This window comes from Candidatus Nitrospira neomarina, assembly GCF_032051675.1.
Lineage (GTDB): Bacteria > Nitrospirota > Nitrospiria > Nitrospirales > UBA8639 > Nitrospira_E > Nitrospira_E neomarina.
Map to the genome: position 1 here is coordinate 1,036,904 of NZ_CP116968.1, position 461,373 is coordinate 1,498,276.

Here is a 461,373-nt window from a genome sequence, read left to right on the forward strand (position 1 = left end):
ACAAGAACGGTTCAATGGCGAAAGCCAGGCTATATTGGGGCGATGGATCATTCAGGAAAGTCAATCCCGGCAACGCCTGCATGCCCTTCTTCAGGAACGGATGGGCCAGGCGATTGTACAGAAAGCTTCAATGGAGCATGCATACGGGACGAAACACTCTGCCCTCCAAACCCAGTTGCAGGCCTTGACCGTCGCTTCCATCCGATCGGAAACCCCGGGGATGCGATTGGCACAACTGTCACAATCGGAGCAGGGCATCAGGCCATCCCTTGGAGCCACACCATCGGCTGCTGGGGTTCAAATTTCCTTTTCTGGGCTTTGGAGCGAGAAGGCTTTCATTGCCTATGGCATCGCTTTCCTGGTCCTGCTTCCGGGCGTTCTGATCTGGAGCCTGACCTTTCCCAGGGCATCCTTGGAAAAGACAGTGAACATGGATCGCATTCTGGAGCTGACCATGGAATTGATGCCCCGGGCGACGGTGAAAATTCGTCAGGGGTGATGGACGCCAACAATACAGTATCGACCACCTGACACGGGTGTATTGAGGAATGGGGTAGCCTTGACGCCCTGTGAAAGCCGGCAAGGGGGCAATGGAAAAATGGTTTAATGTGCTTCAGACCGAGCAGATGGAATCGAGGCAAATTGACGGTTTTGGAGGAAGAAAACGCTATGACGTGGGAAATAAACGAAACCCTATCCTATGATGATAATCGCCGAGGGCCATAACCGGAGGCTTTTTCCCGGGGGAAGCTCCAAGCAGTCCGGGGACTCCATTCCCAATATCTGGAGGAGAACAGAAGAGAGGAGGTCGGATACTCCCAATCCAGCTCCGGGAGGAATCATTGGAGCAGCCCTATGTGCGAAGGAAAATCCCTTGTGGGTGATGGTCTCGCTCGCGGAGAAAGTGATGTTGGGTTGAGCCACTTCTACCTCCGGCTCGTCTCAACATCGTCCCTCCGCAGGTACGGCCTCATCCCCGCCCTTGGTGGCCAGGGGACGGGACGGATTGTCTCCCTGTCCCCTGAAAATTTCTGTTAACCGTTCTTTCTTTGCAGGAATGGGCAGGAGTCATGAGTGAAGACGGGGAGAGGGACCTATCTATGAGGTGATATACTTCTCAAGTTGCCGAATCAGTTCTTCCTTCTCCTCAAGTAACAGCACGACCAGGTCCCGGACTGACACGATCCCCACAAATTCTTCGCCATCGTAGACCAAAAGATGTCGGCAATGGTGTTCCCTCATCAGATCCAAACAGTGGCCGGCATCAACATTCGGGCTGACCCTTAAAGGATTGGGAGTGCTCGTATCCTTAATTGTAACTTGCTCGGGATCTTTCCTTTCCCTACGACATTTTAATCAATTCGCGTTCCGTCAACAGTCCCCGGATTTCTGTCGCATTGGTCACAACGAGCGATCCAATAAACTCCTCAGTCATGAGCTTGGCTGCCTCGAATATTCATGGCTCGTCTTCCCCTCATCACTTACTTGGATCATGACTCGGACATGTTCCCGTACCCCCATTTAGGCATAGTAGAAAGGGTTTCCATTCAGACTCACTCGATAGAGTGGAGAACCACTAGCGTTGCAACAACCTGGATTGAACGGTTCCGTTGGGACGGTTTCCGCACATTATTCCTTTAGGGTAATTCCGCTGAACTGTCCCACGGGCAGGATACTGTACTTCAATGCCCCGGGATTCCCGCTGCCAGATGGAAATTGGTCACTTTGGGATGGACCAAGTCGGCAAAATCCTGATACCGGAGCTTTATCACCCTGAGATGGGTTCCAGCTTGAAAGACGATCTCCTCATCCTCTGTGAGCGATTCGTCAACAAACACCTCCAGGCCATAAAGATTCCCGAATGGCGGCATGGCTCCCACACCACAGTCAGGAAACAATTCCTGGAATTCCCCTTCTGTGGCCAGCCGCACATGTTCCCCTCCCAGCACATCAGAGAGACGTTCGAAATCCACTTTGTGATTGGAGGGTAAGACCGCCATCACAAAACGATCGTCCGCTTTGATAATCACGACCTTCGCTAACAGTTTTCCGGAAATATGGAGAGTATGGGCAATCTCCGAGGCGGTATACGCTTCTTGATGCCGTATTAGCTGATAGGCAACCTTGCGTTCATCGAGATAGTCCTGCAATCGTGTCAATATAGGCATGGCGACCTCCTTGGTGTGAACCCGCCGGTGTCCTGCAATGGTCTAAGCTGAAATCATGCAACCTCCTTTCTTCTGTCTGAAAATTCTTTTGTCACGAAATTGTGCATCAATCCCAGAAAATGGGCAAGTCGAATATCTCTGTCTCAAAATAGCCAACACAGAGAGAAGTCTCATGACAGTCCCCTTTAATCCGGGGAAATTCCCGGCCTTTGGGGATGCCTTGCTGAATTCAATTCCAGCCACCGCATATCATGTTTGAGTTTCGCTGCACAGCCGACATTGTTGAAGTCGGGCTTTGCTCGTCCTTATGGAAATCACTGACTTTCATCGGGCGGCCCGGATCGACGGGTCTTCCGGTCCACCATTCAGCTGAAGGACTCTCTTAGGCGTTGAACGGAATTTGATATGGATAGTATTGGATGATGCAGCATACCCCTTAAGCGGTCCGAGAAAAATGATAACCCCTTCCTTGATTTGGCCTCGCGACGTAGAAGCTCAATTGTGGAAAAAGACCGGCCTGTGTCCGTATATGGCAACGGTGCTATTGAAATTATTTTTGGAAAGAAGTGAAGCGGCATAACAACCAACTGGACCGGACGACCGGCCTAGGTATTTTGTTGCTGTTGTGTTAGGACATTCCGACTGGTCGACGATGACCTTCTCGCTCTGATTCATCCTGCCGAATCGACACGGATCCCATCGCTCTCAACACATTCAAAAAGATGAATTGATACGGCTTGCCCCACAAGGGATTCATAGCCTTGATCACGGTCCGATCGCCTTGGTTTCTTCCAGGTGTTTCTTCAGGTATTCCATAAACGGGGTGCCGCCGGTGCCTACGGAGGTGGGATTAGTGGATTGTTTCTCGCTTTGCTGATGAATATAGGTCGCGGCATAGTCCAGATGTGTGGCCCGAAACCGTGCCAGAAGTTGTACACATTCGTGATAGGCCTGCCATAGGGCGGGGGTGCGGGATTTGTGGTCCATACTATATCCGGACAGCAAGGGACGGCCGGCATGGTCCTGTTGATGTTCCAATCTTTCGAGAAAAGCGCGGTGGGCAGGCGGCATGTACTGGCGCATCTCGGCGAGATACACGGTTAAGGGATCTTCCGCGTGTGTAATGCCCAGTGCGGCATCCAGTGCAGGAATGATTGAGCTTTGGGCACCCGTTTCTCCTCTGAAGTATTGTGGTTCCTCCCGGTACTCTTCAACACTCTCATATACGAGTCCATTGGGAAGGGCCGGATTGTTTTTCCAGCCGTGAATAAACGGTCTCACGCGGTGATAATACATATAGGGATCACACCGCTCGGGCATGCGATCCAGCGTTAGGCACATGCCTTCTATCGTCGAAGCCAAAGTCATGAGTGCTTTGGTCACCTCATCGGCATGATCCCGTCCCGCAGCTTCCTGCGCGCGAAGAATAGCGGCCATCGCAGGTCCTGCCTTCGCTTCAATGTCCACGTGGACGGCCACGAACCACTCTTCATCCAATCCACCCAGAAAGTTTTGCAGCAATACAACATTATCGAGTTCGATGGGGCGTTTAGGATCGAGACTACGCCAGTTGTCCAACGCATAGGAGGCATACGACAAAACGGGAGGTCGGCCTAACCGGCGTGACACCTCACACCAGGGCACGGCCAGGTTGGACGGGAGACGGTCGAGGGGGTGGTCCGGATTTTCCCAAATGTAGCCATGCGCAGCAAAAGAAAGAATGCGGTTGGCATATCGGTAGGTGGCGAGGGTCCAGTCGTCTTTTTTGGCGGGAATGAGGTCCTGCATCGTGTGGATGGTGTTTCGGAGTTGGCGGGCCGCCAGTAGCTTGGGTAGTTGCCGGCCGAGCCATTCAAGCTCAGGACAGAGTGAGCAGGAAGAAAGAGGGTCGGGGACAGGCAAAAATCCGCGCTCTTCGGACATCTCAAAATGTGAGAACGAATGTCGTTGAAGTGGTGCAGGTAGCATGATTCGTGATTTTCAATAAAGATCCCTCAGCCAGACTGTGGGGTATTCAGAAGAAAATGGGAACCAGAAAATCCCCCTCACCCCCTTTTTTTAAGTTCTTCCGGGTTATGCGTGGGCAACCTCATCGGATATTGTTGAAGCCCATGTGCCTCGGAGATGAGGCCACGGCACATTCCTCCCTTTTGTAAGGGGAGGATTGAGGTGGGGTAGAGTCTTGGATCCGTACGCATCTTGATGGGCATCGGAAAATTTTGGTTACAGTGGCAATGTGATGCCTCTACCTCCTCCTGCCCCCTCCTTACAAAGGAGGGGATTCTCTTCGCAGATCTGTCTAGTTCGAACAATCCACACGATTTCCTAAAGAGCCCTTTTTCTAAAGTGGGAACCTTTCGATAAAACTCAGGCCAGGCCCAATTGTTCAGCCCGTAACACGCTACGGGGAATATGTTCGTTTACCCGGAAACGGGTGCCTCAATTTCAAGGGACTGTTGGTGGCGGGTAATGGCCTCTACCAACGATGGAATACCTTCTCCGGTTGTGGCGGTCACCAGCAACACCTGTGGCACCCATTCCCGCAACGACTGAAGGGTTTCGTGCGCGCCGGCATGATCGGCCTTATTGACGACGACGATATGGGCCACTTCCAGGATTCCAGCTTTCATGGCCTGCACGTCATCACCAAGACCGGGAGCGACGACATCAACTACCGTTTGGGCTATCTGGGCAATTTCACCCTCTTCCTGTCCCATCCCGATGGTTTCAATCAACACGACATCAAACCCGGCCGCATCGAGAACGTGAATGGCGTCCTGTGTCGCCAGGGCCAGGCCACCCCGGTGTCCTCTCGTGCCCATGCTCCGGATGTAGACACGATCATCCAACGAATGGTGCTGCATGCGAATGCGATCGCCCAGAATGGCGCCGCCGGTTAACGAACTGCTGATATCCACGGCCAGCACACCGACCTTTTTCCCTTGTGAGCGATACGCCGTAATCAATTGATCGATCACGGTACTTTTTCCCGCGCCGGGATACCCGGTGATCCCGATAATGCGTGCATGGCCGGAGAAAGGCTCGAGCCCCTCCAGGACCGCTATTCTTTCCGGCCCATCGGATTCCAACAAGCTAATGGCACGGGAAATTGCTCTGATGTTTCCGGTTCGGACTTCCTCGATTACGGAGGGAATCGTTAAGAATTTATGTGAGGCCGAGGGGTTCGAACCAGACATCGGTCACCTTAAATGTTGGAGCTTTGGCGAAACGCGGACGGATCGGTAGCCCAATGTGAACGTGATCAGGTGAAATATTTTTCAGACGGGTGAGAAAGAGGGTGTTCACATTTTTAAATTCCACCAGAGTCAGGATAAACGGGGTTTCTTTGAGAAAACTTTCGCTACCATAATGACAGACTGTGAAGGTATGGACGCATCCGGTCAGTGGAAGCTTTTCCCATGTGGTGGCTGCCCCACATTCCATGCAATGAGATCGGGGTGTGGCGTACATATATTGACAGCGTGTACACCGTGATCCCAACAGATCTCCTTTACTCAATCCAACAAAAAAGGGAGAATCCTGGGCATAACTGTGGCGGTAATCAATGTCGTAGTGGTCCTGGATGATTAATGGATCGACCCCAAAGAGATTGACCCCTTTGTGTTCCGGCAAGGTTTGTTCTGAGGTTTCGAAGTGTTTCATGATGTGGTTATGTCCTCTCCAAGATCGACACCGTGATAGAGGTCCCGGTGCCCGCATGACTATGGATGAGTCCACGTCGAGGATCGCGAAGTTGTAATGCCGGACTGCCTAAATGCCTCTCGATCGTGTCTTGTAATTGCCAAAATGCAAAGACGGCCTGCATCAGACCTGTGGCTCCGATCGGATGGCCGCAGGCCAAGAGCCCTCCGGATGGATTCACGGGGAGTCGTCCTTGGTCCGGTAACGGCAAGCCATACTCAATCCCCGGCATAAACGGGGTACCCTTTTCAATAAAACTGCCGCCTTCCCCATATTTACACAACCCAAGATCTTCATAGGATTGAATTTCAGAGGAGGTATAGGCATCGTGAAGTTCGACAAAGCTTAATTCTTCCAGTGGATTCCGGATGCCGGCCATTTCGTAGGCCAGTTTTGCTGCCATACGCCCCCCGCGATAGGAATGCACCCCGGGGTATTTGAGCCGGGCATAATCGGATTCCTGCTCGTGCGGAAGCAGCGGAACTTTTCCATGCGGCCGGTCAGCCATGCGCATGGCATCTGACCCTGAGCCTATGCCGGTGATGTGCACCGGCCGGTCACAGACCTGTTCCGCAATGGTTTCGTCCGCCAGAATGCAGACGGCTGCTCCATCGGACATGGTGCAGATATCTTCCATGGTCAATGGGGTGGCCACCATGGGCGATTCCCGAACCTGTTTGACGGTGAGCCGTTTCGCTTTTTGCGCATAGGGATTGTACAGAGCATTCAGATGATTTTTGACGGAGACCATGGCCATCTGTTCAACCGTGGTGCCAAATTCATGCATATGGCGATTGACCATCATGGCATAGTACCCGCTGTAAAACCCTCCAACCGGAAAGTCGAAATTCGTATCGGAAGCCAACGCAATAAATTCGTTCCCTTTCCAGGTGTTGACCCGGGACATGGTTTCAAACCCGAAGGCGACACAACAATTCATCCGCTCCGAAGCAATCGCTTCCCAAGCCGATTGGAAACACAACCCTCCCGTGGCCCCGCCCCCTTCGACGCGTTTGGAGGGTTTGGGACATAGGCCCAGATAATCGTGTGCCATGCTGCCGGCCATCGATTGGCGGGTGAAATGATCTGAAAAATAGGAGCCGACCCCTCCATCGATCATGTCTTTCGATAATCCGGGTACGTCCTGGAGGGCGGCGTCATAGGCTTCTTTGACCATCAGACGAAAATCTTTTTCCGGATGGGCTTTGGCGAATTTTGTGATCCCGCCGCTGATCATATAGACGGGTCTCATCGGGGCAGTCCTTTCACGAATTCCACAATGCGTGACATCGAGGTGCCGGGAGGGAACAGGGCCCGCACACCGGTTTCCATTAGAGGGCCGACATCATCAGAGGGGATAATGCCTCCACCGAAGACGGCAATATCCTCGGCATGATGCGTTTTCAGTAATTCCAGGACCCGTGGAAACAGAGAGGTATGGGCACCGGAATGAATGCTGAGGCCTATCGCGTTCACGTCCTCTTGAATGGCGATATTGACGACCTGCTCGGGGGTTTGGTGCAACCCGGTATAAATGACCTCCACGCCGGAGTCTCGCAGGGCCCGGGCTACCAGTTTCACGCCGCGGTCGTGGCCATCCAAACCAACCTTTCCGATCAGGACTCGAATGGGCGTCGTTGCTGTGGTCATGCTGTTCTCGCTTCCTCTGCAGGTTTCAAGAAATATTTGCCTTCCGGGTCTTTGTGGACGTACCCCATCTCAATCCGGGGGTCATGTTCGAAAATCAGGAGCCATCCTTCCTCGTAGGCTTGATCGAGAATCCATCGTTTGGTTTCCAGCGTCTGTAGCGGAAAGAGGTCATAGCCCATAATATAGGGGAGGGGCAGGTGAGAGACCGTGGGAATACAATCACCTAAAAAGAAGGCCGTGTGTCCTTCGGATTCAATCTTGACGCTTTGGTGGTATTTGGTATGGCCGGGGGTGACCACCATTGAGACACCGGGAAGCCACTCGGTCGTGCCTGTGACAAACTCACATTGGTGATGTTCCAGAATAGGAATGAAATTTTCCTGACGGTAACTGGCCTTGGTCCGTTCATTCGCCTTGATGGCATCTTCAAATTCTCCGCGTTGCACCAGATAGCGTGCCATCGGAAACGTCGGGATCGTCCGTCCTTTTTCATCACACCGCGTGTTGCCTCCGGCATGATCGAAATGAAGATGGGTATTGATCACCATATCGATATCCTTCGGGGCAAGGCGGTAGTGGTGTAAGGCATCATGAAGCGAAGAGGATTGATCCACGGCAAACATTCGATGAAATTTTTTGTCTTGTTTTGAGCCCAGTCCCGTATCGACGAGGATGTTCTTCCCATGTGCCTGAATCAGCAGACAGGTCAAGCTGAGCGGGATGCGGTGGTGATCGTCGGCCGGACAACATTTCTCCCAGATTACCCTGGGAACCACCCCGAACATCGCTCCGCCGTCAAGCCGGAACCGGCCGTCTGTCACAGGATAAATGTTAAATTGTCCAAGTTTCACAGGATTGGTCCCTTCTGTGTTGAGGAAAAGGGTTTTCGGCTACAGGAATATTGGTGAAATCCGTCTGCCGGTTTGCTCTGTGACCTCCTTACGGATCAAGTCCTGAAGGCCAACATGGCTTGTGGTCCTCAGGCTGAGACAACTTATAAGACAACCGGTTCACGATAGGTTCCAAAGACTCCCTTTAAGGCTCCACATATTTCTCCCAATGTGGCCCTGGCTTTGACGGCGTGCATCAGGTGTGGCAACAGATTTTCGCCGGATTGTGCGAACCATTGAATTTCGTGAAGCGCTTCAGCCACTTTCTTGGGGTCCCGGTTGGCGCGAAACGAACGTAAACGTTCCCGCTGATACTGTTCGACTTCCTTTCCGATTCGCAGGGTGGGAATGGTGTACTGCTCCGACTCAACGTACTCATTGACCCCGACGATGATACGTTCTTTCCGTTCGATTTCCTCCTGGTAGTGCTGGGACGCTTCCAGAATCTCTCGTTGTGGGAACCCTCGTTCGATGGCGGCCAACATGCCTCCCATGGCATCCAGCTTGCGAAAGTATTCGCGGGCACCTTCTTCCATCCGGTTGGTGAGGTGCTCAATAAAGTAGGAACCGGCCAGAGGATCAACCGTGTTGGTGACCCCGCTTTCATGAGCAATGATTTGTTGGGTACGTAACGCCAGCGTCACAGCCTCCTGAGTGGGCAGAGACAGCGTCTCATCCATGGAATTGGTATGCAGTGATTGCGTGCCGCCGAGCACGGCTGCCAGAGCCTGAAGGGTTGTGCGCACCACATTGTTCATGGGTTGTTGCGCCATGAGGGAACAGCCTGCTGTCTGGGCATGGAAGCGGAGCTGGAACGAGCGTGGATTGTTGGGGTGGTATCGGTCTTTCATCTCCTGCGCCCACACGCGTCGTGCCGCTCGAAACTTGGCAATTTCCTCAAAAAAGTCGTTATGCGAATTAAAGAAAAAGGACAGTTGTGGGGCAAAGGCGTCAATCGGCAATCCTGCCTGAACGGCGGCTTCGACATAGGTCAGCCCGTTATACAGGGTAAAGGCCAGTTCCTGCACGGCGGTGGATCCGGCTTCCCGGATGTGATACCCGCTAATGCTGATGGGATGCCATTTCGGCACGTGTTCACTGCAGTAGCCGATGGTGTCCGTGATCAACCGCATGTGGGGTGCAGGGGGGAACAACCATTCTTTTTGTGCGATATATTCTTTGAGGATATCGTTTTGCAGGGTGCCATTGAGCCGAGTCAGCGGGATGCCTTGCCGTTCAGCCAGAGTGAGATACATGGCGAATATCACGGCGGCCGGGCCATTGATCGTCATGGAGACCGATACCCGATTCAAAGGGATTCCGTCGAAGAGTGTGGCCATGTCTTCCAAAGACGAAATTGCGACCCCACAATAGCCTACCTCCCCAAGAGCCTGCGGATCATCTGAATCCAGGCCCATGAGGGTCGGCATATCAAACGCGACGCTCAGACCGGTTTGTCCCTGATCCAGGAGATATTTGAAACGGGCGTTGGTGTCATGAGCCGTCCCGAACCCTGCGAATTGCCGCATCGTCCATAGCCGACTGCGGTACATCGTCTGGTGAATCCCACGTGTGTAAGGAAAGTCTCCAGGATGCCCGAGGTCACGTTCAGGATCCCAATCTCTGAGGTCTTCCTGCGTATATTGTTCGGCAATCGGCAGTCCGGACAAGGCCGTACAGGGCGTCTTCCGGTCCTGAGGATAATGAGAGGCCGGACGTTTTTCAGCCGAATCCTTCTGATGGACCACCGGTGAATCGTGAGCAATCTTCATGGCGTCATATCCTGACAAGGGGGTCAAGGTTGATAGGTGTAAAATCCTCTTCCTGACTTTCGACCCAACCAACCCGCCTCGACATATTTTCGAAGAAGCGGACACGGGCGAAACTTTTGATCGCCGAATTCTTGATATAAAATTTCGCAAATGTTGAGCACGGTATCCAAACCGATACGATCGGCTAAGGCCAGTGGGCCTACAGGGTGGTTGGTGCCATAAGTCATGGCCTTGTCGATCATGTCGACGGTCGCGATGCCTTCGGCTAAGGCAAAAATGGCTTCATTGACCATCGGCATGAGCAGGCGATTGACAATGAAACCCGGAGAATCTTTGGATTCCACCACAACTTTTCCCATGCGGTCGGCAAGTCCGGCGAGAAGCGAGATGGTCTCATCGCTGGTTCGCAAACCTCGAATGAGTTCGACCAATTTCATGACTGGGACCGGATTCATAAAATGCATGCCGGCGACCTGAGCGTCTCGCCCCGACATGGCCCCCAGTTTTGTGATGGATATCGAGGAGGTATTGCTGGCCAGGATCACCTCCGGTTTGCAGATTGCGCCAAGCTCTTGGAACAGCTCGCATTTCATTTCAAAATTTTCGGGGGCGGCTTCCAGGATCAGGTGACGATCAGTCATATCCCCGAGGGATTGGGTGGTCCGGATTCGTTTTAAGGCCGCTTCGCCCTCCGAAGCCGGGATGATGCCATCCTGAATTTGTTTGGCGAGTCCCTTGTGAATGCGTTCAAGAGCGGCTTCCAGGGATCCGGTGTGGATATCGTAGAGGAAGACCTCACAGCCTGCGAGCGCAGATACGAACGCAATGCCCGCACCCATTTGGCCGGCTCCTACGACACCAATGGTTTGTATGGCCTGTGATGGCATGTACGCTTCTCCTCCAGTCCAAACCGAAACGTGATCGGGGGCGTGAATACCATGTGCTAGGGCATGCGTTCGATCACGACAGCCAGGGCCTCGCCTCCACCAATACAGAGACTGGCAAGCCCCAAACGGCCACCTCTGGCTTCCAGTGCGTAGAGCAGGGTGGTCATCATCCGTGCGCCGGTAGCTCCGATTGGATGGCCAAGCGCCACGGCACCTCCGTTCACATTGACTTTTGCCGGGTCCAGGTTGAGTTCCCGGTTAATGGCGAGAGACACCGAGCTAAAGGCTTCATTGATTTCAAAGAGATCAATCTGCTCGATGGTCAGACCTGTCTGCTTCAGAACTTTTTGGATGGCGTGAACCGGGGCGATGGTAAACCACTCGGGTGCTAATGCGGCGCCGGCATACCCGATGATTCGTGCCAACGGTTTGATGCCATGGCGTTCGGCCTCTCTTTCTTCCATCAGGACAAGGGCTGCCGCACCGTCATTGCAAGATGGGGAATTGCCGACCGTCAGCATGCCGTCTTCTTTAAACACGGGTTTCAAACTGGACAGTTTTTCAAGATTGACACGATTCGGTTCCTCATCGTCGGTCACGAGAATCGGCCCGCCTTTTTTTTGAGGCACTTCGACGGGTACGATTTCCTGTTTGAAGGCACCGGTCGCGATGGCCATGCGGGCCCGGCGATAGCTTTCAATCGTAAAGTCATCAAGGGCCTTCCGGCTGAGTTGATACTTGGACGCACAGAGTTCCCCACCCTGACCCATGTGAAAATCGTTATAGACGTCCCAGAGGCCATCCTTGATCAGGCTATCGACCAGTTCCCCATGACCAAGCCGATAGCCTTGTCTGGCCCTGGTCAAGAGATACGGGGCGCCGGTCATGCTTTCCATGCCTCCGGCAACCAGAATGCGGGCTTCTCCCAATTTAATGGCCTGAGTGGCCATAATGATGGCCATAAGACTGGACCCGCAGACCTTGTTGATGGTGGTTGCGCCCACCGAGTCGGGCAGGCCGGCTCCAAGCGCGGCTTGCCTTGCGGGTGCCTGTCCGAGTCCGGCAGCCAACACGCAACCCATATAGACCTCGTCCACCAACGCCCCTGACAGGTGAACCCGATGTAAGCTTTCGGCAATGGCCAGACTTCCAAGTTTCGTAGCGGGAACCGGGCTGAAGACGCCCTGAAAGCTTCCCATGGGAGTGCGGACCGCGCTCACAATGACCCCGTATTTGGTCTCAGTCATGAGGTGACCTCCCATGCCGGTTGTTCCAGGACAGATTTCACCATGAGCATAAATTGATCGGCTGTGGCTCCATCGATGACCCGATGATCAAAGGCAAGGCTCAAGTAGGCCATGGAGCGAATTTCAATGGACTCGTTCACGACTACTGCTCGCCGCTGAACAGCGCCAACGCCAAGAATGGCGATTTGCGGTTGGTTGATGATCGGGGTGCTGAAGAGGCTGCCGGTCCCTCCATGATTGGTGATGGTAAATGTCCCTCCTTGGACTTCCTCGGGCTGGAGTTGTTTGCTTCGTGCCCGTTGAGACAGATCGGCGACTTCCGTACCCAATTGCCGAAGATCTTTTTGATCGGCATGCTTGATGACTGGAACCAATAATCCTTCTTCTACGGCGACAGCTATACCAATATGAACGGCATGCTTAATGATGAGACCTTTGGCAGACCAGGAGGAATTGAGAATCGGAAAGGCGTGAATCCCCTGCGTGACCGCTTTGATCACAAAAGGCAGATAGGTCAGATGCAACTCCTGTCTGGTGTGTTCGACTGTTGTGAAGTCGGCTTCAAAGAACGTCACCACGTGGGCTGCGGTCTGTCGACTCTTGACCATGCGTTCCGCAATTGTTCGTCGCATGGAGCTCAGCGGAATTACCTCTTCTTCAGGGGAAGAGGTCACTGATGCGGGCTGTCCCTTTAGCGACTCGCCGGACTCTTTTCCGGCCAGACCTTGTTTGTCCAGAAATTCCAGAATGTCCTTTTTGGTAATCCGTCCATTCATGCCTGTTCCGGTGATGAGGCTGAGGTCCACCTGGTGCTTCGCGGCAAGGTCTCGAACAGCCGGTGAGAGGAGGTCAGGGGATCCTGAGATTGTTGAGTGGCCGTGACCGGACGATACCGGAATTGTGCTTGTCGCGGAATCACCGTTTCCGGATTCGGAATGGTAATCGAGTCGCGCAAGAAGGGTGCCCACCGGGACCGTTTCCCCTTCCTGAATCAAAATCTCGGTTAAGGCTCCGGTCGCCGGGGAAGGAATATCCAATGCGACTTTATCGGTTTCCACCTCTAACAGGGAATCATCTTTTTTTACCTGGGCCCCCAGCGGAACGAGCCATTTCACGATGGTACCTTCGGCAATGCTTTCACCTAACTGCGGCATGACGATGTCGGTGGCCATGAATTACTCCCCTGTGTACTCAATAGGCCGCCAATTGGCGGGCGGCGGTGATGACGTCATGAGCGTTCGGAAGAAAAAAGTCCTCCAGCGGGGGACTATAGGGCACGGGAATATCGGGGGCTGCGATCCGCATAATCGGCGCATCAAGTGCGTTGAAGCATTCTTCAGCCAGGATCGCAGCAATTTCACCACCGATTCCTCCGGTCTTCGTATCTTCGTGGAGAATAATCACTTTCCCCGTTTTTCGAACCGAGTCTTTGACGGTGTCGGTATCAAGAGGGCTCAGGGTGCGAAGATCCACGACTTCCATGTCGATCCCTTCCTGATCCAAGGCCTCGGCTGCCTCTAATGCCACGTGGACCATGGCTCCATAGGTGATGACGGAGATCTCGCTTCCTGTCCGTTTGATCTCGGCTTCCCCGATCGGGACGATATACTCTTCAGCAGGAAGCACCTCCTTCACGCGCCGGTACAAAAATTTATGTTCAAAATAAATGACGGGGTTATGATCCCGGATCGCGGCCTTCAACAATCCTTTGGCGTCATAAGCAGTTGAGGGCGCCACCAGTTTCAACCCGGGGGTATGAAAGAACCAGGCTTCCGGGCACACGGAATGGAAGGGCCCTCCATGAGTCCCTCCCCCGAAGGGTGCGCGGATGACCAGAGGCACCTCTGCTCCCCAGCGATAGTGATTCTTGGCGGCCATCTCGGTAATTTGATCGAACGCACAGGAAATGAAATCCGCAAATTGCATTTCAACCACGGGTCTCATGCCCATCATCGCCGCTCCAATTGCGGCGCCGACAATTCCGGATTCCGCCAGAGGGGTGTCCAGCACTCTCCATTCACCATACTTATCTTGAAACCCTTCCGTGACACGAAATGCCCCGCCGTAAGGGCCGATATCTTCTCCCATCAGGAAGACCCGTTCATCCTGGCTCATTTCTTCATCAAGGGCTTGGGAAATGGCTTCCAGATAGGTCACTTCATGTGTGATAGCGGATGTGGTCATATCAGTACCTCCACGGGATTAGCCGCAAAGACGCCTTCCAACGCTTCTGAACCCTCCGGAAGAGGGCTTTGTTCCGCGAACTCCAAGGCGGATTCAATTTCCTTTTCAACCCTCATATGAATTTCCTGAAATTCGGGTTGACCGGCATACCCCAATTCTTTCAGCCGACGTTCCGCCTTCAGAATGGGATCTTTCTTCTTCCACTCCTCCAAGAGTTCTCGAGGCACATATTTGGCGGAATCATGCTCCGAATGCCCGTGCATACGCATGGTTTTGCATTCGATAAAGGTGGGACCCCCTCCGTTCCTGGCACGTTGAAAGGCCCGTTGTGCCGTCAGAAAGACGGAGGCGACATCGTTTCCGTCCACAATTTCACCGGGTATGGCATAGGCTTTTGCTCGTTCGACGACATCTTTGATGGCCATCTGATGGTGAAGAGGGGTGGAGTAGGCGTACTGGTTGTTATTGCAAAAGAACACCACCGGCAGCCGGCGAACGGACGCGAAGTTCAACGCTTCATGAAAATCTCCCCGACTGGTCCCTCCATCTCCTGTATTGGCGGCGACAATACGGGATTCACCGCGCAGCTTAAACGCCAGAGCCACTCCGGTCGCAACGGGAAGATTGTCAGCCAGATGACTGACAAAGGCGATGATGCCACGTTTCAGGTCGCCCATATGCACGTTGCCGTCCTTTCCTTTGGTGGGTCCGGTGCGTTTGCCAAGATATTGCGCTAAGACTTCACCCGGCGTAATGCCTCTGACTAAGAACGCGCCCATATCCCGGTGGAAGGGGGCGATAATGTCATCGGTCTGAAGGGCGGAAGCATAACCCACCGAAATCGCCTCCATTCCATGGCTGGTGTATGCACCACCGACGATGCGACCTTGCCGATACAAAGTGGTCACTCGTTCCTCCAACGCTCTGGTGAGTTTAAGGAAATAATAGAGGTGGAGAAATTCAGATTGTGAAATCTCCATAACACTCTCCTTTTGTCTAGACATGAATAGTTATCCTCTTGTTGGTCATTGGGTGTGGTATGGGTGATACGTTATGTCACTCTCCTATTCGCTGACGACCTCCTCAAGCCGTCTGATGCTTTGGAGTTGAGCCGCGTTGCACAGAGCGGAATTGGACGTCGCAATAGCGTGCCAATGCCGAGCTCAACCTCGCCTTTAACTCCAAACGTTTGGGCTTCCCCGTTGTCGTATAGGGCACTTCCTGGCCAAACATAAAGACCTTGGGACACTTGGCAAAGGGCAATGTCTTGCGGCACCATGTGACCATTTCATCTTCCGAAGGTTGCGGCATATGTTCTTTGACCACGAGGTATCCGGCAATTTCTTCTCCGTAGAGACGGTTTTCGAATGAAACGGCCATACCGAATTTGACGGAAGGGTGTTTTCTGAGTACTTCATCAATTTCCAAGGGTGATATATTCACACCCCCGCGGATGATTAATTCCTTCAGTCGCCCGGATATGAAAAAATACGGGCGATCAGCCTGATCACGAACGAAGAACCCCTCATCTCCCGACCGGAACCATCCCCACCGGAAACTTTCCTCATTCGCATCCGGTCGTTTCAAGTAACCTGAACACACCGTTTGTCCGCGGATACAAATTTCCCCCCTTTCCATCTCGCCGACCGGTTGTCCCTGGGGATTGAGAATCGCCATGTCGTTGTAAGGAATGGCGAGGCCAATGGATGGATAGTCATAGTCCGTGAGCCAGTGCCTGTGTTCTTGTGCGGAAAGGTTAACGGGGAGAAAACTGGCATAACACGTGGTTTCAGATAGTCCGTACCCATGACGAACCGGAGCATGAAATTGATGCTCAAACCGTGACACCGTGTCCTTTAGGAGAGGGCCGGCCCCGCAAATCAATCCTTGAAAATGGTCAAGCCGGTATTGCCGGTTATCCCGAGCTCCTTCCAGCAGGAACTCCAGAATGGTAGGGACCACGCTCACGCAGGTAACCCCTTCATCCTGGATTCGGTTCCAAAACGCGGACTGACGAAAACGCCGGTTCAGCACGGACCTGCCCTGTCCGTAAAATGGGGTGAGGAGTGTGACAACAATTCCGTTCACATGATGGATCGGCAGCACACACATGAGGCAATGACCTTTTTCCAATCGGTGCCATTTTGCAATGCCGTGGGCATCGACGAGAAGATTTTCAATCGTGAGCACGACTCCTTTCGGCGGTCCCGTCGTTCCGGAGGTGTAGACAATCAATGCGTCATCCTGGAGAGCAGCTTGATCGAGAGTTCCGTGGTTGTGTGTTTGAGCTGGGCGAGGTTGACCCATCATGTTCATGAGCGGTGAGGTTCCATTCCCGAGAGAGACGAGATGCCGAAGATGGGGGAGTCGATTCCGGATATCCTGGAGGGCTTCGTATTCGGTTCCCCAGCAAAAGGCCACGCAGGCCTCTGAATGTTCCAGAATGTAGGAGCGGCGGTCTTCGGTTTCATTGATATCAATCGGCACCACCACGGCTCCCAGGACCCAGGCGGCATAATACATCACCACAGTAAAGTCATGATTAAACAGCAGGGTGGCAATGCGATCGCCCCGTTGGACCTCCAGTTGCTCACGCAGGAAGGTCACGGTTCGATTGACGGCGTTTCCGAATTCCTCATAGGTATAGCTTCGAACCATTCCGGAATCGTCGTAATATGTTAAGTACACCTCTTTCCTCAGTGCCGGATCGGCCACCCGCTGCTGAAAAAAATTCGCAAACGAAGAATAGGGGATTTCGAGGAGCGGGTTTTCGTTCCGATGGGCCTCTTGAATATGTTTATTCAAGGAAATCGTTTCAATCATCCGTTTTACCCTCTAAGTACTCATCCCCGGATTAGCATGAGGTCTCGTGAGCGAAGGCCATTTTCATCCTTAACCAAGGGTTCTTTCATCGCGCATCTCCGAGTGTGACATGCCTGTTCCTGGAATGCGCCCCGTGATGGTTGGGGATGTTCATCGTGCGTTGACGCTCAAGACCCATCCAGAACCCCTCTAAATAGTTCAGAACCTGTCGGACGCCGTCGTGAAAATCCTGTTGCTCCTGAACAGAGAGTGTCCCCTGAGCAGAGCCATGTCCTTCCATGGCCGCAACTGCATGCACCATGGCTTCCTCATGAGTGGATTCCAGTTCACGATGGAAGGTGAAATACCTCATATCAAGGTCGGGAAATCTTTGACGACGCAAAGCCTGTAAGCCGGGAATGAGGTGATCCCACATGGTAATTGCCATGTTTTCCAGGCCAAATGAAGCTCCCATGGCTTGTTCATGGAGTCCGCTGCTGTACAATTCTTCCAACCCCTCAATATAGGCCCGGGTAGAAGGCATCATCGGTGTAGTCAGGGCTTGATGAAGATCGATGTCGAGGGAACGCAGGAAATGCCGATAGAGCAACTCATGTCTGTTCTCAGGATTTCCCTCCCCTAATTCTGAGTACAAAACCCGTGTCAATTCCTCCGCTATGGATTCGTCCTCGGTGTTGACCAGTTGTGCGACAAGAATTTTTGGAAAGAACCGGGCAAAGTTATAAAACTCCACTGCAAACGCATAGAGTTCTTCATCGGATGCGACACCCTTTTTAAACCAATTTAGGTAAGAGTTGTTAATGGCACCATGATGAAGTACGAACTCCCGCATCTCCCGATAAAATCCTGACATGGTGGCCTCCTTAATCGGAACCTATAAGTAAGTCCAATTCCAGTAGCTTTCTGTGGTGATTGCCAGTCATGAATTAAATGATAAAATGTTATTATCATAATAAAACTTTTATAGATAACAAGCAATGATTGCATATAGTAAGGATATTGTAGGGACCATTTTAATTGATAATTTAATAAAAGATTGCCAATGATTATTTTTTAATGGTAAGTTATAATTAATTTGCTGGCTAAGGCTAATGACAGACCGGACGACACTGAGATTTATGAGGTCTGCAGGAGCCGTTTCATATTCCTGATAGGGAAGGAGAATCCAATGGGTGACACGGTTGGAATTGATCACATTACCCTTTGTGTGAATGATCTTCATGCTGCCGAACACCTGTTTAACAACATTCTCGGTTTCCGAACGATCTGGTCTGCCGATGATGTGGGATCCGACAGATCTAGCATGGACACCATTGTGGTTCAGCGGAACAACATTCGAGTGGCCCTTATGCAAGGCCGGGATAAAACCGGGAAATCACAGATTACGGAGTTTGTCGAACGGTTTGGGCCAGGCATTCAGCATGTCGCGTTGGAAGTGGACGACATCGAAACCGTGTGCCAGGAATGGGAAGCCCATGGCGTGAAATTCAGCGGACCCGTAAAAGAAGGTCGGGATGGATTCGGTCCGCTCCGTCAGCGTTTTACGTATCCCCTTTTTCCCGGCAGTGGAATTTTCTTCGAATTGACTCAGCGTAGACAGGGACAGGAGGAGTCAAAGACTTTTGTGAAGAGCACGGTCGAGTCCTTATATCAGGATATTGAGCGGGATCAAACGCAGGGCGTCGAACAGACCATTATTGATTTTGGGCATATCCCCTAAGCAAGCATGGCCATAGCGGATTCATGCTGACAGAAAGGACCCCCATGTACTTAACACGGAAAGGTCAATCGCCCCGGCAAGCGCACGTCAATATTCCATCAGGGCTGTATGAAGAGGAACATGGACGCAAAGGATTTGCCGGTCCAGCTTCCCATCTGTATCGATCCCACCCTCCAACCAACTGGCTTCGCATCGATGGGCCTTGCCGGCCTCGCGCCTTCCAGTGCAGCGACCTGACCCCTCCAGATTTTTTTTCCGGGGAAAGCCGGCCGGTTGAAATATTACGAAGTCCGGATGTCCTGCTGTCAATTTCCCGCCGGAAAGAAACGATGCCGTATTACTTTCGCAATGCGGATGGCGATGAAGTGCATTTTGTGCATAAAGGGCGTGGCCTGCTGGAAACCGATTACGGCGTGTTGACCTATGAACCCGGAGACTATCTGGTCATTCCCAAAGGGACCACCTACCGTATGGTGGTAGAAGAAGGACCCGGTGTCATGTTGGTTATCGAAACTTCTGAACCTGTCATGCTGCCCGAACGGGGTTTGTTGGGACAGCACGCTCTATTTGATCCCGAGGTCCTTGTGGTCCCCGAACTTTCAGCGCCCGTCACCACACAGCCTCAACATGAATGGGAGCTTCGCATCAAACGTGATGGAACGTTTACCAAGGTGTTTTATCCTTTTTCTCCATTGGATGTGGTCGGGTGGAAGGGAGAGGTTTGGCCAACGAAACTCAACGTTCGGGATTTTCGGCCGGTGACCAGTCCCCGCTATCACTTGCCTCCGAGCGTGCACGCGACCTTCCAGGCGGGAAGGGTGTGGATTTCAACGTTTGCCCCCAGACCGCTGGAGAGTGAGCCAGGTGCATTGAAAATTCCCTTTTATCATCGGAATACGGATTTTGATGAAGTCCTGTTTTATCACGAGGGAAATTTCTTCAGCCGGTCGGGCATCCATCCGGGAACCCTGACCCTGCATCCTCAGGGCATCCATCATGGACCCCATCCAGGCGCAGTTGAGGCCAGTAAAACACAAACACAGACGAATGAAATCGCGGTGATGGTGGAGTCACAGCAGCCCCTTACCGTGATGCTTGAGGCTGAGGCTGTTGAATTAAAAAACTATTCCATGAGTTGGAGCACACCATGAAACTTGTCACCTTCCAGGTTCACACTCCAGTCGGAAAATTTGCACGGGTCGGAGCATTCCACCATGAGTCCATCGTGGATCTGAACATGGCGTACACGCGGATGCTGGCGGATCAAGGGGAAGCGCAACCCTACAGGCTGGCCACATCGGAAGTCCCGTCCTCTATGCTGGAACTCCTTCAGGGGGAAGTGTCTGCGATGAATAGAGCCCGTGAGGCCTTTCATTATATTAGTGACAACGATCATGTGGTCCATGGACCTGATGGTGAAACGATTGTCTATACCAGGGAAGAGGTTTCGTTGCTTGCGCCGATCCCTCATCCCCCTCTCCTTCGTGATTTTATTGCCTTTGAGGCGCACATCGCCGCAACTTCCAAAAAACGAGGTCAACCGATACCCCCGGAGTGGTACAACGCGCCGGTTTATTATAAAGGCAATCCACAGACCATCATTGGACCCGAAGATGATCTGGTGTGGCCGTTACAGACGCAAAAACTCGATTATGAGCTGGAGTTGGCCTGCGTCATTGGTCGAAAGGGGAGAGATATACCGGCGGATAAGGCGTGGGACTACATTGCCGGCTATACCATCATGAATGATTTTAGTGCGCGGGATATTCAATTCCTGGAAATGGCCTGTCGGCTGGGACCCGCGAAGGGGAAGGATTTTGCCACGGCGTTGGGGCCCTGTCTGGTGACGCCGGATGAGATTCCAGACCTGAAGCAACTCGCCATGGAGGCTCGTGTCAACGGAGAAGTCTGGTCGAAAGGGTCCTTTGGAACCATTTACTGGTCGTTCGCTCAAATGATTGAACATGTGTCCAAGGGAGAAACGGTCTATCCCGGCGAAGTGTTCGGCTCTGGAACCGTAGGTGGGGGATGTGGATTGGAGATCAATCGGTTTTTACAGCCGGATGATGTCGTGGAGCTGGAAATTCAGCCTATTGGCAAATTGAAAACGAAGATTACCAAGGAGCATTGAGCATGAATCTGGTGCTTGAGAAACACAAACGCATATCGGAGTTGGTCGATTATCAACGAAAGCTCTACGCGGGTTCAAGCGTCGAAGAACGGCTTCACGCGATTGTCGGAGAATCCCCCTCCTCTTCCCTATCGAAACATGAGGTCATTCGGATACTTCGCGACTCAATGGCGGTTCTGTTCGATACGCATGTATCTGTTGTGTCGGGCCACCATACCGCGACCTATTTAGGATTTGAGTCCATCGCACGTGATGCGGATCTGCTTGCCCTTATCAGTGCGGATATGGGCCACTGGGTACTGGGGTTGGGTCAACACCATCGAATCGATGGACTCCTAGTGCCGGCATCGGATGCACGTTTGTTGGCAGAGGGTATCGCGACAATCGTCAGCCCTCAGATGGCAATGAGAGTAGTCTATGCGCCATTCAATCACGATACAGGAAAGATTGGGGTGGAGATTCCCGAAGGCTCGATACAAAAAGGGGAAAATTTTGTGGTGATCAATGACGTTACCGCGCGAGGGAGTTGCGTCAATAAACTCAAAACCATTGTGAACGATCATGGCGGTCATGTCGTAGGAATGATGGTGTTTGCCCGTCGGGATAGCGGACAATTTCCATTAATGGACGACTTGATGTCTCGCTATCCATTTTACTATGGGACCAACGTGATGATGCCTCAATGGGAAATTCAGGACTGCCCGAATTGTCGAGCCGGAGAAGAATTTTTTTCCTGGAAGGAGATGCCGTCCGATCTCAGGGCAAGAGGGGATGATGCTTGCTGACCGCCTCGCCGAATATGCGGAGTATTTGACCTTCCAGAACCTTCCATCGGACGTGATCCATGAGGTGAAGCGACGGGTGTTGGATAGCCTGGCCTGTGCATATGGTGCCACCACCGCACCCCCATGCAGGATTGCCAGGCGCCTGGCGAGCCGGATGATGCTTAAAGACGGTGCAACGGTATGGGGAACCCGCCATCGAACCAGTCCGGATCTGGCCGCTTTTGCGAATGGCACGGCGGTGCGGTATCTCGACTGCAACGATACCTACCTCTCTAAGGAGCCCGCTCATCCGTCAGACAATATTCCGGCCTGTCTGGCGGTTGCCGAAAGTCTTCATGTTCATGGCCGGCAATTTATTCAATCCATCGTGCTGGCCTATGAGATCCAATGCCGTCTTTGTGACGCCGCGGCGCTGCGCCCCCGAGGATGGGATCACGTCACCTACGGAGCGTTTTCTACCGCGGTCGCCACAGCCAGGCTGCTCAAGCTCCCTAAAAAACAGATCGTGCATGCGCTCAATCTGGCGGGTATTACGGCTGGAGCACTGCGTCAGACCAGAGTGGGGGAGGTTTCCCTATGGAAAGCCTGCGCGTTTGCCAATGCAAGCAGGAACGGAATCTTCGCAGGATTTGCGGCTCGCGAGGGTATGACCGGACCGGAGGCCATGTTTGAAGGAGAAAAGGGGTTTATGAAGGTGATTTCCGGGCCATTCTCTTTACCCGAAATGGGAGGACGTCACGGCTCTTCCTTTAAAATTCTTGACACCTACATCAAGCCCCATCCGGTGGAATATCATGCTCAGTCGGCGGTGGAGGCGGCATTCGCCATTCGGGAACAACTGATTGCTGCGTGTGGAGAATTCCCTGTCCACCGAATCAAAGCAATTATTGTCGGCAGTGGTGATGTGGCGATCGAAATCATTGGACGGGATCAGGAAAAGTGGCATCCCAAAACCCGTGAGACTGCTGATCATAGTCTCCCCTTTTGCGTGGCAGTCGCCCTGACGGATGGAAAAATATCTCCCCGGTCATTTTCCCCGCATCACCTGAACGACACCGTTCTGTTAAATCTTATGCAAAAAATCCGTGTTGAAGAGGTTAAAGAGTTTTCCGAGCGTTATCCGGATGCCATGGCCAACAGAATTGATGTCACCCTGATGGACGGCAGGACGTTCACGGCTCAGATTGACCATCCCAAAGGTCATCCACGACGCCCGCTCACCGATCGCGAACTGGAATTGAAGTTTCAGAAGTTGTCTTCACGGAAAATCGGCCAGAAAGATATAACCAACGTTATCCAAACCGTGTGGGAACTGGACCGTCTGAAAGACGTGAAGGACCTGGTGTCGGCATTGCCAGTTATGGATAGACGATGAGTGGGAAACCAAAAACCTCGCAGAGTCCGGCGCGCCGGTTTCGAACCGAGCTTCAAGGCGACACGTTGGCGGTTCCGGGTGTATTTAATGCGTTTTCGGCTCGATTGGTTGAGGATGCCGGTTTTCCGGCCGCATACCTGTCAGGAGCGGGTCTGGCGGCTTCCCGGGCACTACCCGATATCGGGCTGTTAACGATGACGGAGGTGGTGACAGAAACCCGGTACGTGACTCAACGGGTTCAAATTCCCATCATCGTCGATGCCGATACGGGCTTTGGAGAGAGGCATCAGGTGTATCGGACGGTTCAGGAATTAGAATCAGCCGGGGCGGTGGGCATCCAATTGGAAGATCAGGTGTTGGCAAAACGTTGCGGCCATTTGCCCGGAAAAACCCTGATTTCATGTGAGAACATGTGTCAAAAAATTCAGTCGGCAGTTGAAGCAAAACAGGATCGGGATCTAGTCATTATTGCGAGGACGGATGCCCGGGCTGTGGAAGGTCTGGATGGGGCCATTGAAAGGGCTCGAGCTTACAGGGCAGCCGGTGCGGATGCGATATTCCCAGAGGCCCTGCAGTCTGCCAAAGAATTTCAAACGGCAGCTAAAGCCCTGAAATATCCCGGAAACATTCTGGTCGCCAATATGACTGAATGGGGACAAACTCCCTATATGACCGTTAAGGAATTCTCCGGAATGGGATATCACATTGTGCTGTTCCCCATGACCGTATTTCGTGTGATGGCAAAGGAAGGCCGAGCCGCTCTCCTGGAATTACAAAAACAGGGGACCCAACAAGCTTTCCTCGACCGCATGCAAACCAGGCAGGCATTGTACGAGGTGTTGGATTATCAAAATTATGAACGTGTGCCAACGGAATGAAAGAGGCGCGTTGAACCCTCCGAACTCTGGGAATGTATCTGACGGCCTCTTTTAACCGCCTCAGGGCACAAAATTTTCCACAGGCCTGTAAAGAAAGGCAGGTGTGTCATGGAAACGGCCGTTCATAATCCCGGCCTTGACGGGGTGGTGGTGGGGGAATCAGCCATCTGCCAAATAGACGAGACGAGGGGAAGTTTACGATATCGCGGATATGCCATTGAAGAGCTGGCCGAGCAGGCGACATTTGAAGAAGTGTCTTATTTGTTACTGCATGGAGATCTGCCGTCATCCCGCGCTCTTCAGGCGTGGCAGGCCGAGTTGGCTCATGCCGGGTCCTTACCCCCGTTCGTAAGGCAATTTCTCCAAACGGTTCCAGCTTCTGCAAATGTCATGGATGTGCTGCGAACCGGGGTGTCGTTTCTCGGGATGATCGACCCTGAAGCTCAGGATATTTCCCATGAAGCGAATCTCCGAAAGGCCGTCCGGTTACTCGCACAAATGCCTCTCCTTCTTTCCTGGGCGAGTCGAACCCGATTCGATCATCCTTTTTTTCAAGCTCCTGCCACAAAGTCGTTTGCCCAAAGCCTCTTGTATCTGTTGACAGGGAATCTCCGGGAAGATCATGCAAAAGAACTGGAGGTCTCTCTTAATCTCTATGCCGAGCACGAATTGAACGCCTCAACGTTTGCTGGTCGGGTCACGGCCTCAACCCTGGCTGATCTTTATGGGGCTGTCACGGCGGCTATTGCGACACTCAAAGGCCCCCTTCATGGCGGTGCGAATGAAGCTGTAGCGGAGATGTTCCACGCCATTCGGGACCCGGAAAACGCGCAAGGGTGGGTCCATTCCAAATTGTCCGGGAAGGAACGGGTGATGGGGTTTGGCCATCGAGTCTTAAAACACGAGGATCCGCGTTCGGCTATCATCAAACGACGGGCGAAAGCCTTGAGTCACCATGCGGATGGGACGCGGTGGTACGAAATTGCGGAAATCATTGAACAGACGATGAAGGAAGAAAAGGGGCTTCTCCCGAATCTGGATTTTTATACGGCAGTGGTCTACCTGTTCATCGGAATTCCCAAAGAAGCCTTCACGCCTATTTTTGTCGCAAGCCGGCTGAGTGGGTGGTGTGCCCATATCATCGAACAACAGGATCACAATCGTCTGATCCGGCCACGAGCCTCCTACATCGGCCATTCGCCGCGGGAATTTCTCTTTATCGAAGATCGATAAGAAAAAACGCCCCTTCGCTCTGCTGTCATCAAGGGTAAGCCGAAGGAACTGTGCTGAGACGTGTGGCCTCAGCCATCCTTTGGTATAAGGGACTTTGGTCTCAAGAGGACCCAAAGTTCGGACGAGAGCTTTCTGCCCCCTTCCGCGCAGCCGGGATGCGGCTGGAAGAAATGTTAGTCCTTGTCTTCACCGTATGTCCGAAGAAACCGACCGAGTTGTGTTTTGAATGGTCGTTCTCCTTGATATTCAAAGACAAAGCGGGTTTCAAAGAGAGGGCTTGGATTTAGATCACGTAAATGGTCCGGTTTCCAGGAAATATTCAACTGGTCAATGACGGTGATAGGGATCGAACCACTGTTGTTCATGCCCAAATCCCTGGTGGCATAGGATCGGGAAAAGATGAGAATTTCGTTATCGAATAACGCGGCATTGATTTCTTCTTTGACGCCACGGGCTCGGAATTCTGCCACCAATCGTTGATAGATGAGGGTCGTGGCGAGCTGCTCGCGAAATCCGTAAAACGCGGCAATCCCCGCGTGTCGTTGATCGTTTAATACCTGAAGACAGTCTTCGATTTGAGAGGCATCGTTCATCTGCTCTCTGTTGAAGATAAACACCCGCCGAATTTTGACTCCCCGCTGAACCGCTGCCTGATTTGCCAATAAATAACTGGGAAAGAGGGGGCCATCCCGTTTCCATATCTGCCATCGTTCCATCATCGAATTAATGGTGGACTCCACGGTATTCAGTAGTTGAATCGCTTCATTTTGAGCAATGGTGCCTTCATAGGACAGCATTTGGGATTCAAGCTGGCGAAGTTCCTGGCCTATGGCCTCCACTTTGTGGGGAATGTATCTCGGTCGTTCCGGCACATGCATCATGACATCGACGGCTGACAACGCCATGGCCCAATGGCTCTTTTCTTCGGGGGCGGCCCGGTCTTTCTGGGCAACGATTAGGAGTTCGACAGGATTTTTTTTGAGAAGATTGGCGATTCGGATGCAAACGGTGGCATTCGGTACTTTTTTGCCGCGACGAAACCAGTTGGCCTCAGGTTGGCTCACTTTGAGTTTTTTGGCCAGGGCGTAATCGTTCGTGATGCCATAGGTTTTTTTGATCTGCTCGATAAACTTAGGAAAGTCCATGCTCGGCTCCTAAAAAATCAATCCAAATGAATCAGCGGAATACAAAAAAGGATCAATTCCACTATCGGATAAAAGACACATGCCATTCGGTGATGTGTAGAGAGTTGATTCTAGACGAATTCATCCGGAATTTAAAATGCAGGCATCTTGAAAGGTCAAGCCGGCCTTAAGTTGGCCCCGGATAATCTGGTGATTTTGTGATGTGGGGAGAAGTATCCGTGGGTCAAGGCGAGTGATCAACGGATTATAAAAGGAAAGGGTAACTCGGGACGGGTGGGACAAAAAAATTAAGATGAAGAGCCTCCCTTTGTCGTTTCTTCTTGGGATGTTGTTCTGTTCATAGGGATGCTATCTCTGTTCATCTTCCATGATTCTTTCTGGCTCCCCCCATTCATGTGCGCTTTTTGCTTTCCGAGAATGAAGCACTGATGAGCAGTCGCCCTCATTGTTGTGAGGTGCGGCAATTTTCACCAAATTTTTGCAGGCGGTTTGTCGGCTTGGTAATGTGTAATGGCGCGCTCTAGAGAATAACCTCAATCGGCAGGAGCCTACAATCATGCAAGAGTTTAACGCCCTTGTCAGTCGAGTCAGGGATCTGACCCATGATGTCCGTGAGTTGAAACTCACCCTGCTCGCCCCGGATGCCATCGAATTCATGGCGGGGCAGTGGATCTCTCTGAATGTCTGGAATCCAGGATTGAGACAGCATGTCCCGCGGCAGTATTCGATTGCCTCTCCGCCAGGGCAATCCCAACAGATCACCCTTCTCTTTAACCGGGTCCCCGACGGCTCAGGCTCAAACTATTTGTTTGGCCTTCATGAAGGGGATCCCGTAACATTTCACGGGCCTAATGGATCGTTTATTCTCCAGGAGAAACCCGGACGAGACGTCGTCTTTGTGGCCACGGGAACCGGGATTGCGCCGTTCCGTTCAATGCTCTCTACCTTCTTGGAGGAACCTGGCGCTGGAACCTTGACGTTATATTGGGGCTTGCGGAGCCAGCGAGACCTTTACTACCAACATGAATTGGAAGCTCTTGCACGGCGGCATCCGAATTTCAGTTTTATCACAATCCTGTCCAGGCCGGAAAACGGTTGGCAAGGTCCCATCGGACGCGTGACAACATTAGTAGAGAACTACGTTGCCTCAGTGAGCAATGCAACTTTTTATCTGTGCGGAAATGGCGGCATGATACGAGACACGACGGCCATTGTGAGAAAAAAAGGCCTCTGTTCCATTCGCACTGAACAATACTATGATACAGCCGGGGCCGGTACAGACGCGTGAATCTGTTCCGACTCTACGGATAAAACAGGTAATGCTCATGATTGTCGAGCCAAACAACAAGTGGAGCTTTTCAGTGAACTGCCCGGCCTTTCCAGAGAGCGAACTGATGTGGTGTGTTTTGCTGAGGAATCCTCCCCAATACACACGAACTTCGTTGAGATGTGGATAGGCCACCTCACTCCAGAGGATAGCCCTTGTATTTCGTCAGTTTTGTTCTGATGCAACTCTGGCGGTGTAGGTTGTTAAGTCACATGGGACACAATCTGGGCGTTGTGCTTATCTCTCATGAGGTCTGTCAAAAAACGACTCGCGACTCCTTGAGTTTTATCCATCTTAGCGGATGTATAACGGAATCAAGTTCGGGAACTAGGGATCGTTTTCTGAGTGCCGGATGATTCAGTCGTCGTTCGCAATAGTTGGGAGGAAAGGCGGGAGATTAACCGTCAATCAACTCGAAAACTCATAGCCCAAGGCCCATATGAACGCTTCATCCGATTTTTTCTTCCCTGGCTCCGGGTCGCTGTTGTATCGGTATTCGAAAGCCACTTTCAGATATAGTCTCCCATACACTTCTATGCGAGCGCCCTGCTCGGATGTCCACCGTAGGGCCGTACTTCCGCCTACTCCCAGGTCGCGAAATCCTTTTTGGCGGTGATACACCCGTATTCGATCTGCAATCAGATCATAATTCCAATCCACTGCCCATGCAGCGGTAGCGGTTTTGGTCGTCCCGGTCTCCTGAAACTTTTCGTAAACAAACGCCGGACCGATGGACCCACTTAAACCATGGCTTGGGGAATCGAAAAATTGATACCCGAGACCCAGGCTGGTCGTACTCCGAAGATCCAATCCCTGAAACTTATCATATTCGAGGAATTCGTAACTGTTAACAAACAACCTTTTGTTAAAAAAATAGTCATAGCCTAATGTGCCTCTGGCATTTTTTGCTGTGTTCTCTCCATCCGCCGAGGCAAAGGCATACTTACCGTTCAAGAGGCCACGGTGTCGTTCCGTCCAAATGGTATTGTCCGTTGAGGCGTTCACAGCCGTGGTGTCCGTATTCCCCTTCGTGCGGTTACCTCCCAGATCGAAGGTTCCTTTATAGCGAAGCTCAGGAATATTGATGGTCTTCACACGCGCCGGCGATATGCCTTCACTGCCGCCTAATTCGGTCACAGCCGTACGGGAGGTTTTGAGAAAGTCATCTCCATTGGGTTCTCTCTCTTCCTCAAAAACTTGAACGGAAAGCGGAGTTTGAGACTGGAGTTGTTCCACCTCATCCCACTGAACCGATATATCTCCTGCATAGGCAGTTTCGATAGTAAGGGTCTTTTCCTCCATCGAGACAATTTTTCCGATCAGATGCATGTCATTCTTGAGAGTGATTTCATCTAACTCTTCACTCTCTTCACCCATGGCATTCTCTTTTGAGCTTTTGATAGCCTTTACGGAATTGAGGGTGATCATCAGGGGAGCCGAGTCCTGGTCTCTCAACACCTGGATTGTTCCGGACTCAGCCATTTGGATTCGGCCTTCATAGATCTCGCCGGTATCCAGATCCACCGTGACCGCCTCTTCAGTTGTCAACCCCGTCACCTCTTTCCAACGAAGGGGAATAGGATTGTGCATACTCGCTGACGCTCTCACCCGGAGGACACCATTTGTCATGCCAAATATCTTGCCTTTGAGAATAGTGCCATCTTTCAGCGAAATCTGACCGGAGACGGCGGCATAAAGAGGACCACCCCCACTAATCAGCGCAATACTAAGTAGGACGATGAAGAGCTTCAATCTCAATGCCATGAATTCCTTGGTAGATAAAATAGCTTTGTGCGTGATCAACCGGATGCTTCATCACAAATCACGGACCATCAACAAGCACATCTATTTAAAAGTGATTTCGGACAACTTAATGAAACACTGTAGAAATTGGGTTTGCAACTGAAAGATTTGGCGTGAACAGAAGTTGTGATGGAGCCCACTAACAGTGAACGGTACCCGAAAAGTTTGGGATTATAGCCACAGATTCACCACAAAGCTACCCCAATAGAGTGCCAGACTGAATAAATTGTGTAACAGGCGAAAAGGGGGCATTTCACTTTTGTTCAAATGCAAAAAAGGGATAAATTTCTGCTGACGACTGGGGAGGAAAACAAAAGGTGTCGCAGAATGTATTTTGGAGAAATATAAAATGTGAATGATATGTCTTCCCGTCCCTGATATGATTTTTTCGTTCGGTTTCAGTAATTCATGTCACCATAGGTGATAATAAGTTTCTTTGGATGATTTCATTTAACTCTGTTAACCTGCATCCGATAACATCATATACGTGACTTTGAACTGGTGCTGATGAGGTTTACAATGCTTCAATAGTGGAAAGGACCGATCAAGCATTGAAACGGGACACAAATAAATTTTTGATGAAAAATTATTGCATCATGCTTCTTTTTGTCATGTGGACCATGCCGCTAATGTCTGGATGCGCTGTGGCGTTGTTCGGTGCTGGTGCAGGGGCCGGTGTCGCAGGGGCGACCTACGTGATGGGCAAGCTGGAAGATGAAATCAATGCTCCCGTTTCAAAAGTCCAGCGGGCTGCCGTGGCCGCTTTGAAATCGTTGGAACTCCCCGTCGATAAACAACGAGGAGATAAATTAGCGGCCGAGTTGGAGTCCGAAACGGCTGATCAAAAGAAGGTATGGATTTCGATTACTTCGCTTACATCCTCCCGGTCAAAAGTTGTGATTCGGGTGGGACTTTTAGGAGATGAAGCCCGCTCCCGACAGATTTTACAAGCCATTCATATGCGGTTGTGATTTTCTCAAACCCACCTCCGTTGTCTTCGCAATGGGATGATCCCCAGCTCTGGTTATTCTTTTAAATCATTTAAAACCTTCAGACGGTTTTCCCCTTCATTCTGAAAAAGGCTTTAGCGTGAGGACTCTAAGTTAATCCCTGGATGCATTTCGTAGGGTGAGTCCGAAGAGGCTCAATATTTTAGCAATCCATAAAAAAGCTGGGGATTCCCATGGCCTTTGTCATTTGTGCCTGTCGAATTGAAATTTCTTCCCTTTATTTACGGAATTTTGTAGGGTTAGGTTAAACCTGGAAGTTTAAAGATCCCCATTATGTGCGGTCGCTTCACACGCAAAGAGAATTTTCAGCATTTGGCGAAACAGTTGGGCCTCAAGGTCCTCCCGCCATTGAGCCCTCGCTACAATATTGCTCCATCGCAGTTGGTGGCCTGTGTGCGCACAAATCTTGAATCAGGACAAAGAGAATGTACGGAATTGAAGTGGGGACTGGTGCCCTCTTGGGCTAAGGACCCCAGCATCGGAAATAAGTTGATTAATGCCCGCGGTGAGACTGTGGCAGAGAAGCCGGCTTTCCGCAAAGCATTTAAACACCAACGCTGCCTGGTCCTGGCGGATGGCTTTTATGAATGGAAACAAGAAGGGAAAACAAAACAACCCTATTACGTTCGATTCAAAGATCAACGGCTCTTTGCGTTCGCGGGCTTATGGGAACGGTGGAAGAAAAACAAGGCCGACCCTCTGGAAACCTGCACACTCATTACGACTGCTCCCAATGCAGTCATGGAATCTATCCATCATCGCATGCCGGTCATTTTAACCTCTAAAGATTATGCCGATTGGCTCGATCCATCTTTGCAATCTATTGAGCGAATCAACGCATTGCTCCGACCGTATCCACCCGAGGAAATGGAAGCCTATCCCGTCAGTCAGCTCGTGAATAATCCAAGACATGATCGGCCTGAATGTGTGGTTCCTATTGAATGAGAGGGATAATTAGGCGTGAATTTATCTGTGAAAATGCCATCTGGAAGTTCATGGGGATATTTCTCTGGCATCGAGAGTAAGTCGAATTTGAGACCATCTGAGAAAAACGATTCCATAATTTGATGCACATCTATTTTATGATTGGTGTGCTGTCGTACCCTCCAAGTGTAGTCATTCCCATTTTAGTAAGAGAAAGGAAAAGACCAATCCCACTTTGAAATAAGGCCGTCCTGCTCACTTCGTTTTTGGGAAGGACCCACCTTGGCCAATCTGTTTCCATTGTTCCTCATCACGCCATTTTCCTTCTTTTTGCGTTCTTTCTCTCATTGCTTCTGGGCCGTAAATGAACGGCTCCGTTCCCTTAATAACATCTTTATTAATTGAAAGACGCGTCAAACAAGGGTTTCTATCAGTTGGTCGGCGCATCCTGTCGTGGTACTTGTAAGCACATAAAGAGTTTCACCCCCGGTCAGGATAAACCACTTAAGCTCAATGGAGGTTTTATGAAAAGGTACACCTTGAAGACTGCTCTGTCCTTCCCCCTGTGTATGGTGTTTTCCCTGGGGATAGGGGGGGCGTATGCGTTTGCTCAAGAATCTGCACCTTCGAATGACTCGGCAGCATTTTCAGATGTGGGTCCTTCCCTCAAAGAACTGGGTGAAGCCCAACGGGACATAGATCGATATGAAGAAGCGCAAGACAATTTTAATGAAAATGTTGATCAATTCATCAATGACCGAATGCGCTACAACGAAGCCAGAGCGAAATTTGATCGAGCCAGATCTATTTATGAGCAGGAAGAGCACCTGTTTAATAAAACCTATGAAAAATTCAGCAGGGATCGTGACCGGTATTTGGAAGCACGAGATAAATTTGTGGGTGCCCGAGAGAGATTTCAAGATGCACGAAGTAATTTTTTTGGGAGTTCGATAAACGCATCTAGCCCGTCCAGTGCCGGACGAATGGAAGATAGGCCTGATGGCCGATAAATGACGTAGATGTTTTTTCCAGGAAATACTGAAGATTTTCTTTTTCTTTCACGAAAAAAGGAGTGATATTTCATGAAACAATTACAGACGATGGGATTAGTTGCGTGTCTTTTTCTGGTTTCCTTGATGGTAGGATGCGCGGGAGGGCCTCAAAAGGAAAGTTTTGGAGAGCATATTGATGATAGCGTGATAACGACCAAGGTCAAAACGGCTCTCTTGAGTGATCCGGAAGTGTCCGGGATGGATATCAATGTGACGACTTTTAAAGGACGGGTTCAGTTAAACGGCCTTGTCAATAATGCTCAGCAAATCGACCAGGCCGCACGATTAGCACGGGAAGTCGGTGGGGTCATGGCAGTTGAAAATAATTTGTCCATTAAGTAAAGAAATTCTGTCATGATCATTTCAACTGGATAGAGAGGTTTTCTCATACGGGGAAAGATAGAGATGCACATAGTTACGGGTATTGGAATCATGTTATTGATGATCTCGATGGGTTGCGCGAGCACCCCTCTTCAGGAGAGCACGGGAGAATACCTTGATGACAGTATTATCACGACAAAGGTGAAGACCGCTCTTCTCCGATGCCCCCTGGTGTCAGGGACCGATGTTCATGTCGAAACATTTAAAAATCGGGTGCAGTTGAGTGGGTTCGTGGATGAAATGCGGCAGGCTGAACAAGCGATATTTTTATCGAGAGAGGTTGAGGGGGTGGGGGTGGTTGAGAACCGACTGAGTATCAAATAAAGGGAAAATTTCCGGAAATCCTCACCGATTATAGAATGTGATCGGCGTTTGTTGGTAATATGAGTTTATGCGTTGTTGGATCTTCACCGGAGTACTGATCGCCAGTGGGTTCTTGTCAGGCCTTGAGGCTTGGGGACTGGAATTTACTGCAGACCAAATCATTAAGTTCGGTCGGCAGACTCAAAAGGCCAACCTATACTATCGGGACGACCGGTGGCGGTTGGAGCATCAGTCGATGGGTCCGGTCAATGTCACCATTGTGCGTAAAGACAAACAGCTTATGTGGCTGCTGCTCTCCCGCGTGAGACACTTCAAGACGCTTCCCTACGATCCTGCTCAGGAGCCAAAATTGAGTGAGCATCTGGAAGGAGAGATCTCGCGTGAAGAGATCGGCACGGAGACACGCGAGGGTCATCCGACGATCTTGTACGAGGTGACGGTGAAGCAGGGCGATGAGATCGATGTCTATTACCAATGGTTTGCCACCGACATTCAGTTCCCGATGCAGTTGACCAGGAAGGACGGAAGCTGGAGTGTCGAGTATCAACATGTGAAGCTGCGGCCCGTAACCGATTATTTATTTCAACTGCCAGTCAATTTCCAGCCCCTGGAAGAGTTTGATCCGCCGAAGAAAAAAGAATCCTAAGAGCCGACGATGTCGTCACCTATTCGTTCGAAGGTGAGCTGGCCTTGCCGGCCCCCACATCTCCTTACAATTAACTTTTTGCTTGAACATAGACCCTTCCCGGTTGGCTCAGGGTAGCAATACGGTTTGGGGTTTTCCTGAACCAGGATGTGTTCGGTCCATGCTTAAATGGGGAAGTCTCTGTTTGGACAGCTTGGGTGTCAAACGATCACTTGCATATGCTGCACCGTCAGTGTGGTGGCGGTGAAGTCTTCCTCCACCAATCCCTCCAGAAGAAGCGGCCGTTCGTTTGTGAGTAACGGTCCGTATCGTTGGAATATTTCGGGGAACAGCGTGGCATCGTAAAGTGCCGTGGTATCTTCCAGCGTGATAAATTCCATGGGTTTGCCATGTTTCGTCGAGGCGGCTTTTTCCGTGATCAGCCAGCCAACCATCATGATCCGACGGCCGATATGCATAGCCATCTCTGTGGCGGGAGTGATTGGCAGGTTTTGCAAATGTCTCGCATAGAGCGTCAACGGATGACAACGGAGGGGGAAGCCGAAGAGCTCAATCTCATGCTGGATCAGCCGTTCTGTGTCATATTCATTCGGAATCGGGAGCAGACGAACGGACGGCAACAGCGGGGTGGCGTGTTGTGTAACGGATCTGGATGAGGAGATGCCAAAGGTTGGATGCTCGGCGTAAACCCGCCAGAGCAGGCCGGGGCGGGTGACCTCACCGGCAATAGCATCGAAGCAACCTGCCAGAACCAATAACCGCGTCTGCGCCGGTTCGGGGTTGAGCCTGCTCAGAAAATCATGAAACGACTGAAACGGGCCGTGGCGGGATCGTTCTTCGAGAAGCCGATCAATGAATCCCCGTACGATGCCTTTGATTTGCATCAAGCCCATGCGGATGGTCGTTCCTTCTCCCTCATATGCCCATTCGCTGACATTGATGTCCGGCGAGAGCACGGTCAATCCCATCCGGCGGGCTTCTGACAGATAGGCGAAGGTTGAATAAAACCCACCCTGGTTGCTGATGACGGCGGCCATGAATTCCCCAGGATAATGGGCACGGAGATAGGCCGACTTAAATGACACCTGCGCATAACTGGCCGAATGCGGTTTACAAAAACTATAGCCGGTAAAACTCATCGTCATTGCCCATACCCGCTCGATCGTTCGCGCATCCACACCGCGCGCGCGCGCGCCGTCGACAAATTGGCGTTGATAATCGCGAAGCCGGCGTTGCTTATGTTTTTTGCTGAGGATTTTCCTCAGTTGGTCGCCATCTTCCACGGAAAATCCCGCCAGACCCATGGCTACTTTGGTCACGTCTTCCTGATACACCATGATGCCGTGGGTTTCCCCGAGCACGTCTTCCACTAACGGATGCAGGGGACGATAGGCGCCGCCATGCGCCCGCCGGACAAATTCTTGAATGAACCGGTTTGCGGCGGGACGAATCAACGATGAGACGATGACGAGATACTCAAAGACGTCCGCATGCATGCGCCGATCTGCCGGCATGCCCGTCCAGAGTTTTTTGAGAAGCAGTCGGGTGGCAGGCGATTCGATGTAAAAACATCCAATTGTCTCCCCCTGTTGAATGAGCTGTTGCGTTTTGGGGTCGGTTAATGGGTCCCAGGTGGCATAGTCGATGTGGCGGCCGGTGTGTTTTGCAATTGCCGCAAGGGCATCCCGAATGACGGCTAAGGATCGATTGCCCAGGAGATCGATTTTGACCAGGCCGGCATCTTCCGTTTGATCCTTTTCCCATTGGATGACCGGAACACCCTTTGCGGCCACTTCCACTGGGACATAGCGGCGGAGATCGTCAGGAACAATCACGATGCCCCCGCAATGCAGCGACAGATGACGAAACCGTCCCTGAAGTTGAAGGGCGAGTCTGACGATTTCAGGCCATGGCTCGCGCAAATCGGTGAACGCCGAGGCCTCATCAAGATGTGAGTGTGGTTTTTTGCCATTGTGGGGTCTTGAAGACGGCGAAGATGGAAGAGAGCGAGGCGTTCCATTTTCTCCAATATTGGAAAGGCGGGGAGTCTGCCGAAGCGCGGATTGGCTGCATGGGGAGACAGAGGACTCTTGAGTCGGAAAATCGGTGAGCGGGAGGCGAGTCAGCAGTCGACTCACCTGTTGAATTTCCGCCGGAGGCATGCCATAGACTTTGGCGACTTCCCGCACGGCTGCCCGAAGCGCCAGCGTATTCTGATTGGCCACCATGCCGGCCTGCCGGCTGCCATAGCGCGCAAAGACAAAATCCACAATGCGGTCCCGCTCATCCCAGGGAAAATCCACGTCGATATCCGGCGGATCGTGACGCCCGGGATTTAAAAAGCGTTCAAAAAACAGATTGTGCCGGATGGGATCCACATGCGTAATCCCCAGGCAATAGGACACGATGGATGCCGCCGCCGATCCCCGGCCACAGGTGCGAGGCGCCTGGCGGACAATCTCCTCAACCACCAGAAAATAATGAGCGTAGCCTTTATCCCGGATGACGCCCAGTTCGCGTTCGATACGATCAGTCACGACCGATGTCAGTGAGCCGTACCGCCATCGGGCCCCGTCGTAAGTCTTCTCGCGTAGCAGAGTGAAGGCATGTGGGTCGGAGAGCTGGCGAAAATTCGGAAAAATCGTCTCTTTGAACGACCACTCGGTCTGGCAGTGCTGCGCGATCTTCCAGGTATTGGCTATCGCGTGAGGCACATGGGGAAACTGTGAATCCAGTATCGAAGGCGGCATCAACCAATGATGGGGTGCACAGCATGCCTCCGGCGGTAATTGAGAGAGGGTGGTATTGAAGGCGATCGCGCGGAGAATTTGATGGAGGGGGAACTCCTGCGGGGTTACAAAATGCACCCGGTTGGTTGCGACAGGAGGAAGGCGTGTGCGCCGGCTAAAGGCCAGGGCCTGGTGCATGAGCGCGCCTGGCGATAGCTCTACATACAGATCGCTAAGTGAGTGCCGTTTCCAGGCCGTCAGTGCAGAAAGATCATCAGAGAGAATGATCAGGCCTTTTCGGTGTTCCTGAACCGAGGCGATGCAGTCAAAGTCGTCATCGCAATGGCGTTGGGAAAGCAGGCGGCAAAGGTTGGTATAGCCAAAAGAATCTTTGACCAGGAGCACGGCGCGGTGCCGGTTGTGGGTCAGTTCGGCTCCCAGGATCGGGCGTAAGCCATGGGCCTGGGCGACCTCGATAAAGCGAATGGCACCATACAGACCATTCGTGTCGGTCAGGGCAAGTGTCTCGGCTCCCTGTCCCTTTGCCGTCTGGCACAAGGTTTCCAGTGAGGACACTCCTTGCATCGGGGAGTACTCCGAATGAACGTGTAAATGGACAAAGGCTGACATGAAATAATGCGGCAATAATGGTAAATTGCGTACCCATTTTTAATTAAAGTATTGCTTTACTTTCTGTCCATGTTGATAACCTGTTGATTGAAGTAATGCCTTATTTTTTCTGTCTGTGGATAACTCAGCAGTTAAAGTTTTTGATTAATTTTTATCATTTAAAAATGCAAAAATCCTATTATTCATTGGTTATTTTGCATGTTAAGTAATGCCGTAAAAATGAGGGTGATCATGCCACAGAGGTGTGAGCATCGCTTGAGAATTTTTCAAGATTCACCTATTCAATCTAAACGAGAGGCCAGGTGTGAGCGTCCCCATTGAATGACTTTCATGCCGAACCGGGTATGCAAACGATCAAGGGCTAATGCCAATCGATGGGGACGGGGAAGTGCCTGAGGTTCTTCCGGGTCATGTGATGGGAAGAGCGATAGTTGTTCGGGTGGAGGACGAAAGCTATTACTTCGAATGGTCAGTGAGCGCACGCGGACGCGTCGTTGAAAGCACCGACGGAATAAGGTCTGAGCTGATGGAAGCATATCAACCTCCCAATGTGTGGGTGTGGATAAGACAGATGAATGGTGAACCGTGAGCTGATCGCTAGAGAGCAGCGTCAGCCTGAGGCGATGACACAGGCGCTGTCGCCGACGTAGATCATGGCAGAGAGAATCCAGAAGGCATGACAGGCCTCCAAGGAGCCGGTCGTAGTCAATCGTATCCGGCTCAAAGAGATAGGAATGGGTCAGCGATAATGAGGCCTCAGGAGCCACGACCGGCAAAAAATCAATCCCTCGTGCCCACTGGTAGAGCCGGTGGCCCCATCGACCGCAGACGGTTTCCAAGGCTTCCAAACTCACGTCGCTCACGTCGCCGATGGTCTGTAGATTCAAATCGGTCAAGCGTGTGTGGAGTGCGGACCCTCCAGGACCTTGTAGTCCGGGAAGTATTGAGACGGGTAACGGTGATAAAAAGTCCTGTTCGGAGCCTGCCCGGACATCACAGAGTTGGGGCGGCGTGAGGATGGAGCTGGCCATTTGCGCGACAAGCTTATTGGTCCCGATACCAGCGACGGCTTGTAGCCCAAGTCGCGATGTCAGATCGCGCTCTAAACGCATCGTGGTGTCACAGGTTGCGCCAAAGAGTCGAGTGGTGCCGGTCAAATCTAAATAAAAATGTCCAGGCCTAAACGACTCCCAAATGGGTGCGATCGGTATCATGCACGACACGAGGGCATGATGGGCCTGGGCGACACGAGTAGGGTTGGGAGGCACGAGTCGAAGCGAGGGACAGCGTCGTCTGGCCCGATCGGCCTGAAGTCCGGGTATGACTCCGGCGTCTTCAGCTTCGGGAGAAACTTCACGGATGATGGCACGGGACGCATGGGCAGAAGCCACGGCGACAGGTCTGGTGCGTAAGGAGGGGGCGTCGAGGCGTGCCAGGGCCACTTCGAATCGAGGAATACATAAACAGACAATTTGACGGTCCATCATTTTTCATCTAGCCACAATGCCGAATGACTCCGATCACCACTCCTTCAATCACAAATTCATCCTGCGGAGTCACCAGAATCGGAGCCATGGTTGCGTTCGCCGGATGCAGTTCTATTTGCTCTTCTTTGTTGTAATATTTCTTAATCGTCGCCTCCTGATTCACCAGTGCGACCACGGTTTGTCCATTTCGCGCCATTCGTTGCTTGTGTACAATCACCAGGTCACCTGGCAGGATGCCTTCATCCCGCATCGATTCACCTTTCACTCGTAATGCGAAATTGTCTCCCGTTCGCAGCATGGAAGGTGGAACCTCTACCAGCTCAGTTTGGGGAATGGGCTCAATCGGGTTGCCGGCCGCGACGATGCCGGCCATGGGAATCTGTGTCGGAGAATCCAGTTGAGAGAGGATAGCTTCGACCACTCCAGGAATCCGACGCATTCCGCATTCATAGCGGGTAATGGTCATACGAGTGGTGCGGAGACGTTCAGCTAGTTGGGTTTGGGTTAATCCCAGGCGTTGCCGGATCTGTTTGAAGGCTTCAGGTGTCATGTAACCAATGGTTACATTCTGACATGGGAGGTGTCAAGAGAGGTGGTTGCCACCGACCCACTCATGACTACATCGAGTGCAAATATTGTAAGCATTTGATTATTAATTGTTTTTTAATAAATCACTCATGCTGAATAGGGCGGGTCTCTCATGCCATCTAGGGACAGTTTCCGGGAATGTCACTATTAGGGCAGTTCATCGTGGGAAGACAGGTCAGCACTGTTTCCTGGTTACGAACTAAGAAGTAATCAGGATCCACCCTAGAAAAATGGGCACATATTCATGCCGGCGCATCCCGCAGGTCCTATGGAGGCATGTTGCTGCCGGCATGGCTCAACGCATTTGATGATTAAAAGAAAGAAGAGGAGAATCTGATGTTTGAATGGCTGACAAGTCCTGAAGCATGGATCGCATTAGGCACGTTAACCGCGTTAGAAATTGTCCTGGGGATCGATAACATTATCTTCATCTCCATCCTTGTCGGACGTCTTCCCGAGAATCAGCGGGGGTTTGCCAGAAGAGCAGGGCTTGGTCTCGCCATGGTGGCACGCCTGGGATTGCTGTTTTCGATTTCATGGGTCATGGGGTTAACCGAACCCTTGGTGACGGTGTTCACCCACCCGATTTCAGGGCGCGATATTATTCTGATCGGCGGTGGATTGTTTCTCATGGCGAAAGCCACGCATGAAATTCATAACAGCCTGGAAGGGCTGGAAGAAGAGAGCAGTCACACGATTGTGGCTGCCAGTTTGGGAATGGTTCTTGTCCAGATTGCGGTTTTGGATATTGTGTTTTCCCTGGATTCGGTGATCACCGCGGTCGGTCTGGTTGATCAGGTTTCTCTCATGGCGATCGCCATCATCCTGGCCGTGCTCGTGATGCTGATAGCCGCAAAAGCGATTGGAGATTTTGTCGATGAGCATCCGACCATTAAAGTTCTTGCGCTATCATTTCTCATTCTCGTGGGTGTGACCCTGATGGTGGAGGGATTCGAGGTGCATGTCCCGAAGGGCTATATTTATTTTGCCATGGCGTTTTCCGTCACCGTAGAAATGCTCAATATTCGCATGCGGAAAAAACGGACCCCGGTCAAACTGTACAAGACGCTTTCCGAATAGCCGGAAATACGCGGACGCCACAGGCCGCGTATAAGGTCCTTCGCGGAAGAGGGGAGAGGAGATGAGCGCGGCCACACGTCTGTGTGGGGGGAAGTCCCAGATGATGTGGTGCAATATGCGCTATTGCGGATATTGGTGCTCGCGGCAGATCAATTGAATGTCTTGCACACTTAACGGTTCTCGTGTCAAACCGCAGACATACCCGTTCTTCTCATGATCTTCATTGAAGCGACAGGTGTGGCAGGCCCCAAAAGCCTTTCGTCCATGGACCTGCTGCATTCCTCGCAGGATTGAGCGCAACGCAGAAGTCAGTTCAGCGATTTTTATTGAATCCGTCTTCGCCAGTGCCGGTTCCAGGCTTCTGGTGAGAAGGGCTTTTTTTACGAGATTGCTTCCTTTGGTGGTCGGCGCAAGGCGTACGATTCGTTTGTCCTCATTATCCGCCTGCTTCCGCAGGAATCCCTTCTGCTCTAAAACCTTGAGCGATTGTGAGACGGTTCCCTTCGTGAGTCCCAGATACTCCGCCACGGCTTGCGGCGTATTTGAATAGCGATTGCATTGCGTCAAATACGTCAGCGCTTCCATCTGCACGGGTTGTAATCCGTAACGCAGGCCAAACGCCCGTGCCTCCATCCGTTGCAGGTTGCACAATCGCTCTAAGACATCATTGGCTTCTTGGGCGCTCATAGGTCAATTGTATCGTCTCGATACAGATTTGACAAATGCGAATATCGCTGTTACATTCCATTTGGTTTCGACTCAATACCAATTTTCATCTTTACAAAAGGAGACAGGTTATGAAGAAAGCTGTATTTTATCATGCAGGGTGCCCGGTCTGTGTGTCCGCGGAAACCATGGTGACTCAGGCCATTGATCGTCAGCAGTACAATCTGGAAATCGTCCATTTTGCACAAACCCCGGATCGTGTGGGTGAGGCCGAAACGGCAGGGGTGAAGTCTGTTCCTGCCCTGGTGTTAGAGGGGCAGGTATTTCACGTGAATTTTGGGGCATCCATGGACGACGTGAAAGCCAGTATTTAAGGCGAAAGACTTATTCACGGGAGTGAGACGGTTTGCAGGATAGCCTGGACGTCGACTCCCGGTTATCAATGAAAGGAGAAAATCGTATGCGTTCATGGGTGAGGAATGTCTGTTTCGGGTTCGCTGTAGGGTTGTTCCTGAGTGGGGCGGCCTGTTCAACGGTTGAACCCCCGGCAGGAAAGGACACTGCATCGTTGTACGACCGGTTAGGAGGAAAGCCGGCTATCACGGCGGTCATCGATGAATTTGTGGGCAATGTTGCTAACGATGCCCGTATTAATGATCGCTTTGCCACTACCGATATTCCCAAACTGAAGGGACATCTGGTGGATCAAGTCTGTGAAAGGACTGGTGGACCCTGCACCTACACGGGCAGGGACATGAAAACGACGCATGCGGGAATGCGCATTACCAATGCCGACTTTACGGCGATGGTTGAGGACCTGGTCTCTGCACTCAATACGTTCCAAGTTCCGCAAACGGAACAGAAGGAGTTACTTGGGCTGCTCGGGTCCATGAAACCTGATATTGTCAAAATTCCATAATTCTGTCGGGGATAATTGGTTTGGCATAGCCTTGGGAGGATGTGCCTCATCCTCCCAAGTACCCTGGTTCTTTTTTAGTGAGCACACCGGCGGGTTCTTGCGGCAGAGTCAGCTATTCCTGAGGATGGCTGCGTGACCGCCCCGAGAGATCACGATTCAAAAAAGGAGAGTGAGAAGTGACAAAAGTTTTGCCATCCGAAATGGGAGTCATTCAGTCGTTGTGGCGCTACCCAGTCAAGTCGATGAGAGGTGAAGCCTTATCCCTTGCTCAGGTTACCGGTCACGGACTTATCGGGGATCGTGCCTATGCCATCCTGGATCGTGCCGATGGCAAAGTGGCCACGGCCAAAAATCCGAAAAAATGGCCCGATATGTTTGCTTTCCAGGCAACGTTTTTGGAGCCGTCTGGAGATAAAGAATCTGGATCTCGCATCCGCATCACGATGTCTGACGGCACAATGGTGACCAGTGAGCAAACGGATCTGTCCCAAGTCCTTTCCAAAGCTTTGAACCGTGAGGTTACCCTGGCGCTCATCGAAAATGGGAAGGTGACCGGGGTCCAATCAGCTATGCCTGAAACCTGGATTGCGCAGTCTGAGGAATATTGGCCCGACATGGATGGTCGCGAGAAACGGGACACCGTTACGGATTTCCCTCTTCCGACCGGCACGTTTTTCGATGCCGCGATGGTACACCTTCTGACCACGGGCACGCTTAATCAGCTTCGTGAGGCGTATCCGGAGGGGCATTTTGAGGTGCCGCGGTTTCGACCGAACGTTGTTGTGGACACTGGAGCTGATGAGCAAGGCTTTATCGAACAGGGGTGGATTGGTCAGACGCTAGGCATTGGAGAAAACGTGCGGCTGAAGATTACCGGCTCATGCGGTCGGTGTGTCATGACGACGTTAGCGCAAGGAAAACTTCCAAAGGACCCAGGGATTTTACGAACGGCGGTCCAACATAATCTTGGTAATGTCGGGGTCTATGCTTCAGTCATACAGGGTGGCCCGATTCGAATCGGGGATGGTGTCCGATTGGAGAAATGAGTGATTTGTGAAGGTATGTGTGCCTGTGTCGGTGTGAAAGAGCATCAACGCCACCGGACTCGTGTTGGAAGTATCAGAAGCTGGAAATTCCCCTTTGACTCTCCAACGGTTGACGAAGTCAGAGCTTATTGAGGGGTGACCGCGAAGGTTTTTGAGCTGGCCATGTCAACGGGTTCAAGTGTATCTCCTGAGTTGGTATTGAGTTTTTTCTCTCATTCAACCCGCTTATTGGTGTTCGTGGTTTTTGAGTTTTTCAGCATGCATCCGTAAGATGCGTGTGAAAATGACTTTTTCTCTTATCACCGATCCTAAGAAAAAGCTGCTTTCCATCATTGCGTTCTTTCTCCTGCTGTATGTGATAGTTGCACTGACCGGCCTGCGATCCCACCTGTCGCCTGATGTCATTCAGGCCTTATTTTTTGCGTATCCGGTTTGGGGTCTTGTGCTGTTTTGTCTGGCCTTCAGCTTCGGCAATCTGTTGTATGTGCCAGGATGGATCTTTTTAGTCGGGGCCGTCTTTGCGTTGGGAAAAGAATGGGGTGGGGTTGCGACCTTGATGGCCGCGATGTGTTCTTCGACGATCAGTTTTTTTCTGATTCGTGCGGTTGGTGGGACGGCGCTTCGCAGCTTCAATCATCGGTGGGCCGACAAGATTTTCTCGCATCTGGATGACCGTCCAATTTTATCGGTGGCGTTCTTGCGGCTGCTGTTTCAGACCTTGCCCGCTCTAAATTATGCCCTGGCCCTTGCCGACATTCGCTTTCGCGATTATCTGGTTGGAACTGCTTTAGGATTGCCCCTTCCTATTTTTCTGTATTGTTACTTTTTCGAACTGATTTTCCAGCATCTTCTGAGTGGGTAAGCGGGCATCGACATGGGTGGATCGTGATAAGGTTGCCAAGAAATCATTGGTTATGGGTATGGCGAAGGGTATATTTATAAGAGAAGTGAAACGTGTCGGAAGTCCCCAAACCTGGAATTACCAGCATTCAGCCGTTGTGGCGCTCTACCGTCAAGTCGATGAAAGGCGAGCCCTTCTCTTGCCCAGGACAATTCCCCTGGGCTATGACAGCTTTCTTTCAAAGGCCCATTAGTCGAACTGACACGGCATTTCAAAAATTCTCTAAAAAATTCTGAGCGAGCAACAAATAAAGCAGGCTTTGATAAATGACCTCATTCTCCATGACATGCCCCGAGAGGACGTTCCTAGCCACAGCGTGCTTCTTGGATGTCGCGATTATTATGGTGGTCATTAAGGAAGCTATCAACGAATCGTTGCCTGACCCTGCATTTCTCTCCCACATCTGATCCACAAATATGATTACTGAATTTATCGTGACGGAGGGTGAAACCCGCAAGCGCCTTGATCAATTTTTGGTCAACCGTGAGCGGGACATATCCCGTTCACGGTTACAACGCTTGATTGAGTTGGGACGGATCCGTGTCAATGACAGGATGGTCAAGCCGAGTCACACCATTAAACCAGGCGATCACATTACGATGGATGTTCCCCAGCCGGGACCCCTCCTGGTCGACGGGAAGGCTATGACATTGGATATCTTACACGAGGATGAAGTTCTCCTGGTGTTGAACAAGCCTGCGGGTGTGGTGGTGCATCCCGCGGCAGGGAACTGGGAGGGCACCGTGATCAATGCGCTGTTGGCCCATATTCCCAAGCAGGCCGATGCAGAAATGATCATTGAGAAAAGAGCGGTTCCACGGCTGGTTCATCGACTGGATAAGGACACCTCCGGAGTGATGGTGGTCGCCAAAACCGATCATGCCCATCGTACTCTGGCGGCACAGTTTGAACAACACTCGATCAATCGGATCTATGAGGCATTCGTCTGGGGGGTACCCCGGCAGGAGCAGGGGGTGATGGAGTTGCCCATCGGGCGGGATCGGGGAGAACCGAAAAAGGTTTCATCCAACACCGCACAGCCACAACGAGCGGTCACGGAGTATCGGGTGGAACAGGTGTTTGGTGACCTGGCCTCACAGGTCGTGTTGTTCCCACGCACAGGGCGTACACATCAGCTTCGGGTTCATTTGGCGTCCTTAGGGTGTCCCATTTTGGGGGATGAAACGTATGGCGGTCAGAAAGTATGCCGGATTACGGAGATCGACATTCCACGGGTGATGCTCCATGCACGCACATTAGGATTCCAACATCCCGTATCCGGGGTATTTCAGGAATATTCCGTAGGCTGTCCGTTGGACATGCAAGGGATCTGTCAGTCGTTACTCAATAAATAATTGTACGTTGTAATGTTCTTGTTCCTCTCCTGGGTATTTCATTGATTCCCATCAAGTTTTTTCTCATCTGACATTTACAATCGAAAGAGATCCCAGAAAAGAGTTTTATCTGACTTGAGCTGTCATGGGGTGGACAGGTTGATTCTGGGGATTTCCGTAATCAATACATATCGAGAAAGAATGTTTGGCTTGGCCCTATCGATAGGCGATTCCGTTGAAACTGCCGCATAAATTCTATGCGGGCATGAACGGGCATTTCGCATTCACTGGAGCTTTAAAAAACAAGGGCTTTGGCAATTTCAATAAAATTGGGAATCACGCTTGGCGGACAGATTTGGCTTTATGTTGGATGGTAAGAATAATAAATTCAGCAGGTTTGAGTGGAGCGAACCCGATCATGATGTTGACGTTCCCGGCAGTTTGGTCAGCGGATGAAATGGTATCCGGTCCGCATTTGACAAAATAGGCCTCCTGGGATTTTTGTCCTTGAAAGGCCCCCTGCCGGAAGAGTGATTGGAGAAATACGTCAATTGGTTGCCGAATGTGAGCCCACAAGGTTTGGTCGTTCGGTTCATCTACTACCCACCCTAATCCCTGTTGTATGCTTGATTCTAGAAACAATGCCAGACGCCGGATGGAAAGATACCGCCACTCTCTGTTGGATGACAGGGTTCGTGCACCCCACGCGACAACCTGTGACGGAGAGGTTTGCCGGATTGGATTGATACCCAATTGAGCGAGTTGTCCCATTTCCGGTTCCGTCAGTGTCTGCTCGATACCCTGAACGCCATGAAGGATGGCCGTCTTTCCTGCCGGGGCTTTCCATACTCCTCGTTGTTGATCCGTCCTGACCCATACCCCAGCCATGGCTCCGCTGGCAGGGATGTGCAGAGGTGCTTTCTTTAGTGGCTGAGGGCCTTGGACATGCGGAACGTACATGGCCACATTTGGATGGTGAATGCCCGTTTGCTGATTTACCCAGGTGGTCAGAGCCCTGACCGTTTGTCGAGGGGCATCGCGTTGAGGGACATCCAGGACATACATCGCACGGTGTTTGGTAACAAAAGCAATGGCTGCGTGCATGACTTTGGTCGCATGGGGATCCGGGAGCTCTTTGGTTTGAGGAATAAACAAAATATTGAAATCCCCTATGCGGTCGAGAAGGGAAAGGCCTTGGAGAAATGGGGACCCGCCTTTGATCGGTTTCGATCCAATACCTACCACCCAAATGGCCTTTCCACCATTGTCAAAAAACTGTTTGATGCAAAGGGAGGAAAGGGCTGGTTTTTCAAGCCCCCCATATTCTTTCTCAAATGCTTCCCATGTCAGGACCTGTTGTGGAGACGTCATCGACCCTTTGGGAAATGAGCCGATGATGGCCGCGGTTGAAGTGGACGCCGCTTCGATTACAGGAGGGACGAACGATGGTTTGTGTATAGATGCGCCCGGAATCGAGTGAGTTTTTTTCATAAGAAATTGTGTTATCTCCTTCTGTGGAACTTAGTACTCAGGAGGAACAGCGTATTATAACCTTCATCGGCTTGCTAGGGTTTCCGCATAGGGCTCTCCTCGACGGAACTGATTTTCCAAAAAAAAGGCTGCGACGGTCAGACATTGCAACCCAAACGGCAAATAACCGGCATAGCCCAGGATCGGCATTTCCCCCATCTGGAGTGCGTGGACGTAGGGTATTGAATATTCCCAATGGACGAGGCTATAAGCATTCCACATCTCCCAAAATCCTCCACAGACCAAGGCTGCCAAACCGGAAAGGACCACGGGACTCCAGTTTCCTTGAGTCAATGGTGACAGAATGCTAGGTACCCTCCGAATTATTTGTATGCCTATCATGATCAGAAGCGGGCTCACCCAGAGAAGAGAAAATAGCAGCGTGGGCCAGATCCCAATCATCAGAAGCCCGAAACAACCAAGGCTGAACATCAGCCATCCGGTGTTGGGGGCATTCACTGACGAGATGGCCAGCCAATTTTCAAATGGTACCCTTATCCAGGAAACGGAAGACAGGTATTCATAAGTACCCAGAACGGCGGGTAGAACCGTCGAAAATGAAAGAGTGAACCAGGCATAGGTTAGAAGCAAGGAGGTTGGTGCCAGGCCCACATAGTGCCAGTTTTGTACATATTGATTGAGGTATTCAAACATCCACCAGAAGCCCGCGCTGAGGAGAAAGAGTTTGAAAAGATAAGCGGGCTGATTGGTGATCATGCACCTGCCGGTTTGAGAAAAACTTAAGGCATTGATGACCACGATGTAGCCGAGCCAGAGCAGGGGAAACGTGTAGGGTTGCCATTCTAGGAACCAGGAAAAACGCGACCAGGAGAGGATTGAAGCGAAAGTCGTCCATCCTACGGCCATCCAACCCCACCAGGGAAACCGTTTGCCGGAAGTGGGAGGAAATGTGTGGTGACGCACGCTTGTGCTCAAACGCAAAAGAAAAGGTGTCAGCGTTCCAACAATGATCAGGGTCGACAGTCCAAATATGGGCCAGGAAAGAGAGGCGTCTCCCGGCTGTAGGGGAATGGGTAAAAGAGTCAAATCGTGAGGAAGAGCTTGGCCAGATAAGACCATACCCAGAGGAGGCAGCCCAAGAAGCAAAAAAATAAAGATGGTGCCGTTGATGACCTTTGTGGAAGACATGGGAGTGTAATAAAACAGATATCTGCGTGTAGCGATTACAGGCACAGATGAAGCCCTGGTTCAGCTTAAACCAGACCGGACTTCAGAGCCACCGGTAAAGAATCTGAGTCAAGATGGAATAGTCTTGGTGAGACCCGGCTGAATTCTTTTACCGTCTTTCCAGCCCGCACTTCCAGCATGTCGTGAATTCTTTCTGATGCAATTCCCCGCATCCGGAACAGGTCCATTGCGTTGTTTCAAGAGGTTTAGCCTGCTCCCAGTCTTTGAGTAAGGTCCGGGCGCGATCAAAATCCTCGTTTTTCAGCACCCACAGTTCCGGGAAGACTTCAACAAAAGGCACTTCGCCTCCAAGCATGGTTGAGCGCTGGTTTTTGATCGTAGACGGTATCTGTGCTTGATCCAACAGTTCTTTCCGGGATTCCACGTCGATGAGATTTTGTGAAACATACAGTCTTTGCATCGTGTAGGTATCCGTTTTAGATACGAGAGAATGAGTGGACAACCAGTGTTTTCTTTAGGCTATCGTTCAGACCGCAGATAATACATGCCGGTCAAGTAAGAATGTGACCAGGGTAGGATACCATAAACTGTTCACGAGGCGAATTCCGCCATTCCGTGGGCCGACATAACAAGTTCATCGATACCGCGACCAATCTTCCAAATCATCTAATCTACTTTGGGGTGTTGAATAATAAGGATGTTCAAGGGAAAATTTGCGCAGGATTAGATTCCTCATCAAAGGCTACGGGTCGGTTCAAAAAAGCATGCCCTGAGTCTTTCCGAAGGGTCCGTCCAGCAAGGCCGCAGCCGTTTTAACGCGCGGAGCGTACGCTTAGTACGTGAGCACGGGAAAATGGCGAGAACGCCGCTGGCGGTTTTTTTTTCAACAGACCCTACTTGTAAATAGCATGTGAAAGTAGGATGCCATCGATTTCTTACTCCTTCCATTAAATTTGGATGATCGCTTTAAGGGGTAGATGATCCGAGGCTTTTCTGGCCAGAGGGGTATCATGAACCTGGAGACTGATTAGGGCCTGTAGAGGATGGACCCATATTCGATCCAAGGCAAAAACGGGAAAACGGGCGGGGAAAGTGGCCGGTTCCGGAATATGACCAAACCATTTTCTTAACCAATGCAAGGGGCGTCCCCATAGATACCATTCATTCAGGTCTCCCATTAAAATGGATAATCCCGGAAACGGTTCCTGTAATGTTTCCAGTAGAGCCATCATCTGTGTGCGACGTTCCTTAGGTCTTAATCCAAGATGTGTAGCAATAATGCGAAGTGCGTTCTGTGAAGGGTAAAATCTGGCATCAATGGCTCCGCGAGGCTCTCGGCCGGGGACGCTAATATCCATGTGTTTTACATGGCTGGCCGGCAAACGTGTGAGAAGGACATTGCCATAGTTTCCCTTATGCCTCGTCAGTGTCGGTCCCGGGATCGAGTGCAATCCCGTTTTCTTTCCGATCCATGTCACCATTTTAAAATCGGGACTGCACGTTTGAAATTCCTGTAAGGCGTAAATATCTGCGTTGATTTCCGACACCACCTGAACGGTCAGGTCAGGATCGTATTTTCCTCCACGACCTACCCAACTATGGATATTATAAGTACAAAGGGTAACCTTCATGAGAAATTTTGTCGATGTATTGAGCTTTCTCCTGATGAGACCGGGGACTTTCTACGAGATGCCCGTTTTTTTAACAACCTGGCCATGAACCAGGCTCCAACAGCCATTAATCCCATTACCCCTATCAGGAGCAAAATAGTTGATAGAGTCGGTTGTTGGATGGTGGCTGCTACACGATCGATTAAAATCGCCAATGCTACCATCCCGGGAATCATGCCCATGATCGTTCCGATCATAAAGTCCCGAAGTCCGATATGCGATGCTCCCGCTAGCATATTGACAATGGTAAAAGGTCCAACCGGCAACATGTGCGCAAACACCATACTCAAGAGACCGCGTTCTCCAAAGTATTGACTTATCCGATTCATTTTTTCCCCTCCCAATCGTCTGAGCTTCTCTTTCCCTAACCAACTGCCTATTCCATAGGTTAATCCGGCCCCGAGGGCCGAACCAATTAAGGCATAGACGAAACCCATCCATGGTCCAAAGGCCAAAAAGCTGATGATGATCAAGGCGGTTATGGGAAACATCACCATGCTTCCGACGAGAAAACATGCTAAGACGAAGAGGGGGGCCCAAGGATGGTTTTTAATATCTTTCAGATAATTCGCCACCGTCCACACATCCACCAATTCTCCAAGAGGAGTCCATTTCCAGGCGGCTGCCAGAAGACCAAGACCTCCCAGTACAATCGCAATGCCGATTAATTGGCGTATTGCCACTCGCCGGTCTTTCGGATGAACAAAATGGCTGATGATCATGTCCGGATTCATGGGTTTTTCCGGGTCGATCAGTGTCGAGTCCGGCACCCACGGTTCCAGGGTTGACAAGAGATTCAGATCAAATGGCTTGAGAATATGTTCGGATCTCTGAAGATGCTGCATACTTTGAAGCAAGGATTCTTCTGAATGCAGACTGTTTTTCAAGGTATGTGGAGATAGCCCCATGTGCTCACCCAATAGCCGGTGGCGAAAATCTTGAATAGCTTCCCGTATATCCTGACGGTCATTGGCTGCAATGGTCAAATCGCATTCGGAATCAAGCGCCATCGAACGATTGGTTAAATTAGCCGATCCGATTCGCACAATCGTATCATCGACAATTAAGACTTTACTGTGAAGGCCGAGGCAGTGTTCTTGGAAAGCGGGACAATCCGGATACACAACCAGAAGGCGCTTGTACTGATCGGCACGCGAGAGTTGACGCAATACCCTCGTTCTCAGCACATCCATGGTCATTTGTTCCAACCAGTCTCCGCCATCTTGTCGCAGAATGATCAGAATTTCCGGACCCTCCGGATCTTGCAGACGCTCAGATAATGCTTGTTGGATAATATGTGAAGTCAGGAATTGATTTTCTATATAAATGAAATGGCGCGCGCTTTTGATGCTATCGATATACAATTGTTGGACTTCACATACACCGTTTCGATCTTGAAAGGCCGGAAGCGTTCTGGAAATTGCCACCTTGACCTTGTGCATGTCCGGTTTTATCCAGGCTGGCCACAGTTCGGAAGACGTCGCTGAACGTTCCAGAGGCGGGAGGGGTTGTCTCGTGGCTTCAATCCAGCGTTCTTCAAACATTTCTCCCAATGCTTGCGCTACCTGACCCTCCACCATGATCTGGACATCATGAAAAGGAGGATAGGAAGACCCATCAGCGTTTATGCGACGGCGATCATGCATTCGGTGCTCGGATGTATCCCAACGGGATTCGGCCAAATCCAACCCTCCCACAAAGGCCAGGTCATTATCGATAATCACGACTTTTTGATGATGACATCCGCCTTGCGGATGCTGACCATCCATGTGGACAGACAGTCTCTCATGAGATTGCCAGGGGACGCTGAATGTCGGTATCCATTCCCGTTCCATGGCATAGACCATCGCAAAATCCCAGGCAAGTACATGAATGTGAAGACTAGGTCGTTGCCGAACGAGATAAAGGAGTAGTTCACCCAACACCGTGGGCGCCGGGTTTGAGAGAGAAGAAGCCTTCTCGTCACGAATTAAATTTACCCGACTATCGATATCCCACCCCAATATGTGGACAGAATGCCGGGCACCGACCACGGAATCATAAAAGGCGCGGTAGTAGGATTCTGCATCAATTAGGAATGCGACGCGCTCTGCCTGTTCGACTTTCCAACAGTTCAGACCAGGTTGAAAAAATGTTGTCATGGTCTCCATGTCCGGTTTGATCCACACACGATCGTGAAACGGCGTTTCCCTGAGTGTACAAGATTCAACTCATCAGCTGAATTCGACAAAAGTTTTATCTTATGCCGGAAGGTATACAAACTCAGGGCAGATGGAGGGATGCCTTACATGGTGAGTTAAGACTCCGAGTAGAATATGAGCTGGATGCCGATAATGAGGATAAATATGGACCAGAGAATTTTCAGGAGGGATCCTAACGGGAAGGAAATGGAAGAGGAAATCTGTGTCCGCGGCAGCAACTCTCCGGTGAACCAGGCGAGTCCACCCGCCAAGGCCAATGTGCCCATGATGTTATGGTGGGTCTGAATGTCATGGCCGCCTGGGTGAAGGCCATGCATGTGGCGGAACAACATAAGACCACCGACCAGTGCAAAAACAGGCAGAAGTGACCGCCAGAACACATGAGAAAATTTCCCAGCCCCAATGAACCCTTCCACCAGGCCGACAGCCAGGGCCAGGATGCCGAATATTTTGTGTTGCAGCATTTCAGGATCTTTTCCGGATAAGGTTTCGGCTAATGTCCACGGACCAATGGGCCATGCCAAATGATCGCTCCAGGTCAATAGGAAGATTCCTGACCCTATTAGTGAACCTGGCAACAGCCAACGAACCCACATGAATGCCTGCCAGCCCATTATTCTTTGCCATTCACTGAAACCCATCAGAATGACACCGACTCCAACGAACGCATGGTTGAATTCGCTATAGGCAATGCCTTCCGGGGAGCCTTCCCATTGTCCGGCCTGCGGAGCAGCGTCCTGATGGTGGACGGTGTGATTATGGTGAGTTTCTTCCTCCGAAATGTTGTGTGGTTCGGCCCAGGCGGAAGGTGGTCCAATGTACAGCTCGTGGTGTATTGGGTCCCCTAGGCCTAGAATAAGCAGTAACCCGACAAAAACCCGATAGAGCCAGGTAAACAGGACAGGAGAAGGCATGATGCTCACGTGTTCCTCACTGAAGATTTTCTGTTGGTCATGGTTTTTCAATGTGGGAGGGTTGGAGAATGCTATCTTGCTGAAACTGGAAATTAGGCTTCGAGCATTTCGTTAAATATGATTGATCATAGCGCGTATTCAGAGTATGGATGGGTACTGTCTGATGGTGTGCGGTGGTTTTAACCTGGGAAAAAGCATTCTACTGTGGTGCCCTTCGATCCATCCGTTCTGCATGGGAGAAAGTGACCAATTCCTTTCCTTGTAGGCTCTGCTGAACCAACTGGGGAATGTCGAGGGCTTGCTCGACTTTGAGGATATGGGGTAGCTGGCATCGTGTTTGTGGATGTTTTGGGACAAAGAGGGTGCAGCAGTCTTGGTCCGGTTCGATGGAGGTCTCAAACGATCCCAGCGCTTGAGCCTGTTGCGTGATTTCCAACTTATCCATTCCGATGAGCGGACGAAGAATGGGAAGTGACGTGGCTTCGTTAATGACAGAAATATTTTCCGGTGTTTGGGACGCCACCTGACCCAGACTGTCTCCGGTCGCGAGGGCCCATGCCTCCTCCTGCTCGGCAATGCATGTGGCGATGCGGAGCATCAAGCGACGGTAAAGCACCACGCGTACGGGTGGCGGTGTGGTGATGACGATTTGGCTTTGAATATCCCCAAAGGGAATGAGATGAAGGCGGGAAGACAGTTGGTACTTCGTAAGCAAGGCGACCTGATCGCGGACTTTTTCCTCAGAAACCCGTGAGAGATATGGCCGACCGTGAAAATGTACAAAGACGGCTTTACAGCCACGTTTCATCATGCGATAGGCTGCCACTGGAGAATCGATACCACCGGAAATGAGGCAAATGACTTTTCCTCCGGTCCCCGTCGGTAGTCCCCCGGGTCCCGCCACCCGTTGACAGGAGTAATAGGCGTAGGGCGGGACTAACTCGACCAAAATCGTCATATCGGGGTGTGAAAGGTTGACTCGCTTGCCGGTATGGTCGGCGACGGCGCCCCCGATTTCTCGTTCCACGTCCATTGAAGTTTTGACGAATCGCTTGTCTGCCCGTTTGGCACTGACCCGAAAGGTGGCATAGGGATGTGTGGGCAGGTGCGCAATGATCGCGTCTTTGAGAACCGTGAGATCGGATTGGTCGTAAGCCAATGGCACGGCTCTGGTCAAAGAAAAATTGACGATACCGAATACGCGCTTGACCTGTTCCTGCAAGCGAGGCCACGCCGCCTCATCCTCGAAGCTCACCCGTATTCGTCCCTGGAGTGCTTCGACATGCACATGTGCCAGGGGTTTCAGGGCTCCTCGCAGATGGTGGACTAACCGGTATTCGAAATATTTCCGGTTGCCTCCCTTAAGGGCGAGTTCATGATAATGCACTAAGACATGAAGCATTAGTGGAGTGATTCTAGATATTTCTCGGCGTCGATGGCCGCCATGCATCCCGATCCGGCCGCCGTAATGGCCTGGCGATAATGTGAATCCTGCACATCACCTGATGCAAAAACGCCGGGGATGTTGGTGGTAGACCGATATGGCTGAGTGCGGATGTAGCCTTGCTCGTCCATATCGAGGAGTCCGGTAAACAGGCTGGTGTTCGGTGTATGGCCGATGGCCACGAAGACGCCAGATAACGGAATCTCTTCAACCTGGTTGGTTTGTACGTTGCGGATCCGGATGCCTTTCACGACCTCATCACCCATGACCTCTTCAAGAGTACTATTCCATTGAAAGGCGATCTTTTCATTGTTGATGGCCCGGTCCTGCATGATTTTTGATGCGCGCAATTTATCGCGACGATGAACGAGGGTGACTTTTGTCGCGAATTTGGTCAGAAATGTCGCTTCTTCCACGGCGCTGTCACCGCCGCCGATGACCGCAATCTCTTTGCCACGAAAAAAGAATCCGTCGCAGGTGGCACATGTCGAGACACCATGACCCATGAGGCGGCTTTCGGAGGGCAGACCCAGTAAATTGGCCGAGGCCCCGGTCGCAATAATCAGAGTTCGGGTTTCCAGAGTGACTTCGTCGTCAACCGTGACCTGAAAGGGGCGCACCTGGAGATCGACCTTGGTGACATGCCCCTGGCGAAATTGCGTGCCGAATCGTTCGGCTTGGGCCCGCATGTCTTGGATGAGTTGAGGTCCCATGATGCCTTTGGGGAATCCGGGAAAATTTTCCACATCGGTGGTGATGGTTAATTGTCCGCCGGGTTGCGAACCATCAATGAGCAAGGGGGAAAGATTGGCTCGAGCGGTATAGACGGCGGCGGTTAATCCAGCCGGGCCCGATCCCAGAATAATGACGTCATGCACCATGCGTGGACTCCTTACAGTTAGACATGTAGGTGAACGGTCTATGGGGTATTGAGGCTGCGGCGGGCCGTTCGTGACCTCGCCTCATTGACATATGTCCTATACAATGACCGGACCGCATGGCGCAACCGGGTACGTGACCATGTACCATCCAATACGGCGTCGGCATAGTCGAGCTTGTGACGAAGGAGCATTTGTTGTCTGATTCGCCGGAGGGCTCTGGCCTTGGTCAGGCCATCACGACGGCAGGCACGGGCGAGTTGAGTGGCCCGGTCGGCGGTGACCACGATGACATGATCCATACGCCTGTGTGCACCGGCTTCCAATAATAACGCAGCATCATAAATGATAACCGCATGAGGATCTTCGTGTCGCATGCTTTTTACCTGTTTGGCCTGCTCTCGGGCCACACGGGGATGAATGATCGCTTGCAAAACGTGTAATTTCTTAGGGGATTTAAACACGATATCGGCGAGAGCATGGCGATTGATGGTGCGGTCTTTGGCAAGCACTTTCGTTCCGAATTCCTTGACGATATCCCTCCAAGCCGGTTTTCCAGGTTTGACAACGGCTCTGGCCAGTTCGTCGGCGTCAATAATCCTTGCTCCAAGGGATTGAAATATCTTGGCGACGGTCGTTTTTCCTGATGCCAATCCTCCAGTTAACCCGACGACGACCATAGCCAACCATAGCATAGGGGGTGGGGGGCGACAATAAATGAGGGAAAATTTCGGCACCAGCTTGACCCTGCCAAACCCCTTGGGTTATTGACTCGATGAGAGTCCTTTCCATTGGTTAAGCCGATCGACGGCCAAGAGTATGACAGGGGAGAATGAACACCGTGAGAGTTCAAGACATGCCGACCACCATTCGACTAGTTTTCTTTTTATGTGCTCTGATTCTATGTGTCCTGCCTGGATTGGCGTCTGCCAATACGGAGGAACTTGCGCCCTCTGAGGCCGTTGTCTCGTCGGTATGGCAGGTTGCCTTGGATGGATCAGGGCATTTCACCTCGATTCAAGAAGCGATTGATCAGGCTGCATCAGGTGATACGATTTTGATTAAACGGGGAGCCTATGCCGAAGATGTTACTGTGCATAGCAAGGAGGGTTTGTCGATCATCGGTGAAGGCATGGATCTGGTCGTTTTGACCGGGAAAAAGCGTGTCGGGACTCTTCATATTGGTAAATGGCCGTATGGGGCAACGAATGTGACGATCCAAGATCTGTCCGTGATTCAACATGGAGGATTGGGAGTTGGCATTTTTAATGGCAGTGGCGTGCGATTAACACGGATTCGTGTCAATGGAATGGTGTTTAGTCAACAGGTGCAGGATGTTCTTTTGGAAGATTGTGTGATTGGTGATAGTGAGACAACAGGAGTGGCATTTGCGGATTCTACAGGCACCCTATCGGGCAATCTGATTTACCATAATGATCATGGCGTGGCTATCGGAGGCAACTCTGATGTGACCCTCAGACAGAATGTGATAACACGAAGTCTGTATGAAGCCGTGTTGATGACTGATCAGTCCAAAGCCCGGTTGATTCAAAATACCCTGGCTCAGAACGGAGGTGGGGCGGCTTTTCATGACGATGCGCAAGCCGATGTGCAGGGAAATATTATCAGTCAGAGCGCAGTAGGCTTTTTATTTTTTCCGGGAAGTCACACCACGCTGGCCTTTAACGCCTTGTCAGGCAACCAGGGGGATTATGTCATGACCGGCACTCCACCCACACCGGCTCCGGATCGGGCAGGGAAAACCGATGTACAATTTGCTCCAGGATTTGTCAGTCCTGAAAAGGGGGATTTTCGTCTTCAGTCCGATTCTTCCATGATCCAGGTTGGTGCCTTTCCATATTTAGGGGCTCTGCCTCCGGTTTCTTCCAACCCATAAATTCCTTTTCAGCTTCGTCTGTCCAAGTGTCTGCGGCCGTTTCTTCGAGAGGTCTCACTGCATGATTGGACGAGTCTTTTTCAACACTCCATGACTTTTCTTCGGTTGGTTTTTGTCACGCATGTGAGAATGAGAAGACCGAATATTTACAACCTTTGAGAGTCCTCTTTGTGGAGGGACATCGTTGGAGCAGAAATCTCTAACCTGCCCCTTCCTCGCCTCGCACCAAGGCTTTGCACACAGACACAGGGATTCTGCACATCGCGGAACTACAATATGTTGGATTAGGGTTTTTGCTTGGGACGGAGAATCAATTGAGCATGCTCCGCATCCAGCGTCACGAGAAAGTGTTTAAGGAAGGACATGCCGAGCAGACCCTCGATGTGTTCCGGAATATCCGGGAGATCGTGAAGGGCTACGGCGACATTGGTGGCCCGTGCGGTTCCGACCGTGATGGAAGAGAGATAATTCATGTTGACTTGGACTGACCCTCCTGCGGTATTGACAGTCAAGAGTTCATTGTCGGTTGTTCCCAGGATTCCGAGATCAATGGCGACCTGAGTCGAGAGGACTGTCATGGAGGCACCGGTATCCACAATGAGTTGGGCCTGTCGTTCTTGATTCAACATGACAGAAACGACAAATGACCCTCCACTTCTGGTGAGGGGTATGGTGATTTCCTGATTAACAGGTCTGTCCTGCTCTTCCTCATTATTCAACGAAGACACCTGAGTAGAAATCTGGGTGTCAGGAGGTGCCGGGTCAGGAATGGACTTGGGGATTGCTTGAAGTGTTGCAGTCGTGGATGACGCTTGATTGCTGAGAGAAGGGCTTTGTGTTGGCAATAGCGTGCAGTTAAATAGTTGGGCTGGATTGTCTGTTAACACGCGTGTTCCGGATTTATCAAAACAGTCATATGTGGCCGAATGCCCCGGAGACACCAATAGGGCAGTGTATACCATCAATCCTGGCACCCACCAAAAGGTGGTGTGGTGAAGATTTTTGAGAAACGAAACGCGGCGACATGTATACATAATGGAAAAAGAATACCAAGATGCGGGGGGAAAACGCTATGAAGGCAATTAACCGCTGGTATCGGGTGTTAAGGGAATGGTGGCCTGCACATGCGAGCCGGTTTCCAACACCTGGGTGGACAGAACTATGGTTTCTGGTTCGATCCTGTTCACCTGCACCCGACCTTCCAACATCTCTCCCTGTTTGACGATATAGATGGCCTGCCCATTGGTGAGAAATGCCTGACTTTCACCCCCTTTGGTTAAATACCCCAGGAACCGGAATTGGTTAAGTTGTTCCCGTGCCCGTTGCCCTGCAAGATCGGCCATAGAGGGACCTGGGGGTGGCGGTTGGGGCGGAGCTGGGGAGGGGGCTGTTTTGGCAGGGCGAGAAGTGGGGACTTTGTCAATTTTTTTTTGTTGGGCGACTTGGGACATGTCTAGAGGTGCAAAGATGTTACGGGGTAGAGAAAATTTTGCGGTTTGGCGAGGGTTAGAAAATGCCGGATCTAACTTCAGGTCTTTAATCGGGGGAAGGGGGGCTCCGGACGTGGCCGAGGAAGGCAGGGAATCTGTTGGGGCGGAGTCCCACATTTGGAAAATCGACACCATTCCCCAGGCCAATAATAAGCCTCCTAACACCAGCCATTTTCGTTGATTCGTCATTAGGCTTTTGTTTTTTTAACCGGTTCAGGGAATTCTTTCAGAAAGGTGGAGACCTTCAGTTTAAAGATAACCCCTTTTTGTTTTTTAGAGGTTTCAACGGACAGTTTTTCAATAAAAAGATAGGGCCAGCGCTGTTCCAGTTCGAAAATGAATTTTCGAATAGCTTCATAGGGGCCTGCAGCTTCAAACGCAAACGTGCCTTTTGTGGCCAGTTTATGGGGGAGGGGTCTGAAGTCGTATCCCATGCCAGGAATTTGTACGTGATTTTGTTTTGCCAAATCGGCAATGTCTAAACTTAAATCTGTGAATTCACCGGAATCTGGAAGCGCATTCCACATGGTGGATAGAATGGTTTGGGTCTCCCGGGCTGTCTGCATGGTTGTCTGTGTATGCAAGGACGCTTGATTCAGGGCCGTGATGTGTTGAAACCGGTCCTGGGCCGGATAAAAGATGAAGGCAAACATCCCGACCGATGACAATCCGGCAAGGACCGTCACGATAAACAGCGGACCTAAATATTTTGAAATCCGAATCGTCGTTTTTGATCCTTGTATGATCTGGAAAGAATTCATCGTTGCTTGGGAACCCCTGTCAGGTGAGAAGTTGGGTGTCGGGCATCATAGGTGACGGTGAGCGAAAATACGCTATGTGAGTCCCCTTGCTCCTCTTTGGTAGTTTTTGTGGAATGCTGCGATAACAACACATTCTGAAAAGCTGCGTGCTTCTCTAACTGGTGAATGAGTCGATTGAGGTCGGGTAAAGACGCCGCCGATCCTTGGAGAAGGATGGTGTCGGTTTTTTCATCGAGAGAAACTGAGTTCAGGGTGATATCCGAAGGAATCGCTGTTTCCAGATCCGTCAATAATTGTGTCCAGGAAAATCCCACCCGTTCACGAACCTGTTTCACAAAAGTGACTTTTGAGGGAATGCTTCGAATGGCCTGGTGCGAAAGGTCAAGTCCGGCTGCCCTGGCTTGGGCGACCAATTGTTGGTTAGCCGTCTCGACACCGGCGGCTTGCTCTTCTAGGACATCAATCTGTTCATGTAATGCGTTTCCCTCCCACCAGAATGAAGCCGTAAGGGCGAGGGCCCCGGCGGTGAGAAGGGTGAGTCCGAGTTGGGACAATTGAAGAAGAGAAATACCGGGTGCAGATAGATTTCTATGTACACGTGGGATCATCATGCCACCATGAGACTGGCATAGCCTGGCAATGCCGCTTCTTCCTGGTGGCTCACCGCCAGGTGTGTATTTAAGAGATGAAAATGTGAGGCCGGGGATAGGGAGGTGATTCGAATGTGAGGCTCATGTCCTCCACTGGCCTTCAGGGTCTGTTGAATGTGGTCGAGAGGCGGCATAAGGCTCTGTCCGAGGGTTAAATCAGTGGTCATGAACAAATTAACCGGGGAAGATGCCGTGGCAGCAGATACGGGAAACATCTCGAAATAATATTGCAATGTGGCCAGGATTTCCTTTTCCACCTTCATTGCGGTGTATGAAGGGTAGGGAGTAGTTCCTGTGGGGTAATCTTGGTGTGCGTCAGAAGAGGGATTCCCTGACGATGTCGGACGATGATCTCTGGTCTCCCCGTGCTTCTCCGACTCAGGATCCAGTGAAGGCCCCTGATGATCATGGGTCTCCGTTTTGATGGCAAGAGCTTTCGTGCGAATGAAGCGTGGGCTGCCATCCTGAAAGGCCAGAAATGTAAATCCCCAATGACTGATGAAGAGGAAAATGAATGGTGGCGGATGAAAGGTCCCAGAAGAGTTTTCAGCCGTGAGCCGGTCCTGGATGTTGGGGCAGTACAGATCAAAGACATCGAGCCCCGACATTCCAACAGCCGTTGGGATGAGATCTGCCTCTAAGCACAGGTTCTCATATTGTTCAATAATTTCATGGCGAATGGCCGTGCCTAACACTCTGACATGTTCTGTGGTATCCGGGGGAAGTGCATCCCTGACCGAGGTGGGCACATAGAGACCGAAGGCCAGCCGTGATTGGGAGGTATCCAGTTTAAGGTCCTGTTGAAAACGCCAATTCACCAGTGCCGTCTGCTCCGGTTTTTTTGTGGGAAAGGATGCAAAATCAAAAATGCTTGTCCGGGCGCATATATCCGGGAGACTGAGTGCAATGGAAATTGGGCGACGATAGGGCTTGGCCAGGGCCTTGAGTTGAGTAAGAAACTCATCGGTATTGGAAATATTGAGTTTGGTCGAAGAGAGGCTAAGGACTCCCGGGGAAAGCGGGAGTCTGGCGATGTGTCGGAGCGAGCTTTTACGCCAATGTTTTTTGATTTCCACCAGGCAGAGCTCTTCATCAGAAAGAGAGAGCGCGACGGTGGGTGCCGAGATGGGAAAAAAATGCATTAGATTTCCTCGATCGGAGTGACCCGATTAATTTCTTTGAGCGTCGTTTCTCCTCGGTAGACTTTCTCAAGGGCTGCTTGCCGTAGCGAGGTCATGCCCTGAGCCATCGCCGCCGTGCGAATTTCTGAAATAGATTTCTCATTTAAAATCATTTCCTTGATGGAGTCGGTCATATCCAAAAATTCTGTAATGGCTTTTCGACCTCGGAAACCTAACCCGTGGCATTCATTGCATCCTTTCCCTTCGAAAAAGGTCAGGTGTTTCACGTCTTCATATTCAATGCCGGATTCCTGGCATTGCTCAGGATGTATCTGAACGGGGATCCTGCAGGTTGGGCAGATGGATCGCACCAGGCGTTGGGCGAGAATGCAACTTAAGGAAGCCACGAAATTGTACGACTCAATGCCCATATTCACAAACCGGCTAATGACATCAAAGGCATTATTCGCATGCACGGTAGAAAAGACCAAATGCCCGGTGAGTGCCGATTGAATGGCAATTTGTGCCGTCTCTAAATCCCGAATTTCTCCTACCATAATTTTATCAGGATCATGCCGCAAAATGGATCGAAGCCCTCTGGCAAATGTGAGCCCCTTTTTTTCATTGACGGGAATTTGAACGATCCCCTTTAATTGATATTCCACCGGATCTTCAATGGTAATGATCTTATCTTCGTCGGAGTGCACCTCATTGATCGCGGCATACAAGGTCGTCGTTTTTCCGCTTCCTGTGGGTCCGGTCACCAGCACCATGCCATAGGGACGGGTGATGGCTCGACGGAATCGGCGAAGGTCTTCTCCGGTATACCCCAGGGCTTCCAGGCGCAGCCCCTGGACCCCTGCTGATATATGTTGTTTATCCAGAATTCTGATGACCACCGATTCTCCGAACACACTTGGCAAGATGGAGACCCGGAAATCAATGGTTCGGTGATTCAGCAGCAGCTTGAACCGACCATCTTGCGGCGTACGACGTTCCGCAATGTCGAGTTCAGACATGATTTTGAGCCTGGAAATGAGAGAGGGGTGAATGCCGGTATCAAACGGATCCATGGCTAAATAGAGAACGCCATCAATCCGGAACTTGACCTCCACCGTGCGTTCCGTGGGCTCAATATGAATGTCACTCGCCTGCTTTTGCAAGGCGGTTAAGATAATCGTATTGACCAGTTTGACGACCGGGCTGAGGTCCTTGGTGATCCTTTCAACGGAGAGGATTTCTTCGCCTTTCTCGTCTTCTTTAATCAGCACTGGATCCAATTCCGCTTTGATGCGTGTGAGCACCTGGCTATTACCTTCACTATTGCTCAAGGCTTCAACGATAGCCGAGTGAGTTGTCACCACTAATCGCAACTCAAATCCCAATTGGTGCTCCAATTCATCGATCATACGCAGGTCTTGTGGTTTTGCGAGAGCGATGGTCAGAATCTGGCCTTCTTGTTCAATGGGCACGAATTCATACCGATGCATGAGTTCGACCGGAATGGTCTCCATGAGCGGTGAGGGGATACGGAATTCCTTAAGCGTATTCCATGGTAAACCATATTGATCAGCCAGGACTTGGCCGATCACCTCTTCGGTGTGGGTGCCTCGTTCTAACAAAATGGTGGGAATAGTCTGATTGGTTGATCGGGCCGTTTCGATCAACGTCTCTTTTTCCCGTTCCAGGATGAGCCCCTTTTCGACCAGGAGGTCTTCGAAGGGCATGCGTTTAACTGGTGTGGTCATAATTTTTTTCTCGTTGAGGTCACTGGGTCGTTACACCGCTCCGGCCATTTGGAAAATAGGAAGATAGAGGGCAATGACCACCCCTCCTAAAATAACGCCAATCAGAATGATGAACATAGGCTCGATCCATGTCATCAGTCGAGATAATTGAAAATCCAATTCTCCTTCATGAAATTCGGCGACCTCAAAAAGCATGGCTTCCAGTGAACCGGTCGTTTCACCGACTTCAACCATTTCCAGGGTGAGGCGAGGGAGAAAGTTTTCTTTTTTTAATGCTGCGGAGAGGCTGGTACCTTCCCGAACATGAACAATGACTGATTGGAGCGCTTTGGCAAAGACTTTATTGGGCATGGATTTCGCTGTGACTTGCAGGGCCGATAACAACGGGATTCCGCCTCCAAGAATGGTTGACAGTGTTCTGGCTAAACGAATCACTTGATTTTTTAAAAACAAGGGCCCAAGTATCGGGGCATGGAGAAATAACCAATGTATTTGCCATTGACCTTGAGGGGTGTTTTTCCACCAATAGATCACCATTCCCCCAACCCCCAGGAAAATCAGCAGTCCGATCATCCATTGAGTGGCGGAATGGGTCAGGTCAATTAAGAGCTGGGTGGCCCAGGGCAATTCCACGCGACTTTCTTGGTAAACTTCGGCAAATGACGGAAGCACAAAAAATAACAGACCCATGGTCACCAAGAGACCAAACCCCAATAAAAATATAGGATAAATGGTCGCTTTCACGACTTTTTCCCGAACCCCAATAAGCATTTTTAAATAGGCAATATATCGGCTGAGCACTTCAGGGAGGTTGCCAGCCTGCTCCCCGGCTCGTAAGGAAGCTTGATAGAGTTCCGGAAAGTAGGTTGGGTGATGGGTCATGGCTTCGGAAATGGCCGATCCTCCTCGAATATGCTCTCGTACGGATTGCAGAGCTTGTTGAAACCCCACCTGGGTGTTTCGTTCTGCCAGAAGATCAAAGCACCGCAACATGGGCAATCCGGCTTTGAGCAGGGCTAAAAATTCCTGATTGAAAATCAGGAAATCTCTCAGTGCTAAAGGACGTTGCCGTTTTTTTCGTGAGACGATCTGCCTGGCGCCAGAGCCTGCCAGGTCCAGAACAAGCAGTCCTTGAGCCTCGAGTTGAGAGCGAAGGCTTTGAGATGTTTCGCCGTCCCCATCGGTTTCAATAATCGTTCCATCCGGACGAGCGGCTTTGTAATGAAACCGGGGCACTAGGGTGACTCAGGTAAATGAGGATTGCCAAGTGAGAGTATATGTTTTGGCTCAGGGGCACTTTCCACACGATTGTCCTGTACGGGAAGGCTTTCATGTTGTACCGGTTCAACCAGGGCCTCTGGGATGGCAGGAGAATCCGCTGGCTCACTTGAATGCCTCGAAGTGCTTACCGCGTTCGGCTGAGAGGCCATCGGAGAGGTGACCTGAATTTTGAATCCGGTCATAATCACGTCGGAATCGAGGTCATTCCATTCATGTAATTGGGCAATGGAGACATCATACATTTGGGATAATTTCCAGAGGGAGTCGCCACTTTGAATGACGATCCGTCCTTGGGAATCCGGCATGCGTTTATTCACGGACACGGATGGTGGTTTGGGCATTGAGTGTTTTGTTTGCAGGGGTTGTCCCTTACCTGAGGACTTGTGGAGTTCCTGTTTAATCAACGTGATATCAGAGGAAAGCTGTTTCATGCTCGCCATAATGTGCTGGAATGATTGGTTGAGGATTTGAATATCCGACACGAGCTGCGTGGTATCCGGCATGCTGGCAACCTGGCCCTCAAGTTCCATGTTGTGTTTTCGCAGTTGATCTCGCTCGGCCTGAGTGTCCAGAAGTTCTCCACGAATATGTTGCAGCTCAAGCCCTTGATCCTGTTCCCGATGCTGAATGGATTGCGTATGGCCTCTCAGCGATTGCAGTTCACCTGCTTGTTTGGCCATGAGAATTTTTAATGCCCCTAGTTCAGCCCGTAAGTTTTCATTTTCTATCCTGGCTTCCTGAAGGAGCACCTGTTGGTGAGAATTCTGGGAGACATACTCTATCGATGAATCGACCGCGACCGGTTTGGTCGGTTTTTGAGCACAGCCGCCTAAAATCAGGATAAATGTTCCGCTCAGAATCATGTGCGTCCAATGTTTACATTTCATTTGCTACCTACCATTCTGTATAGGGAGTGCCATCCAGCGCTTCGCCGGCACTCCCACTTTTAACATCAAATATTCCAGCAGGAGAGTCCTCGCCCTCCTCCTGTTCTTCATAAATTTCGGTCCATGTGGTCGAGGAGTGGGTAAAAGGATCCACGGGAATGGCCCGAAGATACTTCTCTTCCACCAGGTCCTCTAAGGTCGCCGGATATTCCTTTCTGTCCGCATAAAATTGATCAATAACCGCTCGCATGGTGAATAAATTCTGCTTCAGAGCCGCTTCCTTGGCTTTTATTGCCGTATGTTGAAACGTGGGAATCGCGATGGAAACCAGAATCCCCACGATTGCCACGACAATCATGAGCTCGAGTAAAGTGTAGCCCTTTTTGCCAAAAACTACAAAGTGGGTCATTACCATTCACGATAGGGGGTCCCGTCAATTGCCTTTTTTTCGCTGGTGGTATAGATGTCAAAGACATCTTCCCCGCACCACCGGGATTCGTCTGGTTCATCCTGGAAACACCGGAGCCCCCATTCCGTGGTCTCTGTTATTGGATCCAAGGGGATTTTCCGGAGGTATCGTTTAATTTCCGATTGCTCCCCGAGTTGGGCTTTTTCGCCGGTTAATTTCACCTTTAGGAGAGTTTCTAAGGTCTTAGGGTAACCGGTTACTCCCGTGGACTCTTGGCACGTCGTCACGTTTTCCACGCAGAGTTTTCCCGTACGCACAGTCCCATCTCTCGCCCAATCCTGTTGAAATGCATCAATAGCGGTTCGTACCGTTCGTAAGGTGTGGCGAAGCTCCAACTCTTGCGACCGTTTAATGCTGACTTTCGCAATGGGTAGGGCGACGGAGGCTAATATGAACATAATGACCAACGTGACCAAGAGTTCGATTAAGGTTACCCCCTCTTGAGCCGGCGAGGATTTATTCCACCAACACTCTGCCATGTTCCACCATGACCGGGATAGATTGGCCATTGGCTCCCAAGAACGTTGATTGTTGAATGTGAATGTTTGAGTTTCCAGTCCCGGTGGCTTCGAACGTCACCGTGGCAAGTGAGCCACTCCCTTGGACGGCTGTTTCCTCCTGACCCATTTGAAGAACCAATTGTCCTAAATGTGGCACGGCGGAAACGGTCATACTTGGAACCATCTGCTGAGATGTCCATACTGTCCCTTCATTGGCCTGCGCAAAGGAAAGCACCGCTGGGTCATAGGTCAGCGTGAGAGAGGTTTTTCCGACCGATGACAGGTTTTCCCCTTGAATGGTGATGGATATTTGATCTCCGACTTTAACTGACGTAGCGGTCGGCAGGACTTGTAGACGTGGTCTATCGGTCATAGACGGGGATGCATCCACCGAGCCTGGTTCCACGGATGTTGAAAGGGGTGTCTTACCCTCAGTTAATGAGGAGTCTTTGGGGAACGCTGTCGATTCGGAAGAATCGGTCGTGTCTGGGAGCAAGTCCTGGGTGTTCAGAAGAGACACAGCCGGATTAGGTTGTGAAAACATCGGCTTCGTGCTGTACTGGTTGCTTGTGCCTGACCACATCGTGTGCTTCGCTAATTGTGGCGGTGTGACGCTGCGGACGATGTGCGGTGTAATGACCAAAATGACTTCGGTCACAACTTTATTGGTATTGGTGTTACTAAAGAGTTCCCCAAGGACGGGAATGTCATCGACTCCGGGTACGGAATCCCGCGTCTTTGTGTTGTCCTCTGAAAGGAGCCCGCCGAGAACGACAGTTTCACCATCCCGCATATTGAGCGCCGTGTCCGCGGTACGGGTTCCAAACTTGAATTGGGTAATTAGGGGAGAAGCTTGAAGAATGACCCGCTCGCCGAGCCGTGTGACTTCTATTTGCAATCGAAGGGAAATGGTTCTGTTTAAATGCACGGTCGGTTCAACGGTAAGTTTGATGCCCGTATCCTTAAACTCAATGGAGGTCACGGTTGAAGTCGTAGGAACGGCACCCGTGGACGCCTGTCCCGGTAAGACATTGGTGGTTGAGAGAAGAATGGGCTGCTTATCTCCGACATTGATGGAAGCCTTTTCATTATTGAGCACTCTGAGTTTAGGCGAAGCCAGAGTTTTGGCCTGAGACTCCTGTTTGAAAAAATTCAATAACACACTGCTGGGAAATCGAAATAGGAAAGACTCCTGACCAATGTCTGTCAATTGTTTGAACGAAAATGTTGATGGAAGGGAAAAGGCGGCGGAATTCGGAGACTCAGTGCCTGGTGGGAAAATACCAAATCCCGCCTCTTTGGCAAACTGTAAACCCAGGTTTTGGGTGTTGGTACGGTTGACTTCCAAAACCTCCACTTCAAAAAGGACTTCCGAGTCGTTACGATCATTGGCCAGGATGATCTGTTCCGCCAGACCGACTTTGTCCGGTTCGTCCCGGATGACCACCGTGTTCAAGGGCTCGTTCACATAGACGCGTTTCGTTTCTAAAATCGTACGAAGCAAGTTCGCCATGTCTTTGGCTTTCGCATTGGAGAGATAAAATGTGCGAATTTGCAGGTCATCATATTGCTCCCGTTTTTGTTTGGTATCGGGGATGACCAGGAGCCGGTCAGGGCCTACCCGCTTGGCAAACAGTTGATTGGTCGTCAAAATGAGATTCAAGGCTTCATCAAACGGCGTGTCCTTCGTGAAAATAGTCACCAGGTCATCTCGCACATCCTTATCGAATAAAATATCGATATTGGCGGTTCTTGCTAAAATTTCAAAGACTTGTTTGAGTCGGGTATTCTGGAAGCGAAGGGTTACGGGCTCCGCCGAGCCACCGATGGCTTGCGTGGCTTTCTGCAATTGGACCACTCTGGTGATGCCTTCAACAGCTTCTACCAGACCGTGATCCAATTCGACGGCGGATTCATAGAGTTGCAAAGACTCGTCATATCGTCCGAGACTTTCCATACTTTTGGCGTCCAATAAGATTTGTTGGGCTGTTTTGGAACGCCAGACATCGTTGAGGGCTGTATGGTACTCATTCTTTTCAGGATCAAGCCCTACAGCTATTTGGAATTCCTGAAGAGCTTCTCCAACTTTCTGCTCTTTCAACATTTGCTTCCCACGGGAGAAATGTTGTTCTGCCGCCCGGAGTTTTACCCTTTTCAGTTTTTCATTAAGTTCGGTATTAAAGGGGTCTATTCGAACGGCTTCCCGGTAGGCCGCCACGGCCCCGTCGAAATCGCCCTTTTGCTCAAGTTCATCTCCAAGCTGGGTTTCACGAAGAGTGCAGGACATCAGAGCCATCATTAAGACCATGGCCAACAGGCAAAACGAATTCAATCTAAGCATTGGAACCTTCGCTATATTTTATGAGAATGACGGGGGGGTAAGACAGAAGAAATCAAAAAACCTCCTGAACATAGCATATCTGTCAAGTTCGAGCTAGAGATACCTGCTCGTTTCTTTAAGCTACTCTAATTTCTGTATCGGATATCTCTTCGTCAATATTGAGCCTGGAAATTTTTTCAGAAAATAAAAGGGTGTGTTTAGGTAGGTCTTAACGAGCCATGGGAAGGTTTTTATACGCTCCATGGGGGATTACCGCTCCTTGAAGTACCCGAGGGATGTTGGAATAAGAGCATTATCACACATAATCGTTACGGAAACTCTAATGGTTTAATCCTACTGAAAAGTTGGGGTTTCCTCTGCTGGGGCTTCTGTTGATGGAGCCTGAACCGGGGAAGTTGTCGAAGGAGTATCACCTAGGGAAGTTTCCCCTGAAGGAGATGTGTTCGGTGGGGGAGCACAGTTGGTCGGCGCATTGGGATTGAGCGGGTTGACCTGGCAGTTGGTGCTTCCCTTGGCTTCGAAGCGGATGGCTTGGTACGTCTTGGCACCCTTGAAGATATCCTGGTTATATGGGGTCTCGGTGCTGGTACTTCTGACTCCGTGAATCTCCTGGCCGATTTTTATTAGCGCAAACTTGTTTCCGGTTATGGGATCGGCGTAGGCCTTCCGGAGATACCGTTTGGGTGATTTCTTCGTTAATTCTTCAAGCGTTCGCGGCCATTGGTTGGGTCGTGTGGCCTTTTGAAATTCCCAGTCCCTCACAAATCGCTCAATGGCTATGGCAATACTGGTCCCACGAAATTGTAGCTCAGCCTCTCGATCCCGTTGCATGATGACCGACCACTGTTGAGTGACTTCCATGGTGGAAATGGACATGACGACAACCAGCATCATGACGAAGAGGTAGGTGACCCCATTCTGGTTCGCGAGAGAGGCCATCCGGTTTTCCGAATATTCCTTGAAAAATTTTCTCATTGCTGTCTGCGCGTGGGGGTGCCGGCATCAGTTTTATGACCACTGTGCCATGGGGTTGGGTGTGGGTTACTTGCGGATAATCAGCCGTCTTCGTCCTTTCTCTGTTATGAGCACCCAACCAAATATTAAAAAGGCGGCACCAAAGGTATCGGCAACGAGATCCAAAATGTCAGCCTGACGCTGAGGGACAAACCATTGATGGATCTCATCGGAAATCCCGAACGCAATGACGCAGATGATAGCAAGGCCCATATTTCCCGCGTGCGGGGTCGTATATTTGAATGCACGATAGAGCAAAATCCCGAGTACGCCATATTCGCAGGCATGTAAAAATTTATCATTAATATTGAACATAAAGGAAGGGAGGTGGAGGTGTTGGCCAGGATTGGATTGAGAGGAGAGATACACAATAGCGAGCGCATAGAGGATCACTGGTCCCCAATACTTCAATATCACAAATGGTTTTGATATGGTTTGGGTCGGAGAAATCTGACACGTCCTTGTTTAATGGTGGCGTAATTCTTAAATGATAATCAGTTGGGCCGGGGAATGAAATACCGTACGTCTTCGATTTGCACGACGGGCAAGATCATCCCGTCCCCTTTCTGATCATGAGAAAAACTATAGATGAGTGATTCATCGGCAACCAGAGTACCAAAAAAAAGGACGCCGATGGCTATTTGCTCACCCTTTTGTTGCTGACTCCGAATTTGCTTGGCCGATTCCAGAGAGGGGATGGCCACCAGATAGTCGGGCAATCCCATGGGCTTAAAGCGAACTATCCCCCATGATGTGGATGTGAGTTCTGGGCCAAGGGCCACCAAAAATCCCTCGTATTCGGGCATATATCTACGGAGAAAGCCTGACCATAAGAAGGCAATGGGTTGTTGAAGGATGTCCTTGTGAATAAGGCGCGCCTCGTCTCGTGCGCGGTTGAGTTGAAACAGGCGTTCGCTTTCCTCCGTGTGATCCAGGCTTTGTAAGGTGTGCCAATCTGGCGGGTGGCCTTCAAGTTCCTGAAGGAATTGTTCCTGTTCTTTTGGAAGCAGGAGGGGTCGGATATTCTTAGGAATTAGTTGGTGCAAGGACTGGCTTTCCAGTTGGATAAGGGGTTGGATTCCTTTAGCCATGGGAGGTTGTCCGCTGACCTGATCCGGAACCTGGAGCCCTACCCATAAATTAAATAACCCGAGAGCAAAAAATAAGGTATTTGGGCTCCTTTTCATGTGTTGGCGTTCTCGGAGACAGGGGTTGGGTGAAAGAAAGCTCAGGGTTTTGGACTGGGTGGATTTAGCCCACGTCATGGTATGAAAAGATAAACACACCCAATCGGCTATATGGGCCATTTTTCTTCCCGCCAGGCCATATCCCAAAACATCCATTCGTATTGCGAACTGATGAGAAAGGCTTCCTCCATCCTGCCTTTTTCAGCCCTGCCTGCGGTTTTCGCGCAGCGATCGACGACTTCGCGCATCCATCGGGTGACTTCTGCAAATTCGGGTGACCCATACAGCTGCAACCATTCATAATACGGATGAGAGGGCTTGGGTGTTGCCTTTTCCAAGAGGTGGTGTCCGACTTCACAATAGACCCATGCACAGGGGAGAGCCACCACCGTAATTTCCCCGAGTGTCCCGGTTTGTGCCACGCTTCTCATATGGCGACAATAGGCATAATTTGTTGGAGAAAGGGGGGTGGATCGCATGTCTTTGGGGGAAAGAGCCCATTGTTTTCCATACGATTCATGAAGCCCTCGTTCGACGGTTATCGTGTCTTCAACGAGTTTGGCAAACCGAAGGGCCGTCTCTCCATCCGTCGCTTTAGCCGATCCAAGCGCAAAAACTCTGGCCAATTCTTCTAAATACCTTGCATCTTGAAGGATGTAATATTGAAACTTTTTTGCCGGTAACGTGCCTTTGCCCAGTGCCACGACGAAGGGATGTTTGAACTGGGCTGCCCAAATAGGCGCTGCACGATCTCGTAATTGTTCTGAGAAGGTCATGAGAGTCCGTGGTGAATTTTTCTTAACGTGTGTGGGGCCACTAGTTTTGTAGAACGGAGCGAGCCACTTGAAAGGCTTTATCCATATCCGGCATATGGCCGAGATCAGGAGTGACCTGGAGATAGCGGATCACATTATTCGCATCGACGACCATGACGGCTCGTGCCAGAACATGCGGCCCCTCCAACAGTAATCCGTGGGAAGCACCAAACTCTCCGCCTCGATAATCGGACAGAAATTTAACATTGGTAATGCCTGCTTCCTTCGCAAATCGTTCTTGAGCGAAAGGGGTATCAATACTGATGGTGATCAGTTGCACCTGTTGATCAAGACCCTGGTTTTTCTCACTCAGATAATGCGTTTGTTGTTCGCACACTTTCGTGTCCAGGGAAGGCACGATATTGATAATGCGGACTTTCCCTTGCGTTTCATGAATGTTGACGAGTGATAAATCGCCTTTTGCCAATGGGACCGCACGTAGAGTCTCTCCGGCTTTCACTTCACTGCCACTCAGCGGCAAAGGGGCGCCTCGAAATAGAATGGTCGAACCCTCTCCTGTTCTGGCGCTTTCTTTGTCAACTGGAATGTTTTTGTAGGAAAATTCGTGTCCCGATTGACCATTAAGGGTCGAACAACCCGGCAACGAAACAGCCGTTAAAATGAGAAGTAACGAAATAAGCGAAATTTTTGGCATAATGATGCTCCTTCTATCCGGATCGGTGCTCCGAGCTTTTGGGGCCGTGGTGTGTAAACACTATCATTTTCTTGCAAGCTTAGGGTGATAACCTGTTGGGTAATGTTTCTTCAGGATTTTCGTTCTAAAAATGAGAGGATGTATTGATTCACGATAGTGGGTGCTTCCCATTGTGCAAGGTGGCCGGCCTCAGGGATGACATGCCATTCAACATGCGGTAACTGGTCTTTTACCCGTTCACCGACCTGGAGTGGAAACACCCCATCATGCTCCCCCCACAAGAGCAGGACCTGATGAGCAATCTTTTGAAGCCTTTTTCCATATTGTCCCTCCCATGTCTTGATATTGTCCATTAAAGAATAGAGGGGGGCAAGAAAGTCGCCCCTCTGGCGATTATGAAATGAACGGTCAATGATAGTAGGGGAAATGAGTGCTGAATTATAAATGATTTCTTTGAGAATATATTCCGTGGTCCTTTTTCCTGCCATCCAATTTCCCAATTTGGCGAGCCAGAGGGGAGGGCGGTGATGGAGAAAGCTCTGGTAATGCGGGGAAGCGATACTGTTTTCCACCTGGGCAGGAAATCCAGAAATAAGCACAAGTCGTTCCACACGTTCCGGATAGTCAAGGGCCATGGCCATCGCCAACCCGGCTCCCATGGAATTTCCGACCAAGGTGGCTCGTGGAATATTGAGGGTATCCATGAATTCCCGGAAAAACTCCAAGAGGTATTTTGGTGTGTACGCGCCTTCCGGTTTATCAGAGAGCCCAGAGCCGAGTAAATCCAGGATGATAACCCGATGAGTTTGGGACAAAACAGAATATTGATGTTCCCATTGCCACATCGACCCGCCAAATCCATGGATAAGGATAAGCGGTGGACCTTGCCCGACGTCAAGATAGGCAATGCGATGGGTGTTGACTCTGGCGATCTGATAGGGCACACGTTGGATCAGTTCGATTCCGGAAGGGAGTGCCCTGAGAGAGGAACAACCCAAGATCGTCAAGCATCCAAGTGAAACCATGAAAAGGAGGAAGGATCGAAAGTCAGAACGGCCCTGCATTATTATTCCAGATGAATCAGCGTTTCATCAGGATTCACTTCATCCCCTTCTCTCACGTAGATGGTGATGACCGACCCGGCAATAGGCGATTGGACGCGATTTTCCATTTTCATGGCTTCCACCACCAACAGAGAATCACCGACGTTGACACTTGAACCCTCGGTCACCAGGACCTTGACCACCCGGCCAGGCATGGGTGTGGTCACGTCCCCGGGTTGTGATGGCTTGGGACGTTTTTCCGTCTTTGATGTGTGGGATGGTGGAGGGTCAGGTGAGCCGGCTAAGACTTCTTGAATCGGTTCGAGATATACTTCTTCAAGTTTGTCATTCACCTTAATATAATAGGGTTTCACGCCGTCAACCGTCTGTCCGGATCCCGATACCCGAATATGATAGGCTTCCCCGTGAACCGTCACGTTAAATTCTACCGGGGCTAAATGAAGATCGTGAGCCACAGCCGGACCACTCTCCGAGGAGTCATGAAGAGGTTCGGGTTTTAGCTCTCCTCGCTCCCGTTCATCAAAAAATTGCAACGCCACGGATGGGAGCAGTGCATAGGAGACAATGTCTTCTTCAGCCATCTCTCGCCCAACGAGTTCCTGTTTTGCATCGTCCAGTTCAGGGTCAAGGTTGTCAGCGGGACGACCGGACACGGGGACATCACCTTCCAAAGCTTTTTGTCGTATCTTGGAGTTGAGGGTGCCCGGTGGTTTCCCATACAAACCTTGAAAGTAATTTTTGGTTTCATTGGTAATCACTTTATAGCGTTCACCGGTTAAAATATTCAGCGTCGCTTGCGTTCCGACAATTTGGCTGGTGGGGGTGACGAGGGGAGGATACCCCATGTCTTTTCGCACGCGTGGGATTTCTTCCAGCACTTCTTTGATTTTCCCCAGGGCATTTTGCTCGGCCAATTGGGCTGCCAAATTCGAGAGCATTCCACCAGGCACTTGGGAGAGAAGAATGTCCGTGTCGACACCGGTAAAATCGCTTTCAAATTGGCGATAGCGTTTTCGGGCCTTGCGTAATTTATCCGCAGCCGGAGCAATTTGCTCAAGATTCAATTTCGTGTCATACGGTGTGTTCCGCAGGGCGGCAATAAACGATTCGGTTGGAGGGTGGGAGGTACCGCCGGAAAGGGGAGATAAGGCGGTATCCAGAATATCCAACCCGCCCATAATCGCCATCAGGGAAGACATGGAAGCCATACCGGAGGTGTAATGTGTGTGCAGGTGAATGGGGACCCGGACCGTGGCCTTTAATCGTGAAATCAATTCATAGGCTTCAAAGGGAGGAAGGAGTCCGGCCATATCTTTGATGCAAATGGTGTCTGCCCCCAGATCTTCGAGTTGTTTGGCTTGTTCCACAAAATGATTCAGACTGTGGACCGGACTGACGGTATAACAAATGGTTGCTTCGATATGCTTGCCACACGCTTTCACCACTTCCATGGCCGGCCTGATATTTCTGATGTCATTCAGTGCATCAAAGATTCTGAAGACATCAATGCCGTTTTGAGCGGACAATTCAATGAATTTTTCAAGGACGTCGTCAGCATAGTGTCGATATCCCACAAGGTTTTGCCCACGCAAAAGCATTTGAAGACGGGTTTTCGGCATGGCCTCCCGGAAAGCTCGTAGGCGCTCCCAGGGGTCTTCCTTAAGAAACCGGAGGCAGGAATCGAAGGTGGCACCACCCCACACTTCTAGTGACCAAAATCCGACTTCGTCTAATTCGGATGCCACAGATAAGAGATCCTCTGTGCGCATGCGGGTTGCCAAAAGAGATTGGTGTCCATCCCGAAGAGCCACATCGGTTAAAAAGACCTGTCGCTTCGGAGATGCTTCGATATCCAGAGCGGGAGCGGCATCCAATTTTGTCCGGGTAGGGACGGGACGACTGGGTTTCCTGCTTTTATCAGAGTGTGTGGATTTTCGTGACATAAGGCGACCTTTCACATGTGCAACGGGATCACAACGTTATCATGATGGTGGTTATAATCCTTCGAACGCGGCGATGGCTGCGGACAGGGCAATAACCAGATCCTCCGGTTCTTCTGCTTCCTCATATTCAAAGAGTTCTGGATGGCGTTCAAGATAGGAGGTGTCAAATCGCCCGGCTCGAAAATCCGGTTCTTCCATGAGCTTTGTCATAAATGGAATAGTGGTTTTGACCCCCCGCAGGACGAATTCTTCGAGTGAGCGATGAGTTCGGCGAACCGTTTCGTCCCAGGTTCGACCATGAACCGTCAACTTGGCTAACAGAGCATCATAATACGGAGGGACGGTATAATCTTTGTACACCGCTCCGTCAATGCGGACACCAACGCCGCCAGGAGATAAATAGGCCGTAATTTTTCCCGACGAGGGTCGAAATCCGTTTTGGGGATCTTCCGCATTCACCCGACATTGAATGGCATACCCCTGGAGATTGACCTCATGCTGCCCGAAGACCAGAGGGCGTCCTGCGGCAATCCATAGTTGGGATTGCACAATATCAACCGTGGTAATCTGTTCCGTGACAGTGTGTTCCACTTGGATGCGGGGGTTCATTTCCATGAAATAATATCGTCCATCGGGATCTAACAAAAACTCCACGGTCCCGGCATTATAAAACTGGGCGGCGCGAGCCATAGCAATGGCCGCTTCTCCCATTTCCGCCCGTAGTCGAGGGGTTAACACAAGTGACGGGGCGATTTCTATCAGTTTTTGATGGCGCCGCTGAATCGAACAATCACGTTCTCCCAGGTGAATCACATAGCCGTTTTTGTCTGCCAGTAATTGAAATTCAATATGGTGTGGTCGTTCCACATATTTTTCAAGAAATAATTCCCCGTTTCCAAAGGCTGCCAGAGCTTCACGGGCTCCCGCCTCCATGGCCTCTTGTAATTCATCATCCGAACGCACAACGCGGAGGCCTCGCCCTCCACCTCCGGCGCTGGCTTTGACCATAACGGGGTATCCCGCCTTATGGGAGAACGTGAGTGCCTCTTCTAGAGTACCCACACTGCTATCTGTCCCTGGAACAACGGGGACGCCAATTTTAATGGCCAGTGCTCGAGCCTGGACCTTATCGCCCAGTAGTTCAAGTGAATGAGGAGATGGGCCAATAAAGAGAATGCCGGCTTCTTCGCAGATCCGGGCAAAATCGGCATTTTCTGCTAAAAATCCATATCCTGGGTGAATGGCATCCGCTCGAATACGCTTCGCCAATCCTACAATTTGTCGAGCATCAAGGTAACCTTGCACAGGGCCCGGACCGACTAAATACGCTTCATTGGCTTTTTTGACGTAAATGGCGGTGGCATCACTTTCTGAATAAATCGCCGCCGTGGCAATGCCGAATTCTCGACATGCCCGGATGACCCGCATCGCAATTTCTCCTCGATTGGCAACTAAAACTTTTTTTAACATTCGATTCTGTGTTGTGTCGTAATAATTTGAAATCAATGACCGTGGCAGGTGATGCTCCGGTCTTTTTCACGAGGCTGAGATGGTATCAGAAGATGGACGACCGAATCAGGGTTTTCCGCCAATTATTGACTGGTAAGAAGTGGATAAAATTTCCCTTTTCGCATCAGGTTTTGGCCTTCCCGTGAGAGAGCAAATTGTTCAAAGGCCAGGGCCTGAGGTGAAGGTTGGGCATTTGTGATGAGCATCACGGGTCGTTGGAGTGGATAGCGATTATCCAGTACCGTTTGTACTTCAGGCTCCACGCGATTAATAAACAGAAGATTGATCGCGACTCCATCCTCTTTCGCCCGGAGAGCCGGAGTCATGGATACAAACGTGATTCCCTCAAGATTTCCACTTACTGCTTTAATGGCCTCATCCTCGGTTCCCGCTCTAAAGGCGGAACGCGGGATCCCATCCGGAATACCTAATATTTTTTCGAAACCCTGTCGAATATTTTCATTCGTGGTTCGATTGATGAGCACAATTTTGGTTTGAGGGGCTTCCTCATAGACCTGAGACCAATACCGGATTTTTCCGGAAAAGACATCCGCAACCTGCTGGGTGGTCATTTCTTTCACGGGGTTTGAAAAATTCGTTAAGACAGCGACGCCGTCTCTGGCAATTGCCGTAGATCTGAGGGAAGGAACCTCTTCCCCCGTAATGCCAATGTCGGCTTCGTTAAGTTCGATAGTTCGGATTGGCTTGGCATTGGGATGCCAAAATATATCAACGGAAACAGAAGGATGGCGGGACTCAAATTCCGCAGCCAGAATTTCCAGGAGATATCGCTCTGGTCCATTTCCAACGATAAGAATGGTCCCTGAAATCGGAGATGGAGCCGTAAGGGGAGGCTCTGAATTAGGAGATTCTTTTGAATGAACAGGGGCCATTGGAAGAATGAGTCCCCAGAGAAAACCTATCCCGACCACAAAAGAAACCTTGCCAACTATATTGTTAAAGAGCCGGGTGGCCGCCATATTTCTTAGGTTCCTTAGCAAGAACAACCGTTGCGCAAGTGGTCGAAACTACAGAAAAAGTTATCACCAAGAATAAAAAACGGGCACATCTTTCCGGTTTATGGAAATAAATGTCAAGGGGAGAGGAATGGGGAAGTGAGAAAATCTTGGGCGATCACCATTCAAAGGGCCGCCCAAGCTTTACCCTATTCTCCTCCGGAGGGTTGGGAATTGGCTTCGGTCGGGGCCGCGCGCTGGCCCATAATTGGGGGGAGTTTGGAAAACTTATCCATTCGTTCATTCAGCATATTATAGGCTTTGCCTTCAGCGAATCCTGGTTTATGTGTTCCCACAATTTTTGACGCAAACGAGGACATAATTCGTCGGCTTTGGGTGGTATTGCATTTTGGGCAAAGCGTTTCTTCCGGTTTTACGCTCAGGGCTTGCATGGCCTCATAATGATGATCGCACCCTTCGCAGACATATTCATACAATGGCATACATAACTCCTTTGAAATTATACGAGGATGAACATGAATAATATCTCCGTTAGAGTTTGAGTATATCGAAGATTATATTGACGTGGCCAATAGCTAATTGAGGTGTGTCTGAAATTGTTCAGAAAAGATTGACGGCAAGTTTATGATTTCACTATAATTTTTCGTTGGTCTTATTACAGACAATTTTTGGAGGAATGAGTCATGTCGGTGTTAATTCGGAAATTTAAATTGCCCACTGGAATGGTCAAGGAAGAGCGCATCGACGATCCAGATCGCATTGAGCGGTATATGCAGTTTTTTGATAAAGAGCAGCAAGCTAAGCTTGATGCCGGCCAAAAGGTTTTTTTAGACAAAGATGAATGGCAATTTGTTGATAACTGAATTCCTGCAGGGCAGGCTCCCTCTCCGTTATACTCCGACCAGGTTGTTCCCACGTCAAATGTTGATCGTGTCTGTGGGGCAGGCTCGGCTTACCACTCAGTGAAGGAGCATCACGACTATGGGGTATTGGATCCATTTGAAACGATCACTTGATGAAGCGATGATCCATCGGGATCGTTGCCCGGAGGTGCCTTCAGGCCCGCATCGGTCTGACTTTTGGGAGGGTGGGTGGACCGAATATCCGGATAAGGATACGGCTCTGGAATATTTGGAAAATACTGACGCATCCCAGCAACTCAAATGTCCCTTATGTAAACCGTAACTCGTGTTTGCAGATAATCGGTTCATCAGTCTGTGAACAGGATTCTTCCGTATTAATTTTTTTGTATGGCTGAGAAGTTTGCAAATGCCCGGTGGGTCAAGGAGGGATTTTTAGACAATCGGATTGGCGGATCCGTTATTGGACAAATTACCTTTGCCGGGCTTGAGACTGTGGATGTGTATTTAGTAGGTGATTTTGTTGGAGAGATTGCCGGAAAGGTGATTGGTTTTCGTAATCCGCGCTTTTTAGATGATCCTCAGGCAGGAGAATCGTTATATGATTTTTCCGTCCCTCAATTAGGAAAAGTCAGTCTTATGTCGTTTGATCCGCATCCTCTTCTTGAACCCCATCCCTACTTTGAATGGTTTTCTACTCATCAACAACATTATCGCATTGAGCTGCAGCCGGATGAGGCGTGGCTCCTGTCTGAAGTTGAACAAGATGCTGTGGAGGACCAGGCTCAGCGGATCCGGCAAGAGCTAACACCTCTCCTGCCATGAACAGATGTGAGTGTGTGTTGTGTCCTTGTGTTACCCTAAGGCCATGGATGAAAATTTTATGGTAATAGGTGGTCTCAGGAAAATGATCTGTGCATATGGACCAGTCACGCCACCTATGTTCGTTATTGATTGATTGACTCACTCTTTTTCCATTCGTAGAATGCCCGCCATGAATGATCGATTTTTAAAAGCCTGCTTGCGTCAGCCCGTAGACCGAACCCCTGTTTGGTTTATGCGGCAAGCGGGCCGATACATGGAAGAATACCAGGCTATCCGACGCAAGCATTCTATTTTGGAGGTATGCAAAACGCCTGCGTTAGCTGCCGAGGTCACGCTGCAACCTATCAATCGCTTTGATCTGGATGCGGCCATCATTTTTGCGGATATTTTATTGCCCCTCCAAGCCATGGGATTAAACCTGGAATTTATTGAGGGAAAGGGTCCGGTCATTGATAACCCGATACGCGGTGAGATGGGTATTGTGGATCTGCGTCCGGTCGATGGCGAGGCGTTTGCCTATGCCGGAGAAGCCATTCGCCAGACACTTCAGGCTCTCGATAATCGAGTTCCGTTACTGGGATTTGCCGGAGCGCCGTTTACATTAGCCAGTTACGCCATTGAAGGCGGAAGCTCGCGGGACTATGCCCGAACCAAGAACTTAATGTTCTCCCAGCCGACCGTGTGGCATCAATTGATGTCCAAACTATCCGTGGTTGTCGTGGAGTATTTACGAGTACAAAGTCGAGCAGGCGCACAAGCCATTCAACTCTTTGACAGTTGGGTCGGTTGTTTAAGTCCTGGCGATTATGAAGAATATGTCCTTCCTCATGTGCAAAATATTTTTTCTGCCTTACGGGTTGAGGGAATTCCCCTCATCTATTTTGGAACGGGAACGACCGGTCTTCTTCCGCTGATGCGAAAGGCGGGAAGCGATGTGATGGGTGTCGACTGGCGAGTTCGTTTGGATGAAGCATGGGGCACTATCGGGTTTGATGTGAGTATTCAAGGTAATCTGGATCCCCTGGTTCTGTTCGCCCCGGAAAAAGAAATTGAGCGTCGTGTGAAGGATATTATGCTGCAAGCTGGCGGCAGACCCGGTCACATTTTCAATTTGGGTCACGGCATTCTTCCTAATACCCCTTTACACAGCGTTGAGTTTGCCATTGAATGTGTTCGCCGGTATTCCACGGCTTCTTCACGTGAATGATGTAGCGGTACTTTTCCTCCGTCGGATGTTTCCCTCCCTCCATGAATACCTGTTTATTTCAATGTCTTAGCCTCATACATGCATTGCCTTTCTGATTGCTTGGGACTTCATGAGGAAAATTCCATACCAAGTGGTGATTGTCGGAGGGGGAATATCCGGACTGGCCACGGCCTATGCTCTCACGGAGGAGAGTGCGACAACACAGACACCCGTGCAATGCACAGTCGTGGAACGAGAGCCTCGGTGGGGTGGAAAAATTCTGACACATGTGACGGACAACTATTTGATCGAAGGTGGCCCTGACTCGTTCCTGACTTCCAAACCATGGGCTCTAGAATTGTGCCGCACGTTAGGACTTCAGGATCAGTTGATTTCTACCAACCCCCAACACAATCAGACATTTTCATTTTGCCGTGGAGCATTGCGAGAACTCCCACAAGGCTTATTGGCCTTTCGACCCAGACGGGTTGATACGCTTGTTTCCAGCGGGCTCCTAACCTGGGGGGGGATGCTTCGCATGGCTGCCGAACGGTTTTGGCCAAAGCAGAATCCTCGGCCATCAGATGAATCTTTGGGAGAGTTTTTTCGTCGACGATTTGGCACCGAAGCCTTTGAGTATTTAATCGAACCATTGGTGGCAGGCATCTATGCCGGGGATGCTGATGAACTCAGTATTGAGTCGACCTTTCCTCGATTCCGCGAATTAGAGCGGGAACATGGCAGTGTCATTAAGGGAATGCGAAAGGCTCTGGCCAGTGCGCCACCAGCCTCGAGTTCCTCCGGCGCAGCCACCACCATGTTTATGTCGCTTCGTGGGGGATTAAGTGAACTCATTCAGGCCCTGGTGGAGGCCTTGCGCAAACGTGGAGTCGGGTTGATGGCAGGGGTCGGGTGTCTGGAAATTCAATCTCCGACTCTGGAGTCAGGGGAATTTCAGGTCATGTTGGAGAATGGAAACCGGCTTCCGGCTGATGCGGTCGTGTTGGCCACTCCGGCATATCAGACCGCTCGATTACTTCGTGCAATTCGCCCCGAAACAGCGAGTCTGTTAGATGGGATCCCCTATGCTTCGACCGCGACGATTTCCATGGCCTATCCCGCTGAGTCTATTGCTTCACAGATACGAGGATTCGGATTTGTGGTGCCTCGAAAAGAACAACGCTCATTGCTAGCCGCAACCTGGACTTCGTTGAAGTGGCCCGATCGGAGCCGGGCTGGAGAAACGCTGATCCGTGGTTATATCGGAGGTCGAGGGCGAGAGACGATTGTGGAGCAGGATGATCGCACCCTTGTGAAGTGTGTTCGTGCAGAATTACTGTCTATGGTGGGAATCTCGGCCGCCCCGACCTATACAGAAGTCCATCGATGGCGGCAGGGGATGCCACAATATGTGCTCGGACATGCGGACCGGTTGGCTAAGGTTCAGGAACAGTTAGCCCATTTGCCCGGGCTGTATGTCACGGGAGCAGGTTTGTATGGCATCGGTATCCCTGATTGTATACGGGAAGGCACAAAGGTTGGAAAGCAACTGCTACAGGATTATGCCGCGAATCATGGAATAAAAAATTCTGGAAGCACAGAATCCGGTGGAAGGGGTCAGATCGGATAACGTGGAAGAGCAAATGGAAGCGATTGTTCGGGCTCATGCCTGTGTCAGCGGAAAAGTTCAAGGAGTCGGGTTTCGAGCGTTTGTGCAAATGCAGGCCAACAACATGGCATTACATGGGTGGGTGCGAAACCGAGCTGAAGGAGAAGTCGAATTGGAAGTTGAAGGTCCTCAAGCATCAGTTCATACCTTTCTTGAAGCCATTCATAAAGGACCTCCTCTCTCTCAAGTTCTTCAGGTAACGGTTGACTGGAAAGACCCAAACAGGCAAACTGAAGGGTTTCATGTCCTTCGTACTTCTCTGTAGGGGATGGGGACATTGGAACCGGGTTGTTCCGATCTCAAAAACGGAACCATCCACGGTTGTTATCATTGTTGAATTGTTTTCCCATGAACTATAAAGCACATATTCGTGAGGTTCCCGATTTTCCTAAGCCGGGTATCCTTTTTTACGATATTACGCCCTTATTAAATAATCCTGTTTGTTTTCGTTCCATTATCGACGAGTGCATTCATCACTATCAGGATGCCGGTATTACCAGAGTGGTGGGCATTGAATCGCGAGGATTTATTTTGGGAAGCCCATTGGCCTATCACTTGAAAGCCGGTTTTGTTCCGGTTCGGAAGCCAGGCAAATTGCCGGCCGATGTGTTTGAAGTCAATTATAATTTAGAGTATGGCTCGACGACTTTGGCGATTCATCGTGATGCGATTCAAAAGGGAGAGCGAGTGCTTGTGGTTGATGATCTCCTTGCCACTGGAGGAACGGCCGGGGCGACCGTCCACCTGATTCGGCAATTAGGTGGCGATATTGCCGGCGTGGTATTTCTTGTCGAATTGCTGAAACTCGATGGACGAAACAAATTAAATGGGTGTGACATCTACTCCCTAATTACTTATGAGTAGGTACATGGACGATCCTATTACCGCATGATGCACCGGGGAAGATGTTTGCAATGAGTTTTCCTGTCGTGTGAGAGAATGGTTAACTTTGGAAGGAAGAAAGGAAAGTAGTATGGCCGAAAGACCAGTCAAGAAAGAAACAAAAACAACGGCCTCCGCCGGAACAAAAAAAGGTCCGGCAAAAGGCCCATCAAAAGCCACTTCTCCAACCCCCGCATCGCGGAAGCAGGCGAAAGCGCCAACAGAAGATCGTCATGTCGCGTTAAAGGAAATTCTCTTGGCCAAACGAGAGGCGCTGATTCAAGAAATCAAACAACAGCTTGGACAATCAGTGACAGAAGAACAACAACGGCGGCTGGAAGCGGCCATGGATAGCGGAGACCAGGCGCTGGTTGATTTGGATCGCGAAATGGGGATTTCCCTTCAGGAAATGCGAAACCGTGAACGACAATTGATTGATGATGCCTTGGATAGTTTGGATGAAGGCACCTATGGCGTGTGCGCTGAATGTGGGGGAGAAATCAATGAAAAGCGATTGCAAGCGCTTCCGTTTGCCCGTTTATGCGTCGAGTGTAAATCCAAACGTGAACTGATGGAAAAGATTGAACGATCGGAACAGCGGCAATAATATCATCAGGTTTGCCGCTTCTGTTCTTTCACCGTGTCTAGCTGGGATTGGCATATACCCATCCAATTTGGCAATGGTGTTTTTTGCCTTCAACGGTCCTCCCACCAACACTTGAGCCTGTGACCGATCATTCCTTTACAAAAAAATCAGGATCCATCTGATAGGCGGGAGAAAAAGGGTTCAAGGACGGCCTTCGTAAGCTCATGTCAAAGATTGTTGTTCTGGCAAGTGGCGGGTTGGATTCAACGGTGACGGCCGCCATTGCCAAATCAGAAGGATGTGAGCTGTATTTCTTGACTGTCGATTATGGGCAACGACATCGAACGGAAATCGAATGTGCGCAAAAAATTTCTGAATATTTTGAGGTGAAAGAACACAAAATTATTCAATTGGACTTGCGAACCTTTGGTGGGTCCGCGCTAACCGATCAGATTCCCGTCCCCACCAATCGAACCGCACGGGATCGTGAACAGCAAATTCCCGTCACCTATGTTCCGGCCAGGAATACAATTTTCTTGAGTCTGGCATTGGCCTATGCCGAGGTATTGGGTGCCTCCAGCATATTTTTTGGGGCCAATATTCGTGACTATTCCGGCTACCCGGACTGCCGACCGGAATTTATTCAGGCCTTCAAGGAGGTGGCTCGTCTTGGCACCCGAATGGGATTGGAAGGGCAACCGGTCGACATTCTCGCCCCGCTGCTCTTTTTGAGCAAGCGTGAGATAATTAAAAAAGGACACGCCTTAGGGGTGCCTTTTCAATGGACCAATAGTTGTTATAATCCAGGTCTCCAAAACCAGCCGTGCGGCCATTGCGATAGTTGCGTGATTCGTCAAGAGGGATTTAAGGAGGCACAACTTCCTGATCCGCTATTCGCCGGATAAATGTGAGACTGTGGCCAGGTCTGAATGCGAATGAGTCTGGTATAAAGGAACGTGGACATGAACAAGCAACCAAGACAAATAATTCTCAGAGGTGTGGCAGGGGTTCTCTGTTGGTTTGTTGTTGGGTGTTCTGAGAATGGGACGAGTGCTGGGGAATCCTCTCCTCCCGCAACCATTGCGCAAGTATCGACCGAGAAAGGCCTGCCAACAGAATTCAAAGACGGCGAGACAAAATTCAATACATTTTGTTCTCCTTGCCATGGAGTGCAGGCCGTGGGAACGGCTCAAGGTCCCCCTTTGGTGCATAAAATCTATGAGCCCAGTCACCATGCGGATTTTGCTTTTCAGCGAGCTGCGGCTCAAGGGGTCAAAGCCCACCATTGGAAATTCGGGAACATGCCGAAGATCGAAGGCGTGACGGCAGATGACGTCACGCAGATAATTGCTTATATCCGGTGGCTCCAGCGCCAAGCTGGAATTTTCTAGACAGTACCGGAGGTTGCCCGGTCAGGCCTCCTTTCGTACTCGCGGCCATTCCAGTCAACATCGACTCTGGTTTGCTCCCACAGGTTTACCCCGTTTGGAGGCAAATCCTTTACCCCATACTTCGTTCCAGTTCATGAACCAGCCCCTGGATCCGTGTAAATCCCGCCTGCCAAAATGCCGTGGAGTTGATATCTACCTGTAGGGGTTTGAGCAGGTCTTGAGGACTGGCCGACCCGCCTCCCGACAGCAATTGCAGATATCGCGGGACGAACGAGGGCCCTTCTGCTTGATAGCGTTGAAACAACGACAGCACTAGTAGACTGCCAAAGCTATAGGCGTAGCAATAAAATGGACTGGCAAAGATATGAGGAATGGCGAGCCATTCCCATTGAAACTCATCGTCCACGGGTAGGCGAGGCCCGAATTGCTCCCGAAGGAGGGTCAGGTAGGTTTGAGCGAGCGCATCAACGGTCGCGCCCTGTTGAACCATGTGATGGGCTTGCCGTTCAAATTGCACAAAGTAGGCCTGTCGCATAATGGTGGCATACGCATCGTCGAGTTGATCGACAAGGAGTCCCGCCTTGACCTTCGGGTCCTTTTCCTGTTGGAGAAGTAAATCGGAAAGCAGGTGCTCGCCAAACACAGAGGCCGTTTCCGCCAGAGGGAGCGACGAATGAAACGTGAAGATGGAATGCTCCCTTGCCATCATCGCGTGAACGGCATGACCCAGTTCATGCGCCAAGGTCGAGACATCACGGGGCTCTCCGGTGAAATTCACCAGGACATAAGGAGTCTGCGTGGGGAGCACGCTATAGCAAAAAGCTCCACCCATTTTGCCGGGCCTAATTGCCGCATCAAGATGATTTTCTTCCAGAACCCGCTTCGCCCGTTGGGCCAATTCCGGGGAAAAGGCTTGATACGCTTCCATTACCAGCTCTTTTGCCCTTGCAAAAGAATATTTGGATTTCTTCGCCGCGAAGGGAGCATACAGATCGTAACGTTGAAACTGCTTTATTTTCAGTAGCCGTGCCTTTAACCGAAAATATTCCTGGAAAATGACGGCATTCTTTCGGCAGGTTTTAAGCAGAGCATCAACGGCTTTTTCGGGGACATCATTTGTGACATTACGCACGGCCATAGGCGAAGCGTAATGCCGCAAGGTGAGGCCTTCATTTCCCCAATCCTGAACCAGGCTCTTATACATTTCTCCAAGGACATCCCGGTGTTCACCATAGACTTTGAAAAGCGCGTGGTAGGCTCCTCGACGAACCGAAGCCAAGGGATGCCGGACATATCCCATCAGTTGTTCGCGGGTCAGACGGGTCGTCCGGCCTTTCATTTTCATGGGAAAAGTCAAACTATTCGTGGTGACGCCATACAATGTTTCGAGAGCCTGGCGACCGGTCGTACTCTTAATGGTTAAAATTCGTTCTTCAGATTCACTCAAGGTATGCGGTGTGAAACGAGTCAAGGTCTCCAGATGGTACCGAAACCGCTCGGCTTCTGCGGTCAACCGGGCCGCGTTGGTGGGCTCGAGGCTTTGCCACCAGAGGTCAAGAAAGACCAGTCGATTGGAAAAATCTGTCAATCTGTTTCGTACCTGGGTGTCAAATGCGCGGGCTTCTTGATTTTTTGTATTTTCTGAAAACCATAAAAACGAAAAAGCCCGCAACGTCGTCATGTGTTCAGTGACGGTTTCGTATTGCTCCCAGATTTCCTTGAAACGAGTAGCAGAAATATCCGGTGATAAATGCGGTCGTACGGCCTCGAGTTCGGAAATCAGGGAGTCAAGTGTTTTGGTGATCCGCTTGAAGTCTTTGTTCGGATGGCGCAAGAGACCTTGAAGGTCCCAGGATGGAAGAGTCTTCGACATGTGTGCTCCTTAATGGGGATATAGTGAACAGTATATTCTATTTTGAAGAGTGGTTGTGTCCTCCTTCGCTAAAGCTTCGGCGGACAGCCTTCGCCCTCCTTACTTGGGTAGTTTACTTGGTGAAATTTTGGCTCTCTTCTGTGCTGGCTTGCCAACCGAAGCCTTGGCGAAGGCTGGCGGTGTGCGCAGTCAGCAGCGAATTTCTCTCTACTTCTATCTAACCCTACCTAATTAGATCCAGCATGTACACCTGACTTACCCGTTAGCGGGTAGTCATGACCCTCCAATTTCCAATTCCGTCTTTAACAGGGAAAATACAGGGAATTTATTGTCTTTGAAAAGCAGAAATCTTGGCCGAAACTGCTGAAAGGTAAATGATAGTGTGGGGTTTACGGTTCTCACTTTCCGCGAGTGAGTTCAAGAACAGGGAATTAACAGGGAATTGGTTCTAGCAAATATATTTCTTAGAGGCTGGATGATTTTTTGACCATAAAACCAGAGACCATTACTTTGGGAAAAGGAATACAAACTTGTGCCTGGCGAATTTCTAATCATGCAGCTCTTGGGGTGTAGAACAATCCCTGACAATGTGATTGCCACACAACATGCGTTGGGTCGGCAGGTAGCGGTGGGTCTTTCCCAGCCGCTTCCTCGGGGGTTTGTGAATTCAGGCTCTGGTGGATCCGAAAGTCATTGTAATACTCCTTGAAGGCTTCTAACTTCCGCTTCAGATCAGATTCATTCCAGAACAAGATGTGATCTAAATATTCTCGCCGAATGGTGCCAATCAGTCGTTCAATGAAGGGATGGGCCACCGGCACGCCGGGAAGAGTTTTCACTTCGTGGATGCCCAGAATCCTCAGATTCGCTTGCCACTGGTGAAACCGAAAGACGGGATCATGATCGGAGCTAAGCCAGTGGGGTAACCCTGTTCGGCTGGTGACCTGATTGAACAGACGGCACAGCGCTCTCCCATCCATGGCAGGAGCTGGGTGGACCCTGAACCCGATGATCCGACGTGTGCATTGGTCCATGACGACGAGGACCCAATAAGTTTTGAGTCGGAGGGATTCACACCGGAAGAAATCCATGCTCCACAGGCTATCCTTTGTGTGGCCAAGGAAAGTCAGCCACGAGGGTCGGTCTGTTTGGTCGGGTTGATAGTGCGTGGCGAGGATCCGTCTCACGACATCTTTCTCGACGGGAATCGCAAAGGTCTTGGATATCTGTTCGGCAATTTTGATGCACCCAAATCTCGGATTACGACGTTTCATCTCTAGCACCACCTCAATGAATTGCCGGAAAAGCCCCTTAGGTCCTGGCTTCCTTTGCTTCTGGGCGGAGAACTGCAGGTGATATTTCCTTTTGACCAGTGCGTGATGATATCTCAAAAGTGTAGAGGGTTGGATGAGAATGGCGGCCCGCTTGATGTGGCGAGGATGAAGAAAGATGGTCCACAGGGCCAAGAGGAACCGATCGAGGGGTGAAAGATTGGGAGGCATGTTTTCGGGAGCGGGTGAGAAGGAACAGCTATTGTTTCAGGAGCAGATTCTCGGCAATCAATGCCTTCTTTCCACAAGGCTTGAGAAGTTTGTGTGTTAAGGACACAAGATAAGTGAAAACCATGAAGAGATGTTTCATGGCCGGAGAGCGTAGACATTGATGGCGAGAAGATCAAGCCTCGCGGAGGAACGCTCTGGCAGTGGCGATTAGGAATTCGCCATGCACAGGCTGAAAAGCTTCATGGTGCGTATGAACGGCGGCAACCTTGCGTTGCACATCGCGAAAGACTCGGCCGAGATACACTTTCAGCTTCTTCTGCATGCGGCGCGCCCGTTTCATCTGCTTGGCTTTGGCATAGCGTCCATGCTGGAGAAACGCCTGCGCAGCGAGCCGCGTGTCGCTCTGGCGCAACACGAGCCCGGCGCGTTTCGCTTTCCGGTCCACTGTGCGGAGACCTTTCAGGTACAATCCCGCATCCGTGGGAAACGCGACGGCCTTGGGCTGGACCGTCGTATCCAAACTGACCTGCCGCAAATGATTTGCCTGAATTGTCTTCGTCGCCAGCCCAACCTCAATCGTCAACTGGAGCAACCACTCACAACCCCGCTCTCCAATCCGCTGCCGAAAGCGGGTCATCTGTGAGGGATCAATTGGCAAGGCATGTTGAAAATACCTTTCGCCACAGCAGTATTGCCAGTAGGGCTTTTCTACCCCGTATGGTCAAAAAACTCATGCGGCTTCTCGTGAGTAATATTTCAGCAGTCCACCTAGTTTTTCGCGAGGGCGAATGGGGTTGGTCTCCCAGGCCTCTTTCTTCGGACGCGGTAGCAGTAATTCATTGCCCTTTCCCTGATGAGGCCGTTCCTGATGATAATGGGTGACATACTCCTTGAGTACCTGCCGAAGAGCGCCTTCTCCAAACAGGATGAGCCGCGACAAGACTTCTTCTTTCACCGATCTCGACCAGCGCTCGGCCTGGGCATTCAAATTTGGACTGCATGGAGGAAGTTTGACGAGCTTTACGCCTGCCGCTTTGATTGTCTCCTGAAAGGTGGAGCAGAACTTAGTCCCACGGTCGTGGATCACCTGTTGACCTGGTGTCAGGAAGCCCCACTCCATCATCGTTGAATTCCGGGCTATCTGTATCATCCATGCTCCGTTGGGGTTTGGTGTCAATCCCGCAATGTGTACTTTTCGCCTCCCCACCTGGATATAGAACAGGATGTAATAGATCACCAACCCACTCCTCGTCCAGACTTCCGTGGTAAAGAAATCTGTGGCGACCAAGATATCCCAGTGGGAGCGAATAAACTCGCGCCAGGTCGTGGTCTTTTTTCGCTCCGGTGCTGGGGGAAGGCCGTGCCGTTGCAAAATATTGCCGACCGTTTGGTCGCTCACCGTATATCCCACATTCTTTAACGTTCCGACAATGCGGTCATATCCCCAGGCGGGAGTCTCTTGAGCGAATTGGATGATCAACTTTTTCTCAATGGCTGGACCGATTCGGGGACGTCCTGGATAGCGCCGGTGCTGAGATCCATCGAAATTCTTTGCGATAAGTCTTAGGTGTCAGGCCAGGAGCGTCTCACGTTTGACCACCGACATCACTTCCGCCATCGCCTTTTTCCCGAGGCGTTTACCAAGTGCCGCCAGCGTGGTCTGTTCGCCGTCCCTGAGCCGCACGCGTCCCCTAATCTGGTTCCGCAAAATGCGGTTTTCCGCAACCAAATATTTGTTCCGCAACAACAGTTCTTGGTCTACGGTTCCTGTCATATAGGCGAGTACTGTTTCCCACTCCATAGCTCCTCCACCTGGTCATGAGTATGTTCCTAGCGATATGGAGTATGGGGGATAGGGCAGGGGAATGACAAACGAGAGCGAGTCCTAGGCTTGTTAGGTAATTTCTTTTGAAACGGGGAGTTTGAGCTTTTTGACCATACGGGCACTAACCCCCATTTCAATTCGATAAATTCGCGGTCCTTGGATTCGGGGTTCGTTCTGACGCAGGCCACCATTGGGAAGGAGCAATGTTGTACCGGGGTTTTAATGACGGGAGACCTCTCAACCCCAATAATTCGGCGATCTGTTGAAAATTCTCTTTACGAGTGAAGCCACCGCACATGTTCACATTATGATGTTGTTCATATGAAATAGCCAATACTTCATCAACCCTTTCCCTCCTAGTGCCCAATGAACCCTCCCTGGTCCTCGTGGCTTGGGTTGCTATTTTTTATCAGTTTTGGCTCAATAGACCCATTAAAGAGAACAGGGTACGTCCTCTCTCACATGCCTGTCATCAGGCTGATTATTTTTGAAAGGAGACTTGTTATGCGATCTAAACAGGAAACGGGAATTTTTACCATTGCCACCATTAGAAAGCCCACCAAAGGAGGGCCCACGGAGTACTTGTTTAATGAAAGGCAACAAATTTTTACTCTAGGGTTACCCAAAGGGGTTGCTCGGGCAAGGTCGGGTTTTTTGGAAAAAACGTTCAAGAAGAAACAACCGGTCAAAGTGGTTTTGGATCCCAGACGAAGTCTCATTAAGAAAATCGAGGTGGTTTCTTCCCCTGAATTCAAGGAATACCGAGCTAAGAGAGTCCTTCTGGATAAACCAAATCGGGGGCAGCGTATTAAGATGGCTACCATTGACCCCACCACGTTCAACATCGTGGACCATTACCTGAAATCCCCATCTTTTTTGCGCTGTAAACGCATCGTTCCGAATTTCAAACAGGCCAAACAAATTTTCGACTACTGTGCAAAGCAGTCCTGCCATTTACCGGGGCCTTCCGATATTTCACCCTGTATTCCATTTCAGTATGTAAGAGACGGGTGCTATGCACGAGCCCATAAAATGCGTTGGATTATCACCACAAAGTACCGCTACTGTTGTGAAAAAGTGTTCAGCTTTGCAAACCAGCGCAATGATCGATTAGCCGTGAAAGCCGATAAGTGGGGTGGGTGTTGTGTGACATGGTGGTACCACGTTGCCCCGTTGATTCGGGTCCGTGTCCGGATTGGTAGGGTGTGGAGTTTTGTACTCGCCATGGTGGTTGATCCGGGTATGTTCGATAAACCCGTTCTTCTGAGTACTTGGCTCGGGGCCCAAGAAAATACCCTCTGTCATTCCTCCGCCAATGTTTCGATGTATTCGATACAACCGGGATCGGCCTATACACCAGCTAATTATAGCGGAACAGCGTTTACTAACGATCCGGCATACAGTGCGACCGATGGAACACTAACCATGTATAAGAATCTGACAACATGCCCCTAACGATTTGAGAATGTTGGCGCCGGTCAAGGGTTTCAAAAAACGTCCCTATCCTTTTCAAAAGGGAGTGGGATAGTATGGGGGCATGAAAGAATCTAAAAAGGGGACAATGATCTCCCGTGCCATGAGAGTAGCCCACATCCGAGAACCGAAGATGGCAAACTATGTAGAAGTAATCTTTTTAGAGTCCGCTATGATTTTCCGGCTCTTTAAAAATACTCCGGCCTATAAAGAATCGGTGAAGCTTCTGCAAGAGGGGTTAATCAGCGGCCGTGTGCTCCAGGTTTGGTTTACCTCCTTGGACAGCGAAGACATTGTGCAAATCCAAAAACCGTGCTCATAGTTCTGGTTGGCAAATGACCAACCCCTTCTACCAGAGCTGTCTTCCGGAAGGCTTGGTCTTCTTTTCAACTATGCTTTTTAAGCTGGAATTTTTACGAAAATATTGATTTGATTTGTATGTCGTCAGTCCAAGTTGGACACAGAGGGTTGAAACTTAAGGTGGTGTTTGGCTCTGTGGGTTGATGCTATGCGGTTATCCTTCCCAAGTACAACTGCTTTCTGAGTTTCAATGTGTTCTCCTTGAGATTTCTTTTGCTTTCGAGAATCGCTTAGCCTCTCCGCACCACACATCTCGTATGGTAAAAAAATCATGGGGCCTCGCGGTAGTAGAATTTCAACAGGCCACCCAGTCTTTCGCGAGTGTGAATGGATCTGGTCTTCACGATTTCTTGGCTCGGTAGCGGCATTAGTAACTCATTGCCTTTCCCTTGATGGTTGCGTTTCTGATGATAATGCTTGCCGTACTCGTGGAGTACTTTCCTGAGGGCGTCTTCCCGTATGGTCAAAAAACTCATGCGGCTTCTCGTGAGTAATATTTCAGCAGTCCACCTAGTTTTTCGCGAGGACGAATGGGGTTGGTCTCCCAGGTCTCTTTCCTCGGACGCGGTAGCAGTAATTCATTGCCTGTGCCTGGCGAATTCCTAATTCCCGTTGCCAGTGTGCTCTTTCATCTCGCTTGAATTTCTCTCCAACTCTCCGTATTCTCACCAGCCATGAAACATCTCTTCATGGTTTTCACCCATCTGGCGTTGCTCCTTTCCACACTCCTCAGGCATGACGGTATGAAGGCCGTTATGGCCGAGAATTTATTGTTGAGGCAACAGCTGCTGGTCCTTACTCGATCGCGAAAACGTGCCCCTAATCTGTCATCATTCGATCGTTTTTTCTTGGCCTGTGGTCCACTTTTTTGAATCCTCTCCGTATCAAGCGGGTGGCTTTTCTGATTCGACCGTCCACCCTTTTTTAATTTCACCAAGCCCTGGTGAAGCGGAAATATCGCTTGTTGTATTCGTCACTGAACCGCAAGAAGCCCGCCCCAAAGGGCCCCTCCAGGGATGTGATTGAACTGGTACTTGAGATGAAACGGCGCAATCCCACCTTTGGGTGTCCCGAAATTGCTGAACACCTATCCAAAACGTTTGCCCTCACTCTCGATAAAGATGTTGTCAGACGAATCCTCGCCGCCTACTACCGTCCTGAGCGTGACGACGGACCCTCGTGGCTGTCCTTTCTGGGAAAGACGAAGGACAGTCTGTGGAGTATCGATTTCTTTCGGTGTGAGTCTCTTCGCCTCCAAACCCATTGGGTCCTCGTCGTGATGAACCACTGCACGCGTCGAATTATCGGGTTCGAAGTCCACTCGGCTCCGGCCATCGATGGCCCTGCGCTGTGTCGTATGTTCCATCTAGTAACAGGTCATCACGGAGTGCCGCACTGTCTCAGCTCCGATCATGACCCCATATTTCGATTCCATCAGTGCAAGCGAATTTGAGAATTCTGGGAATCCATGAGATCAAAACCATCCCTTGCGTGCCGGTGTCTCATCCCTTCATCGAACGAGTGATCGGCACCATTCGTCGGGAGTATTTGGATCGATTACTGTTCTGGAATGAGTCGGGTCTAGAGTGGAAGTTAGAGGACTTTAAGGAGTATCACAATGGCAGTCGGATCCATCAGAGCTTGAAGCAGCAAACACCCGAGGTAGCGGCGAGAAAGGATCTACCGCCATCGATAGACCCAAGGCATTTTGTGTGGCAGTAACATTGTCGGGGATTGTTTCAGACACCAAGAGCGGCATAATGAGCAATTCGTCAGGCACAGGGATAAAAGACCGCATTGGGAACGGGAATTAGGAATTCGCCATGCACAGGTACAGCTCGACTTCATTCATCCGGGAAAACCTGTGGAAAATGCCTTTATAGAAGCATTTAACGGGCGGTTGCGGGACGAGTGCTTGAACGTCCACCAGTTTCTCTCGCTCGAGGCAGCCCAAGCCATCATCGAAACGTGGCGGCTGGACTATAATCAGCGCCGCCCCCATAGCTCACTCGGGCACCTGACCCCGAATGAGTTTCTGAAACAATGTCAGGTCAATCAGACGGGCGAAGCTGCCCTCGGTTCTGATTAAAACCTTTCTCAAAATTGGGCCAACGTCACACACCGGAAAACTCTACATGGCAACTGTCCGCTTGACGGGGAAGCTTACAGTTTGTTTTAGGAACCTACAATTCTTTCTAACTTGGGAATGGTTTATATTCTACTTTTTTATAAATAAATTCCTGGGCTACTTAAAAATGGCATTGCTTGTTTCTCGAAACAGTTTCCAAGATGTTTTCGCGTTGTGTTTATCGCCTTGTTCGAAAAATTTCACTTTTTCTGCTTCCTGGGTATAAAGGTAACTCACAATTTCAATGTCTGTTTCTTTAAATGAGTCATACACGTTTTCCACATGCTGATTTGTATCATCCACAAATATGATCCCTTTAAAATTTTTCTTAGATTTTGTGAGGATGGTTTTTAACATGGCACCTTTATGTTGGCCTGCAGTCATATACACTCCTTGAGCATAGCTGACTGGGCGTACCCCTTTTGTTTGAATGTAGTTTATTTCCTGGGGCGTTAACTGGTATTTCCCTTGGTGATGATCTGTGAAGGTACATGGTTGATCTTCTTTAGGTTCGGAAGGTGGCTCAAAAGGACAATAACTCTCGAGGTTTTTGTTTTCTTGAGGAATATTTAGGGCTGTTCTGGCTAACAAATAGCCGTTTTTGACGAGTTCCCTCCGTGTTGCATCTCGTACAGGAGGACTTCTACTCGTGAGAATCAAAGTGGTTACATTTTTATTTTGCAATTTTCCGAGAATTTCCGGTAAAGCCTGTTCTGGCGGATGCATGCCACTATTAGAATAGAGTAACCATTGGATTTCGAGGAGGTTCATGTCCTTGAGCATTACTCGATCGGGATGGTCTGAAGCGAAGGTTTTTTGCCAGTCATACCATTGAACGCTTCCGAGATCCTGATTCATCGCCAGAAGCGTGTTGTCAAGATCACAAACCACCAGCACGTTAGTGGGGCCATACTTGGCAATCAACTCCGAAGTTTTCTTTTCGACCTCTTCAAAAGTTTCGATCGGTGGGTAGGGGTGGTTGACGATGGACCCATGTTCTTTGGGGCCTAAACTTGTACAGGAGGTTGAGAATAAAAAAAGGATCAGACAACTAAGAAAAGCCGTTATTCTCATGCAAATAGTCTCCTTGTTGGCATTGCATTTAAAATAGCAACCCTGTGGGACTCAAATTCCCAATTATGCTGCGTGGGGGAGTTTGACAAGACCACGACAATGCTTCTCCCAGCGGAAATGATCAAGCTCCGCTGAATTCATCGTTGACGCACCGTTGACTTCTGCTGGCGTTTGGCCTCCGAGGGAAGCATGCACGCGGTGGCGATTATAGTAGTGCTGAAAGTTTTCCAACTTTCTTTCCAGATCCTCGGCATTCCAGAATAGCAAATGATCAAGGAATTCCCGGCGTATGGTGCCGATGAGTCGCTCAACAAAGGGATGGGAGAGAGGAATTGACGGAATACTCTTGATCTCCTTGACTTCAAGAATGCGCAGGTTGGCTTTCCATCGATGATATGTGAATAGGGGGTCATGGTCAGAGCTCACGCACCGTGGCGGTTTCTTCCCTGCTATGATGGTGTTGAACATTCGGCATAACCCCGGGCCATCGACCAAATCAGCCTGTGCCCCGAATCCAATAAGCCGCTGCGTCAACTGATCCATGACGAGGGGGACCCAATGGCTTCGGAGCCTGATGGACTCGCAGCGGAACAAATCGACGCTCCACAAGCTATCCTTCATCTGCCCCAGGAACGTAAGCCAAGACCGCCCTCCACCATAAGATGCTGGCGTGGTGTGTTTCAGCAGCACTCGGCGCACCAGGTGTTTGTCGATCGTAATCCCAAATGTTCGAGAAATGATCAAGGCGATGCGGGGACAACCGAAGCTGGGATTACGGCATTTGGGTCATCAATTAATATATTCCTTCCCCAAAATACCGCTTATTATTTATAGGGAAGACTACAAAATTTCAGAATTAAGCCCAAATCAGTTGGCAACAATATCGTATTGAGAAAATTAATCAAAAATTTCTGGAATACGAAACTAGGGACCCGCTTACAAGGAAGCAAAATAACAACAATGTCAATTTAACTCAAGCAGTTCGAATTGCGACTACCCTTCCTTATGTACTCACAATATTCTCCCAAACCACGACCAGCTTGATGATGTGACGCCCATTCAGCGTGAGGAATCGTTGAGTTTGTCAAGAAAAGGAAAGGGTACGCATATGGGTTCTTTGTATCGTGTCGGTTGATGTAGGGCTTCCACGTGATTATTGATGTAGACCGTATTGAGGTGCTCAACGGTCGGCATGACTTAACGGTGTTCCCGCCATAGTTGCGCAGTTTGTCGGTGGCGAGCTTTCGTGCCAAGATAGCTCGATACTTCTAGCCTAGCCTATTCTGCCAAACCAATGTAAAATTTACAACACCTTCTGGAATGGGGATCTGTCTTCCGTGACCCGGAACAAGTTTTTCGATTTGAAATTTTTTTCGCAAAAAACCATTGACTTATATAATGATGATTATTAGCCTCCTACAACTTTGTAGCTAATCACAATATTTTCGGTGACTGCAGCTATGTGGGATTGTGTGGTAGTCGGATACCATGAATCGTGTGATGATGAGAAATTCCTCTCTTTGCTTGACTCGTTCGGTGAGTTGCCAATTCCATTGCGAATGCTGCTTCGCAACCGTCTTGATCTTGACGGATGTTCAGTTCCTTATCTCGACGCACTGACCCATTATACTCCAACTGGTAGCGCAGACCTGGATAGGAGTATTTATACGGTTGCAGAGCTTCCAAGCTTATCAACACTATACCTAGTGAACTACCTCAGAAAGCGAGGCAGAAGAGTTGAATTTGTTAATGCATTTACCTATGAGAGGTCAAAACTTAAAAAATTACTTACCGCAGGACCGAAATCCGTCGCAATCACCACAACATTCTATATGATGCCAGCACCGGTGATTGATATTGTTCGTTTTATTAGGGAACACAATGATGAGACTGTCATAATTGTTGGCGGACCGTTGATTGTTAATTCATGCCGTGATTTTGATCAGGGTCGACTTAGTCGATTCTTGGATTTGGTTGGTGCAGACCTCTATGTCTGGGAATCGCAAGGCGAAGCGTCCCTTGATCATATTGTAGGCAATCTTGCTGAAGGGCGTGACTGTGTAGGAATTCCCAACGTTTTTGTTCGTTCTGGTTCTGGCTGGAGCCTGAGTGCAAGGAAGCCGGAAACAAATGACCTAAATGAGTGTTCCATCGCCTGGAATTTATTCCAACGTGCCGATCTAGGAGCTACAGTCTCGACTCGCACCGCACGGAGCTGTGCTTTTAAGTGTGCGTTTTGCGATTACCCAGAACGCGCCGGGGCTCTTGCTCTTGCTGATGTTGAAACTGTAGAGCGGGAACTCGAAACGCTTGCTTCCATGGGAGTTCGCCGCGTAGCTTTTATTGATGATACATTCAATGTCCCAATGGGGCGATTTGAGGAACTTTGCCGAATGATGGCAAGGCGCGCCTTTGGGATAGAGTGGTACTCTTACTTTCGTTGCACTAATGTAAGAGGCACGGAGATTTTTGACCTCATGCGGGATGCCGGGTGTGGTGGCGTACTGTTGGGGATCGAGTCAGCCGACGATGGCATTCTTGCAAACATGAACAAACGGGCGAAATCGGCAGATTATCAGTTCGGAATAGAAGAATTAAAAAAGCGGGATATTTTTGTACATGCCTCCTTAGTAGTGGGCTTTCCTGGTGAGAGTCGTGACACAATCAAGAGGTCAATCGATTTTCTTAACCAGACTGGAGCAGATACCTTTGCCGCAAATCATTGGTATTACCTGCACTCTACTCCGGTCAACAAAATGGCGGCGCTATATAACCTAAAAGGTTCTGGCCACGAATGGTCTCATAGTACTATGAATGGAAAGGAAGCAGCTGATTATCTTGAGATAATGTTCGACGAAGTCACAGGGCCTGCCTGGATGCCAGTGAACGGTCTCGATTTCTGGGGTGTACCGTATTTGCTTGGTAAAGGTATGAGGGCCAATCAAGTTATTCAGTTCCTGCGCCTGGCCAAGCCCATGAACGCTGGTGTGCGTTTTCAGAAGGGGACTATTCAATCTGAGTCCGGGAAAAATACCGAAGACATGCGCAGGTTTTGTGAGAATCTTAGCATCGAGCCTAGTCGCTACTCGATGAAAGGGAGGTAGTTGTGTGAATGATCCCACAATGATCCAAATACCGGAGTATTTTAACGATGTCTTTCCGGAGAATGAATTCCCACAGTATCACTGGAAGAAACGGCCAGCGAAACTGCCTAAAGAAGTTTGGTTGTCAGAGACAACACACAGAGATGGTCAACAAGGCGGGTTGCCACTTACCACAGAGAATAGTCAGCGAATCTACGAAATTTTGTGCAATGTAACTCATTCCTCAGGAGCTATTCGGCAGGCAGAGTTTTTCCCCTACCGAAAGTCGGATCGAGACGCTCTGCAATGGGCCCTTGAGCGGCACAAGGGCGGAGCGCCCATCGAACCTACGACATGGATTCGTGGTTGTCGTGAGGATGTGGATTTGATCAGCAGGCTCGGCTTGCGGGAAACAGGACTTCTCTGTTCGGCATCGGACTACCATACCTTTCATAAGTTCAAAAATGGCAATAGGCGTCAGGCTGCTAACCTATATCTCGAGGCAGTAGAGATAGCCTTAGAAGCCGGTATAAAACCGCGTGTTCATCTCGAAGACACTACCCGCGCTCCAGTGGATTTCGTCAAATGGCTGGTTGAAGCAGTACTGGATTTAGCACGTCTCTATCCAGAAAACCTTCGGCCACGATTCCGGATTTGTGACACTCTTGGGGTAGGCTTGCCGTATGAGGATGTTGAGCTTCCAAGAAGCGTTCCAGGTTGGGTTGGTGTTTTGATGGCCTTAGGTGTTGCAGGGACGGATATCGAATTTCATCCTCACAACGATATGTGGCTTGTGGTTGCTAACTGTTTATCCGCTATCCGCGCAGGTTGTGGCGTGATAAGTGGAACGTCTTTGGGGACTGGGGAGCGCACAGGTAACGCGCCTCTCGAAGCTGTCGTGGTACATCTTATGGGGATGGGATACTGGCGCGATTCTCCCGTCGCTCTTTTCCCTTTAAATGAGCTTGCCCAATTGTACAACACAATTGGGGAAACACTAAGTACCAAATATCCAATTTTCGGGCGTGACGCGTTTGTGACACGAGCGGGAATTCACGCTGACGGTATTAATAAATTTTGGCCAATGTATGCGCCTTTTAATGCCCCTCGCTTAGTGGGAAGAAACCTAGAGGTAGCTCTTACTAAGGATTCCGGTCAAGCGGGATTAATATTTGTACTTCGGCAAAGGTTAGGGGAGCAATTTGCAAAAGATGATAAAAGGGTCCTAGAGATATTCGCGTGGATGGAAGAGCAGTTCGAATCAGGGCGTTGCACCCCAATTTCATGGAATGAACTAGAACCAATTGTGACCAATGTGTTTAATCCACATATCGCAACACAAAATTAAAAATTTAGGGCAGTTGCTGTAATAATTCTATGTCAAAACCTGTAGTGATATACACTGACGCGCCATGGGCTTGGCGCTCGGACAAACATCTTCATTCAGCGGACATTGAGCATGCCGTGTTTGAAGGGAAGTTCGACATTCGCATCTTACCAAGAGGTGCAACACAGATCGCTGATGGAAAACTAAAGGAGTTTGTGGAGGGGGCCGTTGCAATGGTTATCTATCGGACTCAGATTACAGCAGATCTTTTAGATGCGGCGGGCCCTGACCTACAGGTAGTCGGACGTGCAGGGGTTGGGTATGACAACCTTGCTCCTTCCCTATTGGAGGACCGCGGCATAATTGGGTTCAATGTTCCGGACTACTGTGTGGATGAAGTGGTAACGCACACCATGGCACTGCTGCTGGCTGCAGAGAGAGGAATAGTTCAACAACATGTAAGTCTGGCTGGAGGCGAATTTAATATTTACGCCGGGACTATTCCCCGCAGGCTTTTCGAACATACTGCTGGAATTGTCGGCTTCGGAAGGATTGGACGTGCGGTTGCTCCAAGGTTGCGAATGTTTTATGGACAAGTTGTAGCGTTTGACCCTTATGTCTCGGGAGATCTAATGGCGGGCTATGGCATCAGAAAGGTTGGACTCGATAAGCTGCTCACTGGGTGTGACACAATTTTGGTGCATTGCACCCTGACATCGGAGACGAATCGAATGTTCGGACAAGCGGAGTTTGAGAAGATGAAACTTGGAGCTTACTTCGTCAATGCAGCACGGGGGGCACTTGTCCAATCGAAGGCGCTTCATGACGCACTAATAAACGGGCCATTAGCGGGGGCAGTACTGGATGTGTTTGCTCCTGAAAATCCTTGGGACGATGAGTGGTTGTCGAAAATTGTTGTCCTCCCAAATGTAGTGGTTACAAGCCACCGTGCTTTTCTTTCTCGTGAGGCTGAGATGAGCCAAAGGAGACGAGTTGCTGAGGGTATACGACACGTGCTGCTAGAGGGGCAGCCTCCGGTTTGTGGGCACATCACCGTAAATATGCCCCCTAATTCAACGCGCGCGGCACGATCCCATTCAGCAGGAGGCTATGATGTTGGACGTTAGAAATCCGGTTTCAAATGAGGTGGTTGGTACTGTCCCCTGCGATACTCCACAATCAGTCGAAAAACGGATCGCGAATTTAAAAAGCTATGACCAGACATTGAATACTGAAGAACGGAGTGAGATTCTTCGGCGGGCAGCAGATCTTTTGAATGCGCGAAAGGAAGACTTTTCGATTCGGATCACTCAAGAAGCTGGCATATGTATTAAGGAGAGCAGACGCGAAGTGGATAGGGCATGTATCAATCTTCGCGTATCAGCGAGCGAAACAGAGAGAATTCACGGTGAGGCGCTTCGTGTTCCATTCCGGCAACAAAATAAACTTGCGCTCACCATTTACGAACCTGTTGGTCTTGTTTGCGCAATTACGCCTTTTAATCGACCCCTTAACCAAGTGGTTGTGAAGGTAGCACCTTCGTTTGGAGCCAACAACAGCATCATTGTTAAGCCGTCTGAGGTCACTCCGCTTTCTGCACTTGCCTTCATGGATCTGATGTATGAATGTGGTATGCCTGAAAACGCTGGTGCATGTTCAGTGGGGTTTCCAGAGGAAATTGGTTCTAGCCTGCTCCAAAGTCAATGTGTAGACATGGTGACATTCACTGGAAGTGTAGAAACGGGTGAGCGGATTATGAAGATGGCGGGTCTGAAAAAGACTTTGATGGAGTTGGGGGGCAACGATCCTTTGATTGTCCTTGCTGACGCAGATTTACGACACGCTGCTGCAGTAGCGAGTGCAGGAGCATTCGGGACAGCCGGTCAGTCGTGCCGTGGAGTCAAACGGATCATTGTTATGGATGAAGTAGCAGATGCATTTTTAAAACTCCTAATGGTCGAGGCTCGCAAGTTGCGTATTGGAGACCCTTTCGATCCTCAAACGGATATCGGATCGTTAATCAGTGTGGAAGCAGCTAAACAGGTTGAAGCTCGTTGTTTGACGGCGGTTGCCAATGGCGCAAGATTGCTGATGGGGGGACAGCGAGATGGACCTTTCATGCAGGCGACAGTGCTCGATAATGTCAGTCAAGATAGTGATCTGATTATCCAAGAGACATTTGGTCCGGTTGCCCCATTGATCCGTGTCAATAGTCTTGAGGAAGCCCTTAGAGTTGCCAATTCCACACCCTACGGACTGCAGGCTGGTGTTATTACAAACAATATTCGTGACTTTTTTTACCTTGCGTCAAAGCTTCGCGTGGGGGGGGTCGGATTAAACGAAGGTCCTCAGTTTGACTCCCCCCATATTCCATTTGGAGGTGTCAAACGGAGCGGAATCGGACGGGAAGGAATCCGTTACACAATCCGTGAAATGAGCACGGTTAAAACCGTGTTGTTAGGTTGGGGAACATTATGAAGCGAGAGTCTATCGCGGTAATACACGGACGTTTTCAGCCTCTGCATATGGGACACCTTGAATACTTGCTAGCTGGGAAACAGATGGCAGATGTGCTGATTGTCGGAATAACGAGTCCTGATCCATGGCTATTAGGAGAGGAACAGGCGGCACCCGAGCGAGGAGACCCATTGGCAAATCCATGTACGTATTGGGAGCGTCTCTTAATGGTATCAAGTTCCCTAATTGAGTCTGGCGTTTCACGGGATGAATTTTACATTGTGCCCTTCCCGCACAGCTATCCTGAGCGATTAAAATACTATGCACCATCGGATGCACTGTACTTGCTTACTATCTATGACGAGTGGGGCGAAGTCAAACGGCAACGTTTGGAAAGCCTTGGATTGAGGACATCCGTTTTATGGCGCCGAAAAAAAAAGGTGACCAGTGGAACAGAGCTGAGAAGATTGATTGTTGAAGGAGGGGACTGGAAGTCGAAGATTCCGTCGGCAGCATTGAAAGTCATCCTGGAGCATGCGATTGATGATCGCATACGAGCAAACCTGAGCGGGCGATAGAATGCAACAAAAGATATACATGGTCGTGATGTGTGGTGCTGGGGACCGATCTATTGCTGAATTAGGGGGAATGACTCCACTCGCAGCAGCTTACACACCGCATGCAGATGTCCTTGCAGAGCGGGGAGTGCAAGGAATGGTCACCGTAATCGACGGCGACATATGTCCCGAGTCTGATTCTGGAATTATGGCATTGCTTGGCTACGACCCAAAATTATATTACACAGGCCGAGGTTCCCTCGAAGCAATTGGGTTAGAATTCATGAACCCCGGTGAAAATGCTGTTGGTTTCCGCGTCAATTTTGCCAGCTACGACGAAAACCAAAGGTGCTTGGACCGCCGTACTGCAAGAGATTTATTAGATGAGGAACTGCAAGCTTTAGTTGCTTCAGTACGCGATAACTCCGTTCTTAACGCTAGCCTTGGCGTCCACTCAGCTATCGAGGGGTTCGGGAGGCACAGAGGTGTTGTGTGCCTGAAGACCTCCGATCGTCCGCTCAGTGCAAATGTTTCGAATACTGATCCTGGCTTTAAAAAGGTAGGCCCCTTCGGTATACCAAACAAAACGTTTCGATCTATCCCACTGCCATGTAGGCCACTGGACGAAACCCCCGCCGCCGCCTTTACCGCTGGACTCGTCAATCGATTCACTGAAGAAAGTTCAAAAATTCTGCGAAAGCACGAAGTCAATGCGGCCCGCTTGGCTAGGGGTGCACTCTCGGCAAACATTCTGCTTTTTCGTGATGCAGGTGGTGAAGCTCCGGACCTAGCTTCTTTCCACGCGCGTTTTGGATGGTCATTAGCTATATACGGTCAAGTTCCAGCAGAGCGGGGTCTTTGCAAACTCCTTGGCGGTGCTTGGCGTGATGCCCGTCAGGAGCAGAACTGTGGAGACGAATATTATTTCCGAGATCTAGTCAACTCTCTACTTTCTGACCCTTCGGATGTCATTGTCGTACACCTGAAAGGGCCAGATGAGCCTGGACATGATGGTCGTCCAATCGAAAAAACACGAGCCCTCGAACGAATCGACCAGCTATTTACCGGGCCGCTAGTGGAAGGTTCTGGGACAGACGATGTCATTATTCTTACAGCGGACCATGCAACCCCTTGCGATCTTGGAATACATTCGGCTGATCCTGTACCAGTTCTAATTTCGGCTAGGTCTATTCCAAAAGATGCAAGTGACCGTTATTGCGAAAATCAAGCCAGAAACGGTGCTCTGCCTGTGAAAATAGCGTCCGATCTTTTGGACTATCTACAGAGAATTTTGGGGAATTCATGAAAGATTTGTGTGTCCGTCAACTCCGCTTCCGTGGGATTCTTGAGTCTCGTGGAGTTCCAACAGTGGAGGCAGAATTGGATTTCGTCTGTGGAAGTTCAGGGGTCGCCTCTGCACCTATTGCAATAAAGCCCGGCAGAATGGAAAAAATCCATCTCCGAATCTCAGAACTTGGGGATCTTGACGACATTCCTGAGTTTGCGAATTTGCGAAGGGTGATAGAGGGGAGGGAGTTTTTCAATCAGCAGGTATTTGACACGTATTTGGAGTCACTCGAAATTTTCCAACTATTAGGTGCCAATGTCAAAATGGCTCTCTCAATCGCTTTCTGTCGCGCGACAGCCGAGGCAAATGGTCTCACCATAGTTGACCATATTGCAAGGGTTTCTGGTTCGCGGCCAGCAATGCCACGGCTTCTTGCCAATGTTTACAGCGGCGGTATACACGATCGCAGTGGTGGGCTACCCTTTCAACAGATAATGTTCGTGCCAGATGATACAGATCTAAAGACTTGTATCGAGGCGGTGCTTAGGGTTTTCAATTCTGTAGAGCGCGAAGTTGTTGAAAATTTCGTTTCTACAGGTCTTTCCGCATCTAGTGGCTTGATTGTAGAGGGAGCATTGACGAATCAATTACTGGATGTACTGGTTAAAATCGTTGAACAAGAAATAGGCAACTCCCCGATAACCTTTATCGGGCTTGACGTCGCGGGCGAACATCTTCGAGAAGCTAATGGTTATCGACTAAAGGATGAGCTTGTTTCCCCGGAAGCATTATTAGATTTGCACCTTCAGTGTTTTGCGAACTATCCCATTGTCTATTTCGAGGATCCATTCGACCCAGAGGATATTTTGCAATGGCGGCAACTCATCCGCGATAAACCATCCTTTGTAAAGATTTTCGGGGATGATTTATTTGTCACAGATGGCACTAGGATTGATCCAGAATTGGCTGATGGAATTGTTCTGAAGGTCAATCAAAATGGAACTCTGAGCGGAGCGTTACTAGCTGCCAAAAAAGCCAGGGCATTAGGGCTTGACCTCTGTGTGTCACACCGTTCTGGCGAAACGGAGGACTGCTTTATCTGTGATCTAGCTGTCGCACTTGGAGCAGCCTTTGTCAAGATTGGCGGACCGCGACGTGGGGATCGTGTCGCGAAGTATAATCGGTTGCTCCGGCTTTGGGAGACATTGAAAAAATGAAAAGAAACTTGACCAAAATTGATGGAGGAATTTTATGAAAAAGACTACGCGCATGAAAGAACTACTTTTAGATAAAAGGATTGCGGTAGTACCTAGTGCCTATGACGGACTTTCCGCAAGAGTAATTCAAAGCGTGGGTTTTGAGGCGATACATATGACGGGATCGGGAAGTTCTGCAAGTTTGTTAGGTGCTCCCGATATAGGATTGGCGACTGTGGCCGAAATGTCAATCCATGCAAAAAACATTACACAGGCGGTAGATGTACCAGTGATTGCTGATGCGGACACGGGATATGGAAATGCTCTGAATGTCATTCGCACCATACGAGAGTTTGAGCACGCAGGTATTGTGGGAGTACATATTGAAGACCAAGTGACCCCCAAACGCTGTGGTCATCTCGACGGGAAAGAGCTCATCTCAGCGGAGGAAATGGCCCAGAAAATTCAAGCTGCTGCAGAGGCACGAAAGGATCCAGATTTTCTCCTGATCGCGCGTACCGACGCTAGAAATCAACACGGCCTTGATGAAGCGATCCGTCGCGCGAAAGTTTACCTGGAGGCTGGAGCAGATTGCATATTCATCGAATCGCCGCATAGCCCTCAAGAGATGATGGAAATCAGAAAACAAGTTCCTGGACCCCTGCTGGCCAACATGGTTGAAGGTGGGAAAACTCCTTGGCTAACCGTAGAAGAGCTTGATCAATTAGGATACAACATCGTGATTTATCCACTTACTGGCTGGATGGGTGCAGCCGTAATCGTGCGTGAACTAATGAATGAACTCAAGAATACCGGTACAACTCAGGGATTTTGGAAACGGACCGGTATGATGATGACGTTTGAAGAGCTATTCAATGTTCTCGGTTACCCCAATTGGCAACAATACAAAGAACGGTTTATTTGTGACACAAAATCGACTTCTGAGTGAAGACCCGGAGTTTCTTCAACGTGCAGGCGCTACATTCCGTTGGATGCTCAACGATCTAAAGCGCGGGGGACAAACGGGGGCAGAGGATCTTGGCATCGACATGCGGTTGTTAGAGAAAATTGTCACAGGTAAGAAGCCAATTCCTCCTGATCTTCTTCAAAAGGCTGTGCAAATATGGCCTGTAAACGAGCGGGACTTTGCGCCGATTCACGACGACTTGCCTCAGGGTGTTAATATTATGAGCTGTGCTGAGTCCAGGAATTCGAGCCGTGTATTATCACGAGGAGGGCATCCCTATTACGAGTATAGAGATACGGCGATGACCCGTTTGGCACCTCTGCGACCTGAATTTATCAAACTTCTGCGTGTAGTAGACGACACAAATCCTGAGAATCCTTTAGTAATTTGGAACCACGGGCACTTCCTTTATCAGTTAACATTCTTTGTTGGTGACTGTAATTACTATTATGAATGGAATGGCCGAAAGTATTGCGTTGCGATGACCACAGGAGATTCTGTTTTCGGCTTACCATTTGTGAAGCACACGTTCACATCGCGCAATCCTAATGCGCTGGGACATATTCTCGCTCTCACGTTCAGCGGTTTACTTGGTGGCGATTCGCGACAGGAGCTTGCTGCCTTGGGAGCCAGAGTGGCGAAGAAGATTGCAACGCAGGCGCGCACCCAGGGTGCATTACTTGCGCTTCATATTGCGAATGGAGCGTATTCTGTAGATTTCTTGGCTGCTGAAAGCGGAGTCTCATGTCAGTCAATAGAGCGGGCAATTCATGACTTGGAGTCTCTAAGTCTAACCGATCTTCAGGCACTTGCTGAAGCAATGCGAATTCCAATGCGGGAGCTTTTAGTCCCAGTGTTGGACGTTTCTCACGGAATTATGCTGGTAAGGGGAAAGAGTGCACGTTCCTGGGATTTTCCAATGGGATCGAAGCCCTGTTATCGCTTTACGGAACTTGCAGGGTCCTGCATCACACCGCACATGAAGGCGATGGTTCTGGAAATCCTTGGGAACGAAGTCCCTAAAAATTCCATTGCTACAAATTTATACCAATATGGTTACAACTATAGCAGTGTTGCTGTTACTCTCGTATGGCTTGAAGGGTGTAAACAGCACAGGGCTGTGCTTGAACCTGAGGATTCGTTCATTATGAAACCCCATGTCCCACACTGGTTCGCAAGGCTTGAGTCTTCGATAGAGGCTCCTCGTGTTCTTCTCCTCCGCACAGGCGGTCGAATGGTGGGGGATTCAGCGATTGAGGCATCAATGATCGGACCACAGTTGATACAGCGTGTGATTGGAGAAATGGGGTGTTGGTATGATGAAGAGTGATATTTTGATGGGATCTCCTAACCTACCGGAAGGACGTCTTTTTCTAGTAACCGGGCGGCACTCGTATAAAGCATCAGGCGCAGACCGTTTTTTCAACGAGTCAGACTATGTCCATTTTACTAGCTCGGGATCGAACCCGACTTTGTCTGATGTCGAAAAGGGGCGGAAAGCATTCCAGGTGGAAGACTTTGACTATGTAGCAGCAGTCGGTGGCGGGAGCGTAATTGATCTAGCAAAATTAATCAACCAGTCTAGGAAACCGCTCCTCGCCATTCCTACAACAGCAGGTACGGGTAGTGAAGTGACGAGCTTTGCCACATTATTCATCAATGGCGTCAAAACGTCTGTGGAAGGTCTTCGACCAAACTGGTTCATTCTCGATCACCAGCTACTGCAAAGCGTCCCTCGATATCCTGCAATATGTGCAGGTCTTGATGCCTTATGTCAATCGATTGAGTCTCTCTGGAGCAAACAGGCCACGGAGGAATCGAAGAAATATGCGGAACATTCAGTCAGACTTGCGCTTGAACATATCGTCCCGGCAGTTGAAGGCAGAAAGGATTCTCAAGCCTATATGCTCAGGGCGGCACATTTATCTGGTCGTGCCATCGACATTTCCAAGACGACTGCTGCCCACGCACTTTCTTATTCCCTAACCACGCGATTTGGAATTCCACATGGCCACGCGGTTGCACTGACAATTGACTCCCTGCGAATGATTAATAGGTTTCCAGATGTTGAAAAACTTTTGGGCGGTACTACTGTTTCTGGAATTATGCGCAGGCTTGGTGTCCGGTCCAATTTGGCCGAGTTTGGGATTGGGAACTCTGATATCGATCAGATTGCTAATCTCGTGGATTTACAGCGTCTCTTAAACAATCCAGTCCATTTGAGTCATTCGGATCTCGTCGCAATGCTTTGCTCGGAGGTTAGGCCTTATGGGCGTTGAGAAGACCGATATAGGTAAATCCGTGGTGAGTGTGTTCGAGAGTAGGGTAGACGAATGTTCCTCTCGTAATGCAGTTCTCCAGGGAAGATTGGAAATTTGTTATGAAGAGCTGGAGTCGCAGGCCAATAAAATTGCCAACCAGCTTCTTGCCATGCGTGGAGCCCAGTCCGAGCCTGTTCCAATTCTGACGAGCGATGCAGCTACTATGATAAGTGCGTCGCTTGGTGTAATGAAGGCCAACAAGTTTTTCGTCCCTGTCAATCCATTATTTCCTTCTAACCGGATACGGCTCATGATTCAAGCAACCTGCGCCGGAATTATCATTTGCGATTCGGAGGGTCAACGAGCATTGAACCAAGCTGGTATAGGTCTCCAACGACTGTATCTTTCATCTTTCAATGGAAAAGGGTCATCAACTGCCCGACCGGGGATTATGGTCGCTCCTGATTCGGTGGCTTATGTTCTTTTCACATCTGGATCCAGTGGCGTTCCGAAGGGCGTTGCACAGATCCACAGTTGCATGGTCCACAATGTGTTTCGGCATGGTAGACTCGCCATCAGTCAGGAGGACCGGGTTACCCTGATAAGTGGAGATGGGTTCCCTGGAGCAATATCCAATCCCTATATAGCTATTCTGAATGGCGCATCACTTTTCCCCCGATCATTTCACCATGACGGAATTTTTGAGACCTTCGATTGGTTGGAACAAATGAGGGTCAACGTGTGCTATGTATTCCCGTCGTTCATTCGTCAGTTGGCCGAAGTTGTGCCTCCGGGACGGATTCATCCACTGCGGCTACTGTATATTGGAGGTGAAACCGTCCATTCACGTGACGTGTCCATCGCAAGGAAATTGTTCCCTGGTACCTTCGTTGCGGTGGGTTTGAATTCAACCGAGACGGGTTTAACGAGATTAAATATGATAGATCCGGAAACGTTGGTTCCGAAGGGCATCGTCTCGATAGGGGGACCGGTGCCTGGGGTAGACATTGATATATTTAGTAATGGTACACCCTTACCACTTGGAGAGGTAGGAGAGATAGTGGTGAGTAGCAAACATGTCCGACCCTTCTATTTGGACAAGGGGCAACTGATCGACGCCACAGAAACTGTTTCTGGCGTCGTAGGAGTCCGTCGATTTCGAACCGCCGATCGAGGATATCTTAATAAAGATCATGAGCTAGTGCATATTGGTCGTCTTGATGAAATGGTCAAAATACGTGGACATCGTGTGGAGCTAGCTGAAGTTGAGGTCGTCCTGAGTGAAATTCCTGGAGTTGTTGAAGCTGCTGTAATTAGTCATACCGTCGAAGGCCAAGGAACAGAGCTAATCGCCTTTGTGACTACAGAAGACAATCTCGATGAAACCGAAATTCGGCGTAAGATGTCTCCGAGGCTTCCAATGGCGATGATCCCAGGGATCATAAGGATTCTCCCGGAATTTCCGCGAACAGCGAATGGAAAATTGGACCGTCGGGCGTTGCCCTTACCCTCAGCCAAGCATGAGGAAGTTTCACTTGGCGAGCGCAATCCTCTTCCAGATAACGTCTTTGATTGGATAAGCGAACTTTGGAAATCGATTTTGCGAACTAAGGAGATTGGCTTAGAGGATAACTTCTTTGATCTAGGGGGAAACTCGATTTTAGCTCTGAAGGTTGTTTCTCAATTGCGAAAGGAATTTGGTGTTCCCTTACCTCTTCAAGCTCTCTTTGAACAGCCCACTGTCAAGGCGCTCTCTAGGGAAATAATCCATTTGCTTAATGAAAGAGTATTAAACCTGGAAGAAACCCGAAATGATTGGGGATTGTTTGTACGTTTCGCTCGCAAAGAGGATATGAATGCTATCTGCTCAATCGTTAATTCATACATTGAGAAGACGGCAATCAACTTTCGCACAAATTCTCAGACCACAGAAGAATGGGAACGTGATTGGGAAAATACTCATTACTATTATCCCTGGCTTGTTTCGTCAATTGATGGAATAGTTAAGGGGGTTGCATATGCAGCCCCGTGGAAATCACGAAATGCTTATGATTGGTGCACCGAGGTTACGATTTACGTGGAGATGGGTCGTGAGGGCCAAGGGATTGGTAGAGCACTTTATTCGAGATTAATAGGCCTTCTGGAAGCACAGGGATACCGAACACTACTTGCAGTGATTAGTCTTCCTAATCCGAATAGCGTTAGGCTTCATGAGGCATTTGGTTTCCAACAGGTGGGACACCTTCGCGGTGTCGGATATAAGTTTAGTCACTGGCGTGACGTGGGGTTTTGGGAGAAGTTTTCCCCAAAAGAGGAAGTAGTCCCCCAGCCTATTTTACCGGTCCAATCCGTATCGGAAGCCCGATTTTGACATGCCTTCCTCTGACTTAGGCCTTGTTCTTGAGCTTCTCGCGCTCCAGCGTGAGCAGGAAATGAGTTCCATTGAAGAACGGCGCCTAATTTATGATAGTGCTGAATCGGCATTTTCTGATGAATCCCCTCAACTTGTGGAAGATGTCGTAGCGAATGGAGTCTCGACAGAATGGATACCTGGACCAATCGATTCCTCAAATAATCACGTAGTGCTTTATGCACACGGGGGGGGCTACAACCTTGGCTCTCCACGTTCGCATCGGCATCTTGCAGCAGCTATCGGGAGAGAAGCTTTGGCGTCTGTCATTGTGCCGGATTATCGTCTTGCACCCGAACACGCCTGCCCTGGGGCAATTGAGGATGTGGTTTCTGTCTTCCAGTGGCTTCTAGCTTCGGGAGTTCGCTCAGATCAGATTGTTTTTGCTGGTGATTCTGCTGGAGGTGGTCTGATTGTCTCTGCAATGCTGGCGTTGAAAGATGCTGGACTAGAAATGCCTGCAGGGGGAGTCTGTATCTCTCCCTGGGTAGATCTTACAGGTACTGCCCAAACATATATCACCTATGCCGAGCGGGATCCTACCCTACGTTCCCGTGATTTAGCTCGAATGGCTTCATCGTATTTGGGTGGAATGGACTCGCGTGATCCTGCTGCTTCGCCGATGTTTGGTGATCTTCGTGGGCTGCCTCCTCTATTGATCCACGTTGGCACGGAGGAGATTTTGCTTGATGATGCTAGGGGGTTGGCACGTCGCGCGGAGAATGACGGTGTGAAGGTGACTTTGGAAGAATGGTCGGGGATGTTTCACGTGTGGCACTGGTATTTTCCATTACTTCAAGAAGGATGCCGGGCTATCGAGAGTATAGGTGGTTTTATAAAAGAACAGTTTAGTGTGGCATAATACTCTTGAAATAGGTTAGCACTTGAATTCGTGGCTACAAATCTTCCCCACCAAAGGTACCCGAGCCAGATTAGTCTGCCTCCCACGAGCGGGTGGAAATTCAGCTGACTTTGCCCACTGGGTCAAACCGCTAGAAAACGAAATTCAGGTTTGCGCAGTCCAGCTTCCAGGGCGTCTCCAACGCTTTACAGAGCCGGCGTTGCGCACGGTCCCTTCAATCGCATGCGCAGTGGCAGGGGCGCTGAGAAATTTCGATGATCTCCCCATGGTACTGTTTGGCGATTGCATGGGGGCGATCCTCGCTTTCGAGATTGCGCGTCAGCTTCGCCGTTCGAACGCGTTTTTGCCCGCTAATCTGATTGTTTCCTCTTATCCTTGTCCGGATCTCCCTCGGACTTCACCCAAGTTTCACAATGCTCCAACTGAAACATTCAGGAAGCACTTACTAGATGTTGGGGGTATTCCTCCTGAGATAGTAGAGGATGACGAACTATTCTCATTGATATTGCCAACTCTTCGAGCGGACTTCGAAGCGTTCGAATCTTATAAGTATATACCTGAGCCGCCGCTTGCCCTTGACTTATACGCCATCATTGGCGAGGCCAATCCCTATGTGTCCGTCTCAGTGCTCGAGGGTTGGAAACGCCAGACTTGCCAAAATTTCTTCATGCGCACATTTAGGGGAGGACACTTCTTCTTACAGGGCAATCAGGCCGTCCTCGAGTTTATACGTGAGATTGTTAGTCCTGTTACCGACTCTGAGGAGAAATAGACATGAGCCCTTCTGCCGATGAAAGACGCCAACAACTTGCTTACCTCCTTCAAAAAAAAGTTAGCAGGCCTCGAGACCACCCTCCTTCCTTTGCGCAGGAGCGCTTGTGGTTCTTGGATCAACTCCGGCCCGGGGACACCTCGTATAACCTTGTTTCTGTGGTTAATATGGGAGGTTTGATCGACGTTCGTGTTCTTAGGAAATCGCTGGATGAAGTTTTGCGCCGCCATGAAATCTTACGCACAATTTTCCCCACGGTGGATGGAGGGGTGGTCCAACGGGTGTTGCCTGAGTTTCGAATTGAGGTTCCGGTAGTTGATCTTTCTCTTGTACCAGCGAACAAAGTGGAAATTGAAGTTCGGCGGCAAACTCGAGTTCAGGCAGGTCTTCCTTTCAATCTTGCTAGCGGTCCAATTCTTCGCGCAACCATCCTCCACTTTTTTACTAGTGATCGATTACTACTTGCGGTGCATCATATCGCGGTCGACGCATGGTCTTTCGACATCCTGCTTCGTGAGGTCAACACTTTGTACGCTGCCTTCCTTATGGATCAACCCTCGCCGCTTCCTGAACTTGAGCTTCAATATGCAGATTGGGCTCGATGGCAACGTGATTCACTCGTAGATTCCAAAATTGATAAGGAACTAGCGTACTGGATGGAGGAACTGAACGGCTCGCCTTCTGTACTGGAGCTTCCAGGCGACCACGAGCGTCCACAGGTGCCGACAACACAAGGGGGAAGTTATTCGTTTAGACTTCCGAGGCGATTGCGTGATGAAATTTTGAGCTTAGGACATGCTGAAGGGACAACATTGTTCATGACGCTGCTGGCTGGGTTGACTGCTTTGCTTTTTCGCTGGAGTGGTTCATCAGATATCCCAATTGGCACACCAATGTCCAGCCGCACACGTGCTGAATTAGAGCCACTTATCGGACTATTTTTGAATACGGTGGTTCTCCGTTTAAAAATTCGGTCGGATGATACTTTCCGTAATTTGCTGCGTCGTACGCGAGACACCACGTTTAGGGCGTTTGCTCATCAAGACCTTCCATTTGAGAAATTAGTTGAAGCGCTTCATCCCTCTCGCAGCCCCTCCCTGAATCCCATCTTCCAGGTTATGTTGGTAGTTCAATCTGCGTCGGATCCTGATGCCTCACCATCTGATGCAAACAAGCCGATCGTTACGTCTGTAAAGTTTGATCTCTCCTTCAATATTGTTGCTTACGAGAATTGCCTAGACGTGCTCATTGTATGGGCTGCCGATCTTTTCGATGAAAAAACAATAGTTCGACTGGGAACAGTTTGGGAAACCTTGTTAACCACTGCGTGTGCAGCTCCCGATTGCAGGATTAGTGAACTGCCGTTGATAGAGAAAGAGGAAGCCAGGTTGCATATGGATTGGAGCGGGGAATGCGCAGTGGTCTCACTGAATGAATCGGCATTGACTTTTTTTACCAAGCAGTCTCAGCAAAATCCAGAGAACGTGGCGGTGAAGGTTGGTGACTGCTCATGCACCTATCAGGAACTACTCAGTCAATCGAGACGTATCGGGGAAGCTCTTCGGACCAGAGCTATTGGCCCTGAGCTTCCTGTAGGACTTCACATGGAAGATTCCTCAACGATGCTAGCAGCTATGCTTGGTGTTTGGCATGCAGGGGGAGTGGTGGTATTACTTCCCCCACAACTGTCGCGCAATCGAATGAGCCAGATAATAAACAATTCCTCTCCCTCGATCATTGTTAGTGAGCCGAGTCTTATATCAAATCTCAAGGGACTTTCTATCAACGGAGTGCTTTTCGACGAACTCCTGACCAACGATTGTCAGTCGTTAGATGTTCTGAGTGATCCATTATCACTTGCCTGCGTATTTTATCCGCCTTGGACTGGGGGTAGTAAGGGTTTGGCCATGGACCATAGAGGACTGCTCGAAATTGGCCTCGGAACTGCTCGAGAACTCGGGTTAGAGAAGGAGGATCGGGTAGCGGTATTCAGCCCATTCGGTTGGAGTGAATCGTGGGATATCGTTCTTGCAGCGCTTCTTTCTGGGGCAACAATATTACGTCTCGGCGGGTCGGATGTTTACGACTTTCTCAAAGGCTTGCAAAATAGCAGAATAACTGTACTTGGCGTTCCTGCCACAATTTTTCCGCAATTGGCGTGCGGACTTTCGGAAATCTTTGAGACTTCGTCTCCACCTATTAAGGTTTTAGTTGTTACAGGAGAGGGCCAGCAAATCGATATCTTACGTGAGGCTTACAGCTATTGGCATACCATAGGATTCGATACGGTTCGGTTCGTGAGTTATTATGGATTGTGCGAAACCGCATTTCCCCACATGCTTTTTGAAGGTGAGTCCAAAGCCAGTGGTCAATGGCATCAAATCGGTCGCCCGAGATCGGGATTTACAGCGCGGGTATTGGATTCCAGTGGCCATCAAGCGCCATCCGGATTCCCAGGGGAACTTTATCTTGGAGGTCCCGCTGTTGGACGTGAAATTTGGAAACAGCCCAGGGAAACTGCCGCTTGTTTCCGCCCCCATCCCCTAACAAGCCGTTCAGGAGCCAGATGTCTAGTAATCCACAAGAGGGCTAGGTGTAGTCTGGACGGGGTTTTTGAGATTGAACTCCCTGGTAATACCATCCAGAACCCTACAATCGAAACGTCCAACATTCTGGAAACCGACCCTCAAGTGGAGAGCCAGATCGCTGCAATTTGGGGTGATGTTCTGCAGGTCGAGGGAATTGGATTACACGATAATTTTTTCGATCTTGGTGGCCATTCGTTATCCGCCACCCGCGTGATTTCTCGTGTGCGTAAAACATTTTCAGTCGAAATTCCCCTTCGAGTCCTATTCGAGTCACCTACAGTCGCTGAACTTGCCAGATATGTCAGGGGACTGGAAAAACGTTCCGGTTCTGTTCTCCAGCGACGGTCCGAGAAAGGTGATATACCACTCTCCTTTGCTCAGGAGCGATTGTGGTTTCTTGAGCAATTTTTGCCAAGTACGGGCACATACAATATTCCGGTGGTTAAAAGATGGTACAAAAGGCTGAATCCGATTCTACTGGAAAACGTCATCAATGAGATTATAGCTCGTCATGAAACACTACGGACTATTTTTCCAGATAGTGAAGGGCGTCCTATTCAACGGATTTTGCCACAGCTTCGAATACCACTGAAGACCATAAACCTTGATCAGCTGCCTAGACTGCTAGCCCTGATTGAAACTAGACGATTGTCAGATGAGGAAGCAAACACGCCCTTTGATCTGGCTTCTGGACCACTACTGCGAGCACAGCTCGTGCAAATTGCTGGAGACGAATCTGTGCTGTTGCTTACCGTACATCATATTGTTGCGGATGGCTGGTCGTTTCAAATCTTATTTAAGGAGTTGGAAACCATATATGAAGCCCTTGAACAAGGACTCCCCACGCCCTTGGTATCGTTGGAGCTGCAGTACAGTGATTGGGTGGTCTGGCAACGGCGGGAATTGACTGGGCAAAAACTCGAACAACTTCTTCGATATTGGCGAACTATGCTTGAAGACGCACCTCCGCTCTTGAAACTTCCAACTGATCGACCTCGATCGCGGCATAAAGCCTCCCGCGGCGAGACCTGCGGATTCCATATCCCAAAGAATCTTCGCCCTCGTCTTGAAGCATTCAGTCAAGCTGAACGCAGCACACTGTTCATGACCTTACTCACGGGATTCTACGCGCTTCTAAAACGATGGAGCGGTCAAGCAGACATTGTGGTGGGGAGCCCTATTGCTAACAGAACTCAACACGAGACTGAGCCGTTAATAGGGTTTTTTGCCAATACCTTAGCTCTGCGTGCTCGGGTAGAACCAAATGATACCTTCCGTTCGCTACAGCAGCGTGTTCGAGAGGTAACGCTAAGCGGGTACGCCCATCAAGATTTACCATTCGAGAAGTTGGTTGAAGAGCTTCAGCCTATACGAAGTCTCACCAACAATCCGGTGTTTCAGGTTATGTTTGTTTTTCAAAATGAAGAGGCTAGTAGAGAACAATTGGCGGGAAATGCCAATAATGAGGATAATGTGCGCTTCGCCTCCCCCCCTGGTGGAACCTCTAAATTCGATCTGTCGGCATTCATTATTGATCAACAGGAGCGTCTTGTTATCGGCTTCGAGTTCAATGTGGAGTTATTCGATAAGGAAACAATCATCAGGCTTGGGCACCGTTACTCCCAGCTTCTTACTGCAGCCATGGACGACCCTGATGAACGGATCGATTCCCTTGCCCTTATTTCCAAAGAAGAAGAAGAGAAGTGGCTTGCGCAAAGTCGTGGACCGAATTCCGTGGGTCCATTTTCCGTTGCAAAAGAGGTGCTCGAGCAAGCTAGTCTAACGCCTCATTCTGTTGCGGTTATTGACAAGGTGCCTATTACATACTCAGAGCTAGTGAGACGTGTTCAGATAATCGCGTTCTATATCAGAGAGAGTGTGGATCCTGGTTCGAAGATTGGACTTTGTACCGAGCGAAGCGCCGACGCAGTCGCTGCCACCATCGCGATTTTACTTGCTGGCTGTACTTATGTGCCACTTGAGCCAGATCTTCCTTCCGGGCTCTTACGTTCTATTATTGATGAATCACAGCTTTCCCTGATCCTTTTGGGTAAAAGCGTTCCTTGTAAGCAATTTGCCGGAGTTAAATTATTAGAACTTGATCTGCTGACCTCGATGCCCTCTGATTCTCAGCCCTGGCCAGATATCCTTCATGAAATGATTGCTTACGTCATTTACACTTCTGGCTCTCTAGGGCAGCGAAAGGGTGTTGTAATGACGTATGGCACGCTTTCAAATTTGATATCTTGGCAAAATCATCGGTCGAATCTTCCACCCGGAGCTCGAACTCTTCAATTTGCGTCGCTAAGCTTCGATGTGTCCATCCAAGAAATATTCGCTACTTTGTGTGCAGGCGGTACTTTGGTTGTTGCCAATAAGGCCTCTCGGCGCGATCCGGAATTACTGCTTCGAATTATTCATGAACAGAAAATCATGCGACTGTTTCTTCCTCCGGTTGCCTTGCGGCAACTTGCAGCCAATTGTAAGATGTTGCCCCAGACTCTGCAGGAGATCATTGCTGCTGGAGAACAACTTGTACTTAGCCCCCCTATAGTTGAACTTCTCGATCGTTGTCCTCACGTTAAACTTTATAACCAATACGGTCCATCAGAAACACATGTTGTTACCGAGTATTGCGTAGATGTGCAAGGGCCAGTTCTACCTCCGATTGGCCGTCCGATTCCAGGAGTTGCTTGCTATGTTCTCGACACAGCCTTTCGACCTACGGGTCCGGATTGCCCTGGTGAACTTTATCTTGGAGGCGTGTGCGTTGCGTTGGGCTATCTGGACCGTCCCTACCTGACCGCAGACCGTTTTGTGCCGAATCCCTTCTCGAAAGGTCGACTTTACCGAACCGGTGATCTGGCACGATTTCGTTCCGATGGTTTACTTGAGTTCCTTGGACGCAATGATGATCAAATAAAAGTTCGGGGCTTTCGAATAGAACCGGGAGAAATCGAGAATGTTGTCGAGCAACATGACGCGGTGCGTGCGGCTGCCGTCACCACTGTAGGTAAAGGAGACGGGTTGCGCTTGGTAGCATTTGTAGTGCTGAGAGAAGGGGCTACTGTGACGGCTGTAGGGTTGCGGAGTTTTGTTCGGGCAAGGCTGCCAGAGCACATGGTGCCTGCATCCTATACCAAACTTCTTTCGCTTCCTTTAACCTCCACCGGAAAGCTGGACCGTCGAGCCCTTCTCCGACTCGAGGTTACCCAAGATACTGAAAAGACTTACATTAAGCCGCGCAGCCCAGTAGAACGGTCGCTTGCTGCGATTTGGGAAGAATTATTGGGTCTCAGTCGAATCGGTATTCAGGATAACTTTTTCGATTTGGGGGGGCATTCCTTACTCGCCACGCAAATGGTTTCGCGTGCTCGAACCGTTTTCCAGATCGAGATTCCCGTAAGTTTGATTTTCGAACAACCAACGCTTGAAGAGTTGGCACTCGCAATTGTTGGTGAGCAGGCTGCCTCGTGTGAAGAAGAAACAGTGCGGTTGCTTGCAGATATTGAAGCCCTACCGAGTGATGAGGTTCGGCGGCAGCGAACACAGGAGTGAACTATGGATGAAATTACTAATCGCATCGCAGCTCTTTCAAATGAACAACGTGCGCTTTTTGAAAATAAACTTGCCAATCAGAGCAACAATCTGTCTGCTTCTATCCCGCCACGAACCGGGTCTGAAAATCTGCCGCTTAGTTTTGCGCAGCAGCGATTGTGGTTTCTTGATCGCTTCGAGCCTGGAAGTTCTTTTTATAATATTCCTGCGACGATTCGTTTGAGCGGTTCGATCGACCCCTCAGTGCTCGAACGCGTGGTGAGGGAGATCATCCACCGACATGAGGTGTTGAGGACAACTTTCCCAGTTATAGATGGAATGCCGGTACAACGGATTGCTCCTTCATTGGTAATACCTGTTCCTTGGATTGACATGCGTTCCGTGCCGAAAATGCAGAGACGCATTCAGTTGCAACATTGGTATGAAGAAGAGACGAATCGCCCGTTTGACTTGGAGTGCGGTCCATTGCTGAGGGTAGGAGTGTTGCAAATAGGGACTCTAGAATATTGGGTCGTGTTCTCATTTCACCACATCGTATTCGATGGCTGGTCCATCAATATTTTAGAGAATGAGTTTCGTGTGTTGCTGGCCGCATTTGAGGCTGGGCTTCCTTCTCCCTTACCCCATTTTGTGGTTCAGTATGCTGATTTTGCCCTGTGGCAAAGGCGGAATCTGAGCGGGGAGAATCTCGAACGACTGCTATCCTATTGGCGGTGCGCTCTGGATGGTGCGCCAGAAGTGATCGATTTGCCCACAGATCGGCCACGACCTGCGTCACTTAGTTTCCGAGGTGCGCGAAGAGGTTTTGTAGTGGAAGCAATAGTAGCCGATCGGTTACGAGACTTAGCGCGACAGGAGGGGGCAACCATGTTTATGGTGCTTTGTGCTGCATTCCAGCTATTGTTGCGTTTGTATTCAGGCCAGGAAGACATCCTTGTTGGTACTATCATAGCCAACCGAACGCGTTCTGAATTCGAGTCGCTGATTGGATTTTTCGTCAACTCCCTTGTCCTGCGTGTTGATTTTTCTGGCAATCCCACCTTTCGCGAGATTGTCTGCCGTGTTAAAGAAACCACTCTTGGTGCCTTAGCTCACCAGGACCTTCCTTTTGAGCGTTTGGTGGAAGAATTACGGCCGGCCCGGAATCTAAGCCGCAATCCTCTCTTCCAAGTAGCATTTGTTCTTCAAAACCAACCCGGACTTACGGATGACTCTGCGGAGGCATCTCACTCGAATGAACCTGTCCAACATTCAGCGGGCACATCGAAGTTCGATTTGACACTGGCTATGATGGAAGGTTTTCGCCATGTTCGGGGAGCAGTTGAATATAACACCGATCTGTTCGACTCGGGCACCGTAGATCGTTTGGTCGATCATTTTTGTGTTCTGCTTGACAATGTTGCGGCTGATCCTGATCAAAGGGCGCGCGAGGTTTCCCTGCTTACACCTTCTGAACGCCGAGCCTTATATCAATTCAATCGACCTGGACCAGCATCGTCCAATTCGTGGCGTTCGATTTGTGATCTTCTAAACATTGCAGCATCTGCACATCCCGATCAAATTGCTTTAGAAGATGAAAGTGAGGCGCTTTCCTATGCCGAACTCAATTTACGCGCGAATCAGCTTTCCCAATTTCTTATGGGTCTGGGAATAGGCGCTGAACAGGTCGTCGCCCTCTTTTTGAATCGGTCCGTTATTGCACCAATAGCCCTATTTGGTGTGTTAGGTGCTGGGGGTGCGGTGTTACCCCTTGATCCCGAAACTCCGAGAGAGCGACTCGACTTTATGATGAACGCTAGCGACGTGCATCTTCTTCTGACCTGTCGTGAAAAGCTAGAGTCATTGGGACCAGTAAACTGTCCCATCGTATGTCTTGATGATGAAGAAACTGTATCGGCTATTTCTTCCACTCCCCAAAAGATCATTAATGCAGCGGTGGAACCGGACCAACTTGCATATATCATATTTACATCAGGATCCACTGGATTACCCAAGGGGGTCATGGTACCGCACCGGGGTCTTGCGGAATTAGGTGCGACGGTTGGCCAGGTGTTTGGTCATCCGCCGGGTAGCCGAGTACTCCAAGCGGCGCCCCCGAGCTTTGACGCGTGGATCTTTGAAATCTTAATTGCTCTCGGGGGTTATTCTACCCTCATTCTTGAGCCCGCCGAGAAGTTGATACCGGGCCCTGAGCTGACTCATCTCCTGAAGAGGCGGAACGTTGATGTAGCAATTCTTACACCATCTGCATTCAGTGTCATGGAAGCCGGCGATCTAGCGGAACTGAATACGGTTGTTTTTGCGGCTGAGGCCAGTACGCGAGAACTGGCGGGGCGCTGGTCAAGAGGCCGGAAGCTTTTTAACGCTTATGGGCCTACTGAATGCACCATCGCTGCGTTGCTCGGTCCATGTAGCAGCGATCGCCTTCCACCGCTAGGTCGTCCCGTGCTCGGGACGAAAATTTACGTACTTGACAGATATTTGAATTACTCACCGCCAGGATGTGTTGGTCAGATTTATATTGGCGGACATGGGGTGGCTCGCGGCTACAAGGGAAAGCCGGGTTTGACTGCCGACCGTTTCGTTCCTGATCCTTTTACTTGTGAGGCGGGGGGGCGGTTGTATCGAACCGGTGACATGGCTCGTTTTACATTAGATGGTGAACTCGAATTTGTCGGGCGTGATGATGATCAGGTGAAACTTCGCGGTATTCGCATCGAGCTTGGTGAGATCCAGAAAAGACTCCTTGATTACAGGAGTGTGGAACAGGCTGTCGTAATAGTGCGACGAGATCTTGAAAGCGGACCTCGGCTGGTGGCCTATATCGTTGGTAAGCCGACCCCTCCTACAGCTGCTGAGTTACGGGTCAATCTTCGGCAATATCTCCCTGGTTACATGATTCCGTCGGCTTTTGTGTTTCTGAATAAGCTGCCGCTGAATTCTAATGGGAAACTTTCAAAGAGCGCGCTTCCTGCACCGGAGCGCTTACGAGTCGAAGGTAGTGGGAGAGGGGATCCACCCCGCAATTCGGTCGAGGAGCGAATCGCAGGGGTATGGGGTGAGATCCTCGGGTTGGAGAGGGTGATGGTGCAGGAAAATTTCTTCGATTTGGGTGGACACTCGCTTGCTGCCACACAGGTACTCTCAAGACTGACCGACATGTTTCGCGTGGAGGTGCCACTACGTCAGTTCTTTTTGGATCCCACAGTCAGCGGTCTTGCCACTGCAATCAAAAAAATCCAACTTGAGCCCCCTGGCATTTTACCACCGACTATAACATCGCAGGCTCGTTCCGAAACGTTGCCTCTATCTTTTGCTCAAGAGCGTCTGTGGTTTCTCGATCGGTTTGAGCCTGGCAGCCCATTTTACAATATTCCAGCTTCCATGCGAATCCTGGGTAGCATTAATAAAAAGGCTCTGAGTTCTGCTATTGGAGCGCTTATTTCCCGCCATGAGGTGCTGCGCACAGTTTTTGATGAAGAAGACGGACGTCCGGTACAGCGAATCCTACCTGAAATGGATGTGATTATTACGCCTTATGACCTGAGGCAACGGTCAGAAATAGAACGAGAATTAGAAGCTAAGAAACTGATTGCAGAGGAAGCCCGTCGCTCGTTCAATCTTGTTCAAGGGCCTCTCTTTCGTGTAGCCCTCATCCATCTCTCCGAGGAGCAACATATTCTTCTGGTAAGCATGCACCACATAATCGCCGACGGATGGTCGATGGGTATCGTGTTACGGGAGCTAAATGATCTTTATATGGCATTTGCCTTGGGACAGCCACACAAACTGCCCCCCCTTCAACTACAGTACGCGGATTTCGCTATTTGGCAGCGCGAATGGCTAACCGGTGATGTTCTCGCACGGCAACTCGCCTGGTGGCGAACTCAACTCCGCGGCGCACCACCGCTATTAGATTTTCCGTTGGACCGCCCACGCCAGGCCACGAAACTTTTCCGCGGCGCCACTTACCATTTTAAGATTGCCCCTTCCTTAGCACAAAGCTTCCACGCTTTAGCAAACCGTGAAGGCGTAACATCTTTCATGGCATTGCTGGCTGCGTTTTCAGTGCTTCTATACCGATATAGTGGTCAATCTGACATGGTACTCGGAACTCCCATTGCTAACCGCACACGGCCAGAGCTTGAAGGATTGATCGGGTTATTTGTAAATACCCTCGCGCTCCGTTGCGATCTCTCAGGTCGACCTTCCTTCCGTGAATTACTTATTCGTACTAGAGAAATCACACTGGGTGCCTATGCACATCAAGATTTACCGTTCGAGCGACTAGTTGAAGTCTTACAGCCTGAACGTAACCTCAGTCATAACCCAATATTCCAAGTAATGTTCGCTTTCCAAAATGTTCCTATTCTTGGTGGAAATTCGGCATATCAGGAATGGCATGAGAAACAGGAACAGGCTCAAGAGCTGGCGGGAGGCAATGGTACAGCTAAATTCGATCTTACCTTATTCCTCAGGGAAGCCTCGGCAGGACTGGCGGGAGCGATCGAATACAATACAAACCTTTTTGATGGGGAACGTATTATAGGCTTGGTGAAACACCTGCAAAAGCTACTTTCTCAGATCGTGGAGGCTCCTGACTGTGCCATTGATGATTTCTCTCTGCTAGAGGATTCGGACCTTCGACAAATGGTGTTTGAGTGGAATGATACTGGTGTCGAACGCCCCCTTCTTCTGGCACATCAGTTATTCGAACGTCAGGCCCTAGAGGTTCCGGGAGCAATTGCGCTAGAGTTCAACGGCGTTCAACTCACCTATGGCGAACTCAATGGTCGTGCGAACTTTCTTGCACAAGAGCTACGGAACAGAGGTGTAGGTCCTGAGACAGTAGTCGCTATTGTGTGCGAACGATCTTTCGAGGCCTTGGTCGGTATAATGGGTGTGTGGAAAGCAGGAGGTGCCTATCTTCCAGCCGACCCCGAGAATCCACCAGCCCGTCTTGAAAAAATCTTTCAAGACGCTGGTATTTGCCTGATATTAACCAGCCAAAGCCTACTTGTCCATTTCCACTCGCTCACAGGCGTGGAGGTTCTCTGCCTGGATGATCCGCTTATTAGTGGTGTGATTGATAAACCACCTCTTGTCCCACTAAATCCCGCCAATCTTGCATATATTATCTATACTTCGGGTTCCACAGGCTCGCCAAAGGGGGTAATGACGGAGCATGCGCCTCTCGTTAACCGTTTACTTTGGATGGTAGAGAATCACTCCATGGGACTCGGTGAAGTGGTACTTCAAAAGACGCCGCTCCATTTCGATGTGTCAGTATGGGAGTATCTATGGCCACTATCTACAGGTGCGAAGCTTGTGATTGCTGAACCGGGTGGTCACCGTGATCCCGGTTATCTTACTCGTTTAGTGATCGAATCTGGTGTCACCGTCCTTCACTTCGTTCCATCGATGTTGCCGGCATTTCTCCAACAGTCCGAATTGGATCGTTGTACAAGTTTGAAACGAATTTACACTAGTGGAGAGGAACTAAAAAAGGCTGTTGTAGAAAGTGTCTTTTCCAGATTATCAGTCCAGCTGCATAACATGTATGGCCCAACAGAAACTGCGATTGAAGTGACACATTGGGTATGTGGCCACGAAGAGTTGTCGGGTACCATTCCTATTGGATGGCCGCTCCCAAACACCCGTCTGTACATTCTGGATGGTGGTCTTCAGCCGACGCCCGTGGATATTCCCGGAGAAATTTATATTGGTGGATTGCCGTGCGCTCGAGGTTACCACAGGCGCGGCGGGCTTACCGCGGAACGATTTGTTCCCGACCCATTTGGGACGCATGGTAATCGAATGTACAGGACCGGTGATCGTGCGCGGTTTAGGAGCGATCTCACCGTGGAATTCTTAGGACGACTTGATGAACAGGTCAAAATACGGGGTTTCCGTGTCGAGACCGGCGAAATCGAAGAAACCCTTCGGAGGCATCGGTTTGTAGCTGAGAGTGCGGTTGTGCTCAAAGAAGTGGCAGAAAATGATAAGCGGCTTATCGCATATATTGTTCCGAAAGTTGGGGTAAACCTGTCAGGAACTTTAGTCGAGGATCTTCGCAGTGACCTTAGAACTGTTCTACCTGAATACATGGTTCCTTCAGCAATCAATTTGCTCGAGTCGATGCCTCGCAGCGCTTCAGGGAAGATTAATCGCCGTGAACTTCCCTCACCTCAATCTATGGTCCGCGAAGATTTTCAAGGTCCTCGAACGCAGGTTGAATTACGAGTAGCTGGGATTTGGTCGCAAGTGTTGCACATCCGACAGATTGACATCCGCGACCGTTTTTTCGAAATTGGAGGGCACTCCCTGTTAGCTACTCAAGTGATAGCTCGAGTAAATAAATCTTTTGAAGTTAACTTGCCGCTGCGCAGCCTCTTTGATGCTCCATCACTGGCCGGTTTTTCTGCTCTTGTAGCCGAGAAAGAAATTTTGGTTGCTGAGTCCAAGATTAAGCCAATTACGGCATATGCGGGACGGGATGAAGCTGCGTTGCTAAAACGTATTGACACTATGTCGGACGAAGAGGTGACTTCCCTCTTAGCTGAGTTGTCGTCCGAGGAGGACAGTCAGTGAGTAGCGACCACATCTCAGCAGATGAGCGACGTGCTAAACTATCCGCCCTTTTACAAAAGCGTATCAAAGGAAGGGCGGGGCCGCTTTCCCCAGCGCAGCAGCGCCTTTGGTTTCTTGAACAGCTCGATCCAGGTCAACCGACTTATCATATTCCCACCGTGCTTCGCTTGAAAGGCCGAACTGACGTCGATGCCTTAGAGCGTTCCATTGGGGAGCTTATTTGTCGGCATGAGTCATTGCGGACTGTTTACGAGCTGGACTGCAATATACCCAGACAGCGCGTTCTCCCTTTTAGAAAATTTAATCTTACTATTGTGGATGATTTTGACGGCGATCCTGATGCCGAAGGTAAGGCGCTTAGGTTGATCTCTGATAATATTTCGGAACCTTTTGACCTTGAATATGGACCGCCGGTGCGCGCTTCTCTATATTATCTTTCTCCCCTTCACCAATTGTTTGTCCTGACAGTACATCACATCGCTGTGGATGGATGGTCTCTCACCCTCCTCCTCAGAGAGCTTGAGGCAATCTATCCTGCATTTGTACGAGGGGATCCATCTCCTCTTCCTGATCCTCCGCTTCAGTGCCTAGACTTTGTATACTGGCAAGAATCTGCGTTTCGAAGTTCCGCTCTCGCCACTCAAATAGCTTTTTGGCGCGCGGAACTAGCTGACGCTCCGGAAGAAATAAATCTTCCTACCGATTTCCCCCACACGTACACAGCTACCCACAAAGGTCAGCTCCACCGCTTTGATATCGAGCCTTCGGTGGTTACTGCCTTGCGCGATCTAGCGCATAGTGAGGGGGCGACCCTCTATATGGCGCTAATTGCAATCTATGCCATTCTTCTCCATAGACTAGGAGGGCAATGCGATCTGGTTATTGGGTCACCTGCTGCAAATCGGCCCATAATCGAAATGGAGGGGATGGTTGGGCTCTGTGCAAACATTTTGCCGATCCGTTTGCGCGTTTTCGGCTATATGTCCTTTCGGGAGTTGCTTCGCAAAACTCGCGAAACTACCCTCCAGGCATTTCAGCACCAGGATGTGCCATTTGAACGAATTGTCGAGTATCTTAGCCCAATGCGGAAACTTGGCCGAAATCCTATTTTTCAGGTACTTTTCACACTTCAGAACCTTCCCCGCAACCCTCCTGCAAAGCTGGGCACAAAGACGGGCAGGTTACCTCCTGTAGTTGGAAACGGGCGAGCACAATTCGATCTTTCATTATCCGCGAATGAAGTTGATGAAGGTCTTGTGTGCTCGCTTGAATATAGTACAGACATTTTTTCCGAGGAAAGCGGCATGCGTATGGCAGGGCAATTCCGATCCTTAATGTTCGCTGCGACAAATCAGCCGATTAGCCCTGTTTTATCCCTACCCTTGAACTCTGCGGCTGATCGAGCGAGATTGCTTAAGGCCTCCTACGGTCCGGCATCACCTTTGCCACAGCGGTGCCCTGTAGAGGCCATATCTAGACTAGCATTAACCCATCCCGGCGATGTCGCTTTAGCCTCACATAATAAACTGCTTACATTTGCTGAACTTGAATCTGAAGTAGCTAAGTGGACCGAATGGCTGTGTGTATCAGGTGTTGGTCCTGAAGTACGTGTGGCCCTTTGCGCATTTGAAACTCGTGATATTGTAGTTGGCCTTCTAGCAGTACTCCGCGCCTGTGGAACCTACGTTCCTATTGATTCGCACTCTACAAATAATCGTGTGGAGTTTATTCTTAAGGAAACGAATGCCACCATACTGCTAACCACGACAGAGTTATTGGACCGTTTTGACTGGTTTCATGGCAGAAAGCTTTTGCTCGATAGGCCGCCGAATATTCCCGACTCCCAGTCCCATGTTCCGCTGGCTAAAGCACATGAAGAAACGGCCGCTTACATAATTTTCACATCAGGTTCAACTGGAAGTCCAAGAGGGGTGGTCGCAACACGGCGTGGCCTTTACAACCATATTAACGTGCTTCAGTCAATGTACCCATTGAATCAAGAAGATTCCGTACTCCATTTAACGAATGTGAGTTTTGATGCCTCTCTTTGGGAGCTTCTAGGACCTCTCTCCGCAGGCGCCTCCCTAATTAGTTGCCCGGCGTTTGCAAAGCGAAGCCCCAGTGATATTGTGGAGGTGGTCTCTCAGAACCGCATTTCTGCGATCCAGGTTGTGCCTTCTCTGCTTCGAACTCTTTTAGACGAACCTAGACTGAATCGGTGCCAGGAGCTTAGGCGTGTCTACTGCGGAGGGGAGCCGCTTTCCATGGATTTGTCACGACGATTCTTTGCGCGATTAGATGCAGAATTGTTGAACATGTATGGGCCGACTGAGGCAACAATTGATGTGACATCTTGGCGGTGTGTTCTGGAATCCAATTTACAGGCAGTTCCCATTGGCCAACCTATTCCAGGAGCGGTTGCTTTCTTGCTTGATTCAAACCTGGAGCCAGTGCCTGATAACGTATTGGGGGAAATTTTCGTCGGTGGTGTAGGCGTGGCTCGTGGGTACCTGAATACGCCAAGTGAAACAGCTAATCGTTTTGTCCCGAATCCATTTGGACCATCAGGTTCCCGTTTTTACCGAACCGGAGATTGGGGACGCCGCTGTAATGGGAGTGAGCTTGAATTTGGTGGACGTATCGATGACCAGGTCAAGCTTCAAGGAAACCGCATTGAACTCGGTGGAATCGAGACAATTCTCAAACAGAGATCCGACATAACAGATGCAGCTGTGGCCTTGTCTATTCCGCTTCGTGGTGAACCTGTTCTGGCGGCAATGGTCGTCTCGCGGACCACGATAAAAATCGATGAGCTTCGTGCCTACCTACTTAATCGATTGCCAAGCGTCGAAGTGCCCGCCGTTATTCGCCTCGTGAAGGCGCTTCCTGTAATGCCGTCTGGAAAGATTGACCGTCAGGCGGTTGCGGAATCAGCCAGACTAACGGTGGACAATTCTTTCGAACCGTTGCACGTGGGTGACGAGACGGTGTTGGCTGGCATCTGGGCTAAAGTACTGAATGTGGTTGAGATCGGACGGCATCAAAACTTTTTTGAGTTGGGAGGACATTCGCTGCTTGCCATGCAGGTGGTATCTAGGATGCGCGAAGCTTTTGGTGTTGAAGTGCCTCTTCAGCAACTCTTCAAAACTTCGACAGTAGCAAGCTTGTCGGCCTGGCTTGCGGATGTTCGTCGAAATTTTTAAATGTACATTTGCTTTGAAAGGGGAACCAAATGTTTGAAGATGATGACAAGACGATCTATCGGGTAGTAATTAACCATGAGGAGCAATATTCAATTTGGCCAATTGATCGTGATATTCCGTCTGGGTGGGAGGAGGTCGGCAAGTCTGGTATTAAAACCGAATGCCTCACTTACATTGATGAGATTTGGACGGACATGCGGCCTCTTAGCTTGAGAAAGGCTATGGAGCAAAAGGGGAAAAACCTCGACTGAAGTGTACGACTTAATCTTTGGGTTGACGTTTATTCGCTACTTTTTCAAACACCAGTATTGAAAAACTTTTGCCAGGCCAGGGGGCTTCTACTCATATTTTATCTGTTGGTGGACAAAGGAAGTAATCCTATTATTTTGGATGTCCTGTTGGCCGGATTCTCGCGGGCCACGGGCGTCTGGAAGCCGCCAAGCAGGTGGGCCTGACGCACGTTCCCACCATTCGACTCGCCGATCTGACCGAGGCGCAGAAACGAGCCTATCTCCTCGCCGATAATAAATTGGTGGAACAGGCAGGGTGGGATCGCGAGCTGTTGGCGTTGGAGTTTCAGGAACTCCAGGCGTTAGAGCTGGATTGTGACCTGACGATTACCGGTTTTTCCACGGCGGAGATTGACCTGCTGATGGACAGTCTCTCAGCGGATGACGACGACCCCGATGGGGACGACCCCAACCCCGGAGACGAGCCTCCCCCCACCACGCCGCCGGTGAGTCGGCGAGGGGATCTGTGGCTCCTGGGCCCGCACCGGGTGCTGTGTGGGGATGCCACGGATCCGGCGGCCTTTCTGCTTCTGATGGAGGGGCAGTTGGCCCAGATGGTCTTCCTTGATCCGCCCTACAATGTGCCCATTGGGGGGCATGTGTGCGGGTTGGGGGCCGTGCAGCATCCTAATTTTGCGATGGCCTCTGGGGAAATGTCTGAAGCCGACTTCACGACGTTTCTGCAGTCCCTCTTCACCCAGCTTACGCAGCAGAGTGTGGAGGGGGCCATTCATTACTTATGTATGGACTGGCGCCATTTGTATGAACTGTTGACGGCGGCCCGGTCGGTCTATCCCACCATCAAAAATCTCTGTGTCTGGACCAAAGACAATGGGGGCATGGGCACGTTCTATCGCTCGCAACATGAACTGGTGTTGGTGGCCAAACACGGCACGGCGCCTCACATCAATAACTTTGAGCTCGGGCAACATGGGCGGTATCGGACCAATGTCTGGTCCTATCCGGGCAGTAACTCCTTTCATGCGGATCGGGAACAGCTGCTCGCCTTGCATCCCACGGTCAAACCGGTGGCGATGATTGCCGATGCCATCAAGGATTGTTCGCATCGTGGGGGGATCATTCTCGATAGCTGTGCCGGCAGTGGCAGCACCATGCTGGGCGCGGAGCAGACGGGGCGTTGCGCCTATCTCATGAAATTGGACCCGCGGTATGTGGATACGGCGGTGCGCCGATGGGAGCGCGCCACTGGGCAAACGGCGCACCATGCCGAGACGGGTCTGACGTTTACGCAGATGCAGGAGGACCGTGGCCATGAGCGCGCCTGATGAGCCGGTAGGCTATAAACAGCCTCCCAAACACCATCAGTTCAAGAAGGGGCAGTCGGGCAATCCGCAGGGCCGCCCCAGGGGCCACCGCAATTTTGCGAGTGATGTACAGGCGGAATTACAGGAGTTGATCCGGGTGACGGAAGGGCAAAAGGTCCACACGATCACCAAACAGCGCACCCTCGTCAAACGCACGATGGAGCAAGCACTGAAGGGCGACTTGCGTGCCATTGAAGTGATGACGAAATGGTACCAGCGGTACCTGGCGGAAGAGGGACAGGAAGAGGATTTCACCGACGTCTCCCCAACCGATCGTGCCATCCTTCAGCGCGCCCTGCAGCAGATGCGGGAGGCGCACGAGGCGCCCTCCCACCCAGGAGGTGCGGCATGAGACGCGGGGAGGATCAGGTCGTGTTCGACGCGCTCCTGCGTGAACAGCTCTCGCCCTTTATTGCCAAGGTCTTTGAGAGCGTGACGCCCGGGAACCCCTTTCTGCCCAACTGGCACATTGACCTGATGGCTGATCGGTTGGAGCAATGTGTGCGGGGGGATATTCGGCGTTTGCTCATCACGGTGCCGCCGCGGAGTCTCAAGTCGATCTGTACGTCTGTGGCCCTGCCGGCCTGGGTCTTGGGACGCGATCCCACCAGACGGATCATTTGTGCCAGTTACGCGGCGGAGTTGTCCACGAAGCTGGCGCGAGACTGTCGGACCGTGATGGACAGTCTCTGGTATCGGCAGCTCTTTCCGGGCACCCAGCTCCAACGCAGTGCGGAACTCGAACTGGAGACGACGCGAAAGGGAATGCGGTATGCCACCTCGGTTGGCGGGACCCTCACCGGGTTAGGCGCCGGGCTCATCATTATTGATGATCCGTTGAAACCGCAAGATGCCTACTCGAAGACGAAACGGGAAGGGGTGAAGCAATGGTACGACACGACGCTCTATTCGCGGTTGGATAACAAAGCCACCGATGTGATTATTGTGGTCATGCAGCGGCTGCATGTGGATGATCTCGTCGCGCATGTACTGGAGAAAGAACCATGGGAACATTTGGATCTGCCGGCCCTTGCCGACCGGGAGCAACGCTTTACGCTCACCACGGGGCGGGAGGTGGGGCGGGCCGCCGAGGATGCCTTGCATGAGGAACGCGAATCGGCGGCGGTGTTACAGACCATTCGCCAGAATATCGGGAGTCTGACCTTTTCGGCCCAATACCTCCAGCGGCCGATGCCGGAGGAGGGGAACCTCGTCAAGTGGAAGTGGTTCCCGCGGTACGACCAACCGCCGGCTTTTCGAGCAGGAAAGGATCGGATCATTCAATCGTGGGATACGGCCTCTAAGGTGAGCGAGTTGGCGGACTATTCGGTCTGTACCACCTGGCAGCAACAGGGGAATATCTCTTATCTGTTGGAGGTGTACCGGGCTAAATTGGATTTCCCCAGTCTCAAAAAAGCCGTGCTGGCGCAAGGGTTGAAATGGAGAGCCCGGACGATTTTGATCGAAGATTCCGCCTCGGGCACCGCCCTCATTCAAGCGATCAGGGATGATCGCATTGAAGGGTTTCCTCGGCCCATTGGCGTCACCGCTCAGGGCGATAAAATCATGCGGGTGCATGCGCATACCGCGACGCTCGAGGCTGGACACGTTTTCCTACCCCAGAAAGCCCCCTGGTTGGAGGCCTTTCAAGAGGAGATCTTGGCCTTTCCCGGAAGCCGCCATGATGATCAGGTGGATAGCCTGTCCCAGTTTCTGACCTGGCGGGAGGAGCGCCGCTATCGGGTGGCCGGCTGTCGGTCGTTTTAAGGGGCCTGGGACTGGGGGTTTCTCTCCTCTGGCCGAGCGCCCCCTTGACTGCAGGGGCCTCGGCAAGCGTCCATTGGGGGAGGAGTGCGGCGATGAATCCCCAAGAACCACCGGGCTTATCCGCTCTGCGGCACATGACCACCTCAACCCTGGTGAGGGAGTGGACTCAGACCTTTGGAGGCCCTCCGTCGCTGACCACTGGCCGTGAGTTCCTCCTCTACACGCTAGCGTGGCAGCGTCAAGCGGAGCAGCATGGAGGCCTGAGCCTGATGACCCAGCGCCAGCTCAAGGCGACCAGGACCGTCGGTCACGCGGGCCGGTCGGGACAGAAGGGCGCGGCCCCACGCCCGGCTCCCGGCACCGTGCTCTTCAAAACCTGGCAAGGCCAACGGTATACGATCACGGTGGACGCGACAGGCTATCAGTTTCAAGGGCAGCCCTATGCGAGCCTGTCGGAGATCGCCCGGCGGATCACGGGTACGCGCTGGAATGGCCCGGCCTTTTTCGGGTTACGTCGAACCAAACCACAAAACGAATCGAAGGAGTCGGATTAATGGCCCTTCCGCCTCCTCAACGGCGCTGTGCCGTCTATACTCGCAAATCCTCCGAGGAAGGGTTGGAGCAAGCGTTCAATTCCTTGGATGCTCAACGGGAAGCCGGGATGGCCTATATCCAGAGTCAAGCACAGGAAGGCTGGCAGTTGGTGGACACGGTGTACGATGATGGGGGCTATTCCGGCGCGACCTTGGATCGCCCCGCGCTCCAACAGTTACTCGCCGATATTCGTGCGCAGCGCATTCAGGTGGTCGTGGTGTATAAGGTGGATCGCCTCACGCGGTCGTTAGGAGATTTTGCTCAGTTGATTGCGCTCTTTGATCAACACGACGTGGCGTTTGCCTCGGTCACGCAACAGTTTCAAACGACCACCTCGATGGGCCGCTTAGTGCTAAATGTCCTGCTCTCCTTTGCCCAGTTTGAACGGGAAGTGACGGGGGAACGCATCCGCGACAAGATTGCGGCGTCCAAGAAGAAAGGCTGGTGGATGGGAGGGCTGCCCCCGTTAGGGTATGACGTGCAGGATCGACAGCTCATCATCAATGAGAAGGAGGCGCAGGTGGTCCAGCACATTTTTCAGCGGTATCTCACGGTGGGATCGGTGTCGCCTCTTGTTCAAGAACTCCGGAAGGACGGCACGCGGACAAAAGTCTATCGCAGTCGGGCCGGCCGGACGAGCGGCGGACGCCCGTTTGCCCGTGGGCATCTCTATCATTTGCTGCATAACCGGATTTATCGTGGGGAGATTGTGCATCGTCAGGAGGCGTATCCAGGAAACCACGCCGCCATTATTGATGAAGTCGTGTGGCAACAAACGCAGGCCTTGTTCAAAGCCAATCATCGGGCCTGGCAACGGGGTGCGTCCGTGCGGACGCCCTTTTTGTTAAAAGGCCTCCTGTTTGATGCAGCAGGCAATCGGTTCAGTCCCATGCAGGGGCGGAAAGGTTCACGCGGCTATCGGTATTATGTCAATCAAATCGTCTTGCAATTTCGGGAAGAGCATCCCAGTCAGATCCGTCGGATGCCCGCTGAACTTCTTGAGCAGGCAGTGACCAATGCCTGCATGGAGGCGGTGAAGGATGAAGAAGGGTCAGAAGACTGGGTTAACCACGTCAACAGCCTCGATGAACTCGAACAGCATGCGGGGTGGCGGCAGCGTCTGACGCGAGTTGAGGTGAGTGTCGATCGGCTTCGCATCACCTTTAACCCAACAACTACAGTGGACCAAGGCTCAATCAACCCAGAACAGGATGTGATGGTGAGATGAGGCAGGTACAAGCCCGTGTATTAGAAGTCCCCTGGGTGATGACGAGGCGAGGGGGACGAACGGAACTGCGACTCAACGGAGCCCCGGTGCGAACCCATGTCCAACCCCATGCAGGATTCGTGGCCGCGGTGGGTCGGGTCTTGCAGTGGAAAGACGAGTTACTGGCAGGAAAGGTTTCTACCGTTCAGGCCTTAGCCCAACGAGAAGGGTTAACTCGCCGCTATGTCATGCGAGTGCTGCGATTGAGTTTTCTGGCTCCCGATCTGATCGACGCGATTCTCATGGGGCAACAACCGCCGGCATTCACGCTAGAGCCGTTTCGTCGTCCCATTCCGTTGGAGTGGGCCGCGCAACGGAAGTTTTTTGGTTTTATTCCTTCCTCGCGACTGTGATCCCAGAGAGAACAGAGATGGTGAGTGTGGACTCGGTCAAAGTCTCTCTAGGTCCCACCAAACACTGCGCAGTGGGACCGTCAAATTCCCTCCAGAGAATTCTGCATGAATAAGGGACCAATCAGAGATATATGATTGAGCGAGAGAGCATCCATCGTGGCCCCAGAGGAGCCTAACCCGCGGACTTGTTAAAAGTATTTCCGAAATGGGGAGAGACACTAATTTTGCTGTAGACTGGCTGGCGGAGGGGGTGGGATTCGAACCCACGGTCGCTTGCACGACGCCGGTTTTCAAGACCGGTCTATTCGACCACTCTAGCACCCCTCCGAATTATTTAGTGTCAAAAGCTTGAGGATTGTTTGGTAGGACTGATTCTCACTCAATTGCGGCCCTAACTCCAATGACCTGACAAGACGTTCCGTTTGACACGGTATGCAATGAATCTCACAAGGCTCATCTCCATTCAAGCTTATAGTAGCCGACTGTGGCAGGAATGTGAACTCTTTGGCCTAATGAAATTTGGTGGGAGTCTATTGAATTTTTGGGTCATCCACGAACTCGAAGATCCCACATGGGGATAAGGTTCATCAAAATTTCACTTATGGAAAAGGAACCGGACGAATGACGCTGACTCCATTCATATAGGGTTGCAAGACTTCAGGTATATGCACGGTGCCATCGGCTTGTTGATAGTTCTCTAAAATGGCGACCACGGTGCGTCCAATGGCCAGGCCTGAGCCATTGAGTGTATGGAGGAATTGAGGCTTGTCCTTTTTTGAACGGAATCGGATATTGGCTCGACGGGCTTGAAACGCGTCAAAATTACTACAGGATGAAATCTCTCGATACCGTTGCTGCGAAGGAAGCCAGACTTCAAGATCATAAGTCTTTGCGGCGGAAAATCCCAGGTCACCGGAGCATAACGCGACAACACGATAGGGAAGTCCCAATTTTTGGAGAATGGATTCCGCGGCTTGTGTCAGGCGTTCCAGTTGGTCATAGGAGTCCTCCGGACGAACAAAGTTGACCAGTTCCACTTTTTGGAATTGGTGCATGCGAATCAGGCCTTGGGTGTCCTTACCATAGGATCCAGCCTCCCGTCGAAAACAGGAAGTATAGGCCACAAGGCGTAACGGGAGTTGCTCTGCGTCCAGGATTTCTTCTCGCAACAGGTTGGTGACGGGAACTTCAGCCGTGGGAATGAGAAAGAAATCTTCTTCCGAAAGATGAAACAGATCCTCGGCAAACTTGGGTAACTGGCCGGTTCCGGTCATGGAGGGCCGGTTGACGAGCATGGGCGGAAGCACTTCCGTGTAGCCATGTACCTGGGTATGGCAATCAAGCATAAAATTAGCCAGCGCTCTTTCCAATAGCGCGCCAAGGCCCATCGACACGCAAAATCTGGCTCCGGCAATTTTTGTGGCCCGTTTGAAATCGAGGATGCCAAGGGCTTCTCCCAGGTCTTGATGGGATTTGACTGGAAAGGAAAATTCCGGAAGGGTGCCCCATTGTCGCACTTCAACGTTCTCGTGTTCGTCCTTCCCCGGCGGAACCGATTCGTGAGGAATATTGGGAATTCTGAGGGCCTGATCTTGTAATTGTTCTTCGGTGGTGCGTAATTCCACGTCCATGGTCTGGATGCGGTCGCGAATTTCGCGAAGCGCGGTTGTGGCATCCTCGCACGGTTGTTTGTTACGCTTGAGTTCGGCAATCTGATCCGATCCTTTTTTGAGCTGGTGGCGAAGCTCCTCGGTTTGGGTGATGAGGACACGTCGTTGGTCTGCTAGGGTCTGGACGGTTTCCCATGGAATATCGCCAGCCCGGGCACCGAGTTGGGAGCGGAGAGAGTCGAGTTGGTCGCTAAGGATTCGGATATCGTGCATGGTGGCCTGGCAGGGAGACCGAATCTATCATGAGTCCCTATCTCAGTCAATGAATGCAACCCGAAAAACCCTGGTCATTTCGGCCGAAGCCTAGCATCCATGCCCTATCTCTTTCCTCATGAAGACGTGTTTGTTGTCCTGGTGAGTGTGATCATTGCAGGATTGCTGTTCTTTCGATGGTATGTCGTTCAGGATCGTAAAAAATGATTCATCTGGTTATCAAAGATTCAAGATGCAGATTGTACGTCATCGCCATCCAAATAGATCAGCCACTCTTTCAATCTCATGTGGACAAGGTGTGTGGTGCATTTGTGTTTTGCAGGAGCCCTCTTTATAATTCAACCCTTTTTTTTTAATGTGAGGAATGATGTTACCGACACTTAGTATCCCGCGTACAGATAATCGACGGGCGGATGAACTGCGGCCTGTCAAAATTACCCGCCCCTTTACCAAATATGCCGAAGGGTCGGTGCTGATTGAAATGGGAGAGACCAAGGTCGTGTGTACGGCCTCGGTGGAAGAAAAAGTGCCGCCTTTTTTACGGGACAAAGGACAGGGCTGGATTACCGCTGAGTACGGGATGTTGCCCCGGTCGACCCATGACCGGATGTCCCGTGAAGCCAGCAAAGGCAAGCAGGGCGGACGAACCCTGGAAATCCAACGGCTGGTGGGACGATCGCTCCGGGCTGTCACGGATATGCATCAAATGGGAGAACGGTCCATTTGGATTGATTGTGATGTGATTCAAGCTGATGGGGGAACACGGACCGCCTCGATCACGGGAGCCTATATTGCTCTGGCTGATGCTTTTTCGACCCTAAAAGAGAAAGGTCTGATCAAACAATGTCCGCTTCTGGACTATTTGGCGGCCATCAGTATTGGAAAGATTGCCGGGGAAATCCGGTTAGACCTGGCCTACGACGAAGACTCTCAAGCGGACGTGGATATGAATTTAGTCATGACCGGGAATGGGCGGATGGTCGAGGTGCAAGGAACCGCCGAACAATCTCCATTTTCCAAAAAAGATCTGGATGATTTTTTGGCGATGGGATGGGAAGGGATTCAACGCTTGATTACTTTGCAGAAGGAGCTTATCGGCTCTATTGCCTAAGTTGGATAAGGGTGATGGTCATTGACTCTTTAGTGCTGGCAACCGGGAATCGGCATAAAGTTGAGGAAATTCAATCTATTCTCAAGGATGTGGGGATTCCTATGCTCACCTTGAATGAATTTCCTGATTTTCCGGCTGTTGATGAGGATGGGCTTACCTGTCAGGCCAATGCCGTGAAAAAGGCCGTGGCCACAGCCAAATTTACCGGACACTGGGCCTTGGCCGACGACACCGGGTTGGAAGTGGATGCCTTACAGGGACGTCCAGGGGTCTATGCGGCCCGGTACGCCGGCGAGCATGCAACATACGAGGACAATTGTCAAAAACTGTTGCAGGAATTACACGGGGTGCCTTCGGAGCAGCGAACCGCCCGTTTTATTACCGTGGTGGCGCTGGCCAATCCGGATGGAGAAACGGAAACCGTTGAAGGCGTGTTAGAGGGAATTATTACCCAGGAGTTTCATGGAACGGGTGGATTCGGGTATGATCCGGTATTCTATGTTCCTCAACTAGGAAAAACACTAGCCGAGATGACCTTTGCAGAAAAAAATCGCATAAGCCATCGCGCTCAAGCGGTCACTTATGCCAAGAGTCTTCTCACCCCACATCGCCATTTAGCACAAGAGTCGGGGCGTAGCGCAGCCCGGTAGCGCGCCTGCTTTGGGAGCAGGATGTCGGAGGTTCAAATCCTCTCGCCCCGACCAAATACTCCGTTAAGACACCCTCTCCTCGTATCACCACCACAAATTTTTAACAGCAAGCTTGGCGCCTGTCGCTCAGTTGGATAGACTAGTTTGAACAACCCAAGCGTTGTGTTGGTATGACTCTTCTAACGTTGTCTCGTATATTTGGGACGAGAGATCGTATGTGAGGGCCGAGAGAGATCGCTTGCTCGCCGTGGTCTAGCTAATTGCGGTAGGATTTCATCACCTGCTGGATCTTGAGGATACAACCCATATACAAATACGCTCACCACTCATGTCAACTATTTCTCCTAATACCATTCGGTCTTCCGTGTTTGCTAAGTATCAACCGATCATCGATCTCACCACCAATCGAATCGTTGGCTGTGAAGCCCTTGCCCGTTGGCGAGCGGATGAGGGACGTGAGATCAGTATAGAACCCGTCATTGACGAGTTCGAATCACAGGAAGACTTAGCCTTAGAGTTAACCACGTGTATGTTTGCCTGTCTTAAAGCGGATTTAGGCACTCTGCTGCTCGAACATCCCACGTTTTCAGTGAGCGTGAATCTGCCTCCTATTGTGATGGGGAAAAACAAGATCTTGCCGGTGCTGAAAAAATTAGGGTTAATACCCCATCTCTCACAGATCACAGGGGAAATCACGGAACGGCAAGCACTCAATAAGAAAGGCCGGGATGCCATCCGCCTGGCTCGGCAATTGGGTGCCAGAGTGGCCATTGATGACTTCGGCACCGGGCATTCAGGGCTGCAACAACTCATTGACTTGGAAGTGGATACCCTTAAAATTGACCAATCCTTTATTCAGCAGTTGGGAACCAATGTTGCGGCGGAACGCCTGGTGCGTGGGATTGCAGCCTTAGCCACTATTCTCAAGGTGGATATTGTTGCCGAGGGCATTGAGACTCCAGAACAAGCGGCCTTTCTTCGGGCTATTGGGATCGAAAAAGGACAAGGATGGTTGTGGGCGAAAGCCCTTGATGCCAATGAATTATACGAGTGGCTGGACTAGCGCTTTCACGTGTCGTGTCCATTCATATACAAAGAGGAATCGTTTTTCCCTTAACGGTCCGGATTGTGTCTTTGGAAGTTTTACTCACGTTCTCTTGGCGGTAAGCCGACCGGATCCTCCTCATTTCATCCTGGGTAAACAATCTTTTCGCCTAGCAAACAGGGGTTAAAAGGCAGTCTTGTGGCAGGAATGGACCGAAGCGGCGTGTCACTTTACCGTACTTTTGGCCTGGTTTATACTCAGCAACTGTCAAGCAGGGGAGTGTTGAATAATAAGGATGTTCAAGGGCAAATTTGCGCAGGATTAGATTACTCATCAAAGGCTACGGGTCGGTTCAAAAAAGTCCGTCCAGCAAGGCCGCAGGCGTTTTTTCGCGCGGAGCGTACGCTTAGTACGTGAGCTCGGAAAAATGGCGAGAACGCCGCTGGCGGCTTTTTTCAACAGACCCAGCAGAGGTAGGTGATCGGTCAAAAGAAGGGGGGTGTTATGGTCCGCACAGGTCTATCTGAATGGAGGATTCCTGTCTTTCTACTCGCTCTCTTCATCGTGGTGCTTTTTTCGCCATTCGAATTGGCCTTTGCGGGTGGAGCGGAAGGCAATTCTAAGAAGGCGACGGATGTCATCCACGGAGATCCCGCCGCAAAGTTCCTTCACACCGGTACGCTTCCTTCAGTCGATGATGTGCCCGCCGGGCCGAAGGGCGAGGCTATCCGGTATGGATTTGAACTTATTGTGCACACGCAGCAGCATGTAAAAGAGTATGTCGGAAACAGTTTGACGTGTCAGAATTGCCACCTTGGTGCCGGGCGAACTCCCCATGCCGCCCCATTCGTAGGTCTGCATTCCCTATATCCCATCTATCGAACAAAGAATGACAAGGTCACGACCCTCGAAATGCGTATTAATTCCTGCTTCCGGCGGAGTATGAATGGCAAGCCTCTCCCGTATGACAGCAAGGAGATGACGGCACTGGTGAGTTACATGGCCTGGCTGTCTGAGGGGATTCCAGTTGGAATTGAAATCCCAGAACGTGGGTTCCCACGCATTGAGCCAACCCGCCCGCCGGATCCAACCCAAGGAAAGAAGCTGTTTACGGCGAAGTGTGCGGTGTGTCATGGGCTTCATAACGAAGAAACCGCGGTTGCCCCTCACTTGTGGGGTCCATTTTCTTTTAACAATGGGGCTGGGATGGCACGGATGCCCACGCTCGCTGCATTCATCAGACAGAACATGCCGCGAGACCAGGGAGACACGCTTACGAAGGATGAGGCCTATGATCTAGCCGCATTCATTTTGAGCCAGCCTCGTCCGGATTTTCCCGATCGAATTCATGACTATCCGAAAGGGCATGACCCGGACAAGGCGCCCCTATTCTGATTCAGAATCCAAAGGGCCTGGCCCCTTTCAGGTGGGTAACAAGCTGATCACTTGCCACCGATTATTACACGCCCGTTGAACGACCGGGCTGTTGCCCTCGAATGGCATCCCACTCTGACAGCATTAAAACGTCAATGTCGTTGAAACATAGAAATACGTTGAATTCTTGTTATTGGGTTTTCCCGGTTGTTGCAGATTTTCAATAAAACTTCCCTTCAATAAATACGCCAAGCCCGTTTCAAATACCACGTTTTCTGTCGCGATCCAATGAGTTCGTGCCTCAAAGTGTTGTCCCAAAAATTTTCCCGCCTTGCCTGAGCGATCTTGTAGCCCCGTCCCGACCCATTGGTCCTTGGCTTGGGCAAGCCAGAAAAAACGATGCGCCACAAAGAAGGAAAAATTCTTACTGGGTGTCAGGTGCAGACGATACCCCGGCGAGTTGATATTCGACCGTCGAAAGGGGCCCCAAATACCAGCCGGATTTAACTCGAAGTTCACACCTCCAAAGAGAGTATCGAATCGTTCATCCTTATTGTCGTTGGGATTGCGGTCACCGCTGGCATAATCATATTGGACCAAAAAGCGGGGGGTCCAAGGGATGTCGAAGGTATAGCCGACCTCAACATGTTGGAAATGGGCAAAATGATCAAGCGTCTGAGAGCTCCCAGGTGCTTTCGCCAGATTCCCGAATTGCCAGATTGATTCAATTTCGTAATCCATCTGTCCGACGGCATTCGGCTTAAAAATGCGTAACCCGGGTGTCTGGAAATGACGTCTTCGACTGTCGGTATTGGGCGGGCGATCTGTTTCATTGAGAAAATACACATACAAATCGCTTTGGAGCCAGGAGATCTGTCGCTGTCCAAGAAAAAATCCCCAGAACATCGTTCCGTGTTCTTCAGTATCGCCTTTATTCTCATACTGGAATACCGGTTCGACCACAAAGCTTCGCAGATGGAATTCCTCTTCTCCCAAGGCCAAATGCAGTCCAGTGAATGAAACCGGGACATTCCGGAAGTTTCCTCTTCTGATCAATCGTCGGTTGCCGAAATCCATGGTGAACCGTCCAATCGTGAGTTCGGCCGGGACTCCGAGTCCGAGGAGGTTCGACGAGCCCAAGCCCCCATAAAGTTGGAGGATGTCTGTTTGATCTTCAGTCCCGCCCGGAATGGTGGACCCGTTGTCGGTTAAGAAGGCGCGGGCGTCGATAAATTCCGTAAAGAAACGGATCGGATCATATCGGATTCCCAATCGCACGAGGGTATGAAGGGGGAGCTGCTGATCGCTGCCAACCTGATTCAGCCGAAACGGTTCATTATAGGTTTCGTACCGCGTGCGATGTTCAACGCCCAAATGCAGCCATTGAGGTCCGTCAATCGTGTTTTCGATGGTAAAAGGACTTTTTCGCAGCACGCGTATAGATCCATCAGGTCGCATGATAGCGCGTTGTTCGGTGGTTCCTTGTTCTAAAATTTCCCGGTTTAACCCCGGAGACTTCTCAACGGGTTGACCTGACGGTTTGGTCGGCGTTGTGACAGAGGGGGCTCCGCTTAGGGGGCCCTCTTCAGTTCCTCCGAGTGCCGTGCCTTGAATGAAAGGGAGGAGCACGGCGATCGCGGAGCCGATCAACACGGTCGTTCGGGCTTTCCGTACTACCTCAAGCACGCCAACATCACTTTCCTGGCCTGATGGGGCCGATGGAAGATAACGGGCCACTTTTCTTGAGACATGTCAAAACGTCATCCATTCTTGACAGGGTTGTATGATGGAGCCGTTGTTCTTAAGGCAACCCGTCTGGAGGGTTCTCTTTCTCCACAGAGGAGAGTCGGAGTCAATGTCCGAAGGATATCTGAGTCTATTTTTGGTGTGGTGCTAAGTCAATGAGGCCCTGAAGAATGTTGATGAAGGCGTTGTGGAAGTGAACTCATGTCTCTGTCTTGTCCGTGCCCTTAATTGCTCTGGAGCGAAAAAACACCCTTTCATTGGGTCCTGTAAATCCTTATGATGCTCATCTCATGAGGCCATGGATCTCATGAATGAAGAAATCCGCAGTGTCTGGATGCGTATGGGCCAACCAGGAAAAGGAGGCGTGGCGATGGGACTGAAATTATGGTGGAACAAGTGGCTCCGGCCTATTCACCTCACAGGTTTGATGGTGTTGGCGATGGCACTTGATGGAACGGCACTCGCCAAAACGCAGCCGGTCAGAGCTTTTACCGTGGTTGTTCAAGAAAAGACCATTGAACTATTACACCAACCCAAAAAAGAAGTGACCGTCTGGGCATTTGGATTAGAAGGTCAGGAAGCCACGGTTCCGGGTCCGGTCATTCGAGTACCAATGGGGACCAGGGTGCGAGTCCATTTTAAAAATACGCATGTGTTGCCCCATAGTATGCACTTTCATGGAGTACATCCTTTCAATATGGATGGGAACGGTATCCGGGAATTGGGCAAGGAACAGTTACAAATGCCTGGAGAGAGCTACACCTATGAATGGACTCCCGCCGCACCAGGCTATTATCTCTACCACTGTCACTTCGATACGGCTAATCATATGGACCATGGGATGTATGGTTTTTTCATTGTCGAAGATCCTGCCTGGCCTAAGGTGGATCGGGAAATACTGACAATCTGGGACGAGTGGGACATAGATGGCGATGGACGGTACGACACGCATACGATCAATTCCAAATCCACGCCGGACGAAGAACCCTTGACCGCCAAGGTTGGAGAGACAGTTCGTCTCGTCATGGCCAATGTCGGTGCGGAGGTCCATGCGCCCCACATGCACGGTGTCAAATGGACCGTCCTTGACCCGGACGATCTGACTCCCATTGACAAGGATTATAATGGGGTCATCAGCCTGGCTTCCGCTCAGATAAAAGTGGTCGAATTCATCCCTTCAAATTTGGGCACGTGGCTCTTTCATTGCCATGTGTTGCCCCATGTGGCGGATGATGGACTCTATCATCGGGGAATGCTCACCCGGCTCAACGTTCTGAAAGGACCATCATAAACGGTAGAGTCGATGATTCGATTTGTCATCGTCAGTTAAATTGAGTTTCGGCTTACGTATGACATTCGGATCCTGTCTCCCAAATACGGCCGGGTCATCTCCAGGTGAATCATCTCTCTATGGTTGTGAGATTGGCCGGACCCTTATTTTTCATCTAATTATTTTCAAATATCGGAGGTGAGGCCTCCATATCGGTTTTTCTCCAGTTGAAAAAGAAAAATGCCGTATAGACAGTTTGCGTCACCGATCCTACCTGTGGCTTGGTTGAAAAAACAAAACGTCCGGATGCTTTTTCGAAAATATCAAAATAAAAGCGCACATACCCCTGGCTCTGCACACGTTTATAGAAAGCCAATTCGGGTGTGGCTATGGGAAATATCGTTGCCTGGGTGGCCGGCAGCCCCAACAATCTGGCGTTTTGGGTCGTCCCAATGGACTCCACGATTAAATGCACACGGTACGTCGCATCCTCTGTCTCTTCCCGAATGATCACTCCCTGTTGCCCTAGCCATCCGGCAACAACCTGCTTCATATGGTGATTGACGACATCTCCATTTAAACTCTGGTCCACCCTCAGATCTGTAGCGCTCAGGAGTATGGTTGCTCCTTTGAGAATATCCACATCATAATTCTTCAGGCCTTTGTTGATCGCTGAGCTGAATAACAATTGCTCGGTAGGTGTGAGGGGATCCGAAGCCTTCTTTGAGGGTATGGCGCAGCCGGACAGACTCAAGATCAGCCAACAAATCATAATGTTTCGCACGGTCTTTAATCTGTTCATCTTCCCTTACTTTCTCATTTTAGAGTGATGATCTAACGTACGTTCCTCATACGAAAAGGTTTACACATGCAAGTGAGATCGTGAACGTCAGCACAACCAATATTGTCTATACAGCTTTGGATAAACCGGTCTCCGCTAAATGGCACCGCAGTCCGCGAGCAACTCTTGAAGCGATTTGTCTACCCCCTTGCCCGGCAAATCGTCGATCCAGCACGGTTGATCAGAGCCGGCTATACATTGCTGCATGTATGCCCAATGTGCGACCTGGGTTGATTGAGTTCCCGATGCCATTTGCATGAGGAACGTCCATGAGCCACGCTGTTTGACAAGTTCGCCGGTGCCAGTCGTAATGGTTGGGCTTTTTGGGCCGGGAAGCTCTGTTATGCCATTGAAGGAGATTTCCACTCGCCCGCCTGGTTGACCTGGTGTACTCGGTGGTCCCGGTGTTACCGAGCCGATCATGTATTGACAGAGAGGAGGCTGGTCTTCAAATTTGACAACCACAGGCCCAAAGAAAAATCCGTCATCGAATTTCTCGATATGCCAGACCGTCTGGTCATCGATTGGTACAGTCGTATTTGGATTGCTGGGATCATCCGTGTCCCACGTGTAGGCCTTGAGATACTCAGATGGCACGTACCAGTAAGTTCCTCCGTTTTCTCCCAGCCAAGCCCACGGAGAAGTTTGTGGCTCCGATTTAGGACTCTTCGCCGCGACCTCAGGAGATAATCCCGTGGTGATCATGATCAAACACGTCACCATGGCAACAAGATATTTCGCTGGTAACATTTCGCCCCCCAGTCCTTTTTCGAGATACGTTTTTATTTGTGCTTGATTGGATTAACGTGCCTCTACCTCCAGGCTATGTTCGCGTAATCATTTATCCTTTCTGAATAAATGACAGCATATTAGTTACCACAGAGGGTGTTATTAATTTCACATTGGGTCATAATGCCGGCGCTGGTCTGTTCGGCGTTGAGGTTCACGATCGCCGCATTTGTCTGCTCGTTGATATTATCGCACCCACAAATTTGGCTGGCACAGCAACTACATTCGGCCAGCGCCTCGACCAGCGTGATCTCTGTCAAGCCATTCATATCTTGGATGCCGCTGCAGGCCTCTCCCAATAACTGTGCCTCAGTTTGATGGTCCGGAGGGGGGCCGTCCTGTCCGATACCCACGGTGGTGCATAGTGTGGCATCGCACGAATAGCCCAACTGAATGTCGGGATCATTGGGATTATTTTCGTTGCTTGATCCATAATAACCGCAGACGCTTTGACAGAGCGCCCCATCAGGCTCAATTTTGTAGTCTGTTTCCGGGTTAAACAGAGGGCAACCACTATCCCCTGGTGAATCAGGTATGCAGGGGAGGTCGGAAAGGATGATAGGGCCTCCGGCGGGGTTATACGCTGCCGACCAGACATTGTTGCCTCGACCATGCCGCTTTTCGGTGTGAGAGGAAGTGGTGACGGGTGGCGGGTCGTTGGCATTGCAACTTTGGTCTCCTTGACCAATTTGGAACGGTCCATCATAGACGGGGCATTTGCACTCCACGAGGTTCCGGCCATCCGCATCTGTTAATCCGGTGCGGTAGCAAGGCGCTGTCATGCAGCCCGCATAGACACCTTGATCACTTTCATCTGTACATTCTGTCGAAGTGTCTTCTCCCATGCTGACGTAATCGCGTCTGTACCGTTCTGAATACACGGATATCAGGTCGGCGCCGGGAACCAGTAAATTGGTATTGATCGCTTCGCATACCGGTGGGATTCTTCCGCTATTCAGGCATTCTGCTCCTTGTTTTCCGCAGGCTTCAATCGTTTCCTGATAGATATCCAGATTGGAAATGGCATGAATATCGACGAGGTAGGTCATTTTAGGAGATACCTCATCAGTAGATATTTCGAAACACGTACAATTAGCCAATGTTCCATCAGGGGAAAGCGTGCAGGGCAAAGAGGGGTTTTCATCACTATCCCCTGTCGGGGCATCGGGGCCTGAGTAATAGCACAGAGCATAAGAAAATGGCCTGCCGGATGGCGGGGTACATTGCAGGAAATTCGCCGCGGACGTCCAGACATTCGCATAAGCCGGACCAAAATCTGTGGTTACCGTATCATTAAAAATATATACATCACTGAGTTTCACGCCACGGAGGATCGACTTACTATATCGATGCCCATAGTTGCTCGGATCGGTCTTTGAAGAAAATCCGTCACGGTGATCCTTGTCGCCGGCATAGAGATCATTGCCACTTGCCAGGATGAAAATCAAAAGAATACTCAAACCGAAGAGTAAGTGGCCCGCTTCTCGCCAATGCAAGCCTAGACTGATGATGTATTTCATGATCAACCTCCATCCAGAACATTTCTAAGCCACAAACTCTAGCGCTTCAATGGGCTTCCGGTTTTTGTGGATCACTTTCTTAATGATCTTTCTACAGCATGTATTCCTTGAAAACGGATCCGTTGTCTCCGGATCCGTTGCGGACCATCTCTACCATACCCATCAGGCTTTTCCTGTTGGTTCATTGCCGTGTATCTGCGACAGGGCACCGCCTCTGATGTGATTCCGTCCCTGTTAGTTCATCTACCTGACCAGAACAAACCGGATGATTTTTAATCGGTCGGCAGAAAAAGTCAAGGAAATTCTGGCCGGGCCCGCTTTCTCGTGATTGTGCAACCTGGGTTGAACGATCTCATGATATTCCTCGATCTTCAGTCCTTGATTTGCTACCTTCTCTTTGAGAGTGAGTTTTGATCGAGATGCGTTGTGATAAAACTTGCACGGCAGGCTGTGCGATGAATGGCAACTATTTTTTGAATGGTATGGAAAGGCGGACATGAATCGACAAATTCAGGAAATTGAGAAACCGGAGAACAGCCCTGAAGGAACTAGCGGACTCGTCCGGGGACTGATCGGCCTGCTGGTGTGTGTCGGGTTGCTCACGATCAACCCTGGACCGGGTCGGGCCGTCGTTGAAGAAGATGTCCGGGCCCTTCGTGAGGATATGGAGCAGGTGAAAAAGGATCTTGCGGAAATTAAGAACATCCTTCAGAGTGCGACAAAACGGCAAAGACCGGAGAAAAGTACAGGCGCTGTGGGTGTGACCGGGGGTGCGGTGCTGGGGGAAGTCGATGCCCCTGTCACGATCGTGGAATTCTCAGACTATCAATGCCCTTTTTGTCGACGGTATTCATTAACGGTGTTTCCTGTACTTAAACGTGAGTATATCGATACGGGAAAAGTTCGGTATGTTTTCAGAGATTTTCCTTTGACCAGTATTCATCCACAGGCAGAAAAGGCCCATGAAAGCGCGCACTGCGCCGGGGAATCCAATAAATACTGGGAAATGCATGATCTGTTGTTTGAAAAGCAGAATGATCTCATGGTTCCCTCGTTGAAACAATATGCCGGGGAACTCGGACTGGATTCCACGACGTTCGAGGAATGCTTAGATAGCGGGAAATATCAGGTGGCTATTCAGAAGGACGTTGATGATGGCGGAGCTGCGGGAATTAGAGGAACTCCATCATTTTTTGTCGGGAAAAGTGGTTCAGGAGATTCTATAACCGGTACGATTATCCGTGGAGCTCAACCACTGGCGAAATTTCAAACCATCATTGATCAGCTCCTGAGTGATGCGTCGGACGCTGGTGTCTCCCCTGAATCCGATGACAGTCCACCCGCCCGGCTACCGTAAAACCACAATGGAGGCTGTTCGGTCATTCGCTCACTCGTGAGTTCACGTTCCCCAAGTAACCAACTCACCCAATTCGTAATCATAAATGCAAGCTCCCGTCGTTCAGTCGAGTACCGCATCGGCATGCTCATGTAATTTTTACTAACCAATACACATCCTAGTTGGTGCCGCCTTTCAACCGGTTCAATCGATCTTCTTGTAATTCAATCCAGAGTGACTTCTCTCTTTCCACCGTGACAGAACCGGGTTTGAAGCCTTTGCCTTTCCTGACGAATTTCCGCAACGTATAAATCACTTCACCTTTCCCGCTCTTTCGCAAATCACTAAACCACAGGGTCAATGTCGCCGCATCCTTTAATGTCTCTGGAGGCACCGTGGCGCCCTTCTCCAAGCGGACGACCACGTGCGAACCGGGTGTCCCACGAGCATGAAGCCAAAGATCATCCGGATTGGCGACCTTCAATGTCAGATGATCATTATCCTTCGCCGTTTTTCCGACTAAAATTGGAAGCCCATCGGCAGAGGTATAGGTCCGGTAGCCCTGGGCTGGAACCGGTCGGCCTTTGGATACCCGCGTTCCCTGAGGAATCGAGGAATCTGTTTTGTTCTTCGTTTTTGGTAACCCCTCAGGATCCACAATCCCTTGTTCCAACTGAGCCAATTTTCCCTCCAATCGGGCCACCTCTTTGTGGGCCTCGTCCACACGGGGTTGGAGATGTTCCTGAGCCCCGATATATTTATGATATTTCCGAAAGTAATCTTCCATATTCCACACCGCATCTTTAGCAGGGTCAAGAGGGAGCGTCAGGGTAGGCAGGGCCGGATCATAATAGTCAACCATGGTGATGGTCTCTTGTCCCTTGTTGATCTCATGGAGATGACCTTTCAATAGTTCGCCATACCGGGCATATTCCCGGAACCGCTCTGTCTTTTTGAAATCTTCTTGTAACGCCTGAATTTTTCGTTTGGCATGTTTCAACGCCTTCCGAGCCTGAATCAGTTGCTGCTCAAGGATGGTATCCCGGCCTTCTTCCTCTTCTCGCTGCCTATATCGGGCTTCCAGTTCCGCCGAAACCGGAAACATTTCGCCAAAGGTATCTGGTCCTTGAGTGGGGGCTCCAGAAAGCGGTTCACCGACTTTCCCATCCTGGGTGTTAACAATCTGGTCCGGAGAGTTGCGACCCTCCATTGCGGAAGGAGAGAGGGCCTCCTGGGAGGGCCCCGGCCTCAACGTTGGGGGCGTATACCGCTCTCCCATCTTCACACGGGAATCCCGTAAGGATCTCAAGACCAGTTTTTTTTCATTGAGGACATGCACATTCGCCTGATTGCCGGTCAACGCAATCACCAAAACAGACATCTGTTCGACTTTTGCTATGGTGATAAACACAATCCGGTCTCCCGGTTCTTGGCTGATCTCGGCAATGCGTCCACCCTCCACATGAGAACGTAGAAAGGCACAAAAGGGTGGGGGAGTCGGCGGATTCTCAAACTTCTGAGAAGTGAGATGCAGACGGGCGAACCGGGGCTCCACGCAGACAAGTAAGTGGCTTGTCTGTCCCTGGGCGCGAATATCGAGGGTTAAGGTCAAGTTCCGGGGTTGATGGATTTTCTGGACAAACCCACCGACCAGAGCCTTGCGTAATTCCCTGACAATGAACTCACATTCAGAAAGAGAAAGGGCCATAGTTAGGTGGTGCCGGTTCGAAAAAGATGGCGGACAGAAGAATTGAGTATGTCAATTTCTTCGGGAACATCTCAGACTAGGGATTGCCGGGAGCAAACGTTGATCTGGAGATATGAGGTCTTTGATCAAGTTGCCACAACATCCTTTATTCTGGATTTTTTCCGACCATATAGGCAATCCATGATGGGTCGGAATCACCTTTCTCGACGCGATGATAGGTGCCGGTCCCTTCATTCGCTTCTGCATTGAGGCCTTCCCAGAGAAAGTGCACGTCTTCAAAACCGGCCTCTTGCAGGAGTTCCGTGACTTCGGGAATCGTCCACAAGCGCCAATCATAGACAAAGGCATTACGAAGCTCGCTACCATCGCGGAAAAGAAAATGAATCCGTGTGGTACAAAAATATGTGGAGGGTTCAAAGACATCCTGATCCCACACGAAAATGAAATCGCCAATGCCGTCGTCAACGGGATTGTCGATGTCTCGATGCTCCTCCTGCTCAACCTGCGTTTCGCTGCCCCCCCAGATATCCAGCACAAACAACCCGCCAGGCTGAAGCGACCGCCTGGCATTCCTGAAATATTGCAAAAGGGTCGGACGATCACGGAACACCATATAACTAAAATTCATGGCGACGGTGAGTTGTGAGAGAGGGTGTTGGACGTTCAAGACATTGTCATTCATTAATGTGAGCCGCTGTTGTTGGTCGGGAGTCAGATGAGAAACATTATTTTTGATACCCCAATTCAGCGTAGGCCAATCCAGGTCAATGCCCAGAGCATGATTGTCGAGATGCCGGGTTACGAAATGGGAGGATAAAAAAGCGGTTCCGCAGAAATCTTCCCGAAAATGGCGGAGCGGAGTGTTGGTATAGCTCTCGAAATATTCGGTGAGGAACGGTATATCCACTTCAGGGCTTTGCACGCTCTTTTGGTAAAGAAGATGAGGGTCGGCCAACTGAGACATGGAAGCTGGTTGTAGAGAGTCATATTCAGGAGAAGTCATTAAAACCTCGTTTCTTTTAGAAGAATGAATTCACTGTAAGATTTCCCCAAACAGTGGAGTGGGGTATTATTGAAATTCGGAAACTCTCAAATTCTAGCTCATTGTGCTGGGCAATATTACGGGAATGCGGAGGTCTCTTTCCAGAGATAGGGCCAGGAACGGTTGAACCTCTTAATACTCATTTCTTGTGCACCCTTGTTTCCCCTTTGAGAGAGCAATGGTTACGGGGATGAAGAAAGGAGAAAAGAGATTTTGCACATCACCTGTTCCACTTGAATACGCTGGTATCCAACGGCGCGGTTCATTGTTACCGTTGATTCTTTGGTTTCACTTAAGATCAAAAAGGAAAATATACATGGATGGTACATCGTTAGCTATTATTGCGAGCGGAGTCTTGGTGGGTATGGGTGCCTCCTTCACCGGGCTCGGAGGCGGATTTTTGATGGTCCCCCTGCTCTTATTTCTCGGCTTCACGGCACAAAAAGCCGTCGGCACCTCATTTGTCGGAATCCTGGTGATTGCGGTCTCGGCCTTGATTGCCCACGGGAGGATGGCCAACGTGGATTACAAATATGGCCTTCTGCTCGGTCTGGGCGGAGTCATCGGGGCACAAATCGGTGCGCGCCTTGTTGAAGGTCTTCCCACTGAACTGTTCAAAAAAATCTTCGCGGTCATGCTCATTGGCCTGGCGATATATCTCTTTGTGAAAAAATAGGACCAAGTCGAGACACAGTCCCGGCATCAGGGGACATCGGCACGTCGTTGGTTATCGCTACCGGATATCCAGTGAACGGTACAATCAATTTTTGCTGAAATGACTATTTTCAATACATATCTCTTGCCAATTGATCATACTTAATAGTAACTATGAAAGGGGGGTGGCTTCTCTTTGGCTGCATGTTTGACTCCAGTAGGCATGACCGTCCGTCAGTGGTGATGAGCTTTCCCAAGATGGATTTTGGAGGACCGACGCCACAGCCTGAAATCTGTGGCGACCGGTCCATGTAACGCACCAACCACGACATTCCAGTATGGCATTGTGTTTGCGGAAAGACCCTGATGATTGAGCCGATTTTTCTCCAGTCTCTCTTTTTACTGGGAACAGCCGTCGTCGTGGTGGTTGTATTCCACAGACTTCATATCCCCTCACCACTTGCCTATCTGCTCGTTGGCGTGTTGCTTGGTTCCTACACCCCGGGGCCGGTCATAGAGGCCCAACCGGTTCGCGCTTTGGCAGAATTCGGAATTGTCTTCTTATTGTTTACGATCGGCCTGAATTTTTCGATGCCGCAAATCCATGCCTTGCGTCATCAGTTACTGGGTCTGGGAACGGGGCAGGTCCTGCTCACGACGATCGCTGTGGGTCTCCTGGCTTGGCTCGTGGACTTGCCCATTGCCGCAGCCTTTGTCGTGGGAGCGGTGTTCGCGCAGTCCTCCACAACGATTATCAGCAAGCAACTCATCGAACAGGGAGAGGAGCATAGTCGGCACGGACGATTGGGAATCGCCATGTCCGTGTTTCAGGATGTGACAGCCGTCCCATTCGTGGTCGTCATCCCTGTGCTCGCTATGGCTAATACGGAGATTGTGGTTCTGGCTGGTTCACTCGGGATGGCGTTTGCGAAGGCAGCCCTGGCGTTCGGACTGGTCTTCCTGGCCGGACGATGGGTGATGCGTCCCTTATTTTATCTGGTTGCAGAGCTTCGCTCTACGGAAGTGTTCACGCTGACAGTTCTGTTTGTGTCATTGGTTTCGGCATGGACTACGAGTAGTCTTGGCCTGTCTATGGCTTTCGGGGCCTTCCTGGCAGGGATGATGCTGGGTGAGACCGAATTCCGACATCAGGTGGAATCTACCATTCGCCCCTTCCGCGATGTGTTGCTTGGGCTGTTCTTTATCGGGATCGGCATGCTGGTCGACCCGTCGTCAATTCCGGGCATTTGGCATTGGGCATTAATGGGCGCCATGGTCTTGTTGCTCATCAAGGCAGCCCTGGTGGCGCTGATGGTACGATTATCGGGTATGGACACCTTGACTGCCTGGCGGACCGGATGGCTGTTGGCGGTGGGAGGTGAGTTCGGGTTCGCTCTGCTCTCCATTGCACTGGATGTGGGCGTGATCCAGGCAAATATCGGTCAGATTGTGCTGACCTCTGTGCTATTTTCTATGATCGTTGCCCCCTTTCTCATTCGGTACAATCAGGTGCTTGCCCGCTGGTGCGCACCTCGTCCGGCCCGGGAGGGGAAGGATGCAGTGCCCCAAGTGAGTATCGATTCCCTCGGGCCTCTTCGGGATCATGTCATTATTTGCGGGTATGGGCGCATCGGTCAGAGTGTGGCCCACCTTCTGGAAGAAGAACACATTCCTTATGTGGCATTGGATTTGGATTCGTCCAGAGTCAAGGACGCGAATATCGCCGGCGAGGGGGTGTTTTACGGGGATGCTTCGGAACGCACCATTCTTGAAGGGGTTGGTGTCGGCACGGCCCGGCTGGTCGTGATCGCTCATGCCGATGTGGCCTCCGCTCATAAAACGCTGCATCACCTTCGCGCCTTACGTCCGGATCTTCCGATCATGGTCCGCACTCGGGATGAAACCCATGTCGATGAATTGCGTGCGGCTGGTGCGACGGAGGTGGTGCCGGAGACACTGGAAGCGGGTCTCATGATCGCTGCACATGCCTTGGTGTTGTTGAATGTGCCTATTTCCCGTGTGGCGCGCCGTATGCGGGAACAGCGAAATGGGCGGTATCACTTATTACGTGAGTTTTTTCTGGGCGATAGTCTGTTGGCCTACACGAGGCAGGAACACAACGTCGACCGCCTTCGCCCTGTGGTTCTGCCGCCGGACAGTTCTTTTGTGGGACACACATTAAATCAACTGAATCTCAACGGCGTCGCGATTGCCGCTTTGGTCCGGGAAGGGCAACGGCAACTTATGCCGTCAGGTGAGACCAGACTGGAGGCATGGGATGTCGTGGTATTATTCGGCTCGCCTGATGATCTACAACGCGCTGAACGCGCCCTGCTCGGATAACGGGGATACGAATCTAGGGGGCTACGGCGTTATCGGGTGAATTCATCCTGGAAGCCTTACAATCCCTCAGTGGATGAGTGCCGTAACGTCATTCCGCGCGTTCCACCCAATTCTGTATTGAACCTCTTATGGCGTTTATGGCCATTTCTTTGACAAACGTCTGCATTTTCAGCATATTGCTTCTAGTACTTCATCCGACTTAACAGACCTTTATTGTTGTGAGGTATTTCTATGGCAACATGGCTCATTCCGGCACTGAAAGCCGTTCTTCCACATATCGGGACAATTATTTCGGCCACCGGACCCGCATTTACAAAAAAAGAAGCGGCTCCCACCACTGATCAGACGCATTTGTTGCAGCAACAAATCAGCGAATTACAGGCAGCTGCCTCCCAGAACGCCACGCATGTCAAAGAACTTGCCGAACAATTGCAACGCACCGTTGCGGCCATCGAACAGGCCGCCTCGGTGGCCACATCCAATCAGCAGCGCGCCTTGAAACTCAGTCTTGCGGCGATCGGCATTTCCGCCATAACCCTTTTAGCTGTTGTCTTTCAAGTGCTCGTCCCTTAAAACTTCATCACGCATTCACAAATCGACACCCCATAGAGAAGAGCAGAACGCACCAAAAGACTGAATTGGTCTATCTCCTCTTTCAATAAAACGAACCAATTGCAGCATTACGAGAATCGAAAACGGAGATCAGAAGACTTAACGGTTGGTGTCTGCTCAGAGTAAGGGAGAAAAAGGGGTTACCCGTTTGTCGTTAACTCATGAATAGGCTAACCCGCAGTTATAAACGCAGCCTTTGGATAATTGACCTTCGAAGTCTGTACTGAATGATAGCTCATGTGCCCTTGCATCTAACAATTGCGTATACAGTTCCCAAATTAAGCGAGCCCTCCCTGAATTTTTTCCTGATTGTCAAATGGGTATATATGCCTGTAAACGCTATTGGCAGGCCCTAGCCAACTCCTTTTTCAATTTTTGAAGCTGAAAACAGTGGGGCTCTCTTGTTAAGGTGACCCATAATTGCTGTGTTCAACTACCGCTGATAGTCTCCGATTCCTCGACAATGAATCAAATATTCTCTGAATAGAAGGAGGGTAACATGAAAGTGTTAATCGTGTACTATTCGATGTATGGGCATATCTATCAATTGGCACAGGCGGTTGAACAAGGAGTCCGACAGGTCAAAGACATTAATGTTGAGTTACGACGTGTTCCTGAAACCTTACCTGACAATGTGTTGGAGAAAATGGGGGCGATCGATGCGCAGAAGCAGCAGACTCATATACCAATCTGCACAGTTGATGAATTAGGGGAAGCTGGTGCGATTATCTTTGGTACTCCAACCCGATTTGGCAACATGTGCGGACAAATGCGACAGTTTCTGGATGGCACAGGAAAGCTATGGATGAGTGGGGCTTTGGTTGGAAAGGTGGGAAGCGTCTTTGCCAGTTCCAACTCACAGCATGGCGGACAGGAATCGACCATTCTCAGTTTCCACACGACCCTATTACACCACGGTATGATCATTGTGGGCTTGCCCTATACTTTTCAGGGGCAGATGACCATGGATGAGATTAGTGGAGGTTCTCCCTATGGAGCCGCGACAATTGCCGGTGGTGATGGGAGTCGTTTTCCAAGTGAAAACGAGCTAGCTGGCGCACGCTTCCAGGGTGAGCATGTCGCCACAATCGCCAGAAAGCTATCGGCCTGAGCAGACACGTGTGGATCTTGTAAATTTCAGCCACTTGTTCCACCTCCGAATACCACCTGCGCACACACTTTTATCAAGGCACTATCTCCAAACGAGAAAACGCCGCACATTTTATCTCTATAACCAGGGAAGGACGTATTCATAACCTGACTTCCTTTCATGAACATAGGGGAGGAATGTCACAAAGTAATCGAACCAAGGAAAATAAAATCTATATTGGGGATGCAGGTATTAAGAGGGATAGGTGTTTCACGATGGTTACGGACGGCAGGTTGCACGCTGACCAGTGGTCTGGCTGAAGAGAACCGGTGGGGCATATGTCGCTACGTGAAAGGGAACAGTTGGGGTTTGATTGTTTGAACCTACATGACGATCGATCGGATTCAAGGCACCAGAATGAGAGGCAAACGGCAGAAGGGGACTGGCTAACAAGGTTCCAGGAGTAGGCGCGATGGTGTCGGCCTTGGTATTTACAAACGAACTAAACCGGCCTTGCTCCGCCACACATTTGGTCCCATACAGGGTTGTCACCGGAACCAGATTTTGCGGCAAGGGCATAATAGTACTACTGAGGAATTGAACCGGGGATTCAATATTGACCCTGCCGCTGCCCCCGAACTGCGAACGGGCATCCAAGAACGTGAATGGGTCCATCACAATTGCCAAATTGGCCGTGAGGGTGATATCACCTCCAGATCCTGCAACGGCGGTACTCAAAACCTGACTATTTTTTAGTACGATAAAATCCGGGTCGAAATTGATACTTCCGGCCGACCCGGATCCTTCCTGAACCCGGCTGGTCACCTGACTATTGGTCACATCAATGCGGTTATCTGCCGTGAGTTTGATATTTCCACCCACCGCCGACCCCGCTTCTGTTGTCACAGAGGCCTTGTCAAGCAGGATGGAATCACTGGCCGTAATAAAAATATCTCCGGCATTTCCCGTGCCGGTTGTGGATGCACTAATAGCGGCTCCATCTTTCAATTTGATCACGGGGGCAGTAATCCGTAGATCCCCTCCTAATCCAGGTCCTTCCGTGCTACTAAAGGTTCCACTTCGGACAACTCGTGTTCCCTCAAGAATTCCTACTCCTTTTGCCAGAAAACTTTCCGTCGCCACTACCTGAATATTGCCTCCTGCTCCCGCGTCAATCGCATCCTCGCGAGGGATACTGCTGACGGAAATCTGCCCTCCGCTCTTTATTTCTATCGTTTTCGAAACAACCTCAATTTGCCCAGCGTCACCCGCCCCATCAGTACTGCTTGAAATCTTACTTGGCAGGGGTCTTCCGATGGCATCCGGGAAGGGGACCATGCCCGACATGATGAGCTTATCTGCTGTGAGAAGAATTTTTCCGCCCGGCCCTGCATTCTCAGGCTGAAGATTTGTCGTGCCATTGTTGATTTGCGCCCCATTAGCAATTGTCAGATTTTTGGCCGAAATAATAATATCTCCAGCCTGATTGATTCCGTGGGTTCTGGTTCCAATGCTGGTTGGTCTAATCGTCCGCCCATTTGCTTCGGGAAAGGGATCCGATCCGATTGGATTTTTCGGGAATTCAGTACGCATAAGGTATCCGGAAATCGTTAAACTGTCATGGGCCGTAATCGTCACGTTCCCCCGCTGAACCCCCGGCGTACCGGATTGAGATTCAGCGGTGACATCGGCTCCATCACGGATCACAATAGTATTGGCTGTCAGCGAAACATTTCCGGTTCCTGCCGGTCCGATTACTCCAGCGCGGATAGTGGTTGGAGCCCAACCGAATTTTCCTGATCCCCCAACTATTCGTGCGCCTGATAGGATTATGGTGTCAGCTTTAACAGTGATATCTCCTGCACGCGGGCGCTGTCCCTTTGGCATGTTGGCCACTATCTTTTCTATGGCCTCCGTTATGGGTATCACTCTTCCGGAGGATGACGGGGCTATGATTTCCGCCCCATCTTTCATCACAACAGTTTTAGCTGTAATCGAAATATCGCCGGCATTACCAAGAGGTAGATCCGCTAGCCGATTGTCGTGTTCCTCTGCGCGAGCAATAATTCGACTTGATATTTCCTGGGTCTTGCTGGTGTTATTGATTTCTGGATCATGCACGCTCATGAATCCCGAGAGAGAAACATGTTCTTCGGCACTGATACTTACCCGGCCGGCATTACCACTTCCCCGGCCTCTGGTTCTTGATGAAATCCAGGCACCATCCAGCATTTCAATATTTTTGGCCGTGATGGTAATGTCACCACCATGACCGGGACCCTCTGTACCACTAGAAATCTCACTTCTAAAAATTGTCCTGTTCTTGTCCACTTTTTCGTACGCACCTGACAATCGAATCGTCTCTCCCACGTCAAGGTGTATTTTCCCACCAGCTCCCGCTCCATTTAGAGCCGCATTGGAGATGAGGCCTCCGCCGGCAACCAATAGGTTTTCTGCACTGATTTGAATATCGCCTCCGCGATTCACGCCTTTTGTCTGAGCACGAAGTGCACTCTGAACGACGGTTCGGGGGTTAAGGGTGTTTTGTGGAAGAAGATTCGGTGGAAACTCCGTTCGAACCGCGGTTCCCGAGATGACAAGATTTTCTTCTGCATGTATCTGGATGCTGCCGGTTTTTTCTATTCTAGTCATAGATGCCGTTTCCGCCGTGACCATACCTCCATCTTCAATCGTGATATTGTCTGCTTCCAACAGAATGTGCCCCGCCGAAGCCGGGCCAGTCGCGCTGGCTGTCATTTCACTTGGAATAATGTCGATGACCTTTCCGTCCATTTCGGCTCCAGTAAGGTTTAGCGTAGCCGCCTTAATGTTCACGGTCCCGGCAGATGGAGCATTATCGAGCATGTGCATGTCCGGTTGCTCCTGTCCCATTGACGCGACATCTATTTTCGCCCCATCCAAGATTCGGACAGTTTGACCGGTAATATTGATCGTTCCGCCGGAACCCAGGAGTCCATTCCCCGGAAAAGTCAATTCACTGGCACCCGCAAAGAGGCCTGATGAAGCGATGTCATTGGCATGTGTGCCTGAAAGAAGAATGTTTCCTGAAGCCGCAATAAAGATTTTTCCGGCATCGCCGCTGCCTCGTCCAACGGTGCCGGTTGAAATGCGAGCCCCCTCACGTATGGTGAGATTCCCGGTCTGTACCGTGATGGTACCCGCCCGACCTGTTCCCACCGTGTTGGCAAACAAGCCGCTAACGGCCTCTTCCCCGGGCGAAAAATTAGTTAAACGTTTATCACCCCCGGATAGGGTGATGTCGCCATCAGGGGCAGTGACCATGATGGTTCCCGCATCACCTTCGCCTCGGGTGCTCACTGATATGTGTCCGCCATCGGTCAACTCCAATGTTTTTGCCCTGATCGTAATCGTTCCCCCCTTCCCGGAGCCTTCTGTCCTGGCAAATATCCCGCTCGGGGTGTTTGTTTGCCCGCCTGTACCCGCTACCTGGACATTTTCGCTTACCTTAATATCGACATGGCCACCTTTTTGCGCCCCCAGCGTATTGGCACGGATTTGGGAATCGTGATCGAGGACCAATCGACCGCCCCGAATCAACACCCTGCCACCATGTTCTCCGCCGACATCCATGCCAGACTGGTCCGAGATCCGGATGGTGCCATCCGACCCCATGGTTTGCCCATGAATATTGGAAGTCCGGTCCAACGTGTTCGCCAGAATTTCTCCCGGCGAGCCGACACTCGCCAGGGCAATCTGCCCTCCTGGTGCAGTGAGACTGCTACGGCCAATGGTGATGTCACCGCCTACGAGCGAAAGCGTTTGGCCTTCCGAAACCGACAACGTACTGCCTTCAACAGAAATGCCGGCTGGATTCGGACCGAGAAATCCAAAGGCCGCAATCGGAGCAATGCTAAGAAGAGAATCCTGTGCACCGGGCAATGCGGTGAACTGTGCCCCATCTGCCAGTCGCACATAATCAGCGGTCGTAAAATGGGTGGCCCCGCCCACATTCAAGGCAGCATTGGGGCCGAAGACTATTCCCGCGGGATTCATCAAAAAGAGATTGGCATTGCCGAAGCCTTTGGTCTGAATGGTTCCAAAAATATTGGAAGGATTGCCGCCGGTGACGCGACTCAGGATGTTTGAAGTCGGAAGTCCCGAATCGTTCATGAAGTTGGCAATATTGTCGGTGGGAACACCAAACTCCCCAAAGCTATGGAAGAGATTGCCTCCGCCACCCGGCCTTGTTCCACCGGTAATATCATGTTGAACCGCTCCGCCGGGAAGATGCCTCGGCGCACTGACCTGAGTATTGAGTCCGGATGAAGTAATGGGTGGTGTTTGAGCCTGAGCCAGACTTACCACCACAAACATGAAGGTCCCAACGGACAAAAAGACAACGAGTATCCTTTGCAATTTTCTTTGGAAGATGTTGAAAGGAAAGCGAAGCACGAAATTCAGTCCTTACTTTTCTTTCTGGTCGAAGGTGATACTATTCTATTCCGTTTGGCTTAGGAATCAAGTGGGCTTAGAAATGGAACGGTCCGACACGTGTCTCACGGGATCAGGGTGTACCTGCCCGGACATAGGCCTATAAGCAACTATTCCTAAGTGTGCCCATCCTTATAGGCTATAAGACAGGACTTGAAAAGATACGCGGAGGGATCTTCCTTCAGAAGTGGGGAGCCTAACCGTGGGAGTAACCTTTTCCCTCCTCGTTTATTGTTTCTTTAAGGTCTCGAAAACCGTTTCCAGTGTCAGACACGTTTCATTCCGACCCACTTTCAAAATCTATCCATCAGAACATCCAGAACATCGTCGTGCCGGACACGTTTAATCGTGCATCCCTCTATAGTCGTCATTCTCGTCGGTAGTAGGCGGGGATTCATCTTCACTCTTTCAGCCGATTGAAACCTGAGAAAATTGGAGTGAGGTATTCCCTCTCGATTCAACACAGTCTCGGCCAAATGAAACAAGAAAGTCCGTGGAGGTCATTAAGGCAACGCGCTAAAGATGTCGTATGGGAAGACCTGTTATTAAAAACAGAGGGGGGGGCAGGGCGTGAAGTTTTGAGTTATTGCGAAGCGAGTTCACGAGCGTGAGTAATCTTGAGTTTGCCCATCGGACGATCCCGCAGAACTTCCAATGGTACGACTGTAGCGGTTTTTTCTTCCAGGGTAAAAAAATCCTTTCGTGAAGTTTGATGATCTTGCTAAGTCCGACTTCATCGGCCAAAAACGTTTCTTTTGGAAGGGGGGATCGAAACACAAACAACGCCACTTCGATCTGATGAGAATAAAGATCCGTCTGTGCATCCACCACCGCACTAACGAACTTTCTATGCTGTCAGATGGGAACCGCCTTGTTATCTCACAGCCAAGCATTTGGGGTGGTAGTCAGTGATCCAAAATACCCGCAACTCTGTGAGTAAATCGAGGAGTCGTCTATAGATTGTTGAACCTGGAATGCAGATATAAGGTATGAGTGAAAGGCCCATTGCGACAATTTTTCAGCTTCTCTGTTTGTCATTTGTCCAAAGTATGTAATCAACTCATTGAGAAAAGTACACCAAATTTGTTTAAAATTTTTTTCAGTGAGATGAATCGTGTATGTTGAGGACTGGTGTTCAAAGGTTATGAAGAACAGTAGCTTTCTTCTATGATGGATAGTGGCATGACAGAGGGAATGAGAGATCTGCCGCTTTTGGTTTACGCCATGTTGGGTTTAACGAACCGGAGTATGATCTTCAGGGATTGGCCTTGTATGCGGGGGAAATGATTCAGCATCATTTATCCCCATCCCCACACCCTCACCTGGAACATCCCTGTTTTTCTGCATTGAGGCATCCAACTTCCGGAGGTGGGTCGGTTATAATGAAGAAGGTCACAAAGGGCTCATGGCTCAGGGATTAAGGGTTTGAGAGAGGCGGGGATCGTGGACCTTGCAGCCGCATGCTTTATTAAAGACCTTGTTTGAGACCTGTAGACACCATACATTCCCTACGACCATACAATAAGAAAGGAGATATCCTCTGAAAACACTCCAGTGTGTCATTTTTCTCTATGTCGTCTCGCTAAGCACTGCTACGTTTGGAGCCGAATTTGTGAATGAGCCGATCCGGATGGAACATTTCCCTCCCTATTATTATCCTCATGAAGCTGTCGTCTGGGCCGGTGTTCCCATTCAATGGATTAATGCGACCGCGTCTCCTCATACCGTCCAGCATGATGATTGTGGAACAGAGAAACCGTGTCTGTTCGATTCCGGGAAAGTCGCACCCGGAAAGACGTACACTCTTCCAGGGCTGCCCCCTGGACGCTATTCATACCACTGTCAAATTCATCCGATTATGGGCGGAACGTTAATCGTCGAGGATACGAAAGGCCGAGATGTTTCACCGCGATAAGGGAGCATTCTTTTTCTGACTGTTGCGAATCGCACCAATTTTTATGTCCACGCGCTGTTTGTTGTGGCTGGGTTTCGCCCTGGCAGGCGAGGCCCTTCTGTTGCGGCAAAAGGGCCCAAAATCATTGACGCCCCCTCTGACCTGATAAGAACGGACGGACGCCAATCTGCGGAGGGCGCCCTAACTTGCGGAGCCTGCCCTGAGTCTCGTCGAAGGGCTCACACAAGGCCGCCAGGAGAGCGTCCCTCCTGGGGCCAGCCGGCAAGCGTCGGACGACGGACGAATCCTTCTGAGAGACATCTAAAAGCGAGAGGAACCATAATGATGCTGTATGACCCTCTTTAACCAAGGAGCTCGCATGCCCGATGAAACCTGGGTCGATGTCGGTGGTGCAGACGAGTTGAAACATCAGCCGGTACAGCAAGTGCTGATCGGACGAACACCAGTGGCGTTAACCTACTGCAATGAGCAGTTCGGAGCGATCAATGGTGCGTGCAACCATGTGGGCGGGCCGTTGGGTGAAGGGACATTGGGGGGAGAGTACGTGGTCTCCCCTTGGCATTATTGGAAGTTTCATTATCGGACCGGAAAAGAAGAACCCGAGTATGAAGAAGACGCGGTGCCGGCCTATGACGTGAAAGTAGAGAACGGGCGAGTCCTGATTTGATCTACGGCGATTTCGAAACGAACGCGTCAAGTACATGAACCCCATCCGCTTGCTCGAACTCCCCGCAGGGAGGACGGTCCGATTCGGGTTCTCGGAATTTCCACGACCGTCATGACGCCTGATCACCCTCGCTACAGTGTCGTCCCTGTGGGAGGCTGAGGGCCAATTTTTTCTGAAATGAATCTATTTCTATTAGTGTAAGAGCAGGTGGAATTTCCGGACATTCAACAGTTTCCTTATCCGTGGTTTCTCCACATTCGGCCGTCCCTGGCCAGCAAGGCATCGGCTTCCGGCGGTCCCCAGCTCCCTGAGCTATAGGGACGAATGGCATGCGAGCCAAGGCTCTCCCACACTTTGACAATGGGATCGACGATACTCCAGCCAACCTCGACGCTATCACTTCGCTGAAATAGTGTTGAGTCTCCAGCCATCACGTCGTGCAGGAGTGTCTCATAGCCTGTGCTCGGCGCATCACCGAAATATTCCGCATATTGGAAATCCATATCCACCGTCCCGACCTTGACCTTGGGTCCTGGAATTTTGGCTCCAAAACTTAGGGAAATGCCTTCATCCGGTTGAATGCGAATAACCAGCACATTCGGCGTGAGCTTGTCGACTGGAGTCTTACGAAATAACATCAGTGGAGCAGATTTAAACTGAATGACTACTTCGGTCACTCGGGTGTGTAACCGTTTGCCGGTCCGAAGGTAAAAGGGCACGCCTTCCCAGCGCCAACTTTCAATACCTAGGGTCATTGCGGCAAAGGTTTCAGTCAGGGAGGCTGGATTGACATCCTTTTCCATTCGATAAGGAAGGACACTGTGATTATTAATCGATCCGGCCTCATATTGTCCGGCAACCGTTGATTGTAAAACCTCGACGGGATTCATGGGCTGGATGGCACGGAGTACCTTGGCTTTCTCGTTCCTGACCGCTTCGGGATCAAACGTATTTGGTGGTTCCATCGCCACGAACGCCAAGATTTGCAGGAGGTGATTGGAGACCATGTCTCGGAGGGCACCGGCTTTTTCATAATAGGCCCCGCGATGCTCAACCCCTAATGTTTCCGCAACAGTGATTTGGACATGATCAATATATTGACGGTTCCAGATTGGTTCAAAAATGCCGTTCGCAAAGCGAAATATTAAAATATTTTGAACGGTTTCTTTTCCAAGATAATGATCGATCCGGTAAATCTGACTTTCATCGAGCACCTGTCTCAGGGCTTGATTGAGCGATCGAGCCGATGGCAAATCATGACCGAAGGGTTTCTCAATGACGATACGACGGGAAAAATCTTTTCGATGTTCGACTAATCCTTTGGCGCCCAGTTGCGCAACGATTTCCGCAAAAAATGTTGGAGCCGTGGCCATGTAATAGAGGTAATTTCCCTGAGTCCCATGTGTAGTATTTAACTGTGTCAGCAGAGACTGAAGGCGGTCGTATGTTTGAGAATCCCGAAAATCTCCTGCCAGGTAATGCAGGCGATCAAGGAGCCATTCTTTGATGGTGGCATCTACGGGACGGGGACATAATTCGTCGATGTCCTGACGGATCTTTTCCCGAAAGTCATCCGTATGCATGGGAATCCCATCAATCCCAAGGATGGCAAATTCTTGAGGGAGATGATGACTTGAGGCCAGGTTATATAAGGCGGGAATCAATTTTCTCTTCGTGAGATCTCCCTGGGCCCCAAATATGATAAATAACGTCGGCGGTCGCGTGTGCCCATTACTGGGCTGTTGGAAGAGGGTACCCTCTTTTAGTTCATCGGCGTGGTCGAACACAGGATGGGACGTTTTCACTGAGTCTCTTACCTTTCCGGACGTGTCATTCGCATCGGGGGTCCATGTAGAACATAATCCAACCGAGGAATGGGACTTGGATTCCTCATAATAGTTTTGCCTGATAAAAAAGGCTGCGACAATGCGCCGCAGCCTTTACAACCGTGACCGGTCTCTTTATTACTATACCATTTCCAGGGATAAGCGCTATCCAAATGGGTCTGTTGAAAAAAGCCGCCAGCGGCGTTCTCGCCATTTTCCTGTGCTCACGTACTAAGCGTACGCTCCGCGCGTAAAAGCGGCTGCGGCCTTGCTGGACGGACTTTTTTGAACCGACCCGGAGCCTTTGATGAGTAATCTAATCCTGGGCAAATTTGCCCTTGAACATCTTTAATATTCAACACTCCCCAAATGACTGCCCGGATACACCATATGGGATTGAGAAACACAGGCGCCTTCTGAAGGGAGGGATCATTCCAAAAAAAAGCTCGTTCGAGTGATGCATGGAAGTTTTAAGTCGGTTCAGAAACGGGGTGGTCAGGTTCCCGGATGAGAGTTAGATCTTTTTCTCTTATTGGAGTAGAACGCCCTAGTTGTCAGTGGGTGGACCCAATAATTGCCAGACAAGTTCCTCCAGACAGGGGGCGGGGCGGGCGGCATAGTATGATTCAGAACGCCATGCTGGACATATGATTTTTATGCTATGATAAGGAAAAAGAGTGTTATTTTACGCAATTCTGTTTAGGCCTATGTCGCCTTTTCAGTTATTTCTTCTTCTTCCTTCCAAAACAGGCTTTTGGAAAGACGCTTGGACGCATTCCAAATTATTCCCCGGTTATTTAAGTGCGTTAGCGCTTGTAATTTTGCTTGGGGATTTCGTAGCAGGTCCAACCATTCAGTTTCCCATTTTGTATCTCATTCCAGTGTCCCTGGCCTCCTGGTATAGGGGATTTTCCTGGGGGCTGACATGTGCCGTGGCGTTGTCTCTGATTAGATTGCTTTTTAATATACAGTTTTGGTCGGTTTCCCTCACCCTATTAGATGCCTCCATTAACACGGTGATCAGAATCCTTGTTCTTGGTGGGGCGGCTTTCCTTGTCAATCGAACCGCTAGGCAAACGCGGGCATTAGCCAACAGAGTCAATATCTTGGAGGGCTGTCTTCCTATTTGCAGTTTTTGCAAAAAGATTCGTGACGACAATAATAACTGGCAACCGCTCGAACGATTTATTAGTGATCGATCTAATGCCCAATTTACGCATGGGTTTTGTCCCGAGTGTGGCTTACGCCATTACGGGGAAATATTTAAAACGGGTGATCAACCGACAATAGACTCCTGATTCGCAAGATGAGGATATCGAAAATAAGAGAGAGAGAAGATGATCGGGATTATTTCTGATACGCATGGGCTGGTGCGCCCTCAAGTGATTGCAGCTTTGACCGGTGCGAAATTGATTATCCACGCCGGAGACATCGGAAGCCCTGAGGTCCTGAAGACACTGGAGGCGATCGCTCCGGTGATCGCCGTTCGTGGGAATAATGATCAGGACCCTTGGGCTGCGCAGATTCCCCTAACGAATGTCGTCGAACATCAATCGTATGTTTTATATGTTGTGCATGAACTGGATCACTTGGATTTAGATCCGGTTGCCGCCGAATTTTCTGCGGTCATTTTTGGGCATTCCCATCGTGCCTCTGCCGAGAGACGCAAGGGAGTACTCTACCTCAATCCTGGCAGTGCCGGCCCTCGTCGATTTACTCTCCCGATTTCCGTGGCGCGTCTTCATTTGACTGAAACCGGCCTTACACCTGAAATCATTGAGATTACCAAATAAAGAGAGGGGATACGCGATGAGTCTTTTAGGAGTGGTCTGGTCGACTCTTATAAAACCCATGAGACTTGAGTGCTTTGCCGGTTGCTTTCTGGTCAAAGGGGTTCGCTTTGCCAGAACCTTTGGAGATGTGAACATGAAACCAGACCATAGAGTTGATCTATTGGCGTAATGCAAGAAAGCATTGAGAAAGTGAATTCGTGATTAGGTTTCTAGATATAAACGTAGGGTATTTTCATGTCCCAACGTGACATGTCCGACTTTGCATTCTCCACTAAGGGAACAGGTGCGTTTGATCGCCAGCACGACCGCCGGGCTTTCATCAGAGCGATAAATGACATCTTCAATGCGAATTTCCACCGCTTTTTCTTGATCTTCCTTGTCTAAGTATTCGGTTTCACCCATGAACAACCCCTTGTTAATTATGGACGTTTTAGCATGTGTCTGCCTTCCAATAGACCAAGAACCGTGCCAGAAATTCCTGAAAAGAAATGGATGAAATGCTTGAAAACCAGGTAAGTTTTAGCTTAATTGTGCTGTGGGGATTTTGACACCGGGCAAGGACTGCCAGGGCTAGGTAAAAAGGATTTGCTGGATTTTCCCTGGAAAATGACAACAGGAAGAGGGCCGATATTTTTCTTTGCTCCTAAAGGAGCCAAATGTAATCGGGCATTGGCCAGCAACCTACCGGTTCATTGTTCTTGAGTTCATCATCAGGGAATGCAAAGTGGTTTGTTCCCAAAGTGCTTCAGCTCAGGGTGTCTGCGTGCAGGGCCTCATCGAAATTCGACCTAATAAAGCGGGCTGCCCTACGCCCAGATGGGCTGAGGCATTGCCCAGGGTGTGACAACCTGGCAAACGAGGATTGGGCGGTTCGTCTGGTTATAGTGAAAGTCCGGGTAGGATCGTGGGATGTTTTCAATACTTGTTGGGAGTCTCGGGATATCTGAACTTGTTTCCCTCTAACCGGTGGCGTGGTGTTCGAAACGGCGAGGAATCAGTTGAAGATGCAGGGCGCCCCTGACTGACTCCTCCCTTGCGGACCTTTGAGTGGAATGTTTGCGAAATTTTCTCTGGCGGGTATTTTAAGGATATAAAATATCCCTGTGTTGGAAAGATCGGTCCAAAATTGAGGGAAGGGGTGATTCAGTTCCGAGACATTGTGGCAGTAAAAGCCGCGGAAAATAAGAAATGAGGATATCGATGATGAGCATTGAAGGTGTTAGTTGAAACCAGTCAGCGCTTATAAACGCCGGGGGGCCTTATGCTTTTTGATTAAGCATGGGTGACGATTTGGTTGTGACAGGCTAGAGAACCGATTTCCATTGTTGTGCCATGCCCTGGATATCGGTGAGAAAAGTCTGGGCGGAATGGTGTTCATTAATGTATCGAACCAGGGCACTTCCAACAATGACCCCATCCGCAAATTGTCCAACTTCTCTGGCTTGCTCGGGGGAGGCAATTCCAAATCCCACTGCCACAGGTTTCCGTGAGGCTCGTTGAAGCTGTTGGACGCTTTGGCGCACCAGACTGAGATCGGTCAGCTTTGCACCGGTAATGCCGGTAAGAGAGACATAATAGATAAAGCCATGTGATCGCTTGATCACTGCACGTCGTCGTTCCGCCGTGCTGGTGGGAGCAAGCAGGAAAATACTCACCGGTCCTCCCGCCGCTTGAGTGGCATGATAAAGAAGGTCAGATTCCTCCGGAGGCAAATCCGGCACGATGAGTCCATCGACGCCCGCGTCAACGGCATTGGCACAAAAATCCTTAATCCCCATCGCCATGAGGCTGTTGTAATAGGTCATCAAAATAAGGGGAATAGATGTTGTTTTTCTCAGGTTGGCGACAGTGGCAAGGATATTTTTAAGAGTTGTCCCAGAGTGCAGGGCCCTTTCTGCTGCTTGTTGAATCACCGGACCATCGGCGATAGGATCCGAAAATGGCACACCCAATTCGATCAGGTCGGCACCACCCTGTTCCAACGCTAATACAAGAGATTCCGTCATTGCTAAGGTCGGATCGCCAGCCATAATGTATGGGATAAGGGCTTTTTTACCCTTGGAGTGGAGTTGTGCAAATGTGGCTTGAATGCGATTGCTCATATCAGAACATTTCAAATGTGATGGGAGACTTGGCGGCCGTCCTGGCCTGGTGATTCTCTGGCCACTGAGTATGCCCTCTCCTAGAGAGGAATTCCGCGCATTTTGGCTAATTGTTGAACATCTTTATCTCCGCGCCCGGAGAGATTCATGATTAAGATCTGTGACTTTTTCATCGTGGGCGCCAGCTTGACGACTTCTGCAACTGCATGGGCACTTTCTAATGCGGGAATGATGCCTTCTTCCTTAGCGAGTAAGTCGAACGCGGCTAAGGCCTCAGCATCCGTTGCGGAGGTGTACTGGATTCGTCCGGAATCATGATAGTAACTGTGTTCAGGACCGACTGCCGGATAATCCAATCCGGCAGACACTGAATGTGTGGGATTGACTTGACCGTCCTCATTCTGGAGAAGATAGGTCATCGTGCCATGTAAAACGCCGGGTATTCCTCCTGCAAAGCGCGCGGCATGTTTCCCGCTTTCTATCCCGTGCCCACCGGCTTCCACGCCGACCATCTTGACTTGAGTATCTTTGACGAACGGATAGAATAATCCAATGCTATTGCTGCCACCGCCGACACAGGCGACAAGACAGTGAGGCAACCGACCTTCCAGTGCAAGGATTTGCTTCCGGGTTTCTCGACCAATCACGGATTGAAAATCCCGTACCATCATGGGGTAGGGATGGGGGCCCAGGACCGATCCAAGCAAATAGTGAGTCGTGCTTACATTGGTGGTCCAGTCACGCATCGCCTCACTGATGGCATCCTTGAGTGTGCGACTTCCAGAACTCACCCCCGTCACTTTTGATCCAAGTAACCGCATTCGAAAGACATTCAATGCCTGTCGTTCCATATCCTCGGTGCCCATGTAAATTTCGGCCTCCAGACCGAACATGGCCGCTACAGTCGCCACCGCTACGCCATGTTGTCCGGCACCGGTTTCAGCAATGACACGTTTCTTTTTCATTCGTCTGGTGAGCAAGGCCTGCCCGACGGTATTGTTGATCTTGTGGGCACCGGTATGACACAGGTCTTCTCGTTTGAGGTAAATCTTGGCTCCACCAAGTGTTTTGGTGAGACGTTCGGCGAAGAAAAGGGAAGTGGGACGACCGACAAATTGTTTCAGGCAATTCAGAAATTCCTGCTGGAAGGGCCGGCTTTTCTTCGCCGTACGATACGCCTGTTCCAATTCATGAATGGCGGGCATCAGGATTTCCGGAGCATACTTGCCTCCGAATTGCCCGAAGCGCCCGCGTTTATCAGGTATGATTGCCATGAAATGTTCTTCTGAAAGAGGACGTAAAAAGAAAAGAGTATAGCGATGGAATGGCTAACACACAAGACGAACCGATTGGATAAAATCCCGAATTTTGGACGGATCTTTTCGCCCAGGACTCTGTTCCACACCGCTACTCACATCGACCCCATAGGGTTGCACTTGGCAAATGGCTTCTTGAACATTTTCAGGAGTTAATCCTCCTGCCAACAGCATGGGAACGGCGTTGGCTACTTCGCCCGCAAGTGACCAATCGGTCGTGTGCCCGGTTCCTCCGTACGCGGTAGGAGAAAAGGCATCAATGATAAATCCTCTCACGCCTATCCGTCCTTTCCATTCTGCCAATGCGAGATAGCTGCTTCTATCCCTGAGCCGAATGGCGCGTAGCACTGGACGCTGTAGCGATTCACAAAAACCGGGAGATTCGTCACCGTGAAGTTGTGCCAGACTCAATCCGCAGTCATCAAATACGCGCTTCACCATATCGAGATCGTGATTGACGAAGACACCCACTGTCACCACAAAAGGGGGAAGGCTGGCAATGATATGTTGGGCGGTCGCAGGTTGGACATATCGAGGGCTTTGGGCGTAAAACACAAAACCCAACGCGTCGGCCCCTTCCTGTACTGCGAATTCGGCATCTTTCTGATTCGTAATGCCGCAAATTTTTATTTTTGTGGCCATAAGGACATTCGCCGTTGGTTGGGGAGGTTCGTGAGCACCTCGGTATATGGCTTCAGGCCCATTTTTTTTCTTGTCTAGAGAGACTTCTCAATAATCTGACCGGTCTTTCGCAAAGAGAATAGGTGAGTCGAGAGTCCCCCGCCATCGAATCCTAAACCCAACGAGTGGTGGATGCTTCTTGTTTCGGAGATGGAGGGGGATGTAGTAATTCCTGAATTTTGGCTTGAATCGAATCTGCGCGCAATAACGACTCACCGATCAACATGGCTTTGGCTCCGGCTTCCAGTACCCGCATAACATGGTCACGGTTGTGGATACCACTTTCACTGACAATTAGTGTGTCTGCCGGCATACGTTTGGCCAGCCGCTCGGTGACACTCAAATCAGTTTGAAAGGTTTTGAGATCCCGGTTGTTGATGCCGATAAGTCTGGCCAAGGGCACCCGTTCAAGGACGGTATCCAATTCCCGTTCATTATGGACTTCAATGAGCACATCAAGTGACAACTCTTGCGCAACGGTAAAAAAGTCTTCAAGCTGGAATCGATCCAATGCGGCCGCAATCAGCAACACACAGTCCGCTCCATAAGCCCGCGCTTCATAAAACTGAATTTCCTCAACCATAAATTCTTTATTGAGCGTAGGAAGGTGAACCGCCTCTTTGACATTGTGCAAATACTCCAAGTTCCCCTGAAAGAAATCCTGATCGGTGAGGACGGACAGGGCACTTGCTCCATGATCTCGATATTGCGATGCGATGGTCACCGGCTCAAATTGATCGTGAAATTCCGGTCGCATCAGGCCCTGACTGGGTGAAGCTTTTTTGACTTCGGCAATTAATGCCGGAGCTGTTGACGTCCGCCCTGCCTCTAATGCTTGAATAAAACCCAGAGGTCGAGTTCGATCAACAATGCGGCCCTTGAGTTCAGCCAGATACCCCCGACTCTGTTTTCGACGCAATTCGGCTTTTTTATGTTCGAGAATACGCGAAAGAATCATGCCGCCAACTTTTTGGTCAGGGAAATGAGTTTGTCCAACTTTTCAAATGCGGCCCCATTGTCCACCACACGACCGGCTTCTTCATATCCTTCTTTCAGCGAGGTCGCTTTCTGGCAGGCGATAAAGGCCGGTGCGGCATTCATCAACACAATATCCCGTTTGGGACCCTTTCGTCCTCGAAAAATATCGCGAATGATCTGGGCATTGTCTTCCGGGTTTCCTCCCAACAGTTCTTTGGGTGTAACCGGGTGAAGACCGAAATCTTCCGGCCCGATGGAATAGCTCAGTACTCGTCCTTTTTTTCCTTCAGCAATCCCTGTGCGACTGGTTAATGAAATTTCATCCAAACCGTCCATCCCATGAAGGACAAAGCAATGCTGTGTGCCCAACCTTACTAGAACCTGAGCCAACTTTTCGGTGAGGGCTTGATCATACACTCCCAAAATCTGAATCGTAGCCCGTGCGGGATTGGCTAGCGGTCCCATGATATTCATCAAGGTACGGATCCCCAATTCCGACCGAGGTTTGGCGCAATGCTTCATCGCTCCGTGATACAGCGGTGCGAAGAGAAACCCAATGCCAATTTCATTGATGCAATCGGCAACCTTTTCAGGAGACAAATCGATATTCACCCCAAGGGCGGCCAACACGTCTGCACTCCCTGATTGAGAGGACACGGAGCGATTTCCATGCTTGGCGACCGTCATCCCTCCTCCAGCTACGACAAAGGCGGCAGCCGTCGAGATATTGAACGTGTGGCTTTTGTCCCCACCGGTTCCACATGTATCCACCACCTGAGGATCGGCAATTGGGATCCGAATTGCCCGCTCGCGCATGGCTCGCACTGATCCGGTGATTTCATCTATCGTTTCGCCTTTTATGCGTAACCCCATTAAATAGGCTGCAATTTGAGCCTCAGTGGCTCCTCCCTGCATGATTTCCCGCATGGCTTCCTCCGCTTCGAGTTCTGAGAGGTCGAGGCCCTCGGCTAATTTGGCGATGTGGTCTTTGAGTAGAGGCATGTGACCAGGCTCATGGACAGATGACAGGGAAGTCTTGGACTTAGTGGTCGGTTGAAGAGCAAACGGGTAATAATAAAAAATTCCGCAAAAGGTCCATCCCTGACGAGGTGAGAATCGACTCAGGATGAAATTGCACGCCTTCCGCTCCGGTTGAGGTATGTCGAAGTCCCATGATTTCCCCTTCCACAGTTTCGGCTGATATTTCAAAGTCCGTGGGTAAGGTTTCACGCTTGACGATTAAGGAATGATATCGGGTGGCTTCAAAAGGATTCGGGAGGCCTTCAAAAATTGTTTTTCCGTCATGATGGATCATGGAGGTTTTCCCGTGCATAAGTCTGGGGGCTCGAATAATTTGACCTCCAAAAGCATAGGCCAGAGATTGATGCCCGAGACAGACACCAAATAGCGGAAGACGGCCGGCAAAGTGCTTGATGATGGCAACAGAAACGCCCGCCTCGTTTGGCGTACAGGGGCCGGGGGATATTAATATCCGCTCAGGCGACAGGCGGTGAATGTCATCGATGGTGAGGGCATCATTTCGAAAAATCTTGAGATCGGCTCCCAACTCTCCAAGATATTGGACAAGATTGTAGGTAAACGAATCGTAATTGTCGATGACCAGGATCATACGGGTTCTTCTCAAGCCTTTTTACGCTAGACCATGTTCGGCCATTTCAATGGCTCTCATCATGGCGCCGGCTTTTGTTCGAGTTTCTTCATATTCACGGGTAGGGTCAGAATCGGCGACAATTCCGGCACCGGCCTGAATATAGGCCTTTTGTCCTTGAACGACGACCGTACGAATGTTGATACAGGTATCCATATTCCCGGAAAAACTAAAATACCCGACCGCTCCCGCATAAGGTCCCCGACGAGTGGGTTCCAATTCCTCAATAATTTGCATGGCTCGGATTTTCGGCGCACCGGACACGGTCCCGGCCGGAAAACACGCCTTCATAACATCATAGGCGGTGTATCGCGGATCTAATTCTCCTTTGACTTGAGACACAATGTGCATGACATGGGAATACCGTTCGACTTTCTTGAACCGTTCAACTTTGACTGTTCCGGTTTTGGCCACTCGGCCCACATCATTGCGGCCTAGATCTACCAACATGACATGTTCGGCTAATTCTTTGTGATCGGATAAGAGATCCTGTTCCAATGCGTTGTCAGCTTGCGGCGTCTGGCCACGGGGACGGGTTCCGGCAATGGGTCGCACCACAATGTTGCCTTCTTCGCATCGCACAAGGATTTCCGGAGAAGATCCCACGAGTTCGATGCCGGCAATGCGTAAATAGAACATGTAGGGTGAGGGATTGAGCACCCTCAAGGCTCGATAAATCTCCAGGGGATCAGTGTGGATGGTGGTTTGCCAGCGTTGAGACATGACACCCTGGATGATATCCCCAGCCTGAATATATTCCTTGGTTCGAAGCACCATTTTTTCAAAGTCCTCAGGAGACAGGTTGGATTGAAATTTGAGGGGTGCACGTCGAATCGAGGCCGTAGGTCGCCGGCTTGGTTTATGAAGTTTGGCAATGATTGATTCAATCCGCTTGATAGCGTCTTGATAGATCTGGCGAAGTTGGGTCTTCTTTGCAGAAGTAATATGGGCATTGGCCACGACTTTGAGGGTATGGGCGACATTGTCAAAAATGAGTAAGGTGTCCGTAATGCAAAACGCAAAGAGGGGAGTTTTAATCCCGGGTTTCGCTCGAGACGGAACCGGCTCAAAAGACTTGACCACGTCATAACCCAAATAACCCACGGCACCACCAACAAATCGGGGCAAACCGGGAACGACAACCGGAAGATACTCTGCCATGGTATTCTGAATATGGTCCAAGGGGTTGCCCTGCAGCGGGACGCGGTGCTGTTTCCGGCCTTTTTGGGTGACCACTTCGCCGTTCTCCTCCCACAACATAACGGAAGGGTGACTCCCCAGGAAGGAATATCTTGCCCAGTTTTCTCCCCCTTCGATACTTTCAAATAAAAAGGCATTGGGTCCCGTATTAATTTTGGAAAATGCGGATACAGGGGTCTCGAAATCCGCCAGAATTTCTCGATAAAGGGGGACGAGGTTTCCTTGTGAGGCGAATTGGCAGAATTCCTCAAAACTCACTGAATAATAAGCATTTTTCATGGGTTTGACGGTAGCATATGGCCTATGAGGTGTCAACGAAAGTGCGGGTGAGACACACGTCTTCTCGTGGGGAGAACAAGAAAAGGCCGGAACCGAAGGAAGCGGTTTTCCTTGGGATTCCGGCCTTAGCTTGAAGAATGAATGGAGCTGAAATTACTGACCGCTGACGATAAGCTTTTGTCCAACGTGAATGGTGTTATCCGTCAACTGATTCCAGGCTTTGAGATCACTGATCGATACGCCGTACTCTTTGGAAATCCGGTAGAGGGTCTCGCCTTTAGCGACAATATGTGACCCTTCATCAAGACTTCCCATGGTATCCATACTTGGTGAATCCAAAGGAATGGTGTCCCCCAAATTCAAATCCGAATCAAGTTTGGTCATATCTGAATCTTTAAAGTCCAGATCATTCAGCCCAAATTCCGAGATCGAAGGTTCGGAAAGTTTCAAATCATCTGATTTTCCCATCCCTCCCTCTCTTACACGCGAAAGTTCGTCATGGGACCGGTTCAATTGGTCGCGCAACGCTTCCATTTCGGCATTTAAATCTCGGTTTTGCGATTCCAATGACCCCAGTTGTCGTTGCGTGTCTTGATACTTCACATTTAATTCACCGGTTCGTTTTTCTTCTTGCGCTAAAAGCCTTTGGAAATTTAATGCACGTGCCTTCTCGGCTTCGAACTTTTCTGTACTGACGCATCCGGTCAAGACTCCGCTACAGACCAGTACGCCAGCTGCAATTTTCAGGTATCCAAACCAGCCCGATGATTGGGGATCTCCTTGATGTCCCCCGAACAATGGTTGCACCATATTACGCGTTCCTCCTCTGAGGTTCATATGTATCCCTCCTTTAGGGACAATGGTCAATAACGAAAAGGCGAACATCTCCACCATCTGGTCACCTTTTGCTACACAATAATTCGGAATAGGGATAATGTCAAACAACTATTTTGCACACCAGCAGAAGTTATCGAACACCACGATTCATTGACCATAGAAAAATGGCTGTGATAATTTCACTTACCATTTGCCTTCGTCCTTTTTCTATGACCTCTCCATTTTCACATTCTGCAGATCCTTCGGTAATGCACATCGGGCAGGTTGCGCTTCGCCTGGCCCGTCCCCTCACACAGACGCAAGCCTGGATGGGCGATCAAGAAATTTTACGTCAGCTTCTCGCCTGTTGGTTTATCGTTGATGAACGAGATGTGCCTTTATCACCCAGAATTATCGGTCAACCGGGTGTGGGGAAGACCACACTCGCCATGGCGGCCACTCAGGAGCGAAAGCAGGAACTTTTCATTTATCAATGTACGGCTGATACCAGGCCGGAAGACCTTCTCGTCTCCCCGGTCATTTCTGAGGGAGGCACGATTACCTATCAAGCCTCTCCTTTAGTCACGGCTATGGTAACCGGCAATGTCTGTCTGCTTGATGAAGGCAACCGGATGAATGAAAAGAGTTGGGCCTCCCTTGCCTCCCTGCTTGATCACCGTCGCTCGGTCGATTCGGTCGTGGCGGGTGTTCAAATTCATGCGCATGAGAATTTTCGATGTTGTGTCACGATGAATGAAGATGCCTCGACCTATGAGGTGCCGGATTATATCCTGTCTCGCCTGCAACCGACGTTGAAAGTTGAATTCCCTAATAAGGAACATGAATTGGCCATTTTGCGGTATCACCTCCCGTTTGCCTCTGCTGAATTAATCACGCTCACGGTGAATTTTCTTCAAAAAGCGCATCAACTGGATCTTCCGTTCTCCATTCGGGACGGGATGCATATGGTGCAATACGCGATGAAACGGATGGCCCAAGACCCTCACCATCCCGTGGCCCGTGATCCGGCTTGGCGGGAGGCTCTGATCAATGTTTTGGGAGAAGAAGCACAAGACCTGGATGTATTAGCGAAACGGCGGTCCCAAACCCTGCACGGGCATGCTCTCCCGAAAGGATTGGGGGATTTTTTCTTTGAAGAGGATCATCCCCTGCACCCTGACCAGTAGGCCTTCAGACCTGTGACCTTAGGTGACCCTGATGCACGGCCCATCCTCTAATTCTTGAGTGGGAAAGCCTTCCCGCTTTTCCTCCAGGACACACCATGACTCTCTCAGCCTTGATCCCAGACACGATCTTTGCTCTCTCTTCTAGGATTCACGTCCTGCCTGTCGTGCATGGAAGTGGAGATATGGCTCATGTCGTCCGCGAGATTTTTGTGTCCCGCCACATTGATTGTGTGGCTCTTCCTCTCCCACCATCGGTGCAATCCTTCGTAGAAAAGGGAATTGACCAGTTGCCTGTTGTCAGTTTGGTGGTCCTTCCAGAACAACATGATGATGGAACCTCGAGCTGCTCTTATGTGCCGATTGATCCCTGTCAACCGGTGATTATGGGGATTCGAGCAGCCATGTCGGAAATGATCCCCCGAGCCTATGTCGATCGTGAGGTCCGGCGCTACCATCCCGTCTCCTGGGTCGGGCCTGATCCTTATTCTTTAAAGGCCGTGCCTTTGGCAGCCTTTTCTGCTGCCACCATGCCTTTTTTGCCGCCTCCACAAAACCCCTCTTCTCGTTGGGACCGGATCCGTTGGATGGCTTTTCGACTTCATGAACTCGAACTGGACTTTTCGGCTATTCTTTTTCTCTGCCCAATGACGGATTGGCCCTGGCTGCGTCAGGCCTATCACGAGCGGATGCCGTATATTTCACCCGAGCAGAACTTCAGTCTTCCCGAGTGGTGGAAGGTCGAACCATCTTCCCTCTACTTTGTGTTGAGCGAACTACCCTATGTCACTCATCTCTATGAACAACGAAGGGAAGAAGCCCGTGCCGATACGCATTTGGCTATTGATGGCATCAAAGAACTGGTTTTGGAAGCACGGGCCAGGTGGCTGGCGTCTCGTTCCCCGATTATCGCGCACGAAACCAATTGGGTCACCCCACAATTATTGCAACGCTATTTTCAATATGTGCGGAACCTGACACTCCTCGAGCATCGGCTTAAACCGGATTTGTATACCTTGGTTCTCGCTGCCAAGCAAATGGCTGGAGATGAATTTGCCCTCAGGTTATTGGAAACTGCGAAAATCTATGACTACCAAAATCAACCATCCGTATTGGATACCAGGTCTGGTGTGTTGATGGGAATTGGCGAACTTCAAGACCCTGGGGGCAACATTCTCCCCGCTGTGAATCGGCTGCAAGGTGACCCTTTTGTTTGGCGCCGTGTCACTCTCCGGCCTGATCCCTCAAGGCCCAAAACACAAGCTTGGGCACAACAATGGAATCCTTCCCGCCAGTGTTCCTGGCCTCCGGAAGATCAGCGCATTGAATCTTTTGCATCGCATGTTCGACAGCATAGTCGACAGGTCTTGGGGGCAGATTTAGGCAGGGTTGAACGATTTAACAACTCCCTGGAAGATGGAATTGATCTGCGGGCGACTTTGCGCCAGTGGGCTATTACCCCACAACGATCCGTGCGCGATATTCATGTCAAAGTGGTTCCTCCTATGCGGGGAACTATTGAAGCGTTGGTGTTTTTCTTTGAGGTGCCGGCTGATCCTCAGAAGTTTTCCTGGCAAACGACCTGGTATGCCGAACATCAAGAAGAGTCCACTCTCAGTTTTTACGCCACCCCCTTTTCGCCGAACATGGTCGGTCCAGGAATCGGGCAGGCATGCTATGGAGGCGCACTGTTCCTGTTTCCCCCCCGCCTTATTCCTGATATATGGGAAAATCCCTTATTCGATTTTGCGACATCCCTCGAAGAACGATTGCTGGCGGGAGCCTGTGCCCATTCACAAGAACCCGTTGTAGCTGTCGTCTCGCCGGTTCCGCTGACTTGGGCCTGGCGAAAGATGGCCCGTCGCTTCGGGCGGAAGCTCCTGCCCATTCCCTTACATCGGTTTTCAGGGCAGACGATTGCTCGCCTACGCCAATTTCATGTGTTAAATGGGCACGAAATCCGAAGTTATGCATCCAAATTTATTCGAGAATAATCCTGACGAGGCAGGAGGAGAGGATTCCTCCAAGACTCCTCAATCTCGTGCTGTGCCACACGCAAAGGTTCAACTGAAGCTTGATAAGTTAAAACATGCCATCCGTCGACATGATGAATTGTATTATGTTCGAAGCCGGCCGGAAATCTCTGATGCTGAATATGACCAACTCTTTCGAGAACTCCAAGCCTTAGAGAGCCAATACCCGGACCTCAGGACACCTGATTCGCCAACCCAGCGGGTCGGGGGTGCGCCACTTGCCCAATTTAATAAAATTAGCCACGAATTTCCTCTTCTTAGCTTGGACTCGGAAATGGATGAAGCACGCGTATTGGCTTTCGATCAGCGGGTTTCCCGGGAATTAGACGTGCAGCATCCGAGCTATTCGGCTGAACCCAAATACGATGGATTATCTGTGGCTCTCACTTACGACCATGGCATATTTATACGAGGTGCGACGAGAGGAAATGGGGCTATAGGGGAGGACGTGACGCACAATCTTCGTACCATTCGTGCCTTGCCATTACAGTTGAAGGAAGGCGGGACTTTTCCCTCCCATATGGTGGTGCGGGGTGAGGTGTTTATGAAGCTCCAGGATTTTCACACATTGAATAGACGCTTAACCGAACAAGGGGAAGAACCCTTTGCCAATCCGCGCAATGCGTCATCCGGAACATTGCGCCAATTGGACCCGGCTATTACCGCGACCCGCCCGCTGACCATCACCTGCTACGATTTCATGAGCTCGGGGTCAATTAGACCAAGCACTCATTATGAAGCGGTCACGTGCCTAGAGGCATGGGGATTACCCGTCCCTCAATTTCGTCGGTACTGCCCCTCCATTCAGGAAGCTCTGGAATTTCATCGGGAAATGTTTGAACGACGGGACTTCCTGCCGTTTGAAATTGACGGTATCGTCATTAAAATTGACCGGTTTGATTGGCAAAAGGCTCTGGGCGAAAAGTCACGCAGTCCCCGATGGGCCATTGCCTTCAAATTTCCTCCGAGAAAGGAACTGACCAAAGTTCAGGAGATTGCCATGTCGGTCGGTCGGACCGGGGCGCTCACTCCCATTGCCCTATTGGACCCGGTAGAAATCGGTGGTGTGACGGTGAGTCGGGCCTCATTGCATAATGTGGAGGAAGTAGCCCGTAAAGATGTCAGGGTGGGTGATACCGTAAAAGTCGAACGGGCAGGGGACGTCATTCCAGATGTGGTGGAACGCGTGCCCGTGCCGGGTGAAGAGCGTGGGGCTCCTTTTCAGCCGCCAACGACCTGTCCGGTATGTCAGTCCCATACTATTCAGGAAGGGCCAATTCTGTACTGTACCGGCCAAACGGTATGTTCAGCGCAACTCAAAGGATCGCTTGAGCATTTTGCGTCAAAAGGGGCCTTGAATATCGAAGGGCTTGGAAAAAAAACGGTAGCACAGTTGGTCGACAAGGGCTTCGTCAAGGATTTATCTGATCTGTACACATTAGGGATTGAGGACCTTCTTCAATTAGAAGGTTTTGCAGACAAATCCGCCAGGCAACTTTTGGAAGAAATCGAAAAAAGTAAGGAGGTTCCCTTCGCGCGGTTTCTGATTGGGCTCGGCATACGTCATGTGGGGACTCATATCGCCAGAGTTTTGGCCAAAAATTTCGGTTCACTCGACAATTTGAAGACGGCTACCGAAGAGGAACTTCTGCAAATCCGTGACATCGGACCAGAAATTGCTGCGAGCGTGACTCATTTTTTTCAAGAATCCCGTAATATTTAATGGTTTGGCAACGCATGGAGTCATTGGGAGTTCGTGTTCAACAGGAAGCCAGTATGTCAGAGGCGCACGCTCAACCGTTGAGAGGGAAGATATTCGTGTTAACCGGGACGTTGACGGGCTATTCCCGTCAGGAGGCGAAACGCAGAATTGAAGAGTTAGGTGGACGTGTCACTTCCAGCGTCAGTAAGCAGACAGATTACCTCGTAGCCGGCGAAGACCCCGGCTCTAAATATGACAGGGCCACCACATTAGGAGTCAGAATTTTAGATGAAAATGAATTCTCCTTATTTATTGGATCCGGGAATACTCTACCTTCATCATCCAACGAGTAAGGTTTTTATCGAATAATTATTGCTAAGGTTTTGTCTCATCGTAAACTAGCGTGTGTTGCAAGAAAGGAACAGATCAATTTCTTTATTAAGATTGAGCGATGTTAAATTTTACCAACAGAACACGATATACAACTGGGAAGTTTTTGCTAGGATTCTGAAGACACTGTAGACGGTTCGGTGGGAGGCGTTTCGGGAACAGGCTCTTCCTTGATGATCTGGACACCTTTGATAGAGCGTTCATCAGCTTCTTGGACAATTAAAAGGCAATTGTCCGTTTGCACTTTCTCGCCAACAGCAGGAATATGGCCTAATTCTTCGAGGATAAGTCCGCTAATGGTATTTTGCTCTTCGTCGAGTTCGACCTTAAGAAATTCATTAATGCGGCGAACTTCGGTTCGCCCATCCACTAATATTTGATTTTTTCCCGTCCGGCGAATCCATTCTTCGTGGAGATCGCCTTCGTCGAGAATCTCTCCCACTACTTCTTCAAGAAGATCTTCGACGGTAATTAACCCCATCACTCCCCCAAACTCATTGACCACGATCGCAATATGTCGTTTTTCTTGTTGGAATTGCCTCAATAAATCATCAGCCGTTTTGGTCGAGGGGATGAATAATGGCGGTTTCGCTAATGATTTGAGGGTGAGGTTTGTATGACTTTGCGCCAGTTCCATCAAGGCATGATTGCGATAGAGAATGGCGGTGATATTGTCCGGATTGCCTTCGTAAATGGGAATCCGTGAATATTTCGCTTTAAATAATTCTTCCCGGGCTTCTCCAAGTGTTTGATTGCCATCGAGGGCGAACATATATATCCGCGGCGTCATCGCATCTTCAGCCGTCACGTCATTAAAATCAAACACGTTTTTAATCATTTTCACTTCATCTGTTTCCAAGACCCCCGCTTTTCCTCCGGCATCGAGCATGATCTTGAGTTCTTCTTCCGTGATAAACGGAACGGTTAACCCCCGACCACCTGTGAGTTTTAAAATAAACGGTTCCAAGAAATAGAGAAACGGAAAAAATAATTGCTCGAGAAGATATATGGGGTATGCCAGTAATTGCACGGCCGTTTCAGAATATTTGGCACAAAGCGTTTTGGGTACGATTTCACCGAATAACAGGACCATAAAGGTTAAGAGACCCGTTGCGACAGCCACGGCCTCAGACCCAAACATGCGAATGGCAATCAAGGTTGCCATGGAGGCCGCCATAATATTGACTAAATTATTACCAATCAGAATTGTCGAGAGAAGGCGTTGTGGATTTGACCGTAATTTCAGGGCAAGTTTTGCCCCTTTATGGCCTTCATCGGCCAGGGTTTTTAACCGGCTTTCCGTTATTGAAAAAAATGCAATCTCCGCCCCGGAGAAAAAAGCGGAAAGTCCTAGACAAATAAGGACGGCGATAAAATCCATAGAGGGCTTAACGAGCTCCGACGTGACAAAGATATGTCGTTACAGCAAGTAAAGCTGCAAGATCTGGTAGTCCGGTCTTGGAGGAAGTTGGTATCAGAAGAGTATGAGAGGGATTCATAATAAGGCCAAAAGTCTCATTGTTGATGAGAGGTTTTGAGCCCTCAGTACTTGAATTGGGTTCAAAGTACCATAGGGTATTGGTTTAAGGCAATTATACCGGATGCATTATCAGATTAGATCTTTTATTTCAGTCAGTTACCTTGTATCAGAAGAGAATCAAGGTCGAATTGTTTTTCCAGTTCTATCGCCACGATTTTGGCCTTTTCCTGAGAGGGAAATGTGCCGATTTGAACACGGTGCCATTGTCCAGATGGAAGGTCCACGGTCGTCAATCGTATATTGGGATAGTGGTAAGCCAGTTGTTCATGCAAGGCGACTGCTTGAGTTAAAGTCGAGAAAGAGCCTACCTGCACCCAATACCGATCAGACCCTCCCTTCGACATATTGCCTGAACTTGCCTTTGTCGATTTGAGGATTGTTAAACTGACGTTTTCCGTTCCTCTTCCGATCATGGCCAACTCCCGGGCAGCTCCATAGGACAGATCAATGATCCGACCCCGAATAAAAGGACCACGATCATTGATGCGAACGGTTACTGATTTCCCGGTATCGAGACTTTGAACGAGAACCTGTGTTCCAAAGGGTAGCGTAGGATGTGCGGCCGTGAGTGCCCACATGTCATAGGGTTCACCGTTGGCAGTCGGATTACCATGAAAACTAGGGCCATACCAGGAAGCCACGCCTTGTTCAAACGTATCCGGGATCATTGGCTCGGTTTGGGATTGGCCACCTGCACATCCAGCCATGAGCAGGAAAGTCAGGATAAGACAAATCCTTTTGACTGGAATACCACTATTCATGACCCGTAATCCCCTCCGGAGTGTGAAGGGAAGGTGATTTTTTTCGAGTTGGATTTCTTGGGAACCGCATGAGCCCATGGACTGACCTGACGGCCATGAATCCTTAGGGAGCCTGGTCCATGGTTCGGCGGTCGACAAAGCGGTAGCTCTGTCGATTGAACACCGGATATACTGAAAAGATGGGTGTTCCACAGGGGACAACTGCACTGTCAATGCCACGGCTTAATTGCAGATGGAGATTTATGAAGTTGAAACTTAAGCCTTCTTGCCAGGGTTGAGATAAATTGTGCACATATGATTCAACTTTATCGGAAGCGTACGTTCTGGTCATGAGGCCCGCTCCTCCTTGCAATCCATAATCGGGGAGATCCGGCGCACCTTGGATGAGGAGTGAAACCATAGAGGCATCGAACCACACCTTGATATTACAACTAACCTGGATAAAGGGTCCCAAACTACCGGTGTGTTCTAAGACGGCCATGGGGTAGACCAGTTCTGGTGGGAGAGAGGGGTCGGTTTGAGAGGCTTGGGTGATAAACTCTGGGTCCTTGATGCCCGATACAGAGAAAAAGATAAGATTCGGATCGTGGAGATCCACATCCAGCACTTGGCCGTCATGGTAACTGCACAATTTCCCCATCTCATACCGTAAAGGAAATGAATATCCCATTTTTCCATAAAAGATTCGAATCCCAGCTTCCAACGGATCTTCCGGGCTTCGACTGATTTTTAAGTCAAAAGGTAAAACAATATGAAAAGCATTCGTCCGGGCATTGATAAATGGAGCGCAGGCACCGGGAAATTCTTTATGGATCGCCAGATTGTCCGGTTCAAACTTTTTCGCCGCTCCACCAAAATGCTGGGCAGTTTTTGCCTCTTTAGTCAATCGATATTTTTCTTGATAGTAGGCCGAGGCCCGCTTTTGTGCGGTTTCGAGGAAATATTCAGGGATATCGGTTTCGACAATTAAGCTTTGTCGATCTGGAGATTGTGCCCGGGCAACCTTCATCGCCTCATTGTAGCGATGAAGATCACTTTGAGTTTTTCTGATTAAATGCTCAAGGTCCCGTCCTAATTCAGGATCGTGGTAGCGTGTTTGCGGTAGAAGTTGGTAGGCTTTTTGCAGTAATTCTAATTTCATGGTGTAACGTTTGGGTTCAGCAGAGAAGACCGTCGCTATGGCCATCAACAAATTAAATTGTTCCTCAGGAAGGAGGGACAATTTGTTCAGGTCGTTCTCCTTGACAAATGCCAAACCTAAGGGACCAAAGGCTTCCTCCTGGCGTAGGTGGAGGGTAAGGAGATAGTTGAGATAGGCGCGAGCGTCTTCTTGAGTCATATGGATCCTTATTTTACGGGATGGCATTCTAAGGAAAGTTTGTTATTGGAGCAAGGCTCGTATGAATTTCCATACAATTTTCGTGGAATCTTGTTGCTTTGACAATCATGAGAATCATCAAATTTGAACTTGCGAGAAAACAGGGTTTTGGGAGGAAGGGATTTAATATGCGCCAAGCCTTTTTGCTAATAACCAGAGGTGCCGCCTCTATGCTGGGAATGGGATGGATTTTGGCCTGTCTGTTCCTGGGAAGCGGAGTGGCATTTGTTTCGGCAGAGGATACAGCTGGCAAGAAATCAGGATCGGTTGCAGCTAGAGGAGACGAATTATCCACGGAGAGTCTGAATAAACAAATTACTGATTTAGAAACACAAATTCAGAAACTTCGGGATCAAAGCATCGAACTACAAGAAAAAACCCGAGCCAAACTTCAAGCCCAACTCGATAATTTCAAAAAGCAACAAGATAACCTCATTCCTCGAATTGAGCAACTTCGTGACAATAGTGAAACCGCTTGGCAGGACATCAAGGAAAACATTCAAAAGGCCATTGAAGATCTCAAGCTTTCGGTTGATTCTATGAAAAAATAACGTTGGGCACGACTCTCGGGTAGTCTTCACCTTTGCAGTAAATTACTTGCCAGGGACCCTTGGCTTTTATATCCTTCCCGTATAATTGGCTTAATCACTCTTTTTCTTGAAAATCTCAGGCTAAATCCAATGCTTGCATCGATTGGACCGTCTTTTTTTACTGACGCGCGATAATAAATGGTGCCTCGCATGGTTCAACACACAGAACAGGTCTTGGAATGGCCTGTTTTAATTGATTGTCTTGCCAATGAAGCCGCCTCCACGATGGGGGCTGCGCGCTGTCGTGCGCTCGTTTTCGCAGCTGACCTTCAAACTGCCCGCATCCAACAACAAGAAACGACAGAAATGGTTGATATCCTCGAAGGCACTCATCCTTTGCCTTCCATGGTGTTTCCAGATATCAGAAATGTTCTGGCACGGGCTGAAAAAGAAGGAGTTCTGGACGGGACGGACCTTCGAGATATTGCTTTGGTTATAGGCCTGGGGCATACGATCAGACATCACCTGGAGATTCATGGCTCCTCCTTTCCGATGATCAGAGCTCGTTGTGAAAAACTTCAAGAACTGATGTGGATCAAGGAAGTGATTGATTCGTGCATTGATCCCAACGGCCATCTGCGAGAATCCGCGAGTCCTGAGCTCTATCAATTAACACAGAAACGTCAGGGGCTTCGTCACACCATGCGTCGACAGTTGGAAGGGATGTTGGCTTCTCAAGAATATGAGGATCTTCTTCAAGGACATTACTTTGCTGAACGTGAGAACCGATACGTCATTCCGGTAAAAGCCGAACGACAACACGCGATTGATGGGATTGTCCATGACATTTCCGGTAGTGGAGCCACGGTGTTCATTGAACCCCGTCATCTCATCGAATTGAATAATTCCATTAAATTTGCTGACTTGCAGGTGGCTCAAGAAGAACGGCATATACTGCAAGATTTGTCCAGTCGTGTCGCAGGACATGTTAGAGCCATCCGTGAAAATTTGTCCTGCTTGGCCGATGTCGATTGCCTCACGGCCAAAGCACGCTTAAGCATTAAAACGCAAGGCTCTCCCATCCACCTTACACAAGAACATTGTATTGATCTGCAACAAGCCAGGCATCCACTTTTGGCGTTGAACAAGGAACACGTCATACCCAATTCCATTCGTATTGAGGGCGATACCACAGTTCTCGTCATTTCTGGACCAAATGCGGGTGGTAAGACGGTGTCCCTGAAGCTGGTGGGATTATTCGCGATGATGGTGAAAGTTGGGCTACACCCGACTTGTGGCCCAGATTCTAAGATGGCCCTTTTTGGACGGGTGTTTGCGGATATCGGGGATTCTCAAGATCTCAGTAAGGATGTATCCAGCTTTTCGGGCCATATTCTCAATATGATTGCCTTATTGAAAAATATCGGATCGCCAGCGAAACCAGCGAGTAGGGATATCCTTGTACTTCTGGACGAAGTCGGTAGCTCGACAGATCCTATTGAGGGCGCCGCATTAGCTGAAGCCCTCTTAACCCGTCTTTGCGAATTCGGATGTACGATTATCGCGACCACGCATTATCCCACCTTGAAAACCCTTGCTTTTCGAAATCCTCATGTTCGGAATGCCAGTCAAGAATTCGATACGGTTACTCTCGCTCCAACGTACCGGCTCATAGACGGAATTCCTGGGGGGTCTTCAGCCTTGGAGATTGCCGAACGATTGGGGTTGGATTCTACAATCATTCAATCTGCCCAACTTTTGATACAAAGACAAGACTATGATCTTGATGCAATCTTCCGGGCGCTGCAGAACACACATACTCGATTGGAACGTGAATGTGAACAGGCCAAACACCTTCGTCAAGAAGCACAACATTTGTTTGATGAGGCGGAAATCACCCGCAATCAATTGCGGGCGCAGGAACGAGAAGACCGGCAACGATATCGGAAGCAGTGGCAACAAGAATTCTCCAAAGCACAACGGCAACTTAATCAAATCATCAATGACTTAAAAACGGACAAAACTCTTTCGAAGGTTCGGTCTATCCAGCAAACCATTGGTTCGGTGAATCAAGAAATGCTTTCCCGCCTCCCAAATAATCCCCTGGAATCATCTGAGCCTCCACACGAAGGGGACCTTGTGGAAATTGATCCATTGGGAACGATAGGAATCTTGCAGGAAAGTCTTGAAGGGAAAAAGCAGGTATCCATTCGTGTGGGTACCCAGACAATTAAAACCGCTCCTTCAGCCGTACGTCGAGCAACGGCTTCTTCCAGCAATAAATCTTTGTCAGGGCCACAACAATTGAGCCGGAAACGGTCTCTCTCCCCAATTTCTACTGAGACGAGTCGCCCAAGCTCTCATCAGGTAACCGGGCAATATCAACAGGAACTGTGTATTCGTGGATTCCGTCTGGACGATGCAATGGAGATGACGCTTGCGGCCCTAGACCATGCCCTGGTCACCCAAGCCAAATATCTTAAAGTCATCCATGGCCAGGGTTCTGGCGCACTCAAAACAGGAATTCGAACTTTTTGTCAATCCTCTCCCTATATTCAAAGCTTTCGATCCGGAGATCCAGCGGAGGGAGGAGACGGTGTGACCGTGATTGAATTGCGGTAAGGAATCCGTGGAGCGTGATTATTGAGTCCAATCTCTACATTTCGGATAAAGCCCTCATGCTTAGGGCGGCGCAAGGGGCTCCCTGTCGTGAGTGATTGAAATTCATCTTTTGTCAGATTAACCAATTCAGGTAATTGGGGATGTAATGTCCATGGAAATGGCTGGAATCCTGGCTCCGTAGTGGCTTTTGCATTCACATTAAAAGGACAAATATCCAAACAATCGTCACAGCCAAAAATCCTGTTGCCTATTTTTTTTCTCAACTCGGTTGGCAGGTCATCTGCACTACCACGATATTCAATCGTCAAATACGAGATGCATCGTTCGGCATCAAGGAGGTAGGGTTCCACGATGGCTCCAGTGGGACAAGCCTGAATACAGAGCGAGCATGTTCCACATAAATCCATTGCAGGTTCGTCACAATCCAACGGCATGGTCGTTAGAATTTCTCCGAGCAACAGCCAAGACCCAAACTCGGTGGAAACGATATTGGTGTGTTTGCCGATCCAGCCAATGCCGGCCTCCTGGGCCCACGGTTTTTCCATGATGGGCCCCGTATCCACATAGCTCCGGGTCTGAATATCCGGTACGTGTGTGTGAAGGAAATTTTCTAACTGTCTAAGCCGGTCCTTCATGAACCCGTGATAGTCCTTCCCCCAGGCATATCGGGCAATCCGTCCAGCCGCCTTTGACTCATCCGGCGTATGACCGGTGTAGTAATTCATCCCCACGACTACCAGGGATTGGCAACCTGGAAGAACTTCCTCTGGGTTGGAGCGGCGTTTCGGATCCTTGGCTATCCATTCCATAGTTCCATGAAAGCCTAAGTCCAGCCATTTTTTTAGGCGCCCCCATAACCGCCAAGTAATCGCTTCCTCTGCATGGGAAATCGTATTTTGAGCCGGAGGTAAAGGGGTGTCGGATAGAGGCAGTGGCAGACGAGCAATTCCAACTGAATCAAAACCTAAACGGATGGCTTCTTCTTTGATGGTATTGGCTGGGATCGAGTGAGGAGACATGAGTGCTACTTCTCCTCCGGAGAAAAACGAGATTTATTTTTGCCCAGGTGTTCCCGGATTAGCAGGAGGAACATTGTTCGCACAATTAAACATCACGATAAATCTTCCCGTACATTGCTCGGTGGTGCAAGCTTGACATGAGCCGACAATTGATGTTTTCCAGTCGGTCTGTTTCTCGTCAAATTGACAAGAAGTTCCCCCTCCCTTGGAAATATCAGCCCACGGTTCGGGATATCCAGGAAACTGGGCAACAGCACAGCCATTGGGAATGGGAACTCGACATTCAGCCTTGGCCTCGCCTTTTACCATACCAATGGTACAATTCGCCTCTGTTCGCGACTGGGCATCGGCTGCTTCACCCTTATTGTTAAGTCCAAGCAAGCCGTTTTCGGTCACAAGAAAAACCACAATTGCCCACATCAATATCCGGTAGGTTTTTGTTTGACCAAAAATGAACTTGATTGTGTTTGAGTATAAATTCATAGTTTGCTGAATCTGGATCAAAGGATGGGGAATGTAGCACCGATACCATAGAAAGGTTTTATAATGATGGATTTCCTTATACCACATCACCCAAACAATCTGTCAAAAACTATTTCCTTATGGAGGAGGGCAACTATCAATTTATTTAGAAGTTTACTGTCTGATCGGCGAAGGAATTAAAGATTCAAAAGTAGAAAACCCCCTGGAGGATTGAATCCTCCAGAGGGTTTTCACTAAATTCGTGAGTCGGATTTTAGAATCCGCCCATGCCACCCATGCCACCCATGCCGTGATCATGACCGCCAGGCATCCCAGCACCCTCTGATTTCGCTTCTGGGATTTCAGTGACCATAACTTCCGTAGTGAGCATGAGAGCCGCAACACTAGCAGCATTTTGCAACGCGCAACGTGCCACCTTGGTTGGATCAATCACACCGGCCTCGACCATATCCACAAATTCTCCGGTTCCGGCATTGTACCCTCGATTGGTGGATTCAAGTCGAACTTTTTCCACAATAATAGAACCTTCGGCGCCGGCATTGATAGAAATTTGTCGAATGGGTTCTTCCAGGGCTCGCTTGACGATATTCACGCCAACCTGTTGATCGTGGTCTAATTTCATTTTATCCAGAGCCGGAACACAACGAAGGAGAGCAACGCCTCCGCCCGGAACAATGCCTTCCTCTACGGCGGCTTTCGTCGCATGAAGGGCATCTTCCACACGGGCTTTCTTTTCCTTCATTTCTGTTTCCGTTGCGGCGCCTACATTAATTACAGCAACGCCACCAACCATTTTCGCCAATCGCTCTTGTAATTTTTCCCGATCGTAATCGCTTGTGGTTTCCTCAACCTGTGTTTTAATTTGCTTGACACGACCTTCAATTCGTTTCGGATCTCCAGCTCCTTCCACGATTGTAGTATTGTCCTTGTCAATGTTCACCCGTTTGGCCCTACCGAGGTCTGTCAGCTTCACACTTTCGAGTTTGAGGCCTACTTCTTCAGAAATTACTTGCCCGCCTGTCAGAGTGGCAATATCCTCCAACATGGCTTTTCGTCTATCACCAAAGCCAGGAGCCTTAACGGCTGCCACATTCAATGTGCCACGAAGTTTGTTGACTACCAGTGTTGCCAGGGCTTCGCCTTCGACATCTTCAGCAATAATGACTAACGGTTTCCCCATCTTCGCAACTTGCTCCAGAATAGGGAGTAAGTCTTTCATGGCGCTTATTTTCTTTTCAACAATCAGCAAGAACGCGTCTTCCAATGAAGCTTCCATTCGATCTGCATTGGTCACGAAATAGGGAGAGATGTACCCGCGGTCAAATTGCATTCCTTCGACTACATCTAAGGAGGTCGACATGGATTTGGCTTCTTCTACGGTGATGACGCCATCTTTTCCCACCTTATCCATTGCTTCGGCGATCAGGTCACCAATGGTGTGATCATTATTGGCGGAGATTGAACCAATCTGAGAAATTTCCTTTTTAGTCTGGCAGGGCTTACTGAACTTTTTCAATTCTTCAATCGCAACTTCAACAGCTTTATCAATTCCCCGCTTAATCTCCATTGGATTGGCGCCTGCCGTGATATTTTTGACCCCTTCACGGTAAATGGCCTGGGCCAATACTGTCGCAGTCGTGGTCCCATCACCAGCCGTATCACTTGTTTTACTTGCCACTTCCCGAACAAGCTGCGCGCCCATATTTTCATACGGATTCTTTAACTCGATCTCCTTGGCTACCGTCACGCCGTCTTTGGTGATGGTTGGGGCACCAAATTTCTTGTCGAGAATCGCATTCCGGCCTTTTGGCCCTAATGTGGCCTTTACTGCATCTGCTAATTGATTCACTCCGCTCAATATAGACGCACGTGCCTTTTCACTGTATTGCAACTGCTTAGCCATACATATCCTCCTTTAAAAACATATTTTAGTGATGTGGAATGCCACTTAACAAAGTGAGTTTGAACTTGATGGTGGTGTTAATTTTCGAAGACGCCCAAAATATCTTCTTCTTTCAAAATTAAACAGTCATCGTTTTCAACTTTAATTTTGGTTCCAGAATACTTATCAAACAGGACTTGATCGCCAACTTTCACATTTTCAACATCAGGGCCTGCAGCTTCGATAGTACCTCTTTGTGGTTTTTCACGAGCTGAATCCGGGACGTAAATTCCCCCTGCTGTCCGCTCTAATTCTTCCGTGTAGGCTACGAACACACGATCCCCTAAAGGACGGAATCCCTTCGAGCTGCTCCCTTCTTTGGTTTCCTTCTTTTCCTTCTCTTTTGTGGCTGCCATGTCTGCCTCCTTCTTTGGTTGTTGCTAATTGAATGAGAAAATGGTGAGTACTAACTTTTAGGATGACGCACACCTGTTTGATGTTTCAAAAATGTGTCAACTGCAGGGAAAGATAAGTCTGGTTGAATTGAAGTCAAGAGGGAAAGATAAGATTTTCAATAAGGACGAGAGGCGGAGGTCCATTCTTTAAGAAAACAAAGCACCATTAATTCTTGAGATAAACGATTTCGTACGTATATGAACTTACAATACTATTTTCTGAGATGTTCAAAATCCTGAATATCTTTTTTCATAAGCTCTCGTAACTTCTTGATTATTTTAGCCTCCAGTTGACGAGTCCGCTCTTTGGTAATCATATATTTTCTTCCTAAGTCTTCTAAGGTCACAGGAGATTCCGATAGGAGTCGATTGCGAAGAATGTCCTCCTCTCGCTCTGATAGTGTTTGTGCAAATTCTGCTAACTTTTTTCGGAAGAGAAGACGCAACTGTGTATCAGCCAATTGGTCATCAATGGGAGCCTGAGTAGAGGGAAGAAGGTCATGAAAGGTGCCTTCTCCCTCCGAAGTCATTGGCTGATCGAGGGAAAGTTCCCAACTTCCTAAACGTTGATCCATTTCCACAACATCTCGTTCACGCACATTTAACCGGTCTGCCAGTAACTTTGGATCGGGGACATAGCCTTGTCGTTCCAATTTGGCTTTTTCGCGACGAAGGTTATAGAAAAGGCGTCGTTGCTCCTGGGTTGTGCCTATTTTGACAAGACGAAAATTATTGAGGAGATACCGCAGCACAAAAGCTCGAACCCACCAGGCTGCATAGGCATAAAAGCGAACATTTTTTGTGGGATCAAATTTCTTCATGGCCTGCAAAAGCCCGACATTCCCTTCCTGGATCAGGTCCATTTGATCAATACCGGCAAGACCATATTCCGAGGCGATGGAGACACACACACGAAGGTTAGCTAAAATTAACTTCACTGCAGACTCTCGTGTCCCTAATGTCTGATATTCATGAAAGAGTTGAAGTTCTTCCTCTTTCGAAAGGAATGGATACCGGCGGACTTCGGCTAAGTATCGACTGAGCGTTGTGGTCGGAGTCAGTGCGGTTGAGACTGGATCCCACTTCGCCTGGCCTTCGGAGTCCTCTTCAGGTTTAGGGTGGTTCTCTTGTTCCTTGGCATCCTCAAGGATGATCTCATCACGGACCTCTTCATCAGGTAGTTCAGAAAGAGATTTTTTGACCACGACGTCGATCACATCGGGAGTCCGCTTTTTGGATGATTTCTGTGTCATGCTTTGGCTTACTGATCTAGAAGGCAGGGTATGCCCTATTCTTCTGATATATTGTAATGAATTTTTCTTGGATCACCAAACGCATTGACGAATTTTTCCAATTCGAGGTGAAAAAGAGGTCTCAGAATTTCCCATTCAGAGAAATATTGTTTATTTCAGGGAAATCTTTTTATAGTCTGGTCTTGCCTACAGATTTAAAAAACTATGCAGAAAGGCCTCCCATGCCCTTGAAAGAACCATGTTAAAAGAGGTATGCCAGTCACTTCGTTCCGGGCATTGGCCAACTCTCCTTGGTGCGTGGCTCCACTTTGAAATAAGTTTTATGGTGTGGCTTCTTATTGGCGCCATGGGTATTGCCATATCTGAAGAATTTTCTCTTACGGCTTCTCAAAAGGGCCTACTAATCGGCTTCCCATTGCTTGGTGGCGCATTGCTTCGAATTATCGTGGGGCCGTTAGGAGACCGATTCGGGGCTAAAATTGTGGGATTGGGCATTCTGGGCATGGAGGGCATCGGGTTACTGTTGGGATGGTTAGGTGGAACCACTTTCGAGTCTATGCTGGGAATTGGGCTCTTTTTAGGATTTGCGGGAGCCAGCTTTGCAATTGCTCTGCCTTTGGCTAGCCAAGCCTATCCTGCAGCCCATCAGGGGTTGGCCATGGGTGTCGTGGCGATTGGAAATAGTGGTGTGCTGTTGGCTGCGTTTATGGCCCCACGCCTTGCGGAAGGGGTTGGATGGCATCAGGTTTTCGGCATCATGCTCCTACCTGTTATGGGGACAGCCCTCCTGTTTTTCTGGTTGGTTCAATCAGCTCCCGTAAGGAATAAAACCGATCCCTCAAAAAATGACAGTATTGGAATTTTTTTGCGAAAAGGGGTTCAGGATCCAGTCATGTACTGGTTATGTTTTTTGTATGGTGTGACCTTCGGAGGATTTGTAGGGCTTTCAAGTTATCTCCCGATTTTTCTTCACGATCAATTTCACGTCGGCATGGTAAAGGCTGGAACATTGACCGCACTTGTCGCTCTAGCGGGAAGTGTGGTCCGTCCTCTGGGAGGATTTCTTGCGGATCGCCACGGGGGCATCGCCTTATTGCAAGGGCTCTATCTTATAATAGCCGCTCTATGCCTGATATCGGGGAATCTTGATAGTTTTGTTTTGAGCTATGCCATGATTCTCCTAATTATGCTTTGCTTCGGATTTGGAAATGGAGCCATTTTCCAGGTTGTTTCCTCTCGATTCAAATCCGTAATGGGTACGGCTTCCGGTTTTGTTGGTGCGGCAGGAGGTCTTGGAGGATTTCTCTTACCCTACGGGTTTGGATGGTTAAAGGAACTAACCGGAACCTTTTCTTCAGGATTTTTCACCCTGGGCATGGTTTCAGGATTGGCAGGCATTAGTGTTATGATGTTTCAGCGTTCGACTCGGTTAACCAAACACAAATCCATTCCAGAAATTTAACGAACTTGCCTGAAATGTTTTCCCGTCAAGGGAGTCACCCATGAAAAAAGTAACGGCCCCAATACACAAACCTCAATTTCACACCATTGCCGAAACTTTACAGGATATTCAAGCTGGCAAATGCATCATTCTTGTTGACGATGAGGATCGCGAAAATGAGGGCGATTTGGTCATGGCAGCTGAAAAGGTCACGCCGGAACATATTAATTTCATGGCAAAATACGGCCGAGGATTAATTTGTCTCGCACTCACCCCCGATCGAGTTGAGGAGTTAAAACTTCCCCCACAGGCGAATGAAAATACCGCACCTTATGGCACAGCCTTTACCGTTTCAATTGATGCCGCCAAGAATATTACCACTGGGATCTCCGCTGCTGATCGAGCCACCACGATTCAGTTGGCCGTGGATCCAAAAGCCAAGCCAACCGATTTTGCCAGACCTGGGCACATCTTTCCTTTAAAAGCCAATAAAGGCGGAGTGTTGCGCCGTGCCGGACAAACCGAAGGGTCTGTCGATCTTGCCCGGCTGGCCGGGCTGTATCCCGCGGCAGTGATCTGCGAAATTATGAATGATGATGGCACGATGGCCAGGGTTCCTCACTTAATGAAATTTGCAAAGCACCATGGCCTGAAAATCATCACCATTAAAGACCTGATTCAATATCGATTGCATCGGGAAACGTTTGTGAAGCAAGTTGCCACCGCAAACCTTCCCACACAGTTCGGTCATTTTCAGTCTGTCGTTTTTGAAAACGAACTTGATGCCGGAACACACATCGCCTTGGTAAAAGGGGAGATTGATGAACTTCCAACGTTGGTGCGAGTCCATTCAGGCTGTTTGACAGCCGATGTCTTTGGGTCATTGCGCTGTGATTGTCGGGAGCAACTCCATCGAGCAATGGAAATAATTGAACGGGAAGGCAAAGGGGTTTTGCTGTACTTAAACCAGGAGGGACGGGGAATCGGGCTCACCAATAAAATACGGGCCTACCACCTTCAGGACAATGGCAGTGATACAGTCGAAGCCAATTTACAATTGGGGTTTAAGGCTGATTTGCGGGATTACGGAATTGGCGCCCAAATTTTAGTTAACTTAGGTCTTAAAAAAATCAGACTCATCACCAACAATCCAAGGAAAATTGTGGGAATCGAAGGGTATGGGTTGGAAGTGGTGGAACGAGTGTCCATTGAGATTACTCCCCAGGAGTCAAATGTGCACTACTTGCGCACGAAAAAGGCCAAATTAGGCCACCTCTTGAATAATGTGTAGTGGGGACTTGCGGTTCTTTCTGGCAAGTGGTACACACTCAATCGCGGGTCCCGACTCTCTTGATTTTTGTAATGAGAGAGTGAGTCTCCAAGGAATTACTTAACCAACATGGCAAACCAGGAGCGTGGTGACGAGGCAGACTGTCAGGTTGCGATCGTGGTCAGTACTTTTAACGAAGTTGTGACCAGCCGCTTATTGGTTGCAGCTGAATCCACCTTGACCCAATTAGGAACCCCACCAGACCACAGACAGGTCATTCGGGTTCCTGGAGCGTTTGAGATTCCCCTAATTGCAAAGACACTGGCCCAATCTCATCGATTTGATGCCGTTATCTGTTTAGGGGCAGTGATCCGCGGAGAAACTCCTCATTTCGAATATATTTGTGCCGAGACAAGTCGCGGGATCGGCCAAGCAGCTCTGGAAACTGGCATTCCAATTATTTTCGGAGTGCTGACTACTGATACGGTTGATCAGGCAATGGAACGTTCTGGGTCACCTGAACGAAATAAAGGGGCTGATGCAGCACGTACGGCTCTTGAAATGGCCGTCTTAATGAAACGTTTGAGTAAAACCAGCATCCGTCAGTCTGGCTTTTTAAGGGAATCCACAACATCATGACCATGACTGTTCCATCCGATACACCGCAAGCCAATCAAGCTCATGGACGGCCATCTCGCCGCCTGGCCCGCCAGCTTGCGTTGCAAATGCTTTTCCAGCATGAATTTCAGGATCAGAATCCTACCTGGCAAGAAAAGTTTTGGGCAAGTCAATCGGCTTCCCCGGAAGTCCAAACATTTACTTCTAACCTCTTTCTTGGTGTCATCACGAATCAGTCCGAAATTGACCGGATCATTCGTGATTTTGCCATCGACTGGTCTTTGCAGCGGATGCCGGTCGTGGATAGGAATATCCTCAGATTCTCCATTTACGAATTATTATGGGAGCCCGATATTCCGGCCATGGTCACCATCAATGAAGCGGTTGAATTGGCTAAATTATTTGCAGATGATGAGGCCAGACGATTCGTGAATGGCCTATTAGACCATGTGCTCCGGGCTGAACCAAGGCTTGCCATCAAGCGAGGCCAGATTCAACAAAAAAGTCCTGCGCCGAAATTCTCTGATCCGTCACCTACCGCCTAATTGCCCTTTCCCATGATTGACCGCTACACGTTACCCCGTATGGGGGCCGTTTGGACTCAGACCCACAAATATGAGTTGTGGTTGCAGGTTGAACTTGCCGTGTGCGAAGCCATGGAACAGATGGGTCATGTCCCTTATGGCGTGGCAGCCCGCATTCGAAAAAAAGTCACGATAAATCCTTTACGAATCGCGGCGATCGAACAAGTTACAAAGCATGATGTCATTGCCTTTCTGGAATCGGTGTCCGAGCAGGCAGGGAAAGACAGTCGATTTCTCCATGTTGGGCTCACCTCCTCGGACATTGTCGACACATCCCTTTCGTTGCAATTAGCGGAAGCAGCCCAATTGATTCGTGAGGATGTCGGGAGATTGCTCAGTGTCTTGCGGGATTTAGCCTTTGCGCATCAAGATACTCTAATGGTGGGGCGTTCGCATGGGATCCATGGAGAGCCCATTTCCTTCGGATGGAAGGTGGCCATTTGGTATCAGGAGTTTCAAAGGCAGGAACTCCGCCTAAAAGCGGCAATCGCCGACATTGCTGTTGGCAAGCTTTCAGGGGCCATGGGAACATTTGCCCATCTTTCTCCCTCGATAGAAAAAACGGTATGTCAACGGTTAGGATTGAAGCCAGCGCCTATCTCAAATCAGGTGCTTCAGCGGGACCGGCACGCGGCCTTCCTCTCGGCGTTGGCCCTAATAGCGGCCAGCATTGAAAAGGTGGCGACGGAAATACGTCATTTGCAACGAACGGAAGTCTTGGAAGCCGAAGAGTACTTTGAGCCTGGCCAAAAAGGATCGTCTGCCATGCCGCATAAACGAAACCCGATCAGCTCGGAAAATTTATGCGGTCTTGCTCGAGTGGTTCGCAGTAACAGTCTGGCTGCCCTGGAAAATGTCGCCTTGTGGCATGAGCGAGACATTAGCCATTCATCTGCGGAGCGGATCATCCTTCCCGATAGCACGATTCTGATCGATTACATGTTGGTCCGTGTAACCAACATGTTATCCAAGCTAGTGGTCTATCCCGAACGAATGATGGCCACTCTCAATCAAACCGGTGGCCTCATCTATTCGCAACGGCTACTACTGGCGCTGGTGGATAAAGGTGCGATCAGAAAAGACGCCTATGAACATGTACAGCAACATGCTATGGCTGCCTGGAAGGGAGAGGGGAGTTTTCAAACCCTTATTGAGCAGGATCCTTTTATTGCCAAACATCTTAGTACAAAACAAATTGCGACATGTTTTAATCCCAAAACCTACTTGCGCCATCAACAGCAGATTTTCACGCGCGTGTTTGGAAGACAAGTTCGACGAAAGAGCTCAACACCAACCCGGCTTACTCCTTCAAAGAAAACTTCAAAAAAGAGGAAATACATTGACTAAAGGAAATTTGCTCTACGAAGGAAAAGCCAAAAGGATTTTTCTGACCGAGAAGGACGACGAGCTCATTCAGTACTTCAAGGACGATGCCACCGCCTTTAACGCCGAAAAACGTGGGACGATTCTGGAAAAAGGCGTTGTCAATAATGCGATTTCCGCAAAACTGTTCCAACATCTTGCCGACGCCGGAATTCCCAGTCATTTCATTCAGCAAATCAATGACCGGGAGATGTTGACGCGTCGGGTAAAAATTATTCCGGTTGAAGTGGTGGTGCGTAATCGAGCCACCGGCAGCATTGTCAAACGTTTAGGTTTAGAAGAAGGCTTGTTTATTGATCCTCCCTTAGTCGAGTTCTTCTATAAGGATGATTCACTGGGCGATCCTCTTATTTCTGAAGACCATATTCGATTGTTGAAATTGGCCACCACCGGGCAAATCGAGGAACTCCGCCAACAGGCTCTCAAAATCAACGAAGTGCTCAAACCTTTTTTTCAGAAAAAGGGCATGTTTCTAGTGGATTTTAAGTTAGAATTTGGATTATGGAATGGTCAGATTATCTTGGCAGATGAAATTTCTCCGGACACATGCCGTTTTTGGGATATCCAAACCGGAGAACGCATGGATAAGGATCGTTTCCGAAAAGATTTGGGCCGGATTGAGGAAACCTATCAAGAAGTTCTCAAGCGGGTTTGCGGATAATTCACGAAGTAGGGAGCCTTGCGTGCATGCTTTGCCACCGACTATCTTGGTGACGGATCTGTCTATTTCATAAATCGTTTATTCACCGGGTGTCTGTCACTCCTTCCGGAAAATTATGAAAGCCAAAATTTACATCACACTCAAAAACGGAATTCTTGATCCCCAGGGTCGAGCTATTCAGCAATCTCTTCAAACCCTTGGTTTTGAATCAGTTGGAGAGGTCCGAATTGGAAAATTTATCGAGGTTGATCTTTGTGAAACAGACGCGACGTCCGGTGAAACTACCATCAAAGCGATGTGCGAAAAACTTCTTGCCAATACGGTCATTGAAGAATATCAATACGAGATACTTGAGGCATAATGGTCTCTCCATTGCTCCTCCTGATTACATGCGGTCTTTTCTTTCCTGATAGCTCTTACCTCAGTATGAATGTCCACGAGCAGAGAACCATATGAACATCGGCATCATTGTCTTTCCCGGATCCAATTGTGATCGTGATTGTGCGCATGTTCTTTCGGAGGTGATGGGACAAACGGCTCAGTTTATCTGGCATCAAGAGAGATCCGTCAAGGGCATGGATGCCATCATTCTGCCAGGGGGGTTTTCTTATGGTGACTATCTGCGCACGGGTGCCATAGCCAGATTTTCTCCCATCATGGAGGCCGTGGTTGAGTTTGCCGGGCGGGGAGGAATGGTCCTGGGCATCTGTAATGGATTTCAAATGCTTTTAGAGCTTGGAATATTACCCGGTGCCATGTTGCGTAACAGGGATCTTTCCTTTATTTGTGAAGACCATTATATACGGGTAGAAAACGCGAATACTCCATTTACCAATCACTGTGAACCCGGACAGATTCTGAAGCTCCCGATTGCCCATGCTGAAGGAAATTATTATACCAACCCGGTGACCTTGTCCGCCTTGCAGGCCAATGCGCAAATCGTCTTTCGATATTGTGATCGCGAAGGCAAAGTGACTTCTCAAACCAATCCCAATGGGTCGCTGGATAACATTGCGGGAATCCGCAATGCCGCCGGGAACGTCCTTGGTCTGATGCCTCATCCAGAGCGAAGCGCAGAACACCTGCTCAATAATGAGGATGGAATATATATTTTTCGATCCATGGTTTCAGCGTTGGAAACACACAAAACACCTCAACCGGCATAGATTGGATGCCGTTATCCGCCCTTCCCTTTCGGTCAAGGCCACTATGGAAGTTTTTCCCGGAATTACAATGACTCCAGACATCTGCCACGGGAAACCATGTGTGGCAGGCACTGCCGTTGATGTGGCTACCGTGGTCGGGACCCTTGGGATCGGAAAATCATTTCATGAGGTTCAAGAAGCATTGAATTTGACATATGAACAAGTGCTCACGGCGTTGCGCTATGCTTCCTATGTCACGGATCATTTGCCCCTTCGTCTCCCTTCAGGTCATTAAGCCACAGGACAGTATGCCGGTGTTTATGCTAAATTCCCTTTTATGGAAATAAAGACCCTTCTGACCTTCCAATGTGCATTTCTTGAGCATTAAGGAAACCAACCTCGTGGGTTTGTTCCGAAATTCTTTGTGACATATTCGGTTTTTCACCTCTTTTATTTCCCTTGTGCTAATTGGGAAAGATTTTCATTCAAAATGAGTTGTTTGCCATGACCCAGGAATCAAAAGCCTTGCCGCAGGGACCTCTTACATCACAAATTATTGAACAGCATGGTCTGTCCGAGGATGAATATCAGCAAATCCTCAAACATCTTGGTCGCGAGCCGAATCTCACTGAGTTGGGTATCTTTTCTGTGATGTGGAGTGAACACTGCAGTTACAAGAGTTCACGCATTCATTTAAAACGATTTCCGACCGAAGGTGAGCGAGTGGTTCAAGGGCCGGGAGAAAATGCCGGTGCTGTGGATATTGGAGGGGGACTTGCGGCAGTGTTCAAGATGGAATCGCACAATCACCCGTCATATATTGAGCCGTTTCAAGGGGCGGCAACAGGTGTCGGTGGAATTCTACGCGATATTTTTACCATGGGAGCACGCCCGATCGCGTTATTGAATTCTTTGCGATTCGGTGAATTGGACCTTCCCAAAAATCAGCATATTCTTAAAGGAGTCGTTTCTGGAATTTCTTCCTATGGGAACTGTATGGGAGTGCCAACGGTAGGGGGGGAAATTACGTTTAACGATATTTATTCAAAAAATCCATTAGTGAATGTCTTTTGTCTGGGTATTGTGAAAAAAGATCGTCTCCTGCGTGGCTTAGCTAAAGGTGCCGGAAATCAAGTGCTCTATATTGGTGCCAAAACAGGACGAGACGGGATTCATGGCGCCACCATGGCCTCTGACAGTTTTGACGATGCATCTGACAAGAAGCGTCCGAATGTACAAGTCGGTGATCCCTTTTTAGAGAAGCTATTACTTGAAGCGTGCCTTGAATTTTTAGAACAGGACCTCTTAGTTGGGATTCAGGACATGGGGGCGGCCGGGCTGACCAGCTCCTCCTGCGAAATGGCCTCACGCGCCGGAACCGGTATTGACATGGATTTGGCTAAGGTGCCTCGCCGTGAAGCGCACATGACTCCTTATGAAATATTACTATCAGAATCCCAGGAAAGGATGCTCCTGGTGGCTCAACCTGGCAAGGAAGAGTCAGTGCTCGCAATCTGCCGAAAATGGGGAATTGATGCGGCCGTAGTCGGGCAGGTGACAGATGATGGATTCCTACGAATTAGGGAGGGCAACCAGATTGTGGCGGAAATACCTGCGCATGCTCTCGCTGAAGAAGGTCCACGCTATGAACGGCCTGCTTCGCCGCCTCCTTATCAAGAATTTTTGCAATCCTTAAATATTGATACTCTTCCAGATGTCAAAAATCCTGCCGAGGTGTTATTGAAATTATTAGCTTCACCCACTATCGCGAGCAAACGTTGGGTCTTTCGGCAATACGATCATATGGTGGGAACCAATACCGTGGTCTGTCCCGGTTCCGACTCCGCCGTGGTTCGCATTAAAGGGACCACGAAAGCCTTGGCCATGACGACGGATGGCAATAGTCGATACTGCCTGCTGAATCCCTACCTGGGAGGAGGATTAGCCGTGGCTGAAGCCGCGAGAAATTTGGTCTGTGCGGGTGCTCAACCGATCGGAGTGACCGACTGCCTAAATTTCGGCAACCCGGAGCGTCCTGACGTTATGTGGCAATTCATCATGGCGGTCGAAGGGATCGCCGATGCCTGTCGAACATTCCAAATTCCTGTAGTCAGTGGAAACGTGAGCTTTTATAACGAGACGAATGGCCTGTCCATTTACCCGACACCGATTTTGGGAATGGTGGGACTTATTGAGCGCCAGGAAGACATTACCACTCAATGGTTCAAACAAGCAGGCGATCATATTTTCTTGTTGGGAGAGACGAAAGAAGACTTAGGCGGGACGGAATATCTCAAGGTCATTCATTCTCGCGAACAAGGCAATCCCCCTTGGTTGGATGTGGATCGAGAAAAAGCTCTCTATTCCTTCCTACTCACCTTAATCCAAAAGGGGCTTGTGCAATCAGCGCATGATTGCTCAGAAGGCGGGTTACTCGTGACATTAGCCGAATGCTGTCTGACCAATCCTTCCGCCCTCTTCGGAGCAACTGTTATACTAAAGCAGGAACGTTTGCGTCTCGATGCCTTACTTTTTGGAGAAAGTCCTTCACGGGTTGTCGTCTCGGTTAAAACGGAGCATGTCACGCAGGTAATGGAACTGGTTCAAGGGTCAGACGTGCCATGCACCGAATTAGGCCGAGTCACTCAAGGAAATATGGACATTACTGTTCGCGGAGTTCATGACCAGCCAGTGTGTCAGATAAGCCTGCCCCTTTCTGAAATGGCAGACCAATGGCACCATGCTCTTGCACGACAACTTGGAGCCGAAGCATCGTGAGCAGGGTTGTTGGTTATTCCTTAAAATTGAATTGGTCAGTTTTTATGACCGCTCAAGATCATCTGGCCTGTTTGAGGACACCATGAGAAAGTTGCCGATGGTACCGTCTATGCCTTCCCCGGACGGGTTTCATGAAGAATGTGCTGTCTTTGGAATTGCGGGATCGAAAGAAGCTGCGAATCTGACGTACCTGGGCCTCTATGCCCTACAACATCGGGGGCAGGAAGGCTCTGGTATTGTGTCCTCCGATGGAGAGCAATTCTTCCAAAAAAAAGGCCTGGGTCTCGTTGCTGATATTTATTCAAAAAAAACGTTACGCGAACTTCCGGGAACAAAGGCGATCGGGCATAACCGATACTCTACGGCAGGCAGTGGACAGTTGCAAAACGTTCAGCCCTTGTCCGTTAACTTTGCGTTTGGCAATTTGGCGTTGGCCCACAATGGAAATTTAGTGAATGCGGGGGTGCTTCGAGGTGAACTCGAGGCCTATGGGGCTATTTTTCAATCGGACTCCGATAGCGAGGTCATCATTCACCTGATTGCTCACTCCAAGGGAGATACGATTGTGAATCGGGTGATCGACGCATTAAGTCTGGTGCGAGGGGCATTTTCCTTGGTGTTGTTAACGGATGATCAATTAATCGCCGCCCGGGATCCGTTTGGATTTCGCCCGCTGTGTTTAGGGCGGTATAAAGGCAGTTGGGTCGTGGCATCCGAGACGTGCGCCTTCGATCTGATGGATGCCAAGTTCGTCCGTGAAGTTGAACCGGGCGAAATTATTGTCATTCAGGGTACCGAATTGACCTCCTATCATCCGTTTCTCGAACGTTCGCGCGCTCAGTGTGTATTTGAATACGTGTATTTTGCGAGACCGGATTCAAAAATTTTTGGTCCGAATGCGGTGTATCCGGTTCGTAAAGCCTTTGGGCGTCAACTGGCTAAGGAGTGTCCAGCGGACGCAGACATGGTTATTCCTGTTCCGGATTCCGGGGTTCCTGCGGCTTTGGGCTATGCCGAAGGGATGGGGTTACCGTTTGAGATCGGGCTGACCCGAAATCACTATGTGGGACGGACCTTCATTGAGCCGCAACAAGCCATTCGCCATTTTGGCGTAAAGTTGAAACTGAATCCGGTGCCGGACGTCCTGGAAGGGAAACGGATTGTGGTTGTGGATGATTCCCTGGTTCGGGGCACCACCAGTCGGAAAATTGTCAAAATGCTTCGACAGGCGGGTGCTCGGGAAATTCATCTGCGCATCAGTTCTCCACCAGTCATTGCCCCATGTTATTATGGCATTGATACGCCGACACAAAAAGAACTCATAGGGTCAAATCTCACCATTGAAGAAATTCGTCGTTATGTGACGGCTGATAGTTTGGGGTACCTTAGTTTAGAAGGTATGTTGGCAATGGCTCCGGGCTTTTCCCATCATTATTGCAATGCCTGTTTTACGGATAACTATCCCATCATGTTGACCAAAGCCGAGCAACTGCAACTCGGATTATTCGAACCGGATCACCTCTCTCGCTCTTAAATGTCTTTCCGCTTTGTTGCCGCCCCAAAAATTCGTGTGGTAGGCTTTTAAGGGATTGAAGGTTGAATCTCTGGTTACCAACCGTAGGAGGCACCATGAACAGGAGGAGCCTATGAAAAGGAATATTCTTCAGGCATTGTTAGTAGTCATTTTAATACTGGGCACCGGTTTTATCGTACAAGCGGGAAGCTTCTTTAAAGTCGGGGAGTCCGCTCCTAATTTTTCATTGACAAGTCTTGATGGCCAACCTCTCTCCCTTGACCAGTTTAAGGGTAAGGTGGTGGTTCTGGGACTCTTTCATATTTGCGAGCCGTGTTTAATTCAGAGCACCAATCTCCAGAGGGTACATGATGCCACCAAAGACAAGCCTGTAGCGGTGATCGGCGTTAATTCATCTGGCGATTCTCTGGCAGATGTCAGGGAATTCCTACAGGGATTTCCGTTGAAGATTACGTATCCCTATCTTCTAGACCCCGAAAAGAAAACAGATAAACTCTATGGCGGGGGAAAATTTATTCCCAATGTGTATGTCATTGATCAAAATGGCCTTATTCGTTGGCAGCGTGTTGGGAATTTCTTTACTGACGGCACATTAGCCGGGCATGAAGCGATTCTTCAGGAAGTGGAAAAATTGTTGGAGTCACCGCCTGCTTCCTCGACCATGTAGGTCGATGACTCCTTTTACACATACTTGCTTGACCCGAATGTTAGGGCACTATGGACGAACTAGAAGACGGAAAACAAAAATTTCTTGAAATCGTGAAATCTCTTGATGCGGGCGTTGAGGTCGTTATTCCCACCACTCCTTCGCGTAGTCTTTTACTCATTTCCCTTACTAAAGGCTCCAATCGTAAATTTATTACGGTCCATGAGGATGACATGTTGGATCTTCCAGAAGAACCAGGCGTTCAGGCCAAAACCACAGCCCTTCTCCAAGAAACACTGGAAACTTTATGAAAACCATTCTGCCTAATATTTCTGAATGGTCCTGGTTCTCTGAGGAAAAACAGCTTAATTTTAACGGCCATTTATTGGCCGTGGGGGAACATCGAATATTAGTCGACCCACCTCCCATGAATGCCAGTGATATGGCCATCACGCAACGGGGAGGGAATCTAGATTATATTATCTTGACCAATCGAGACCATGAACGGGAAGCGGCCAATTTCCGGAAAATTTTTACCTGTCAGGTGATGGCGCCGGAATTAGATGCCAAGGAGATGACCCTTCCCGTTGATAAAACCTTCAAAGATGGAGAATTGCTTCCAGGGGGAATTTGGGTTGTTCAACTTTCGCATCAAAAATCTCCAGGAGAAAGTGCGTTATTTTTGCAGCAGGGGCAAGGGGTACTTATTGTCGGAGATGGGGTTATTGGAGATCCTCCAGGTTCACTCCGGCTTCTGCCGCCGGAAAAATATGTTGATATCGTTCAAGCCCGCGACAGTCTTCGTCGATTATTAAAGTATACCTTTGATAGCCTCCTGGTGGGAGATGGAACATCCCTGCTAACCGGAGCCAAGCCTGCACTTGAACAATTATTGAAAAATGAATGAATCGAAAACCTCATAATGTTCTGGAAGATTTTTCATCCGCACTGTGACCACACGTGAGTACCTATGGCCTGGTCTCAATCCGCCAATCTCAACTCTTTAGGCAATCGCCACTTTTCCAAAGGCTTTTATACAGAGGCTTTTCAATGTTATGCGCAGGCTTTGGAAGTTGATCGTCAAAATGGAGACCAACGGTCGTTGGCCACCACACTTGGCAATTTGGGTAACATTTGCGCCGTGAGTGGTCGTCGGGAACAAGCCAGATCCTATTATAGTGAGGTGTTAGAGCTTCAAAAAATTCTGGGTGATGAACGGGGAATTAGTACGACTTTAGCCAATTTGGGTAACCTTTCGGCCGATGCCGGCGAATGGGAACGTGCCCGGGCGTATTATCTAGAAGCTTTGGATTTAATGAATCATTTGTCCGACTATGCCGGAAAGGCGGTTTTACTCTCTGATTTGGGATTAGTCGCGAGGGAAACGGGCAAGGAAGAGGATGCGCTCGCCTATTATCAGGAATCCTTGATCTTAATGCGCCGGGTCGGGAATGAAGCTGGACAATCCGATGTCTTTCGGATGATGGCACGGTTGTATTTAAGTCAACGACGATTTGAGGAAGCGCAATCCTGTACCTTGACCAGCCTGGATGTTGCCAGACGGTTGAAAGATGAACTGCGAATGGGCGGTGCCTGGTATGTTCTTGCCAGTTGCCATGAAGCCCAAGGTCAGTGGAGCCAAGCCGTGCACTACTTACAAAAAGTTGTACGCATAGATCAAAAATATCAACTGCCAAAACTCGATGAAAATACCCAGCGGCTACGGGCTTTAGAATCCCAGCTGAGCGCCAGAGCGGGAACAACGCATGAGTGAGTCTTGCACCCCTTCAACTCTATGGCCTGATGCCAGAAGCTATCTTGTGGATGAAATTCACGGGTGGATGGATATCGATGCCATGGAAGCCTTAACCCTTCCCTTACCGGACGAGGACTGGTTGCTTGAAATCACCGCCGACGGCAAGCTGGTGTGCATGGCAGGATACGATCTGGAGGATATGAAAAGCATGTTGTCGGATGGGACACCAGAAGATTTAGGAACCGACGAACTTGCCAAGCAAGCCAAATTTTACCTACAACAAACTGTTTCCAAATACCGGTCAAAACTCATGCGTCTCGGTTTCACCGAACGAATTGAGATGAATGAATCGCATGTTGCCGCTTACTATGAGCGCCCGGTCGACTTCGGAAACCTTGCTGACCTCCATCAACAAATCAAGACCTGCCTGACATGGTTCTCAACTCGCTAACTACTTATCCGATTCCCACATCGAGACACTCACGCAGATTAGCTCAATCATCGTGAAACCGATCCCAAGCTCTATTACATCCTTCAAGCAATTTCGAGAGGCCATCTATGCCTTTCGAGTGCCAAGAATTATTTTTTCGGCATTAGATCTGAATTTATTTACAAAGATGGAAACTCGGGATTGGACGATTCCGGAATTAGCCAAACGGATACGGGTGAGCCAACGTGGACTCGCAATCTTGTGCCGGAATCTTGCCAGTGTAGGATTATTGGTCAAATCACAATCAGGATACCGTCTTGCTCCGTTTTCCAAACGCTACCTCCAGGAATCCAGCACGGACTTTCAGGGAGACTATCTGGTGCTCATGCAGCGCCAATGGAGCGAATGGTCTCATTTAACGGAAGTGATTCGTGCCGGTCAGCCACTGGACAGCCAGAAACCGGAAACCATGGAATATCGACGATCGTTTTCCTGGGCCATGCATCACCGGTCGATTCAACCGGCTAGGGAGGTGGCCCAACAAATTTCTTTGAAGGCGGATCGTACTCTACTGGATTTAGGCGGTGGCCCTGGTACCTATGCTCTGGCCTTTTTAGCGAAGAATCCAACACTTCACGCTACAGTGATGGATAGGCCCGCCGCTCTGGATGTCGCGCGTACGCTGGCGGAACAGTCTTCTGTGGGAACCCGCTTGACCTATCAAGCCGGTGATTTTTTAACAGCACGCATTTCAGGAACGTATGATGTTGTCTGGTATTCCAATGTGCTCCATATCTATTCTCCTACAGACAACCTGAAAATTTTCAAAAAAATTAAACGAATCCTCAATCCTGGTGGACGGCTGCTCATCCAAGATATCTTTTTGCAGGATGCAAATGACCTTCAACCCCTTGAAGCCAATCTCTTTGCCGTCTCCATGTTGCTCTATACCCAGCGGGGCAATACCTATTCCGTGCGAGAGGTTCGAGAATGGCTTCAAAGAACTGGACTCACTCGTTCCCGGGTTCTTCATCTGAAAAAGGGAACCGGCGATTGGGAGGGTCAATTGGTGGAAGGACGCCTTCCGCGTTCTGGATAACCATTCTGTAGGACTATTTACATCCTAATTCCTTATGCCCCATCAAGCGTGAATCTGTCTTGATTCAGAATCTTTCCCTTTCGTGGTTTTATAGGGGTGTTTCAATCAAAATTGGGGAGTTCGGCCTTTGGGGACACACTCGGAGCTGAAGAAACTGATGTGGGTGCTGGAGAATTGGGGAGATTTACAAGAAACGTGGTTCCCCCTCCTTTCACACTTTGGACCTCAATACTTCCCCGATGTTCTTGAATGATTTGATGGGCAATGGCCAATCCCAAACCTGTTCCCTCATGTTCCTGACTCAAGTGCTTTGTGGTGAAAAAAGGATCAAAAATATGCTCGATGTCTTCCGGATTGATTCCTTTTCCAGTATCGTGTATGTCCACCTGCACCCAACCCTGAGCCACACCTGAACCAATCTTTCGAGTCCGCACTGTTAACACCCCACCCTCCGGGAGCATGGCTTCCACGGCATTAAACAACAGATTGAGGAACACCTGCTTCAATTGCTGCCGATCGGCAAATACCTTTGGCAACCCATGAGCCAAATCGGTTTCGACGACAATTAATTCATGAGAGGGTCGAATTCTGAGGGTATACAGACAGGATTCCACAATATCATTGAGATCTTCTTCCTTGAGAAACGGTTCCATCGGTTTGGCATAATCCAAGATCTCTCGAGTGAGCCGCTCAATTCGAAACACATCTTCTTTGACGACCTTACTGAATCGAACCAGAAACTGTTCATCATCCTTTCGTTCAGGTGCCAGATCCACGAAGGCTTTAATCGAGGTCAAGGGATTCCTAATTTCGTGAGCCAATCCGCCGGCCATGGTCTCCAGAGAACGAAGGCGATCCGTTCGACGAACTAACGATTGGGAGCGCTTGAGCTCTTCATAGAGCAAGGCATTGTCTAACGCCACGGACGCTTCTTGGGATAAGGTTGTTAATAAATCCAAATCCTGGGTCGTATACCCACCGCCACTTTTCGTATTAGGTCCAAACACACAAAAACCTAGGAGCCGGGTTTTGTTAACCAAGGGCAAACAAACTTCTGTTCCAATACGGGCGAGCTGCGCGATGACGGCTTCAGAGTCTGAGTTGATAGTAGAGAGTTCCAATTCATGGATGACAAAACAGGACGTGCCTTGTCTCCACATTTCTAGCAACGTAGGCGTTTTATGCAAATAGAGGACTGGAAGATCTGTGGTGGATTTTCCAAAGCTGGATACCGGTCGATAATCCTGACTGCTGGAACTTCGTAAATATAATACTCCCCATTGCAATCCTAATGTGGGACAAATGGATTCCACGATGGTGGCCGTCAAATCTTTTAATTCCAATATGGAGAGGAGGGACTTAGAGAAATGTACCACCGTTTCATGTCGATTATATCGTTCCTTGAACAGTGATTTCGTGATTAATATTTTTGCTTCCCGCTTCAAGGAGGACGCTCCAAGCACTAAGATGAGCAATACGGTGAGTTCAACAAAAGAATAGGCGATATTAATTTGCCCAAAATACAGACTCTGGCCAAGGAGGAGGATCGGATAGGCAGGGAAAGCCACGAGTGCTAACAAGAGGCCTCCCGTGATGCTGCGTTCAACAGCCGTTCCGAGATCCATGAGTCTGTATCGTAAGAGCGTATAGGCGACGACCGACGTATAGACCGTCAGTAGGATTGTGCCGTTTGGTGGGATTTCAATTCCATACCAGAGCGGAAAAGTCGTCATCCCCCCTAAGTATGCAATGACTGATCCGATAGTGAGAAGGAAAAATCGTGAACGTTCAGGACCGGTTCTGGTCCGGGCTCCCCGATAAAGTAACCACGTTCCATAAATCGTCGATAGGCCAAACCCCAGGAGATAGACATGAAAAAAGGGGCCGGGTTGCGGCCAAAATGGAAAATCACCGACCTGATGGACATCAGCCACGAAATAGGTGGTAAAATTCGCGCCGAAATAAATAAGACTAGCGCCCCATCCAAGACGAATAACCCATCTGTGGGCTTCCACATCATCCAATAAGGTCAGGACGTGCCACAGATAGGCTGGCGGAAGAAAAATGGCTCCGGCCATTAACAATCGAACAAAGAGTAGGGCAAGATCGTGAGTGGAAGAAAGGTGCCATGCGCAATACCCATATCCCCAAATGGCGGCAGCTAAACAATACAGGGCATAGGCTTGATGCTTGGAGCTGTGAGGATTTTTGGCATAGACAATAAGGCCGGAGGCTGTGGCGGCCAGACCATTCAGGAGTCCGCTGAAGGCGTAAAAATTCACGTGAGAAACAAGGACAGATGAGAGATTACCCTAGATTATGGCTCTGACATCTTTGAAGGCCTATTGGACAATAAATACAGGCAGAAGTCAAAAGAGGTAAGTTCAGGAATGTCCGCGGGGGATATCTCCTCTTATGCTTCCCTGAACGAGACTCTTTTGTACAATCAAAGGTCGTCATTGTCATACTGAGGTCTTATCCACGCCATGCGGTTCTCCTGAAAAATATTTATAGATAGATAGATAGAGGCCATCCTATGCCACTTGCTTCAGAATCCCTGGCAGCTGGTTTCGGGTAGAGCATGGTTCTGCATTTTGGATGGGCTTTTGCGCTTGTGTGCAGACAATTGGTTTGTCTAAAACAACGAGGTACGCTTGTCCTGCAAAAGTTGAAAAAATACCAGCATTCGTACAGCCCAAGGTGGCGACGATCGATTCCCATTGGGTTTGATCATAAAAACAAAATTGCCCTTCTTTTTCGGCCTGTCGGATTTTTCCGTAATTATTCAAAAGATCCCGTGCTTCCTCTCGTTGTTGTGGGAGAGCCGCACTACTGACCAGACTCTGGTAGATGCCGGAAAAGTCACCATTTGGTTTTAAATTGGAAATAACGATTCGTCCCCCTGGAGCGAGAACACGATACAGTTCTCGTAAGGTAGCGCCTGGATCCTGGACATATCCAATTACCAGATTAGAAACAATCCGGTCGAATCGGTTGTCGGGAAAGGGGAGCGGCTGCCCTAAATCTACGTGCGCCCATGCCTTCGTGACGAAGGGTGTCGGAGAGGTTATGCCATGTTGCCATTTCGTGGTGGTGGCAAGCATCGCGTTGTTAGCCCGTTTCAACGCGTCAGGAACGACATCAATCCCCACATATTGAATGGACTTTTCTAGGAACGGGATCCCATTCAAAATGGTAGAGGAAAGCTTATCCAAAAAATATAACCCGGCATTACCATTTCCACAGCCGGCATCCAGAAACCGTTGGCCAGGAGTGATGGGGCCTAAGGCATGAAACACATGATCAAGGAGTTTCACATAATCCCGGCATTGGGCCACCGACTGGAAGTGGCCCAGGTAATCCTGCCAAAAGCCTGCGCCGACGTCGGTCTCAGCCTGTTGTTGTTGCGCAAATTTTTCTTGTCGATTTTGGCGTCCCAAAGCTAATCGATTGGGAGTATGGATCACATCCGGATCTGCTTTCTGATTCACTTGCTTATGGCATTGTGCAATGAGTCGTCGATAGGTTTCACGGGCTCTTTTGGGGTTTTCTTGTAGACGATGCAATGCATCTGGTACCACCATCCAATGCTCAAGACGTCGATCCAATGCATTTCGAAACGCTTGAAGATCCTCGGGAGCAACCCAGGCATCCTTCTCAGCGGAAACCAGTATGACAGGGGAGGTTAAGGATTTCGCATCAATCAGCGTGTGCTCAATCGTGACGAATTTGTTGGCAATGGCATCACCCAAAAATTGATTGCCTACATTGAAGCCCAAAAAATTTGCCGAGGCAGGACACTGCTTATCCCCATAGGCTGCAAAGAGATCTTCCTGATGAACCGTGGCTGCAGACCGCTGGACATTGACAATGCTCATGAGCATGATCAAGAGGGATAATGATGGACATTCAGCCTCGGCTTTAAGAGCGACTCGCGAGGCTAAGCTGGAAGCCACACCGATTATGGCTGAGTGCGGCCAAGTGGCCCTCGCATAACGGGTCACAGTTTGAAAATCATTTTTCATTGATGAAAGGGATACCTGATAGTGCAGTCCGTCACTCTCGCCGACATGATTGGTGTGGTCATAGCGCACGACATGAAATCCATTGCTGGCAAAGTAATACGCCAAGGTCAAATAATCCCGTTTGGTTTCCCCATACCCCGGGGCAATAACGACGACCGGTTCTTCTGTTGAATTTCCCTCAGTCGGTTGGTCATGGTAAGCGCTAATCCGCTGCCCATTGTCTTTTTTAATGGTGAGACGACTGCTGGATATGCCCGTTTTTTGAAGAATAAGAGACCCATCCTTCGGTTCTTTTTCTTCCTTCTCACGAAAAGACACACCTGGTGTTGAGTCGGAGAGTTCGTGATTATGAATATTCCAGGACGAATTGAACGAATTCTTTAAAGCATGTCCATGCACCATGAGGCTCTCTCCTTGAGGGAGCAGAACTTTCATACCTGACGAAAAGAAACCAATGGCATCATTCTCTGTGGGGCAGTCTAAAAGAATGTCAGTTGTCCCTTCCCAAGCGGTCTGACCTGGTTCCACCTGTATATCTTTAATCATTCCATGAAATTTTTTGAAGAGATGATCTTGACCTGAAATGTCATATTTCAATTCAATGATCTGCGAGAGTTCTATGGGAGGGAATCCGGTCAAACGCAATTGCAGATTGTCTCCGTGCCATCCAACAAGATACCCTTCCCAAACCCCTCCCAGACAATGCAAAGAGAAGGGAAGGGGCGAGAGGTGACGGATGCCGGAAGGATCACCAGGAACCAACTCCTGAGTGACCTGCTTCGATCCAGCAAATTGATTCATTGAATTTATACCTGCCAACTCTGGTGTCAATGTGCTCATGCGATCCCCCACAGAAATTTAAGTGTTAATACCTACTTTTTAGCGCAAGACGTTCCCTGGACCTCAAGAGATCCCGATGTCTGCATCAGCCTGTACTAGAAGAGGGTGAGAGATGAAACGACTTACATCGTTTCGTTCATTGATACCGGTGTATGGGCCACCATGGAATTGGCATCAATTTTTACTCTCTTGGATAGGACACTAGAGCAACCTGAGTGCCAGAATTTTCGAACAAAATGCTCGAATCCATTTTCAAGAGAAAATCTCAGAATTTACTGGGAAAATTTTGCCTGAATATTTTTTCACCGCGAATCACCGTGCAGGTTTTTTGAAGTCTTATCTGTCGGTCCACTGACGATAAAATCAAAAGAGCGTTGATCTCCTGACAGGCCATTATTCTTTTTCATTGACACTCCTTCCTCTCCTACCTAAAATTCAAGGAAATTGAGAGGAGGTTCGCATGCCACACGAATCGGCCCCATCCATCCGTAACGTGGTCATTTGTTCCTACCCGGGGGCAGGAAAGACCACCCTCTGTGAAGCACTGGCCTTTTCCACGGGAGTCATCCCGACCATGGGGTCCATTCCTCAGGGAAACACCATTGGTGATTTTGAACCTGAAGAGGTCCACAGGCACCATTCCATTAGTTCGACCATCTGCCAGTTCGAATGGCAGGGCACAAAAATCAATCTTATAGATACACCGGGAATGAGCGATTATGCCTTTGAGGTGCAATCCGCTCTCAGGGCGGTGGATGGCGTGGTGCTTGTTGTGGGGGCCAGTACAGGGCTACGGTCAGAAATCGAACGAGTCTGGGACCTCATTCAAGAACACGAACTTCCCTGTCTCCTGTTTATCAATGAACTGGATAAAGAACGAACGGACTATCGCTCGATTTTGGCAGAGTGTGAAAAAACATTGGGATTCACCGGAGTCCCAATCACCATTCCCGTTGGAGAAGCATCCACACTGACCGGGGTCATTGATCTCATTTCGAGGAGTGTCATAACTCCGGCTTCCGGCACGTCCAAAACCCACAACACGGAGATAGCTCCGGAACACCAATCCATGGCGAATGAATTCCGGCGTCGAGCTATGGAACAGGTGGCAGAAACGAATGATCAATTGGTGGAAAAATATCTCTCCCAAGGTGAGATCTCAAATGAAGATATACAGGATGGATTGACGCTCGGCACATTAGAGGGGAAGCTTGTTCCGGTATTGTGCGGATCTGCTATTCGCAACATTGGAACCACAACCCTGTTCGATGCGATACAACGATATCTCCCGTCTCCCTCCGATCGTTCCAGTCTCCATCCCAATATTGGCCTGCAACCTCAGACGCATGACGAAGGTCAACGAAAATCTGATCCACAAGATCCATTTTCAGCTTTCGTCTTTAAAACCACCATCGATCCATTTATGGGGCGTCTATCATTTGTGCGAGTGCTGTCAGGGACCCTACATGCAGATTCAGGATTTTATAATGCCTCCCGGCAAACCAAGGAGAAGGGTGGACATCTTTTTTTCTCCGTGGGCAAGAAGCATCACCAGGTTAATCAGGTCTCCGCCGGAGATATTGTGGCCATCGGTAAATTAAAGGATACTCAAACAGGCGACACCATTTGCGATGAACGACATTCCATTATATTCCCAGGCCTGAAAATAGCGCGGCCGGTCATGTCGTATGCCTTGGAGGTAAAAAGCAAGAATGAAATTGACAAGGTCAGCTTAGGTCTACATAAGTTAGTTGAAGAAGACCCCTCTCTCGAGTTTCTTAGGAATGAAGAGACAAAAGAAATGCTATTAAGTGGAGTAGGGCAGAGCCACATCGATGCCACTTTAGACAAACTGAGACGCAAGTATGGTGTAGAAGTGGACTTGCACATGCCGAAAATCCCCTATAAAGAGACGATCCATCGTATGGCCCAGGCTCAAGGAAAATACAAAAAACAAACCGGTGGGCATGGACAATATGGAGATTGTTGGCTACAAATAGAGCCCCTTCCCCGAGGGGCCGGATTTGAATTTCACAACAAAATTGTGGGTGGCGTCATCCCACGGAATTTCATCCCCGCAGTGGAAAAGGGCGTGATCGAAGCCCTGCAACATGGGATTGTTGCCGGGTTTCCCATCGTGGATATTCGCGTGGCTGTCTATGATGGATCTCATCATCCCGTCGATTCTTCGGAGTTGGCCTTTAAAGTGGCCGGATCAATGGCCCTCAAGCATGCACTGGAGGCCGCTCAAAGCACGATTCTTGAACCCATTATGTCCGTCGATGTGCTCGTCCCGGATGATTTGGTGGGAACCGTGATTGGAGATCTTAACTCGCGCCGTGGGCGCATACAGGGAATGGCGACGAAGGGGCACAATCAAATTGTGAAGGCCTTTGTGCCGCTAGCGGAAATGCTGAAGTATGCTCCCTCCCTGACGTCCATGACGGCTGGGAAGGGTAGTTATGTGATGGAATTTTCAGGTTACGAGGAGGTACCCAAGGATTGCCTTAATCGTATTGTGGAAGAGCATAAAAAGGAAAAGGAAGCCGTTTCGTCCCATTAACCCCCCTCTTACTCATAGTAGGGGAGGCTTTAAGGCAGCGTTTTGATCACAATGAAAAAGGCTCTTGTTTTTCGAATAATTCGAAGTAGAATGGTCTGACCCGGCTTCACTTTGGCGACTTCCTCGGAAAATTGGGTAACGGTCCGGACCGTTTTCCGATTAACCTCGTTAATCAAATCTCCTTCCTGAATCCCCTCAGAGTTCGCGAGACCGCCTGGTTCAACTTTTGTCACAAGCACGCCCACGGTCTCTTCTAATTCAAATTGCTCAGCGAGTGCAGCGGTGAGCCCCTGGACATCAAGCCCTAAGGTGACCTCTGATTTTTCCAAGGGGAGTGAGGCCAGCGTGGATTTTTCCTGCCTTTCCACTATCGGCACCAAGTAGGTCAACTCTTTTCCGTCCCGTAACACAAGAATTTTGGCATTTTCACCAGGTCCAACTCGCGCAACAAGTCTCGACAGTTGGTTGGGCGAATCAACCGAGCTGTTGTCTACCGACACAATGATATCCCCTGGTTTAATCCCAGCCACATGGGCGGGATCGTGTTCATACACTTCGTTGACGAGAACCCCATGGCCTTCCTTAATCCCAAATTGTTCGGCAAGTTCTTTCGTGAGAGATTGAATCCCGACACCAAGCCACCCACGAACCACTCGCCCCTGGGACACCAGTTGATCAACCACCCGCGAAACCATATCGGCGGGAATGGAAAATCCTATGCCTTGCGCCATATGGATTATGGCGGTATTGATCCCGATCACCTCACCTCGAAGGTTAAAGAGCGGCCCTCCTGAATTCCCTGGATTGATTGCGGCATCCGTTTGAATGAAATTTTCATAGCGGGATAAATTAAGTCGTTCCCTTCCAATCCCACTGATTACTCCTAAGGTCACGGTGCGGTCTAACCCCATCGGATTTCCGACAGCCAATACCCATTGACCCACCTTCAAGGCATTGGAGTCCCCAAAATGAGCGACTGGAAATTTCCGGTCAGATTCAATTTTGAGGACCGCTATATCGGTTTCTTTATCACGTCCAATCACCCGGGCAATCATGTTGGACTTATCGGATAGCCGGATATCTGCTTCCCTGGCGTCTTCCCCAACTACATGATTGTTAGTGACGATAATGCCATCCTCCCGCACGATAACACCTGAGCCACTCCCTTGAGAAAATGGCGCCCGTCGCTGAAACCCTTGTCCCTGAGCAATCTCACGAATCGGTGTAATATTAACTACCGTAGGGGTCACCCGTTCAGCCAGACTGGTGATGGCCTGTTCGATATCGCCCAGAAGCTCTAGCCCTCTAAGTTCTTTGGCTGTTTGACTGACCGCGGGTGACGGATAAATACACAAAAGAAGGCAACATAATGTAAATATGGGTGAAAAAATACCTAAATTCATCCTAAACCTTATATTTCATAGCGTCGGATAATAAATATTATGTTAAATAGAGAAAAGTCTCATTTTGCTTTCGGTCCCCTGAATAAGACGGAGAATGTTTTCTTTGTGGCAGAAAAAAATGACGGCAGTCACTCCAACAGCAAAAAAGGAGAAATAGTAGTCGAAAGTCAGGAAATAGGCCAAGAATGGAAACACACTAAAAGCCAGTAGAGCGCCACCTGAGGAATATCCAAATACCAAAACCGCTCCTAACCACACACCAACAAGAAGCCATCCAATCAGCGGATGTATTCCAATAATGGCTCCTAAGGCCGTGGCGACTCCTTTCCCCCCCTTAAATCCTAAAAATAGAGAAAATACATGACCAAGAAGGACTGTAAAGCCTATGATAAGAATCCAGAGCCAAGGAAACCCGACGAAGCCAGCGATAACGGTCGCAACCGTTCCTTTCCCTAAATCCCCAATTAGAGTTAATATTCCTACTTTTTTACCTGATACTCTCAGAACATTGGTAAAACCGATGTTCTGGCTTCCCTGTGTGCGCGGATCATCTGCTCCGAAAATGCGAGAAACAACTAAGCCAAACGGGATAGATCCTAAGAGATAAGCGCTGACCACTCCTAATAAATATATATCCATTCCGAGCGACTGTGAGCACTCCTACCAATATTGCGGACTGATTTTCTTAAAGATTTGCATGAGATATCGCCAGCCGGAAAATAAAGAGAAAAACAAGGCAATATACAACAGTCCGGTTCCAATAGTAGCCATGGCCCCCTCACTTTGAGCCCAAACCCCTTGAAGAATAAGGCACAGAATCCCTCCGATTTGCCCGATGACTTTGAATTTCCCAAGAGAGTCCGCTGGAACCACAAATCCCTCTTTCGCTGCCACCACCCTGGCTCCGGTCACAATCATTTCGCGTGCAATCATCACAATAGCCAACCACACCGCAACACGCTGGAATTGCACAAGAAGAATAAGTCCGGAGGCCACCAAGAGTTTATCGGCAACCGGGTCCAGCAATTTCCCTAAATTGGTTATCTGACCGCTTTTTCTGGCCAAATATCCGTCAAGAAAATCCGTAAAAGCCGCACAAGCAAACACCAGGGCGGCTGCCAGGGCCCGGTCAGGACTAGATTCAGAGAATAACCAGACAAAAACAGGAATTAACAGGATGCGCAAGAGAGTAAGAGAATTTGGAAGATTGAGATAGACTTCTCCCATAATTACATCATTTTGTTCAGACTTTTCTTTTACCACTTCAGATTGATTCATGAAGATTCAAATATTTCTTTGTAAAAACTCAAGTAAGAGGAGAGATTTCTCCCTTTCCGGTCACCTGCCAAATGGCTTGAAGTTGTCCTAATAAACCTCGCAACTCACTCAATTTTACCATGTTTGGCCCATCGGATAGTGCCTTTTCCGGACGGGGATGGACTTCCATAAAGAATCCGTCACATCCAGCCGCGGCCGCCGCACGGGCTAAGGGCGCCACAAATTCGCGTTGTCCGGAAGAGACCGTCCCCCCCCCGCCAGGCAATTGCACGCTATGGGTTGCATCGAATACCACCGGGTATCCCAGATTTCTCATAACCGGTAATGAGCGCATATCGACGACAAGATTTTGATAGCCGAAGCTAGCCCCCCGCTCAGTTAAGAAAATTTTTCTACTCCCGGCCTCCTGCAGTTTATGGACAACATTCGCCATATCCCAAGGGGACAGAAACTGTCCCTTTTTCACGTTGACCACCCGACCGGATTTTGCGGCAGCAACTAGCAGATCGGTCTGTCGACATAAAAAAGCCGGAATTTGTAATACATCTACAATCTCAGCAACCTCAGAAACATCTTGGACTTCGTGAATATCCGTGAGAATGGGGATCCCTAACTCACGGTTAATTTTCTTGAGGATTTTCAATCCTTCCTTTATGCCCAACCCCCGGAATGAAGAAATCGAAGTGCGATTAGCCTTATCATAGGACGCCTTAAAGATGTAGGGGATGCGAAGATCCTTGGCAATTTCCGCAATTGCAACAGCGGTCTCCATAACCAATTTCTCGCTTTCGATCACGCAAGGCCCCGCAATTAAAAAATGCGGGCAACTCCCGCCAACGGAGAACGGGCCAATGTCGATTTGAGTTGGCTGAACCATGATAAATCCAGATCGTTACGTGCCGAATTTCCTTTGAAGTGCGGCGCCAATGAATGCAGAAAAAAGAGGATGAGGAGAACACAGGCGAGACTGAAACTCTGGATGGAATTGTGTACCCACAAACCAGGGATGCCCTTCCAATTCGATGATTTCTACCAGCCGTCCGTCAGGGGATGTCCCGCTAATCGTCAGACCCTTTGAAGTCAAAGCTTCCAGATATTCATTGTTAAATTCATAGCGATGGCGGTGTCGTTCACGAATATCCGATTGCCCATAGGCCGCAAAGCTAAGCGTATTGGGAATCAATCGACAGGGGAACCCTCCCAATCTCATGGTCCCCCCCTTTTCTTGAATGGATCGCTGTTCGGGAAGGAGGTCGATTACAGGATACGGCGTCTCCGGATTGAATTCCGAACTATTGGCATGCTGGAGTCCGCCTAGACTTCTGGCAATTTCAATCACCGCACATTGCATACCCAAGCAAATGCCAAAGAAGGGAAGATGCCTCTCCCTGGCATACTGGATCGTATCGATTTTTCCTTCAATCCCTCGAAGCCCAAACCCTCCCGGAATTAAGATTCCATCCACATCAGCTAACAAACGTTCGGGGCCGTCCTTTTCAATGTCACCCGACTCCACCCATTGAATATGAACCCCTGTTTCATCGTGTAATCCGCCATGCGTCAGGGCTTCCGACACACTTTTATAGGATTCTCGAGATTCTACATATTTGCCAACCAGTGCAATCGTGACTTCATGTCGTGGCCGCTTAATCTTCTGGACTAAAATATCCCAATCCCGAAGGTTCGGTGGGCGCGTTTCAAGATGGAGTAAACGGACAATAAGTTCATCCAGGCCTTCTTTTCTCAGGATAATCGGTACCTCATAGATGGAATCCACATCTTTGGCCGTGATGACAGAACCTTTATCCACGTTACAAAACATGGCAATTTTATCTTTCACGCCAGGAGGGAGAAATCGATCGGTCCGACACAACAGGATATTGGGTTGAATGCCGATTTCACGAAGTTTATTGACGGAATGCTGCGTGGGTTTGGTTTTGAGTTCCCCAGCCGTTCCGATATAGGGCACTAAAGTGAGGTGGATATATAGGACGTTTTCCCGACCAACCTCATAGGGCATTTGTCGAATGGCTTCTAAGAAAGGCAGACTTTCAATATCACCGACAGTCCCGCCAATTTCCACGATCACCACATCCACGTCATGGGCCACACTGAGAATCGTCTGCTTTATGGCGTCCGTAATATGGGGGACGACCTGGACCGTCGCTCCAAGATATTCTCCTCTTCGCTCCCTTTGAATCACCGATTCATAAATCCGTCCCGTCGTACAATTATTTTCCCGGTGCAACTGAACTGTGGTAAATCGCTCATAATGCCCCAGGTCCAAGTCAGTTTCCGCTCCATCATCGGTGACAAAGACTTCCCCGTGCTGATAGGGATTCATCGTACCCGGGTCGACATTAATGTAAGGGTCCAGCTTCAGAAAGGTGATCGTCATGCCACGGCTTTCCAATAAATGCCCGATAGCCGCAGAAGACAATCCCTTCCCTAGGGACGAGACTACTCCACCTGTCACAAAAAGAAATTTACTCATGATGTTTTCTGATTAGTTGGATAATGACCCACAGGGCCTCCCTTGAATCTCTCGACTCCACCATATTGTTCTATCTATTTTCAACCCTCTCTCCGGCCCCCAACAGTCTCTCTTTCGGCTTACAGGAGTGCTTGTTTAAAAGACCCTCCGCAGTCATCACATCTTCAGGAATATCTATACGAATGGATTCATGTTCCGTTTCCCAAACCATTATCGGAAGGCCATGTTCTAAGGCCCGCAATTGTTCTAATTTTTCCGCCTCTTCCAGATATCCCGATGGCAACCCGGCAAATCGTAATAGATCTGATTTCCTGAAAATATATACTCCCAAATGCATATAGGCGATTTGAGTATTCTCAGAAGGTACCCCGTCGCGCCAGCAGGGTATCGGGCTCCGTGAGAAATACAGGGCCTGCCCATTGATATCGGTTACCACCTTTACGATTGACGGATTGGTTAGGTCCTGTGGTCGGTGTAGCTGTCTTTTCAACGTCCCCACCCCTGCTGGAGAAGCCAAAAAAGGAAGAATAAGATCACCCAGCAACCCAGGGTGTTGAGGAATTTCATCAGCTTGTAAATTCACAATTACGTCATATTTCAATTGGGAAGCCACTTTCGCCACCCGGTCCGTTCCGGTTCGACAGAATTCCTTAACGAGACAGACTTCTCCACCAAAACTCTTAACCCCTTGTTCAATGGATTCCTGATCGGTAATAACCAGGATTTGTCCCACCTGCGAAACCTGTTGAACCGCTTCATAGACATGCTGAATGAGGGGCTTTCCGGCTATGAGGGCAAGGGGTTTTCCCGGAAATCGAGACGATCCGTAACGAGCAGGAATACACAGGCTGACCTGGGAATCAGTTGTGGCCATGAAGTAAAGCCTCTTGAAGTTGCGCCCGCGTCACGGTGGCGGTACCCACCATGCCCACGACAATACCTGCGGCCTGATTGGCTAATACCGCAGCTTCAGGAAGGGGGGCTTTTGCACTCAGCGCCAATGCCAGAGTACTGATGACCGTATCGCCTGCGCCGGTGACATCATAGACTTGTCGAGCCACGGCCGGGATGGTCCATGATTGGCCCGTCTTTTCAAAAATACTCATTCCCTCCTCTCCTCTCGTGATAACGACTGCCTGGCACTGTAATTGTTGTTGGAGAGCCAGGCCGATTTGTTCAACCGGAACATCCTGGCTTGGGAGGAATCCTGCTGCCTGTTTGGCCTCGAAATGATTGGGTGTGATAACCGTCACTCCCTGATAATACGCCATATGCTCAACCTTCGGATCCACCACGACCGGAACGCCGAATTGATCAGCCAGAATATGAATGGCCTTCATCAGGTCCAGGGTGATCATGCCCTTCGCATAATCGGAAATCACCAGGCAGGAAACTTCAGGAAGACGGGAAGCCACATGTTTTATCATTTTCTTTGTCTGTTGAGACGAAATGTCATGGCGTTGTTCCACATCAAATCGAACAATTTGCTGATTGTGGGCAATCACTCTGGTTTTTTTAATGGTAGGACGACTAGAGTCGACAAAGACACCGGAAGTAACCGGGGACGATCGTCGAATATCTGCAAGGAATTGTTTCCCAACATGATCCGCACCGACCATGCCACACAATTCAGCCTGTCCACCCAATGTCAGAATATTATGATACACATTCGCTGCCCCACCCATTCTGTACGATTCAGAATCCACATGAACAATCGGGACAGGCGCTTCCGGAGAGACCCGATGCACCTTGCCCCAGACATAATGATCGAGAATGAGATCTCCGACCACCAGAATGCGAGCACGGGAGAAGCGTTGAATATATTCCTTGAATTTCCGAGCGGAAATCGATGGGGCAACGGATAGCGGTTTCATCCTTGAATCAGCACAAGCCTGAAATTTGGGTGAGTCAAGTGAGTTGGCCCTCACTATTCAATGATCTTCCCGATTCGTTCCCATCGGATCCAATCGGTCCAAGCTCCCTGCCCATCCCATGACCAATACACGAGGAATGCCCTGCCTTTAATTTTATCCATTCGCACAAATCCCCAAAACCGACTGTCCAAACTTTGGTCACGGTTATCACCCATCACAAAGTAGGAGTCCGGAGGAACGGTTAAGGGCCCAAGATTATCCCGAGGATTGATACGACCATCAATAATTCCAGGGTCGACCCTCTGCGTAAACCCCTCATCCAACAATGGCTGTCCATTCACAATCACGTGCTTATTTTGAATATGAATGGTATCACCAGGAAGCCCGATCACCCGCTTAATGAAATCCTTGTTTTCATCCTCGGGGTAACGAAACACGATGATATCTCCACGCGACGGAGGATCAAAATTCATCACGATCGTTGAAGAAAAACACGTCACGGGGGGGAACGAGACCTGAAACTCACAGTCTTTCGGCATCTGAAACCCATAGGCCAGTTTGGATACGAGGATATGATCGCCAATCATCAAGGTCGGAATCATCGACCCTGATGGGATCTTAAAGGCCTGGACCACAAAGACCCGAATGGTTAGAGCCAGAATAATCGCAATGATCAAGGCCTCGGCATATTCTCGAAAAATGGATTTTTTGGATATCTCCATATCCTGGGAACTTGAGGTAACCGAAGATTCCCGTTGAAGATTTTTTTCGGAAGATTCGGTCATTTTTTGTTGTTGCGGATCTTGAGTGGTCATCAGTGGTTCAGTTCGGATCGGTCTTTAAAATAGCCAGAAAAGCTTCCTGAGGGACTTCGACACGCCCTAATTGTTTCATCCGTTTTTTCCCTTCTTTTTGCTTTTCCCATAATTTGCGTTTTCGGGAAATATCCCCACCATAGCACTTGGCCGTAACATTTTTCTTGAGTGCGCCAATGGTTTCCCTGGCAATAATGCGTTTGCCTATGGTCGCTTGAATGACAATCTCGAACATTTGCTTGGGTATGAGTTCTTTCATTTTTTCGGCTAATTGTCGCCCGCGGCTTTGCACTTTATCCTTATGGGCGATAATGGAGAGCGCATCTACCGTCTCCCCATTCAGCAATAAATCCAATTTCACTAATTCGGACTCGCGATAGCCGAGCAATTCATAGTCCAAGGATGCATACCCTTGTGTGCGGGATTTCAGGCGATCATAGAAGTCTAACACAATTTCATTGAGAGGGATCTCATAGATTAACATGGATCGGGTTGGATCCAGATATTGCAGCCCGACTTGAATGCCACGACGTTCCTGACACAACTGAAGAACATTTCCGATATAGCGCTCAGGCGTAATCATGGTGGCTTTAATATAAGGCTCTTCAATTCGTTCGATCTGTGAAGGATCCGGAAGTTTGGAGGGATTGTCGATGACCAGGGTTTCGCCTTTGGTGGTCGTCACACGATACACCACCGTCGGGGCGGTACTGATCAGATCGAGTCCGTATTCCCGTTCCAAGCGTTCCCGAATAATTTCCATGTGGAGAAGCCCTAAAAACCCACATCGAAACCCAAATCCCAAGGCCAGAGACGTTTCCGGTTCATAGACAAAGGAGGAATCATTCAGCTGCAACTTTTCCAGAGAATCCCGCAGGTCCTCAAACTTGGCATTGTCGGTGGTATATAACCCGCAAAAGACTACCGGTTTGACATCCCGGTAACCGGGCAAGGCCATGCTTGTCGGGCGCTTTGAATCCGTAATGGTATCGCCAATTTTAGTGTCCGATAGTTCTTTCATCCCGGCACAGATGTACCCGACTTCCCCAGGCCCCAGCCGGTTCACCTTGGTTCGTTTCGGTGAAAAGACGCCCACCTCCAGGACTTCAAATTCACGTCCGGAAAACATGAGCTTAATCATCATATTGGGGGTGATTTCTCCATCCATGACTCGAAGGAGCACCACGGCGCCCTGGTAATTGTCGAACCAGGAATCAAAAATCAGGGCTTTTAACGGTTGTTCAATTGAACCGACGGGGGGCGGGATAATTTTCACCACTCCTTCAAGCACCTCCTTTACCCCTCGTCCATCTTTGGCACTGACTAAAAATGCCTCTTCACTCGACAACCCCAACACATCTCGAATTTGGACTTTGACCCCTTCGACATCAGCGCTCGGCAAATCAATTTTATTAATGACAGGAATGATCACCAAATCATTCGAAATTGCCAGATAGGCATTGGCGATTGTCTGGGCCTCCACGCCCTGGGTGGCATCGATTAACAACAGTGCTCCTTCACAGGCCGCCAGGCTGCGTGATACCTCATAGGCAAAGTCCACATGTCCAGGAGTATCAATGAGGTTAAACTGATATTCCTGGCCATCCGAACTCCGAAATCGTGCTGTGACGGCATGCGCTTTGATCGTAATACCGCGCTCACGCTCCAGGTCCATGGCATCCAGATATTGCGCACGGGCCTCACGTGCAGATACGGCACCGGTGATCTCCAAAAACCGGTCGGCAAGAGTAGATTTGCCGTGGTCGATATGAGCAATAATTGAAAAATTGCGGATGTGGGTTTGAGGAAAGGCTTTACTCATTCGAAGTGACTGTGATTGTAATGTGACCCTAAAAGGTTGTCAAAATTCAATGGATTCCGCTAGGTTATTTCCTGAAAAACGACCATGACTCTCAATACGACCCGCACAGTATTAGAAAAAGACGATCGTGAGTACGTGTGGCACCCTTTTACCCAAATGCAGGAATGGGAACGCCAGCCTCCTCTCATCATCAGACGCGGAAAAGGTTCCTATGTCTATGATATGGATGGCAACGCCTATCTCGATGCGACGGCATCCATCTGGGTCAATATTCATGGGCATCGACATCCTCGCATTGATGAGGCCATTCGTCATCAACTGACCCAGGTGGCTCATACGACGTTGCTGGGGCTTTCCAACCCACCAGCCATTCAATTGGCAAAGGCCCTTATTCGCCTGGCACCCAAAGGGTTACAAAAAGTCTTCTATTCCGACAACGGCTCCACCGCCGTTGAAGTTGCCGCAAAAATGGCTATTCAGTATTGGCAACAATGTCCGAATCCCCAACCACGAAAAACACGGTTTATCCATCTTGGCATGTCCTATCACGGGGACACGGTGGGAGGAATGAGCCTCAGCGGAGTCGAACTGTTCCGCAGATCTTTTTCTCCACTCCTCTTTGCAAGCCATGACGTGGAGCCACCTTATTGCTATCGATGTCCCCTTCAATTGCATTTCCCTCAATGTCGGCTCGCCTGTCTTGATCCGCTTGAAAAACTTCTCTCCACACAGCATCAAGAAATTGCAGGCCTCATTCTTGAGCCTATGGTGCAAGCGGTCGCCGGGATCATTCCTTCGCCTCCAGGATACTTGAAACGCGTCAGGGAGTTATGCACGCGGTACAAGGTCCTGTTTATTGCCGATGAGGTTGCCACCGGGTTTGGACGAACAGGTCGGATGTTTGCCTGTGAGCATGAAGACATTTCTCCGGATATCATGGCGATTGCCAAAGGTTTAACGGGAGGCTATCTCCCATTGGCCGCCACACTGACGACAAACGCCATTTATCAAGCGTTTTTGGGAGAAGGGCACGAAAACAAAACATTTTTCCATGGACATAGTTATGCGGGAAATCCCTTGGGATGCGCGGCGGCTCTGGCCAACCTTGCCATCTTTAAGAGTGAACGAACTCTCGCAAAACTTCAACGACGGATCCCTAAATTTCGCAGAGCTCTTGACTCCCTGACCGAAGACCCTTGGGTTGGGGATATCCGGCAATGTGGCTTTATGGTTGGGATTGAATTGGTTCAACAAAAATCCACAAAAATGCCATTCCCTGCCTCCGAACGTATTGGCCAGAAAATAGCCATGACTGCGAGAACATTAGGCCTGCTGATCCGTCCCATCGGGACCATTATGATTCTCATTCCCCCCCTTTCGGCAAGTGCCAAAGAACTCGATCAAATGGTGTCTATTTTAAAACTGGCCATGTCAGTGGTCCGTGCATCCAGCACATCTTTCCCCAGACCATCACCTCCGGAAGTATTGAATCGTCCCCTAGACTAGATGAGCTCAACCGTCTGACCAATGCGCAATTGGCATCGGTCCACGGCTCGTCCTTGCTTCACAAAAATCTCGATATGCCCATTACTATTGATGAGACCTTCCGGGTATCCCAAGGCACCTTCTTCGTAATGTGTTTTTATTCCCTTGATGACCACCTCTCCAATTTTGAGCCCGGAGTATTCTTTCTTGGTCACGGATCGAAACGTCTCTATGTCGGTCAAGGTCAGATTCGTGATGGCATTGCCAAAATGGTCAATATAGACAATTCGCCCATGGAGGGCATGTCCATCCATACGTGGGGGATCAAGGGGAAGTTTGACATAATCATGAATGAGGCGCCCGTACGAACCGGGAACCTGCCCCTTCGTCAACCAGGCTGCGGAAGGCGCAAATAAATCCCGTCCATCAAAGGTCGCGCCCATGGAGTCCAACCGATATTGTTTATTTTCAATCGATCGAACTTGAATCGCGGTTTCCTCTTCAAGGACATACGTCAAAACCCCATTATCCGGAGCCAGGAAAAAATGCCTGGAAGTTGAAACCAAAATCGCTCTTCGAGAACTCCCTACCCCGGGATCTACGACCACCACATGCACCGTTCCATCTGGAAAGTATTGATAGCATGATTTTAAAAAAAATGCCGCTTGTTCAACCCCATGCGCCGGAATTTGATGCGTCAGATCGACGGTGCGTATTTGAGAATTAATTCCGAGCATTACGCCCTTCATACTTGGAACAAAATAATCGACATCCCCAAAATCTGTAATCAACGTAACCAAGGATATGGCGGAAGGCATGATTATAGCTCCTCAAAACAAATGGACTGGATTTGATATTCAATAACTCCGGCGGGTCGATGTACTTCAACAATATCCCCCACTTGATGCCCGATCAGCGCACGTCCAATAGGCGATTGAACCGAAATCGAACCATTTTTGATATCGGCCTCTTCTTGCCCAACCAAGGTATAGCGTTTTTCTTCTTGTGACTCTAAACTTAAAATGGTGACGGTGGCCCCAAACACGACTGTGTCACTCTGCCCGGGGGATATTTCCACCACTTGAGCAATACTGAGTTTATGCTCAAGCTCAGACATCCGTGTATCAATAAATTGTTGTTGCTCCTTGGCGGCTTTATATTCGGCATTTTCCTTGAGATCACCATGTTCACGAGCCTCGGTGATAGCTTGAATGTTTTTAGGGCGATCTTCCCGTCGCAGCCTGGCCAGTTCCGCTTGCAGTGCCTCATACCCTTTTTTGGTCATAGGAATTTTCATGAAACCTCACTCCCCTCTCTAGATCATGGAAATCGGATGTTAATCATCCAACATCGCGTCAGGTTCACTTAGGCCTACCTGCCTGGCATCGCAGAATGATATTCCTGCAGACAGCGAACCTCCATGGATGTTTTCTTCATCGCCTCTATTCCTGAGATGGCGGCTTGCGCAGCCTGAATAGTCGTAAAATAAGGAATCCCGCCGAAGACGGAGGCCCTGCGTATCGGCGCGGAATCATCCTGTGAAGAGGCACCTCCCACCGTATTTACGACTAATGACAGCTCTTTATTTTTGAGTAGATCTTCGATATGGGGCCGAGCCTCATTGATTTTATTCACCGTAACTACGGTGATCCCATGTGTCCGCAAAAAGGCCGCCGTCCCCTTCGTGGCATTCAGTGAAAATCCGAGCTGCGACAGTCGCTGTGCAATAGCAAGCGTCGCGGGTTTATCTCCATCTTTCACGCTGAGAAGGGCAGTCCCTTCCAAAGGCAATGGCATTCCCGATGCGGCCTGTGATTTGGCAAACGCCCAACCGAAACTTCGATCAATCCCCATGACTTCGCCCGTCGAACGCATCTCAGGCCCCAACAAGACATCGGCGACGCCAAGTTTGGTAAATGGAAAGACGGCCTCTTTAATGGCAATGTGGGAGAAAAGGGGGCACTGCGTAAAGCCTAAGTCTTTCAAGCTTCGTCCAGCCATGATTTTCATCGCATGTTTGGCCAAAGGTACACCGATGGCCTTACTGACAAAAGGGACCGTGCGGGAAGCGCGAGGATTGACCTCCAAGATATATACCGACCCATCCTTGACGGCATATTGAATATTCATCAGGCCCACCACGTGTAATTCCTTGGCAAGAAGTATGGTTTGGTGATTGATCGTCTTCAGAATATCGTCCTGAAGGGAATGGGCAGGTAATGAACAGGCTGAATCTCCTGAATGAATGCCTGCCATCTCGACATGTTCCATGATGGCAGCCACCACGACGTCTGTCCCATCTGCGATGGCATCCACATCAACTTCTATGGCGTCTTCAAGGTAATCATCAATTAACAAGGGATGTCTTCCCAAATCCATCCCGTGTCTCTGAAGGTATTCATCTAATGCGTCGGCATCATACACGATTTGCATGGCACGCCCCCCCAATACATACGATGGGCGGACCATCACTGGATAGCCAATGTTGACGGCTATAATATGAGCTTCATGTGAGGATCGTGCGGTACCGTTTTGCGGCTGCAGGAGATTCAATTCCATTAACAAATCACTGAATCGTTTTCGATCTTCCGCACGGTCAATGGCATCAGGTTGGGTCCCCAAAATTCTGACCCCTTCCTGCTCTAACGGGACGGCCAGCTTAAGAGGCGTTTGTCCACCGAATTGCACGACGACGCCGTCCGGTCGTTCAGTCAGGATAATTCGCAAGACCTCTTCTTTGGTCAACGGTTCAAAATACAAGCGATCGGAAATATCATAATCCGTACTGACGGTTTCCGGATTACAATTGACCATAATCGTTTCAATGCCTTCTTCTTTAAGGGCCATTGCGGCATGCACACAACAATAATCAAATTCAATGCCCTGCCCAATGCGGTTCGGCCCTCCGCCTAAAATCATAATTTTTCTTTTTTGAGTAGGGCGGGATTCACAGGAGAACCCCGACGTGGAATAGAGATAGGGCGTATGCGCCTCAAACTCTGCACCACAGGTATCTACTCTTTTAAACACTGTGCCATAGCCAGATCCCCTGACCTGTCGCCATTGACGAATGGTATCTTCCTCTCTCCCGATAAGTTGACCGAGCCGTTGATCTGAAAATCCGAGACCTTTCGCGTGTTCAAGGAGAGCCACCAGGGAATCCGGGCATCCTTTGCGGGTGTCGTGTGGACGATCGTTCCCAACTTCCGCCTTATTTCTACGAACCCATTCCGCCTCAAATTCTACGAGTTCTTCAATCTCATGCAAAAACCAGGGGTCAACACGCGACAGATGATACAGTTCCTCTACGGACATTCCGATTCGGAACGCATCAGCCAGAAACCAAAGGCGATCAGCGGTCGGGATTCGAACCTGAGATTGAAGACGTTCATACAACGGATGAGCCGAGCCGGCAGAGTCTTTTTTCCCATTCAGGCCATGTAACGACATCAATCCATATCGGTCTGTTTCAAGGGAACGAATAGCCTTCTGCAACGCTTCTTTGAAGGTTGAGCCGAGTGCCATGGCTTCTCCCACGGACTTCATATGGGTTGTCAGCACCCGATCAACACCATCAAATTTCTCAAATGTAAACCGTGGAATTTTCACGACCACATAGTCGATGGTCGGTTCAAAGCAGGCTTTTGTCACTTGTGTAATATCGTTGGGAATCTCATCAAGGGTATACCCGACGGCCAACTTCGCAGCGATCTTGGCTATCGGAAACCCGGTTGCCTTTGATGCCAAAGCGGAACTCCTCGATACGCGAGGATTCATTTCAATAACCATCAACGCTCCGTTGTCCGGATTCAAAGAAAATTGAATATTGGACCCGCCGGTATCCACTCCGATTTCTCGAATGATACGGATGGCCGCGTCTCGCATATGCTGATACTCTTTATCAGACAAGGTCATGGCAGGGGCCACGGTGATACTGTCTCCGGTATGCACACCCATTGGATCGAAATTTTCGATGGGGCAGACAATGACCACATTGTCTTTGGAGTCCCGCATTACTTCTAATTCATATTCCTTCCATCCCAGAAGCGATTGTTCGAGCAAGGCCTGTCCCACAGGACTGGTCACAAGAGCCCAATCGATATACGTATCAAACTCTTCACGATTATAGGCGATATTGCCCCCTGCTCCTCCCAGAGTGAATGATGGACGGACGATAGCGGGAAATCCAATGGTTTCAAGAAGCCGTAGGGCTTCTTCTCTTGAGCGAAATGATCCGCTTGCCGCCACATTTAATCCAATCCGTGTCATCGCCTGTTTGAACAAGTCCCGATCTTCCGCTTTTTGGATCGACTCATATGAGGCTCCGATAAGTTGCACTCCGTACTTTTCCAGAATACCCCGTTTCACTAATTCCACAGTGATATTTAGGGCCGTCTGTCCGCCCATGGTGGGAAGCAGGGCATCAGGGCGCTCTCGCTCTAATATGGCTTCCACGACTTCGACCGTGATCGGCTCCACATAGGTCCGGTCCGCGAGATCCGGATCGGTCATAATCGTGGCGGGATTACTGTTAACGAGGATGACTTCAAAGCCCTCCTCCTTCAGAGCCCTGCAGGCTTGCGTTCCCGAATAGTCAAACTCACAGCCTTGCCCAATAACAATCGGTCCAGAGCCGATTAATAAAATTCTCTGAATGTCGTTTCTTCGTGGCATGATGGGCTCTCAGGATTTTGAAACCGGTCCGGACATCGGTTTTTTAGTGGGAGATTCAGGTGATTCGGGAGGTAATGTCTCGGGATGATAAAATTTTAGTGCTTGGGGAATCCAGGCTTCAATTTGATTAATTCGGGTCACATCCGAAGGATGAGTGGACAGAAATTCTGGAATCGCATTTTGACTGCGAAAACAAAATTTTCCTATCATTTTTCTCGGACATCCACTCATACGTTCCCAAAACGGCACCGCTTCCCTCGGATCGTAGCCGGCCTTGGCCATCAATTGCAGCCCGATAAAATCTGCTTCGGTTTCCTGGTCACGGGAATTGGGAAGGGCCACCCCAACTCCATAGGCGCTCATGGCCCCAATAGCCAAGCCAGGGTCAACGCCACCGGCGGCGGCTCCAGCCAAAGCACCAAGTTGACCAATTTGTTCCAAAATTCCACGACTGTATCGCTCGGCTCCATGCCGTTGCAACGCATGGGCAACTTCATGTGCCATGACCGTTGCCAGCCCGCCCTCTGTTTTTGTGTATTTTAAAATGCCGGTAAACACCGCCACTTTGCCACCAGGCAATGCAAAGGCATTCACTTGATCATCATCCTGAATGACGGCGAATTCCCAGACATATTCAGGTTTTTGGGCTGCCTTGGCAATGCGTTGTCCCACACGATTCACCATTAACGTGACTTCCGGATCCCTACTTAAGGGTGCCGACTTTAACACCTCGCGAAATGCCGCAAGTCCCAGGGCAATTTCCTTTTCTTCCGAAATATAAATTAATTGATCTCTAGCCGTCCCCGGAGCCTTTTGACATGCTGAACTTAGCAACAGGATGGCACATACCGCACCGGCCAAGAGCCATTGGAATGCCTTTTCAGAACCTGGTGGATCGTTGGTCATGGGAACAACATGTTTTACATCAGAACAATATCGATTTTACGGCATCCACATATACAGCATTTGTGGTGTTCCTCCGGTCAATACGTTGAATAGAGAATGCGAATCGACCTGTGGAAACCCGATAGGCCCGATCTGAGGAGGATCAAACCGTGAGTAGATATTTTGCTGAGTTCCCCTTCCCCTGGTATACGTGACGACTGTAGCCTGTTCCAAATTGGCCTCATTTTTGGCCAAATCAATCGCCTCATCCAAATATCCAATGCTATCCACAAGACCCTTGGATTTGGCAATATCAGCCGTAAAAATCCGTCCGTCAGCTACCGTGCGAATCTGCTCCATGCTTAATCCGGGTCTTCCCTCTTTTACCACCGAAAGGAATTGCTCAAACAAATGATCAATCGTCCCTTGAAAAATAGCCCGCTCTTCATCATCCATTGGCCGGAATGGAGAACCCATAGATTTTTTAGGACCCGAAACAATCGCCGCCGGTTGGACCCCAACTTTTTCCAACAACCCTTCTGCATTCATGGTCACCATAATGACGCCGATACTTCCGGTAATGGTTGAGGGATGTGCAAGAATATGGTCGGCGACCGTCGCAATGTAATATCCGCCGGAAGTGCCCAAATCCATAATGGCCGCAATAATGGGGACGGCGCGTTTTTTCTTAAAGACTTTCAGCTCATGATATACCAGATCCGAAGCCGTGACTGATCCTCCTGGAGTATTTATTCGAAGGATGATAGCTTTGACATGTTCATCCTCTTCGGCTTTGGTCAATTCCTCTTTGATCCGTGCCGGCAGACTGGGTTCCTCCAAGATACCCGATGCTTTGCCTGTCGTCAGCATGCCCGAGATATCAATCAACAACACCTTATCCTTTCCTTCACCAGAAATGATGGCTTCCTGGAGTTTTCCTCCTCCCGGGAAAAGATCAATATGGATGCACCCGCTGACCATAAAAAGAAAAAGAATCAGATAACACCGAGTCATCAACATTATCCACGGCCTTTCATCATTCCCAGAAATTGTCGGAATACATACGAAGAATCATGCGGGCCCGGGGAGGCTTCCGGGTGATACTGAATAGAAAGAATGGGACTCTCTAAGCCCGCCATCCCTTCACAACACCCATCATTCACACTCCGATGCGTAATTTCCATTCGTCCAACACAGGAGTCAAACTGTTGAGACGTCAATGTCGGACACGCGCCTTCCTTGTGAGGAAGGTCAACAGCAAAATTATGGTTTTGCGAGGTAATTTCAATCTTTCGGGTGCGAAGATCCATGACTGGATGATTGGCTCCATGATGCCCAAAGGTTAGCTTATGAGTGTGCAATCCCAAGGATAATCCCAATATCTGATGCCCCAAACAAATTCCCAACAGTGGTTTCCAACCCAATAGCTGCTTGACGGTTTCTACCGCATAGGGCACCCCTTCGGGATCTCCCGGGCCATTGGATAACACAATTCCATCCGGATTAAGGCGACGGACTTCTTCCGCGGTCGTGGAAGCAGGCACCACCCGAACCCGACATCCCAGATCCACAAGACTTCGTAAAATATTCTGTTTCACACCAAAATCCATGACTACCAGTTTCAAAGGGGGCTGAGCGGTGTTTTGAGTGAAAATGGATGGGTCACCACTAGCCGGGTCCATAACAACGGATCTCTCAGTCCATTCATAGGCGTCCGGACAGGTGACCTCCCTCACCAAGTCCCGTCCAACCAGGGAAGGCACGGCCTTCGCCTTTTTTCGCAGGGCATTGATCTCAAAATCTCCATGAGAAATGATTCCCATTTGTGAGCCGTGATCACGGACATGACAGGTCAGTGCTCGCGTGTCTATCCCTTGAATGGCCACAATACGATGCTCAATTAAATAATCTTCAAAAGATTGCCGGCTACGCCAATTACTCCGGTACTTGGCCGCTTCACGGACAATAAATCCTTCCGCCCACACCCGATGCGACTCATCGTCTTCCGGGGTCACCCCATAATTCCCTATTTGGGTTGAGGTCATCAGCACGATCTGCCCTTTATAGGAAGGGTCGGTCAAAATTTCTTGATAGCCCGTCATGGCCGTATTAAATACCACTTCTCCTACGGTTTCGCCTTCGAACCCGAGTGCCTGTCCCTGAAAGATGGTTCCGTCGGCTAACGCCAGAACTGCGGGCTTCATGATCATTCCTTTTTCATCTTCGTATTTCCGTTGTACCCATCAAGAGTAATTATGAGCGAAAAGCTATGAAGTGGTGAAAGAGAGCTTTCCGTACTTTGACAATAAGCAGCGAAGCCGCGAGACCAAAATTCACCAAGTGGCAGGCACGTACAACCATATGAAGACGAAAAAATTTTGCGTAGGCGGTATCTTTGTCTTCTTTTGAGACCGCCTCAAAGGCCTCTTCCTGTAACGTAATGGCTTGGGGACTCAGAACCACCAGTATACTGAACGTCATAAGGGCCATTCCGGCCAGAAGCCACCATTCCACGGAAGACACGGCAAACATCTCGGGGGAGTTATGGCCAAAAGCCCGGGAGCGAATCACGGCCACCACACTCAATAAAATCAAAATCCAGACATTCATTAATCCAAACCCATCAAACACTCTCCGTAAAAAACGGCCAGCTGGTTCCATCCCGAAGGAATTAAAAACGGCAGGAATCACCAACGCAATAATGACGACTAACCCGCCCACCCATAGGATTAAGGCACACAGTTCGAAAAGAAAGCCCACCACCCCCCAATTAATCCGCTTCATACTTTTGAATTATCGGGCATCATAGACCATCCTGCCATCAACCAAGGTCATCTTCACTTTTCCCTTCACTGTCCAACCCCCAAATGGCGTATTCTGACTTTTTGAGAAAAATTTAGTGGGATCCACCACCCACTCTTCATGAGGATCAAACACCACGATATCGGCATGTGACCCTGGCTGGAGGCTTCCAACAGGAAGGTGAAAAAGCTGGGCAGGAGATCTGGTCAATTTATCAAGCGCTTGTTCAAGGGACAAGACCCCCTCATCCACCAGACGGAGGGTTAAGGGGAGAGCGGTCTCAAACCCTACAATTCCAAACGGAGCCGTATCAAATTCCAATTGTTTTTCTTGGAGGGCATGGGGAGCATGGTCGGTGGCAATGGCATCAATAGTGCCATCAACCAAGCCCTGCTTGAGGGCTTGAACGTCTTCATCCGTCCGCAGTGGTGGATTCATTTTGGCATTGGAATTATAACAGCGGACGGCTTCTTCAGTTATGGAAAAGTGATGAGGACAGACTTCTGCGCTCACCGGCAACCCTTGCCCTTTGGCATGACGGACCAGTTCCACCGAACGGGCGGTGCTCAAATGGGCCAGATGCACATGAACCCCGGTAAGATCGGCCAGAGCCAGGTTTCGAGCCACCATCACCTCCTCTGAGGCATCGGGGATCCCTGGCATCCCGAGTTCAGTCGATACCATACCCTCGTTCATACATCCGCCATCGGTTAAATGCAGGTCTTCGCAATGGTCCACAACAGGAATTCCAAAAGCCTTGGCATACTCCAGCGCCCGTCGCATGACCAAACTATTCATCACGGGGCGCCCATCATCCGAAATGGCCACACATCCGGCGTCCACCAATTCACCAATATCGGCAAGTTCTTCTCCTTCGGATTTTTTGGTGATGGCCCCGATCGGGAACACTCTGGCCTTGCCGGCCTCTTGCCCTTGGGCCAGCATAAATTTGGTGATGGCAGCGTTATCATTGACGGGCTGGGTATTCGGCATACAACAAATGGTCGTAAATCCTCCTGCCACGGCCGAGGCCGCGCCGGTCGCGATGGTTTCTTTGTATTCAAACCCGGGTTCCCGTAAGTGGCAATGCAGATCGACAAGGCCAGGCGCCACAATCCAGCCATGGGCCTCAAGAATTGTAACTGATGAATCCTGAGAAAGGGGGTTCGTCAGTGGAAAACCGACTTCAAGAATGTTTCCATCTTGAATAAGCACATCGGCCCGTCCATTCACGTGGCCGGGGTCAATCACAATTCCACCCTGAATGCAGAGCAGGTGAGAAGAGGTGGGAGACTGTCCTGTCTTTTTGGTCATGTTGTCCGATTATTCGTTAAGGGTTGAACGTTCACTAAATCCTGATAATAAATACATCAGGGCCATTCGCACAGAGACACCATTCGTTACTTGATCCAGAATCACCGCGACATTGCTATCAGCGACCGATGGCGAAATTTCCACGCCCCGGTTTAGCGGGCCGGGATGCATCACAATGGCATCCGGTTTGGCGAGCTTGAGTCTTTCCGTCGTTAAACAAAACAGTTTGGCATATTCTCGAAGACTGGGAAGTAACGCCCGCCCTAAGCGCTCACGTTGCAATCGCAGCATGATGATCACATCCGTTCCAATCAATGCCTCATCAAGATCGTGGAACACCTCCACACCGAAATGTTCGAGACCGAAGGGAATCATGGTTGGTGGAGCCACGACTCTCACCTCTGCTCCGAGTTTGGTCAAAGCCAGAATATTCGAGCGCGCCACGCGGCTATGTGCAATATCGCCGACAATCACTACCACGAGGCCCGAGACGCGTCCTTTTTTCTCTTTTATGGTAAAGACATCCAGGAGAGCCTGAGTGGGATGTTCATGCCACCCATCTCCCGCATTGATCACCGATGACCTGACCGAACGAGCAAGGTTTTCTGCGGCACCAGGTGATGGATGACGCAGCACAATGATATCTGCCTGCATGGCTTCAATATTTCTGGCGGTATCGACTAAGGTTTCTCCTTTCACCATACTGCTGGTTGAAGGCGAAAAATTAATGACATCGGCACTCAATCGTTTAGCAGCCAACTCAAAAGACGTTCGAGTACGAGTACTGGGCTCAAAAAATAAATTCACCACCGTTTTCCCTCGCAGAGCCGGAACTTTTTTGATGTCCCTCCCTCCGACTTCTTTCAGGGATTCGGCTGTCGTTAAAATCAATTGAATTTGGTCAGCTGATAAGGCCGCAATGGTCAATAAATCTTTGCGTTCTAGACCCATAATGACTTCATGGTGTTAATATGGAGACTCGATCGTCCTGCCCTAATTCCTCAAAAAAGACCTGGACGTTTTCTTCCCGGGCAGTCGGAATGCTTTTCCCGACATAATTAGCACGAATGGGAAGCTGCCGATGTCCACGGTCGACAAGAACAGCCAGTTGAATTTCGGCAGGGCGCCCTAAATCCATTAACCCATCCAAGGCCGCACGAATGGTTCGTCCGGTAAAGAGTACGTCATCGACCAGCACGATTTTCACATCGGATATATGAAACGGAATGGTCGTTTTTCGTATTTCCGGCTGATCTTTTCTGATGGAGAGATCATCCCGGTACAATGTGATATCCAACTCTCCAAGAGGCACGTCCCGTTTTTCAATCTGCTGAATTCTGAGGGCAATCCTTTTGGCGAGAAACACCCCGCCCGTGCGTATCCCCACCAACGCTAACCCTTCAATGCCTTTATTCCGCTCAAGAATCTCATGACTAATGCGGGTTAAGGTTCTGGCCATTTCCTGGCCATCCATTAACAGTCGTTCGTGTGGTCGAGGAGAAGTGTTCATGTCATCGCGCCCCATGAAGACAAAAAAAACCCTTCTCAGAACGACATGAGAAGGGCGCACATGAAATGGCCAATTGAGTGGCCGTCATCGTTTGACTCTCCTTACCCACCTCGCCGGATGGGTTTTAAAGGTTTCCCCATACTATTCGCACAACGTTCGGCTGTCAAGATCGTGAAGGGGCATGTTCATTCGACGGGACCAACCAACATTTGCGATTTTACGGCAGGGCCCCTTGAAACTAATACCGAACAGGATTTCGAATAATCCAGACCGTCAACTCGGGATTTAACCATCCATTGGGAAGGATCGTTTGGTGAATCCGGAAGGGAGGCAAAGAATCGCCTGCGGCAGAATGGAGAATCTGAAGGCCTTGCTTCTGGAGATTCTCTTTCAGAACGGGGGGACCGGCCACACAACCGATACTCCCCTCAGCAAGATAGGTCCGTAAAAATGTTACCCAACCGTCAATCATATTGGAATTGGAATAATCTGGAAAGGGAATCCAAAGATAAATCCAATCGTACCTTGACGGCAATGTTTTCAACATGAGCCGCTCAAAAGGGAAAAATTGAAAATTCGAAAACCACGACAATCGATCCATCCTAGAAAGCCTATTCCAAATAGATTGGGCATGTTTTTGAGCAAATTGTGGCCAGGTATACCAAATGGTATGGATTTGAGTTTCCTGGAATTGGAGGCATGAACCCAATCCCGCTTCGCAATGGGAAAGCAAGACGCGTTTAGCGTGAGATCGTAAGTGAAAGAGATCCTGGTGTTCCTCAAAAAAATCATCCCAAAAATCAAAAACGAACGGTTGACTTTCCTTTTCCCCGATCATTTCAGATTTATCAGGATACAGTAGAACCGAAGAGAAGGCTTCCTGGGGAGTCAGCAGAGGGGGTTTTATGGGAAAACCGTCTCGCCAAGTGCAGGCGAGCGGCTCCCAGGAAATTGAATGGTTCGGTTTGGACAGCTGCCAGGATGGTCGAACGGTCAATTCCTTTTGGTCAAGGCCATCAAATAACCAGAGGCTGTCCGCCGTGACTCCTGCTCCCCGATTGTCCGACACCGGCAGACCTGACTCGGGTATTCGGTTAAACGATAGGCCGGAAGGATCATCCCACCATGTGACTTTTTGAATCATCTGGTTTCTGACCGTCACGCAAACATGCTGTTCTTCATCCATATAGCGAACGGGGAAACCGGAAGCGGGAAGCCAGTGAACTTCATGCGATCGTTCAATATCCAAAAACACTTCCAGCGGGGATTGCCTGGAAGAAACGGAAGGGGTAAAAAATAGGCTGAAGAGCCTGAACGCCGCCTCGGAGGGGTATGCCGGAATACCCCGGTATTGCAGGGCGCGGCCGCCATTACTATTTTGATCGTCGTAGAGGCCTCGGATGAATTCAAAGGTCGCACTACCGGTTCCCGGCAAAAGTGATAAAAATAATTCTACCACTGGAAGATAGTCAATCCGACTCCACTCCATCCGACTCATACATGACATGAACCTGACATCTTCAAAGGATCCATTGGGTAACACATAAAAAGCGTCTTTAACCTGATGAATCGTGGCTTGCCCATTACCATGAAGGACGACATCCTCATCCCGATAGAAAAATCGGACCATTGCCAAGTCGGAATGCAAAGACCGGGCTGCCATCTGACGCAGGTCATCTTGGGTGATCTGTTCCCAGCCTGGCCGCCGAGATAAATCTAAGGAAATGGTATTGACCAATCCTTCCGGTTTAATCCCGATCCATTGCCCCCAATCCAATCGAAGACGCGCAGAGACAAGGGATAGCGCCCCCGTTGGCTTTTGTTCCCACAAACATTCATGGAGAGGATTTCCCTCTGGATCTACCAAAAGAATCCGTTGCCCATGCTTGCCATACAACACACAATGACCAGTGGGCTGTTCGAGGATCCGCCCTCCCGCGGACTCCCATTCCTGTCTATAGACCTGATTGGCAGGAAAACGTAAGGCTTGGGGATGATTCAATACGCATTGAAGGTTCATGATGAGGCATGGAAAAGCTTAGAAGGCAGATTGCCTCTGAAAACAAAAACCGGAGACGGGACTGGTGTGAGAAACAAATGGAGGGAACACGGCATCGAACCGATTGGGCCCTTACTCCCGGACTTGACCGGAACCGTATACAACATATTTCGAACAGGTTAAATCTTCTAACCCCATTGGACCACGAGCATGGATCCGGGTTGTGCTAATCCCAATTTCGGCACCCAACCCAAACTCATAGCCGTCGTTCAAGCGGGTCGAGGCATTGACCATCACGGTACTGGAATCCACCTCTCGCAAAAATCGCAGAGCCCGATCATAGTCATTGGTCAAAATAGAGTCCGTATGACGGGAACCGTATTGGTGAATATGGTCCATGGCGCTCTCCATATCCTTCACCACTTTGATCGCCACAATGAGCGATAAAAATTCTTTACCGAAATCGTCTTCTTGGGCAGGTTTGGCTTGAGAAAGGATCTGGCAGGTTTTGGAACATCCCCGCATTTCCACTCCTGCCTCAATAAATTCTTCGGCTAAGGGCGGCAAGAATTTTTTGGCTACTTTCTCATGCACCAGAAGAGTTTCCATGCTGTTACAGGTCGAGCAACGCTGAGCTTTCGCATTGAAACTGATTCTTTGGGCCATGGCCAGATCCACATCTGAATCCACATAAATATGGCATACGCCTTTGTCGTGCTTAATCACCGGGATGGTAGAATGCTGCGTGACCGTGTCCATCAGCGCCTCGCCACCACGAGGAATGATAAGATCGACAAACCGGTGGCTTTTGAGTAGAGCAAGAATGACCTCGCGGTCAGTCTTGTCGATAAAGGTAATTGTTCCTTCGGGAATTCCAGCCTTTTGGGCCGCTTCCCCAAGAATCGTGGCAAGAGCCAAATTGGAATGATGCGCCTCGGAACCCCCTCGCAGCACACACACATTGCCGGATTTGAGACAGAGGGCCGCCGCATCAGCGGTCACATTGGGGCGGGATTCATAAATGATTCCGATCACTCCAATCGGCACACGCACTCGACCGACCCTCATTCCATTGGGTCGTTGCCAGAACCCCATCGATTCGCCCACTGGATCCCGTAACTGCGCAATCTCGCGAATGTGCGCCGCCATATCGGCAATTCTGGCTGGGGTTAAGCGAAGTCGATCAGCCATGGCGGTCCGTGAGGGATTCCCTTCGAATGCTGAAAGATCTTCTTCATTGGCCTTAAGGATCGCTTCTTCTCCAGCCTCCAGCCCATCAGCCATAGCCATTAAAGCCGCATTCTTTTTCATGGCAGTCAGTCCACTCAATGGGCGGGCAGCCTGTTTGGCTCGTTGAAGCAGGGGCTTCAGGTATTCCTCAGGGGAAAGCTCTTCCTCTTCTCCAGAAACTTCAAGCTCATCTTGAGATTTATTGATTTGCATAGCCTTATATTTTCCTGAGGTAACAATATTTTATGGACGGAATAGTATTGAGAATACCTGGCAGTCACAAAAACCGTCAAGGAAGCGAGGAATGGACTGAGCGGACAATGACTTCCTACTGTAGAAAAAGTTTGCACGCCCCGATCGAGGATGTATCACATTAAGGAAGGGTTAACTTCTCTTCAAAAAACTTTCGAGTGGAGTTGATCCATAGGTTCCTTCTATCGCATACCGTGAGGCATACATCCTATTTATAACCATCTTTCTTTTGCGATAAAGTCGGCTACAAAGAAAAAAGATGATTTGCCAGGACCGTACCGGTTGATTTTTAAAATGTACGATGCCAGAGAATCAAAACGTGTCGCCTGAAATTTTAAAAAGATCACGGTTTGTTTTGACTCGGTCTTACGTGCAACTCATAACGCAATCTCACCATTTTTGAAGCTAGCTGCCAAGGTTGGCATCAAAAATTGTCGGCCTCCTAGCGAGTAAAACCGGATCATTTTTTTTCGAATTGGTCCGCAAACCATTCATAAAGAGTCGAAATCGTCTGAATCCGAGCATTTGGGTAAGAAAAGGGTTCCTGAAAAGCCTGCCTGCGGCGGTTGAGGCAGCCCTGAATTCCGAAGAAGAATTGATCGTTAGTGACCAGGCTCCAGTGGACCATTCGCCTAGAAAAAGGTCAATTGACTTGCGAAAGACGCATGGTTGGGAGAAAAGGTTGTTGGGGGAAACATTTTCTCAGAACCATTTCCAAATGAATCAATCGCAAAGCAGCTCACTGTTTCATCTGAAATCACCGGGAAAATTACCGGGCATCGAATTCGGAATCGAAATGCATAGCCTTCAGGCTTTTCAATCGGTCGTTCCTTCAGAGAATTTACCAAAAGCCCTGGAACTCAAGCGGGAATAACCTCTTCTTCTCCCTCCCTCAATCAATGCCCCGGATTACAATGGAGGATTCCTCCGGTTCACCTGGTAACAAACATCACGTCACTCCTCACAGATATAAAACGCTGGGGCCTCGCCATCGAAGGCGGATTGTTTAAAAATTTTTCCAATTCCAAAATCCTTCAAACAGGAAAAAGGATATAATTAATTGGAAAATGAATAAGCCTTTGTGTTATAAAATCAGGTCGAAGTCAATGGTTCTAGGAGTGTGCCGAGGTAGCTCAGTTGGTAGAGCACAGCCCTGAAAAGGCTGGTGTCCGCAGTTCGATTCTGCGCCTCGGCACCACGAAAACAAACACTTCACATGTCCTTCTGACCCACCAGCATGAAGATTTTGAACCTTCCGACATTCAGGCCTCTTCGCACGGGTATTGAATCCTTGTTGATTCTTGTAACCTTTCTTGTATTGGTAAGCCCTCAATCCCTTTTTGCCACTGAAGGTGATGGTGTAGAATTGGCTCAAGTCTCTTCTCAACCATCCCCTCCCCCAAAAACCAGAACCGTTGTTGCGGACCTCCTAATGGTCGATGGCGGGTTTTATGTGGTGCGCGGGGAACGTGGAGAAATTCGTATCGAAGTCACTCCGGAAACTCAACTGGCGGAGTCATTCACCTTTGGCGATCGTATCAAAGCAGTGCTTTTACCAGACGACAAGGCCATTTCCATCACAAGAGCACAACCAGGGGAACCGATAGGGACAACAAGCAAATCTCCCGTCACCCCGGCTCCTCCATCCACTCCATCTCCAGGTGCTAAATCGAAACCATCAACTCCCCCGACAAAAGTATCGCCGAATGTACGGATTATTGTTGCTGACATCTTAATGGTTGATAGAAATTTTTATATCATCAGAAGCGACTATGGAGAAATTCGAATTGAAGTCACACCCCAGACCAAGTTATCCGAATCCTTCAAGTTTGGGGATCGGATCAAAGCACGGGTCACTCCACAAGATAAAGCCTTATCAATTGTTCGCGCGAGTCCAGATGATTCTCCTGGGATTCGCCTGGAGGAAGGACCCTTGGCCTCCACTCCGACAGCGCCTCCGGTTGGAATTGCCCCCGAAACAGAACCCACACCTCCTAAACATGACCCAGAAACGACTGCTCCAAAGGTGTCCCCAAAAGTGCGTACGATTGTGGCTGAGATCCTAATGATTGATGGAAATCTTTATGTTGTTAGGGGGGATCGAGGAGAAATTCGTATCGAGGTTACTGCTGAAACAACCCTCTCTGAATCCTTCGAATTTGGGGATAGGATTAAGGCCAAAATTTTGCCAAATGATACCGCACTATCCATTGAACGTGCCCGGCCAGATGAACCACTTGGGGCCCAGACGCCCTAGAGCCCAGATTTTCTTTTCCCCGAATAATCCATCGTTTCATTTTTCAAGATTTCGAAATCTAGGGTTTTTTGTTCTTGCAAAACCGATTACGCCGAATGGCTTCACTTATGAATCTCTGGATGGGCGAACCAACTGGGGAAAAGTGAAAACTAAAACGAGGGGAAGAGACCAATGAAGAAGGCCACAGGAGTAAGGCCAAATATCAAACATTGAATATGAAAAAGTTAAATATCCACTTGCGAGCTTTTTGCCTCACGTTTCACAACCTGTTGAAGGATGTTACGATAGGCTCGAATCCGCTTGACATATCTTACAGGCTCCCATCCACGGGCATAACGATGAGGCAGGTCCTGATAATATTCCTTATGAGCTAAGAGGGGAAGAATGCTTTTAATGTCTTCCCACTGATTGGAGTTTTTACCTAAACGCTCAGCAAGCAATCGAGCATCGTTAATATGTCCCATACCGACATTGTAGGCCGCAAGAGCAATGAACATACGATCCGGCATGCGAATGTGGTCAGGAACCCGCTTTTGTAAATAGGACAGATAGCGAGCCCCACCGTCAATGCTTTTTGACGGGTCAAGCCGGTTTTTGATTCCCAGATCCGAGGCCGTGGAACGTGTGAGCATCATAATTCCTCGAACCCCTGTAGGACTAACAGCCTTGTTATTCCATTGAGACTCCTGATAGGCCATAGCGGCCAACAACATCCATGAAATACCTGATTTTTTTTCAGCTTCCTGAAATTCTTCACGGTAAGAAGGCAGCCTAGTCTCAATATGTCGCAAAAAGGTCTTTACCTCATACGCGGGGAGGTTTGTTCCTAATTGCGCAGTCCGCTCCTGATGGGAAAGGTAATTTCGATCGTGATGGGGAAGCTCCCAAAGGACCAACAGTACTCCTAATAAGGCCATGACCAGACCGATTTGTTTACCGACCTTTTTAATTGTTTCCATGACCGTCATCATTCTTTCCGCATCTACAACGAATCGTCATACTAAACAATTATACTGGTACACTGGGTGTATTTATGAAAAAGATCCACGTCCGATAACAGGATAAAATCATCGTGGCATAAAGAGGGGAATTAGGCAAGGAGAATTCCCCGATATCCCTTATGGAAAAAACAAAAATTTCAGGTTTTCTTTTGTCGAATCAATATCTTAAATACTGACGACATTATCATTTAAATAAGAAATTCGATCATGTAACGAATAGAATCATAACTTTTCTTTACCAATCTTTCTTTTCGGATAATCCAATTAGAATATTTAGAGACTTTTAACCCCATCGAACGACCTCTACGTTATGACTTGTTAAAGACACTAGCGTCACAAGAAAAATACTTAATTTGCCTCAAGGGGATGATGGTGACTTCCTTGGGAGTATCGACTTCAAGAATTTCCATATCATCGCTGATAGTATGGCGAATAGCGTCCGGGAATTCTAATTCTTTATTATCAACAAAGGTAACCTTGACCCAATACTGCACCGTATACTCCTTTCAATAAAACAGTATGAAATGTATGCGGAAAACGTCAGCGCCGCCCAGATTTTTATTGACCCAACTCACAAGACCGAGCCGTAGCAGCTTTGACGGCTTTCATTAAAGTCGCCCGTAACTTCCCTGTTTCTAGTTGTTGAAGACCCGCGATCGTTGTGCCACCCGGTGACGTCACCCGATCTTTTAGTGCGGCGGGATGTTCGCCACTTTCAATCACCATCCTGGCCGCCCCTAATACCGTTTGTGTCGCAAGGACACTTGCTACTGTTCGTGGAAGACCGACCAGGACCCCACCGTCTGTGAGTGCTTCAATCACCAGATAGATATACGCAGGCCCACTTCCGCTCAAGCCCGTCACGGCATCCATTAAGGATTCCTCCACCATGACGACTTTGCCAACCGATTCAAATATTGATTGAGCCAGATGAAGGTGGTCCTGGGAGATCCCTGAACTTCCGGCCAATGCCGTAACACCTTCCTGGATGACCGCAGGGGTATTGGGCATCGCACGAATAAGGGAAATGTTTCTGCCGACATGCTGTTGAATGCGTGCTAAAGGATACCCCGCTGCGACGGAAATCAGTAAGTGCTTGTGAGAAATCTGCTCCTTGATCTCTGCCAGCACAGTATCCATAACCTGAGGCTTCACACAGAGAACAATGATATCGGCTGATTTCACTTCATCAGCATTATCAGATCCCACATGAACGTGAAAGGTCTTCTGAAAATGCTCTAACCGGATTGAGGAAATATCGGTAACAGAAATATTGGCGGGAGACGCAAGATGGGCTTTCAAAATTCCGGTCACCAACGCATCAGCCATGTTGCCGGCCCCTAAAAATACGAACTTTGGTGACTGCCCCATCTACCGAGTATAGCCGGAGACTGAAAGGGGTTCAACTTCATTCGAGGGAATATGAACAGAATCTCTCAACAATATTTCTCACAATTCAATGCTCTTAAAAATTGCTTTAAAAAAATATTCTATTGAACCACAACCCTTTTCAAATACGGTCACCTCCTTGAGGTAAAGCATTGGTCGCTTGCCCGGTCTACTCAGTGGATTGTTTTCCGGGCGACATTGAGTTGCCCCTCCCTTTATGTGAAGAGTATATTAGAAAACCCTGTAAATTCGTTGAGAACCCATTTGTTCCGTTGCCATTTCGCTTACATTGCAGTCCACAATGATTAAAAAATTAGAAGCAAGGAGGAAGGTATGAAAGCCTGGCCTGTTTTCTTCCTTTTCGTGATTCTGGGTGTCTGGGGTATGGCAGCCGAAGCCCGCCAAATTCCTCTCACGCCAGAGCAAAAAGCTCAATTAGAAACGGCCCAGACGGTATTGGTGGAGGTCCTTGCCTTAACGGAAAAAGGGACGTATGACCCCAGTCCACTGGTGGCCACGGTCAAGGCGCGTTTGGAAGACATTGGGTATACGGTCACCACGGACCGCTCCCAGCCGCACGATGTATCAGTGAAAGGTAAATGTGAAGAAGCTAAAACGTCGACCCGCACCTCTCCCTCCGGCGGAGATGTGGACCTGGCTGATGCACCCAACCGCCTCTGGAAGGGGCCGGCCTGTCTGTTGACGTATTTCCTCCAACAGAACAATTTTCAATGGAAAAAAGAAGTGCGCACGACCTTTCCTGATGCCAGGCAGGCGGCCCAGCAGGCCCAGGTTGACGATGCCGGAGCCTATGCCATGGACCAGCTCAACCAACGACTCGCGGAATATGACTTCCCCGTCCTGCTCTCGGCCGAATGGGGTCAAATCGACCGCCTGCTCAAACTGTTGGATAACCCCAAGACGCCCAAACTCCGGAAGGTGAAAATTCTTTCCGTCCTCAGCGATGTGCATGCGGAAGACGCCCTCCCGCAACTGACCAAACTTCTGGAATCCACCGACTTGCAACAAGAAACCATCAATGCGCTTTCAGGCGCAGGAGCCGATTCCATCCCGGTCCTCATCGATTTATTCCAAACCAGTCCTCAATCCAACATGCGGGCGGAAGCGGCAAAAGCCTTGGGGGATATTGCAGCCAGGACGGGAGATCCCCGCACGATTCCCCCATTGGTGGAATATGTTTCCGAAGTCTTACCCCAATTGAAAACCTCTGAAGATATTGATTTTCCTCTGCTCACTGAAGTGGTCTGGGCGATTGGGAAATTACGATGGGCCCACTCTATGAAGCCAATTTCAGAACTACAGGATAAAGTGTGGCTGATTCATGACAATTCAGAAGAAATGGCTGAGTTGCGAGAGGCCACTAATTGGACCTATAAAGCAATAGAATTGCAAGATGCTGCCATGTTGCCGTCGTATTGTTAATATACGGTACGATTGAAGAAATTCTGTTCAACTTCCTGTTAACCAAGTCATACCCCCATGGGACTCATGAGGGGTTGGACTTGGCGATAAAGTAAGGAGGTTACTCATGACACGCTGGTCTATTTTTTTCATTTTCGCAATAATATTGTGTGTCGGGGCCATTGAATCCGAGGCCCGCCGAATTCACCTCACAACAGAGCAAAAAACGCAATTAGAGAAAGCCCAGACTGTGTTGGTGGAGGTCCTCGCCCTAACAGAAAAAGGGACCTATGATCCCAGTCCACTGGTTGCCACAGTCAAGGCACGCTTGGAAGACATAGGGTATACGGTCACCACGGACCGCTCCCAGCCGCACGATGTGGCAGTGAAAGTTAAATGTGAAGAAGCTAAAACGTCGACCGGCACCTCCCCCACCGGAGGAGACGTAGATCTGGCTGATGCCCCTGACCGACTCTGGAAAGGGCCGGCCTGTCTCTTGACGTATTTCCTCCAAAACACTGATTTGCAATGGAAAAAAGAGGTACGCACGACATTTGCCGATGCCAGGCAGGCTGCTCAAAAGGAACAGGTTGACGATGCCGGAGCCTATGCCATGGACCAGCTCAACCAACGGCTCGAGGAATATGACTTCCCCGTTCTGCTCTCGGCCGAATGGGGTCAAATCGACCGCCTGCTCAAACTGTTGGATAACCCCAAGACGCCCAAACTCCGAAAGGTAAAAATTCTTTCCGTCCTTAGCGATGTGCATGCCGAGGAGGCACTGCCGCAACTGACCAAACTTCTCGAGTCCACGGACTTGCAGCAAGAAACCATCAATGCGCTTTCAGGGGCTGGAGGACATTCCATCCCCTTGCTCATCGACCTATTCCAAACCAGCCGGCAGTCAAGCATACGAGCCGAAGCAGCAAAAGCCTTGGGGGATATTGCGGCCAAGACGGGGGACCCCCGTCCGATTCCTCCTATGGTACGGTACGTGTCTACGCTATTACCGCAATTGAAAACCTCGGAAGATATAGATTTTCCTGTGCTCACTGAAGTGGTCTGGGCAATTGGCAAACAACGATGGGAGGGTTCCCTTAAACCCATGAGAGAGCTCCAGCAAAAAATTTGGGTAATTTTTGACAATTCGAAAGAAATGGCCGAATTACGGGAGGCCACGAGCTGGACCTATAAACAAATAGACTTGGATGGCCATCTCAGTTAATACCTCACAATATTGTATGGTGGGAGATCAGGTATGAGGACATTGGCGACATGTGGATTCATCTCCATAGTATTGCTCGTTGGGCTTTTCGATTCAGAGGGTTTTGCCCGACGAACGTATCTCGACCAAGAACAAAAGGCGCAACTCGAGGCCATTCAAACGATTATGATTCACGTCTTGGCGTTGACAGAACGGGGCAAAGTCGATGGAACAGTCATTGAAAATGTGGTGAGGCAACGTTTGGAAGAATTGGGCTATACCGTGGTAACCAATCGCGATGATCCATTCGATGTAAGGGTAAACGTCAAATGCGAAGAAGTAAAAAAATGGTCAGGAACCACTCGCGGGGGCGGTGATGCGGACCATTCCGGCGCCCCATCCCGTCTCTGGAAAGGCCCGGCCTGCCTCTTTTCCTATCAATTGGATGGACGGGACTTAGGGTGGTACAAAGAAGCACGGACCAGTTTTGAAGATTCGGGCGAAGCCGCTAAAGTCGCTCACGCTCCACAATCCGGTCTTTATGCGATTCAACAATTAGCCGAACGGATTCAAGAATTTGATTTTCCCGTTATGCTTGCTGCGGAATGGGGACATGAGGCCCGCCTGTTCAAGCTACTCAATAACCCCCAAACGCCCAATAAACGCAAACTAAGAATTTTATCCCTGCTGCCTCAAGTAGAATCACACGATACCCTGCCTCTTCTGAAAGAACTTATTCAAGATCCTGAACTGACAGAAGAGGCCATCGTCGCGCTTTCCAGCACGGGGAGCGAGGGCATTCCCCTCTTAACGGATATTTTTCAAACCCAGAAAGACTCGAAGATTCGAGCGGCCGCAGCTAAAGGATTAGGGGAAATTGGTGCCCATACCGGAGACCCTTCAGTCACCCCGCCAATGCTTGATTATGTGGTTGAAAATCTCCCCCACCTCAAATCCTCTTCGGACATCGATTTCCCGGTTCTGACAGAGGTCGTGTGGAGTTTAGGTAAACTGCGAAATGAAAAGTCTATCGCCCCGATTAATGAGCTACAAAGCAAAATCTGGGTGATCTTTGACAATTCGAAGGAAATGGCCGAACTGCGGGAGGCCACGAGCTGGACCTATAAACAAATCGATATGGATTGGCAGGTTCAGTAGACAGGGCTATTTTGAATCTCCACCAATGTCCCACCAGCCAGATTCATCCTGACCGCCACCAGCTGACGTCATGAGATTGGTCCCCACCCCGCTTACCTGGATTGGTCTTTTCTTTATGGTACTTGTGGTTGCCTATGCGGAAAGAGGCTCCCCACAAATGGTCGGAGAGCTCGGGGAAATGGACCGCCTGGAGCAACATGCCGAAGACGCGATTGCGAATGGAGACCCCGAGGGCGCCGCCCTCTCCATTGGGAAGGCCGCTCTCATGGCAAAAATTCTCGCTCAAAAGGAAGAGCACCAACAGACTCGCTCTCTGTATCAAGCAGCAGAAACTCTATTTCGAGGCCAAGAACAGGGCTATCGTGCCTTCGCACTCTTTGAACGAGCGGGAGGACAGCCGCCGGCCTCCAGGGGTGTGTGCCAATACATCTCAGATGCTGATGAAAAGGTAAAACAATCACGGAAGGACTTGAGGGCCTTGCCCGAATTCACCAATGAATCGTTGAGGGACCGCCGGCACCGGCACATTGAAAAGACCCAAGAATGGGAAAGGCTTCTCCAGGGGCTGGAGCAAGACTTGTCATGTTAGCCTGTTCTTAATTTGTCTGACCCGCCAGATCTATCTTCGTCGTCACAAAGAAAAAAGAGACGTCTTAAAAAGACCAAGAAAACCGTGTGTTAGTGGGAGTGTTGAATAATAAAGATTTTCAAGGGCAAATTTGCCCAGGGTTAGATTACTCATCAAAGGCTCCTGGTCGGTTCAAAAAAAGTCCGTCCAGCAAGGCCGCAGCCGTTTTTACGCACGGAGCGTACGCTTAGTACGTGAGTACGGAAAAATGGCGAGAACGCCGCTGGCGGCTTTTTTCAACAGACCCTTAGCGAGAACAGGCGTTAGGAACTCTCTGACTCAGTGACGGATCCGGTTCGACGCTAAACACGGACCGGGTGAGCAGACGGGCGATTTCTTTGGAGATGACCTCCTGCATGACTTTGCTGGCACGAATCCGTGCTTCCTTTTCGGTTACATGTCCTTCCCGTCCCGTCTCTGAAATCACCCCGATAAGTCGATGAGAAGGATTTTCATAGATATCGATATCGCCACACCATCGCACATATTTGAACAAGGGATCCGGCAAATTCACGGTCCAAAATTGTCCTTGCCCAACAATAGCCAGGTCCGCAACCTCCGTGGACTTTAAATCGGCGGGACGGCCTAATAAGCCTTCTTGCTTGAGCCCCTCCAAAATCGCCCGTTCAATGTCCTCATGGTATTCTCCCTCAATCGCCACCGAGATAACCAAGTTTTGGGAGACAAAATCCATGAATTCACGTTGGATCTGTGGGATACGATATGACGGTGGCAGACTGTCTCCACTGGTGCGGATCACCCGCAGATCTGTATTGAGGGTATCCCGATCAGTTAATAAAATCATGGCTTCTTTGTAGCCTCGGATGCGTTGAATTTTCTGAGGATGTGTTCGGCCTTGATGAATCATATTCTCGATCTTCGTATCCCACTCCTGTAATCGTTCCAGAATAGCTTTCTCAGCCTGTTGCCGGTCGAGGCCCGCCAAAGCCCAAAAATGTCTGGTAGACGGCTGATACCAGAGATCCAATATCTGGACATTTTCCAGGGCTTTGCTGGTCGTCACCTGTGTCCGGTGGTCCAGTTGTAACTCCCGTCGTGTTTGACTCCCCACTCCGGACTCTTGAATGGAATACGTTTCATGGTCCATCGATTGGGTGTTTACCTTCGCAGAAAAAACTCTGGCAACCGCGGCATACGCCCTTTTTTCAGCTTGTTCCCGGGATTCGGCTTCTCCAATGCCGGTGAGATATCGTTCAACAGGGTATGATTGGTGAGGCGACATGATCCATTCAGGCGGGGTCTCTCCGCCAAACCAGGCACAGCCTCCGGCTAGGATACATACTCCACTCCATATCACTATTCTCAGGATATTCATGATGGCCTATTGGAAACTCTGGTGAATGACAAGTGTTGTTTCGCCTTTCATAAGTTGAAGCCGATGATGTTGAGACTCTCCAGCCTTTCGTCCCTGGTGATCCATGGACTGAATAGCCACGGAATAGTCACCCGGGTCAACCCAAAGTCGTGTCAACTGAAGCTCACCTGGGAGAGTTCGCCACGACCGAATATCGGCTTCTTCTGTGGCCAGGGCAAAAATTCTGGCAATCGCACCCACTAACAAGCCGACCCAATCCTGATTGTTCCGACCTGCGGCCGCTCTGGCCCCAATGGTGATGCCTTCAGCCGCCGCCATTTTCATGGCGGATCGAGCTACTGCCCGGAGCACGAGTCCATTATAATCATCGGCCAGGTTTTTTTCGGCTACGGCGGCAACATCATACATCCGTTCCGATTGGGTTTTAAAACTGGCAGTCTGATCTGTGACTTCGATCACATCATGGGCCAACGAGGTTTTTTTCACCGTAAGCCGGGGCAAGGCAATTCGCGCGATTTGACCGTGAATGCCATACAGCAGAGACTCCCCGCCTCTTGTGTCCCGAGTGCTCCGGCCAAACCAGGGCTTGGTAAGAGCCACCAGGTACAAGGCGTCTAAACTCACGGGCACATCAATGATTACATCTTCTTTCTTAGGTCCCTGGCCATGGTAACTGATCACAATGAGTTGGGCCTGGGAGTATAGGCCATCAGAGGCTGAAGAAATACTGACTTCCGGATATTTCTCCCGATACTGTTGAACTTCATCAGACAATCCCAATCGTTCAGCCGTTCGAATCAGATCAGCTTTCAGGATATCCGGAAAAACAACATGGGACCACGCCCGACTGTCCTCATAGACTTGTTCGGCCTTTCGATATCCGACATAGGCATTATTGAGATCACCCGTAATGTCATAGAGCAGCCCGACCAAATACCGAGCAAACGGATCTTCTTGGTAGGTCTCCTTTCCCTCTTGTTTGTCATGAAGCACATTGAGACGGTGATCAATCCTGCGTCCCTCCACCAACGCCTCATTCCACTGTTGGAGGGCCGCATAGTTCAGCGCCTTCACCACGTTAATCATGACATGTTCATAAGGAGCCCCTTCGAAGGGACGTTGAGCCTCATTCACGAGCAGGGCCGAGGCCTCGTCTCGCAGATGCTTGGTATACAGGTCTTCAACAAGAGTATACGCCTCTTCGAGAACTTTATTGCTTTCAACATACTGTTCGGCCAAATGGAGCGCCATGCCCTGATCCAGTAAATAGAGCAAGCGATTGTTGTCTCCATAGTCTGCCTCTGCCGATTGAATAATCGTCACAGCCTTGGCTGAATTCCCTGCCAGCAGACTACGCTCTACCTTGGCATAGTGGGACATAGGGCCACTACACCCGACAAACAAGATCGCTCCGAGGGCAAGCAAGAGGTTTCTCGATAGAACGCTCATGGAGAAGAGGGCACGTTGGCCAAGGTGGGCTAGTGAAAAACAAGGCGCCTGACGATTCAAGCCAAGGGAAGAGAAAGACCGAATAACCAACCGCACGCCACGGAAGGGGATTGGATGACCCTACATTAAAAGAGGAGACGTTTACGCTCGACGACTTTTTTGATTTTTTTTTGTCCGTACCAGGATTTCACATTCGTCTCAACATTGATGAGATCTAAATCAACCTGATAATAAATTCCTTTGACCCCATCAGATTCATCCACAATCGTACTAATCGTGCCCTTCATCATAAAATCCGCCCCTAGTTCCTGCCCAGGGCGTTTCTGGGTATCCTCCCTGGCATGAACCGCTTGCTCTTTTCGTTCCTGACGAATTTCATCGCGATCTCGTTGACTTGCCACAAATAGCACTCTTTGAGAATTGGTCATTTCCCGCTCCAAGTCCGTCACAAAGGTGCCCACATCAATATGTTCGTGGCTTTTATTGAGGATCGTCCCGACAATCACGGTCGGAACTCGATTGTGTTGATTCGTAAAGTTTTCCAACCAGGGCCTGTTCACCATTTCCTTCATCATGGCTTCGGCCACTAACTTTGAGTCCGTATCATTCCACCGACCACTAAAATCGGTCACGACCCCTGGGTCTACTCTGGTCACCTTTCTTTCTTTTCCGCATCCGCCCAATAAGAGAAGGCAGAGGCATGGGACAACAACGGCGCAGGATGTGATCAGTCGAGTGATGGGGAGCAAGATGATTCCTTTGTGATGATGAACGAAGAAGACAAAAAGACGCCAATTAACCTGGGTCAAAGCCCTCCCGGGCGCTTGGCTTCTTCCTGCTCCAGTTTTTTAAAGGCTTTTTCAGCGTTTTTCCGGACAAAATCCCGAACCTCTTCGTCCAGTTCCTGCGCTTGTTGCAACGCTTCCTTCATTTCCGCAAAAGACAGCTTGGTCAACACATAATAGGTTGAGGACTCGTCGTCCTTGTAACGATCAATGGGGCGAACGCCATTTAAGGTCACAGCCGAAAAGGTCTTGACCGCCCGTTCTACGTTTTGCTCTTCCGTTGATTTGGTGAAGTTCCCCGCAGAGGTTGAAGCGGCATAGTCCTGCATCAGATAGGCCGTATAGGTGCGAAAAGTTTTTGCCAATTCAGCGCGTGCGCGATTTTCAGCAGTTTCCCAAGCAAGTGGTTCATTTTTCACCCCGACAACAGCCCCGACACCATAAATAGATTTCGAATCATCGGCATTCATCACACCCGATCCTTCCTGAACCCACTTGGGAGGACCTCCACATGCCACAAGCATGAAAGCGAGAAGAGCACACCCTCCGATGCGGAGAACAATTCGACGCATATCATGGCCTTGTTCATTCATTAGGGTACCCTAACCTTTTTTAAGAAAATTTTTATCAGAGTTTCCTGTCAGACGGGCTAAGAAAATGCTAGCATTGGACCTACAACCTGTCAAGAAAATTGAACTTTTCACCAATTGATCCTGCCTCACATCGAATATCATTCATCATCATTCGAGACATGCAGGAAACCAAGGAGGATGTTTTGTGGCTGATGTAACAATTGAGGATGGCATTATCCGTGTGAAAGAACTCGACATTCAGGATGGAAAAGCCGCCAAGGCTTTGGCTGAATATCCGGAAGCCAAATGGGCGGAAATCACCAGACGTGCGGTAAAAATTGGCCTGGGCATTTTAAAAGGAGGGGCAGAGCCTTGACCTTGTCCTCCAAACTTTTAATAGCCTCAATGCTTTTTAGATAATGATGCAATGTCCCAAATGGGAAACACCTTGTGCCCGGGATATTATAACCCAACCCGGGTTATAGTTTTGAGGACGCAGTATGAATTCCGGCCTGCTGAGCATGACCGATAAACCTGTTTAACTGATCATCTCCAAGCAAAATGGGTATCTCAACCAGGACGGGATACTCGTTCTGAATCAATTCCTGAAAGTGAGCCTGGTGATGAGATGGGACACCTAAAATGGCCCCGAAGGCCTGGACGTATTCCCCGTGCCCTTGGGCGATTTCTTGAAGGAGGACGTCATGGTTGGTCATTACAAAGGCTTTGGCATGTTCGCCATGTTTGACAAGCCCATCCTCTGTCCACCAGGATTTGCCCGAGGTAGAAGACAGAAAATTGGTTACTCCATCGGAAGTCGTATCAAGTGTGGCTTTGATGGTACAACCGGAAGAAATCCCCAATAGGAAGACCCCTAATGCCGCGAAACCTTGAAACGTTTTCAAGCTTTGTATCATGATAGTTCTCCTTGCCTGAGTGCATGAACATGACAGAGATGTCATGACGCTTTGCGATTGGATTTTTGTCGGATCGAGCGCATCAAAACTTTGACATTTTTTCATCATGAAATACAACTTCTATCTGATGTGATCTCTCATCAATCTGGGTTAAACTGGACTACACAAACGCTATGCTGACGCCTGAGGATCATCTTGAGTTAATACGCCGCGGGATTTCCACGTTCCAGGTGGAATCACAACTTCAGCGACTGCGTCATGGGGTCCCTCCGATCACTATCATTCGTCCATGCCGGTTGAACGATGGCATTGTCCAACTCCGCCCAGAACACTTCTCCCGGTACCAACAACACTTTGAAGCGGCCCGTCAGGCGGATCGAGTCAGTAAATTTATTCCTGCATCCGGAGCCGCCACCCGTATGTTTAATGACCTCCTCAAATTTTTGTCCCAGGAGGCCTCACCCGATTCCTCTTCAAATCAGGCACCAACTCTTCCCCACGCTGTCGATCAGGCCTGGACGCGCTTACAGGATTTCCCGTTTATTCCTGATTTAGAACAGTATCTCCATGGGCAGGGACAACCCCCTCCAAGGGATCAGCATACACATGATATCAATACGATTCTTCAAGCGGTCCTGAAGACGCCCGGCCTTGGCTATGCCGAATTGCCCAAGGCCCTCCTCTCCTTCCATCGCTATCCAGAAGGTCCTCGAACTGCACTCGAAGAACATATTCATGAAGCCATCCGATATCATCCCAATCAACTACATTCAATAAAGATTCATTTGACCGTTTCTCCTCAATTTGAACTGGCCATTCAAACCCATTTGCATACCATCCAACAGATTTTGGGACGACAGGGGTGGAAACTTGATTGCACGGTCTCCTTTCAAAAACCGTCGACCGACACCATCGCGCTGGACTCGGACAACCAGCCATTTCGTGGAGAAGATGGCACTCTGGTTTTTCGACCGGGAGGGCATGGGGCGCTTTTGGAAAATTTAAATGACTACCAGGGAGACATTATTTTTATTTCCAATATCGACAACGTCGTCCCCGATCATTTGAAAGATCCGATCGTCACATGGAGAAAGGCATTGGGAGGCTACCTGGTTGAGCTTCAACAACATGTGTTTCACCATATAGCACAACTCAGCTCGCTCCCCGCGGATGCGAAAAGTGTCCATCAGGCGGAAGCCTGTATCCTGCAAGAACTCCTTCTTCCACTTCCCCAATCCTATCGAGAATTGGCGCTTCCCGATCAAGCCACCTTGTTAAAGCAGTATTTAGATCGGCCCCTCCGTGTCTGTGGTGTGGTTCCCAATACCGGCGATCCGGGCGGAGGACCATTTTGGGTTGCGCATCCCGAGGACGCCCCGTCCAGGCAAATCGTCGAGCAATCCCAAGTCAATCCCGATTCTGAAGCTCAACAAAAACTCTTTGCCTCCGGAACTCATTTCAATCCGGTTGATCTAGTCTGCGGAGTCCGTGATTTTCAGGGGAATCCCTTTAACCTCCTGGAGTACGTCGATCCCGGAACCGGCTTCATCGGCATGAAATCCTACCAGGGCCGTCCCCTCAAAGCCTTGGAATGGCCAGGCCTGTGGAATGGAGGAATGGCCCATTGGATTACCATTTTCGTGGAAATTCCCCGCGCCAACTTTAATCCCGTCAAAACCTTCCTTGATTGGCTTCACCCAGCCCATCAACCACAGGCAAAACAGCCGTAATTCTGCTCCCGGCTGGATACACATCTGTTTCGTTTTTCTTGGTTCCTGTTCAATACTTTACTGCTCATCCTCTGCAAATCTAGCCGGTTAAGATGAAGGTGATTCGGACCGAAATCTAGTGGAGATCCTTGCACCTTAACCGGGCTCTCTCATCCCACCCCTGGAAAATATTTCATGAACGAACAAGAATTTTTCTCCCTTTGGCAAAATTTTGGATTTCCCTGTAAATCCCATCCGTGGCACGGTGTCGAAATAGGGGAAGAGGCACCACTCACCGTGACAGTCTATGTCGAAATAGTGCCCACCGACACAGTTAAATATGAATTGGATAAAAAGTCCGGCCATTTACGAGTGGACCGGCCCCAGCGCTATTCCAATGTGTGCCCCACGCTGTATGGATTAATTCCTCAAACTTATTGTGGGCAATCTGTCGCAGCATTCAGTGCCGAATGTACCCATCGGCCTGGCCTCGTCGGTGACCTGGATCCATTAGACATTTGTGTTTTGACTGAGAAAAGCATTATCCATGGAGATGTTTTGCTCCAAGCCATTCCGATTGGTGGCTTGCGTATGATCGATGGGGATGAAGCCGATGATAAAATTGTGGCCGTCCTCAAGGGTGACGCGCTTCATGAACAATGGACAGATATCAAAGCCTGTCCCGTCCACTTTGTGGAACGGCTCATGCATTACTTCCTGACTTACAAAGATGCTCCCGGCTCCCAAAAAAAGAATTGCGAAATTACACATGTGTATGGCCGCGAGGAAGCCCATGAGGTCATTCGCCGCAGTCAACAGGATTACGCCGCGAAATATGGACACCTCCAAGCCCAACTTGCCAAACCCCGCCATGCACTTAATTAAAAACACAGCCCCTCTGAACTTCTCTCATCCATCTCAATGCCATTTTAAATAAAAATCCCAAGGGCTTGCGGTCAGCGACGGGGCTCCCTTTCATAGCCTCCAAACCCTTTTCAATGCTCACCTCTTTTTCACGGTCTTTAATCCCTGCCCTCTTGAAGCAACGAGCCAAGGACAGCATAATGGGCTTAACAGCTTTCTCGCTGAGAAAACATGTTCTTGGTGGTGTCCCAAATGCGTAACTAAGGAGGAACAGACCTGATGAGTGAAAATATTGAAACACTGCAACGATCAACCCGGGTCATTCCTCCCTCACCCGACGTCACAGCCAACGCCCATATTCAAGATTATGAAAGCGCTTACAAGCAGTCTATTGCGAATCCTGAAAAATTCTGGGACGGCATTGCCAAGGAACTCCACTGGTTTTCTCCTTGGAATAAGGTCCTGGACTGGAACTATCCCTGGGCCAAATGGTTCGTGGGAGGTACCTGCAACATTGCTTACAACTGTCTCGATCGCCATGTCCAAACCTGGCGAAAAAACAAAGTGGCCGTTATCTGGGTCGGAGAAGAAGGCCAGGAACGAATCCTGACTTATGGCGAGTTATACCGGCAGGTCAACAAGTGCGCCAATGCCCTCAAAAGCCTGGGCCTCAACAAGGGGGACCGGGTGACCATTTATCTCCCGAAAATCCCCGAGCAAATTGTGGCCATGCTGGCCTGTGCTCGCATCGGCGTGATCCATACGGTGGTGTATTCGGGTTTTAGTGCCACAGCGTTAGCGGCACGCATAGAGGCATGCGCAGCGCGGGTGGTCATCACCGCGGATGTGGGGTATGACCGCAGTCGGAAAATCCCCCTCAAACCGGTCGTCGATGAAGCCGTTGCCAAATGCCCGACCGTGGAGAAAGTCATCGTGGTTCAGCGGGAACAATCATCGACCCCTCTTCAAGCCCCGAAAGAATTGGATTGGGAAGCCTGGCTCAAAGACCAATCTCCAACGTGTGAAGCCGAACAGCTTGATTCCGAAACTCCGCTCTATATCCTCTATACCTCAGGAACCACGGGAAAACCTAAAGGCGTCGTTCACGTCCATGGCGGCTATATGGTGGGCACTTACATCACGACCAAATATGTCTTCGACCTTAAAGACGAAGATGTCTATTTTTGTGTGGCGGATCCGGGGTGGGTCACCGGCCATAGTTATATCGTCTATGGACCACTCTTAAACGGAGCCACGATTTTAACGGCAGAAGGCAAACCCGACTATCCCAATCCCGGGCGCTGGTGGGATCTCATTGAACGCTATGGCGTCTCGATTTTCTATACCACCCCAACGGCCATTCGGCTGCTCATGAAATTTGGAGAGGACTGGCCGAAAAAATACGATCTCTCCTCCCTCAAGGTTTTAGGGTCGGTGGGTGAACCGATCAATCCGGAAGCCTGGGAATGGTTTCATCGGGTGACCGGTGGCACCAAACCCATCATGGATACCTGGTGGCAGACGGAAACCGGCATGATCATGGTCACACCCCTCCCCTGCGTCCCGCTCAAACCAGGCTCTGCCACCCGTGGTTTTTTAGGCATCGAAGCGGATGTCATGAACCGCGAAGGCAACACGGTGGAGCATGGCGGCGGTTTTGCCGTCATTAAGAAACCCTGGCCATCCATGATGCGCACCATCTATAACGAACCGGATCGCTATCTCCTGTATTGGAATACCATACCCGGTGTATACACCGCCGGCGATGTCTGCCATAAAGATGAAGACGGCTACTTGTGGTTTATGGGCCGGGCGGATGATGTCGTGAAAGTCGCCGGAAACCGGATCGGGACGGCTGAAGTCGAAAGTGCCTTAGTCAGCCATGAAGCGGTGGTGGAAGCCGCTGTTATCGGCAAACCGCATCAGACCGCCGGAGAACAAATCAAAGCCTTTGTCATCCTTAAGCAAGGGCAGCAGGAAACGCCCGATCTCATCAAAAGTTTGCAGGATCATGTCTTAGGGGAATTAGGCAAGATCGCCGTCCCCCGGGAAATTGAAATTGTCCCGTCACTTCCCAAAACCCGTTCCGGCAAAATCATGCGGCGGGTATTGAAGGCCAAGGAACTGGGACAGGACCCAGGTGACATTTCAACTCTTGAAGATTAGGAAAAAATGTATGAAGAAAAAGACCCAAGACCGATTGTGGCAATGTAGATAATCCCTTGAAGCGGAGAAACGGTTTGTTGGAGTGTCAGCAGGATGAGCGCAGCGGACCCTGCCATTCCGTGCATCAAGCCTACGAATAGGGCCCGGTAGGGAAAAGCGGTTGAATGTGAATGGTGATGGTCCATCGTTTGGTGATTGATTTCTCCCCGATGGGAATGCGCAGGCACATGAGGAGGTTGATGAGGGTGTTGGTGAACATGAACATGAATACGACCTTGTATAATTTTCCGTAACACATCGCTTCCCATTCCTACCAGCATGCCCCCTACGGACAATTTCAGCCAGTTGGTCAGTTGTTCCGGCATGGCGGCTTCCAGAAGGAATACCATCGAGCCAAACAACAGAAGCGTGATCGTATGCCCCAGCCCCCAGCTCAATCCCTGCTTGAGCGTGTTGGCCACCGAATAGATTTTGGTCGCGAGTGAGGCACTGCCGCCGCGGGTCAGACTCGATCGCATGCCTCATTCCCACAAGAAACCCGAGCTTCAATAAACTGACCATTAGCGAACAACCTGCCGGTTTGAAGCGTTGATCTGTGCAGTCACCCAGTCATACCAGTGTTGAAGGCCTTCGCCGGTCGTGGCCGAAACCTGAAACACCTGAAGATTGGGATTCACCCTATGAGCAAATTCCAGGCATGTGGCGACATTAAAGGTAAGATGAGACAGAAGATCGATTTTATTCAGGAGCATGACGCTGGCATGTTGAAACATGTGCGGATACTTTAACGGCTTGTCTTCCCCTTCCGTGACGGAAAGAACCACGATTTTCGCGTGTTCCCCTAAATCAAATAACGCAGGACAGACCAGATTCCCGACATTTTCAATCAACACCAATGAATTGGATGGAGGCTGGAGCGTTTCCAAACCTCGTGCCAACATGTCGGCTTCTAAATGGCACCCGGCTCCGGTATTAATTTGTACGACCGGGCACCCCGCGTTTCGTATGCGCTCGGCATCAAATAGGGTTTCCTGGTCCCCCTCGACCACCGAAATGGGTATGGCATCTTTCAAATCATGAATCGTGCGTTCGAGTAGCGTCGTTTTCCCTGAGCCCGGCGAACTCACAAGGTTGAGGGCCACAATATTTCTGTCGAGAAACCATCCACGATTGCGTTCAGCCAGGCGATCATTTTTCGCTAAAATGGCTTGTTCCAGGTGAACAGTGGTTTCGTGTTCGTGTCGATGGTCATGGTGCGTATCAAGCTCATGCTCGTGATAGTGGTGCCCATGATCATGGTCATCATGGGAATGAGAGTGATTGGCAGACGAATGGCTGGTTTTATCAGTATGCCGGGTTTGCAAATTCGTCACTCTTGGCTTGGCTGTATTAGAGCACCCGCATGTCGTACACATCAGGCTGTCACCATGTGTTTCACAAGCAGTTCCTCCCCCGTGAGCCGCGTGATGTCGACAGAACCACACGGACATCGGTCGTAGAGTTGCTCGAGATCAAAATGGGTTTTACAGGTTCGGCATTCAGCTGTTCCCGGAATCTCAAGGATCTCCAAATCCGCGCCTTCTACCACGGTTCCTTGACTGACAATGTCGAAACAAAACCGGATGGCTTCGGGTAATACCGCAGTGAGTTTACCGATGGCGATCGTCACGCGCCTCACCGGCTCTCCACCGGCCTTTTCTGTGACAATGGACACAATATTTCGAGTGATCCCTATTTCGTGCATACTATCCTGTCCAGAACAGTGGATTTTCCACTGGTGGTGACGTCAAAAAGAGCCGTTAAGAGTTCATTCCACAGCCGCTCGGTGAGACCGTGTCACAAACTCGATGGCATCCCGGACACCAGGACCCGGATGAGAGCTGACAACAAATAAACCCTTTCGATCCCATAACAGCTCATGAGACAGAGCCAATCCCGCCGCCTGCATGGCGCGATACCCGACGCTGGCTCCCCACATCGCGTTGCCCCGATGAAAGGCAGGAAGCCACCAATAGGTCAATCGTTGGAGTTGCCCGGCTTCCAGGATTTCCAGTATTTCAGAATTCAACAATTTCATGACTATGCTTATCTAGCAGATTCGCGGCAATTGATCCCCCACCAGCGTATCCACGATTCGTGTTCCTCCGAAGGTGGTGGCAAGCATCACTGTTCCTGCGGGTCCGGCTTTGACCCTCCCGATGATGGCGCTGTCTTTGCCCAGGGGATGGTCCCGCATGGCCTCAACAAGTTGGTGCGCGTTCTCAGAAGGGACCACTGCCACAATTTTTCCCTCATTGGCCAGGTACAGGGGATCGAGTCCGAGAATTTCACAGGCCCCTCGAACCGATTCTCGAATAGGCACCTGGGATTCATTGATCTGAATCGACACATCCGAGGCCGAGGCGAATTCATTTAGAACCGTGGCCAGTCCGCCGCGCGTGGCATCCCGCAAACAATGGGTCTGAGAACAGACATCCAGCATATGGGAAATCAGATCGTGGACTGGCTGGGTGTCGCTTTGAACATCGGCTTCCAGGGCTAATTCGTTTCGAGCCAGAAGAATGGCCACGCCGTGGTCACCGATAAAACCGTTCGTAATGATGGCATCCCCCGCCTGAGCCTTAGTTGCCGCAATGGCCACCCCTTCTCGAATCACACCGATACCCGCCGTGTTAATGAAGAGCTTATCCGCAGAACCTTTTTCAACAACCTTGGTATCTCCCGTAACAATAGAGACCCCTGCCCGATCAGCGGCCTGTTTCATAGCTTCGACAATAAGGGCGAGGGTTTCCAAGGGAAAACCCTCTTCAATCACCAGCCCGCATGATAAAAATAACGGGCGTGCCCCGCTGACCGCCAGGTCATTGACCGTCCCGTTCACGGCCAATTCGCCAATGTTGCCTCCCGGGAAAAATAACGGATCCACGACATAGCTATCCGTCGTAAATGCCAGCCGGTCACCATGTTGAAGTAATTCCCCCAAAGGGATGGTGGCCTGATCTTCTAAGGTATCGAGGATGGGATTATTAAAGGTTGGGACCAACAGATTCTGGATGAGATCTCGCATGGCTTTGCCGCCACTTCCGTGAGCCAGGGTAATTCGTTCACCGTTAGCGGTTCGGTTCAGCATGGGCTTGGTCCTGACGAAAGCCGTGCTTCAGGATTTATCATGTTCAAGCGATTCTTTATATTTTCTGTGATGACTTACACCGAACTTCTTGCCGGATGCAGATCTTCTTCAGGAATCCAGCCGTAGTTGTAGTAGGCGGCACAGGCGCCTTCCGTCGAAACCATCAACGCGCCCAAGGGATTTTGTGGAGTGCAGGCCGTGCCAAATACCTTACATTGACTCGGCTTAATCACCCCCTTCAACACTTCCCCGCATTGGCAGGACGTGGGATCGGCAATTTTCAGATTGGGAAGAGGAAATTTTCGTTCAGCGTCAAACGCAGAAAATTCTTCACGGACTCGGACCCCGGAGTAATCGATAGACCCCAACCCGCGCCATTCAAAAAATTCTCGCAGTTCAAACACTTCTTGAATAGCCTCTAACGACTGCGTGTTCCCATCAGGAGGAACAATCCGTGTATATTGATTTTCGACTTCACAGCGTCCTTCCGCCAATTGTTTCAGAACCATCCACACGGATTGTAATATGTCCAGTGGTTCAAACCCGGCGATGGTGATGGGCTTTCGATAATATTCAGCGATAAATGCGTAGGGCTTCGTTCCGATCACCATGCTCACATGGCCGGGGCCCAAAAAGCCGTCAAGCTGAAGATCAGGAGAATCCAGGATGGCCTTAATCGTGGGAATGATCGTGATGTGATTACAAAAGATCGAGAAATTGTTGATCCCTTCTTTTCGAGCTTGGAGTATGGTCAACGCCGTACTGGGCATGGTGGTCTCGAAACCAATTCCGAAAAACACCACTTCTTTGTCAGGATTCACTCGGGCGAGATTCAAGGCGTCCAATGGTGAATAGACCATGCGCACATCGGCTCCCTCGGCTTTGGCCTGTAGAAGATTTTTCTTAGAGCCGGTCACCCGCATGGCATCCCCGAAAGTGGTCATGATCACCTCGTCTCGTTCAGCCAGAGCAATACAGTCATCCACGCGGCCTCGTGGCAGGACGCAAACCGGACAACCCGGTCCATGAATAAACTCCACTTCCTTCGGGAGCATTTTATTGAGGCCATAGCGAAAGATGGTATGCGTGTGCCCACCGCAGACCTCCATGATCCAAATGGGCCGATCGCGGCAGATGGGTACCCGTTTTACCAGCCCCTCAATTTCCTGGAGAAGGATTCGGGCTTTTTGGGGATCCCGAAATTCATCGACAAATTTCATGGGGTGTCCTTTTTCGTGGCCGACGCGCCCCGATGGTCAGCAAGAATGGTGTGCACGAGATCCCAAAGGATATGATAGATCAGGACGTGACATTCCTGGATCCGGTGAATACTTTCAGTAGGCACCACCAGGCAATGATCAATTGCAGAAGAGGTTGCCATGGCTCCTCCAAGTCCCCCGGTGAGGCCAATGGTGGTGACCCCCAACTCCTTAGCTTTCCTAAAGGTCCGCATAATATTTTCGGAATTGCCGCTGGTGGATACTCCGATCACCCCGTCTCCGGCCTTTCCCTGAGCGATCAACTGGCGTACAAAAATGTGATCAAACCCCACATCATTTCCCACAGCGGTCATCATGGCCTGATCGGTCGCAAGATTGACGGCGGGAAGCGCAGGGCGCCCGGTGGTGACTGGATGCAAAAATTCCACGGCAATATGGGCCGCATCACAGCTCGATCCACCATTGCCCATGGTAAACAGCCGCCCGTCTCGTTGATAAACATCCGCTAGGGCCATGGCGGCGGCCACGACTTTTTCGGCCTGTGCGTCGAAAAAGGTTTGGATAACCTGCCGGCTATCTTGCGATTTCATCCGCACCGATTCGAGCAATCCGAGTTTGACTTGTGCCGAATCTTTCGAAGACGGCTGCAGGAAGGGGTAGAGGGAGGCTAATGGTTTGTGATTAGACATGCGGTCATCCTTTAGGAGGTATTCGACTGACGCATCGCCTGGATTTCTGTTGGCACTTCTCCCATTTCAGTCAGCAACTCTATGGTCCGCTTAGCTTCCTTTTCGTCAATCCGACTCATGGCAAATCCCACGTGAATCAGCACCCAATTCCCGACACATGACCCAGGGGAATGCTCCTCATCCACAATGCAGGCGATATTTACTTCCCGTCGCACCCCACCCACGTTCACGATCGCGAGCTTATGTTCCACATTGCTGATTTCTACAATTTGCCCGGGTATGCCTAAACACATGTGGATCGAACCTCATTGGTCTCTTGCAAGGAACGAGCTGCGGCAATCGCGGCCTGCCCAAGGGCAATGCCACCATCGTTCATTGGAACCTGTTTGTGGGAAAGGACGGTGAATCCTTCTGCCGCCAACCTGCGTTTCACCAGTTCAAACAACACCTGATTTTGAAACACGCCACCTGAAAGGACCACCGTTTGATGCCCGTCAGGCCCATCAAGAGATGGTGAGCACTGAGTGACCATGTGACAAATCACGTTAGCAAGCCCCTTATGAAACCGTGCGGCCATGACCGGAACCGGTGTGTGGAGGATAAGGTCGCCCAAAAGCGCTTGCCACATTCCTAACGGTTCGACATAGGGTAATCCAGAGTGCTTCAGGCGCGGAATAGAAAATGGATACGCCAACGATTCGTCCTCATGATGAAGTGTTTTGTCATCCACCAACGCTTCCATCTCCATTGCCGCTTGCCCCTCATATAACACGTGCCCTGGGCAAATACCCATCGCAGCGGCGGCGGCATCGAACAACCGACCGCAGGAACTCGCAAGAGGGCTATTAATCCGACCGCTCAGCATGCGATCCAGCATCATGCGAGGTTTTTTCTTGAGAAGATCAAACAATGGCAGATCGGAGTAGTTCATCGCAAACTCCGCCCATCCCATTTCTGCCATGACATGCGCATAGGTGTTTCGCCACGGTTCCTTGATCGCCTGAGTTCCGCCGAGCATCGGTACGGGCTTAAAGGACCCAAGACGAGTAAAGCCCCCATAATCCGCCAGCAAAAACTCACCGCCCCACATCGTGTCGTCTTCCCCATAGCCCAACCCATCCAAGATCACCCCAAGGACCGGTTTAGTCGTTAAGGGAACCCCGTTTTCAACCAGACAGGCAGCGAGATGAGCATGGTGATGTTGAATTTCAACAATCGGAAGGTGCCCGTTTTTTGCTTTGGCCCGTCCAAGCTTGCTCGACAGGTATTCCGGGTGCAGATCAACGGCGATAATTTCAGGGCTCTGCTCAAACAGCAGTTGGTATTGTGTGATGGCTCGTTGATAATCGGCATAGGTCAAAGAGTCTTCCAAATCTCCAATGTGATGGGAGAGCAGGGCTTGTCCATCTTTGAGTAAGCAAAAGGTATTTTTGAGTTCACCGCCCATAGCAAGAATAACAGAACTGTGCTCGAAGCCAGAGGGAAGCCCTATGGGTATGGGCGCAAACCCTCGACTCCGTCGCAGCACTCGTGGATCCTGATCCATGACTTTGACCACCGAATCGTCAACACGTTGGACAATCCCCCGATTATGCAAGACCACAAACTCCGCAATGTTTTTCAAATGTATTTTGGCCTGCTCATTGTCAATGCACTGGGGTTCGCCGGCATGATTCCCGCTGGTTAATACAATCGGATGAGCCATGCGATGGAGGATCAAATGGTGCAGCGGTGAATTGGCTAACATACATCCATAGGTGGACATGCCGGGAGCGACACTTGCCGCAAGGGTCCTCTCCGGATGGCGCTTCAGGATGACAATGGGGGCCGCCTGGCTTTGCAAGAGTTCGGCTTCCCTCTCCCCTACCACACAATACCGGCGAATCACTTCCAGGTCGCGCGTCATTAATGCAAGAGGTTTTCCCTCCCTGTGTTTCAAGGCCCGAAGCCGGCTGACCGCGTCCTCCCGGGTGGCATCGCAGGCAAGTTGAAAACCGCCTAATCCTTTAATGGCCAGAATGTGCCCTTTCTGGAGGAGACTGCAGACCGCATCTGCCTCATCCAGCATCGTATAGGAATGCACCGTCACGGGTTTTCCATCCATACGTTCAATCCACACCTTCGGTCCGCATGCATGGCACGCGATCGGTTGGGCATGAAACCGTCGGTCTTGGGGATCGTGATATTCCTTCAGGCAGGCCTCGCACAAAGGAAAATCCTTCAGTGTGGTGGAAGGCCGGTCATACGGAATCCCTTCCTGAATCGTCAGGCGGGGTCCGCAATGCGTGCAGTTGGTAAAGGGATAGCGGAACCGCCGTGCAAACGGATCAAATATTTCCTTCACGCAACTCGGACATGGGACGGTATCCGGAACAATGCCGGTCTGCACAGGAGTTTTGTCAGTACCGGCAATGACAAACCTCTTTTCCGGGACGCCACACAGGGAAATGCTGCTGGTAAAGATTTCGGCAATCTTAGCGAGTGGTGGAGGATTGTGAGTCAGTTCATGAATGAAATGCCTGAGGTTATCTTCATCGCCAGCAACCAGAATTTGAACACCTTTTCCATTGTTGGCAACACGACCTCGAAGATCAAAGCGTTGAGCCAATTGGCAGACCATCGGACGAAAACCGACACCCTGGACCAATCCAGACACTTGGATATTGAATGCCTGTTCGTTGGAGCTTCTTACCGTTACTGTTTTCATCATGAACGCAAGGTTCCGTCAATGTCCCACAGTTGAACACGGTTGTTGCCTAAGTCAGATACTACTACAAACTTATCACACACCTGAACATGTAAGGCCAGCACAAACTCCCCCTCATGGGAGAGCTCCATTGATTTATCCCCTGTAGCCTGAAAAGTTGGCTGGCCGGCCAACGCCTGCGCCTTGGCTCCTGTCTGGAGGTTGGAATCATACCGACCCATTAAACGGGAATTTGCGGTATCTGCCACGATTAACCAGGAACCGGTGGCCGTGACTCCATAGGGCATGTTGAGTGTCTCGGCGCGGGGCCAATACAGGCTGGCATTATGGTCAACCAGATGAGACGCAGTTTGGTCAAGAATCCAACGGCTTGGATTTCTGAAAAAATTCGACGCTCGAAACGTCGGCAATCCCGTCATCGAATACGATGACTTCTCTGGCGGGAATTTGGCTTCAGTCCTGCCGGGCATGCCTCCCAGTCGTCGCGCTCAAGACCTGGTCATCTTTGGACAAACAAGAAAGGTGGGCCTTCCGCTTCTCAGGCTCCCTTTCAATGAGAAGGATGGTTTCTTCCACGACTTCCCTTTTCAAGTAAGCTTTCAAAGTGTAAATGTAGTTTGCATCAACACAAAACGCAACCGTGAGGGAATTTAGAAAGGAAAATAAGCATAGGAAATCTGTAAGATACGTTCACTGTAAGGAAGCCATTAGGTGTTGTCCGGAATAGCTTCGTCTTTATTCAATTGCCAAAAAACAAAGAACACAATTTTCAAAATTCCGAATCTCCTCAAATTTTTTCATTAGAAGGAATCGAGGCTTTTACTCCGCAGAAGTCGAACCGGCATGAAGAAGAGGCGGTTTTTGGGAAAGAACAGTTTGGCCGGGCCTTTAAAGCGGAAACCGGATCGGTACAGGAGAAGTCGAAAGCGCGTTAGTCAGCCATGAGGAGTGAGTTCTCTATACTCTTCCCACAACCAGTGTCCCTGTAGAGCAACGCTTACCGCGACCGACACCGGGCATTCTTGTCATCGATCCTGCATTTGGTGACACTCGCTCCGGCAGCGTCGAATACGTTCACACTCCAGGCACCTCGTTGACGGGGGACGAAACCAAAAAATCCATGGACTGAGACCATCATGGCGTGCGTCACAGTCTCGCTATCAATTACCCTTCCCTCAAGTCCCTTGGTAACAGCTGGAAGCAATTTTGTGCCACTGATACCCACTACCATCTGAGGTGGTCGACGGCCGGTAAAGCTCAACACCTCACCCACATGAATATGGCCGGTGAGGACCAGGTCTACCGCCGGCGGCAAGCGGCCTGCCAACCTTGAGGCAGTCAATGCGTCCTGAGCAGTCACGTTGATATCTTCCACAGCTACGGGTGGAATCATCTGATTGCCGCACGCATCGGTCTTTGGCTTCAAGACGGAACTGTGCGCCGGGCGCAATGCCCAGATGGGGCGGTGACTGAGAAGCCAGGTGGGACCCTCTGCAAGCTTCGCTGCCTGTTCGAAGTCTCGCGCGTAGCGATTGATCACGACGTTCGGCGAGAGCGAAGTATCATCGGCCTGAACGGTATCCATGACGACCAACTGCAGCTCTTCGAACTCCAAGGCATAGGGATCACTGAAGTCACTGCAGGCTGCGAACTCAAACGGATTGAGAAAACGAACATATCCTAATCCGGCGCGCTCACAAGTTTCGTGGTCCCCCCGTACAAAAACGAGTGGGGCTGCTTCGAGCATAGGCGTCCCCGGATGGAAGAAATCGGTATTCCAGGTCGCCATCCGCATACCCGGACTGTTGTAGGGACTGCCCTGGCAATTCCCACAACCATCGGGGCACTTTTCTTCGCGATAGATGTAATCTCCCAACTGAATAATCAGATCCGGCTGCCATTCCGCCACGCGTTCTGCAACCTTGGCAAATTCCCAGTCGTCGGGGTCGCCACAGTTCTGAAAACCATCGTCGAATGCACTCCCCGCCTTCATGCGACAGCCGGTGTCTCCGACTACCGCGATTCGCCGTGGATTCCGAGAAACCGGGCGGAGCTCACGACCGGCAACTTCGATTCGGCCGGTCTCACGCGGCACGAGGAGTTCACAGACCAGAACATTAAAATCCGAATTCGGTTGCGCACGCACTTTCATCCGCGCATGGCGGCCATCGAAATAGGCCAAGGGACAATGCTCACCTTCGGTAATGGCGCGCACGAGCCCGCGGTGAGGTGGCACAACCTGCACCCACACATTGCGGACTTGTGAGTCAGAATGGGCGAAAGCAGATTCGATCCCGGCCGAACCCAGCCACGCGCAGGTCACGAGCACCAGGAATTGAAGCTTTGGCAGGACTGCCCGATTACGACGCCACCACATCTTTTTCTCCGGAAACACAAAGGTAGACACCTATGCTCTAAAGTACCTCTCAATGGAGTTCATTTCAAGATGTACGTCATTGCCGAAATATGCGTAATGAGCCTAAACAACTCACCGCTGGAAATACCCATCCTAAAAATAGTGGAAAAGATAGTTCGGAGAAAATTTTCCTCATAGAGGAAACCGTATAGGTTTTGGGTTTTATCTGGTTGGAATAGAATTGGGTACAGAATTTTTAAGGCGCCATGCAGATGCTACAACGCCGCCGCCCATGCCCTTTACCAGTCGCATTCCCGTCTGCTTCTTAATGTGCGCACCAATTGGGCAATCGTGTTGTGCTTGAAACTTTGCGGCTGGAGCAAAGCGAATATCTTATGCGCAAGGCCCTGCGCGACATTGAATTTGAAGGATTTTTAATTCCAAAAGGCTGGCTGGTACGGATTGGCATTCGTGAAAGCCATCGGGATGCTGAAATTTTTCCCAACCCAAATGACTTCAACCCTGATCGATTTTTAACAACGTCCATTGGCCCCAAGCAGTATTCTCCTTTTGGCATCCAACAGAAATCGTGTTTGGGAAAGGGACTCACTCTTTGGATTGGGCAGAAGGTTGTTCTGGAATTAGCGCAAGGCTTTGAATGGAAAGTCGTTCATGATGGTCCCAGAGAATTGGGGGTCTTTCATTGGAGACCCAGTGCGAAGTTAGGCGTACAGATGTCTTCAATTTCTATGGGTTCAGCATAATTCCTATTCCTGAAAAAGTACTTTAATCTTAATGACTACTGTTTTTCGATGCGACAAGGGGAAAAGTATAAATTTTTCTCCAACATATTCCGATAAAAGGAGAGTAACCCCAGTGTCGTCCAAAGACAGTTGTGAAAGGCACATGAACAGCCAATTGCCCTATAAAAAAGCAGGAAAAATGAAGGATAATCGCCAATCCGCAGATTCTGAGGATTGCCTGTACTGTCCTTTGAGAAAGCCTGTCTTTTGGCCTATTGTGTTTCTTCTTTTTGTGTTGAGTCCTTTTATTTTTTCTTCCAATATTTCAAATACATCCTCAAATCCCCGGTTTGCATCCTCCCCTCCTGTCCCCAAACAAACCAAGCCTCATGATGACGACGGTAAGGATACTTCATTTCAAAATGTTCAACTCCGGAAACCGGTTTCTCAAAAATAAGAAAAATTCTTCGCAGCTTATTGTGTGTATCACGTCCTGACCAGGTCACTTCATAAAGTGGAATCATCGTCCTGAAGATGCACCCGCCGGGAAGGCATGATAGGATAGAAAAATTTCAAAAGGTCCCATAAGGGTCCCTCTGTTACGGTCGTTGACATGTTGAGAACCCTGACAATGGGAATCGTCTGCTTGATGCTGGGTGCCTGTTCAAGCGTTGAACCGGCAGGAACGTTACCCACGGCATTGTCAGTTGACCTCTCCCGATATAGCGGAATGTGGCATGAAATTGCACGACTGCCGATGTGGGGGCAACGAAATTGCGTAAGATCTACAGCCGAGTACCGGCTACTGGAATCGGGGAAAGTCGCCGTGCGAAACGCATGTACCACCTCGACCGGTGAGGAGGTCAGCATTGAGGGAGTGGCCACCGTGGTGGACCCTGAACATCGGGCGAAGTTGAACGTGGTCTTCGACCAATGGGCAGCTAAACTTGTAGCCTTGCTTACCTCAGCGGAGCAGGGGAATTACTGGATACTTCGGGTCGATCCCGAGTACAAGCTTGCGATCGTCGGCACCCCGGATCGGGACTACCTCTGGATCCTGGCACGAACCCCCTCGATCGATGAAGCAAGCTATCAGGACATGGTCTCCTTTAGTCATCGCCTCGGCTTTCAAACAGAGCATTTGATCCGGGCCCCCGCCGGGGAAGATTAGTCCTTGCCTCCCACAATTAAATATCAAAATTTTTCGAAAGTGGAATGAATAAGCCGAAGAATTTTCCTGAATTGGACGTTTTGCCGTTCTCTAATGCACGGAAGCATCCCGCCGGTCCTCGCGGCTTATGAAACAAAAGCCTTTAGTTTTTCCAAGCACAGCGAACCCAATGAGGGCAAGTATTGCAAGGACCGCTTGGACTCGAGCTTGCTATTTTGACAGTGTGTAAAATCGGTCTTTCACAGTTTTGCCGTTAGAATATTGATCAAAGCTTTCTCCCATAGAATCACCGAGTTCTGCCAATCTCGTATCGGGATGAGGATGAGTCTTAAACAGTAAGGCGACACTGCTGTCACTGAGACCTGCATGACCAATTTCCTGCAACACCATTGGCAGGCCATAGGCGTCATAGCCGGCTCTGGCGGCCAACACTACCCCAATTCTGTCGGCCTGATATTCGGCATCTTTATCCAATCCGCGAGCCATCACTTCTGCTCCACTTCCAATAAGATTATTCACGGCCTGCTTCGCTTGCTCATTCTTCATATTACCGAGTTTTTGAGAAAACACGCTTCTTCCCATATCAATCGCCTGGCTTTGCTTAATGATGGTTAGATGATGCTGTTTAACAACATGACCAATTTCATGTCCCAGGACCCCAGCCAATTCCGCTTCAGAATGAAGTTGTCGATACAAACCTTTGGTCAGAAAAATAAATCCACCCGGCGCAGCAAAGGCATTGATATCCTCGGAATCAATCACTCCAAAATACCAATCAAGGTCGGTTCTTCCACTCTGTAGGCTTAGCCACCTTCCAACATGATTGACGTACCGTTGCAGGCGTTCATCCTTGACCAGAGGCGCAGCCCCAAGCAGTCGTCCGGCAATCTCTTGACCGATGGCTATTTCCTCTTCTGTGGAAGTCCCTTTGACCAGGTCGGTCAGGTCTGTCAGCGCAGGAGTTTTCTTGCCCGTCTTTTTTTGTGGAGTACCTTCTTGTGTTGTTCCGGTGGTGGTTTCATCCGGCTGCCCTAATTGTTTGAGAGCATCACCCAAATCAAATGCATGAGTGATGGTTGCCAACCCGAAGATTACCAATGTCAGAATCCATGCACGCAAAAGGAATTCTTTCAAGTCCGCCCTTGCCTGTTGATTGAGGAACATTAGAGGCACCGATCGTAAAAAACGAGAGAGTACATTTTTCTTCATATGATGCTGATTGTTCATGTGTTAATTCCCGTCTGTCGTCTGTATAAACGGAACTTTTTGTACTTGTAACCCTGCCTGATTGGCAAAACCTTGTGCTTGTTTCTTTGAAGTCCGATAGGTTTTCAATGTCTGTAATTCATGTTCATTAAATTCGGCCTCTTTTAATTCTTCTTCATCTAATCCGCGAACGCCCGTAGCGGCCACAACATTTCCAGTTCCAGCTCTCCCAGTGGCTAAACCCAATACTCCTGAGGCTTCCGTCGCCGCGGAAGCCTTTTCCGCAGAGCCCCCCCGTCGAATATAGAGCATTCTCACCCATCCGGTTTTATCTTTACGGGACACTTCTAACCATCCACCTTTTCTTCTCAGAATCTCCACGGTGTCGCCTTCTTTTAACGATAGCACTTCTCGAGCATCTTTAAAGGGTTCGCTCATGAGCTGGCACGCTCTAGCGGCTACACCGGGATCCGAAGCTTTTCCCTCTGCGGGAAAGACTCCAATCATGACTATTGTCAGAAAGGCAAACCATTTCCTCATCACAGTCCTCCTTCTTGTGTTGAACAGACATGGCGGTTCATGGTGCATCACTGACTGAGACGGGGGAATTTACGGTAAAGGAACATCAAGTAATCCCAATCGGCTGCTCTTTGAGATTGACCATGGCTTTAATCACTAAATGTTGCCAAGCCTCCATTCTGGAATTTTCATTCCCATAGGTCAGGGGACCTTGGCACCATCCCAGCTTACATCCTATTCTATCATTTTCACAGATGCTGCGAACTACTTCTCGAACCAGGGATACCGTTTGTTCACCGGATTTTTCCACCTCCCATGGCTTGGTTTTCACATGATTTTCGACCCAATAAATAAGGAACATATTCTGAAAGGCTTTTTCAATGCCGGCAGGTTTTCGTGAGAAGGCTTCTATTGTAAACCCAACCTTCTTGCCATACAGGCCACGCTTCAGCAGGGTCAAGAATCTCCCTTCCGGGATTTCCTCCAAGCTCTCCGGTTGAACCACCACCACCACGGTATATTGCCATCCGTCCACCCCCTCTTCCACATTGAGCCAAACATATTTTTCCATGATCGTGGCTTCGGCATAGGCATACACCCGTGCGAGAGAAAAATAGATCAAGCCGGCGGTAATGGGTGCCGTTAAATCAAGGTAGTAGGTGGTAAGATTCAAACTCGCGAAAGTAAACGCCATCAAACCTACTTGCGAACCGGCAAACACCATATCTATGGCTTTGCGTTTGACCCCGGTCAAAAAGGCCAAGGCTGTGATCCAGATGAGTCCAAGGGCCAGTGCGGTAAAGAGCCAAGGGTTTTTGGCCTGGGTGATCCAATCTCCGTTTTTGATATTGCCAATCGCCGTGGCCAGAATTTCCACACCGGGATGAATTTTCTCCATGGGAGTGGGCTTGGTGTCGAACAGGGCCGAGGCTGTAGACCCGATGATCACAATTTTTCCAGTGAATTCATCCGAAGCCCGTTGCTTATCTCTCCTCAAAAAATCGTCAAAGACGTCACTAAAGCGAACCGATCTGAATGCCCCGAATTTTCCACGCCAGTTTAAAAACACATCTGAATCATTCGGGAGTCTCCACCCCAGCGTATCCCCGATTTTGGCAGGCAGGGAAGGTACACGCCATCCAAAATGATCACGATAGATGGGGTATTGACGAACAATGCCATCCCGATCCGGATAGACATTGTTGGTCCCCACTCTTCCACTCTGAATAATGCCGGTGAAGGCGGGCAAGATCAGGGCAATCCCTTTTTCGTCTTGTGCCTCGCCATGAACGGGTTCTACACCCGGAATCATGGAAGGCGTCACTTTGCTAAGTTTATCGTTCGTTGGGGATAACCGCATCATGGGGAAAAATGTATTTTCCGAATCACTGACGACGTCATTGAAGTACAAATCTGATTCTTTATTGAACACATCAGGATCACTAAATAAAATATCAAATACCACGGCAGAGGGCCCTTGCTCCTGTAGCATTTCCAGAAATTCTGCAAAGACCTGACGTGGCCAGGGCCACCGGCCATATTCTTGAGCCATGGCCTCCAAACTGGCTTCATCAATATCCACAATCACAATGTCGGGGTCGGCTTTGTGAAACAGGATCCGGTTTTTCATGATCACATCAAATGTCTTCAGTTTCATTCCCCGAATCAGTTCGAACGAGCCGGCATCCAATATCACGAGGACGCTACAAAAAATCGCCAAATAAAGATAAAACCGACCTTGCGATTTCGTCACATAGCGATATCCCACCTGAATGAGTTTTTCAACGGAAAGATTCTTCATTTCCTGAACAAGATCGTGAACTGGGGTCTGGCCTGAACGTCTTTCATCTGAAGGCACCAAAGACGTGGGCTAATAACAACCAAAATAAAACCCGCAGGTGCTATCAGGAGGGTGAGAATGGAAACGTTCAAGTAGAAATGTTAGCCAACAACTGAGGAAATGTACAGGGGAAATAACAAGCAGAATTGTAAATGAGTTGTCCTTGAAATTTCCGTCTAACCTATACTCTTTTCTTGTTTTGGAATCCTCTAAGTGATTCGCGAAATATCCCATGCCGATTTCCTTCGATTTTCGGACTCAACGGGCCTTTTAACTGTTGAGGGGCAATTCTCAGGACTGGATAGAATGCTTTCATCTGGGCAACGCCTCTCTACCCCATTGCCATTTTCATGCTTATAGGCAGGTCACCGGAAGGGACGGCTGGAGGAATCAGGACAAATACGATCGGCAGTATGAGGAATATGTGTGTGGACCAACTTGCGGAATCGTCAAGACGTGTTTTTTATTGGCGGCGGGCGCCAACATCAGCCGTTCACCAGGCCTTGGCCTTAGCTATTCTTGTCATGTTTTTGTTGGCGGTATTTACCCATCGGTTCTATATGAGTGGAACCCCAATTATTTCTCTCCTGTTTGAGGGCGCGTCGGCGACAGCAATTTTATTTTCTGCGTGTTCATCGGGGGCCTTGGCCCGTTGCTGCTCGGGCTCTGATCGTTTCAGGAAAACGAAAATGACTGTACAATTTCCCAAGTCAAAAATTTCTATTTGTGAGGATGACTTCCTTCCCCAGATAATCAGGTAACCCGAAGGCTCCCCTTCCCTGTCCAAGCCGTCAACATGATGGGGAACACAGCATATGTTGGTCATGCCCGTTGCGCACCGGAGAGTTCATCTGTGGGTGAAAAATTATGTCCTTGATCGGCATGACGCAAGGCATCCAATCGAAGGTCGTACCGTTGTTCAGGTCCAATGTGATCCAAAACTCCCAATCCTTCCAGAACTTTAAGGACTCCCGGTTTAATTCCAACAAAGTATAGATTCTGGCGATGTGCCTGAACCATGCGGAGCATATCCTCAACCGCAAGGGCGGCAGTTCCGTCAATGGCGGAAACGTCGGACAAATCGAGAACGACATGGGTAAAGGTATTGAAGCCTTTTAGCGACTCCAATCGTCTCACCATAGTTTTTGCCGAACCGAAACTCATCGGACCATCCACATGAATCAGGACAATCCGACCGGTGTTGCGTTCAAGAATGGCTTTTTCTTCAGGATGAAACGGGATCTCCTGTGTCGGCTCACTTATGACCCGTAAATTGGCTAATTCAAGTTCGGCCATGCGCTTAACAAATAACAGACTCGCCAGGACGATTCCCACGCCAACAGCCGAGATTAAATCCACAAGAACCGTAATGATCAGCACCACCCCCATAATCAGCACATCGGTTCGTGGGGCCTTGACCAGGTGTCGGAGTAATCTCCAATCAATAATATCCAGCCCCACCTTGAATAAAATCCCGGCCAACACGGCTAAAGGGATTTTTTCCGCTAACGGTCCCAGCCCCAGCAATGTGGCCAATAACACCAATGACATGAGGATCCCCGATATGGGCGTTCGGCCACCACTCCGAATATTGGCCACAGACCGCATGGTCGCGCCTGCTCCCGGAAGGCCGCCAAAGAGACCGGCCATCATATTGCCAACTCCCTGACCAATCAATTCCTGATTCGAATCATGTTGGGTACGGGTCATGTTGTCACAGACCAACGAGGTGAGCAGACTATCAATACTTCCAAGGAGAGCCAACACTACCGCCCCCTCTACCATCAGAAGCATTACACTGGTCTCCATATCAGGGATGATAAAAGATGGAAATCCTTCCGGAACATTTCCAATCACTGGTGCGTGAGGGAAAAAGAAATAGGCTCCCAGGGTGCCTGCACATAGGGCCAGAAGTTGGGGAGGAATCAATTGACTCATTCGTACTGGTGTCAGATACATGATCGCAATAGTCAGGAGCCCCAGAATGGTTGCTTGGGGGAGAGGATTTGATAAAAATTCCGGAATGGCCAACAGATTGGCATATATTCCTTCCGGTTTGGCTTCGAATCCAACAAGCGGTCCAACCTGCAAAATAAGAATAATGCATCCAATCCCGCTCATGAACCCTGAAATCACCGGATAGGGAACAAGGGCAATATAATGCCCGAATCCCAGCAATCCGAACAAAATTTGTAACCCCCCACCCATGATCACCACTGTAAAAGCGAGGGCTGGATTGTCAGAGAATTGAACCAGAATGCCAGCCATCACAACCGTCATGGGACCGGTGGGGCCGGAACATTGCGCAGGGGTCCCTCCGAATATGGATGCGAACAATCCGACAAGGATGGCGCCATAGAGTCCGGCAATTGCACCGGCCCCTGAGGCCACCCCAAAAGCGAGGGCTAATGGTAGTGCGACCACAGCCGCCACCACGCCACCGTAGATATCTCCTCGAAAATTATTGAAATGCAGTCCATGAATCATGGGCATCGTCTCTCTTACTCCTCTATGAATAAAATTTTTCGACACTATGATTTTTGACAAATCAGGCACCTGCCTGCCGCCGTGTTTTATTGATCCGATGGAACGGAGAAGTAACTACCCATTGTCTTTGCATGAGGTTAGCCTTCACCGTGCCTGTTGCTTAAAGAAATATTGGCGAAAATGGAAGAAAAAAATTATGAGATTGAGTTTTGTTCTCTTGCAGCATAAAGTAACGGAAATACGGATGAAATGGCAGAGGGGAAAACCTGACAAGACCATACGAGAGTGATGGGAACATTGCTCAATCGGGGAAAAAGGAGGGAGTTCAGAGAGAATTTCCGGACGTCAGCACACCACAGCTCAGAGCAAACTGCACAAGGTCGGCACGACTACGAAGACCGAGTTTTTCCATAACCCTTGCACGATACGTTTCAACCGATTTGACACTAATTCCCAATTGTTCAGCAATGTGCTGATTAGTAAACCCTTGTGCGACCAGACCGAAAATCTCACGCTCTCTCGGACTGAGTTCTCCCAGCAATCCAGGGGCCCTGTCGGCAAGCCTCTTCCTGGGGGCAGCGGGGAGATCCTGTCCCACCCCTTTCCCTACAGTCCAATCCACAAAGGTCTTTCCTTGGGCAACGGTACGGATGGCTGTCAATAATTCGGTGTCAGCCGCACTCTTGACAACATACCCCGCAGCACCGGCAGCTAATGACCCGCGAACGTAGCCGCTTTCGGTGTGCATGGTCAGAACAAGGATATTTCCGGAAGGACAGCATTTTTTCAGTTCGCCGATTGTGTCAATATGCATATGACCTTGCATGGCCAGGTCCATCAAGATGACATGAGGCAACAGCTCTTGAACCGCCTCAAGGGCGGAAGGGGCGCCTCCGGATTCACCAACGACTTCCATATCCGATTGCCCATTAATCAAGAGACGTAACCCGGACCGGAGAACTGCATGATCATCGACGATAAAAATCCGAATTTTCATGAGACGATTTTTTAAATATAATGCTGCCATGAATGGTGGAGCCAGGACTGAAGACGATTCCATCGAATTCGAATCATTAGCAGCAGCATAGTTGCCTGCATCCTATGCAAAATCAGAGGTCATTCACCACCGCCTTCAAAATTATCTCCTTGACGTCAAACCCCTGTCCATTAAATTTTATGGCTTAACCGTTGCCCCAGTGCGGGACTCTTCCCTCTCTCTTTTAAATTCCGCATACCGGTACAAGTAGCCGCTCTCACTTTCCACCTCACGGTCCAACATGTGTTGCAACATGGATCCTGTACCGACAAACGCACGATATGCTTCCTAACCATTCCTGGATATAAAGGGGTCGTTTCCCGTCACCACCTGCCGTCTAAGATTTCCCTTTAGACATCATGTCGTTGAGCCGCCGCCTCCGTCGCACCATCAAATGGAATGAAAATCGTCCTAGAGGAAATCCTGACATATACAAAAAGGTCTGAACTAAATGACCAAATGAGGCAATGGACAAACATCTGAAAACCAAATTGGTATTTCCACAAGAAACATTTATTCCACTGCTATTCGACAGAGGCTGAAAACCTCAAAATTATTGGGGATTGGGAAAAGGAACTCTCCACAAGGCTCCTGCCATTCTTATCGGTTCAACCTATTAGTAAGATGTTTTATTGACTCCCGCGGGTGTGCCGGAGCAGTTATGGATAATCCGATGAGGGGGATGCCCCTACAATTGCATCTCTGACAATAAAGGAAAGCGGGACCCAGTCTTTTCAAGAATTGCAGAGACGTGTAATATTTTACAAACGATTTAAGGCGGGCTTACGGTTGGTCCAGATAACTTCTGGAGAATCAATCGATAGTCTGAAATGTGAAGATGGTTATATTGAAGGATCACCTTCTTAAGCACTTGAACATTCTTAAACACTTAAACATTTTATTCATTGACTTCTCCGCCTTGTCAGGTGCATGAGAAAAAACATCTTAACCGGCCCTTTGTTTACGTGCCTTAACGTCCTCATCCTCCCGATCAGCATTGTCCACCGCTAAATTGTTACGCACACTTCGCGCTCCTCCTTCCACAGCGTTTTCACTCGCGATGCGCCATTCCTGCCAGCTCCCAACCGTACCTTCTAATGTGACCACTCCCTGGTCAACCGAGACAGTAATGCTATCGCTATCCACAAACGGGCTCCACCATAATTGTTCTTTAACATCTTCACGGATTTCCGAGTCCTGTTTTCCTACCCATGGCGCATTCACTTGTAGGCGGTTGATAATTTCAGTCACGCCTTGAACACTGGCAGCCGCCTCCTCGGCCTGATCTTTCTCAAAATTTGATCCGACTGTTCCCGCTAAATAAGCGGTTCCATCGAAAACGGTGACATCCATGCCCAATCGGGTCAGGTAGGGATTTCGCTCCCAGGCTTTGCGGATAGAATTGCCGATTTCCCCATCCGACATGCCATCCGGCGGTTGAACTTTTAAAACATTCTGCACATTCCTCACGCCCACTGTGTTCAACGCATCCTCTTCCGCGGCACGTTTAGCCTGTAGACTATTGATTGGCCCACGTAACGTGACAACACCGTCTTTCACTTCCACCTCCGGCGCCTGACCGACCCGCGGATCATAGGAGAAGGCATTGATAAGAGCCTCCCGAATTTTTTCTGGAGAAAGGTTGATGGTTTTCGTCCGTGACATAGTTTCAGAAAGCTCCGGATCAATCACCAAATCTTTCGTTTCCACCTCTTTGACTCCTGTCCCCCAAGCATGAAAAACAGCCTTTCTCTTGGCCATGGCGCTGCCGACAACTCCCGTGAGGACGACCTTTCCATTCTCAACCTTCACTTCAATGGCCTCTGCCGGAATCCACACATCGTACCTAAATCGTTTGACTATGTCCCGTTTCATGTCGGCATCGGAACGTGGTTCATTTTTGAGAAATGCTAAATGATTTTCGACCTCTTTCACACCTTTGACCTGTTTGATCATTTTTTCCAAGATAAATTTTCCATCCCAGGATTCCACATGGCCAGTCAACGTCACCACTCCTTCCTTCACTGCCACTTGAATCATTTCCGGATTTAGGGCGGAATTACTCTTCAATTCCTCCATAACCCGTTGCTTCACCTCCGAATCTGTATAAGGGATGAAAGAATGAACCTGAAGTTGATTCACGACAGCCCGCACACCTTTGACGGTTTCCGCCAGTCTTGCAGCGCGCTCCTTCGCCAACAGGGTATTGACGGTTCCTTTAAAGGTCACGACTCCTTCCCGTACGATCATGTTCATGTGATCAATGGATATGACCCCATCCGCACGCAGTTTACGTTCAACAGCTTGGGCTATTGTTTGGTTGGACAGAGTATGGGTGGGGTATGGTGAAGAGCCGGCTGCCGTCCCGAGTTCGGGCAACTGGGAAAAAATCAAGACTCCTCCCAGTAACCACATAAAAGACGCAGTGCTCTTTTCCTGCAAAAATCGGTGAACATATTGTATCGAAATGAAGCCGTTCATAAAAATAACCTCCTCACAATTCAGCGGATGGGTATGCCCTTAGGTATATAAAAATTTTTCAACATTGCCATTCGATTTTCCGTTCTTTTAACTCCCCTTTCGCACAATATTATTCTCCTCCCCTTCACCAGGGGTAGAAGATGTTCCTGTTAGGCGGCTGATAATAGAGGATTCATATGTTTTTATACCGGCTCTACTCCTGGTTTCCTACTAGGCTAAACCCTTGTTTTTGTCGGCACCGGAGCAAGGTAAACGCCATACAGAAGGGGCAATAGCTACACCATATACATTCAGGTCTACGGTCTCCATCTGTTGTCTGATCCGGACAGCACGCACGTTGGCCTTAACTCATTGTGTACGCCAAGACCTTCCGAAGACGGTTTATCCACACTCTCCATCACCGCCCCATTTCCCTCATCTTATCCTGTTCGTGTGAACGACGAAGTCAAAAAATATATTCCGCATTTCTCTCTTTCGACTGCAGAGGCCTACATTTATTACATAATACGAATAAACCTTTATTACATAATACGAATAAACCTTCCGGAAGAGAGTCTCTTCCAGGGTTTCCGCCAGTTTTCGCCGGTCATGGCTTTGGTAATGTAGACGTATTTCCTGCCTGACGTGGTGCCGGAGCAGTTATGGATAATCTGATGACTCTTATACACTCCCTTAAAGAGGGAGGGGATGCTCCTGCCATTGAATTCCTCATAAAAAAGGAAAGCGGGACCTGGTCTTTTCAGCACCTGGGGGAAACGAGTGAGCGATTAGCCGCCGGAATGATGAAAGCCGGCCTCACAAGGGGATCTCATGCCGTTCTGCTCGCTCCCAATGGCCCGGAATGGATTGCCGCAGTCTGCGGATTGATTCGCGCGGGCGGGATCCCCATTCCGGTCGACCCGCAAATGAGCAAAGAGGATCTCTCGCATGTGCTGGCGGATTCAGAAGGATCCTGGATTTTTACGACGTCGCCTATTCTGTCGATCCTTCAGGACCAACACCACGACAAGAACCGGAATATTGTTTTGCTGGATGCCGACATACGCCATCAACAGAGCTGGCGGCGATTGATCGTAGATTCAGAAACGACAGGTTCACAAGTCTCACCAGACGATACGGCCATATTGTTCTATACGTCAGGCACATCCGGCCGGCCGAAGGGCGTGCCCCTCACGCATCGTAATCTGACATCGAATCTTCACGCGTTGTTATCTCTCGACATCATTCAACACCATGATCGGCTTCTGGTCCCGTTGCCCTTTCATCATGTCTATCCTTTTACGATCGGATTGCTGGTTGCGCTCGCCGCCAAGATTCCTCTGATCCTTCCTTATTCGCTGACCGGTCCGCAATTATTGAGAGCCCTCCGGAAAGGCAATCCGACCGTGATGTTGGGTATTCCGCGGTTATACGAAGCCTTATACACCGGTATTGAAAATAAAGTGGTACAACGCGGAAAGCTGGTGGCCACAGGATTCCGTATCCTCCTTGGTCTATCGACTTTTCTGCGGCGGCGACTGGGAATACGTATCGGACGACTCTTCTTTTCATCCCTGCACCGGGAGGTGGCACCCCGTCTGCACACGCTGGTATCCGGAGGCTCGGCCCTCCCTCCAGAGACCGGGTGGAAACTTGAAGGCCTGGGTTGGCGGGTCGGAACGGGATATGGACTGACGGAAACATCTCCAATCCTGACCTTGCAAAAGCCGGGTGAGGGAGATTTAGACACGGCAGGACGCCCGCTTTCCGGTGTCGATGTGAAACTGGCTGAACCTTCATCTCAAAGCCAACACGGGGAAGTTCTTGCCAAAGGACCGAATGTCTTTGCCGGATACCGGAATTTGCCTGAAAAGACACAACAATCTTTTACCAAAGACGGCTATTTTCGTACCGGAGATTTAGGAGAGTGGAAAGGATCCTGTCTCAAACTGGTCGGCCGGTCTTCATCCATGATTGTGCTTTCCGGAGGGGAAAATATCCGTCCGGACACGATTGAAGACGAATTGAATCAGATCGAAGCCATTCAGGAAAGCGCCGTACTCGATCAAGATGACAAATTGGTCGCGTTAATAGTGCCGAAGAACGGTCACTCCACCAATGAACCAACCAAGATGACCAAACAAATTGAACAGGACATTCATCACCGCATGCGCCAGCTCCCTTCTCACCACCGGCTTACCGATTTTGCGATCAGTTTTGAGCCGCTTCCCCGGACCCGCCTGGGAAAACTCCGGCGACATAAGCTGGCGACGCTGTACGACCAGGCGAAACAGGGGAAAGGTGTGGTCAAGGCGGAACAACACGGCCCCATGCCTGTTTATCAGATGTCCTCAGAAGACCAGCAACTGCTAGCCGACTCGCAAGCCAGACAGGCCTGGGATTGGCTGGCTTCCCGTTTTCACACGGCCCGGCTCACGCCTGATTCACATATACAAATGGATCTTGGTGTGGATTCATTGGAATGGGTGAATCTTTCCCTGGAAATTCAGGAAGGAACCGGCGTAGAGATGGACCAGGACACGATCGGCCGCATCCAGACCGTCCGTGATTTTTTACAGGCCATGGCGGAAGCAGAGACTGGCGGTCACGGCGGAAATCTCCTCCAGCAACTGCAGGATCCTTATGCCTTGTTGGATGAACATCAGCGCGCCTGGATGACTCCGCTTGGCACCTTCGGGCAGTTTGTTTTCCGGATTCTGTGGGGACTGAATCGTGGGTTGATGCGGATGGTCTATCAGGTCACAGCCCGGGGGACGGACCGGCTCCCCGAGGAGCAGTTCATGCTCATCGCCAATCATGTCAGTTTGCTGGATCCTCTGGCCCTTCATGCCGTTCTCACGCCACAACGACTCGCCAATATGTACTGGGCAGGCTGGACAGAGGTGATGTTCCGGAACATGCTGATGCGGCGGATCAGCCGGTTCACTCATGTCGTGCCTATCAACCCTCAAAAAGGTCCGCTTTCCAATGCGGCCATGGGATTGGCCACATTAAAGGAGGGGCATTGCCTTGGCTGGTTCCCGGAAGGGAGGCGGTCTGCTGACGGCCGGCTGCAGCCGTTTCAATCCGGCATTGGATTGATCTTGGAGCAGCATCAAGTGCCGGTGGTCCCGGTCTGGATCGCGGGCACCTATGACGCCTGGCCGGTTCACCGGTGGTTTCCGCGTCCAGGGAAAATTTCTGTGTCATTCGGAACACCGCTTTCGGTTCAGAAGGTGAAGGAAAAGGGAAAAGGAGATCAGCCGCACCAAAAAATCGCCGACGGACTTCACCAGGAACTAGTGGCACTCTCGCGAAACAGTTCATGAGACGGAATCCAAACTACCAGACCCTTCGCATTCATCACTACGCCTGCAGAGGTATCCGGCCATCACAACAGGCAACCCATCCGTTTTACCTGTGAACACTCCTTACCCCCGACTTTCACACCCCCCATCACCGTCGCCTCACACAACCAAGGCCGGGCTTTGGGCCTGGGCTTTGTATGATTGGGTCGGAAATGGCGTTTGCGACCGTTATTCAAACCTTCGTCTTTTCGGCCTACTTTACCTAGCAGGTTGCACCTGATTCCATTTCGGGAACAGCTTTGTGGGGTAATACCCTTGGAATGGCAGGAATCTTCAATACAAATCTCCGCAGGTTTCTCAAGACGATTGGCTTTTGTGGCTGTTCATTCAGGTTTTCGGTCTCTTGAGCAGCACGTGGATCCGATGTTGTTCCCCGATAATGGGAATAAGGCCTACCACTTCCCATTGGTCTTCTCCGAAATCATTTAAGGTGGTCCTCACGTCTGTGTAATGCTCGGGCCTGAGATCGATGCGCGTCATTTGATATTCCCATTTACTCATCGTTCATGCCTTTCTTGGGGGAAAGTATGGAAATTCCTGCCTGCCAACCGACACATCCCGTAGTTCCTTAATTCCTGAACAATGAGGACAGGGAGAATGTTCAGTCTCTGACTCACGAGCCTGCCTGAGTGGTTTTTCATATTTTCACTTTCCTGCAATGTCTCGGCTGCCGTCCCCGGCGAGATGTTTCTCCACATGGTGTAGCCAAACAAAGTATATGGTCCCCGAAAAACCCGTGAGATAGACATCATGCCCTTTTACGCTGGCATGACTGACAAAAATACGCGGACCGCTGGTGAACCGTCATCCGGGTTATTCTTCCTCCGCAGCGGGGACAGGTTGCTTTCGCATGTCGATGGTGGAGGAGCCATGAATCCGGCATCTTTTGAGGATCGGCGTGATATTTTATAGCCCGCATGAGCACCGACCGCAGGTTCCGGTAGAGACGACGCAAGGTGGCGGTATCTAAAGATTTCATGGAATGCTGAGGATGAAGACGGCTTTTAAAGAGGATTTCATCGGAATACACATTGCCGATTCCGGCTATAAGAGACTGGTTCATCAGCGCGGCTTTCACCCCGCCGGGTGTATTCTGACATCGTTGAATAAATTCCTTTTGGGACATGGCCAGCGCGTCAGGTCCCAGCTTATGGCGTAGAAGATAATCTTCGACATCAGCCGCCCATCCCGCCTGACCGAATAACCGCGAGCAATGAAAACGTAACAGGCATCCAGTCGTGAATTTGAGTATAAAGCGAATGTGGTTCTCCGGCTCCGGATCCTGTTTTTTCCCGGAGGTGAAGTATCCGGTCATGCCGAAATGAAACCACAGCCAGCCTTTAGCAGCATCCAGCTCGATAAACAGCACTTTGCCGTGGCGGTGGGTGTTCTCCAGCTTCCGACCTTTGAGGAGTTGAGTTAATTTTTTCCCCGGCATCGACCGGACGATTTTGGGATGAAGGATCGCACTGCGGGCAATGCGTTGGTGCAGAGAAGTATCATCCACAAAATGTTTAAACACTTCCACATCCGGCAATTCAGGCATAAACTTTTCCTAACCGAATTTCGACCTATCATTGCCCTTCAAGGGACGGATGATCAATGCACTACTGTTCAGTTTACTCGGCCTTGGATTCAACTTCTCAGTGCAATGTAAACTCTTGGTTGCGGGGGAAGCCGCGAGAGCATCGTGGCCTTGCCTCACCGGGCAAAGTAAGAGGAGCACACATGAGCGGCTATACGCAGCTGACACATGTACAACGATTCAAACTCATGCCCTCGAGCAAAACGGGCCAGAATCACCCCAAATGGCGACGACCATCGGAGTCCATAAAGCCACAATCATGAACCGTTACACCTACCAATTGATTCAATGATCCATCATTACTCAAAAAATCAAGCCAGCATCTTAAAATTCCGTCAGAAGAACTCACCCACATACCTGATGATGATGGCGATGAACATCGTCATCAACAATACCCAAAAGAAAATTTCAAAAGCTGTCTCCGCTTTACGTTCATCCTGGCGTTCAGCCGCAGTATCTTTTAATTCCACCGTTGATCGGGGGGCGGGTGCCGCCGCTACCAGAATCAAGGAAATGAGAAATCCCATAAAGGCAAACGGCAACCAATATCCTCCCCATAATGGCGGCCCGGCCGGTGCCGCCCAGGCTCCTCCCACCCATGCTGCCAGAAACACCAAAAGAAAAAAAATCGGAACGCTTGCCCAAGGGCCTCGCCGACCGAAACCAAAGGCAAAAATCGCTGTAAAAATCAACCCTATGACAAAAGCGAATAGCACATCAGGAAAGATCATGATCTGCCCTCCTTCTCACAGAATATCTCGATAAGAGCGTCAGAACATCTGAAAAATCCCTGGAGCGAAGTTACTTCCCAAAGCAGGAAATTTCTCACTCTCCCATTTGCATAGTTGATTGCAGATATTGAGGATTCAGGCGGGAAAGATTTTCCAATTGCCGCCAGAATGGGAGAAGTTCCTCATGGTTCCGATGAAGGTGGATGGAATTCTGAAAATTTTACGACTTGAGACGGCTTAATTTAATTTCGGCCCAATCTGGAAGTGGCAGGCGCCCCAACACGTTTAGTCCACAGGCAGCAACCCTGTGCCGATCCCAGCTAACACTATCCCGCCTCCAATTCCTGGTTTTCTTCCCGTTCCTGCGTCCTGGGTTCCTCCTGGGCACTGCCGGCACGCACACCCGGTTTATCGACAATTTGAACCGTACTGGCTTGAGGGCCTTCTTCCCCCTTTTCTTCGACAAACCTCACCCCTGTGCCAATTTCCAATCGGGCAAAATCACCCTGCAATACGCTATGCTGATGAAAATAAATTTCCTGTCCATCCGGTCGCTGAAGAAAGCCATAGCCTCCTTCCGCAAATAATTTCGTGACATAGCCGACCGATTCCTGTTCAGGGTGGGTTTTCACTGCCCCGCGCTGTTTTGCGACCAGTGTCTTCAATTGCCGTCGTGCCGCTTCAAAGGCCTTACGAATCACCTGAGGTAATTCCGACAAATCGCCTTCTCCGGGATTGCGCGTGACCGCCAGCTCATGACCCGGAGGGACCGTCATGTTAATGCGCACCCGATAGGGATTTCCCGCACGATCATGCTGAGATTTTTCTACGGCAATCCGGCAGCTGTTGAGGTAAGAACACACCTTCTCCAGGTTTTCCACTTTTTTTCGGATAAGGGCATCCAGCGCCTCTGTTTTTTCCACATTTCTATAGGTAATTTCCAAAGGAACATCCATGGCGTTTGATTCCTTCCCTCTGCAATCAATGTTATTTTTCCGCTGAAGGTTCCAACGTAAAAGCAATTTTTAACGTCACCTGCCATTGCGACACCTTTCCTTCTTCAATGGCCCCCCTGGTTTCAACAACCTGAAACCATCGCATATGACGAATGGACTGTGAGGCTTTCGCCACAGCATGTTGAATAGCGTGTTCTTCTGTGGTGGTGGAAGTTCCTGTGATTTCAATTGTTTTATAGACATGATCCTGATCAGACATGCTGCCCTCCGTTTCTGTTAAACCCTGCCCCTTTTTCTACGGAAGAATTAACATCCGACGCAAAACTGCATTCTCTGGCTCCATATGTTGATCATCCGGCCCATCTTCATAAATGGAACCTAAACCTGTCCTCGATTGTGAAAGGCGGAACAACTGGCTATCGGCCTTGTGCCACATGCCCCTTTCTCTGCTTCAAAAATATGTCGTGGGGAGTCCCCCTGCAAACCAACTCCTCAACCACCATCCCACGACAACACCGATCACAAAAAGTAATCCTCTTCGTGACCATTCCCACAACATATCCTCTTCTCCATTATCAATGATGCTTCGGAACGCCATCTCCTGTTCTCATCGCGGGTCATCGGGACATATATTCCTCAATGGCTTGATCCATTTCCGCCTGATGTTTTTCAAAATCAGCATCGGCCATCAGCGTATATAAGGTATCGAGAGGAAGCTGCCTGGTGAGCGGGGCAGCAGGATCGGGAATTTTACTGCGCCGGATTTCTTCCCATTCTCCAGGGGCCGGCGCATAAAAGAGGTCCTTGAAACCTGCCTGGTCGAATCGCTTGACCAGTGCATCAGCATCTTGAAGCTGTGCATATTCCTTCGTGGCTCGATATTCGAGCAAAAATTCCCGCAACTCCGGTTCCACACGATAGAGGCGGGCAATACACTCATTTGTCAGTTTGGCCGAAATCGCTGGGGGAATTCCGAGCCGGTCTTCATATGAGGTGTTGACTTGGGAGGGAATCTCCTGCGGCACCTCAGGCAGGTCCAGAAATTCTTGAATGACTTTGCAGGGAGCGGTATACACATCACAACCGGCCGTTTCCAAAAAACTTTTTCCCTGACGCATACTGGCCACAATCAACTGGGTTTTAATTCCTACGTTTTTCCGCAGGTTAAGCAAATGTCGTTGTGTCTCCAAACTGACATGCGCTCCCAAATAATCGGTCTCCAAACCCTGATCCAATCGCCCCATAAAGATATTGGTCCGAGTGATATTGGCCAGCAATGCGCCCATTACGCCCTGCCGTGCGGAAAATGTGGAGGTAAAGTTTACGGGGATGCCCTCTTGCTCAAGATCCCTGGCCACAAAAAGACATGAGGGCAAATGAGGTGTAAATGGAATTTTCACCAACGCACTCGGAACCATCTTCCGCAAGTCACGCCCTATCTGTTTTGCCGTCGTAGGATCTTCCATGAGTTTCATGTGAAGCTGGAGACTGACTTCCCAGGCCCGTCCGCTGCCAAACATTCCGGAAAAATTATTGCCGATCCGACCACAGACAATGGCGTATAACATGGGGAATAGATCTTGACGCGGAAGGCCTTTTCGAAACGACCGTAACTTTTCCATCCAACCCACCGAATCTCCCTCATCAAGATAGGCCGCAATGACTTTTTTGACCAAGGGTTGATTGACGGTATTTCCATCCACTTCCTCCATAATGGCATTTTCTCCCATTGCCACTAGATCCTGTAATTCATGGAAGTCAGCGGTATCCGCATAGATATGCGAGGTTCCCGCCTTTCGAAGTGCTTTCAAGCGAGAAGAAGAACTCAATCGTGGAGTAGAAAATTTTTCTTTGGGTTGTCCCAAGGCCCCGAGTACGTCAGTGAATGTCTTTGTACTCATAGTTTCACCATCGAATTTTTCATCTGCGTAAGGCGCTTTCGTTTTTGGTAGAAATATTTTGATGAGCAAGGACCCGAGACTGAATGCATAAAGACCCCTGTCCTCTCCTGTGGATAGATAGATTGCCTGGCTAACCCACTCGGATCGTTGAGGTCTGGCCCATTCACTCGAAATTCGCGAATGGATCATCTCTTCTCAATTTGATCCGTTGCCTGGCTCCAACAATGATCCCAGTCACAGCAGATTGGAGAAACATCCCTGGAAGTGCACCTCTCCTACCCTATGGCCTACTCTTGCCCATGATCCGAAGGGCTTCGACTAATGACTCCTTACTAATCTCATAAAGGTAAAGGCCACAGGAATTCTTGATTTTCCGACCCGATCCATGGAATCCCTTTGACTTATCCCGATTTGCATTCGCTACAAGTTTTTGTACCAAGCCCGCTCATTAAAGAACACTATTAAAAACCCTTAAACCGTGAGGCAATTCGGTATGCCCGGGAATATCCCTCCTGCAGCCAATTCATAACCGGGCATTGCGGGGTCATCGTCAAGCTCGATTTTTCTCCGGATTCTCTCCAGTTGAAGAACCACCGTAAATGATCTCACAGGATCAACCGAATGACGCTCCCGGATCGATTGCGGTTCGCTTTAAAATAAACGGGAAACGGAAATGAACCGAAATTCAGGTAGGATAAGCGGATGAGAGGACTATAATGAGATCGGTGAATGTTATCGTTATGAACGTTTCACTCATTTTTGAGATTTAGGCCAACTCAGTCTATTAATGACATCGACTGACTCAAGCCATCCCCGACAAGCTTGATCATTCCCGTAGGGAACATCCGAGAATGAATACGTGTCCGGACGACCAACTTATACGCGGCTTTCCGATGAATAGCAAAGAGCACATGATCATATTTGTTCAGATCCATTAATATGATATCCGCTTCTTCGGCTTTCGTGCAATTTCTATATCTGCTTACCCATGAGAGGGGGTGATCAGGTCGGAGTGCCGCGTGATCAACGATCCTAAGTTTCCTGGTCGTTAAACTTTTTCAGAGGAATATTGACATAAATGGAGGTTCCGGTTCCGGCAGATGATTCAATGGAAATCGAACCATTGAGCAACAGAGTTCGCTCCCGCATCCCGTGCAGGCCAAGATGCGCACCTGCCGCAGCCTTCTGAACAACCGCCTGCGCGTCAAATCCCTGACCATTATCTTCCACAATAAGTCGAATCTGTGCCGGATTTTGCTGTAGAAGTATTGACACGGTGGTGGCCTTGGCATATTTGCCGACATTTGTCAGCGCTTCCTGAACAATTCGATACAACGCGGTCTCCACTGCGGGAGCAAGTCGGTCCTTACTTTGCCAGTTTTGCGCCACATCCACCTCTATTCCATAGGTCGAACTAAATTCGGCTCCATACCGGGCGATGGCTTCCTCTAGTCCAAAGTCATCCAGTACGGTTGGACGAAGACCTTTTGCCAGTCGCTGAACCTCTTGAAGTGTGGTACTCGTAATCTTTCGAAGATCATTCACCCGTGCTCCCATTCCATCTGAGCGTGCCTCATCCTCAGCCGCACGAAGTCCAACCAAAAGAGAAGTCAGAGATTGGCCAATTTCATCATGTAACTCCCGACTGATTCGGCGCCGCTCGTCTTCTTGAGCCGTCATGATTTTGTCCAACAGATGGCTATGAAGCGCCTCAGCGTCTTGAAGTTTTTGGTAAGCCAAGGCATTCTGAATGGCAATAGAGGCCACCTGCGAAACTCCAATCATGGTTTGCTGATCAACATGCGTGAAGCCATTGGCCTTCTCTTTGTTATGAACTTCAATACATCCCAAAAGAGTATCCTTGGCATCGAGAATCGGAATGCTTAAGGCGGAATGAATATCAAAGGCCTGACGAAAATCCTGCTCCATCTGGCGGTCCTCCTGCGCGTGATTCGTAAGATAGGCAGTCTTATGCAGGAGCAGCCAGCCGGGTAATCCCTGCCCCGCAGACCAGGAACGATGACAGAGTTTTATTGTCCGACCTTGAATATATTTTTCACATGTCAACATTTCCCCGGAGGCCAAACCGGCAAACCCAGCATGGGCCTGGACCAGTTGAATGGCTTCTGTCACCAATTCGTCCAGGAGTGTTTCCAGCACAAAAGTGGAATTCAATTTTTCACTTAGACGAAGCAGAGCTCGAATCACATCTTCTTCCTGCTTTCGCTTGGTGAGATCCCCCATCACCGCGGCAAACCCATGAAGTTGATCATGTTCGTCACGTAAGACGGTGATGCCCACATGTCCCCAAAACCTGGACCCGTTTTTGCGGACCAGCCATTCCTCCTTTATGACACTCCCCGAAACTCTCGCCTCAGTCAGGAAATTGGTTGGTTCGCCTGAGTCAATGGCAAAGGGTGCATATAACAGTCTATGAGGCCGCCCCAGAACCTCTTCAGTGGAATAGCCGAAAATATGTGCCGCACCGGCATTCCAACTGGCGACGTTCCCTTCCGGATCCAGCATCACAATTCCATAATCCTTGATACTTTCGGCGACCAAACCAAATCGATCCTCACTCGTTCGAAGAGCTTCCATCGCCCGCCTTCGTTGGAGCGCCAACAGGGTAATGCCCCAAATACCGGCGATACAAAAAGCCCTGTTGATGATGGGAAACCGGAATGGCCAACTCAAGGAGGATGGTGCCCCATCCGAGGTGAAAAATGTCAGGGCAAAGCCTATGATCGTGAGAGCGGTGCATCCAATGGCCACAACATAGACCATCCTTCGTGGCAAACGTTGTGTCGCAAAAAACACCACCCCTGCATACAACATTTCTTCCGCAAATCCTCGCGGGAGCAGAAGATCAAACGTGAAAACCCCACCAGCCAGGATAAGGGTTAGGAAAAAATCTTTGGGGTTGTATAATTTGCTTGAATACATAAGGAGAAAAACCCGTTCTCCTCATTCATAGATGATGGCAGTAAATGCCGGAGCGGGAATCTACCTGGTTCGCGGACGATCGATGCCACTACAGCAACCACACCAGGCGCAAATGATTTCATAGAGTTGCACGATACCCCATAACGTTGCGGGAATGATGATTACAAAGAGCGTGACGACCGCAAATAATCGCCATAGAGGATGTTTGGTTTTTGAAGGAAAATGTTGTGACATGGAATGTAAAAAAAACTATAGCAGGCCTCGTTTTTCAAGATAATCTCGATCGATCACTGTGGCGGGTTTTGGCGAGAGAGCTCCGCTTGATTGCAACAAGCGTTCAACATACTTTCCAATTAAGTCGGATTCCAAATTGACCGTGTCCCCTATTTGCTTCAGGCCCATGGTCGTCACTTTGGCGGTATGCGGAATGATGGCCACGGCAATAGAACGATTCGACACCGCATTGATGGTCAAACTAATTCCATCCACAGTAATTGAGCCTTTCGGCACACAATACCGGATAATTTCCTCTGGAGCTTCAATGGTGAGTTGAATTGAATTTCCATCCTGCTGCCGGGCACGCAAAAGACCAATGCCATCGATATGGCCTGTGACCAGATGCCCCCCTATTCGGGCGTTGAGTGTCATGGCACGCTCCAAATTGACCGGTGTCCCGACAGTAATGGTTCCTAACGTTGTGCAGTTCAATGTTTCGGTGGACACATCCACCGAAAAACCCGTGTCACTCACCTGGCTGGCCGTCAAGCAGGCACCGGCCACACTAATACTATCTCCCAGTTTGAGATCTTCTAAAGTCACCGAAGCCAAAATGAAAAACTTTGCACCCGCTAAACTTTTATTTATTCCCTGAATCGCACCGATTTCTTCAACTATTCCGCTAAACATGTCCCACCTATTTGGTTATTGGAGATCGCTGTCTTTCTTTAAAAGAACATTTTTCACGACCACGATAAAGACCACCACTAAGATCACGACCCCGATGGCCGCCACAATCCCGATGATGAGATCTCCGGTTCCCATTTCTTCATTCATGGCGTTCGACTCCTTTGCCTTCCCCTTCAGGAAAAAGCCTATTGTAACACAACTGGTTTTTTGATCCCCATCATTGTGACACCAAAAAATGCCGCCGTCAGTAATAAGAGGACCCCAATACAGAAAAACCCTCCTCCATAGCCTAACGTGTTGATGAGGAGGCCGGCCAGGAGCGGTCCGACTGCATGCCCGATATCCATAATAGTCCCCCGTAATCCCATGCCAGCTCCGAGATCTTTTCCTTCTGAATAATCAGCAACCAGGGCGGTGGTCGAAGACGTTACCACGGCTTCACCAAACCCAAACATTCCGGCGACCACTAATAAAAGGACATATCCCTGGATTTGGGGAATAAACATGACCATGAGGCCGCACAGGCAAAGCCCTCCAAAAATCAGCGGCTGCCTGGCCCCACGATCAGAAATTCTCCCCATCACCGGTTTGGCAATAAACGAAGTCAACGCCTGCACTCCAAACAACACTCCGATTTCGGCGGCGTTCAATCCAATGGTCAAACCGTACAGCGGCAAAAACGCCATCAGTGTGCCGTTGCCCATCATCTTGGCAGCTTCCACACTACTCGTAATAAGAATGGGTGGAATCTGGCAGACTCGACGGAGGCCTTCGCGCATCTCCTTCCATAGTGTCGGGACGGAATATTGATGGAGCCGCGAGGGTGTGGGCGTTTGGGGGATCAACCAGAAGAAGACCAACGCTAACATCCCAAATAACCCGGCTAAAAAAAACGTGGGGGCAAATCCAAATTGATAGACGATAGCCCCTCCAATCATGGGACCAAGCAGGCCACCACCCTGGGTTGCCGAGGTATACCAACCAAAAGCCTCTCCCCTCCGTTTCGCAAAGAGCTCTGCCACCATCGCTAAAGCCAGCGGCGTAAACATTGCGGTCGCTAATCCATGAAACAATCTGAGAATACCTAAGGTCCAGAGATCCGAGGTAAATGGATAAAGAAAAGGCGGTATTGCAAAGGCCAACACTCCTCCCAACATCAACCGTCTTCGATTGATCTGGTCGGAGAGCAATCCTATCGGAAGCTTGAGTACAATGCCGGTGACTGTTGAGACAGCCACTAAGAGACCGACAAGAAAGGGGCCGGCACCAAGGCTTTCCACAAACAGAGCCAAGGCCGGACGACGCACCATGTCATAACTGACAAAACTACAAAAACCGACGAGACAAAGGCTGATAAATGTCTTTGAATCTTTCATGCTAGAGACCAAACGAAAAGGAGAGCCGGTGAAAGAAAACGGTCATTGCGGGATTCTGAGAAGGAAAACCAAAGTTGAACAATCACATCTTATACGGCTTATAACGTCATGGTCCTGAAGAAATTCATCGACCGCCTGATCAGCCGCCGATCGACCCAATACCCCTTCCAATACGCCTATGGGTTCGATGGGGAATCGAACGTCAGCTCAAGGGTCTCTTGCCGGCCGGAAATGAGCGTTATCTTGGCTTCCTGATAACCCAGCACCGGGTGCCAGGCCCCGACCGTATGTGTGCCCGCAGGAATATCCGTCAATCGAAAAACCCCCTGGTCGTCAGAAACCGTCACATATGGATTCGCAGCCAACAGAAGCCACCCTTCCATAAAGCTGTGTTGATCACATGTCCATTTGATAATGCTGCTACGCCGTGCTTTGAGTGGAAGGGTGGCTTCCCCATCCTTTCCTAAATTAGAAATATGAAAAAGCGGCAGACGGCCGTTTTCCAACATCTCCCATCCCCGGATCTGATGAAGAATGGGATCCCGCATGACCATACGGAGATTTTGATCGGCCAAGGTACCGATGACTCGTGGCACGAATTGACATCGGTCCACCGCCAGGATCGGCTCTTCTTTGGGGAGAGGTTTCCCACGGTCAACCTCTTGAAGAAAAACGACCACATCGGCCAAGTGCAGTTTGGAAGACACACGAACCTTCGGGACAGTGATATAACCTTTTTTGTCCGCAATAGTCTGACAGAATTCGGGGTGGCTTCCCATGGTGACTTTATAGGTTTTGGGCGTTGGAACAGATCCAGCAAATTTCATAACACCAGTGATCGACGCTCCACCGGCAACCTCCTCTTCCTGATAGGCACTCACCGTCCCTCCGCTCAGCGGAGCCCACAACACAAAAATCACGACGACCAGGTATAGGTCAATATATTTTCTTTTCTGACTTTTGACGCGATACCCATCCATGATACACATCTCCTCCCTCACCATTTGTCCTTAAGAGTCAATCCTGACTACCGACACCAGGGAATAACTAAACTGGAAAATACAATCAACTCACAATTCGGGGAACAGTGAAAATTCAGTTCCCGGCGGGCTTCATCTTCAATTCCTCAACACTTCGGCTTGGACCTACGGGGTTGAGTGAAGGGTAACTGTAAAATTTTCCTCCTAATTATGACGTCAATAAAAGCAATCTGACACGATATTTTGCAAAGTATTCTCATTTAGTGATTTCAACATCCCTTCTATCATCATACTCTTCGTCATCGATTCACTCCACGCAGAGTGCCTTTGAGGATGTTAAGATGTTAAAAGGAAGCATCTGTTGATTCATCCATACCCCTTGAGACTTCTCACAGAAAATCATCTTGCCGTTTTCTAGGCCACACTGGCAAGGGCAAGTCACTCTCTTTCTTTCCAAAGGACAGCGGATAGTCGTTCGGTTAGTTTTGGGTGACTTTCATCATACTCACGCAGAGAACGACTTCGATTGATACAAGGTACTCCGTTGTGTGGGGAGAGCCTGAGAAAAGTAAAGAGGTAGGAGAATGCCCTGACTGTCCGGAAACGGAGTGCCTCTTGCGAATCTTCGGTGTTAGGATCTCATGGATTCAAGTACAAACACCATTTTAATGAATACTTGGAATAAGCAGAACTTAGGAGGGAGAGACTGCAGATAAGGCGTCCTGTTCTGACTGGCACACTGAGATGAGTTCATGGATTTGGAGATTTTGAAGCAATTCCCCAACACATCCTTGTGGCTGAATCCAACTTATTCTGCGACGTAATTCCCTAAATTGATAGGAGCACAACACCAGAAATCCTAATCCAGCACTATCCACAAACGTTAAGCCTTTGAGGTTGAGAATCAGATGCTCTTGTTCGGTATGGCAACATTGGTTAATAATGGCCTTAACATGCCATCGAGAATGCATATCTAATCGACCATGAAAATCTACGACGGTCGCGCCTCGAATTCCACGTATAATAACTTCAATGGCCATAATCTTACGAAACCTTATCGGTCCAATATGCCAGACCTTAACGAGCGTTTCTTCTTCGCGGCGCATCTTCCCCAACCCATAATAACGACAAAGGCCTGGTTCCTTTTCTTTTATTCGACCTGTATCATATTAGTGTTTTCCTCCACCGACTCCTGCTACAATTTCATCATCCATGCCACCGGCCATTCATCCTGTTGATCTCATAGAAATACTCCGTCGGCATCGCTTGACTCCGGCGATTGTCTTTTTGACCTCTCGCCGGGCCTGCGATGAGGCCATTGATACCTTCGCCCACAGTTCCGCCAGGATGTCGACTCAACGTTCGGAGGCTATTCGGGAATTTCTGGAGAAATTCATCAAAAACTTCCCGAGTGTTGAGCACCACCCCTTAATTCCTGTTGTGCAGGAATTTGGAGTCGCCGCTCATCACGCCGGGCATCTCCCTTCCTGGAAAATTGCGATTGAAGAACTCATGCGCCAGGGATTGTTGGATGCCGTGTTTGCCACAACGACCTTGGCCGCGGGGGTCGATTTCCCGGCACGAACCGTCGTGATTACCCAATCCAGCGTACGCAAATCGCAGGATTTCACTGATCTGACCAACAGCGAAATTCAACAGCTGGCCGGCCGCGGTGGACGTCGAGGCAAAGATTTGGTGGGTGTGGTGGTCATTACTCCCTCTCCTTACATTGACTTAAACATCCTTGGCAAAGGACTCACAGGCTATCCGGAACCGATCGACAGCCAATTTGTGGTGTCCTATCCCATGGTGCTTAATCTGCTGAAGGCCCATTCCCTGGATCAGATTGAGGGATTACTCGCAAAAAGCTTTGCGCAATTTCAGCTGAATCAACGATCAAGCATCCATCAAGATCATCTGGATCAGATCAAGGACCAATTAACACCCTATGGACCCCGGGAATGCGCCGATTGGATCACTCAGTGGAAAGGCTTTGATCTGGCCCGCCGCCGCAAAGCGCACCGACATCCTATCGTCACCAAGGACACGCCCTTTTTGACGGCCTGCCTGCCTTTTTTGACTCCAGGACGCCTCATCGGACTGCCAAAAGGTCCGGCGATTATTCTCCGTCAATATCGAAGTCGTGGAACCTTTGCCCCAATGTTATCTGTGATTCGGGCGAAAGGCACCTTGGGTGAGTGTCCTGCCCATTCGGTCACTCAGGTTTACGACCGCCTGTTTGAGTTTCAGCCCTCTCGCACTATTCCCTGGTGTCAGCCTCAGGTGCTGGCTCAACTCAAGAAAGAGCTTTCCCAATTGCCTGCGCGTCTGCCTACCGTTCCGATTTTGCCGGAAACCCAGGAAACAGAAGATCCGCTTCTCGCAGAAATATTAACGGAGGAATTTCCCTGTCCCACCTGTCCCTCCCACCCGGCCTGCAAGAAAGACTTTCCTCTGGCGTCGAAACTTCGCCAGAAATCCCAGCAATTGACCAAAACGATACAAGCTCTCCGTGATGGATTGTGGCACCGGTTTCAACAAAAAGCCGACGTACTCCATAAATTCGGATATATCACCGCCAACTCGCAACTCACGGCTGACGGTGAATGGGCTAGACTCATTCGTATTAACCATTCCCTACTCATCACAGAACTGATTCGTATGGAGGCCTTCTCGGGTATTGCTCCAGGATTGTTAGCGGGCGTGATGGCGAGTATTTCCCATGATGATGATCGCCCAGGATCCTACATGCGCCTCCCGTCTGGACTGGCCTCCATGTTGACACAGGTGCGTGCTGTCGCTGATTCCTTGAGCCCGTATGAACCCCCGCCCTTGTTGCGCTCAGATGTCGCGGCACTCGTGGAAAGTTGGATCGGGAACCCTCAACTCACATGGGCTTCACTGGTTCGTTCCACATCCATGGCCGAAGGGGATGTGTATCGCCTTTTAGCCAGAACCTTGGAATTTCTCTCCCAAATATATGGACTCAAGGTGACGCATCCCGGCTTGGCCGATACCGCCCACTCCGCGATGGTGACCATGCGCCGGGAAGTCCTGCAAGAACTTCCATAGCCACAGATGGGAACGTACCGCCATGCATCATGATGATCTCAAGCGCGAACTCCAAAATTTACCGGTAAAATATTTACATCACATGGCCAGGGGCCGCATCCATCGACATTTTCGTCTCGGGAAACATCGCCTTGTTGAATTAATGCTGGCCTTTCCACCGGACCAGATTCTGGCCATCGAAACCGAACTGCAGCAGATACTGACCATCCGCCAGGAACGCCTGGCCGCGCAAGAAGCCCGCGCCGCAGCACGCCCTCAAATTCCTGATTCGCCCTTTCAAGCAAAAAATCGTCCCAATAAGAGGAGGCCCACCTTCGGCCCTGTTCCGCCATCGATTACGCTCAAGCAAATATTGGAAGGGATTGGAGTTCCTGAGCCTCAACCCTTCGTTCCGGATCCCTGGCAAACCGAGGCGGTGGAACATCTGGCGCATTCAGATGTCATTGTGAGCGCTCCGACGGGAAGCGGAAAAACCTATGTCGCCATCCAGGCGATCAGGCAAGCGATGGCACTGAACCAAACGGTGATTTACACCTCTCCACTCAAAGCGCTGTCAAATACAAAATTCATGGAATTCACCCAGCTTTTTGGACCGGATCAAGTCGGAATTTTAACCGGAGACCGGCGTGACAATGCTCAGGCCCCGCTCCTGGTCATGACGACCGAAATTTTGAGAAATTTATTCTATGATGCCGCCAGCGGGGAGATTGATTTACGGCTGCATACTTTGGGGCTGGTTATTCTGGATGAATCCCAATATCTCGCCGATCCAGAGCGTGGGGTGGTGTGGGAAGAAACCATTATTTTGTGTCCATCCCAAGCACGGCTTCTTCTTCTCTCAGCCTCTATCGGGAATCCTCAAGATCTGGCTGAATGGCTTCAATCCATCAGGCCTATTCCCTGCCATCTTATCCGCCATGCCAAACGATCCGTTCCTCTTCGAGGGCTGTATCTGCATCCTACAGGGCAACTCGTTCCGCTGTTCAAAAATCAAGATATTCATCAAGGGAAAGGTTATACTTTTCATCCAGAAACAAAGCAGCTGTTCGCTGAATACGAAATTAAACCATTTCGTTAATAATCCAATTCAGCCAACCGGCACATCCATCATTAACTAAAGCAAAACATTAATTTTAATGGCACTGACGTCTGTGATAAAAAAACAACATATTGTGGTAATTAATATACGTTAGGGTCTTCAATATATTGTCAATATTGTCATTTTACGGGCAAAAACTCACATTCCACACAATTGTTTTTTAGCATAAATTTTGCGTAATCCTTGTGGAGTTTATTTAAAGTTGGCTTTTTTGTGAAATAGGAATTCTTAGGAATCATTTTAAATATGAACCACAAACCTCTTGTCTCAACTCATATCAGGTTTATCCTGGTGAGTCTACTTTCGATCATGGTTATAGGCTGCCAGAGTCTTCAGCCAAAATCTACCGGAGAACTGGCCATGGAGGATCATGATTTCCTTGGGATTTGGGACGCTTATAACCACTGTGTGAATAGCTCTGATGTCCAGCACATGCAAGCCAATCTTGACGTGTTAGCCTCTGCACCGAAACCGATCTCACTGGACGACTCTCCGATTCCTGTCCCCGCATTTCTGAAAAAATGGTCTACCGCAAGAGGTTCCCGCCTGGCTGTCGATCCACGAGCCATGGCTGCCTCCTGCTCAATTCATCTCGCAGAAGTCGCTCAATTATCAGCAGATTGGCCAACGGCACTGCGCACATTTCAGGAAATACTGAAAAATTTCCCGGAACCTCAATATGCCTTCTACGTCAGTAAAGCCAATCAGGCGATGGAACAACTGACCACTGTTCGCCCTGTGTCTCTTGCTTTCCAGGAAGCCCTGGTTGAATAAACTCCTATCCTCCCTAATTTTTCCCTCAATTTTTCAGGTTTCCAGTTGGCGTTTTTTGAAAAGGTGTCTTTTGAGCCATCATTTCAGCACATCGATGGCGTTTCCTGCGGATCCTGAGACAAAGAAAAACAGAAGAAGCTAGAGGAGTTGCTTGCTTTTGGGTTTATTGGGCTGGCAGACATCACATTGGCACATGCGGCGAAGTGCCGTATAGGAATAGAGTCCGGTATCATGCCCGTCACTCCATTTAAATCGGAAGGCATAGCGCCCAACCGGTTCTATATCCTTCAAGAGTATGAGAAGTGGGATAGAGTCCGGCTTAAGACGCAACTCGCCGGTCCATTCGTCCGTACAGGCCGCACAGGGGCAATGTTGCCGCAAATACCGAACCGGGTAAACGCCCTTATGCCCATCACTCCACGTAATGCCCAAGACCCCGTTATCCAGCCATTCCATATCCGTCGGTTCCAGTGATGCTTGAGAAGTCATACCTGATTGTCCTTATGAGTGGTGGGCATTAGGAGACCCATTGTTCAAATGTTGGAAGAGCTTTTCCGACGACCGCCTGAAAGTAGGCTTCAATCGCCTCCTCCACCTCAACCCTGACCGTTCCGATCGCTTTTAGTCGTGACAAACTAGCCATAGGGAGGCGTCGAGCTTGTTCAATAAACGCTAAACTGCCTTTAGAAATTGACAGTAACCGCCCTATACCCCGTTGACCACAACCGTGGCAGACCATCCCCCCTAATCGAGGAGAAAACCACTGAGGCATATGAGGGGAGGCAATAGTTCCGCATTCAGTACATCGATCAATTTGTGGACGAAAACCAGTATAGCCCAGCACATGAATTTGAAATAATAATGTGGTGAGGCCCAGGTCTCTCTCAGGAACCAAGTGTTCCAGGGCATATATCAGTGATGAATACATTTCCGGATTGGGATCACGATCGGCCGTAATCATCTCCACCATATGCACCATCTTGGCAGCGGCTGCCATCACATTTAAATCTTCTCGTAGAGCTCTAAAGTTTCTGACCAGATCTATTTGACTAATTTGCCCCAACGCGTCTGGGGTTTTTTGAAATAGCGTGACATCAACAATCCCAAAAGGCTCAAGAACCCCCCCGAAGCGTGTCTTCATCCGGCGTGCACCACGTGCGGCGCCTCGAATTTTTCCCAAATCGGCGGAATACAGAGTGACAATTCTGTCAGCATCACCCCATCGTTGGCTTCGAATAATAACCGCGCGAGTTCTTAAGAGCGGCATGAGTAATCTACAAGTACGGTCTATAGGTCAGACATGAATACTGATGAAATTATCACGAATTTTTCACCCATATCCCAGTTCATTCAACACCTGAATATTATCGCGCCAGCCTTCCTGCACTTTCACCCACATCCGGAGATAAATCTTCATGCCGAACAGTCGCTCCATATCTAACCGGGCACTTTGACCAATCTCTTTGAGGCGCATGCCTTTTTTCCCGATCACAATCCCTTTTTGACTTGTTTTTTCCACAAGAATAACGGCCCGTATGGTTGTCAGCCCTGGTTCTTCCTGAAATTCCTCGATCAACACACCCACAGCATATGGTAATTCATCGTACGTCTGGGCTAGAACTTTTTCACGAATGAGCTCTGCAGCCATATGGCGCATTGGCTGATTGGTCAAAAAATCTTCGTCATACATTAATTCCGAACACGGGGTCAGACACGCAAAGGTTAATTCCACTAATTGCGGGATATTTACCCCGGTCTTGGCAGAAATGGGGATAATTTCTGTCCACGGAAACCATGTGCGGTATTGATCAATAAGGGGTAGCAGCCTGGATTTGGCGACAGCATCGGCTTTATTTAATAATAAAAATACCCCCTTAAATGGTCGCTCTTGATGAGACGACATAATCTGCTCCAGGACTTGTCGGTCCCCAGGACCCGGCAAGACCTGACTGTCCACGATCATATAGACCACATCGGATTGAGTCAGGGTGCCTAACGCCGATTCCACCATCTGTGTGTTCAGGCGATGGTGAGGGGTATGGAGGCCAGGCGTATCAATGAGAATGAGCTGACCTTCAGGGTAATGCCCGACCCCTAAAATCAGGTTTCGAGTTGTTTGTGGTTTATCGGAGACGATGGCGATTTTTTCGCGTACCAATGCATTGAGCAACGTCGACTTGCCGACATTGGGTCGGCCGAGAATGGCTAATTGGCCTGATTTCATAGCAAAGCTTTCAAGTATGGGAAAACCGAAGAAGCAGCAATGAATGAGTATGAAGGGTTACAGGGGTATGGCGCAAGAAGTCTTGCCGCTAAGGTCTGGCCGTAAACGAGGAAGGGACCGGCTCCACAAATTGATACACCACTTCTCCCTGTCGAACCATACCCAAACGATTTCGGGCCAGTTCTTCCAGTCGTTGCGGGTCCCGTTGAATACGGAGGATATCTTCTTCAATCGAGGCATTGATATCTTGTAACTGCTGGATTTGTTCCGTCAAATGCTGACGCGTTTCCCGCATATGAAAATATAAAGGCAATCCATCAGAATTAAAAAACATGGTCCCCGCGAGCACACTCATCATCAAAAAAGCCCCAACCATTGGAAGGCGCTCCAACAGATCACCCCCAAGCCCGGTGGACGCCCGTTTTTTATTATTGGGACGCATACGAGAAAATTATGTTTGTACTGGAAGAACGGCTTTCCCGCGATATAAGGCCGCTGAGCCTAACGTCTCCTCAATCCTGAGTAACTGGTTATATTTGGCCAAACGATCCGTACGAGACAGGGAACCTGTTTTAATCTGCCCAGCGTTTAACGCCACAGCTAAATCCGCAATGGTCGTATCCTCCGTCTCACCGGATCGGTGGGACACCACCACTCCATAGCCGGCCCGTTGGGCCATACGCATCGCTTCAATCGTTTCCGTGAGTGTGCCGATTTGGTTCACTTTGATCAAGATAGCATTCGCAATGCCTTCACGGATCCCTCGTCCCAAAAACTCGACATTAGTCACAAATAAGTCATCACCGACAAGCTGGACTCGATCCCCGAGATGATCCGTAAGCTGCTTCCATCCAGTCCAATCACTTTCATCAAGCCCATCTTCAATGGAGACGATCGGATACTGCTTCACTAACTTGGCATAATACTCAACCAGCTCTCCTGAGGACATTTTGGGTTTAATCCCATTCCGCACATGATACACCTTTTTCTCAAAAAACTCGCTGGCCGCCGCATCAAGAGCCAACACCACATCTTTTCCTGATCGATAGCCCGCTTGGTGAATCGCTTGGACAATGAAATCCAGGGCTTCTTCATTCGATCGGACGGCAGGGGCAAATCCGCCCTCATCCCCGACCGCCGTGCTCATGTTTTTGGATTTCAAGATGGCCTTCAGATGGTGGAAAATCTCCGTTCCCATCCTGAGGGCTTCGCTGAAACTTGTCGCCCCAACGGGCATGATCATGAATTCCTGGAGATCAAGCCCATTATCTGCATGCGCACCACCATTAATAATATTCATCATAGGCACCGGCAATTCCCGAGCCGAAACCCCGCCAAGATAGCGAAAGAGGGGAATTCCCAGCTCCTGTGCCGCCGCCCGCGCCACGGCTAACGATACGCCAAGAGTGGCATTGGCCCCTAATCTGGTTTTGCCTTTAGTTCCATCCAGTTTAATCAATCGGGAATCAACGCTCACCTGGTCCTGGGCTTCCATGCCTCGAAGAGCCGGGAGCATATGCTTTTGAATCCCAGCTAAGGCCTTCGCGACACCCTTGCCCATCCATTGCTTTTTATCCCCATCTCGCAGTTCCAAGGCTTCACGGGTTCCCGTGGAGGCACCAGAGGGAACAGCAGCACGACCAGCCACGCCACTGGCAAGATGCACGTCCACTTCAATCGTTGGATTCCCGCGAGAATCCAGAATCATCCGTGAGGTCATGTTCTGAATAAGACTCATAGAAACTGTCATTCCTTTAAATCGTGAATAATGGCACCTGTCTTAATCTTGTACCCTGAGATGAGTCTTAGATCAAGATGCAAGATGCTGTTTCAATAGCGCATTGACCTTGCCAGGATTGGCTTTTCCCTGTGATGCCTTCATCACCTGGCCCACCAAAAAACCTAATACGGTTTCCTTCCCGCCACGATATTGCTCCACTTGAGCAGAATGCTGGGCCAGCACCTCCTCTATCAATTTTTCCAGGACACCCTCATCGGAAACCTGGACCAGCCCTTTTTCATTCACCAATTGCTCCGGAGTTTTCCCACTCGCATAAAATTCCGGGAAGAGATCTCTGGCCACTTTTAAGCTGATCGTCCCCTCTTCTACCAATTGTAAGAGTTCAACCAATTGTTCGGGACTTACCGGGGAAGATTCGGGACCGGTGTTAGCGGTATTGAGCTCACGAAGTAATTCGCCCATGACCCAGTTACTGACCGTTTTCGGATGGGGAAAGTCTTTCACGCAGGCCTCGAAATAGTCGGCCAGGTTTTTTGAATCGGTCAGAAGTTTTGCATCGTACTCAGGGAGATGATATTCCGTCACAAATCGCTTCATGCGGACAGCCGGAAGTTCCGGAATAGTCTGACGCAACGATTCTATCCACTCTGCATCCAGCCGGACGGATAGTAAGTCAGGATCGGGAAAATATCGGTAATCATGGGCCTCTTCCTTGCTTCGCATGACAACCGTATGCCCTTTTTGAACATCCCACAGCCGGGTCTCCTGGCGGATCGTTTCGCCTTCCGTTAATGCCTCTGTCTGCCTGGAGATTTCAAAATCTAAGGCCTCTTTGGCAAAACGGAAGGAATTGATATTTTTCAATTCGACCTTGGTCCCAAGAACGTCCTGCCCGCGTGGACGAAGCGACACATTCGGTTCACAACGAAAACTCCCCTGTTCCATATTCCCATCACAGACATCCAGATAGACCAAAAGATCATGAAGGGTTTTCAAATAGGCATCAACCTCGTCGGACGAATGTAAGTCGGGTTCGGTAACAATTTCTAATAATGGGGTCCCCGCTCGATTTAAATCGACACCACTCCCCTCCACTGGGACATCGTGAACATTTTTCCCGGCATCCTCTTCCAAATGAGCCCGGCGAATGCGCACGCGTTTTGACTCCCCGTTGACGGAAATGTCGAGCCATCCTGGTCCGCAGATCGGCAAATCATATTGCGAAATTTGATAGCCCTTCGGCAGATCAGGGTACAAGTAATTTTTTCGGGAGAATTGATTGGTCAGTGTGATCTCGCAGTGAAGCGCGAGTCCTGTGCGTACGGCCATTTCCACCGCACGTTGATTGAGCACCGGCAAACTTCCAGGTAACCCCAGACAGGTTGGACACACCTGCGTATTCGGAGGAAGACCGAAAGAAGTCGGACAGCCACAAAACAATTTCGTCTTTGTTTGGAGTTGGGCATGCACCTCAACCCCGATAACTGGTTCATAGGCCATAACGCAGCAGAGCCACTCCTCTCGATTTCGTCTTTTTTTTGAATTTTAATCCAGGGATTTCATTTCACGTTCACGGCGCATGGCATCCCGGCCCGCATCTAAGGCTTCTCGCACGGCACAGGAAATTTCTTCCACCAGTTCACGGCCACGACCAACGACATCCTCTACCGCATCAGTGGCCCGCTCCTTCATGTCTCGCAAATCTTCACCCGTTCGCCGGGCATAGCCCGTGATTCGTTCTCGGGAATCTCTTCCCGGCTGAGGAGCTAACATGATCGCCGTCACGGCTCCCAATAACGCTCCACTTAAAAATGCCAACGCAACCGATCCTGCTGATGCACCTGAATGATTAGTTGCCATAGGATGGCCCTCCTTTTTGTTCTTTATGTACACGTTTTTTGATAGTCGAACTGGCTGCTTTGAGTCCGGCAAGTAAACTGGAAACGCCCACAGCAAGGGCACCCCCTTTCCCGCGAACAGTCTGATGGACCTGATTGACGGTTTCCCCCACATCTCCAACTGCATTCAAGAAAATGGTGGCCCGATCCATGCCAAGCCTGGCTTGATCCGTTAAAGTTAAAATGTTTTCGTTGGTCCCCTTGACGTCTTTCAATATTCCCGGCAACTCATGGTTCAGGCGAATCAGCAGACGTTCTGATTGCCCCACGGTGCGTTTCACTTGAAGAATCATTGGAACCAGGTAGCCCACCAAGACCACAAAGGCCACGGCAATGATGATCGCTGCCAAATCCACCATACCTCGCTATCCTTTCATGACCGAATCACGGGTCGTTTCATTCGCCAGTCTGTGGCTTGTTCATAGGCATAGGCCGCACGCAAGACCATGGCTTCTTCAAACGGACGCCCCATCAGTTGTAATCCGATAGGAAGTCCCATTTTACTCAAACCACAGGGAACCGACATCGCTGGGAGTCCGGACAAACTCGCAGGAATCGTATAAATGTCGGACAAATACATTTGCAGGGGATCGTCCAATCGCTCTCCTAATTGAAAGGCGGGCGTCGGCATGACCGGACTCACCAACAAATCGACTTCCTGGAACACGGCATCAAATTCCTGTTGAATCAAGGTGCGAACGGCTTGAGCTTTCCCATAATATGCCTCGTAATACCCCGCGCTCAGGGCATAGGTTCCCAACATGATACGCCGTTTCACTTCAGGGCCAAACCCTTGCGACCTGGTGCTCCGATACATCTCTGCCAATTCCCGGGATTCCTTGGCACGAAACCCAAACCTGACCCCATCATAGCGAGCCAAATTAGAGCTGGCCTCTGCCGTGGCAATGAGGTAATAGGTCGCAATGGCCTGTTCAGTGGAAGGCAACGTCACTTCTCGAATGGTCCCGCCTAACTCCTGCAACACCTGTATGGCATCCTGAACCTTTTCGCAGACTTCTGTATCAAGCCCATCAGAAAAATATTCCCGCGGCACGCCGATAGTGAGTTTCTTGAGGTCTTTCTTTTTCACGGCTTTGGTGAAATCCGGGCAGTCACGATTAGCGGAAGTCGAATCCATCGGGTCAAATCCGGCAATGGCATTCAGCATGATAGCGGCATCAGTCACGGTTTTGGTAATAGGACCGATTTGATCCAAAGATGAGGCAAAGGCAACCAATCCAAAGCGAGACACTCGTCCATAGGTAGGCTTTAACCCAACCACACCGCAACAAGCCGCTGGTTGTCGAATTGACCCGCCGGTATCAGAGCCTAATGCCGCCACACATTCATCGGCTGCCACCGCAGCCGCCGATCCTCCGCTGGATCCTCCCGGTATAAACTTTTGATTCCACGGATTTCTGGACGGCCCAAACACTGAATGTTCCGTGGACGAACCCATGGCAAATTCATCCAGATTGGTTTTGCCCAGAATCAAAGGTTGGTGAGTTCGAAGACGGCCCATCACTGTGGCGTCATAAGGAGGAACAAAGTTTTCCAACATTCGAGATCCACAAGTCGTCCGGATCCCTTCTGTGCAAATATTATCTTTAATACCTAATGGCATGCCCATGAGCGGTTGTGTTTTTCGCCAGGCTTTCAGTCCATCATCAATCGCTTTGGCTTGTTCGAGGAGCGTCTCTTTTGGTGTCAAGGTAATATAGGCTTTGATTTTCGGCTCCACCTGGCTGAGCCGCAGCGAATAAGACCTGGCGATATCCACAGCACTAATCTCGCCAGCGGTAAATTTACCCTGAAGATCTTTTAGCGTAAGTTTAAATAGAGACATACAAACCCGATTCTGGGATGAGTGGGTAAAAAGGAAATGGAAAGAAACAGGCCTTCAACCGGAGCAACCCGTTCACACGGGAATTGGTTACTTTGCTTTATTCTGGTGATCGACTTGGATAATTTGAGGGACGTGCCGCTTGGCTTCTTCATCATTAAATAATTCATAACAAAAAATAATGACCTTATCGCCAATCACTCCCAACCGGGCTGTGGGACCATTTAAAATGATCTCTCCTTTGCCCCGGGTGCCTGGAAGCGCGTAAGTCGAAAACCGCTCTCCGTTATTCAAATTGGAAACCATCACCGCTTCATAGGCCATTATTCCCGCTCGATCCATCAGGTCTTCGTCAATCGTTAAACTACCCTCATAGTCGAGACTGGAATCGGTAACGGTCGCCCGGTGAATTTTACATCGTAACAATTGTCGATACATATTAAATTCCTATTTTACTTGTCATGCTCAAATCGAGCGTTCTCAATATCTCGCGTGGGCTCTATTTTCCTAATATATTCGGGACGACAAAAAATCCATTATGTGATTCTGGGGCATTAGCCAGCGCCTTCTCCACAGACAAGCATTCGCTTGGGCTATCCTCACGGAACACCTGTTCCTCATGAGCGACGGAGGCCGTGGGAGGGACTCCCTCCGTCGACACCCCTTGTAATTGATCCACATACGATAAAATATGATTCAACTGGTCGGCAAACATGGGTTTTTCCGCTTCCGATAAGTCTAAGCGGGCTAATTGGGCGACATGTTCGACTTCTTTTTGAGTGATAGAGGCCATATCTGATCCTTATGATGCAGGAATTAAACAAACATGGAGACACTGCAAGTGGAAACTACAACACCACGTATTTTTACCATGAATTTCTCATGAAAAGCTACTCAGAACAAAGGATTGAACCAGCGGTGGGAAAAGTGGAGATCGAGAAAATCTAGAGAAAGAAGCTGAGGCAATCAATGGTCAAACGTGGACGTTGAAGAAAGGAGAAAGCCTTCGTCCGCAAAACTCACATAGCGCCCATCCCCAATCACAATGTGATCCAACACTCGGATACCCAAAATTTCCCCTGCTGCCATAAGTCGACGGGTTAGGGCATGATCCTCCTCGCTGGGATGAGGGTCACCACTTGGATGATTATGGACAAAAATGACTGCTGCCGCAGATTCTCGTACGGCCAGATTAAAGACTTCTCGTGGATGAACAATACTCACCGTCAAACTTCCCTCGGAGACAGTGACATCTCGGATAAGCCCGTGTTTGGCATCTAACAACAGGGCTTTAAAGACCTCATGCCGAAGATCACGCAATAAAGGATAGTAGTGTTGATAAATATCATGGCTATGATGAATCCGTAATCCCGCAGTTAACGGAACCGCCAATGCCCGCTTTCCCAACTCAACGGCTGCGAGAATCTGGGCAGCCTTTGCAGGACCAATTCCTGGAACAACACACAATTCTTGCAAGCTTCGATTGGCCAAACCCCGCAGTCCCTTAAGCCGGGTGAGGAGGTCCAATGCCACATCCACTGCCGAGGAATCGGGTCGACCGATTCGTAGAAGGATGGCCACCAGTTGAGCATCCGATAAACCCTGAGCGCCATTGTTCAGAAGGAGTTCACGGGGCCGTTCCTTCTCAGGCCAGGATTGAATCCCTTTTTTGAGTTGTGGGTCATTCATATTCATAATACCAGGGTTTGCCATTCGAGAATGGGTTGAACTATACGCAGCTATTTTTCACCCCGTCAAAAACGATTCTTCCCATTCTGTCATTGAGATTGTTGAGGTTTCCAGAACTATGATATCGTCCACTCCCATATGAAACCATCTTCTATCCGGATCGTTGCAGGGCAATTTAAAGGTCGAACAATCCCTACGCTTCCTGGGCGAACCACCCGTCCGACTTCCCAGCGGGCCAGAGAAGCCCTGTTTTCTATACTGGGTGGCCAGATTCAGGATGCCACCGTGGCTGACCTATTCGCGGGGACAGGAGCAGTGGGGCTGGAAGCCCTAAGCCGTGGAGCGACTAAGGCGCTTTTTGTTGAGGAAAATCCATTGGCCGGAAGGAGTATTCAGCAGATGCTTACCCAACTCAAGGTTAGCCCTTCAAGCCAGGTCCTCATTGAGGATGTGTCACTCGCCATACAAAATTCAATTTTGGTAGGATGGCGTCCGTTTGACATGATATTCATGGACCCCCCTTACCGGCTCCAGAATGTTCAACAGATCTTGCATCATTTAGAAGAAGCGGACGTCATGGCCCCAACCGGTCGACTCATTTATGAACATTTCCATAAAACCACTCCTCCAATTCCCCTTGGGAAATGGTCGCTCATCCGAACCGCCCGCTATGGGGATACGGCGTTGACGTTTTACCGGCCCGTTTCTCCGACCGTAAAAGATTTTGACCAATGACTATTGGCATTTATCCAGGGACATTTGATCCTATTACCCGGGGCCATACCGATGTCATTGCTCGAAGCCTCAGGCTGGTCGAGCAGGTGATCGTCGCCGTGGCTCCCAACCCTCGAAAAGCCCCATTGTTCGACTTAGACGAACGAGTCCAATTGGCCAAAATCGCCACAAGTGACCTCAAGGGTGTCACGGTTGAACCGTTTGACGGCTTACTGGTGAACTACGTCAGGAAACGCGGGGCTTTGGCCATTATTCGTGGACTAAGAGCCGTGTCAGATTTCGAACATGAATTTCAAATGGCCCTGCTGAACCGAAAACTTGACTCTAGTCTGGAAACTGTCTTCCTGATGTCGAGTGAGGAATTTTCCTATCTCACCTCCAGCATGGTCAAAGAGGTCGCCTCGGTTGGCGGTCCCCTCCACCATTTTCTTCATCCCGAGGTTGCCGAATGGCTCCAGGGTCGATTACGGAGAAATGCCAAATGAACCTTGCCTCGCGAACGACCCGCATTACCCCCTCCCCCACGTTGCAACTCTCCGCAACGGTGAAAGCCCTGGTCGCGCAAGGGCAGCAGGTCTTCGATTTTACTGCTGGAGAACCCTCCCTGGATTCTCCTGAAGAGGCCAAAGAGGCCGCCTATCAAGCCATTCGCTCCGGCTTCACCAAGTATACGGCCGTCACCGGTATTGATGATCTAAAAGAGGCCATCATTGAAAAATTTCAGCGTGACCAGGGGCTGACCTATTCAAAATCGCAAATCCTGGTATCGTGTGGAGCCAAACACACCCTATTCAATCTTGCATTGGCATTGTTTGAGGCCGGAGATGAAGTGATCATTCCCGCACCCTATTGGGTCTCTTATCCTGAACAAATCCTCGTGGCAGACGCCAAGCCTGTTTTTTTGCCCACTTCCGAATCCTCAGGCTATGCCATTGACGTGAAGGCGCTGGAATCCGCGGTCACTGATCGCACGAAGGCGATAATTCTGAATTCTCCGTGTAATCCGACCGGGAGCATGTATGACCGGAAAACGTTGGAAGGTATTGCCCAGATAGCGCTTCAACATGATTTGCTCATCATTTCTGATGAAATTTACGAAAAGATGGTTTACGACCGGCACCAACACCATAGCATCGCATCACTTGGAACAGACATTGCCAAGAACACCATCATTGTGAATGGGGTGTCAAAAACCTATTCCATGACGGGTTGGCGGATTGGCTATGCCGCCGGCCCCGAGACGTTGATTAAAGCCATGGGTGACATCCAAAGCCAAAGCACCTCAAACCCCAGCTCCATCTCCCAAAAAGCAGCGGTTGGGGCCATCCGGGGGGCAGATGCGTTCATTGAACACATGGTGAAGGAGTTGGATATGCGACGAAAGGCCATTGTCGAAGGGTTAAATCGGATCCCGGGTATTCACTGTCCTATGCCTGCAGGCGCATTCTATGCTTTCCCGAGCGTTGCTCAACTCCTGGGCCGTCGGTTCAAGGGAGAATCCTTGTCCACGCCGTTGGCATTTGCCAATTTTTTTCTTAAAGAAGCCCAAGTGGCGTGCGTCCCTGGTGAACCGTTTGGCAGTCCCACGCATCTGCGGTTTTCCTATACCGGAACCTTGGAGGTCATTGAAGAGGGCTTACAGCACCTTACCGAGGCCGTAGCTAAACTTGAATAGCCTTTTACTCTCCGCCCAGAGTTTCATTTTTTTCAATTCGGGCACCACCAAACCTTGACCTGAACAGAATCAGCCTTATCCTTTATACACGTATGGTTACCATTCCCCTTAATTGACGTTTACTTTCTGGAGGTATCCCGTGCCCATTTATGAATATCAATGCACCGGTAGCGGTGAGCGATTTGAAATTCAACAAAAAATGTCTGATCCTCCTATTCAAACCTGCGATCAATTATCCTGTGGTTGTGGCAAAGCTGAACCCGTCACTAAAGTCATCTCAGCTCCCGCCATCATGTTCAAGGGATCGGGATGGTATGTCACGGACTACTCGGACAAACTCAAAGCGCCCGAGAGTAAATCAGAGAACAAAGGGAAACCCGCTGACACCAGTACAAGCGAATCCAAAACAGACAACAAGGCCGGTTCGACCAGCTCTGATAGTGGGTCCAGTTCAACAACCACCCCATCCGCATCTTCCGATGGGTCTAAGGGATCAGGGACGGCTTCGGGATCAGGGACATCGTCCAGTTCCAGTGCCTCCACTGGATCCGTGGCTTCTTCATCGAGCAGTAAGTCCTAACTCCTCACGCAGATGCATTGGCCTGGGACATCTGTGCAACATTCTGACAATCACCGGAATCCAGTCCCCACCATAACCAAACTTAAATTGCAGCCCTAATTCCTCAGACCCTCCGAACATATGATCTCATCTATCAAAGTGATCAGCCCTCGCAACGAACCCATATTCGACCTTCTCCTCATGAGGAGCGAATATCTTTTGCCTCTTGGCAGCGAGAGATATCAGAGCCCTAGGCAACGGCAATACTGTTTATCCACAAGGAGTTGTGACTCTTGACAGCTCCGCCTACCGTCGGTACTGTCATCAGGTTTACTCGGAATTTCAGCCTCTTCGGCATCTCAGCCCGAATGGAGGATCATCCTTTAAACGCTAGAGGGAAAAGCATGAAGAAGATGTGTGTGAATGGTTTGTCAAAAATTGTTGGGGTCCTATTCATCACCGGTATCTGTATCCTGAGTGTGGCTTTTGAACAGCCCGCCTTTGCCGCAGGAAAAGATTCCTTTCGCGTCGGTGTCCTTGATCCTCAAGCCGTGATTGAAAAGTCAAAGGCGGGAAGCCGCGCCTTGGCGGCTTTAAAGGAACATGCCCAAGCCAGAGAAACCGTGATGAAAAACGATCAAAAGGAATTGGAGAGTCTTCAGGAAGAACTCAAAGCCGCAGAGTCCAACTCCAAGCTGAGTGAGGAGGAGCAAAAACGCAAACAAGAACGGTTTGCACAAAAATATCAAGCCTGGCAAAAACAAGGTCAGGATTTCCAGAATGAACTCGGGCAAAAACAAAAAGACCTGGTTCAGGAATATATGAAGAAAATCGAAGAGGCCACAAGCGCCGTCGCCGCACGCCATGGCTTTGATGTAGTCATTGATAAAGGTAGTGAGAACACGCTAAAAATTGTGCTGTACAGTAGAGATGGGTTAGATCTCACAAATGAAGTCGTGAAGGAATTTGACCGTCGATTTAAATAACCGTCGATTCATAGCAAGGTTTTACATAATCTCCCCTGTGGGTCAAACTCACAGGGGATTTTTGTATCCCCTCGCCTTCATATTATGTAAATAGAAATCTCCACTGTTTAACGGTCAACAAAAAATTCTACAAAACTTAGATTGGAATGGAGTCGAACCCCATCATACAGGCAGGGTTCTTGTAGACCACAGAATTTTTCGTGAGCGACAGGCTCGAAGGAACCAGTGGTGGACGTTCCAATCCATCCGCCCTAATGCCCTCGAAACAAGCGAAGGATGAGCGAAGGAATCCCGGGCAACTACGGCTTTCGGAATAAATAAAGGAGGCTGGATGAGAAAATTTTAAAAAATAATAGAAAGAAAAAACAGGAGTCAGCGCACACTGTCTCTGACAGCCTCTTCCTCGGTCTGATAAATGGGAATGACCTGAGGCAGGTTAGCATATTCAAGCAATTCTCATACATGGGATTGAGGACTCACAATACTCAATCGAATGCGATCGGACTTCATCCGCTGATACCAAAGAAACATCTGCCCCAATCCCATCGAGTCAATCCAGGTAATGTTCGAGAAATTGAGAATAATATGATGGCATCCTATTTCCTGAGCACCCAGAATGGCCACTTCGAGGCCAAGCTTAGAGTCATAATCAAAACGACCAGATAACTCCAGAACCTTTGTATCCCGGCGAACATGTTCCCTGACAGTCAGCATTTCAGACTTCCTCTTATTGACCTTTTCGGCAATCACACAGTAAAAATTTACTGATCTCAAAAGAAGACACAATAATCAGATTCCCCAACCGACCCTGGGTAATACAAAGCCTCGCACTCAACCCATCCAGATATTGCTTTCGATTCAACAACATCCCTTTGATTGCAGTAGTCTAAAAAATAAACTGAGCCCTTGAGGGGAAAGGCTTTTATACTCCATTCTCTATTGTAGCTTTTTTCTTCAACAGTGATTCCTGGCGTTCCTGCTAAATCATCAATCCAATATTCATTTTGGTGAGTTGTGAAAAAGAAGGATCGAGTTTCATAGCCATGCCATAAGTATTCAGAAGTAAAGTTTCATTCGAAAACGTGTCCAGCCGGAATGGGCTGCTGGCTTTTTAAATATCGAGCAGGTCAAAAAACATCTTCGCCTTCACCTCTTCTGTATATGATCCGGCCATTTGAAGGTACTGACAGAGAACCCTCCAGTTTGTTGACCGTATTTTAGGGATAACTTCAGCAAAAGATGGAAGCACAGTGGACCAACCCATTTAGCCCCATGGGAGGATTTTGAATGATTTTTGGAACACCCTGCCGGAATCATTCTTGGGAGGAACCGAGGCGTGACAATGACCATATTCATATAACTCCCCTTTTTTACTCATTCTAGTGAGCTAATCGCGGGTTAAGGATGGTAGACCTTGATCGTGGCTGAATGGGGGTCCGGGAGACTTTCTTGAATGAACAAAAGCAACAACCTTCTCCGGCGGGATGCAGATGGTTAAATCCAAGAAAGGATTATTCTTTTTACCATCATTGCAACCCGAGGGTAATGAGGATGCCCTCAGGAAGTGGCATACCCATCTAAGCCAAGCGCACCTTCAATTAATCTGTAACAAAGAGTCCGAATGGATGACCCAAAGTGAGGATTAACAAATAGTGGGTAATTGGAACCAAGCTTGAGGATGCAATTGGATCCGTTAGATGAGGTCTTGCAACGACATGATTGTTTTGGTGTAGGTGGTGCGCCCGGCAGGAATCGAACCTGCGACCCCCGGCTTAGAAGGCCGGTGCTCTATCCAACTGAGCTACGGGCGCATGATAGGAAAATCGCATAGTTAGGGAGTTTGAGTCAACGACCTGGCAGCCTGGGGAGCCAATTGTTGCATTCGTCATTTCAGCCCAGAAAATCAAACACAGTTTTTGAATGAGGGGGATCATGTGCTCCACAGAAACGAAGCAAGTCCAAAGCTTTTAACAACCCTGTTCAGGAAACAGGATGAAGATCAAGTAAACCCGTTCCTATCATCAAAAATGTCGAAAAACGAAAACGGTTCACCTCTAAACTATCCGATTTTCACACAACATGCTTACCGTGTCGTTCATGCATATAGGATATTCGCATCCAACCGATAGGGTGAGCTATCGGAGGTGGAAATGCGAAATAATTTCATCCTTGGTGTTGTAGGTTTCTTTGTACTCCTTGGGGCCTGCGCCTCACAGCATTCGTCCCATAATAACCTTGATGAACAGGTGGATCTCTATCTCAGCACACTGGATGATAAGCATTTCGTCTGGTGCGAATTAGATCTGGAGCAATGTCGGCGTGACTTTGAGGCATGGAAACGTACCAAACAAGGTCTCAGCATAATTAAGGAATTCGAACGAGAGAATACTGATCAACCGGACAATACCCAGCAATTGCCGAATGTCTTTCGTACGCGATTTGTGGAGGAAGGCCAGTTAGAAGAAGAAATGGTAGGCAAAGACGGCAAGGGGCAGAGCATCGATCGTGATCCGGATGGCTTGGGTAGGTTCTATTGGACTACTGATAATAATGGTAATAATGGACATACCATACAGGAAGGCATGAGTATGGCTCCGAGAATACATGGTCCCCAATCCCCGCGCTGATATCCTTGAGGAGCCGGCTAAACTCACCATTTGGCTCAGATCCCTTCGCTTGATTTCCCCGACGCACTGACTCTCGAACCGACTTCCCCTTCTGTTAAAACCAAAGATTCCCTTCAATCTTGCTATTCACTCGAAAGAAATTTTTTACTTCAAATTGGATAAAACTACTACTGTAAAGTTTTAATTTTTTGCGCTAAAGAGGACCAGGTTTTGAGACCGATTTCAACTTTGACTTCTTTACGTAACACAGAGGAAAATGATGACAAACGACCAGCCTAATCGAAGAACCTATTCTCCAACTCGAACCAGCATGCCGCGATCTTTACAGATATTAAAGGTGTGATAGAACCACGCCACGATGATCACCAGGAATCCAAAATTAAGGCCCGTGGCCCAAAGCAGATGAGTCACCGGGGCGTTACCGGTAGTGAGGACCCCACGCATCCCTTCAAAGATATGCGCAGGAGGGACCATCCAGGCAATAGATTGCAGGACAGGGGGAAGGACCTCAATGGGGTAAAACACACAGGAGATGGGTTGAAAAAGGAAGACCATGCCCCAGGCCAGCACTTCGGCCTGTTGCCCAAAGCGCATAATGATAGATGTAGTAAGCACGCCAATAATCCAACCTGATATGACCAGATTGAGAACGAAAGGGAGCAAGGAAAAGCCCATCTGGAGAATGTCGTATGAATAAAAGACCCAGGCGAAAAGCATCATCAACCCGCCCACAGCAGTGACCTTCAGCACACTCATGGTCATGGTGGCAACGAGATATTCTCCGATCGTTAACGGACTGGCAAACAGGTTCATCAGATTTCGTGCCCACATTTCTTCTAAAAATGAGACGGCAATTCCCTGCTGCGCGCGAAACAACACATCCCAGAGGATCAGCGCTCCAAGAAAAAATGAGAGGGCGCCATGCAGCGACATCCCAACTTTCTCCAGATAAATCGTGATAAATCCCCACACCACGAGATCTAAAAACGGCCAATAAAAAATCTCCAGCAACCGGGCAAAGCTTCGCTTGTAGAGATACATATGACGGGATAATAATGCAAGGATACGCCCGAGACTCATGGACCCTTTTGCTCTCTGGCCAGTTTCAAAAAAACCTCTTCCAGATCTCGTTGGCCGTAGCGTTGAATAATTTCGGAGGCGGTACCTTCCGCCACAATTTTGCCCCGTTGCAGGAAGATGATCCGATCGGACATTTCCTCCATCTCCCGCATGTTGTGTGAGGTATAGAGAATACTCAGGCCTTCCGAGCGTTGATATTCTTTCAAGAACGATTTAATTTTATTGACGATATCAGGATCCAAACTCGCGGTGGGTTCATCGAGAAACAGCACTTTAGGTTCGGTCATGATGGCTTTGGCCAGGGTGAGCCTCGACATTTGACCGGAAGATAGTTTTCTGGTCAGTCGATGCCGAATGTCCTCCATCTCCAACTTTTTGACAATATCATCAATGCGCTGCTGGATATGCTTGAGTTCATAGAGCCTCGCAATGACCTTGAGATTTTCCTCTACCGTTAAGGAAAACGGCATCGAAATGTACGTGGAGGAAAAATTCACCTGTTTCAGAATGGTTTCCCGATGTGTGGCCAGATCCAGCCCAAACATGTGAATGGTGCCGACCGTCGGCGTGATCAGCCCTAACAACATGTGAATGGTGGTAGTTTTGCCGGCGCCATTCGGCCCAAGGAGCCCGAGTATTTCACCTTTTTTGATATCGAAAGAAATATTATCCACGGCGGTAAAGCCTTGAAACCGCTTGGTGAGGTTTCGAACCTCAACGACAGGGGAAGCCATGGAATCTGAGGCAGGCATTAAAACAAAAACCCACCGATTTTATCGGGCAGGTGACAGGTTTCACAGCGATCACTCAGCACTTCACCCTCGTAACGCTGTTCCCCATCATGACAACGAAGACAATCGGCCATGTTCGCCTTCCAGAGCACCGAGTCTTTTGGATGATCTGGCTCATGTGGTTGATCATCGAGCTTGACATGCCCGCGCGGAATCACAATGGGATACGTTTTAATTGGCGCTCCGTGCACGACCCGCCCGTGGCAGGTCGTACACCCCTCCCCTTTTCCGCGTTTCTCAAAGGCCTCCATGTGTTCCCGATGATTCATGATCAACCCGACATCTTTGACCGGTGGGGGCAAATCCCGCACAGAGACTTCCGTCACCCGCAAGATGGCTCGATGACAACTGATACACACAGAAGAAGACACATGGGATTCAAGATTATGCGGTTCGGTCGGGGTTCCGAAAACTGTGATCGCGACGTCTTCTATTCCGGCAAAGATTTTATCCTGAATAAACCCGGAAATGCCTGGACGCACGTGGCAATCGACACAGGTGACATCTTTATGACTGGATTGTATCCAGGAATCGTAGGATGGTCTGATGGTATGACAACTCGCACAGAAGGTGGGCTGATTGGTCAGCGGGATAGCCGCAGCCCCTCCTAAGGCCAGCACCAGGAGTGTGGCCGCAATGAGGGTCAGGCCTTTTCCCATGAACGTTACGAACCCCTTTGAAGGGGAAACTTTTTCATGATCAGTTGCGCCAGCCCTTGGACGTCATCCCGATCAAACCAGGGAGCCGAGCATTCAATGCGTTTCATAGAAGCCACCGCCATTAAACCATCTAACGAGACATCCACTTCCTGTAGCTGCTCGCGCACCACGATTACCTTCGGAAACCCCTGGCTTTTCCAGCCTTCGGCAATTATTAAATCGATTTCTCCATTGATGAATCGGTCACGGACTTGGTCGACAGGAAGTTCTTCCGGAACATCAGCAAACATGGCCAGGCTACCCTTTGATAACACTATGACCGTACTGGCCCCAGCGCGTTTGTGGCGCCAACTATCTTTGCCTTCAGTATCCAGATCGAACCCGTGCCCGGCATGCTTGATGGTGGCCACTCGATAACCCGCGTGAGTCAGTTCCGGAATGAGCCGTTCAATCAAGGTCGTTTTGCCACTGTTGGAGCGGCCAACAAAACCCAAAATGGGAGGTGTCATGATGAAGCCTGTACTCCCTTCTATAAGGTCGAATTCTGCCAAATAGACAGTGTGACTGATGGAAAATATGTCGTATTTCTTTTAAAAATTTCGTGATAATAATTGGACGTTCACCCAATCGCCTGGCTTCAGAGATTCGACCTCTTCCGGTACATCAATAAATCCATTCGCTTTCACCATTGAGGTGAGGATGCCGGACCCCTGCCCTCCGGTCGTTCGGACCGTGAGGACGCCGTTTTCCTGTTGAAGAATGCCGCGAAGGAAATGCCGCCGGTCCGTATGTTTGGAGAACGTTTCTTGAAAAAGTGCCTTCACCACCGGCCGTTCCCACTTCCGATGCCCGCCCATTTTCAACATGGCCGGCCGCACGAGTTGATCAAAGGTCACCATCGAAGAAACGGGATTTCCCGGCAAGCCAAACGCCAATTTCCCTTGAATTTTTCCAAAGGCTACCGGCTGTCCGGGGCGAATCGCTAATTTCCAGAAATTCATGTCTGCCCCGAGTTCGGCAAACACCGGCTTGGTAAAATCATAATCTCCCATGGAGACTCCCCCCGATAACACCAAAATATCACAGGTGAGCCCCTGTCGGATTTTGTCTTTTAAGGAATCAGGGTTGTCTTTGGCAATTCCCAAGAGAACAGGGATTCCGCCCGACTCCTGAACCGCAGCAGCAATACCATAGCTGTTGGAATTGACGATTTTATGCTCATCAAATGATTCATCCAGATCCGCCAACTCATCCCCTGTAGAAAGAATGGCCACTCGAGGACGTTGCGACACAAGGACAAACGATTTGGCCAGAATGGCCAACATGCCGATTTCCCCGGAACGCAGTTGGGTCCCTTTCGGAATGATGCACTCTCCTTCCGTGACATCTTCTCCTTTTGGTCTGATGTTAGAACCCTGACCGGCTTCAGTCTTCATGATACGAACCTTTGCCCCTGAAGGCTCCGTGTATTCCACCCGCACGACGGTATCTGCTCCGGCCGGCATAGGGGCTCCGGTCATGATCCGAATCGCTTCTCCCGGACCGACGGTTTTCGTGGCCACGGCCCCTGCGGCGACATCTTCCACAATGTTTAATTCGGGAATGCGAGTGATGGCATAGTCCTGCTTAATGTCAGCCCACCGGACCGCAAAGCCGTCCATCGCCGAATTGTCCCATGGAGGATTGGATCGTGGGGCAAGAATGTCTTCTCCCAATACCCTCCCCAGGGAATCAAGGAGCCCGATTTTTTCACAGCCCAAGGGATGCGCGGCATCCAGGACAGTTTGTTGGGCAGAAGTTAACGAAGTAAGCTCATCCATGTGTCTTGCCTAATCATGCGGAAGATTGAAGTGGTTCTCTGAAGACGGCGACACTCCATTCAGAGTCTCGCCACAAGCACACAACACATATGTTTTTTCATTTCATTATGGCAGTCAGTACACTTTCAATTCATGCTTGGACACTCGACCATTCTCTGGCGTACAAATCAAATAGTCAGATAACGCATCGCAACGGCCTTTGGGCGACAGGTTAGGCCTTTTTGAATGGAGCCGGCCTGGCCGACACTTTTACCAGGGAATCTTTCTTCTTACAGAACTCCTCGACTTTGTTCGCAATGCCGTGGATGGCGTCAGCCGTGGGAAGATCCGAATGAAACAGCGCATAGGGCTCGCCACGATCACATTGGAGAACCATTTCCGGATCCAGTGGCACGCGACCGAGGAAGGGGACGCCCATGTCTGCGGCCGAGGCTTCACCTCCCCCTTTTCGAAACAATTCAATGGATTGGTGGCAATGGGGACAATCTAACCCGCTCATGTTTTCCACAATACCAATAATGGGAAGCTCACTATCCCTTGCGAAGGTGACCGACTTCCGGGAGTCTAACAGGGCCACTTCCTGTGGAGTGGACACAATGACGCAACCCGTGACATCACCAATGAGATCAATCGTCGTTACCGATTCATTCCCGGTCCCTGGCGGCAGGTCAATCAGCAGGAAATTAAGGTCTTGCCATTCCACTCCACCTAGCAGTTGATTGATGAATTCAAACTTATACGCATCCCGCCAGATAATGGGATCATCTGAATTTTGCAAAAGAAATGACATGGAGGCGATTTTCAGATTATAGGCTTGATGCGGAATAATTCCGCCGCCTGTACTGATTTTGAGTTTCTGGCCTTCGGCTCCCACCATTTTGGGAATATTGGGGCCATGAATATCCATGTCGCATATTCCCACTTCATAGCCTTTGAGGGCCAAACTAATGGCGAGATTGGTGGTCATCGTGCTTTTTCCCACCCCGCCCTTATTGCTCATGACCAATATTTTGTAATCAATGCGCTCCATGCGCTTTCCGACCAGCCAGCGACTATGGCCTTCACGGTCCTTTTGGCAGGTTTCGGTTTCATCACAAATGGCACACGCCCACATATAGGTACAGACATCCCCACTCGAACTCGAGGATGGTTGAATCATATTCAGTTCAGTTGCCATGAATCCCTCCACATACATCCACTACGATGATAGTTTGGATAATATAAATTCGGCCACACCCATAGATCATGACGTGGCCATACTTCCCATTTTCTCCACCATATGCTCTAACAGCGGTAGAATGATATTTAAATTCTCCTGCACGCCGTTTACGCTTCCGGGCAAATTCACAATCAGTGTGGTCCCCTTAATTCCAGCCGTTCCGCGTGAGAGCATGGCCGTCCTGACTTTTTTAAGACTTTCAGCCCTCATGGCTTCTCCGATGCCGGGGATCTCTTTTTCAATCACGTCTCTGGTTGCCTCAGGCGCCCAATCGGCTGGTCGCACACCCGTTCCCCCAAGAGTCAAAATGATATGAGGCGCGGTCGTCCCACAAATTGTGTCCAATTGGTGGGAAATGGCCTGACGATCATCCGCCACGACATCATAGGATAAAAGGGTCAATTGGTGGTTCGTCAAGATCCTTTCCAAAGGTTTCCGATTCTCATCGGGTTTTTGGCCTGACTGTATTTTGCTGCTGATCAACACCACAGCCACCTGAATCATCAAATGCCTCTGCTGGATTTCATATTACCGCGGACCTGAGTCCGGAACATCGACATATTCCTCATCCCCACCAGACCCGGCTCCCACTGGTTGTGGGGCTAATGGAGGACGCCGAACTGCCGGCGCGCCAGAAGCTGGAGCGGATGCCCCCACATCCTCACTGTCTGGAGCTTTTTTCTTGCCAAAGACTTGGGCGCTGATAATACCCACTTCATAAAAGAAATACATGGGGATGGCCATAATACATTGGTTAAATGGATCAGGCGTGGGCGTAAGAATAGCCGCGAAGAGAAAGGATCCCAGAAATGCCCATTTCCGGTATTTTCGTAATACAGGAGCATCCACCCACCCTAGTTTGGCCATCAAGGTCAACGCGAGCGGAACTTCAAATATCAGTCCAAAAACCAACATGAACCACAGAATAAAACCCACATAATTGGCAATAGAAATTTGTGCAATAAATCCCGAAGCCAACCCATAGGAAATCAAAAAATGCAACGCGAAAGGCAACACGACAAAAAAACAGAAAGTCAATCCCAAATAAAAAGCCACGGTGCTAATGGCGGTGAAAGGTCCGACAAACCGTCGTTCCTGGGCATGTAAACCTGGAAGAACAAACTGCCAGACTTCCCACAACCAGTGAGGGGTCGACAAGACAACTGCACATAACCCGGCCACTTTCACATTTTGCCATAAGGCTTCAGCCGGGGAGAGGAAGACAAAGGGAATTTTTGGCAAATCCGATGGCATCCATTCCCATGAATCTAAAATGAAATAATTTTGCAGTGGGATTCGTAGCCAGGACACCAGCGTATCCGCATAAAAAAATGTCCCGACAAACACACAGGCCATCACAATGACCGCACGCGTGAGTCGCCATTGGAACTCATGCAAATGCTCCATGACGGGCATTTTTTTGTCTTCCAATGGCTTAAAGACTTTCTCTTCAAACCAGGAACCTATTTTGCTTTGTTTGGCCATGTGAGTCCTGCGCCACAAAAATCCGAGGGGGGCTCGGTCGCCCCCCTCAGTACCTATCCCTTATTGAGGATTCACTGCGATAAACAGATTATTGCCGCGCCGGTTGACCAACAATACGGCCAACTCATCTTTGGCAATTTTTGACGCAACCTGTTTGAAGTCGTCAATCGTTTTCACGCTTTGGCGACTCACTTCTTGAATGACGTCACCAACCTGAATACCCGCAGCCTCAACAGCGCTGCCTGATTCGACTTTCGAGACGACCACACCTTTGATTTGTTCAGGAATATTGAATTCACTCCGGCTTTCCCCACTAATTGGTGCGACGGTCATTCCCGACAATACGTTATCCAGTTTAGCCATAGCCGGAGCTTTCTCTTCTTCTTCTACCGGGCCAGTCTTTGCCAGTGCCTGATCGGAAGGCCGTTCTCCCAGTTCCAGAGTCAGCATGGTCTCTTTGCCCTCGCGTAACACTTTAATTTCTTTTTTCTTTCCGACCTTTGTTCGGGCAACGATATTACGAAGATGATTGACATCCTTGACGGCTTCACCTCCGTATTCAAGGATGACATCCCCACGTTGAAGTCCAGCCTTTGCGGAAGGGCCATCTTCATGGACTTCACTGATTAATACCCCACCCTGTTGACCTTCAGGTAGTTGGAAAGATTGCGCTAAGGCCGGCGTTAATTCCTGAATGGCCACTCCCATCCATCCTCTCACCACCTTCCCCGTTTCGATCAGGCTTGCAGCGATATCCTTCGCAATACTGACTGCGATGGCAAATCCCACGCCTTCGGAACCACCCGTTCTGGAAAAAATGGCCGTGTTGATCCCGATAAGCTCCCCTTTCATATTCACCAGGGCTCCACCGGAATTTCCGGGGTTAATCGCGGCATCCGTTTGAATGAAGTCTTCATATTCCGTAATACCGACACTCCCTCGGCCGAGGGCACTGATAATTCCCAACGACACGGTATTGCGTAATCCGAAGGGACTCCCGAGAGCCAATACCACATCTCCAACTCGAAGGGATTCATATTCTCCCCAGGCCACTGAAGGAAGCGGGCCATTTTCAAGTTTGACTTTAATGACGGCTAGGTCGGTCTTCGGATCAGTCCCGACAACCGTTGCTGACATCTCTCGTCCATCTTGAAAAGACACCTTGATATCACTCGCATCTTCCACAACGTGGTTATTGGTCAGAATATATCCGCGGGAATCAATAATTACCCCTGATCCGGCACTCATACCTGGAGGTCCGCCGGGACCACCACCGGGAGGTCCGCCACCAGGAGGTCCGCCTCCAGGGGGTCCTCCGCCGGGAGGCCCACCAAAAGGTCCGGGAGGTAAGCCTCTAGATGGTCCACCCCCACCAGTCACTGCCACGTTGACCACAGCCGGACCGACTTTTTCAACAATTTCTGAAAAACCTTCAATGAACGCTCCGGGTATAGCCGCTTGCGTTTGGGCGGGGACAAACCACCCATTTCCCAAAAATCCACCGACCATTCCCAATCCTACAAATAGGACAAGGAAACCCCACGGAGGGGCAATTCGAAACGGCCTGGCAGGGCCAGCAAACAACCGTGACATGTGCATCATCCCGATCTCCTGTTCAAAAAATGTAATAGAAACGGAGTGAATAGGAAAATTTCTATTTCACAACCCTGGGCGTTCTTAAGAAATTCCCCAAGACAAATCGCCTCACTTCGTATAACCGTTTGATTCTACAATAATTGTTTTCCCACGTTCAAAGTCAAATCCCTAGTTTTTTACTGCACCAGTACAAGCGGGTGACCAACAGAGTATCTTCCATTTTGTCAAGACATTCGTTTTAAAAAACGAAAAGACGCTCCTGGAGGACACAAACTTCTTCAGAACCGGCTGTTTGTATTGAGAAGGACCCAACACTGCGTCATTTTCAAGAGCGAAAAGCCCATAAAATTCTACAGGAAATATTAGACAGAGCAAAGGAGATGGGATCGAATGAAGAATGATTACATTCAGGAAGGAGGCATTACTCGGTAATATCCAAGAGGGAGCCCAAAACTTTCCCCTGAATTCTCATACTGGCCATATTGGCTTCTATGAGATTCACCGCTTGCAGATTGGAAATTATTTCTTCGCTGAGATCCACATTAGATCCTTCGCGAAGACTGAGCGAATGATTACCGGAGAGAAATTGGGGACCGGGACGTTCATCGGTTTGCAAAGTAACCCTCACGCCACCACCGGCTGACGATTCTTCTGGAAGAGCACGGATTCGTTTAAAACTTTCTGTTTGGGCATTGGCAATATTATGCGCGCCGACGCTGAGGATTCTTCCCCCAGCTTGAATTCCAGAAAGAGCAGAGGCCATACCGGCGATCATCATGACTTCTCCTTTGATTCGAGGGGCAACTCACATTCGTCTATACACGTTCACGTTATCGACTAAAGTCTCAAAATCTTTCCTGACAAGATGGAAGAGTTTTCGCAACACGCCGGGGGATAAAGATACCTTTACTGTGAAAAATTGTTTTATTGAATATTTATAGAAATTGCTGAAGATTGACAGCCTTTTTGCTATGGTGCTATCGAGTCATTTCCTAAGGTATTTCTTAAAGGGGCGGTTGAAAAAAGCCGCCAGCGGCGTTCTCGACATTTTTCCGTGCTCACGTACTGGAAGTACGCTCTGCGCGCAAAAGTGACTGAGGCCTTGCTGGACGGACTTTTTTGAACCGCCCCGAGACCTCTAATATGCAACGTGCCTGTGGGTCAATATGCCCTTGGAAATTGGTTTTATTCAACACTCCTTTAAAGGATACATATGCGGGGACTTGTTCTTCATCAGAAGCTTCAACTTCAACACGACCTACCCCTTCCCCCGCGTCCACATGGTGAAGCCAGGATCAGGGTCATCCAAGCTGGAATCTGCTCGACCGATCTTCAGCTACTCAAAGGGTATATGGCCTTTCAAGGTGTCTTGGGGCATGAATTTGTTGGGATAGTCGATGAGGCCCCCGATACAGAATTGATTGGAAAACGGGTCGTCGGAGAGATCAATGCCGCCTGTCGCAATTGTGAAACCTGTGCCAACGGCCATCCCACGCATTGCCCTCATCGCACCACATTAGGCATCCAGGGTCGGGATGGGGCCTTTGCGGATTATCTTATTCTGCCGGTTGAAAACCTTTATGTCGTGCCTGACTCCATTTCCGATGATCAGGCCGTCTTTATTGAACCCTTAGCCGCCGCCTGTGAGATACCCCAATTAGTCTCTATCAAACCAACCGATCGGGTGGTCGTCATCGGAGATGGAAAGTTGGGGATACTGTGCGCACAAATTCTTGTGCTTTCAGGATGTGCCGTGACCCTATTGGGTCGTCATTCGGACCACAACACCTGGCTCACCCACATCGGCATTAAGGTAACCTCGCACCCGGCTGATATTTCTCCAGGCGCAGATATCATTGTGGAAGCCACCGGAAGCCCCGACGGGTTTTCCGCGGCCATGCAATTAATTCGACCTAGAGGTACACTTGTGCTCAAATCCACGTATCATGGGAACCTGTCATTAGATATGGCGGCTTTGGTCATTCAGGAAATATCCTTAATTGGATCTCGTTGCGGCCCTTTCCCTCCGGCCATCCGCCTATTAGAATCGAACCACGTCCGGGTTGACCCCCTTATCCATGCTCGCTATGCACTCCTGGATGGCGTTCTGGCCATGGAAAAAGCCGCACAGAGTGGGGTACGAAAAGTCCTGTTGCAAATGACCTGAATCGTGGCTAGTTGGCAAAAATTTTTTTTATGTATCCCATGCTGGTTGAATGGTTCAGCCTTTGGTATGTATGATGAGGCTATAATTCGCCGAGCTGGCGTAGCTCAATCGGTAGAGCAGCGGTTTTGTAAACCGCAGGTCGGAGGTTCAATTCCTCTCGCCAGCTCCATACAACTCATGGGACTTGCCCCGTTTAGGCAGGCACGCCAACATCTAACTACCAAGAAAGACTTCACAGATTGTTTTTTTTAAATTGAATTGTTCTCTCCAGCCCTTCCAACCGTGTTCACCCCCTGATCTATGTTGGCCAAAGCATTCTCATACCACAGGAGTCATTTCTCACCTTCTAGGCGTTGAACGTCATGATGCAAGGCCTCATGATCTTCAAAAAGTTTACGGGTTCATCCGTTTGTCCAAATACACTCCACCAGCCCTTGTATAATTGTTATTGAATTTTACATTAAGAAAAACTGCTTTTGTTCAGGGAGTTATCTGTTAAAATAACTTGACATGACGATAGTGATCTCGCAAGCAATTGTGGGGGCTCATTCCCTCATGATGGGAGAAATGCCATATCCCCTAACAAGACGAACAGTCACAGAATAATGAGGAATATTGCCAACAGGTTACTCATTTCCTCTCGCATGTGCATGCTCAGATCGCGCACCCAATGAACGACGATAACCAAACAACCCTGCCCGCGGAAAAATCTTCCCCCGCACCCCTGGCTGATCACACAAAGCCTGAAAGCCTTCGACGACAATCGGTTGCTGGTAAACCCTCGTCTAAGCCGCGAACACCCAACCTGATTTCGGGGGAATCTTCACATGCAGAAACCGTCTCCATGCTGAAAAAACAGTACCAGCTTGCGGAGCGACAGAAACGATGGATGAAACGAGCAGGGCTCATGGCGGTCTTCATTATTATTTTGGGAGGATTAGGCACTTGGTTGGCAGAGGAGAATAAGGCATTTAAAATGGCCATCCTGAGAGTCGTCGCTCCGGTAGTGAGCATCCATCTGGATCCCGAAATGGTTTCAATTCCTGCCGGGACCTTTCAACAGGGAGATAGCTGGGAAGAGAGTACGTCAAGCGAACTCCCGCTACGAGAAGTCCATATCAACAAATTTGCTTTAGGGCGATTTGAGGTCACCTTCGAGGAATATGACCGGTTCGCCATATCGACAGGTCGGCCGCTTCCGGGAGATGAGGGATGGGGACGTGAAAGGCATCCGGTCATCAATGTCTCCTGGAAAGATGCCGCCGACTATGCAACGTGGTTATCACAAAAAACCGGTTATCGCTATCGACTTCCCACAGAGTCTGAGTGGGAATATGCAGCCAGAAATATGGGAAAAGGCGAAATTTGGGCGGGAACCTCAGAACAGGAACAGCTTTCGACATATGCCTGGTTCAACACAAACAGCAATGGAAGAACTCAACCAGTTGGAACCCAACAACCCAATGGCCTCGGCCTGCATGACCTGAGCGGAAATGTATGGGAGTGGGTCCAGGATTGCTGGCACGACGATTATCAGCATGCCCCAACAAATGGGGCGGCCTGGCTAGAGGCGAATGACGGGATGTGCGGAACACGGGTGAGGCGAGGTGGTGGCTGGACTAACGCTCCGATGTCTTTGCGTTCTTCATTTCGTAATGGGTACAGCGCCGACTCACGGAGCATACAGATTGGTTTTCGTCTCGCGCAGGACATCAAATAGTATAGCTATCTTCAGCTTGTCTTTTCCCTCTTTCACCTTCATTTTTCCCTAAACATGCTTCAAAAGGACAACGGTAACGTATGACGATTCAAGTCTTTAGAACGTCGCTCCCACGCCTAACGTCCAGACCGCATCCGGACGGAGCCCTTCATTTTTATTGAGTGGAAGCTGGACGGCTGCCTGAACCAGAGTATTGGGAAGTGGAGCCCATTTTAGGCCGGGAGCCAAATCGACGATGTCCTTTCCACTGTTATCCTTATCGTCCAATTCGTGACGGCCCAGGAGGTCAAGAGAGAAAGCAAAAACCGGAATAGGCGCATAATCAAACCCTGCGACATAGGTAAAAAGATTCAGTTCCGATTTGTTGTTGACAAGCACGAAGCCCGTATTCACATGGGGACCAATCATGCCGATCGGGGATGAATAATATTTAGAAGCGACAGCCAATCCCTCAAATCTGAATTCTCCGACTCCCATGAAGTTATCCTCGTTTCCCGTGGGAAAAGACACGCCACCGCGTACTCCCAAATCAGGTAAAACCTCATGATTTTTCAGGAAGTTATATTTGGTTCGAAGAAGAACGTCTCCGATCCCGGTTTTATCCGAAGAAGAGCTGTCTCTTGAAGGGTCCCCCGTACCGGGTGCCGTCCCATTGATCACGTATATACCACTGCAATTACCACCTTGAGTACAAGGGACCCCGTTGGCATCAAGCATGGTCGCCTTCGCTTTTGCCTTGATCTTGTTATTGATGAGAGGAACAAGAAGATTGATGTCCCAATTATCCGTGATGCCATACGTGCCAAAAAATCCAACAAAATTGGTAATCACTGTGACATCCAGGTTAATTTGTAATAGCTCATCTAACCCTGGGGCATTCGGCGGAGTTCCCGGCCCGGCGGTGGGAGAGACATCTTCACTGAGAGAAGATAGCTTTTGGCCATTAAATTTTTTGTAATTGGCGTTTGACCAGACGACCTGGAAATCAAATCGCCCTTTTCCAAGCGTGTCGGCTCGTTCCGCAAAGAGTGGACCGAGGCTTTTGGTGACTTCAACAGGAACTCCCCGCTCAACATCAAACCGATACGCCGCCACGGTAGAGTTCACCGCGAATTGCCCCGTTTGAGCCCCAATGCCATTCGTCAGTTCATTAAATGAATCGAACACCGCATTGCCAAAATCATTGGACCGATTGCCTGCAAAATTAGGATCTGTTTGAAACCCATTTCCCCCATAAAGATCAGGAATCACATTCTTTAATTCTTTGGCTTGCGTGACAGATTGACTGATGACGAGCATTGCCAACACAAGGAAACAGGCCAACCGCTGCATTCGCCTACATACCAAGTTCTGCATGAGCCAATAAGTCATTATTTTTCCTCATATAATTGAAATAAACAAAAAAGGTTTCCCAAAAATTTCCACACAACGAAATTGGCGCGATGGTCCGAGCGCAATTATCGACTTTAACTATGGGTTTGGGGGATGGTACGCTCAACACCACAGGTCCAAAAGAATGGTGTTAATCACGCCCTTCTTCAGCTTTAGTGGCTATCAGATGGAATCATATCTAAAAACGCGATGCTGATGACGTAGAAAACCAGGCGATCCTATAAACTCTTTCTCATGAAGTCAATCCATATTTCCCAGAGGTTTCGCTTGCACCGCCCCCCCACTCAGGCATACCCCCCAAATTTGGGATAATGACCGACAGGCTTCAAGAAGGAAGGTCTCTTAGTTTTCAAGTCGTGGACCAGGCCAACAATGGCATCTCCGAGGCAAGACCCAGTAAACTGGTCTCAAAAACCCACGTCGTCCGGGATCAGCACCATGCTTATGACGCGTTCTGTTCATCGTTGCTGGACATATAGGCTCTCACGAAACGAAAGAAAAAGGCCAAAGACGAAATTCTGATGCATCCAGAAAATGGCCCTGGCTTATTTTCTTGCGAGAATTTTCATGAGTAAAATTGACATAGGCCACAGGAGCACGTGAACGGTGTCCGATCGCATTCTACATCACCCCATCCAGAAAAGAGGATCTTTCCACTCTCCCAGCATCTTGCTGCTCTCTTTCCTGTTATGCAGTTTGACCGCATTGCTCCTTCCAATCCAGGCCCACGCAGATACCTCCAGTAGTACCGTGAACGGAAAAGTTCCTGCCCAATATATCGCCGAGACCCAGGGAAAATCCTGGGCCGTCATCATAGGCATTGATAAATATCTGAATCTCGCCGGCCTGGCCTATGCGGTCGATGATGCGAAATCGATGGCACGCATGCTGGGACGTCAAGGATTTACGGTTTCATCCCTCTACAACACTCAAGCCACCAAAAAAGCGATCCTTCAGGAGTTGCGCCACAACCTTGTGACACAAGTACAAAAAAATGATCGAGTGCTCATCTTTTTTGCGGGGCACATCGGAGAGACCCCCGGCAAGGGAAAACAGCAACCCGCAGGCTACATGATGCCCGTCGATACCGAGCCGGGCCTACTTGCGGACACCGCAATCAGTGTGGATCTTCTTCGCGAACTTTCCGAATCACTTCCGGCAAAACAGGTCTTAATTCTCATAGACATTTGTTATGGAGGCATTGCCGGTCGCAGTCAGCGTTCATTCCCCCCCATGACCAGTAATTATCTCAAGATGATTGCCAGTGAATCTGCGCGCCAATTGATCACCGCAGGAGGAACGGGGCAGCAAGCCTTAGCCGGACCGAAGTGGAAACATAGCGTGTTTACGTATTATCTTCTGGAAGGCATTGGAAAGGGAAAGGGTGACCTGAACGGCGATGGGATCATTCCCACATCCGAACTCTTCACCTATCTCGATGAGCACGTGCAATCGGCTGCTCTCACGCATAAACATGTGCAACGACCGGAGATGTGGGGGTTGAGTGGAGATAAGGGAGAATTTGTCTTTATTCCCGAAAAATTTTCCTCCAACCCTCAAGTCGCCAACACCCAAGGAAAGACGAGCAATCCTGCAGCTGGAACGGTCGAGACCATTGTCGGACTCTTAAAGAGTTTTGGAAATCCCCTGGATGTCTTCAACAACGGTCCATCTGGAAAGAGCGAGCAGGCTGATAAACAAAAAACGGTAGAAGAAGAAGCTGCCGCGCTAGAGGCAGAGCGGGAAAAATTTGAATTGCAAGCTCTCCAATCTTTAAAGGAGCAACGGCAGCGGGAGAAGGATCTTCAAGCGCAACTGGCCGAAGCCCAACGTCTGGCCGAGGAGGAGGAACGTCGGCGGGTCGCCGCGGAACAGGCCCGTCAGGAACAAGAAGCGCTCTTAGCGGAACAACAAGCCGCGTTAAAAGCCGAACAAGCCCGCGTGGCCGCCGAAGAAGAGCACCGCAAACAAGTCTTGGCGGAACAAGAACAAACTCGTCTGGCGCAACTGGCCGAAGCTCAACGCCTGGCTGCGGAGGAGGAACGCCGGCGGGTTGCCGCGGAACAGGCCCGCCAGGAACAAGAAGCCCTCTTAGCGCAACAACTAGCCGCGTTAAAAGCCGAACAAGCCCGTGTGGCCGCCGAAGAAAAACAACAACGCCAGCTGGCCTTAGCGCAACTGGCCGAAGCCCAGCGCCTGGCTGCGGAGGAGGAACGCCGGCGGGTCGCCGCGGAACAGGCCCGTCGGGAACAAGAAGCGCTCTTGGCCGAACAACAGGCCGCGTTAAAAGCCGAACAAGCCCGTGTGGCCGCCGAAGAAAAACAACGCCAGCTGGCCTTAGCGCAACTAGCCGAAGCTCAACGCCTGGCTGCGGAGGAGGAACGCCGGCGGGTCGCCGCGGAACAGGCCCGCCGTGAACAGGAAGCGCTCTTGGTGCAACAACAAGCCGCTTTAAAAGCCCAACAAGCCAAGCTCGCCGCCGAGGAAGAGCGACGAAAACAACTCTTGGCACAACGAGAACGGGAATTTCAAACGCAACTGGCCATAGCCCAGCGAATGGTAGCCGAAGAAGAACGTCGACGTGTGGAAGCCGAAAAGGCCAGACTTGCGGCAGAGGAGCAAAAACGAAAACAACTCTTGGCGGAACGGGAACTTACGCGACAAACTCAACTCGCTGAAGCTCGCCGAATGGCCGAGGAACAGGCCAGAATTGAAGCCGAGGAACAGCGCCGCAAGGAAGCCTTGGCTAAACAGGAACTCACCCGCCAAGCCCAACTCGCTGAAGCCCGACGGGTGGCCGAGGAACAGGCCAGAATTGAAGCCGAGGAACAGCGCCGCAAGGAAGCCTTAGCCAGACAGGAACTCACCCGCCAAGCCCAATTGGCTGAAGCCCGACGGGTGGCCGAGGAACAGGCCAGAATTGAAGCCGAGGAACAGCGCCGCAAGGAAGCCTTAGCCAAAGAGGAACTCACCCGTCAAACCCAACTGGCCGAAGCCCGACGAGTGGCCGAGGAACAGGCTCGCATTAAGCAAGAGGCCGCCATGAAAGCCGAAAAGGCCCGACTGGCAGCCCTGGAAGAAGAGCGGGAACAAGTTGCCCGCCTGAAGCAAGAAGCCGCCATGAAAGCCGAAAAGGCCCGACTTGCCGCAGAAGAGCAACAACGCCAGCAGGCGGAGGAAGCGCGTCGCCTGGCCGATTTGGAAGAAGAGCGTCGACGAGTCGCCGCAGAACGTGAGCGTAAGGAACTAGAGGCGAAAGTTACGCAACCACCAATTATTGTCCCGAATGGTGGAAATGAGCCGGCAGGGCCTTCTTCTGGAAGTTCGCTAACGCCTGGGACCCTTTCCGCATCCACCCCTTCTCCCCCATCCCCCTCGGCGATTGAACCATCCTCGAACGAGAATTCAGGGTTTTTCGGATTTTTTAAGAATATGTTTGAAAATGACTCTAGCTCACCCCCAGCGGCCAGTGATCAACCGAAGGTATCCCAACCAGAACCCATTCTTGAGGCACGGCTACATCAACAAGATTTACCTGGCGCCGTGGAGTCCGCCCTCTCAGGAAATGATGACGTCCCCATGATCTTGATTCCCGCCGGAGAATTTAGAATGGGAAGCACTGAGAATCAAATTTCCAGTCTCCTGAAAGACTTTGAAGGAATCCAGTTCAATGCCTTTCAAGCAGAGATTCCTCAACGCCAGGTTAGCCTTAAAGCCTATTATATTGATCAATATGAGGTCAGCTATCGCCGCTATCGTGCATTTCTTGAATCGACAGGTCGGGCAGCCCCTGCGTTCTGGGAAAATGAACGATTCCACAAACCGGATCATCCGGTCCTCGGAGTGACCTGGTATGACGCAACGGCCTATTGCACCTGGGCTGGCAAACGCCTTCCTACCGAAGCGGAATGGGAATACGCCGCCAGAGGACCACAAGGTTATGCCTATCCTTGGGGAAACTCATGGGATCCTCAACGGACCAATACGGCAAGTTATTGGGCAGGCAAAAATTTTTCATCAATGGCGAAATGGGGTGAGTGGATGCAAACCGCGTTGGATCGCGGAAAAGCCGGCCCGTTAGAAGTTGGCACCTTCTCGAATGGAGTGAGTCCATTTGGTATTCATGACATGGCTGGAAATATATCCGAGTGGGTCTTTGATTGGTATACACCGTACGAGAACCAACCGACCCTCATCCATAATCCCGACGGGGCGGACTCCGGGACCATGAAAGTGCATCGTGGAGGATCCTGGAGTGTGAGTTCGATTTTTGCCCGTTCAACCTATCGGGCTCGAGAAAATCCTGAAAAGAGAAGTCCCTACATTGGAATGCGATGCGCCAAATCTTCTCAATAATTTTTTCAATGCATTCCCTGTTCTCACTTAACAGGTCCTAGCCGAATGGCCTCTTGGACTGTTGTCCCCTTACAGCGCTCCCCCTGGGCAAACAGGAACTACTGAATCTCCCAATCTGTGGAGGTTGAGCCTGGGAACCCCACGGCGGAAATCGTTAATCCATTCATCAGCCACACCGCTACCGTCCCATTCCGGCTATTACGCCAAATGACATCCGCTCTGCCATCGCCATTCACATCCCGCGCCTCTGACATCTGCCAGACGGCCGGGACGCCACCCGGAAATCCTGAAGCGGCAATGGTGGTGCCGTTCATTAACCAGATTGCGGTACTGCTGTCAGTCGTATTGCGCCAAATCAGGTCCGCCTTCCCATCCCCGTTCACATCGCCCACACCCGTGACCTTAAAGGCCGTGGAAGCGCTTCCAGGAAAACCTACGGCCGTCACCGACAACCCGTTCATCAGCCATACAGCCACTGCCCCACTGTTGCCGTTGCGCCAGATGACATCCGCCTTGTTATCCCCATTCACATCGCCCACACCCGTGATGTGCCAGGCCTCCGGCACTCCTCCCGGAAACCCTGAGGCGGCAATGGTGGTGCCGTTCATCAACCAGATCGCGGTACTACCATCAGTGGTATTGCGCCAAATCAGATCCGCCTTCCCATCCCCGTTCACATCGCCCACGCCCATGATCTCAAAGGCGAGCGAGGCGCTACCCGGAAAGCCTGTTGAAACAATCGTTAACCCGTCCATCAACCACACGGCCACTGCCCCATTGGTGCCGTTGCGCCAAATAACATCGGCCTTATTATCTCCATTCACATCGCCCACCCCGGCGATGTGCCAGGCCATGGTCACTCCACCGGGAAACCCTGAGGCCGCAATCGTCGTCCCATCCATCAACCAAATTGCGGTGTTGCCATTAGAATTGTTCCGCCAAACCAGATCAGCTTTGCCATTGGCATCGAGATCTCCCAAGGCCGGTGCGGTCCTGAGCGGGACCAAGGTCAAGGCTGTCGTCACAAAAAAGTCAGGGCCCGAGAGCGCAACCGCAGTTCTGGTTTTATTGTTCACATGGATTGTTTCAAACAGAATATTCTTGGAAAATCCTGAGGTCACCTTATGCTGACCTGAAAAATGATACAGGAGGTCAGGCGACGATCCTACCCCAATCGTCTCACTCTCCCGAAAATTCGGTTGTCCGGCCACGGCGCCGGCCGAGACATCCAGGAATTCCGTCGTAGCTCCCGTCGTTGTATTGACCGTATAAATCCGTGCCGGAAACACGGTCGCCCCTCCAGGCACCGGTCGATTGTCGGTAATCGCATAGAGGATCCCGGCTGCATCAAACGCCAGATCCATGAAGTTTCCCAGAAGTTTGGCCTTTTGGGTAGCCACGCCCGTCCTGGGATTAATGGTCACTAACCGGCGGGCACTGTTCACTTCTGACGTCACGACAAGCAAGCCCCATAGCAGACCGGTCCCAGGCTCGGTGGCCAACCCCCGTCCTCCCTCTATTGATTCGCCCGTCGATAAGGACAGAGGGATCGTGGCCAGGGTGGCCCCAGTCTCGGGATTGAGCCGATACAGATTTGGCCGGGCCCCGGACTGTTGCGCAAGCGTCAGCTCTTCCACGGAATACAGCGTGGACCCGACAAACGCCAAACCATGGGTGCGGTGGTTCAGATCCGCAATTTTGGTGACGACTCCATCAGTGCGAAGACGGTAGAGGCTATTCACGAGCGGTCCGATTCTGGGATCATTTTGTACACCCATCAGAAAAACCGGCGGTCCGGAGGAAATGACCAGGGCCACCGAACTTCCCGGAGTCACCTTTATTCCTGGCACTGGTGTTTGATTAATGACGGTCCCGCTGGGCACCGTTTCACTATTGGCGGTCGTCACGGTCCCCACCGTTAAGCCCGCCGCGATCAGAGTCGATTGGGCGCTGCTCTGTGTCAACCCCACGACATTGGGCACGGTCGTTCCCAGCGACACCACCAAAGCAACCGCACTTCCAGGGTTCACAGTTGTGCCGGCCCCCGGGTTTTGACTCATCACTCTACCAGCCGCTACGGTGGCGCTATTGGCCATGGTCACGGATCCCAGGGTTAAGCCAGCAGAGATCAGGGCTTTTTGGGCGTCGGCTTGCGTGCGACCAACCACATTCGGGACTTGTGTCCCTTGGGACACGACCAGGGCCACAGCACTTCCCGCCGCTACCTTTTTTCCGGCTACCGGATTTTGACTAATAACCTTTCCTGTGGCCACGGTGCCACTAATGGCTGTCGTCACTGCACCGACGGTCAAACCAGCCGTGGTAATCGCCGATTGAGCGGCCGCCTGCGTCATGCCCACCACATTCGGGACTGTGCTACCTAGTGATACCACCAGGTCGACCGGACTCCCAAATGCCACCTTGGTTCCCGCCGTGGGGTTTTGACTGATAACCTTGCCTGCCGCCACCGTCGCACTATTGGCCGATGTCACCGTCCCAACTTTCAGCCCTGCTTTGGTCAGATCCTTTTGGGCGTCAGCTTGCTTTCGACCGACGACGTCGGGGACTGCCACTCCAGACACCACCAGATCAACCTTCGTCCCTCGGACGACATTAATTCCTGCTGCCGGGTCTTGAATGATGACAGTACCGGGCGGGACGGTGGCATTATTAGCCGAGGTTACTTTTCCCACCCTCAAATTGGCCTTGATAATATCCGCCTCCGCCTTAGCCTGTGAGCTGCCCACGACATTGGGGACTTCAACGGCTCTTGCCGTCTCAGGTAAGGCACAGGTCAGGAAGAGTAAACTGCCTAGGACCATTAGCTGTAAAACCAGAAACTTGAGGGCCTGACGGGTTCCCTTGTGCGTGCGGTTCAAGATCTGCTGATGCTGAACTTTCATTGCGTCCATGTCGTGTATGCTCCATTCAGCAACAATCGAGGAACCATATAACAAAACACGGTTTCGAATTCATACTCTGGCCCCAGCGATCCCTCTTTCGAATGGCTCTCCTGCTTTTTATTATGGCAGGAGTGGATATGCCTGGATATGCCTTAACCAATGCCTACTGAATCTCCCAGTCTGAGGGAGCAGAGCCAGGGAAACCCACGCTTGAAATCGATGCCCCATTCATCAACCAGACGGCCACGGTCCCGCTCCGTCCATTACGCCAGATAACATCCGATTTCCCATCGCCATTGATATCCCCGACTTGAGAAATCTGCCATGCTAAGGGAACCCCCCCAGGAAAACCGGGGGCAGCAATGGTGGTCCCATTCATCAGCCAGATGGCGGTACTGCCGTCCGTCGCATTGCGCCAGACCAGATCGGCCTTGCCATCCCCATTTACATCGCCGACGCCTGCAATCTCAAATGCCGTCGACGCACTGCCGGGAAAGCCGACTCCCGTGATACCTAATCCGTTCATCAACCACACGGCTACGGTGCCGCTCGCACCATTGCGCCAGATGACATCCGCCTTACTATCCCCATTCACATCGCCCACACCCGCGATTTGCCAGCCCATCGGCACCCCCCCCGGAAAACCAGGAGCAGCGATTGTCGTTCCGTTCATCAGCCAGATGGCGGTACTGCCATCAGTCCTGTTGCGCCAGACCAGGTCGGCCTTCTCATCGCCGTTCACATCGCCCACGCCGGAAATCTCAAACGCCAGCGATGCGCTTCCGGGAAAACCCACGGACGTCACCGACACGCCATTCATCAGCCACACGGCTACGGTGCCACTTGTACTATTGCGCCAAATGACATCCCCCTTACCGTCTCCATTCACATCGCCCACACCCGCAATCCGCCAGGCCGCGGGCACCCCGCCCGGGAATCCTGTAGCTGCGATGGTCGTTCCATTCATCAACCAAATGGCCGTGCTGCCATCTTGGGTGTTTTGCCAGATCAAATCGGTCGTGCCGGACGCATCCAGATCGGCCAACGCCGGAGTACCTGTACCCGTATTCGTTTTCGTGGGTGGCACCAACGTCAAGGCCGTCGTCACAAAAAAGTCCGGGCCCGAGAGCGCAATGGCTTTTCTGGCCTTCGTGGTTCGATGGATCTGCTCAAACAAAATATTCTTGGTAAATCCAGAGGTCACCTTATGTTGACCGGAGAGATGATACAGTAGATCCGGCGACGATCCGACCCCTATGGTTTCACTCTCGCGGAAATTCGGTTGCCCCGCTACGGCGCCGGCCGAGACATTCAGAAATTCCGTCGTGGCCCCCGTCGTCTTATTCACCGTATAAATCCGGGCCGGAGCCACAGCCCCACCGGATACGGGTCGGTTATCCGTGATGGCATACAGCGTCCCGGCCGCATCAAACGCCAGGTCCATGAAGTTTCCAAACAGTTTCGCCTTTTGCGTGGCGACGCCGGTCGTCGGATTGATCGTGACTAACCGGCGGAGAGTATTCACCTCGGAGGTCACCACGAGTAACCCCCACAGTTGGTTGGTTCCGGGCTCCGTGGCCAGACCCCGCCCTCCTTCCAATGATTCCCCTGTCGATAAGGACAGGCGGATCGTGGCCAGCGTGGCCCCGGTGCTGGGATTGAGCCGATACAAATTCGGCGGAGTCCCTGCTTGTTTGGCAAGTGTCAGCTCTTCTACGGAATACAAGTTGGATCCGACATAAGCTAAGCCATGTGTGCGGTGCGTGAGATTTCCAATTTTGGACACCACCCCATCGGTACGAAGTCGATAGAGGCTATTCACCAGGGGCCCGGTCTTGGGATCATTTTGCACTCCCATGAGAAGAACCGGTGGACCGGAGGAGATGACCAAACCGACGCCACTACCTGGTGAAACATTCGTCCCCGCTGTGGGGTTTTGACTGATCACATTTCCCGAAGCCACCGTGTCGCTGAAAACTGACGTCACGTTCCCCACCGTCAAGCCTACACCAGCAATGGCAGCTTGCGCCGCAGCTTGCGATTTGTTGACCACATTGGGCACGGCCGTTCCCACAGATACGACGAGAGCGACCGCACTGCCTGGGGCCACATTAGACCCAGCTGTCGGATTTTGACTGATGACGTTTCCGATGGCCACCGTCTGACTGTTGGCCGATGTCACCGTCCCAACTTTCAGACCTGCCGTGCTCAGAGCTGTTTGAGCACTACCTTTCGTACTCCCGACGACATCGGGCACCTTTGCCCCAAGGGACACAACCAGAGCCACTGCACTACCTGCCTCCACCTTTGCCCCTGCAGCCGGATTCTGACTGATGACCTTGCCCGAGGCCACACTAGAACTATTGGCCTTGGTCACCCTGCCCACAGTCAGGTTGGCTGAGGTAATTTCCGTTTGCGCCGCCGTTTGCGTCAAGCCCACGACATTCGGCACCACCACCCCCGAGGACACCACCAACGTCACAGCACTAGCTGGAGCCACATTGGTCCCGGCCCCCGGAGATTGACTGATGACCGTGCCCGCTGGCACCGTCGTACTGGTCTCCGTGGTCACTGTCCCCACGGTCAAACCGGAACTTTTAATGGCGGCTTCCGCCGCGGCCTGCGTCAATCCGACCACATTGGGCACCTTCGCTCCCAGGGACACCACAAGAGCCACCGCACTGCCCGGAGGCACATTACTCCCCGCAGCCGGCGTTTGACTGATGACCCGTCCGGCCGGCACCGTGGCACTATTGGTTGTCGTCCCTGTCCCCACCGTGAGACCTGCTGCCGTAATGGCGGTTTCCGCTGCGGCTTTGGTCAACCCTATCAGGTCCGGCACCGCGGTCCCCAGCGAAATCACGAGAGTTACGGCATTACCGGGCAATACATTGGTTCCCGCTGCGGGGGTTTGACTGATAACATTGCCGATGGGCACCGTGGCACTATTGGCTGTCGTCCCTGTCCCCACCGTGAGATTTGCTGCCGTAATGGCGGTTTCCGCAGCCGCCTGCGCCAACCCCACCACATTTGGCACCGTCACTCCGGATACCACGAGGTCCACTCGACTCCCCGATACCACATTGATCCCGGCCGCCGGATCCTGACTAATCACTTCGCCGATGGGCACCGTGGCACTATTGGCGGACGTTACGACCCCCACAGACAATTCCGAGCTAATAATTGCCGCCTCTGCATTTGATTGTGGGATTCCGACCACATCGGGGACCTCTACGGCACCTGCCGTGGCAGGTACGCCACAGATGAGAAATACCAGGCACACAAGAAAACCGAACTGCAAAATGATCGAGGCAGGATCTTTTGGCAATTTCTGACAGGTGAAATTCAACATCGTTTCGTTCTGATGCAGAACTTTCATAAGGTTCATATCGTTAGACTCCATTCAGCAAGAATCAGCTGCCCAGTCCACGGCGCCCCAGGCCCGCCTGGCTACACCAGCTACCTACGCGCCTGACCCATGGATTGCCGTTGCTTTTTTCGGTGAAATGAAAAAAAAGGGCTTCGTTGTCTCTGCAATGGGGGAGGGTTGGTCGTGTTGTCAACCAGATGGATGAAAGATTTCTGATCAGAAACACGGAAAAAATAAAACTTACTATAACATGAGAGGGTAGACGCGTTCCATCCTTAACAGGTTGGCCTGCTGGTCCCCATCCGACCGGAATTATTATCTACTGAATCTCCCAGACTGAGGAAGCGGAACCGGGGAAACCCACAGCCGAAATTGACAACCCGTTCATCAGCCAGACGGCCACCGTACCACTCGGGCTATTGCGCCAAATGACATCCGCCTTACCATCCCCATTCACATCACCGACTTGAGAAATTTTCCACGCTAAGGGTACCCCGCCAGGAAAACCGGGGGAAGCAATCGTGGTCCCATTCATCAGCCAGATCGCGGTGCTGCCATCAGTCTGGTTGCGCCAGACCAGGTCGGCTTTGCCATCCGCGTTCACATCGCCCACGCCCGCAATCTCAAATGCTGTCGATGCACTACCGGGGAAGCCGACTCCCGTGATAGTTAACCCGTTCATCAGCCACACGGCTGCGGTACCGGTGGTATTGCGCCAGATGATATCGGCTTTGCCATCCCCATTGACATCGCCCACGCCCGCAATTTGCCAGGCCAAAGACAATCCGCCAGGAAAACCGGAAGAAGCAATGGTGATCCCATTCATCAGCCAGATCGCGGTGCTGCCATCAGTCTGGTTGCGCCAGACCAGGTCGGCTTTGCCGTCCCCATTCACATCGCCCACCCCAGCAATCTCAAACGCCGTTGAGGTACTTCCGGGAAAGCCCACGGATGTCACCGACACCCCGTTCATTAACCACACGGCCAACGTGCCAGTGGCATTCCGCCAAATGACATCCGCCTTGCCATCGCCGTTCAGATCGCCAACGCCTGCGATCTGCCAAGCCAGCGGCACCCCGCCTGGAAAACCTGAGGCCGCGATGCTCGATCCGTTCATCAACCAGATCGCGGTGCTACCATCAGTCGTATTCCGCCAAACCAGGTCGGTCGTACCGGATGCATCCAGATCCGCCAAGGCCGGAAGATTTGGACTCATGGGTGGCACCAACGTCAAGGCCGTCGTCACAAAAAAGTCCGGGCCCGTGATCGAAATTGCGGTTCTGGCTTTATTGTTCAGATTGATCGTTTCAAACAGAATATTTTTAGTAAATCCTGACGTCACCTTATGCTGCCCGGAAAGATGATACAGCAGATCAGATGAAGTCCCCATCCCAATCGTCTCACTTTCTCGAAAATTCGGTTGCCCCGCCACAGCCCCGGCCGAGACATTCAGAAATTCCGTCGTGGCCCCCGTCGTCTTATTCACCGTATAAATTCGAGCCGGAGCCACTCCCCCGCCGGAAACCGATCGGTTATCCGTGATCGCATACAGTGTCCCGGCCGCATCAAAGGCCAGATCCATAAAGTTTCCAAACAGTTTGGCCTTTTGGGTGGCCAGGCCCGAGGTCGGATTAATTGTCACTAACCGGCGGGCATTGTTCACTTCGGACGTCACGACGAGCAACCCCCACAACTGATTGGTCCCAGGCTCCGTGGCCAGCCCTCGAGCGCCCTCTAACGATTCACTCGTGGATAATGAGAGGGAGATTGTTTCCAGCGTGGCCCCGGTATCGGGATTGAGCCGATACATCTTCGGCGGGGTCCCGGCCTGTTGCGAAAGCGTCAGCTCTTCCACGGAATATAGATTAGACCCAACAAAGGCCAAGCCATGCGTACGATGCGTCAGATCTGCGACTTTGGTCACCACCCCGTCGGTGCGAAGTCGGTAGAGGCTATTTACCAGGGGCCCGGTCTTGGGATCATTTTGCACTCCCATCAGAAAAGCCGGCGGTCCGGATGAAATCTCCAGAGCCACCCCACTGCCCGGTTCCACATTCGTCCCCGCCGTCGGATTTTGACTAATCACGGTTCCGAGGGGAACAGTGTCGCTAAAAACCGCCGTTACCGTCCCGACAGTAAGGCCCGCCGTGATCAAAGCCGTTTGAGCAACACTCTGCGTCAAGCCCACGACATCGGGTACCTGAGCCCCTAGCGATACCACCAGGGCCACCGCACTCCCAGGCGCTACATTGTTTCCCGCTGTCGGATTTTGACTAATGACCCTACCAATCGCCACGGTTGGACTCGTGGCGGTCGTCACCGTCCCCACCGTCAAGCCCGCCGTGGTAATCGCGGATTGCGCGGCCGCCTGCGTCAAGCCCACGACATTCGGAACTGCGGCGCCCAGGGAGACGACAATATTCACTGCACTGCCCGCCGTGACGCTCGTGCCTGACGCGGGAGTTTGACTGATAACTCTCCCAATGGGCACCGACGCACTCGTGGCAGTCGTCACCGTCCCCACTGTCAAACCGGCCGTGGTAATCGCGGATTGGGCGGCACCCTGCGTTAAACCGACCACATTCGGCACCACCGGCCCCAGCGACACCACCAACGCCACCGCACTCCCAGGCGCCACATTGTTTCCGGCCCCTGGATTCTGACTGATGACCTTTCCTTCGGAGACTGTCGCACTAGCCTCAGTCGTCACAGCCCCCACTGTTAACCCGACATTCGTAATTGCCGTTTGAGCGGCAGCTTGCGCCAAGCCCACGACATTCGGTACCGCAGTGCCCAGGGAAACGACAATGTTCACCCCACTGCCCGCTGTCACACTCGTTCCCGGTGCAGGAGTTTGACTAATGACCCTCCCAATGGGCACCGACTGACTATTGGCCGAGGTCACCGTGCCCACTGTCAGGCCGGCATTGGTAATCGCCGTTTGGGCAGCCGACTGGGTTAAGCCCACCACATTCGGCACTGCCGGCCCAGTCGACACCACCAGATTCACTGCACTGCCTGGCGCTACGTTGTTCCCGGCCCCTGGATTCTGACTGATGACATTCCCGCTCGGCACCGATGGATGACTGGCTGTCGTAATGGCCCCTACCGTCAAACCGGCATTGGTAATGGCCGTTTGCGCGGCCGACTGGGTCAAACCCACCACATTCGGCACCGCGGTTCCCAGGGACACCACAAAGGCAACAGCACTCCCTGGCTCCACATTGCCTCCCGCTACGGGGTTCTGACTAATGACGATTCCAATAGGCACGGTCGCACTATTCGCGGAGGTCACCGTCCCCACCGTGAGACCCGCATTGGTAATGGCGGTTTGAGCATTGCTTTGTGTGATCCCCACGACATCCGGCACCGACGCGCCCAGGGACACCACCAAGGCTACGGCACTGCCCGCCGCCACATTGGTTCCGGCCGCCGGATTCTGACTGATGACATTTCCAATTGCCACAGTCGTACTATTCGCCATCGTCACCGTGCCCACCGCAAGGTTGGCACTGGTAATCGCCGATTGCGCCGTGCCTTGGGGCAATCCCACGACATTTGGCACCGCGATACCCAAAGACACCACAAAGGCCACCGCATTACCCTGAAATACAGGGGTCCCCGCCGCCGGATTCTGACTGATGACGTTTCCAATAGGCACGGTCGCACTATTCGCGGACGTCACCGCCCCCACTGTGAGACCGGCATTCGTGATAGCAGTTTGGGCATTGCCCTCTGTGACCCCAACCACATTCGGCACCGCCACACCAGAAATCACAAGGTCCACCGGACTGCCCGGCACCACATTGATCCCAGCTGCCGGATCTTGGTTGATGACGTTGCCAATGGGCACACCACCATCAATGACTGCCGTCACAACTCCCACAGTGAGACCGATGTTTATAATCTCTGATTCTGCTGTGGTCTGTGGGCTCCCGATAAAATCAGGGACTTCCACGGCTCTTGCTGTTGCTGGAAAGATAAAGTTGAGGAAAACGAGGCTTACGGGAACCAGCAGCCAAAGAAAGATCACCTTGTGACCTTTTGGCAACTTCTGGTGGGTTAGATTCAACCCGTTCAGGTGCTGAACCTTCATCACCCCCCCGGCGGACTCGGTCGTGGAATAAACTACGTGGGCGAAAGATACCTGATTATGAGCATAAGAGAAATAAAATGTAAGCTAAACTGTCAAAGGATGAGAAACTATGACTATAAGCCAATCAGTTCGAAATATCCCTCCTACTGAATTTCCCAATCGGAGGGAGCGGAACCAGGGAAACCTACGGTCGAGATTGATAACCCGTTCATCAACCAAACCGCCACTATGGCACTTTTTTCATTGCGCCAGATGACATCGGCATTACCATCTCCGTTCACGTCGCCGACTTGAGAAATTTTCCACGCGACGGGCACGCCCCCTGGAAAGCCGGCCGTAGTAATGGCCGTCCCATTCATTAACCAAATTGCGGTACTGCCATTATTTTGATTGCGCCAGATCAAGTCCGCCTTGCCATCGCCGTTCACATCGCCAGCACCCGCCATATCAAAAGCGATTGGTGCCACGCCGACAAAACCGACGTCGGTCACCGATAATCCGTTCATCAGCCATACGGCCACTCCCCCAGTAGTGCCATTGCGCCAAATGACATCTGCTCTACCATCCCCATTGACATCGCCCACGCCCTCGATGTGCCAGGCAAGAGGCACTCCGCCCGGAAAGCCGGAGGCGACAATGGTGGCCCCGTTCATCAACCAAATTGCGGTGCTGCCATCAGTGATGTTACGCCAGACCAGGTCGGCTTTGCCATCACCGTTCACATCGCCCACGCCTGCAATTTCAAACGCCGCCGACGTGCTTCCCGGAAAGCCTACGGCCGTCACCGCCACCCCGTTCATTAGCCATACGGCCACCGTGCCGGTGGAATTGCGCCAGATGACATCCGCCTTGCCATCGCCGTCCACATCGCCTACGCCCGCGATCTGCCAATCCCTCGGCACCCCGCCCGGAAAACCGGAGGCGGCGATTGTCGTTCCGTTCATCAACCAGATCGCAGTACTACCATCACTCTGGTTGCGCCAGATGAGATCAGCCGTGCCCGACGCATCCAGATCTCCCAATGCCGGAGGACTCGTAGGTGGTACCATGGTCAAGGCCGTCGTCACAAAAAAATCCGGGCCTGTGAGGGCCATCGCCGTTCTGGCTTTTGTCGTCCGATGAATCGTTTCAAACAGGATATTCTTGGTAAACCCTGGGGTTACCTTATGCTGACCGGAGAGGTGATACAATAGGTCAGAAGAAGACCCCATCCCAATCGTTTCACTTTCTCGAAAATTCGGTTGCCCCGCCACGGCACCCGCCGAGACATCCAGAAATTCCGTCGTAGCTCCTGTCGACTTGTTCACCGTATAAATCCTGGCCGGAAACACCTTCGCCCCCCCAGGTGCCGATCGGTTGTCCGTGATCGCATACAGCGTCCCGGATGCATCAAAGGCCAGGTCCATAAAGTTTCCAAACAGTTTGGTCTTTTGGGTCGCCAATCCCGTCGTCGGATTAATCGTGACTAACCGCCGGGCACTGTTGACTTCGGACGTCACCACAAGCAACCCCCAGAGCAGATTTGTCCCGGGTTCCGTGGCCAACCCTCGCCCGCCTTCTAACGATTCGCCCGTCGATAACGACAAGGGAATCCTGGCCAGCGAGGCCCCGCTTTCCGGATTCAGTCGATGCAAATTCGGGGAAGCACCAGGTTGCGGAGAAAGAGACAGCTCCTCGAGGGAATACAACGTGGTTCCGACATAGGCCAGGCCATGCGTGCGATGCGTCAGATCCCCAATTTTGCTTACGACCCCATCGGTGCGAAGGCGATAGAGACTATTCACCAGGGGACCGGTCCTGGGATCATTTTGCACCCCCATTAAAAAAACCGGTGGTCCTGACGAAATAACTAGGGCTACCGAACTGCCCGGATCCACATTGGTTCCTGCGCCAGGCTTTTGACTAATGACGTCGCCAACCGGCACCGTGGCACTAATGGTCGACGTCACCATCCCCCCTGTCAGGCCGGCCGCGGCCAAGGCCTTTTGAGCATTGATCTGCGACAAGCCCACCACATTCGGCACTGCGGCTCCAAGGGATACGACCAGGTCCACTGCACTGCCCGCGGCCACATTTTCTCCGGCTGACGGGGCTTGACTGATAACTCTGCCAATGGAGACTGTCTGACTGTTGGTTGAGGCCACCGTACCCAACTTCAAGCCTGCCCTGGTAATTGCAGTTTGCGCCGCGGCCTGCGTCAAGCCCTCCACATTCGGGACGGCGGTTCCGAGGGATACGACAAGGTTCACCGCACTGCCTGCCGCCACCTTGCTTCCTGGCTGGGGAGTTTGACTGATAACTCTGCCAATGGAGACTGTCTGACTGTTGGTTGAGGTCACCGTGCCCAACTTCAAGCCTGCCCTGGTAATCGCAGTTTGTGCCGCGGCCTGGGTTAGGCCTACGACATTCGGCACCGCCGGGCCCGTCGACACCACCAGGTTCACCGCACTGCCCGCCGCCACACGCGTCCCGGCCCCCGGCGTTTGACTGATGACCCGCCCCGAGGCCACCGACGCATGGCTGCTCTCCGTGATGGTCCCGACCTTCAACCCCGCCTTGGTGACCGCGGTCTGCGCCGCCGCCTGCGGGCTCCCCACCACATTCGGCACTGTGACCGGCGCCGGGCCCGTCGACACCACCAGGTTCACCGCACTGCCCGCCGCCACACGCGTCCCGGCCCCCGGCGTTTGGCTGATGACCCGCCCCGAGGCCACCGACGCATGGCTGCTCTCCGTGATGGTCCCGACCTTTAACCCCGCCTTGGTGACCGCGGTCTGCGCCGCCGCCTGCGGGCTCCCCACCACATTCGGCACTGTGACCGGCGCCGGGCCCGTCGACACCACCAGGTTCACCGCACTGCCCGCCGCCACACGCGTCCCGGCCCCCGGCGTTTGGCTGATGACCCGCCCCGAGGCCACCGACGCATGGCTGCTCTCCGTGATGGTCCCGACCTTTAACCCCGCCTTGGTGACCGCGGTCTGCGCCGCCGCCTGCGGGCTCCCCACCACATTCGGCACTGTGACCGGCGCCGGGCCTGTCGACACCACCAGGTTCACGGCACTGCCCGCCGCCACACGCGCTCCCGCCCCCGGCGTTTGGCTGATGACCCGCCCCGAGGCCACCGACGCATGGCTGCTCTCCGTGATGGTCCCGACCTTTAACCCCGCCTTGGTGACCGCCGTCTGCGCCGCCGCCTGCGGGCTCCCCACCACATTCGGCACTGTGACCGGCGCCGGGCCCGTCGACACCACCAGGTTCACCGCACTGCCTGCCGCCACACGCGTCCCGGCCCCCGGCGTTTGGCTGATGACCCGCCCCGAGGCCACCGACGCATGGCTGCTCTCCGTGATGGTCCCGACCTTTAACCCCGCCTTGGTGACCGCGGTCTGCGCCGCCGCCTGCGGGCTCCCCACCACATTCGGCACTGTGACCGGCGCCGGGCCCGTCGACACCACCAGGTTCACCGCACTGCCCGCCGCCACACGCGTCCCGGCCCCCGGCGTTTGGCTGATGACCCGCCCCGAGGCCACCGACGCATGGCTGCTCTCCGTGATGGTCCCGACCTTTAACCCCGCCTTGGTGACCGCGGTCTGCGCCGCCGCCTGCGGGCTCCCCACCACATTCGGCACTGTGACCGGCGCCGGGCCTGTCGACACCACCAGGTCCACCGCACTGCCCGCCGCCACACGCGCTCCCGCCCCCGGCGCTTGACTGATGACCCGCCCCGACGGCACCGACCCATCGTTAGCGGTCGTGATGGACCCCACCGTCAAGCCCGCCCCCGTAATGGCCGATTCCGCCGCCCCTTGCGTACTCCCCACCACATTCGGCACCGTCACCGGCGCCGGCCCCGTCGACACCACCAGGTTCACCGCACTGCCCGCCGCCACACTTGTCCCGGCTTCCGGCGCTTGGCTGATGACCCGCCCCGACGGCACCGAGGCATGGTTGGCGGTCGTGATGGACCCCACCGTCAAGCCCGCCCCCGTAATGGCCGACTCCGCCGCCCCTTGCGTACTCCCCACCACATTCGGCACCGTCACCGGCGCCGGGCCCGTCGACACCACCAGGTTTACCGCACTGCCCGCCGCCACACTCGTCCCGGCTTCCGGCGCTTGGCTGATGACACTCCCCGCCTTGCGTACTCCCCACCACATTCGGCACCGTCACCGGCGCCGGGCCCGTCGACACCACCAGGTTTACCGCACTGCCCGCCGCCACACTCGTCCCGGCTTCCGGCGCTTGGCTGATGACACTCCCCGCCGGCACCGTGGCATGACTGCTGTTCGTGATCGTGCCCACCTTCAGGCCCGCCCCAATAATGGCCCCCTCAGCAGACGCCTGCGTGTTCCCCACCACATTCGGCACCGTCACCGGCGCCGGGCCCGTCGACACCACCAGGTTTACCGCACTGCCCGCCGCCACACTCGCTCCAGCCTCCGGCGTTTGACTGATGACACTACCCGAAGGCACCGACCCATCGTTGGCCGTCGTGATAGACCCCACCGTCAACCCTGCCCCCGTAATGGCCGACTCCGCCGCCCCCTGACTCAACCCAACCACATCGGGGACATCTTCGGCCCATACTGTTGGCAAGGCGAAGGTGGGTATCAACATTCCCACCACAACCACGACCTGAAAAAGATGTATCAGCCAACCATGGCTTTCACTTCTTTTGCGTTTCCGGACTTCTTTAAGCTGTTGCTCTGCGGCGTTCATGCGCAATGCCTCTGGGGGTGGAAGCAAGCGAAACATCTTTGTCAAAGGGATGAAAACCACGGACACCTATGCCCGGAATTCTCCCCTCAGGTGAAAAATTATGGATGAAGCCTAGCCAAACACCCCCCTCTTTTCAATGTACCTTTATCTCCCCATTTTGGTGCTTTTATATGCATCTGGGGAAAGAGTAAAACCTTTGGCAAGCATTAGATTCTGACAGAGGAGGGTTTGAAAAATTTAATTGGCCCCCCGGCCAAATTTTCGATAGGACCAACGAGACTGAAAATTTCAAGAGTCCTCTGGACCTCGCTCCAACTGCACGGTTGTCCACCTCTCCTGAGATCCTTATAATGACCATCAGTGTTCGCCCAATCAGCCTGATCACATACCCGACATCACAGAAAAAGGAGTCTTCGACATGGAAAAGAATACAGAAGCAAAACCCACCACCGAGGTCCAGGATGATCCAAAAGCCCGCGAGCTATTACAAGCCGCCTTTGCCAAAACCGCCCGGTGGCAACCAGACTTCAAAGGCTTTCAGGCCGACCTCCGCATTAATGTGAACGGAAAAGAAACAAAAGGGACCGTGACCGTAAAAGGGCCGCGGGATGTGACGGTGGTCATCGATGATACGGAATTACAAACGTGGGCCCAAAACCAGATTGGAATGATTGCCGTGCATCGAGGGCCCAGAACGTTTGAGGAATCAGACGGGAAACACACCCTGACTTTAGGGGGAGAAGAACAGCATCCTTTAGGTCAACGGATTACCATTCATGGAGATGGAATGGGTTCCTGGTACCGGGTGAAAGACAACCGCATTACCCAAATCAATCGAAACATGCCACAGGCGGCTTTTACCATCAACGTGGAAGATAGTGCAGTCACCCAAGACCAACATTATCTCACCACTCGATATACGGTCTATTATTTTTCTCCAAAAGACCGGTCACTGAAGAATGTCGACAGTTTTTCAGATACACATATCAGGATAGGCAACTCAGATCTTCCGGCGACCCGAAGGATTATTTCTTATGAAAACGGGGAAATCGTCGTGCGATCCCTCACGTTTGAAAATCACAAAATGCTGTCATAACGCACAACCCCAGGCCAACATACAGTTGGCCTGGGGTTGGTGGAGTTCCTGTTTCTTTTGACGATGGACCTTCCCCACCCCTACGCTCAAAGAAAAAAAATTTCTAAAGAACGTGTGAAACTGCAGAAATCGCTAAATTCAGTCCAGCTCCTTCACCGTAAGCCCTGGCCTCCCGTTCCTCCGCCAAATCCGCCAAAGTTTCCTCCAAATCCCCCCTGCCCCGTTCCCCAATATTCTCCATTTTTCCAGCGGGGAAACGGATGACGCCGTTCTGGGCGGGTGAACCGCCATAGCGCGTAAAACATCAGCACCACCACCGCGATATTCATCCAAAAAGCGGCCGATCGCTGAGGCTTGGGTTTCTCCTTCTGAATCGTAGCCCTGGCAGCCAGTGTGGAAAGTGATACGGCAGACCGGTAGATATTGATCCCATACTCTCCAGACCGGAACATCGGACGCAAATGCTTGAGAGAAATCTCATCCAACTGTTGGGGAGTCACGACCGACAACAGGTTCTTCCCGACGACCACCACCGCTTGCCGTTCTTTGACAGCCACCAGTAACAGGATGCCACGCTCCTGTTGCGCCGTCCCGATCCGCCAGGATTCATAGAGGCGGGAGGCATACTCCTGGGCATGGGAAAGGGGGCTGATACTCGGAAGAGTCACCACCAGCATTTCAACACCGGACGAGGATTCAAGATCTTTGCACACGGATCGAATTTGTTTGTGCCATTCCTCATCGAGCAGGTGGGCATAATCACTCACATACCCCAGCGGGGTTGGAAGGTTTTGTTCCTGTGGAGTCATCCCCATCGAGAGTGCAGAGAAAGCCAGCACAAACACCAGAATCAACGGACCGACAAACCATCCGGTAGACCTCGTCATACCCGGATTTCCTGACGAACGGCCTGAACCCGTTTACACAAACCTTCCACAGCCTGAAGATACCGCTCATATACCTTGGACCATTCAAGCGAACCCGGACTATTCATCCCTCGCTTCATCTGCAGTATTTCGAGGAGGACCGTCGATTCAAACTGCAAGGCACGGGGAAGGGATTCAAGAATCTGGACGTCTTTTCCCTTTGAGGGTTGGCCGATAATCCACAGAATACCTCGCACACAAGGGAGAACGGAGGTAATGGAAAGCATGAGCAAAGCCCGGATCGCCTCGGCTCGTCCTTCTCCTTCGACAAACCGTTGCCGCATCCGAAACACATTCGCCAGAAGTTCATGCTCACATTGCCATCCCAACTGCTGACGATCAACGTGCACCGCGCCGAACGGGTCTTTGCCTGCCAGGCGCACATGATGCTCTTGCATTTGAAAATATTCCAACGGGAACAGATCACGTGATTGGGACAAGTCCTCCTGAGTCATCATCAGCGGCGCGACGATTTGGTGCTTGCCCCATTTGCGATGTAATTGTCCTGCACGCTGGAGCCCGCTCACCGATAATGCCCTGACCAGCACTAGAAAATTGAAATTGGATCGGCCGGCAATAAAATCCCCCCGGGCCGCGCTGCCATACAGAAGCAGCCCTTCTAAATCAGCACCCCAATCCTTCTGAAGCTGTGTTAAAAATTGTTCGAGTGTTTCCCGCAGGTCTTCGGGAAGTTCGAGTGACGGCAACATTGATAGCGGCATAGGATACGAGCCAAATATTGGAAAAAGGATGAGTGACGAAGATGGACTCCAACGTGAATTACGCAGACCGTGCATGATCGGGAATCTGATGGGCCCGGGGATCCGGTAACAAGCCCGCAGCTTGAAACCGATCCATCCAACCAAAGGGTGAGGTGGTTCGCAGCCCGGCTGTGGCGGTCAACACTTGATATTGCAAACGCCGATTTTTATCCATCGTTGAGAAGACGCGGTCTCGCAACATTCCCAGAAGAGGATTTCCGGTATTCCAGAAAAAGACCTCTTCATCAGCCAGACGTTGCAGCATGGTGACCTGGGGACGCCGTTGAGTTTCAAATGCCTTAAGATTGGATGCCGACCAATTTCCCGTGCGATGACAATCATCAAGAACCTCCGCGAGGGTGACCGCGTCCACCATCGCTTGCATCCGTCCCTGGGAGGCATGCGGATTCATCCCATGGGCGGCATCACCCATCACCACCGCCCCATCCTGAACCCAGGTTTTCGCCCGGACCCTTCCGGTTCCCATATAGGCCGTCTGATTCCAATCCTGGAAGGAGTCAAAGACCGTGGCAAGTTCCGGCGCGATCGTTTTCCATTTATTCCGAAGGGCCGGTACCCCATCGGCCTTGACCTGATTCAGGGAATCCGACGAAACCATATAAAAGGCATAGACCTTGTGACCGGCAGCGGGGAATATTCCCAGAATAGATTTTTTCCCCACATAATACTGCGCCTCCTCTAAGGATGTTGGTGATTCCAACATGGCCACAAGATAACTGTCGAGATACCGATGAAGCGCGGTGGGAATGCCAAGTGCTCCTCGAACCTCCGAAAACGGTCCGTCTGCGCCAACCACCACCTGAGCCCCAATCGTAACTTCGCTGCCCCCAATCTCCGCCTTGACGCCTGTAATACCTTTGCCGTTCCGGAGCAGAGAACGAAAGCATGCCCCATACCGAAGTCCCTCCGGATTCTCCCGCTTCAGAGCGTCCAGAATGGTGTGATGCACGACATGAGGCCACATCACCAAAGCCCGATTGAATGGCGGGGGCAACATCGCATAGTCAATGGTACAGAGTCGCGTTCCTCCACTTCGACGGAAATGAAAGAATCTGACCGGTTTATAGGCATGAACCGGCAACTGCTCTAATAAACCAAGCCGCTGAAGAATTTCCTGTCCATTGGGTTGAAGTATTTCTCCCCGCAAGCCCTGGGGGGGCCCTGCAGCTTGTTCCAGAACGATATTGGCAATCCCTTTTCGGGCTAAGAGAAGTCCCAGGACCGCTCCCCCGCCACCGGCGCCTATGATCAGAACCTGTGTCTGTAGATCCATCGCTAATACCCTACGAATAATTATTCGCCACGTACCGGGACAGCCGGCGAGCGAGAAACTGAATGAAATTCACATATTCCGGTCTCAGAAACCAGCTATCATCCGGCGGGCATGGAGAGATCAGGTTTCGGAGAAAATGGATTGAAAGTGATCGTCAGACTCTTCCCAGGCTGGCGGATAGGTACTCGACAACCATTGCCGAAGATACAATTTCTGCTCTGAAGACAACATGCTTTTGATTTGGTGGGTCCGTCCTTGAAGGGGCTGAAGAAATCCAACCCCTTTTTGGGGATCTAACGTGGCCGTTCGTACATACACCGTTGTATAGACCAGAGGCTTGGTCTCATCGCCATCCCCTTGGAGCCAGACGGAAATATATTTATCCATCTGTAAACCTGAACTATCCAGGGCCGGGTCCGTGTCATGAAACAACTCGTTTTCGGTCTGCTCCAGGGGCACCGCCCCTTCAGCTCGAAACAAAAAATTATGCTTCCACATGAAGAATTTCCTTTGGATTAACAATCAAACCAGGTATGATAGTGTCAAGCGCTTTACGACAATGTCAAGATAGATCATGCCATCATCATCAGGTGGCTGTGTGCCGGAATCATTCATACAAGCTCTTCACGGAAAATCAATACAAGACTAGATTAAATCCTGCGGTTTTATTATTCTTACGCTGTCTCATATTAGGATGGATGTGTGGCCTCGACACAGTAGGGTATCGGCAGCAACATCCCTCTCCCGTCACAGCACAGACGATCATCTGATATCCACTTTCTATACATGGAGGTTCCACGAGTGAAGACACAAGCCAACTGGTTTATCATGGTGTTCATTGTCAGCCTGGGAGTCGTCGGATGTCAGGGGTCGGGGCAGACGGTGAATTTTGATCCCCATGCATTCCCGACCACGATGAAGGGCACGACCAACCCTCACGAAGATCTGACCATTGTGGTTGAGCCGTTTCAGGATAAACGCGCGCAGAAAACCCGTCTGGGTTCCCGCACACATTTTTGGGGAGGTGCGACGCATTTTAATGTCTGGAATGGAAACCTCGGCGAAGGCATGGCGGATCTTGCCCTGGAATACCTCCAACAGGAAAAATGGCAGGCCTCGCGGGCGACAACGTCTGAAGCCGCTGCAGGAAGTGCTCCGGCCGATGTCATCCTGACAGGCGATATTTTGGTCATGGAGGCGAATGCGAAAACCGGCTTCGGCTTTACGGATATTGAGGTCAAAATACGTGTGGCCTTTGAAGCGAAGAATGCGGTAGATGGCAGCACCGTCCGGATGGTGCTCGGTGCGAATGGAACCGACAGTGTCGTCACATTCGATCCCAAAGATGTGGAAGAGCTCACCAATCATGTCGCCAAAGACTTGTTCAACCAATTATTTCTAGATCTGACAGTCAAAGATCGGGCGTTTCAATTAAAATCAGATAGATCATTATAAGATGACCGCTCTTTTGCCATTTCTCCCGTTGTGTCCTCTTCACATGCTGTGGAGAACGAACCCTCATTGTCCCCAAGAGGTGAATCGCTACTAAACATCATGCAAGTCTCGACGGAGAAGGAACGGTCTCCGACTTCCTCCTCAGAAGCGAACGTTCAAGGTCTCATGGACTATTTATTTTTTTTACTGTCTTCATGGGTCGCTTCACTTGGAAAAGGAGTCGTTGATGGAAACTACTGGTACCGAACCCTCTGTCCCTCAAGCGAATATTTTAATTGTGGAGGACGAGGAAGGCCCGCGCGAGGCGTTAAAGGTCATTCTTTCCCCCTATTTCAATCTCTTTACGGTTGATCGGGCCGAAATCGCGCATCAAATCCTGAAAACCCACCCCATTGATCTCGTCACCCTCGATTTAAAACTCCCTGATCTGTCGGGAAACGACCTCCTTTCCCAGATTCGAAAAGACGGGAAGGATGTCGATGTCATCATCATCACCGGATATGGCACACTTCAATCGGCCATTGAAGCCATCCGCCACGGAGTGGCCGCCTATATCCTCAAACCGTTCAATGTGTCCGAGTTGCTCGACACCATCAATAAAACACTCGAACGCCGCCGCCGATATTCCTCCCTGCAAGCGGCGCTTCAGGCATTTGGAAACCTTTGGGCGTCCGGGATCGATGTCGAATCCGCCCTGGCCAATATTCAAACCCTCCTGGCCGCCAAACATCCTGAGCTGGGTCAACATGGCAGCCGGGTAAATTTTTATGCGGCTCTGCTCATTGAACATCTCCAGTTAACCCCGGAGGAGCAGGCGGCCATACAACTCGGGGCCTATCTCCATGACATCGGGAAAATCGGTCTTCATGATCACCTCATTGCCGGGATGCATCCCCCGACGGAACAAGACCAGGAACTTCTCAAATGCCATCCCACGATCGGAGGGAAAATGATGAAGGGTCTCCCATTTCATCCCTGCGTCGAACAGATCATCCGCCATCACCATGAAAAATATGACGGGTCCGGATATCCGGAGGGATTAATCGGTGAACACATTCCCTTATCGGCACGCATCGTCGGCCTGGCCAATATTTTCGACCATTTCGTGACCGGCTATGGGCCACAAACGGCGATGCCCGTACCGGAAGCCCGGGAAAAAATTCGTCAGGAAGCGGGGAAAAGCGTCGATCCGAAACTGGCTGATTTGTTTGCGAAAGTCGTCTGGTAACGATATGCAAGGCTGAAGAAACATGCGCCCATATGAGCCGCCCCAATGAGACATTATGACTAAGAACCGTCAAAAGACTTCAAAAACAATCAGCCCTGTGCAGTCCGTCGAGAAATGGGAGCAGGCGTTTGATGCCCTGACGGATCATGTCATGATCCTTGACAGCTCAGGGACGATTGTCTGGACCAATCGAGCCATTCGCGACCAGGTCCAACCGCAAATCGGCCCATTAGTCGGACATCATTACCGTACGCCCTACTATGGAACGACCATTCCTAAAAATCCTCCGCCGTGGGAAACGGTGTTAGCAGGGGCATTGTCTGCGGTGGTGGAAACACAGTTCCCGACGATGCCGGGAGATTTCCTCGTCTCCTGCTATCCCCTCTTCGACTCGCACGGCATTCAATGGGGTGCCATCTCGGTTGTCAAAGATATTACCGAACGCAAACGCATTGATGAAGCGTTACGGAAAATTGCCCAAAGCGACCCGGCTCCCGGCAGCATGGCGTTTCTGCGGTTTTTGGTAAGAGATCTCTGTCAGGCCTTGAATGTGCCCTATGCCATATTAGCGGAATTGGAATCTCCGGCCCGGCCGCGGACCCACACGGTCGCCATTTGGTCCAATGGGACTTTCGGGGAAAATATGCCGTGGACCCCTCCTCCCGCGATTTTTGAGCAACTGCTGAAAGTCAAAGGATGCCATGGAGACAATTTGGAATCCTCGCTCTTTCCTCCGGACTCCCCGCTCGGCTCATGGTCGATCATCAGTTATTTGGGAACGGCCCTCCGTGGCCAGACAGGACAAATTATCGGGATCCTGCTTGTCTTCAGCCCAATGGCCATCCGCAACATCCATGTGGCCCAATCCATCATTCAACTGTTTGCGGCCAGGGCGGCCGGTGAACTTCAACGTAAAAAGGCCGAAGATGCCTTGCGGGATAGTGAGCAGCGCTACCGGGCCATCGTCGAACATGCCTATGATTTAATCATCGAAACCACCGCGACGGGTGAATGTCAGTACGTCACCCCGAATTGTCATAAAGTCCTGGGCTATGAGGCATCCGACATACTGGGGAAAAATTTCTTTGACTTTATCCATCCCGAAGAACGGGGGCCGTTATCCGAGTCGTTTCATTCTCATCTCAAGGCACTGCAGGAAATTGATATGGTGTGCCGCCTGCAAACGAAACAATCCGAATGGCGATGGTTTGAAAGTCACATCCACCCCTTCCGGACCAGCATCGGGACAGTCGTGGGAGTCATTGTGACACGGGACATCACCGAATGGAAACGCCTGGAAGATGAACGACTCCGGGCCACCAAACTTGAGTCGGTTGGCTTACTGGCCGGCGGCATTGCGCATGATTTCAATAATATTCTCACGTCGGTATTTGCCAATATCGGACTGGCCAAAATGGTGACCGCCAAACAGTCGCCGCCTCAGGGAGAAAAAGTCATTGAACGACTGGAAGCGGCGGAAAAAGCCTGTTTGCGAGCGCGGGATCTCACCAAGCAACTGCTGACCTTTGCGAAAGGCGGCGCCCCGGTCAAAAGCACAACCTCGGTGGCCTCCATTATTACCGACACGGTGCAATTCGCCCTGCGAGGTTCGGCTGTCCGGTGCACAACGCATCTCCCGGATGACCTCTGGGCGATCGAAGTCGATGAAGGCCAAATCAGTCAGGTGATACAAAATCTTGTGATTAACAGCGATCAGGCCATGCCGGATGGAGGCACCATCAGCGTCGTCGCAAACAATTGTCTGGTCATCCCTCAGACCGTGCTGCCCCTGAAACCCGGCAAGTATGTGTGTGTGTCTGTCGCGGACCAGGGCATCGGCATCCCGGACGATCATCTTCAAAAAATCTTTGATCCCTACTTTACGACCAAACAAAAAGGGAGCGGACTGGGCCTGGCCACGACCTATTCGATCATGAAACGCCATGGAGGGCACGTGGCCGTCACCTCTTCACTCGGCAACGGCACATGCTTCACCCTCTATCTCCCCGCCTCAACCTCCCTGTCCGCCAAAAAGGATGACACTCCGGAAAGTCTCGTGCAAGGCACGGGAAAGATTTTAGTCATGGATGATGAAGAAGACATCCAGGATGTCTTAGGAAAAATGCTCGAGCATCTCGGATTCGAGGTGGACTTTGCCGACGATGGAATCAAAGCCGTGGCGCTCTATACCCAAGCCGTTCAGGACGGCCACCCGTATCTGGCCACCATCCTTGATCTCACGATACCCGGAGGAATGGGAGGCAAGGAGACGTTGCGCCTCATCAAAGACCATGATCCTGATGCGAAGGTCATCGTCTCCAGCGGGTATTCCAACGACCCGGTCATGGCCCATGCCGGCCAATTCGGATTCTCAGGCTTTATTGCCAAGCCGTATAATCTCCTCGATCTCTCTAAAGTCTTAACCCAGATCATTTGACGGATCTTGCCATCAGGAAGATGGCGACGAAAAATGTTGGGCTAAGGCTTGCGGGGCCAAAATCCCACGTTCCGTAATAATGCCCGCAATCAGATCGGACGGGGTCACGTCAAACGCCGGATTCCAGACTTCCACACCTTGAGGAGCAATCATCCGACCACTATGCAGAGAGGTCACTTCTGACGGGCTCCGCTCTTCAATAGGAATGCCGTTCCCATCCGCCGTCTCCATATCAATCGTCGAGGAAGGTGCGGCCACATAAAACGGGATGCCATGGGCATGCGCTAAGACCGCCACAGCATACGTGCCGATCTTATTGGCGACATCACCATTGGCGGCAATCCGGTCAGCCCCCACGACGCAACAGTGAATTCGGCCCTGGCGCATCAGGGCCCCGGCCGCATTATCCGTAATCACCGTCACCGGAATACCATCCTGCTGAAGTTCCCAGGCCGTCAGACGTGCGCCCTGAAGGACCGGGCGGGTCTCATCGGCAAAGACCCGAATCTGTTTGCCCTGCTCCCAGGCTGCCCGGACCACGCCTAATGCCGTCCCATATCCGGCCGTCGCTAAGGCTCCGGCATTACAATGCGTGAGAATATGGTCTCCATCACGAATGATCGCGGCGCCAAACCTGCCAATGGCCCGGTTAACCCGAAGATCCTCCTCCAAAATCGCCAGGGCTTCTTCCTGTAATCGTTTCTGGATATCGTGAATCGATGACGAGGAGATATCCGTCATCACGCGTGTCATCCGGTCAACGGCCCAGAATAAATTCACGGCGGTTGGACGGGTCGCGGCCAGCGTGCGGCACACGGTTTCCATATGGGCGGAAAATCCCTCAGAGTGAGTGTCCACATATTGCCTGGCGCCAAGGGCGATACCTAAAGCCGCCGTCACCCCGATGGCGGGCGCGCCGCGGACGCTTAAATTCCGAATGGATTCAGCCACCTCCTCATATCCCGCACACTCAAGAAACCGCACGTCTCCCGGGAGCGCACGTTGATCCAGAATCACAACATGATTATTTTTCCATTCAACTGTGGGGATCATCCTCATTTCCTTTCACACGAGATGTTAAAGGCGACTCAATCGGCCCACGGCCCTCCCCCGCCTTCTCTAAATGATCATCCCGCCGTATCCGTCAGCAAAGACGAGAGAATTATAAGGGACCGGGCACGCCGGATCGTCCAGCATCACGGGGAGCGGAACCCGCATCCTCCTGAGTGCCATTCAGTAAATCATAAGGCAGGGTCAACGTATTTTTTAATATATCAAACGCCAATTGTGCCAAACCGGTCAGCCCGGTTTTCACGGATTCCATGGGCATATACTTGACCTCCGGATCACCCAATGGTCCGTCAATCGAAAACAACGCCGTGGCGAGGCCTTTCCGATCTCCGGAAAAAATTCGTCCAAAGAGAGGAATATCTTTCAAGATATCGGAATAGACCCCAAAAGGACTGACGGCGGAAATCCCTTCAAGCCGGTCACGTTTCCAATCATACATGCCTGCGGCAGAGACTTTCATGATGGGACTCTGGATCAACAAATCTTTCGAGGAAAATACTCCGTCTTCCACGGTGAGCTTGCTGCTCACGGTGGTAAACGGAAATCCGGTCTCTTCAAGATCAACTTTTCCCCGAAGGACCTGAGGTAAATTCAAGAGCGCGAGAATGCGTGGAAAGATCGTCCCTTTGCGGATATAGCCCTCGCCGAGAGAAATTTTGACACTCCCGTTGAGAGTGGGAATGATTCCCCGGTCATCCCGGCCGTGGCCCTGGAGCATGCCACGTACCGACATGCTGCCGGTAATCAACCGACGGTCCTCACCAAAAAGGCTCAGGACATGTTCAAAAGGCAAATCCTTCGCCTGAAATGACGCACGCATGGCAGCCGGCCGCCCTTCCGGGAGATGGACAAAGAACCGTCCCCCGACCGTGCCGTGTTCTGCCACCATCGATTGAACTTTATCCACCGAGACCAGTTTGTCATGAATCTTTAACACGGCCGATAATTTTTTTCCGGAAAGCGTCTTATAGCTCGGACGTTCGATATGCACCGAACCCTCCAGTGATCCATTCGCCGCTAACCATTCGATTCCATCCCGGATGGCCGAACGTCCCTCTTTAGGAATCAGTAAATCAATATCGAATTGCGGCGAGTCAAACATGACACTGGCAATCGGTGTGGTCTTCCAGTTTTTCATAAAACCGGTGATGACGGCTTCACTATTCTTCAGGCGAAACTCCATGCGTTTCAAATCAAGCTGATCCTCATCCACTTTCAATCGAATAAATAAATTCGAAACGGGATCGCTGACCCCCCGAAGCGCCACCACGCCTTCGGTCAACGCCACCCAACCTTTGGTATTCCACCGGGTCCAATCGGCTCCGCGTCCGCTGCCTTTCAATTGCACTTCGAGAATGCCCGACTGGACATGATCTCCCAAAACACGGATACCTTCCGGCAGCACGCCTAAATACACCGGGCCGGAATCAACCCGCGCCTCCCAAGTGACCTCCGAGCGATACCGGATGGTCCCCTGTCCGCGAAGACGAAGCGGGAGCATGATCAGCTCCACGCGTTCAAAATGAACACGGTTTCCGGGGTGAAACTGTCCATCAAACTCAAGGCGTCCATCCTGACCGGCCTGCTTCTGTAAAAGAGAGGGCACCTCCATGAAGGCTCCTCGCCCATCAATCCATCCTTTCAGTTTGGGATGACGGGTCGGCCCCGTGAGCGTGACCGAGGCATGAAGCGGACCGGTGATCTGCATCCCTGGGGATGCCGTCCGTTTTTGGGAAACGGGGAAGAGGTCCTCCCCGGCAAACCCGCCCTGAATGGTGAGCGGCTCAAAACGAGAAGCTTCCTTATAAGTGATGGTCCCATTCACCGCCACCGGATAGAGGCCCACGTTTCCTTGTAGACCTTCGAACACCGTACTCTCCCGCGAAAAGGTAATAGTACCGTGGCCCTGCGTAAAAGGCTGAGGCAGCCCGGGAATCTCTATCACCAATCCTTCAGGTTGAAACTCCCCGTACTGGAATTTCAACCCTGGCCCTTCCAACAGATTCCCTGCAAACCGGAGACGAAGCAGGCCACTGCCATCCACTACCTTCCAGGCATTCAACAGTCCAAAGTCGGATGGCGCTCCCAACTGCGTCACCACCCGGTGAACCTTCTCCGCGGGAACAGGCCCTTGAAGGCCCACATCGCCCCACGGGCCTGACTCTTTTAACAGGAAGACGCCTTCCGTCACCTCAACGGGGATACCATCATAGATGCCCTGCACCCCGGACAATTGCATGCGATCCGGTTCCACAATCACCGTTCCCCGGATATGATCGGTGGTGGGCCAATCGGGAATACGAACGTACCCATCGGTTAAATGAAACGTGCCGGTGACCGACGTCTGCACATCCTCACGCGTGGACCCGGTCACACGCGCCTCGGCAATGTTCAACCCCCCTCCCCATTCGCCTTTCTCCCACACCGGAAGCAGATCATCCGGAATCCACGTCTTGGGCAGATATTGTCGAATCATATCGAGGTCGACATTCGAGGAGCGCATGGAAAACCCCATCATCTGATGCCCGTCTTCCAGCATTTCCGTGTTGGCGGAACCATCCAGATCAATAAATGAACTGGAGAAGTCGATATGAGAGAGAGAGAGTCGTGAGGTTTTGGCATTCTGAACCCAGTTCACCTGAGATTTGACCGACAGCGTACCGGGCACTGCCATAAGCGATTGACCATTGTGCAGATATTCTGCCAGTTGATTGATCTCCAGATGATCGGCTTTCACCTTCCCGGAAAATCTGATCTGCTCGAAACCAACCGGTTCGCTGGCAATGGACAGCACCGGGGACGCCCAACGGGCTTCGAGTTCTCCCTGAATGAAAAAAGGGGCCAGCTCCTGCGTCTGCCGGATTTTTCCGGACAATTCGAAGGATGATCCCATAGTAGGTCCGTCATGAGTGGTATCAGAGGCAAAAGCCACATCTTCAATGACAAATCCCCGAACGGTTTCACGCGGCGACTCATCAATGACAATAATTTTACCGTCCGTGACCACAACCTTTCCCAGCACCAGAAATTTCGCCGCCGACGCAATGGGAGAGTCGTTGCTGGCATAGCTTAAAAAACGCCATTCCCCGTCGGCCTCACGACGCAATTCAATCTCGGGAGACTCCACCAGGAATTCACGAACCACAATTTTCTTCATGAGCAACTGCCCGATTCCCAGGTCCAAACTCATGGATTTCGCGCGAAACACCGCATGCGATTCAGGCTGTTCCTGAACCACAATGTCCAACACCAAAAAATGCGGAGAGGGAAATAAGGCAAAAGACGTCTGCCCCACGGTCACGTGCGAACCAAACGTCCGTTGAATTTGTTGCAGCGCCAGAGTCTTCAGATAATCCGGATTCAAAAACAAGGGAAGCACAATCAGGGCAATGGTCAGGACCAGGGCTCCGAGTGCACCCCACCAGAACATCTGTTTGCCGGACCATCGCACTAGATTACCCTCTTCGGATTACCAGAAACCCAAACCGTTGTGTGTGTAATGTCAGGGATAGAAGCCATGAAAACCTGTCTTGCATCATACCGAAATCCGTGTGAAATGTAAGAATGGGTCTGTTGAAAAAAGCCACCAGCGGCGTTCTCGCCAATTTCCGATGCTCACGTACTGGCCGTACGCTCCGCGTCTGAAATTGGCTGTGGCCTTGCTGGATGGACTTTTTTGAACAGACCCTATCGGAGAGGATCCATGAACGGCCACCCCTCCCATGTGGAGAACGCCATCGGTTTCTTGACACCTCCCCAGGCCTGGGATATCCTGCCCCACTGTTCAACACTCCATAATCCTTACGCATTTCATTATGAGGATTGTACCATTCTAGCCGTCGTGTCCCGGCCACCATTGAAATCCACCCACACCGTTCTCACCCGTACGCAAGTGGCCTCGCTGCTGAGATGGTACGAACAGCCGCACCCCGTCAGGCCCGATCGCACGATTCCCGGATATGACAAGGCGCATGCGTTGCGCACGGCACGCCTGTGTGTGGCCGTCGCCGCAGACTTAGGCCATCCACTCTCCCGCCTTCGTCAATTTGAAGCCGCCTGTCTGCTGCATGATATGGGGCGGGCCGGACTTGATCCCGCATTATTCGGCCGGATCTGGTCGTGGGCGAAGGAACAAAAGATTCCGACCAGGCCACGGGAATGGCGGGCCCGCTACCCCCACACCCCCTATGGCCGTGAATCTGACGCCTTCATCGCACAATATGAAGCCGCCCTACACGCTCGAGGTCTGCCGCTTACCCCTAGGGTCAGGGATCACATCGATATGCGATTGGGATTTGCCCGACGCCTCCACACCTACCTCCGTCCGGTAAAAACCGCAATCGCCACCATAGACATTCCCTGGTCCCCCTGGATGGAACGCATCATGTTGTACTATTACTATCCGGAAAAACTCGAACGCGCCGCCGCCTGGACACACCAACTCGCAGAGATCCTCGTCGCCTGCGAACAACTGGAAGCCTATAGCAATCACCGGCGGGGCAAAGATTATTATGCGCGCACAGAAGAAAGTTTTGCCGCCGCCTTCGCCTATCTCCGTCAACTCACCGATCAGCGAATCGTCAGTCGCCAGGTTATGGATGTCATCTGCCGGCTTACCAGGGAAGGCCGTTTTACCACTATTTTACGGCAGGCCAGAGGGGGCACTCTATCAGCCGCCGATCAACAATTTTTACAAACCGTCTCGTGCTGAGGAGGCCCATGGCCGTCATCACCCACTACCTCAACATTTCCATGACCGGCCATTCGACCATCGAAAACCTCACAAAGCCGATTCACCGCCTGCTCGCAGAGTCTGGCCTACAGGGGGGAATGCTGACGCTCTTTGTGCAACATACAACCGCCTCGGTCATGATCATCGAAGATGAGCCGGGAATTCGTGCCGATACCAAAACCTTTTGGGACCGCACGATACCCGCCGATCCGCAGTTAGAACATAATACGCGGAATGCCGGCGAAGATAACGGTCACTCCCATCTTCGCGGTCAGTTACAGGGACCTTCGCTGACGATTCCCTTCGTGAATGGCGCCTTAACGCTGGGCACCTGGCAACAACTCGTCCTCATCGATTTTGATACCAGACCACGAACACGAAACCTGGTTGTCCAACTCATGGGAGAATAGGTCCGGAAACACTCTTCATATGCTGCAGCACCCTCCACCGCAGGCCATCCCTTCAGACCTGGCCAAAGTTCACCATCGACCACACCGACGGTTTGGAAAATGGCGGAAGGGTATTCTTCTCGTCGCGTTCGTCACGGGGCTTCTGCCGAATACCGCCATAGGAGAGCCATTCATCCCGAAACAGGCGCGATCGGTTCCAGCCTCACCCTCATATCGACACCTCGTCGCCCAGAAACCGCTCGGTGCGGAAGAACTCAATACCATCGCCGTCTTTGAAAAAGCCGCGCAGTCAGTAGTCTACATCACCAATACGGCGGTGCGCCGGGATATCTGGTCGCTCAATACCTTCGAAGTGCCGCAAGGGTCGGGATCCGGATTCATCTGGAACCGCCAAGGACATATCGTCACCAATTACCACGTCATCTATGGCGCGGATTCCATACAAGTGGTGCTGGACGATCAATCCACCCGTGACGCGCGCATCGTGGGCGTCGACCCTGATCATGACCTTGCCGTGCTCCAGATCTCCGGCAAGCCCGAGACACTTATGCCCTTAGAGATCGGCACCTCCCAGGACCTTCGCGTCGGGCAACGCGTGTTGGCCATCGGCAATCCCTTCGGGCTGGATCACACCCTCACCACCGGTGTCGTCAGTGCTCTGGGTCGTTCAATTAAATCGGTGAACGACCGCACGATTGAGAACGCCATCCAAACCGATGCGGCCATCAACCCCGGCAATTCCGGAGGACCGCTCCTCAACAGCGCAGGAGAACTCATTGGCGTCAACACCCAGATTGTCAGTCCCAGTGGAGCCTACGCGGGCATCGGCTTTGCGGTGCCGGTCGACATTGTCAAACGAGTCGTCCCCCAACTCATTCAATATGGAAAAGTCATCCGCCCTGGTCTGGGCATCTCGCTCATCCCGGATTCCATCGCCGCCCGCTGGGGAATCAAAGGCCTGGTTATCGCCAAAGTGCTGCCGGGAAGTATGGCCGACAAGGCGGGCCTGCATGGTTTAGAAGAAACCAAAACCGGCCGGATTCGCCTGGGTGATGTTATTACGGCTATTGATGGAGAAGCGATACGCACCTATGACGACCTCGCCCGACTCTTAGACCGGCATAATGTCGGAGATCGCATCAAACTCGGCATTCGCCGCAGCGGCAAAGAACAAACCCTCTCCCTCAAGCTCCAAGCCGTCCAATAAGCCATCAGCCAGAATCCTCCTCCGTCAACACCTCCGGAGGTCCTCATCAAGCATCCATCTTCTCGTCTCCGTCATCCCAGATTGTTGTTATCGGCATCCATCTCCACATTTTTCCTCTCACCTTCAGGGCAGCCAACCAGGCAAACGCACCAACCAACAGGCGACCCATTGCCCCGACGCCTTCCGGCTGGCCCCCGGGAGGGACGCTCTTATCCGTTGCGGCCCTTGTCTGAGCCATGCGAGTTGGGCCGCTCTTCAAAAAGTTCGCGTCCCTCCCCTCCCATGAGGCCAGGCGGGGCGTCAATGGTTTTGGTCCCTTTTGCCGAAACAAAAGGGACTCGTCGCCCGAGGACGAAACCCCGGAGGCCCTGAAAAAAGAAGAGACGCATCAACCCAACGCTCCGCCGTCTTTACTCCGCCCCCACTCTTTCATATGAAGTCCTGAAGTTCTCTTGTATTGCTTCCGACGCCTGCCGGCTGGCCCCCGGGAGGGACGCTCTTCGCATCTGGCGGCCCTTGTTTGAGCCATGCGAGTTGGGCCGCTCTTCTCCGATTAGCGTCTCTCCCCTCCCAGAAAGCCAGACGGGGCGTCAATGGTTTTGGGTCCTTTTGCCGAAACAAAAGGACCTCGTCGCCCGGGGACGAAACCCCGGAGGCCCTGAAAAAAAAGAGACGCATCAACCCAGCGCTCCGCTCCCGGGCCGACATCACACCAGAAAGTCGTCATCCATCATCATCCTTGTTTTGAAGAAACAGAGCGCCACTCAGAAGAGGCACAGAATGGGAACGCATTGACCGGTTTCGTGCTTCATGGTTAGATAACGGCACTATTTTTCCCTTTTACGTATCCCATAAAATATGCCAGAATGATTAAGAGCTTTAAGGACAAAGCCACCGAAGAGTTCTTTGGCGGAAAACCAATAAAGCAGTTTTCGGGCTTCAAAAGGATAGCTGAGCGGAAACTGACAATGTTGGATAGTGCCACCGAATTACGTGACCTGCTAGCGCCTCCCGCCAATCGCCTTGAAAAATTAAAAGGAGATCGGGCCGGGCAGCACAGCATTCGCATCAATGATCAGTGGCGGATTTGTTTTGTATGGAAGCCGGATGGACCCTACGAAGTCGAGATAACCGATTATCACTAAGGAGACGGCAACATGGTAAAAAACGACATGCGCCCGGTTCATCCGGGAGAGGTACTACAGGAAGAGTTCTTACAACCTTCTAATCCCCCACTCAATGCCAACACCCTGGCCAAGGCGCTTGGCGTACCAGCCAACAGGATTACCGCCATCCTCAAAGGACAGCGAGGTATCACCGGCGATACGGCGTTACGACTGGGGACATTTTTCAACACGTCACCTGAATTCTGGATGAACTTGCAGAAAGCCTATGAGCTGCGCCTGGCCGAAAAGGCCCTGTCCAGCAAGATCAAAAAACACATCCAGAAAAACCGGGAATCCCTCGTTTCAATCTAAGAGACCCCTGGAACCAACTCCATCTCCCGTTCATTCCGTGGTCAGCAGAAAAGATAAAAGCGATTCCCCCTACACTCCACCTTCAGGTCAGCCAACCAGGCTGACGCACCAATGAAATAACGGACTGTTCGACGCCTGCCGGCGGCCAAGGGAGGGACGCTCTTCTTATCCCTTGCGGCCCATGTTTGAGCCCGGCGAGTTTGGCCGCTCTTCAAAAGTTAGCGTCTCTCCCCTCCAAGAAAGCCAGACGGGGCGGCAATGGTTTTGGTCCCTTTTGCCGAAACAAAAGGGACTCGTCGTCCGGGGACGAAACCCCGGCATCCATCAAACTCTCTTATCATTCATTCATGCATGCACGACGGCATCAATCTCTCCGCCTTGTCATTCCTACAAGTTTCTAACAGGAATCTCCTTATTCCACCTGTACTTTCCCTACAAGGTTGGATAGCATAAAAACACATCACAAATCCTACACCTCTACTCAATAGGAGTTCCCATGTCGGAAATCATATTTTTGGTAGAAGATGCACCCGAAGGAGGAGTCACAGCACGGGCCTTGGGAGAATCAATCTTCACCAAAGCGGACAATATGGCTGAACTGCACACCAAAGTTCGTGATGCGGTCAAATGCCACTTTGACGAAGGGAAAGCCCCCAAAATCATTCGCCTACACCACGTGCGAGAAGAAGTCATCGCGGTATGAAATTACCGCGCGACCTATCTGCAGAAGATCTCATTCAAAAGCTAAAGCGTTTAGGATACCGGGTTACACGACATACCGGTAGCCACATCCGGTTAACCAGCGCACACAAAGCGGTGATGCGTCAGCCGGTTCGACGCAAGAGAGGCCCTTGGGGGTATAATCTGAAAGAGGCCGGGAAAAGACGTGAATGGTCATTGAGAATTCCTCAAACCTCCTCTCAACCATTCCCGACGAAGGATATCGAAACGCGATCGTAATATTTTTGTTCACAATCCAATGGAGATGATGCCGTGTCTGAAGTCAATACCGTGACATACTTGAAAGATTATCAACAACCGGATTACTGGGTGACGCATGTTGACCTGACAGTTGATTTACGCGAGGGAGAGACGTTGGTCCGCGCCGCATTACAGGTGAAAAAAAACGGAAATCACGACAACCCGCTTGTGCTCGATGGCGAAGAACTCGAACTGCTGGAAGTCAAACAGAATAATCTGCCTGTCGCGAAGGGGACCAATCCGGCAGAAAGCTACGTGGTTGATCGCACATCCCTCTCGCTCCAGCCCGCGCAGGATGCCTTTACAATCGAAACGCTTGTCAGAATTCATCCTGAACAAAACACGGCACTGGAAGGCCTGTACAAATCAGGAGGCAATTGGTGTACCCAATGCGAAGCGGAAGGGTTTCGGCGGATCACCTTTTTCCCTGACCGCCCGGACAATATGGCAACCTACAGCACCAGGATTATTGCGGATCAAATAGCCGCTCCTGTCCTGCTTTCTAACGGTAACCTCATTGATCAGGGGCAACTCGACAATGGACGGCATTATACGGTGTGGGAAGATCCCTTCCCCAAGCCCAGTTATTTGTTTGCCCTGGTCGCAGGGGATCTCGCCTGCCTGGATGATACGTACGTGACCGCAAGTGGTCGTCAAGTCATGTTGTGTATTTATGCCGCACCGAAAGATCTCGATAAACTCGAGCACGCCATGGCCTCCCTAAAACAAGCCATGAAATGGGATGAAGAGGTGTATGGTCGTGAATATGATCTCGACTTGTTCAATATTGTCGCCGTGGACGATTTCAATATGGGCGCCATGGAAAACAAATCGCTGAATATCTTCAACACGAAATATGTGTTGGCGCATCCCGATACGGCCACCGATGCCGACTATGAAGGCGTGGAAGGGGTAGTGGCGCATGAATACTTTCACAACTGGACCGGCAACCGGGTGACCTGCCGGGACTGGTTTCAATTATGTTTGAAAGAAGGGTTGACCGTCTTTCGAGATCAGGAATTTTCCGGTGATATGGGGTCACAAGCGGTCAATCGCATCGACAACGTCAGAAGCTTGCGCATGAGTCAATTCCCCGAGGATGCCGGGCCGATGGCGCACCCACCAAGACCGAATCAGTTTGTCACGATCAATAACTTTTACACCGCCACCGTCTACAGTAAGGGGGCTGAGCTCAACAGGATGTTGTATGCCTTATTGGGAAAGGAAAATTTTCGCAACGCGTCGGATACGTATTTTGAACGGTTCGACGGGCAAGCCGTCACCGTGGAAGACTGGGTGCGCTGCATGGAGGAGGCATCCGGTCGGGACCTCAGCCAGTTCATGCTGTGGTATACCCAAGCGGGAACGCCCACGGTCACAGCCCGGTGGTCCCATGATCAGGCGACCAAAAACTTCACACTCACGCTTGAGCAGGATGTCCCCACGATCACTAATCAGTCAAACGGGCAACCCAGACACATCCCCGTGACATTCGGATTGGTGGGTCCTGATGGGAAGGATGTGTTTCAGGGTGTCCTGGAGCTCACGCAAGCGACGCACACCTTTACCTTTGAGCATGTCCCGCCGCACTCGGTCCCTTCGCTATTCCGGCATTTTTCCGCCCCGGTCATTCTGGAGGCTCCGTATACCGACGACCAATTGCGACATCTGATGGTCCATGACCGGGACGGATTCAATCAGTGGGAGGCCGGAAACCGATTCCTGACCACGAACCTCATGGCGCAGGTGGATCGCTATGAACACGGACAAGTCATCCACGTGGGCGACGAGGTTCTGGATTCGTTTCGTCGCATTCTGCAACGCGCCGACATGGACCAGGAACTCAAGAGCCTCGCCTTAAGTCTGCCCGTCTACCAGGAAATCGCGCCGCAGCGAGAGGTCATTGATCCGCATGCCATCATCGCGGTTCGGAAGGCGTTCTTGGAAACGCTCGGGCGTCAACTGCACGATGAGTTTCTCGAGATGTACAACACCAATTATCATCCCGGCAATCCGTATGATCGTGCCGATGCCGGTCGCCGCAGTCTACAAAATATCGCGCTCGGGTATTTATCGCATTCAGGAGATGTGGAAGTGGCCGAGTTGGCCGTCAGGCAATATCGCCAGGCCAACAATATGACGGACCGCTATGCAGCCCTCAATATCATCATCAATATGGATGAGGCGCAACCCTATCGGGAGGAGGTGGCTCAACATTTTTACGATCAATTCAAACATGATGCGTTAGTCGTGGATAAATGGGTCGGAGCCTTTGCCAGATCCCAGGCGGATGATGTGTTACAGATCGTGAAATCCCTCACACAACATGATGCCTTCACACATCCCACCCCGAACAGAATGCGAGCGTTGTATGGGACCTTCTCGCAGGCCAACCCCAAAGGCTTTCATGCGGAAGACGGATCAGGGTATGCCTTTGTCGCCGACTTTCTCATGAAACTGGACGCCAAAAACCCCCAAGTCGCCTCAAGAATGATCGGGGCATTCGAAAAATTCAGGCAGCACCGAATGGAATTACAAACCCACATGGAGGCACAACTCCGTCGTCTGGCCGCCATGGAAAGTCTATCACCCGATCTCAGTGAAAAGTTGGAGCGGTACTTGGGGAAGGAAACATTCAACCGGCTCAGGGGTGAAAAAGGGAATGCGCAAACACCATCTCCCTCATAAACAGAAAAGCCGGCTTAATGACAGACAGGGCTCAAAGGTAATGGAGCCCTGTCATTAATGAATGCCTGCGAATCTTGTCATTTCCCATTCAAAGCCCCTTCTCCCCCTCCCTCATCCCCGGCATTCGATATCGGAGCTCCATCTTCGAATCTTTCTTATCATCTGCAGGTTGGCCAACCCGGCTGACATGCTAAGAAACAAGTGGCCCATTGATCCGACGCCTGCCGGCTGGCCCCCGGAGGGACGCTCCTGGCATTTAGCGGCCCTTGTCTGAGCCCTGCGAGTTGGGCCGCTCTTCTAAAGTTTAGCGTCCCTCCCCTCCAATAAGGCCAGACGGGGCGTCAATGGTTTTGGGTCCTTTTGCCGAAACAAAAGGGACTCGTCGTCCGGGGACCAAAACCCGTTCCCAATGTCCCTGAAGTTTTCATGTTTTGCCTTCCGACGCTTTCCGGGCAGCCTCAGTGGCAAACATCCGCACAAATTGGCGGGCCTTGTCTGAGCCAGGCGAGTTGGCCCGCCTTCCTACACTCGGTGTTTGCCTCTTGTAATATGGCTGAACGGGGCGTCAATGGTTTTGGCCACTTTTGCCGAAACAAAAGTGGCTCGTCGTCCGGGGACGAAACCCCGGCATCTAAAAACCTCTCACATCACCCCCCAATCCCCCCTCAGCACATTACAATCAAATTTCTGTACTTTTTCATAAAGGTTGGATAGCATTGGACGGGGAAGGAGGAATACATGGCCAATAAACAGGTAAACATCAAGGACCCGGATCTGGCCAAAGTGGGTGTGGCATTAGAACGCGCGGCCGCAAACGCAAGACAATTAGGATTTGACACCAACACGCCAGTCTATGTGTATCGAGATGGCAAAATTGTCGATATCGTCAAAGAACATCGCACGACCCAATCAAAGAAAAAGACGAAAGCGAAAAGTTCACCGAAAAAAACGACCGCACCGCACCGAAAAGCGCAATCAAAAAAGACCCGGTAGAACTACTGACTGAATAATCCATCCCTCCCACACCCAAAGGTCGGCCAACCTGACCAACGTGAAAAAAACTAGCGGCTCGTTAATCCGACGCCTGCCGGCTGGCCCCAGGGAGGGACGCTCTTATCCGGTGCGGCCCTTGTTTGATTCTGGCGAGTTGGGCCGCTCTTCAAAAGTTAGCGTCTCTCCCCTCCAAGAAAGCAAGACGGGGCGTCAATGGTTTTGGTCCCTTTTGCCGAAACAAAAGGGACTCGTCGTCCGGGGACGAAACCCCGGAGGACCTCAAAAAGGAAAAGACGCACCAAGCAAGGCCTCCGCCACCGGGACGCCCCCCCGTCCCTATCAAATTCTGTACTTTATGCAAAAGGTTGGGTACATTCCTCCTACAACGAATCCTTTGTGGCGCAAAAAGAAGGAGCCATCCCACCCAATAGCAAAACAACTGGAGGAACACGTGATGAACTACCAACAGCACCTGATTCGTGATCCCCAAATCTGTGGGGGAGAGTTGGTGATCAAAGGCACACGAGTGACCGTGCGCACCATTCTCGCAAGTTTGGCCGAAGGCGCCACCATCGACGAAATCCTCAAGGACTTTCCGACGGTAACAGAACCCGCCGTGCGTGCCGTCATAGCCTTTGCGGCCACATCAGCAGAAGAGGACCTCCCGTTACCCAGCGTACCGAGTATTTCGTGAAGATCAAACTCGATGAAAACCTCCCTGTCCGGCTGGCTCGTACCCTGCAGAAACTAGGACATGATACGGATACCGTTTCCGAAGAAGGCTTGACTGGACGGAGTGACCTTCACATATGGGAGGCCGCTCAAGAAGCAGAACGATTTCTGATCACACAAGATCTGGATTTTTCGGATACCCGTCGATTTTCCCCCGGCTCCCATTACGGGATTTTATTGGTTCGACTGCGTGACCCTGGACGAAACGCACTCCTGAAACGGGTGCAGGATATCTTTCAAACCGAGGCCGTGGAGAATTGGAAACACTGCTTGTGGTCGTCACCGATCGAAAGTTACGGGTGCGGTCTCCCAATATAAGTGGATAATCAGGGCAACCACAATCTGGGCCATCAAAAGGTTGAAACATGATGGAAGTGATTACCCGCCAAACAGTCGTCGATAAGCTTGCAGCCTACCTACGACATGAGCTAGCACTTCCCACTCTCGTCACATGGGCAGAAACAGCCCTCATGGAAGGCGAATTTGAACCCCAACATTTCGGAGAAATTCGAGACGCGGTGGCAAGGTTGGGAGTGGCGGATGTACGCGCCTTTGGCCTGACATGGGAAGACTGCGAACAATTATTTCAGCAATTAGGCTATTCAGCCCGTGTCCACATCCAAGCCACCTGACGGAACCCATTCACACCAAAATTCTCAACCCCATTGGCCGCACCAGCAATATCGAGAATCCCTCTTCCTTCCCACATTCTCCCCCCGGCATTGTCATCCTGATCCATTCGACTTCGCTCAGGACAAGGGCCTGCGAAGGATCTGAGCCCAGCCAATCCCGTACACCGAAACCCGACGGCGCGAAAAGGTCCACCTTCCCACCACCTTTAAGTCAGACAACCGGGCGAACGCACCAATCAACAAGCGGCCCATTGACCCGACGCCTGCCGGCTGGCCCTAGGGAGAGACGCTCTTCGCATTTAGCGGACCTTGTCTGAGCGGAGCGAGTTGGGCCGCTCTTCTCCGATTAGCGTCCCTCCCTTCCGATGAGGCCAGACGGGGCGTCAATGGTTTTGGGTCCTTTTGCCGAAACAAAAGGACCTCGCCGCACGGGGGCGAAACCCCGGCAACAACCCCGGAAGCTCTGAACTAGAAAGAAACACACCAGGCAAGTGCACAAAGAATCGTGACCCTATTAACTCGGGCCTTCTTCCACGGCAAGACGGGAGACAACAGCGCCAGACTTAGAACCACAACTCCACGATTTTCCTCCAGGCCAGAAATTGGCGACCCACTCTCTGCATCAAGGTGGGGTCCTTGTTTTCCAGCGCCGTATCCAGGCGGGCAATTTCTCGTTGGAGTGTGTGTACCCCTTGAGTGTAAGGTGTGGCCCTCGGATCTTTTTCCCACTGGACTAAACCATGTTTGACATTGACGACAGTGAGACGGGCGCTGGGGTACAGTCCGTTTTGAATAAAATTTTTGGCCAAGGCTAGGTTGTCATAAATAATGAGGCGCGGGTCAGTGTTGACGCTTTCTTCCACAATGGCCCCTTGAAAGATTTCTTCTAAGGCGTGTTGAGACTTCTCATAGCGTTTATTGGAAAGTTCCTGTTTCGCGTTCCTGAGGGCCGCCGCAAGGTTTCGGAGGTCAACGGAAAAATCGAGTTTCACGATGCCGGCATACGTCTGTTTGATATCAAATGACTGCAGGTGGCGATACACGGTGTCATACTCGCTGAGAAGAAAGAGGTCATCCAACACAGGCACGTAATAGTGTTTGTTCGCATTCCGTGAGGTAAAGGTCACCTTTCCATACTTAAATGTGGAGTCGATCTTCATCGAAGGCAGGTCACGTGTGAGCTGACCAGCCAGCGCTTCGGCCTGTTCGATATGGTGGAGGGCGTCGTCCGGCAGATTGATATCCAGTGCTAAATACGCAATATTAATATGGCCCATCATTTTATGGACTTCCATACCCGTAGCAGTCCTGTTCTGTGCCAGGGGTGACACTGCCGCCGATTCCACAGGATCTTGGGGGCCTGGTGTTGCTCCATAGGCGGGTTGCCCACAGATGAGGAAGCCCAGCGCAACCATAAGGCATAATTTCTTCATCATAACAACGTTCGTTGAGGATAAATTTTACGCAGTTCAGCAAGGCAGCCGGTAAAGCGCTGTGCCCCACCCGCTGGACCCGGCATCATCACAGTCTCCCTCTCTAAACACAGATCCACCTTAGCATGTGAACATTTCCAGGACGACATTCTACAGGTGACAAAACTCCCCGGCAGGGGCAAGAACATATACACCAAAAGCCGGTCCCAATGCGTTAGTATCAATCATCCCACGTCGGTGACCAACGAAAGCCTCATTTACAGTGTTGAAATAGAAAGGAAGTGAAACCATGGTAGATCGATTACAATTTTTATTAGGACGTCTCGGCGAGCGGCTATGGGTCAAACCACTCATTATGGTCGTGCTATCCGTAGCGGCCGCCTTTCTTGCCAGCGCGGCGGACCATACAGAACTTGGCAAAATTGTTCCGGAAATATCTGTAGATTCAATTGAGACGCTTTTAAAGGTTATTTCTGCCAGCATGTTGGTGATCGCCACCTTCTCTGTGGCTTCGATGGTCTCCGCCTTTGCCTCCGCCGGCAGTACAGCGACTCCACGGACCTTTCCTCTTGTAATAGCTGACGACGTTTCCCAAAACGCACTCTCGACTTTTATCGGCGCCTTTATCTTCGGCATTGTCGCACTCATTGCCCTCAAAAATGGCTTGTACGATAAAGCGGGGCTTTTCGTCTTATTTAGTCTGACGTTAGTCGTATTTGCCATCGTCATCGTGATATTTGTGAAATGGGTCGATAACATTGCCCGGCTTGGGCGCCTGGGGACCACCATCGATAAAGTTGAAAAAGCGGCGAAACACGCCTTGCAACGACGCCAGTGCGCTCCGAATTTAGGCGGAGTTCCTGTCGGCCAGACCCGGGAGAAGGGGCAGGCCATTTATTCAGAATCAATCGGGTATGTCCACCGTATTGATGTTCCCGCATTGCAGACATGTGCCGAAAAAGCCGATGCCCGTATCACCGTCTCGGCCTTACCGGGGACATTCGCTGCTCCGGGTAGGGCACTGGCCTATGTGACCCCGTCGCCCAGTCGTTTGTCAGAAGATGACACCAAGAAAATAGCCAAGGCATTTTTGATTGGCCAGGACAGGACATTCGACGAGGATCCACGATTTGGTCTGATCGTGTTATCTGAAATTGCCAGTCGGGCATTGTCCCCTGCCGTCAATGATCCCGGGACTGCCATCGACATTATTGGCACGCTGGTGCGGCTGTTTGCGCTTTGGGGAAAACCTTGTGAAGAGGGAGATATTTCCCCCCCAAAATATGACCGCGTGGAAGTGCCCGAAATATCCCTCAACGATATGTTTGATGACGCTTTTTCGGCAATTGCCCGTGACGGAGCCGGCACGGTTGAAGTTTCCATGCGCCTCCTGAAAGCCCTGGAGTCGTTGACCTTTGCTGGTGATGTCACAATGCGAGCCGTCGCAAAACATCATGCCAATTTGGCACTGGGAAGAGCTGAGGCTGCCCTGACGTTTCCACAAGATGTGCAAAATGTACGGATATTGGCCAGCTTCGCTCAAGTCGGTTAAATCCTCAAACCTCCCTCAAAGCGAAGCTTGAAGGTCTTGGCATCCGGAGGGCACCCATAGATCTCGCTCGGCCTGTAGCATGGCATCTCTTCACCACCTACAGGCCGGACGACCGGGCTGACGTACAAATCAACCGGCGGACCGTGTCTGAGCCCTTCAGCGTTGGCTCAGGATAAACTCCGCGAGTTTGACTCCCACCCACATGGGAATCCTATAAAGATTTCTCTCCTTCTTTGTCCGACGCCTGCCGGCTGGCCCCAGGGAGGGACGCTCTTAGCATTGAGCGGCCCGTGTTTGTGCCCGGCGAGTTGGTCCGCTCCTCTCAGGTTAGCGTCCCTCCCCCTTCAATGAGGCCAGACGGAGCGTCTTATGGCAAGGTGCGTATCGCGGAGCGCGACCTTTGTTTGGAGACTTTTTCCGAAACAAAAGTGGCTCGTCGTTCGGGGGCGAAACCCCGGCTGTATAAAATTCTGTACTTTAGTCAATGGGTTGGGTACATTTGTCATACAACGTATCCCTTACAGAGCAAATGAGGAGCACGCCATGTCAACGGCTGAACAAATCATGCGAGAAATTCAAAAGCTTCCCGAACCTTTGGCGAAGGAAGTCTTAGATTTCATCGGGTACATTGAATTGAAACATGGTCTCAAAGACAGACTAGCTGAGGAACTCAAGCTCGCTCAGACTCCGGCCATGAAAAATGTCTGGGACAATTCTGAGGATGAGGTTTGGAATGACATGTAGCGCCTATGACCTTGTTCTGATTCCCTTTCCTTATGCTGATTTAAGTTCATCCAAAAAGCGTCCGGTCCTCGTCCTGACAGCACCCGATCACCATGGCGATTTTTATTGCCTTGGCCGTTACAACTGTCCCTCAAGAAGAACCTGCCATCCCATTAATTGCAATGGATATCGAAGATGGTAATCTGCCCAAACCCAGTTGGATACGAGTGGATAAGGTATTTACCCTCTCAGACCAAAACATCGTCAAGCATATCGGAAAGATCAAAACGGCATGCATGGAAAAGGTCCTAAAAAGTCTATGCAGTATTGTCGGTTATGCTAAATGACGCCCTACCCGCAAACGTCTTCTCACTCCATCCTCGCCCTGAGCCTTCCTTCCTTTTATGCAAACCCTCCTTTTTTCTTCAACCGACGCCTGCCGACTGGCCCCAGGGAGGGACGCTCTTAGCATTGAGCGGCCCGTGTTTGTGCCCGGCGACTTAGCCCGAAATCTCCCGATGGTGTACCCTGGCCGGGTGGCATGGCCGAGCAGTGCAACCGGCCCCGGAGAAAAGGCGGGCACTGCTTGAGCCCTTCGACGTTGACTCAGGATAAACTCCGCGAGTTGGACCACCGTCCGTGGGTTTGCCTCAATACGCTTTCATCTTGTGCCGACGCCTGCCGGCTGGCCCCAGGGGGGGACGCTCTTAGCATTTAGCGGACCTTGTTTGAGCGGAGCGAGTTGGGCCGCTCTTCAAAGGTTAGCGTCCCTCCCCTCCAATAAAACCAGACGGGGCGTCAATGGTTTTGGCCACTTTCGCCGAAACAACAGTGGCTCGTCGCTCGGGGTCGAAACCCCGGCATCCTATGCCAGCCCCCTCAACATTCTGTCCTTGGATTTCTTCCTATATTTCCCACAAAATCCTCATAGATACTCGAGAAACCTTCAAGTACAATAAACGCATGAAGCCCAGACCGTCCGCCTATTGTCCCAAAGGCTAGAGGGAGGAAACGATGAAAGACATTCTAGAGATCAAACAGATGTCTCGCGAGGAAAAGCTCCGAATCATGGAAGCCCTTTGGGAAGACCTGTCAAGCGAAGACCAATCGCTTCAATCTCCTGCATGGCATAAATCGTTATTACAAGAAACAGAACAGAGGGTTCAAGCGGGACAGGAGAAAATTCATGACTGGAAGGAAGCAAAAAAGGAACTTCGGAAACGATTTGAATGAAGATCAGGATATTGGGCTCTGCCCTGGAGGACCTTCATTCAGGGCGGCAATTTTATGAAAACCAAGCAGAAGGAGTCGGCGAGTATTTCTTTGATGCCGTATTTGCAGACATCGACTCCTTGGCATTGTATGCTGGAATTCACCAGAAGTTTTTTGGATATCACCGCTTGTTGGCCAGAAGATTCCCATACGCCATTTATTACAAAATGGCTGATCCTAACACCGTAATCGTGCAAAGGGTTTTGGACCTGCGTCAACATCCCCAAAAGATTAAAACCGCCTTGACCTAACACCCTGGATTGGCTCGCCTTCCCACCTTCGTCCTCAGGCATCCACCTTCGGAACCTATCTTTGCATGAGTCCCCCAGGCCTGGTGGCAGGGTCGAGCCGTGCAACCGGCTCCAACCTTCTCTCCCCCGTCATTACTCCGGCCCCCGCTCTCTCATATGAAGTCCCTGAAGTTCATGTTTTGCCTTCCGACGCCTGCCGGCTGGCCCCAGGGAGGGATGCTCTTATCCGTTGCGGACCTTGTTTGAGCCCTGCGAGTTGGGCCGCTCTTCACAAAGTTAGCATCCCTCCCCTCCCAGAAAGCCAGACGGGGCGTCAATGGTTTTGGGTCCTTTTGCCGAAACAAAAGGACCTCGCCGTACGGGGGCGAGACCCCGTCCCTCCCTCTTGAAATCTCAATGCCCCCTCGCGACCAAAACCTGGAACAATCCCAAAAAAGATATTTAGCTGGGAATTTTCCCATTTTCAGTCCTAAGAATTGAGGCCATACCCTCGAAACTTCGCGGCAGAAGTTCAAAAGTTTCACGCCCACAATATTTTTTAAATTTCACCTTCGATTCTCCGGAGAATCTTGTGAGAAAAATTATTCTCTAACTAAATTGAATCAGATCTCCCCCATTTTTGTAAAACAAACCTAACGCCCTCAATCCGAAAGTTTTTTCTGTACTTAAATGGATGGCTGAGGTACATTTCTGGATACCTGAATTCATCGTGCCCAACACATTGGCCATTACCTGAATAACCCCCAAACAGGTTTATGCCCACGCCTGAAGACCAGACTAACAAACCAATTATTGTTCTCCCTATCCTCGTGAGATACTTTCTCACAAAAAATTGGTATTCTTCGGCGGGGAGTTTAGAACTGTGCATTTTCTCTAAATCCAACGCACTATTCTGCAACGATCTAGGCGATGAATCCGCCTCCCATGTTCATTAGCAACTTTGCTCAGCTTAAGGAACACGATGAACAGCTCCTACGGCTTGGACTGCTCGCCGAGCGTTATTTTCCTGAAGATCCCAACACATCGATACTCAAACTTCGCCAACTGACAGAGCTCCTCGCGCAGCATGTCGCAACGAAAATCGGCGAATATGTATCCACCGAAGAGGGACAATACAAACTTATCGGTCGGTTACAAGACCAGGGAATCCTTCCTCGGGAAATTTACCAACTCTTCAGCGAAGTGAGACGGGCGGGCAACGCTGCCAGCCATTCCATGGTAGGGGATCACCGAACTGCCCTTACTGCACTCAAGATTAGCTGGCAACTCGGCATCTGGTTCCATCGCACATTCAAGGACCCCGCATTTAAGCCGGGTCCATTCATTCCACCACGGCCACCCAAGGATGAAACCGAAGATCTGAGAGCTGAGCTTGAACGCCTCAGCCAAGGACTCGCCGAATATCAGACAGCGCATAAAGAGACAACGCAACGGCTGGAATCAACGGAAGGGATGCTCAAAGAGGCGGCCGACGAACGGTCATTCTGGGAGCAAATGGCGACTGAAACCGAATCAGCCAAAGCTGATTTGGAGCAGCAGCTTGCAGCTCAGCAGGCACAGTCTGCGACACAAACCAAGGTCACAGTTGCCGCTCTTGTCGCAGCATCCAACCAAGCAGCAGCGGTCATTCACTTAGACGAGCCTGAAACCCGTAAGCTGATCGACCAGCAGCTCCAACAGGCTGGCTGGGAAGCAGATTCAGCGACCCTGCGCTACGGAGTAGGCATCAGGCCCGCGAAGGGCAAGAACCTTGCGATTGCCGAGTGGCCGACAAACAGCGGGCCTGCTGACTACGTTCTGTTTGCCGGACTGATACCAATGGCAACTGTGGAAGCAAAGCGAAAGAATATCGATGTCTCCGGATCATTGCAGCAGGCGAAACGCTACAGTCGCAGTTTCGTGGTAGCCGAAGAGCTCCAATCACCTGGTGGCCCGTGGGGTGAGTTTCAAGTTCCTTTCGCCTTCTCTTCCAACGGACGACCTTATCTTCGACAGTTGGCCCAGCGTAGCGGAATCTGGTTCTGTGATCTGCGCCACCCCGAGAATCTCGGTCACGTCCTTGATGGATGGTACACTCCGGAGGGGCTCACAGCACTACAAAAACGTGACAAACAGCGAGCACACGAACAACTTACGAACGAGCCCTTCAACTACGGCTTCACTTTAAGACCCTACCAACAGGAGGCGATACAATGTATTGAGGCAGCCATTGCACGTGGGCAGCGAGAGATGCTGCTAGCCATGGCAACAGGCACGGGTAAAACGAAGACCTGTATTGCACTAATTTATCGGCTGCTAAAAGCACAACGGTTTCGGCGTGTGTTGTTCCTGGTGGATCGGTCTGCACTGGGGGAACAGGCAACGAACGCCTTTAAAGATACCCGGATGGAGAACCTTCGAACCTTTGCAGACATTTTTGGGATCAAAGAGCTTGAGGAACAGGACCCCGACAGTAACACCTCAGTTCATATCGCCACGGTCCAAGGAATGGTCAAGCGAATTCTGTATGGCCCGGAGGGAGCAGCACCTCCGGCCGTGGACCAATACGATTGTATTGTCGTTGACGAATGCCATCGCGGATACCTCCTTGATCGTGAGCTGTCCGAAACCGAACTCACCTTCAGGAGCTATGGTGACTATATCTCCAAGTATCGCCGAGTGTTAGACTATTTTGATGCCGTCAAGGTAGGGCTAACGGCTACCCCTGCTTTACACACCACTGAAATATTCGGGATCCCGATTTACTCATACAGCTATCGTGAGGCGGTCATTGATGGTTTTTTGAGGGATCATGAGCCGCCCATTCAGATAAAAACAGAGCTTTCCACCAAGGGCATCCTTTGGCGAGCGGGCGACAGGGTCAAGGTTTACAACGTCCAGCGGAGTGAAGTGAATCTATTCACCACACCAGATGAAATACAAATTGAAGTAGAGGAGTTTAATCGCAAGGTCATTACGGAACCCTTCAATAAGGTGGTCTGCCAATTTCTTGCACGAGAGCTGGATCCTAGTTCACGCCAAAAAACACTAGTCTTCTGTGCCAATGACGCGCATGCCGATCTGGTGGTTGAATTACTCAAAGGAGCTTTCAAGGAATACTACGGAAACATCGAAGATGATGCGGTCATCAAAATCACCGGAGCGGCTGACAAACCCCTGCAATTAATCCGCCGATACAAGAACGAACAAAATCCCAACGTGGCAGTCACGGTTGATCTACTGACGACTGGCGTGGACGTTCCTGAAATCTGTAACCTTGTGTTCCTCAGGCGGGTCAACAGCCGAATTCTATTCGACCAGATGCTCGGGCGAGCGACACGCCTCTGTGACGAGATTGGAAAAGAATCATTCAGAATCTTCGATGCTGTCAGGATTTACGAAGCGCTCCAGACATTGACGGCAATGCAACCCGTTGTGGCTGACCCGAAGATTTCCTTCTCGCAGTTGGCACGCGAGTTGATGGAATTAAAAGAGGTGGATGCCCGCATGCTGGTTCGAGATCAATTCATCGCCAAACTCCAACGCAAGAGACGCCACTTCTCAGAAAAGATCAAAAAGGATTTTGAAAATAGTGCTGGCATGTCACCAGAGGCATTTATCAAACAAATGCAAAAGATGTCCGTGGCTGAGATAGCAGGGTGGTTTACCAAAAATCCTGATCTCGGTGAAATCCTCGACAGAAAAGGTGAGGGAAGAATTAAACCCATACTCATTTCCGAGCATCCGGACAAGCTAACCGGCGTTGAACGGGGGTATGGTGCGGCAAAAAAGCCCGAAGATTACTTGAAGGAGTTTTCTGAATTCATCCGAACCCAAAGCAATACTATACCCGCATTAGTAACCGTTCTAACTCGCCCACGAGAGCTGACTCGCAAACAGTTGCGGGAACTGGCCTTAGAATTGGATAAGGCGGGTTTCACTGAGTCGAACCTTGCAATCGCCTGGCGAGAGATGACAAACCAAGAGATTGCCGCCCGTATTATCGGCTATATCCGCCAGGCTGCGTTGGGAGATGCCCTGATACCCTATGAACAACGTGTAGACCGTGCGCTCCAAACCATTCTAACCTCACAGTATTGGACCACTCCGCAACGAGAATGGTTAAAGAAGATCGCAGCACAAACAAAAGCTAATGTTATTGTAGATCGCGATGCGCTGGATGATCCCGATCTTGTGTTTAAAAGGGAAGGCGGGGGATTTTCCCGAATCAACCGAATTTTTGAGGGTCAACTACAACAAATCCTGGAAACATTCAACGACACAATTTGGAAACCCGCTGCCTAGCAGGGAAGATTACAACAAAATATGAGTAACATCACACATGATATCGTCGCGAAACTGTGGAACCTTTGCAACATCCTCAAGGATGATGGGGTTACTTACCACCAATACGTCACTGAATTAACCTATCTGTTGTTCCTCAAGATGGCTAAGGAGACAGGCACTGAGGAACAGATTCCCAAGGGGCACCGTTGGGATGACCTTGAGGCCAAGACTGCCCCTGATCGTCTTGAAGAATATAAAAAGACCCTCATCCACCTTGGTACCCACGGCTCAAAGTTGGTGAAGGCGATCTTCACTAATGCTAGCTCATTTATAAAGAAACCAGCCACACTCTCGATCCTTGTGACTGAGATCGATAAACTCGACTGGTATAGTGCGCGCAAAGAAGGTTTAGGCGATCTGTATGAAGGCTTATTGGAGAAAAACGCCAATGAGAAAAAGTCAGGCGCAGGTCAGTACTTTACGCCACGCCCGCTGATTGACAGTATGGTCGCGGTGATGAAACCAACCCTCGACGACATTATCCAGGACCCAGCGGCCGGGACCGGTGGCTTTTTAATCGCTGCCAACCACTATCTGCGCGAGCACACCGATCCTGATGGTTGGACCGAGACTCAGCAGCGAAAATATCGCCGCGAAACCTTCTACGGAATGGAGCATGTGGAGGAGGCACATCGCCTCGCCCTGATGAATTTGATGCTTCATGGTCTAGAGGCCGCACCGAATGGAGCAGGAATACGATATGGCGATACACTGTCTCCTGAAGGGGCGGCCCTGCCAAAGGCCACGCTGATACTCACAAATCCACCATTTGGCACCAAGAAGGGTGGCGGTTTGCCCTCCCGCACCGACTTCACCTTCCCGACAAGTAACAAACAATTATGTTTTCTCCAGCACGTCTACCGCAGTCTGGAACCTGGAGGACGAGCTGCGATTGTATTGCCTGACAATGTGCTCTTCGAAGGCAATGTCGGCAAACAAATTCGGGGTGATTTGATGGACAAATGCAACCTGCACACCATCCTCCGTCTACCCACGGGTATCTTTTACGCACACGGGGTCAAAACCAATGTGCTCTTCTTCACACGTGGAGAGAGGGAAAAGGGCAACACCAAAAACGTCTGGGTTTACGATCTGCGCGCCAACATGCCGCAATTCGGCAAGCGTTCGGTCCTCACCCGTAAGCATTTTGGTGCCTTTGAAGCGGCCTTCGGCAAAGATCCACTCGGTAAACCCGCGAGCCTAAAGAAGCGCAAGGACACCGGCGAGGAAGGACGCTTCCGCTGCTTCACTCGCGACTGGATTACAGAGCGCGGTGAAAGTCTCGATATCGCATGGCTCAGGGATGAGAGCGATGGCGAAACTGGGGAGGCGGAGGAACCGGTCGTGCTGGCACAGGAAGCCATGGACGAGCTTGAAGGGGCGATGGAAGAATTAAAGGGAATTCTAGATGAGTTGGGTGAGGAGATCGAGGCGTGAGCGAATTGCCTCACAATTGGATGACGGCACCGATCGGTGCCGTAACCGTTAACTGTGCCCAGAGAATTCCGTCTGATGAAGAACAGATCCAATACATAGACATCGCATCTATTGCCCGGGACAAGAAGTTGATCTCCCGCCCACAGTGTATTTTAGGAAAAGACGCTCCTAGTCGCGCAAGGAAGCACGTTTTTGCGGGGGATGTACTCGTATCCATGACTCGCCCCAACCTTAACGCAGTTGCCATGGTGCCAGACAGTCTTGATGGCCAGATAGCCTCTACCGGGTTCGATGTGCTACGCGCTCCAAAGCTTGATCCACGATGGCTCTATTACATTGTGCGCACAAACTCTTTCGTAGAACGCATGACTGAGCTTGTTCAGGGTGCTCTTTACCCTGCGGTGAAGTCCCAAGATGTGCGGAGCTTCGAAGCACCCTTTGCTCCTTTCAATGAACAGAAGCGCATTGCTGACAAGCTCGACACAGTCCTCGCTCGGGTGGACGCCTGCCGCGAACGCCTTGACCGCATTCCCGCAATACTCAAACGCTTCCGCCAATCGGTTCTCGCCGAAGCTACCTCCGGTAAGCTTACGGAGAATTTGCGGAATACAGTAGCGCCCAAACAAGTTTCCACTTCTCCTGAATCTGGTTTATTTGCCATTCCTATGTCTTGGGTATGGGCACACCTGGGAACACTTGCTGAGGTAAAGGGTGGAAAACGTTTACCAAAAGGCCAAAAGCTAGTTCCAGAAAATACTGGTTTTCCATATATTAAAGCTGGGCAATTGAAAAATGGCACTGTCAGAAGCGAAGGCCAAGAATATTTACCAAAAGATGTTCACCGAATAATAAAACGGTATGTCGTCAAGAGCGGAGATGTCTTTATAACAATTGTGGGGGCTAATATTGGCGATGCTGGAGTAATCCCACCCGAGTATGACAAGGCAAACCTAACAGAAAATGCTGCGAAACTATGCAACCTAAAAGGCGTACGTAACAATTACCTCGCCTTCTGGCTGCAATCACCTGTTGCACAAAGTTATATAGATCGTCTCACGAAATCCGGCGCTCAAGGGAAATTAGCATTAATGCGAATAAAGGAAATCCCAGTCCCCTTGCCAAGCATGGATGAGCAAAATGAGATTGTCCGTCGCATCGAATCGCTTTTTGGTTATGCCGACCGCATCCAGGCCCACTATGCAGTCGCTCGTGCCCATGTCGAACGCCTGCCACACGTCTTACTCGCAAAAGCATTTCGAGGCGAGCTTGTCCCCCAAGACCCCACCGACGAGCCCGCCTCTGTTTTGCTGGAGCGAATTCGTTCAGCTCGCTCGTTAAAACCGATCAAACTGAAAAGAGGTATGATTAGCAGCCCATCAATAAGATTGCGCAAAGTGGAGGCCCAAATGTTAAGTCGCACAGAGATCCAGGACATGCATCTGACCAAGATTCTAAAGGAACGGGGACCCCTGCCTGCCGAAGCACTCTGGGCTGCGTCTCAGCTCGACATTGATGACTTTTACGAGCAACTCAAGGACGAAGAAGCCCGTGGTCTATTGAGAGAAAAACGCGGCAAATCGCCCACAGCCTCGCGGTTGCTCGAGGCCGCCGCATGAGATTGGACCGACTCAGCATCCCGAACTACCGTAACTTGCGCTCATTTGAAATCGACTTCGACGAGAGCCAACCAACCACGGTGCTGCTCGGCCGGAACGGTACCGGTAAGTCAAACCTCATTGAGGCAATTGTCGAAATCTTCCGCGAGTTGGAGTTGGGTGGCACGCCTGGTTTTGCGTACACGTTGGAATATGTTTGTCGCGATCGTGCCATCCGTATAGATGCGGATCCTGCACGGACAAATAAGCGACTGGACATCACCGTCGACGGCAAAACGATCACTCAGGCCGCTTTTCAACGTGAGCTCGACACCTACCTACCGAACTACGTCTTTGCCTATTATTCTGGCTGGAGCAGCCGTCTTGAACGGCATTTTGATCGTCCCACACGTAAACACTACGATCGAATCTTGAAAAGCCCAGATCGAGAGTTACCACTTCGACGTCTGTTCTTCTGTCGAAAGGAGTATAGCCAGCTTGTACTCCTAGCTTTCATTCTTGCACAGGCCCCTGCCGCCCGCCAATTGTTGCAGGAGTACCTCGGTATTAAGCATTTTGAGTCAGCACTCTTCGTACTCAAGACTCCCTGGTGGCGCGGGAGCGGTGCACCCAACAAGACTCAGCAGGCTGAGGGCGATCCACGCTTCTGGTACGCCCGAGGGGCTTTTAAGGGCTTCCTTGGCAGATTGTGGGACCGCGCCCTCGCCCCGATTCGAAACAATGAAACCATTGAACGCGATATCCGCCGGCAGGGAGAGAGCACGGAGCGCCTTTTCCTTTTCATTAAGAACGAAGCTGAACTTGCCGCACTGAAGGAGCCAGGTGAGGACTCTAAGACCCTATTTGGCTACCTGGAGAGTCTGTTTCTCTGTGACCTGATCGATGAGGTCCGCGTCACCGTCGAACGTATGGATGGAACCCGAGTGAAATTTGTGCAGATGAGCGAAGGAGAGCAACAACTTCTAACCGTACTCGGTCTGCTGCTGTTTACTCAGAACGACGAGTCGCTTTACCTCTTGGATGAGCCCGACACCCACCTCAACCCCGTCTGGACCTACGACTTCCTCAAGCTACTTCAGGACAATATCCGCGCCGAGAAGGGCCAGTTGATCGTTGCCACACACAACCCGCTGATGATCGGCAGCCTGCACAAAAATCAGGTTCGCATGCTTGCTCAAGCAGAGGATCGTATTACGGCGAACGAACCAGAGTACGACCCAATCGGAATTGGAGTTGAAGGCTTATTAAAGTCAGAGTTGTACGGGTTGCGATCGACCTTGGCACCGGAAGTTCTGAAAAACCTCGACCGGCACTATGCCCTACTTGGAAAGAAGAGTAAGACCCCCGACGAACAAAATGAATTGATGGCTCTTGCGATGGAATTGAATGAACTTGGAGTCTCTCGCACCCATCCAAACCCATACTTTGAATCATTCGCCAATGCTTTGGCGCGACGGCGTTCTACCGAAACGAAAGCTGCACTTTCCAAAGCAGAAATCGATTCTCAAACCCAACTAGCTGACGAAGTACTCGAAGAGGTATTGTCTGAAGAGAAGGCAGGTGCCAAAGGTGGAGGAGCATGAGATACATTCCCCTTCGAAAGCAGACCCCTGATGCAGCCTGGTTAGCTAATGCCAGCACATTGTTGACTCAGCTGAAAGATGCCCCGGACGCTGAGTCACGAAACAAAATCATAGCCGACAACGGTGCTGTCTGGGGTGAAATGAAGCAATGGCTTCTAAAACTTTCCCATCAGAAATGTTGGTTTTCAGAGGCAAAAGACTGCTTTAGCCATTGGGATGTGGAACACTATCGCCCGAAGAAGTCAGCCAAGGATACTGACGGCAAAGTGTATGATGGGTATTGGTGGCTAGCTTTCGACTGGCTGAACTTCCGTATTTGCGGGAACGCTGGCAACCGCAAGAAGGGTACCTTCTTTCCGCTGCGGGCCGGTTGCCCGCGATGCGCTCCACTCGGTGACCTTCGACATGAAGACGCACAGTTGCTCGATCCAATCGATGAAGACGATCCGGCGCTGCTCTCATTCAACGTGGAGGGTCGTGCTATTCCCGCAGCGCATGTCACTGATGAGTGGGAAAAAGCACGCGTTGAGTACTCCGTTGAGAGATACAACCTCGACTTTCCGCCGCTCATGGACAAACGCAAGACCGTATGGGCGGAGTGTTGGAATCGAATTCAGGAGTACCTGGACGAATTAACGCTATACCATACGGACCGGACCAATGGCATCGCGAAAGACCGTTACAAACAGGCAGCCAGACATTTGCGTGAACTCATGCATGAGGAGAAAGAACTGTCAGCAGTCGCCAAGGCCTGCATTCTGAGCACCGGGGACCCACGGTTGGCGGGGCTAATTCAGTCTGCCTGACTAGATACGGAATAGGGCGGCTCTAAGCACTTACTTTGAAACAGGAGGATGCAAGTGTCGATTCGGAATGGCGTCATCAAGATTGCTAACGAATATCTTGAAGCCAAAACTCAGCCGTTGAGGGCCCATCCATTGGCCGCATTTATCCGTGATGCACTACCCAAGGAAATCGGGCATGCGGTCAATAGGACAGGGGATGAACAGCAGCTTATCGTGCAGGGGACGAAACTCCCTGGCAATTGGGCTTCGGTCCCCTGGATTGGGATTATGGATACCCGTCTTACGGACAGCATTCAACGAGGGATTTATGTCGTTCTGTTGTTTGCTGAAGATATGCGCACCGTCTTCTTCAGCCTTGCAATGGGTGTGCAGAATACCTCTCGGAGGACGCAAGCCTCGTGGCTTCGCCAGATTCCAAATGATTTTCCTCCGCCGGAGGGGTTTGCCACAGGTCCATTACCTTCTGGGTCACTTGCGGCACAAGGAATCGGCGCCCGCTATGAGCAAGCTGTCGTTTACTTCAAGAAATACCCCCGCACCGAACTGCCGGATGAGATTAAGCTGGAGGCAGATCTCCTCGTCATTTGCAATCTACTCCGGCGTATTGGTGATAGCGGACAATACCGAATTGCCAATGCCGACGAACAACCCGAAGTAATATCTATTACCATTCAGGGCCGTGATTTTCAATTCTCAGCAGATGACGTTGAGCACGCCTTTGCAAAGACGACGGAACCGCAATGGAAAGACAGACCCGGGGTTGAACCGTATTGGCATGTCATCGTTGGTGATGAGAGCAAGCCTGTCAAAGCTGTTTTTCGCAATCTCCCCGGTGTGTCAGAGGGCTTCGACTTCACAAAAGACGCCGCAGCACGGGCTTTCGAGCGCTTGAGTTTTGAAATTATCAATATCAAACAGGATCCGATGGTAGGCGAGCTCTGTCTACTCGGCACGTGGACTGACGTTGATGAAGAGGATGCAGTCCAGGTTAGAGCCGCTATTGCCTCCAAAAGCGCATGGGCTAGCTGGTGGAGTTTCCCGATTCGGGAGGAGTTCCACTCAAAGCTTCAACAACCGTTCTACTTTTACGTCAACGCTGGCAAGCAGAGCTTCCCTTTTCGTATGAAAGTTGAGCAATTTCAGACAAGCCGCGGTAATGAGGGGATGGCAAGCCCATGGCCAGAGATCACTGACGCTGAGTGTGTCGGTAAGTTACGGGCCGGACCCAAGAACTCCGAAGTCTTCAAAACATGGCTCTATGTGACGGAATTTGAATCGCTGGCCCCGCCGCTCACGTTGGATAGCTTTGACCCTGCGCTAGGGTCGAAGCGAACGGCACTTTTAAACCAGAGTGCATTTGGTTACGCATATCGGAAAAACTCTGTCGCTAACGAATTGGCACAACACCCACAGATCCCTCTCAATTTAATCCTCTATGGCCCGCCGGGCACTGGCAAAACACACTGGATGCGCCAGAAGTTCGCTGACTATACCAATGAACCAAGCGATGTGGACCACGAAACTTGGATCCAGGAATTACTCACCAACTATGGATGGCGTCCCGTGATTGCCGCATCGCTCGCCGAACTCAAGCATCCAGCACGGGTACCAGAGATTCGCGACCACCCCTGGGTACAAGCTAAGACGAAGCAACGTGGCCGAACCGCGGCAGCGGTTCATGCCACGCTTTGGGGCTACCTGCAGGAACACACGCCCGAGACAGTTCCTGCGGTAAAAACCAGCATTCGCCGCCCCCCTTTCATCTTCTCGAAGCGCGGCTCTGGTGAGTGGGAGTTGCAACCAGACTGGCAAGAGCTCGACGAGGAATCTGCCGAGCTCGCGCGCTTACTACAGGCAGGGCCTAGCGGAGCAATGGAGCCAATCCGTCGCTACCGCGTGGTGACATTTCATCCTTCCTTTAGCTACGAGGACTTCATTCGAGGGATTCGCCCTGTTGCGACTACGGAGGATGGCTCGACCCAATTTCGTATAGTCGATGGGGTGTTCAAGCAGATCTGTGATGAGGCTCGCGCAAATCCGTCCAAACGCTATGCTCTCTTTATCGACGAAATCAATCGTTCCAATATTGCCAAGGTATTTGGCGAATTGATCACCTTGATCGAGCCAGACAAACGGGCCGTCTTTGATGCGAAAGGGCGGCTGATAAAGGGAATGACGGTTCAACTGCCAGGGAGCGAGGGCGCGGATGTTGCTGAACCCCCTTTTGGCGTGCCAGCCAACCTAGATATCTTTGGCACTATGAACACAGCGGATCGGTCGATCGCATTACTTGATATCGCGTTGCGCCGACGTTTCGATTTCCAAGAGATGGAGCCCAACTACACTGTACTCGATCGGCTGGTTGGAAATGTGCATTTGGGTGCCTTACTGAGACGACTTAATGATCGGTTGGAATACCTACTTGATCGCGACCACCGCATTGGGCACGCATACCTCATCCCAGTGGATTCATTGGCTAATCTCCGTCGGGCGTTCAGTATGCAAATTATCCCGTTACTGCAGGAATATTTTTTCGACGACATGGGACGCGTAGCCATGATCTTGGCAACTAGCCCAAAGACCCCTCCCTTTGTCGAGTATGAGCGCCTCAGTCATGGCCAGCTGTTTCCGGGGACTCGTGCTAAGGGGCTCCCGCTCGAGCGGTCCCGTTACCTCGTAGGATTGGAATCGTCGTGGACGGAGGAAAGCTTTCTGGGCGTTTATGAATTACCAGCTGGTAGCGTCGAAGAAGAGGGAGAGCCTGCCTAGGCGGTGAGACCAGGCATGGCGTCCACTTATCTGACAGCCTTTGAGCATCAGCCTCTCACCGTGGGGTCCACCGACATCTGTGCAGATTTGACGACGGGTGAGGCGGAACAACTTATTTTTCTTGGGGAGTTACGCCCTGGGTTTTGCAAACGGAGCTACCAGGCCATTTCCCTGGCGCAGTACTGCGGGCTAGTGGCGCTCGGCAACCGATCCCTTGAGATTCTTCCGAAAATCGACGATGACAACCGGCCGGATGAGTGTCGTGGGCTATTACTACGCATGCTACGAGAAGCAGCCGACATGTCGATCTTTCGTCATGTTGCCGTCGGTCACAATCTTCGACATGCCCCACTACTGGAAGTGTTTATTTCAGCATTCTTCGATATTGTGGCCTCGCTTGTTCGCGGTGGCTTGCTTCGGCAATATCAGGAACATGCGGAAGATCTTCGGGTGGTTCGTGGGCACATCATTACAAACCGCCAGTTCTCAGTCCATGCCAACCGTCCGGATATTGTTGCATGTCGATTCGACGAACTGACAAGTGACAATCTCTGGAACCGTCTGCTCAAGGTTGCCTTACAAACGGTTGGGCCGTGGATTAGTAACACCGAATTGTATCGACGGTGGATAGAACTTAAGCTCGCATTCGATGAGGTTGCGGATATACATGCGAACGTGCAGATGTTGAATCGGCTCGTCTTCGACCGCCAGGCAACACGCTATCGGTTAGCCATCGACTGGGTAAGATGGATTCTCTCGCTCCTCTCCCCCGATCTTAGGGCCGGAGACAACGCCGCGCCCGGATTACTATTCGATATGAATGTGCTTTTTGAATCCGTCCTTGCTGCCTTGATAGGGCGAAATGCTATAGGTGCAGGTCTAACCTTGTTCGCCCAAGAAACTGAAAAGTATCTGGTAACCGTCCAAGAAAGTGGTGGGCACCGCGCGTTCGGCTTGAGACCGGATCTTGTTATCCGTCGTTCCGAGCAAGTGATTGCAATTGGAGACACGAAATGGAAACGGCTCGTGGTCAGAAAAGACGGATATCTGTTACCACCCACCCAGGATCTCTATCAAATGCAAGCCTATGCCGCAGCATATAGCTGCGAGAACCTTGCCTTGATTTATCCATGGCATAGCGGATTGGCAGGTTCAAAAGAAACTGCATTTGAGTTACCACGTGTTGGTGAGATGCAGCCAGTTGTCCACATCCTCTGTATCGACTTGCACAGTGACCCATTTGTATTAATCCGCGGCCTGAACATGTCGGAACTTGTTAAACTGCTGCCACGAGGCCGGGCTTCCAAGGCTTGAACAATACTTATCATTTTACCTCAATACAATAATGATAAAGCAGCCTTCGATGTCATGCCTGTTTTACCTGGCAAAAAAGATATGGGGAAACTTAATAAGAGCACGCAACAGAACATGACCCACGATAATTATATGCGCCTGGCCATGGCCATGGCTCAGAAGGTCCCCCGATATCCCTTCGTCGCCGTGATCGTCCGACGGGCAACCGGGAGATATCGGCAAAGTTTTGACCGGCTTCCAGAAGTAACTCTAACAACCTCAAGCCGTGGCATGAAAACAATCCAGGAATTCTATTGGCTAGTGGATGAACGCACACAAAGAGTGGTCAGTTGGAAGACTGAGGACCCCCAGGCAATGAAAGATGGACCTTTGCCATGAAACTCTCAAATACCGCCAGGGCTATTGTGGATGTCAGAAAGCTTCGCGACTATTGTCTCAGCCGTGAACATCCGCGAGGTCAACACAAAGCCCGTGTCTTTCAGAGCGCCTTGGGATGGACTGCGGCCTCGGCAGAAGAGGTTCGTCGAAGGCTACTTGAAGTCGTACAGAAGGAAGAAGCCACTTTCCTCGGTTCAGATGACTATGGAAAGCGGTATGCGCTAGACTTTTCAGTACACGGCCCCGCTGGGCCAGTAACCGTTCGGAGCTTGTGGATCGTCCGCCGTGCTGAGGACTTTCCACGATTCGCCTCATGCTATATCCTATAGGAAGGAGATTACCTCATGATTCAAGATATTCGTGTCCTGGATGTGGTCGCCTTGACTAAGGATATTCCTGAGAGCAGCTTGCTGCGAGGACAAGTGGGGACCGTGGTGGAATCCCTTGGACCAGATATGTTTGAAGTGGAATTTGTGGATAATGACGGCCGAACCTACGCGACGCTCCCCCTGAATTCCAGCCAACTCCTCGTGCTGCATTACCAACCTGCGTGACCGTATGTAGAAATGGCCTCCATTGTCGTCGTCGGGGTTAGGTCCTGCATTCACACATGATCTACCTTGCCCCTAGCCCTTCACTTCCTTCTCCATTACCAAATTTTTCTTAGCTGCACCGTGTTGAAGTGGGAGGGACTTTTTCTTTTCGTTTTCCTTCGGTTTTGATCGGATGAGAGAAAAGAATCGGGCAACGGCAGAGATGGATTTCAGAAAATACAGAAACAAACAGTGGTCTTTCCTTAGAGCATGCAAAAAACTAAAAAGAACATGAGTCCCGATGAGTATATGCGCCTGGCCATTGCCATGGCACAGAAGATCCCCCGGTATCCCTTCGGCGCCGTGATCGTTCGACGGACAACCGGAGAGGTCCTCGCGAAAGGGTATAACCGTTCTTCCCGCAACCCTACCCTCCACGGCGAAATCGATGTGATCAATCGTTGTGCGGCCAAACATGGACCTGTGGATTGGACGGAACTGGACTTGTATACAACCGCCGAACCGTGTCCCATGTGTCAGAGTGCGATCGAGTGGGCGGGCATTGCTACCGTGTACTTTGGGACGTCGATTCCGTTTCTCCAACAACTTGGTTTTCGGCAAATTGATATTCGAGCCGAAGAGGTGGCGCGACGAACTCCTTTTCGGAACACGAGAGTGATTGGGGGGATTCTAGAGCAGGAGTGTAATGCGTTGTTTGAGGAGGTGCAGCGCGAGGACATTTAGATGCCGGGTTTCGACCCCGGACGACGAGCCACTTTTGTTTCGGCAAAAGTGACCAAAACCATTGACGCCCCGTCTGGCTTTTTTGAAGAGGAGGGACGCGAACTTTTTGAAGAGCGGCCCAACTCGCATGGCTCAAACAAGGGCCGCTACCTGCGAAGAGCGTCCCTCCCGGGGGCCAGCCGGCAGGCGTCGGAACAAAATGAAAGCGTATTGAGGCAAACCCACGGACGGTGGTCCAACTCGCGGAGTTTGTCCTGAGCCAACGCCGAAGGGCTCAAACAGTGCCCGCCTTTTTCCCGGTACCGTTTGCACTGCTTGGCCATGCCACCAGGCCAGGGAGCCTAGCGGGGAAGGTGAATGAAAAGGCCACCAGATCAGCCGACAGGCGTCGGACTACAGACGAAAAGTTCATGCTTGAGGTCCCGCCTTGCATTCACAGTTACTTCCAACCCCCTTCCAACCTTCCGCAAAATTTAGAATAGTTAACTTTTCTCTGCGGGTTCTTCTGAGGGAAAAGTTTGACCCCTTCGGCATGCCTCAGGCCAGGCATCGCGAGTTTGGTCGCCCCACTTCATTGCACTCCTGGATAATGGTCATGGGGTCACCCATGAGCAGGCTGTCTTAGGCCAGATTGTTCATTAATCCCAAACCGCTGATGAGGACGAGCATTCCTCCTATGACCTGCTTGAACCACTGATCGTTTTTCAAAATCGCATCATGAAATTTGAGTCCGATCACATGGCCGATGGCTGCGATGGGAAGGAGCGTCAGGGCGGTGAGCAGATGCAGCTCGACTCCGAGTATCACGAAGGTACTCATTTTAATCGTGACGATGGTAAACCAGAGAACGTACAACGTGTTACGTAGTTGATTGGTCGCGACATTTTTCATGGTGACCGCAACCATCAGTGGTCCACCGGTCAGTGACGTTCCCGCCACATACCCACCAAGCGCAAGCAACAGCCTGTCGCTCCAGCTCTTTTTGCTATTGATGGAAAGATTCAAGAGCCACATCAATCCATACGCGAGTGAGATGGAATAAATAAAGATGAGCAGCCACTCAGTCGGCAACGTAACCAGGCCAAACACACCAATCAAGGTCGTGGGGATGACAAACAGCGTGGCGTGCCCCAAATAGGGCCAATCGACATCGTGAATACCGGTACGTAAGGTCAGAGCCGAAAAAAACAGGAGATGCGATCCGATGACCGGCAACCAAAATAGTGGTTGGTCATAGAGAAACAGCATGAGTGGTAGTCCAAGCGCAGCACCACCGAACCCAAGCCCGCTGCGTACAAACCCTGTCCAGATAAACAGGACTCCCACGAGGAGTAGCTGAGTGATCGTGAAGTCAAGGAGGATGTTCGTCATGGATCGTGCGTTTGCTGAACAAAGCCGCCAACGGCGTTCCCGGCCTTCACGCTCGCCGCTGAAGCCAGCTTTGGCGCGCAAGCGGCCGAAGCCGCCGCGCCCAGGTCGGTTGCCAATTTTGAGTTCCCACGTACTGTCCGGAAGACGGTTTAAGTCAGTGTATACAGGTTATATCATGCAACACATCACTAATTTTCGCTGCAAAACTTCTCAACGTACCATTTCTCTCACAGTCAGATCTGTTTTAAAGAATTATCTATCCCCTACAGGCAAAGCTGGCCACATAAATTTGAAGTGTTACAGGTCTGGGGGTCCGGCCTTTCATTCACACATACTCCCAGCTCCCTTCCCACATTCCGACCTGTTCAGAATGATTCACTGTTTTCTGCGGGCTCTTGGGGGAGAGGTTCTACACAGCGAAGATGGATGCCCGCTGAAAAATGGCGGGCATGACGGAGTAAGAGGAAGAACCAGGCTAAAGAGTTTGGGGCTGGATTGAGGATGTCACGCCTTGGCTAGATCCTTCGCCGCTGGCTCAGGATGACAACTTCTTCCAGGACGTGCTCCATGTAATCCCCTGCGGGATTCCTAGGACATCACGAAAAAAATGATGGAGGTCTGGTGTTGGGTGGCGCCATGATGGAGCAGAGAAAGATTATTCTTCCCGCTTCTTGAATAGTTTTTTTCTTTGCATGCGTACGCTATGATGGACGTATGTCTTCCCCCTTTACCGGTACGGATTTGATTCAATGAAGGATTTCTGTTCCATCTTGATGCCGCACTGATTCATTGAGGATGGATTTCCTTTCCACCAAAGAGGATTTTCTAGCGGTGATTACCGTCTATCTCCCCCAACCCGATCAGTGGTCGCCCGACTATCGAAGGAGGCGTTAGTTATGGAATGTGTCCATTGCAAAGGCCGGATGGTCCGAGGGACCGCCCCATTCAGTTTGGATCGAAATGGTTATCATGTGTCCTGGGATGCTGTTCCTGCGTGGGTCTGCTCCCAATGCGGCGAGCCCTACTTCGAAACACGTGAAGTTGAACTAATTCAGAAGGCTTTGTCTGGCCTCGACCGTGAAAGCTCGGCGTTGGCTGCGTCCGGCTCCTCTCCATCACCGTCGAAGTGAAAGACCATTGAGCGTGAAACCTCGGTTGGTGACGGCCTATCCACGAGAACAGGAGTCTTGACCATGATCAAAGAACATGACCGGGTTGTTTTAGCTGTTGACGTTCCCTCTGAAGGCCTTGTGGCCGGAGATGTCGGGACGATCGTTCATGTCTTTCGAGACAATCAGGCCTATGAGGTGGAATTTGCTACCCTGGAAGGAAAAACCGCTGCAGTCGTGACATTGGAGGTTCTTCAGGTTCGTCCGGTTGGCAAACGCGAGATCACTCACGCTCGTGAGTTGGCTTCTCGATAAAATCCTCAAGCTGCGTCACCGATCTGCTCCTCGGAACGTTGAGTTTCGCTTATCTCTCTTTTTACAGCCGAACAGTCGCAAGATAAATTTCACAGAAGCCGGCTGGAAAAAGTAGGAGGACCGTATGCGATATGCCATTGTGATTGAAAAATCGCCCGCAAACTTTGCAGCGTATGTGCCTGATTTACCTGGGTGTGTGGCAACCGGGGCGACCCTGGATGAAGAGGAAACACTTATACGAGAAGCGATTGCATTCCCATCTCGAAGGACTACAGGCGGATGGCCAACCCCTCCCACCTCCAAGTTGCCAGGTCGAAAACGTGGAGGTTTCAGTCTAACTCCACTTACCACGGTGCCCCTTTCATACCGGGGTTTCGACCCCGGACGACGAGGTCCTTTTCTTTCGGGAAAAGGACCCAAAACCATTGACGCCCCGCCTAGCCTCATTGAAGAGGAGGGACGCTAACTTTTTGAAGAGCGGCCCAACTCGCAAGGCTCACCCAAGGGCCGCCAGATGCGAAGAGCCTCCCTCCCTGGGGCCAGCCGGCAGGCGTCGGAACAAAAGGTGTGGTGTAGGGTGAGAAGGCGTGTTGTGAAACTGGCGTGAAGTGGTTAGGGCACAGATCCTTCGCTGCCGCTCAGGATGACAACCTGGAGAGAAAGGGTTGCCAACAATATGCGGGATATGGGAGCGGGAGAAGAGAGAGACTGGATTGCCTATATTCGGAATGACGCCTCGTGATTGAAGATCAAGCGAGGCGGCCTGCTTATCTTTTATTTTGTGAGACCGTCTGTCGGGTGGTGCGGCTCCTTCCCTGTGGTTTCCTCCGGTGTTTATTGCCTCGTAGTATTTTGTTGTTGACCCATTCCTGTAACGCTATCCATACGGTATCTGGTTCGCTGCCGTCGCGGCTTGCCTCTTGCGCACATATCAGAATCTCTTGGTACGACCGCACGTGGAACTGGACCTGATCCTGTCTGATCGTCCGGGTGAATTCGCTCCATTCCGGGGCTTTGACCTTTTGAGCCATGGGCAGATCGGGGCTGTCCGCATAGACGATGACCACCGCCGGTTGCTTATTTTTCTGCCGCGCCAGCTTATAGGCCACGACGAGATTGCGCATCCATTGGTAGGCCGGTCCCGCGAATGGACAGGGGTGGTAATCGGTTTGGGCATCGAGGTGAAAGACTTTCGGAATGATGTCCCAATACTGAATGTCTTTTTCGCTTAAGGCGCAGCGACTGGTCATGTCGATGACGCGCTTGGCTTGCTGCGCATAGTTTCCATTGCACGGGACGGAGCCATTGCGCCGCACCGTTTGCGAGCATGCCCCTCCATCCTGCTCCGTAAATTTACATTCAAACATGATCACGGAATGGGGATTTTCCGCATAGACATCCACTTGGGTCGGACAAGGTTCATTGAGCAATGATGCGCGCGCGCGCCATTCCAGGATGATCTCCCAGGGACCGCCGGGCGGCACCCCCAGGTTGGTTGCCAGGGCATCGAGAATCGCCTCGCATTCAGAGGAGGTTTTGATGGTGCCGAAGACATCAATCGCGAGCGCTTGGGATGAATGCGTGAAATGGGTATCGATGGCTCCTCCCCGGCCTGTGTGCCACGGAAAAGTATCCCATGGTACACAGGCTTGATGCGCGTGGGGAAAGATATTACGTTCGAGGCGTGTTCTAGTGGCATGGTCCATAGGTGTTGGCCTTCAAAGTGAGCATAGGAATTGGAATGTGGTGTTTATTTCTTTATCGGTGAATGAGGGATGAAGCTGAATGAGGGAGGAAAATGTTGGATGGATATAGGGATGGGGAGTTTCATATTGAATACGTGAATGCATTGGAAGATTGGCTGGGGCTTGGGCATGGCCGGGGTGATCGATTGAACTCTCGGAAGGGGGAGACGATAGGTGCCCGGTGGTAAATGTCGTGAGGGATGCGAGCGTGCCCTTGAGACCGGGGTTTCGGCCCCGGACGACGAGGTCCTTTTGTTTTGGCAAAAGGACCCAAAACCATGTTGGCCGTGCCATGGCCCTTCGGGTGTCCTCCGCGGTTCACCGGCCCCGGCGGCGGGCAAACTCGCCTGGCTCAAACACTGCCCGCCTTTTCTCCGGGGCCGGTTGCACTGCTCGGCCATGCCACCAGGCCAGGGGACCCTAGAGGCCAAGGTGAATGAATTTGCAGAGATCCAACACGGGTCGGAAACTTTTTGAAGAGCGTCCCTCCTTGGGCCAGCCGGCAGGCGTCGGATAAAGTAAAAGAGAAGGAGGGTTGAGAATGAGGGTGAGGGAACAAGGTGGAGTCGAGGAAGATCGTGCCCTTGTTCCCTTCCGCCGTACATTTTTACCGCAATCCTCTGTGCAAATTCTCGACTGGGGAGTCGAACGGCCGGCAATCGCCATGCCGGACGATTCGCATTAGCGGGACACCATAGTTTGCGATTCGGTTCGCTGGGTCGGAGTCAGATCGAATCGATCAAGATTCATGACCTTGTTCCAGGCCGCCACAAAGTCGTGGACGAATTGCTGTTTCGCGTCGGCACTGGCATAGACTTCCGCGATGGCCCGCAGTTGCGCGTTCGACCCGAATACGAGGTCAATGCGCGTGCCGGTCCATGTGACCTCACCCGTCTTGCGGTCCCGCCCTTCAAACACCTGCCCGCCTTCGTCAGACTTTTGCCACGTCGTGTTCATGTCCAGCAGGTTGACGAAGAAGTCATTGGTCAACGTCTCCGGCCGCGTCGTGAAGACCCCATGGCGGGAATGGCCGATGTTGGCATTCAAGGCCCGCATGCCGCCGATTAGCACCGTCATCTCAGGTGCGGTCAGCGTCAATAGGTGAGATCGATCCACCAGCAGTTCCTCAGGGCGGCGATCCTGTCCCGGTCCGTAGTAATTACGGAAACCGTCAGCGGTCGGTTCCAGCGGGGCAAAGGCCTCCACGTCGGTCATCTCCTGCGACGCGTCGGTGCGGCCGGGCGAGAAGGGCACCTGAATCTTATGCCCGGCCTTTTTCGCCGCTTTTTCCACGGCGGCATTTCCGGCCAGCACGATCAGATCAGCCAACGAAACCTTCTTGCCCCCGGTTGATAATTGATTGAAGTCTTGTTGAATCTTCTCCAGTGTCTGCAAGACCTTCGCGAGTTCAGCCGGTTGGTTGACCTTCCAATTCTTTTGAGGAGCGAGGCGAATGCGGGCTCCATTGGCGCCTCCCCGTTTGTCCGTATCCCGGTAGGTGACCGCCGACGCCCAGGCGGTGGTGACGAGGTCTGCAATAGACAATCCTGATCCAAGAATTTGGCCCTTGAGCTGCGCGATCTCCTGCTCGCTGATTAGGGGATGATCCACCGCCGGAACCGGGTCCTGCCACAATCGTGGCTCTGGAAGCCCCGAGCCCAGGTACCGCGAGATGGGCCCCATGTCGCGATGAATCAGCTTGTACCACGCCTTGGCAAATGCCGTATTCAACTCCTCAGGGTTTTCATAAAAGCGTTTGGAAATGGGCCCGTAGATGGGGTCCATCTTGAGTGCCAGGTCCGTGGTGAACATCATCGGGGCGTGCGTCTTGGACGGATCGTGCGCATCCGGCACCGACCCCTCCCCGGCTTTATTTTTGGGCGTCCACTGCCACGCCCCGCCCTGCCCCTTGATCATTTCCCAGTCATAGCCATAGAGATTGGTGAAATAGCCGTTGGACCATTGCACCGGGGTGAACGTCCACGCCCCTTCCAGGCCGCTGGTGATCGTGTCGCCGCCTTTACCTGTTTGATAAGTATTCTTCCAGCCCAGGCCCTGCTCTTCGAGCCCGGCCGCTTCGGGTTCGGGGCCCACATACTTGCCGGGATTGGCGGCACCGTGGGATTTGCCCAGGGTATGCCCGCCCGCGATGAGCGCCACGGTCTCTTCATCGTTCATGGCCATGCGGCCGAACGTTTCCCGGATGTCTTTGGCTGCGGCGAGCGGATCGGGCTTGCCGTTGGGCCCTTCCGGATTAACGTAGATCAAACCCATCTGCACCGCGGCGAGCGGGTTGTGCAGGTCACGATCGCCGCTGTAACGCTTGTCTGCCAGCCACTCGCGTTCAGGTCCCCAATAAATATCGGCTTGCGGCTCCCAGACGTCCTCGCGCCCTCCGGCAAATCCCAACGTCTTAAAGCCCATCGACTCCAGAGCGGTATTTCCGGCTAGGACCATCAGGTCGGCCCAGGAAATTTTATTCCCGTACTTCTGTTTAATGGGCCAGAGCAGTCGGCGGGCCTTGTCCAGATTGGCATTGTCAGGCCAACTGTTGAGGGGCGCAAAGCGCTGTGATCCCGTAGAGGCCCCGCCACGGCCGTCGGCCATGCGATACGATCCGGCACTATGCCAGGCCATCCGGATGAAGAGCCCTCCATAGTGACCGTAGTCAGCCGGCCACCAGTCCTGTGACGTCTTCATTAATGTTTCGAGATCGTTCTTCACCGCAGCCAGATCGAGTTTTTTGAACTCCTCGGCGTAATTGAAATCCTCACCCAATGGATTACCCATGGGCGGATTTTGATGGAGGATGTTCAGGTTCAACCGATTCGGCCACCAGTCTTCATTCGTCCAGGCCCCGGCTGCCGTGGGCCTGAGGGTTGCGCTTGAGCCTTTGCCCGACTCCATCTTTCCTCCATAGGATTCGGCCTCTTTCGGATTTGATTCAGAAGCTTGGGCCGCCGAAATTCCGCCGATGGTAACCATCACGGAACAAAGGCCCAGGCCCACAAGCCAGACTGGATATTTTCGATTGAATCGTCGCGTCGTGTGTCGGTGCGTACCTCCGTTTCTCCTGGGGCAATTCGTTGCAGTTTTGGCATGTGACATATGATTTCTCCTGGTGAGCTATTGAAGGTTGGCTAATTGTGCTAAGTGAGACAGCCTTAATCGATGCACCGGCATCGGTGTTGAAAGTTGCTGTGTAATGTTTTGGGTTTGGTCCGGTTTCATGAAGTTGCCCCTTATCCGGGTTTACGACCGGGGCAGAGGAACTGCCAGGGGGAGGGTCACGCCACGGGTTTTATGACACCATGGCGTATGTGACGAACCGGCCTCTCTCTCTTATTAGGCCTGTTTCGTTTGGACAATTGCAAGAGACGCTATGACCTTTTGAAGCAGTAGTGCCTACAAATGCATGTTTCCTTCGACACGGATGAACCAGCATCTCCACACGATCCAGACGCACGCGATGCCTTTCTGAGATTGAGGTTGTGGACCGACTCAAAACGGGTTTACCGGAGGGAGGGCCCAGGTGACGGGAACGCTTGCCGTCAGTCGTGGCGAGGCGTGACCTCTGCCTCATCTGTCTGCCAGGTGGGATACTTTCCCGGTTTTCCCAAGAAGGGTAAGGCCATGAGCCGCCACCAGGTGAGCTGAGTTGCGTCCCGGTATTCCTCCAGGCCAATCTCCATCCGTTTATGGCCCTGGATGGGGTCACGCCAGTAGGTGCCGAGCAACCGATCCCACCACGGCAGGTTAAATCCGAAGTTCCGATTGGTTTCCCATGGGATCACCGAATGATGGATGCGATGCATATCCGGCGTCACGAGAAACCATCTGAGCAGACGATCCACCGTCCAGGGAATGCGCACATTGCTATGATTAAACATGGAGGTGGCATTGAGCAGGACTTCAAAGGCGACCACCGCGCCGGGTGAGGCGCCGAGTAAGAGCACCGCGCTAATTTTGATGACCATGGAAAGAAGGATTTCAAGTGGATGAAACCGCACGCCGGTGGTGACGTCAAAATCTACATCGGTGTGATGCACCATGTGCAGACGCCAGAGCAGCGGCACCGCATGCATAAGCACATGTTGAAAATAGACGACCAGATCTAACAGGATGACGACCAGGGTGAATTCCCCCCACCAGGGCCAATCCACTTGATTAAAGAACCCCACTTCCCCCTGCGCGGCCAGGACCGCTGCGCCCACCGCTCCTGATGCCGTGAGCATGCGGATGAACACCGTGTTCCCAACGCCCATGGCCAGGTTGATTCCCCAGCGGGTGGACCGGGACGCGGACCATGCACGACGGGGTGACAGCCATTCCCACACGGCCATGATGGCGAAGATGCCGATAAACGCGCTGAGGCGAATGATGATGTCGGAGTTCATAGAATCTGTTCAGGGTTTTTCCCACTCTACCCCACCTGTGCATACCGGACAAAGAAAAAAAGCGGGAATCCTTCTACAGCCGACGGGGCAGGATACAGGAATGCGTATTCATGTAAGTGGGGTCATGTAGGAGAGGGGCAGGATGAGAGGAAGAAGGAAAGGATGGATGTTCGCTTAAACATTTGATGAATGATCTAAGATTTTTTTGCCGGGGTTCGGCCCGGCAGCCGAGTGTTTGCGTGGGGCGTCTTTTCCTTTTTGAGGTCTTCCGGGGTTTCGACCCCGGACGACGAGGTCCTTTTGTTTCGGCAAAAGGACCCAAAACCATTGACGCCCCGTCTGGCCTTATTGAAGTGGAGGGACGCGAACTCTTTGAAGAGCGGCCCAACTCGCAAGGCTCAAACAAGGGCCGCCAGATGCGAAGAGCGTCCCTCCTTAGGACCAGCCGGCAGGCGTCGGATTCACTGTCTGCATGCTGATTGGTGCGGCGGCCCGAGTGACTGACCTGCAGGTGGTGCGTGGGAAGTCTGATTATTATTATCCGAAAGCTGGGAAAGTTTTGAGATCCCGGGGTTTCGCCCCCGAACGACGAGGTCCTTTTGTTTCGGCAAAAGTGGCCAAAACCAGTGACGCCCCGTCTGGTCTCATTGAAGTGGAGGGACGCGAACTTTTTGAAGAGCGGCCCAACTCGCCGGGCTCAAACAAGGGCCGCCAGATGCAAAGAGCGTCCCTCCTTGGGCCAGCCGGCAGGCGTCGGACAAAGTAGGAGAGGAACCTTTATGGGATTCCCATGCAAGCGGGAGAAGTGCAGGAAGGACAGTGAAGGGAAGGGAAGAAAGAAGCCGGGGTTCGGCCCGGCAGCCGGGTGCTTGCGTGATGCGTCTCTTCCTTTTGAGGTCTTCCGGAGTTTCGGCCCCGGACGACGAGGTCCTTTTGTTTCGGCAAAAGGACCCAAAACCATTGACGCCCCGCCTGGTCTCATTGAAATGAAGGGACGCGAACTTTTTGAAGAGCGGCCCAACTCGCCGGGCTCAAACAAGGTCCGCCAGATGCAAAGAGCGTCCCTCCTTAGGACCAGCCGGAAGGCGTCGGACAAAGTAGGAGAGGAACCTTTATGGAATTCCCACGCAAATGGAAGAAGCGCAGGAAGGACAGTGAAGGGAAGAAAGAAGCCGGGGTTCGGCCCGGCAGCCGAGGTCCTTTTGTTTCGGCAAAAGGACCCAAAACCATTGCCGCCCCGTCTGGCCTCATTGAAGAGGAGGGACGCTAATCCGGAGAAGAGCGGCCCAACTCGCAAGGCTCAAACAAGGGCCACCAGATGCGAAGAGCGTCCCTCCTTGGGCCAGCCGGCAGGCGTCGGATCAATAATCTGCTTGGTGTTTCGCGCGATGTCCCAGGAGGTCGACTTACAGCTGGTGCCATAGAAGTTTGATTAATATTGTCGGAAAGATGAAAAGGAATTTGGATGCCGGGGTTTCGGCCCGCGACGACAAGCCACTCTGGTTTCGGTCAAAGTGGCCAAAACCATTGACGCCCCGTCTGGCAGCCACACTGCTCTCGTTCACCCCTGCTAAAACGACAGGCACGCCCTCTCCCCCGAGGGATTCATGAATGTAATTCGAATCCGTGACCTGCTTAAGCCACATGGTCCGGCCGTGGAAGGTGAAGTCAGCAGTGACTTCACCTATCCAGACCCGAACCTGATCTCAGGAACTGCCGGGTATGCGCCCATCCTGAATTCAAAACTCACAATGGGCCATCGCGCCGGGTTCGCTATCCCGTACTACAAGCCTATTCGTCAGTTTTGACCTTTCCGGTCTTGGCGTCTACATACACTTCATGGCTTTCATCGGCATCCACCATCTCAATTTTATAAATGACGCGGTCGTCCTCTTTTCCCATGCTGACTTCCACGGGTTTACCGGAATGCGCCTTCTGAGCAGCCTGAATGGCCTCGACCATACTCACCGTGGCTTCCTTGGTGAGGGTCCGATCCGATTCGAACAGTGCCCACGCAGGAACACCCGTCACCATGAAAAGGCCCACTAACCCGACTGCCATAATTGTCTTTTTCATACCCATTCCTCCTAAATGATTAAAATAAAAATGCAAGATGTATGTGAAATCCTTTCGCTTCTCTTTCTCACGCGGCGAGAGAACCCGCTACGAATCCTTGTTCACTTCATTCCCTCCTTTCTCGCAATTCTCCCGCAAACCATCCAGCAACTCAGTCACAATGTTCCGGAGGTTTGTCGGGGAAAATTCGCGAATAGCATCTTTATACAGGCCGCAGTTCTCTTTAGCTTTTATGGGAGTGTCCTCATACTTTTGAAGACACGTCCGATAGACCTTGACCAGTTCGGCCATTTCCCGGTCCATAGCCGATTCTGTCACGTTGTTGGATGCTTCAGAGGCAGTCGACCCATTGCTTCCAAAACTGAAAGGAACCGCAGTCCCAATGAGGACCACGACCACTATGATAATCCGGGAATAATGTCTCCATTTGCCGCATGCTATCAGTCCTGTGAACTTCACCTGTTCTCGTCCACCGTTTGCGGTTGCCATATTTTTTCTCCCAATTCCCGGAGTCATCTTCCTGGAAAGGTGCCTTAACGAATAAATGATAGGTCCACCTTTTCCTCACATCTATAGCAGGTCACTTTCCATTCGACCAATGTATAAAAACGGGGTGGTCGCTGACCTTTTGTTCAAAGGGTTTTCTTCACCAAACCTGCCGGAAAAATCTTATTTTCTTATGGTCTTGCCCATATCGGAAGAACTCTAAAGCGCCTAGGTCCACTGCCTTCATTTTTTCTCTACTGATTGAAGATTTTTATGTATGTGCATTTTTTAATTTTGCCTCTCAATGAGGGAGAAAAGATGAATGGCCGACCACCAATACCGGACATGATTGAAAAGGTTTGATGGATGCCCGAGGGTTCCGCCTCCGGACAACGAGGTCCTTTTTGTTTTGACAAATGGACCTAAAACCATCCACGTCCCGTCTACGGGTCTGCCAAATGCGAAGGGTGCCCCTCCTTGGGCCAGCCGACAGGCGTCGGATGTCTGATCAACAATGTCAGCATGGTGGGAAATTTTTTGGATGCCGGGGTTCGGCCCGGCAGCCGAGCCACTTTGGTTTCGGTCAAAGTGGCCAAACCCATTGACGCCCCGTCTGGTCTCTCTGAAGTGGAGGGACGCGAACTTTTTAAAGAGCGGCCCAACTCGCCGGGCTCAAACAAGGTCCGCCAGATGCGAAGAGCGTCCCTCCGTTGGGCCAGCTGGCAGACGTCGGATGTCTGATCAAAACGAGATCTGCTCTACTGGGGATTGTCCGCCCGGACGAAACAAGACTATGCCGGGAGCAGGCTGTTGCCGACAACACCAGTTCGCCAAAATCACGATCGAAAGTCAGCAACACACGAGATTGAGTTACGGCTTCGCGCAACACCTCCTCATCGGAAGCCGCTATCAGTGACTCCGCTGCATACAGGACGTCGTGGCCGTGCGTTCGAAGTAATTTGACGATTGAAGCAGGAAAATTTTCGTCGGCAAGATACCGTTCACTCATGCGGACGTTCAGGTCGGCGGCAGCAAATAGAACCGTTCCTCCCGGAAGATTTCCGCAGCATACGCCAGCACAGCACGAAGGCGATCCTCAGTCAGGTTGGGGTAATTGTCACATAACGCAGTTTGGTCCCATCCAGCCGCCAGCAAATCAAGCACGAACTCCACAGACAGACGGGTTCCCTTGAGAGCTGGTTTTCCACCCAAAATTGCTGGATCGGACACAATGTAGTCTCGCCAATTAATGGCGGGCATGATGCTTCTCCTTAACCTAATCTTTCGGCAATAGGATGCGTGAGATTAAAAGTATAGCCACGACCCTATGAGAAGTCACCAATCCAATTCCTTCCATCCCAGGCTCCCGCCTTTAATTGTAGCCATGAATCCGGGTTGCAAGATTGAGGGTGAAGAGGGAGTGTGTTATTTCCGGGGTTTCGGCCCCGGCGTCGGATGTCTGATCAACAATGTCAGCATGGTGGGAAAGTTTTTGGATGCCGGGGTTTCGACCCCGGACGACGAGGTCCTTTTCTTTCGGGAAAAGGACCCAAAACCATTGACGCCCCGTCTGGTCTCATTGAAGTGGAGGGACGCGAACTTTTTGAAGAGCGGCCCAACTCGCAAGGCTCAAACAAGGTCCGCCAGATGCGTAGAGCGTCCCTCCTTAGGACCAGCCGGCAGGCGTCGGATAAAGTAGGAGAGGAACCTTTTATTGATGACCACGAAAGAGGGAGGAGTGCAGACCTGACTAAAAATTGGAAAGATTTGTTATGGGAAGAAGAGAGGCTCTATCCGCTTTTCTTTTCAAGCCCACTCACCACATGACCTCAAGCACTTCATGGTTTTGGTGGGGCTCCGCAAGGGCGGCCAACCCTTGTCCGTCGGTGCTTTGGCCGTCGCGCACACACCACGCGAGCCCCTTGCCCTCTAACTTGATGACGAACACCCCGCCCAGGAAATAATTCACGAGCCAGGCGAACGTGGGAGTCCCGCCGGTTGTCGACGCCGACCAATAGTTGGCCGACTGCACGTTTTGAAACGGATGCCCATCCGGCAAACAGAGTCCCCCGCCTACGCACAGGATCGAATTGATATCCATGAGACTCGATAGTTGTTCACGCATTGGCAGTGCCCAGCCTTTTCGTCCTCCCACCTCGCGGGTGGTGCAATGGCTGATGGCCCCGGCCCAGTTAAAGAAGGTCACGGCCGGGGAGGTTTCCCACACGACGCCCGTTTCCCGGTCACAATAGGCAACGCCATACAGGACAGGGACAAACCGGTCTGCACCGGAGAATGTCTGTCCCCCCATCTTTGAAACACCACACGGACCGATCGCGCCGGTGTCGGAGGTCGTAGACATGATGTCGTTCACCATCTCAAGGTGCGCGTGCATGTCAGTAATCGGTTGGTTGGGGGTGTTCTCTGGTTGTGGCTGTTTGGCCCAGGTCACCCCTGATAGCGCCAGACACATCGCCAGCATCGCCCCCACCCCTACACCCGCAATGATTGCTCGTCGAGCAGACATTCCGTACCTCCATGAATTCCGTATACCGGCAACCCTGCTCATGCGTCCCACTGGTAGCGAACGGGAACGCCATATAGGCTTCTATAATATACTGGAGGAGCCGTACGAATACTATCTGGTACAACCGGCACGCAATAACAATAACACTGAAATGTGGCGAGCAGCCAGACCGAGGAGAGAACCGGACAGTCTGAAACTTTTTGCTTTGGAATAAAGGGTCACAAGAAGGGAGTGTCGTACTCTGATGGGTAGAGAGGTTGGATGAGTGTGTGAGATGAGGAGTGACTTTCTTTGTTGACGTTGGTTGATATCGATCAATGGAGAGAATTTTTGTGATCCGGATTTTTCGCAAGTATCCATGACGGGTTTCGGCCCGGGAGCCGAGCGCTTGCGTGGAGCCTCTTTTCCTTTTTGAGGTCTTCCGGGGTTTCGGCCCCGGACGACGAGGTCCTTTTGTTTCGGCAAAAGGACCCAAAACCATTGACGCCCCGTCTGGCTTTATTGAAGAGGAGGGACGCGAACTCTTTGGAGAGCGGCCCAACTCGCCGGGCTCAAACAAGGGCCGCCAGATGCAAAGAGCGCCCCTCCTTAGGACCAGCCGGCAGGCGTCAGATCAAAAGGCTAACTGGTGTTTGTTGCGATGTCCCGATTGGCCGACCTGCAGCTGGTGCATGGCATGTCTGGTGAACATTGTCGGAAGATGGGAATGTTTAATAGATGCCGGGGTTCGGCCCGGCAGCCAAGGTTTTGCCTGATGCCTCTTTTTCTTTTCCGAGCCTCCGGGGTTTCGGCCCCGGACGACGAGGTCCTTTTGTTTCGGCAAAAGGACCCAAAACCATTGACGCCCCGTCTGGCTTTATTGAAGAGGAGGGACGCGAACTCTTTGGAGAGCGGCCCAACTCGCGGGGCTCAGACAAGGGCCGCTAAATGCAAAGAGCGTCCCTCCTTGGGCCAGCCGGCAGGCGTCGGACAAAGTAGGAGAGGAACCTTTATGCGATTCCCATGCAAGTGGGAGAAGTGCAGGAAGGACAGTGAGAGGAAGAACGATGCGGGGTTTCGGCCTGGCAGCCGAGGTCATGTTCTTTCGTTCTTTGGAGAAAAGAACCAAACACAACGGTTTCGCTCTTCGAGACGACCCAGGCCCACTTTTGGAGGTGGACCTGGGACCCTTTTTTAGGATTTGACCGAGGCCTCATCCGAGGTGGCAATATCCTCGGCACCCTCATTTTTGAAGATTGTTCTGGCGCGGTCCGTCGTATCGGTATTTTCTGAATGTACCGAGATCAGGATTTTGCCTTCTTTAATCTTTCCTTCATAAAGCTTGGCTTCATACTCCGGGATGCCCATGCCGACCAGTCCGCCGGTCAGGCCTCCCACCGTAGCTCCAACTGCCGCACCGCCCAGCGCGGCCATAATCGGGCCGGCAGCCACAAACGGACCAATGCCGGGAAGTGCCAAGGCCCCGATACCCACCAGCCAGCCAAGGGCTCCACCCAACACCCCACCCGCTCCGGCTCCGGTGACGGCTCCCTCCGGAGCCTTCGAGTGCTTTTCATGCGCTAAATCTTTGGCCCCATGGGTGTCCGGAAAGAGCACCGAGATATCGTTACTGGAGAAACCCGCAACCTTGAGATTGTCGACGATTTGCTCGGCCTGCAAAAAAGTTGTCGCAATACAAAAAACGGCTTTAGCCATCTGGCACTCCTTTTCCGGGGGATAACGAGGGTAGTTATTCTTTTACAACTTCTAGCAGGTTGATGACATTGTTCAGACCGACAACTAACGTGGCCATGTTCAAAATCCGCCTTCGCTCATCATGCGTCTCCACCGGTCCCCGTAACGTGGCTTTTCCATTCAGGGTCACGATCTTAATATTATGGGCGTTCAGGGATAGGGTCTTATCGGCCATCAGTGACTGTCGAATACGACGGGTCATTTCCACATCCTCCTCACTCCCCTTGGACTGGTCGAAGGGAGTCAGTGTGGTGCCCTCACTGTCCCGCAGGTTTTGTTGAGAATTTTCAACTTCGGCGGACGCGACTTCGAAAGCGGCCGGGAGTCTTTGACCAGAAACGGAGGAGGTTTCCAAAATCCCTGCCAGAGACAGACAGCCCAGCACTATCAGACAACCTGTTAGGTGCTTCAAAATCATTCCGTCATGAGGTGCAGAGAGTGGACATTAAAAGTTGGTCAACCGGGTCCGATCCCGTTGATGGACAAATTGCTCATTTTCCTCATTTGCCCTCTCACCATGGGCCTAGATTACCCGACCTCTTCCAAAATGTCACCATGTTGGCGGCAGGAAAATAGCCGGTTATAGAAGCACGAAAGATGATCCATGGGGGAAGAAAGCACCGACATTGAATGCTCTTTCCGGATGGGAAGTTCAGGAGTCAATATGCCCTTGGAAATTAGTATTATTCAGCCATCCCTATCTCGTTGCGGTCCCCTATATCTGTGTCTCTATCCACTGTGACCTGTAGAGCGGAATGGCTTTCTATCGCGGTTGGCCATTCATCGCGACGTCCTTGTAGGAGTCGATGAGTCCGGCTTTTTTGGGTCGGCTCACCGTGGTCATCACGCATATTGAAGATTTTCCATTCCTCGATTGCTATACTTCCAGCCATGCGACACCAGGTCATCCCGTCGATCCTCCGCCCTGTGCCTTTGGTTAGCCCTATCCTGATGTTTCTTCCGTTCTTCATTGCGCTCTGTCTCATCGTGCCGCCAGTATCTGCTCAATCAATGCAGACGGAGGCGGATCAGGGGGTATGGCAGACGGCCAAGCCTGCACCAACGATGCGGACTGAGGTGGCCGCCGCGACCTTGAACGGCAAAATTTACGTCGTAGGCGGGTTTGAGCAACCCGCCTTCGGCAATATCATGAATCTCGGGATTACGCCATCCCTCCAGGAATATAATCCCACCACCGACCGATGGACGTCCAGAGCGCCAATGCCGGTGGGCCTGCACCATGTGGGTATCGGAGTGGCAGACGGCAAACTGTTTGTCATTGGTGGCTACAGGCAATCGGGACTCAGCATCTGGCATCCCGTTGCCACCGTCTATGTCTACAATCCAGCCAACGACACCTGGGCCGAGCGCGCACCGATGCCGACCCCTCGCGGGGCCTTGTCGGTGGCACAGCACGACGGGAAGCTCTATGCCATCGGCGGCTACGACCGGGAGGCCAATAGCGCGGCAGTCGAAGCCTTCGATCCGGAGCGCAATGCCTGGACGGTGCGAGCGCCGCTGCCGACCCCTCGCGATCATCTTGCGACCGCAACCGTGTCGGGGAACATTTACGCCATCGGCGGACGCCTGAACGGCGACTATGAACAGAATCTCGCTGTCACGGAAGTCTACGATCCTCTCACCGACCGCTGGTCGCGAGTGGCAGATCTTCCGACTGCCCGCAGTGGTATCACCGCGTCCAGTGTGAGTAATCGGATGTATGTGTTCGGCGGCGAAAATGAAGAAGGAACATTCCGTGAAAACGAGGCGTATGATCCGGCGCGTGACGCCTGGCAGACCATGGCACCCATGCCGACGGGACGCCACGGCCTCGGGTCAGCGGTAGTGAATGACCGCATTTACGTCATTAGTGGCGGGCCGACGCCGGGAGGCTCTTTTAGTGATGTGAACGAGGTGTTTACTCCGCCGCAATCCGTCACCTCTCCGCTCCCCAAGCCATGAGGTGGATCCCAAACAGCTGTGGGCTGGCCGTCATGAAATTCGAGATGACATTTTTTCCCAGCGCATCATATAATTTGCCGATAAAACGCGAAGTGCCTCTGTTTAACGGATTGCGAAGAAGGGTTTGAAAGGAGAACGTATGGAGTGGAGAGCCAGTCATATACTCGTGAAGGAAAAGGGATTGGCCGATGACCTGAGGAAACGTCTGAAAACCGGAGCCAAGTTTGCCGATCTGGCGAAGGAGTTTTCAACCTGTCCCAGCGGTTCCAAAAGTGGTGATCTGGGGTGGTTTGGTCCCGGCAAAATGGTGAAAGCCTTTGAAGATGCGGTCAAACGCCTGGGACATGGCAGTCTGAGTCCGGTCGTCAAAACCCAATTCGGGTACCACATCATTAAAAAAACGGGTCAGAAGGAATAGCCTTTCTGACTGAGACCTTTTCTGCGATCCTCAACGATCATTTCGAACAGATGTCTTGAGAATTTCTTTGCCGTACATGTTCGCGGATCATTCCCAGCAAGGAGGCGAAATGAAACAGAGACTTTGTGCGCAAGTGATCATGGCGATTGTCGTTTCCGGCCTGGCACCGGTCCACGCATGGGCCGAGGCCATCGTCATTGGGCCGGTCAGTAAAAGTCCGTTGTCCGGCTCGGCTCCCGGCGGAACAAGCACACTCGATGTCAAAACTCTCGCACCCGATGCTTTTGCGACGACGTCCGCAAATCAGTGGGCACTCGGCGGCCTCGTCTTTTATGAGCGGAGCGACGAGGCGTGCTATATCGGCACACTGCGCACGAGTTTAAATGGACGCCATACCGCAGAAACCACGTCGAACAAATCCACCAGGCCGCCGTGCACGGGTAAAAATGTTCACGACAAACAGACGATTAAATTCAACAAGGCCGATCATGTTATTCAGTCCATCCAGGTCTGCACCACGGACAAGAAAAAGAAAGACGACAAGATTAAGGGGGCGGAGATCTGGGCTGTGCGTGTGGGCCAAAATGGAACCCTCTTCGAAGCCAGCCTCAGTGACAAGTTCAGGCGTCCAAACTGTGAACGCTGGCGCGAGAAGGTGTCCTGCCCGAGCAACCAAATTGCCATTGGCATCGAGGCCACCTGGGGCGATGGCGGTTTTGCCGGCGTGCGGCTTCGTTGTAAAGCCGTCGGGACGATGGAGTGACCAGCGGGGATGCGACGGTCAAGCCTGCGCCTTGCGAATGTCGATAAGGGTTTGACGTGTCTGCGTATCTGGTCGACGATGACATCCCCAATACATGCTTCTTGAATGTATACATACCGGATGAGATCACCCGGCGAATTGTGGAATGATCACCAACGTTCTTCCTATGAAAATGCAGAGAGTCCGTTCCTTCAACGAATGACAGGATCACGTGTCTGATTGGATACAGGGTCGTATCTGATTGGATACGTCATCGACCACTCAACACCTAGACCGTTTTCCATCGGCGTTCCTTTTGTTTCATTCTTTTTCTTTCATTCCGGGGGTTTATCATTCGTTCTCTCAGTAGCGAGAGAGTCATCCGCTGCGCTCGCATGAATCTTGAGTTTCCTTTAGGGGAGTGTTGAATAAAACCAATTTCCAAGGGCATATTGCCCCACAGGCACGTTGCATATTAGATGTCTCAGGGCGGTTCAAAAAAGTCCTTCCAGTCCTGCCCTGAGTCATGCCGAAGGGAAGGCCGCAAATTGCCTGCCGTGTCCAAAAGGGCACTACTTTTGTTTTGCGCGCAGAGCGTACTTCCAGTACGTGAGCACGGAAAAATGGCGAGAATGCGGCCGGCGGCTTTTTTCAACAGCCCCTGTAGGTGATGAATCGCACCGTGTCCGGCAGTTGGATCATGGTCCATCTTGAATTATTCACCCAAATATATTTCTTTCCCCATCAGCAATGAGATGAAGCTGAACAACCATATCCGGCAGGCATCCGGTTCCAGGGAACATTCGCGAGTGACGCATGGCCTCTGACAAAAGCGACGATTTTAAAATTCCTGTGACGGGGTTATTAATTCTGCTCACCGTGCTGGGTGGAATTTTGTTTTACCAACAACCCTTTAAAAGTGATCGGCCCGTTCATGAACAACAAAGCCAGGCGGTGATCGTTGGTGACAAGCGAGTACAAAGCCGTCTGTGGCAGGACCCTTTCGCATCGGTAAAAGCTCATAAACAGGCCGAACCCAACACCAATCAGTCTCAGACTGTGGCTCCGTCACCCCAAGGTGCTCTCAATGGTTCAGAGACCAAGGACCACCATAATTTACGCCTTCAGTTAGGTGAGATCACGAGAGCGATAGGGGCACACACACCTACATTCAAGGCCCTGATTGTCGTCACAGAAGGCACTCCCTTTGCTTCCGGAACGGAATACCGGTTACGACATCGTTATGCGGTGGTGTCCGCTCTTGGAGAGGCGGGGTATATCCCAGAGGAAGGAGAATTTTTCAGATATTTTTCGTGGAACCGCACAAAGCTTCAGGGAAAAGACACCTGCTGGGATGAAAGCTGTCCCGGCATGGATGTGCCTCTCGAATGGTTTAAACCGGACAACCCCGAAAAAGACCACGTGCTGGTCTTCTGGGTCAAGGATCAAGATCTTGAGAAAAATCCATTGGCGTCCCTGGAAGACCTCGTGGCCTTTGTGAACGAGTCGGTATCCGACTCTCCACAGGAACGACGTCGTCACGATTTTGTTGATGTCACAATGTCGTTTACAGTGTTAGGCCCGTTTCATTCCGGAACCTTACGCGCCATGATCAGTGAAATACTGGGAAGACATCGAATGGCGTCATCCTCACATACACCCATCCAGGATTCAACCGCTATTCAGTATCTTTCCTATTCGGCCACCGCCTCTGAGGCGGTCCTGTTTGAAGGCCTTACTATTGATGAGGAACAGTGTTCCAGCGAAGCTGAGTGCTGGAACTATATGAAGTCCCTGGGTTTTGATGTGCATCGCGTCATAGGGACGGACGAAGAACTGGCCAGGGAACTGGCAGAGGAATTACACAAACGAAACGTAGATTTTACCGACGAACCAGATCACATTGCTTTGATCGGGGAATGGGATACGCTTTACGGGCGAAAACTGCCACTGACCTTTCTTGAAGTGACTCATCGTTCTCGGGATCTTGATCTTGTCACCAAGATCAGGAATTTGGGAGACGTGGACTGGCCTGATTGGGCCCATCGCTTTAGTTACCTTCGTGGAATTGACGGTGAGCTTCCTCAGAGTATGAATGCCTCCGGCGGAAAATCCGAGAGTGTCGGAACCCTTTCCCAGAACCTTTTTAAAATCAATAAGGGTCTTGAACGACCGGAAGGCCCGGCCCAATTCGATTATTTGAGACGGTTGGCCTTGCAAATACAAGCTGAGGACCGGAGGATTCGAGAAGAGTGTCTGGACAATGTTGGAGAAGGATCATGGCCAACCTGCCCCGGCTTTAAGGCCATAGGCATTCTGGCTGGAGATGTTTACGACAAACTGCTCCTCCTCCAAGCCTTGCGAAAAGAATTTCCCGGAGTTCTTTTCTTTACCACCGATCTTGATGCCCGCCTCTTACATCCGGGCCAATACCAATGGACTCGAAACCTTCTCATTGCCTCTCATTTCGGCCTTCGTCTTGATGACAAGGTGCAAAAATCAATTCCCCCGTTTCGCGATGCCTATCAAACCTCATTGTTTCTGTCCACGTTGCTGGCCATTGACCCCGACGCCGTGTGTCACTCGGCTTCAGGATTGTTTGCCCATGGGATATGCGACAACTCACCAGACCAACCCTCCCTTCATCGAACGCCAAGAATCTTCGAGGTCGGACTCACGGGTGCATACGACCTGAGTGACGGCACCCGCTCCATCCATGTTTCACGACCGGATTTTGAACATGGAGAGCCGGCGCCCCCCATAGGTTTACGAACATTCATCCTGCTGGGATGTATTTTATTGAGTAGTTGGCTGATTTATGCGGCCATGAGCCGGAAAGCGGTGTTTCTTGCCGGAGCGGCGGCCAAGTCTCCCATGTTCTGGGCTTTCTTGTTGGCCGTCGTTGGTAGCTATTCCTGGCTGTTTGTGTCCATCACCAGCCAACTCGAGGATGGAGAACCCTTTGTCTGGCTGGAAGGTATCAGTGTCTGGCCAACGGAAATACTCAGATTGGCGGCGTTCTTTTTGAGTCTTTGCTTTCTGTGCCGGGGATACAGGACCCTGCAGGCCAAATTTCGTCAACTTGAGGCAGATTTCGATCTTTCTCCAGGAGAATGTTCCTTATGCTTCGAATGGAAAAAGTGGATGGAATTCGGTCCTGATTATTCAAAGGGCAGCACACCCCCCAAACATACGATGCGTGAAACATGGCGCATCTATACGTCATTAATGGGTCTACGGTGCGCAGGGTCCCGTGTTGTCGTCCAGACGGCTGTCTACCTGATTCTTTTTGCCTTCCCGATCTTCATGCTCATCGGATTTCCCACCACCCCCTGCCGGGGTGAGACGTGCTTCAATTTGGATAAGGTGATTCTTATTCTGAGTGTGGTCACCATGTGGCTCCTGGTATTTTTTGTGGTATATGTCACACGGCTTTGTGCCAGGATGGTGAAGTGGGTGTTACAACCCGGCGTGGTATGGCCACCTCGGGATAGGGCACGCGAACCCTGGTTCCATAGTCCAATGAAGGATGCGCTGGACAACATTCAACACGGTCTGTGGTTTTGTGGTCAGCTCACAGAAGTAGTCGGGACCCTAATCTATTATCCCTTTATCATTGTCTTGGTCATGATTGTGTCACGTTTCTCATTTTTTGATGACTGGGATCTCCCGATCAGTCTTCTTATCGTGATAGGAAGCAACATCGGGCTGGCCATTTTTTCAGCCTTTCATTTCCGACAAACGGCTGAACACGCCAGGGGACGTGTTCTCAATGAGCTGACGTCCATGTTGAGCACGAGTTCAGGCTCTACACGAAAAGCTCAAATACAGAAGGTCATCAGCGAGGTGCAGAACTTCAGAAAAGGGGCGTTTTGCCCGTTTGCCGAACAACCCATTTTCAAGGCCTTTGCTATTCCTTCCGGTGGCTATGTCCTCATGCTGTTCATTGAATATCTTGGCAGGTGATTGGACGGGAATTCGTTGAGAAGGGCAATTCAACGGGGAGCACCACGATTAATCTCCCCGTTGAATTGATGGAATGGCGTTAGGCCTCTACATTTTCCTGGGCGGTGAGGACGAACTTGCCGTCAATCAGATCGCCCACAATGCGTTGGCCATCCACCGCTTTGCCCTGGATGATCAGCCGGGAAAGCGGCGTTTCGATTTCCTGTTGAAGCAGGCGTTTCAACGGCCGTGCTCCATAGACCTGGTCGTAGCCCCGCGCGGCCAAATCGGCGACGGCCGCCGGGGAGAGCTCCAGGGACATCCGCCGGTCCGCCAATCTGACCCTGAGCCGTTCCAATTGTATTTCGACGATTTGCGCCAGTTCCTCCCGTTTCAAGGGATGGAAGACGACAATTTCATCAACCCGGTTTAAGAATTCGGGACGGAAATGCTGTTGGATTTCTTTGAGCACTAAGGCGCGAATGGCTTCATAGTCCATATTCCGTTGCTGGGCTTCCAAAATATCCTGACTGCCCAGATTCGAAGTCATGATGAGCACCGTGTTTTTGAAGTCCACCGTTCGGCCTTGTGAGTCGGTTAACCGCCCGTCATCTAAAACTTGAAGGAGGACGTTAAAGACATCATGATGCGCCTTTTCGATTTCATCGAAGAGGATGACCGAGAAGGGTCTGCGCCGCACCGCTTCGGTTAACTGCCCGCCTTCTTCATAGCCCACATACCCTGGAGGGGCGCCGATCAATCGGGCCACCGTATGTTTTTCCATATACTCCGACATATCGATACGCACCATATTGGCTTCGTTATCGAAGAGGGTATGCGCCAGGGCCCGTGCCAACTCGGTTTTGCCGACGCCGGTCGGTCCCAGGAAGAGAAACGACCCGATGGGGCGATTGGGATCTTTGATGCCGGACCGGGCACGCAACACGGCTTCGGCCACCGCTTTGACGGCTTCATCCTGACCGATCACGCGTTTGTGTAACCATTCATCGAGGTGCAGCAGTTTTTCCACTTCGCCTTGGAGTAACCGGCTCACAGGAATGCCCGTCCACCGGCTGACTACTTCGGCAATGTCATCTTCATCAACCTCTTCTTTGAGCAGACGACTGGTGCCTTGCTGATTGGCCAGCCGCTCTTCCTCCTCTTTCATGGATTTTTCCAGTTTAGGCAAAGTGCCATAGCGCAACTCCGCCACGCGATTCAGGTCATACTGCCGCTCGGCCTGTTCGATTTGCTGTTTGACGCCTTCGATCTCCTGCCGGATCGTTTGTAATTTCCCGACCGACGATTTCTCCGCATCCCATTGGGTTTTCAAGTCATTTAACCCTGCCTGTTTGGCTTTCAACTCTTCCTCAATATGGGTTAACCGGGTGCGGCTGGCAGCATCGGTTTCTTTCTTTAAGGCTTCCCGTTCAATTTCCAACTGCAGGACTTTTCGGGAGATCTCATCCATTTCGGCGGGCATGCTGTCGATTTCGGTTCGCAATCGCGCGCTGGCTTCGTCGATGAGGTCAATCGCTTTATCTGGCAGGAACCGGTCACCGATGTAGCGATTGGATAGACGTGAGGCTGCCACTAATGCCGAGTCTTTGATGCGCACCCCATGATGGACTTCATACCGCTCCTTTAATCCACGCAGAATGGAGATGGTATCTTCCACCGACGGCTGATCGACCACCACCGGCTGGAACCGCCGCTCCAGGGCCGCATCTTTTTCAATATGTTTCCGGTATTCATCCAGCGTGGTGGCACCGATCAGATGGAGTTCCCCTCTGGCCAACATCGGCTTCAGCAGGTTGGCGGCATCCATGGATCCCTCCGCCGCTCCGGCCCCCACGACCGTATGCAATTCATCGATAAACAAGAGGATCTGTCCCTGGGAGGATTGAATTTCTTTTAAGACGGCTTTTAACCGCTCTTCAAATTCCCCGCGAAATTTGGCACCCGCCACCAGGGCACCCATATCAAGCACGATCAAGCGTTTATTTTTCAGTCCCTCCGGCACATCCCCTTTGATGATCCGTTGTGCCAGGCCTTCGACAATGGCCGTTTTTCCCACACCCGGTTCTCCGATCAGGACCGGATTGTTCTTGGTGCGGCGGGACAGGATCTGTACCACACGACGAATTTCTTCATCCCGGCCGATCACGGGATCCAATTTTCCCTGGCTGGCCAACCGGGTCAAATCCCGACCATATTTTTCTAATGCCTGATACGTGCCCTCGGGATCCTGGCTGGTCACACGCTGATTGCCCCGCACTTCCTGAAGGCCGGCGAGGACCTTATCCCGCTTGAGTCCCATGGAGGTAAACACGCCCCCTTCCGCCACCATGGCCAGGATGACATGCTCGACACTCAAGAATTCGTCCCGGAGTTCCTTCATTTCCGCTTCCGCCTGATTGAGCACCTTTGCCAGTCGCGGAGAGAGATGCACCTGACCCGGAGGCGCCCCACTCCCCTGAACCTGTGGCACCTTCTGTAACGCTTGCTCTGCGGCATTTTTGACGGCGGTCGGAGAGACTCCCGTATGCTCTAAAATCGGGTGAGCCAATCCACCGGATTGCTCCAGCAACGCCAGCAGGAGATGTTCCACATCAATCCCTTGATGGCTTCGTCGCATCGCGATCCCCGAGGCAGCCTGCAAGGCTTCCTGTAATTTGATCGTCATTCGGTTAAGGTCCATTGGCTTCCCCCTCAATCAAAAATGTATACGTCCGGTATTTGTCTCGCACTATAAAGATAATAATCCTCAGGGGGAATTCAACCCCTTAGAACGATTCACATTCGACATTCGTCCCCTTCCCTACACGCGACTGTCAAACGGAAGGCGAAAAAAAGGGATATAGTGAGAAAAAAAGCGTGGAGCAGCTAGGACGATGACGAACACAGGATGCGTTCGTATAACTGATGCACGGTGGTGGTATGCCGGCGATAGTCCTTCAGGAACGTTTCCGTGGCCTGCCCCACGGTTCCCTGTTTGAAGTACCCCATTCTGACGGCACATTTGGCCATCTCGTCCGCCTTATTCGGAAGCAGATGCGTTTGAAATTCATGGACCATTTGAAGTTTGTGCTCAAGATTTCTCAAAAACACATAAGACTCTTTCAGCAGGCGCGCCTCCTGTGCCGTGAGTTTTTCAATGTGCCTCAACTTCACCAATGCTTTGAGTGTTTGCCGGTCACGGATTTTAGGAAATGCCTGTCCCCAACGCAGTTGAAGGGCTTGCACAATAAATTCAATTTCCCGAATCCCTCCGATGCCCAGTTTGACATGCCGGTCGACTTCCCCTCGTCGAATCATCTTGGCCAGTATTTGTGACCGGAGTGAATGAATAGCCGGAAAGACCTGTCCTTCGTCTCCTTCATGCCCATACACAAATGGTGTCAGCCCCTTGATTAAGGCCTGTCCCACACGGAGATTTCCGGCAATGGGCTTGGCTTTGAGAAAGGCCAGACGTTCCCATGTTCGTCCTCGGCCCGCATAATAATGCAGCGCATCTTCAAGGGACGAGGCCAGCGGCCCGACCATTCCTTCCGGACGGAGACGGAGATCGACTCGAAACAAAGCCCCTTCCGCTGTGGGCGTCGTTAAGACCGCCGTGAGTTCCCTCGCCAGAGTTTCACAATACAAGGTCCGCGCAATACTGGTTTGGCCCCTCCCCGCTTTAGTCTTTCCTTCGGGAGCATGGTACACATAAATCAGATCGACATCCGAGCTATAATTGAGCTCCCATCCTCCGAGTTTCCCCATGGCCAGTACGGAGAAACCGTCGTCCTTTTTCCCGGTCGATGTCCCCTCTCCAAAATCGCCAAACCTCTGCGTTAACTCCCGGTTCACCAGCTCATAGACCGCCTGAATCACGGCCGACGCCAGATCCGATAACACCGTATAGGTTTCAACGGGCGTGGCGATACCCAATAAGTCGCGAATCCCGATCCGGAGCATTTCGCGCCGCTTCAGCCGTCGCAAGGCTTCACATTTTGCCTCAAAACTCGTCACCGTACTGAGGGCAGCCTGCACGTTGGCCTCAAGAGCCACCCGCGTCATCCGCCGTCGCAGGACCCCATCATCTTCAATCCAATACACGAGTAACGGATCACGGATAAAGGTTTGCGCCATGGCCGGACTATTTCCGAATGCCGCTCCCAACACTTCAACCACATGCGGGACTATCGCTAAATATTGAAACAGTTGGAGCCGTTGGATACCGGAATCGATATACCGTTCCCATTCATTCATGGCCTGATCCGGGTCGGCCGTTCGCCCTACGCTGCGCAAGACCGCGGGCAGAATGATTGCCAGAGCTTTTCGGGTGACCGGTTCCCCGGCCATGGCCTGCAGATTCTGGTCGGCCCGTTTCCAATCCTGCAGGCCATGGGCCTTCAGAATGCGGGCCACCTCCTGGGAGGGAAGTCCTGAAGCCAGCAGTAAGGGCGTCGGATCGGGAAGAGACGCAGCGGGAGGATCACCCTCAGAAGCTGCGTGTGGTATGAAAGCGCTCATCGTCAAAGGGAAAATTATACGGGAGCGCGGCAGACCTTACAATGCAACAATTTTTCAGTATACTCGGGCACCATGCACGAAGCCGAACGGATTCAATCGTATCAAACTCAATGTCCTGATCTTCGTCCGGCCTTGATTAGAGATTTTGTCCGGCAGATGGATCCGGATTATTTTGACTGCTTTCCTCCCGCCGCTATCCTGGAACATTTAGCTCTGGCAAACCAGCTCACGTTTGAACGACCCTGTGCTATCTCGATCCGGACTCTCCCCGCCCGGCAATATCAACTGACCCTGGTGGGGTACGATTATTTTTCAGAATTTGCCATGTTCTGTGGCGTGTTATCGTCCTTTGGGTTGGACATTCGCGAAGCCACGATTTTCACCTCGCTGGAGACCCCTTCCCCCACTTCCCTTTCCACGAAATCCACTCCGGGGCACCTACCCATGGGTGGGTCCTCACAAGGGACTCGAGGGTTGACCCGAAAAATTGTGGTGGATGTCTTTCACGTACAGGCGCTGGAAGACTTGAAATTTGAGGAACCCGAGCAACGTGAGCTTCAAGAGATGGTGACAGCCCTCCTCATCCTTCTTCAAAAGAATCAGATCCGGCAAGCCCGTCGCCAGGTGAATCGCCGGCTCATTGAAAATTTAGAAAACATGCGACAGAAACCGACGGAGATGGTCCATCCGGTGCACATCAGCTTTTCCAACCCGCGTGGCAGTCATGAAACCATCCTGGATATCAGCTCAACCGATACGCCGGCGTTTTTATACACCTTTGCCAATGCCCTGGCCATGCGCGGCATCTATATTGTGAAAGCCAAGATTGAAGTCGCGAAGCATCGCGTCCGCAACCGTCTCTACGTCCGCGGGCGGCAAGGCGAAAAAATTCAGGGGAAAGCCGAACAACAGGAACTGCGAACGGCGGCCACCTTACTGAAAGAATTCACCCATTACCTGAGGTGGGCGCCGGATCCCGGGAAGGCGCTCGACCATTTTGATCAATTCCTGGATCAATGGTTAGAGCAGGCCAATTCCCCATCGCATCTCACCAAACTGAGCCAGGCTTCCACTCTGGAACGACTGGCGCAACTCTTTGGGAGCAGTGATTACCTGTGGGAGGACCTCCTTCGCCGGCAGCATAACAATTTGTTGCCCATGATGAATCAGTACCAAAAAGGTCCATTGATCCGGTCGAAGGCTATACTCAGCAAGGCGATCGAGCCGATATTGCTCAAAGCCAAAACTTCCGACGACAAAAAGCAGCGCTTGAATCAATGGAAAGATGAAGAACTGTTTCGAATCGACATGCGTCATCTCCTGGAGAATAGTCCACTCCCGCAGTTTTCCCAGGCCCTGACCAATCTCGCTGACGTCATTCTCAATCAGGCCCTTTTGCATTCTCAACAGGCGATCAATCCAAAAGCCTCCCTCACCGCTCCGCCGTCGATGGCAATCTTTGGATTAGGGAAACTCGGGGGAGGCGAATTAGGGTATGCCTCCGATATCGAGATTCTGTTCGTCTATCACATGCCGGGCAAACCATCGCGCGGTCAGACCGCGCGGGTATCCTCGGATTATTTTGAACGTTGGGCGCAGGAATTTCTCCAATGGATTGAAGCCAAACAGGAAGGCATTTTCCATCTGGATACCCGCCTTCGGCCACATGGAGAAAAAGGGCTCCTCGCCAATTCCCTGGAAGAAATTCGGCGGTATTATACGTCAGAGGGCGGAGCCGCCCCCTTTGAACGACAAGCCCTTATCAAGCTCCGGTTTCTTGCCGGCAATCGTGCGGTCGGAAAAGCCGTTGAGCAACATCGTGACCATTTTGTCTATGCTCCCGACCCATGGGACTTGCAGACCGCCCTCCACCTTCGTGAACGGCAGACCAAGGAATTAGTCCGGCCGGGAACCACGCATGTCAAATACGGAGCGGGTGGCCTCCTTGATGTGGAGTATACCGTGCAATATCTTCAACTCATGCACGGCCACGACCATCCCTCCATTCGTTCTCCCAACACCCTCGAGGCCATCGATCACCTGAGCGGAGAAGGCCTGTTCAGTCTTGAGGAAGGGGCACAACTCAAAGACCACTATCTGTATTTCCGGCAACTCATTGATGGACTGAGAATTGTCCGTGGCCATGCCCAGGACCTTGTTCTGCCCCCATCCGGTTCTGATGAAATGGTGTTTCTCGCTCGCCGGCTCGGGATGCTCACCACCAACTGGCTTCAAGGGGCCGACGATCTGGAGCATGCTATCCACTCCAGGATGAAAAAAATTCACGAACAATTTCTTCGACGGTTTCCCAAACGCTAACGCCCGGGCATCCGAAGGCATGACGTCATCCCTTCATTGAATACCCGGGCGTTAGGAAACCCACTGACCTTTCCCGCAGACAGGCGAAAGGTTCACATTCAATGCTTACACATCATAGTACATGAAGTATTCATACGGGTGTGGCCTGACTCGAATGGCATCGATTTCATTAGACCGTTTATAGGCGATCCAGGCTTCAAGCAGGTCCTCGGAAAACACTCCGCCTTTCAAAAGAAATTCATGGTCATCCTCAAGCGCCTTTAAGGCCTGGTCCAGACTCGAAGGCAATGAAGGAATATTCCCTAACTCCTCCGGTTCTAAATCATAAAGATTTTTATCCATGGCTTCGCCTGGATGGATTTTATTTTGAATCCCGTCCAATCCGGCCATCAGCATGGCACTGAACGCCAAATACATGTTGCAGGAAGGATCAGGGAATCGAACCTCAATGCGCTTGGCCTTGGGACTCGGAGAATACATGGGAATCCGGATGCCGGCCGATCGGTTCCGGCTGGAATAGGCCAGCAACACCGGTGCTTCAAAGCCCGGTGTCAGGCGTTTGTACGAATTCGTAATCGGATTAGTGAGCGCGGCTAGGGCCGGACCATGTTTGAGTATCCCGCCGATATAATATAAGCACATCTGCGAGACACCCGCATATTCCTTCCCGGCAAACAGAGGCTTTCCGTCTTTCCAAATACTCTGATGCGTATGCATTCCGGTGCCATTATCCCCATAGAGCGGCTTGGGCATGAAGGTCACGGTTTTGTTATGCCGCCGCGCGACATTGCGCACAATATATTTGTACATCATCATCTGATCGGCCATCTTGACCAGAGTATCGAATCGAAGATCGATTTCGGCCTGGCCCGCTGTGGCTACTTCATGATGATGCTTTTCCACCCTGATTCCGGCTTTTTCCATTTCCCGGCACATCTCCGACCGGATATCCTGTTGCGAATCGACGGGGGCCACGGGGAAATAGCCCTCCTTGTGGCGCGGTCGTGACCCGAGGTTGACTCCATCTTTTCCGGAATTCCAGATGCCCTCTTCTGAATCAACAAAGTAGTAACCGGAGTGACTGTTTTGATCAAACGACACATGGTCAAAAATAAAAAATTCGGCTTCAGGGCCCCAGTAGGAAATATCTCCGATTTTCGTGCTCTTGAGATATTGTTCCGCTCGAAGTGCCACTCCACGGGGATCCCGCTCGTAGATGGTCCGGGTAATCGGATCTTGCACGTCGGCAATCAGGCTTAACGTCGGAATTTCCATAAATGGATCCATGCAGGCGGTATTCGGGTCAGGCACCACCAACATGTCGCTATTTTGGATCATGCGCCAGCCACGAATAGACGATCCATCAAATCCAGAGCCTTCTTTAAAGAGGTCTAACGTTAACTCTGATGTCGGAATCGAAAAATGCTGCCAGGTCCCCATGAGATCGACAAACTTCACGTCGACCATTTCCACCTTGTTCTTTTTCGCAAAATCCAACACTTCTTTCGCGGTCATTCAATACCTCCTTCGCCAGCACAACTGTTTATAAAAGTAACAACACCCTCATCTCCTCAACTGATAGCACGCATGCATCCGACGTGGATCGGAGGCCAGTCCCGTTCCACCCCATCGTGCCTGAACCCACACCTCCATGTTAGGAATAAGCCCGTTCGTTGTGTTGACTGAGGTCCAACCCCATTTCCTCGTCCTGGGCGGAGACTCTCAGCCCCACTGTCACATCCACGATTTTAAGAATGAGATAGGTCCCGATGACAGAAAACGCCAAGGTTACCAAAGCCAATACCACTTGTATACCAAACTGTCCTGGATTTCCAAAAAAGAAACCCTGGGCTCCGATGGAGGCAAACAACCCTGTCGCTAATATGCCCATAAATCCGCCCACGCCATGAATGCCCACGACATCAAGCGAATCATCATAGCCGAGCCGCATTTTCCACACGACCGCGATATAACACACGGTGCCGGCAACCAGACCAATCAGAAGGGCTGCCATCGGCCCGATAAATCCTGCAGCGGGCGTCACCGTGGCCAAACCCGCGACCACTCCACTGGCGACCCCTAACGTGGTTGGTTTTCCCCTATGGACCCATTCGGCTACCATCCAACTGAGTCCCCCGGCCGAGGCGGCCGTATGAGTGGCAAGAAACGCCGCCGCGGCCACGCCATTGGCTCCTAACGCACTCCCCGCGTTAAAGCCGAACCACCCGAACCAGAGGAGGCCGGCACCAAGGACGGTCATCGGCAAATCATGTGGAGGCATCGGCTCTGCACCAAATCCCTTGCGCTTCCCAAGCATCACGGCACAGACCAGGGCTCCGAATCCGGAAGAGATATGGACGACCGCCCCTCCGGCAAAATCCAAAGCGCCAAGCTTGGCCAACCACCCGCCCCCCCATACCCAATGGGCCAAGGGGGCATAGATCAGAAGGGACCATAAGACGGCAAACATAAGTAACGCTTTAAATTTCATCCGCTCGGCCACACTGCCGGTAATCAGAGCGACGGTGATGGCGGCAAACATGAGCTGGAAGAACATAAAGACTTGATGGGGCACCGTCGACGCATATACCGGACTGGGATCCAATCCCACACCATTCAGACCCACCCATGCCAGGCTGCCAATGACCCCTCCAACATCAGGACCGAAGGCTAAACTGTATCCGCACAGCACCCAAACCAGGCTAATGACACACAGAATCACCATCGTATGCATGATGGTTCCGAGCACATTTTTTTTGCGAACCAGTCCGCCGTAGAATAAGGCCAGACCGGGAAGCGTCATACACAACACCAGCGCCGAAGACATTAAGAGCCAGGCCGTATCCCCCGTATCAATTTTCGGCAAACCCTCTTCACCTGCCCAAACAGCAAAGGGTTGAGTGAAACTCAGGCCAACCACCAGTCCGGTCAATCTTCCCATCGTTGAGCGTGGAATCAACAGATTCATTTCCCCTCCTCGAGTAAACACGTGATGTGGTCTGGTGCCAATGGTCAGACTGCTCCTTCGCCCGATTCCCCCGTACGAATACGGATGACGCTATGTAATTCGGAAACAAAAATCTTTCCATCCCCAATACTGCCGGTTTTGGCTGCACGCATAATGGCTTCCAGAGCCTCTCCCACTCGATCATCGGCCAAGGCGATTTCCAGTTTAATTTTTGGAACGAATTCAATCTGATATTCAGTGCCACGATAGGTCTCTTTATGACCTTTTTGACGACCAAATCCCTTCACTTCGGTGACAGTCATGCCCTGAATACCCAACTCGATCAAAGCATCTTTCACTTCATCTAACTTAAAGGGTTTAATAATGGCTTGAATCAGCTTCATAGGAACCATCCTTCCATTGGATTAAGACACTCTGAATATCGCCTTCCGTCGTCCCAGGCAACGGACTCTCCCGACCGCTCTTGCTCTCGAAACCAACACATCTCTTGTGTATGAATTACCCATAGGCCCGTTCCCGGTGTTGGGTCAGATCACAGCCGAGCACCTCATCTTCTCGAGTGACACGTAACCCGATCGTGCCCTCAACCAGTTTGAGGATGAGATAGGTGCCGACAAATGAGAACGCCCATGTTGCGCCCACTCCAATGACTTGGATGATGACCTGGGAGGGGTTTCCGAAAAAGAGCCCGGTGCCTCCACCCATGCTCGCAAATAAGCCGGTGGCCACGGCCCCCCAGGTTCCTCCGATCCCATGGATGCCAAGCACGTCCAAGGCATCATCATAGCCCAGTCTATGTTTTAAAAATACTCCGAGATAACACACCACGCCTCCTCCAAACCCAATCACAAGCGCCCCGATGGGCCCCACATATCCGGCGGCTGGTGTGATAGACACCAGACCTGCAACGGCACCGCTGGCCGCGCCCAACACAGTCGCTCTTCCTCGATAGAGTCCCTCCACGCCAACCCAGGCTAACGCTCCGGCAGCCGTCGCCACATGAGTGGCCACAAAGGCACTCGCCGCAATTCCATTGGCCGCGAGGGCACTTCCTGCGTTAAATCCAAACCACCCGACCCACAACAAACTGGCCCCGATGACCGTAAACGGCAGGTTATGGGGGCTCATATTTTCGGTACCATATCCGTGGCGTTTTCCCAAGACAAGCGCGCAGGCTAACGCAGCCACCCCCGAACTGATGTGGACCACCGTCCCACCGGCAAAATCCAAATCACCCAATTCTGCGAGCCACCCACCTCCCCAAACCCAATGAGCCAGAGGCGCATAAATGAAGGTGACCCACAACACGGCAAACAAAGCAAAGGCACTAAATTTCATTCGCTCCGCAATGGCTCCACTGATGAGCGCCACGGTAATCGCCGCAAACATGAGCTGAAACACCATGAAGGCCAAATGAGGAATCGTGGAACCTTCAAGCGGTTCTGGTCCCACCCCTATCAATCCCAACCAGTCGAGTCCGCCAATGACGCCTCCCACATCCGGCGCAAACGCGAGGCTATACCCCCAAAACACCCACACCACACTGACGAGACAGACGGCAATAAAACTATGCATCATTGTGCTTAACACGTTTTTACTCCGGACCATCCCGCCATAAAACAACGCCAATCCGGGTATGATCATGGCCAACACCAGGGCCGAGGACATCAACACCCAAGCCGTGTCGCCGGCACTGAGATCTGACGTGCCTCCATCTTGAGCCCACACGGATGAGCCCAACCCGTTCAAGACCAAAACAGACAGGACTGCCGAAAATATGGTTCTCCTGGCTTTGTGAATATAGACCTTCATCGTCTTTTGCTCCTTGGACCTCTTCTTTAAAAGAGGAAAATGGCTTCAACCGCCAGTGTCTGTTGGTTATTAGTCAGAGTATTTCTTCCATCTAGAAAGACATTTTGATTTGATTTGTCATAGCGAAATTCCAATCGGGTGATCAGCGACGGAGTCGGCTTATATTGAAGGGTCACCGTGTTCTCCCAAAGGGTTTGTGCGATCGGAGCTGACACAGCACAGACATTCGCATTTCCACCGGATCCGGCCGTCCCCAAACAACTCAGATCGCCTCCGGCGTCCTCCCAAATTTCTCCACGAAAACGGAGACCCCATTGTTCATTGAAATCATAAATGACGTATCCCGCGACACCATCCCAACGAGCATTGCGACCCGAGCTGATGGCACTCCCATTTTCCTGATTGGCATAATACGCTTCCACCACAAAACCCAATTGATCAGTAGCCTGGAAGGTCGCATACCCACCGATAAGAACCCGTGTGCCAGAACCCGATCGCGTATTAGAACTTTCCTTTCCAACAATGCCATACACATTCAATCCAAGCGCTTCCGTGGGGCGATAGGACACTAACCCTTCCACAGATTTCGCCGTATTATTGTCTTCCGTCAAGCCGGTAAATGAACTGATCACGCCCGCAGCCACCGACAGCTTTTCGGTGAAAGGATAGAACAGCCGAATCCCGGTGGTGGTAAATGGCTGTCCCAATCCAAACAGCCACGATCGGGAATAATTAAGATTAAAGGGACTCTCAATGACTTCATACCCCACCAAGGTATTCATGCGGCCGAGCCGAATATCGAGCCCATTTCCGATCGGGGCGACATACTGGACATACAGTTCCTGGAAATCAACGTCATCACCAGTTCGCCCACCGATAAATTGAGCGTCTTCCCCAAAATCTAATTTTATTCGAAAGCCGGCACGTTCGACGACATTGCTGGCGTTGGTGCCTTCCTTTTCAAAGACCAATTGCGCCATATTGGGTCTGAAAGAATTGGCATCCCCGTCAAAGATGCGCAATTGATTCGCATTGGCCCCAGAATTTTTTGGATAATTGAAATTTTGTGTGTAGGAAGCCGCCACATACCCATAGAGTTTGAAATCCTCCTTGGTTAACACCGCCGCCTCACTCACGCTCGTGCCGCCGGCCACCACAAGCAGCGCAAAACCAAGGCCCAATAACCCTCCACGGCTATGGGCCTTCTGTGAATGGTGAAAGGTGATTCCAGGTATTAGGTCTCCAATCATGTAGCCCTCCGTGTTTTTGAGGTCGCACTCGCCATCCCACGACCAGAATTTTCCGACGCCACCTTCCCCGATAATGATCAGCCACGCTTCATTGACGAGACTCTATTAGGTTTCCCCAGGAACAACGAACGGGCATGAGGTCAAAAAGGCAAAAAAAAATCCCCAACCAATTTCCTTGGCTGAGGACTTCATTGTCCGCGTTCTATTGTATGGGAGGTCGCCCATGGGACTTCGTTGTCCTTGGCGACCTATTGGGGATTTTTTACCACCCAAGTTACCATGTGTCAAGGGAGAGACATCAAAATAAGCCCTAGGTTGATGAAAAAACGGCGCCTCGCAAAAATTCTTCAGCTGATTTCTTTCTCACCTACTTCAGCCGGGATATGAGAAACATGCCAACCTCTCCTTTCCGTGCTTGCCAATACTCCATTCCCTTGAAAGAATAGGCCTTCTACTCTGGCTCAGCTCCTTCATTGGCCTGGGTTGATCCAAGCCTTCAAGGAACCGGCTATTTTCTTTCTCTTTAAGGAGGTCATAAATGGATTCGTTTGCTTTTGAAAAGCTTACTCCTTTTCTCACAGCCAAGTCGCTGGTCATGATGGAAGCCACCTTACGGCTTCTTCTTATCGGAGTTGTCGCATACATCGGAATCCGCGCCGTTCGTTTCGGCCTCCACAAACTTGAACGCATTTTACTCACTGTGAGGGAAAACGATGAGAAGAATCTGTTAGCCGCTGAAAAACGGGTGAAAACGCTCATCGGCTTGCTTATGACCATTGGCCTCACGTTGGTCTGGGTCGTCGCCGTGGTGATGGGATTGGATCAGATAGGGTTGGATATTACACCCATTATCGCCAGTGCGGGCATCGTGGGACTGGCTGTCGGCTTTGGCGCACAAAATCTGGTCCGGGATATCATCAATGGATTTTTTATGATCTTAGAAAATCAGGTACGGGTTGGAGATGTGGCCGTGGTGAATGGAACCGGTGGCTTAGTCGAAGCCATCAGTTTCCGGACCATTACCCTACGCGACCTGTCAGGAACGGTTCATATTTTTCCGAATGGCACCGTCACGACCCTCGCCAACATGAGCAAAGACTGGTCATACTATGTCATGAATATCGGTGTAGCCTATAAAGAAGATACCGATCGGGTATCTTCCGTCATGAAGGAGGTAGGCCGGGATTTACAAGCCGACCCGGAGATAGGACCAAACATTCTCGAACCCATTGAAATATTGGGAGTAGACGACTTCGGCGAATCGGAAGTCGTCATTAAAGCCAGATTGAAAACGCTACCCATCAAGCAATGGATGGTCGGGAGAGAATATCGGCGACGCCTGAAAAAAGCCTTCGACCAAAATGGAATTGAAATTCCCTTTCCCCATCGCACGCTCTATATGGGAGAGGCCAGCCCCCCATTTTTAGTCAAAAACACTACGTCCCAGGTGGAGAGGCCAACGCCTTAACCGACAATTAGGGCATCGACTCTTTACTCTCTGGAGGAGAGGATGGTGTATTTGGGGAGGGAAAGGCTTTCCAATAACCTCTTGCCAACAGGCCCCACCCCACAAGAAAACACAACCCTCCAAAAGGAGTGATCATCCCTAATCCACGTACACCCGATAGGGACATGACATACAGGCTTCCTGAAAACAACACGATGCCCAGGGAAAAGGCCCAACCGGCCCACCTGAACTGGCGAAGGGGAACATAGACCAAACTCAAGCCGGCACTGAGCATGCCAAGGGCATGGATCAAATGATACCGCACACCGGTTTCAAAGACCCCCAACATCTGTTCAGAAAGAAACGGCTTGAGTCCATGTGCGCCAAATGCGCCAATCGCAACACCAAGGAACGCCATCAGCGCCCCACTCAGCAGTATTTGCCGTGCCATACTTTGTATCCTTTTATGGTGAACTGGTTGTGGGATAGATCCGTCCCCATTGAATTTTTTGCCAGACTCGCTCATGAAGCCAATATAAAAAAATTTTCGTGACCAATTCCGTTAATCCCACCGAAGCGGCAAGAAGGAGTTCTCCAGAAAAAATAAACACCAAAAGGGTGGTATCCAACGTCCCAACTGCCCGCCAACTCACACCCTTCACCACACTACGCCAATGAGTTTCCATAGGTTCCTCTTATCGTTGACCATGCCGCATGAGAACAGCAAAAAGATTGACTAAGATGATTTTCCCGACGACTTTTTTTTCTTCTGTGTTGCACCTGGTACCGGTTGTATTTTCATATTGGAAACTCCCCCTCCCTGCTGGGGGAATACAAAATCTTCAAGAGTATAATGATCAAGGACCGATGCAATGGCATTCCGCACATCCAGCATGATGCGCTGAATCGGACACGTCGTCGTAGCGGCATGAGGACAATCCTGGCATTTTTGATACGCCGTCTGACTCACACAGGCGATCGGTGCGAGAGGGCCATCCAGAAGGCGAATAATCTGACCCAAGGTGACTTCACGGGGCGACTTAATTAAATACACCCCGCCATGGGCGCCACGACGACTCCCAATCAATCCTGCGTTTTTTAAGGACAACAAAATCATTTCCAGAAAACCCAATGGAATATTCTGCCGCTCCGCCAGGGATTTCCGTTGCACAAGTCCCTTCCCGAACTCCTGAGTCAGTTCCATCATGGCCCGCAAGGCGTATTCGCTTTTTTTAGAAAATCGCATAATACTACATAAAGTTAACTAATATTATGCACAATTAACATAAATTGGGTTAGGTTTCTAGACCACACTCAGCGATTTTATGATGGAAAGTGGGAAGCGGGAAGAAATATTGGCCTCAATGGCATCCGCACAAGTCTACAGTTAGGAAAAGGATCTCTATCTCATCGAGATTCATGCAGCTCAGCTCCGCTTCCGGTGGATAGCATAATTCAAATCTCCTACTCTGAACCAGCGGTACCCGTACGATTCAAGTGCCATTTTATGGATGCCGGAAGGAGGACTGTGACTTTCTTCCTCTGCCAGAAGATTGACTAACCGATCTCCGCCTTCCACTCCAGGTCGAATCCGGACTTCTTGCGGTTTGTCATCGAAATTATGCAGCACCACCAGGGAATTGCCCCCCCAATCATATCGCATGCCAAGCACTTTCTTGGAACCTGTTTGAAGTATGTTCCACGTGCCCCAGCCGATTTCCGGACATTCTTTGCGTAAACGAATTATCCGTGCCATCCAATTCAGTAAAGAGCCGGGATCCCGTCGTTGCGCTTCAACATTAATCTGTTTGTAACTATACATACCGGATTCAATGACAGGAAGAATCGGGTGTTCCGCTGTGGAAAACCCAGCCTGGGCCTCATCAGACCATTGCATAGGGGTGCGCACAGCCGCACGTTCTTTTAAGGTCAAATCATCGCCCATGCCAATCTCATCTCCGTATCGGATCACGGGCGTGCCAGGCAGAGAGAAGAGCAGGCTATGAGCAAGCTCAATCTGCCGTCGGTCTCCCAGCATGGGCGCTAAACGTCGCCGGATACCACGATTGTACAGTTGCATGCGTTTTTCAGGTCCGAATCTCGCATATACTTTCGCTCTCTGCTCAGTAGTCAGCCGGCCTAGATCGAGTTCGTCATGATTACGGAGAAACTGGCCCCATTGTGCGGTGGGCGGAAGATCCTGCGTGGCTTTCAGCGCATGAACAAGAGGAGCAATATCCGATGTCGCCATAGCATAAAACAGATATTGGTTCACATAAAAATTGAACATCATGTGGATGCCCTCAGCATTCTTCCCGAAATATCGCTGATTTTGCTTGGGCAGGACATTAGCCTCACCCAAGAGGATGGCATCACCACAGCGCCACTGCAGAAAGTTCCGCATCTCACTGAGGTATTCGTACCGCATCACCGGTTTCTTTTTTCCGGGCGCCGGTGTTTCAATGATGAACGGCACCGCGTCGACACGAAATCCCGCCACGCCTAATTCCAACCAATATCCCATAATCCGCCTGATCTCCGTACGGACTTCTGGATTTCCCATATTCAAATCTGGTTGAAAATTATAAAAACGATGAAAGTAGTATTCCTGGACCTTCTTTTCATAGGTCCACGTTCCTTTTTGGACCCCGGGGAACACCATGCCTTGATTCCAGTCCGACGGACGCTTTTTCGACCAGACATACCAGTCGAAATAGGAGGAGTTTTTATCCTTGCAAGCCTGCTGAAACCATCGGTGTTGATTGGACGTATGATTCACCACGAGGTCCATGATGACCTTGATGCCGCGCTTTTTTGTTTGGTGCATGAACTCCACAAAGTCGCCGCTCGACCCATGACGAGGATCGACTCCATAGTAATCAGAAATGTCATACCCATTATCACGGTTTGGTGAAGGTTGAAACGGGGAGAGCCAAATCGTCCCGATTCCTAAGGCATGCAAATAGTCCAGTCTTCTCGTCAGACCCTCAAAGTCCCCTACCCCATCCCCGTCGGTGTCCATAAACGTTTCGAGGTCGAGACTATAGATCACATTATTTTTATACCAAAGATCTTCAATCACGGTACCGGATGTGTCCTTCTTGCCCATCTGATTCCCTCAACTTTCACCACCCTTCAGATACACATTCAAGGATGTGGAATTTTTATTGGACCAACAGAGAATAAAATATTAACGATTTAACCACTTCCAGCCTCGTTGAACAATGCCGGAGGAAGAAATGAAAAAAATCATTTTTGATGACGGAAAGTCAATGACATGAAATGCCATTCACTTAATTTGAAGGCTCTTAAAAATTCTGGCCAGAAATCTGAAGATGCATTCGCATTCCTATATAGCCAGTTTTCTCCATCAGTTATTTCAGATGGGGAATGCACACGAGATTTCTTTTTATTGAGTGCACCATCAGTAGCCTTCACCTGGGCAAACCTGTCTGATCTCAGTAGGACCGAAAGCAAGGCCCATAGAAGAAAACGCGCGGAGACTATTAAAGATCCCACCTAACAAACGGATTCACTTCCCCTCATTCACCATACCATTCTACAATTTTGGGAAATTATCAATAGCCTTGACAGAAATTCGAAATGAGTAGAATCTAACTACTCCGCGTTGGAAACTTGATAACAAGTTATACCTTTATCCGGAATTGGTGAAGGAAAACAGGATTCTATTTTGTAAAAGCGGAGAGAACTCCTCATGAACGGTGACCAGCAAACGCCGATGAAAGTGTTCTCCTCCTATGCCCATGAGGATGAATCCTTAAGAGACGAACTGGCAAAACACTTAGCAATTCTCAAACGACATGGCCTCATATCCTCCTGGCACGATCGAGAGGCATCACAGAATTGACCAATTTCACAACGATCTTTCTGCTGAGAATTCAACTCAGTACAAGAAAGAGGGCTTCATGAACAAAGCCTATTTTATTGTCGGAGTTACTTGTCTTTTTGTGGGATGTATTGGGGGCCATTGGGCCAAAGAAGGGACATCTCCCGAAACCGTCCAACAAGACTACCGCGAATGCCAAACGATGGGAATAGTTCAAGAACCGCAACCGGCTACACTGGGCGATAAAATTGGCGCCAATCCCGACATGAGCGGCCGGGCTATTGAACAATGCATGCGAGGGAAAGGGTATCGGTGGGTTACCGAAAAGACGACTAGCCCATAGGAAAGGGAAACAACCTAGGCCTCCCTCTTCTACGTTTTTATCTTATTGGCAAATTGTCCGGATGGAACTATTTTGATTGCGGAAGGGGCCGACAATTAGCCTAAAAGTGAAGACCTGAATTTTTTCAAGCGTTAAGACCCTAAGTGTAAGTAAATGGTGGAGGGCACGGGAGTTGAACCCGCGACCCCTACGTTGCGAACGTAGTGCTCTCCCAACTGAGCTAGCCCCCCACACTTGGGATTCGTACGATGTGAAGCGTTGGAAAAAGAAGTCCTTATGAATTGAAAAATATCACAGGATTATAACTGACTGTTCGTCGAGTTGCCATCGCTGACATATTTTTTTGTTTGCCCGCAATCCCCTCACCGCCTATAAATCGTTGAAATCCGACAATTCGTTCTAGGAAAGAATGTGGACCTTGCGTCCTTCAAGATGTACCCGTTTTTGTGCCATCAATTGAAGAGCCTGAGGATAGCATTCGTGCTCTTTTTCCAAAATGCGGGCGGATAAGGATTCAACCGTATCCCCCTCTAGGATAGGCACAGCGTCTTGCACAATGATAGGTCCTTCATCGACCCCTTCCGTCACCAGATGCACTGTGCAACCGCTGACTTTTACGCCCCACTCCAAGGCTTGACGTTGAGCATCGAGTCCTGGAAACGCCGGTAGAAGCGATGGATGGATATTCAAGATCTTCGATGGATACATTCGAATCAAGGCGGGGGTCACAATCCGCATATATCCCGCCAGGGCCACATATTCCACCCCATGTTGCTGGAGAAGGGCACCCATTGCCAGATCATAGGCTTCACGCGGGTTGGCTTCCTGGGCAAAAGGTTTTGGATCCAGATAGACCGTGGGAAGCCCGCGTTCCTTCGCGCGCTCTAAGCCCGCGGCATTGGGCTTGTTGCTGGCTACGACCTTGAGAGTCGCATCCAACGAGCCACGATCAATGGCATCCAGAATGGCCACCAGATTTGATCCGCGGCCTGAGATTAAGACCCCAAGGGCAAGCGACACAGTTTCAACCTCTTAATGCGAATAGAAAAGCTTTGGCTCAGAAGACGGACGATCTCGAACCTCTCCAATGACACAGCCCCTCATCCCTTGTTCCTGAATAATGTCTAATATCCGGCTGGTTTCTTCAGAGGGCCCCACCACGACCAGACCAATTCCCATATTAAACACGCGAAACATTTCGTCTTGATCAATGGCTCCTGCTTCTTGAAGAACTGTGAACAACGAGAGTGGCGCCCACGTGCTTCGATCGATAACCGCTTGGCAGGACTCCGGAATGACTCGTGGCACATTCCCGGTAATTCCACCACCGGTGATATGTGCCAGGCCGTGTACTCGGCTCTGGGACAACAACGCTTTGACCAGTTTCACATAAATAAGCGTCGGTATGAGTAATGCCTCCCCGACTGTGCCCGGCAAGCCGGGTACCCGGGTCTCAGGAGACCACTCTTTCAGCTCAAGAGCGACTTTTCGCGCCAGGGAGTATCCATTACTATGAAGTCCACTCGACCCGACTCCAATGAGCACATCTCCGTGTTTAATTTTTTCGGGGCCCAACATCTCCGACCGTTCCACCACCCCTACCGCAAAACCGGCCAGGTCGTATTCGCCCTGCGGGTAACATGAAGGCATTTCTGCGGTTTCTCCACCGATCAAGGCACATCCGGCTTGCCGACATCCCTCGGCAATTCCCTGAATAATCGCTTCTCCGACTTCGACTTCAAGATGACCCGTCGCGAGATAATCCAGAAAAAAGAGCGGCTCCGCCCCGCTGACAATAATATCGTTGACGCACATTGCGACCAAATCAATCCCGATCGAATCATGTCGATTCATTAAGGTGGCCATCTTGACCTTGGTCCCCACGCCATCCGTCCCGGACACCAGAATCGGCTCACGATAGCGGTCGGAAGGAAACCGAAAGAGGCCACCGAACCCTCCGATGTCTCCCATGACTTCAGGACGGAAGGTAGACCGAACCATGGGGCCGATTCGTTTGACAAAATCATCGCCTCGTTGAATATCAACTCCCGCTTCTCGATAGGTGGCCATGAGGGTATCCTTAATCTCCGTCGTTTGGTTCAAATGCTGAAAGCGTCAATTCGACCAATGTTTCAAGATGTGCCGTCTGAGGAAACATATCAAATGGTTGCATGCGCTGAACGGTATAGCCTTTTTCACATAACGCTTTGATATCCCGGGCCAATGACGGGGCGTCACAAGACAGATAGAACAGTTTCGGGACTTGTAAGATTCCCAAGCGGCCTATAATTTGTGGATTGAGCCCCGCACGTGGAGGATCCAGAAGGATAACATCGTAGGCGCCGGATTTGACAGTCATGAGATAGGATTCGACTGAACTGATCCGCACACGGCACCCTGTAATCACATTCATGCGTAACGACTCACGGGCATCGTGGATGGCAAACGGATTCCCTTCCACACAGGTTACCTGAGCACCATGGCTCGCGAGGCTGAGACCCAGGGGGCCGGTTCCGGCATACAACTCCAAAATCCGTTGCCCTCTCACATTTCCAAGCCATTCCTCAACCATCTTCCCCAACAATTGAAAGACGTCCCAGTTGGCCTGCATGAATGACCGAAACCCCATTTTCAAGCGCAACCCTCCAAAGGCTTCCCATACATGATCCGCTCCTCGCACAATCGGCTCATGCCGCACACGGCGCCTCGAATCATGTTCTGGTGCTTCAGCGCGCTCATAAATCAACCCCTTGATGTTGGCGATCTCAGAACAGGCATGCATCAAACGTTCGACGTGTTCTTTAGTCAAAGCCCGACCGCGGAATACCAACAGACCGCCCTCCTCCAGTTGGGACCATCGGATTTCCACACTCTCCAAATTCATCCCCTCGATGACCAAGGAGCGAAGGCTGGAACGGACAGAGTCAATCACCGACCGCAACCTGTCGTCCACCAAAAAACATGTGTCAACCGGTAGCAGTTGTTGAGTTCCTGATTCGAAAAAACCCAAAAATAACCCGTCGGGCCCCTCTCCGATTCCCATTCGAAGAACTTGCCGATAGCCATAGGGCCTTGGAGACGGGATCACCGGAGAAATCAGCACATCGGAAATTTTTCCAATCCGACGAAGGGTATCTTCCAGAATCAATCGTTTTTGAGAAAGTTGGGCTTCGTATTGGATATGCTGAAGCTGGCATCCTCCACATCGCCCGACAACCGGGCAGAGGGGAACGACCCGGCTGTCAGCCGGATCCTGGACCTGGAGGATTTTCCCATGACTCACGCCTTTGCGCCGACTGAGAATCTCCACCTGAAGAGCTTCCCCGGGAATGCCGCCGCCACACAACACCACCTGACCATTCACTCGTCCGAGACCGAATCCGCCAGCCACCAATTTTTCAAGGTGGAGGGGATGTGAAGAGCCGGGAGATAACGTTTCAGTAGAAGAGGGTGAAGGAGTCCTGCGAGGCTTAATGTTCGGGCCGGAGTTCAACATGAAGTAACTTAATCTTTCTGTGTAAATGACTACGCTCGATTTTCAATTCATCAGCGGTTTTGGAAACATTCCAATTATTTTCCCTGAGTTTAAGAGATATGACTTCCCGCTCAAAGGCATTCCGGGCTTCCCGGAGCGAATCATAGTTGGTGCCCACGGCAAGGGAGGGCACCCCGCTTGGCGCCCGACCCTGAAGGAACATCTCAACATCTGCCGCCTCAATGATGGTCTTCGGCACCATGATTAATAAGCGTTCAATCAAATTCCGGAGTTCACGAATATTGCCCGGCCAATCATGCCGCTGCAAGGCCTCCATGCCTTGCGGACTAAACTCTTTAGGTTTCATGCCCTGTTCTTCAGAATGCAGTCGCAAAAAATGCTGCGCGAGTTCAGGGATATCGTCTCGACGCTCCTTGAGTGTCGGAACCACAATCGGCAACACATTTAACCGGTAATACAGATCTTCACGGAACGTCCCTTTCCCAATCTCCTCCCCCAAATCTTTATTGGATGCGGCAATGACCCGGACCTGGACATTGATGAGTTTTGTTCCCCCAACCCGGGTAAATTGTTGTTCTTGAAGGGCACGCAACACTTTGGCTTGCGTGGCCAGACTCATGTCCCCGATTTCATCCAAAAACAGGGTTCCTCCGTCCGCCAGCTCGAACTTGCCACGTTTCATAGAGCTGGCGCCACTGAAGGCCCCTTTTTCATGCCCAAATAACTCACTCTCGATCAACGTTTCCGGAATCGCCGCACAATTGATTTCCACAAAGGAACGATTATGCCGGGGACTCTGCAAATGTATCGCGCGGGCGACCAGTTCTTTTCCTGTCCCATTTGCCCCGGCAATTAACACACGACTATTGGCTGGAGCCGCCATCGCGATCAGTTCGCGAAGCCGCTCCATAGGAGGAGAAGAGCCCACCAATTCAAATCGTCGCTCCACCTGAATTCTAAGATTCAGGTTTTCCTCTTCCAGCTTGCGTTGATGCAACGCATTGCGCACTAATATGGTGACCTTTTCCAGGTCTAGGGGCTTTTCCAGATAATCATAGGCGCCCAATTTTGTGGATTTGACGGCGGTTTCAATGGATCCATGCCCCGACATCATCACGACCAGGATGTTGGGAAACTGGGTGCGCAATCGTTTCAATGTCTCCAGCCCATCCATCTCCGGCATCCAGATATCCAAAATGACTAAATCCGGCACCTCACTTCGGACAAGTTTGAGTGCCTCAAGGCCGCTCTTGGCCACCAGCACTTGATAGCCTTCATCCTCAAGAATGCTACTTAAGGTATTAAGAATGGCTGGTTCGTCATCAATCAGGCAAATGGTCTCGGCCACAATACTCCCTCCATCAGGTATGGAATGAATGGTCCCTCACGTGTGTCACGCGAGACAACCCTTCCGGAGAAAAGACAGTCCAGCCACTGACGCTCCCCTCCCCTACAACGGCAATTCGAATGTAAATAACGCACCTTTTGGATGATGATTCTCTGCATGAATGGTCCCATTGTGATCGGAGATTATACGATGCACAATGGCTAATCCCAAGCCTGTTCCCGTTCGCTTTTTTGAAAAATACGGCACGAACAACATTTTGTGATCATCCGGCTGAATACCCATCCCTTCATCCGCCACCCTGACCACGGCCCGATGCCGCCGCCAATCGCACTCCGTCGTCACCCAGAGACGGCCATGATCGTTCATGGCCTGGATCGCGTTATCAAACAAATTAACCAACACCCGGTGCATCTGCTCCGGATCACAATTCAATGCCGGAAGGTCTTCATCAAATTCGACAATAAATTCAATGTCACGATGCGCCCCCGTATAGAGGTAGATCACTTTCTCGATAATGTCATGCAGGGATGCTTTCCGCATCTGGGGAAGCGGCATTCTGGCATATTTCGAAAACTCATCGACCATCCCTTTTAACCGGGTGACTTCGCTAATAATGACGCCGGTAGCCTGATCGAATATTTCATCAAATCCTGTAGACTTTTCTGCGTATTTTTTTCGCAACCGTTGGGCCGACAATTGAATCGGGGTTAAGGGATTCTTTATTTCATGAGCAATGCGTTGCGCCACTTCCTGCCAGGCCGCCGTTTTTTGCGCCTTAATGAATTCCGTCCGATCTTCAAACACAAACACAAAACCCAGGTCCAACCCGGCATCGTTCTGCATTCTGGAAATATTGAGGCCTACGGTCAAGAGCCGGCCATTGGGTGTTTCCATCTGGCCATCCATGGACACACTTTCCGTCTGTTCCTGGAGCATCTGGTCATAGGCTTTCTGAAACAATTGCAGGTTGAAGGACTTGAACGCGTCATGAACCGGTCGTCCACGCAAGTCGTCACCCTTCACTCCGATAATCCGTTCAGCGGAGGGGTTAAATGTGGAAATCAGACCGGCCATATCGATCGATAGCACGCCGGCGGCAATGGTTTCCACCACCGCTTCGGTGTAGGCCCGACGTTGATCGATTTCCACATTGGATCGTACGAGCGACATATTCACTTCTTCCAAGCTGGATTTACTGGTGCGCAGATCGGCGGTCATGCGATTGAACGACTGGACCAAGGTTCCGATTTCATCCGTGGCCTTGACGTCAATATTCACATCTAAATTCCCTTTGGCGACCGCTTCGGTTCCTTCAGCCAGTCGTTGGATGGGGACCGTAATCCCTCGGGCCACATAAAACCCGAACCACGTGGCGCCAAATAAAATCAGCACCGTTACCACGGCCACAAACAAATAGGCTCCACCCTTGATCGGATTTTTCATGGAAATGATCTGCCGGTATTCCTCAAATTGTTTGGCAATCCCATCCATTTTCATCACCAAGACTTCCGGCACATAGGACGACACCACCACAACGCCAAACACGCGGTCAGTTTGACCATTTCCCCGGATCGGCGCCGCTGCCCGGATTAGTTTCCCCACCGGAGCTTCCTGGGCCGAAGACATGGGCTGACCCGTATCCAGGACATGGAGCACCAATTGTCCTACAGGAAGGCTCAACACCGCATCAGACAACTTGGGATCCATCATGCGGGCCAAGGTTTCCATTTTTGGCGAAAAGACCTCCACGCCCGCTAAATGATATTCCTGTTGCATGCGGGCCATAATGGCTTTCAATAATTCCCGATGTTCCGGGTTTAATATATCTTCTCGAAAAATTTCCTTGCTTATGGCGCGCGCCGTATCCGCTGTTAATGATTCGCGTTCCTCTTGATAGAGATGAGCGACTTCTTCCGAGTCCCGTAAGACCTGCATAATCTGATCATTAAACCACACGTCAATGACTTCACTGATGACTCCGCTGGCCACCAAGGCAAGCAGCACCGTGGGAATCAGGGCAAAGCCGATAAAGGCGGCGACCAACTTTGACCGGAACCCCTTCCCCAACAGCTTATGACGCTTTTCGAAAAAGGCCCGAATCAAATTTCGAGACAGCAGAAGGGTGAGCGCCACCAATCCGACGCTATCCAGGTACACCAGAAAAAGCACCAGGGCATAGCTGGGGCTTGGAAGTATCGAATCCGGTTGCAGGGGGCCTGATAAGCCATACCGGGCGTAATAGAGGGTAAGGGCCAGGCAGGGCAACAACAAAACCAAGACAATCCAGACAGGCCTATAATGATGCCGTTTCTGCTTCGAGGCGGAACTGTGGGAGGGAACACCCGGCTCGCTCGACGTGGACGGCAACCCCGTTCGAGGAAATTTCCGGGATTCAGTGGGCGATTCTGAGAGAAGGTTCACGGCGTGTCAGTGGGAGAATATCATCCAAGGGCCAGTCAACTATGATCATTATTGATCAAGAACAGGAACAGCGCAAGGCGCGACCATATCCCCACTATCGATTCGTCTGTCTGCCTATGGGCGAAATGAGAAGCCCTTGCCTGGAAGCTTGCGGGAAGGAAGAGGATTCGCCAGGTATCAGGGAGAAACCGTACTGCCCTTCCCTGACGTGACGCTGACATATTTCATCCGCAGGGTATAGAGCATATCTCCTAAGACGGACGCTTCCTCAGACGTAAGATTTCCTTTGGTCTTCTCTTCCAGCAAAGATAAGATATCAACAATTTCCTTGGCCTGGGGAAGATTCATGGGCGGTGCGGGCTGTTGAGGATCCAAAGACTCTCCCATCAGCATGAGAGATGAGGTTCCGAGGGAAAATACAAACGAGGAAAATGACAAGGGAGGATGAGGCGCATGAGATGATTCCGCCGAAGAATGGGGTTGCGCCATAGAGGGCTCTGGCGGTGGTGGAGTAGAGGCTTCTGGCTCCGATCGCCCTCGTTTATCCCGAATCACAAACCCTTGCTCTTCTTCGCTCATCGGACACCTCCTGTAGTGGGAAAACAGTAGCACTAACCGATGGTCTCTATCAAGAATCCAGGACTTACACTGAGGGAGAAAACGGGTATAATGCCCTCGCACCCAACTCAAAATTTTTGACAGTCTCATGAATCAACCATCTCCAGAATATTCCTCCTCCGCTTCTCCGACAACATGTTTGTCGGATTTACTGGCGATCATGTCCAAATTGCGTGGACCCGACGGCTGCCCTTGGGACCGTGAACAAACGAGTCAGTCCCTCAAACCTCATCTTCTTGAGGAAACATATGAGGTGCTGGAAGCCATAGATGCCGGTCAGCCTTCCGCCCTCAAGGAAGAATTGGGGGATCTCTTGCTACAGATTATGTTTCATACACAAATTGCCTCAGAACAGAATCAATTTTCATTCAATGACGTGGCCAACGGGTTAGCCGATAAACTGATTCGACGCCACCCCCATGTTTTTCAACAGACCACCGATGCTTCACCTGTCACAACAGCCCAAGATGTGAGCCGGCAATGGGATCGACTCAAACAACAAGAACAAGCCACGCAACCGGGACCTCAGTCACTGTTACAGGGGATTCCCAAAATCGCTCCAGCTCTCCAGCGTGCCTTTCAAGTCCAAAAACGGGCCTCGCGCGCAGGATTTGATTGGGAGACCATTGAGCCGGCCTTGGAAAAATTCAAAGAAGAATTGAATGAATTATATGCTGCCGCTGCGGAAAGTATTCCGTCGTCTTCGGAAGGGACTCCTCGACCAGAAAACCCGCCGGTTCAAAGCACCATTGAAGAAGAGTTGGGGGATGTGTTCTTTGCCTTAGTCAATGTCTCACGGTTCCTTCGAGTCAATCCTGAAGAGGCGTTACGCCGTGCCACCAATAAATTTATCTCCAGGTTTCATTTCGTTGAATCACAAGCTGCGTTGGAAGGGAAAGATCTTCGCGACTATACGCTTCCGCAACTCGATAAATGGTGGGATGCGGCCAAACATCTGGAGCGGCAACCACCACAAAATTCCAAAAGCATCGAAGGAGCCACAACGTGAGCCAGGAAGAAGAACCGACAGAGGGTCGACGGGTAGGCATCCACCCACTTATCGTGGTGTTTGGCGTCATTTTTGGTTTATGGCTGTTCATCACACTCATCATTCCTAAATCCAAAAATTTGCCTAACCAGGGACCGGGAACCACGCCCAAGACCCCCGTGGGTCTCCACAACATCGTATCGACTGACCTCATTCCGACATATGAGGCGACCGGAACCGTCGCGGATATGAAAGCCATCACCCTTCTGGTTCCTCCGGCCACCACAGATAGTCAGGTGGTCGCGCTGTTGCAATATTTCCAAAAAGCCCGACTGGATAATACGCTGGACACCCTTTTGCCACCCACCACACCGGGAGACAAACTCGGGGAATTCGCCATTGCCGACATCTATATTTTTTCAGAAGCCCAATACGGCGTGACCGAATCAGCCAAGGCCTTAGGCCGGGGAGCTCATGCTCCTGGGGAATTTTATCCCAGCTCCATTCCATACGAAGTGGCTATGGAAAATGTCCGCGGCCACTATGCGATTGACCTGTACAATAAAAACTCGCCGGAGCATGCATCCCTGGGATTTGGTGAGGACGAGACGGGGGTGTATTCCAAACGGTATCAACGCGTCTTCTAATACATTTGAGATGTGCGAAGGGGAGAAGGGTCTCATACCTCCCACTGAGATGCCCTCCCCAAAATTTCTGGGGCGCTCAGAGTCCCGTCTGATCGTGGATAGATTTCCGCAAAACAGCCTGTTCAGCCTTCATCCACTGATCCAATTCAGCAAACAGAGAAATGGAGTCGCCTGTAAAAGCCCCAATCATCACATCCAGACGATCAGCCAGCAATCCATCCGCGTCGGCAATCTCAAGTTTTTTATCTGCAATGGCTCGCGAAAGGATTTGATTAATCCGAAGCTGTTGCCCAACTGATCCGCCCACGATCCCCAGAATCGAGTTTTTCAAATAGTCCAGCTCCAGTTCAATCGAGACCTTCACTCTGACTCCCTGTGCGGTTGCCCAATCAGGTCGCTGAACGGAATAATCATAGGAAAAGGCCGGCTCGCGTGGTTCCCGATAAGGACCCATCACATTCAAGACAATTAAATCTGACTGCATAATTCCATTCCTTACACGATGAATACGTGGATCTATTCTACAGAAGGTGAAGACGCCCGGGATTTAGACGAGATTTGAATGAGGGCTCCGCTCGAATTCCCTTCGAGAGGGCCCGTCCACCCTTGTAATCCATTTTTCAGAAGATAAATATTGGGATAATTATGTCGGCTCAGAAAATCGCAGGCAAGACGACTCCGATCTCCACCCGCGCAATACACCAGGATTTTATCTGATTCAATCGGAAGTTCCGCCTGGTACCGTATTTCTAAATCCTCAACAGGAATTAATGTCGCTCCCGGAATTCGCTGTTTGGCAAATTCGGCTTTGGTGCGGACATCCAACACGAAAACATTCGATAAAGAGGAAGATGGCACGAGCCATTTGGCTGCATCCCCGCAGGAAATTTCATGATACAGCAGGCCATTTCTAATCAACGTATCGGAGACGCGCTGACCTCGAGCCAAGAGTGCCGTCTGGATGCGTAAAGGCTCTACGGTTGATTCAATTTTTCCAGAAAGTGCGCCCAACTTTAGCTCAAGGTTATATTGCTCACGTTTCAGGCGTATAAGGTCCTGATGGAGTCGCCGAGCAGACCAGAGCGCCACACTCGCGAGACACAAACCGAGGCCGACGAAAATTATTCCTAGGGTATCCATCTGACCAATTTGTCTCTTTTTCTCAGAGACGGCCCCTCTCCATTCACGATTCACACATCGGTCATTGTGTAGTCTTGCCGCCCTAAAGAGATTTGTGCCTTACAGAACGAATGTCTCCCAAATATTTTTGGCGTGAGACACTCTCGCTGTTGATAGAATATGTAAAAAACAGAAAACCACTGTAGGAGAAAAACATTCAGTGGAATATTGATAACTGGTCGGGGCGAGAGGATTTGAACCTCCGACCCCCGCGTCCCGAACGCGGTGCGCTACCGGTCTGCGCTACGCCCCGATCATTACGAGTCTACTGATCAAGAAGGAAAAGGCTCATACGGTAATCCATGAGCATCGGCAACGGCTTGGCATGTCACACGACTACTGAACACGTTCAATCCATTTCGTAAGCCAGGATGATTGCGCAGGGAACCTTCCAACCCTTCTTCGACCAGCTGGACTATAAAAGGTAGCGTGGCGTTGGTCAAGGCTAAAGTCGATGTATACGGCACAATTCCAGGAATATTTGCGACGGCATAATGCAGGACTCCATCAACAACGTAGACCGGATCGCTATGCGTGGTCGGGTGGGTCGTCTCCGCACACCCACCCTGATCAACTGAAACATCGACCACCACTGATCCCGGCTTCATGTCAGCAATCATGGATCTCGTGATCACCCGAGGCGTTCGTGCCGCAGGAAGATACACGGCTCCAATCACAAGATCCGCGCGCGAGAGAAAGTGGTGAATCATGGACTGGGTGGAAGCCACTGTGACGAGACGACCGGGATAGTGATCATCCAACATGCGTAACTGCCATAGATCCAGACTTAACACCGTGACGTTGGCCCCCATCCCCACCGCAATCTTCACGGCAGAGGTCCCCACGACACCCGAGCCCAATACCACGACCTCCCCTGGCGGAACTCCCGGCACCCCGCCTAACAAGACCCCAGAACCTCCACGTTGCTTTTCCAAATAATGTGCCCCAATTTGTACCGACATTCGTCCGGCAATTTCACTCATGGGACGCAAAAGAGGAAATTGTCCCTTTGCATCCTCAGTCGTCTCGTAGGCGATGGCTGCGCATCCGACACTCAGCAAAGCCTCTGTCAAGGCTTTGGAAGCCGCCAGGTGCAGGTAAGTAAAGACCACATGATCTTTCCTTAGAAAAATCCACTCTTCAGATTGCGGCTCCTTGACCTTCACAATGAGTTGAGCCTCTCCATACGTCGCTTCCATCGTTTGGGCCAGAACTGCACCGGCTTGCCGATAGAGGTCATCACTGAACCCACTCCCTTCTCCGGCTCCCTGTTGAATGACGACCCGATGCCCGCGACCACACAATTCCTTCACTCCATGAGGAGTCAGTGCCACACGAAATTCATGATCCTTAATTTCTTTTGGGATCCCAATCACCATATTCTTAACCCCTTTCACCTCTCTGTGGCCCTGATGTCGGCCCACATCCTATTCACCAACTATCTACGTTTTATCCAATAAATACGAGGACTTTCCAGCCGACCTGTTCCCGTGACCTGGACAGGTTCCTGAAAACTCAGGTAAGATCGGCTCTTTATTTTCCCTTTGCTTTTTCGGGTATTTTCATGGGAATTTAACGAGTATGAGTAAATTCACGCATCATATTTTTGTGTGCATCAATGAACGGCCCAAGGGAGATCCACGAGGATGTTGCTCAGCCTTAGGATCTATCGGATTACATGCTTTTTTTAAAAAAGAAGTCGAGCGGTTAGGGTTAAAAGGAATTGTCCGCGCAAACAAAGCCGGCTGTCTGGACCAATGTGAGTACGGACCAAGTGTCGTCATCTATCCCGAAGGCGTTTGGTATTGGGTTGGCCAGGAAGCTGATGTCACCGAAATCATGGAGCGACATATCGGTAAAGGGGAAATTGTGGAACGGCTCTTGATGCCAGGGAAAAATGGTTCGTTACCCACAGTCAACTCCTAATGCCTTGTCCTTTCACATACGGACCACTGGTCCCCTAAACCTGTCGCCACAACCTGGCGCATGGCCTTCATCTTATGGGCAATGAAGAAAAATGGAAAGCCAACTTACGAAAAGTGGCCTTTTTAAAGTCCTTTCCCGGCTGGCTCTCCTCCTGGGAACAGGGGCTAGGAGCCTCCATTGAACAAGTCCTCCCGATTCCCGGGCATGCTCCCCATACCGTCCTCCTCCTATCAGAGGGCCGCTTTGTGGTTACTCCACCCGTTCATGACGAACCGCAAATGGTGACAGCCGGACTCGTGGCCGCTCGTCCACATCTTGAATCCATTCATGCCAGCGCATTTACGGAATACGATCATCTGACACGCCTGGATCAGGAATTAGGACGCATGGCCAGGTTAGAAAATATTCTGAATGCCATTGATAACAACCTTGATCGAATTCCTGAACTCAAATCGCGCATTCAGGATTTAGTCAAACAATGGGACAGGGAGAATCATCATTCACAATGAATATGCTTGAAATGTTTTCCGGAGCCCTTTTTGAAGGAGTGAGCCCTATGATGGTGAGAAGAGACCACTTGGTCCGACATCCGGACCGTTGCACCCATAATGCGATCTGCATTCCAATTTGTCCGACAGGAGCCTGGCTTTCGACTCCTCCCTACAAATTCGATTCGTCACGGTGCATGGAATCGTGCCGTCTCTGTCTGGATGCCTGCCCATCTCAGGCTATTTACGGAGTCTTCCGCAAAGGCGAAAAACTTCTCGTAGCGAAGCAAGAGTAAATTAAATAATCCGCTTCCTCCAATATCCCCAATAGGCCGTACCCACGGTACCACAGCCACCGGTGAGTCCGGTTGATGCCACGATTTGATAGACATCGCTCCGTGCAATTTTGATGGGTGAATGCGGACTCAGCACAAGCGGAGACACCGACAACTGTTGTAAGGTACGAATCCCGATCAAAATCGGCCACATGCAAGCCAACCGCAGGCGAATCTCCATGCGGGGTATGGCCATTGTATAGCGCCATCCTTGATCTAAATGATCTCGCGCCTCCTGTATTAATTTTCTGAAGAGGGGGCGAAATGCGGGTGCAGAGTTCTCATCGAGCAGTTGCTGGGGAGTAAGAGATACCTGATCCAGCAATACTGTCGGGATATAACACCGCCCATTCCTCAAATCCCGTGGCAAATCCCTTAAAATATTGACCATTTGCAACCCCTTCCCATAGCGAATGGCAAGAGGAATCATACAGGCCTGATCCCACCCTCGAAATCCCGGAAGGTGGCTGCATACCATCTTCGTCCAAAACTCTCCCACGCATCCCGCAACCGCATAGGTGTAATATTCAAAATCATGAATCGCCTGTAAGGCGCGTACCGCCTGCCTTTCCGATTTTTGGGGAAACTGATGGAGGTCAAACTCCATTCCTCCAATCAGCACAGACAGAACCTGCGCAATCTGAGACCGGTCGGTCGGAGTAAATTTTTGGTAAATTTGGAAACACCCCTCCAATTCTTCCAACAAGCGACGCTCATCAGGATTATTTTGTTTCGTGAGGACTTGCGTCTGGATTTGTTTGATCTGTGCCAAATCGGTGGTACTTCCCCATAGCTGCCCTTTTAACAGACGCAAACATTCCAGGCGGACCCCATCCTCTACTTCTCCCGTATCGGCGATCGTATCCGCAGCTCTGGCCAACAAATAGGCCAGACCAATTTGTGCACGAACCGCGCGAGGCAGAATAGCCAGGGTTAAATAAAAGGAGCGGGAAACCCGCTTGAGCACTTCACTGAGGAGGTGTTGATCCGGGGAAGAAAGGCGCATAATCTAGCGAACGATGAGACGGCCTTCCATCCCTTGCTCACGATGCGTGGGAAAGAACAGAAGCTGTTTATCGCAATAAAAAGGATAGATGCCGGGCTCGGTCAACGTAAGGGTGACAGCTTTCGTATCGCCGCTGGAAATATCCAGGTCCACCAGACGAGTGCCGCTGGGGTCATCCAGCAAAAAATTATGAGGAACCAGAAAAGACTGATTACTCAGAGTCAGGGTCAGGGGTTTACCCGCTTTCACCACCATTTCCGATGGCGTATAGGCATAACTTTCCATACTGATCATGACCTGTTGTCCGAAAGGTTCCTCCACTGGAGGCAAGGAAGACTCAGACGGTTGGGCGTATAGACGGTCGGAAAAACTCCCATAGCCCATCACCACGACGAGACTCAATATCAATCGTGTATAATAATTTACAGAAAAAATGTCTAGAATAAATGATCTCCTCATCAGTCAAGATATCATAACGGTTTTCCAGACAAGGGTCACGCCTTTCCCTCTCTTGACTCTCAAGAAAAAGGTGTTATCTTCCAACATGTTGAAATCTAAAATCGCTTTTTAGGACACTGGTAAGGGGATCATTTAATCATTCATGAAGTCGAACATATTAGCGTGTTTCCACAAGCGGATGTGAAACAATTAAGGGAGATTGTCTATGAAAAAACTTAAAGGAATTGGTTTATTACTAATTGCCAATATCCTCATCTTTATCACCCTCTCAATCTCGTTCACCGTGTTGTCTGAGATGATTCTCCCGGCCTTCGGGATCGATCTCCGTGGATCAATCGCTCAAATGGATCTGTTATGGGCATTTGTCATCGGATTTGGTGGTGCATTTATCAGTTTGGCCTTTTCCAAACAAATGGCCAGGGCCTTTATAGACTGCACGCAAATCACAGAACCGCGAAACCAGGCGGAAAGAATCGTGTTTGACACAGTCCAAAAAATATCTGAAAAGTTAAGCATTTCCATGCCGGAAGTATGGATTTATGAATCGCCAGACCCCAATGCGTTTGCCACCGGACCCACAAGAAACAACTCGATGGTGGCCGTATCAACCGGCCTGCTCAACAACCTTAATGAAGGTGAAGTGCGAGCCGTCCTGGCTCATGAAATGGGCCATGTCTACAACGGCGATATGTTCACCACAACCGTGTTGGCAGGCCTGATGAATACTTTTGTCTACTTTATTAGCCGGTTTATTTACCGGCAGGTAGCGGAACGTAATGAAGCATTAGGATTTGGAGTCTATATCGTGTTGCAAATTGTTCTCTCCGTCCTGGCGATGATTCCCATTAGCTGGTGGTCCCGCCGTCGGGAATTTGCAGCCGACCGGTTCGCAGCCAACACCGTAGGCAAAGAACATATGATCTCTGCTCTGGAGGGCATTGATCGTTGGGTGCAACGCACCCAGTTTGAATATAGCACCCAAGATGCACTGGCTACGATGAAAATATCGGGGAAATCGCACAGTTTCATGCAGATATTTGCGACTCACCCGCCAATTGAAGCGAGGGTGACTGCGTTACGGCAACTCTGACTCGTAAAATAGGCGTAATTCAAAAAAGGGACTTGGCATGGCCAGGTCCCTTTTTTTTTATCGTCTTTCCGCCAATCCGAATTGTTTCAAAACAAAAGGAGCGATTTGTTTGTCCACGGCCGGAGAAAATGCGAGTTAATTCAGCGTTCTGACATCGTATTCATGGGAACGGACTACTGGGAACTCCTTCATTCCATGCCGGCAAAGAACAGGAAGGAGCGAGGCGGGAGGTTGAACCAGTGCGACAGGAATACGTAATTGCTGAAGATGATAGAGCCCATACCCACACAAAATCAGCCCCATCGGGCCCATGGATTCCACCTCAGAAAAATCAACGAGTACTTTTCGATAGTCCAGACCTATCGCTCGCGCTCCCGCCTTTTCAAACATCTCCCCGAGAGAATGATCCGGCAAACCCAATATTCGAATAACTATGGCATCCGGTAAAACCCGAAGTCCCCATTGCATTAGGAAATCCTCCTCAAGCCTGAATGATCGGTGTTGAGGCACCCACTCTCGTAGCGCCACCTATCCATACAGGATTGAGTGAACCCTTTGAGCCATACCCCTACAATTCCCTATTTGAACTAGCGTCGTCTTTTTGGACCGAGTCCTTCGCCAGGCCCACCTGCGATGACCGCGGGATTGCCCTGATCAGGCAGTTCTATTGTGAGAACAAGTGATTGAGCGCGTAGAAATGGTCGAGGGCATGAAATCAAAAAGTCTATCGTAGGGTGATTGGCAACATGGCCCAGACAGATGGCCTTGAAAGCATTGGATATCACAATGGGAGTGGAAAGCAGGATGAACTGTCTCGAGCGCAGAAATTAATTTCCCATGACAGCCTGGGCTGATTCTGGGCCGAATCCCAATCTCAACATTTTTCTGAATTCCTTCCCGAGACAAAAGCCGGAAACATTCAGAACTCTATGCCCGAAGAAGATAAGGGAAGTGGTGGATTGAATTGGAGCGGGCGAGGGGATTTGAACCCCCGACAACTTGCTTGGGAAGCAAGGACTCTACCACTGAGCTACGCCCGCTCACGAGATCAGGATTCGCATTCTAGGTGTGGGCTGAGTCTTAGTCAAGATACAAAAAATTGGCGAGCGGCTGAATTGGCTCTGCCGTCGAAGTCGGTCACTCCCGAATGTATCCGGATGAATCTATTCCCTGAATTCAATGATCGCAAATTTTCGCTTGCCAATTTTCATCGGATAGGATCGGCCAGGCTCGAAGGTCATCATCCCGTTGGGGTCCGCAAGCTTTTCTCCGTCCACCTGGACCCCGCCCTGGGAAACGAGCCGTCTGGCCTCAGATTTACTGGGCACTAAGCCCGTCCGCATCAGGAGGTCAACGACCGGCATGGAATAATCTTGCGAGTGGGGAAAATCCGTGGGAGTCAGTTTCACGCGAGCATCCGGTTCATCGGGAAAATCCCGCTTTTGAAATCGCTGTTGAAAATCAGCCTTGGCCTCTTCCACGGCATCCCTTCCGTGATATTGTCGAACAATCTGCTCGGCCAAAGCCATTTTGGCTTCCATCGGATGTTGATGCTTGACCTCATCCAAATTGCGGACCGTCAGCAGTTCGTAATAGCGCAGCATCAGGACATCGCTAATAGACATCAGCTTCCCGAACATGTCTGCCGGACGATCTTCCAAGGCGATATAATTCCCAAAGCTCTTACTCATTTTCCGGACCCCATCCGTGCCTTCTAACAACGGCATGGTGAGCACCACCTGCGGTTTTTGGCCGTAATCCCGCTGCAAGTCACGCCCGACAAGGAGGTTAAATTTCTGATCGGTTCCACCCAACTCCACATCGGCCTCCAACACCACGGAGTCGTACCCCTGCACCAAAGGATAAAGAAATTCATGCACGCTGATATGCTTTTGCTCCCGATATCGTTTTGAGAAATCGTCCCGCTCCAACATGCGCGCCACGCTATAATGTGAACACAACTCCACCATCTTTTCCACCCGCATGCCACTCATCCAATGACTATTGAATTCGATACGGGTTTTCTGTGGGTCCAGGGTTTTGAAAATCTGTTGTTCATAGGTTTTGGCATTGGCCAGCACCTGCTCTTTCGTCAGCGCCACCCGGGTTTCCGATACCCCGGTCGGATCGCCAATCATGCCGGTAAAATCCCCAATGAGAAAAATAACTTGATGCCCCAACTCCTGAAAGTGCTTGAGTTTTTGGATTAACACGGTATGACCCAAATGCAGGTCCGGCGCCGTAGGATCAAACCCGGCTTTAATCTTGAGAGGACGCTGTTCTTTTAAGGACTCCGCTAATTTGGCTTTTAATTCGTCGAGCTGAATAACCTCCACGGTTCCCCGAAGAATAAGGTCCAGCTGCCGGTTGATTTCTGAAGGTGTCATCTTGTAAGCCACGCTCTGTGAAAGTGAAAAATTAACTCCCGATCCCTATCGCCATGGTTGAGGCCCGGACACCAACAAGAGGGCGCAGTTGCTCCAACCGTTTTTTTCCAATACCCGGCACCAGAGCCAAATCTTCAACGCGTCGAAATGCTCCATGAGACGTTCGATGTGCCACGATTCGTCCTGCCAGGATTGGTCCAATACCAGGAAGATGCTCTAATTCAGCTAAGGTGCCGTCATTCAAGTCGACAGTAAACGCCGCGACTTCCCTGGATTGTCCACCTTCTCCCTTTACCCCCTCCTGAAGAGGCTGAACCACATTTCTTCCCACAAGGCGTGCCACGCTCACAACCTCGTCAGGACCACCCGCAGACCCGGAAGGAAGGGTGCGTAATGACTGAGCATCTGAGATTTCAAGCGGAACAACTGGAGAAAGGGACGGTTGCGGCCAACCAACCCAGTAAACGAAAAACACCCCCATTCCCAACAAGGCCATTTTCAACAGGAGCGAGCTTCCCCAGGAAATTTTGCCTGAATGCCTATCAGATGCTTGGAGCGAGCTGGCGGGAGACCTTGGCGGTTCAATGTCTTTCATCTTGAATCAATGAATTGGCTTCATTTTCGCTTCATAAGGATTATCAGCGCTTTCGCGCCTGGTGAATGGCCATGCCCTCCACATCCTCGGCTGCCTCCATCAACCCTTCCGAAAACGTCGGATGCGCATGGATCATGTTGGCGAGATCCTCAACCGTCAACCCACCCTGCATGGCCATGGCGGCTTCATGAATAAGGTCCGCCGCATGAGCACCGATAATATGAACGCCAAGAATTTTCTTGGTCTGTTCATCCGAAATCACTTTGAAATGTCCAAACGGTTCACCAACGGCCTGTGCTTTTCCGAGACCGGCATATTTAAATCGCCCGACCGCGACCGCCAACCCACGTTCCCGGGCCTGGGCCTCAGTCAGTCCGACACGCCCGATTTCCGGCAAGGTAAAAATTCCTGCCGGAATGACATCATAGTTAATGGCCTGCGGCCGGCCCATCGCGTTTGAGACGGCCACTTTTCCTTGGGCCGAGGCCACATGCGCCAACATGAATTTTCCCGTCACATCTCCAATCGCGTAAATACCGGGGACGGAGGTTTCCATTTTTTCATTGATCAGAATCTCACCCCTGGCTCCCACCTGCACGCCGACCTGTTCCAGCCCTAACCGGCCGGAATTCAGACGACGCCCGACCGAAACCAGCAGGTGGCCTGTCACCAGTTCTTCTCCCGAAGCCAGCGTTGCTCGCACTCCCTCATCAACAGCCGCCCAATTGGTAATCTGCGTATTGAGATAGAGTTGTATCTTGCGTTTTTTCAACTCACGAGTCATAGTGGAAATCGTATCTTCATCCTCAAGTGGCAGCACCGACGGCATCATTTCGACCATACTCACTTCCGTTCCCAACCCGCTCAACAAGCAGGCAAACTCACATCCTTCTATCCCACCGCCGACAATCACCATGCTCCTGGGAATCTCCGTGAGATCCAGCGCCTCCTTACTGGTCAACACGCGTTGGCCATCAATGGGAAACTGAGGCAGTTCAGGCCAGGAAGAACCTGTGGCAAGAATAATGGCGTCGGCATCAATGGTGGAAGAGGACCCATCAAGATGGGTAACCCGCACCTGCCGGTCATTAACCAGTTCGCCTCGCCCCGGCACGTGGGTAATTTTCCACTGCTTCAACAAGGTGCCGATTCCCTTTACGAGCCCACGAACCACTTCCTCCTTACGCGCAACCATGCGGGCAAGGTCATAGCTCACAGGCCCCTCAATGTTGAGGCCAAACGGCTGGGCATGCCGAACCCGCTCGCCAAGATCAATAAAGCCCAACAGGGTTTTACTGGGAATACAGCCCCAATTCAGGCACACCCCACCAAGCACCTGTTCCTCAAGGATCGTCACCATGGCCCCTAATTGGGCGGCGCGAATAGCCGCCACATACCCACCAGGACCTGATCCGATAATGACAATGTGGGGGGGGGAGGTGGTCATGATTCCTGTGAGGCTAAAAATGCCGTGTATTGCTCCGGCGTCATCAACCCATCCACCTCACCAGGATCGGCTAATTCCAGCACCGCGATCCACCCCTTGCCATAGGGATCCTGATTGAGTAGTTCGGGATGGTCCTGAAGTTCTGTATTTACTTGAAGAATTTTTCCGGTGACCGGCGTGTAAATCGTCGAAGTGGCTTTGGTCGACTCCACTTCTCCCAATTGATCTTCAGCTTGCAGCGAGGTTCCTACTTTAGGAACGTCCACAAACACTACATCCCCCAGGGCATCCTGAGCAAAATTGCTAATCCCTAAGGTCGCCTTTTTCCCTTCAACGCGAATCCATTCGTGTTCCTTGTGAAATCGTAAATCCTGTGGCTCCATTCTACCCCCTTTTGTTCGAAACGATGATGGCGTTCATAGTTGTCTGATGTCTCCCATGCACCTCATGAAGCGAGTGTCCCCAGCTGCATGAGGCAGGACAGTACCGGAGCATTCAAGAAAATGCGCGAAGATCGTGCACGACACCAATTCCCGAAGGAAACTCACCGAGCAGTGAGGTACTGCTCCCGCCGGTTCCCGGCACAATGCGCTTTCCTCTCTCCGCCGGCATACTCACCCATACCCGTCGCGGATCGTCAAGCACGGGTAGCAAGCGGGTTAATACCGCCTTCGTCGAAATGCGACGGAGCTTCTCAATGGCCGACACTTGATCGGACGAGGAGTGCCGGTCAATTTCCGGCCGCACAAAGAAAAATGAAAACGGGCGACGGATGGCTTCCATTGCGTCCTGGGCATAGTCCACCAGAGCCCGAACCGGATCGGTCAATCCATGTGGATGGAGCTCCAGACCACATTGAACCGTTAAGTGGCGTTTGCGAAGCTGGCCAATCAACTGCTCAACAACAGTCAATCGCTCACGAGCCTTCCATCCCGCCCAGCGCCAAAACACGGAATCTTCCTTAGAAGCGCCTGAAGGCCGGGTTGATCGACTCGCTAATTTCGATGCTTTGAGGGGATCAAACCCCGACTGAAAGGTCCGTACGGGATCAAAACTCACACCGAAGGCGGTTTGAAAACGGGTCAATCCCGACGGCGACACCCCGTCATACACCCCCATGGGGTAATCGTCGAGAAATACAAGACCATCCACGCTGTCCTCGGAAAGATGCGTGAGAAATTGATCGAGAAAACGTTGATACTCCGGATGAAAAATATCAAAAAACCTGGAATCCTGAACCTGGTGAGTGGTCGTATTATACCTGCCGTCCCGCCATTCCGGCAGAGGGGAATCATGCCAATTGCCAAGACAACGGAGATTCACTCCCACATACACCAACAGCTGCAACTGATGACTGCGTTCCACATATGAGCGTAGCAACGTCTGGAGATCAAGCAGATGGCGAGGGGACCGCGACGTCGTCCGCTGTTGATCGGTGTGGAATCCGGCTCCCTCACAACCCAAATCAATCAGCAGGGTGGTAATTCCATCAGCCTTCATCTTTTTTATTCCCTGGTCAAACCCTCCACTGGCCGGCAATTGTTCAAGAGTTAACCGGATGGCCTGAGTATCGAGAGGCGGCATCGTAAATTGTTCAAGTAATCGTTGAAGTTCATTGAACTGCACTTGAGCGCCGGCTTGATAAGGATTGGCGCTTCCCGCAACGGTGAGTATGCGGTACTGATCCCTGGCGGCTTCCCATTCTCCAACCTGACGATAGGCTTGAGCCAGCAACCATCGGCTTTGGACTTCAATGGGCTCTCCAGGAAGAAGCGCCAGCAAGCGCGTCAGTCCGCTAATAGCCTGCGGATAGGCTTTTCTCTCAAAATCATCCTTGGACCGTTGAAAGAGTTCTGCGTGAATCTGTTGAATATCCTGAGGAACGTCAGGTGGTGATGACTCAATGCCTTCATCGCGATCCTCCGGCACGGACTCGACGGCCGGGGGAGGAATGGCACCACTCACCGGTGGCCCCTGGGGAGGACGTGTTCGCCCGCATCCGGCCAAGAGCCCCAGGCACAACAGCAAACTACACATTTTCAACCATGTTGTCATATGGCAATACGTGCGTAGAGGGAAATTAATCCTAAACCTATACACTAGATTTATGAGGAGAAACATGCCCGCCGTTTTCGGCGGGCAGCGTACCGGAGTCAGTGGATTTTAGAAATACAGGCTCAGTTTGATCTTCCACTAGCCCAAATTGGATTCTGCGAAAAAGTACCGGATCTCAATTTGAGCATTCTCAGTGGAATCGGACCCATGCACCGCATTGGCCTCAATAGAAGCCCCATGCGCAGCCCGAATGGTACCCGGATCGGCTTTTTTCGGATCGGTCGCTCCCATCAAATCGCGGTGTGTTTTGACTGCGTCCTTTCCTTCCAACACCACAACCACCACCGGCCCCGAACTCATATAGGTCGTTAAGTCATTAAAGAAGGGGCGTTCTCGATGCACAGCATAAAACCCTTCCGCCACCCCTTTGGATAACCGCATCATTTTCATCGCAACCGGAAACAACTCGGCCTCTTCATAGCGGCGGATAATATCACCAATCGCATGTTTGGCCACCGCATCAGGCTTAATAATCGCTAACGTCCGCTCTGACATACTTCTCGTCCTTTCCAAAAAATCCCATAATAAAACCCTGTGAATAAGAAAGGAGCATTTTACGGCCCCTCCTAACCAGTTGCAATCTCAAGGCCACACTTAAACGGCTGTAATCACAATGACTTCGGCTGGCTGAAACACAACACACTCAGGGATGGAATGGGAATCAGGATGTTGATCCAGCGAACTGACACGCCACATTCCGGGAGAAGACGGGAGGGTGCCCAACTCATCGATGGCTACCTCAACCGTCTCTTGAGTATTGGTATTGAGACAGAGGAGTGCCCAACTGTGCGGATTTTCCAACGACCGCCGCTCCAAAACGCACAGATTGGGGTTGGCCATCGACCGTTGAACCAGATCCCCCTCCCCTTGCCAGAGCGGCACCTCCAACTTCAAGTGATTCACCGCACGGATAAAACTCTGCAAATCCCATCGGGGGGATTCCCAATCATCAGGAGTGGTCTCCACCACATGCAGGGATTGTTGAAATCCGAATTCATACCCCATCGGGATCATGAGGCCGGTTGAGAACAAGGCGGCAAAGGCATAGCGTTGGCGTTGAACCGCCTCATTCCCTCCCGACTCAGAAGCCAGACGCGGGGTATCATGCGACTCAGGAAACCCAATAGACGGCATAGCCTGAAATTCCCGATGCTGATTCAGACACCAGGCATCCTTGAAATTCCACCATTTGGAGCTGTTACAAAAAAAATGAAATCCCGCTTCTCCCAGCGCGCGCGTCTGCTCCAGGGTACAACCAAGATTCTCCGCCCAAAAGACGGCCTGCGGATTCACGCGTTGCGCCCGGTGAATAAGAAAGCGCCATAACTCACCGGGAACTTTATAGGCCGCGTCACACCGAAACCCCTGAAACCCCAATTCAAGGTACCGGTCAACCAATTGCCCCCAAAACTCCCAGAGATGTTCCCGGTCCGGAGAATGCCGATTATCAATTTCGGCTAAATCGCCCCACACCGTTTTCTTGCTGGGGTCATCCGGATCAACCGCATACGGATTTTCAACTTTTCCCTGACCATCCCGCATGTACCAGTCGGGGTGCTGGGTCACTAGGGAGGAATCGATGGCCGTGTGGTTTAATACGAGATCCACCATTGGTGCCAGGCCACATTGGGCAATACGTTGAAGCGTGGGACGTAACACATCAAGGCGCTGGTCCTGAGTCCCTTCCGGGAGAAATGCCGGATTCAGGAGATCATATTCTTTGATCGCATATAAACTTCCCGAGAATCCCGGCAGATGAATGGGATTCACAAAGAGCCAATTAAACCCCATGCCTGCCGCCCGTTCCGCGTGCGAGATCCAGCGATCACAAGGACCGGCCAGGCGAGGGAACAGATTATAAATAAGAGGAACGTGGTGCGAAGAGTGCATCAAGACAAACCTACGCTTTCTCCGGACAGACCTGAGGTGGACGGCTATCCGAAATCAGACCTTTTGAAAAGATGATTTTGCCAACCTGTTTCACATTGGCGCACAAGTCACCCAATCCGGGGGTGACCAACCGAAACGGCCCGCCTCGTTCGGAAGGAAACGGCGCGCCATTCTGTTCATACACAAGAATTCCGAAGTCTGCAGCTTGCTTGATGGTCAAACAAGCTGAGAATTTTCCGTCCTGCGATTCGAAGGTCACATGGTCGGCTCCCACATTAAGGGTTACAACATCAAGTATTGCTTGAAATTTGACGCCTCGGACACTCAGCCCTGGCATCACGGTGGGCAATTCAGACACCTGATGCGTGGCAGGAAGTTGTGCCAGCGTCGTTCGCGTAAAATTGAGAGTTTGCAAAATGGTCCCGTTCAACTCTATCGTGGCCTCGGTGGAAAGGCTGGATGCGGTCATGGCCTTAATGAATGCCGTCAACATGTCATTCATAGGGGTAGGCACCCCAAACGCCTTGCCTTGTTCGGTGATAAAACCATTCAGTTCATCAATCTCAGTGGGTCGTCCGGCCGACCAATCATCATACATCGACGTATGAATATCTCGAAGCTCTTGAGCCCATTTGACGACCTTCTCCGGCATATCCTCATCCAACGGCACACGGTGCACCGCCATGGCCACGGCCGAGACTTCCCGTACAATGGTCGCGATAACCGGTTGAAACTCCTGATGATCCAAGGCTTTTGCCACCCGATCATTCAGCAACACCGTCAGCGGGTTAAACACACAATTCCAACACATTTTCTCCCACTTGGCGCGCC

General features: G+C 50.7%; 399 protein-coding genes, 8 tRNA genes and 5 pseudogenes (2 of these 412 only partly in view). 179 read left to right on the forward strand and 233 right to left on the reverse strand.

All coding sequences use genetic code 11. The features are described 5' to 3' along the window. On the forward strand, positions 1 to 499 hold the 3' portion of the coding sequence (locus tag PQG83_RS04620) for a hypothetical protein (RefSeq protein ID WP_312747340.1). 491 nt of this gene lie to the left of the window's left edge; only the last 499 of its 990 coding nucleotides appear in the window; its start codon lies off the left edge, out of view; it ends in the stop codon at positions 497 to 499. 599 nt (positions 500 to 1,098) lie between these two features. Here PQG83_RS04620 and PQG83_RS04625 read toward each other — a convergent pair. The 16 genes from PQG83_RS04625 to PQG83_RS04700 form a co-directional block, all read right to left on the reverse strand. Beyond that, positions 1,099 to 1,251 (reverse strand): CBS domain-containing protein, encoded by a 153-nt coding sequence (locus tag PQG83_RS04625; RefSeq protein ID WP_376753552.1) that lies wholly within the window; start codon positions 1,249 to 1,251, stop codon positions 1,099 to 1,101. 431 nt (positions 1,252 to 1,682) lie between these two features. Beyond that, positions 1,683 to 2,168 (reverse strand): aminoacyl-tRNA deacylase, encoded by a 486-nt coding sequence (locus PQG83_RS04630; RefSeq protein ID WP_312747342.1) that lies wholly within the window; start codon positions 2,166 to 2,168, stop codon positions 1,683 to 1,685. Between the two features lie 765 nt (positions 2,169 to 2,933). After that, entirely contained in the window at positions 2,934 to 4,136 is a 1,203-nt protein-coding gene (locus tag PQG83_RS04635; protein ID WP_312747344.1) for a PrnB family protein, read from the reverse strand. Positions 4,137 to 4,588: 452 nt separating this feature from the next. Continuing rightward, the gene (meaB, locus tag PQG83_RS04640; RefSeq protein WP_312747346.1) at positions 4,589 to 5,365 is read right to left on the reverse strand and encodes a methylmalonyl Co-A mutase-associated GTPase MeaB; all 777 of its coding nucleotides are present in this window, start codon (positions 5,363 to 5,365) and stop codon (positions 4,589 to 4,591) included. Then, positions 5,334 to 5,831 (reverse strand): Zn-ribbon domain-containing OB-fold protein, encoded by a 498-nt coding sequence (locus PQG83_RS04645; protein ID WP_312747348.1) that lies wholly within the window; start codon positions 5,829 to 5,831, stop codon positions 5,334 to 5,336. The genes meaB and PQG83_RS04645 overlap by 32 nt, the downstream gene beginning before the upstream one ends. A 7-nt stretch (positions 5,832 to 5,838) precedes the next feature. Then, positions 5,839 to 7,122 (reverse strand): thiolase C-terminal domain-containing protein, encoded by a 1,284-nt coding sequence (locus PQG83_RS04650; RefSeq protein ID WP_312747349.1) that lies wholly within the window; start codon positions 7,120 to 7,122, stop codon positions 5,839 to 5,841. After that, entirely contained in the window at positions 7,119 to 7,520 is a 402-nt protein-coding gene (locus PQG83_RS04655; protein WP_312747350.1) for a cobalamin B12-binding domain-containing protein, read from the reverse strand. The genes PQG83_RS04650 and PQG83_RS04655 overlap by 4 nt, the downstream gene beginning before the upstream one ends. Further along, positions 7,517 to 8,371, reverse strand: coding sequence for an MBL fold metallo-hydrolase (locus PQG83_RS04660; RefSeq protein ID WP_312747352.1), 855 nt, complete (start codon positions 8,369 to 8,371; stop codon positions 7,517 to 7,519). Before PQG83_RS04660 ends, PQG83_RS04655 begins: the two co-directional genes overlap by 4 nt. A 143-nt stretch (positions 8,372 to 8,514) precedes the next feature. Next, a complete protein-coding gene (locus PQG83_RS04665) occupies positions 8,515 to 10,182 on the reverse strand; it encodes an acyl-CoA mutase large subunit family protein (RefSeq protein WP_312747355.1) in 1,668 nt (555 codons plus the stop codon). A gap of 23 nt (positions 10,183 to 10,205) precedes the next feature. Further along, on the reverse strand, positions 10,206 to 11,069 hold the full coding sequence (locus PQG83_RS04670; protein ID WP_312747357.1) for a 3-hydroxyacyl-CoA dehydrogenase family protein: 864 nt from the start codon (positions 11,067 to 11,069) through the stop codon (positions 10,206 to 10,208). 56 nt (positions 11,070 to 11,125) lie between these two features. Further along, positions 11,126 to 12,316, reverse strand: a complete 1,191-nt coding sequence (locus PQG83_RS04675; RefSeq protein WP_312747359.1) for a thiolase family protein — start codon at positions 12,314 to 12,316, stop codon at positions 11,126 to 11,128. Then, a complete protein-coding gene (locus PQG83_RS04680) occupies positions 12,313 to 13,488 on the reverse strand; it encodes a dihydrolipoamide acetyltransferase family protein (protein WP_312747361.1) in 1,176 nt (391 codons plus the stop codon). The genes PQG83_RS04675 and PQG83_RS04680 overlap by 4 nt, the downstream gene beginning before the upstream one ends. A 19-nt stretch (positions 13,489 to 13,507) precedes the next feature. Beyond that, positions 13,508 to 14,500, reverse strand: coding sequence for an alpha-ketoacid dehydrogenase subunit beta (locus PQG83_RS04685; RefSeq protein WP_312747363.1), 993 nt, complete (start codon positions 14,498 to 14,500; stop codon positions 13,508 to 13,510). After that, complete coding sequence (locus PQG83_RS04690) at positions 14,497 to 15,480, reverse strand: thiamine pyrophosphate-dependent dehydrogenase E1 component subunit alpha (RefSeq protein WP_312747365.1); 984 nt, start codon at positions 15,478 to 15,480, stop codon at positions 14,497 to 14,499. The genes PQG83_RS04685 and PQG83_RS04690 overlap by 4 nt, the downstream gene beginning before the upstream one ends. Positions 15,481 to 15,583: 103 nt before the next feature. Beyond that, complete coding sequence (locus PQG83_RS04695; protein ID WP_312747367.1) at positions 15,584 to 17,323, reverse strand: class I adenylate-forming enzyme family protein; 1,740 nt, start codon at positions 17,321 to 17,323, stop codon at positions 15,584 to 15,586. Between the two features lie 85 nt (positions 17,324 to 17,408). After that, positions 17,409 to 18,176 (reverse strand): iron-containing redox enzyme family protein, encoded by a 768-nt coding sequence (locus PQG83_RS04700; RefSeq protein ID WP_312747369.1) that lies wholly within the window; start codon positions 18,174 to 18,176, stop codon positions 17,409 to 17,411. Positions 18,177 to 18,491: 315 nt separating this feature from the next. Here PQG83_RS04700 and PQG83_RS04705 point away from each other — a divergent pair, with 315 nt between their 5' ends. The 7 genes from PQG83_RS04705 (at position 18,492) to PQG83_RS04735 (ending at position 25,445) form a co-directional block, all read left to right on the forward strand. Continuing rightward, complete coding sequence (locus tag PQG83_RS04705) at positions 18,492 to 19,043, forward strand: VOC family protein (RefSeq protein WP_312747371.1); 552 nt, start codon at positions 18,492 to 18,494, stop codon at positions 19,041 to 19,043. 44 nt (positions 19,044 to 19,087) lie between these two features. After that, positions 19,088 to 20,194 carry a homogentisate 1,2-dioxygenase gene (locus tag PQG83_RS04710; protein WP_312747372.1) on the forward strand — a complete coding sequence of 369 codons (1,107 nt, stop codon included), beginning with the start codon at positions 19,088 to 19,090 and terminating at the stop codon, positions 20,192 to 20,194. Beyond that, on the forward strand, positions 20,191 to 21,174 hold the full coding sequence (locus tag PQG83_RS04715) for a fumarylacetoacetate hydrolase family protein (protein ID WP_312747374.1): 984 nt from the start codon (positions 20,191 to 20,193) through the stop codon (positions 21,172 to 21,174). Before PQG83_RS04710 ends, PQG83_RS04715 begins: the two co-directional genes overlap by 4 nt. A 2-nt stretch (positions 21,175 to 21,176) precedes the next feature. Then, positions 21,177 to 21,959, forward strand: a complete 783-nt coding sequence (locus PQG83_RS04720; protein WP_312747376.1) for a hypothetical protein — start codon at positions 21,177 to 21,179, stop codon at positions 21,957 to 21,959. Next, positions 21,946 to 23,334, forward strand: a complete 1,389-nt coding sequence (locus tag PQG83_RS04725; RefSeq protein WP_312747378.1) for an MmgE/PrpD family protein — start codon at positions 21,946 to 21,948, stop codon at positions 23,332 to 23,334. Before PQG83_RS04720 ends, PQG83_RS04725 begins: the two co-directional genes overlap by 14 nt. Beyond that, positions 23,331 to 24,212, forward strand: a complete 882-nt coding sequence (gene prpB / locus PQG83_RS04730) for a methylisocitrate lyase (RefSeq protein WP_312747379.1) — start codon at positions 23,331 to 23,333, stop codon at positions 24,210 to 24,212. The genes PQG83_RS04725 and prpB overlap by 4 nt, the downstream gene beginning before the upstream one ends. Before the next feature lie 108 nt (positions 24,213 to 24,320). Continuing rightward, positions 24,321 to 25,445, forward strand: a complete 1,125-nt coding sequence (locus tag PQG83_RS04735; protein WP_312747381.1) for a citrate/2-methylcitrate synthase — start codon at positions 24,321 to 24,323, stop codon at positions 25,443 to 25,445. 173 nt (positions 25,446 to 25,618) lie between these two features. On the opposite strand, the gene PQG83_RS04740 is transcribed toward PQG83_RS04735, so the two are convergent. Beyond that, positions 25,619 to 26,590 carry a hypothetical protein gene (locus PQG83_RS04740; RefSeq protein ID WP_312747383.1) on the reverse strand — a complete coding sequence of 324 codons (972 nt, stop codon included), beginning with the start codon at positions 26,588 to 26,590 and terminating at the stop codon, positions 25,619 to 25,621. Between the two features lie 556 nt (positions 26,591 to 27,146). Between PQG83_RS04740 and PQG83_RS04745 the strand changes: the two genes are divergently transcribed. Further along, the gene (locus tag PQG83_RS04745; RefSeq protein ID WP_312747385.1) at positions 27,147 to 27,878 is read left to right on the forward strand and encodes a ferredoxin--NADP reductase; all 732 of its coding nucleotides are present in this window, start codon (positions 27,147 to 27,149) and stop codon (positions 27,876 to 27,878) included. Positions 27,879 to 28,325: 447 nt separating this feature from the next. On the opposite strand, the gene PQG83_RS04750 is transcribed toward PQG83_RS04745, so the two are convergent. Next, complete coding sequence (locus PQG83_RS04750) at positions 28,326 to 29,681, reverse strand: DUF481 domain-containing protein (RefSeq protein WP_312747387.1); 1,356 nt, start codon at positions 29,679 to 29,681, stop codon at positions 28,326 to 28,328. Between the two features lie 650 nt (positions 29,682 to 30,331). On the opposite strand from PQG83_RS04750, the gene PQG83_RS04755 reads away from it, so the two are divergent. The 6 genes from PQG83_RS04755 to PQG83_RS04780 all read left to right on the forward strand — a co-directional run bounded on the left by PQG83_RS04755 (position 30,332) and on the right by PQG83_RS04780 (position 34,057). Continuing rightward, the gene (locus PQG83_RS04755) at positions 30,332 to 30,691 is read left to right on the forward strand and encodes a DUF3568 family protein (RefSeq protein WP_312749119.1); all 360 of its coding nucleotides are present in this window, start codon (positions 30,332 to 30,334) and stop codon (positions 30,689 to 30,691) included. Positions 30,692 to 31,003: 312 nt separating this feature from the next. Next, positions 31,004 to 31,675, forward strand: coding sequence for an SOS response-associated peptidase (locus tag PQG83_RS04760; RefSeq protein ID WP_312747388.1), 672 nt, complete (start codon positions 31,004 to 31,006; stop codon positions 31,673 to 31,675). Positions 31,676 to 32,178: 503 nt separating this feature from the next. Beyond that, positions 32,179 to 32,664 (forward strand): hypothetical protein, encoded by a 486-nt coding sequence (locus PQG83_RS04765; protein ID WP_312747390.1) that lies wholly within the window; start codon positions 32,179 to 32,181, stop codon positions 32,662 to 32,664. 72 nt (positions 32,665 to 32,736) lie between these two features. Continuing rightward, positions 32,737 to 33,048 (forward strand): BON domain-containing protein, encoded by a 312-nt coding sequence (locus tag PQG83_RS04770; protein ID WP_312747392.1) that lies wholly within the window; start codon positions 32,737 to 32,739, stop codon positions 33,046 to 33,048. 63 nt (positions 33,049 to 33,111) lie between these two features. Further along, a complete protein-coding gene (locus PQG83_RS04775; RefSeq protein WP_312747394.1) occupies positions 33,112 to 33,411 on the forward strand; it encodes a BON domain-containing protein in 300 nt (99 codons plus the stop codon). Positions 33,412 to 33,478: 67 nt separating this feature from the next. Then, a complete protein-coding gene (locus PQG83_RS04780) occupies positions 33,479 to 34,057 on the forward strand; it encodes a hypothetical protein (protein WP_312747396.1) in 579 nt (192 codons plus the stop codon). A gap of 200 nt (positions 34,058 to 34,257) precedes the next feature. On the opposite strand, the gene PQG83_RS04785 is transcribed toward PQG83_RS04780, so the two are convergent. The 3 genes from PQG83_RS04785 to lexA form a co-directional block, all read right to left on the reverse strand. Beyond that, positions 34,258 to 37,416, reverse strand: coding sequence for a DNA polymerase III subunit alpha (locus PQG83_RS04785; protein ID WP_312747398.1), 3,159 nt, complete (start codon positions 37,414 to 37,416; stop codon positions 34,258 to 34,260). Positions 37,417 to 37,697: 281 nt separating this feature from the next. Next, entirely contained in the window at positions 37,698 to 38,903 is a 1,206-nt protein-coding gene (locus tag PQG83_RS04790) for a DNA polymerase Y family protein (protein WP_312747400.1), read from the reverse strand. 7 nt (positions 38,904 to 38,910) lie between these two features. After that, on the reverse strand, positions 38,911 to 39,453 hold the full coding sequence (gene lexA, locus PQG83_RS04795) for a transcriptional repressor LexA (RefSeq protein WP_312747402.1): 543 nt from the start codon (positions 39,451 to 39,453) through the stop codon (positions 38,911 to 38,913). Positions 39,454 to 39,827: 374 nt separating this feature from the next. Here lexA and PQG83_RS04800 point away from each other — a divergent pair, with 374 nt between their 5' ends. Next, positions 39,828 to 40,571, forward strand: a complete 744-nt coding sequence (locus PQG83_RS04800; RefSeq protein WP_312747404.1) for a TerC family protein — start codon at positions 39,828 to 39,830, stop codon at positions 40,569 to 40,571. Positions 40,572 to 40,691: 120 nt separating this feature from the next. On the opposite strand, the gene PQG83_RS04805 is transcribed toward PQG83_RS04800, so the two are convergent. Continuing rightward, positions 40,692 to 41,258, reverse strand: a complete 567-nt coding sequence (locus tag PQG83_RS04805) for a MarR family winged helix-turn-helix transcriptional regulator (protein WP_312747406.1) — start codon at positions 41,256 to 41,258, stop codon at positions 40,692 to 40,694. 110 nt (positions 41,259 to 41,368) lie between these two features. Here PQG83_RS04805 and PQG83_RS04810 point away from each other — a divergent pair, with 110 nt between their 5' ends. The 5 genes from PQG83_RS04810 to PQG83_RS04830 all read left to right on the forward strand — a co-directional run bounded on the left by PQG83_RS04810 (position 41,369) and on the right by PQG83_RS04830 (position 45,458). Next, on the forward strand, positions 41,369 to 41,611 hold the full coding sequence (locus PQG83_RS04810) for a thioredoxin family protein (RefSeq protein WP_312747408.1): 243 nt from the start codon (positions 41,369 to 41,371) through the stop codon (positions 41,609 to 41,611). 86 nt (positions 41,612 to 41,697) lie between these two features. Continuing rightward, positions 41,698 to 42,156, forward strand: a complete 459-nt coding sequence (locus PQG83_RS04815; RefSeq protein ID WP_312747409.1) for a group I truncated hemoglobin — start codon at positions 41,698 to 41,700, stop codon at positions 42,154 to 42,156. Positions 42,157 to 42,332: 176 nt separating this feature from the next. After that, complete coding sequence (locus tag PQG83_RS04820; RefSeq protein WP_312747411.1) at positions 42,333 to 43,202, forward strand: MOSC domain-containing protein; 870 nt, start codon at positions 42,333 to 42,335, stop codon at positions 43,200 to 43,202. A 283-nt stretch (positions 43,203 to 43,485) separates the two neighbouring features. Then, positions 43,486 to 44,064 carry a TVP38/TMEM64 family protein gene (locus PQG83_RS04825; protein WP_312747413.1) on the forward strand — a complete coding sequence of 193 codons (579 nt, stop codon included), beginning with the start codon at positions 43,486 to 43,488 and terminating at the stop codon, positions 44,062 to 44,064. A gap of 455 nt (positions 44,065 to 44,519) precedes the next feature. Beyond that, positions 44,520 to 45,458 carry an RluA family pseudouridine synthase gene (locus PQG83_RS04830; RefSeq protein WP_312747414.1) on the forward strand — a complete coding sequence of 313 codons (939 nt, stop codon included), beginning with the start codon at positions 44,520 to 44,522 and terminating at the stop codon, positions 45,456 to 45,458. Positions 45,459 to 45,773: 315 nt separating this feature from the next. On the opposite strand, the gene PQG83_RS04835 is transcribed toward PQG83_RS04830, so the two are convergent. From PQG83_RS04835 to coaE, 9 genes are all read right to left on the reverse strand, one after another. Then, positions 45,774 to 46,928, reverse strand: coding sequence for a phage tail sheath family protein (locus tag PQG83_RS04835; RefSeq protein ID WP_312747415.1), 1,155 nt, complete (start codon positions 46,926 to 46,928; stop codon positions 45,774 to 45,776). 63 nt (positions 46,929 to 46,991) lie between these two features. Continuing rightward, a complete protein-coding gene (locus PQG83_RS04840; RefSeq protein ID WP_312747416.1) occupies positions 46,992 to 48,161 on the reverse strand; it encodes a hypothetical protein in 1,170 nt (389 codons plus the stop codon). A 103-nt stretch (positions 48,162 to 48,264) separates the two neighbouring features. Further along, complete coding sequence (locus PQG83_RS04845; protein WP_312747418.1) at positions 48,265 to 48,576, reverse strand: putative signal transducing protein; 312 nt, start codon at positions 48,574 to 48,576, stop codon at positions 48,265 to 48,267. Positions 48,577 to 49,063: 487 nt separating this feature from the next. Next, on the reverse strand, positions 49,064 to 49,747 hold the full coding sequence (locus PQG83_RS04850) for an endonuclease/exonuclease/phosphatase family protein (protein WP_312747420.1): 684 nt from the start codon (positions 49,745 to 49,747) through the stop codon (positions 49,064 to 49,066). Further along, positions 49,744 to 51,927: a VTT domain-containing protein gene (locus PQG83_RS04855; RefSeq protein WP_312747422.1), complete on the reverse strand. Its 2,184-nt coding sequence runs from the start codon at positions 51,925 to 51,927 to the stop codon at positions 49,744 to 49,746. Before PQG83_RS04855 ends, PQG83_RS04850 begins: the two co-directional genes overlap by 4 nt. A gap of 155 nt (positions 51,928 to 52,082) precedes the next feature. Beyond that, on the reverse strand, positions 52,083 to 52,901 hold the full coding sequence (locus PQG83_RS04860; protein ID WP_312747424.1) for a hypothetical protein: 819 nt from the start codon (positions 52,899 to 52,901) through the stop codon (positions 52,083 to 52,085). Positions 52,902 to 53,100: 199 nt separating this feature from the next. Beyond that, the gene (thiI, locus tag PQG83_RS04865) at positions 53,101 to 54,303 is read right to left on the reverse strand and encodes a tRNA uracil 4-sulfurtransferase ThiI (protein WP_312747426.1); all 1,203 of its coding nucleotides are present in this window, start codon (positions 54,301 to 54,303) and stop codon (positions 53,101 to 53,103) included. Next, a complete protein-coding gene (trxB, locus tag PQG83_RS04870) occupies positions 54,303 to 55,223 on the reverse strand; it encodes a thioredoxin-disulfide reductase (protein WP_376753571.1) in 921 nt (306 codons plus the stop codon). Before trxB ends, thiI begins: the two co-directional genes overlap by 1 nt. Positions 55,224 to 55,264: 41 nt before the next feature. Next, on the reverse strand, positions 55,265 to 55,960 hold the full coding sequence (coaE, locus tag PQG83_RS04875) for a dephospho-CoA kinase (RefSeq protein WP_312747429.1): 696 nt from the start codon (positions 55,958 to 55,960) through the stop codon (positions 55,265 to 55,267). Positions 55,961 to 56,055: 95 nt separating this feature from the next. Between coaE and PQG83_RS04880 the strand changes: the two genes are divergently transcribed. Continuing rightward, on the forward strand, positions 56,056 to 57,120 hold the full coding sequence (locus PQG83_RS04880; protein WP_312747431.1) for a right-handed parallel beta-helix repeat-containing protein: 1,065 nt from the start codon (positions 56,056 to 56,058) through the stop codon (positions 57,118 to 57,120). Positions 57,121 to 57,404: 284 nt separating this feature from the next. Here the strand turns inward: PQG83_RS04880 and PQG83_RS04885 are convergent, their stop codons facing one another. From PQG83_RS04885 to PQG83_RS04985, 22 genes and pseudogenes are all read right to left on the reverse strand, one after another. Continuing rightward, positions 57,405 to 58,154: a retropepsin-like aspartic protease family protein gene (locus PQG83_RS04885; RefSeq protein ID WP_312747433.1), complete on the reverse strand. Its 750-nt coding sequence runs from the start codon at positions 58,152 to 58,154 to the stop codon at positions 57,405 to 57,407. Between the two features lie 48 nt (positions 58,155 to 58,202). Next, entirely contained in the window at positions 58,203 to 58,799 is a 597-nt protein-coding gene (locus PQG83_RS04890; RefSeq protein ID WP_312747435.1) for a hypothetical protein, read from the reverse strand. Further along, positions 58,799 to 59,371: a hypothetical protein gene (locus PQG83_RS04895; RefSeq protein ID WP_312747437.1), complete on the reverse strand. Its 573-nt coding sequence runs from the start codon at positions 59,369 to 59,371 to the stop codon at positions 58,799 to 58,801. The genes PQG83_RS04890 and PQG83_RS04895 overlap by 1 nt, the downstream gene beginning before the upstream one ends. Further along, complete coding sequence (locus tag PQG83_RS04900; protein WP_312747438.1) at positions 59,368 to 59,982, reverse strand: PilN domain-containing protein; 615 nt, start codon at positions 59,980 to 59,982, stop codon at positions 59,368 to 59,370. Before PQG83_RS04900 ends, PQG83_RS04895 begins: the two co-directional genes overlap by 4 nt. Continuing rightward, the gene (locus PQG83_RS04905) at positions 59,979 to 61,163 is read right to left on the reverse strand and encodes a type IV pilus biogenesis protein PilM (protein ID WP_312747440.1); all 1,185 of its coding nucleotides are present in this window, start codon (positions 61,161 to 61,163) and stop codon (positions 59,979 to 59,981) included. The genes PQG83_RS04900 and PQG83_RS04905 overlap by 4 nt, the downstream gene beginning before the upstream one ends. Further along, a complete protein-coding gene (locus PQG83_RS04910; protein ID WP_376753572.1) occupies positions 61,163 to 62,446 on the reverse strand; it encodes a GspE/PulE family protein in 1,284 nt (427 codons plus the stop codon). Before PQG83_RS04910 ends, PQG83_RS04905 begins: the two co-directional genes overlap by 1 nt. Positions 62,447 to 62,467: 21 nt before the next feature. Next, a pseudogene (locus PQG83_RS20880) lies at positions 62,468 to 62,890 on the reverse strand (GspE/PulE/PilB domain-containing protein); the annotation flags it as partial. Positions 62,891 to 62,920: 30 nt separating this feature from the next. Next, positions 62,921 to 64,126, reverse strand: a complete 1,206-nt coding sequence (locus PQG83_RS04915) for a type II secretion system F family protein (RefSeq protein ID WP_312747442.1) — start codon at positions 64,124 to 64,126, stop codon at positions 62,921 to 62,923. After that, positions 64,126 to 65,058, reverse strand: a complete 933-nt coding sequence (locus tag PQG83_RS04920; protein WP_312747444.1) for a LysM peptidoglycan-binding domain-containing protein — start codon at positions 65,056 to 65,058, stop codon at positions 64,126 to 64,128. The genes PQG83_RS04915 and PQG83_RS04920 overlap by 1 nt, the downstream gene beginning before the upstream one ends. A gap of 7 nt (positions 65,059 to 65,065) precedes the next feature. After that, positions 65,066 to 65,467, reverse strand: a complete 402-nt coding sequence (locus tag PQG83_RS04925; RefSeq protein ID WP_312747446.1) for a type IV pilin protein — start codon at positions 65,465 to 65,467, stop codon at positions 65,066 to 65,068. Continuing rightward, a complete protein-coding gene (locus PQG83_RS04930) occupies positions 65,467 to 66,006 on the reverse strand; it encodes a type II secretion system protein (protein ID WP_312747448.1) in 540 nt (179 codons plus the stop codon). The genes PQG83_RS04925 and PQG83_RS04930 overlap by 1 nt, the downstream gene beginning before the upstream one ends. Then, positions 65,984 to 68,368, reverse strand: a complete 2,385-nt coding sequence (locus PQG83_RS04935; protein ID WP_312747449.1) for a secretin GspD/PilQ domain-containing protein — start codon at positions 68,366 to 68,368, stop codon at positions 65,984 to 65,986. Before PQG83_RS04935 ends, PQG83_RS04930 begins: the two co-directional genes overlap by 23 nt. 333 nt (positions 68,369 to 68,701) lie before the next feature. Further along, on the reverse strand, positions 68,702 to 69,307 hold the full coding sequence (locus PQG83_RS04940) for a hypothetical protein (protein WP_312747451.1): 606 nt from the start codon (positions 69,305 to 69,307) through the stop codon (positions 68,702 to 68,704). A gap of 102 nt (positions 69,308 to 69,409) precedes the next feature. Beyond that, positions 69,410 to 69,775, reverse strand: a complete 366-nt coding sequence (locus PQG83_RS04945; protein WP_312747453.1) for a VanZ family protein — start codon at positions 69,773 to 69,775, stop codon at positions 69,410 to 69,412. 101 nt (positions 69,776 to 69,876) lie between these two features. Next, positions 69,877 to 70,569 carry a hypothetical protein gene (locus PQG83_RS04950; RefSeq protein WP_312747455.1) on the reverse strand — a complete coding sequence of 231 codons (693 nt, stop codon included), beginning with the start codon at positions 70,567 to 70,569 and terminating at the stop codon, positions 69,877 to 69,879. Between the two features lie 107 nt (positions 70,570 to 70,676). Beyond that, positions 70,677 to 71,345, reverse strand: a complete 669-nt coding sequence (tenA, locus tag PQG83_RS04955) for a thiaminase II (RefSeq protein ID WP_312747456.1) — start codon at positions 71,343 to 71,345, stop codon at positions 70,677 to 70,679. Between the two features lie 40 nt (positions 71,346 to 71,385). Beyond that, positions 71,386 to 72,039, reverse strand: a complete 654-nt coding sequence (gene tpx / locus PQG83_RS04960; RefSeq protein WP_312747458.1) for a thiol peroxidase — start codon at positions 72,037 to 72,039, stop codon at positions 71,386 to 71,388. A gap of 110 nt (positions 72,040 to 72,149) precedes the next feature. Beyond that, positions 72,150 to 73,103, reverse strand: coding sequence for an alpha/beta fold hydrolase (locus PQG83_RS04965; RefSeq protein WP_312747460.1), 954 nt, complete (start codon positions 73,101 to 73,103; stop codon positions 72,150 to 72,152). Between the two features lie 2 nt (positions 73,104 to 73,105). Beyond that, positions 73,106 to 75,046, reverse strand: a complete 1,941-nt coding sequence (gene oadA, locus PQG83_RS04970) for a sodium-extruding oxaloacetate decarboxylase subunit alpha (protein ID WP_312747462.1) — start codon at positions 75,044 to 75,046, stop codon at positions 73,106 to 73,108. Positions 75,047 to 75,097: 51 nt separating this feature from the next. After that, complete coding sequence (locus PQG83_RS04975) at positions 75,098 to 76,516, reverse strand: acetyl-CoA carboxylase biotin carboxylase subunit (RefSeq protein ID WP_312747464.1); 1,419 nt, start codon at positions 76,514 to 76,516, stop codon at positions 75,098 to 75,100. A gap of 122 nt (positions 76,517 to 76,638) precedes the next feature. Continuing rightward, positions 76,639 to 77,535, reverse strand: coding sequence for a substrate-binding domain-containing protein (locus PQG83_RS04980; protein ID WP_312747465.1), 897 nt, complete (start codon positions 77,533 to 77,535; stop codon positions 76,639 to 76,641). A gap of 185 nt (positions 77,536 to 77,720) precedes the next feature. Beyond that, a complete protein-coding gene (locus tag PQG83_RS04985; protein ID WP_312747467.1) occupies positions 77,721 to 78,014 on the reverse strand; it encodes an FmdB family zinc ribbon protein in 294 nt (97 codons plus the stop codon). A 201-nt stretch (positions 78,015 to 78,215) separates the two neighbouring features. On the opposite strand from PQG83_RS04985, the gene PQG83_RS04990 reads away from it, so the two are divergent. From PQG83_RS04990 to PQG83_RS05035, 10 genes are all read left to right on the forward strand, one after another. Beyond that, on the forward strand, positions 78,216 to 78,395 hold the full coding sequence (locus PQG83_RS04990) for a hypothetical protein (protein WP_312641234.1): 180 nt from the start codon (positions 78,216 to 78,218) through the stop codon (positions 78,393 to 78,395). A gap of 118 nt (positions 78,396 to 78,513) precedes the next feature. Continuing rightward, positions 78,514 to 78,717: a hypothetical protein gene (locus tag PQG83_RS04995; RefSeq protein ID WP_312747469.1), complete on the forward strand. Its 204-nt coding sequence runs from the start codon at positions 78,514 to 78,516 to the stop codon at positions 78,715 to 78,717. A gap of 65 nt (positions 78,718 to 78,782) precedes the next feature. Then, the gene (locus PQG83_RS05000) at positions 78,783 to 79,217 is read left to right on the forward strand and encodes a hypothetical protein (protein WP_312747470.1); all 435 of its coding nucleotides are present in this window, start codon (positions 78,783 to 78,785) and stop codon (positions 79,215 to 79,217) included. Between the two features lie 169 nt (positions 79,218 to 79,386). Continuing rightward, positions 79,387 to 80,424 (forward strand): uroporphyrinogen decarboxylase, encoded by a 1,038-nt coding sequence (gene hemE / locus PQG83_RS05005; RefSeq protein ID WP_312747472.1) that lies wholly within the window; start codon positions 79,387 to 79,389, stop codon positions 80,422 to 80,424. A gap of 109 nt (positions 80,425 to 80,533) precedes the next feature. Continuing rightward, complete coding sequence (hemG, locus tag PQG83_RS05010) at positions 80,534 to 82,033, forward strand: protoporphyrinogen oxidase (RefSeq protein WP_312747474.1); 1,500 nt, start codon at positions 80,534 to 80,536, stop codon at positions 82,031 to 82,033. A 1-nt stretch (position 82,034) separates the two neighbouring features. Continuing rightward, the gene (locus PQG83_RS05015) at positions 82,035 to 82,337 is read left to right on the forward strand and encodes an acylphosphatase (RefSeq protein ID WP_312747475.1); all 303 of its coding nucleotides are present in this window, start codon (positions 82,035 to 82,037) and stop codon (positions 82,335 to 82,337) included. 83 nt (positions 82,338 to 82,420) lie between these two features. Then, on the forward strand, positions 82,421 to 82,936 hold the full coding sequence (locus tag PQG83_RS05020) for an adenine phosphoribosyltransferase (RefSeq protein WP_312747477.1): 516 nt from the start codon (positions 82,421 to 82,423) through the stop codon (positions 82,934 to 82,936). A 109-nt stretch (positions 82,937 to 83,045) separates the two neighbouring features. Continuing rightward, the gene (locus PQG83_RS05025) at positions 83,046 to 83,561 is read left to right on the forward strand and encodes a TraR/DksA family transcriptional regulator (protein WP_312747479.1); all 516 of its coding nucleotides are present in this window, start codon (positions 83,046 to 83,048) and stop codon (positions 83,559 to 83,561) included. Positions 83,562 to 83,764: 203 nt separating this feature from the next. Beyond that, positions 83,765 to 84,445, forward strand: coding sequence for a 7-cyano-7-deazaguanine synthase QueC (gene queC / locus PQG83_RS05030; protein WP_312747481.1), 681 nt, complete (start codon positions 83,765 to 83,767; stop codon positions 84,443 to 84,445). A gap of 57 nt (positions 84,446 to 84,502) precedes the next feature. Continuing rightward, the gene (locus PQG83_RS05035) at positions 84,503 to 84,931 is read left to right on the forward strand and encodes a c-type cytochrome (RefSeq protein WP_312747483.1); all 429 of its coding nucleotides are present in this window, start codon (positions 84,503 to 84,505) and stop codon (positions 84,929 to 84,931) included. A gap of 109 nt (positions 84,932 to 85,040) precedes the next feature. Here PQG83_RS05035 and PQG83_RS05040 read toward each other — a convergent pair whose 3' ends face one another. The 5 genes from PQG83_RS05040 to PQG83_RS05060 form a co-directional block, all read right to left on the reverse strand. Then, positions 85,041 to 86,804: a M3 family oligoendopeptidase gene (locus tag PQG83_RS05040; protein WP_312747485.1), complete on the reverse strand. Its 1,764-nt coding sequence runs from the start codon at positions 86,802 to 86,804 to the stop codon at positions 85,041 to 85,043. A 551-nt stretch (positions 86,805 to 87,355) separates the two neighbouring features. Next, a complete protein-coding gene (locus PQG83_RS05045; protein WP_312747487.1) occupies positions 87,356 to 88,078 on the reverse strand; it encodes an integrase core domain-containing protein in 723 nt (240 codons plus the stop codon). 400 nt (positions 88,079 to 88,478) lie between these two features. Beyond that, the gene (locus PQG83_RS05050; RefSeq protein WP_312747489.1) at positions 88,479 to 88,943 is read right to left on the reverse strand and encodes a hypothetical protein; all 465 of its coding nucleotides are present in this window, start codon (positions 88,941 to 88,943) and stop codon (positions 88,479 to 88,481) included. A gap of 93 nt (positions 88,944 to 89,036) precedes the next feature. Beyond that, a complete protein-coding gene (locus tag PQG83_RS05055) occupies positions 89,037 to 89,786 on the reverse strand; it encodes an integrase core domain-containing protein (RefSeq protein WP_312747491.1) in 750 nt (249 codons plus the stop codon). Positions 89,787 to 89,876: 90 nt separating this feature from the next. Beyond that, a complete protein-coding gene (locus tag PQG83_RS05060; RefSeq protein WP_312747493.1) occupies positions 89,877 to 90,107 on the reverse strand; it encodes a hypothetical protein in 231 nt (76 codons plus the stop codon). Between the two features lie 528 nt (positions 90,108 to 90,635). On the opposite strand from PQG83_RS05060, the gene PQG83_RS05065 reads away from it, so the two are divergent. From PQG83_RS05065 to PQG83_RS05085, 5 genes and pseudogenes are all read left to right on the forward strand, one after another. Further along, complete coding sequence (locus PQG83_RS05065) at positions 90,636 to 91,586, forward strand: protein-glutamine glutaminase family protein (RefSeq protein WP_312747495.1); 951 nt, start codon at positions 90,636 to 90,638, stop codon at positions 91,584 to 91,586. A gap of 151 nt (positions 91,587 to 91,737) precedes the next feature. Next, entirely contained in the window at positions 91,738 to 91,926 is a 189-nt protein-coding gene (locus PQG83_RS05070; protein ID WP_312747497.1) for a hypothetical protein, read from the forward strand. 1,056 nt (positions 91,927 to 92,982) lie between these two features. Next, a complete protein-coding gene (locus PQG83_RS05075) occupies positions 92,983 to 93,417 on the forward strand; it encodes a helix-turn-helix domain-containing protein (RefSeq protein WP_312747498.1) in 435 nt (144 codons plus the stop codon). Continuing rightward, on the forward strand, positions 93,414 to 93,686 hold the full coding sequence (locus tag PQG83_RS05080; RefSeq protein ID WP_312747500.1) for an integrase core domain-containing protein: 273 nt from the start codon (positions 93,414 to 93,416) through the stop codon (positions 93,684 to 93,686). Before PQG83_RS05075 ends, PQG83_RS05080 begins: the two co-directional genes overlap by 4 nt. A 109-nt stretch (positions 93,687 to 93,795) precedes the next feature. Beyond that, positions 93,796 to 94,053, forward strand: a pseudogene (locus tag PQG83_RS05085) (integrase core domain-containing protein); the annotation flags it as partial. A gap of 156 nt (positions 94,054 to 94,209) precedes the next feature. Here PQG83_RS05085 and PQG83_RS05090 read toward each other — a convergent pair. Further along, positions 94,210 to 95,166 (reverse strand): DUF2608 domain-containing protein, encoded by a 957-nt coding sequence (locus PQG83_RS05090; protein WP_312747501.1) that lies wholly within the window; start codon positions 95,164 to 95,166, stop codon positions 94,210 to 94,212. Positions 95,167 to 95,229: 63 nt separating this feature from the next. After that, positions 95,230 to 95,709, reverse strand: coding sequence for an integrase core domain-containing protein (locus PQG83_RS05095; RefSeq protein WP_312747503.1), 480 nt, complete (start codon positions 95,707 to 95,709; stop codon positions 95,230 to 95,232). A 15-nt stretch (positions 95,710 to 95,724) separates the two neighbouring features. Here PQG83_RS05095 and PQG83_RS05100 point away from each other — a divergent pair, with 15 nt between their 5' ends. From PQG83_RS05100 to PQG83_RS05215, 24 genes are all read left to right on the forward strand, one after another. Beyond that, positions 95,725 to 96,000: a hypothetical protein gene (locus PQG83_RS05100; protein WP_312747504.1), complete on the forward strand. Its 276-nt coding sequence runs from the start codon at positions 95,725 to 95,727 to the stop codon at positions 95,998 to 96,000. Positions 96,001 to 96,638: 638 nt separating this feature from the next. After that, entirely contained in the window at positions 96,639 to 98,270 is a 1,632-nt protein-coding gene (locus PQG83_RS05105; protein ID WP_312747506.1) for a PhpK family radical SAM P-methyltransferase, read from the forward strand. Between the two features lie 4 nt (positions 98,271 to 98,274). Beyond that, positions 98,275 to 99,597, forward strand: coding sequence for a hydroxymethylglutaryl-CoA lyase-like TIM-barrel protein (locus PQG83_RS05110; protein WP_312747508.1), 1,323 nt, complete (start codon positions 98,275 to 98,277; stop codon positions 99,595 to 99,597). 29 nt (positions 99,598 to 99,626) lie between these two features. Continuing rightward, entirely contained in the window at positions 99,627 to 100,703 is a 1,077-nt protein-coding gene (locus tag PQG83_RS05115; protein WP_312747510.1) for a C-terminal binding protein, read from the forward strand. Next, positions 100,687 to 102,054: an aldehyde dehydrogenase family protein gene (locus PQG83_RS05120; protein WP_312747511.1), complete on the forward strand. Its 1,368-nt coding sequence runs from the start codon at positions 100,687 to 100,689 to the stop codon at positions 102,052 to 102,054. The genes PQG83_RS05115 and PQG83_RS05120 overlap by 17 nt, the downstream gene beginning before the upstream one ends. Further along, positions 102,051 to 102,611 (forward strand): adenylyltransferase/cytidyltransferase family protein, encoded by a 561-nt coding sequence (locus PQG83_RS05125; RefSeq protein WP_312747513.1) that lies wholly within the window; start codon positions 102,051 to 102,053, stop codon positions 102,609 to 102,611. Before PQG83_RS05120 ends, PQG83_RS05125 begins: the two co-directional genes overlap by 4 nt. Position 102,612: 1 nt before the next feature. After that, a complete protein-coding gene (locus PQG83_RS05130; RefSeq protein WP_312747515.1) occupies positions 102,613 to 103,896 on the forward strand; it encodes a CMP-5'-phosphonoformate--3-phosphoglycerate phosphonoformyl transferase in 1,284 nt (427 codons plus the stop codon). Then, positions 103,893 to 105,095, forward strand: a complete 1,203-nt coding sequence (locus tag PQG83_RS05135) for an enolase-like domain-containing protein (RefSeq protein ID WP_312747516.1) — start codon at positions 103,893 to 103,895, stop codon at positions 105,093 to 105,095. Before PQG83_RS05130 ends, PQG83_RS05135 begins: the two co-directional genes overlap by 4 nt. A 34-nt stretch (positions 105,096 to 105,129) precedes the next feature. Beyond that, entirely contained in the window at positions 105,130 to 106,023 is an 894-nt protein-coding gene (locus PQG83_RS05140; protein WP_312747518.1) for an isocitrate lyase/PEP mutase family protein, read from the forward strand. Then, on the forward strand, positions 105,950 to 107,371 hold the full coding sequence (locus PQG83_RS05145; protein ID WP_312747520.1) for a cupin domain-containing protein: 1,422 nt from the start codon (positions 105,950 to 105,952) through the stop codon (positions 107,369 to 107,371). The genes PQG83_RS05140 and PQG83_RS05145 overlap by 74 nt, the downstream gene beginning before the upstream one ends. Next, positions 107,358 to 108,320 carry a phosphonoacetaldehyde reductase gene (locus PQG83_RS05150; RefSeq protein ID WP_312747522.1) on the forward strand — a complete coding sequence of 321 codons (963 nt, stop codon included), beginning with the start codon at positions 107,358 to 107,360 and terminating at the stop codon, positions 108,318 to 108,320. Before PQG83_RS05145 ends, PQG83_RS05150 begins: the two co-directional genes overlap by 14 nt. Next, positions 108,310 to 110,673, forward strand: coding sequence for a GNAT family N-acetyltransferase (locus tag PQG83_RS05155; RefSeq protein WP_312747523.1), 2,364 nt, complete (start codon positions 108,310 to 108,312; stop codon positions 110,671 to 110,673). The genes PQG83_RS05150 and PQG83_RS05155 overlap by 11 nt, the downstream gene beginning before the upstream one ends. Before the next feature lies 1 nt (position 110,674). Next, positions 110,675 to 111,574, forward strand: a complete 900-nt coding sequence (locus PQG83_RS05160; RefSeq protein ID WP_312747525.1) for an alpha/beta hydrolase — start codon at positions 110,675 to 110,677, stop codon at positions 111,572 to 111,574. 22 nt (positions 111,575 to 111,596) lie between these two features. After that, complete coding sequence (locus PQG83_RS05165; RefSeq protein ID WP_312747527.1) at positions 111,597 to 112,346, forward strand: thioesterase II family protein; 750 nt, start codon at positions 111,597 to 111,599, stop codon at positions 112,344 to 112,346. A gap of 2 nt (positions 112,347 to 112,348) precedes the next feature. Further along, positions 112,349 to 118,492 (forward strand): non-ribosomal peptide synthetase, encoded by a 6,144-nt coding sequence (locus PQG83_RS05170; protein ID WP_312747529.1) that lies wholly within the window; start codon positions 112,349 to 112,351, stop codon positions 118,490 to 118,492. 3 nt (positions 118,493 to 118,495) lie between these two features. Further along, complete coding sequence (locus PQG83_RS05175; RefSeq protein ID WP_312747531.1) at positions 118,496 to 125,083, forward strand: non-ribosomal peptide synthetase; 6,588 nt, start codon at positions 118,496 to 118,498, stop codon at positions 125,081 to 125,083. Then, positions 125,080 to 128,286 carry a non-ribosomal peptide synthetase gene (locus tag PQG83_RS05180; protein WP_312747532.1) on the forward strand — a complete coding sequence of 1,069 codons (3,207 nt, stop codon included), beginning with the start codon at positions 125,080 to 125,082 and terminating at the stop codon, positions 128,284 to 128,286. The genes PQG83_RS05175 and PQG83_RS05180 overlap by 4 nt, the downstream gene beginning before the upstream one ends. A gap of 29 nt (positions 128,287 to 128,315) precedes the next feature. Beyond that, positions 128,316 to 128,537: an MbtH family protein gene (locus tag PQG83_RS05185; protein ID WP_312747534.1), complete on the forward strand. Its 222-nt coding sequence runs from the start codon at positions 128,316 to 128,318 to the stop codon at positions 128,535 to 128,537. Positions 128,538 to 128,731: 194 nt separating this feature from the next. Continuing rightward, positions 128,732 to 129,862 (forward strand): DNA modification methylase, encoded by a 1,131-nt coding sequence (locus PQG83_RS05190; protein WP_312747536.1) that lies wholly within the window; start codon positions 128,732 to 128,734, stop codon positions 129,860 to 129,862. Beyond that, positions 129,849 to 130,253, forward strand: coding sequence for a DUF5681 domain-containing protein (locus PQG83_RS05195; protein WP_312747537.1), 405 nt, complete (start codon positions 129,849 to 129,851; stop codon positions 130,251 to 130,253). The genes PQG83_RS05190 and PQG83_RS05195 overlap by 14 nt, the downstream gene beginning before the upstream one ends. After that, positions 130,250 to 131,668: a phage terminase large subunit gene (terL, locus tag PQG83_RS05200; protein ID WP_312747539.1), complete on the forward strand. Its 1,419-nt coding sequence runs from the start codon at positions 130,250 to 130,252 to the stop codon at positions 131,666 to 131,668. Before PQG83_RS05195 ends, terL begins: the two co-directional genes overlap by 4 nt. 92 nt (positions 131,669 to 131,760) lie before the next feature. After that, positions 131,761 to 132,222, forward strand: a complete 462-nt coding sequence (locus PQG83_RS05205) for a DUF2924 domain-containing protein (protein ID WP_312747540.1) — start codon at positions 131,761 to 131,763, stop codon at positions 132,220 to 132,222. Then, positions 132,222 to 133,490, forward strand: coding sequence for a recombinase family protein (locus PQG83_RS05210; RefSeq protein WP_312747542.1), 1,269 nt, complete (start codon positions 132,222 to 132,224; stop codon positions 133,488 to 133,490). Before PQG83_RS05205 ends, PQG83_RS05210 begins: the two co-directional genes overlap by 1 nt. Continuing rightward, on the forward strand, positions 133,487 to 133,882 hold the full coding sequence (locus PQG83_RS05215) for a hypothetical protein (protein ID WP_312747544.1): 396 nt from the start codon (positions 133,487 to 133,489) through the stop codon (positions 133,880 to 133,882). The genes PQG83_RS05210 and PQG83_RS05215 overlap by 4 nt, the downstream gene beginning before the upstream one ends. Positions 133,883 to 134,121: 239 nt before the next feature. On the opposite strand, the gene PQG83_RS05220 is transcribed toward PQG83_RS05215, so the two are convergent. Both PQG83_RS05220 and serS read right to left on the reverse strand, forming a co-directional pair. Next, a tRNA-Ser gene (locus tag PQG83_RS05220) sits at positions 134,122 to 134,209 on the reverse strand. A 272-nt stretch (positions 134,210 to 134,481) separates the two neighbouring features. Further along, the gene (gene serS, locus PQG83_RS05225) at positions 134,482 to 135,765 is read right to left on the reverse strand and encodes a serine--tRNA ligase (RefSeq protein ID WP_312747545.1); all 1,284 of its coding nucleotides are present in this window, start codon (positions 135,763 to 135,765) and stop codon (positions 134,482 to 134,484) included. A gap of 385 nt (positions 135,766 to 136,150) precedes the next feature. Here serS and rph point away from each other — a divergent pair, with 385 nt between their 5' ends. The 5 genes from rph (at position 136,151) to PQG83_RS05250 (ending at position 139,966) form a co-directional block, all read left to right on the forward strand. Further along, positions 136,151 to 136,876 carry a ribonuclease PH gene (gene rph / locus PQG83_RS05230; RefSeq protein ID WP_376753573.1) on the forward strand — a complete coding sequence of 242 codons (726 nt, stop codon included), beginning with the start codon at positions 136,151 to 136,153 and terminating at the stop codon, positions 136,874 to 136,876. 14 nt (positions 136,877 to 136,890) lie between these two features. Next, positions 136,891 to 137,526 (forward strand): XTP/dITP diphosphatase, encoded by a 636-nt coding sequence (locus PQG83_RS05235; protein ID WP_312747549.1) that lies wholly within the window; start codon positions 136,891 to 136,893, stop codon positions 137,524 to 137,526. Next, positions 137,504 to 137,580: transfer RNA gene (locus PQG83_RS05240), tRNA-Pro, on the forward strand. Before PQG83_RS05235 ends, PQG83_RS05240 begins: the two co-directional genes overlap by 23 nt. A gap of 274 nt (positions 137,581 to 137,854) precedes the next feature. Continuing rightward, positions 137,855 to 138,589, forward strand: coding sequence for an EAL domain-containing protein (locus tag PQG83_RS05245; RefSeq protein ID WP_312747551.1), 735 nt, complete (start codon positions 137,855 to 137,857; stop codon positions 138,587 to 138,589). A 486-nt stretch (positions 138,590 to 139,075) separates the two neighbouring features. Continuing rightward, entirely contained in the window at positions 139,076 to 139,966 is an 891-nt protein-coding gene (locus PQG83_RS05250; RefSeq protein ID WP_312747552.1) for a c-type cytochrome, read from the forward strand. A gap of 123 nt (positions 139,967 to 140,089) precedes the next feature. On the opposite strand, the gene PQG83_RS05255 is transcribed toward PQG83_RS05250, so the two are convergent. Further along, the gene (locus tag PQG83_RS05255; protein ID WP_312747555.1) at positions 140,090 to 141,631 is read right to left on the reverse strand and encodes an alginate export family protein; all 1,542 of its coding nucleotides are present in this window, start codon (positions 141,629 to 141,631) and stop codon (positions 140,090 to 140,092) included. A 367-nt stretch (positions 141,632 to 141,998) separates the two neighbouring features. Here PQG83_RS05255 and PQG83_RS05260 point away from each other — a divergent pair, with 367 nt between their 5' ends. Continuing rightward, complete coding sequence (locus PQG83_RS05260) at positions 141,999 to 142,982, forward strand: multicopper oxidase domain-containing protein (RefSeq protein ID WP_312747557.1); 984 nt, start codon at positions 141,999 to 142,001, stop codon at positions 142,980 to 142,982. Positions 142,983 to 143,136: 154 nt separating this feature from the next. Here PQG83_RS05260 and PQG83_RS05265 read toward each other — a convergent pair whose 3' ends face one another. The 3 genes from PQG83_RS05265 to PQG83_RS05275 all read right to left on the reverse strand — a co-directional run bounded on the left by PQG83_RS05265 (position 143,137) and on the right by PQG83_RS05275 (position 146,111). Further along, positions 143,137 to 143,763: a hypothetical protein gene (locus PQG83_RS05265; RefSeq protein ID WP_312747558.1), complete on the reverse strand. Its 627-nt coding sequence runs from the start codon at positions 143,761 to 143,763 to the stop codon at positions 143,137 to 143,139. Between the two features lie 135 nt (positions 143,764 to 143,898). Then, positions 143,899 to 144,552 (reverse strand): hypothetical protein, encoded by a 654-nt coding sequence (locus tag PQG83_RS05270; RefSeq protein WP_312747560.1) that lies wholly within the window; start codon positions 144,550 to 144,552, stop codon positions 143,899 to 143,901. Positions 144,553 to 144,671: 119 nt separating this feature from the next. Beyond that, entirely contained in the window at positions 144,672 to 146,111 is a 1,440-nt protein-coding gene (locus PQG83_RS05275) for a hypothetical protein (protein ID WP_312747562.1), read from the reverse strand. Positions 146,112 to 146,607: 496 nt separating this feature from the next. On the opposite strand from PQG83_RS05275, the gene PQG83_RS05280 reads away from it, so the two are divergent. After that, entirely contained in the window at positions 146,608 to 147,468 is an 861-nt protein-coding gene (locus tag PQG83_RS05280) for a DsbA family protein (protein WP_312747564.1), read from the forward strand. Positions 147,469 to 147,625: 157 nt separating this feature from the next. Here the strand turns inward: PQG83_RS05280 and PQG83_RS05285 are convergent, their stop codons facing one another. Both PQG83_RS05285 and PQG83_RS05290 read right to left on the reverse strand, forming a co-directional pair. Then, positions 147,626 to 149,155 (reverse strand): Rqc2 family fibronectin-binding protein, encoded by a 1,530-nt coding sequence (locus PQG83_RS05285; protein ID WP_312747566.1) that lies wholly within the window; start codon positions 149,153 to 149,155, stop codon positions 147,626 to 147,628. Positions 149,156 to 149,300: 145 nt separating this feature from the next. Continuing rightward, positions 149,301 to 150,158, reverse strand: a complete 858-nt coding sequence (locus tag PQG83_RS05290; RefSeq protein WP_312747568.1) for a class I SAM-dependent methyltransferase — start codon at positions 150,156 to 150,158, stop codon at positions 149,301 to 149,303. A 355-nt stretch (positions 150,159 to 150,513) separates the two neighbouring features. Here PQG83_RS05290 and PQG83_RS05295 point away from each other — a divergent pair, with 355 nt between their 5' ends. The 4 genes from PQG83_RS05295 to wrbA all read left to right on the forward strand — a co-directional run bounded on the left by PQG83_RS05295 (position 150,514) and on the right by wrbA (position 154,917). Beyond that, positions 150,514 to 150,873, forward strand: coding sequence for a sulfite exporter TauE/SafE family protein (locus PQG83_RS05295; RefSeq protein ID WP_312747570.1), 360 nt, complete (start codon positions 150,514 to 150,516; stop codon positions 150,871 to 150,873). A 344-nt stretch (positions 150,874 to 151,217) separates the two neighbouring features. Continuing rightward, positions 151,218 to 153,194, forward strand: coding sequence for a monovalent cation:proton antiporter family protein (locus PQG83_RS05300; RefSeq protein WP_312747571.1), 1,977 nt, complete (start codon positions 151,218 to 151,220; stop codon positions 153,192 to 153,194). A gap of 231 nt (positions 153,195 to 153,425) precedes the next feature. After that, positions 153,426 to 153,767, forward strand: a complete 342-nt coding sequence (locus tag PQG83_RS05305) for a hypothetical protein (RefSeq protein ID WP_312747573.1) — start codon at positions 153,426 to 153,428, stop codon at positions 153,765 to 153,767. Between the two features lie 538 nt (positions 153,768 to 154,305). Beyond that, a complete protein-coding gene (wrbA, locus tag PQG83_RS05310) occupies positions 154,306 to 154,917 on the forward strand; it encodes an NAD(P)H:quinone oxidoreductase (RefSeq protein ID WP_312747574.1) in 612 nt (203 codons plus the stop codon). A gap of 258 nt (positions 154,918 to 155,175) precedes the next feature. On the opposite strand, the gene PQG83_RS05315 is transcribed toward wrbA, so the two are convergent. Then, positions 155,176 to 159,270, reverse strand: coding sequence for a two-partner secretion domain-containing protein (locus PQG83_RS05315; RefSeq protein WP_312747576.1), 4,095 nt, complete (start codon positions 159,268 to 159,270; stop codon positions 155,176 to 155,178). A 1,711-nt stretch (positions 159,271 to 160,981) separates the two neighbouring features. Between PQG83_RS05315 and PQG83_RS05320 the strand changes: the two genes are divergently transcribed. Together PQG83_RS05320 and PQG83_RS05325 are read left to right on the forward strand one after the other, a co-directional pair. Next, the gene (locus tag PQG83_RS05320) at positions 160,982 to 161,284 is read left to right on the forward strand and encodes a cupredoxin domain-containing protein (protein ID WP_312747577.1); all 303 of its coding nucleotides are present in this window, start codon (positions 160,982 to 160,984) and stop codon (positions 161,282 to 161,284) included. Positions 161,285 to 161,642: 358 nt separating this feature from the next. Next, positions 161,643 to 161,951 carry a Rieske (2Fe-2S) protein gene (locus PQG83_RS05325; RefSeq protein WP_312747579.1) on the forward strand — a complete coding sequence of 103 codons (309 nt, stop codon included), beginning with the start codon at positions 161,643 to 161,645 and terminating at the stop codon, positions 161,949 to 161,951. Between the two features lie 236 nt (positions 161,952 to 162,187). On the opposite strand, the gene zwf is transcribed toward PQG83_RS05325, so the two are convergent. Further along, the gene (zwf, locus tag PQG83_RS05330; protein WP_312747581.1) at positions 162,188 to 163,756 is read right to left on the reverse strand and encodes a glucose-6-phosphate dehydrogenase; all 1,569 of its coding nucleotides are present in this window, start codon (positions 163,754 to 163,756) and stop codon (positions 162,188 to 162,190) included. Between the two features lie 698 nt (positions 163,757 to 164,454). On the opposite strand from zwf, the gene PQG83_RS05335 reads away from it, so the two are divergent. The 3 genes from PQG83_RS05335 to PQG83_RS05345 are packed head-to-tail and all read left to right on the forward strand — an operon-like array spanning position 164,455 to position 165,739. Continuing rightward, positions 164,455 to 165,075, forward strand: a complete 621-nt coding sequence (locus tag PQG83_RS05335) for a hypothetical protein (RefSeq protein WP_312747583.1) — start codon at positions 164,455 to 164,457, stop codon at positions 165,073 to 165,075. A gap of 39 nt (positions 165,076 to 165,114) precedes the next feature. After that, positions 165,115 to 165,570: a metallophosphoesterase family protein gene (locus tag PQG83_RS05340; RefSeq protein WP_312747584.1), complete on the forward strand. Its 456-nt coding sequence runs from the start codon at positions 165,115 to 165,117 to the stop codon at positions 165,568 to 165,570. A 16-nt stretch (positions 165,571 to 165,586) separates the two neighbouring features. Continuing rightward, a complete protein-coding gene (locus PQG83_RS05345; protein WP_312747586.1) occupies positions 165,587 to 165,739 on the forward strand; it encodes a hypothetical protein in 153 nt (50 codons plus the stop codon). 32 nt (positions 165,740 to 165,771) lie between these two features. On the opposite strand, the gene PQG83_RS05350 is transcribed toward PQG83_RS05345, so the two are convergent. From PQG83_RS05350 to PQG83_RS05390, 9 genes are all read right to left on the reverse strand, one after another. Further along, complete coding sequence (locus PQG83_RS05350; protein ID WP_312747588.1) at positions 165,772 to 165,972, reverse strand: hypothetical protein; 201 nt, start codon at positions 165,970 to 165,972, stop codon at positions 165,772 to 165,774. Between the two features lie 902 nt (positions 165,973 to 166,874). Further along, complete coding sequence (trpA, locus tag PQG83_RS05355; RefSeq protein ID WP_312747590.1) at positions 166,875 to 167,672, reverse strand: tryptophan synthase subunit alpha; 798 nt, start codon at positions 167,670 to 167,672, stop codon at positions 166,875 to 166,877. Positions 167,673 to 167,752: 80 nt separating this feature from the next. Beyond that, entirely contained in the window at positions 167,753 to 168,946 is a 1,194-nt protein-coding gene (trpB, locus tag PQG83_RS05360; protein WP_312747592.1) for a tryptophan synthase subunit beta, read from the reverse strand. 54 nt (positions 168,947 to 169,000) lie between these two features. Beyond that, the gene (locus PQG83_RS05365) at positions 169,001 to 169,630 is read right to left on the reverse strand and encodes a phosphoribosylanthranilate isomerase (RefSeq protein WP_312747594.1); all 630 of its coding nucleotides are present in this window, start codon (positions 169,628 to 169,630) and stop codon (positions 169,001 to 169,003) included. Positions 169,631 to 169,781: 151 nt separating this feature from the next. Beyond that, positions 169,782 to 170,627 (reverse strand): indole-3-glycerol phosphate synthase TrpC, encoded by an 846-nt coding sequence (trpC, locus tag PQG83_RS05370; protein ID WP_312747596.1) that lies wholly within the window; start codon positions 170,625 to 170,627, stop codon positions 169,782 to 169,784. After that, positions 170,624 to 171,649, reverse strand: a complete 1,026-nt coding sequence (trpD, locus tag PQG83_RS05375; protein ID WP_312747598.1) for an anthranilate phosphoribosyltransferase — start codon at positions 171,647 to 171,649, stop codon at positions 170,624 to 170,626. Before trpD ends, trpC begins: the two co-directional genes overlap by 4 nt. A gap of 40 nt (positions 171,650 to 171,689) precedes the next feature. Then, positions 171,690 to 172,277 (reverse strand): anthranilate synthase component II, encoded by a 588-nt coding sequence (locus PQG83_RS05380; RefSeq protein WP_312747600.1) that lies wholly within the window; start codon positions 172,275 to 172,277, stop codon positions 171,690 to 171,692. A 21-nt stretch (positions 172,278 to 172,298) separates the two neighbouring features. Next, the gene (trpE, locus tag PQG83_RS05385) at positions 172,299 to 173,795 is read right to left on the reverse strand and encodes an anthranilate synthase component I (protein ID WP_312747602.1); all 1,497 of its coding nucleotides are present in this window, start codon (positions 173,793 to 173,795) and stop codon (positions 172,299 to 172,301) included. Between the two features lie 153 nt (positions 173,796 to 173,948). Next, on the reverse strand, positions 173,949 to 174,632 hold the full coding sequence (locus tag PQG83_RS05390; RefSeq protein ID WP_312747603.1) for a LysM peptidoglycan-binding domain-containing protein: 684 nt from the start codon (positions 174,630 to 174,632) through the stop codon (positions 173,949 to 173,951). A gap of 209 nt (positions 174,633 to 174,841) precedes the next feature. Here PQG83_RS05390 and PQG83_RS05395 point away from each other — a divergent pair, with 209 nt between their 5' ends. The 4 genes from PQG83_RS05395 to PQG83_RS21130 all read left to right on the forward strand — a co-directional run bounded on the left by PQG83_RS05395 (position 174,842) and on the right by PQG83_RS21130 (position 179,883). After that, entirely contained in the window at positions 174,842 to 175,798 is a 957-nt protein-coding gene (locus PQG83_RS05395; RefSeq protein WP_376753574.1) for an AAA family ATPase, read from the forward strand. A 95-nt stretch (positions 175,799 to 175,893) separates the two neighbouring features. Beyond that, on the forward strand, positions 175,894 to 177,789 hold the full coding sequence (locus PQG83_RS05400) for a hypothetical protein (protein WP_312747605.1): 1,896 nt from the start codon (positions 175,894 to 175,896) through the stop codon (positions 177,787 to 177,789). Next, positions 177,764 to 179,551 (forward strand): NAD-dependent DNA ligase LigA, encoded by a 1,788-nt coding sequence (ligA, locus tag PQG83_RS05405; RefSeq protein WP_312747607.1) that lies wholly within the window; start codon positions 177,764 to 177,766, stop codon positions 179,549 to 179,551. The genes PQG83_RS05400 and ligA overlap by 26 nt, the downstream gene beginning before the upstream one ends. Positions 179,552 to 179,604: 53 nt before the next feature. Beyond that, positions 179,605 to 179,883 (forward strand): BRCT domain-containing protein, encoded by a 279-nt coding sequence (locus PQG83_RS21130; RefSeq protein ID WP_312747609.1) that lies wholly within the window; start codon positions 179,605 to 179,607, stop codon positions 179,881 to 179,883. Between the two features lie 146 nt (positions 179,884 to 180,029). Here PQG83_RS21130 and PQG83_RS05415 read toward each other — a convergent pair whose 3' ends face one another. From PQG83_RS05415 to PQG83_RS05425, 3 genes are all read right to left on the reverse strand, one after another. Beyond that, positions 180,030 to 181,301, reverse strand: a complete 1,272-nt coding sequence (locus PQG83_RS05415; protein WP_312747611.1) for a hemolysin family protein — start codon at positions 181,299 to 181,301, stop codon at positions 180,030 to 180,032. Between the two features lie 251 nt (positions 181,302 to 181,552). Continuing rightward, a complete protein-coding gene (locus tag PQG83_RS05420) occupies positions 181,553 to 182,221 on the reverse strand; it encodes a septal ring lytic transglycosylase RlpA family protein (RefSeq protein ID WP_312747613.1) in 669 nt (222 codons plus the stop codon). A 103-nt stretch (positions 182,222 to 182,324) separates the two neighbouring features. Continuing rightward, positions 182,325 to 183,560, reverse strand: a complete 1,236-nt coding sequence (locus PQG83_RS05425) for a hypothetical protein (RefSeq protein ID WP_312747615.1) — start codon at positions 183,558 to 183,560, stop codon at positions 182,325 to 182,327. A gap of 167 nt (positions 183,561 to 183,727) precedes the next feature. On the opposite strand from PQG83_RS05425, the gene PQG83_RS05430 reads away from it, so the two are divergent. Both PQG83_RS05430 and PQG83_RS05435 read left to right on the forward strand, forming a co-directional pair. Then, on the forward strand, positions 183,728 to 184,150 hold the full coding sequence (locus PQG83_RS05430) for a sll1863 family stress response protein (RefSeq protein ID WP_312747617.1): 423 nt from the start codon (positions 183,728 to 183,730) through the stop codon (positions 184,148 to 184,150). 189 nt (positions 184,151 to 184,339) lie between these two features. Beyond that, entirely contained in the window at positions 184,340 to 186,751 is a 2,412-nt protein-coding gene (locus PQG83_RS05435) for an endonuclease MutS2 (protein ID WP_312747618.1), read from the forward strand. On the opposite strand, the gene queG is transcribed toward PQG83_RS05435, so the two are convergent. The 5 genes from queG to PQG83_RS05460 form a co-directional block, all read right to left on the reverse strand. Continuing rightward, positions 186,685 to 187,770, reverse strand: coding sequence for a tRNA epoxyqueuosine(34) reductase QueG (gene queG, locus PQG83_RS05440; protein ID WP_312747619.1), 1,086 nt, complete (start codon positions 187,768 to 187,770; stop codon positions 186,685 to 186,687). The two genes, PQG83_RS05435 and queG, sit on opposite strands and share 67 nt — an antisense overlap. Before the next feature lie 33 nt (positions 187,771 to 187,803). Then, positions 187,804 to 188,343 carry a hypothetical protein gene (locus tag PQG83_RS05445; protein WP_312747621.1) on the reverse strand — a complete coding sequence of 180 codons (540 nt, stop codon included), beginning with the start codon at positions 188,341 to 188,343 and terminating at the stop codon, positions 187,804 to 187,806. Positions 188,344 to 188,506: 163 nt separating this feature from the next. Then, the gene (groL, locus tag PQG83_RS05450) at positions 188,507 to 190,156 is read right to left on the reverse strand and encodes a chaperonin GroEL (protein WP_312747622.1); all 1,650 of its coding nucleotides are present in this window, start codon (positions 190,154 to 190,156) and stop codon (positions 188,507 to 188,509) included. A gap of 77 nt (positions 190,157 to 190,233) precedes the next feature. Continuing rightward, complete coding sequence (locus tag PQG83_RS05455; RefSeq protein ID WP_312747624.1) at positions 190,234 to 190,551, reverse strand: GroES family chaperonin; 318 nt, start codon at positions 190,549 to 190,551, stop codon at positions 190,234 to 190,236. A 251-nt stretch (positions 190,552 to 190,802) separates the two neighbouring features. Next, entirely contained in the window at positions 190,803 to 191,843 is a 1,041-nt protein-coding gene (locus PQG83_RS05460; protein WP_312747626.1) for an RNA polymerase factor sigma-32, read from the reverse strand. A gap of 322 nt (positions 191,844 to 192,165) precedes the next feature. On the opposite strand from PQG83_RS05460, the gene PQG83_RS05465 reads away from it, so the two are divergent. The 17 genes from PQG83_RS05465 to PQG83_RS05545 all read left to right on the forward strand — a co-directional run bounded on the left by PQG83_RS05465 (position 192,166) and on the right by PQG83_RS05545 (position 207,188). Beyond that, positions 192,166 to 193,305 carry an MFS transporter gene (locus PQG83_RS05465; RefSeq protein ID WP_312747628.1) on the forward strand — a complete coding sequence of 380 codons (1,140 nt, stop codon included), beginning with the start codon at positions 192,166 to 192,168 and terminating at the stop codon, positions 193,303 to 193,305. Between the two features lie 40 nt (positions 193,306 to 193,345). After that, a complete protein-coding gene (locus PQG83_RS05470) occupies positions 193,346 to 194,575 on the forward strand; it encodes a bifunctional 3,4-dihydroxy-2-butanone-4-phosphate synthase/GTP cyclohydrolase II (protein WP_312747630.1) in 1,230 nt (409 codons plus the stop codon). A gap of 108 nt (positions 194,576 to 194,683) precedes the next feature. Beyond that, the gene (gene ribH, locus PQG83_RS05475; RefSeq protein ID WP_312747632.1) at positions 194,684 to 195,193 is read left to right on the forward strand and encodes a 6,7-dimethyl-8-ribityllumazine synthase; all 510 of its coding nucleotides are present in this window, start codon (positions 194,684 to 194,686) and stop codon (positions 195,191 to 195,193) included. Further along, positions 195,190 to 195,717 carry a transcription antitermination factor NusB gene (gene nusB, locus PQG83_RS05480; protein WP_312747634.1) on the forward strand — a complete coding sequence of 176 codons (528 nt, stop codon included), beginning with the start codon at positions 195,190 to 195,192 and terminating at the stop codon, positions 195,715 to 195,717. The genes ribH and nusB overlap by 4 nt, the downstream gene beginning before the upstream one ends. A gap of 12 nt (positions 195,718 to 195,729) precedes the next feature. Next, positions 195,730 to 197,103, forward strand: a complete 1,374-nt coding sequence (purB, locus tag PQG83_RS05485) for an adenylosuccinate lyase (protein ID WP_312747635.1) — start codon at positions 195,730 to 195,732, stop codon at positions 197,101 to 197,103. Continuing rightward, complete coding sequence (gene purC / locus PQG83_RS05490) at positions 197,096 to 197,800, forward strand: phosphoribosylaminoimidazolesuccinocarboxamide synthase (protein WP_312747636.1); 705 nt, start codon at positions 197,096 to 197,098, stop codon at positions 197,798 to 197,800. The genes purB and purC overlap by 8 nt, the downstream gene beginning before the upstream one ends. 115 nt (positions 197,801 to 197,915) lie before the next feature. Then, the gene (gene purS, locus PQG83_RS05495) at positions 197,916 to 198,161 is read left to right on the forward strand and encodes a phosphoribosylformylglycinamidine synthase subunit PurS (protein WP_312747637.1); all 246 of its coding nucleotides are present in this window, start codon (positions 197,916 to 197,918) and stop codon (positions 198,159 to 198,161) included. A 91-nt stretch (positions 198,162 to 198,252) separates the two neighbouring features. Beyond that, positions 198,253 to 198,966: a phosphoribosylformylglycinamidine synthase subunit PurQ gene (gene purQ / locus PQG83_RS05500; protein WP_312747639.1), complete on the forward strand. Its 714-nt coding sequence runs from the start codon at positions 198,253 to 198,255 to the stop codon at positions 198,964 to 198,966. Positions 198,967 to 199,033: 67 nt separating this feature from the next. After that, positions 199,034 to 199,240 (forward strand): DUF433 domain-containing protein, encoded by a 207-nt coding sequence (locus PQG83_RS05505; RefSeq protein WP_312747641.1) that lies wholly within the window; start codon positions 199,034 to 199,036, stop codon positions 199,238 to 199,240. Between the two features lie 209 nt (positions 199,241 to 199,449). Continuing rightward, entirely contained in the window at positions 199,450 to 201,723 is a 2,274-nt protein-coding gene (gene purL / locus PQG83_RS05510) for a phosphoribosylformylglycinamidine synthase subunit PurL (RefSeq protein WP_312747643.1), read from the forward strand. 97 nt (positions 201,724 to 201,820) lie between these two features. Next, the gene (purF, locus tag PQG83_RS05515) at positions 201,821 to 203,257 is read left to right on the forward strand and encodes an amidophosphoribosyltransferase (protein ID WP_312747644.1); all 1,437 of its coding nucleotides are present in this window, start codon (positions 201,821 to 201,823) and stop codon (positions 203,255 to 203,257) included. Between the two features lie 112 nt (positions 203,258 to 203,369). Further along, entirely contained in the window at positions 203,370 to 203,924 is a 555-nt protein-coding gene (locus PQG83_RS05520; protein ID WP_312747645.1) for a peroxiredoxin family protein, read from the forward strand. 50 nt (positions 203,925 to 203,974) lie between these two features. After that, on the forward strand, positions 203,975 to 204,214 hold the full coding sequence (locus PQG83_RS05525) for a hypothetical protein (protein WP_312641374.1): 240 nt from the start codon (positions 203,975 to 203,977) through the stop codon (positions 204,212 to 204,214). Further along, the gene (locus PQG83_RS05530; protein ID WP_312747646.1) at positions 204,211 to 204,810 is read left to right on the forward strand and encodes an MBL fold metallo-hydrolase; all 600 of its coding nucleotides are present in this window, start codon (positions 204,211 to 204,213) and stop codon (positions 204,808 to 204,810) included. Before PQG83_RS05525 ends, PQG83_RS05530 begins: the two co-directional genes overlap by 4 nt. Positions 204,811 to 204,873: 63 nt before the next feature. Continuing rightward, positions 204,874 to 205,677, forward strand: coding sequence for a tetratricopeptide repeat protein (locus PQG83_RS05535; protein WP_312747648.1), 804 nt, complete (start codon positions 204,874 to 204,876; stop codon positions 205,675 to 205,677). After that, on the forward strand, positions 205,670 to 206,110 hold the full coding sequence (locus PQG83_RS05540; RefSeq protein ID WP_312747650.1) for a hypothetical protein: 441 nt from the start codon (positions 205,670 to 205,672) through the stop codon (positions 206,108 to 206,110). The genes PQG83_RS05535 and PQG83_RS05540 overlap by 8 nt, the downstream gene beginning before the upstream one ends. Before the next feature lie 52 nt (positions 206,111 to 206,162). Continuing rightward, positions 206,163 to 207,188, forward strand: a complete 1,026-nt coding sequence (locus PQG83_RS05545) for a class I SAM-dependent methyltransferase (protein WP_312747651.1) — start codon at positions 206,163 to 206,165, stop codon at positions 207,186 to 207,188. A 101-nt stretch (positions 207,189 to 207,289) separates the two neighbouring features. Here the strand turns inward: PQG83_RS05545 and PQG83_RS05550 are convergent, their stop codons facing one another. Both PQG83_RS05550 and PQG83_RS05555 read right to left on the reverse strand, forming a co-directional pair. Then, positions 207,290 to 209,470, reverse strand: a complete 2,181-nt coding sequence (locus PQG83_RS05550; RefSeq protein WP_312747653.1) for an ATP-binding protein — start codon at positions 209,468 to 209,470, stop codon at positions 207,290 to 207,292. A gap of 252 nt (positions 209,471 to 209,722) precedes the next feature. Next, positions 209,723 to 212,014: a methyltransferase domain-containing protein gene (locus PQG83_RS05555; RefSeq protein WP_312747654.1), complete on the reverse strand. Its 2,292-nt coding sequence runs from the start codon at positions 212,012 to 212,014 to the stop codon at positions 209,723 to 209,725. Positions 212,015 to 212,513: 499 nt separating this feature from the next. Here PQG83_RS05555 and fusA point away from each other — a divergent pair, with 499 nt between their 5' ends. Beyond that, entirely contained in the window at positions 212,514 to 214,616 is a 2,103-nt protein-coding gene (gene fusA / locus PQG83_RS05560; protein ID WP_312747656.1) for an elongation factor G, read from the forward strand. A gap of 29 nt (positions 214,617 to 214,645) precedes the next feature. Here fusA and PQG83_RS05565 read toward each other — a convergent pair whose 3' ends face one another. The 9 genes from PQG83_RS05565 to lepA all read right to left on the reverse strand — a co-directional run bounded on the left by PQG83_RS05565 (position 214,646) and on the right by lepA (position 224,302). Then, positions 214,646 to 216,019 (reverse strand): trypsin-like peptidase domain-containing protein, encoded by a 1,374-nt coding sequence (locus PQG83_RS05565; RefSeq protein ID WP_312747658.1) that lies wholly within the window; start codon positions 216,017 to 216,019, stop codon positions 214,646 to 214,648. Between the two features lie 42 nt (positions 216,020 to 216,061). Continuing rightward, a complete protein-coding gene (gene plsY, locus PQG83_RS05570; RefSeq protein ID WP_312747660.1) occupies positions 216,062 to 216,658 on the reverse strand; it encodes a glycerol-3-phosphate 1-O-acyltransferase PlsY in 597 nt (198 codons plus the stop codon). A 21-nt stretch (positions 216,659 to 216,679) separates the two neighbouring features. Beyond that, positions 216,680 to 217,297: a CDP-diacylglycerol--glycerol-3-phosphate 3-phosphatidyltransferase gene (gene pgsA, locus PQG83_RS05575; protein WP_312747662.1), complete on the reverse strand. Its 618-nt coding sequence runs from the start codon at positions 217,295 to 217,297 to the stop codon at positions 216,680 to 216,682. Between the two features lie 28 nt (positions 217,298 to 217,325). Further along, positions 217,326 to 218,174 (reverse strand): 3-deoxy-8-phosphooctulonate synthase, encoded by an 849-nt coding sequence (kdsA, locus tag PQG83_RS05580; RefSeq protein ID WP_312747664.1) that lies wholly within the window; start codon positions 218,172 to 218,174, stop codon positions 217,326 to 217,328. 15 nt (positions 218,175 to 218,189) lie between these two features. Continuing rightward, a complete protein-coding gene (pyrG, locus tag PQG83_RS05585) occupies positions 218,190 to 219,791 on the reverse strand; it encodes a CTP synthase (protein ID WP_312747666.1) in 1,602 nt (533 codons plus the stop codon). Positions 219,792 to 219,861: 70 nt separating this feature from the next. After that, positions 219,862 to 220,665 carry a 3-deoxy-manno-octulosonate cytidylyltransferase gene (gene kdsB, locus PQG83_RS05590; RefSeq protein ID WP_312747668.1) on the reverse strand — a complete coding sequence of 268 codons (804 nt, stop codon included), beginning with the start codon at positions 220,663 to 220,665 and terminating at the stop codon, positions 219,862 to 219,864. After that, the gene (rfaE1, locus tag PQG83_RS05595; RefSeq protein ID WP_312747670.1) at positions 220,652 to 221,665 is read right to left on the reverse strand and encodes a D-glycero-beta-D-manno-heptose-7-phosphate kinase; all 1,014 of its coding nucleotides are present in this window, start codon (positions 221,663 to 221,665) and stop codon (positions 220,652 to 220,654) included. Before rfaE1 ends, kdsB begins: the two co-directional genes overlap by 14 nt. 53 nt (positions 221,666 to 221,718) lie before the next feature. After that, positions 221,719 to 222,387, reverse strand: coding sequence for a signal peptidase I (gene lepB, locus PQG83_RS05600; RefSeq protein ID WP_376753575.1), 669 nt, complete (start codon positions 222,385 to 222,387; stop codon positions 221,719 to 221,721). Between the two features lie 100 nt (positions 222,388 to 222,487). Next, positions 222,488 to 224,302: a translation elongation factor 4 gene (gene lepA / locus PQG83_RS05605; RefSeq protein WP_312747673.1), complete on the reverse strand. Its 1,815-nt coding sequence runs from the start codon at positions 224,300 to 224,302 to the stop codon at positions 222,488 to 222,490. A gap of 84 nt (positions 224,303 to 224,386) precedes the next feature. Here lepA and bioA point away from each other — a divergent pair, with 84 nt between their 5' ends. Beyond that, positions 224,387 to 225,808 carry an adenosylmethionine--8-amino-7-oxononanoate transaminase gene (bioA, locus tag PQG83_RS05610; protein ID WP_312747675.1) on the forward strand — a complete coding sequence of 474 codons (1,422 nt, stop codon included), beginning with the start codon at positions 224,387 to 224,389 and terminating at the stop codon, positions 225,806 to 225,808. Here the strand turns inward: bioA and PQG83_RS05615 are convergent. The 12 genes from PQG83_RS05615 to PQG83_RS05670 form a co-directional block, all read right to left on the reverse strand. Next, positions 225,805 to 226,605: an SAM hydrolase/SAM-dependent halogenase family protein gene (locus PQG83_RS05615; RefSeq protein WP_312747676.1), complete on the reverse strand. Its 801-nt coding sequence runs from the start codon at positions 226,603 to 226,605 to the stop codon at positions 225,805 to 225,807. The genes bioA and PQG83_RS05615 overlap by 4 nt on opposite strands. A gap of 2 nt (positions 226,606 to 226,607) precedes the next feature. Further along, on the reverse strand, positions 226,608 to 227,084 hold the full coding sequence (gene greA, locus PQG83_RS05620; protein WP_312747678.1) for a transcription elongation factor GreA: 477 nt from the start codon (positions 227,082 to 227,084) through the stop codon (positions 226,608 to 226,610). A gap of 74 nt (positions 227,085 to 227,158) precedes the next feature. After that, positions 227,159 to 230,461 (reverse strand): carbamoyl-phosphate synthase large subunit, encoded by a 3,303-nt coding sequence (gene carB, locus PQG83_RS05625; protein WP_312747679.1) that lies wholly within the window; start codon positions 230,459 to 230,461, stop codon positions 227,159 to 227,161. A gap of 9 nt (positions 230,462 to 230,470) precedes the next feature. Further along, on the reverse strand, positions 230,471 to 231,367 hold the full coding sequence (locus PQG83_RS05630) for a M48 family metallopeptidase (RefSeq protein ID WP_312747681.1): 897 nt from the start codon (positions 231,365 to 231,367) through the stop codon (positions 230,471 to 230,473). Positions 231,368 to 231,403: 36 nt separating this feature from the next. Further along, positions 231,404 to 232,360, reverse strand: coding sequence for a signal peptide peptidase SppA (gene sppA, locus PQG83_RS05635; protein WP_312747683.1), 957 nt, complete (start codon positions 232,358 to 232,360; stop codon positions 231,404 to 231,406). Between the two features lie 5 nt (positions 232,361 to 232,365). Then, a complete protein-coding gene (carA, locus tag PQG83_RS05640) occupies positions 232,366 to 233,550 on the reverse strand; it encodes a glutamine-hydrolyzing carbamoyl-phosphate synthase small subunit (RefSeq protein ID WP_312747685.1) in 1,185 nt (394 codons plus the stop codon). 49 nt (positions 233,551 to 233,599) lie between these two features. After that, positions 233,600 to 234,130 (reverse strand): DUF4149 domain-containing protein, encoded by a 531-nt coding sequence (locus PQG83_RS05645; protein ID WP_312747686.1) that lies wholly within the window; start codon positions 234,128 to 234,130, stop codon positions 233,600 to 233,602. A gap of 9 nt (positions 234,131 to 234,139) precedes the next feature. Further along, complete coding sequence (locus tag PQG83_RS05650) at positions 234,140 to 235,462, reverse strand: dihydroorotase (protein ID WP_312747688.1); 1,323 nt, start codon at positions 235,460 to 235,462, stop codon at positions 234,140 to 234,142. A 9-nt stretch (positions 235,463 to 235,471) separates the two neighbouring features. Next, complete coding sequence (locus PQG83_RS05655) at positions 235,472 to 236,413, reverse strand: aspartate carbamoyltransferase catalytic subunit (RefSeq protein WP_312747690.1); 942 nt, start codon at positions 236,411 to 236,413, stop codon at positions 235,472 to 235,474. A 7-nt stretch (positions 236,414 to 236,420) separates the two neighbouring features. Continuing rightward, a complete protein-coding gene (pyrR, locus tag PQG83_RS05660; protein ID WP_312747691.1) occupies positions 236,421 to 236,972 on the reverse strand; it encodes a bifunctional pyr operon transcriptional regulator/uracil phosphoribosyltransferase PyrR in 552 nt (183 codons plus the stop codon). Positions 236,973 to 237,210: 238 nt separating this feature from the next. Next, complete coding sequence (locus PQG83_RS05665) at positions 237,211 to 238,992, reverse strand: hypothetical protein (protein WP_312747693.1); 1,782 nt, start codon at positions 238,990 to 238,992, stop codon at positions 237,211 to 237,213. Between the two features lie 111 nt (positions 238,993 to 239,103). Then, positions 239,104 to 240,414, reverse strand: a complete 1,311-nt coding sequence (locus PQG83_RS05670) for a glutamate-5-semialdehyde dehydrogenase (protein ID WP_312747695.1) — start codon at positions 240,412 to 240,414, stop codon at positions 239,104 to 239,106. A gap of 757 nt (positions 240,415 to 241,171) precedes the next feature. Between PQG83_RS05670 and PQG83_RS05675 the strand changes: the two genes are divergently transcribed. From PQG83_RS05675 to PQG83_RS05685, 3 genes are all read left to right on the forward strand, one after another. Continuing rightward, on the forward strand, positions 241,172 to 241,327 hold the full coding sequence (locus PQG83_RS05675) for a hypothetical protein (protein WP_312747696.1): 156 nt from the start codon (positions 241,172 to 241,174) through the stop codon (positions 241,325 to 241,327). 248 nt (positions 241,328 to 241,575) lie between these two features. After that, a tRNA-Phe gene (locus PQG83_RS05680) sits at positions 241,576 to 241,651 on the forward strand. 39 nt (positions 241,652 to 241,690) lie between these two features. Further along, positions 241,691 to 242,710 carry a hypothetical protein gene (locus PQG83_RS05685; RefSeq protein WP_312747698.1) on the forward strand — a complete coding sequence of 340 codons (1,020 nt, stop codon included), beginning with the start codon at positions 241,691 to 241,693 and terminating at the stop codon, positions 242,708 to 242,710. A gap of 224 nt (positions 242,711 to 242,934) precedes the next feature. On the opposite strand, the gene PQG83_RS05690 is transcribed toward PQG83_RS05685, so the two are convergent. The 3 genes from PQG83_RS05690 to proC form a co-directional block, all read right to left on the reverse strand. Next, positions 242,935 to 243,669, reverse strand: a complete 735-nt coding sequence (locus PQG83_RS05690; protein WP_312747699.1) for a transglycosylase SLT domain-containing protein — start codon at positions 243,667 to 243,669, stop codon at positions 242,935 to 242,937. Positions 243,670 to 244,019: 350 nt separating this feature from the next. Then, entirely contained in the window at positions 244,020 to 244,205 is a 186-nt protein-coding gene (locus tag PQG83_RS05695; RefSeq protein WP_312747701.1) for a cupin domain-containing protein, read from the reverse strand. 64 nt (positions 244,206 to 244,269) lie between these two features. Then, positions 244,270 to 245,082: a pyrroline-5-carboxylate reductase gene (gene proC / locus PQG83_RS05700; protein WP_312747703.1), complete on the reverse strand. Its 813-nt coding sequence runs from the start codon at positions 245,080 to 245,082 to the stop codon at positions 244,270 to 244,272. Between the two features lie 351 nt (positions 245,083 to 245,433). Between proC and PQG83_RS05705 the strand changes: the two genes are divergently transcribed. From PQG83_RS05705 to PQG83_RS05720, 4 genes are all read left to right on the forward strand, one after another. Then, positions 245,434 to 246,543 (forward strand): HEAT repeat domain-containing protein, encoded by a 1,110-nt coding sequence (locus PQG83_RS05705; protein ID WP_312747705.1) that lies wholly within the window; start codon positions 245,434 to 245,436, stop codon positions 246,541 to 246,543. Positions 246,544 to 246,649: 106 nt separating this feature from the next. Next, positions 246,650 to 247,747 carry a HEAT repeat domain-containing protein gene (locus tag PQG83_RS05710; protein ID WP_312747707.1) on the forward strand — a complete coding sequence of 366 codons (1,098 nt, stop codon included), beginning with the start codon at positions 246,650 to 246,652 and terminating at the stop codon, positions 247,745 to 247,747. A gap of 33 nt (positions 247,748 to 247,780) precedes the next feature. Next, a complete protein-coding gene (locus tag PQG83_RS05715; RefSeq protein WP_312747709.1) occupies positions 247,781 to 248,884 on the forward strand; it encodes a HEAT repeat domain-containing protein in 1,104 nt (367 codons plus the stop codon). A gap of 115 nt (positions 248,885 to 248,999) precedes the next feature. Beyond that, complete coding sequence (locus tag PQG83_RS05720) at positions 249,000 to 249,473, forward strand: hypothetical protein (protein ID WP_312747711.1); 474 nt, start codon at positions 249,000 to 249,002, stop codon at positions 249,471 to 249,473. A gap of 286 nt (positions 249,474 to 249,759) precedes the next feature. On the opposite strand, the gene PQG83_RS05725 is transcribed toward PQG83_RS05720, so the two are convergent. From PQG83_RS05725 to PQG83_RS05740, 4 genes are all read right to left on the reverse strand, one after another. Continuing rightward, on the reverse strand, positions 249,760 to 250,848 hold the full coding sequence (locus PQG83_RS05725; protein ID WP_312747713.1) for an LPP20 family lipoprotein: 1,089 nt from the start codon (positions 250,846 to 250,848) through the stop codon (positions 249,760 to 249,762). Between the two features lie 6 nt (positions 250,849 to 250,854). Next, positions 250,855 to 252,297, reverse strand: coding sequence for a COG3014 family protein (locus PQG83_RS05730; protein WP_312747715.1), 1,443 nt, complete (start codon positions 252,295 to 252,297; stop codon positions 250,855 to 250,857). A gap of 125 nt (positions 252,298 to 252,422) precedes the next feature. Beyond that, positions 252,423 to 252,953: a penicillin-binding protein activator LpoB gene (locus PQG83_RS05735; protein WP_312747717.1), complete on the reverse strand. Its 531-nt coding sequence runs from the start codon at positions 252,951 to 252,953 to the stop codon at positions 252,423 to 252,425. Between the two features lie 149 nt (positions 252,954 to 253,102). Further along, positions 253,103 to 253,675: a hypothetical protein gene (locus tag PQG83_RS05740; RefSeq protein WP_312747719.1), complete on the reverse strand. Its 573-nt coding sequence runs from the start codon at positions 253,673 to 253,675 to the stop codon at positions 253,103 to 253,105. Between the two features lie 184 nt (positions 253,676 to 253,859). On the opposite strand from PQG83_RS05740, the gene PQG83_RS05745 reads away from it, so the two are divergent. Continuing rightward, positions 253,860 to 254,030: a hypothetical protein gene (locus tag PQG83_RS05745; RefSeq protein WP_312747721.1), complete on the forward strand. Its 171-nt coding sequence runs from the start codon at positions 253,860 to 253,862 to the stop codon at positions 254,028 to 254,030. 103 nt (positions 254,031 to 254,133) lie between these two features. On the opposite strand, the gene PQG83_RS05750 is transcribed toward PQG83_RS05745, so the two are convergent. Next, the gene (locus PQG83_RS05750) at positions 254,134 to 254,571 is read right to left on the reverse strand and encodes a DUF3015 family protein (RefSeq protein ID WP_312747723.1); all 438 of its coding nucleotides are present in this window, start codon (positions 254,569 to 254,571) and stop codon (positions 254,134 to 254,136) included. A gap of 173 nt (positions 254,572 to 254,744) precedes the next feature. Between PQG83_RS05750 and PQG83_RS05755 the strand changes: the two genes are divergently transcribed. From PQG83_RS05755 to acs, 3 genes are all read left to right on the forward strand, one after another. After that, on the forward strand, positions 254,745 to 256,301 hold the full coding sequence (locus PQG83_RS05755; RefSeq protein ID WP_312747725.1) for a DUF4301 family protein: 1,557 nt from the start codon (positions 254,745 to 254,747) through the stop codon (positions 256,299 to 256,301). Between the two features lie 174 nt (positions 256,302 to 256,475). Beyond that, entirely contained in the window at positions 256,476 to 257,165 is a 690-nt protein-coding gene (locus PQG83_RS05760; protein ID WP_312747727.1) for an inorganic pyrophosphatase, read from the forward strand. A gap of 258 nt (positions 257,166 to 257,423) precedes the next feature. Beyond that, a complete protein-coding gene (gene acs / locus PQG83_RS05765; protein WP_312747729.1) occupies positions 257,424 to 259,310 on the forward strand; it encodes an acetate--CoA ligase in 1,887 nt (628 codons plus the stop codon). Here the strand turns inward: acs and PQG83_RS05770 are convergent. The 11 genes from PQG83_RS05770 to PQG83_RS05820 all read right to left on the reverse strand — a co-directional run bounded on the left by PQG83_RS05770 (position 259,307) and on the right by PQG83_RS05820 (position 269,433). Then, positions 259,307 to 259,828: a hypothetical protein gene (locus PQG83_RS05770; protein WP_312747731.1), complete on the reverse strand. Its 522-nt coding sequence runs from the start codon at positions 259,826 to 259,828 to the stop codon at positions 259,307 to 259,309. The genes acs and PQG83_RS05770 overlap by 4 nt on opposite strands. A 42-nt stretch (positions 259,829 to 259,870) precedes the next feature. Further along, complete coding sequence (gene hypB, locus PQG83_RS05775; protein ID WP_312747733.1) at positions 259,871 to 260,725, reverse strand: hydrogenase nickel incorporation protein HypB; 855 nt, start codon at positions 260,723 to 260,725, stop codon at positions 259,871 to 259,873. After that, positions 260,725 to 261,054 carry a hydrogenase maturation nickel metallochaperone HypA/HybF gene (locus PQG83_RS05780; protein ID WP_312747735.1) on the reverse strand — a complete coding sequence of 110 codons (330 nt, stop codon included), beginning with the start codon at positions 261,052 to 261,054 and terminating at the stop codon, positions 260,725 to 260,727. The genes hypB and PQG83_RS05780 overlap by 1 nt, the downstream gene beginning before the upstream one ends. Before the next feature lie 63 nt (positions 261,055 to 261,117). Continuing rightward, positions 261,118 to 261,387, reverse strand: coding sequence for a hypothetical protein (locus tag PQG83_RS05785; RefSeq protein ID WP_312747737.1), 270 nt, complete (start codon positions 261,385 to 261,387; stop codon positions 261,118 to 261,120). A gap of 12 nt (positions 261,388 to 261,399) precedes the next feature. After that, positions 261,400 to 262,440: a hydrogenase expression/formation protein HypE gene (gene hypE / locus PQG83_RS05790; RefSeq protein WP_312747739.1), complete on the reverse strand. Its 1,041-nt coding sequence runs from the start codon at positions 262,438 to 262,440 to the stop codon at positions 261,400 to 261,402. A gap of 74 nt (positions 262,441 to 262,514) precedes the next feature. Beyond that, positions 262,515 to 263,660 (reverse strand): hydrogenase formation protein HypD, encoded by a 1,146-nt coding sequence (hypD, locus tag PQG83_RS05795; protein ID WP_312747740.1) that lies wholly within the window; start codon positions 263,658 to 263,660, stop codon positions 262,515 to 262,517. Continuing rightward, positions 263,657 to 264,349, reverse strand: coding sequence for a D-sedoheptulose-7-phosphate isomerase (locus PQG83_RS05800; RefSeq protein ID WP_312747742.1), 693 nt, complete (start codon positions 264,347 to 264,349; stop codon positions 263,657 to 263,659). The genes hypD and PQG83_RS05800 overlap by 4 nt, the downstream gene beginning before the upstream one ends. Positions 264,350 to 264,360: 11 nt before the next feature. Beyond that, positions 264,361 to 264,642: a HypC/HybG/HupF family hydrogenase formation chaperone gene (locus PQG83_RS05805; RefSeq protein WP_312747743.1), complete on the reverse strand. Its 282-nt coding sequence runs from the start codon at positions 264,640 to 264,642 to the stop codon at positions 264,361 to 264,363. Then, positions 264,633 to 267,059 (reverse strand): carbamoyltransferase HypF, encoded by a 2,427-nt coding sequence (gene hypF, locus PQG83_RS05810; protein ID WP_312747745.1) that lies wholly within the window; start codon positions 267,057 to 267,059, stop codon positions 264,633 to 264,635. The genes PQG83_RS05805 and hypF overlap by 10 nt, the downstream gene beginning before the upstream one ends. Next, positions 267,056 to 267,526, reverse strand: coding sequence for an NHL repeat-containing protein (locus PQG83_RS05815; protein WP_312747747.1), 471 nt, complete (start codon positions 267,524 to 267,526; stop codon positions 267,056 to 267,058). Before PQG83_RS05815 ends, hypF begins: the two co-directional genes overlap by 4 nt. Before the next feature lie 527 nt (positions 267,527 to 268,053). Beyond that, positions 268,054 to 269,433 (reverse strand): metallophosphoesterase, encoded by a 1,380-nt coding sequence (locus PQG83_RS05820; protein WP_312747749.1) that lies wholly within the window; start codon positions 269,431 to 269,433, stop codon positions 268,054 to 268,056. 335 nt (positions 269,434 to 269,768) lie between these two features. On the opposite strand from PQG83_RS05820, the gene PQG83_RS05825 reads away from it, so the two are divergent. Beyond that, positions 269,769 to 270,176 carry a cytochrome P450 gene (locus PQG83_RS05825; protein WP_312747750.1) on the forward strand — a complete coding sequence of 136 codons (408 nt, stop codon included), beginning with the start codon at positions 269,769 to 269,771 and terminating at the stop codon, positions 270,174 to 270,176. 610 nt (positions 270,177 to 270,786) lie between these two features. Then, positions 270,787 to 271,326 (forward strand): lipocalin family protein, encoded by a 540-nt coding sequence (locus PQG83_RS05830; protein WP_312747751.1) that lies wholly within the window; start codon positions 270,787 to 270,789, stop codon positions 271,324 to 271,326. Positions 271,327 to 271,536: 210 nt separating this feature from the next. Here PQG83_RS05830 and PQG83_RS05835 read toward each other — a convergent pair whose 3' ends face one another. The 6 genes from PQG83_RS05835 to PQG83_RS05860 form a co-directional block, all read right to left on the reverse strand. Continuing rightward, on the reverse strand, positions 271,537 to 272,553 hold the full coding sequence (locus PQG83_RS05835; protein WP_312747754.1) for a M48 family metalloprotease: 1,017 nt from the start codon (positions 272,551 to 272,553) through the stop codon (positions 271,537 to 271,539). A 3-nt stretch (positions 272,554 to 272,556) separates the two neighbouring features. After that, positions 272,557 to 273,072: an SH3 domain-containing protein gene (locus PQG83_RS05840; RefSeq protein WP_312747755.1), complete on the reverse strand. Its 516-nt coding sequence runs from the start codon at positions 273,070 to 273,072 to the stop codon at positions 272,557 to 272,559. Between the two features lie 85 nt (positions 273,073 to 273,157). Then, positions 273,158 to 274,852, reverse strand: coding sequence for a CHASE2 domain-containing protein (locus PQG83_RS05845; protein WP_312747757.1), 1,695 nt, complete (start codon positions 274,850 to 274,852; stop codon positions 273,158 to 273,160). An 861-nt stretch (positions 274,853 to 275,713) separates the two neighbouring features. After that, positions 275,714 to 277,384 carry a SulP family inorganic anion transporter gene (locus PQG83_RS05850; RefSeq protein WP_312747758.1) on the reverse strand — a complete coding sequence of 557 codons (1,671 nt, stop codon included), beginning with the start codon at positions 277,382 to 277,384 and terminating at the stop codon, positions 275,714 to 275,716. 319 nt (positions 277,385 to 277,703) lie between these two features. Beyond that, entirely contained in the window at positions 277,704 to 278,438 is a 735-nt protein-coding gene (locus tag PQG83_RS05855; RefSeq protein ID WP_312747759.1) for a LuxR C-terminal-related transcriptional regulator, read from the reverse strand. 921 nt (positions 278,439 to 279,359) lie between these two features. Further along, on the reverse strand, positions 279,360 to 280,895 hold the full coding sequence (locus tag PQG83_RS05860) for a BON domain-containing protein (RefSeq protein WP_312747760.1): 1,536 nt from the start codon (positions 280,893 to 280,895) through the stop codon (positions 279,360 to 279,362). A gap of 653 nt (positions 280,896 to 281,548) precedes the next feature. On the opposite strand from PQG83_RS05860, the gene PQG83_RS05865 reads away from it, so the two are divergent. Continuing rightward, positions 281,549 to 284,203: an AMP-binding protein gene (locus PQG83_RS05865; protein WP_312747762.1), complete on the forward strand. Its 2,655-nt coding sequence runs from the start codon at positions 281,549 to 281,551 to the stop codon at positions 284,201 to 284,203. 366 nt (positions 284,204 to 284,569) lie between these two features. Here PQG83_RS05865 and PQG83_RS05870 read toward each other — a convergent pair whose 3' ends face one another. The 13 genes from PQG83_RS05870 to PQG83_RS05930 all read right to left on the reverse strand — a co-directional run bounded on the left by PQG83_RS05870 (position 284,570) and on the right by PQG83_RS05930 (position 296,660). Next, positions 284,570 to 284,743 (reverse strand): hypothetical protein, encoded by a 174-nt coding sequence (locus PQG83_RS05870; protein ID WP_312747763.1) that lies wholly within the window; start codon positions 284,741 to 284,743, stop codon positions 284,570 to 284,572. 247 nt (positions 284,744 to 284,990) lie between these two features. Then, positions 284,991 to 285,788: an Fpg/Nei family DNA glycosylase gene (locus tag PQG83_RS05875; RefSeq protein ID WP_312747765.1), complete on the reverse strand. Its 798-nt coding sequence runs from the start codon at positions 285,786 to 285,788 to the stop codon at positions 284,991 to 284,993. 374 nt (positions 285,789 to 286,162) lie between these two features. Then, positions 286,163 to 286,558, reverse strand: coding sequence for a hypothetical protein (locus PQG83_RS05880; protein WP_312747767.1), 396 nt, complete (start codon positions 286,556 to 286,558; stop codon positions 286,163 to 286,165). 326 nt (positions 286,559 to 286,884) lie between these two features. After that, on the reverse strand, positions 286,885 to 287,514 hold the full coding sequence (locus PQG83_RS05885) for an HPF/RaiA family ribosome-associated protein (RefSeq protein ID WP_312747768.1): 630 nt from the start codon (positions 287,512 to 287,514) through the stop codon (positions 286,885 to 286,887). Between the two features lie 31 nt (positions 287,515 to 287,545). Next, on the reverse strand, positions 287,546 to 287,773 hold the full coding sequence (locus tag PQG83_RS05890; protein ID WP_312747769.1) for a dodecin: 228 nt from the start codon (positions 287,771 to 287,773) through the stop codon (positions 287,546 to 287,548). 358 nt (positions 287,774 to 288,131) lie between these two features. Beyond that, positions 288,132 to 289,415 (reverse strand): transaldolase family protein, encoded by a 1,284-nt coding sequence (locus tag PQG83_RS05895; protein WP_312747771.1) that lies wholly within the window; start codon positions 289,413 to 289,415, stop codon positions 288,132 to 288,134. A 776-nt stretch (positions 289,416 to 290,191) separates the two neighbouring features. Next, positions 290,192 to 290,350 carry a hypothetical protein gene (locus tag PQG83_RS05900; protein ID WP_312747772.1) on the reverse strand — a complete coding sequence of 53 codons (159 nt, stop codon included), beginning with the start codon at positions 290,348 to 290,350 and terminating at the stop codon, positions 290,192 to 290,194. 97 nt (positions 290,351 to 290,447) lie between these two features. Next, positions 290,448 to 292,358 (reverse strand): sensor histidine kinase, encoded by a 1,911-nt coding sequence (locus PQG83_RS05905; protein WP_312747773.1) that lies wholly within the window; start codon positions 292,356 to 292,358, stop codon positions 290,448 to 290,450. A 249-nt stretch (positions 292,359 to 292,607) separates the two neighbouring features. Further along, positions 292,608 to 293,264, reverse strand: a complete 657-nt coding sequence (locus PQG83_RS05910) for a riboflavin synthase (protein WP_312747774.1) — start codon at positions 293,262 to 293,264, stop codon at positions 292,608 to 292,610. 15 nt (positions 293,265 to 293,279) lie between these two features. Next, positions 293,280 to 293,411 (reverse strand): hypothetical protein, encoded by a 132-nt coding sequence (locus tag PQG83_RS05915; protein ID WP_312747775.1) that lies wholly within the window; start codon positions 293,409 to 293,411, stop codon positions 293,280 to 293,282. Between the two features lie 38 nt (positions 293,412 to 293,449). After that, complete coding sequence (locus tag PQG83_RS05920) at positions 293,450 to 294,640, reverse strand: MFS transporter (RefSeq protein ID WP_312747777.1); 1,191 nt, start codon at positions 294,638 to 294,640, stop codon at positions 293,450 to 293,452. A gap of 176 nt (positions 294,641 to 294,816) precedes the next feature. Next, positions 294,817 to 295,620, reverse strand: a complete 804-nt coding sequence (locus tag PQG83_RS05925) for a carboxypeptidase-like regulatory domain-containing protein (protein ID WP_312747779.1) — start codon at positions 295,618 to 295,620, stop codon at positions 294,817 to 294,819. A 692-nt stretch (positions 295,621 to 296,312) separates the two neighbouring features. Beyond that, positions 296,313 to 296,660, reverse strand: a complete 348-nt coding sequence (locus PQG83_RS05930) for an STAS domain-containing protein (RefSeq protein WP_312747781.1) — start codon at positions 296,658 to 296,660, stop codon at positions 296,313 to 296,315. Positions 296,661 to 296,832: 172 nt separating this feature from the next. On the opposite strand from PQG83_RS05930, the gene PQG83_RS05935 reads away from it, so the two are divergent. From PQG83_RS05935 to PQG83_RS05945, 3 genes are all read left to right on the forward strand, one after another. Then, positions 296,833 to 298,692, forward strand: coding sequence for a DEAD/DEAH box helicase (locus tag PQG83_RS05935; protein WP_312747783.1), 1,860 nt, complete (start codon positions 296,833 to 296,835; stop codon positions 298,690 to 298,692). Positions 298,693 to 298,714: 22 nt separating this feature from the next. Beyond that, positions 298,715 to 299,770 carry a DEAD/DEAH box helicase gene (locus PQG83_RS05940; protein ID WP_312747785.1) on the forward strand — a complete coding sequence of 352 codons (1,056 nt, stop codon included), beginning with the start codon at positions 298,715 to 298,717 and terminating at the stop codon, positions 299,768 to 299,770. Positions 299,771 to 300,037: 267 nt separating this feature from the next. Further along, the gene (locus tag PQG83_RS05945) at positions 300,038 to 300,565 is read left to right on the forward strand and encodes a hypothetical protein (protein WP_312747787.1); all 528 of its coding nucleotides are present in this window, start codon (positions 300,038 to 300,040) and stop codon (positions 300,563 to 300,565) included. 138 nt (positions 300,566 to 300,703) lie between these two features. On the opposite strand, the gene PQG83_RS05950 is transcribed toward PQG83_RS05945, so the two are convergent. The 12 genes from PQG83_RS05950 to radC form a co-directional block, all read right to left on the reverse strand. Continuing rightward, positions 300,704 to 301,054: a gamma-butyrobetaine hydroxylase family protein gene (locus PQG83_RS05950; protein ID WP_312747788.1), complete on the reverse strand. Its 351-nt coding sequence runs from the start codon at positions 301,052 to 301,054 to the stop codon at positions 300,704 to 300,706. 28 nt (positions 301,055 to 301,082) lie between these two features. Beyond that, the gene (gene recO, locus PQG83_RS05955; RefSeq protein WP_312747790.1) at positions 301,083 to 301,832 is read right to left on the reverse strand and encodes a DNA repair protein RecO; all 750 of its coding nucleotides are present in this window, start codon (positions 301,830 to 301,832) and stop codon (positions 301,083 to 301,085) included. A gap of 63 nt (positions 301,833 to 301,895) precedes the next feature. Continuing rightward, entirely contained in the window at positions 301,896 to 302,789 is an 894-nt protein-coding gene (gene era / locus PQG83_RS05960) for a GTPase Era (protein WP_312747792.1), read from the reverse strand. An 88-nt stretch (positions 302,790 to 302,877) separates the two neighbouring features. Further along, positions 302,878 to 303,231, reverse strand: coding sequence for an FtsB family cell division protein (locus PQG83_RS05965; protein ID WP_312747793.1), 354 nt, complete (start codon positions 303,229 to 303,231; stop codon positions 302,878 to 302,880). A gap of 9 nt (positions 303,232 to 303,240) precedes the next feature. After that, positions 303,241 to 304,527, reverse strand: a complete 1,287-nt coding sequence (gene eno, locus PQG83_RS05970) for a phosphopyruvate hydratase (protein WP_312747794.1) — start codon at positions 304,525 to 304,527, stop codon at positions 303,241 to 303,243. Positions 304,528 to 304,599: 72 nt separating this feature from the next. Continuing rightward, positions 304,600 to 306,030 carry an Asp-tRNA(Asn)/Glu-tRNA(Gln) amidotransferase subunit GatB gene (gatB, locus tag PQG83_RS05975; RefSeq protein ID WP_312747795.1) on the reverse strand — a complete coding sequence of 477 codons (1,431 nt, stop codon included), beginning with the start codon at positions 306,028 to 306,030 and terminating at the stop codon, positions 304,600 to 304,602. Positions 306,031 to 306,075: 45 nt separating this feature from the next. After that, positions 306,076 to 306,390, reverse strand: a complete 315-nt coding sequence (locus PQG83_RS05980; RefSeq protein ID WP_312747797.1) for a YtxH domain-containing protein — start codon at positions 306,388 to 306,390, stop codon at positions 306,076 to 306,078. Further along, the gene (locus PQG83_RS05985; RefSeq protein ID WP_312747798.1) at positions 306,380 to 306,787 is read right to left on the reverse strand and encodes a DUF948 domain-containing protein; all 408 of its coding nucleotides are present in this window, start codon (positions 306,785 to 306,787) and stop codon (positions 306,380 to 306,382) included. The genes PQG83_RS05980 and PQG83_RS05985 overlap by 11 nt, the downstream gene beginning before the upstream one ends. A gap of 14 nt (positions 306,788 to 306,801) precedes the next feature. Next, complete coding sequence (gene gatA / locus PQG83_RS05990; protein ID WP_312747799.1) at positions 306,802 to 308,274, reverse strand: Asp-tRNA(Asn)/Glu-tRNA(Gln) amidotransferase subunit GatA; 1,473 nt, start codon at positions 308,272 to 308,274, stop codon at positions 306,802 to 306,804. Between the two features lie 87 nt (positions 308,275 to 308,361). Beyond that, positions 308,362 to 308,709 (reverse strand): aspartate 1-decarboxylase, encoded by a 348-nt coding sequence (gene panD, locus PQG83_RS05995; protein WP_312747800.1) that lies wholly within the window; start codon positions 308,707 to 308,709, stop codon positions 308,362 to 308,364. Between the two features lie 61 nt (positions 308,710 to 308,770). After that, complete coding sequence (gene gatC / locus PQG83_RS06000) at positions 308,771 to 309,064, reverse strand: Asp-tRNA(Asn)/Glu-tRNA(Gln) amidotransferase subunit GatC (RefSeq protein ID WP_312747802.1); 294 nt, start codon at positions 309,062 to 309,064, stop codon at positions 308,771 to 308,773. A 173-nt stretch (positions 309,065 to 309,237) separates the two neighbouring features. Beyond that, positions 309,238 to 309,960 carry a RadC family protein gene (gene radC / locus PQG83_RS06005; RefSeq protein ID WP_312747804.1) on the reverse strand — a complete coding sequence of 241 codons (723 nt, stop codon included), beginning with the start codon at positions 309,958 to 309,960 and terminating at the stop codon, positions 309,238 to 309,240. A gap of 138 nt (positions 309,961 to 310,098) precedes the next feature. Here radC and rsmD point away from each other — a divergent pair, with 138 nt between their 5' ends. The 5 genes from rsmD to PQG83_RS06030 all read left to right on the forward strand — a co-directional run bounded on the left by rsmD (position 310,099) and on the right by PQG83_RS06030 (position 313,915). After that, positions 310,099 to 310,695: a 16S rRNA (guanine(966)-N(2))-methyltransferase RsmD gene (gene rsmD, locus PQG83_RS06010; protein WP_312747806.1), complete on the forward strand. Its 597-nt coding sequence runs from the start codon at positions 310,099 to 310,101 to the stop codon at positions 310,693 to 310,695. Further along, positions 310,692 to 311,180, forward strand: a complete 489-nt coding sequence (gene coaD, locus PQG83_RS06015; protein WP_312747807.1) for a pantetheine-phosphate adenylyltransferase — start codon at positions 310,692 to 310,694, stop codon at positions 311,178 to 311,180. Before rsmD ends, coaD begins: the two co-directional genes overlap by 4 nt. Continuing rightward, positions 311,177 to 312,370 (forward strand): pyridoxal phosphate-dependent aminotransferase, encoded by a 1,194-nt coding sequence (locus PQG83_RS06020; protein ID WP_312747809.1) that lies wholly within the window; start codon positions 311,177 to 311,179, stop codon positions 312,368 to 312,370. The genes coaD and PQG83_RS06020 overlap by 4 nt, the downstream gene beginning before the upstream one ends. A 139-nt stretch (positions 312,371 to 312,509) precedes the next feature. Beyond that, entirely contained in the window at positions 312,510 to 312,950 is a 441-nt protein-coding gene (locus tag PQG83_RS06025) for an FmdB family zinc ribbon protein (protein ID WP_312747811.1), read from the forward strand. 383 nt (positions 312,951 to 313,333) lie between these two features. Beyond that, positions 313,334 to 313,915, forward strand: a complete 582-nt coding sequence (locus PQG83_RS06030; RefSeq protein ID WP_312747813.1) for an OmpH/Skp family outer membrane protein — start codon at positions 313,334 to 313,336, stop codon at positions 313,913 to 313,915. Positions 313,916 to 314,371: 456 nt separating this feature from the next. Here the strand turns inward: PQG83_RS06030 and PQG83_RS06035 are convergent, their stop codons facing one another. Further along, a complete protein-coding gene (locus PQG83_RS06035) occupies positions 314,372 to 314,629 on the reverse strand; it encodes an STAS domain-containing protein (protein ID WP_312747814.1) in 258 nt (85 codons plus the stop codon). A gap of 1,020 nt (positions 314,630 to 315,649) precedes the next feature. Then, positions 315,650 to 315,726, reverse strand: a tRNA-Arg gene (locus PQG83_RS06040). 339 nt (positions 315,727 to 316,065) lie between these two features. On the opposite strand from PQG83_RS06040, the gene PQG83_RS06045 reads away from it, so the two are divergent. Further along, positions 316,066 to 316,542, forward strand: coding sequence for a hypothetical protein (locus PQG83_RS06045; protein ID WP_312747816.1), 477 nt, complete (start codon positions 316,066 to 316,068; stop codon positions 316,540 to 316,542). Between the two features lie 288 nt (positions 316,543 to 316,830). On the opposite strand, the gene PQG83_RS06050 is transcribed toward PQG83_RS06045, so the two are convergent. From PQG83_RS06050 to PQG83_RS06095, 10 genes are all read right to left on the reverse strand, one after another. Then, positions 316,831 to 317,622: an ABC transporter permease gene (locus PQG83_RS06050; protein WP_312747818.1), complete on the reverse strand. Its 792-nt coding sequence runs from the start codon at positions 317,620 to 317,622 to the stop codon at positions 316,831 to 316,833. Next, complete coding sequence (locus PQG83_RS06055; protein WP_312747820.1) at positions 317,619 to 318,374, reverse strand: ABC transporter ATP-binding protein; 756 nt, start codon at positions 318,372 to 318,374, stop codon at positions 317,619 to 317,621. The genes PQG83_RS06050 and PQG83_RS06055 overlap by 4 nt, the downstream gene beginning before the upstream one ends. Continuing rightward, positions 318,374 to 319,072 (reverse strand): cytochrome c3 family protein, encoded by a 699-nt coding sequence (locus tag PQG83_RS06060; protein ID WP_312747822.1) that lies wholly within the window; start codon positions 319,070 to 319,072, stop codon positions 318,374 to 318,376. Before PQG83_RS06060 ends, PQG83_RS06055 begins: the two co-directional genes overlap by 1 nt. Positions 319,073 to 319,077: 5 nt before the next feature. Continuing rightward, a complete protein-coding gene (gene mobB, locus PQG83_RS06065) occupies positions 319,078 to 319,581 on the reverse strand; it encodes a molybdopterin-guanine dinucleotide biosynthesis protein B (protein ID WP_312747824.1) in 504 nt (167 codons plus the stop codon). An 81-nt stretch (positions 319,582 to 319,662) separates the two neighbouring features. Continuing rightward, positions 319,663 to 320,892 carry a molybdopterin molybdotransferase MoeA gene (locus PQG83_RS06070; protein WP_312747826.1) on the reverse strand — a complete coding sequence of 410 codons (1,230 nt, stop codon included), beginning with the start codon at positions 320,890 to 320,892 and terminating at the stop codon, positions 319,663 to 319,665. A 211-nt stretch (positions 320,893 to 321,103) separates the two neighbouring features. After that, positions 321,104 to 322,069 carry an Mrp/NBP35 family ATP-binding protein gene (locus PQG83_RS06075; protein ID WP_312747828.1) on the reverse strand — a complete coding sequence of 322 codons (966 nt, stop codon included), beginning with the start codon at positions 322,067 to 322,069 and terminating at the stop codon, positions 321,104 to 321,106. A 66-nt stretch (positions 322,070 to 322,135) separates the two neighbouring features. Further along, positions 322,136 to 322,615: a MogA/MoaB family molybdenum cofactor biosynthesis protein gene (locus PQG83_RS06080; RefSeq protein WP_312747830.1), complete on the reverse strand. Its 480-nt coding sequence runs from the start codon at positions 322,613 to 322,615 to the stop codon at positions 322,136 to 322,138. Positions 322,616 to 322,639: 24 nt separating this feature from the next. Beyond that, positions 322,640 to 323,596, reverse strand: a complete 957-nt coding sequence (gene tatC / locus PQG83_RS06085; protein ID WP_312747832.1) for a twin-arginine translocase subunit TatC — start codon at positions 323,594 to 323,596, stop codon at positions 322,640 to 322,642. A gap of 60 nt (positions 323,597 to 323,656) precedes the next feature. After that, complete coding sequence (locus PQG83_RS06090; RefSeq protein WP_312747834.1) at positions 323,657 to 325,198, reverse strand: Do family serine endopeptidase; 1,542 nt, start codon at positions 325,196 to 325,198, stop codon at positions 323,657 to 323,659. A gap of 415 nt (positions 325,199 to 325,613) precedes the next feature. Next, positions 325,614 to 325,970 carry a hypothetical protein gene (locus tag PQG83_RS06095; protein WP_312747835.1) on the reverse strand — a complete coding sequence of 119 codons (357 nt, stop codon included), beginning with the start codon at positions 325,968 to 325,970 and terminating at the stop codon, positions 325,614 to 325,616. A gap of 435 nt (positions 325,971 to 326,405) precedes the next feature. Here PQG83_RS06095 and PQG83_RS06100 point away from each other — a divergent pair, with 435 nt between their 5' ends. From PQG83_RS06100 to PQG83_RS06110, 3 genes are all read left to right on the forward strand, one after another. Further along, positions 326,406 to 327,359, forward strand: coding sequence for an MDR/zinc-dependent alcohol dehydrogenase-like family protein (locus PQG83_RS06100; RefSeq protein WP_312747837.1), 954 nt, complete (start codon positions 326,406 to 326,408; stop codon positions 327,357 to 327,359). Positions 327,360 to 327,452: 93 nt separating this feature from the next. Beyond that, a tRNA-Thr gene (locus PQG83_RS06105) sits at positions 327,453 to 327,528 on the forward strand. A gap of 501 nt (positions 327,529 to 328,029) precedes the next feature. Beyond that, complete coding sequence (locus PQG83_RS06110; protein WP_312747839.1) at positions 328,030 to 329,079, forward strand: formylglycine-generating enzyme family protein; 1,050 nt, start codon at positions 328,030 to 328,032, stop codon at positions 329,077 to 329,079. 96 nt (positions 329,080 to 329,175) lie between these two features. Here PQG83_RS06110 and PQG83_RS06115 read toward each other — a convergent pair whose 3' ends face one another. Further along, positions 329,176 to 330,450 carry a transporter gene (locus tag PQG83_RS06115; RefSeq protein WP_312747841.1) on the reverse strand — a complete coding sequence of 425 codons (1,275 nt, stop codon included), beginning with the start codon at positions 330,448 to 330,450 and terminating at the stop codon, positions 329,176 to 329,178. 627 nt (positions 330,451 to 331,077) lie between these two features. Between PQG83_RS06115 and PQG83_RS06120 the strand changes: the two genes are divergently transcribed. Then, complete coding sequence (locus tag PQG83_RS06120) at positions 331,078 to 334,827, forward strand: SUMF1/EgtB/PvdO family nonheme iron enzyme (protein WP_312747843.1); 3,750 nt, start codon at positions 331,078 to 331,080, stop codon at positions 334,825 to 334,827. 98 nt (positions 334,828 to 334,925) lie between these two features. Here PQG83_RS06120 and PQG83_RS06125 read toward each other — a convergent pair whose 3' ends face one another. The 6 genes and pseudogenes from PQG83_RS06125 to PQG83_RS06145 all read right to left on the reverse strand — a co-directional run. Next, positions 334,926 to 337,739, reverse strand: coding sequence for a PASTA domain-containing protein (locus tag PQG83_RS06125; protein ID WP_312747844.1), 2,814 nt, complete (start codon positions 337,737 to 337,739; stop codon positions 334,926 to 334,928). A gap of 154 nt (positions 337,740 to 337,893) precedes the next feature. Continuing rightward, positions 337,894 to 341,118, reverse strand: coding sequence for a PASTA domain-containing protein (locus PQG83_RS06130; protein WP_312747846.1), 3,225 nt, complete (start codon positions 341,116 to 341,118; stop codon positions 337,894 to 337,896). Positions 341,119 to 341,419: 301 nt separating this feature from the next. Continuing rightward, positions 341,420 to 345,196, reverse strand: coding sequence for a PASTA domain-containing protein (locus PQG83_RS06135; protein ID WP_312747847.1), 3,777 nt, complete (start codon positions 345,194 to 345,196; stop codon positions 341,420 to 341,422). Positions 345,197 to 345,339: 143 nt separating this feature from the next. Next, positions 345,340 to 349,221: a PASTA domain-containing protein gene (locus PQG83_RS06140; RefSeq protein ID WP_312747849.1), complete on the reverse strand. Its 3,882-nt coding sequence runs from the start codon at positions 349,219 to 349,221 to the stop codon at positions 345,340 to 345,342. A 66-nt stretch (positions 349,222 to 349,287) separates the two neighbouring features. Then, a pseudogene (locus tag PQG83_RS20885) lies at positions 349,288 to 349,353 on the reverse strand (hypothetical protein); the annotation flags it as partial. A 37-nt stretch (positions 349,354 to 349,390) separates the two neighbouring features. Continuing rightward, positions 349,391 to 349,951 (reverse strand): annotated as a pseudogene (locus PQG83_RS06145) (PASTA domain-containing protein); the annotation flags it as partial. A 382-nt stretch (positions 349,952 to 350,333) separates the two neighbouring features. Between PQG83_RS06145 and PQG83_RS06150 the strand changes: the two are divergent. Next, positions 350,334 to 351,011: a DUF3386 family protein gene (locus PQG83_RS06150; RefSeq protein WP_312747851.1), complete on the forward strand. Its 678-nt coding sequence runs from the start codon at positions 350,334 to 350,336 to the stop codon at positions 351,009 to 351,011. Between the two features lie 152 nt (positions 351,012 to 351,163). On the opposite strand, the gene PQG83_RS06155 is transcribed toward PQG83_RS06150, so the two are convergent. The 4 genes from PQG83_RS06155 to PQG83_RS06170 all read right to left on the reverse strand — a co-directional run bounded on the left by PQG83_RS06155 (position 351,164) and on the right by PQG83_RS06170 (position 354,490). Continuing rightward, positions 351,164 to 351,898, reverse strand: coding sequence for a TPM domain-containing protein (locus PQG83_RS06155; RefSeq protein ID WP_312747852.1), 735 nt, complete (start codon positions 351,896 to 351,898; stop codon positions 351,164 to 351,166). Further along, the gene (locus tag PQG83_RS06160; protein WP_312747854.1) at positions 351,895 to 352,659 is read right to left on the reverse strand and encodes a hypothetical protein; all 765 of its coding nucleotides are present in this window, start codon (positions 352,657 to 352,659) and stop codon (positions 351,895 to 351,897) included. The genes PQG83_RS06155 and PQG83_RS06160 overlap by 4 nt, the downstream gene beginning before the upstream one ends. A 58-nt stretch (positions 352,660 to 352,717) precedes the next feature. Next, a complete protein-coding gene (locus PQG83_RS06165) occupies positions 352,718 to 353,992 on the reverse strand; it encodes an FAD-dependent monooxygenase (protein ID WP_312747856.1) in 1,275 nt (424 codons plus the stop codon). Positions 353,993 to 354,112: 120 nt separating this feature from the next. Next, positions 354,113 to 354,490, reverse strand: coding sequence for a hypothetical protein (locus PQG83_RS06170; protein ID WP_312747858.1), 378 nt, complete (start codon positions 354,488 to 354,490; stop codon positions 354,113 to 354,115). A gap of 303 nt (positions 354,491 to 354,793) precedes the next feature. Here PQG83_RS06170 and PQG83_RS06175 point away from each other — a divergent pair, with 303 nt between their 5' ends. From PQG83_RS06175 to PQG83_RS06185, 3 genes are all read left to right on the forward strand, one after another. Beyond that, the gene (locus tag PQG83_RS06175; RefSeq protein WP_312747860.1) at positions 354,794 to 355,447 is read left to right on the forward strand and encodes a YajG family lipoprotein; all 654 of its coding nucleotides are present in this window, start codon (positions 354,794 to 354,796) and stop codon (positions 355,445 to 355,447) included. Between the two features lie 226 nt (positions 355,448 to 355,673). Then, positions 355,674 to 356,675, forward strand: a complete 1,002-nt coding sequence (locus PQG83_RS06180) for an HD domain-containing phosphohydrolase (RefSeq protein ID WP_312747862.1) — start codon at positions 355,674 to 355,676, stop codon at positions 356,673 to 356,675. A 55-nt stretch (positions 356,676 to 356,730) separates the two neighbouring features. Then, positions 356,731 to 359,112 carry a PAS domain S-box protein gene (locus PQG83_RS06185; protein WP_312747864.1) on the forward strand — a complete coding sequence of 794 codons (2,382 nt, stop codon included), beginning with the start codon at positions 356,731 to 356,733 and terminating at the stop codon, positions 359,110 to 359,112. A 12-nt stretch (positions 359,113 to 359,124) separates the two neighbouring features. Here PQG83_RS06185 and mtnA read toward each other — a convergent pair whose 3' ends face one another. Both mtnA and PQG83_RS06195 read right to left on the reverse strand, forming a co-directional pair. Beyond that, entirely contained in the window at positions 359,125 to 360,165 is a 1,041-nt protein-coding gene (mtnA, locus tag PQG83_RS06190; RefSeq protein WP_312747866.1) for an S-methyl-5-thioribose-1-phosphate isomerase, read from the reverse strand. A gap of 109 nt (positions 360,166 to 360,274) precedes the next feature. Beyond that, positions 360,275 to 363,634: a YhdP family protein gene (locus PQG83_RS06195; RefSeq protein WP_312747868.1), complete on the reverse strand. Its 3,360-nt coding sequence runs from the start codon at positions 363,632 to 363,634 to the stop codon at positions 360,275 to 360,277. 252 nt (positions 363,635 to 363,886) lie between these two features. Here PQG83_RS06195 and PQG83_RS06200 point away from each other — a divergent pair, with 252 nt between their 5' ends. Genes PQG83_RS06200 through PQG83_RS06210 form a run of 3 tightly spaced genes read left to right on the forward strand, consistent with a single transcriptional unit; the run spans position 363,887 to position 366,532 of the window. Continuing rightward, positions 363,887 to 364,894 carry a hypothetical protein gene (locus tag PQG83_RS06200; protein ID WP_312747870.1) on the forward strand — a complete coding sequence of 336 codons (1,008 nt, stop codon included), beginning with the start codon at positions 363,887 to 363,889 and terminating at the stop codon, positions 364,892 to 364,894. Between the two features lie 8 nt (positions 364,895 to 364,902). Next, positions 364,903 to 365,325: a secondary thiamine-phosphate synthase enzyme YjbQ gene (locus PQG83_RS06205; protein ID WP_312747872.1), complete on the forward strand. Its 423-nt coding sequence runs from the start codon at positions 364,903 to 364,905 to the stop codon at positions 365,323 to 365,325. A 19-nt stretch (positions 365,326 to 365,344) separates the two neighbouring features. Further along, positions 365,345 to 366,532 (forward strand): S1C family serine protease, encoded by a 1,188-nt coding sequence (locus PQG83_RS06210; protein ID WP_312747874.1) that lies wholly within the window; start codon positions 365,345 to 365,347, stop codon positions 366,530 to 366,532. A gap of 46 nt (positions 366,533 to 366,578) precedes the next feature. On the opposite strand, the gene PQG83_RS06215 is transcribed toward PQG83_RS06210, so the two are convergent. Then, a complete protein-coding gene (locus PQG83_RS06215; protein WP_312747876.1) occupies positions 366,579 to 366,770 on the reverse strand; it encodes a hypothetical protein in 192 nt (63 codons plus the stop codon). A gap of 628 nt (positions 366,771 to 367,398) precedes the next feature. Here PQG83_RS06215 and PQG83_RS06220 point away from each other — a divergent pair. The 9 genes from PQG83_RS06220 to PQG83_RS06260 all read left to right on the forward strand — a co-directional run bounded on the left by PQG83_RS06220 (position 367,399) and on the right by PQG83_RS06260 (position 374,036). Beyond that, positions 367,399 to 367,677, forward strand: a complete 279-nt coding sequence (locus tag PQG83_RS06220; RefSeq protein WP_312747878.1) for a type II toxin-antitoxin system RelE/ParE family toxin — start codon at positions 367,399 to 367,401, stop codon at positions 367,675 to 367,677. 12 nt (positions 367,678 to 367,689) lie between these two features. Then, entirely contained in the window at positions 367,690 to 368,010 is a 321-nt protein-coding gene (locus PQG83_RS06225; protein WP_312747880.1) for a HigA family addiction module antitoxin, read from the forward strand. 496 nt (positions 368,011 to 368,506) lie between these two features. Next, positions 368,507 to 368,713 carry a 2-oxoisovalerate dehydrogenase gene (locus PQG83_RS06230; RefSeq protein ID WP_312747882.1) on the forward strand — a complete coding sequence of 69 codons (207 nt, stop codon included), beginning with the start codon at positions 368,507 to 368,509 and terminating at the stop codon, positions 368,711 to 368,713. Further along, the gene (locus PQG83_RS06235) at positions 368,710 to 368,970 is read left to right on the forward strand and encodes a type II toxin-antitoxin system HicA family toxin (RefSeq protein ID WP_312747884.1); all 261 of its coding nucleotides are present in this window, start codon (positions 368,710 to 368,712) and stop codon (positions 368,968 to 368,970) included. Before PQG83_RS06230 ends, PQG83_RS06235 begins: the two co-directional genes overlap by 4 nt. Before the next feature lie 33 nt (positions 368,971 to 369,003). Next, a complete protein-coding gene (gene pepN, locus PQG83_RS06240) occupies positions 369,004 to 371,679 on the forward strand; it encodes an aminopeptidase N (RefSeq protein WP_312747886.1) in 2,676 nt (891 codons plus the stop codon). A 738-nt stretch (positions 371,680 to 372,417) separates the two neighbouring features. Continuing rightward, the gene (locus tag PQG83_RS06245; RefSeq protein ID WP_312747888.1) at positions 372,418 to 372,672 is read left to right on the forward strand and encodes a hypothetical protein; all 255 of its coding nucleotides are present in this window, start codon (positions 372,418 to 372,420) and stop codon (positions 372,670 to 372,672) included. A gap of 454 nt (positions 372,673 to 373,126) precedes the next feature. Continuing rightward, positions 373,127 to 373,366: a DUF433 domain-containing protein gene (locus PQG83_RS06250; RefSeq protein WP_312747890.1), complete on the forward strand. Its 240-nt coding sequence runs from the start codon at positions 373,127 to 373,129 to the stop codon at positions 373,364 to 373,366. Beyond that, positions 373,363 to 373,722, forward strand: coding sequence for a DUF5615 family PIN-like protein (locus tag PQG83_RS06255; protein WP_312747892.1), 360 nt, complete (start codon positions 373,363 to 373,365; stop codon positions 373,720 to 373,722). Before PQG83_RS06250 ends, PQG83_RS06255 begins: the two co-directional genes overlap by 4 nt. Positions 373,723 to 373,769: 47 nt before the next feature. Beyond that, the gene (locus tag PQG83_RS06260) at positions 373,770 to 374,036 is read left to right on the forward strand and encodes a hypothetical protein (RefSeq protein ID WP_312747894.1); all 267 of its coding nucleotides are present in this window, start codon (positions 373,770 to 373,772) and stop codon (positions 374,034 to 374,036) included. A gap of 563 nt (positions 374,037 to 374,599) precedes the next feature. On the opposite strand, the gene PQG83_RS06265 is transcribed toward PQG83_RS06260, so the two are convergent. Next, positions 374,600 to 375,472 carry a YfdX family protein gene (locus PQG83_RS06265; protein ID WP_312747896.1) on the reverse strand — a complete coding sequence of 291 codons (873 nt, stop codon included), beginning with the start codon at positions 375,470 to 375,472 and terminating at the stop codon, positions 374,600 to 374,602. Between the two features lie 286 nt (positions 375,473 to 375,758). Between PQG83_RS06265 and PQG83_RS06270 the strand changes: the two genes are divergently transcribed. From PQG83_RS06270 to PQG83_RS06345, 16 genes are all read left to right on the forward strand, one after another. Then, on the forward strand, positions 375,759 to 377,021 hold the full coding sequence (locus tag PQG83_RS06270; RefSeq protein WP_312747898.1) for a DUF2254 domain-containing protein: 1,263 nt from the start codon (positions 375,759 to 375,761) through the stop codon (positions 377,019 to 377,021). Between the two features lie 543 nt (positions 377,022 to 377,564). Further along, the gene (locus PQG83_RS06275) at positions 377,565 to 377,765 is read left to right on the forward strand and encodes a hypothetical protein (protein WP_312747900.1); all 201 of its coding nucleotides are present in this window, start codon (positions 377,565 to 377,567) and stop codon (positions 377,763 to 377,765) included. Between the two features lie 92 nt (positions 377,766 to 377,857). Continuing rightward, positions 377,858 to 378,091, forward strand: coding sequence for a type II toxin-antitoxin system PemK/MazF family toxin (locus tag PQG83_RS06280; protein WP_312747902.1), 234 nt, complete (start codon positions 377,858 to 377,860; stop codon positions 378,089 to 378,091). A gap of 667 nt (positions 378,092 to 378,758) precedes the next feature. After that, positions 378,759 to 378,977: an addiction module protein gene (locus tag PQG83_RS06285; protein WP_312747903.1), complete on the forward strand. Its 219-nt coding sequence runs from the start codon at positions 378,759 to 378,761 to the stop codon at positions 378,975 to 378,977. Further along, entirely contained in the window at positions 378,974 to 379,267 is a 294-nt protein-coding gene (locus PQG83_RS06290) for a type II toxin-antitoxin system RelE/ParE family toxin (protein ID WP_312747905.1), read from the forward strand. Before PQG83_RS06285 ends, PQG83_RS06290 begins: the two co-directional genes overlap by 4 nt. Before the next feature lie 909 nt (positions 379,268 to 380,176). Further along, the gene (hsdR, locus tag PQG83_RS06295) at positions 380,177 to 383,551 is read left to right on the forward strand and encodes a type I restriction-modification system endonuclease (RefSeq protein ID WP_312747907.1); all 3,375 of its coding nucleotides are present in this window, start codon (positions 380,177 to 380,179) and stop codon (positions 383,549 to 383,551) included. Positions 383,552 to 383,572: 21 nt separating this feature from the next. Then, positions 383,573 to 385,030, forward strand: a complete 1,458-nt coding sequence (locus PQG83_RS06300; protein WP_312747909.1) for a class I SAM-dependent DNA methyltransferase — start codon at positions 383,573 to 383,575, stop codon at positions 385,028 to 385,030. Next, entirely contained in the window at positions 385,027 to 386,646 is a 1,620-nt protein-coding gene (locus PQG83_RS06305; protein WP_312747911.1) for a restriction endonuclease subunit S, read from the forward strand. Before PQG83_RS06300 ends, PQG83_RS06305 begins: the two co-directional genes overlap by 4 nt. Then, complete coding sequence (locus PQG83_RS06310; RefSeq protein ID WP_312747913.1) at positions 386,643 to 388,229, forward strand: AAA family ATPase; 1,587 nt, start codon at positions 386,643 to 386,645, stop codon at positions 388,227 to 388,229. Before PQG83_RS06305 ends, PQG83_RS06310 begins: the two co-directional genes overlap by 4 nt. After that, positions 388,226 to 389,035, forward strand: a complete 810-nt coding sequence (locus PQG83_RS06315; protein ID WP_312747915.1) for an HNH endonuclease family protein — start codon at positions 388,226 to 388,228, stop codon at positions 389,033 to 389,035. Before PQG83_RS06310 ends, PQG83_RS06315 begins: the two co-directional genes overlap by 4 nt. Before the next feature lie 54 nt (positions 389,036 to 389,089). Further along, the gene (locus tag PQG83_RS06320) at positions 389,090 to 391,804 is read left to right on the forward strand and encodes an MrcB family domain-containing protein (protein WP_312747916.1); all 2,715 of its coding nucleotides are present in this window, start codon (positions 389,090 to 389,092) and stop codon (positions 391,802 to 391,804) included. A gap of 15 nt (positions 391,805 to 391,819) precedes the next feature. Then, complete coding sequence (locus tag PQG83_RS06325; RefSeq protein WP_312747918.1) at positions 391,820 to 393,118, forward strand: McrC family protein; 1,299 nt, start codon at positions 391,820 to 391,822, stop codon at positions 393,116 to 393,118. Between the two features lie 54 nt (positions 393,119 to 393,172). Continuing rightward, positions 393,173 to 393,496 carry a hypothetical protein gene (locus PQG83_RS06330; RefSeq protein WP_312747920.1) on the forward strand — a complete coding sequence of 108 codons (324 nt, stop codon included), beginning with the start codon at positions 393,173 to 393,175 and terminating at the stop codon, positions 393,494 to 393,496. Further along, positions 393,493 to 393,825 (forward strand): DUF6883 domain-containing protein, encoded by a 333-nt coding sequence (locus PQG83_RS06335; RefSeq protein ID WP_312747923.1) that lies wholly within the window; start codon positions 393,493 to 393,495, stop codon positions 393,823 to 393,825. The genes PQG83_RS06330 and PQG83_RS06335 overlap by 4 nt, the downstream gene beginning before the upstream one ends. A gap of 15 nt (positions 393,826 to 393,840) precedes the next feature. Next, a complete protein-coding gene (locus PQG83_RS06340; RefSeq protein ID WP_312747925.1) occupies positions 393,841 to 394,050 on the forward strand; it encodes a DUF4926 domain-containing protein in 210 nt (69 codons plus the stop codon). 270 nt (positions 394,051 to 394,320) lie between these two features. Continuing rightward, a complete protein-coding gene (locus PQG83_RS06345; RefSeq protein WP_312747927.1) occupies positions 394,321 to 394,773 on the forward strand; it encodes a nucleoside deaminase in 453 nt (150 codons plus the stop codon). Positions 394,774 to 395,394: 621 nt separating this feature from the next. On the opposite strand, the gene PQG83_RS06350 is transcribed toward PQG83_RS06345, so the two are convergent. Next, positions 395,395 to 396,144 carry a TSUP family transporter gene (locus PQG83_RS06350; RefSeq protein WP_312747929.1) on the reverse strand — a complete coding sequence of 250 codons (750 nt, stop codon included), beginning with the start codon at positions 396,142 to 396,144 and terminating at the stop codon, positions 395,395 to 395,397. 896 nt (positions 396,145 to 397,040) lie between these two features. Between PQG83_RS06350 and PQG83_RS20890 the strand changes: the two genes are divergently transcribed. From PQG83_RS20890 to PQG83_RS20895, 3 genes and pseudogenes are all read left to right on the forward strand, one after another. Continuing rightward, positions 397,041 to 397,274 (forward strand): YgiT-type zinc finger protein, encoded by a 234-nt coding sequence (locus PQG83_RS20890; RefSeq protein WP_376753553.1) that lies wholly within the window; start codon positions 397,041 to 397,043, stop codon positions 397,272 to 397,274. A gap of 63 nt (positions 397,275 to 397,337) precedes the next feature. After that, on the forward strand, positions 397,338 to 397,568 hold the full coding sequence (locus PQG83_RS06355; RefSeq protein WP_312747931.1) for a DUF4926 domain-containing protein: 231 nt from the start codon (positions 397,338 to 397,340) through the stop codon (positions 397,566 to 397,568). A gap of 124 nt (positions 397,569 to 397,692) precedes the next feature. After that, a pseudogene (locus PQG83_RS20895) lies at positions 397,693 to 397,906 on the forward strand (type II toxin-antitoxin system HicB family antitoxin). Between the two features lie 429 nt (positions 397,907 to 398,335). Here PQG83_RS20895 and PQG83_RS06365 read toward each other — a convergent pair. Continuing rightward, positions 398,336 to 399,274 carry a PGN_0703 family putative restriction endonuclease gene (locus tag PQG83_RS06365; RefSeq protein ID WP_312747935.1) on the reverse strand — a complete coding sequence of 313 codons (939 nt, stop codon included), beginning with the start codon at positions 399,272 to 399,274 and terminating at the stop codon, positions 398,336 to 398,338. Positions 399,275 to 399,854: 580 nt separating this feature from the next. On the opposite strand from PQG83_RS06365, the gene PQG83_RS06370 reads away from it, so the two are divergent. After that, positions 399,855 to 399,998 (forward strand): hypothetical protein, encoded by a 144-nt coding sequence (locus PQG83_RS06370; protein ID WP_312747937.1) that lies wholly within the window; start codon positions 399,855 to 399,857, stop codon positions 399,996 to 399,998. On the opposite strand, the gene katG is transcribed toward PQG83_RS06370, so the two are convergent. Both katG and PQG83_RS06380 read right to left on the reverse strand, forming a co-directional pair. Beyond that, positions 399,995 to 402,220, reverse strand: coding sequence for a catalase/peroxidase HPI (katG, locus tag PQG83_RS06375; RefSeq protein ID WP_376753576.1), 2,226 nt, complete (start codon positions 402,218 to 402,220; stop codon positions 399,995 to 399,997). The genes PQG83_RS06370 and katG overlap by 4 nt on opposite strands. Before the next feature lie 644 nt (positions 402,221 to 402,864). Then, the gene (locus PQG83_RS06380) at positions 402,865 to 403,710 is read right to left on the reverse strand and encodes a sterol desaturase family protein (protein ID WP_312747939.1); all 846 of its coding nucleotides are present in this window, start codon (positions 403,708 to 403,710) and stop codon (positions 402,865 to 402,867) included. A gap of 1,114 nt (positions 403,711 to 404,824) precedes the next feature. Between PQG83_RS06380 and PQG83_RS06385 the strand changes: the two genes are divergently transcribed. Further along, positions 404,825 to 404,980: a hypothetical protein gene (locus PQG83_RS06385; RefSeq protein ID WP_312747941.1), complete on the forward strand. Its 156-nt coding sequence runs from the start codon at positions 404,825 to 404,827 to the stop codon at positions 404,978 to 404,980. Between the two features lie 521 nt (positions 404,981 to 405,501). Here the strand turns inward: PQG83_RS06385 and PQG83_RS06390 are convergent. The 8 genes from PQG83_RS06390 to PQG83_RS06425 all read right to left on the reverse strand — a co-directional run bounded on the left by PQG83_RS06390 (position 405,502) and on the right by PQG83_RS06425 (position 411,441). Beyond that, entirely contained in the window at positions 405,502 to 405,786 is a 285-nt protein-coding gene (locus PQG83_RS06390; protein ID WP_312747943.1) for a PepSY domain-containing protein, read from the reverse strand. Between the two features lie 87 nt (positions 405,787 to 405,873). Continuing rightward, positions 405,874 to 406,275, reverse strand: a complete 402-nt coding sequence (locus tag PQG83_RS06395) for a hypothetical protein (protein WP_312747945.1) — start codon at positions 406,273 to 406,275, stop codon at positions 405,874 to 405,876. 643 nt (positions 406,276 to 406,918) lie between these two features. Continuing rightward, the gene (locus tag PQG83_RS06400; protein WP_312747947.1) at positions 406,919 to 407,281 is read right to left on the reverse strand and encodes a DUF5615 family PIN-like protein; all 363 of its coding nucleotides are present in this window, start codon (positions 407,279 to 407,281) and stop codon (positions 406,919 to 406,921) included. Between the two features lie 8 nt (positions 407,282 to 407,289). Further along, positions 407,290 to 407,532 carry a DUF433 domain-containing protein gene (locus PQG83_RS06405; protein ID WP_312747949.1) on the reverse strand — a complete coding sequence of 81 codons (243 nt, stop codon included), beginning with the start codon at positions 407,530 to 407,532 and terminating at the stop codon, positions 407,290 to 407,292. 556 nt (positions 407,533 to 408,088) lie between these two features. Continuing rightward, positions 408,089 to 408,799: an Lcl C-terminal domain-containing protein gene (locus PQG83_RS06410; protein WP_312747951.1), complete on the reverse strand. Its 711-nt coding sequence runs from the start codon at positions 408,797 to 408,799 to the stop codon at positions 408,089 to 408,091. Positions 408,800 to 409,972: 1,173 nt separating this feature from the next. Continuing rightward, positions 409,973 to 410,494: a hypothetical protein gene (locus PQG83_RS06415; protein ID WP_312747953.1), complete on the reverse strand. Its 522-nt coding sequence runs from the start codon at positions 410,492 to 410,494 to the stop codon at positions 409,973 to 409,975. A gap of 34 nt (positions 410,495 to 410,528) precedes the next feature. After that, entirely contained in the window at positions 410,529 to 410,945 is a 417-nt protein-coding gene (locus tag PQG83_RS06420) for a BON domain-containing protein (RefSeq protein ID WP_312747955.1), read from the reverse strand. Between the two features lie 271 nt (positions 410,946 to 411,216). Next, positions 411,217 to 411,441: a hypothetical protein gene (locus PQG83_RS06425; RefSeq protein ID WP_312747956.1), complete on the reverse strand. Its 225-nt coding sequence runs from the start codon at positions 411,439 to 411,441 to the stop codon at positions 411,217 to 411,219. 19 nt (positions 411,442 to 411,460) lie between these two features. On the opposite strand from PQG83_RS06425, the gene PQG83_RS06430 reads away from it, so the two are divergent. From PQG83_RS06430 to PQG83_RS06445, 4 genes are all read left to right on the forward strand, one after another. Then, positions 411,461 to 412,495, forward strand: a complete 1,035-nt coding sequence (locus PQG83_RS06430) for a Kelch repeat-containing protein (protein WP_312747958.1) — start codon at positions 411,461 to 411,463, stop codon at positions 412,493 to 412,495. Between the two features lie 139 nt (positions 412,496 to 412,634). Beyond that, a complete protein-coding gene (locus tag PQG83_RS06435) occupies positions 412,635 to 412,913 on the forward strand; it encodes a peptidylprolyl isomerase (RefSeq protein ID WP_312747960.1) in 279 nt (92 codons plus the stop codon). 109 nt (positions 412,914 to 413,022) lie between these two features. Next, positions 413,023 to 413,676 (forward strand): hypothetical protein, encoded by a 654-nt coding sequence (locus PQG83_RS06440; RefSeq protein ID WP_312747961.1) that lies wholly within the window; start codon positions 413,023 to 413,025, stop codon positions 413,674 to 413,676. Positions 413,677 to 414,471: 795 nt separating this feature from the next. Continuing rightward, positions 414,472 to 417,621 carry a hypothetical protein gene (locus PQG83_RS06445; protein WP_312747963.1) on the forward strand — a complete coding sequence of 1,050 codons (3,150 nt, stop codon included), beginning with the start codon at positions 414,472 to 414,474 and terminating at the stop codon, positions 417,619 to 417,621. A 79-nt stretch (positions 417,622 to 417,700) separates the two neighbouring features. Here the strand turns inward: PQG83_RS06445 and clpB are convergent, their stop codons facing one another. Beyond that, positions 417,701 to 420,301 (reverse strand): ATP-dependent chaperone ClpB, encoded by a 2,601-nt coding sequence (gene clpB / locus PQG83_RS06450; RefSeq protein WP_312747965.1) that lies wholly within the window; start codon positions 420,299 to 420,301, stop codon positions 417,701 to 417,703. Between the two features lie 185 nt (positions 420,302 to 420,486). Beyond that, positions 420,487 to 422,121 carry a [protein-PII] uridylyltransferase family protein gene (locus PQG83_RS06455; RefSeq protein ID WP_312747967.1) on the reverse strand — a complete coding sequence of 545 codons (1,635 nt, stop codon included), beginning with the start codon at positions 422,119 to 422,121 and terminating at the stop codon, positions 420,487 to 420,489. 72 nt (positions 422,122 to 422,193) lie between these two features. Here PQG83_RS06455 and PQG83_RS06460 point away from each other — a divergent pair, with 72 nt between their 5' ends. After that, positions 422,194 to 424,440 carry a [protein-PII] uridylyltransferase family protein gene (locus PQG83_RS06460; RefSeq protein ID WP_312747969.1) on the forward strand — a complete coding sequence of 749 codons (2,247 nt, stop codon included), beginning with the start codon at positions 422,194 to 422,196 and terminating at the stop codon, positions 424,438 to 424,440. 105 nt (positions 424,441 to 424,545) lie between these two features. Here PQG83_RS06460 and glnA read toward each other — a convergent pair whose 3' ends face one another. From glnA to PQG83_RS06485, 5 genes are all read right to left on the reverse strand, one after another. Next, complete coding sequence (glnA, locus tag PQG83_RS06465) at positions 424,546 to 425,955, reverse strand: type I glutamate--ammonia ligase (protein ID WP_312747970.1); 1,410 nt, start codon at positions 425,953 to 425,955, stop codon at positions 424,546 to 424,548. 139 nt (positions 425,956 to 426,094) lie between these two features. Continuing rightward, positions 426,095 to 427,381, reverse strand: a complete 1,287-nt coding sequence (locus PQG83_RS06470; RefSeq protein WP_376753577.1) for an ammonium transporter — start codon at positions 427,379 to 427,381, stop codon at positions 426,095 to 426,097. A 71-nt stretch (positions 427,382 to 427,452) separates the two neighbouring features. Beyond that, complete coding sequence (locus tag PQG83_RS06475) at positions 427,453 to 427,791, reverse strand: P-II family nitrogen regulator (protein ID WP_312747972.1); 339 nt, start codon at positions 427,789 to 427,791, stop codon at positions 427,453 to 427,455. Positions 427,792 to 427,906: 115 nt separating this feature from the next. Further along, positions 427,907 to 429,220 carry an ammonium transporter gene (locus tag PQG83_RS06480; protein ID WP_312747974.1) on the reverse strand — a complete coding sequence of 438 codons (1,314 nt, stop codon included), beginning with the start codon at positions 429,218 to 429,220 and terminating at the stop codon, positions 427,907 to 427,909. A gap of 26 nt (positions 429,221 to 429,246) precedes the next feature. Then, entirely contained in the window at positions 429,247 to 430,470 is a 1,224-nt protein-coding gene (locus tag PQG83_RS06485) for a porin (RefSeq protein ID WP_312747976.1), read from the reverse strand. 538 nt (positions 430,471 to 431,008) lie between these two features. Between PQG83_RS06485 and PQG83_RS06490 the strand changes: the two genes are divergently transcribed. Then, a complete protein-coding gene (locus tag PQG83_RS06490) occupies positions 431,009 to 431,938 on the forward strand; it encodes a mechanosensitive ion channel family protein (protein WP_312747978.1) in 930 nt (309 codons plus the stop codon). Between the two features lie 7 nt (positions 431,939 to 431,945). Here the strand turns inward: PQG83_RS06490 and PQG83_RS06495 are convergent, their stop codons facing one another. The 4 genes from PQG83_RS06495 to PQG83_RS06510 form a co-directional block, all read right to left on the reverse strand. Then, the gene (locus tag PQG83_RS06495) at positions 431,946 to 432,368 is read right to left on the reverse strand and encodes a DUF423 domain-containing protein (RefSeq protein ID WP_312747980.1); all 423 of its coding nucleotides are present in this window, start codon (positions 432,366 to 432,368) and stop codon (positions 431,946 to 431,948) included. Between the two features lie 13 nt (positions 432,369 to 432,381). After that, complete coding sequence (locus PQG83_RS06500; protein ID WP_312641722.1) at positions 432,382 to 432,603, reverse strand: DUF2061 domain-containing protein; 222 nt, start codon at positions 432,601 to 432,603, stop codon at positions 432,382 to 432,384. 50 nt (positions 432,604 to 432,653) lie between these two features. Next, a complete protein-coding gene (locus tag PQG83_RS06505) occupies positions 432,654 to 433,163 on the reverse strand; it encodes an RrF2 family transcriptional regulator (RefSeq protein WP_312747982.1) in 510 nt (169 codons plus the stop codon). A gap of 180 nt (positions 433,164 to 433,343) precedes the next feature. Then, positions 433,344 to 434,999: an alpha-amylase family protein gene (locus PQG83_RS06510; RefSeq protein WP_312747983.1), complete on the reverse strand. Its 1,656-nt coding sequence runs from the start codon at positions 434,997 to 434,999 to the stop codon at positions 433,344 to 433,346. Positions 435,000 to 435,843: 844 nt separating this feature from the next. On the opposite strand from PQG83_RS06510, the gene PQG83_RS06515 reads away from it, so the two are divergent. After that, a complete protein-coding gene (locus PQG83_RS06515) occupies positions 435,844 to 436,107 on the forward strand; it encodes a hypothetical protein (RefSeq protein ID WP_312747984.1) in 264 nt (87 codons plus the stop codon). Between the two features lie 154 nt (positions 436,108 to 436,261). Here PQG83_RS06515 and PQG83_RS06520 read toward each other — a convergent pair. The 7 genes from PQG83_RS06520 to PQG83_RS06550 all read right to left on the reverse strand — a co-directional run bounded on the left by PQG83_RS06520 (position 436,262) and on the right by PQG83_RS06550 (position 443,951). Next, a tRNA-Ala gene (locus tag PQG83_RS06520) sits at positions 436,262 to 436,337 on the reverse strand. Positions 436,338 to 436,506: 169 nt separating this feature from the next. After that, a complete protein-coding gene (gene purN / locus PQG83_RS06525) occupies positions 436,507 to 437,127 on the reverse strand; it encodes a phosphoribosylglycinamide formyltransferase (RefSeq protein WP_312747986.1) in 621 nt (206 codons plus the stop codon). 12 nt (positions 437,128 to 437,139) lie between these two features. Beyond that, entirely contained in the window at positions 437,140 to 438,177 is a 1,038-nt protein-coding gene (purM, locus tag PQG83_RS06530; protein ID WP_312747987.1) for a phosphoribosylformylglycinamidine cyclo-ligase, read from the reverse strand. Positions 438,178 to 438,187: 10 nt separating this feature from the next. Further along, positions 438,188 to 439,603, reverse strand: a complete 1,416-nt coding sequence (rlmD, locus tag PQG83_RS06535; protein WP_312747989.1) for a 23S rRNA (uracil(1939)-C(5))-methyltransferase RlmD — start codon at positions 439,601 to 439,603, stop codon at positions 438,188 to 438,190. Continuing rightward, complete coding sequence (locus PQG83_RS06540) at positions 439,578 to 440,951, reverse strand: sigma-54-dependent transcriptional regulator (protein ID WP_312747991.1); 1,374 nt, start codon at positions 440,949 to 440,951, stop codon at positions 439,578 to 439,580. Before PQG83_RS06540 ends, rlmD begins: the two co-directional genes overlap by 26 nt. A 102-nt stretch (positions 440,952 to 441,053) precedes the next feature. After that, on the reverse strand, positions 441,054 to 443,372 hold the full coding sequence (locus tag PQG83_RS06545) for a sensor histidine kinase (protein ID WP_312747993.1): 2,319 nt from the start codon (positions 443,370 to 443,372) through the stop codon (positions 441,054 to 441,056). A gap of 177 nt (positions 443,373 to 443,549) precedes the next feature. Further along, the gene (locus tag PQG83_RS06550; protein ID WP_312747995.1) at positions 443,550 to 443,951 is read right to left on the reverse strand and encodes a DUF1844 domain-containing protein; all 402 of its coding nucleotides are present in this window, start codon (positions 443,949 to 443,951) and stop codon (positions 443,550 to 443,552) included. A gap of 127 nt (positions 443,952 to 444,078) precedes the next feature. Here PQG83_RS06550 and mazG point away from each other — a divergent pair, with 127 nt between their 5' ends. Then, on the forward strand, positions 444,079 to 444,999 hold the full coding sequence (gene mazG, locus PQG83_RS06555) for a nucleoside triphosphate pyrophosphohydrolase (RefSeq protein WP_312747997.1): 921 nt from the start codon (positions 444,079 to 444,081) through the stop codon (positions 444,997 to 444,999). Next, complete coding sequence (locus tag PQG83_RS06560; protein ID WP_312747999.1) at positions 444,996 to 445,625, forward strand: hypothetical protein; 630 nt, start codon at positions 444,996 to 444,998, stop codon at positions 445,623 to 445,625. Before mazG ends, PQG83_RS06560 begins: the two co-directional genes overlap by 4 nt. A 76-nt stretch (positions 445,626 to 445,701) precedes the next feature. On the opposite strand, the gene PQG83_RS06565 is transcribed toward PQG83_RS06560, so the two are convergent. The 4 genes from PQG83_RS06565 to ald all read right to left on the reverse strand — a co-directional run bounded on the left by PQG83_RS06565 (position 445,702) and on the right by ald (position 448,183). Further along, on the reverse strand, positions 445,702 to 446,109 hold the full coding sequence (locus PQG83_RS06565; protein WP_312748000.1) for a hypothetical protein: 408 nt from the start codon (positions 446,107 to 446,109) through the stop codon (positions 445,702 to 445,704). Positions 446,110 to 446,141: 32 nt separating this feature from the next. Beyond that, positions 446,142 to 446,765, reverse strand: coding sequence for a rhodanese-like domain-containing protein (locus PQG83_RS06570; protein WP_312748002.1), 624 nt, complete (start codon positions 446,763 to 446,765; stop codon positions 446,142 to 446,144). A gap of 215 nt (positions 446,766 to 446,980) precedes the next feature. Beyond that, positions 446,981 to 447,057: transfer RNA gene (locus PQG83_RS06575), tRNA-Pro, on the reverse strand. A gap of 19 nt (positions 447,058 to 447,076) precedes the next feature. Further along, the gene (gene ald, locus PQG83_RS06580) at positions 447,077 to 448,183 is read right to left on the reverse strand and encodes an alanine dehydrogenase (RefSeq protein ID WP_312748003.1); all 1,107 of its coding nucleotides are present in this window, start codon (positions 448,181 to 448,183) and stop codon (positions 447,077 to 447,079) included. A 202-nt stretch (positions 448,184 to 448,385) separates the two neighbouring features. Between ald and PQG83_RS06585 the strand changes: the two genes are divergently transcribed. From PQG83_RS06585 to PQG83_RS06595, 3 genes are all read left to right on the forward strand, one after another. After that, positions 448,386 to 448,730: a (2Fe-2S) ferredoxin domain-containing protein gene (locus tag PQG83_RS06585; protein ID WP_312748004.1), complete on the forward strand. Its 345-nt coding sequence runs from the start codon at positions 448,386 to 448,388 to the stop codon at positions 448,728 to 448,730. A 74-nt stretch (positions 448,731 to 448,804) separates the two neighbouring features. Continuing rightward, a complete protein-coding gene (locus PQG83_RS06590) occupies positions 448,805 to 449,239 on the forward strand; it encodes a hypothetical protein (RefSeq protein WP_312748006.1) in 435 nt (144 codons plus the stop codon). Between the two features lie 47 nt (positions 449,240 to 449,286). Continuing rightward, positions 449,287 to 449,514: a hypothetical protein gene (locus tag PQG83_RS06595; RefSeq protein WP_312748008.1), complete on the forward strand. Its 228-nt coding sequence runs from the start codon at positions 449,287 to 449,289 to the stop codon at positions 449,512 to 449,514. A 1-nt stretch (position 449,515) separates the two neighbouring features. Here PQG83_RS06595 and PQG83_RS06600 read toward each other — a convergent pair whose 3' ends face one another. Together PQG83_RS06600 and PQG83_RS06605 are read right to left on the reverse strand one after the other, a co-directional pair. Beyond that, complete coding sequence (locus tag PQG83_RS06600; protein ID WP_312748009.1) at positions 449,516 to 450,559, reverse strand: phytoene/squalene synthase family protein; 1,044 nt, start codon at positions 450,557 to 450,559, stop codon at positions 449,516 to 449,518. Between the two features lie 3 nt (positions 450,560 to 450,562). Further along, positions 450,563 to 451,018 (reverse strand): cupredoxin domain-containing protein, encoded by a 456-nt coding sequence (locus PQG83_RS06605; RefSeq protein ID WP_312748011.1) that lies wholly within the window; start codon positions 451,016 to 451,018, stop codon positions 450,563 to 450,565. Between the two features lie 205 nt (positions 451,019 to 451,223). Here PQG83_RS06605 and htpX point away from each other — a divergent pair, with 205 nt between their 5' ends. Next, complete coding sequence (gene htpX, locus PQG83_RS06610; RefSeq protein ID WP_312748013.1) at positions 451,224 to 452,108, forward strand: protease HtpX; 885 nt, start codon at positions 451,224 to 451,226, stop codon at positions 452,106 to 452,108. A 135-nt stretch (positions 452,109 to 452,243) separates the two neighbouring features. Here the strand turns inward: htpX and PQG83_RS06615 are convergent, their stop codons facing one another. From PQG83_RS06615 to PQG83_RS06660, 10 genes are all read right to left on the reverse strand, one after another. Next, the gene (locus PQG83_RS06615; RefSeq protein ID WP_312748015.1) at positions 452,244 to 452,576 is read right to left on the reverse strand and encodes an STAS domain-containing protein; all 333 of its coding nucleotides are present in this window, start codon (positions 452,574 to 452,576) and stop codon (positions 452,244 to 452,246) included. Positions 452,577 to 453,073: 497 nt separating this feature from the next. Next, positions 453,074 to 453,148, reverse strand: a tRNA-Gly gene (locus tag PQG83_RS06620). 123 nt (positions 453,149 to 453,271) lie between these two features. Continuing rightward, positions 453,272 to 454,495 carry a tyrosine--tRNA ligase gene (tyrS, locus tag PQG83_RS06625; protein ID WP_312748017.1) on the reverse strand — a complete coding sequence of 408 codons (1,224 nt, stop codon included), beginning with the start codon at positions 454,493 to 454,495 and terminating at the stop codon, positions 453,272 to 453,274. A gap of 31 nt (positions 454,496 to 454,526) precedes the next feature. Beyond that, complete coding sequence (locus PQG83_RS06630; RefSeq protein ID WP_312748019.1) at positions 454,527 to 455,090, reverse strand: ComEA family DNA-binding protein; 564 nt, start codon at positions 455,088 to 455,090, stop codon at positions 454,527 to 454,529. Between the two features lie 43 nt (positions 455,091 to 455,133). Then, positions 455,134 to 456,537 carry a dihydrolipoyl dehydrogenase gene (gene lpdA, locus PQG83_RS06635; RefSeq protein ID WP_312748021.1) on the reverse strand — a complete coding sequence of 468 codons (1,404 nt, stop codon included), beginning with the start codon at positions 456,535 to 456,537 and terminating at the stop codon, positions 455,134 to 455,136. Next, positions 456,534 to 456,920 carry a glycine cleavage system protein GcvH gene (gcvH, locus tag PQG83_RS06640; RefSeq protein WP_312748022.1) on the reverse strand — a complete coding sequence of 129 codons (387 nt, stop codon included), beginning with the start codon at positions 456,918 to 456,920 and terminating at the stop codon, positions 456,534 to 456,536. Before gcvH ends, lpdA begins: the two co-directional genes overlap by 4 nt. Positions 456,921 to 457,032: 112 nt before the next feature. Then, positions 457,033 to 458,592, reverse strand: a complete 1,560-nt coding sequence (locus PQG83_RS06645) for a tetratricopeptide repeat protein (protein WP_312748024.1) — start codon at positions 458,590 to 458,592, stop codon at positions 457,033 to 457,035. 138 nt (positions 458,593 to 458,730) lie between these two features. Continuing rightward, a complete protein-coding gene (ndk, locus tag PQG83_RS06650; RefSeq protein WP_312748026.1) occupies positions 458,731 to 459,147 on the reverse strand; it encodes a nucleoside-diphosphate kinase in 417 nt (138 codons plus the stop codon). A gap of 99 nt (positions 459,148 to 459,246) precedes the next feature. After that, positions 459,247 to 460,542 (reverse strand): alpha-amylase family protein, encoded by a 1,296-nt coding sequence (locus PQG83_RS06655; RefSeq protein WP_312748028.1) that lies wholly within the window; start codon positions 460,540 to 460,542, stop codon positions 459,247 to 459,249. Positions 460,543 to 460,552: 10 nt separating this feature from the next. Further along, positions 460,553 to 461,373: the 3' portion of a 2-dehydropantoate 2-reductase gene (locus PQG83_RS06660; RefSeq protein ID WP_312748030.1), read on the reverse strand. It continues 538 nt past the right edge of the window; 821 of the gene's 1,359 nt are visible here — the last part of the coding sequence; its start codon lies off the right edge, out of view; its stop codon occupies positions 460,553 to 460,555.

Excerpts from the sequence above, each read along its gene's own strand:
- PQG83_RS04630 (WP_312747342.1), bottom strand. The coding sequence starts at position 2,168 with ATGCCTATATTGACACGATTGCAGGACTATCTCGATGAACGCAAGGTT.
- PQG83_RS04635 (WP_312747344.1), bottom strand. The coding sequence starts at position 4,136 with ATGCTACCTGCACCACTTCAACGACATTCGTTCTCACATTTTGAGATG.
- meaB (WP_312747346.1), bottom strand. The coding sequence starts at position 5,365 with ATGTCTGGTTCGAACCCCTCGGCCTCACATAAATTCTTAACGATTCCC.
- PQG83_RS04645 (WP_312747348.1), bottom strand. The coding sequence starts at position 5,831 with ATGAAACACTTCGAAACCTCAGAACAAACCTTGCCGGAACACAAAGGG.
- PQG83_RS04650 (WP_312747349.1), bottom strand. The coding sequence starts at position 7,122 with ATGAGACCCGTCTATATGATCAGCGGCGGGATCACAAAATTCGCCAAA.
- PQG83_RS04655 (WP_312747350.1), bottom strand. The coding sequence starts at position 7,520 with ATGACCACAGCAACGACGCCCATTCGAGTCCTGATCGGAAAGGTTGGT.
- PQG83_RS04665 (WP_312747355.1), bottom strand. The coding sequence starts at position 10,182 with ATGAAGATTGCTCACGATTCACCGGTGGTCCATCAGAAGGATTCGGCT.
- PQG83_RS04670 (WP_312747357.1), bottom strand. The coding sequence starts at position 11,069 with ATGCCATCACAGGCCATACAAACCATTGGTGTCGTAGGAGCCGGCCAA.
- PQG83_RS04675 (WP_312747359.1), bottom strand. The coding sequence starts at position 12,316 with ATGACTGAGACCAAATACGGGGTCATTGTGAGCGCGGTCCGCACTCCC.
- PQG83_RS04680 (WP_312747361.1), bottom strand. The coding sequence starts at position 13,488 with ATGGCCACCGACATCGTCATGCCGCAGTTAGGTGAAAGCATTGCCGAA.
- PQG83_RS04685 (WP_312747363.1), bottom strand. The coding sequence starts at position 14,500 with ATGACCACATCCGCTATCACACATGAAGTGACCTATCTGGAAGCCATT.
- PQG83_RS04690 (WP_312747365.1), bottom strand. The coding sequence starts at position 15,480 with ATGGAGATTTCACAATCTGAATTTCTCCACCTCTATTATTTCCTTAAA.
- PQG83_RS04695 (WP_312747367.1), bottom strand. The coding sequence starts at position 17,323 with ATGATTGAAACGATTTCCTTGAATAAACATATTCAAGAGGCCCATCGG.
- PQG83_RS04700 (WP_312747369.1), bottom strand. The coding sequence starts at position 18,176 with ATGTCAGGATTTTATCGGGAGATGCGGGAGTTCGTACTTCATCATGGT.
- PQG83_RS04705 (WP_312747371.1), top strand. The coding sequence starts at position 18,492 with ATGGGTGACACGGTTGGAATTGATCACATTACCCTTTGTGTGAATGAT.
- PQG83_RS04710 (WP_312747372.1), top strand. The coding sequence starts at position 19,088 with ATGTACTTAACACGGAAAGGTCAATCGCCCCGGCAAGCGCACGTCAAT.
- PQG83_RS04715 (WP_312747374.1), top strand. The coding sequence starts at position 20,191 with ATGAAACTTGTCACCTTCCAGGTTCACACTCCAGTCGGAAAATTTGCA.
- PQG83_RS04720 (WP_312747376.1), top strand. The coding sequence starts at position 21,177 with ATGAATCTGGTGCTTGAGAAACACAAACGCATATCGGAGTTGGTCGAT.
- PQG83_RS04725 (WP_312747378.1), top strand. The coding sequence starts at position 21,946 with ATGATGCTTGCTGACCGCCTCGCCGAATATGCGGAGTATTTGACCTTC.
- prpB (WP_312747379.1), top strand. The coding sequence starts at position 23,331 with ATGAGTGGGAAACCAAAAACCTCGCAGAGTCCGGCGCGCCGGTTTCGA.
- PQG83_RS04735 (WP_312747381.1), top strand. The coding sequence starts at position 24,321 with ATGGAAACGGCCGTTCATAATCCCGGCCTTGACGGGGTGGTGGTGGGG.
- PQG83_RS04740 (WP_312747383.1), bottom strand. The coding sequence starts at position 26,590 with ATGGACTTTCCTAAGTTTATCGAGCAGATCAAAAAAACCTATGGCATC.
- PQG83_RS04745 (WP_312747385.1), top strand. The coding sequence starts at position 27,147 with ATGCAAGAGTTTAACGCCCTTGTCAGTCGAGTCAGGGATCTGACCCAT.
- PQG83_RS04750 (WP_312747387.1), bottom strand. The coding sequence starts at position 29,681 with ATGGCATTGAGATTGAAGCTCTTCATCGTCCTACTTAGTATTGCGCTG.
- PQG83_RS04755 (WP_312749119.1), top strand. The coding sequence starts at position 30,332 with ATGTGGACCATGCCGCTAATGTCTGGATGCGCTGTGGCGTTGTTCGGT.
- PQG83_RS04760 (WP_312747388.1), top strand. The coding sequence starts at position 31,004 with ATGTGCGGTCGCTTCACACGCAAAGAGAATTTTCAGCATTTGGCGAAA.
- PQG83_RS04765 (WP_312747390.1), top strand. The coding sequence starts at position 32,179 with ATGAAAAGGTACACCTTGAAGACTGCTCTGTCCTTCCCCCTGTGTATG.
- PQG83_RS04770 (WP_312747392.1), top strand. The coding sequence starts at position 32,737 with ATGAAACAATTACAGACGATGGGATTAGTTGCGTGTCTTTTTCTGGTT.
- PQG83_RS04775 (WP_312747394.1), top strand. The coding sequence starts at position 33,112 with ATGCACATAGTTACGGGTATTGGAATCATGTTATTGATGATCTCGATG.
- PQG83_RS04780 (WP_312747396.1), top strand. The coding sequence starts at position 33,479 with ATGCGTTGTTGGATCTTCACCGGAGTACTGATCGCCAGTGGGTTCTTG.
- PQG83_RS04785 (WP_312747398.1), bottom strand. The coding sequence starts at position 37,416 with ATGTCAGCCTTTGTCCATTTACACGTTCATTCGGAGTACTCCCCGATG.
- PQG83_RS04790 (WP_312747400.1), bottom strand. The coding sequence starts at position 38,903 with ATGATGGACCGTCAAATTGTCTGTTTATGTATTCCTCGATTCGAAGTG.
- lexA (WP_312747402.1), bottom strand. The coding sequence starts at position 39,453 with ATGACACCTGAAGCCTTCAAACAGATCCGGCAACGCCTGGGATTAACC.
- PQG83_RS04800 (WP_312747404.1), top strand. The coding sequence starts at position 39,828 with ATGTTTGAATGGCTGACAAGTCCTGAAGCATGGATCGCATTAGGCACG.
- PQG83_RS04805 (WP_312747406.1), bottom strand. The coding sequence starts at position 41,258 with ATGAGCGCCCAAGAAGCCAATGATGTCTTAGAGCGATTGTGCAACCTG.
- PQG83_RS04810 (WP_312747408.1), top strand. The coding sequence starts at position 41,369 with ATGAAGAAAGCTGTATTTTATCATGCAGGGTGCCCGGTCTGTGTGTCC.
- PQG83_RS04815 (WP_312747409.1), top strand. The coding sequence starts at position 41,698 with ATGCGTTCATGGGTGAGGAATGTCTGTTTCGGGTTCGCTGTAGGGTTG.
- PQG83_RS04825 (WP_312747413.1), top strand. The coding sequence starts at position 43,486 with ATGACTTTTTCTCTTATCACCGATCCTAAGAAAAAGCTGCTTTCCATC.
- PQG83_RS04830 (WP_312747414.1), top strand. The coding sequence starts at position 44,520 with ATGATTACTGAATTTATCGTGACGGAGGGTGAAACCCGCAAGCGCCTT.
- PQG83_RS04835 (WP_312747415.1), bottom strand. The coding sequence starts at position 46,928 with ATGAAAAAAACTCACTCGATTCCGGGCGCATCTATACACAAACCATCG.
- PQG83_RS04845 (WP_312747418.1), bottom strand. The coding sequence starts at position 48,576 with ATGCAAAGACTGTATGTTTCACAAAATCTCATCGACGTGGAATCCCGG.
- PQG83_RS04850 (WP_312747420.1), bottom strand. The coding sequence starts at position 49,747 with ATGAAGGTTACCCTTTGTACTTATAATATCCATAGTTGGGTAGGTCGT.
- PQG83_RS04855 (WP_312747422.1), bottom strand. The coding sequence starts at position 51,927 with ATGACAACATTTTTTCAACCTGGTCTGAACTGTTGGAAAGTCGAACAG.
- PQG83_RS04860 (WP_312747424.1), bottom strand. The coding sequence starts at position 52,901 with ATGCCTTCTCCTGTCCTGTTTACCTGGCTCTATCGGGTTTTTGTCGGG.
- thiI (WP_312747426.1), bottom strand. The coding sequence starts at position 54,303 with ATGCTTCATGTCTTAGTGCATTATCATGAACTCGCCCTTAAGGGAGGC.
- PQG83_RS04880 (WP_312747431.1), top strand. The coding sequence starts at position 56,056 with ATGAACACCGTGAGAGTTCAAGACATGCCGACCACCATTCGACTAGTT.
- PQG83_RS04885 (WP_312747433.1), bottom strand. The coding sequence starts at position 58,154 with ATGTATACATGTCGCCGCGTTTCGTTTCTCAAAAATCTTCACCACACC.
- PQG83_RS04890 (WP_312747435.1), bottom strand. The coding sequence starts at position 58,799 with ATGACGAATCAACGAAAATGGCTGGTGTTAGGAGGCTTATTATTGGCC.
- PQG83_RS04895 (WP_312747437.1), bottom strand. The coding sequence starts at position 59,371 with ATGAATTCTTTCCAGATCATACAAGGATCAAAAACGACGATTCGGATT.
- PQG83_RS04900 (WP_312747438.1), bottom strand. The coding sequence starts at position 59,982 with ATGATGATCCCACGTGTACATAGAAATCTATCTGCACCCGGTATTTCT.
- PQG83_RS04905 (WP_312747440.1), bottom strand. The coding sequence starts at position 61,163 with ATGCATTTTTTTCCCATCTCGGCACCCACCGTCGCGCTCTCTCTTTCT.
- PQG83_RS04920 (WP_312747444.1), bottom strand. The coding sequence starts at position 65,058 with ATGAAATGTAAACATTGGACGCACATGATTCTGAGCGGAACATTTATC.
- PQG83_RS04925 (WP_312747446.1), bottom strand. The coding sequence starts at position 65,467 with ATGACCCACTTTGTAGTTTTTGGCAAAAAGGGCTACACTTTACTCGAG.
- PQG83_RS04930 (WP_312747448.1), bottom strand. The coding sequence starts at position 66,006 with ATGGCAGAGTGTTGGTGGAATAAATCCTCGCCGGCTCAAGAGGGGGTA.
- PQG83_RS04935 (WP_312747449.1), bottom strand. The coding sequence starts at position 68,368 with ATGCTTAGATTGAATTCGTTTTGCCTGTTGGCCATGGTCTTAATGATG.
- PQG83_RS04940 (WP_312747451.1), bottom strand. The coding sequence starts at position 69,307 with ATGGCCTCTCTCGCGAACCAGAATGGGGTCACCTACCTCTTCGTCATG.
- PQG83_RS04950 (WP_312747455.1), bottom strand. The coding sequence starts at position 70,569 with ATGAAAAGGAGCCCAAATACCTTATTTTTTGCTCTCGGGTTATTTAAT.
- tenA (WP_312747456.1), bottom strand. The coding sequence starts at position 71,345 with ATGACCTTCTCAGAACAATTACGAGATCGTGCAGCGCCTATTTGGGCA.
- tpx (WP_312747458.1), bottom strand. The coding sequence starts at position 72,039 with ATGCCAAAAATTTCGCTTATTTCGTTACTTCTCATTTTAACGGCTGTT.
- PQG83_RS04965 (WP_312747460.1), bottom strand. The coding sequence starts at position 73,103 with ATGCAGGGCCGTTCTGACTTTCGATCCTTCCTCCTTTTCATGGTTTCA.
- oadA (WP_312747462.1), bottom strand. The coding sequence starts at position 75,046 with ATGTCACGAAAATCCACACACTCTGATAAAAGCAGGAAACCCAGTCGT.
- PQG83_RS04975 (WP_312747464.1), bottom strand. The coding sequence starts at position 76,516 with ATGTTAAAAAAAGTTTTAGTTGCCAATCGAGGAGAAATTGCGATGCGG.
- PQG83_RS04980 (WP_312747465.1), bottom strand. The coding sequence starts at position 77,535 with ATGGCGGCCACCCGGCTCTTTAACAATATAGTTGGCAAGGTTTCTTTT.
- PQG83_RS04985 (WP_312747467.1), bottom strand. The coding sequence starts at position 78,014 with ATGCCATTGTATGAATATGTCTGCGAAGGGTGCGATCATCATTATGAG.
- PQG83_RS04990 (WP_312641234.1), top strand. The coding sequence starts at position 78,216 with ATGTCGGTGTTAATTCGGAAATTTAAATTGCCCACTGGAATGGTCAAG.
- PQG83_RS04995 (WP_312747469.1), top strand. The coding sequence starts at position 78,514 with ATGGGGTATTGGATCCATTTGAAACGATCACTTGATGAAGCGATGATC.
- PQG83_RS05000 (WP_312747470.1), top strand. The coding sequence starts at position 78,783 with ATGGCTGAGAAGTTTGCAAATGCCCGGTGGGTCAAGGAGGGATTTTTA.
- hemE (WP_312747472.1), top strand. The coding sequence starts at position 79,387 with ATGAATGATCGATTTTTAAAAGCCTGCTTGCGTCAGCCCGTAGACCGA.
- hemG (WP_312747474.1), top strand. The coding sequence starts at position 80,534 with ATGAGGAAAATTCCATACCAAGTGGTGATTGTCGGAGGGGGAATATCC.
- PQG83_RS05020 (WP_312747477.1), top strand. The coding sequence starts at position 82,421 with ATGAACTATAAAGCACATATTCGTGAGGTTCCCGATTTTCCTAAGCCG.
- PQG83_RS05025 (WP_312747479.1), top strand. The coding sequence starts at position 83,046 with ATGGCCGAAAGACCAGTCAAGAAAGAAACAAAAACAACGGCCTCCGCC.
- queC (WP_312747481.1), top strand. The coding sequence starts at position 83,765 with ATGTCAAAGATTGTTGTTCTGGCAAGTGGCGGGTTGGATTCAACGGTG.
- PQG83_RS05035 (WP_312747483.1), top strand. The coding sequence starts at position 84,503 with ATGAACAAGCAACCAAGACAAATAATTCTCAGAGGTGTGGCAGGGGTT.
- PQG83_RS05040 (WP_312747485.1), bottom strand. The coding sequence starts at position 86,804 with ATGTCGAAGACTCTTCCATCCTGGGACCTTCAAGGTCTCTTGCGCCAT.
- PQG83_RS05045 (WP_312747487.1), bottom strand. The coding sequence starts at position 88,078 with ATGAAACGTCGTAATCCGAGATTTGGGTGCATCAAAATTGCCGAACAG.
- PQG83_RS05050 (WP_312747489.1), bottom strand. The coding sequence starts at position 88,943 with ATGACCCGCTTTCGGCAGCGGATTGGAGAGCGGGGTTGTGAGTGGTTG.
- PQG83_RS05060 (WP_312747493.1), bottom strand. The coding sequence starts at position 90,107 with ATGGAGTGGGAAACAGTACTCGCCTATATGACAGGAACCGTAGACCAA.
- PQG83_RS05065 (WP_312747495.1), top strand. The coding sequence starts at position 90,636 with ATGCGATCTAAACAGGAAACGGGAATTTTTACCATTGCCACCATTAGA.
- PQG83_RS05070 (WP_312747497.1), top strand. The coding sequence starts at position 91,738 with ATGGCAAACTATGTAGAAGTAATCTTTTTAGAGTCCGCTATGATTTTC.
- PQG83_RS05090 (WP_312747501.1), bottom strand. The coding sequence starts at position 95,166 with ATGAGAATAACGGCTTTTCTTAGTTGTCTGATCCTTTTTTTATTCTCA.
- PQG83_RS05095 (WP_312747503.1), bottom strand. The coding sequence starts at position 95,709 with ATGGATCAGTTGACGCAGCGGCTTATTGGATTCGGGGCACAGGCTGAT.
- PQG83_RS05100 (WP_312747504.1), top strand. The coding sequence starts at position 95,725 with ATGGCTTCGGAGCCTGATGGACTCGCAGCGGAACAAATCGACGCTCCA.
- PQG83_RS05115 (WP_312747510.1), top strand. The coding sequence starts at position 99,627 with ATGTCAAAACCTGTAGTGATATACACTGACGCGCCATGGGCTTGGCGC.
- PQG83_RS05120 (WP_312747511.1), top strand. The coding sequence starts at position 100,687 with ATGATGTTGGACGTTAGAAATCCGGTTTCAAATGAGGTGGTTGGTACT.
- PQG83_RS05125 (WP_312747513.1), top strand. The coding sequence starts at position 102,051 with ATGAAGCGAGAGTCTATCGCGGTAATACACGGACGTTTTCAGCCTCTG.
- PQG83_RS05130 (WP_312747515.1), top strand. The coding sequence starts at position 102,613 with ATGCAACAAAAGATATACATGGTCGTGATGTGTGGTGCTGGGGACCGA.
- PQG83_RS05135 (WP_312747516.1), top strand. The coding sequence starts at position 103,893 with ATGAAAGATTTGTGTGTCCGTCAACTCCGCTTCCGTGGGATTCTTGAG.
- PQG83_RS05140 (WP_312747518.1), top strand. The coding sequence starts at position 105,130 with ATGAAAAAGACTACGCGCATGAAAGAACTACTTTTAGATAAAAGGATT.
- PQG83_RS05145 (WP_312747520.1), top strand. The coding sequence starts at position 105,950 with ATGTTCTCGGTTACCCCAATTGGCAACAATACAAAGAACGGTTTATTT.
- PQG83_RS05150 (WP_312747522.1), top strand. The coding sequence starts at position 107,358 with ATGATGAAGAGTGATATTTTGATGGGATCTCCTAACCTACCGGAAGGA.
- PQG83_RS05155 (WP_312747523.1), top strand. The coding sequence starts at position 108,310 with ATGGGCGTTGAGAAGACCGATATAGGTAAATCCGTGGTGAGTGTGTTC.
- PQG83_RS05160 (WP_312747525.1), top strand. The coding sequence starts at position 110,675 with ATGCCTTCCTCTGACTTAGGCCTTGTTCTTGAGCTTCTCGCGCTCCAG.
- PQG83_RS05170 (WP_312747529.1), top strand. The coding sequence starts at position 112,349 with ATGAGCCCTTCTGCCGATGAAAGACGCCAACAACTTGCTTACCTCCTT.
- PQG83_RS05175 (WP_312747531.1), top strand. The coding sequence starts at position 118,496 with ATGGATGAAATTACTAATCGCATCGCAGCTCTTTCAAATGAACAACGT.
- PQG83_RS05185 (WP_312747534.1), top strand. The coding sequence starts at position 128,316 with ATGTTTGAAGATGATGACAAGACGATCTATCGGGTAGTAATTAACCAT.
- PQG83_RS05195 (WP_312747537.1), top strand. The coding sequence starts at position 129,849 with ATGAGCGCGCCTGATGAGCCGGTAGGCTATAAACAGCCTCCCAAACAC.
- terL (WP_312747539.1), top strand. The coding sequence starts at position 130,250 with ATGAGACGCGGGGAGGATCAGGTCGTGTTCGACGCGCTCCTGCGTGAA.
- PQG83_RS05205 (WP_312747540.1), top strand. The coding sequence starts at position 131,761 with ATGAATCCCCAAGAACCACCGGGCTTATCCGCTCTGCGGCACATGACC.
- PQG83_RS05210 (WP_312747542.1), top strand. The coding sequence starts at position 132,222 with ATGGCCCTTCCGCCTCCTCAACGGCGCTGTGCCGTCTATACTCGCAAA.
- PQG83_RS05215 (WP_312747544.1), top strand. The coding sequence starts at position 133,487 with ATGAGGCAGGTACAAGCCCGTGTATTAGAAGTCCCCTGGGTGATGACG.
- serS (WP_312747545.1), bottom strand. The coding sequence starts at position 135,765 with ATGCACGATATCCGAATCCTTAGCGACCAACTCGACTCTCTCCGCTCC.
- PQG83_RS05235 (WP_312747549.1), top strand. The coding sequence starts at position 136,891 with ATGGTCATTGACTCTTTAGTGCTGGCAACCGGGAATCGGCATAAAGTT.
- PQG83_RS05245 (WP_312747551.1), top strand. The coding sequence starts at position 137,855 with ATGTCAACTATTTCTCCTAATACCATTCGGTCTTCCGTGTTTGCTAAG.
- PQG83_RS05250 (WP_312747552.1), top strand. The coding sequence starts at position 139,076 with ATGGTCCGCACAGGTCTATCTGAATGGAGGATTCCTGTCTTTCTACTC.
- PQG83_RS05260 (WP_312747557.1), top strand. The coding sequence starts at position 141,999 with ATGAATGAAGAAATCCGCAGTGTCTGGATGCGTATGGGCCAACCAGGA.
- PQG83_RS05265 (WP_312747558.1), bottom strand. The coding sequence starts at position 143,763 with ATGAACAGATTAAAGACCGTGCGAAACATTATGATTTGTTGGCTGATC.
- PQG83_RS05270 (WP_312747560.1), bottom strand. The coding sequence starts at position 144,552 with ATGTTACCAGCGAAATATCTTGTTGCCATGGTGACGTGTTTGATCATG.
- PQG83_RS05275 (WP_312747562.1), bottom strand. The coding sequence starts at position 146,111 with ATGAAATACATCATCAGTCTAGGCTTGCATTGGCGAGAAGCGGGCCAC.
- PQG83_RS05280 (WP_312747564.1), top strand. The coding sequence starts at position 146,608 with ATGAATCGACAAATTCAGGAAATTGAGAAACCGGAGAACAGCCCTGAA.
- PQG83_RS05285 (WP_312747566.1), bottom strand. The coding sequence starts at position 149,155 with ATGGCCCTTTCTCTTTCTGAATGTGAGTTCATTGTCAGGGAATTACGC.
- PQG83_RS05290 (WP_312747568.1), bottom strand. The coding sequence starts at position 150,158 with ATGACTTCTCCTGAATATGACTCTCTACAACCAGCTTCCATGTCTCAG.
- PQG83_RS05295 (WP_312747570.1), top strand. The coding sequence starts at position 150,514 with ATGGATGGTACATCGTTAGCTATTATTGCGAGCGGAGTCTTGGTGGGT.
- PQG83_RS05300 (WP_312747571.1), top strand. The coding sequence starts at position 151,218 with ATGATTGAGCCGATTTTTCTCCAGTCTCTCTTTTTACTGGGAACAGCC.
- PQG83_RS05305 (WP_312747573.1), top strand. The coding sequence starts at position 153,426 with ATGGCAACATGGCTCATTCCGGCACTGAAAGCCGTTCTTCCACATATC.
- wrbA (WP_312747574.1), top strand. The coding sequence starts at position 154,306 with ATGAAAGTGTTAATCGTGTACTATTCGATGTATGGGCATATCTATCAA.
- PQG83_RS05325 (WP_312747579.1), top strand. The coding sequence starts at position 161,643 with ATGCCCGATGAAACCTGGGTCGATGTCGGTGGTGCAGACGAGTTGAAA.
- PQG83_RS05340 (WP_312747584.1), top strand. The coding sequence starts at position 165,115 with ATGATCGGGATTATTTCTGATACGCATGGGCTGGTGCGCCCTCAAGTG.
- PQG83_RS05345 (WP_312747586.1), top strand. The coding sequence starts at position 165,587 with ATGAGTCTTTTAGGAGTGGTCTGGTCGACTCTTATAAAACCCATGAGA.
- PQG83_RS05350 (WP_312747588.1), bottom strand. The coding sequence starts at position 165,972 with ATGGGTGAAACCGAATACTTAGACAAGGAAGATCAAGAAAAAGCGGTG.
- trpA (WP_312747590.1), bottom strand. The coding sequence starts at position 167,672 with ATGAGCAATCGCATTCAAGCCACATTTGCACAACTCCACTCCAAGGGT.
- trpB (WP_312747592.1), bottom strand. The coding sequence starts at position 168,946 with ATGGCAATCATACCTGATAAACGCGGGCGCTTCGGGCAATTCGGAGGC.
- PQG83_RS05365 (WP_312747594.1), bottom strand. The coding sequence starts at position 169,630 with ATGGCCACAAAAATAAAAATTTGCGGCATTACGAATCAGAAAGATGCC.
- trpC (WP_312747596.1), bottom strand. The coding sequence starts at position 170,627 with ATGATTCTTTCGCGTATTCTCGAACATAAAAAAGCCGAATTGCGTCGA.
- trpD (WP_312747598.1), bottom strand. The coding sequence starts at position 171,649 with ATGCCTCTACTCAAAGACCACATCGCCAAATTAGCCGAGGGCCTCGAC.
- PQG83_RS05380 (WP_312747600.1), bottom strand. The coding sequence starts at position 172,277 with ATGATCCTGGTCATCGACAATTACGATTCGTTTACCTACAATCTTGTC.
- trpE (WP_312747602.1), bottom strand. The coding sequence starts at position 173,795 with ATGAAAAATGCTTATTATTCAGTGAGTTTTGAGGAATTCTGCCAATTC.
- PQG83_RS05390 (WP_312747603.1), bottom strand. The coding sequence starts at position 174,632 with ATGAACCTCAGAGGAGGAACGCGTAATATGGTGCAACCATTGTTCGGG.
- PQG83_RS05395 (WP_376753574.1), top strand. The coding sequence starts at position 174,842 with ATGACCTCTCCATTTTCACATTCTGCAGATCCTTCGGTAATGCACATC.
- PQG83_RS05400 (WP_312747605.1), top strand. The coding sequence starts at position 175,894 with ATGACTCTCTCAGCCTTGATCCCAGACACGATCTTTGCTCTCTCTTCT.
- ligA (WP_312747607.1), top strand. The coding sequence starts at position 177,764 with ATGCATCCAAATTTATTCGAGAATAATCCTGACGAGGCAGGAGGAGAG.
- PQG83_RS21130 (WP_312747609.1), top strand. The coding sequence starts at position 179,605 with ATGTCAGAGGCGCACGCTCAACCGTTGAGAGGGAAGATATTCGTGTTA.
- PQG83_RS05415 (WP_312747611.1), bottom strand. The coding sequence starts at position 181,301 with ATGGATTTTATCGCCGTCCTTATTTGTCTAGGACTTTCCGCTTTTTTC.
- PQG83_RS05420 (WP_312747613.1), bottom strand. The coding sequence starts at position 182,221 with ATGAATAGTGGTATTCCAGTCAAAAGGATTTGTCTTATCCTGACTTTC.
- PQG83_RS05425 (WP_312747615.1), bottom strand. The coding sequence starts at position 183,560 with ATGACTCAAGAAGACGCTCGCGCCTATCTCAACTATCTCCTTACCCTC.
- PQG83_RS05430 (WP_312747617.1), top strand. The coding sequence starts at position 183,728 with ATGCGCCAAGCCTTTTTGCTAATAACCAGAGGTGCCGCCTCTATGCTG.
- PQG83_RS05435 (WP_312747618.1), top strand. The coding sequence starts at position 184,340 with ATGGTTCAACACACAGAACAGGTCTTGGAATGGCCTGTTTTAATTGAT.
- queG (WP_312747619.1), bottom strand. The coding sequence starts at position 187,770 with ATGTCTCCTCACTCGATCCCAGCCAATACCATCAAAGAAGAAGCCATC.
- groL (WP_312747622.1), bottom strand. The coding sequence starts at position 190,156 with ATGGCTAAGCAGTTGCAATACAGTGAAAAGGCACGTGCGTCTATATTG.
- PQG83_RS05455 (WP_312747624.1), bottom strand. The coding sequence starts at position 190,551 with ATGGCAGCCACAAAAGAGAAGGAAAAGAAGGAAACCAAAGAAGGGAGC.
- PQG83_RS05460 (WP_312747626.1), bottom strand. The coding sequence starts at position 191,843 with ATGACACAGAAATCATCCAAAAAGCGGACTCCCGATGTGATCGACGTC.
- PQG83_RS05465 (WP_312747628.1), top strand. The coding sequence starts at position 192,166 with ATGGTGTGGCTTCTTATTGGCGCCATGGGTATTGCCATATCTGAAGAA.
- PQG83_RS05470 (WP_312747630.1), top strand. The coding sequence starts at position 193,346 with ATGAAAAAAGTAACGGCCCCAATACACAAACCTCAATTTCACACCATT.
- ribH (WP_312747632.1), top strand. The coding sequence starts at position 194,684 with ATGGCAAACCAGGAGCGTGGTGACGAGGCAGACTGTCAGGTTGCGATC.
- nusB (WP_312747634.1), top strand. The coding sequence starts at position 195,190 with ATGACCATGACTGTTCCATCCGATACACCGCAAGCCAATCAAGCTCAT.
- purB (WP_312747635.1), top strand. The coding sequence starts at position 195,730 with ATGATTGACCGCTACACGTTACCCCGTATGGGGGCCGTTTGGACTCAG.
- purS (WP_312747637.1), top strand. The coding sequence starts at position 197,916 with ATGAAAGCCAAAATTTACATCACACTCAAAAACGGAATTCTTGATCCC.
- purQ (WP_312747639.1), top strand. The coding sequence starts at position 198,253 with ATGAACATCGGCATCATTGTCTTTCCCGGATCCAATTGTGATCGTGAT.
- PQG83_RS05505 (WP_312747641.1), top strand. The coding sequence starts at position 199,034 with ATGACTCCAGACATCTGCCACGGGAAACCATGTGTGGCAGGCACTGCC.
- purL (WP_312747643.1), top strand. The coding sequence starts at position 199,450 with ATGACCCAGGAATCAAAAGCCTTGCCGCAGGGACCTCTTACATCACAA.
- purF (WP_312747644.1), top strand. The coding sequence starts at position 201,821 with ATGGTACCGTCTATGCCTTCCCCGGACGGGTTTCATGAAGAATGTGCT.
- PQG83_RS05520 (WP_312747645.1), top strand. The coding sequence starts at position 203,370 with ATGAAAAGGAATATTCTTCAGGCATTGTTAGTAGTCATTTTAATACTG.
- PQG83_RS05525 (WP_312641374.1), top strand. The coding sequence starts at position 203,975 with ATGGACGAACTAGAAGACGGAAAACAAAAATTTCTTGAAATCGTGAAA.
- PQG83_RS05530 (WP_312747646.1), top strand. The coding sequence starts at position 204,211 with ATGAAAACCATTCTGCCTAATATTTCTGAATGGTCCTGGTTCTCTGAG.
- PQG83_RS05535 (WP_312747648.1), top strand. The coding sequence starts at position 204,874 with ATGGCCTGGTCTCAATCCGCCAATCTCAACTCTTTAGGCAATCGCCAC.
- PQG83_RS05540 (WP_312747650.1), top strand. The coding sequence starts at position 205,670 with ATGAGTGAGTCTTGCACCCCTTCAACTCTATGGCCTGATGCCAGAAGC.
- PQG83_RS05555 (WP_312747654.1), bottom strand. The coding sequence starts at position 212,014 with ATGAATCAATTTGCTGGATCGAAGCAGGTCACTCAGGAGTTGGTTCCT.
- fusA (WP_312747656.1), top strand. The coding sequence starts at position 212,514 with ATGCCACACGAATCGGCCCCATCCATCCGTAACGTGGTCATTTGTTCC.
- PQG83_RS05565 (WP_312747658.1), bottom strand. The coding sequence starts at position 216,019 with ATGAATTTAGGTATTTTTTCACCCATATTTACATTATGTTGCCTTCTT.
- plsY (WP_312747660.1), bottom strand. The coding sequence starts at position 216,658 with ATGGATATATATTTATTAGGAGTGGTCAGCGCTTATCTCTTAGGATCT.
- pgsA (WP_312747662.1), bottom strand. The coding sequence starts at position 217,297 with ATGAATCAATCTGAAGTGGTAAAAGAAAAGTCTGAACAAAATGATGTA.
- kdsA (WP_312747664.1), bottom strand. The coding sequence starts at position 218,174 with ATGGTTCAGCCAACTCAAATCGACATTGGCCCGTTCTCCGTTGGCGGG.
- pyrG (WP_312747666.1), bottom strand. The coding sequence starts at position 219,791 with ATGAGTAAATTTCTTTTTGTGACAGGTGGAGTAGTCTCGTCCCTAGGG.
- kdsB (WP_312747668.1), bottom strand. The coding sequence starts at position 220,665 with ATGGCCACAACTGATTCCCAGGTCAGCCTGTGTATTCCTGCTCGTTAC.
- rfaE1 (WP_312747670.1), bottom strand. The coding sequence starts at position 221,665 with ATGAAACCGCTATCCGTTGCCCCATCGATTTCCGCTCGGAAATTCAAG.
- lepB (WP_376753575.1), bottom strand. The coding sequence starts at position 222,387 with ATGGAGATATCCAAAAAATCCATTTTTCGAGAATATGCCGAGGCCTTG.
- lepA (WP_312747673.1), bottom strand. The coding sequence starts at position 224,302 with ATGAGTAAAGCCTTTCCTCAAACCCACATCCGCAATTTTTCAATTATT.
- bioA (WP_312747675.1), top strand. The coding sequence starts at position 224,387 with ATGACTCTCAATACGACCCGCACAGTATTAGAAAAAGACGATCGTGAG.
- PQG83_RS05615 (WP_312747676.1), bottom strand. The coding sequence starts at position 226,605 with ATGCCTTCCGCCATATCCTTGGTTACGTTGATTACAGATTTTGGGGAT.
- greA (WP_312747678.1), bottom strand. The coding sequence starts at position 227,084 with ATGAAAATTCCTATGACCAAAAAAGGGTATGAGGCACTGCAAGCGGAA.
- carB (WP_312747679.1), bottom strand. The coding sequence starts at position 230,461 with ATGCCACGAAGAAACGACATTCAGAGAATTTTATTAATCGGCTCTGGA.
- PQG83_RS05630 (WP_312747681.1), bottom strand. The coding sequence starts at position 231,367 with ATGACCAACGATCCACCAGGTTCTGAAAAGGCATTCCAATGGCTCTTG.
- sppA (WP_312747683.1), bottom strand. The coding sequence starts at position 232,360 with ATGACTCGGTGTTATCTGATTCTTTTTCTTTTTATGGTCAGCGGGTGC.
- carA (WP_312747685.1), bottom strand. The coding sequence starts at position 233,550 with ATGAAGCCCGCAGTTCTGGCGTTAGCCGACGGAACCATCTTTCAGGGA.
- PQG83_RS05645 (WP_312747686.1), bottom strand. The coding sequence starts at position 234,130 with ATGAAGCGGATTAATTGGGGGGTGGTGGGCTTTCTTTTCGAACTGTGT.
- PQG83_RS05650 (WP_312747688.1), bottom strand. The coding sequence starts at position 235,462 with ATGACCAAAAAGACAGGACAGTCTCCCACCTCTTCTCACCTGCTCTGC.
- PQG83_RS05655 (WP_312747690.1), bottom strand. The coding sequence starts at position 236,413 with ATGGGTCTAGAACGCAAAGATTTATTGACCATTGCGGCCTTATCAGCT.
- pyrR (WP_312747691.1), bottom strand. The coding sequence starts at position 236,972 with ATGAACACTTCTCCTCGACCACACGAACGACTGTTAATGGATGGCCAG.
- PQG83_RS05665 (WP_312747693.1), bottom strand. The coding sequence starts at position 238,992 with ATGAACCTTCAATGCGTATTGAATCATCCCCAAGCCTTACGTTTTCCT.
- PQG83_RS05670 (WP_312747695.1), bottom strand. The coding sequence starts at position 240,414 with ATGCAAATCAATAAATCTCAAGATGAGCTTGAAGTTTCTGGAGAAGAG.
- PQG83_RS05675 (WP_312747696.1), top strand. The coding sequence starts at position 241,172 with ATGAATCAATCGCAAAGCAGCTCACTGTTTCATCTGAAATCACCGGGA.
- PQG83_RS05685 (WP_312747698.1), top strand. The coding sequence starts at position 241,691 with ATGAAGATTTTGAACCTTCCGACATTCAGGCCTCTTCGCACGGGTATT.
- PQG83_RS05690 (WP_312747699.1), bottom strand. The coding sequence starts at position 243,669 with ATGGAAACAATTAAAAAGGTCGGTAAACAAATCGGTCTGGTCATGGCC.
- proC (WP_312747703.1), bottom strand. The coding sequence starts at position 245,082 with ATGGGGCAGTCACCAAAGTTCGTATTTTTAGGGGCCGGCAACATGGCT.
- PQG83_RS05705 (WP_312747705.1), top strand. The coding sequence starts at position 245,434 with ATGAAAGCCTGGCCTGTTTTCTTCCTTTTCGTGATTCTGGGTGTCTGG.
- PQG83_RS05710 (WP_312747707.1), top strand. The coding sequence starts at position 246,650 with ATGACACGCTGGTCTATTTTTTTCATTTTCGCAATAATATTGTGTGTC.
- PQG83_RS05715 (WP_312747709.1), top strand. The coding sequence starts at position 247,781 with ATGAGGACATTGGCGACATGTGGATTCATCTCCATAGTATTGCTCGTT.
- PQG83_RS05720 (WP_312747711.1), top strand. The coding sequence starts at position 249,000 with ATGGTACTTGTGGTTGCCTATGCGGAAAGAGGCTCCCCACAAATGGTC.
- PQG83_RS05725 (WP_312747713.1), bottom strand. The coding sequence starts at position 250,848 with ATGAATATCCTGAGAATAGTGATATGGAGTGGAGTATGTATCCTAGCC.
- PQG83_RS05730 (WP_312747715.1), bottom strand. The coding sequence starts at position 252,297 with ATGAGCGTTCTATCGAGAAACCTCTTGCTTGCCCTCGGAGCGATCTTG.
- PQG83_RS05740 (WP_312747719.1), bottom strand. The coding sequence starts at position 253,675 with ATGAATGAACAAGGCCATGATATGCGTCGAATTGTTCTCCGCATCGGA.
- PQG83_RS05750 (WP_312747723.1), bottom strand. The coding sequence starts at position 254,571 with ATGATACAAAGCTTGAAAACGTTTCAAGGTTTCGCGGCATTAGGGGTC.
- PQG83_RS05755 (WP_312747725.1), top strand. The coding sequence starts at position 254,745 with ATGCTGACGCCTGAGGATCATCTTGAGTTAATACGCCGCGGGATTTCC.
- PQG83_RS05760 (WP_312747727.1), top strand. The coding sequence starts at position 256,476 with ATGAACGAACAAGAATTTTTCTCCCTTTGGCAAAATTTTGGATTTCCC.
- acs (WP_312747729.1), top strand. The coding sequence starts at position 257,424 with ATGAGTGAAAATATTGAAACACTGCAACGATCAACCCGGGTCATTCCT.
- PQG83_RS05770 (WP_312747731.1), bottom strand. The coding sequence starts at position 259,828 with ATGCGATCGAGTCTGACCCGCGGCGGCAGTGCCTCACTCGCGACCAAA.
- hypB (WP_312747733.1), bottom strand. The coding sequence starts at position 260,725 with ATGTGTACGACATGCGGGTGCTCTAATACAGCCAAGCCAAGAGTGACG.
- PQG83_RS05780 (WP_312747735.1), bottom strand. The coding sequence starts at position 261,054 with ATGCACGAAATAGGGATCACTCGAAATATTGTGTCCATTGTCACAGAA.
- PQG83_RS05785 (WP_312747737.1), bottom strand. The coding sequence starts at position 261,387 with ATGAAATTGTTGAATTCTGAAATACTGGAAATCCTGGAAGCCGGGCAA.
- hypE (WP_312747739.1), bottom strand. The coding sequence starts at position 262,440 with ATGCTGAACCGAACCGCTAACGGTGAACGAATTACCCTGGCTCACGGA.
- hypD (WP_312747740.1), bottom strand. The coding sequence starts at position 263,660 with ATGAAATTTGTCGATGAATTTCGGGATCCCCAAAAAGCCCGAATCCTT.
- PQG83_RS05800 (WP_312747742.1), bottom strand. The coding sequence starts at position 264,349 with ATGTCTAATCACAAACCATTAGCCTCCCTCTACCCCTTCCTGCAGCCG.
- PQG83_RS05805 (WP_312747743.1), bottom strand. The coding sequence starts at position 264,642 with ATGTGTTTAGGCATACCCGGGCAAATTGTAGAAATCAGCAATGTGGAA.
- hypF (WP_312747745.1), bottom strand. The coding sequence starts at position 267,059 with ATGATGAAAACAGTAACGGTAAGAAGCTCCAACGAACAGGCATTCAAT.
- PQG83_RS05815 (WP_312747747.1), bottom strand. The coding sequence starts at position 267,526 with ATGCCCGGCAGGACTGAAGCCAAATTCCCGCCAGAGAAGTCATCGTAT.
- PQG83_RS05820 (WP_312747749.1), bottom strand. The coding sequence starts at position 269,433 with ATGTGGTGGCGTCGTAATCGGGCAGTCCTGCCAAAGCTTCAATTCCTG.
- PQG83_RS05830 (WP_312747751.1), top strand. The coding sequence starts at position 270,787 with ATGGGAATCGTCTGCTTGATGCTGGGTGCCTGTTCAAGCGTTGAACCG.
- PQG83_RS05835 (WP_312747754.1), bottom strand. The coding sequence starts at position 272,553 with ATGAACAATCAGCATCATATGAAGAAAAATGTACTCTCTCGTTTTTTA.
- PQG83_RS05840 (WP_312747755.1), bottom strand. The coding sequence starts at position 273,072 with ATGAGGAAATGGTTTGCCTTTCTGACAATAGTCATGATTGGAGTCTTT.
- PQG83_RS05845 (WP_312747757.1), bottom strand. The coding sequence starts at position 274,852 with ATGAAGAATCTTTCCGTTGAAAAACTCATTCAGGTGGGATATCGCTAT.
- PQG83_RS05850 (WP_312747758.1), bottom strand. The coding sequence starts at position 277,384 with ATGCCCATGATTCATGGACTGCATTTCAATAATTTTCGAGGAGATATC.
- PQG83_RS05855 (WP_312747759.1), bottom strand. The coding sequence starts at position 278,438 with ATGGAATCGTCTTCAGTCCTGGCTCCACCATTCATGGCAGCATTATAT.
- PQG83_RS05860 (WP_312747760.1), bottom strand. The coding sequence starts at position 280,895 with ATGAACGGCTTCATTTCGATACAATATGTTCACCGATTTTTGCAGGAA.
- PQG83_RS05865 (WP_312747762.1), top strand. The coding sequence starts at position 281,549 with ATGACTCTTATACACTCCCTTAAAGAGGGAGGGGATGCTCCTGCCATT.
- PQG83_RS05870 (WP_312747763.1), bottom strand. The coding sequence starts at position 284,743 with ATGAGTAAATGGGAATATCAAATGACGCGCATCGATCTCAGGCCCGAG.
- PQG83_RS05875 (WP_312747765.1), bottom strand. The coding sequence starts at position 285,788 with ATGCCTGAATTGCCGGATGTGGAAGTGTTTAAACATTTTGTGGATGAT.
- PQG83_RS05880 (WP_312747767.1), bottom strand. The coding sequence starts at position 286,558 with ATGATCTTTCCTGATGTGCTATTCGCTTTTGTCATAGGGTTGATTTTT.
- PQG83_RS05885 (WP_312747768.1), bottom strand. The coding sequence starts at position 287,514 with ATGGATGTTCCTTTGGAAATTACCTATAGAAATGTGGAAAAAACAGAG.
- PQG83_RS05890 (WP_312747769.1), bottom strand. The coding sequence starts at position 287,773 with ATGTCTGATCAGGATCATGTCTATAAAACAATTGAAATCACAGGAACT.
- PQG83_RS05895 (WP_312747771.1), bottom strand. The coding sequence starts at position 289,415 with ATGAGTACAAAGACATTCACTGACGTACTCGGGGCCTTGGGACAACCC.
- PQG83_RS05900 (WP_312747772.1), bottom strand. The coding sequence starts at position 290,350 with ATGGATCTGAACAAATATGATCATGTGCTCTTTGCTATTCATCGGAAA.
- PQG83_RS05905 (WP_312747773.1), bottom strand. The coding sequence starts at position 292,358 with ATGTATTCAAGCAAATTATACAACCCCAAAGATTTTTTCCTAACCCTT.
- PQG83_RS05910 (WP_312747774.1), bottom strand. The coding sequence starts at position 293,264 with ATGTTTAGCGGAATAGTTGAAGAAATCGGTGCGATTCAGGGAATAAAT.
- PQG83_RS05915 (WP_312747775.1), bottom strand. The coding sequence starts at position 293,411 with ATGAATGAAGAAATGGGAACCGGAGATCTCATCATCGGGATTGTGGCG.
- PQG83_RS05920 (WP_312747777.1), bottom strand. The coding sequence starts at position 294,640 with ATGAAAGATTCAAAGACATTTATCAGCCTTTGTCTCGTCGGTTTTTGT.
- PQG83_RS05925 (WP_312747779.1), bottom strand. The coding sequence starts at position 295,620 with ATGGATGGGTATCGCGTCAAAAGTCAGAAAAGAAAATATATTGACCTA.
- PQG83_RS05930 (WP_312747781.1), bottom strand. The coding sequence starts at position 296,660 with ATGGCCATTGAAGTTATTATACGTGGAATTCGAGGCGCGACCGTCGTA.
- PQG83_RS05935 (WP_312747783.1), top strand. The coding sequence starts at position 296,833 with ATGCCACCGGCCATTCATCCTGTTGATCTCATAGAAATACTCCGTCGG.
- PQG83_RS05940 (WP_312747785.1), top strand. The coding sequence starts at position 298,715 with ATGCATCATGATGATCTCAAGCGCGAACTCCAAAATTTACCGGTAAAA.
- PQG83_RS05945 (WP_312747787.1), top strand. The coding sequence starts at position 300,038 with ATGAACCACAAACCTCTTGTCTCAACTCATATCAGGTTTATCCTGGTG.
- PQG83_RS05950 (WP_312747788.1), bottom strand. The coding sequence starts at position 301,054 with ATGACTTCTCAAGCATCACTGGAACCGACGGATATGGAATGGCTGGAT.
- recO (WP_312747790.1), bottom strand. The coding sequence starts at position 301,832 with ATGCCGCTCTTAAGAACTCGCGCGGTTATTATTCGAAGCCAACGATGG.
- era (WP_312747792.1), bottom strand. The coding sequence starts at position 302,789 with ATGAAATCAGGCCAATTAGCCATTCTCGGCCGACCCAATGTCGGCAAG.
- PQG83_RS05965 (WP_312747793.1), bottom strand. The coding sequence starts at position 303,231 with ATGCGTCCCAATAATAAAAAACGGGCGTCCACCGGGCTTGGGGGTGAT.
- eno (WP_312747794.1), bottom strand. The coding sequence starts at position 304,527 with ATGAGTCTTATTCAGAACATGACCTCACGGATGATTCTGGATTCTCGC.
- gatB (WP_312747795.1), bottom strand. The coding sequence starts at position 306,030 with ATGGCCTATGAACCAGTTATCGGGGTTGAGGTGCATGCCCAACTCCAA.
- PQG83_RS05980 (WP_312747797.1), bottom strand. The coding sequence starts at position 306,390 with ATGGCAACTAATCATTCAGGTGCATCAGCAGGATCGGTTGCGTTGGCA.
- PQG83_RS05985 (WP_312747798.1), bottom strand. The coding sequence starts at position 306,787 with ATGGTGGATTTGGCAGCGATCATCATTGCCGTGGCCTTTGTGGTCTTG.
- gatA (WP_312747799.1), bottom strand. The coding sequence starts at position 308,274 with ATGTCTCTATTTAAACTTACGCTAAAAGATCTTCAGGGTAAATTTACC.
- panD (WP_312747800.1), bottom strand. The coding sequence starts at position 308,709 with ATGTATCGACAATTGTTACGATGTAAAATTCACCGGGCGACCGTTACC.
- gatC (WP_312747802.1), bottom strand. The coding sequence starts at position 309,064 with ATGGCCTCTATCACTCAAAAAGAAGTCGAACATGTCGCCCAATTAGCC.
- radC (WP_312747804.1), bottom strand. The coding sequence starts at position 309,960 with ATGAATGACCCACAACTCAAAAAAGGGATTCAATCCTGGCCTGAGAAG.
- rsmD (WP_312747806.1), top strand. The coding sequence starts at position 310,099 with ATGAAACCATCTTCTATCCGGATCGTTGCAGGGCAATTTAAAGGTCGA.
- coaD (WP_312747807.1), top strand. The coding sequence starts at position 310,692 with ATGACTATTGGCATTTATCCAGGGACATTTGATCCTATTACCCGGGGC.
- PQG83_RS06020 (WP_312747809.1), top strand. The coding sequence starts at position 311,177 with ATGAACCTTGCCTCGCGAACGACCCGCATTACCCCCTCCCCCACGTTG.
- PQG83_RS06030 (WP_312747813.1), top strand. The coding sequence starts at position 313,334 with ATGAAGAAGATGTGTGTGAATGGTTTGTCAAAAATTGTTGGGGTCCTA.
- PQG83_RS06035 (WP_312747814.1), bottom strand. The coding sequence starts at position 314,629 with ATGCTGACTGTCAGGGAACATGTTCGCCGGGATACAAAGGTTCTGGAG.
- PQG83_RS06045 (WP_312747816.1), top strand. The coding sequence starts at position 316,066 with ATGCGAAATAATTTCATCCTTGGTGTTGTAGGTTTCTTTGTACTCCTT.
- PQG83_RS06050 (WP_312747818.1), bottom strand. The coding sequence starts at position 317,622 with ATGAGTCTCGGGCGTATCCTTGCATTATTATCCCGTCATATGTATCTC.
- PQG83_RS06055 (WP_312747820.1), bottom strand. The coding sequence starts at position 318,374 with ATGCCTGCCTCAGATTCCATGGCTTCCCCTGTCGTTGAGGTTCGAAAC.
- PQG83_RS06060 (WP_312747822.1), bottom strand. The coding sequence starts at position 319,072 with ATGGGAAAAGGCCTGACCCTCATTGCGGCCACACTCCTGGTGCTGGCC.
- mobB (WP_312747824.1), bottom strand. The coding sequence starts at position 319,581 with ATGACACCTCCCATTTTGGGTTTTGTTGGCCGCTCCAACAGTGGCAAA.
- PQG83_RS06070 (WP_312747826.1), bottom strand. The coding sequence starts at position 320,892 with ATGGATGAGCTTACTTCGTTAACTTCTGCCCAACAAACTGTCCTGGAT.
- PQG83_RS06075 (WP_312747828.1), bottom strand. The coding sequence starts at position 322,069 with ATGGCAACTGAACTGAATATGATTCAACCATCCTCGAGTTCGAGTGGG.
- PQG83_RS06080 (WP_312747830.1), bottom strand. The coding sequence starts at position 322,615 with ATGATTCAGGTGGCTGTGGTGTTGATCAGCAGCAAAATACAGTCAGGC.
- tatC (WP_312747832.1), bottom strand. The coding sequence starts at position 323,596 with ATGGCCAAACAAAGCAAAATAGGTTCCTGGTTTGAAGAGAAAGTCTTT.
- PQG83_RS06090 (WP_312747834.1), bottom strand. The coding sequence starts at position 325,198 with ATGATGCACATGTCACGGTTGTTTGCTGGCCCTGCCAGGCCGTTTCGA.
- PQG83_RS06095 (WP_312747835.1), bottom strand. The coding sequence starts at position 325,970 with ATGATGATCGCCGGTATGGCCTCTGCTCTTTCTGGAATTCAAGCTGGG.
- PQG83_RS06100 (WP_312747837.1), top strand. The coding sequence starts at position 326,406 with ATGCGGGGACTTGTTCTTCATCAGAAGCTTCAACTTCAACACGACCTA.
- PQG83_RS06110 (WP_312747839.1), top strand. The coding sequence starts at position 328,030 with ATGAACGACGATAACCAAACAACCCTGCCCGCGGAAAAATCTTCCCCC.
- PQG83_RS06115 (WP_312747841.1), bottom strand. The coding sequence starts at position 330,450 with ATGACTTATTGGCTCATGCAGAACTTGGTATGTAGGCGAATGCAGCGG.
- PQG83_RS06125 (WP_312747844.1), bottom strand. The coding sequence starts at position 337,739 with ATGGACGCAATGAAAGTTCAGCATCAGCAGATCTTGAACCGCACGCAC.
- PQG83_RS06130 (WP_312747846.1), bottom strand. The coding sequence starts at position 341,118 with ATGAACCTTATGAAAGTTCTGCATCAGAACGAAACGATGTTGAATTTC.
- PQG83_RS06135 (WP_312747847.1), bottom strand. The coding sequence starts at position 345,196 with ATGAAGGTTCAGCACCTGAACGGGTTGAATCTAACCCACCAGAAGTTG.
- PQG83_RS06150 (WP_312747851.1), top strand. The coding sequence starts at position 350,334 with ATGGAAAAGAATACAGAAGCAAAACCCACCACCGAGGTCCAGGATGAT.
- PQG83_RS06155 (WP_312747852.1), bottom strand. The coding sequence starts at position 351,898 with ATGACGAGGTCTACCGGATGGTTTGTCGGTCCGTTGATTCTGGTGTTT.
- PQG83_RS06160 (WP_312747854.1), bottom strand. The coding sequence starts at position 352,659 with ATGCCGCTATCAATGTTGCCGTCACTCGAACTTCCCGAAGACCTGCGG.
- PQG83_RS06165 (WP_312747856.1), bottom strand. The coding sequence starts at position 353,992 with ATGGATCTACAGACACAGGTTCTGATCATAGGCGCCGGTGGCGGGGGA.
- PQG83_RS06170 (WP_312747858.1), bottom strand. The coding sequence starts at position 354,490 with ATGTGGAAGCATAATTTTTTGTTTCGAGCTGAAGGGGCGGTGCCCCTG.
- PQG83_RS06180 (WP_312747862.1), top strand. The coding sequence starts at position 355,674 with ATGGAAACTACTGGTACCGAACCCTCTGTCCCTCAAGCGAATATTTTA.
- PQG83_RS06185 (WP_312747864.1), top strand. The coding sequence starts at position 356,731 with ATGACTAAGAACCGTCAAAAGACTTCAAAAACAATCAGCCCTGTGCAG.
- mtnA (WP_312747866.1), bottom strand. The coding sequence starts at position 360,165 with ATGATCCCCACAGTTGAATGGAAAAATAATCATGTTGTGATTCTGGAT.
- PQG83_RS06200 (WP_312747870.1), top strand. The coding sequence starts at position 363,887 with ATGAACGGCCACCCCTCCCATGTGGAGAACGCCATCGGTTTCTTGACA.
- PQG83_RS06205 (WP_312747872.1), top strand. The coding sequence starts at position 364,903 with ATGGCCGTCATCACCCACTACCTCAACATTTCCATGACCGGCCATTCG.
- PQG83_RS06210 (WP_312747874.1), top strand. The coding sequence starts at position 365,345 with ATGCTGCAGCACCCTCCACCGCAGGCCATCCCTTCAGACCTGGCCAAA.
- PQG83_RS06215 (WP_312747876.1), bottom strand. The coding sequence starts at position 366,770 with ATGGCTCAGACAAGGGCCGCAACGGATAAGAGCGTCCCTCCCGGGGGC.
- PQG83_RS06220 (WP_312747878.1), top strand. The coding sequence starts at position 367,399 with ATGATTAAGAGCTTTAAGGACAAAGCCACCGAAGAGTTCTTTGGCGGA.
- PQG83_RS06225 (WP_312747880.1), top strand. The coding sequence starts at position 367,690 with ATGGTAAAAAACGACATGCGCCCGGTTCATCCGGGAGAGGTACTACAG.
- PQG83_RS06230 (WP_312747882.1), top strand. The coding sequence starts at position 368,507 with ATGTCGGAAATCATATTTTTGGTAGAAGATGCACCCGAAGGAGGAGTC.
- PQG83_RS06235 (WP_312747884.1), top strand. The coding sequence starts at position 368,710 with ATGAAATTACCGCGCGACCTATCTGCAGAAGATCTCATTCAAAAGCTA.
- PQG83_RS06245 (WP_312747888.1), top strand. The coding sequence starts at position 372,418 with ATGGCCAATAAACAGGTAAACATCAAGGACCCGGATCTGGCCAAAGTG.
- PQG83_RS06250 (WP_312747890.1), top strand. The coding sequence starts at position 373,127 with ATGAACTACCAACAGCACCTGATTCGTGATCCCCAAATCTGTGGGGGA.
- PQG83_RS06260 (WP_312747894.1), top strand. The coding sequence starts at position 373,770 with ATGATGGAAGTGATTACCCGCCAAACAGTCGTCGATAAGCTTGCAGCC.
- PQG83_RS06265 (WP_312747896.1), bottom strand. The coding sequence starts at position 375,472 with ATGATGAAGAAATTATGCCTTATGGTTGCGCTGGGCTTCCTCATCTGT.
- PQG83_RS06270 (WP_312747898.1), top strand. The coding sequence starts at position 375,759 with ATGGTAGATCGATTACAATTTTTATTAGGACGTCTCGGCGAGCGGCTA.
- PQG83_RS06275 (WP_312747900.1), top strand. The coding sequence starts at position 377,565 with ATGTCAACGGCTGAACAAATCATGCGAGAAATTCAAAAGCTTCCCGAA.
- PQG83_RS06280 (WP_312747902.1), top strand. The coding sequence starts at position 377,858 with ATGGCGATTTTTATTGCCTTGGCCGTTACAACTGTCCCTCAAGAAGAA.
- PQG83_RS06285 (WP_312747903.1), top strand. The coding sequence starts at position 378,759 with ATGAAAGACATTCTAGAGATCAAACAGATGTCTCGCGAGGAAAAGCTC.
- PQG83_RS06290 (WP_312747905.1), top strand. The coding sequence starts at position 378,974 with ATGAAGATCAGGATATTGGGCTCTGCCCTGGAGGACCTTCATTCAGGG.
- hsdR (WP_312747907.1), top strand. The coding sequence starts at position 380,177 with ATGAATCCGCCTCCCATGTTCATTAGCAACTTTGCTCAGCTTAAGGAA.
- PQG83_RS06300 (WP_312747909.1), top strand. The coding sequence starts at position 383,573 with ATGAGTAACATCACACATGATATCGTCGCGAAACTGTGGAACCTTTGC.
- PQG83_RS06310 (WP_312747913.1), top strand. The coding sequence starts at position 386,643 with ATGAGATTGGACCGACTCAGCATCCCGAACTACCGTAACTTGCGCTCA.
- PQG83_RS06315 (WP_312747915.1), top strand. The coding sequence starts at position 388,226 with ATGAGATACATTCCCCTTCGAAAGCAGACCCCTGATGCAGCCTGGTTA.
- PQG83_RS06325 (WP_312747918.1), top strand. The coding sequence starts at position 391,820 with ATGGCGTCCACTTATCTGACAGCCTTTGAGCATCAGCCTCTCACCGTG.
- PQG83_RS06330 (WP_312747920.1), top strand. The coding sequence starts at position 393,173 with ATGCCTGTTTTACCTGGCAAAAAAGATATGGGGAAACTTAATAAGAGC.
- PQG83_RS06335 (WP_312747923.1), top strand. The coding sequence starts at position 393,493 with ATGAAACTCTCAAATACCGCCAGGGCTATTGTGGATGTCAGAAAGCTT.
- PQG83_RS06340 (WP_312747925.1), top strand. The coding sequence starts at position 393,841 with ATGATTCAAGATATTCGTGTCCTGGATGTGGTCGCCTTGACTAAGGAT.
- PQG83_RS06345 (WP_312747927.1), top strand. The coding sequence starts at position 394,321 with ATGAGTCCCGATGAGTATATGCGCCTGGCCATTGCCATGGCACAGAAG.
- PQG83_RS06350 (WP_312747929.1), bottom strand. The coding sequence starts at position 396,144 with ATGACGAACATCCTCCTTGACTTCACGATCACTCAGCTACTCCTCGTG.
- PQG83_RS20890 (WP_376753553.1), top strand. The coding sequence starts at position 397,041 with ATGGAATGTGTCCATTGCAAAGGCCGGATGGTCCGAGGGACCGCCCCA.
- PQG83_RS06355 (WP_312747931.1), top strand. The coding sequence starts at position 397,338 with ATGATCAAAGAACATGACCGGGTTGTTTTAGCTGTTGACGTTCCCTCT.
- PQG83_RS06365 (WP_312747935.1), bottom strand. The coding sequence starts at position 399,274 with ATGGACCATGCCACTAGAACACGCCTCGAACGTAATATCTTTCCCCAC.
- PQG83_RS06370 (WP_312747937.1), top strand. The coding sequence starts at position 399,855 with ATGAGGGTGAGGGAACAAGGTGGAGTCGAGGAAGATCGTGCCCTTGTT.
- katG (WP_376753576.1), bottom strand. The coding sequence starts at position 402,220 with ATGGAGTCGGGCAAAGGCTCAAGCGCAACCCTCAGGCCCACGGCAGCC.
- PQG83_RS06380 (WP_312747939.1), bottom strand. The coding sequence starts at position 403,710 with ATGAACTCCGACATCATCATTCGCCTCAGCGCGTTTATCGGCATCTTC.
- PQG83_RS06385 (WP_312747941.1), top strand. The coding sequence starts at position 404,825 with ATGGAATTCCCACGCAAATGGAAGAAGCGCAGGAAGGACAGTGAAGGG.
- PQG83_RS06390 (WP_312747943.1), bottom strand. The coding sequence starts at position 405,786 with ATGAAAAAGACAATTATGGCAGTCGGGTTAGTGGGCCTTTTCATGGTG.
- PQG83_RS06395 (WP_312747945.1), bottom strand. The coding sequence starts at position 406,275 with ATGGCAACCGCAAACGGTGGACGAGAACAGGTGAAGTTCACAGGACTG.
- PQG83_RS06400 (WP_312747947.1), bottom strand. The coding sequence starts at position 407,281 with ATGAGTGAACGGTATCTTGCCGACGAAAATTTTCCTGCTTCAATCGTC.
- PQG83_RS06405 (WP_312747949.1), bottom strand. The coding sequence starts at position 407,532 with ATGCCCGCCATTAATTGGCGAGACTACATTGTGTCCGATCCAGCAATT.
- PQG83_RS06410 (WP_312747951.1), bottom strand. The coding sequence starts at position 408,799 with ATGTCTGCTCGACGAGCAATCATTGCGGGTGTAGGGGTGGGGGCGATG.
- PQG83_RS06415 (WP_312747953.1), bottom strand. The coding sequence starts at position 410,494 with ATGGCTAAAGCCGTTTTTTGTATTGCGACAACTTTTTTGCAGGCCGAG.
- PQG83_RS06425 (WP_312747956.1), bottom strand. The coding sequence starts at position 411,441 with ATGACCTGGTGTCGCATGGCTGGAAGTATAGCAATCGAGGAATGGAAA.
- PQG83_RS06435 (WP_312747960.1), top strand. The coding sequence starts at position 412,635 with ATGGAGTGGAGAGCCAGTCATATACTCGTGAAGGAAAAGGGATTGGCC.
- PQG83_RS06440 (WP_312747961.1), top strand. The coding sequence starts at position 413,023 with ATGAAACAGAGACTTTGTGCGCAAGTGATCATGGCGATTGTCGTTTCC.
- PQG83_RS06445 (WP_312747963.1), top strand. The coding sequence starts at position 414,472 with ATGGCCTCTGACAAAAGCGACGATTTTAAAATTCCTGTGACGGGGTTA.
- clpB (WP_312747965.1), bottom strand. The coding sequence starts at position 420,301 with ATGGACCTTAACCGAATGACGATCAAATTACAGGAAGCCTTGCAGGCT.
- PQG83_RS06455 (WP_312747967.1), bottom strand. The coding sequence starts at position 422,121 with ATGAGCGCTTTCATACCACACGCAGCTTCTGAGGGTGATCCTCCCGCT.
- PQG83_RS06460 (WP_312747969.1), top strand. The coding sequence starts at position 422,194 with ATGCACGAAGCCGAACGGATTCAATCGTATCAAACTCAATGTCCTGAT.
- glnA (WP_312747970.1), bottom strand. The coding sequence starts at position 425,955 with ATGACCGCGAAAGAAGTGTTGGATTTTGCGAAAAAGAACAAGGTGGAA.
- PQG83_RS06470 (WP_376753577.1), bottom strand. The coding sequence starts at position 427,381 with ATGGGAAGATTGACCGGACTGGTGGTTGGCCTGAGTTTCACTCAACCC.
- PQG83_RS06475 (WP_312747972.1), bottom strand. The coding sequence starts at position 427,791 with ATGAAGCTGATTCAAGCCATTATTAAACCCTTTAAGTTAGATGAAGTG.
- PQG83_RS06480 (WP_312747974.1), bottom strand. The coding sequence starts at position 429,220 with ATGAAGGTCTATATTCACAAAGCCAGGAGAACCATATTTTCGGCAGTC.
- PQG83_RS06485 (WP_312747976.1), bottom strand. The coding sequence starts at position 430,470 with ATGATTGGAGACCTAATACCTGGAATCACCTTTCACCATTCACAGAAG.
- PQG83_RS06490 (WP_312747978.1), top strand. The coding sequence starts at position 431,009 with ATGGATTCGTTTGCTTTTGAAAAGCTTACTCCTTTTCTCACAGCCAAG.
- PQG83_RS06495 (WP_312747980.1), bottom strand. The coding sequence starts at position 432,368 with ATGGCACGGCAAATACTGCTGAGTGGGGCGCTGATGGCGTTCCTTGGT.
- PQG83_RS06500 (WP_312641722.1), bottom strand. The coding sequence starts at position 432,603 with ATGGAAACTCATTGGCGTAGTGTGGTGAAGGGTGTGAGTTGGCGGGCA.
- PQG83_RS06505 (WP_312747982.1), bottom strand. The coding sequence starts at position 433,163 with ATGCGATTTTCTAAAAAAAGCGAATACGCCTTGCGGGCCATGATGGAA.
- PQG83_RS06515 (WP_312747984.1), top strand. The coding sequence starts at position 435,844 with ATGAACAAAGCCTATTTTATTGTCGGAGTTACTTGTCTTTTTGTGGGA.
- purM (WP_312747987.1), bottom strand. The coding sequence starts at position 438,177 with ATGGCCACCTATCGAGAAGCGGGAGTTGATATTCAACGAGGCGATGAT.
- rlmD (WP_312747989.1), bottom strand. The coding sequence starts at position 439,603 with ATGTTGAACTCCGGCCCGAACATTAAGCCTCGCAGGACTCCTTCACCC.
- PQG83_RS06550 (WP_312747995.1), bottom strand. The coding sequence starts at position 443,951 with ATGAGCGAAGAAGAGCAAGGGTTTGTGATTCGGGATAAACGAGGGCGA.
- mazG (WP_312747997.1), top strand. The coding sequence starts at position 444,079 with ATGAATCAACCATCTCCAGAATATTCCTCCTCCGCTTCTCCGACAACA.
- PQG83_RS06565 (WP_312748000.1), bottom strand. The coding sequence starts at position 446,109 with ATGCAGTCAGATTTAATTGTCTTGAATGTGATGGGTCCTTATCGGGAA.
- PQG83_RS06570 (WP_312748002.1), bottom strand. The coding sequence starts at position 446,765 with ATGGATACCCTAGGAATAATTTTCGTCGGCCTCGGTTTGTGTCTCGCG.
- ald (WP_312748003.1), bottom strand. The coding sequence starts at position 448,183 with ATGGTGATTGGGATCCCAAAAGAAATTAAGGATCATGAATTTCGTGTG.
- PQG83_RS06585 (WP_312748004.1), top strand. The coding sequence starts at position 448,386 with ATGAGTAAATTCACGCATCATATTTTTGTGTGCATCAATGAACGGCCC.
- PQG83_RS06590 (WP_312748006.1), top strand. The coding sequence starts at position 448,805 with ATGGGCAATGAAGAAAAATGGAAAGCCAACTTACGAAAAGTGGCCTTT.
- PQG83_RS06595 (WP_312748008.1), top strand. The coding sequence starts at position 449,287 with ATGATGGTGAGAAGAGACCACTTGGTCCGACATCCGGACCGTTGCACC.
- PQG83_RS06600 (WP_312748009.1), bottom strand. The coding sequence starts at position 450,559 with ATGCGCCTTTCTTCCCCGGATCAACACCTCCTCAGTGAAGTGCTCAAG.
- PQG83_RS06605 (WP_312748011.1), bottom strand. The coding sequence starts at position 451,018 with ATGAGGAGATCATTTATTCTAGACATTTTTTCTGTAAATTATTATACA.
- htpX (WP_312748013.1), top strand. The coding sequence starts at position 451,224 with ATGAAAAAACTTAAAGGAATTGGTTTATTACTAATTGCCAATATCCTC.
- PQG83_RS06615 (WP_312748015.1), bottom strand. The coding sequence starts at position 452,576 with ATGCAATGGGGACTTCGGGTTTTACCGGATGCCATAGTTATTCGAATA.
- tyrS (WP_312748017.1), bottom strand. The coding sequence starts at position 454,495 with ATGACACCTTCAGAAATCAACCGGCAGCTGGACCTTATTCTTCGGGGA.
- PQG83_RS06630 (WP_312748019.1), bottom strand. The coding sequence starts at position 455,090 with ATGAAAGACATTGAACCGCCAAGGTCTCCCGCCAGCTCGCTCCAAGCA.
- lpdA (WP_312748021.1), bottom strand. The coding sequence starts at position 456,537 with ATGACCACCTCCCCCCCCCACATTGTCATTATCGGATCAGGTCCTGGT.
- gcvH (WP_312748022.1), bottom strand. The coding sequence starts at position 456,920 with ATGGAGCCACAGGATTTACGATTTCACAAGGAACACGAATGGATTCGC.
- PQG83_RS06645 (WP_312748024.1), bottom strand. The coding sequence starts at position 458,592 with ATGACAACATGGTTGAAAATGTGTAGTTTGCTGTTGTGCCTGGGGCTC.
- ndk (WP_312748026.1), bottom strand. The coding sequence starts at position 459,147 with ATGTCAGAGCGGACGTTAGCGATTATTAAGCCTGATGCGGTGGCCAAA.
- PQG83_RS06655 (WP_312748028.1), bottom strand. The coding sequence starts at position 460,542 with ATGCACTCTTCGCACCACGTTCCTCTTATTTATAATCTGTTCCCTCGC.